Below are 364,949 nucleotides of genomic sequence, written 5' to 3'. Positions count from 1 at the left end.
CCCGGCTCGCCGGGCGGACGCACCCCCCGGATCGGGGACTACGCGGCGACCCCGGGCGCCGGGCGCGGCTCCGGGACGGAGGGGCCGGGCACCGGCGAGCCGACGGTGTCGCGGGACGGCGTCGCCCGCGGGGACACGGTGCACGTCGACGTCGTCGACGCCGCCGGGAACATGATCTCGGTGACGCCGTCGGGGGGCTGGCTGCAGTCGTCGCCGACGATCCCGGCGCTGGGCTTCTGCCTCGGCACCCGCGGCCAGATGTTCTGGCTGGAGGAGGGGCTCGCGAGCACGCTGGCGCCCGGGCGGATGCCGCGCACGACGCTGTCGCCGTCGCTGGCGCTGCGCGACGGCGAGCCCGCACTCGCGTTCGGGACGCCGGGTGGGGACCAGCAGGACCAGTGGCAGCTCGCCTTCCTGCTCGCGCTGATGCACGGTGGTCTGGACCTGCAGGCCGCGATCGACGCGCCGACCTGGCACTCGACGGCGTTCCCCGCGTCCTTCGCGCCGCGCGGCTGGGAGCCGCACGGGCTCGTCGTCGAGTCCCGGCTCGGGGCCGGCACCCTCGCCGGGCTGACCCGCCGCGGGCACGTCGTGGACGACGCGGGCGCCTGGGCGCTGGGCCGGATGTGCGCGGTCGGGACCGGCGCCGCCGTCCCCGGGGGCGGCGGGCCCGGGACGCTGCACGCCGCGGTCGACCCCCGGTCCGGGGTGGGCGCGGCGATCGCGCTGTAGACGGCGGAACGCCCCGCCCCTCCCGTGACGGGAGGAACGGGGCGTTCCACGTGGAACACGGACGGGTGGGTCAGCGGTGCGCCTCGCCCCGCAGACCCTGCTCGCCCTCCCGGACGTGCCGGCCGTTCTGGAGCCCGTTGCCGTTGCTCGACGCGGACCCGTTGCCGTTCGTGGACGCCTGTCCGTCGAGCGGGAGCGGGAACTCCACGTCGGAGTGGGTCACCCGGCCCGGCTCCAGCGCGACCACCGTCGCGACCGGGGCGTAGCCGCTGGTCGCGAGGGTGTAGCTGCCCGCGGGCAGGCCCTCGAACGCGAAGGCCCCGTCCGGGCCGGACAGCCGCGACCCGACGACGGCGCCCTCGGCGTCGATCAGCGTGGCCAGTGCGTGCGCCACCGGGTGCCCGTCGGGGGCCGCGGTGACCCGGCCGGTGAGCCGGGAGCGCTGCGGCAGCCGCAGGTCCTGGACCGCCGTGCCGGAGCCGGGCACCTCGACGCCGACCGCCACCGGGTCGACGCCCTCGCCGGCGGCGGTGAGCGTGTAGCGCCCGGCCGGGACGCCGTCGAGCGCCCAGCGGCCGCCCTCACCGGACCGGCCGGCCGCGGCGACGTCGCCGCCGTGGTCGATCAGCGAGACGGTGATCCCGGGCAGCGGGGTGCCCGCGGCGTCGAGCACGGTGCCGCGGATGCCGCTGCTGACCGACAGCCGCACGTCGTGGCGGACCGGCTCGGTGCCGACCGAGACCGTGGCGGCGTGCGGCGGCAGCGCCGCCGAGGCCGCCACCACCAGGAAGCGTCCGGGCTGGTCGACGGCGATGCGGTAGTGGCCGTCGTCGTCGGTCGTGGTGCGACCGACCTGGTCGCCGGACAGCCGGGTGACGGTGACGACCGCCCCGGTGACCGGCGTGCCGGTGCCGCCCTGGACCCGTCCGGTGACGGCCGGGCCGTCGCCGCCCGCGGAGTGCAGGTGGTCCAGGCCCGCGGCCGCGGCGGCGTCACCGACGGTGCCGTTGTGCGGACGCGGCCGGGGCGCCGGGTGCGGCGGCTCCTGCCGGGCGACGACGGGAAGCGGCGTGGTGGGCGGCGCGATGTCCGCTCCGCGCCCACCGCCGTCGACCCGCCCGGCCGGGGCGGGTGCCGGCGCGACCGTCCCGAGCGCCTCGGTCGGGACCGACGCGGCGGCGGCCCCCTGGCCCGCGGCCTCGGCCCGGGCGGCCTGCGCACCGGACATGGTGCGCAGCGGCAGCTCCTTGACGAACAGCACCAGGACGAAGGCCACCGCGATCACGCAGGCCGCGATGAGGAACGCCAGCGTCATCGCGCTGGTGAAGCCCTCCTGGAACGGTGCGGCCAGCCGCGGGTCGATCCGCTGCAGGAACGAGGAGTCGGCCAGCACCGAGGTGGACAGGCCGCCGGCCTGACCGGACTGCAGCGCCCCGACGACCTGCGCGTTGGCCGGGTCGGCCGCGACGGCGGGGTCGGTCAGCGCGGCCCGGAAGGAGCTCGTGCCGAGCGCGGTGCGGATGGCGTCGGCGATCTTGTCGCCGGCGGTGGAGAACACCACCGACAGGAAGATCGCGGTGCCCAGCGTGCCGCCCATCTGCCGGAAGAACGTCACCGAGGAGGTGGTGACACCCATGTCGCGGGCGGGCATCGCGTTCTGCACGGCGAGCACGAGGGTCTGCATGCACAGACCCAGGCCGAGGCCCAGCAGGGCCATGGTCAGGTCGAGCTGCCAGATCGGGATCGACGGCGTGACGGTCTGCCACAGCAGCACCATCGCGATCGTGATGAACGCGGTGCCGATCACCGGGAAGATCTTGTAGCGGCCGGTGCGCGAGGTCAGCTGGCCGGAGAGGATCGATGCGACCATGATCCCGCCGACCAGCGGCAGCATCATGAAGCCGGCCTCGATGGGCGTCGCGCCGTGCACGATCTGCAGGAACTGCGGCAGCAGCGCGATGCCGCCGAACATCGCCATACCGATGAGCAGGTTGAGCACCGCGGACAGCGAGAAGATGCCGGTGCGGAACAGCCGCAGCGGCAGCAGCGCGGCGTCGCCGTAGGCACGCTCGGCCAGCAGGAACAGCAGCAGGCCGACACCACCGATGACGTAGCAGACGATCGACGAGGTGGAACCCCAGCCCCACTCGCGGCCCTGCTCGGCCACGATCAGCAGCGGCACCAGGCACAGCGCCAGCGCCAGCGCGCCGGGCCAGTCGATCCGTGCGGGCCGCGGGACGTGCGGGATGTTCAGCACCCGCTGGACGACGACCAGCGCGACGAGCCCGATGGGCACGTTGACCAGGAAGATCCAGCGCCACCCGTCGATGCCGGCGATGCTGTCCACACCGGACAGCAGGCCGCCGATGACCGGGCCGATCACGCTCGAGGTGCCGAACACGGCCAGGAAGAAGCCCTGGTAGCGGGCACGCTCACGCGGCGGGACGATGTCGCCGAGGATCGTCAGCGCCAGCGACATCAGGCCGCCGGCGCCGAGGCCCTGCAGGGCGCGGAACGCGGCCAGGGAGTACATCGACCAGGCCAGGGTGCAGGCCACGGACCCGATCAGGAAGATCGTGATCGCGGTCATGAACAGCGGCTTGCGACCGAAGATGTCGGAGAGCTTGCCGTACAGCGGCGTGGTGATGGTGCTGGTGATGAGGAAGGCCGTCGTCGCCCACGCCTGCAGGTTGAGGCCCGACAGGTCGTCGGCGATGGTGCGGATCGCGGTCGAGACGACCGTCTGGTCCAGGGCGGCCAGGAACATGCCCAGCATCAGTCCACCCAGGACGGTCAGGATCTGCCGGTGCGTCAGCTCGCCGTCGCCGGAGGTGGCGGCGGGGCGCTGCGCACTGGCGGCAGCGGTGGACATTCTCAGGACTCCTGTGCTTCGAAGGTCTGATAGTCGTCGAGGAAGCGGCCGAGCAGGCCGGTGAGGGCCTGCCGGTCGTCGGGGCTCCACGCGGCCAGCACGGTGGCGATGACGTGCGCGCGACGGCGTCGCTCGGTCTCGATCACGCGGACGCCCTCGTCCGTCGCGGCGAGGAGGGAGGCGCGCCCGTCGCCGGGGTCGGCGCGCCGCTCGACGAGACCCGCCTTGACCAGGCCGGACACCTGCCGGCTGATCGTGGAGGGGTCGGAGTGGAAGGTGGCGGCGACCTCGCCGGCCCGTTGCGGGCCGCCGAAGTGGAGATGGGCCAGCACGTGGTACGCGGCCATGTCGACGATCATCTCGGGGCGGTGCCGTTCACCGGACCGCTTCACCTGGCGGACCAGCAGGAACAGCTCCCGGACGATCGAGTCGGCGAGCTCCAGGTCGGCGTCGGCGGGCTCGGCGGTGGCAGCCTGTGCGGTGCTCATCGCGGACCCCCTCTCGGTAGTGCATGTATCACGCAACTAGTTGACTCGCGCAAGCATGCGCCGATGCATTGCGCAATGCAAAGCGATTGGCCGTGAGCTGCGCCACCTGATTACGGTGCGGGTCGTGAGCACTCCACGGCGGATCCGGCTGCGTCGCACGAAGGGGTGGCGCAAACCCGACGGCGCGGTGCTCGTCACCCGGCCCGGACCGTGGGGCAACCCCTTCGACGTGCGCGAGATGGGGCGGGCACCGGCCATCGCCGCGCACCGCCGCTGGCTGCTCGACGAGCGCCCCGACCTGGTCGAACGGGCCCGGACCGAGCTCGCGGGCAAGGACCTGTGCTGCTGGTGCGCCGAGGACGTGCCCTGCCACGCGGACACGCTGATCGAGGTCGCGAACCGGTGAGCGGCCCCGATGGGGTCGACCCGGACGAGATCGACACCGATGTGTTCGACCCGCGCGTGTTCGCCCGCGGGGTGCCGCACGATGCGCTGCGGCTGCTGCGCGACGCCGCGCCCGTCTCCTGGCAGGACGAGCACGCCGTCGGCCCGTGGCCGGCCGGACCCGGATTCTGGGCCGTCACCCGCTACGACGACGTCCGGCACGTCCTGCGCAGCCCGGCCGACTACTCGTCGTCGCTCGGGGCGACGCAGATCCGCGACCCGGACCCGGCCGACCTGCCGTTCCTGCGCCGGATGGTGCTCAACATGGACCCGCCGGAGCAGGTCCGGCTGCGGACGCTGGTCACCGGGGCGTTCACGCGTCGCCGGCTGGAGGGGTTCGCCGCCGCGGTGCAGCGCCGCGCCGACGCGCTCCTGGACGCCGTACGCGACGACGGCGGCTGCGAGCTCGTCGGGCGGGTCACCGACGAGTTCCCGTTGCAGAACCTGTCCGACCTGCTCGGCGTGCCGGTCGAGGACCGCCCGATGCTGCTGCACTGGACGAACCGGGTGATCGGCTACCAGGACCCGGACCACGCGGCCGAGGGTCCACCGGTGAACCCGCGCTCCCCGGCCGCGCTGGCCGACATGTTCGGCTACGCCGACGCCCTCGCCGAGCGCAAGCGCGCCGAGCCCGGCGACGACGTCATGACCGCACTGGTGCACGCCGAGGTCGACGGCCGCGCACTCACCGGCCCCGAGCTGCACATGTTCTTCTTCCTGCTGGTCATCGCGGGCAACGACACGGTGCGCAGCGCGCTGCCGGGCGGGGTGCTCGCGCTCGTCGGGCACCCCGACGCCTACGCCCGCCTGCGCGCGGAACCGGGGCTGCTGCCGTCGGCGATCGAGGAGATCCTGCGGTGGCACCCGCCGGTGCTGACGTTCCGCCGGACCGCCACCCGCGACCACGTCCTGAACGGCGCGGAGATCGCGGCGGGGGACAAGGTCGTCGTCTACCACTGCTCGGCGCACCGCGACGAGCGCCGCTTCGCCGACCCGGACACCTTCGACATCACCCGCTCCCCGAACGAGCACCTGGCGTTCGGGCAGGGGCCGCACCTGTGCCTGGGCGCGCACTTCGCCCGGATGCAGATGCGGGCCTTCCTCACCGCGTTCCTGCGCCTGCCGCCGGCCCGGCTCGACGGGGAGGTGCGCCGCCTGACCTCCAACTTCATCAACGGGACGACCCGGCTGCCGCTCGCGTGGTGATCGGCCACTAGCGTGCGGTGCGATCACGCATCGCGCCCGGAGGGACACCGCCCGTGCCGCTCGCCCGTCACCTTCTCGGACCGGCCCTGCTGGTCGCGACCGCCGCCCTGCTCGCGGGGTGTGCCCAGCCGGGGCAGCTCGGCCACGAGAGCGAAGTCGTTCCGTCGTCCGCCGCCCCCGCGCCGACCACGGAGCCCGCGCTCCCCGGCGTCCCGGACGTGCCGGTCACCCAGGCGGGCTCCGACGCCCGGGGGCGCCTCGACCGCCCGGTCGACATCTCCACGCCCGGCCCCGCCGAGCTGCTCGTGCGCACCGAGGTGCTGCAGCCGGGCCAGGCGAGCGGCTGGGTCCGCCACCCCGGCACGGTGATCTCGGTCGTGCGGTCCGGCACGGTGACGGTGCAGCGTGCCGACTCCTGCGAGCCGCGCCCGTTCGGCCCGGGGGAGGCGTTCTTCCTGGAGGACGGCAGGCCCAACGAGCTGCGCAACGACGGCCCGGACCCGGTCGTGCTGACCCGCTCGGAGCTGCTGGCCCCCGGTGCCCCGGAACGCGAGCCCGCCGAGCCCGCCTGCTGACCCACCGCAGCGCCCTCCTCGGCCCGGCTCTCGTGTCCGTCCGAGCGGGCCGTTCGCACGAAAGGTTCGTACGAGCGGCCCGTACGTGGGAGACGGGGGATCGCGACGCGGCGGCGGGCGCGTGAGGTCTCGGATCTGTCGGTGGCCTGTGGGAACATCGTGGGCGGTACCGGGGCAGGGGAGCGGACACCTTGACGACGAAGACGGTCATCGCGGCGGACTACCGTGAATGGCAGGTGAGCCGGCGGATCGAGTGGACCACGCCGGCGGTCGGTGACGAGTTCGAGCACGACGTCGACGCGGGTAACGGCGCGGTCGTGCTGATCCTCGGCACGCTGGTGTTCTTCTGGCTGGTCCTCGTCGTCTGGGTGCCCGGCGGGGTGGTCTTCCCCTGGTTCTACTGGCTCGTCGTCATCGTCGGACTGGGTTTCTTCCCGTTCCGCTGGCTGCTGCGCAGGCCGTTCACGATCACCGCGAAGACCCAGGGCGGCTACGACCTGCCCCCGGAGAAGTGGACGGGCATGGTGCGCGGGCTCGCCACCGCACGCGAGGAGACCAAGGTGGTCGTGCGCAGCCTCAAGAACCGGTCGACGCCCGGCCACGCGGACAGCCCGCTGCAGCCGATCAACTAGGAGTCGCGGTGCCCGAACTGCCCGAGGTGGAGGCCCTGGCCCACCACCTGCGTGAGCACGCCGTGTACCGCCCGGTGGCCCGGGTGGACCTGGCCTCGATGAGCGCACTGAAGACGTTCGACCCACCGGTGTCGGCGCTGGTGGGCCGGGTGGTGACCGGGGCGTCGCGGTTCGGGAAGTTCCTGTCGGTCGACTTCGACGACCGCCCCGACAGCGGCCCGCTGCACCTGGTCACGCACCTGTCCCGGGCCGGCTGGCTGCGCTGGCACACCACCGCGGGCGTCACCCCGCCCAAGCCGGGCCGCGGCCCGTTGCAGCTGCGGGTGCACCTCGACCAGGTCGGCGGGCCGGGCTTCGACCTCACCGAGCAGGGCACCCAGAAGCGGCTCGCCGTGTACCTGGTGGACGACCCGGCGCAGGTCCCGGGCATCGCGAAGCTGGGTCCGGACGCGCTGGAGCTGGGCCGGGCCGGTCTCGACGAGCTGCTCGACGGCGACAACCGCAGGCTCAAGACGCTGCTGGCCGACCAGTCCACGCTCGCCGGCATCGGCAACGCCTACTCCGACGAGATCCTGCACACGGCGCGCCTGTCGCCCTACGCCACGGCGTCCCGGCTCGACGCCGCAGCCCGGGACACCCTGTTCGAGTCGCTGCACGCCGTGCTGTCCGACGCGGTGGCCCGCTCGGTCGGCCAGGGCGCCGCGGAGCTCAAGGGGGAGAAGCGCTCCGGGCTGCGGGTGCACGCCCGCACCGGGCTGCCCTGCCCGGTCTGCGGCGACACCGTGCGCGAGGTGTCGTTCGCGGAGAGATCGTTCCAGTACTGTCCGACCTGCCAGACCGGGGGGAAACCGCTCGCCGACCGCCGCCTGTCCCGGTTGGTGCGCTAGTGGCGGGCGCGGGAACGGGGGTGCTCGCAGTCGTGGACGGATCCACCACGCTCACCCCGTCCATGGCGCTGCTGCTCGTGGTGGCTGTCGTCGTCGGCGTGGTCGCGGTGTTCTTCTTCCTGTGGCAGCGCAACCGGCGCAACACGATGGTCTCGCCGCTGGCCAAGGCCACGTTCTCCGCGCTGCACACGGTCGCGCTGGCCGCGCCGGTGCTGCGCGAGGGGCTGTCGTCGCGCTCGGCGTCGCAGGCGCTGCCGTACCTGCGCCAGCTGCTGGAGACCACGGCGATGGCGATGACCGACTCCCGCGGGACGGTCCTGGGCTGGGACGGCACCGCCGACCAGCACCAGCAGGACGTGCAGACGCTCGCCGACACGGTCGTCCGGACCGGCCGGATGGAGCTGATGAGCCACACCTCCATCAAGTGCAACCAGCCCGGCTGCGAGGTGCGGGGGATCGTCGTCGTCCCGCTGGAGAGCGACGGGAACATCATCGGCACGCTCGCCGCGCTGACCCCGTCGACGGCGGGCCCGCCGGTGCTGCGGGCCACCGGCGAGGTCGCGCGCTACGTCTCCAGCCAGCTGGAGCTCGCCGAGCTCGACGACTCCCGGGCCCGGCTCAACCGCGCCGAGGTCCGCGCCCTGCGTGCCCAGATCTCCCCGCACTTCGTCTACAACGCACTGACCACGATCGCCTCGTTCATCCGCACCGACCCGGCGCGGGCCCGTGAGCTGCTGATCGAGTTCGCCGACTTCACCCGGTACTCGTTCCGCTCGGCCGGTGAGTACACGACGCTGCTCGACGAGCTGAACAACATCGAGCGCTACGTCCGGCTGGAGAAGGCCCGCTTCGGGAACCGGCTCAACATCAAGCTCCAGATCGACCAGGAGGTGCAGAACGTCGTCCTGCCCTTCCTCGCGCTGCAGCCGCTGGTGGAGAACGCGGTCCGGCACGGGTTGTCCGGCAAGCCCAACGGCGGCACCGTCACCATCCGGGCGGAGAACGCCGGGTCGGAGTGCGTGATCGTCGTCGAGGACGACGGCGTCGGCATGGACCCGGCCCGGCTCAACGAGGACCTCGACGACGCCCACCTCTCCGGCGCGCACGTCGGCCTCGGCAACGTCGACGACCGCATGCGCTCGGCCTTCGGCGACAACTTCGGCCTCGTCGTCGACACCAACATCGGCGCCGGGATGAAGATCACGCTGCGGGTGCCGAAGTTCCGGGCGGGCATCCGGGCCTGACCGGCGGGCATCCGTGGGACCCTCTGGCCATCTGATGGGCCGTACGGGTGAACCAGGTGGTCGCGAGCTGTGCCGATCCGGTCACACCACGTCACCCTGTGCTCGCGCGTACGGTGGGACGGCATGGACGTCCTGCGTATTCCCGCGGCGGTGACCTCCCGTCTGCCCGGCAGGCTGGGTGAGTCGGTCGGCCCTCCGGTGGTGTCGGTCGTGCGGATGCAGGGCGTCATCAGCGCTCAGGCCGCGTCGGTACCGCGGCAGGTGCTGAACATCTCGTCGATGGAGAAGGTGCTGGAACGGGCGTTCGCGCCCGAGCGGCTCGCCGCTGTCGCACTGGTGATCAACTCCCCGGGCGGCTCGCCGACCCAGTCCCAGCTGATCGGGGACCGCGTCCGCTCGCTGGCGGCGGAGAAGGACGTGCCGGTGCTCGCGTTCTGCGAGGACGTCGCCGCGTCCGGCGGCTACTGGCTGGCCTGCGCCGCCGACGAGATCTACTCCTGCTCCACCTCGATCGTCGGCTCGATCGGCGTGATCAGCGCCGGGTTCGGGCTCGACGGCCTGATCGAGCGATGGGGTGTCTCCCGGCGGCTGCACACCGCGGGCGGGTCGAAGTCGCGGCTGGACCCGTTCCTGCCCGAGCGGTCCGAGGACGTCGCCTGGCTCACCGGCCTGCAGGAACAGCTGCACGACCGGTTCACCGGATGGGTGCGCGAGCGGCGTGGCGACCGGCTCGCGACCGACACCGAGCTGTTCGACGGCGAGGTGTGGCTGGGCGAGCGGGCCCGCGAGCTGGGCCTGGTGGACGGCATCGGCAGCGCCCACGACGTCCTGACCGAACGTTTCCCCGATGCCGAGCAGCGCCCGGTGGAGCAGCGCAGGCCGCTGCTCGCCCGTCTCGGCGCCGGCGGGTCCGCGGCCCAGGCCGGCCTCTCCGGCGGCATCGCCGGGGCCGGGCACGAGCTGCTCTCCGCCCTCGAGACGAGGGCGGCGTGGGCCCGTTACGGGCTGTGACACCGGTGACCGTGCGCACCACGGCCGCGCTGCACCCCGTGTCCGGACGGTCACCGATCCGGTTCGTGCCCTGGCATCACGCGCGTCGGCACGTCACCATGGTCGCGGCGCCGGGCGATCATCGAGCGGATGGGCTTCCCGGCGCAGGCCCGGAAGCAGGATGAGGAGATCGTGGACAGCAACGACACCACTCGCGGACTGGTCGTTCTCGCGGTGGACGACGAGCAGCCCGCGCTCGAGGAGATGGCCTACCTGCTCGACGAGGACCCGCGCGTCGCGACGGTCCTCAAGGCCGGCGAGTCCACCGAGGCCCTGCGCATCCTGAACGGCCGCCGGGCCGGGGCGGCCGCGGGAGCCGGCGCGGGGGGCGGCGCGGACGTCGCCGAGCAGACCGACATCGACGCCGTGTTCCTCGACATCCGCATGCCCGGTCTCGACGGCCTGGAGCTGGCCCGGGTGCTGCAAAACATGGCCGTGCAGCCGGCGATCGTCTTCGTCACCGCGCACGACGACCGCGCGGTCGACGCCTACGACGTCGGTGCCATCGACTACCTCCTCAAGCCGCTGCGCACCGAGCGCCTCTCCGCCGCGCTCGACCGGATCCTGTCGACCCGTCGCAGCGGGCCGGTCGAGACCGTGCGTGAGGAGACCGGCGGCGACGACGAGGTCATCCCCGTCGAGCTGGCCGGCACCACCAAGCTGGTACCGCGGTCCGCCGTGCGCTACGTCGAGGCGCAGGGCGACTACGCCCGGCTGCACACAACCGAGGGCAGCCACCTCGTCCGGATCCCGCTGTCGGTGCTCGAGGACCGCTGGCGCGACGCCGGTTTCGTGCGCATCCACCGCTCGTTCCTGGTGGCGCTGCCGCTGGTCACCGAGCTGCGGCTGGCCGGGTCCGGCTACGTCGTGCGCATCGGATCCGGCCCGGAGACCGCGGAGCTGCCGGTCAGCCGTCGGCACACCCGTGAACTGAAGGACCGCCTCGTCCGCGCGACCAAGCAGGCGTGGAGCCAGAGGTGAGCAGGTCCACCGGCGGCGTCTCGCCGTCGGTGCGTCCGCAGTCCGACCGGGCCGCGGACGATCTCGACGGGTCCGACCGGCCCGGCACCGAGCCCGACGCGACGGCCGCCGGGGCCCGGGCGGACCAGGGCTCCGCCGCGCCCGAGGAGCGTCCGGACCCCGCACGGTCGCGCCCGTACCCCGACGGCGCCGTCGCCGGTCTCGACGCCTGGAACCCGGCGCTCGAGCACCGCAACCGCCGCGTCGCCCTCGCGCCGGAGCCGTCCGGGAACGCCATCCCGGCGCAGCCGCGTGGCTCGTTCGCGTCCGGTCCGCACCCGCGGCCGGCCGGTGGCTACGGCGCGCCCGGCACCGGGGGAGCGCCCGCCGCCGCGTCGCCGCACGGCCCGGTGCCGGGGCCCGGTGCGCCCGACGACCGTGGGCGGCCCACGCCGGCCCGGCCGGAGGCCGGTGGCACCCCGTCCGACCGTCCGGCTCCGGGGCCCCCCTCCGGCCGGCCCGGCTCGGCCCGGCCGGTCGGCGGTGCGTCCGGCCCCGAGCAGTCCGGCGCCGAGCGGCCCGGGTCCGGCCGCGCCGGTGGCGGCTCCGTGCCGGGCACCGACCCCCGGCCCGCCCCCCACCCGGAACCGACCCCCCGCCCGGAGCAGGCCCCCGGTACGGGACCGACCGTCGGCACGGGACCGACCGCCGGACCGGGGCCCGAGGCGGCCGGTGCGCGCACCGGTGGTGCTGCTCCGGCCGCGCCTGCACCCGCCGTCGGCCCGGCGTCCGGCGGCCCGACGCCCGACAGCGCCGCGCCCGGTGACACCGCCCCTGCCCCCGGCACCCGGGCGCCCGGCACCCGGGGTCCGGGCAGCCAGGGGCCCGGCGCCCAGGGGCCGGGCGACCCGGGCTCCGGCGACCGGGACGCGACCGCGGCGACCGGGGGCCGCGCGGCCCGCCGGGCCCGCCGCGCGGTCGAGGCACCCGCCGACGACAGCGGCGCAGGCTGGCTCCAGGCCGAGATCGCCCGTCGCGTCGCGGACCGGGCCGGGGGGGCCGGCCGGCACGCCCGCGTCGACCCGGCCGGGACGCGGCCGCGGAACGGCGGGCAGCCCGACCACCACGACGCTCCCGCCCTCGATCCCGACCAGGCCGACCCGCCCCGCGGTGCGGCCGCCCGTGGCGTCGCGAACCCGGCCGGTACCGCTGCGGCGGCCGCGCCGTCGCCCACCGCCCCCGCGCCGGCCGCCCCCCGCCGGGAGGACGACACCCGGCACGACGGCGCCCCGCGCGACGGCGTCCGCACCTCCGACGTCCGCGACCCGGATGCCCGCGACTCCGACGACCCCGACGCGCCTGCGAGCTACGCCCGGCCGGTCCACCCCACCCGCTCCCGGCCGGCCCGGACCCGCGCGAACCTCGTGCCGGACCCCTACGCCCCGGAGGGTGTGCGCCCCGGCGACGGCTGGCCGTCCGCCCCGGGCGTGACCCCGGCACCGGACGTCACCGACAGCGGGAAGCAGTGGCCCCCCTCGAGCGGCGGCTCCGGCCTGCCCCAGCGCGTCCCGGGCGCGACGTCGTGGTCGAACACCTGGTCCCCCGACCGCAGCGCGCTCCTGGCGGGCACCACCGACACGACCGGCGCCCCCGGGACCGCGGGCGCGACCGGCCCGGCAGGCGCCGCGGACAGCGCGGCCGGCACCGACACGGCCCGCGGCCCGGACACGGCCGACACCCACGGCACGGCCGGCACCGGGATCCCGCCCCGGGCCGGGACCGCGGACACGACCGTCGTCGCACCGGCCGACCGGCCACGTCCCGAGGAGTCCCCCGAGACCCGTCCGGTCCCCACCCGCTGGTCCGCGGCGGGACGGCGCGGCCCCGCCGCACCGGTGCCGTACCGCCCCACGGACCCCGACGACCGCCTCGGCGTCGACGCCGCCGACCGTGCCGACGACGAGCTGGACGACGACCTCCCCGACGAGGACGAGCTCGACGAGGAGCTCGACGAGCTGCGCGGCGGCCCCCTCGAACGCACCGAGGTCATCTGGCGCGCCCCCGAGGTCGACGTCGTCGCCCCGGCTCCCGAGCCCTCGGTCGAGCCCGCGCCGGAGCCGTTCGCCCCGGCCGCCGCGGCGCCCTACACCGGGGCCCGCCCGCGCCCGTTCTCCGCCGAGCCGACCGACCCGCCCGCGGCCGTCGACGAGCTCGACGACGCCGACGGCGAGGGGCCCGGCGCCGGGCGCGTCCGCGTCGTGCTCTCCGAACGCCGCTCGACCGCGCAGTCCTCGCGCGGGCTGTCCGACGTGCAGGACCCCGGCGCCGTCGGCACCCTGCTGCGCAACTCGCTGGTCCGCACCCAGCTGCTGCTCGCGCTGCGGGTGAGCGTCGTCGCGCTGATCGGGCTGGGCGTGCTGCCCGCGCTGTTCATCGCGGCCCCGGTGATCGGTCAGGTCGAGGTGCTCGGCATCCGGCTGCCCTGGCTGCTGCTCGGCGTGCTCGTCTACCCGTTCCTGCTCGGCCTGGGCTGGTGGTACGTGAGCTCCGCGGAGGCGGCGGAACAGGACTTCGCCGACGACGTGGCCGATCGATGAGCCTGACCGCGATCCTGTCGCTGGTCGCGATCGTCCTGGTGGCGGTCGCGTCCGCCGTGATCGGCTCGGTCGCCCACCGGACCCGGCTGACCTCGGACTTCCTCGTCGCGTCCCGGTCGGTGCCGTCACGGCTCAACGCCGGCGCGATCTCCGGCGAGTACCTGTCCGCGGCGTCGTTCCTCGGCATCGCGGGGCTGATCCTCGTCCAGGGCGTCGACGCGCTCTGGTACGCCGTCGGCTACACCGCCGGCTACCTGTTCCTGCTGCTGTTCGTCGCCGCGCCGCTGCGCCGGTCGGGCGCCTACACCGTCCCCGACTTCGCCGACGCCCGGCTCGCCTCGCCGATGCTGCGCAAGGTGTGCGCGGCCGTCGTCATCGTCATCTGCTGGCTGTACCTGCTGCCGCAGCTGCAGGGCGCCGGGCTGACCGTCGGCATCGTCACCGGTCTGCCCGACTGGATCGGCTCCGGAGCGGCCGGGGTGATCGTGGTCGCCACCGTCGCGCTCGGCGGGATGCGGTCGGTGACGTTCGTGCAGGCGTTCCAGTACTGGTTCAAGCTGACCGCGCTCGCCGTGCCCGCCGTGATCGGCCTGGCCGTGTGGCTCGGCGACGGCCACACCTTCGCCCGCGACGAGCCGCCGGAGTTCCGCGAGCCCACGACCGTCTCGGTCGCCACGCCGGTGACGCTGGAGGCGCGGCTGGCCGTCGACGTCGTCGCCCGCGGCACCGTCGACGGGCAGGCCGTCGACGGCCCGCTGCGCTGGGTCGCCGGGTCCACCCACGAGGTCACCGCCGGGACCGAGCTGCGCTTCGCGGCGGGCGATCCGGTGCCGGTCACCCGCGGCGCCCCCACCGACGACGAGAGCTGGCTGCGCCCGTTCACCGGCTCCGAGCAGCACCAGCTGCTCGCGACCTACTCGCTGATCCTCGCCACGTTCCTCGGGACGATGGGCCTGCCGCACGTGCTCGGCCGCTTCTACACCAACTCCGACGGCCGGGCGGCCCGGCGCAGCGCCGTCCTCGTCCTGGCGATGCTGGGCGGCTTCTACGTGCTGGTGACCCTGCTCGGCGTGCTGTCGCGGGTCTACACCCCGCAGCTGCTGGTCACCGGCCGCACCGACGCCGCGGTGCTGCTGCTCCCGACCGCGATCCTGGGCAGCGGGCTGCTCGGTGCGCTGGTGGGCGGCCTCGTCGCGGCGGGGGCGTGGGCCGCGTTCCTGTCGACGGCGTCGGGCCTGCTGGTCAGCCTGGCCAGCGTCGTGTCCACCGACGTGCTGCCCCGCCACGGCCGGATGACCCGGCGCTTCCCGCTGGCGACGGTGCTCGCCGGGGTGCCGCCGACCGTCGTCGCGCTCGTGCCGACCGGCCTGAACTTCGCCGAGGCCGTCGCGCTCGTGTTCGCCGTCGCCGCGTCCACGTTCTGCCCGCTGCTGGTGCTGGGCATCTGGTGGCGCGGGCTGACCGACGTCGGCGCGATCGCCGGGGTCGTCGTCGGCGGGGTGGTGTCGGCCGGGGCGGTCGTCGCCGCGCTGGCCGGCGCCGACGTCTCCGGGCTCGGCCCGTCGGCCGGCTGGATCGGGGTCCTGCTGTACCGGCCGGCGATCGTCAGCGTGCCGCTGGCGTTCGCGACGATGGCGCTGGTCTCCAGGTTCACCCGCGCGCGCCGCCCCGCCGACGCCGGCCAGGTGCTGCTGCGCCTGCACGCACCCGAACGACTGGGTCTCATGCGGGACCGATTGGACGACAGAGCCTGACGGGTCTCCCCCGAACGGATCTACACAGCGTCACCGTTCGGACGGGTCGGTTCGTCCGGACCGGGGTTCTTCGTCGGTAACGGCACGCAACGACGTTCCCCGATGCGATACCCGGTCGTTGTTCCGGGTGAAGTGTGTCCCCCGGGGGCGCGCCGCGGTCCCCCGGCCACGACGCGGCCCGGCTCCCCGCAGCACGACCCGAAAGGAACCGGCGCCATGAGCAGCCCCGCAGAGCGCTCGGCCGGCACGATCTACCAGCAGGTCCAGGCGAGTCCCGAGTTCCGGGCGTACCGCAGCCGTCTCCGGCGCTACGTGTTCCCGATGACCGCGATCTTCCTCGCCTGGTACCTCGCGTACGTCGGTCTCGCCAGCTACGCCCCCGAGTTCATGTCCATCCGGGTCGTCGGGACGATCACGGTCGGGCTGCTCGTCGGCCTCGGCCAGTTCGTCTCCACCTTCCTGATCACGACCCTGTACGTCCGGTTCGCCGAGCGTGAGATCGACGGCCCGACCGCCGAGCTGCGTGCCCGGGTCGAGCAGGCGGAGGTGCGCGCATGACCACGTCGGTGCTGGCCCAGGCCGAGTCGGTCGGCTCGGTCACCGCGAACCTCGGGTTCTTCCTGCTGTTCGTGATCGTGACCCTGATGATCGTGCTGCGGGTCAGCCGCACGAACGCCACGCGCGCCGACTACTACACCGGCGGCCACGCGTTCACCGGCCCGCAGAACGGCACCGCGATCGCCGGGGACTTCCTGTCCGCGGCCTCGTTCCTCGGCATCGCCGGGGCCATCGCGCTCTACGGCTACGACGGCTTCCTCTACTCCATCGGCTTCCTCGTCGGCTGGCTGATGGCGCTCCTGCTCGTCGCGGAGCTGCTGCGCAACACCGGCCGCTTCACGATGGGCGACGTCCTGGCGTTCCGGATGCGCCAGCGCCCGGTCCGCGCGGCCGCGGCGACCTCGACGCTGGTCGTCTCGCTCTTCTACCTGATCGCGCAGATGGCCGGGGCCGGCGGGCTGATCTCGCTGCTGCTGCAGATCCCGAAGACCGACACGCTGTCGCAGGCACTGGTGATCGTCGTCGTCGGCGGCCTGATGGTCGTCTACGTGCTGTTCGGCGGCATGAAGGGCACCACCTGGGTGCAGATCATCAAGGCCGGTCTGCTGCTCACCGGTGCCGCCGTGCTCACCACCTGGGTGCTCGGCCGTTACGGGTTCAACCTGTCCGCGGTGCTGGAGCAGGCCACCCGGAACTCCGAGCGCGGCGAGGCGATCCTCAACCCGGGCCTGCAGTACACGAACAAGATCGACTTCATCTCGCTGGGGCTCGCGCTGGTGCTCGGCACGGCGGGTCTGCCGCACATCCTGATGCGCTTCTACACCGTGCCCTCGGCCAAGGAGGCCCGGCGATCGGTGGTCTGGGCGATCTGGCTGATCGGCATCTTCTACCTGTTCACGCTGGTGCTCGGCTACGGCGCGACGGCGCTGCTGCCGCCGGGGACGATCACCCGCGCCAACCAGAACGACGCCGCGCCGCTGCTGGCCTACGCCCTCGGCGGCGAGATCATGCTCGGCCTCATCTCGGCGGTGGCGTTCGCGACGATCCTCGCGGTCGTCGCCGGTCTGACGATCACCGCGTCGGCCTCGTTCGCCCACGACGTCTACGCCAACGTGCTCCGCCGCGGCAACGCGACGCCGGAGGCCGAGGTGAAGGTCGCCCGGACGACCGCGCTGGTCATCGGCCTGGTCGCGATCGGCGGCGGGATCGTCGCCAACGGCCAGAACGTCGCCTTCCTGGTGGCGCTGGCGTTCGCCGTCGCCGCGTCGGCGAACCTGCCGACCATCCTGTTCTCGCTGTTCTGGAAGCGGTTCAACACGGCCGGTGCGCTGTGCAGCATCTACGGCGGCGTGATCGTCTGCGTGGGTCTCATCGTGATCTCCCCGGCCGTGTCCGGGTCCCCGACCTCGATGGTGCCGAACGCGGACTTCGCGTTCTTCCCGCTGTCCAACCCCGGTCTGGTGTCGATCCCGGTGTCCTTCGCCCTCGGGATCATCGGCACCTTCCTCGGTGGCCGCGAACGGTTCAACGCCGCCCGCTACGCCGAGATGGAGGTCCGCTCGCTCACCGGTGCCGGTGCGGTGCGCGCGACCACCGCGCCGAAGGAGGCGCCGAAGCCGACCGCCGTGCCCGCCGAGGACCTCATCGGGATCCCCCGGCGCGAGGCCGAGGGATCCGGCCGGCACCGCTCGCAGCCGCGTCCGCAGCCCCGGCCGAACCCGGGGCAGCAGCGGCCGCAGACCAGCCGCCAGGCCGGCGAGCTGTTCGGCAACACCGGGCTGACCGGCACCCAGCCCGCGGTCGGGGCCGACGGGCGTCCGGACCGGTTCGGGACCGGGCGCAGGCCCGGGCCGCAGGGCACCGGCGGGTACCGTCCCGCGCAGGCCACCGGCGGCTACCGGGCCGTCCAGCCGCCGCTGGACCCGAACGAGGTGACGATCCCGCACGGGTCGCTCTACCGCGACGACGGCCGCTGACCCGCGCCGCTCACGGCGGGTTGACGGGGCGGCGTGGCAGGATGGCGCCATGTCCGACCCGGTTCCCGCCGTGAGCGTGTCCGATCTCCCCGCCGACGCCCCGATGCTGGACGTCCGCGAGCTCGACGAGTGGACCGCAGGGCACGCCCCGCACGCCCGTCACCTGCCGATGTCCGAGCTGGCCGGCCGGATGGGCGAGGTCCCCACCGACGACCCGCTCTACGTCGTCTGCCGCTCCGGTGGCCGGTCGGCCCGGGTCGTCGCCTACCTGGCCCAGCAGGGCTTTCCGGCGGTGAACGTCGAGGGCGGCATGCAGGACTGGGCCGCCCAGGGCCGCACGGTCGTGACCGACGACGGCAGCGCCCCCCGGATCGCCTGACCCGTGTCCGCGCCGGCGTCCCGACGGCCGGGCCCGCCGTGCCCGCGCTGCGGCCGGACGGCGCCCCCCGGCGGGGGTGCGTTCTGTCCGTGGTGCGGCCGGTACCTGGCCGCCCTGGACTGGGTGGCGACGACGCCCGGTGGGCCGGCCGCCGAGCCCACGGCCGCCCGGCGGGACCGCTACGCCGGCCCGCCCCGCTACCGCGCCGTCCCGCGCTGGGGTCTCCCGGTGGGGCCCTGGCGGATCGCGCCGGTCCCCGGTGAGGGTCCGCTCCGGCCGGTCGACCGGGCCCGCGCGCTGGCCGCGCAGCTCGTGCCCGTGCTGTGGGTGGTCGTCGTCGTGTCGGGGGTCGCCGCCGTCGCCGAGGTGTGGCGGTACGTGCTCCTGCTGTTCAGCCGGTCCGACGCGTTGTCCCCGGAGGCCGTCGGGGTCTCCGACGCGCTGGTGTGGTTCGGCGGCTGGTCCTCGGTGGTGGCGACGATCGCCGCCGGGGTGTTGATGATCTCGTGGAGCCTGTGGACCTACCGGGCCGCCGCGGACCGCGCGGGTACGCGCGCCTGGCGAAGCCGCCGATGGGTCGTCGCGGGCTGGGTGGTGCCCGGCTGGAACCTGGTCGCGCCCGGTTCGCTGCTGGCCGAGACCGAGCACGCCGCGCTGGACCTGCCGCCGGAACGGCGGCCGTCGCCGTCGCGGGAGCTGCTGGTCTGGTGGGCGCTGTGGGCGGCGTGCGTGGTCCTCGGCGCGGTCGTCCTGGTCTGGCGGTTCCGCACCGGCACCCAGGCGCTGGCCGACGGGGTCGTCCTGCACGCCTGGGCCGACGTGCTCGCCGCGGTCACGGCGTGGCGCACGATCCGGGTCGTCCGCCTGCTCACCGCTCTGCTGGCGACGCGGCCGCAGGGTCCCCGGCAGCTGCTGGTGTCGGCGACGGCGAGTACGGCCGGCGCGGCCCCGGCGGGAGCGGCGGCCCCGCAGGCAGCGCCGACGGCGGCACCGGTCCCGACCACGGCGGCGGACCCGGCGGGCTGAACCCGGGCGGAGCCGGCACCCGGGGGGCGTCCGGCCGCACCACCGGTGCCAGTGCCGGTGCGGGTGTCGGGGGAACCGGCGGCGGCGCGGGAGCGACGGGCGTGGCCGCCCAGCCCGCCGAGCCGGGGCGGACCGCCGTCGACGGACCCGCGGTCAGCGCGGCGTCGGAGACCTCCTCCAGCAGCTTGCGGACCCGCCGCACGGCCCGGTCGGGGCCGCGCACGACCACCGACAGGGCCAGCCGCCCGCCGTGCGGGTCGGCGACGGTGCGCAGCACGTGCCGGTCCGGTCCCGCCTCCAGGACGAGCCCGAGCCGCCCGCCCGCGTTCGGGGCGAGGGCCAGCGCGATCCGGACGAGCTCGGCGTGCGCCGCACCGCGGACCTCGTCGCGGTGGTCGTGGGCCGCGGGGACGCCCCGGCCCGTCCGTCCGACGGCGGTGTCGGGCCCGCAGACGTCGAGGACCATCCCGCTGTCCACGTCGAGCAGGGCCGCCGAGCGGATCCGCGGGTCGAAGAACAGCGGCCCCAGTACGGCGGCCAGCCCGTCGGTGCGTACGGCGACGGCGTGCCGGTGACGTCCCATCGGTCGTGTGGGTCGCGGGGGCCTCAGCGCTGCTGGGCGGGGAAGAACGCCTGGCCCTGCTGCTGCGGCGCACCGGCCTGCGGCGAGGTCATGGCGAACTGCTGCTCGATGACGCGCAGGTCGCGGCGGGCCATCGCCAGGTTGGCCTGGGCGCGGTTGAGCACGAGGTAGAAGAACAGCTGCTCGTCGGTGCCGCGGATGATCCGGATCAGGTGGTACTGGGTGTCGAGGGTGATCAGGATGTCCTCGATGTTCTCGCGCAGCCCGAGCTTCTGCATGACCTCGAGCTTGGTCCGGACGACCTCGGAGTTCCCGGGCGCGGCGACGTCGAGGTCGAACTCGGGGCTGCCCCCGCGCGACCCCAGGGTCATGCCGCTGTCGAAGTCGACGATCGCGACCGCGAACGCGCCCTTGATGTTGGCGGCCATGTCCAGGGAACGATCGATGTTGTTCATCTCAGGAGCCTTCCGCGCGGCAGTCGCCGCGACGATCTCGGGGAGCCCGCGCCGCGATCCCTTTCCGTATTCCGTGGAAAATGATCTCAGTGCTTTCCGGCGCCGGGGCGGACAACGATAACGCGCAATTCCGGAGCGTCAACATCCTGTCGTGGACGACGGATCGAGGCGGCGCAGCGCGTCGAGGATCCGGGCCATGGTGCCCAGGTCGTCGGCCCACCGGCCGCCCTCGGGGACGGCACCGGCGTGCGCGTCGTCACCGTCGGCCGCGGCGGGGGGCTCCGCCGGCTCGGACGGCTCGGCGGGGCCGGGCGCGCGCCGGGGGAGCGGGACGGCCGGTCCCGGGGTGCGCTCGGCGTCCGGCACCGGCGACGGCCTCGGTACCGCGATCGTCGCCGGTGCGGTGTCCGCGGGCCCGGGCGGCGACGACACCACGGGCGCAGCCGGGCGGGCCCGCATCACCGGACGTGCCGGGGCCTCGGCCGGGTCGACAGTAGGCGCTGTGACCTGGGGATCCGTCCGTGCCGGGGCTGTTGCGGGTGGGCGCAGTGCCCGCCGGAGGAGCGCGACCGGGCTGCCGGACCGGTCGAGGTGGGCGTAGGCGAGCAGCGGGGCCGCGCCGTCGCGGGGCAGCGCCCGCAGGAGGTGGTGGTCGCCCTCCCGGGTGGTGATCACCGCGTCCTCGAACACCGGTCCCTCGGCGACGACCTGCGCGGCGCCCCAGCCGAGCACCTCGGCGAGGCCGGGCACGGCACGCCCGCCGGCGTCCGCGACGAGCTCGCCGGTGACGGGGTCGGCGACGCAGGTGTACCCCGTCCCCGGCACGCCGAGAACGGTCCGCAGCAGTTCCGACCACGATTCCATCGTCGTCGATTCCACCACGTCGCCCGATGATCGTCGACGTCGGTTCCGGTCGCTCCTGACGCCCCTTTTCCGTCGCTGATTGCGCGGCGCCGTCGACAATTCGCCGACGGCTCCCGGGAATGGACCGTTCGGCTCTCGGATCATTGCGGCATTCGGTTCATCGGGCGGTGTGGGCGGCCAGCCGCAGCTCCGCCCAGCCGCGCATGACGAACCGTGGCCGCCGGACCGGCAGGCCGTCGACGACGGCGTCGGGCAGGCGTTCCAGCAGTGCGCGCAGCACCTCGGCGATCTCCAGCCGGGCCAGCGGGGCGCCCAGGCAGTAGTGCACCCCGGCCCCGAAGCCCAGGTGGGGGTTGGGGGAGCGGCCGACGTCGAGGCGGTCGGCGTCGTCGCCGAAGACGGACGGGTCGCGCCCGGCCGCGCCGAGCAGCGTCGCGATCCGGGTGCCCGCCGGGACCGGGTGGCCGGCCACCGTGGTGTCGACGACGGCGGTCCGCTCGAACAGCTGCAGCGGGGCGTCGAAGCGGATCATCTCCTCGACGGCCGTTCCGACCAGTCCGGGATCGTCGAGCAGCCGCTGCCACTGGTCCGGGTGCCGTAGCAGGGCGTGCACGCCGTTCCCGACGACGTTCACCGTCGCCTCGTGCCCGGCCATCAGGAGCAGCACCGCGGTGCCGACGAGCTCGTCCTCGTCGAGCCGGACGGACGGCGACCCGGAGTCCCGGACGGCGAGCAGGTCGGTGATCAGGTCCGGTCCCGCGCCGGTGCCCCCGGCGGGGGCGGCGTGGCCGGACCGGCGCTCGTCGACCAGCTCCCGCAGCAGCGCCGTGAAGTCGGCCGACGCCCGCTCGGCCGCGCGACGGCCGTCGTCGCCGGGGTCGGGCTCGTACATCCGCACGATCGCGTCGGACCAGTCCCGCAGTGGCGCCCGGCGGTCCTCCGGCACGCCGAGCAGGTCGGCGATCACGGCGACCGGCAGCGGTGCGGCGACGAGCTCCACCAGGTCGGCGGGGACGCCGTCGCGGATGCGGGCCACCAGGTCGTCCACCAGGGCCCCGGCCCGCGCCCGCACCAGCGGGGCCAGCCGCTCGGTGTGGCCACGGGCGAACGCCGAGGCCACCAGGCGTCGCAGCCGGGTGTGCGGCTCACCCTCACGCTCCAGCAGCGAGTTGCGGTGCAGCAGGTTGAACGCGGCCAGCTCGGCCGCGGGCTCGGCGTCGGACCAGATGCGGCCCAGGCCGCGGTCGCGCAGCACGGCCGAGCAGGCCGCGTGCGTCACCGCGACCGGGACGCCCAGGCCGGGGTGGTGGTGGACCGGCCCGGCGGCGCGCAGGGCCGCGTAGGCGGGGTAGGGGTCGGCGAGGAAACCGGGGTCGGCCGGATCGAAGACATGCACGACCCGCTACCTTGCCCGGCGATGGGTAAGAAGACGCGCAACCGTGCCAGCACCGCCGACGCGGGGGACAACCCGCGCCGGCCGTGCCCCTGCGGCTCCGGCAAGCGGTACAAGGCCTGCCACGGCGCCGGTGACGACGTGATCGTCATCCGGCCGTTCGAGGGCCTCGCGGCGGAGCCCGACCTCGTCGCCATGCGGGAGTTCCTCCCCTCGGCGACGGCGGCCCTCCCGGTCCGCTCCGGTGGTCCGGTCACGCTGGCCTCGGTGCTGCCGGGCGCGTCCGCCGCGATCGTGCGCGACAACGGCGAGGTCCTGCTCGGTATGCAGGTCCAGACCCGCTCCGGGGACCTCTCGGCCGACCTGGCCGGGGCGCTCGCCTGGGCGCGCTCGGCCGAGCCGGGGTCGTCGCTGCCGGTCGTCGGCGCCGGGCGGCACACCGGCGAGCGGCTGCAGGACGTACTGGAGCCCGGTACGCCGCTGGAGCCGACGGTGCACGCCGACTTCGCGTGGTGGCTGCCGTCGGAGAGCCCGGACCCCGAGGCCCAGGCGATGCTGGAGCGCGCCAACTCGGTGATCATGCCGACCGAGGCGGTCACCGCCGACGGCGTGCGCGGCGCGTACTGGGTCGACACCGGGTCCAAGGCGCACGTGCGCTGGGTGCGGACCGAGGACGAGACGACGCTGATGGCGGCGCTGGCGCGGCTGTCCGGTCAGGGCGGCCTGGAGCTGGGCGAGGGTTCCCGCTACGCCGGGTCGTTCCGGGCGCACGGGCTGCTCGTGCCGGTCTGGGACGTCGACCGGGAGATGCACTCCTCGGAGTGGGCGGGTCCCGCCGCGGAGTTCGCGAAGCGGCTCGACGAGGCGGTGGCCGGGTTGGACGCCACGCCGCTGACCGAGTCCGAGCACCGGGCGCGCGACGTGCTCGCGGGCAAGCAGATCACCCTGCGCTAGACGGCCGCCGGCCCCGGCGCTCCTGCGAGGAGCGCCGGGACCCGGGCCGGACCGACGAGGGGGTCCTACAGGGCGCCGCCCGCGGCGGCCGGGGCGGTCGCGTCGGCGGCGTCGCCGCGCGCGAGCTCGCGGGCCACGAAGTCCTCGACGTGGAACAGGTCGTCGCCGGCGCGGCGGACGATGGTGAGCAGCGTCGTCATCGAGGCGACCTCCTCCACCTGCTCCTTCAGGAACCACTGCAGGAACTGCTCGCCGAGGTAGTCGTCCTCGTCGCGGGCGGTGCGGGCCAGCGTGGTGATCTGCTCGGTGACCTGCTTCTCCTGGGTCAGCGCGAGCTGCACGAGCTCCTCGACCGAGGCGAAGTCGTTCTGCACCTCGCCGACCGAGGGGATGGTCGCCGTGAGGTCGTTGTCCAGCTGGTACCGGACCATCATCATCGCGTGGTTGCGCTCCTCGACGGCCTGCGCGTAGAAGTGCGCCGCCAGCTGCGGGAGGTCGGCGTCGTCGAGCCAGACGGCGATCGCGAGGTACTGCTGGGCGGCGGTGAACTCGCTCCGGACCTGGTCGCGGAGCAGGGCGTGGAACTTCGACTCGTCGGTCATGTCATCCAGGTTAGCGACTGGAGGCTTTTCCTGGAACGGCTCCAGAAAGGGTGTCCGTCTCAGTTGGACAGGGTCACCTCTCCGCTGGTGAGGGCCGCTTTCCCGAGTCAGAACGGAAGCACGCCACCGAGCAGTGCGTACCCCACGAACGCCACGACGTCGATCAGCAGATGGGCGCCGACGAGCGGCCACAGCCGGTTCGTCCGCTGCCAGTAGCGCGCGAACACCAGGCCCATGACGAGGTTGCCGACGAACGCGCCGATCCCCTGGTAGAGGTGGTAGCACCCGCGCAGGACGGCGGCCGCGAACGCCGACCGGTTCTCCGACCAGCCGAGCCGCCGCAGCCGGGTGAGCAGGTAGCCGATCATGACGACCTCCTCCGCCCAGGAGTTCGCCGCCGCGGACAGCACCAGCACCGGGATCCGCCACCACTGGTCGGTCAGCGTGCTGGGCGCGACGTCCGGGGTGATCCCGGCGAGCCGTCCGACCAGGTAGAGCCCCAGCCCGGGGAGGCCGATCAGCGCGGCCAGGCCCGCGGAGTGCGCCGCGTCGCGCCACGGCCGCCGCCCGTCGAGCCCGACCCGGCGCAGCGCGATGCCCGCCCGCAGCAGCAGGTAGGCGGCCAGCGCGCCCCATCCGGCCAGCTGCAGCGCGCGGACCAGCTGGAACGCGAGGTCGATCCAGGCGTCGGTGGACGCGGGCGCGTTCAGGGTGACCTGCTGGTCGGCGAGCGGGGCGGGGTTCAGCAGGGCCTCGAGCAGCGACAGCGCGCTGCGCACCGCGGACAGGCCCAGCGTCACGGTCAGGACGACGGCGATCTCCAGGCCGATCAGCCGTCGCTCGCGGGGGTCGGTGGCGACGCCCGGGAACGACGGGGGCGCCGGGCCCAGCCAGTCCCGCAGGGCCCCACGCGGTCGTGCCGGGACCGGTCCGCTCGTCATGGGCCGATCATCGCACCGGGTGTCGGAGGGCTCCGCGGGCCGAGCCGCGGGGTCGCCGGTGGGGCGTGGGCAGCTGATCCGTACCGCGCTGATCGGCATCGCGCGCGCTGATCCGCGGCTCGCGCGCGTCCGGACACGCGCGGTCCGCGGATCACCGCGCGAACCGAGGATCACCGCGCGGGAGCCGACCGGGTGGGCGAGACCGCCGGAGGGGTGAGCCCACCGGACGGGCGAGTGACCGAGCGCTCGTCGGGGCCGGGCCGTCGCCATGCCGGGGTGCGTACCCTGGTCGGCGTGATGCGGCTGCTGCTGTCCCCGAGGTGGATGGTCTGGCACGTCCTCACACTCGGCGCGATGGTCGCCTGCACCTGGCTGGCCGTCTGGCAGTGGGGACGTGCGGGATCGGCGATGGGCTCGGCCCTCAACGTGGGCTACGGCCTGCAGTGGCCGCTGTTCGCCGTCTTCTTCGGCGTCATGTGGTGGCGCTTCCTGAGCATGGAGATCGCCGACCTGAAGGCGGCGGGCGCGGCCGGACCCGGCGGGACCGCGGGGACGCCGGACAGGGCGCCGTCGGCCGCGGAGGCACCCGTCGCCGGGTCGGGGACGGCGGTCGCGGGGACCGTCCCGTCCGCTGCCCCGACACCGGCCGCTGCGCCGGCCCCGACACCGGCTTCGGCATCGACCGCCGAGCCTGCCGTCCCGGCACCCCCGGCCGGGCCGTCGCCGTTCACGTCCCGCCCGGCGAACGCCGCCCCGCCCCGCAGCACCGACCCGCAGCTGCGGGCCTACAACGAGGAGCTGGCCCGCCTGGCGGCCCGGCACCGGGAGGAGTCCACCCCGTGACCGTCGCGACCGCTCTGAAGGCCTACCGGATCTCCGCCTGGGTCACCGGCGTCGGCCTGCTGCTGCTGACCTTCTACGCGATGCCGGCGAAGTACCTGTTCGGCGACCCGCGGCCGGTCGCGCTGATCGGGATGGTGCACGGCTTCCTGTACATGATCTACATCGTGTGCACGCTGATCCTGGCCGAGCGCTGCCGGTGGAAGCCGGTGTTCGCCGTGGTCGTCCTGGCCGCGGGAACCATCCCGGTCGCGTCCTTCGTCGCCGAGCGGAAGGTGACCCGGAAGGTGCAGGCCGAGCACCTGGCACCCGCCGGTCCCTGACCCGGCTCAGCGGCCCCCGGCCGCCGGGCAGCCCACCAGCTCGGCGAACCGGCGCTGCAGCTCCTCGGGCGTGTCCGCGGGCGCGGAGAACGCCAGCCGCACGTCCTGGGTGCCGGTCGCGGTGGGTACCCGCACGCGGAGCCCGAAGCGGTCCACGCCGACCGGGCGGACCCGGCCGCCGGTGAACCCCAGCCCGTCGGGCAGATGGCGGCGCAGCGCGCACAGCATCTCCGGGTGCGCCCGGTCCAGATGCTCCAGCCACACCTGCTCGACCCGGCAGAACGGGTCGGGCTCGGCGGCCGCGAGCTCGGTCGGCGAGACCGGCGCGCAGCCCTCGGCGTCGGAGTAGACCGCCGACGACGGGTGCAGCCGCAGCAGGGTGGCGCCGCGCCCGGCGTCGAGGAGGTTGGGGTGCGGGGCCTTCTCGGCGAGCCGTAGCGCCCGCTCCCGGCCGGTGACCGGGTCGGGCTCGTCCAGCGTCCCGACCAGCCACAGCAGCTCCCGGACCGGCTCGTCGAGCGGCACCGGTGTGCTGCCGGTCAGCTCGAGCATCACCGGGAGCCCACCGAGGGTGAGCCGGGCCCGCTCGCGGAGCACGTGGTCGTCGGGCAGCAGCAGGTCGGTCGTGCCGTCCGGCCAGGTGTGGTGCATCAGCGGCGCACACGGTTCCGGCTCGCCGGTGCCGACGAGTGCCGCGCGGCCACCACGGGTGACGAGGCTGCGGGCTCGCTCGGCGACGGCGGGCGTCGGGGGGCGGCGCACTCGGGTCGTTCCCACTCTCACCTCCGATTAGGTAACCCTTACCTAAGCAGTCGGAAGTATTGCCTGTCCAGTGGCTGCGCACACAGGGGGGCAACCCCCGTTGATGGGTCGCCGTGACCCGACCGTTAGCGTCTGTCGACGTGATGACCGTGCCCTCGGGTTCCTCAGCCGACCCGTGGCCGATCCGTCCGCTGCTCGCCGCGCTGGTCGACGACACCAGCCTGCTGCAGCCGAGGACCGTCGCACCGGGCGTCGACGCCGTCGTGTCGCGCTATCTCGCCGCCCGCGACGGCCACTACGGAGGCCTCGTCGGACGGCTGGTCTGCCCCGCGTCGCAGCTGCCCGCCGTCGTCACCGAGCTCGCCCGTTCCGCGCCGAGCCGGCCGGCGGAGCTGGCCCTCGTCGTCGACACCGGGCTGGGTGCGGTGCCGAAGGCGCTGTCGACCGTGTTCTCCCGCTCCAGCCTGCTCACCCCGAGCACCGTCGAGTGCGCCGCACCGCCGGACGTCGACGGCATCTGGCTCGAGCGCGTCTCGGAGTTCGTGCCGGACGAGGTGACCCCGGTCGTGGAGCCGCGCCGCCCCGTCGAGGGGGACGCCGACGGCACGCTCGCCTGGCTCGCCGCCGTCCGCAAGGTCGCCGAGCACGGCTGCACCCCGAAGATCCGCCTCGGCGGGCCGCGCGCCTCCGACGTGCCGGAGATCGTGGACGTGCACAAGTTCCTGCTGGCCGGCCTGGAGAGCGGCACCGGCGGGATCTCGGCCCAGGGCATCGACCGGATCGTCCGCGAGGACCCGTCCGCGTCGACGCCCCGCGGCCGCCACGGCCTGCTGAACCTGATCGCCGCCGTCGCGCGGATGACCGGGGTCAGCGCCTCGCCCGACCCGGCCGAGGATGCCCTGGCCTGCACCGACGGCGAGAAGCTGGCCCGGGAGCTCGACGAGCTGCCCGAGGCCGCCGTCGAGCAGGTCCGCACCGTCCTGCCGCGCTGCGGCGTCGACCCGGAGCCGGTGCCGATCGCCGACCTCGTCGCCCTCGGGCTGCTGGACTGATCAGGACGGATCGGATGCGGATCGGATTCCTGGGGCCGCACGCCACGTTCACCGAGCAGGCCCTGCTGACCCTGCCCGAGTCGCGTGGCGCGGAGCTCGTGCCGCTGCCCGGCGCCCCCGCGGTGCTGGCGGCCGTCCGCGACGGCTCCGTCGACGCCGGCTGCGTGCCGATCGAGAACACCGTCGAGGGCGCCGTCCCGCCGGTGCTCGACGGGCTCGTCTCCGACCCGCCGCTGGTGATCGCCCGCGAGGCCCGGATCGCAGTCCGGTTCTGCCTGATGGGCCGCCCGGGCACCACGCGTGACGCGATCCGCTCGGTCGCCTCCCACGGCCACGGCATCGCCCAGACCCGCGGCTGGCTCGCCGAGCACCTGCCGGCCGCCGAGGTCCGGGTCAGCTCCTCCACGGCGGAGGCCGCGGCCCAGGCCGCCCGGGGCGAGGTCGACGCCGCCGTCGCCGCCCCGCTCGCCGCCACGCAGCACGGCCTGGAGGTGCTGGCCGACGACATCGCCGACAACGCGGGCGCCGTCACCCGCTTCGTGCTGCTGACCCGCCCCGGCCCGCCGCCGTCGCCGACCGGCTGGGACCGCACCACCCTCGCCGCGACGACGACGAACCGCCCCGGCACCCTGCTCGGCCTGCTCACCGAGATCGCCGTCCGCGGCATCGACCTGACCCGGATCGAGTCCCGCCCGGTGAAGGAGCGCCACGCCGAGTACTGGTTCCACCTCGACTGCTCGGGCCACGTCGCCGACCCGGCGATGGGCGAGGCCCTGGCCGCACTGCACCGTCGCTGCGACCGGCTGATCTACCTCGGGTCGTTCCCACGATCCGATCCCGCACCGGACGCCCCGGCGGCCGGCGTGGGGAGCCCGGTGGCGGCGCTCGGTGTCGCCACCGCCGACGACTACGCCGCGTCCGAGCGCTGGCTCGCCGCGGTCCGACGGGGAGCCGACACGTGAGCCACCAGACCGACGACGAGCACGACGGCGCCGCCTCCTTCGCGGCCGTCGGCACCGGCACCCGGACCGCGCAGGTCCCGCCGGACGACGGCGCGCTGCGCCTGGTGCTGGTCCGGCACGGCCGCACCCCGTCGAACGTGCGGCATCGCCTCGACACCGCGCTGCCGGGCCCCGGGCTGGACGAGCTGGGTCACGCGCAGGCCGAGGAGGTCGCCGGGCTGCTCGCCGGGTGGCCCGTGCGGGGCCTGTACGCGTCACGGGCGACCCGGGCGCAGGAGACCGCCGCCCCGATCGGCCGCGTGCTCGGACGCGGGGTGGAGCTGCTCCAGGGTCTGCACGAGGTGTTCGTCGGGGACCTCGAGGGTCAGGAGGGCGACGACGCCCGCGCCGCGTTCGACGAGGTCTTCGAGGCCTGGTGGGACGGCGACGTCGACCGCGCGATGCCCGGCGGTGAGTCCGCCCGCGACGTCTGGGACCGGGCGCTGCCCGACCTCGCCGCGGTGACCTCCGGCGTGGCGGAGGGGGCGGTCGTCGTCGTCAGCCACGGGGCGGCGATCCGGATCCTGTCGCTGGCGCTGCTCGGCGGGCACGACGGCTCCGGACCCGGCCACCCCGACGTCACCTACGGCCGCGAGCGCCCGGTCCCCAACACCGGCCGGGTCGTGCTGCGTCGCGACCCCGGCGGCTGGGTCCCGGAGCTGTGGGACGCGATGCCCGGCGGGCGGCGCGCCACCCACCGGTAGGGGTCAGCCCCAGCCGAGTTCGTGCAGCTTCTCCTCGGAGATGCCGAAGTGGTGCGCGATCTCGTGGACGACGGTGATCGCGACCTCGTCGACGACCTGCTCCTCGTCCTCGCAGAAGTCGAGGACGGCGTCGCGGTACACGGTGATCCGGTCCGGCAGCTCGCCCGCGTAGTCCGCCGTGCGCTCGGTCAGCGCGACGCCCTCGTAGAGGCCGAGCAGGTCCGGCTCGTCGGGGTGGCGCGGCTCGACCAGCACGACGACGTTGTCCATCGCCGCGGCGAGCTCGGCGGGCACGAGGTCGAGCGCCTCGCCGACCAGCTCGTCGAACCGGTCGGCGGGCATCGCCACCGGCACGTCAGTTGCCCGACAGCCCGGGCAGGCCGGGCGGGATGTCGAGGTCCGGCTGTCCGGCTCCGCCGTCGGGGGCGGCGGGCTGCTCGCCGTCGGGCTGCTCGACCGGGGCCTGCGAGCCGGGGGCCGGGGTGGCCGACCCGTCGGCCGGGGCACCGTCCGGACCGGCGGGCGCACCGGGCGCGGACGGTGCCGGAGCGGCGGGCTGCCCGGAGACGACCAGGTTCCCCTTCACCGAGCCGGTGATCGAGGCGAAACCGCTGTTGTCCGGCAGCAGGGTGCCGATGTTGCAGTTGACCTTGCGGCTGCCGGCCTTCCAGGACTCCTCGGAGAGGTTGCCCCAGTAGACGGTGAGGCCCTTGGCGCCGATCACCTGGTCGTTGCCGGCGAAGGTGTTGGCGGCCTCGGTGCAGGCGGGCTGGAGGAACTTGTCCTGGTCCTCGACGGCCGGCCAGGCCCCCGTGAACTCGGTACCCAGGTCGACCAGCCCGACGGCCTCGACGGCGTGCGGCCCGGCGCAGTCGGTCGGGTCGCCGACGGTGCGGCCGTCGATGCCGAGGCAGGTTCCCACCGGCTGGACCGCGGACTGGTCCTGCGCGGCGACCTTGCCGGTGATCGGGAACATCTCCCCGCTCCGCGAGGCCATCTGCAGGCCGCAGCGCATGCCCTTGTCGCCGCCGTCCCAGCGCTGCTGCGACGGCTTGAGCGCGCCCACCCGGAACTTCCCGTCAGGGTCGAACCTGCCGTTCAGGTACTTCGTGACCACCGGGGTGCAGCGGTCGGCGACGAGTTTCTGCCAGGCCCCGTCGGCCGGGAACGTCGGCTGGTCGGCCAGCGCGACCCGACCCGCCTGCTCGAACAGGTGCGGCCGGGCGCAGTCGACGGCGGCGGTGTCGGTCGCGTCGGAGCGGGTCCAGTTCAGGCAGGTGCCCGCGGTGTCCGGCGGGGGCGGCAGCGGCGGGGGCTCGTCCACCTTCGGCGCCCCGGAGGACGCGAACGAGCCCAGCACCGGCACCTCGGCGCCGAGCAGCGAGTCCACCGACGCGACGGTCAGCATCAGCAGTGCGCCGACGAGGATCCCGACGCCGACCCGGCGGGCCCCGAGGAGCCCGCCCCGCCCGGCGCCCGCCCGTCCGGAGGTCTCCGACGACCGTCGCCGACGGGTCGGGACCACCGGGGTGGCCGACGGCCGGGACAGCACCGAGGTCGTGCCCTGCCCGCCGTGGACGGCGGTGCGGCCGGTCGCGTCGGGCCGGTCGGAGCCGGCGGGGGAGCGGGAATCCATGACGTCCCCCATCATGCAGCCGGGGTCGACCCGGCTTCACCCGGCCGGTGCCCCGGCGCGGCGGTCGGTCGGCCGGATGCTGTGAACGTGCAGGTCCGCCCGGTGCGACGGGGTGCCGCGACCACTCGTCCGCGCGGGCGTGGGCGAAACGCAGCCGAATCGTCATCCGGGAACGGCCGGTGGTCGTCGGCCGGTCCCGGTACGGTGCGCGCGGGGGACGGGAGTGACGATGGGGGACCAGCGATGACCGACGGACCGCGCGCCGGCGGCGGCCCGGACGACAGCACGCCGCCCGCCGGTACGCCGAGGGCGACACCGGGGGGCGCGACACCGGAGCCGCAGTCGACGACGCCGACACCGCAGACCGACGGACCGGCGACGGCGCCGTGGGCGAGTGCGCCCGCCGAGCAGCCCGCCGAGGCCCCGCGCGGCCGGATCCGGCAGCAGGACGGCAGCACCGCGCCCCGCGAGCCCACGCTCGCGGAGAAGCGCGCCCGCGAGCAGAAGCTGCGCGCGGACCGCGAGGCGGTGCGGCTCAAGGAGGCCCGCTCCAAGACCACGAAGCGGGTGCTGATCGGCGCCGGCGCGACCGTCGGCGTCGTCGCCCTGATCGCGGCCGTGTACGCCGGGTCCGGCGGCGGCAGCGAGTCGGTCGAGGCGCGCTGCGTCGACGACCAGGGCGTCGTCGTGCCGGACGACAACTGCAGCGGCCCGGAGAGCCAGGGCCAGGTCTCCAACGGGGGCGGCGGCTTCGCCTTCGTGCCGATCTTCCTGGGCGGCGGCGGCCGGCAGTACCACTACAACTACGGCGGCAGCGGCGGCGTCGGCCAGGTCGCGACCGGCGGGAACGTGTCCCCGCCGCCGAGCGGCACCACGGTCCGCAGCGGCACGACCGGCTCGACCATCGGCTCGGCGAACCGCAGCGGCACGATCTCCCGGGGCGGTCTCGGCGTCGGCGGCGGGTCGTCGTCGTCCTCGGGCGGGTCCGGCTCGTCCAGCGGGAGCTGAGGCGTGCGACGCGAACGCGGCACCCCCCGTCCGGACTGGCAGCGCACCGTCGCCGAGCAGGGCCTCGCCTTCGGCACCCCCGGCCGGGACGGCTCGGGCAACGAGCGGCCCTACTGGGACGAGTCGGTGCACTACGTCTTCGAGATGGACGAGGTCCTGTCCCTCGAGGCCGACGTCGAGGTGCTCCAGTCGATGTGCCTGTCGGCGGTCGACCACGTGGTCACCACCGAGCGTTTCCGGGACTTCGCGCTGCCCGAGTGGTGCTGGGAGCAGGTCGCGCAGTCCTGGCGCCGCTCCGACCCGCACCTCTACGGCCGCTTCGACCTCCGCTACGACGGCTCCGGCCCGGCCAAGCTGCTCGAGTACAACGCGGACACCCCCACCTCGCTGCTGGAGGCCTCGATCCTGCAGTGGCACTGGCTGCAGGACGTCCATCCGGGCGACGACCAGTGGAACTCCCTGCACGAGAAGCTCGTCGAGCGCTGGGGTGAGATCAAGGGTCTGCTGCCGTCGTCGGAGGTGCACGTCACCTGGTCCGGTGCCGAGTCCACCGGCGAGGACCACATCACCGTCGGCTACCTGCAGGAGACCGCCGCCGAGGCGGGCCTCGACACCGTCGGACTGTCCATCGAGGACATCGGCTGGGACTCCGCACTGGACCGCTTCGTCGACCTCGAGGAAGCTCCGATGTCGACGGTGTTCAAGCTCTACCCGTGGGAGTGGATGCTGTCCGACGAGTTCGGCAAGCACGTCACCCGCAGCCTGCCCGAGACGCTGTGGCTCGAACCGCTGTGGAAGACCCTGCTGTCGAACAAGGCGCTGCTCGCGGTGCTCTGGGAGATGTACCCCGGGCACCCGAACCTGCTGCCCGCCTCGCTCGGCAACCCCGGCATCCTCACCGAGTACGTCCGCAAGCCCCTGCTGGGCCGCGAGGGCGCCAACATCCAGATCGTCGCCCCCGGCCACGAGACCGCCACCGGCGGCGTCTACGGCGACGAGGGCTTCGTCTACCAGATGTTCGACCCGCTGCCCGAGTTCGACGGGTTCCGTCCGTGCCTGGGCGCCTGGCTGGTCGGTGACACCGCCGCCGGGCTCGGCATCCGCGAGACCGCCGGCCTGATCACCGACGACGGCGCGGCCTTCGTGCCGCACCGCATCCCCGAGTCCTGACCCCCGTTCCCGCACCAGTTCCTGCTCACCCCCGCTCCCCGGAGGTACCTCCCGTGATCCTCGCCCAGGCGTTCGACGCCACGTACTGGGGCTTCCTCGGCCGCGGTGTCGGCGCGATCCTGCTCTACGCCGTGATCGGCACCCTGCTCATGCTGGTCGGCTTCTGGGCCATCGACCTCACCACGCCGGGCAAGCTCCCGGCGATGGTCCGCGGCGGCCTGCCGAACGCGGTCACGATCACCTCGGCCGGGATGCTGTCGATGGCGTTCATCATCGTCACCGCGATCTACGGCTCGTACGGCTCGCTGCTGCAGGGTGTCGTGTCGTCGCTGGTGTTCGGCCTGATCGGGATCATCGCCCAGGTCGCCGCGGTGCGGCTGCTGGAGTGGGTGACCGGCATCGACATCGGCGAGGTCATCCAGTCCGACGAGCCGCGGGCGGTGGCGAAGGTCGTCGCGGCCGCGCACGTCGCGCTCGGCCTGATCGTCGCGGTCGCCGTCTTCTAGACCCTCGGTCCCGGCGCCGCTCAGGCCAGGGCGGTCAGCACCTCGACCCTGGCCTGCGGCGTCGGCATCGCGGCGATCTCGGCGCGGACGTCGCGGGCGGCGGCCGCGAGCTCGCCGTCGTGCAGCAGCCTGCGCAGGGTGTCGGCGGTGAACGGGCCGCCCAGCCCGGCGCCGCGGGCGGCGACCAGCTCGGCGTTGTGCCGCCGGTCGCCGGGCCCGGGCAGCGCGAGCTGCGGGACGCCCGCGGCGAGCGCGGCCAGTACGTGCGCGGCGCTTCCGTCGTGCAGCACCGCCGCGCAGGCCGGCAGCAGCTCGTCCAGCGGGACCCGCCCGACGGTGCGCACCCCCGGCCCGTGGTGGCGCAGCAGCCGCGCCGGGGGACGGACGAGCACGAGCTCGCAGTCCGTGCCGTCGGCGCGGACGCCCGGCAGCGCACGCACCGCGGAGGACTGCAGGTCCCCGCGCACCGGTCCGCCGCCGCGCAGCACCAGCACCCGCGGGCGCACCGAGGGGCCGCTCAGCCAGGCGGGCAGCGAGGACCGGCCCGGGCCGCGGGCCCGGCCCGGCCGCACGGCCAGCGCGTCGCGCGCCCCGACCAGGCTCGACGGGGCGATGGTCAGCGCGATCGCCGGCGGCGGGACCCCGCGCAGCCCGTGCCGCAGCCGGGCACGCTGCAGCGGGCGGGAGTCCAGCAGCGTGCGGACCAGCGCGAACCCGTCGAGCAGACCGTTCTCGTGCAGCACCGCCGGGACGTCGTGCCGGGCGGCCGCGAGCGCCCCCGCGACCGCGAGGGGCTCGTACACCACGACGTCGGGCCGCCACTGCTCCGCGACGGTCACCAGCGCGTCGGTCAGCTCCTCGTTCACCGGGCCGAACAGCGAGCGCACCCCGGCGTCGCCGCCGCGCCCGGCCAGCTCGGCCCGCGCGATCACCGGGTGCGCGACGAGCGAACGCGCGGCCAGCCTGCCCACGCGCAGGCTGCGGGCGACGTCGATGAACGGCAGCGGGTCCGTGCCGGGGAGCGGGTGCGCGTCGCCGCCGCCGGCGAGCAGCACCTCGTGCCCGGAGTCCCAGAGCGCGTGGGCGAGCGGCAACAGCGGTGTCAGGTGTCCCGACAGCGGGGCCGCCACCACCAGAACGCGCACCGTCCGAGGGTAACCGCCACGCGGTCGTCCGGGGGCGGTCTCCGCGCGGTTCCGTACGCTCTGGGTGTGATCGTCGAGAACGCGCCCCGGCTCGTCGCCACCGACGTCGACGGGACCCTCCTCGACGGCGGCGGCGCGGTCACCCCGCGCACCGTCGCCGTGCTGGAGCGGGCGGTCGCCGCCGGCGCCGGCTTCGTGCTGGTCACCGGCCGCCCGCCGCGCTGGATCCCGCCGGTGCTCGCGCGGCTGCCCGAGGGACTGGTGCGGCTGTGCGTGTGCGCGAACGGCGCGGTGCTCTACGACGCCGCCGACGACGTCGTGCTCGGCGCGCACACCCTGGAGCCCGCCACGATCCGCGAGCTCGCCGGCCTCGCCGCGGAGCTGTTCCCCGGCTGCGGGTTCGGCGTCGAGCGCGTCGGGAACGCCGAGGGCGACGACGGCGTGCGGGGCATCGTCGACGAGTTCCTCACCGACCCCGGCTACGTACACGCCTGGGGCGAGCACGACGGCGGCTCCACCAGCCGCGAGGACCTTCTCGGCCGCCCGGCGACGAAGGTACTGATCCGCTCCCCGGAGCTGACCAGCGAGCAGATGATGGACGCGCTCGCACCGAAGGCCGGCGGGCTGGCCGACCTGACGTTCTCGCACTCGTCGGGGCTGCTGGAGGCCTCCGCCCCCGGGGTCACCAAGGCGACCGGCCTGGCCGAGGTCGCCCGCCGTCTCGGGGTGACCGCGGCGGACACCGTGGCGTTCGGCGACATGCCCAACGACCGGGAGATGCTGCGCTGGGCCGGGCTCGGCGTCGCGATGGGCAACGCCCACCCGGACCTGGTCGGGCTCGCCGACGAGGTGACGGCACCGCACACCCACGACGGGCTCGCCGAGATCCTGGAGCGCTGGTTCTGAGCGCACCCGGCGCCGTTCACCCGCCCGTCGACGAGCGGTCATGCCCGGTCCCACGGGCCGCCCCGACCCGGCCCACGACCCCGCCCGCGCGTACCATCACCGGCTGTCATCGCCCGCGAGCCGGGTGCCAGCGTCCGCGCCAGGAGGCCCCCACCCGTGGCTGACACGGCAGACACCCTGGACCGTTCCGGTCCGCAACCGCCCGCCGACGTCCCGCCCACCGGCGAGGTCGCTGTGCTGGCGTCCGTGCAGGGCGCTCTCGGATGCGACGCCACCGTGCGGGTCGCCCGCGGGATGTCGCTGTTCGGCGAGCACGCCGCGGGCTGGCTGGCGATCGGCGTCGTGGGTGCCGCGCTGGACCGCCCCCGCCGTCGCGAGTGGCTCGGCTCCGCCGCGGCCGTCGCGTTCGCGCACGGCGCCTCGATCGGGATCAAGCGCGTCGTCCGGCGCCGCCGCCCCGACCACCCCGCGGTCCGGGTCCTGGTGGGCACCCCGAGCCGGCTGAGCTTCCCGTCCTCGCACGCCACGTCCACCACCGCCGCCGCCGTGCTCTACGGCGGCCTGCTGGGCAGGCGCTCCCGCCCGGTGGCCGCGGCGGGTGTGGGCCTGATGGCGCTGTCGCGCCTGGTCCTCGGCGTGCACTACCCGACCGACGTCGCCACCGGCACCGCGCTCGGCGCGGCCGTCGCCGGTACCGCGCGTCGCGTGATCTCACGCAACCCCACCACCGGAGGGTGAGCGCATGACCAGCACCGACCCCACGAAGGTCGACCGCGACGACTCCGAGAAGGAGAAGGTCGCCCGGGCCGCCGACCCGCAGACCCCCGTCGTCCCGGACGCCCCCGACGACGCAGGCGCCCCCGAGGGCCACGAGGCCGACGCGGCCCCGGCCGCCGTCGCCGCCGAGCACGCCCCGCACGTGCCGATGGACCCGTCCGAGCGCACCACCACGATGGTCGCCCGCGGCCTGCTCAAGACGATGCGCCCCCGCCAGTGGGTGAAGAACGTCCTGGTCTTCGCCGCGCCGTTCGTCAGTGGCCAGCTGTTCGACGTGCCGGTCCTGATCGACTGTGTGATCGCGTTCGTCGCGTTCTCGCTGGCCGCGTCCGGCGTCTACCTGGTCAACGACGCGCTCGACGTCGAGGCCGACCGGGCGCACCCGACCAAGCGGCGCCGCCCGATCGCGTCCGGCATCGTCCCGGTGCCGCTGGCCTTCGTCGCGGCGGGCGTGCTGTTCGCCGGATCGATCGCGCTGTCGTTCGCGGTGACCTGGCAGCTGATCATCGTCCTCGCCGTCTACGTGGCGGTGCAGCTGTCCTACTGCCTGTGGCTCAAGCACCAGCCGGTGCTCGACATCTGCATCGTCGCCTCCGGCTTCCTGATGCGCTCCATCGCCGGTGGTGTGGCCACCGGCATCCCGCTGTCGCAGTGGTTCCTGCTGGTCACCGGGTTCGGCTCGCTGTTCATGGTCGCCGGCAAGCGCTACGCCGAGATCAACCTCGCCGAGCGCACCGGGGCCAAGATCCGCAAGTCGCTGGAGAACTACACGGCGTCCTACCTGCGCTACATCTGGTCGCTCTCGGCCACCGTCATGATCGTCATGTACGGGCTGTGGGCGTTCGAGATCCGCGAGGACCACAACTCGGTGTGGTCGGTGCTGTCGATCGTGCCGTTCGTGATCGCGGTGCTGCGCTACTCGGTGGACGTCGACCGGGGCACCGGCGGCGAGCCCGAGGAGATCGCGCTCGGCGACCGGGCGCTGCAGGTCCTGGCGCTGGCCTGGATCGCGATGCTCACCCTGGCCGTCTACAGCTGACGTCGCCCACCCCGGGCCCGGCCCCCCGCACGGGGACCGGGCCCGAGGTGTGTCGGTGCCCGGTGTCTCAGAGCCCGGTGTGCCAGGCCCAGGTGTGCGCGAGGCCCTCGGCGAGCGGGGTCGGCGCGGGCAGACCGAGCGCGGCGATCCCGCGCGACGGGTCGAGGCAGCTGCGGCGCAGCTCCCCGGCCCGGGCCGGGAGGAACTCCGGCGCGAACGCCTCCGGGGCGAGCCCGGCGATCTCCCCGATCGTCGCGGCCAGCTCGACGACCGTGGACTCGGTGCCGGTGCCGACGTTGAACACCTCGCCGGCCAGCTCCCCGGCCGCGAGCCGGTCGGCGGAGGCGAGCGCCGCCCGGGCGACGTCGCCGACGTAGAGGAAGTCGCGGGTCTGGCCGCCGTCGCCGAACACGGTCGGCCGCAGCCCGGTGCGGGCCCGGTCGCAGAACAGCGAGACGACCCCGGCCCCGCCCGCCGGGTGCTGGCGCGGCCCGTAGACGTTCGCGAAGCGCAGCACCAGCGCCGGGAGGCCGTGCGCCCGCACGAAGAACCGGGTGTAGCGCTCCGCGGCGAGCTTGCTCATCCCGTACGGCGACTCCGGCTCGGCCGGCTCCGCCTCGGTCGTCGGCAGGGGGGCGCCGTCGCCGTAGATGGCGCCGCCGGTGGAACAGACGACGACCGCGCCCGCGCCCGCGTCCCGGGCCGCCTGCAGCACGCTCAGCGTGCCGAGGACGTTGACCGAGGCGTCGTGCACCGGGTCCTCCATCGAGCGGCGTACGTCGATCTGGGCGGCCAGGTGGAACACCGCGTCCGGGCGGTACTCCGCCGCGGTCTTCGTCAGCGCCTCGGTGTCGCGGATGTCGAGCTCGGCCACCGTGACACCCGGGGCGAGGTTGTCCCGGGTCCCGGCGGAGAGGTCGTCGACGACGAGGACGTCGTCGCCGCGGGTGAGCAGGGACTCGACCAGGGTGGAGCCGATGAAGCCGGCTCCGCCGGTGACGAGCGCGCGCATACCTGCCTTCCTCCGGGGCGGACGGTGTGTGCACCCGGCTGCGCGCACACGGTAACCGCGGGTGCCTCAGCCGGTGGAGCGGGCGGGGACCGCGCCGCAGGCGGTGATCCGGTAGAGCGTGCTGCCGCCCCCGGAGAGGACGGGCTCGAACCCGGGGGCGTCGTCCAGGTTGCTGAGGCCGGGGAAGCTGTGCGGCCGGTCGTCCCACGGCCAGTACGACACGGGTCCGTCGATCGCGTATCCCAGGCCGGAAGAACGGACGGCCGCGCAGACGGACGGGTCGCCGGCCGCGTCACGAAGCCGCTGCTGGATGAGCTTCTGGTCCGGGGTCTAGTTCCCGGACAGGTGCGGGAACGTCGTCTCGCGGCCGGTTAGGGCGTAGATCAGTGCGTTGCCGGTCCACGGGTTCGCCGCGACGTCCGTATCGGGAGGGACGTCGCTCCCGGCCGCCTCCAGGAAGTCTCGCTGCCCGGGCTGGAGCATCCAGGTTGCTTCGCGCTGGTAGGTCCCGGCCACCACGAACGCGTGTGCCCCGACCCGGAAACCGTTCGACGCCACGACGAGCACGGTAGCGGTCACGGCGACCGCAGCCGTGGCGATCGTCTGAAGACCGGGATCTGTCGGATCCCGCTCCGTCTGGCGTGCCCACACCTTGACCGATAGCCCAACCAGTTCGGTCACTCCGAGGGCGGCGAGAGGGACACCGGTGATGGGGAAATGGCCGCGAGCCGGTAGGAGTCGTTGTACCAGGCCCCGGTCAGTGCGGTCATCGTTTCGCCCTCGCGCGCCACGGCCAGGACGTACAGGAGGGCGGAGGTGAGGTGGGCGGGTACGAGCCAGGCGGTGCGGGCACGGCGTAGTGCGAACACCGAGCCGACTAGGACCAGCATTGAGACGACGTACAGCGGCGGGCGGCCGTTGGTCCCGTTCCACAGGACTCCGAGCAACGCGTCCCGGGCGCCCATCGACGCTGGCCAGTCAAAGGAACGGACGCCGGCGAGGAAGGGTGACCATGCCAGGAGCCAGAGGACTCCAAGAGATTGGCCGCGGCGCCGACCGGGGCTGCAACGGCCTGGACGTACCGTCGACGGCGGATGGATCCGACTGTCGACCTGATCGCGGCGACGGCGATCGGAGACAGTCCGAGCACCAGCACGCTCACCACCGCGTTGGGGTGGGCGAGCGCCAATCCGATGGTGGCGAACGACCCGAGGAGCAGCGAGGCCGGGCGGCTCAGGGCTCCGTCCTCCCACGACGTCGTAAAGCCGACTACTGCGGCCAGTGCGGCAGGTGCGAGCGCCAGCCCGAGGAGGTTGGGCCAAAGCACACCCCAGGTCATCATCAACCAGGGCATGGCGGTGAAGGCCGTCGCAAGTATCGGGGTGACCAGCAGGATTCCCGTTCGTGGGCCGGCGACTTGCCGCGCGAGCAGAGTGCAGCAGAGTGGCCAAACGACCGCCGCCGCGGTGAACGCCATGACGTTCGACGCGGCGGGGACGGTGAGGCCTGAAGTCAGCGACACGAGGGCGACGAGGTCGTGCCAAGCCGCTGGATATGCGTCCGGCCGGCCGGGACTGGTGATCTCGCCGAGTGTCAGCGACGACCCGTCGCCGGTGCTCAGGACGCGGGCGACGGCGCTGTAGTGGTGCACGGCGTCGTAGGTCGGTGAGATGGCGTCGACATCGCCGATGGCCAGGACGACGGTCAGCCACCCGATGGCCACCGTGACGAGTAGCCCGACCAGCAGAGCCGGTCGTGCCATCGGGCCGTCCGGTCCCCCGTCGGCCAGCGCTCGCCGCCGCGACACTTGCTCGGTGTCTGCAGCGGAGCGAAGGGGGCGAGGTGCGGCCGCCCGAAGGACGAACAGTACGGCGGCGCAGACCGCGACCGCGCCGACGACGGGCAACGGTCCCAGGGGACCCTGAACCGCCCGGCCACCACTGCGGCCACAGCGATGAAGGCGACCGAGATGATAGGGGAACCGCCCCAACAGGCGACTCCTCGCTATCCCAATACCTGAAGGAGCAGGGCTCCAGGGAGAAGGCACCACCCGACCGCGATCACAGCAGCTGGAATGGCCGCGAGCCAGCTCACAAGCAGCTCCCAGCTGTGTCCCGCGCAGCGTCGTCGCTACACTTCTGCATCCGGCTAAGGCTACGAGCAACTGAATGCATGATCGGTGCCTATGTCCGACGTGTCGTCGTCTGCGACCGGATCGTGATTTAAGGAACCCGCTCAGCCCATGCCGGTGCGGGCCGTTCCCACTTCGTCGGAGCCAGTCTCGCTGACAGTCGGGTGGTGCCCGTTTGTCCCGGAGGGGCGCTGCTCGACAACGGTGAGTCGTCGCTCGAGGTCTTGCTCGCGACGGGTCAGCTCTGCGTCACGGACCGCAATTTGGCGCGCCAGATTGGTGAGGTGTTGGCTGATCTCTCGATCGCGTAGGTACGTGTTCAGCATGCCGAACACGAATCCGACCACCAACAGGTATACAATCAGATCGGTGCCGCGACCCACGCCAACGAGGCGGGCGAGCACGGTCACGTCCTCGGGTCGCAGGACCGCATAGATGTTCACCACCACGAAGAGTCCGAAGGCGAGCCGCTTGCTCGCCCGCACGCCGACGGTCTGGCCGCTGCGCACGAAGTAGACGAGCGCGCCAAGTGCCGAGGCGACGAGGAGAATCTGCAGGATCACGATGTTCGCCTCCTGAGTCATCGCTGTCTAACAGAGAGATCGAAAAGGATGTTTACCCCGTTGAACAGCGATTGACCCTTCGATCGGGAGTACTCGGTGTAGCGGATCGTGACGGGGACCTCTTGGATTCGCCACGACGATCGGGCGAGTAAGGCCACGATTTCCGACGCGTGCGCCATTCCGTTCATGCTGATGCGCATGTCCTCGACGACCGCACGGTTCAGTGCCCGCAGACCGTTGTGAGCGTCGGTCAGTTTCAGCTTGCGGCTGGCTGGCGACAGCGTGGCGACCGTTCGCAGAACGAGTCGCTTCAGCACGGGGACCGGCTCGCTGGAACCCAGGAAACGGGATCCGAGCACGACGTCCGCGCGGTCCCGGATGAGGAACTCCACCATGCGGACGGCGTCCTCGACGTCGTGCTGTCCGTCCGCATCGAAGGTGACGATGCGCTCGGCGTCACGACGAAGCGCGTATTCAATGCCGGTCTGCAGTGAGGCGCCCTGTCCAAGATTGATCGGATGGCGGATCAGATGGGCGGAGGTGGACGCGATGCGGTCCGCCGAACCGTCTCTGCTGCCGTCGTCGATGCACGCGATGTTGGGAAAGTGTGCGGCGACCTCCGAGACGACGTCGGCGATGACGGCCTCCTCGTTGTATACGGGGATCACCACCCACGTGCCGGTGTCGGCGACCACATCTACTCCCTCGCGATGACTCGCGACCGTTCACAGTCGCACCACAGAGGCTATCGCCCGGGCGATTCGGGTCGCTCGACGGTGGGCGTAGACACGGGGTGAACGTCGGGATCTTCTGGCATGACCAGCCGACGGCCCCTCGTCCGGTAGCGTCTGATGCGAGTTGATGCACGGATCAGCGCAGTGTCCCCAGTGCGGCCTTGCTGAACGGCACCAGCTCGGACTCGCGGCCCTCGAGCACCTTCTGTGCCCACTCCGGGTCCGCCAGCAGCGCACGGCCGACGGCGACGAGGTCGAACTCGTCGTCCTCCAGCCGGTCGAGGAGCTTCTCGACGCCGCTGACGTCGGCGTGCGCGTCGCCGCCGGAGAACATCTCCGGTGCGAAGACCTGGTCCAGGCCGACGGAGCCGACGGTGATCGTCGGCAGGCCGGTGACCTTGCGCGTCCACCCGGCGATGTTCAGCTCGGCGTCGGCCTCGGGGAACTCCGGCTCCCAGTAGCGGCGCCCGGACGCGTGGAAGGCGGTCACCCCGGCGTCGGCGAGCGGGGTCAGCACGTCGGCCAGCTCGTCGGGGGTCCGGGCGAGCTGCGCGTCGTAGGCACCGGCCTTCCACTGGGAGAACCGGAACACGACCGGGAAGTCGGGGGCGACGCGCTCGCGGACGGCGGCGACGATCTCGGCGGCGAAGCGGGCCCGCTCGGCGGCGCCGCCGGCGTAGCCGTCGGTGCGGCGGTTGGTCCGCTCCCACAGGAACTCGTCGATCAGGTAGCCGTGCGCGCCGTGCAGTTCGACACCGTCGAAGCCGATCCGCTCGGCCTGCGCGGCGGCCTCGGCGAACGCGCCGACGATCCGGTCGATCCCGGCGAGGTCCAGTGCGGTCCCGGCACCCTCGGTGCCGTCGAGCGCGATGCCGGACGGGCCGACCGACGGCGCCTCGGGGAACGGCGGCTTCCCGGCCTCGCGGGTGATCCCGACGTGCCAGATCTGCGGCATGATCCGGCCGCCCGCCCCGTGCACCGCCTCGACGACGTCCGCCCACCCGGCCAGCGACGCCTCTCCGTGGAAGCGCGGGACGGCGGCGACGTCGCCCGCGGAGGGGTCGTCGATGTAGGTGCCCTCGGTGATGATCAGGCCGGTCCCGGCGGCGGCTCGGCGCGCGTAGTAGGCCGCCACGTCGGCGCCGGGGACACCGCCGGGGGAGAACGCCCGGGTCATCGGGGCCATGACGATGCGGTTGGGCAGCTCCGCGGAGCCGAGGGTGTACGGGCGGCCGAGAAGCCGTGCGGCGCGGGTGGACACGAGGCACTCCTGTGGGGTGGGCCGTCCAGGCACGTCGGCGGGTCCGGGCGGAGACGTCAAATGGTTCTGATCAAAGATACATATGACACCACGAAGTGCAACAGTGACCACCACCTTTTCGGCGCGACGGGTACGCTGACGGCCCGGGACGGGAGGTGAGGTCGTGCTGGACATCCGGTTCTCCAGTGCCCTGCAGGCGATGCTGTACCTCGCCGCCGCGGCCGAGGGCGACAGCCCGACGGTCAGCTCCGGACGGCTCGCCGAGGCACTCGGGACGAACGCCAGCGTGGTGCGCAAGCTGCTGGTGCCGCTCGGGGTGCACGGCCTCGTCGAGTCCAGCAGGGGACGCAGCGGGGGTGCCCGGCTCGCCCGGCCGGCCGGGGAGATCACCCTTGCCGAGATCTACCGCTGCGCGGTGGGGGAGAAGCCGCTCTGGGCGTGTCGCCCGGAGAGCGAGCACGTCTGCCCGGTGACGACGAACGCCGCGGAGTACTTCGCCCGGCTGACCGCCGAGGTGGAGGGGGCGGTGCTGCAGTCGCTGGGGTACCGGACCCTCGACGACGCGCTGCGCGAGATGCGGGGCCTGGACCGGACACTCCCTAGCCGTCGAGGAACTCCCTGACCAGCGCGTTCACCTCGTCCGGGGACTCCCGGTTGGACCAGTGCCCCCGGCCGGGCAGCACCACGAACCGGGCGCCCGGGACGGCCGCGGCGGCCGCTCGGGTCGTCGCGACGGGGACGCCCGCGTCCCGGTCGCCCTGCACGAACAGGGCGGGGCAGCGGATCTCCGGGAGCCGGGGGCGCAGGTCGACCCGCATCCTGCGGAACCCGATCGAGTCGTTCTGCCAGTCGGAGCTGCCCGCGTTCCCGGCCCGGGCCTCGGCCAGGATCTGATCGACGATCCCGTCGAGATCGGCCACGCGGCCTGCGTCGCCGAAGAGCGCCCGCCGGGTGAACGCGGTGACCGCCGACCGGCTCCGGAACACCAGGTTCGGCAGCGTCCGCGAGAGCAGCGGCACCCGCGCGGTCAGCCACAACAGCTGGTGCAGCCCCGGCGGGAAGCTCAGTGTCCCGGCCGGTGCGAGCGCCACCACGCGCTCCACCCGCTCCGGGTGCTCGATCGCGGCGGCCAGTGCGAGGGCGCCGCCCTGGGAGAGCCCGACGACCGCAGCACGCTCGACGCCGAGGTCGTCCAGCACGTCGACGACCGTCCGGAGCAGCACGTCGTGGCCGGCCCGGCCCCGCCACGGCCGGCTGCGTCCCTGCTTCGGCCAGTCGGGGGCGATGACGCGGTGGTCGCGGGCGAGGTCGGGGATCAGGTGGTGCCAGCTGAGCAGCGCGTTGTCGAGGCCGGCCCCGGACAGCAGCAGCACCGGGGGGCCGGACCCGCCCGCGAGGTGGACGTGCAGGTCGCCCTCGGGGCGGGGGATCACATGGTCGCGCAGGGCGGTCATCGGGTCCTCCCGGTCAGCGGGTCGCGTCGACGACGAAGCTCCGTCCGAGCCCGAGCAGTACCCGGTCCGCGGTGAGCAGTTGCATGCCGTCCTGGTCCGCCTGGGCGACGATGAGCCGGTCGAACGGATCGTGGCGGACGAGCTCGGGGAAGGCACGCAGGCCCTCGGCGTGGGTGGCCGTCACGTCCAGGACGACCAGCCCCTGCTCCTCCAGCAGCTCCGGGAGCCCGGCCGGGACGTCGAGCTTCCCCAGCATGGCCTTGATGGTGAGTTCCCAGACCGATGCCGCCGAGACGTGGACCGCGGTCGCGGTCCCGACGATCTCGCGGGCCTTCGGGCCGAGCCGTTCGCTGTCGGTGAGGACCCACAGCAGGGCCTGGCTATCGAGGAGCAGCATCGTCGCCGTAGAACATGGCCTGGATGTCCTGGTCGACGCCCTCGAAGTCGGCGTCGTCGTAGCGGACGCGGTCGCGGAGCCCGCCCAGGCGCACGGTCCGGCGCCGGTGCGGCACCAGGTCCGCCACGGGAGTGCCGGCGCGGGAGATGACGATGTGTTCGCCCGCCGCGACGCGCTCCAGCAGTCGGGACAGGTGGGTCTTGGCCTCGTGGATGTTGAACTCGGCGGTCACGGTGCCTCCGTCCGTCGGACCTGGTCCAGCTTAGTCCATCTTTCGTGATCCGGGTCGGTCATCGGGTTCCTCGTCGCCCCACCCGCGCGCGGCCAGTGCCTCCCCGAGCGCGTCCGCGTGCCGCAGCGTCCGCACCAGGAACGGCACCGCGAACGCCGTCGGGGAGCGGTCCGCCCCGCGCGCCTTCGCGGCGGCCCGGACCTGCCCGGCGATGCCGGACAGTGTCCCGATCGACTGCACCGTCAGCCCGACGAGAAGGCCGAGGCGCTCGGGTGCGAGACCGAACCGGCGCAGCGGGCCGAGCCCCCGCTCCACCGCGCCGACCAGGTCGTCCACCCGGGTGGTGAGGGTGAACAGGGTCGCCGCGCCCATCGCGGCGACCAGCCGGAGCACGATCACCAGAGTCCGTTCCGGCCCGGGCAGCCACCACTGGACCGCCCCGAGCAGCACGGCCAGCAGCACCAGCGTGCGCAGCACCGGCCGGGCCCGGTGCCACGGGATCCGGGCGACCACATAGCCGGCGGCGACGGCCAGGCACAGCCCGCCGAGCACCCGCGGGTCATCGGTGAGCACCGCTCCGACCGCGAGGGCCAGCACCACGAGCAGCGACGGCCCGGCGGGCGCCCGGTGCAGGAGGCTGTCACCGGGCGCGTAGAGCCCCAGCGGGGTCACGAGCCGCAGAGCCTGCGGTAGTACGCGACGGCCGGGCCCGGCTCGTCGTCGGCGACGACCCGTCCGCCGTCGAGGACGACGACGCGGTCGAAGCCGTCGATCAGGTCCAGGTCGTGGGTGGCGAGCAGGACCTGCTGGCGCAGCCCGGCGAGCCGGTCGGCGAAGGCGCGCTTGTTGCGCAGGTCGAGCAGGGTGGTCGGCTCGTCGCAGACCAGCACGTCCGGATCCAGCACGAGCACGGCGGCCAGCGCGAGCAGCTGCTTCTGCCCACCGGAGAGCTGGTGCGCGGGGTGCTCGACGTGGTCGCCCAGCCCGAACCCGGCGAGCGTCTCCGCGGCGAGCCGGGCGCGCTCGGCCCGGTCGCGCACGGTCCGGCGCAGCGAGAACGCGACGTCCTCACCGGCGGTCGGCATGACGATCTGGGAGTCCGGGTCGCTGAAGACGAACCCGACCCGGCGGCGGACGGCGGCACCGTCGCGGGCGGGGTCGCGGCCGTCGACGGTCACGGTGCCCTCGGTCGGCGCGACGAGCCCGTTGACGGTCCGGGCCAGCGTGGACTTGCCGGAGCCGTTCGCGCCGACCAGCGCGACCCGGGGCTCGGCGAGGGTGAGGGTGACGCCGTCGAGGACGGTGCGATCGCCGTAGCGGTGCCCGACCGCCTCGAACTCGATCACCGGACCACCCGCCAGCTCGTCGCGACGCCGAGGCCGCCGCCGGAGGACAGCGCCGCGATCCCGGTCTCGCCGCGGCCCTGCACGACGAGCCGGTGGAACAGCCGCACGACCAGCACCGCGCCGGAGGCGCCCCAGGGGTGACCGAGCGCGATCGCGCCGCCGTCCGGGCTCACCCGGTGCTCGTCGATCCCGGCCGCGTCGAGGCAGGCCAGCGCCTGCCCGGCGAACGCCTCGGTGAACTCGACGGCGTCCGGGGACCGCGGCCGGTCGCGGAGCGCGGCGAGGGCGGGGACGGCGCCGAGCCCGAGGTCGGCCGGGGGGCAGCCCCGGGTGGCGGCCGAGACCAGCGCGAGGCCGGGCACGCCCAGCTCCCGGCGTCGCCACTCCGGCACCAGCGCGACGGCGGCGGCCCCGTCGTTCACCCCGCAGGAGTTCGCGGCGGTGTGCACGCCGCCGGGGGTGAACGCGGGCCGGAACCGGGCGAGCCGCTCGGTGGTGAAGCGGTCGCGGGGACGCTCGTCGGTGAGCACGGCACCGACCGGGACCAGCTCGTCGCCGAAGCGGCCGGAGCGCTGCGCGTCGACGGCGCGGGCGTGGCTGCGGGCGGCGAACGCGTCGAGCCGCGCGCGGGAGAGGCCCGCCCGGTCGGCGACGTCGTCGGCGGCGGGCCCCATGTCCGGGTCCGGGTCGCCGGCCGGGGCGAACGGCGCGCGGGTGTAGACGGTGCCGTCGGCCCACGTCCGCGCAGGCGCGGTCGACGGCGACTCGGCGCCCCCGGCGAGGTAGCCGGCGCCGTCCCCGGCGCGGATGCCCGCGGCGGCGGTGAGGATCGCGGCCAGCCCGCTCGCGCACTGCCGGTCCACGGTCATGCCGGGCACGTCGTCGCCGAGCCCGGCGGCGAGCGCCGCGACCCGGGCCGGGTTGCCGCCGGGGCCGAAGACGTTGCCGAGCAGCACGTCGTCGACCGGGCCCCCGAGGGTCCCGGCCAGCGCGGCGAGGACGGGCGCGGCGAGCGCGTCGACGGTCACCGCGCGCAGCGCGCCGCCCGCGGTGCCGATCGGGGTGCGCCGCGCGGCGACGACGACCGGGGTGTCGGCCGTGGTGCCGCCGCCGGGGCCGGTCACTCGGGCCCTCCGAGCGGGACGGCGTCGAGGGTCCCGTCGCGCAGTGCGGCGTCGACGGCGGCGCGGGCGGGCTTGCCCGAGCCCAGCCGCGGCAACGCCCGGGTGACCAGCCAGCGGCGCGGGCGCTTCGCCGGGGACAGTCCGGCCCGCGCCGCGGCGCGCAGCGCCCGCCGGTCCGGGACGCCGTCGCGGGCCTCGACGACCGCCGTGACCACCATCCCCAGCGACGCGTGCGGGGTCCCGGCGACGACGACGTCCCCGACGCCCGCGACGCCGCGCAGCACCTGCTCGACCTCCTCGGCGGCTACCAGTGTGCCGCCGGAGGAGATGGTCGTGGCGGCGCGGCCGAGGACGGTCAGACCGCCGTCGTCGGTGAGTTCGGCGCGGTCCCCGACGGTCGTCGGACCGGGGCCGGCCGGGACGAGTGCGCCACGGGTGAACCGGCCGTGCACCGACTGCGGGCTGTCCACCCACAGCACGCCGTCGCGCACGGTGAGGTGCACGTCCTCGACCGGGCGCAGCGGGCCGTCGTCGCGGCGGGTGGCGATCAGCGAGTGCTCGGCCGAGCCGTAGTACTCGAGCAGCGTGGTGCCGGGCAGCAGCCGCGCGACCCGCTCCCGCATCCCCGGCGCGACGTGCGCGCCACCGCACACCACGACCCGTGGTGCGGGGCCGCCCGGGCGACGCCGGCGCTCGTCGAGCAGGGCGGTGAGCTGCGCGGGGACGAGGTGGACCGAGCCGCCGTCGGGCAGGTCGGTCGGGTCGAGCCGGCCGCGGGTGACCAGGCCCAGGCCGTGGTGCAGCGCGTGCAGCGCCCCGAACAGGTAAAGCGTCGAGGACGGCGGCCCCGGCACGAGGACCGGTCCGGGAAGCGCGCCGAGGATGTCGAACCCGATCCGCCAGGAGCGCCGGTCGCGGGCCAGCACGGTGGGGACACCGGTGCTGCCCGAGGTCGTCGGGAGCAGGAACAGCCCGGGCGTCCGCGCTCCGCCGTCGGCGGTCGCGGCCCGGCCGTCGGTGCCGACGACGTGGTGCGGCGCGGCGTCGGCGAGCACCGCGTCGCGTTCGCGGCCGGTCCAGCCGGCGTCGGCCAGCAGCGACGCCGCGCCCAGCCGGTCCGCGGCGAGCAGGTAGGGCAGCACCGCCCAGCGGGCCCGGGTGGGGGTGTCGAGCACGACGCGTTCCCCGGCCCGCACCCCGAGCCGGGCGAGGCGCTCCCCGGCCGCGGCGACGGCGTCGGCGAGACCGCGCGGGAGCCAGGGGGCGGGGACGACGGGCGCGGCCGCGTCGTCGGCGGTCTCGCGTTCCGCCCCGCTCACCGGACCCGGGGCTCGGACGACGCGGAGCGGACCGGCAGCAGGTCCGGCAGGGCCCGGTGCACCAGCGACGCGATCAGCGCGGCCAGCACGATCTTGATCAGGTCACCGGGCACGAAGACCAGGGACTGCACGATCCCGCCGGTGACGTCGCCGATGTAGGCGCCCAGCCACGGCATGCCGATCACGTAGTCGGCGAGCAGCCCGGCCAGGCAGGCGAGCAGCAGCACGGGCAGCGACCGCGACCGGAACCGCGCCACGACCAGGCCCGCGACCAGCGCGGACAGCAGCCAGCCGACGAGGAACCCGCCGCTGGGGCCGAAGAACGCGGCGCCGTTGCGGCCACCGGACAGCAGCGGCAGCCCGACCGCGGTGAGCACCAGCAGCAGCGCGACCGAGGCCGTGCCGAGCCGCCACCCGAGGATCACACCGGCCAGGATCGGGCCGACGTTCTGCAGGACGATCGGGACCCCGGCCACTCCGGCGAAGCCGGGGAACAGCCCGAGGACGGCGATGAACGCGGCGAACACGACCACGCGGGCGAGGTCGGCCGCGGGGAGCGCGGGACGGGATCCGGACACGCGCGAAGGGTAGGCCACCGGTACCGGCCCCAGGCAGGTGTTGCGCGCGGCGTCACCCCGGGCCGGGTGACGGCCGGGCGGCACCGGGGCGGCCCGGTCACAGCGAGAGCTTGTTCCGGATCCGCTGCCCGCGGCTGAGCCGGGAACTCCGCTCCCGCTCCTGCAGCGAGGTCGCGTAGACCTGCTTCGCCCGGTCGATGTGGTGCCTCAGCACGGTGACGAGACCGGTGACGTCACGGCCGGCCACCAGCTCGACCACGGTGTGGTGCTCCCGCATCGACTCGTCGAAGGCGCCCGCCGTCCGGACCGACAGGTGCACCCGGATCGCCGAGATCTGTGCGTAGATCAGGTCATAGGCGCTGCGCAGGTAGCGGTTTCCGCAGCAGTCCAGGAACGCCAGGTGGAACTGCGCGTCGAGCTGGTTGTAGCGCAGGAAGTCGGCGGCGTCGAGCGCCTCGCGCATCGGGGCCAGCAGCCCGTCCAGAGTGGACCGCAGCCGCTCGGGATCGGTCCCGAGGGCGAGCTCGATCGCCGCGCACTCCAGTCGCAGGCGGCACTCGCACAGCTCGTGGAGCTGCTCGACGCTCGGCCGGAAGATGTAGGTCCCCGATTTCGGCACGATCTCGACGAGCCCCTGGGTGCGCAGCGTCTTGAGCGCCTCGCGGACCGGGGTCCGGGAGACCCCGAACGCGGAGGAGACGAGGTCCTCGGACAGGGCCTCGCCCAGCTCGAAGGCCCCGTCCATGATCGCGGTACGGAGCCGGGCTGCGACGTCGGCGGCCAGCGACCCGGAACCGTCGGAGCGTCGCGCTGGCATCGCTGGTGTCCCTTGCTCGACCGCGGTGACCGCGGTGCCGGATCTCGGCCCCATCATCGCATCACTACTTGCATCCTAGTTTGCTCCTATCTAGGGTCTCAGTCGCCCGGCGGGATGATCCCGTCGTCCGTGTCGCCGTCGAGCAGCACCGGGCCCGGGTGCACGACGACGATCCGCCCGCCGACGATGGCGTGGCTGTAGGAACGGATGGGGCATGGACGCCGCAACCTTCAGTCCCGAGGACAACCGCCGGGCCCGTCGGGCCGCCTTCGGCAGCTTCGCCGGGGCGGTGATCGACTGGTACGACTTCATCCTGTACGGCCTGGTCGCCGCCCTCGTCTTCAACTCCCAGTTCTTCCCCGGGATCAGCCCGGTGGCCGGCACCCTGGCCGCGTTCGCGACCTTCGGGGTGGGCTTTCTCTTCCGCCCGCTCGGCGGCGTGGTCTTCGGGCACTTCGGCGACCGGATCGGCCGGAAGCAGATGCTGGTCCTGACCATGATCCTGATGGGGTCGGCCACCACGCTGATCGGTCTGCTGCCGACCTACGACTCGATCGGCTGGTGGGCTCCCTTCCTGCTCGTCGTGCTGCGGGCCGTGCAGGGCTTCGCGGTCGGCGGCGAGTGGGGCGGCGCGGCCCTCATGTGGGTGGAGAACGCCCCACCGAAGCGGCGGGCGCTCTACAGCAGCGGTGTGCAGGTCGGCTACTCCGTCGGCCTGATCATCGCCACCGGCCTGATCCTGCTGATGCGTGCGGTCACCACCGACGAGCAGTTCCTGGCGTGGGGCTGGCGGGTGCCGTTCGTGGCCAGCGTCCTGCTCGTGCTGGTCGGGCTCGTCGTCCGGGCCCGGGTCCAGGACTCCGAGGAGGTCGCCGAGCGGGTGGAGCGGGCCGAGCGGGTCGCGGGCGGCCGCCGGATCCCGCTGCTGGAGGCGCTGCGCAGCCACCCCGGCGCCTTCGGCCGGATCTTCGGGCTCCGCCTGGTCGAGCTGGTCTCCGGCTACATCGTGATCACGTTCGCGGTCAGCTACGCCTCCGACGAGCACGGGTTCTCGAAGGACTTCATGCTCAACGTCGGTCTGCTGGTCGGCGCCCTGGGGATCGTGTCCATCCCCACGTTCGCCTGGCTGTCGGACCGGTTCGGCCGACGCCGCATCTACCTGACCGGGTCGGTCGTCGGCGTGCTCGCGGCGGTGCCGTTCTTCCTGGCGATCGAGAGCGGTTCGCAGATCGCCGTCGCGCTGCTCGCGGTCATCCTGTTCAACATCGCGCACGACATGGCGGTGAGCGTGCAACAGCCGCTGTTCACCGAGATGTTCGGCGCGGAGTTCCGCTACAGCGGCGCCGGGGTCGGCTACCAGGTCGCCAGCGCGATCGCCGGTGGGTTCACCCCGTTCATCGCCGCGGCGCTGGTCGCCTCGACCGGGGGCTCCTGGTACCTGGTCGCCGCCTACCTCCTCCTCAGCTGCCTCGTCTCGGCGGTCCTGGCCTGGCGCATCGAGCGTCCCGCGGCCGCGACCACGCCCACCGCCGTCACGGCGGCCTGACCCACCCGGAAACGGAGAGCCATCATGCTTCCCAGCCCCGCCGGCGCGCTGCGCCGGCTGCTCGCCGGGCCGGACATCGTGCTCGCCCCCGGCGCGGCGGACTCGGTGACCGCCCGCCTGGTGCAGGCCGCCGGCTTCCCCGCCGTCTACCTGACCGGCTTCGGCGCGACCGCCAGCCGTCTGGGCACCCCCGACATCGGCCTGCTCAGCCAGACCGAGATGACCGAGCACGCCCGCAACATGACCCGGGCGGTCGGGATCCCGGTGGTGGCCGACGCCGACACCGGCTACGGCGGTCCGTCGAACATCGAGCGCACCGTCCACGAGCACCTGCAGGCCGGGGTGGCGGCCATCCACCTGGAGGACCAGGTCGCGCCGAAGCGGTGCGGCCAGATGGCCGGTGTCCGGCTGATCGACGCGGAGGAGAACGCGGCGCGGCTGCGCTGCGCCGTCCGGGCCCGCGGCGAGCACGACCTGGTGATCATCGGCCGCACCGACGCGTTGCAGTCCGCCGGTGTCGACGAGGCGCTGCAGCGCGCCGCCCGCTACGCCGACGCCGGGGTCGACCTCGTCTTCGTCGACGGGGTGAAGACCGTCGCGGAGGTGGAGAAGATCGCCGCCGGGGTCCCCGGGCCGAAGGTCGTCTCGCTCGTCGACGGGACCGACGCCGCCCGGCTCGCGGCGTCGGACCTGCAGGAGCTGGGCTTCGACCTGGCGCTCTTCGCGGTGACCACGCTGTTCGCCGCCACCCGCGCCGCCGCGGACGCGCTCGCGGGTATCGCCGCCACCGGCTCGCTCGCCGGCGGGCCCACCCGGCACACCTACGACGAGTTCACCCGCGTCGTCGACCTCGCCCACCACCAGGACCTCGACCACTCCTTCGGAGCGTGACCGCCGTGCCCACCGTCGTCGTCACCGACTACGAGTTCCCCGACCTCGACCTGGAGCGGACCCTCGTGGAGGAGGCCGGGCTGCGGTTCGTCGCCGCCCGTACCCGTACCCCGGACGAGATCGTGGCCGCCTGCGCCGGTGCGGACGGCATCATCAACCAGTACGCCCAGCTCACCGCCGACGTGATCGCCCGGCTGCCCCGGACCCGGGTCATCTCCCGCTACGGGATCGGCCTCGACACGATCGACGTCGCGGCGGCGACCGAGGCCGGGATCGTCGTCGCGAACGTGCCCGACGGCTCGCTCGACGACGTCGCCGACCACGCGGCCGGGATGATCCTCGGCCTGGCCCGTGGTCTGGGCCGGCACGACCGGGCGATGCGGGCGGGCGGCTGGGACTACGCCGCCGCGGGACCGCTGCTGCGGCTGCGCGGCCGCGTCCTGGGGCTGGTCGGGTTCGGGCAGATCCCGCGCCGGCTCGCGACCCGGATGCAGGCGTTCGGGATGACCGTCCTCGCTACCGACCCGCACACCGACGCCGCCGTCGCCGCGGACGCCGGGGTGGAGTTCGTCGGCCCCGCCGAGCTGTACCGCCGCGCCGACGTGGTGTCGGTGCACGCACCGCTGACGCCCTTGACCACCGGGCTGGTGGACGCCGCCGCCCTCGCCGCGATGAAGCCGACCGCGTACCTGGTCAACACCGCGCGCGGCCCGGTGGTGGACGAGGCCGCGCTCCTGCACGCACTGACCACCGGCGGCATCGCCGGGGCCGGGCTCGACGTGTTCGCCGCGGAGCCGATCGCGCCGGACCACCCGCTGCGGGGACTCGACCAGGTACTGCTGAGCCCGCACTGCGCCTGGTACTCGGTCGACTCCGAGGTCGAGATCCGCAGCAAGACCGTCCGGAACGTGATCGACGTCCTGTGCGGGCGGGCGCCGGCCTACCCGGTGAACCGGCCGGGGCACCCGCGCGCGGCGACGGTCGTCGGCTGAACGGCCGCGGGCTCGCCGCCCCGGGGCGGCACGCCGCGCAGCCCGGCCTCCGGCAGCTCGTCGGGTGGGGTGGACCGGACGGTCGGTCAGCCCCTCTAGGCTCGGGCCCGTCAGCCAGCTCCCGACCGGAGGAAGCGCCGTGAGGATCGCCGTCATCGGACTGGGCAAGATCGGTCTGCCGCTGGCCGCCCAGTTCGCCTCGCGCGGACACGACGTCGTCGGACTCGACGTCGACCGGCGGGTCGTCGACCACGTGAACACCGGGACGGAGCCCTTCCCCGGTGAGGCCGGACTCGGCGAGGCACTCGCTACGCTGGTCCCGCAGGGCCGCCTGCGCGCCTCCACCGACTACGCCGACGGTGTGCCCGGGGCCGACGCGATCGTCCTCGTCGTGCCGCTGTTCGTCGACGACGAGGCGCGACCCGACTTCCGATGGCTCGATGCGGCCACGGACGAGCTGGCCCGCCACCTCACGCCGGGAACACTGGTGTCCTACGAGACCACCCTCCCGGTCGGCACCACCCGCGAGCGCTGGAAACCGATGCTGGAGAAGGGCTCGGGCCTGCTCGAGGGCGTCGACTTCCACCTCGTGTTCTCTCCCGAACGGGTCCTGACCGGGCGGGTGTTCGCCGACCTGCGGAAGTACCCGAAGCTGGTCGGCGCGCTCAGGACCGAGGGTGCCGAGCGCGCCCGGGCCTTCTACGAGTCAGTCCTGGAGTTCGACCAGCGTCCCGACCTCGCCCGGCCCAACGGCGTCTGGGACCTGGGGTCGGCCGAGGCCGGCGAGTTCGCGAAGCTCGCCGAGACGACCTACCGCGACGTGAACATCGGGCTCGCGAACCAGTTCGCGCGGTTCGCGGCCGCGAACGGCATCGACGTGCACCAGGTGATCGAGGCGTCGAACTCCCAGCCCTACAGCCACATCCACCGGCCGGGCATCGCGGTCGGTGGGCACTGCATCCCGGTGTATCCGCGCCTCTACCTGTGGAACGACCCCGACGCGTCGGTGGTCCGCGCGGCCCGCCAGGCGAACGCGGACATGCCCGCCTACACGGTCGGGGTGCTCGCCGGAGCGCACGGCGACCTGACGGGTGCCCGCGTCGTCGTCCTGGGCGCCGCCTACCGCGGAGGGGTGAAGGAGACGGCGTTCTCCGGTGTCTTCCCGACCGTCCATGCCCTGCGCGCGGCCGGAGCCGTACCCCTCGTCCACGATCCGCTGTACACCGACGACGAGCTGCGGTCACTGGGGCTCGAGCCCTACCGGACGGGCCAGCCGGTCGACGCCGCCGTGCTCCAGGCCGACCACGCGGAGTACGCCGGACTCGGGCCGGCCGACCTCCCCGGGGTGCGGACGATCGTCGACGGGCGCCGGATGCTGGACGCCGAGAATTGGGCCGGGGTGCAGCTGCGCGTTGTCGGGGCGCCCTGACCGTGCGGGTCGCCGTCGTCACGACCTGGTTCCCGGACGGGGCCTCACCCGCGACCGCGCCCTTCGTGGTCGCGCACGCGACGGCCGTCGCCCGTCGGCACGACGTCACCGTGGTGCACCTGCGGCTGGGCGGTCGCGGTGCGGTCGTGGAGGAGGAGTACCGGGGGCTGCGGGTCGTCCGGGTGCCCGTCGACCCACGGCTGCCGCTCCACGCCACCGGTGCGCTCCGGACGCTAGCCGGGCTCCTGCGTCCGGCGGACGTCGTGCACAGCATGGCGTTCTCCACCGTGGGCGCCCTCGCCCCGCTGACGCCCGTGATCATGCGGCGCTGGGTGCACTCGGAGCATTGGAGCGGTGTCGGCTTCCCGGAACGGGTCGACGGGCCGTGGCGTCGCGTCGCCGGTGCGCGGCACCTGCTGCGTCTGCCCCGGCGGGTCAGTGCGGTGTCCTCACTGCTGGCCGAGAGGATCACACCGTTCACCCGCCTGGACGCCGTGGAGGTCGTGCCGTGCGTCGTCGACGTCCCGGCCCAGCCGACTCCCGCTCCGGCCGGTGGGCGCTGGGGTCTGGTGGCGGTCGGGGGCCTGGTCCCGGGCAAGCGGCCGCTCCTGGCCGTGGAGACCGTGCGGGAGCTCGTCGACCGCGGGGTCGACGTCGGCCTGACCTGGGTCGGGGACGGGCCGCTCCGGACGCAGGTCGAGGAACGGTCCCGCGCGCTCGACGTCGCGGACCGGGTGCGGCTCGTCGGGTCGGTGCCCCCGCAGGGGGTCGCGCAGCACCTCGCCCGCAACGCGCTCTTCTTCCTGCCCACGGCGTTCGAGACATTTCTGGTCTCCGGGGCGGAGGCCCTCGCGGGCGGGCGTCCCGTGGTCCTCACCGGGGAGGGCGGTTTCGTCGACTACGTCGACGAGACGGTCGGGACCGTCGTCGCCGACGACTCCGTCGGCGGTCTGGCCGAGGCACTCGTCGCCGCACGGGCCCGGTTCGACGGTGTCCCACCCGAGCACTTCCGGGCCGCGGTTCTCCCGCGGCTCGGGTCCGAGGCGATCGGACGACTGTTCGACGACTTCTACGGGAGGGCCCTGTCGTGAGCAACATCGCACCCGGTGCCGACATCGCCGATTCCGCGTCGGTCGCCGACGACGCCCGGATCTGGCATCTCGCCCAGATCCGCGAGGACGCCGTCGTGGGCCGGGGCTGTGTCGTCGGCCGGGGGGCCTACGTCGGGAACGGTGTCCGCGTCGGGGACAACTGCAAGATCCAGAACTACGCGCTCGTCTACGATCCCGCCCGCCTCGCGGACGGGGTGTTCGTCGGCCCGGCCGCAGTCCTGACCAACGACACCCACCCCCGTGCGGTCAACCCCGACGGTACCCCCAAGAGCGCCGCCGACTGGGACCCCGTCGGTGTCACCGTCGACGAGGGGGCCTCGATCGGGGCCCGGGCCGTATGTGTGGCGCCGGTGCACATCGGGGCGTGGGCGACCGTGGCCGCCGGGGCGGTGGTCACCCGTGACGTTCCGCCGCACGCGCTGGTGGTCGGGGTGCCGGCGCGTCGTGTGGGCTGGGTGGGGCACGCCGGCGCCCCGCTGCGCGAGGAGGACGGTCTCTGGGTCTGCCCGCTGAGCGGGAGGACCTACCGCGAGGTGGACGGCGAGCTCACCGGGTCCTGAGCGCTGCGCCGGAACAGGACGAAGGTCGACCCCAGGTCCACACCCGCCGGCGGGTCGGCGCGGTCCTCGACGACCCACTCTGGACGGTTGCGGGCCACCCACCCAGTGAAGCAGCGGTGCCGCTCGTGCGGTGCGGGGGCGGGTGTCTCGGTGTCGTAGGAGCCGATCACCACGAACCGTCGCGCGCTGTCGAAGAGCCGGTGCATGTAGCCCTCGAAGATCTCGTCCTCCACTAGGTGGAAGACCACTTCGAGCGACAGGGCGAGATCCGCGCGCAGCCAGCCCGCGGAGTCGTCGAACGCCGCCGGGTCGTAGCAGAGGAAGCTCTTGCCCGGGTCGTCGCGGAACCGGTCCACGCACGCCCGGACGGCCGCGGGGGAGACGTCCAGACCGAGGTAGCTCGGATAGTCGGCGAAGGACAGCTGGCTGCCGTCACCGCAGCCGAGGTCGATCACGGACTCCACACCGTGGATACGCACCCAGCGGTTGACCAGGTCGGCCTTCCACCGCGCCTGCGCGCCGTACGAGCCCGCCCCCGAGTTCCCTCCGCGGCTGTACCGGTTCTCCCAGTACCGTGCGGTGCCCCCGAACAGGAGTCGGCGCCGGACACGGACGGCGACCGGAGTGGCTGCGACGGTGCTCAATGCGGATCTAACAGACATTAAGGTCACGATACCGATGTCGGCGACTGCATGACGCTCGCGGGCCGGGAACGAGCGCCCGGGGCCACCCGACTACTGTCGAGGCGCCCGTGCGTCGACGAACCGAGGACTGTTGCGTGAGCAAGGAGTTCATCCCGGTAGCCCGCCCGATCATCGGTGACGGCGAGCGCGCCGCCGTCGACGCCGTGCTCCGTTCGGGCATGCTCGCCCAGGGCCGAGAGGTCGGGGCGTTCGAGAAGGAGTTCGCCGACGACCTGCTCGACGGCCGGCCCGTGGTCGCGGTCAACTCGGGCACGGCGGGCCTCCACCTCGGGCTCCTCGCGGCCGGCGTCGGTCCTGGCGACGAGGTCGTCGTCCCGTCCTTTACCTTCGCAGCGACGGCCAACGCGGTCGCGCTGACGGGTGCCACGCCCGTGTTCGCCGACATCCGAGCCGACGACTACTGCCTCGATCCCGCGCACGTCGAGAGCCTCGTGACCGGCCGGACGAAGGGAGTCCTGGCCGTGCACCTCTACGGTCAGCCCGCCGACATGACGGCCCTGTCCGACGTCGCCGCGCGCCACGGCCACGACGTGTACGAGGACGCGGCTCAGGCCCACGGAGCCGCCATCGGCGAACAGCGGGTGGGCACGTTCGGCGCCTTCGCGATGTTCAGCCTGTACCCGACCAAGAACATGACCTCCGGCGAGGGTGGGATGGTCTCGACCGGCGACGAGGACCTCGCCCGACGGGTGCGGCTGCTGCGCAACCAGGGCATGGAGCGTCAGTACGAGAACGAGGTCGTCGGCTTCAACGCCCGCATGACCGATCTCCACGCGGCGATCGGCCGGGTCCAGCTCGTGGACCTCCCCGGCCGGACCGAGGCCCGCCGGGACAACGCGCGCTTCTTCGACGAGCACCTGGTGGGGGTCGGGACCCCGGTGGTCCGGCCGGGCGTGCGGCACGTCTACCACCAGTACACGATCACGGTCCCCGACGACCGCGACGGCTTCGTGGCCGCGCTCCGGGACGAGTACGGCGTGGGCAGCGGCGTCTACTACCCGACTCCGGTCCACCGGCTGCTCTCGTTCGGCCGGTCGGACACGCTCCCGGTCACCGACCGGGTGTGCCGGACCGTGCTGTCGCTGCCCGTGCACCCCTCGCTCGACGCCGAGGACCGCGACCGGGTCGTCACCGCGGTCAACGCCCTTGCGAAGGCGGGTGCGTGATGGCGAACCTGCGCGCGGGGCTCATCGGTCTCGGGATGATGGGTCGGCACCACGCGCGCGTCCTGCGTGAGCTCCCGGGGATCGACCTGGTCGCGGTCGCCGACGCCGACGGCGACCCCCATGGCGTCGCGGGCCCGCTGCCCGTCCTGCACGGGGTAGAGGAACTGATCGCGGCGGGGATTGACGTCGCCGTCTGTGCTGTGCCGACCGCCATGCACGAGCCGATCGGGCTCGCCCTCGCCGAGGCCGGGGTGCACACGCTCGTCGAGAAGCCCGTGGCGCACAGCGTCGTCGCGGGTGAGCGGCTGGTCGAGGCCTTCGCCCGGCGCGGACTGGTCGGTGCGGTCGGCCACATCGAGCGGTACAACCCCGCCCTGCAGGCACTGCGCACCCGCGTGGCCGACGGGCAGGTGGGCGAGGTCTTCCAGATCGCCACCCGCCGGCAGGGCCCGTTCCCCGCCCGGATCGCGGACGTGGGCGTGGTCAAGGATCTCGCCACGCACGACATCGATCTGACGAGCTGGCTCGCGCAGTCCCGGTACGTCGCCGTGACCGCACAGACGACGACCCGGTCGGGGCGCCCCCACGAGGACATGGTCGCGGTGACCGGTCGCCTCGAGAACGGGACGATTACCAACCACCTGGTCAACTGGCTCTCGCCGATGAAGGAGCGCGTCACCATCGTCACCGGGTCGAAGGGGGCGTTCGTCGCGGACACCCTGACCGCCGACCTCACCTTCCACGGCAACGGTGTGATCGACACCGAATGGGACTCGGTGGCGAACTTCCGCGGTGTGAGCGAGGGCGACGTGACCCGCTTCGCCATCCCGAAGCCCGAGCCGCTGCGTGTCGAGCACGAGGCGTTCCGCGACGCCGTCCTCGGACTGCGGGACCACACGGTCTCGCTCGCCGACGGGCTGGAGACGCTGCGGACGGCCGAGTGGGTGCTCGGGTCCGCCGAGCGGATGGCCGCGGACCTGCCGGTATGAGGATCGTGCTGGCCACCCGGCTCTTCCGCCCCGAGGTCGGGGCCGCCGCCTTCCGGCTGGCCGCGCTGACCGATGCGCTCACTGAGCGCGGACACGAGGTCAGGGTGGTCACGACGAGGCCCCCGGCGTCGGCCGGGCCCCCACCGGAGGAGCGGGCCTCGGTCTCCCGGTGGCCGGTCATGCGTGACGCCGGAGGGAACGTCCGCGGCTACCTCCAGTACGCGAGCTTCGACGTGCCGCTCCTGGGGCGCCTGGCAGCCGGCCGTGGCGCCGACCTGGTCGTGGTCGAGCCACCGCCGAGCACCGGGGTAGTCGTGGCCCTGGCGACGCTGCTGCGTCGTACCCGCTACGTGTACTACGCGGCCGACGTGTGGAGCGACGCCCTCGTCGCGGCGGGGGCCGCTGCCCCGGTCGTGGCGCTGATGCGGATGCTCGAGCGGATCGCGCTCCGGCGCGCAGTGCGGGTGATCGCCGTGTCCGACGGTGTAGCGGATCGGGTCCTCTCGCTCGGTGTCGCGCCGGACCGGGTGGCCGTCGTCCCCAACGGCATCGACACGACGCTGTTCTCCCCGGAGCCCGCGGTCACCCGTGAGCCGGTCTTCGTCTACACCGGCACGATGTCGGAGTGGCAGGGCGCTGAGGTGTTCGTCCGAGCGCTGCCCCTAGTGCGGGAGAAGTACCCCGAGGCCCGTCTGCGCTTCTTCGGGCAGGGGTCCGCGGAGCCGGAACTGCGGCGACTCGCCGCCGAGCTCCCGGCCGGCTCGGTCGAGTTCGGGGGAGTGGTCCCGCCGGTCCGGGCGGCCGAGGAGCTCCGCCGGGGCACCGCCGCCCTGGTGAGCATCGTGCCGGGGCAGGGCTACGACTTCGCCCGACCGACGAAGATCTATGCGGCCACCGCCTGCGGCACTCCCGTGCTCTACGCGGGCCGCGGCGCCGCCGCCGACATGGTCCGCGACGCCAGGCTCGGCGCTGCCGTCGGACACGATTCGCGCGCCGTCGCCGACGGGATGCTGGAGATGCTGGACGCCGGGGCCCCGGACTCCGCGCACCTGGTCGAGTGGACCCGGACGCACGCGTCGCTCCGTTCGACCGGCCGGTCGGTCGCCGACGAGCTCGAGGGTGTCCTCGCGCGAGGAGCCTGAGCCGTGCGGCTGCGGCGTCAGATCGTCGCCCGCCCGGCGTGGTGCTGCTCGAGGGCGTCGACGACACGGCGGGCGGCGTCACCGTCGCCGTAGGGGGCCGCCGAGGTGGGGGCAGGGGCTGCCCGTCCGACGATCTCCCCCAGCCGCTCGAAACCCTCGTCCACCAGGACGTTCCAGCCGAGGTCGACGGTCTCCACCCACTCGGTCTCGGGCCGCAGCGTCGTGCAGGGCACACGGAGGAGAAACGCCTCCTTCTGGAGGCCCCCCGAGTCGGTGACCACGCCGGTGCTGCGGCCGACCGCCGCGACCAGGTCGGGATACCCCAGCGGGTCAGACAGCCGGAGGGCCCCGACGTCGAGCGTGATGCCGTGCCGCTCGGCCGCCGCGCGCAGGCGCGGATGGGCCAGCAGGACGACGGGCCGGTCCAGTCCGGCGAGCCCCTCGACGATGCTCCGCAGACGGTGCGGCTCGTCGGTGTTGTCGGGCCGGTGCACGGTGGCGACGAGGTAGTCGGTCCCCTCGACCTCCGGCAACGGGTGCGGGCGGTGGGCTCCGGCGGCCAGGACCCGGAGGAGGACGTCGGTCATGACGTCACCGACCTCGACGGTACGGGACGCCAGTCCTTCGGAGCGGAGGTGCTCGGACGCGGTGGGCGTCGGAGCCAGCAGCAGGTCCGCCGCGTGGTCGGTGAGGACCCGGTTGATCTCCTCCGGCATCCGCCGGTTGAACGAGCGGAGACCGGCCTCCAGGTGGGCGACCGGGACGTGCACCTTCACCGCCGCCAGCGCCGCGGCGAGGGTGGAGTTCGTGTCCCCGTAGACGAGCACCCAGTCCGGTGCGGTCTCCCCGATCAGCTCCTCGATCCCGGCGAGCATCGTGCCGGTCTGGGCACCGTGCGAACCCGATCCGACGCCCAGGTTGTGGTCCGGGTGCGGGATGCCGAGGTCGGTGAAGAAGGCGTCGCTCATGTTGTGGTCGTAGTGCTGCCCCGTGTGCACGATGACGTGCTCGGCGCGACCCGCCAGGGCCTGTGCGACCGGGGCGAGCTTCACGAACTGCGGGCGGGCACCGACGACACTCATCACGCGCACCGGCCCAGCCTATGGGGTGGCCTCGCCCCCGCTGCGGGTGCCGCCGTCCCCTGCCCCCGGCCGCAGGATCCGCGCCGTCTCCCCGCCGAACAGCGCCGCCCACAGCAGCAGGAAGGCGGCGACGGCGACGAGGTCGGTGCCCCCGTGCGGGCTCCACTGCTCACGCGCCGCCTCCAGGCCGCCGACGAGTGCGCACCCGGTGGTCACACGCACCGTGAACCCCCGCCACCGCTGGCCCTGCCGCCACCAGACCAGCGCGAACGGGACGAGCCCCACCACGGCCATACCGCAGAGATAGCCGAGTGCGATGCCGGTGACGGAGCCGGTCCCGACCGACACCGACAGCACGGCCAGCCCCACCGCGAACCCGACCAGCCGGACTGTCCCGACGGTCCGTGGGCCGGTCGGATCCATCGAGTTCAGCGACTCCGTGCAGGCCGTCGCCGAGGTCAGCAGGAAGCTCGCGAGGAGCAGGATCTGGAGCACCGGGATGGCACCCTCCAGGTCCGGCCAGACCACGTCGACCACGGCCCGCGCGCCCAGGACCAGGGCCCCGAACGCCGCCCCGATCAGAACGATGAGCCCGCGGTGGGCGAGGTCGGTCTGCCGCCGGGCCTCTTCGACGTCGCCGCGGCCCACGGCGCCCGACAGGGCCGGCAGCAGGATGAGGCTGAGGACCGACGACACCATCGAGGCCGGCGTGGCCAGTGTGAGCGCCGCGGCGTACGCATCGGCTCCCCGGAGGTCCCCGGTCTGACGTGCGATGACCATCGTGAGCTGGAGGAACCCTGCGGTGGTCAGCGATCCGACGACACCCCAGCCGACGAACCCGCGGATCTCGGCGCGGAGCTCGGCGGACAACACGGTGCGCCTGCCCCGTGGCCACCCGAGGACCGCGTAGCCGAGGTAGCCCACCGTGATCGGGACCAGGATCAGGTCGGTTGCGCCCGCGGCGAGCACGACCAGCAGGCCGCTAACCGCCACGACGAGTGCAGCGACGTCCCCGACGGTCGCGCGGAGCACCCGCTGCGTCGCGTAGTGCGCGGACCGGACGTAGGTGTAGGTCGACCAGCCGACGGTCAGCAGCCCGACGAGCACCCCGGTGCCCGCCTGGCCCGGTGCCAGCCAGAGCCACGTCACCAGGCCGGCTGCGACCGCTAGCAGCCCCGACGTCGCGAGGCACCACGATCCGAGGTGGTGCATCAGGCCGGCCCGGCGTTCAGGGTCGGCGGACTCCCGGGCGAGGAACTTCGCCGCGGCCGCACCCAACGAGGTCGGCCACAGCAGGCTCGCGAGCAGCGCGGTGGAGATGGCGCTGTTCGTCGCGGACAGGAAGCCGGCGGGCAGGGACCGTCCGATGATCACGCTGTACCCGAACCGGACCAGGCCCTGCGCGACGATACCCGCGGTCGACACGAGACCGCGGGACCGCATCGGCAGCGGGACGACATGGGTCTGCGCGTCGGGCCGGGACAGCAGTGAGCGTCCCTGCCCGACGACCGGCACACCGGCGGCCGCGGGCTCTGTCGGATGCTGCCGGCCGGAGGTCACGGTCGTCCAGGGTAGGGCGACACCGTCAGATGCCCGGGATCGGTCAGGGCTGCCCGTCGACCGGGGCGGCACACGCCGTGATCCGGAAGAGCTCGTACCCCCCACCCGAGGTGATCGGTTCGAAGCCCGGGGCCTCGGCCAGCTGCGTGATCCCCGGATACGACGACGCCCGTCCGTCCCACGGCCAGAAGTGCACCGGACCGTCGATCGCATAGGTGGTCCGGGTCGCCGTCACCGCCGAGCACACCTCCGGATCGGTCGCGACGTCGCGCAGACGCTGGGCGACGACCATGCGGTCGGGGTCCCAGTTCCCGCCGACGTGGGGGTAGAGGACGTCCTGTCCGGACAGGGCGTACAGCAGGGCGTTACCGGTAAACGGGTTGGCGGCGACGACCGCGCCGGGCGGGAGCAGCGTGCCCGCGTCCTCCAGGAACTCGCGCTGGCCGGGGACGAGGATCGGGCTCGCCGGCTGCTGGTAGGGGCCGGCGAGGACATCGGCGTGCGTCCCGATCTCGAGCCCGTTCGACAGCACGGCCAGCGCCGTCACCGCGACCGCCGCCACGGGGATCACCGCGCGCCGTCTGCGGAGGCGAGGGTGGTGGCGACCCGTCAACCGGGACACCAGTCGTACCGTCGCCGCGGACACGCCGAGGACGGCGATCGTGGCGAGGGGGACCCCGCTGATCGGGACCATGGCTGCGAGCCGGTAGGAGTCGTTGTACCAGGCACCCGTCAGCGCGGTCGTGAGCTCGTTCTCCTGCGAGGCCGCCAGGACGTAGAGGAAGCCGGAGAGGGCGTGCGCGGGCACGAGCCACCCCGTGCTGGCCCGTCGCAGGGACGACACCGCGCCCACGAGCACGAGGACCGAGGCCACCCACAGCGCCGGCCGGCCGCTCGGAGCGTTCAGGAGCATGTCCTCGACCGCGCCCCCGGTGGTGGTGAACGCTGGCCAGTCGAACTTGCGCACACCGGCTAGGAAGGGGGAGGCGGCCAGGAACCAGACGGTCCCGGCGATGACCGCGGCCGCCCCGGCGAGTGCCGACAGCGGCTTCCAGACGTCGACCACACGGCGTACCCGTACGGCCGTGCCGAGGGCCGCCCACAGCATCGGGCAGAGACCGAGGACGGCGAGGCTGATCACGGCGTTGGGATGCGCGAGGCCGAGGGCAGGAACGGAGAGGACGAGCAGGACTAGGGCGCCGACCCTGCCGAGCACCGGGCGACGAGCGAGTCCGACGAGCGTGACGACGGCGGCGAGTCCGGCCGGAACCAGGGCCAGGCCCAGCAGGTTGGGCCACAGGACGCCGAACGACATCAGGAGCCACGGCAGTGCAGTGAACGCCGTCGCCAGAACCGGAGCGAGCAGGAACGCCGCCGGCGAGCGCCCGATCGTCTGCCGGACGAGCATCAAGCACGACAACGGCCACGCCACCGCGGCAACCGCGTAGGCAGTGACGTTGGTGGCCACCGGGATCGTCGTACCGGAGACCATGGCGACCAGGGCGACGAGGTCGTGCCACGCGGCGGGGTAGGCGACGTCCGACCGCCCCGGGGCGCTCAGGTTCCCCAGGGTCAGCGACGACCCGTCGCCCGTCGCGATGATGTGGGCCACCGCGTTGTAATGGAAGACGGCGTCGTAGGTCGAGGAGATCGCATCGACCGGTCCGAACCCCCGCACGACGGTGATCCAGCCGAGCACCGCGGCGGCCGCCGTGCCCAGGAACGCCGCGGGGCCGGCCCACCCGCCGTCCCGTCCCTCCCTGCCGGCTGCGGAGGGCCATGCGGTGGGCAGCGCCCGGGTCACCGGCTCTGGGGTGCGGGCGAAGCGTCCGGCGGGTGTGGCGAGCCGGACGGCCAGCGCCCGGACACGACGTACGGGTCCCGCGTGCGTGATCGCGGCCCGGACGCCGCGGTAGGTCACGTCCCCGGGGCGTCGCCGGGCGACGGCCAGCCGCACGACGGCGACCACCAGTGCCGATCCGATGGTCGAGACCGCGACGGGGAGCAGGGACCAGGCGACGCCGAGACGCTGCGCGACGATCGCCGTGCCACCGATGAGCCCGACCGACAGCAGCGGCGCCAGGCCCCACGGCGTGACGCCCCGCCATCCCGCCGCGCGGGCCACCAGCAGACCCGGCAGCACCACCACGAGGATCGCGACCATTGCGGCGGGTACCGCGGACAGCCACGTCATCGCCCGGCTCCTCCCGTTGTCTCCCAGCAGCCCCGTGGGCCGTCCGGACCTCCGGACCGGGTCGCTACCGGGCCGGGCGAGACCGTACCGCCTGCCGTGCCCGTCGCCCGTGGCCCGCCCGGGCGAGTCACGAATCGACGACGTGGTCGGGCAGGCAGGCCGTGATGCGGAACAGCTCGGCGTCCCCCTCCCGGGCGAGCAGCTCGAACCCGGGGACCGCGTCGAGGTCGTCGAGTCCGGGGTAGGCCGAGGAGCGGGGGTCGGAGATCTTGTACGTCGGAGTGGCGCTGATGACGTACCCGACGCCGGAGGCGGCCAGGGACCCGCAGACGGCCGGGTCGTTCGCCACGTCCCGGAGCCGCTGCGCGATCAGCTCCTGCGCCGGGTTCCACTCGCCGTGCAGGTGGGGGAACAGGACCCGGCGGCCGGTCAGCGGACGCAGCATCGAGGTACCCGCCCACGGGTTCTGCGCGACGACGGCATCGGGCGGGACGAGGTCACCGGTCTCGAGGAGGAGCCGCTCCACGGACGGCCGGAGCAGCACGTCCTCGGGATGCTGGTAGAAGGCCGCGAGCTGGTCCGCGTGCGTGGCGCGGTACATCCCGCCCGTGGTCGCGACGACACCGCCGACGACGACCGCCACGATCGCGGTGACAGCGATCCGACGGGACCCCTCGATGCGTAGCGATCCGGCCGTCGTGCGCAGGGCGACCGCGGCGGGAAGAGCGAGGGCACGCAGCCCGATCGCGGCGAGAGGCACGGCGATCACCGGAACCATCGCCTCCACTCGGGGGGCGTCGTTGTACCAGACACCCGTCCACACCGACGACCACGTCGTCACCGACACCACGCTCAGCCCGGCGACGACGAGGTAGGCGGGGACGAGCCACGACGTGCGGGCCCGCAGCAGGCTCGCGACGACGCCCGCGGTCACGAGGAGCGCGAGGGCCCAGGCAGGTTCGGAACCACCCGAGGACTGGACGAGGACGTCCACGGCCGCCTCGCGGACGGTCCGCTCGGGCTCCCAGTAGTAACTCCGCATGCTGTCGAACTGCGGCGACAGCACCATCGTGTGGAGCGCGGCGCCGATGCCGACGAGGCTCGTCCCCCCGATCGCGGCCACACGGACGACCTGCCACGTCCCCGCGGATCCGGCCCGCCGCAGGCTGCCGACGACGCCCCACAGGACCGCGGGGAGCGACAGGACGACCAGGCCGAAGACCGCGTTCGGATGAGCGAGTGCGAGAGCGGCGACGGCGACGAGCGGGAGGAACAGCCGGCCGACGGAGTCCGTGGGGATGTCCGGCGGACCCCCCGGCCGGGCGGCGCGGACGACGGCCGCCAGCGCCGCCGGGAGGAGCGCGACGCCGATCAGGTTCGGCCACAGCGCCCCGTAGGTGATCAAGGTCCACGGGAAGGCCAGGAACCCGACCGACAGGACGGGCGTCACGAGCGTCAGCGCGGCCGAGCGGCCCGCCACCGTCCGGACCAGGACCAGGCAGGACAGCGGCCAGACCACGACGGAGACGACCGCGGCGGCGATGTTCGACGCGATGACGATCGCAGCGGACGGGCCGGCGTGCGGCACGAGGAGCGAGACGAGGTCGTGCCACGCAGCCGGGTACGGGGAGCTGGCGTTGACAAGTCCGCTGAGGTCGAGGGCGGACCCGTTCGCGCGGTCGAGGATCCGGCCCACCGCGTTGTAGTGGAAGTTGGCGTCGAAGGTCTGGGACAGAGCGTCCGGTGAGCCCATTCCGGCGGCGACGGTCCGGAGCCCGAGCAGGCCGGCCAGCGTCATCCCGAGGACGGCGGCACCGGCGACCCAGTAGCCGTCGCGGTCGCCCCTCGTCCACGGGCGGCGGAGCGCACGCATCCACGAGGCGGGGTCCGAGACCACGGACCACGCGGCGAGCGGCCGGTACAGCAGCCGGGCTGCGACGACCACCCCGACCAGCCACAGGGTGGCCTCGATCGGAACCGCGCGGCTCCACGGAACACCCCACGACCCGGCGGCGACGGCGGAGCCGGCGATGACGCCGACCGACAGCACGGGGGCGAAGCCCAGGGCGGTCAGCCCGCGGAGGCCGGCCGAGAGGCTGATCGCCAGCCCCGGGAGAACAACCCAGGCGGTGGCGAGGGCGAGCAGCGGACCGGCCGACAGCCAGCTCACAGCGTGTCCCGCCTCTCGGTCGATTCGCGGCTCCGCGGCGTCGACGATCGGAAGATGCGCGCCGTCCGGAGATCCGGACCTCCGTGGTGCCGGATAAGTCCGCTTCGGCGGGCCCCGTCCGAGGGTACCGAAGCCGCCGGGTGCCCCGGATCACGCCTGCCCTACCCTCGACGGCCGTGAGCGTCGACAGTGCCGACCTGAACGGTTACGACCTGAGCAGCTACGACCTGATCGTCGTCGGGTCCGGGTTCTTCGGACTCACCGTGGCCGAGCGCGTCGCCGACGGCCTCGGGAAGCGCGTCCTGGTCCTGGAGCGCCGGAACCACATCGGCGGCAACGCCTACTCCGAGGCCGAGCCGGAGACCGGGATCGAGATCCACCGGTACGGCGCGCACCTGTTCCACACCTCGAACGAGCGCGTGTGGGCCTACGTCAACCGGTTCACGAGCTTCACGAACTACCAGCACCGCGTCTTCGCCCGGGTCGGCGAGCAGGTCTACGCGTTCCCGATGAACCTCGCGCTGATCAACCAGTTCTTCGGGAAGGCCCACACCCCCGACGAGGCGCGCTCGCTGATCGCCGAGCAGTCCGCGGAGGTCGAGACCGGGCGGGCCGCGAACCTCGAGGAGAAGGCGATCTCGCTGGTCGGGCGCCCGCTCTACGAGGCCTTCGTCAAGGGCTACACCGCCAAGCAGTGGCAGACCGACCCCACCGAGCTGGACGCCTCGATCATCACCCGGCTGCCGGTCCGCTACACCTACGACAACCGCTACTTCAACGACACCCACGAGGGCCTGCCGACCGACGGCTACACCGCCTGGCTGGAGCGGATGGCGGACCACGGGAACATCGACGTCGTGCTCGACACCGACTACTTCGCGGTGCGCGAGCAGCTGCCCTCCGACGTGCCGGTCGTCTACACCGGACCGCTGGACCGCTACTTCGACCACGCCGAGGGCGAGCTGGGCTGGCGCACCCTGGACTTCGAGATGTCGGTCGAGCCGACCGGCGACTTCCAGGGCACCTCGGTGATCAACTACAACGACGCCGAGGTCCCCTTCACCCGGATCCTCGAGTTCCGCCACATGCACCCCGAGCGGGACTACCCGAAGGACAGGACGGTCATCGTGCGGGAGTACTCGCGCTTCGCCGAGTCCGGGGACGAGCCGTACTACCCGATCAACACCCCCGACGACCGGGCGAAGCTGGACCGCTACCGCGAGCTGGCCCGCAAGGAGACCGCGAACCGGGGCGTGCTGTTCGGCGGGCGGCTGGGGACCTACAAGTACCTCGACATGCACATGGCCATCGGGTCGGCGCTGACGATGTACGAGAACCGCCTCGTCCCGCACTTCACCGAGGGGCGCCCGCTGTCGGGCACCGAGGCCGAGGACTGATCACGGGGCGGAACGCCCCGGCGTCCACCCCAGCTCCGCCGACACCGCGGCCGCAGCGGCCGCCGTCGCCCGGCCCGTCCCGTCGAACCGGCCGTCCAGCCGGGCGGTCGGGCCCGAGACGTTGAGCGCCGCGACGACCCGGCCGCGGAAGTCGCGCACCGGTGCGGAGACCCCGGCCACGCCGGGCTCGAACTCCTCGTGGGACACCGCCCAGCCGCGTTCGGCGGCCTCCTGGATCGCCTGCCACAGCTGCGGGACCGTCCGGACCCGGGAGTGCGGGTAGTCCGGCACCAGGTCCTCGACGGCGCCGAACCGCACGAACAGCTCGTCGGGCGTCGCGTCGGAGAGCAGCACCCGGCCCGCCGACGTGCACGGCAGCGGCGCGCGCCTGCCCTCCCAGCCGGTCGTGCGGAACGAGTGCCCGGACACCGTCCGCGCGGTCAGCAGCGCGTCGTCGCGGAGCACGCACAGGTGCACGGTCTCCTCGGTCTCGGCAGCCAGCCGGTGCAGCACCGGCTCGGCCACGGCGGTCAGCCGGCTGTCGGTGCCCCGCGCGGCGAGCGAGAACAGCCGCCACCCCAGGCGGTAGACGAGCGTGTCCTCGTCCCGTTCGACGAGCCCGGCGTCGGCGAGGGCCCGCAGCGCGCGCGAGACCTGGCTCTTCTCCCGCCCGGTCAGCCGGGCGACGGCGACGACGCCCAACCCGTCGGTGCGCACGGCCTCGTCCGAGGCGAGCGCCTCCAGCAGCGCGACGTCGCGGCCGAGCCCGTAGCCGTTGTGCACACCGGTGACGCTAGTCCCGGTTGCCCTCAGCGCAACGATGATCTCGATTCCCGTTCGCCCCTGGCCGCGGGTGTGCCGACTTCCTACATTCGGGGACCAACCGGCTCGGGGTGCACCGCCCCCGATCGCGCCCCGAGCCGGAACCAGCTCCCGACACCACCCGGACCCGATGAAGATCACCGACATCATGCTGGACCGGGTGCGCCTCCCGCTCGACCCGCCGCTGCGCGCCGCCTGGGACCCCGAGCCCCGCACCGTGTTCGACGCGACGATCGTGCGCGTCCACACCGACGACGGCGTCGTCGGCATCGGCTCCGGCGACACCATGGACGGCTTCGACGCCTACCGGCACCTGTTCGTCGGCACCGACCCGCTCGCGATCGCCCGGCACGTCCGCGCGATCGAGACCTGCGCGCTGCACGGCGGCCACTACTGGCCGCTGGAGGCGGCGTTGTGGGACCTCGCGGGCAAGGTCGCCGGCCTGCCCGTCGCGACCCTGTTCGGCGGTACCCACGACGCCGTGCCCGCCTACGCGTCGTTCTGCGTGCTGCGCCCGCCCGCCGAGCGCGCCGAGGTGGCGCACCGGGTCGCGGAGGAGGGCTTCCGTGCGGTCAAGATCCGGATCGACCGGGACCGGGTCGAGGAGGGGATCGGCGCCGTCGCGGCCGTCCGGGAGGCGCTCGGCGAGGACTTCGCGATCATGGTGGATCTCAACCAGGCGTGGCGGATGGCCGGCGACGTCGCCCCGGCGACCGACCTCGCCGCGACCCGCCGCCTTGTCCGGCGACTCGCCGACCTGGGGGTCTTCTGGGTCGAGGAGCCGCTGCCCTACGCCGACACCGACGGCATGCGCACCCTGCGCGCCGACAACCCGGGCCTGCGGATCGCGGCGGGGGAGATGCAGCGCTCCTTCGGCGAGCTCCTGCGGCTGCTCGACGACGACGTCCTCGACGTCCACCAGCCCGACGTCGTCCTCGCGGCCGGGATGAGCCGGGTCCGCACGCTCGCCGAGCTCGCGCTGCTGCGCCACCGCGCGTTCACCCCGCACAGCTGGACCAACGGCATCGGCGTGCTCGCGAACCTGCACGTCTCCGCCGGCGTCGGCGGCGGCCCGTTCTTCGAGTTCCCCTACGACCCGCCGGACTGGACCCCGGCGCGTCGCGACTTCCCGCTGGCCGAACCCCTGACCGTCGGCGACGACGGCATGCTGGCGGTCCCGAGCGCCCCCGGCCTCGGGTTCACCCTCGACGAGGAGGCGATCGCACGGTGGCGGGTCCGGTGAACGGGTTCACGGTCGAGGCGACCTGCGCCCTGGAGTTCGGTCCCGGCGCGGTCGCCCGGGTCCCCGCGCTGGTCGACGGCCTCGGTGGGCCGGCGGCGTTCGTCGTCACCGACGCCGGGCTGCGCGCCACCGGCATCGTCGACCGGGTCGTCGGCGACCTCACCGCCGCCGGGCTGTGGACCGAGGTGTTCGACGGCATCGGCCCCAACCCGTCGACGACGGCCGTCGAGCACGGCGCGACGGCGCTGCGCGCGTTCGGCTCCTGCGTGGTCGTCGCGATCGGCGGCGGCTCGGTGCTCGACGCGGCCAAGGGCATCGCGCTGCTCGCCACCCACCTCGGCGCCCGTGCGACCGACGACCTGTGGTCCTCCCCGGTCGCGGGGCTGCCGCTGATCGCGGTCCCCACCACCGCCGGGACGGGCGCGGAGACCAACGGGTTCGGCGTCGTCGAGGACACCTGCGCCAAGCGGAAGGTCTACCTGGGCCACGCCTCGGTCCGGCCGCGCGTCGCCGTCCTCGACCCGGAGCTGACCGTCGGCCTGCCGCCCGCGGCGACGGCCGCCACCGGCTTCGACGCGCTCGTCCACGGCGTCGAGTCGCTCGCCTCCCGCGGCGCGAACCCGGTCTCCGAGGCCGCCGCCGCCCAGGCCGTCGCGCTGGTGGGCCGGTGGCTGCCGGTCGCCGTCGACGACGGCGCCGACCTGGAGGCCCGCGCGCAGCTGCTGCTGGGCGCGCACCTGGCGGGCCAGGCGCTGACCGTGTCCGGACTGGGCCTGGTCCACGGCATCGCACACGCGGTCACCGCGCACACGGGCACCCCGCACGGTGTCGCGCTCGCGTCGGTGAACGAGCAGGTCATGCGCTGGAGCGCCGACGCGGCGGCGGAGGCGTACGCCCGCGCCGGGGCCGCGCTGGGGACCGCCGACGCCGTCGCCGGGATCGCCGCGCTCGTCGAGGGCATCCGGGTGCGGCGCCCGCTGCACGAGCTCGGCGTGGACCGGGAGCTGCTGCCGGTGCTGGCGGCCGCCGCCGTCGTCGACCCGGTGACGGCCAACGCGCCGCGCACTCCCACCGAGGACGACGTGCGGGAGATCCTCGACGCGGCCTGGTAGGGCTCAGAGCCGGGCGGCGACCGCGGCGACGAAGGCGTCCAGGTCCGACAGGTCCGCGAGCCGGGCGACGACGATGTCGTCGTCGACCGACCGGAGCAGCCGGGCCACCCGCGCCTCATCGACCATGCCCGCCCCGCACGGCATCGAGGAACTCCCGGTGCGCGCGGGTGATCCGCGGCAGCTCGTCGGCGTAGATCTTGCGGGTGGTCGCCACCCAGCGCACCCGTGCGGGCGGGTCGTCGTCGAGGAGCAGCTCGCCGTCCATCGCCACCCGACCGGGCGAGCTCCAGGGGCGCGGAGTTCAGGACGAGCAGGTCCACGTCGTCGGGGAGGTCGACCTCGAACGAGGCCGGGGCGTCGTCCCGCCACCAGGCCGCCACGTCGAGGTCGGAGACCGCCCGCGGGCGGCCACCGGCCGCCCGCCTCCCGGCTCCCGCACCGCCCGCGGCTACGCTCGCGCACGACTCCACCCGGACCCGGGCGGACCGGCAGCGCCGCCGCCCGGGACCCCCGCGCCCCCGCGACGACAGAGGCAGCTCCTGCGATGACCACGACGGACCAGCGAGGTCAGGTGTCCCCCACCACTCCGGCGACGACCAGCGGCGAGACGCTGCTGCAGCGGGTGGTCCTGCCCCGGCCCGCCGACCCGACCGCCGTCCGCGCGCTCTACCTCGACGAGCGCCCCGGCACCACGCTCGCCCCGGTCGAGCCGCTGGCCGACGAGGACGCGCGTCCGCTCTCGCTGACCGTGTCGACCATCGGCGGCCGCCGCACCCGGATCCTCGACCGCACCAGCGCCACCGTCCCCGCGGCCACCGAGGTCTCCTTCGGCGCCTACTTCAACGCCTTCGCCGCCGGCTACTGGCGGGCCTGGTCCACGCTCACCAGCATCGAGCTGCGCCTGGACCTGGAGGGCTCGGGCCGCGTCGACGTCTACCGCACCAAGGCCGACGGGTCGCAGATCGTCGTCGCCGGTGAGGTGGTCTCCGGGCGCCGCCGGGTCACCCTGGAACTGGACCTGCGCCCCTTCGAGGACGGCGGCTGGTACTGGTTCGACCTGTCCACCGACGACGCCGACCTGACCCTGCACGGCGGCGGCTGGCACGCCCCGCACGACGCGCCCGGTCGGGCCGCGGTCGTCGTCGGGATGCCGACGTTCAACCGGCCCGCCGACTGCGTCGCCACGCTCACCGCGCTCGGCTCCGACCCGCAGGTCCTCGAGGCGATCACCGCGGTGATCCTCCCCGACCAGGGCACCCGCAAGGTCCGCGACGAGGCCGGCTACGAGCAGGCCGCGGCCGCGCTCGGCGACCGGCTGCGGATCATCGACCAGCCCAACCTGGGCGGCTCCGGCGGCTACGCCCGGATCATGTACGAGGTCCTGCACGGCACCGGCCCGCACGCGGGCGGGATCGACTGCGAGCAGATCCTGTACATGGACGACGACATCCTGCTCGAGCCCGAGTCGGTGCTCCGCGCGATCGCGTTCAGCCGGTTCGCCCGCGAGCCGATGCTCGTCGGCGGCCAGATGCTGTCGCTGCAGGCGCGTTCGCAGCTGTCCACCATGGGCGAGGTCGTCGACCGCAACCAGTTCCTGTGGCGCCCCGCCCCGGACACCGAGGCCCACCACGACCTCGCCGCCCGCACCCTGCGCCAGACCCGCTGGCTGCACCGCCGTGTGGACGTCGACTACAACGCCTGGTGGATGTGCCTGATCCCGCGCCGGGCCGCGGAGCAGCTCGGGCTGCCCCTGCCGCTGTTCATCAAGTGGGACGACGCCGAGTACGGCCTGCGCGCCCGCGCCGCCGGGTTCCGCACCGCGACCGTCCCGGGCGTCGCGATCTGGCACATGTCCTTCATCGAGAAGGACGACTCCTCGGACTGGCAGGCCTACTTCCACTACCGCAACCGGCTCGTCGCCGCGGCCCTGCACGGCCCGGACGACCCGCGCGCGATGCTGAAGGAGACCTTCAAGCGGACCCTGCGCCACCTGATGCTCATGGAGTACTCGGCGGTCGCGCTGCAGATCAAGGGCTTCACCGACTTCCTGGCGGGGCCCGAGGCGCTGTTCCCGAAGCTGCCCGTGGTGCTCGACGAGATCCGGGCCCTGCGGGCGCAGTACGACGACGGCCGCCCGCTCGACTCGGCGACCGAGGTGCCGCTCGCCGACCTCGACGCGCTGGGCGCCCAGCTGTTCCCGAAGCCCCCGGTGGGCCGGGCGAAGGCCGCGGTCGGGCTCGCCCGCGGGGTGCTGCGCAACCTGCGCACCCCGGACCCGGCGCTGCGCGAGCGGCCGCAGCGCAACGTGCCGTGGAAGAACGCCCAGTGGTTCGTGCTGGCCGGCCTGGACTCCGCGACGGTGTCCACCCCGGACGGCCGCGGGGTGACCTTCCGCCGTCGTGACCCGGCGATGTTCAAGGAGATGGTCGCGGAGTCGTTCCGGCTGCACCGCGCCGTCGCGGCGGACTGGGACGGCCTGCGCGCCCGCTACCGGGCGGCGGCGCCCGTGCTGACCGGCAAGGACGGTTGGAAGCAGATCTTCGAGTGAGGCGGCGAAGCGCGCTCGCCGGAGCGATCCTCGGATTGTCGGCCCTGCTTCTATCCGCAGTGTTCGCTGTGGCCCCTGTCGTGCAGCAGATGGTGGACTACAGCTGGGACACCTCTGCCGGCGTGGTCGCCAACCCGGTTCCCCTGACGGCGTACCGACCGTTGGGTGTCGAGGCGTCGGTATCGTGTGCCCAGTTCACCGCCCTGCCTGCTGGCGGAGCGGTGCTCTCCACCACCGCCGAGCCCGGTCTCACGGGTACCTCTCCGGACGGTCTGTGGATCGGTGCGGTCAAGCCCGGCGCGGTGAGCGTGATGTCCGCGGGGCGGACCCTGTTTAGCGGCCCTGATTGTGACCTCTCCGTCCGTATCGGCCCGGATGACTGGCACATCGCGCGGAGCGGGGATGTTCTCGCTCAGGGTGCCGGGGACGTCCGCCCGTACGTTGCGGGGTTCTTCTCCCAGCTTCCCCCTGCGACATCGACGGCCGGGCTATCGGCCACGGTCACCGCCGACACCCGGTTCGAAACTGCTGCGTCGGGCACGAAGATCGCGCTGGCGGTGGTGTGCGCGACGTGTGCGGTTCTGTCTCTGCTCGTCGCAGGGCTGCACGATCGGCGGCACGCCCGCCGGGTTTCGGCCGCGCACCCTCGACCGCGGAAGCTAATGGGTGCCGATCTACCGGTCGTCGTCCTGATTCTGCTCTGGACCGTGATCGGCCCGGTTACCGTCGACGACGGCTACACCACCACGATGGTCGCCGACGCGGCCCGGAGCGGATTCGTCGGCGGCTACCACCATTGGCTGAACTCGCCCGAGGCGCCTTTCGGATCGTTCTACGAGGTCTATCGATGGTGGGCCGGCGAGGGAACGCCGCTGTTGTGGATGCGGCTCCCTGCGCTCCTCTTGGCTCTGCTCGCCTGGTGGATGCTGTCCCGGATCGTTGTGTTCCGGTTGTTGCCCGGCGGGCGCCGCATGGGCTGGGTGCCATGGGTGGCAGCGGTTGCCTTCCTCGCAGGGTGGCTACCGTTCAACGTCGGCTTGCGGTCGGAGCCCTACGTCGCGGTCGGTACCGTGGCCGTCTGGTGCCTGGTCGAGCACGGCATCGCCGCGCGCCGCCTGTTGCCGATCGCGCTCGCCACGCTCTTGGCAGGCTTGACGTTGACCACGGCGCCGACCGGTCTGGTCGCAATCGTCGTCCTCCTGGTCGCGGCACCCGCGGTTCTACGCCTGATGCTGCATCGGCGCGGGGCCGTACCGGTGACGGTCGGCGCCGTCGCAGGATCGGTCGGTATCGTCGTCCTGGTCATGTTCGCCGACCAGACTGTCGGTGCCGTACGCGCCGGGACGGCCATACGAACCGCGATCGGCCCGAACTTCTCCTGGTCCGACGAGTGGACGCGCTATCAGGCGTTACTGAAACTGCAGGTCGAAGGCGCGTTCGGGCGTCGCGCCGCGGTTCTGCTGCTCGTCACGGCGCTGGTGGTGTCGACGACCGTGCTCGTGCGTCGGAGACGCATCGTGGGTACCCACCACGACCGGTTGGTCCGGTTCTTTGCAGCCACGGCCGCAGGTCTCGCCGCCCTGGCGTTTGTCCCCACCAAGTGGTCCCATCACTTCGGGGGGTTTGCCGGCCACCTCACCGTGCTCGTTGTTGTGGTGACGTGGATCGGTTGCCGTGCGGTCCGGAGTGAGGCGGACCGGGCGCTGATTCTGTCCGCGATCGCCCTCGCGGCGGCCCTCGCGTTGAACGGGTCCGCCATGTGGTGGATGGCGTCCGCGGAGCAGGTGACCTTCTGGGACATTCCGCCTCAGGTGCTCGGCGTCCGGCTCGCCACGATCGCTCTCTCTTTGGGCGTGGCCTGGCTCCTGGTCGGAATCGTCCTGCGCGATCGCCAGCAGCTCCTGCGGTACCTCGTCCCGCCCATCGGCCTGGCCGTGGTGACGCTGCTGATCGGAACCACCGTGCTGCAGACGTATGGTCTCGTGCGCGCGACCGTACTGACCTCCGGCTACTCCCAGCCTCGCACGACTGCCGCAGCTCTCGTCGGCGACGACTGCGGACTGGATCCGTACCTGCGGGTGGAACCCGACCCAGTCCTCGGTCTGCTCCCCGTAGCGGCGGGTCGAGACGGCGCCGCCGTGTCGACCGGAGGAATGCGCAGTCCTGCGGACCGTGTCGAGCACGCGAGCCGGGAAGGACTGCCCGCCACCGATATGTGGACGATCGACGATGGCAGTCCGGGGTCCCTGCGCAGCGATTGGTACGCCCTACCGGCGGACGCACTGGGTCCGGTCGTCGTCGAGGTCGGCGGGTCGGGCCGCGGACGTGTGACGGTCGAGTTCGGGCGCAGCACGCCGACCGGCCCCACCGTGATCGCGGACATACTTGTGGATCTTCAACCTCGGGTCTCCCCGGCGCGGTTCGACCCGATCGCCACGGCACCCGGTGCTGACCTCGTGCGGGTGGTCGCGGTTCAGGAGGTCTCCGAACCGGACTCCTGGTTGACTGTTTCTCGGCCGCGCGTCCCGCGCACGATCCCGCTCAGCGCGCTCGTTCCGGCGACTGCCCCGGCTCTCCTGGACTGGCCCATCGCACCGTTGTTGACCTGCCGGCGGCAGGCCACACTCGCAGGCGGCATCGCCGAGGTCCCGGACGTGGTCGTGACCCCCGGACGCGACCTGCCCGAGGCTATGGCCCGGTCGGCCGGCGGGCCGTTCGCGGGGCTGCTGCAGGCTTATCGTCTCCAGCCGGTTCCCACCTATGTCGACGGGATGCCGACCACCTGGAGGGCCGAGGCACTGCGCCTGGTGCCGCGTGAGCCGCTCCGGCCGCCCACGGTGGCCCGGGGGATGACGACCGTTTCGGGCCTGTCGGGGCGTCCACCGCTGATGTGGACACCCTGATCAGACGTCGTAGATCTAGAACTGGCGGAGGGCGTTGACACCTGGATCTCTTGATCATTAGAAGACCTGTTCGTGTGTGATCCACTGCATGACCGTCAGGTCCGTCGCCGCCTGGCGGTGCTGCGCCACGCGGAGGAGATCAGCGGAAACGTCGCGATGACGTGCCGCTACTACGGCATCAGCCGCCAGTGCCACTACACCTGGCTATGCTGCTTCGAGGCCGACGACCCAGAGGGGCTGCGCGACCGCTCCCACCGGCCACACCACAGCCCGAGCGCCACCCCGACCGAGGTCATCGACAAGATCGTGCACCTGCGCCGGACCTGTCACTTCGGCCCGGCGAAGATCGTTATGTACCTGGCCCGCGACCACGACGTCACGATCAGCCCGTCCGGTGTGCGGCGGATCCTCAAGCGCCTCGACCTCAACCGCCTTCCGGCCTCCCAGCGCTACCAGCGCCGCGACCGCGGTGAAAGCGCTACGAGAAAGCCGAACCCGGACACCGGATCCAAATCGACGTCATGTTCGCCGAAGCCATACCGCCCGCAGCTGACAACACCCCTGCAAGGTCCAAGACCGGCCCCGAAGTACAGGCCGGGAACCCGATGGGCGAGCCGACGAAGCTGGCCCGGCGCCGCCGGCGGCGCTTCTACCAGTTCACTGCGAGCGACGACTGCACTCGGCTACGGGTGCTCAAGATCTACCCGAAAGTCGACCAGAACACCGCGGTCGCGTTCCTCGATCACGTCCTCGGACGCCTCCCGTTCAGGGTCGACGTGATCCAGACCGATAACGGCGCGGAGTTCTGGTCGGGTTTCCACTGGCACGCTCTCGACAAGGGCATTTAGCGCACCTACATCAAGCCCCGCACCCCGCGGCTCAACGGGAAGGTGGAGCGTTCCCACCGCATCGACGCCGAGGAGTTTTACCGGCTCCTCGACGGCGTCGTCATCGACGACAGCAGCACCTTCGACGACAAGTTGCGCGAATGGAAGGACTACTACAACCACCGCCCCCACGGCGGCCTCGGCGGACAGAACCCCTATGAGAGGCTCCGCCAGAAGACCACCGGCCAGACCCAGGCGTAGTCCACCTCCGTCAGTCGCACAGATCAGGCGTCGTAGAGCCGAGTCCAGTTCTCCCGTGACGTGACACGCGGGGCCGCATCGCGCCATTGTCGTGCTACGACCGGACCCTCGCGGTACAACCGCCGCACCACACCCAGGCCGCGGCGGGAGAGCTCTTTCAGTCGCTGCGTGTCACGGGTTCGTACACGGACGCCGGTTTCCCCCATGTCGGTGACGACAGCGCGCTCGAACTGTGACACATGCCACCAGTGAGCCTCGCCAGCCGTGACCATGCCCGACCGGATCCGGGTGCGGCCGGTCGCCTGGGCAACGGTGCGCTTGGCCCAGACGAGGAGTTCACGGCTGGGCCTCGGAGCAGCCGGTTGCACGACGAGCTCCCGGAAGTCGAGTTCCAGTTCGTGCATCGGGACGCAGCGCGTCTCGGGGTAGGCCGTTCGGATCTCGCGGATCCGGGCCGCAGCGGACGCAGAACCGTCGTCGAGAATCTCTGGACCACGCAGGAAGTCCTCGACGGCTGTCAGCAGAGTCGCCGCGAGCCCGTACTGCATCGCGACCAGATACTCGCGGAGGAACTTGGTGACGGTTCTGCAGACCACCCGAACGTCGAATGGCGTGTGCAGTGCCGCCATGATCAATCCGTTGCGGAGGTTGAAGTACCGGTGCCACTCGTCCCAGTCCTTCCAGCCGAAGTCGGAGTGCCAGACGCCGGCGCCGGGGAGGGATACCGTGGGGAACCCGTGCGCTCGGGCGCGGTATCCGAACTCGACGTCGTCCCACTGGAAGAACAACGGCAGCGGGTAACCGATCGCCCGGACGACCGGAGCAGGGATCAAACAGGACCACCATCCGTTGTAGACGGTGTCCACACGTCGATCCAGAACATTTGGTAGCAGCCGTTCATCCCGGCCGAGGAGGAAGCCCTCCTCCACCCCGCCCGGTACGCAGTTGCCGTTCTCGAGTTCCTCCGGGTTGGCGAACTCGGCGGAGCGGTGGAGATGCGCGGGGTGGAGCAGATTGAGCATCTGTCCGCCCACAATGGTGGTCGTGCCGGTGCACGCGGCGAAGCCGGTGAGACGCACGATGATCTCGGGATCGAGTAGCACGTCATCGTCCATCAGCAGGACGTCATGGTCGTCTGCTGGAGCGCCCGACGTGGCCTCGAACAGACCTCTGGTGAAGCCGCCCGCCCCCCCGAGGTTCGCCTGCCGTCGATAGTCGAGCCGATGGCCGAGGGCATCAGCGACATCCGCGAAACGGACATTGTCCTCGAGCGGGTCGCTCCCCTGGTCCACCACGCGGATCACCGCGATCCGGTCCAGCGCGTAGGGGTCACTGATCAGTGAACTCAGGGTGTTCAGGCACTCGTCGACCCGATTGTAGGAGCAAATGGTCAGATCGACCGGGCGCTGCGGTGCGACCGGTTCGACGATCCACCGGACCTGAGAGACGGTCATCTCATCGGTCTCCGTGGCGAACTCGAGCCACATCCCGCCGCCGTCGAGGAACCTGTCGACCGGTCCGTCCACCTCGACGGTCTCATCCGACCCCTGCACCGTGGCCTGAGCCACCGCGCGTCCGACTTTGTTGGCGTCGGATGCCATCAGCCAGACACAGCCGGCGCCCGAGACGTGAAGGCGAACACGAACCGAGGAGACGGCGGTCCAGCGTTGCCAGTAAGTCGCGTGCAGCCGACCCCAGTAGGTATTGGTGGTGACATGGGTCCCCGCGACCAGATGCAGCCGGTCGCGCTCGCGTCGCGCGACCCCGGTGAGTACCTCGGCGTAAAGGTCATCAGGGACGATCCGTCCAGGACCGGTGAAGTGACCGCGCTGCACCGTCAGCGATCCGGCACTCTCATCGGTCGAGGTGGGCCGCCGATCAGTCGCCGAGGCGTACTCCGTCGTACTCAACATCGCTGACTCGTGCCTTTCGGTCGCCCACTCGGTCCGGACCCATCGTCCCGAACCTCATTCAGGGCAGCGACGCGGGGTCGGCGGAGGCAGAGCCGGCCCTTCCGACCCGCTGCCAGCCCCACAGCGTGCGGCTGCCGGCCTGAACCGGCGCTTCCAGCGCGCGCGGATCGTAGGGCTCCACCAGTCGGATCTGCCCCCAATCGAAGTCCCATGCGCCGGGGAGGTACGACGGCACGAACCGTTGGACTCCGGTGCGGATCAGCCAGCCCTGCGGGCCTCCGGCATAGCTGCGTCCCCACTCATCGGCGACGGTGCGCTGCTGCGGGTCCGCGAGCATCCGGAAAACTGGGATGTCTGCGATGCCGCGATGCACACCGAAGCGCTTGAGGCAGGGGTGTACGAACGAGGTCGCCCAGTCCAGATAGGCGGTACCACCGCCGGTGAGCTCGGTGAGCGGAGTCAGCCGCGGCACCCGTGGCTGAGCGACGGCGATCCAGGAGTTCGGCCCGAGACCGCGATCCCGTATGACGACTCGCACAACATCGGCGGCCGCGGCGGGACGGCCGGACAGGGTCATCCGGACGTCCCGCCAACCCCGTCCGGCCGCCGCGCCGCCCGCAAAGTCTGATGTCGTGGTCACCGTCCCCAGCGCGCCATCGGGCTCGACCTCGTCGACGATTTGCCCGTCGCGGACGAACTGCAGAGTGAGGGTGTTGCCTCCGCCCACCGTTCCAGCGATGCCGAGAACCAGGGGTGCGGCCCCGTTCCGGGCCGCCTGTGGCAGGGAGTACCACGCTGACCTGTAGTCACCGGTGTTCTGTGGATCGGATGACCAGCTGCCCGTGACCGGCCCACCCAGCGGGCCGGTACCGGTGACGCCGGGCCGGTCGTCGCCGTCGCCGCTGTTGTCGCGCAGCGACCCCGGTCCGGTCGGGGGCAGGCCGTCGGGCGCGAAGCCCTCGGCCAGGGGACCGGGGTCGGGGACGCCGACCGGTTCCGGCGCGACGGGCAGCACGTTCGCGGCCGGGTCGGTCTCGACCTGGATGCGCCCGGCGAGCCCGCAGCGCGACCCGGTCGGGTCGGTCAGGACGTCGGCGCCCAGCGAGTAGGAGCCCGCCTGCTTCTCCATGCCCTTGGCCAGGGAGGCGACCTGGAACAGCACCATGAACGCGCAGATCACCGCGAGCGGCGCCGACCCGAGCCGGACGGCCTGGACGGTGCCGATCCGGCCGCGCCGACGCCCGAGGGTCCGCCGGACCGGGCGCGGCACCCCCGAGGTCGAGCGCAGGTGCTCCACCCCGGCGACGACGAGCGACAGGAACGCCAGGACCAGCAGCACCGTGGTCGCCTGGATCCCGCTGACCGACACCGGCTTGTCGAACCACGGCACACCCCAGTTCGAGACGTACCACCAGGTGTTCGGGCCGCGGAACGCCAGACCGGTCACCGCGAGCACCGCGCCGAGGAACAGCGCCTGGTTGCGTCGCGAGCGCAGCACACCGGTGCTCGTCGCCAGCGCGGCCAGCGCCGCGACGCCCGAGGCGAGCGCGGCGAACGCGCCGAAGTGGTGCGTCCACTTCGTGGGGGTCAGGGCCAGCACCGCGAACGACAGCGCGGTGCTCGTGAGCAGTCGCCGGGAGAACCCGAGCGCGGCGCCCGGGATGCGGCCGCGGCGCAGCAGCACGATCGTCGAGACGATCATGCACAGCCACAGCAGCAGGACCGGGAAACGGCGTTGCAGCGAGCCGTCGCGGCTGTCGCTGAACAGCAGGTCGTAGCGCGCGAGCTCCTGGTACCAGGGCAGGTTCGGGCCGATGTCCTGGCGGACCCGGGTGGCCTCGGCGACGGTGGCGAGGGTCTGGTCGCCGAAGACGGCGGTGAGCACGATCAGACCGGCCGCGAGCAGCGGGCCGAGGGTGGCCGTCCACCCGGTGGTGCGGATCCGCTCGGTGAACAGCCGCAGCAGCGGCCGGGCCGCGGCCAGGAACGGGGCCAGCGCGATGAGACCGGTCGGCGTCGCCGCGACGGCGAACGCCCCCGCGACGAGTGCCCCCGCGACCGGCAGCAGCCGCCGGGTCGCCAGGGCGCGCTCCAGCATCACGAACGACACCAGCGCCGCGATCACGACGACGGTCTCCGGGCGGAGCCCGTTGTTGAACGGCAGCCAGAAGCACAGGAACACCCCGGCCGCGGCCCAGCCCGCGGAGCGGCTGCGCCGGACCCGGGTGCCGAGGCGCGGCAGCAGCGCCCGGCTGATCAGGAACCACGACGCGACGCCCATCGCCAGCGCCGGGACGCGCAGCCACAGCACCGACTCCGAGACCCCGCTCCACAGCGAGTACAGCTGGTAGAACCAGCCGAACGGCGCCTCGGGGACGTCGAACCAGCGGTGGTAGTTGCCGATGTAGCCGGCGGTGTCGTTGCCCCGGGAGATGTCGAGGATGTAGCCGTCGTCGCTGGTCATCGACCCGATGAGGGCCCACACGATTAGCACGCCGACGACGACGGCGTCGCGCAGGTCGTCCTGCCCGCGCAGCCGGCGCGCCAGCCGGCGGCCGTGCACGACGCGGCGGGCGTCGGCGTCGTCGATCCGGCGCAGGAAGAACAGCGAGCCGAACAGCGCGACGATCGCGACGCCGCCCGCGACGAGCTTGAGCGTCGAGGCGTCGGTGTCGTAGCGGTTGTCGGTGTCGAACCGGACGCTCGTGCCGCCCATCGGGTCGCGGGCCGCGTCGAGGTCGGAGTGGATCCCGGTGAGCTGCGGACGGCCGTCGCCGGCGAACTCGTAGAGCGTGGCCCCGCCCAGGGTCGCCGTCGTCGCGTCGAAGTCCGAGGTGAAACTGAGCGCGCAGGGCGCGCCCGGCGGGGGCAGCGGTGCGGTGGCGATGCGCTGACCGCGGTTGTCGAGGGTGACCACCCCGTCGGCGACGGCGATGCGCAGCCCGACCGTGGCGCCGTCCGGGGCGCCGGTGGGCGTCGTGGACAGCACGGTCGCGCGGCCGGGCCCGCGGTCGTCGAGGCTGCGGATCGCGTCGCAGCCGATCGTCGCGGTCAGGCTCTCCGGCCGGTACGCGACCAGGGGGGCGTTCAGTGGCGCGGTGCCGGTCGTGGCGTTCGGCCAGCTGACGGTCGCCGTGTTCTGCACGACCGGCAGGAACGGGATCGCCAGCGCCAGCGCTGCCGAGAGCAGGCCCAGCGCGGCGGCGAGCAGGCGGTCGGTCGGACGCGACCGGCGGTCGGTGGGGCCGGATCCCGGACGGGGATCCGCCTCCGTGTCGGCGGTCAGCACGCGACCGAGGCTAGACGCCACCCGGTGATCAACTGTGATCCCCCCGTGACCCCCGGCCGTCCACCCGTCCGGCGTAGTCCACCCACCCGGGGTCTCAAGGTCGGTCACTCCGGGTTCTGATCACCGTGTGTGACCAGCTGCGACATTCGGGCACTGTTCGGGTGTCACCGGTGACGGTGGTGATCTCGCCTCGTTGGCCCCGGTGTGAGCATCTGCACCGATTCGCGAGCGACGGCCGACGACCCGGCCACCGCCGCGCCCGCCGCCGGCGGAACCATCCCCGAACAGGGTGGTTCGTCCGTCCGATGTGGAGGAGATGGCGGCGGTGAGGTGCTCGCGCTGACGGGGCTGCGGATCGTCGCCGCGCTCTGGGTCGTCGCGTTCCACTTCCACTTCACCCCGATGGCGGGTGTGGAGACGGTGAACGGCTGGCTCGGACCGCTGATCACACAGGGTGCGCTCGGCGTCGACCTGTTCTTCGTCCTGAGCGGTTTCGTCATCGCCTGGACCTACCTCGACCGGCTCGGCCCGCGGCTGCGACTGCGGGACGCGGGCGGGTTCGTGTGGGCCCGCGCGGCGCGGATGTGGCCCGCCTACGCGGTGGTGTTCCACCTCTTCGGCGTGTGGCTGGTGGCGCGACTGCTGTTCGGGTCGACGACCGACGTCGCCTACCAGGCGGTGCAGCCGTCGTTCGGCGTCGGCGCGTGGCTCGAGCAGCTGTTCCTGGTGCAGATGTGGGACGAGCAGTACCTCGACGGCGCGTCCTGGGTCGGCCCGACGTGGTCGATCAGCGCCGAGTGGCTGGCCTACCTGCTGTTCCCGCTGCTGGCGCTCGGGTTCTTCCGGCTGCGGAACCTGCCGTTCGCGGTGCTGGCGGCGGGGTCGCTGCTGTGCACCGCGCCGATGGCGGCCGCGTTCCTCGTGGTCGGGTCGCCGTACTACCCGTACAGCTGGCTGGTCCGGATCCTCGGCGGGTTCTCCGCCGGTGTCCTGGCGATGCTGGCCGTGCGACGGCTGCGCGCCACCGAGCGGGTCCGCTCCGCGGCCGCGGCGACGGCGACGGCGACCGTCGCCGCGGTGCCGTTCGTCCTCCTGGCGGGGTCCGTCGTCGGCGGCGGGCTGCACGGCCTGGCCGTCGTCGCCTTCCCGGTCCTGGTCGGAGCCTTCGCGCTCGCCGACCGCGGGCCGGTGCACCACCTGCTGACCCGTGGCCCGATGGTGCACGGAGGGCGGATCTCCTACGCCCTCTACCTGGTCCACATCCCGATGTTCGAGATCTTCTGGTTCCTGAGCGACTCCGGTGTCCTCCCCCGCGGCGGGGAGACGGGGCACCTGATCGCGCTCACCGTCTTCGTGGGGACTCTGCCCGTGGCACACCTGCTGTACTCGCTCGTCGAACGTCCCGCGCGCCGGTGGATGCGGGGCCGGACCCGGCCCGCCCCCGAGTCCGTCGAGGCGGTCGTCGCCCCCGACCCGGTCCCGGCCGCCCGCCGCGTCGTGGACAACGACGCGGCGCGCCGTGACCCGGAGACCTCCGTGCTGCCGATGATCACCGACGAGCCGGTGACCTCGGTGCTGCCGGTCGTGTCCGCCGCCCCGGACACCGCCGGTCCCGCCGCAGCGGCTCCGGCCGTGCCCGCCCGGCGGGTGGCGCCGCGGTCCGTGCCGTCGCAGCCGTCGGCCCCGGCGCAGCCGTTCGCGCCGGTCCAGCAGGGCGAGGTGCCCTCGGTGACGGAGGCGCTGCCGGTGGTCCGCCGCCGCTCGGCGGGCCCCGCCGTCGCCACGACGTCGGGCTGGACCCCCACCACGGCGCCGGAGCAGGCCCCGGCCGACGACGCGCGGACCGCCGCCATGCCGGTCGTCCCGCCCGTCGCGGCCCCGTCCGCGCCGGTCGCCGAGCCCGAGCCCACCGCCCCGGCGTCCGAGCCGGCCCCGGCCGACCCGATCGTCGTCCCGGCGCCCGCGCTGCCCACCCGGGCACCGCGACGTCCCGAGGCCGACCCCGCCGACGTGCCCGCCGCAGCCGAGATCGACGTCCCGGCCCCGGCCGGTTCGGCCCGCTGGGTGCTGGAGCGTCTGGCCGCGGCCCGTGCCGCCGACTTCGACGGCGCCGGGCACGGTGACCTGTCCGCCGACCTGGTCGCCGTCGCCCGGATGCGCAGCGGCGGCGCCGGCACCGGCGGGGACCTGTTCACCCCGGTCGTCGAAGGCACCGGCACCACCACCGGGGTCGACCGGATGGAGCGGCTGCGGTCGCTGCACATCGCGGCGCGCGGGCTCGCCGACGACCGCGGTGTCGTCCCGGCACCGCGGGCGATGCGCTCCGCGTCGGCGCTGCCCGGTACGCGGACCGGCGCCGAGAACTGCGGGCGGGCCGGCCGTCGTCGCGACGACGCACACGCCAGCGCCGCGACACCGATCGTCGCCGCCTCCGGTGCCGCCGCGGCCCGTCGCGGCCGGAAGAAGCCGGCTCACGGGGCCTGAGACTCCGCTGGGGAGCGGGTGACACGGCCGTGCCCCCGGACCACCACCGTGGTCCGGGGGCACGGCCGCGTCCGCCGACCCGCTCCGGATCCGGTCCCGCGGGACGGGGAGACCGGCGGTGCCCGCCCGGCGGTGGTCCACGCACCGGGGAGCGGTCCGGTGCCGCCGCATCCCGGTGCCCGGGACGTGACGCCGGCGCCCGGGCACCGCGGCACGCCGCGTCGGTGACAATGGACGGGCCCGCCCGTCGCGACCAGGACGGGCCCCGCCCACCGACGCGATGGACCGATGATCCCCACGACCCCGCCCCTCGCCGACCTGCCCGAGCCCGCCGGTGCCGCACCGCCGGAGCGGGCCGCACTGCACTGGTACCTGCGCCTGGCCCGCCACCACCTGGGCCGCGGCCCCTACCTCGACGTCGCGGGTGCCGGCGGGGTCCTGCTCGCCGGGCTGGCCCGGCTCGGCCCGGTCTCGGGGCTGGCCGGCTCGGAGGCCGAGGCCCGGGCGATGCGTGCGGGCGCGCCGGGATGCCCCGTGCACCTGACCCTGGATGCCCTGCCGGGGCCGGTCGCGTCGCTGACCGCGGTGGAGGTGCTCGACCGGCTCCCGGACGCGGCGCTGGCCGGTGACCTCGGCCCGGGCGGCTGGTTCCGGGCGCTCGAGCCGGGCGGGCGCGCACTCGTCGTCGCCGCCGACGCCGAGGGCCGCGGCCGGGAGCTGGCCGGCGCCCGCTGGGTGCCGCCCCGCGTCCCGCGCGGGCACCTGCGGATCCGGGAGATCCTCGTCGACGCCGGGTTCGAGATCGTCCGGGAGGGCTCCGACGGGCTGACCCGCGGCCCTTATGGCGGTGTCCCCACCTGGGCCGACCCGCGTCTGGCCGCGACCCGTGCGCAGCGGTCCGTGGGGCGCCTCACGTGCGAGGTGGGCGCAGGGGAGCGCGCGGTGATCATCGCGAGGAGGCCGGCGGCGCCGTAGCGTGCAGGGCATGAGCGATGTGCTGCCACTCGGGCCCGACGAGCTGCTCACCACCACCCGATCGGTCCGCAAGCGCCTGGACCTGGAGCGCCCGGTCCCGCTGGAGGTGGTCCGGGAGAGCCTCGAGGTCGCGTTGCAGGCCCCGAGCGGCTCCAACCAGCAGGGCTGGCACTGGCTGGTGCTCACCGACGCCGAGAAGCGCAAGGCCGTCGGCGAGTACTACCGGAAGGCGTTCACGGCCTACCGGAACTCCTCGCAGTACCCGACGACCCGCTCCCACGGCGACGCCGACCGCGACGCCACCCAGCTCCGCGTCGCGGACAGCGCGCAGTACCTCGCGGACCGGATGGGGGAGGTCCCGGTGCTGGTCATCGGCGCGATGGACGCGAAGGCCGAGCTGCCGGCGTCGAACCAGGCCGGGATGTGGGGGTCGCTCCTCCCGGCTGCGTGGAGCCTGCAGCTCGCGCTGCGTGCCCGCGGCCTGGGCAGCGCCTGGACGACGCTGCACCTGCAGTACGAGAAGGAGATCGCCGAGCTGCTGGGCATCCCGGAGAACGTGCGGCAGGGCGTCCTGCTGCCGGTCGCGTACTACACCGGCGACACGTTCAAGCCCGCGAAGCGCCAGCCGCTCGACACCGTCCTGCACGTCGACGGCTGGTAGGCCGCCCCCGGGTCAGATCGGGAGCCTGCGGAAGATCGGCCGGGGCACGTGGCGCAGGGCGCTCATCACGAAGCGCATCGGCGCCGGTGCCCAGACCAGTTCCTTGCCCGTCCGCACCGCGTCGACGATGACGTCGGCGACGGCCTGCGGGGTGGTCGCGAGCGGTGCGGCGTCGAGGCCCTCGGTCATCTTCGAGTGCACGAAGCCGGGCCGGACGATCGTCACGGTCACGCCGAACTCGCGCAGCGCCTCGGTCAGCCCGGTGTAGAACGCGTCCATCCCGGCCTTGGTGGAGCCGTAGACGAAGTTCGAGCGGCGGGCCCGCTCCCCGGCGACTGAGGAGATCGCGACGAGCGAGCCGTGGCCCTGCTCGCGGAACCGCTCGGCCAGCGCGACCCCGGTGGAGACGGTCGCGGTGTAGTTGACCTGCGCCAGCTCGACGGCGTGGTCGACGTCGGTCCAGGCCTTCTCGTTGTCGCCGAGCAGCCCGAACGCGACGACGGCGACGTCGATGTCCCCGCCCGCGAAGGCCTTCTTCACGACCTCGGGGTGGGTCTCGATGCGCCTGGCGTCGAACTCGATGGTCTCCACGCCGCACCCGAGCGCCTCGAGCTCGGCGCGGGCGGCGTCGAGCCGGGGGCCGGGGCGGGCGGCGAGCACGACCCGCAACGGGCGGTCCGCGGCGAACGCGCGCACGGTGGCCAGGCCGATCTCGGAGGTGCCGCCGAGGAGCAGGATGCTCTGCGGATTGCCGACTGCGTCGATCATGATGGTGCTGGCTCCGGACGTCAGAGGGTCAGTGCGAGGCGGCGGGACATGTCGGAGGCGAAGACGCCGGTCGGGTCGACGCCGTCGCGGATCGCCTTCCACTCGGCGAACCGCGGGTAGCCGGCGGCGAAGGCCTCCGGCGACGTGCGCGACTCCTTCGCCAGGTACAGCCGCCCGCCGGCGGCCAGCACCATCTCGTCGAGCTCCGTGCAGAACCGGGACAGCCCGTTCGCGATCGGGAAGTCGACGGTGATCGTCCAGCCCTCCGTCGGGAACGACAGCGGTGCGTCGTTGCCCGCGCCGAAGCGCTTGAACACGTTCAGCCCGGACTTGTGCGGCGAGGCCGCGATCGTGGACACGATGCGGCGCAGCTCGGTCTCCGCCCCCATCGGGACGACGAACTGGTACTGCAGGAAGCCCTTCGAGCCGTAGACCCGGTTCCAGTCCCCGAACACGTCGAGCACCTGGTAGAAGGCCGTGATGTTCTGCACCGAGCCGCGCTGGCGCTTCGGTGCCTTGCGGAACCACAGCTCGGAGAACGCGGTCAGCGACAGCTTGTTGGCCAGCCCGTTCGGGAAGACGTCCGGGAAGGTCAGCAGCTGCGGCGCGTCGAACTTCAGCGGCTCGGAGCGCAGCTTCGCGGGGAGCTGGTCGACGGTCGCGAGCGAGCCGCGGGTCAGCACCGACCGGCCCATCCGGGCGCCGGTCGCGGTGGTGTCGAACCAGGCGGCCGAGTAGCCGTAGGTGTCGTCGGAGCCGTCGGTGAGCAGCTCCAGCAGGCCGTCGAGGTCGTCGGTGCGGTCGGTGTCGACGACGAAGTACGCCGACTCGGTCCGGTGCAGCCGCACCCTGGCCCGCACGATGACGCCGGTCAGGCCCATCCCGCCGACGGTCGCCCAGAACAGCTCCGAGTCCGGCCCGGACGGGGTCAGCTCGCGGACCGAGCCGTCCGCGGTCACCAGCTGCAGCCACTCGACGTGGTTGCCGAAGCTGCCCTTGGTGTGGTGGTTCTTGCCGTGCACGTCGGCGCCGATCGCCCCGCCGATCGTGACCTGGCGGGTGCCCGGCAGCACCGGGACCCACAGCCCGAGCGGCAGCGCGGCGCGCATGAGCTGGTCCAGGCTGACGCCCGCGTCCACGTCCGCGACGCCGGTGTCCGGGTCGATGGCGTGGATCCGGCTCAGGCCCGGCATGTCGAGGACGACACCGCCCGCGTTCTGCGCCGGGTCGCCGTAGGACCGGCCGAGCCCGCGGGCGATCACGCCGCGCTCGCCCGCCGTGCGGACGGCCTCGGCCACGTCCTCGGCGTCGCGCGGGGTGAGGAGCTGGGCGACCGTCGGTGCGGTCCGTCCCCAGCCGTGCAGGGAGGCGGTCCGTCGCGCCGGGGCGTCGGTCCTGGTGCTGCTGGGAACGGTCGTGTCCGTCATCGTCGCCAGGGTAGCGAGGGCCACCGACGACGACGGGTGCGACCCTGGGCGGGTGCTCGACGAGCGGCAGGTCCGCCTCCCGCTGCCCCCGACACGGCGCCGGGGCGCGACCGCGGGGCTGTACGTGCTGCTCGGGCTCGGCTACCTGTTGGTCTCGCTGTGGCTGCAGCGCCGGGTGCTCGCCGACCCGGGCGGTCTGCTGATCGGGCACGTCACCGCCGACGCCGACATGTTCGCCTGGTGGCTCCACTGGTTCCCGTTCGCCGTGACGCACGGGGAGAACCCGCTGGTCACCGACTGGATGCACTGGCCGTACGGGCTCAACGCGCTGTGGAACACCGCGGTGCCGCTGCTGGCACTGGCGCTCGCCCCGGTGACCCTGGTCGCGGGCTCGGTGACCGCGTTCAACGTCGGGCTGGTCCTCGGCCCGGTCGTGTCCGGACTGGTCCTGGTCGCCGCGCTCGGCCCGTATGTCGACGCGGGCACCCGCGGCTGGGTCGCCCGCGGGATCGCCGGTGCGCTGTACGCGTTCTCCCCGTTCCATCTGGCGCACGCGATCGCCGGGCACCTCAACCTCACGTGGTCGCTGCTGCCGCCGCTGCTCCTGCTCGTCGCGCACCACCTGTTCGCGCGCGGCCCGCTGCGTCGCCCGTGGCTCGTGGGGGCGCTGACCGGACTCGCGCTGGTCGGGCAGCTCGTCCTCTACACCCAGACCCTCGCCATCGGCGTGATCTTCCTGGTCGTCACCGCGGTGGTGCTCGCGCTGCGGTTCCCCCGCCGGGTCCGCGCGCACCTGCCCGGACTGGTCCGGGCCGGCCTGGCCTGCGTCGGGGTGTTCGTGGTGCTCGGCGCCTACCCGCTGTACCTGGTGCTGGCCGGGCCGAACCGCCCGCGCGGCGCGATCCGCAACGTGCACGCCACCGGCGCGGACCTCGCGAACCTGCTCGTCCCGACGCGGCTGACCGCCGTCCGGGCGGTGCCCGACGGCACGGGCACCGAACTCGGCGGCCACATCGGCGAACAGGGCGGCTACGTCGGCGTCGCCGTGCTGGCGCTGGTCGTCGTCGCGGTGCTGGTCGTCCGGTCGACGACGCTGCGGGTCGTCGCCGCGGTCGGGTTCCTGTCCTGGGTCGCCTCGCTCGGCACCAGTGTCGTGCTGCTGGGCGACTACACGGGGATCCCGCTGCCCTGGCTCGGGTTCGCCGAGGTCCCGCTGCTGTCGGAGGTCGAGCCGGTCCGGATCCAGGTGGTGACGGCGCTGTGCGTCGCCGTCGTCGTCGCGCTGTGGGTGGACCGGATGCCGCTCGGCACCCCGGCGACGGCGGTCGGTGCCGTCGCCCTGGCCGCGCTGGCGGTGGTGTCCTGGCTGCCCGCCGACGCCCAGGAGGTCCGGCCCGCGCCGGTGCCCGCCTTCTTCGCGGCCGGGGCGGCGCCGCTGGGCCCGGCCGACGTCGTCGAGATCTACCCGCGGATCACCGCGGCCTGGGACGACGGCGCGCAGGGACTGCGCTGGCAGGCCGCCTCCGGCCCGTCGTTCCGCATCCGCGGCGGCTACTTCATCGCCTCCGATCCCGAGGACGACGTCGCCATCCAGTCCCGCTGGAACCGGTTCCAGATCGGGGCGCAGTGGGTCGCCGACGGCAAGAACGACCCCAGCGACGACTACACCGCCGCCGCCCACCGCGAGCTGCGCGACCTGGGGATCACCGCGGTCGCGTTCGTCCCCGGGTACGCCGGTGGCGACGAGGCCCGTGCGCTGGCCTGGACCCGTCGGGTCACCGGCGACCCCGGCCGGTTCGACGGCGGGGTGTGGCTGTTCCGGCTGCCGGACGCCGCACCCGTCGGATAGGTGTTTACCCTGGTGGGGTGACCGGTGCGCGGCTACCCGGAGAGGGTCGGGAGATCAGGATCTCCGACGCCGACCGCGAGCGCGCCGCGACGCGGCTCAACCGTGCGATGGCCGAGGGCCGGATCTCGGTCGAGGAGCTGCAGGAGAGGCTGTCGGTCGTCTACGGCGCCCGGTTCGGCTCCGAGCTGCTCCCCGTGCTGTCCGACCTGCCCGGGGACCCGCTGGACCTGTCCGCGGACGTCCTCGCCACCCCGGTCGGCCCGCCCACGGTGCTGCGCGGCGGCGTCGGCGGGGTCAAGCGCCGCGGCGACTGGGCGGTCCCCGCCCGGCTGCGGGTGCAGACCTCGCTCGGCGCGGTCCTGCTGGACTTCTGTGACGCGCAGCTGCCCATGCCCGTCGTCGAGGTGGAGCTGGAGCTCGGCGCCGGGTCGGCCCGGCTGCTGGTCCCGGAGAACGCCACCGCCGACGTCGACGGCCTCGTCTCCCAGTACGGCTCGGTCCGTTCGAAGATGCCCAGCCGGGCCGTCCACGGTCGCCCGCACTTCCGCGTCTACGGCCGGACGGCCGCCGGCTCGGTCACGGTGCGCACCCGCTACACCTTCGCCGGCCGCCACTTCTGAGCGCCGGCACCGGGCTCACCGGAAGCGGCGCCCCTCGTCGCGGCGGTACGCCCAGCCCACCAGCAGCGCCAGCCCGACCGTCCACACCGCGAACGCGCCCAGCGCCAGACCGCTCGGGACCGGCCCGCCGAGCGACCAGAGCAGCAGGTCACGGGCCCCGCGGGTGGGCAGCACCTCGGTCGCGCGGGCCAGCCAGCCGGGGAACAGCTCCGGCGGCAGCAGCAGACCGCCACCGAACGCCATCGGGAAGAACGCCAGCTGGGTCACCGGCAGCGCGGCCTTGGTCGGCAGCGAGTAGCCGATCGCGAGCCCGCCGAACAGGAACGGCAGCCCGGCCACCAGGAGCGTCACGAACGCGAACGGCAGCCGCGCCGGTTCCACGTACGCCGGCGTGAGCAGGGCCCCCAGCACGACCACCGGCAGCATCCCGAGCAGCGCGAACAGCACCCCGACCGCGAGCCTGCCGACCACCCGCGCCGACGCGGGGGCGGGCAGCGTGCGCAGGTAGGGATCCCACGGCTTCTCGCGGTCGTCGGCGACGCCCACACCGAAGGTGAACAGGAACCCGCTGAGCACGCCGAACAGTGCGAGCTGGGCGACCGAGCGGGTCACCGCGACCGGGTCGTCGCCCCAGTCGAACGGCAGCACGAAGAAGCACAGGGTCAGGGCTGGGAACAGCGCGGTGGACAGCACCGCGACGGGGATCCGCAGCTGCTCCAGGATCAGGTAGCGGGCGTGCGCTGCGGCGATGCTCACGACGGGCCTCCGGTCAGGGTCAGGAACGCGTCCTCCAGCGACGCCCGGGACACCGACAGGCCGGTGAAGGGCACGTCGTGCCGGACGAGGGTGCGGACCAGCTCGTCGGCGTCGGCGGTGTGCAGGGTGACGAGGTCGCCGTCGCGCTCGGTCCGCTCGACGCCGGGCAGGTCGGGAAGGGTCGCCGCGCGGAAGGACACCCGCCCCACCCGGACGGCTCCGCGGACGGCGTCGACGTCGCCGTCGGCGCGGATCCGCCCGCCCGCCAGGACGACGACGCGCTCGGCCAGCGACTCGATCTCGTCCAGGTAGTGGGTGGTCAGCAGCACCGTCCCGCCGTCGGCGTGGAACGCGCGCACGGTGTCCCACAGGGCGCGGCGGCCCTCGACGTCCAGGCCGGTCGTCGGCTCGTCGAGCAGCACCAGCCGACCCCGGCCGACGAACGCGAGCGCGAGCGCGAGGCGGCGCTTCTGGCCGCCGGACAGCCCGCCCGCCTGGCGTCGTTCCAGCCCGTCGAGGCCGAAGCGCCCCAGCAGCTCGCCGGCACCGACCGGGTCGGGGAAGTGGGCGCCGACGAACCGGACGATCTCCCCGACGCGCAGCGTGTCCGGCAGCCCGGTCTGCTGCGGAGTGGTGCCCAGCGCGACCCGGTTCACCGCGTCGCGCGGGTCCCCGCCGAACAGCCGCACCGTGCCGGTGTCCGGTCGGCGCAGCCCGGACACGAGGTTGACCAGCGTCGACTTGCCCGCCCCGTTCGGTCCGAGCAGGCCGGTCAGGCTGCCGGGCTCCAGGACGAGGTCGACGTCGTCGAGGGCGACGGTGTCGCCGTAGCGGCGGGTCACCCCGTGCAGCTCCACCGGTGCGGTCACGACCGCACCTCCGACGGGTCGGCCGCCGGGTCGAGCAGTGCCCGCAGCGCGGCCGTGTAGTCCTCGAAGGCCCGCCTGCCTGTTCTCGTCAGCTCGACGAAGGTCACCGGGGTGCGCCGCTGGTGGGTCTTGGCGATCGCGACGTAGCCCGCGTCCTCCAACTTGCGCAGGTGGGTGGACAGGTTGCCCGCGGTCATGCCGAGCAGCTCCTGCAGCCGCGGGAAGGTCATGCGGTCGCCGTCGGCGAGGGCGGCGAGGGTGGCGGTGACCCGCAGCCGGGCCTGGGCGTGGATGACGGGGTCGAGCTCGGTCACCGGACCGCCCGCGCCCGCGTCCACAGCCCGGTGGCGACCAGCGCGCCGCCGCCGACGAGCGCCAGTGCCAGCGCGTGCCACGGCGCCGGGACGAACGGCAGCGCCGCGCCGAGCACCACCAGGCCGAGCCCGAGCGCGTAGTCGGGGATGTCACGCCGGACCGCGGCCCCGACCGCGAACAGGCCGCCGGTGACGAACACGAACAGTGCGGGCATGGCGAACCCGACCGGCGCCCCGAGCCGGCCCAGACCGACCGTCAGCGCGACGACGCCGATCATCGCCACCGGCCACACCCAGCCGTAGAGGGCGCCGTGGAGCTGGCTCGGACCGGCGACGCCGCGTCCCATCCGGGCGCCGACCAGACCGCTGCCGATCGACCCCCCGGCGATCGCCAGCCCGGTGAGGACGCCCGCGGTGACCGCGGTGACCGCGCCGGTCCCGTTCGTGAACCAGGCGAGCCCGATGACCGCCCAGGCCGCGCCCCAGATCAGATAGAAGATCCAGTACGGCGGGATCTGCCGGGCCTGCTCACGCTCGATGATCGCGAGCGCGTCGGCCGGTGATCGCGGCGGCTGGTCGTCGACGTCGGTGTCCGTCCGGTCCTGCATGCTTCCCCCACTGCCAACTGGTTTGCTCCGTCACCGACTTTGTACGGCAAAGTACGTTGTCTTGTCCACGGTCACGGACGGATCAGCAGGTCGGAGGGGCGCGACCGGCGCTCCGGTGGGTCGACGCGGTCGTTGCGGCGCGCGCCGCTACCCTCGATGGGTGACCGCCACCGAGCCCACCCGGGCCGAGCCCCCGGCCACCGGTCCGGCCGACGCCCCGGCCCCGCGCCTCGGCCTCGTCCGCCAGCTGGGCAGCTTCGTCGCGATCGGTGTGCTCTCCGCGATCGTCGACTTCGGCGTCTACCACCTGCTCCTGAGCGCGGGCCTGTGGGTGCCGTTCGCGAAGGGCATCAGCTTCATCCTCGGTACGACGACGGCGTACCTGCTCAACAAGCGCTTCACCTTCACCGGCGCGAACACCGGCGGCCGCGCGAGGTTCGCCGGCTTCGTGGCCCTCTACGGGACGACGCTGGCCGTCAACGTGGCCGTCAACTCGCTGGTCCTGCACGTCCTGCCGCCGATGGCCTGGGACGTCACGCTGGCGTGGGTGATCGCACAGGGCACCGCCACCGCGATCAACTTCGTCATGCTGCGCTGGGTCATCTTCAAGAACTGACCTGCTCTCGCACCCCGGCTGCGGTCGCCGCACCGTCCGCGTCGGGTGCGACGACCTCACGTGGGGTGCGGCAGCACGGCGAGGAGGCGACTCAGGCGGGGCACCATGCCGTCCGGGCCCCGGTCGTCGATGTCGGACCAGATCCAGCGCACCACGGTGAGTCCCGTCGACCGGATCCGGTCCTCCCGCCGCTTCTCCCGCCACAGGACGTCCTCGAGATCCTCGCCGGGCCGCAGCGTGCGTCCGTACTTGATCCGTCCGTCGAACTCCCCGACGACGCCGTGCCCGGGCCATGCGAAGTCGGTCCGGTAGCCGAGCCCCGGCACCTCCCACTGCGTCATCGGTGCGGGCAGCCCGGCGGCGTGCAGGTGGAAGCGGCTACGGGATTCTCCCGGACTCTCCGTCCGCTCGTCGACGAGGTCCATGGCGCGTCGTGCACGCGGCGCCCCGCGTCGACCGGCGAATCGGCCGAGGACGTCGTCGAGCTGCGCGGGGTCGACGGCGCCGGGCGGTGGTGGCAGGGTCGGGTTGCGGCGGACGTACCGGTGGAGCGCGGCGTCGAGTGTGACCAGCGCCTGCTCGGTCGTGAGGGTGCGGGCGAGGTCGACCGCGGTCCGGGCGGCCGAGGTGACCCGCAAACCGCCCACGTCCACGACATCCCGATCGGGCAGCGGTACGGCGTGCACGTGCGTACCCGGCCGGATGCGGCCACCGCCGGGCCGGTCCCGGAAGACGTGCAGCCGACCCAGCGGAACCCGCCACAGCGGCAGACCGAGCAGCACGGCTGCCGTCACACCGCCGTAGACCGCATCGGCGGCGAGCTCCGGAGCAGCGGCCCGAGCCCTGATTCGGTGGAGCTCGGCACGGGTCGGCTCCGCCTCACCGGGGAGCCGGTAGACACCGGGCCGGATGCCGACCAGCCGGCCGGCCCGCACGAGCCGGTCGATCTCGTCCCGCCCGAACCCGGCTGCCAGGAGAGTGCCGCGCCGCAGCAGGCCACCGGAGTCGAGCGGCACCGAGTCGAGGAGGTCCACATCCCCACTCAAGCCGCCCCGGCGCCGGACGACGCCCGCACCCGCCACCCTGTGGACAACCGGCCTCGTTGTGGACAACCCACATCCGGCGAGCTGTCGCACCCCTGCGGGGGTCGTCGCACCCGTCGCGGAGGGTGCGACGGCCTCACGAGGGGTGCGGTAGGTGACCGACCCGGAGGGGTGCCGGTCAGGGGGCGCGGTGGAACTGCTCGCGGCGGCCCTGGCGGAGCAGGGTCAGCCAGTCGAGGAAGGCGCGCGGGTCGTGTTTCGTCACCAGGAAGTACCAGGCGAACCGCGGCAGCTCCAGGAGGCCGATCCTCCGCATCCCGGGCTGGGACATCAGGTAGCCGCGGTTGCGGTAGGTGTAGTAGCGCTTGACCTCGTCGCCCGGGTCCTGGGCGTGCAGCCGCCCGCCGAGCATCGGCTTGAACTCGTCGGAGCCGTAGGGGTGCAGGTAGGTGGCCTGCAGCGCGGTGCCGAAGGGCAGCCCGGACCGGACCATCCGGCGGTGCATCTCCACCTCGTCGCCGCGGACGAACAGGCGCAGGTCCGGCACCCCGATGACCTCCAGTGTGGAGGCCCGGAAGAGGGCGCCGTTGAAGAACGAGGCGATCCCGGGGAGCAGGTCGTCGGGGCCCAGTGCCGAGCGGGACCGGTGCCAGGTGACGCCGCGGCGCAGCGGGAAGGCGAGGCGGTCCGGGTCGGCCTTGTCGGCGACCACCGGTGACACCGCGGCGAGCCCGTGCCGCGACGCGACGTCGAGCAGCGTGGCGAGGGTGGACTCGTCGGCGGCGTGGCCGTCGTCGTCGGCCAGGAAGATCCACTCCGCGCCCATGGCGAGTGCGTGCAGCATCCCCAGGGCGAAGCCGCCCGCGCCGCCGAGGTTGGACCACGAGGGTAGCCACGTCGTCGGCAGCGGGCAGGCCTCGACCGCGTCACGCGCGGGGAGGTCCGGCCCGTTGTCGACGACGATCAGGTGCGCCAGCGGGTGGGTCTGCTTCGCCATCGCCGCGAGCGAGTCGACGAGCAGCTCGGCCCGGTGCCGCGTGACGACGACGCCGACGACCGAGCCGGGCGGGAGCGGTCCGGTCACGACGGGGTCCGCCCCTTGTAGTGGTCGAGGACCTCGTGCAGCGGGCCGTACTCCTTGATCGTCCCGTGCTCCATCCACAGCGCGGTGTCGCACAGGTCGGCGAGGAACTCGTCGGAGTGCGAGGCGAAGACCAGGATCCCGGAGCGGTCGACGAGCTCGTGGAGCCGGTCGCGGGCCTTGTTCAGGAACTCCGCGTCGACGGCGCCGATGCCCTCGTCGAGCAGCAGGATCTCGGGGTCGATCGAGGTGACGACGCCGAGGGCGAGCCGCACCCGCATACCCGTCGAGTACGCCCGCAGCGGCATCTCCAGGTAGTCGCCCAGCTCGGTGAAGGCGGCGATGTCGTCGATCCGCGCCTCCATCTGCTTGCGCGTCATGCCCAGGAACAGGCCGCGGATCAGGATGTTCTCGTAGCCGGAGATCTCCGGGTCCATCCCGACGGCGAGGTCGAACACCGGCGCGACCTTGCCGCGGACCAGCGAGCGACCGCGGGTGGGCTCGTAGATGCCGGCCATCAGCCGCAGCAGCGTGGACTTGCCGGCGCCGTTGTGCCCGACGAGCGCGACGCGGGCGCCCTTGTCCAGGCTGACGGTGATGTCGCGCAGCGCCTCGATGATCGGCACCTTGGCGTCGGTGCCGATCCGGCCGCCCGCCTTGCCGAGGACGGCCTTCTTCAGCGACCGAGTCTTGGCGTCGAAGATCGGGAAGTCGACGGCGGCGCGGTCGATCCGGATGCGGGGTTCAGTCACAGAGGTTCACACCCAGTACGCGACGCGGGAGCGGTAGTTGCGCAGGCAGATCAGGGCCGCGGCCCAGCCGACGATCGTGATCACGCCCGTGACCAGCCAGTACCGGCCGACGATCTCCTGGCCGAGCAGCGGCTGGCGCACGATCTCGACGAAGTGGAAGACCGGGTTCAGCTCGACCAGCTGGGCGCGCTCGCGCGCGGCCGGGTTGTCGCTCAGGATGTCGACCGACCAGACGATCGGGGTCAGGTAGAAGACCAGCTGGGTGACGCTGGCGATGATCGGGGGGATGTCCCGGAACCGGGTCGCGAGGATCCCGGCGAGGATCGCGACCCAGGCGCCGTTGACCGCCAGCAGCGCGAACGCCGGGATCGCCAGCAGCGTCGACAGCCCCAGCGGATGCGGGAACACGATCATCAGCACGACCCAGACGACCAGGTTGTGCAGGAAGAACAGCGTCTGCCGCCACACGAGCCGGTAGATGTGCAGGCTCAGCGGGGCGGGCAGGAACTTGATCAGGCCCTCGTTGGCGATGAAGACCTCGCTGCCCTCGAGGATGCAGCCGGACACGAAGTTCCAGATCAGCAGCCCGACGGCGACGTGCGGCAGGAACGTCGCCAGCGAGATCTGGAACAGCGCCGAGTAGAGGATCCCCAGGCCGAGGGCGATGACGCCCATGCTGATCGAGATCCACAGCGGTCCCAGGACGGAGCGGCGGTAGCGCTGCTTGATGTCCTGCCAGCCGAGGTAGCCCCACAGCGGCCGTTGCCGCCAGCCCTGGGCGAGGTCCGCGAAGGCCCGCCGCCAGCTGCGCGGGCTCGACACCTCGGACGGGTCGACGACGTCACCCGGCTCGTCGGTCACGGTCACGGCCACCCGGTGAGGGTACTCAGACGCCGTCCGCGGGCCCGGCAGGGGAGGCCCCGGCCGGGACACCGCGAAACCGCAGGTCGTCGTCGTGCGTCAGAGGTACTGCCCGGTTCCCCGGCCCATGCCCTCGGGGACGCCGCCCTGCTCCGGCCCACCGCCGACGCCCGGGGGCAGCCCGCGACGCATCTGCTCCAGCTGTGCCCGCGCGGCCATCTGCTGGGCGAACAACGCGGTCTGGATGCCGTGGAACAGGCCCTCCAGCCAGCCGACCAGCTGGGCCTGGGCGATCCGCAGCTCACCCTCCGACGGGATCGTGTCCGCCGTGAACGGCAGGCTGAGCCGCTGCAGCTCCTCGCGCAGCTCCGGCGCCAGGCCCTCCTCGAGCTCCTTGACCGAGTTCTCGTGGATCTCCTTGAGCCGCTCGCGGGACGCCTCGTCCAGCGGTGCGGCCTTCACCTCCTCGAGCAGCTGCTTGATCATGGTGCCGATCCGCATGACCTTCGCGGGCTGCTCCACCATCGACGCGGGGCTCTGCCCCTCGTCGTCCTGCGGAACCGAGGCCATGCCCACCGGGCGCCCGTCGGCGCCGACCACCACGACCCGGTCCCCGGGGGTCTCCTGCTCGTCGCTCATGCCCGCCATTCTGGACCCGCCCGCTCAGGAGTTCACGAGGAGGAGCTTGCCGGTCACCCCACCGGCGTCCAGCCTGCGGTGCGCGTCGGCGGCGTCGGACATCGCGAACCGCTCGAAGACCACCGGCTTCACCCGGCCGTCGGCGAACAGCGGCCACACGTTCTCGCGGACCCCGTCGACGATCTCGGCCTTCGAGTGCGGACCGTCGACCGGGCGGCCGCGCAGGCCCATCGCCGAGACGTGGCCGCGCTTGGCCAGCAGCGCGCCGATGTTCAGCTCGGCCTTCACCCCGCCCTGCATCCCGATGATCATCAGCCGGCCGTCGCGGGCCAGCGCGGACAGGTTGTTCGCCAGGCCCTTGGCGCCCATGTTGTCGAGGATGACGTCGGCGCCGTGGCCGTCGGTGGCCTTCTTCAGCTCCTCGGCGATGTCGTCGTGGTAGTCGATGACGATGTCGGCGCCCAGGTCGCGGCAGAACTGCAGCCGGTCGGCGTGGCCCGCGGTGGCGGCGACGCGCGCGCCGAGCGCCTTCGCGACCTGGATCGCGTGCGTTCCGATACCCGACGATCCGCCCTGGACCAGGAACGTCTCGCCCTCGGCGAGCCGGCCCTCCAGGAACACGTTCGACCAGACGGTGCAGGCGACCTCGGGGAGGCCGCCCGCCTCCTCCAGGGAGACGCCCGTGGGAACGGGAAGCAGCTGCGGGGCCGGGACGGCGACCTTCGTCGCGTAGCCGCCGCCGGCGAGCAGGGCGCACACCTCGTCGCCGACCGACCAGCCGGTCACGCCGTCACCGAGCGCGGCGATCCGGCCCGCGCACTCCAGGCCGAGGATCTCCGACGCGCCGGGCGGGACCGGGTAGTTCCCCTGGACCTGCAGGAGGTCGGCCCGGTTGACGGCCGAGGAGACGACGTCGAGTACGACCTCGCCCGGGCCGGGCTCGGGGTCGGGCACCTCCGCCCACGTCATCTGCTCGGGTCCGCCGTACTCGGTCAGGGTGATCGCCCACATGGGAGCCGACGGTATTCCGTGGCGCGCCCGTCGGCGATCCGGCACGGTCGACCGATGGACGTGCTCCCCGCGCCGATCGACCCGGTGCCCGACCCGTGGCCGATGTCCGGGCTGACCCTGCGGACCCCGCGCCTGGAGCTGCGCGTCGAGGACGACGCGTCGGTCCGGGAGCTGATCGCGGCCGTGCACGAGAGCGGGATCCACCCGTCGTCGGAGATGCCGTTCCGCGTCCCGTGGACCCGGGCCGACCCGCGGCACCTGGGGCGCGGCATCGCGCAGTACGTCTGGTCGAACCGCGCGAAGGCGTCGCCGGACTGGTGGACGCTGCAGTTCGTCGTGCGCGCCGAGGGCCGGGTGGTCGGCCTGCAGGACGTCGTGGGGGACCGGTTCGGCGTGCGTCGCGAGGTCGCGACCGGCTCGTACCTGGTGCGACGGGCGCAGGGGCGCGGCTACGGCACCGAGATGCGGGCCGCGGTGCTGGCCTTCGCCTTCGACCACCTCGGCGCGCTCGTGGCGCGCTCGGAGTACGTCGAGGGCAACCCGAGGTCGGCGGCCGTGTCGGCCCGGCTCGGGTACCGCGACGACGGCACGGCCACGATCGTCCACGGCGACGCCCGGGTCACCGAGTACCGGGTGCTGCTCACGCGGGAGGCGTTCGTGCGGCCCGGGTGGCGGCTCGGCGTCGACGGGTTCACCGCGGACCTGGCGGGGTTCCTGGCCGCCGACCCGCCGGTCAGCTGAAGATCAGCTCGCGGTGGCGGGGCAGTCGCAGCCACACCTGCCCGCCGACGAGCAGCACCGCCAGCACGGCGAACCACTGCACGGCGTGCACCGCGGGCACCACGTCGACCGGCACCGTGTACGCGATCAGCACCCGCAGTGCGGCGTCGAGGAACAGGCCCGCGGCCCAGCCGGCCGTCAGCCACCGCCAGATCCCGCGGAACCGCGCCGACCCGGCCCAGCGGCGGTCCCACTCGTCGGTGCCGTGGCCCGCCTCGGTGAGCGTGAGCCTGCCGATCGTGAACAGCACCGGCCGGGACGAGGGCACGCTCGCGAGCAGCACCACGCCCAGGGCCGCGGTCACCAGGGCCTCGCGGGCGAGCAGGACGCGGTCGCCGCCGCCGAGCAGCGCGGTCGCCGCGCTCGCCACGCACAGGACCAGCACGAGCACCGCGAACCACTCGACGCGCCGGTGCCGCAGGAGCACCCACAGCGCCCGCGCCGCCGGGGCCGCGGCCCCGGCGAGCAGCGCCGGCCCGGCCGCGACGCCGACCGCCCGCAGGCCGTAGAACAGCACCAGCGGCGCCACGACGTCGCCGAGGACGGTGGCAGCGAGCTCCCGGCGCCTCACGATGCCGCCACCAGCGACGACAGCCGCTCGGCGACGCGCTCCGGAAACTCGCCGGGCAGCGCGTGCGTGGCGTCCGGCCACACCTCGACGGTGCCGCGCGGCAACAGCGCGGCCCGCGCACGGGCCCGGCCGGCGTCGAGCATCGTGCTGCGCCCGCCGAGCAGCACCAGGCTGCGGAGGCCGACCGCGGCCACGTCCCGGGCGGTGGGCAGCGGTGGCAGCGGGACCGCGGAGGCGTAGCCGGACAGGCCCGCCTCGATCAGCCGGGCGACCGGGTCGTCGACGACGTCGGCGCCGCCACCCACCCGGGCGACGAACCGGCGCCGCAGCCACGACGGGGCACCGGGCAGCGCACCGAGCGAGGCGGCCACCGTTCCGGCCGGGATGCGTGCGAAGGTCAGGGCCGGGTCGAGCAGGGTGAGCGTGCGGATCCCGGCCGGGGAGCGGCGGGCGACCTCGAACGCCAGACGCCCACCCATCGAGGTCCCGACGAGGTGGCACGGGCCGAGCGCGTCGAGCACCCCGCGCAGCCAGCGGACCTGGTCGCCGAGCGACCGGAGCGGCACGTCCTGGGTGCTCGCCCCGGGACCGCCGAGCGGGTCGACGAGGTGCACGGTCGCCCGGTGGCGCAGCGCGGGCACGTTCGGCGCCCAGCTCACCCCCGGCGAGCCCGCCCCGGGCAGCAGGACGAACGGGATCCCGGGTGGTCCGTGGCAGGTCAGGACGCGGACGACGCCGTGTGTGGTGGTGATGTCGCGGCTGCTCGCCGGACCCAGGCCGGCGACCGCGTCGTCGTAGAGCGCGCGGAAGCGGTCCCGGGCCGCGGTATCGGTGAAGTGTCCGGTGCGCATCGTCCCCCCATTTCGCGATACGATCGGACTGTAAAAGTGGACGGAGCTCTGTGCAAGCCGACCGGATCGGAACGAGGTGGAGATGCCGAGGGTGGTCGACCACGGGCAGCGCCGTGGGGAGATCGCGGAGGCGCTGTGGCGGGTCGCCGCGGCCGAGGGGCTGGAGGCGGTCAGCCTGGCCCGGGTCGCGGAGGAGGCGGGGGTCTCGAAGGGCCGGGTCCAGCACTACTTCGCCTCGCGCGACGAGCTGCTGGACTTCGCCGCGCAGCAGCTGCGGCTGCGGGTGGACGGACGGGTGCGCGCCCGGATGGCGGCGGCCACGCCGTCGTCGCCGCTGGGGGAGGTCCGCGCCCTGCTGACCGCGCTGCTCCCGCTCGACGAGGACGCCCGCACCGACGCCCGCGTCGGCTCCGCCTTCCTCATCCGGGCGCTCGGCGACGAGCGGTTGCGCGAGATCTACCGGAGGGGGAACCGCCTGGTCCACACGGCCGTCGCCGAGCGGCTCGCCGCGGCCCGCGACGCCGGTGAGCTCACCGGGCTCGACCCGGCCCGGGAGGCGACCGTGCTGCTCGCGCTGGCCGGCGGCCTCGCGGAGTCCGTCCTGCTCGGCGACGCCGACGGTGCCGGTGCGCTCGCCGTGCTGGACCACCAGCTCGGGCGGCTGCGGCCCTAGCCGAGGCTGCGCGCGGCGAAGGTGTCGCAGGAGTCGGGGTTGCCGCTCTGCAGGCCGGTGGTGAACCACTTCTCGCGCTGCGCGGAGCTGCCGTGCGAGAACTGCGACTCGTCGACCCGGCCGCCACCCAGGTTGGACTGGATGTAGTCGTCGCCGATCCGGGACGCGGTGTCGAGGGCGGCGTCGATGTCGGACTGGTTCAGCTCGCTGATCAGCGGCCGACCCGACGGGCCGGGCGTCGTCGTCGCGTGGTTCGCCCAGACGCCCGCGTAGCAGTCGGCCTGCAGCTCCAGGCGCACCGAGCCCGAGGTGGGGCCGGTGTCGTTGCCGGCCCTGCGGTTGGTGCCGAGCAGGTTCTGGATGTGGTGGCCGTACTCGTGGGCCATCACGTAGGCCTGCGAGAACGGTCCGCCCTGCGCACCGAAGCGGGTCTGCAGCTCCTGGAAGAAGGTGAGGTCGATGTAGATCTCGGAGTCGGCCGGGCAGTAGAACGGCCCGCTGTCCGACGAGGCCGAGCCGCAGCCGTCGGTGCTCACCCCACCGGAGAAGAAGTTCGTCCGCGGCGTCGTGAAGCCGGAGGAGAACTGGGTGGCCCAGAAGTCGTCGAGGGAGTTGACGACGGCGACGACGCGGCAGTCCGTCGAGGTGTTCGCCGAGGCGCCGGTGGCGCAGTTCTGCTGCAGTGACGAGTTGTCCGCGGTCTGGCCCGAGCCGACCTGGTCGAGCCCCGGGTAGCCGCCGCCCGCGCCCATGCCGGACATGTCGACGCCCGCGAAGTTCGACAGCAGCAGGTACAGGATGACGCCGACCAGGCCCAGGCCGCCGCCCGCGCCTGCCACCCGGCCGCCGACCCCGCCGCCCCGGCCACCGCCGGATCCGCGCAGGTCGTCCACACCGGACGTGTCGAGCCGGGCGTTCTCGTCGAACCGCACGTCGTCCTCCCGAGATGAGACCGGGGGAATCCCACCACACCGCGCCGGACCGCACCGGCGCGGACGTCCCCCGCCACCCGTCAGGGGGCCCCGGAGCCGGCCCGCCAGGTCGCGGCGCCGACGCCGTGCGCCGCCCGGAAGCGGCGGGCGAAGTAGCCGGGGTCGGGGTAGCCGACCCGGGCGCCCACCTCGGCGACCGGGAGGTCGGTGGAGGCGAGCAGCCGCCGCGCCTCCCGCATCCGGCGCTCGGTGATCCACTGCTGGACGGTCCGCCCGGTCCCGCGCCGCACGACTGTCGTCAGGTGCCCGGGGGTGAGCCCGACGGCCGCGGCGACGTCGCGCAGCGACAGCCGGCCGGCGAACCGCTCCTCGACGACGGCGAACACGGCCGCGAGCAGCGGGTCGCCCGACTCGGCGGGTACGTCGTCGACGAGCCGGCCGAGTGCCACCAGCAGCAGGGTGAGGTGGGCGCGGGCGGCCTCGGCGTGACCGTCGCGCCGACGGGTCAGCTCGTCGTCGAGGTCGACGAGGCGGGCCCGCCAGGTCGCCCGGTCCGCCGGTGGGACGCCGATCCGCTGCCCGCCCCCGCGGTGGCGCCCGACGAACGGCGCGAGCAGCGGATGGTCCTGCCAGGACGCGGGCGCGACCGCCTCCGCGGGGAAGACGACCGACCACAGCTCGCCGGGCGGCGTCGAGGTCTCCGCGGCGTGGTCGACCACGGCTCCGGGTGCGATGACGAACGCATCGCCCTCGGCGAGCCGCCAGACCTGCCCGTCGACCTGGTAGGTACAGGTGCCGCGCACGACGTGCACGAGGGTGAGGAAGTCGTGCGCGTGCGGCCCCTGCACCCGCGGAAGCCGCACCGGACCGTCGACGCGGTACGCCGCGATCGGCACCGGCGTGTGTGCGAAGCCGATCAGCGGGATGTCCGAACTTCGTCCCATCACGGCCACGGATAGTGCCTTGTCGCCTGTTCGGGGGCCAGGAAGAGTCGCTGGGGAACACGAAGTTCGTCCGAGGGGATCCGATGACCACGCACGCCCACACGCCCGCGCTCGTCAGCTCGCGGCTGCTGCCCGGCTACGACACCGTGGCCCGGCTCGGTGGCGCCGTCCCGATGTACTGGCGTCTGCTGGCCCAGGCCGGCATCGGCCCGCGGGACCGCGTGCTGGAGATCGGCTGCGGGACCGGGAACGTCCTGCTGCGCGCCACGGAGGCCGTTCCGACGGCCACCGTGCGCGGCGTCGACCCCGACCCGGAGGCGATCGCCATGGCCCGCCGCAAGGCCGCCGACGCCGGCGTCGAGCTGGAGCTGCAGGTCGGCGTGGCCGAGGACCTGCCCCTCGACGACGGCAGCGTCGACCGGGTCCTCTCCTCGCTGATGCTGCACCACATCGCCGCCGACGCCCGGGTCGCGGCGCTGCGGGAGGCGCACCGCGTCCTGGCGCCGGGCGGGAGCCTGCACCTGGTCGACCTCGACCACGACCCGCGCACCGGCGGACGGATGCGCACCGTGAACAGGGTGCTGTCGCTGCTGGCCCGCCTCGACCCGGCCCGCCGCCGCTCCCGGCACGGCGCCCGCAGGGATCACGGCAGCCACGGCGACGGCGGCCACGGCCACGGTCACGGGGCGCAGCAGCCGGTGCCGGAGCTGCTCGCGGCCGCGGGGTTCACCGACGCGACGGTGGTCGGCCACGGGACGACCAGGATGGGGCCGGTCACCTACTACCGCGCGGAGCGCTGAGCGGTCCCGTTACCCTCCCGTGCGGAAGCGTGGCAGAGCGGCCGAATGCACCCGCCTTGAAAGCGGGCGTCCGAAAGGACCGGGGGTTCGAATCCCCCCGCTTCCGCCACGGCCGTCGCCGATCACCCCCGCCGCCGGACCGCGTTCCCGTGCTTGCGCACGGCGAAGTCGTTCGCGTCGTCGAGCAGTTCCCGCACCCGCGGCCAGGTCGTGTCCGGCTCCACCACCGCCACCCACTGGTATGCCGCGTAGACGGGATGCGGGAACAGCACGTCGCGGGTGGCCGGGTCGATGCCCGGATCGGTCGGGAACAGCTCCCGGTAGCGCGCGGTGGGCAGCCCGACGTTGAGCCGGAACGCGCCCGGCCGGTCGAGCTCGGACGCGGCGTCGTTGACGTCGGACCGCACGACGGTCGCCCAGCCCTGCCGGGGGCGCTGCTCGTAGTCGTGGTCCGGGTCGTGGATCGCGAACGCGTCCCCGTTGCCCTCCACGATCCGAGTGCCGGGGAACCCGGCGAGAACGGCGATCACCTGTTCGGCATCCATGCCGCCAGGGCAGCACTTCTCCATGATCGCTCGTCCGGTGTGTGTGCTGCAGATCACATCCTCTCGGCGACGACGGCGAGCCGGTCCAGCGAGGCGCGCAGCCGGTCGGCGGTCGTGGCCCGGGCCCGCCGCTGCCGGAAGGCGTCGTCCGGGTCGAGGCCCGTCCAGTCGTAGGTGCACGTCACGCGGGTCCTGCCGGCGTCGACCGGCTCCAGCTCCCACCGCCACAGGTGTCCGGGCGGCGGGCTGCCCGGCTCCGACGGCAGCCAGGCCACCCGTCGTCCCTCCGTGAACTCGACCACCCGGTTGTCCCGGACGGTGCCCTGCGTCAGGAGCATCGAGAAGACGTCGCCGACGGCGCGTACCCGCTGGCCGGGGGCGGCCTCGGCGAGGTTGTCGTTGCCGTCCCACTCGGGCTGGCGGGCGGGGTCGGCGACGAGCTCGAAGATCGTCCCGGGCGCGGCGGCGATCTCGCGGCTGCTGCGTACCACGGTCGGCGAAGTGTCGGTCACGAGCGGAGTGAAGCACCGGCGCCGCGCCGGGGGAAGCGGCCCGGTGTCGGACCCCGCTGACACGATCGCGGGCATGACCGACCGCGCCTTCCCCCCGATGCAGGCCGACGCCCTCACCACGCTCACCGCCTGGCTCGACTTCTACCGCGTCACCCTCGTCGGGAAGTGCGAGGGACTGACCGACGAGCAGCTGCGGTCGGCGTCGGTGCCGCCGTCGTCGCTGACGCTGCTGGGCCTGGTCCAGCACCTGGCCGCGGTCGAGCGGAACTGGTTCCGCCAGGTCCTGGGCGGTGCGGACGTGCCGCCGCTGTACCCGCGCGAGCCCGGGACCGGCCACGACGGCGGCTTCGAGCCCGGCGACGCCGGTATCGCCGGGGCCCGTGCCGTCTGGGAGGACGAGGTCGCCCATGCCCGCCGGGTCGTCGCGGCGACCGGGCCCGACAGCACCGGGACGCTCGACGGGCACGCGGTGTCGGTGACGTGGGTCCTGACCCACGTCATCGCCGAGTACGCCCGCCACACCGGGCACGCCGACCTGGTCCGGGAGCGGATCGACGGGGCCACCGGCGTCTGAGGTCCCGGCCGCGTTCCGCGGAACGCGGCGTCACCGGCGCGCCGGACCGACGGTCGTGATCGTCAGCAGAACCCGCGGAACGTCCGGTCGGGCTGCAGCTCCGCGTGGTCGGCGTGGTCGGCGAACCCGGCGCGCGGCGAGGGGAAGCCGGAGAGCACGGCGGCGGCGATCCGGAAGGTCCGGCCCGGCTCACCCCGCAGGTCGGCGACGACCACCGGGAAGTCGTGGTCGGCCAGCGCACGTTCGTCCACGACCAGCAGCAGCGGGTGCCGCCCGGCCAGCCCGTCCTCCAGTGCGGACGTCACCACCCGCTCCACCGGCCAGTCGGTGAACAGGTCCTCCAGGACGACGTCGAACGAGGTACCGGTCGCCCGCAGGATCCCCAGCAGCTCGTTCCACGGGCCCTCGCCGGTGTCGGTGCACGTCCGGACCAGCGGCGTGCGGCGCGTCTCGGGGAACTCCACGGCCGTCATCCTCCGTGACAGGGTGACCGGGTGAGCAGCGCACCCGGCGTGGACGGCCGCCGGTTCGCCGGCGTGAGCAACTCCGGCGACGGTGGGATGCGCTCGCACGAGACCTGGGCGTGGGAGTCGCGGCCGGGCACCGGGGCGAGCGTCGTCGAGGAGGTCACGGGTCGGACGTGACCTCGTGCGCGCCGCGGTGGGTGCGGCCCGGCGCGGCGTCCGGCAGGTCGTCGGGGACGTGGCGCAGCACGTCACCGGGTTGGCAGTCGAGCACCCGGCAGATCGCGTCGAGCGTCGCGAACCGGACGGCCTTGGCCCGGCCGTTCTTCAGGACGGCGACGTTGGCCGGGCTGATCCCGACGGCGACGGCGAACTCGCCGACCCCCATCTTCCGGCGGGCGAGCATCAGGTCGATGTCGACGACGATCGCCATCAGACCACCTGCTCCAGCTCGCGGCGCAGCGCGGTGGCGTTGCGCAGCAGACCGAGCATCACCACCATGAGCAGGGCGAACGCGATCCCCGCGGCGCCGAGACCGCCGCCGACGAGGATCAGGCCGGGGGCGTCGTCGAGCTCTCCGATGTGCGCGCAGACGGCCCCGGTCAGCACCCCGGCCAGCAGTCCGGACAGCGCGAGGACCGGCACCCAGCGGAAGGCCCGTTCGTCGAAGATCGCGTCGCGGCGCACCATCGACAGCAGTACCCAGATCGCGACCAGCCCCACCTGCACACAGCCGATCGCCAGGACGACGGCGACGACGTGCAGCAGTCCGGGGACCGGCGGTGCCCCCGCCAGGCCCGCGTTCCACGCGGTGGCCGTGAGGATGACCTGGGTGGCGAGCGTGCCGAGCCCGGTGAGGACGAGGGCGACGCGCAACGTCTGGATCAGCGCCGGTGACATCTATCGAGTATCGACAGGTATCCATCGAGAGTCAAGAGATTTCGTCGGCGCCGACGGCGGTCACCCGGCGCGGTCGGCCTCCGTCCGGCGGGCGGCGCGCACCAGCCGTCGTGCCTCCTCGATCTCCGGCGGCCCCGGCACGTCCGGCAGCACCCCGGCGGCGGTGCGGAGCCCGCGCAGCGTGAGCGTCGTGGACCAGTCGGTCGTCGGCAGGCCGGGCAGCCCGTAGAGGCGCCGGGCCCAGCGCGGCAGCGTGGCCAGGGCGAGGGTGGACAGGCCCGCGATCCCGAGCCGGACCGGCAGCGGCGCCGCGCCCTGCGGGGCGAACAGGTTCCCGGCCGCGCGACGGGCCTCGTCGGTCATCCGCAGCCGGGGACGCACCGCGGCCATGTACTCGGCCATCTCGGCCACCGACGACGGCACGGTCGCCGGGTCGATGCCGACCACCTCGGCGGCCCGGACGCTCTCGGCGACGTAGGCGTCCGCCGAGTCGTCGTCGAGCAGACCCGACCGGCGGGCGACGTCGGTGTAGGACTCGATCTCTGCGGCGTGCACCCAGAGCAGGCCCTCCGGGGCGTCGATCCGGTAGCTCTCGCCGCTGTCGGGGTCGTGCCCGCGCAGCCCGGCGTGCAGTCGGCGGACGCGGGCGCCGGCCCGGTCGACGTCGGCCCGCGGTCCGAACGTGCGGGTCCCGACGAACTCGACGGTCCGCCGGAACCGCGCGTAGGACTTCTTCGGGTCGAACAGCGCCGAGTTCTGGTACGTCCCGCGCATCACCCGCGGGTCGAGTGACTGCAGCAGCAGCGCGCGCATCCCGGCGACCCACATCACGGGTTCGAGGTGCACCCGCCACGTCACCGAGCGGGGGCCGAACAGACCGTGATCCACCATGTGTTCCAGGACACCCCGCGCGGGGCGGGAGCGCACGTCGATCACCGGATCCGGGGTCGGCCTCCGGGACATCCCGGAGGGGGAACCGGACAGCTCGGGCATGCTGGAGCCATGCTCCGCCTCATCCTGAACGTGGTCTGGCTGGTCCTCTCCGGCTTCTGGCTGTTCCTCGGCTACATGCTCGCCGGGATCGTCGCCTGCGTGCTGGTCGTGACCATCCCGTTCGGGATCGCCTCGTTCCGGATCGGGCTCTACGCGCTGTGGCCGTTCGGCCGCGACGTCGTGCGCCTCCCCACCGCGGGGGCGGCGTCGACCATCGGCAACGTGCTGTGGATCGTGCTGTTCGGCTGGTGGCTGGTCATCGGCCACATCGGCACGGCGATCGCGCTGGCGGTCACGATCGTCGGGCTGCCGCTGGCCTGGGCGAACCTGAAGCTCATCCCGGTGTCGCTGCTGCCGCTGGGGTCGCGGATCGTGGACAGCGACACCTACATGCCGGGGCAGCCCGTGCTGCGCTGACCGCGGGCCTCAGCCGGCGTCGGTCAGGAACTCCACACCCGCCCGGGCCAGCAGGCCCGGGTCGTGCACCCCGCACAGCTCACGCGCCGAGTGCATCGACAGCACCGGGATGCCGACGTCGACCGTCCGGATGCCCAGCCGGGTCGCCATGATCGGCCCGACGGTGGATCCGCACGGCACGGTGTTCTTCGAGACGAACACCTGGTTCGGCACGTCCGCGGTGCGGCAGGCCCGCTTCCAGGCGGCCGCACCCGGCGCGTCGGTGGCGTAGCGCTGCACCGCGTTGACCTTCAGCGACGGCCCCCGGTTCGGCACCGACAGGTGGTCCGGGTCGTGCTTGTCCAGGTGGTTGGGGTGCGCGGCGTGCGTGACGTCCACCGACAGGCAGCGCGAGCGGGCGAACACCGCGTGCCGGGAGTCGAAACCGCCGGCCAGCCGGGTCAGCACCGTCTCCAGCAGCGGCCCGGCCGCGCCGGTCGCGCTGGCCGAGCCGATCTCCTCGTGGTCGAAGCCGACGAACACCGGAACGGTGCCCGGGTCGCGCTCGACGGCGGTGAGCAGCGCGCTGATCCCGGCGTGCACCGAGGCCAGGTTGTCCAGCCGCGGGGCGGCGAGCAGCTCGTCGTCGCGGCCGAGGGTGGCCGGCGGCGTCAGGTCGTAGGTGAACAGGTCGTGCGCCGCGACGTCCTCGGGGTCCTCGCCGACGCGCACGGCGAGGAACTCCACCAGGTCGCCGCCGTCCGGGTCGCCGAGCCCCCAGATCGGGAGCAGGTGCCGCTGCGGGTCCAGGGTCAGGCCCTGGTTCACGCCGCGGTCGAGGTGGATCGCCAACTGCGGGATGCGCAGCAGCGGCCGGTCCACACGGACCGGGACGACCCGGCCGTCGTAGAGCGCGAGGCGCCCGGCGAGGCCGAGGTCGCGGTCCAGCCAGGAGTTCCACAGCGCGCCGCCGTAGACCTCCACCCCGACCTGGCGCCACCCGGCCACACCGACGTCGGGGTTCGGCTTGACCTTGAACCCGGGGGAGTCGGTGTGCGCGGCGAAGATCCGCAGCGGGGCGCCCGGCCCGGACGCGGGCTGCCACCAGGCCAGGATCGTGCCGTCGCGGACCAGGTAGCGCCCGCCCGGCCCGTCCGCCCACGGCTCGTCCTCGCGCTGCTCGGTGAAGCCCGCCGCGGACAACCGGCGCACCGCCTCGGCCACCGCGTGGTACGGCGACGGGCTCGCGGTGAGGAACGAGGCGAGATCACGTGCAGCGTCGGTCACGTGGGGCATCCTGGCAGCAATGACCGACAGCTTCGACGTGGTGGTGGTGGGCGCGGGGTCCGCGGGGTGCACCCTCGCGGGCCGGCTGGCCGGGCGCGGTGTGCGCACGGCCCTGGTCGAGGCGGGCGCCGTCGTCGTCCCACCGGACTCGACGCCGATCGCCTCGCTCGCCGCGACCGCCCCCGGCCACGTCCTGAACTGGGCCTACCGGGCGACGCTGTGCCAGGGCCGGGAGTGCACCGTGCCGCGCGGACGCGTGCTGGGCGGCTCCGGCGCGATCAACGGCGGCTACTTCGTGCGCGCAGTCCCGGCGGACTTCGCGGACTGGGGCGTCCCGGGCTGGTCCTACGACGACGTCCTGCCGTACTACCGGCGGCTGGAGCGCGACCTCGACTTCTGCACCTCCGACCGGCACGGCGACGCCGGCCCGCTGCGCATCTCACGGCCCTCGGGCCGGCTGCGGGCCGCGACGACCGACCCGTTCCTGGCCGCCTGCCTCGCGCTCGGCCACCCCGAGGAGCCGGACAAGAACGCCGGTGGCCCACCCGGAGCGGGTCCGATCCCGACCAACGCCGTCGACGGGCGCCGGGTCAGCGCCGCCACCGCCTACCTGCCGCCGCCGTGGGGGAACGCGGAGTGGAAGGACGCGCTGACCGTGTTCGGGGGTACCCCGGTCGAGACCCTGGTGCTCGACGGCGACCGGGTCACCGGCGTGCGCGTCGGTGGTCGCACCCTGCACGCGGCCGAGACCGTCGTGACCGCGGGCGCGGTCGGCACCCCGGCGCTGCTGCAGCGCTCCGGGATCGGGCCGGAGGACACCCTGCGGGCCGCGGGCGTCGCGGTGGCGCACGAGCTGCCCGGGGTCGGGCGTGGCTGGTCGGATCACCCCGCGGTGTTCCTGCCGCTGCGCAGCGGGCTGCCGGACCCGCCCGCCGACGCCGTCGCCGCGCAGGCCGCGCTCAACCTCGACTCCGGGACCGACCCGGCCGGTGACCTGGAGATCCTGCTGTTCGCGCACCCGTTCGCACCCGGCGGTCCCGCACATCTGATGTGCGCGGTGCAGCGCCCGGACAGCCTCGGGATGCTCGCCATCACCTCCCCGGACCACGACGACCCGCCCCGGCTGGACTTCCGCTACCTGCGCACCACCTCCGACCGGCACCGGATGCGGGCCACGGTGCGGATCGCCGCGGAGATCCTGCGCGCCGCGGGCTGGGACCGCGCGGGCCCCGACGACGGCGGCCCCGCCGGCTGGGAGCTCGGCAACGACACCCGGCTCGACGGCTGGATCCGCGACCACCTGACGACCTCGGTGCACCTGTCGGGCAGCGCCGCGATGGGCTCCGGGCCGGACGCCGTCGTGGACGCCGACCTGCGGGTGCACGGCCTGGCCGGGCTCCGGGTGGCGGACACCTCGGTCCTGCCCCGCGCGCCGCGGCGCGGACCGGCCGCGACCGCGATCATGATCGGGGAGCGCGCCGCCGACCTGGTGTGCGGCATCGAGGGGGAACACCGTGCATGACGAGGTCACCGTCCACATGGCGGCGCCGGCCGAGCGGATCTGGGAGCTGGTCTCCGACATCCGCAACACCGGCCGGTTCTCACCCGAGACCGTCGACGCGCAGTGGCTGGGCGGCGCGACCGGTCCGGCCGTCGGTGTCCGGTTCCGCGGCAAGGTCGTCCGCAACGGACGCGGCCCGACCTACTGGTCGGAGTGCGAGATCACCGCCTGCGAGCCGGGCCGCGAGTTCGGCTTCGTCGTGCTCCTTCCCGGCGGCCGGCGGATCAACCACTGGCACTACCGGTTCACACCGGCCCCCGCGCCGGACGGCACCGCGGGCACCGACGTCAGCGAGTCCTTCCGGCTGGAGCCCTCGGCCGGCACCCGGCTCTACTGGACGCTGCTGGGGTGGGCCCGCGGGCGCACCAATCGCGAGGGGATGCGGACGACCCTGGAACGCATCCGCGCGGTGGTGGAGGATCCCGCGGTGTGATCCGTCCCGCCCGCGTCGCCGACGTCCCCGCCCTGCGTGAGATCGAGCGCGCCGCGGGGGAGACGTTCCGGGAGATCGGGCTCGACGTCGTCGCCGACGAGGAGCCGCCACCGGCCGCGGTACTGGCCGCTTACGTGGTGGCGGGGCGGGCGTGGGTGGCCGAGAGGAGCGCAGGCGGAACGAGCATCGGTGCCGGGCTCGTCGGGTACCTGATCGCCGACCTCGTCGACGGCTGTGCGCACGTCGAGCAGGTGTCGGTGCTGCCGTCGCAACGCGGACGGCGGATCGGGGAGGGCCTGGTCGAGCACCTCGCGGGCTGGGCCCGGGACCGCGGCCTGCCCGCGCTGACCCTCACCACCTACCGGGACGTGCCGTGGAACGGCCCGTACTGGGTGCGGCTCGGCTTCCGTGAGCTGATCGCGCCCGGCCCGGGGCTGCGCGCGATCCGGGAGCACGAGGCCGCGCGCGGTCTCGACGTGTGGCCGCGCCTCGCGATGCGCCGTGAACTGGCCGGTTCCTGACGGTCCCCGGCCGTAGGGTCGGGTCCATGAGCAACCCGTTCCTCGCCCCGAGCGCGCTGCCGTGGGGGCTGCCCGACACCTCCCGGATCACCGACGAGCACTACCTGCCCGCGTTCGAGGCCGGGACGGCCGAGCAGCGCGCCGAGGTGGCGGCGATCGTCGCGGGGGAGGGCGGGCCGACCTTCGACGACACCGTCGTCGCCCTGGAGCGCTCCGGCGCCACGCTGGACCGGGTGGCGCGGCTGTTCTACACGCGCGTCTCGGCGGACTCCTCACCCGCGGTGCGCGAGATCGAGGCACGGGTCGCGCCGATGCTCGCCGCCCACGCCGACGCGATCGCGCTGGACCCGGGCCTGTTCGCCCGGATCGACGCGCTGCACGCCCGTCGCCACGACCTCGGTCTCGATGCCGAGTCGCTGCGGCTGCTCGAGCGCCACCACCGCGACATGGTGCGCGCCGGGGCCCGGCTCGGCCCCGAGGAGCAGGTCCGGCTGCGGGAGCTGAACGCCGAGCTGTCCGGGCTGACCACCCGGTTCGGTGCGGCGCTGCTGGCCGGGGCGAACGCCGCGGCCGTGCACGTCACCGACCGCGACCGGCTCGGTGGCCTGTCCGACGACGCGGTCGCCGCCGCCGCGACCGCCGCGGCCGAACGCGGTCACGACGACGGCTGGCTGATCACCCTGGTCCTGCCGACCGCGCAGCCCGCACTGGCGGTGCTCACCGACCGGTCGCTGCGCGAGGAGCTGTTCCGTGCGTCCACCGGGCGCGGTCAGGGCGGCGAGCACGACACCCGTGACACCGTCCTCGCGATCGTGCGGCTGCGCGCCGAGCGGGCCGCGCTGCTGGGGTACCCCGACCACGCGTCGTACGTGATCGACGACGCGACCGCGGGGACGGCGGAGGCCGCCGTCGCGATGCTGGAGTCGCTGGTCCCCGCCGCCGTCGCCAACGCCGACCGGGAGGCCGCGGAGCTGGCCGGCGGTGTCGAGGGCGACCTGGAGCCGTGGGACTGGGCGTTCGAGGCGGAGCGGGTGCGCCGCGAGCGCTACGCCGTCGACGACGCCGCGCTGCGCCCGTACCTGGAGCTCGACCGGGTGATCACCGACGGCGTGTTCCGCGCCGCGTCCGGGCTGTACGGGATCACCTTCACCGAGCGCACCGACCTGCCCGCCTACCACCCGGACGTGCGCTGGTGGGAGGTCCGTGACAGCGACGGCGAGCCGCTCGGGCTGTTCGGCGCCGACCTGTGGGCGCGGCCGTCGAAGCGCGGCGGGGCATGGATGAACTCGCTGGTCGACCAGTCGTCGCTGCTGGGGACGCGGCCTGTCGTGCTGAACACGCTGAACCTGAACAAGCCCCCGGCCGGGGAGCCCGCGCTGCTCACCCTCGACGAGGTCCGCACCCTGTTCCACGAGTTCGGGCACGCCCTGCACGGGCTGTTCTCCGAGGTGGAGTACCCGACGTTCGCCGGGACGTCGGTGCCGCGCGACTTCGTCGAGTTCCCCAGCCAGGTCAACGAGATGTGGCTGGAGGACCCGCAGGTCCTCACCTCGTTCGCCCGCCACCACGTGACCGGCGAGCCGCTGCCCGACGAGCTGCTGGCCGCGTCGCAGGCCGCCCGCGGGTACGGCGAGGGTTTCGCGACGACGGAGTACCTGGCCGCGTCGCTGCTGGACCAGGCGTGGCACCGGCTGTCCCCGGCCGAGGCCGCCGGGATCACCGACGTGCTCGCGTTCGAGCAGCAGGCGCTGGAGGCGGCCGGGGCCGCGCACCCGCTGGTCCCGCCGCGCTACCGCAGCACCTACTTCAACCACGTGTTCGGCGGCAGCGGGTACGCGGCGGCGTACTACTCCTACATCTGGGCCGAGGTGCTCGACGCCGACACCGTCGCCTGGTTCGGCGAGCACGGCGGCCTGCGCCGGGAGAACGGCGACCGGTTCCGTCGCGAGGTGCTGTCCCGCGGCGGCGCCGTCGACGCGATGGATGCCTACCGCGCGTTCCGCGGCCGTGACCCGGAGATCGCGCCGCTGCTGGCGCGGCGCGGTCTGGCCGGCTGACCCGGCACACACGACCGCCCGCCGTCCGGTGGGGAGCGCCGGGCGGCGGGCGGTCGTGGTGCGGAGTGCTACTTGTACTGGCGCATCCAGGCGACCCGCATCTCCGACGGCTCCGGCGAGCCGCCGTCGGGGAAGTAGTCGAGCTGGATCGTGGCGTGCATCGGACCCGGGGGGAACGTGTTCGGGTCCTCGGAGCGGAACCACTCGACGCCGTCGACGTAGCCGACGATCGCGTCCGGGGTCCACTCCACGGCGTAGTTGTGCCACTGGGTGATGTCGAGCTGCTTCTTGGCGTCCTTCTGCGAGTTCGAGCTGCCGTAGTGCAGGAAGAAGGACACGTCGTCGCTGGCGCTGGTGGTCTCGGCGAAGTCGATCTCGCCGCCCTCCGGCCAGGACACCTCGCTCGGCCACAGCAGCAGCACCGGGTGGTACTGCTTGTCCCCCTTGGGGAACTGGGCTCGCATCTCCCACTTGCCGTACTTCTGGGAGGTGCCCCAGGCCATGCCGCCGGTGTTGCCCTGCGAGTCGCCGCGGATGACGAGGTTGCCGTTCTCCACCGAGATCGCGTCGGAGGTGCGGCGGCCCTGGCCGTCGTGGCCCTCGCCGTTGTAGGGCGACCAGTTGCTGCCGAGGGTGTTGCCGAGGAACTCGTCGCCGCCGATGGCCTGCCAGCCCATCTTCAGCGCGGCCTGGATGCCGTCGCCGGCCACCTGGACGGCGCCACCGACCGGACCCGCGGCGGGGGCTCCGCCCGAGTTCCCGGGGCTCCCGGAACCACCGGAGTCCGCCGCGGCCCGTGCCCGCTCGGCAGCCTCGCGGCGGCGCTGTTCGGCGCGTCGCTCGGCGGCCTCCTGCGCGGCCAGGGCCTGGCCGATCTGGCCGGACGCGCCCTGCGCGGCATCGCCGAGTGCGGAGCCGCCCCCGTTGGCCAGCACCGGGCCGGCGGACAACGCGGTGTCCGACGCCGACCGGCGCGAGGAGTCGTTCACCATCGCCGCGGACAGCGACGGGTCCTCGGTGCCGGGCTGCAGCAGCGTCAGCACCATCGTCGCGGCGAGCACCGCGGCGGCGCCGACGCCCAGCGGGGCGAACCGGCGGACACGGGAGCGGGCGGGTCGTGACCGGTCGATCGCGACGACCGAGCCCGTCCCCGACACCTCGGGTTCGTGCAGGCCGGCGATGGCCCCGCCGGTGACCTCGGTGCGCGGTGCGGGCACCTCGGCCTGCGGGGACGCGGGCTCCCCGGTCCCCGACGACCCGCCGAACAGCTCCACACCGGACAGCCCGGCCGCCGACGACTGCGCGGACCGCCGCGCGCGACGGCCCGGGGCCCGGGTGGTGGGCACGGCGTGCGCGCCCGTCCCGGTCACCGCGGTGGCCGCGGCGACGGTCTCGTCCCCGGCGACCGCGGTGTCCCCCGCGGCGGCGTGCGCCCCGGTGCGGGTGACGGCGCGGGAGCCGCTGCCGGTCGCGTGACCGCCCGGCGCCCACGGGCCGGGGTCGGCCGTGTCGGCCCAGGTGATCCGCCCGGCGTCCGCCGTCGTGGCACCGGTGGGGGAGTCCGCCGTGACGGCGGCACCGGTGTCGTCGGTGTCGTCGGGGTCGGTGTCGTCGTACCCGGTGTCGAGGACGCGGTGCCGCCCGGAGGCGCTCACCCGGTCCTCGAGCAGGGTGGCCGCGGGTACGGCGGATCGGGCCGTGTCGTCCGCCGGGGCGGAGGACACGGCATGCCTGCCCCGGGGAGACGGCACAGAGGGGGAGCTGTGCTCGGCGGCGAGTCGCGCGATCAGGTCGCGGGGGTCGACCTGATCAGCCGCAGCGGAACTCTTCCGTCGCATGAGGAGGGACTCTAGGTAGAGTGACCGAGTGTGAACACCCTCGCTGAGAAGGGTGGTTGCGTCTTCGCGCCGACAGGTCGACGGAGAGCGCCGAAGAGCAAGATCCCGCCATTTCGGCAGTAGTGCTGGGCCGAACAGAGCAACGAGACTCTCAGAGTCACCCGTTCAGGCTAAGCGGTCACGGTACGTCGCACCGTTAGCCGATTGTGACGGGCTGCCGGTCGAGGAACAGTGGCCGTGCCTCCCCGGTGCTCCCAGCACGACCTCACGAGCTCCCCGCTCCCCGACCTCCGCAGGATCTGTGAACGATCACGCTCCCCCCGTCTCGCCGTCCCTCCCGATCCCCGCGCCCCGTGCCGAGATGCGCGCGCTCAGCGTGCTGCTGGCCCTGCCGCCGTCGGCGGGCACCGCCTCGCTCGGCCGCGGGCTGCGCCAGGACCTCGCCGCCGAAGGCGTGGACCTCGTCGTCGTCGCCGACGGCATCGAGTTGCTGGACACCCTGCGCTCCCGCGGCGCCGACCTGCTCGTGCTCGACATGGAGCTGCCGGGCCCGGAGCCGTCGGTGCTGCTCGGAGCCGTGCAGTCCGAGTCCCCGCCGACCCCGGTGATCACCGTCGTGCCGCGCGAACGGCGGGCCGGGGTGATCGGCATGCTGCGCGGCGACCGCGACGACTTCCTGATCCGGCCGTTCGTCCCGGACGAGCTCGCGTCCCGGATCCGGCTCCGGCTGCGTGCCGCCGCCGGGCTGCCCGCGCCGACGGTGCTCGGGCACGGCGGCCTGTCCGTCGACGTCGACGCCGGCCAGGTGTTCGTCGACGGCCGACGGGTCCCGCTGTCCCCGACCGAGTACGCGCTGCTGCTCGCGCTGGCCGAGCAGGCGGGCGAGCCGGTCGCGCTCGACGACCTGGGCCGCCGGGCCTGGACCGAACCGGTGTCGGCCAACCTGGTGCAGGTCTACGTGTCCTACCTGCGGCGCAAGATCGGTCCCGAGCGGATCAGGACCATTCGGGGGCTGGGCTACCAGCTGGACGGCTGACCCGGGCTCTCAGGATTCGAAGGACGACGCGACGTCGAGCAGCAGGTCGTTCTCCTCCGGCGTGGACACGGTGACCCGCACCCCGTCGGTGGCGAACGGGCGCACGATCACCTTCCGCTCGCCGCAGTGCGTCGCGAACGCCGCGGTCCGGTCCCCGAGCGGCAGCCACACGAAGTTCGCCTGGGTCTCCGGCACGGTGAACCCGGACCCGCGCAGCCCGGCGGCCACCCGGTCCCGCTCCGCGACGACGGCGGCGCAGTCGGCGAGGATCTCCTCCCGGTGCTCCAGCGCGGCGACGGCACCCGCCTGGGCGACGGAGCTGACCCCGAACGGCGGTGCCACCTTGCGCAGCGCGGTCGCGATCTCCTCGGAGGTCAGGGCGTAGCCGACCCGCAGTCCCGCCAGCCGGTAGGCCTTGGAGAAGGTGCGCAGCACGACCAGGTTCGGGTGGGCGTCGAGCAGCGGCCGGCCGCTGACGGCGTCGGGGTCGGTGACGTACTCGGCGTAGGCCTCGTCGAGCACCACCAGCACGTCCGACGGCACGGCGTCCAGGAAGCGGGCGAACTCGTCGCGGTGCACGGCCGGGCCGGTCGGGTTGTTCGGGCTGCACACGAACACCACCCGGGTCCGCTCGGTGACCGCGGCGGCCATCGCGACGAGGTCGTGCCGGAAGTCGGCGTCCAGCGGCACGGTGCGGATCTCCGCCCCGCCGATCTGGGTCACGATCGGGTACGCCTCGAACGAGCGCCAGGCGAACAGCACCTCGTCACCGGGGCCCAGGCAGCCGATCTGCACGAGCTGCTGGCACAGCGTCACCGAGCCGCAGCCGACCGCGACCCGCTCGGGCTCCAGGGCGTACAGGTCCGCGATGCGTCCGGTCAGCTCGACGACGCCGAGGTCCGGATACCGGTTGCCACCTGCGGCGGCGCGGGCGATGGCCTCCAGCACCGCGGGAGCGGGCGGCGCGGCGACCTCGTTGCTCGCGAGCTTGATCGCCCCGGGGACGGTGCGACCCGGCACGTAGGCGGGCAGGGTGTCCAGATCGGGACGGATCAGCGTCATGACGGCAACGGTATCCGCCGGGGGTCGAACCCGGGCCCGTGCTCTGGTTGAGTGACGTCATGACGACGACCGCTGTCCGGACCGAGGGCGTGCCGCTGACCGACGGGGGCGAGCTGCGCCTGACCGTGGCCGAACCCGACGGTCCGGTCCGCGGCGGTGTCGTCGTCCTGCAGGAGGCACGGGGGGTCACCGACTCCATCCGGCTGCTCGTCACCGGCCTCGCCGCGGACGGCTGGCTCGCCGTCGCCCCGCACCTCTACCGCGACGCCGGCGCGGGTGGCGACCTCGCCGACGGCTCCGAGGCCGCGGTCGCCGAGCACGTCGGCAGCCTCGAGCCGCGCCAGGTCATGGACGACTGCGACACCGCGTTCGGCTGGCTGGGCGACGTCGGCATCGAGGCCGACCGGATGGGCGTGCTCGGGTTCGACCTCGGGGGCACGGTCGCGCTGCACGTCGCGGCCAACCGCACCCTCGGCGCGGCGATCACGGTCGCGGGTGGCGGGATCGAGTCGTCGCCGTGGTCCAGCCTGCCTGCCCTGGTCGAGACCGCACCCGAGCTGACCTGCCCCTGGTTGGGCATCTACTCGGAGGCGTCCGACACCGACGCCGTCGCCCGCCTGCGCGACGCCGCGGCGTCCTCCGGGAAGGCGACCGACGTCGTGATCTACCCGAGCACCGGCTACCGCTTCGACGACGACCCGGACTCGGCCGCCGAGGCATGGCAGCGGGTCCTCAACTGGTTCGACGCGCACCTGCGCTGACGAAGACCCCGGCGCGCGCGGCGGCCGCGGTCGCCGCGGCCGCACGGTGGGCGTCCGCGGTGTCCGGACGCGTCCCGCGGGTGAGGAGCTGGTGGTAGAGCGGGGCGGAGACCGCGCGGACGACGCCGGCCGGGTCGGTGCCCGCCGGTAGCTCGCCGCGGGCCACGGCGTCGGTGACGCACGGCTCCCAGACGGCGGTCCGGGCGTCGTAGAAGCCGCGCAGCGCGCGTGCGGTCCCGGCGTCGTCGACGGCGGCGCAGACCAGCGCGGTGAGCAGCGGCCCCTGTCGCGGGTCGGCCAGGGTGGATCGGACCAGCTCGGCGTTGGCGAGCAGGTCGCCGTCGAGCGAGCCGGTGTCGGCGCGCGGGGCGGAGGTCTCGATCATGTCGGTGACCAGGTCCTCCAGCACCGCCGGCACGCCGCCCCAGCGGCGGTAGACCGTCGTCTTGCCGACGCCCGCCCGGCGCGCGAGTTCGGCGAGGTCCAGGCCCGGCAGCCCGAGCTCGATCAGGGCGTCGCCCGCCGCGGCCAGCACGGCGGACCGGACCCGCGCGGTCCGGCCGCCCGGCCTGCTCATCTCCGGTGGCACGGCGCCCACCCTAACCCGTGACGGAACCCGAGTCCCGTTTGGCGTGCTACGTTCTAAAGGAACCACAGTCCCTTTAGAGAAGGACGGGCATGGAGTACCGACGGTTGGGTCGCAGCGGGTTGCAGGTCCCGGTCCTGAGCTTCGGCGCGGGCACGTTCGCCGGGCGCGGCGAGCTGTTCGGCGCGTGGGGGTCGGTCGACGTCGCCGGAGCGCGCCGGATGGTGGACCGGTGCCTCGACGCGGGGGTGACCCTGTTCGACACCGCCGACGTCTACTCCGACGGCGGGTCGGAGGAGGTCCTCGGGGCGGCGCTGCGGCAGCGCCGCGACGAGGTCCTGATCTCGACCAAGGCCGGCCTGCCGACCGGCCCCGGCCCGAACGACGCGGGTGCCGGGCGCCTCCACCTGGTCCGCGCCGTCGAGGACGCCCTGCGCCGGCTCGGCACCGACCGGATCGACCTGTTCCAGCTGCACGCCTACGACGCGGGCACCCCGCCCGAGGAGGTGCTCGCGACGCTGGACGTGCTCGTCCGGTCGGGCAAGGTCCGCTACACCGGCGTCTCCAACCACCCCGGGCGACGGCTGGTGCGGACCCTGGACCTGGCCGACCGGCACGGGTGGCCGCGGCCCGTCGCGCACCAGGTGTACTACTCGCTGGTCGGCCGCGACTACGAGTGGGACCTCATGCCGCTGGGCCACGAGGAGGGCGTCGGCGCCCTGGTCTGGAGCCCGCTGGGCTGGGGACGGCTCACCGGCCGGGTCCGGCGGGGCGCCCCGCTGCCCGCGGGCAGCCGGCTGCACACCACCGCCGAGGCGGGCCCGCCCGTCCCCGACGACCTGCTGTTCGACGTCGTCGACGTGCTCGACGCGATCGCCGCAGAGACCGGCCGCACGGTGCCGCAGATCGCGCTGAACTGGCTCACGACCCGCCCGACCGTCAGCTCGGTCATCGTCGGCGCCCGCGACCTGGCGCAGCTGGAGGACAACCTCGGCGCGGTCGGCTGGCGCCTGGACGACGACCAGGTCGCCCGTCTGGACGCGGCCTCGCACCGTCCTGCGCCGTACCCGTACTTCCCGTACGAGCGGCAGGAGGCCTTCGCCCGGCTCGCGCCGCCGCTCGTCGGCACCCCGGCCTGACCGTCCCCCTGTGACGGGCACCCTGTCGCGGCGGGCCGGAGTGGGGTCCGGCCACTGGTGCGCGGCCGGGGCCGTCGGGGATGCTCGGGGCATGCCGCCCGTGTCGTCGCCGCAGACCGTCACCGATCCGGACACCCCCGAGCTCCTGTGGAGCCCGGACCCGGACCGGGTGGCGGACACCGAGATCGTCCGGTTCGCGACCTGGGCGCGTGACGAGCGGGGCGCCCCGCTGTCCGACGTCACCGACTACGCGCAGCTGCACACCTGGTCGGTGACCGACCTGGAGGGCTTCTGGTCGGCGGTCGCCGAGTACTCCGGCGTGCTGTTCCACGACCGCCCCACGGCCACGCTCGGCTCCCGTGACATGCCCGGCGCGCAGTGGTTCCCGGGCGCGACCCTCAACTACGCCGAGCACGCCCTGACCCCCGGCCCGGGCCGCGCCGACGACGACATCGCCGTCGAGTTCGTCCGCGAGGACGGCCTGGAGCGCACCGTCACCCACGCCGAGCTGCGCGACCAGGTCGCCCGCGCCCGCGCCGGGCTCGTCCGGGCCGGCGTCGGCCGGGGGGACCGGGTCGTCGCGCTCGCCCCGAACTCCGTCGAGACCCTGGTCGCGTTCCTGGCGGCGGCGAGCCTCGGCGCGATCTGGTCGTCCTGCTCACCGGACTTCGGCGCCCGCGCCGTGCACGACCGCTTCGCCCAGATCGAGCCCGCCGTGCTCGTCGCCGTCGACGGGTACCGCTACAACGGCAAGGGCTTCGACATCCGCGACAAGGTCGCCGACCTGCAGCGACAGCTGCCGACGCTGCGCGCGACCGTCCTCGTGCCCTACCTCGACCCCGACGCGACCCTCGACGGCACGACGACCTGGGCCGGGTTCACCGCCGAGCCCGGCCCGCTGGAGTTCACGCCCGTCCCGTTCGACCACCCCCTGTGGGTGCTCTACTCCTCGGGCACCACCGGCCTGCCCAAGGGCATCGTGCACGGCCACGGCGGCATCGTCGTGGAGCACCTGAAGGCGATGCGTCTCCAGCACGGGCTCGGGCCGGGGGAGCGGTTCTTCTGGTTCACCACCACCGGCTGGATGATGTGGAACTTCCTGGTCGGCGGCCTGCTCGTGGGCGCGACCATCGTGATGTTCGACGGCAGCCCCGGCCACCCCGACCTCGGCGCGCTGTGGGCGCTCGCCGCGCGGCACCGGGTGTCGCTGTTCGGGGTCTCCGCGCCCTACGTGCAGTCCTGCATGAAGGCCGGCCTGCGCCCCGGCGACGACCACGACCTCTCCGCGATGCGCGCGCTCGGCTCCACCGGCGCGCCGCTGTCGGTCGACGGGTTCCGCTGGATCGGCGAGGCCGCCGGGTCGCACATCCAGATCTGCTCGGTCTCCGGCGGCACCGACGTCTGCGCCGCCTTCCTCACCAGCGCCCCCACCGTGCCGGTGTGGCTGGGTGAGCTGTCCTGCGCGGCGCTCGGCGCCGACGTCCGGTCCTGGGCCGAGGACGGCACCGACCTGCTCGACGACGTCGGCGAGCTGATCATCACCACGCCGACCCCGTCGATGCCGGTCATGTTCTGGAACGACCCGGACGGCACCCGCCTGCGCGAGTCCTACTACGAGGACTTCCCCGGCAACTGGCGGCACGGCGACTGGGTCCGCCGCACCCCGCGCGGCTCCTACGTCATCTACGGCCGCTCGGACTCCACGCTCAACCGCGGTGGGGTCCGGATGGGCACCGCCGACTTCTACGCCGTCGTCGAGAACGTCGACGGGGTCGCGGACTCCCTGGTGATCGACACGACCGCGCTCGGCGAGCGCGAGGAGGGGGCCCTGCTCTGCTTCCTCGTCCTCGACGAGGGTGTCGCGCTCGACGACGTCGAGCCGACCCTGCGCTCGCTGCTGCGCAAGGAGCTCTCGCCGCGGCACGTGCCGGACCGGTTCGTCGTCGTCGACGCGGTGCCGCGCACCCTGAACGGCAAGAAGTGCGAGGTGCCGGTGAAGAAGATCCTCTCGGGCACAGCGCCGGAGAAGGCGGTGTCGGCCGGCGCCCTCCAGAATCCCGACGCGCTGACCCCGTTCGTGGCCCTCGCAGGGTCCTGACCTGCGCCGGATCGGGGTCCTCCGGCCACGGGGACCCCGGTTCCGGACGGCCGGAACGCCCGTGTAGTGTTGCGCTCGCTGGTGGCCGTCAGGCACCGGGGAGGCTTCGCCTAGTCTGGTCTATGGCGCCGCACTGCTAATGCGGTTTGGGGTAACCCCCCATCCCGGGTTCAAATCCCGGAGCCTCCGCACCGGCACGGCGGTGGGTACACCGGTCGCCGGCCGACAACTGAAGATTGCTACGCTGGAGACAGCAACGCGCCCGTAGCTCAACGGATAGAGCATCTGACTACGGATCAGAAGGTTAGGGGTTCGAATCCCTTCGGGCGCACACATCGAGATCGGCCCTGACCAGCGGTGATGGTCAGGGCCGCTTCCTTTCCCGCCCCTGGGGGTCGATCCGGGCCCGTGCGCCCTGCCCGCTCCGCCCCACGACCGGCCGGGCCTCGGCCATGATGGTGGCCGGGCCCCGTGGCCCGGGGAGGTCGACGAGCAGATGAAGATCGGCGAGCTGGCGGAACGCACCGGCGTCAGCGTCCGGATGCTGCGGTACTACGAGCAGCAGGGCCTTCTGACCTCCACCCGCAGCACCGGCGGTCAGCGCCTGTACTCCCTCCACGAGCCCGAGCGGGTCGAGCTGCTGCGCACGCTGTTCGCGGCGGGGCTGTCGAGCCGCACCATCGCGAGCCTGCTGCCGTGCGTGGACACGCCGGGTCCGCAGACCGCCGACGAGGCCTACGCGACGATGTGCCGTGAGCGGGACCGGCTCAGTGCCGCGATGGCGACGCTGGCGACCGCACGCGACGCCCTGGACGGCCTCATCGCCTGCAACTCCGAGCACCGGGCCGCCCTCGCGTCGCCACGACGCACCGCCTGAACGTCCACCCACCGCGGTGACCCGGGTCACGATCGCTGGCACCTGACACCGATGTCAGGTCCTAGCGTCGGGACCGTGATCAACGCATACGGGTACCGCACCTTCGGGGGGCTCGAGGTCCAGGAGTTCCTCGCCCGTCCCGCCCCCGTCCCGGCCGCCCACGAGGTCGCCGTCGCCGTCGGCGTCGCCGGGGTCAACCCCCTCGACCACGTGCTGCGCGCCGGACTCCTGCCCGCCCTGAACGGCGCTGTGCCGTTCCCGCAGGTCCTCGGCATGGAGGCGGCGGGCGTGGTCACCGCCGTCGGGTCCGAGGTCCGGGGGCTGGAGGTGGGCGACCGCGTGTTCGGGTTCGCGCTCACCGGGGCGGGGACCTACGCCCGCACGACCGTCCTCCTCGGATCCGCCACGGCCCGCACCCCCGACGGGCTGTCCGACCGGTGGGCGGCCACCATCCCCGTCGCGGGGACCACGGCACTCGACGTGATCGATCAGCTCGGCCTCCCGCCCGGCGCGCGTCTGCTCGTCAACGGGATCGGCGGCGGCGTCGGTATCGCCACCGCCCAGCTCGCCCGTGCCCGCGGACTCCGCGTCGTCGGCACCGCCGGTGGAGCCAAGCGGGCGACCGTCACCGCCACCGGCGCAGCCTTCGTCGACTACACCGGTCCGACGGCCGAGGCCAACCTGCGCGCGTTCGCGCCCGACGGATTCGACGGCATCGTCGACCTCGTCGGCGGGGCCTCACTGCGCGCCGTGGCACCGCTGGCCGCCGCGGCGACGACGGTGGTCTCGGTCGGAGACCCCACGGTGGTCGAGATCGGAGGCGCCGTGGTCGAGCGGCACACCGACCGTCCCACCCTGGAGCGGGTGGCGGACCTGATGGTGCAGGGGGTCCTCGACCCGAACATCACCGCCGTCCACACCCTCGACGAGGCGGCGCAGGCTCTGGCGGGCGTGGAGAACGGCCACGCGACGGGCAAGACGGTCCTCGACCTGACCGGCTGAGCGCCGACCTCCGGTGGGGAACGACCGGTATCGGGGATTCCGGACATGCGCCACGCGCCGGCCACGGTGCGGCAGGTCAGGGGTGCGACCCCCTTCGGGCGCACACGTCGATCGCCGTCGCGTCCGCAGAGGTCGCCCCCGGCCGGCGGACCCGCCCGGCCCGGGGCCGGTCCGCGGCGCCGGTCAGCCAGGCCCGCAGCGCCGCGGCCACGGCGACGGGGTTCTCGTAGGGCGTCAGGTGCCCCACGTCGTCGAGCACGACGACATCGGGGTCGCCGGGGAGCCCGGACCGGAGTTCGTAGGCCTGGTCCAGGGGGATCCAGGGGTCGGCACGGCCCCAGCCGATGCGTGTCGGGCAGCGCGTGGCGCCCAGCCTCTCCGCCACCGCGCGGGTGTCGGCGGAGCTCAGTGCGGTGATCTGGAGGTAGAAGGCGGCCTGCCCGCCGGGAGCCGTCCACGGGGACACGAGTGCGTCGATGTCCCGGTCCGGCAGCTTCCGCGAGAGCGCTCCGGTGATGTACCCCGTCACCAGTGCGGCGTGCAGGTCCGGGGGGAGCTGCGCGAACACGTCGGTGTTCTCGGCGACCAGCCGGAAGAAGGGCGAACCCCACGGGTCGAGGGTGACGACGTCCCAGAGGAACAGATCGGCGTAGTCCACCCCGTGCAGGAGGTGCGCTCCCAGCGCGACCGCGCCGCCGATGTCGTGTGCGACCACGTGGGGATGGTGGAGATCCCAGGTGCGGAGGAGGGACGCCATGCGCTCCATCTGGGAGCGGAGGTCCGTCGCGACCGCCGGACCCTTCTCCGAGTCCCCGTAGCCCGGCATGTCCCAGAGGAACACACGATGGTCGCGGCCCAGCTCCCGGGCGACGCGGCCCCAGACCTGCGAGGACCACGGCGTGCCGTGGCACAGGACGACGTCTCCCCGGACCGGCCCCGCGGGCTCCACGACCCGGGTGGCGACGCAGGTCCCGCCGACGTCGACCGGGATCGGGTCGGGCAGCAGCGGCTCGTGTGTCAGCATGGGGCCGACGCTAGAACTTCAGGTCGACCTGAGGTCAACGCCGGGAAGGACGTGGGACGGTGAGGATCGGCGAGGCCGCCCGGCGGGTCGGCGTCGATCCGCACGTCCTGCGGCACTGGAACGACGAGGGGGTCGTCGTTCCCGATCGCGCCGCGTCGGGTCATCGCGAGTACACCGACGAGCATGTCCGTCGCCTCCGCGTGGTGCAGGCGTGCCGGGGCGTCGGGATGAGCCTCGCGGAGATCCGGCTCGTGCTCCACCGTGGCGACGCGGAACGCGCCCGGGTCATCGAGGAGAGGCTGCGCCGCATCCGGGAGCAGCGCGCCCGGCTGGCGGAGGCGGAGAGATTCCTCCGGCACGTCGTCGACTGCACGCACGACCTGCTCACCCGGTGCGAGGACTGCTCGGCATACGCCGCGACGATCCCGGAGCCGGTCGACGGGCCCGGACCGGATGCACCTCGGCCCCGGCCGGAGTGGCCGGGGCCGAGCAGGAGCGCGGTCAGTCCTTCGTGAAGGCGTCCTTGACCTTCTCGCCGGCCTGCTTGAGGTTGCCCTTGGCCTGATCGCCCTTGCCCTCGGCCTCGAGCTTCTCGTCGTCGGTCGCCTTGCCGACGGTCTCCTTGGCCTTGCCCGTGAGCTCCTCGGTCTTGTTCGCGACCTTGTCGTCCGCTGCCATGGGTGTCTCCTCGGCTCGTTGGTCACCGCTGTCCTGCGCCACCGCGGGGGTGTCGCGCACGGCGTGGGTCCGGGTACCACGCCGCGGGCGCGGGAAACGGCGGGTCCGTATGCGGTTCGTCCGGTTCAGGCGGATCATGCAGGAGTGCCCGGTCGCCGTTCCCCCGCCGCGTGGTCCCGTCGCCTGCGGATGACGGGCGTCGCCGGTGCGCTCCCGCTCCTGGTCGCCTGCGCGCCCGGGGCCGCGGCTCCCGCGTCGCCCGGCCCGCCGGACAGCCCGGAGGTGACGGTCGTCCAGATGAACCTGTGCGACAGCGGGATCGCGGGTTGCTACACCGGGCGAGCCGTCGAGGCCGCGGCCGATCTCGTGCGGACCGAGGTGCCGGACGCGGTCACCCTCAACGAGGTGTGCCGCGCGGGCGTCGAGCGGATCGAGCGGGCGCTCGCCGGGGCCGCGCCGGAGTCGTCGACGTCCTCGGCGTTCCAGCCTGCCCGCGAGCGCGACACCGGCGCGCCGTACCGCTGCGCGAACGGTGACGAGTACGGCATCGGCGTGGTCTCGCGTGCCCCGTCGAGCGTCGCGAGCGCCGGGATCCACCCGGCGCAGGACCCGCGTGACCCCGAGGAGCGTGCCTGGCTCTGCCTGGACACGACGACCGCGGGTGGCCCGCTCGGGGTCTGCACCTCGCACCTGGCCTACACCGACCGCGCCGTCACCCGTGCCCAGTGCGGGTACCTGTTCGACACCGTCGTCGCGGGCCTGCGGTCCCGCGCCGACGCCGGACCGGTCGTCGTGGGGGCCGACCTCAACCTGGGGGCGGCCGAGGACCCCGACCTGCGGTCCTGTCTGCCCCCGGGGTCGGCACCGGCCGCCGACGACGGGGTCCAGCACGTCGTCGTCATCCCCGCGGCGGCCGCGGCACGGACCCGGGTGATCGACCTGGGCGGCACCACCGACCATCCGGCGCTGCTGGTCACGGTGCGCCCCGAGGCCGGATCTGCGTAGCGCTGCGGATCGACGGGACCCCGCCGGCCGGTAGAACGGTCACACGACGCGGGAGGGGTGGGGTCATGGACGAGGACCTGGCCGCCGGTGCGGTGCTGGGCGACTTCGAGATCCGGGGACGGCTCGGGGCCGGGGGGATGGGGGTCGTACTGCGGGCCCACGACCGTCGACACGGCGGCGAGGTCGCGCTGAAGGTGCTGCCCGCCCGTCTCGCCGGGGACCCGGTCGTCGTGGAGCGGTTCCGGCGGGAGGCCCGCGCCGCGTTCGAGCTGCGCGACCCGCACGTCGTGCCGGTCCACGGGTTCGGTGAGGTCGACGGCCGGCTCTACCTCTCGATGCGCCTGGTCGACGGCGAGGACCTGGCCCGTGTCCTCGCCCGGCGCGCACCGCTGGAGCCCCGCCGGGCCGCCCGGATCGTCCGCCAGGCCGCGCACGCCCTCGACGCCGCGCACGCCGCGGGCCTGGTGCACCGGGACGTCAAACCGGCGAACCTGCTCGTCGTCGAGGACCGGGACGACTTCACCGCACTCACCGACTTCGGCATCGCCCGCGCGGTCGGCCCGGACCCGGACACCGCGCTCACCGAGACCGGCGCCACCGTCGGCACGCTCGCCTACCTCGCCCCGGAGCGGCTCGCGGGCCGCACGCCGGTCGACGGGCGTGCCGACGTCTACTCCCTGACCTGCGTGCTCGTCGAGATGCTGACCGGGCGCACGCCGTTCCCGGAGGCGGACCCGGCCGCCGTGCTCACCGCGCACCTGATGGCCCCGCCGCCCCGGGTGACCGGGCGCCGGCCCGGCCTCGCCCCCGGCTGGGACGACGTCGTCGCCCGCGGGATGGCGAAGGACCCCGCCGACCGGTTCCCGACCGCAGGTGCACTCGCGGCCGCGGTCGACGCCCTCGCCGGGGACCGTCCCGTGCCGGACCCGACCCTCCGGGCGACCGCCCCCGTCCTCCCCGGGACCGATGTCGCGCCCCGTGGCGGCGGGCGGCGGTTGCCGGTCCTGGTCGGCGCCTGCCTTGCGGGGGCGGTGGTCGCGCTCGGCGCGACCTGGGCCCTGCTGACCGTTCCGTCCGGCGCGCCGCCCGCCGGGCAGGGTGCGACGGTGACGACCGGACCGGTGCGGCCCGCCGAGGCCACGACCACCCTGCCCGCCGCCGACCTGGGCCTCGGCCGTCCGCTCGCACCGGTGTCCTGCGCGGCGCCGGCGGACCTGGTCGTCGTCGGCGCGGCCGTCGACCCCGCGCGCTACCGCGAGGACGTGTCCGAGCACCTGCGCGCCCACCCCGGCGCGAACTACCTGCTCGCCGACGGCAGCTGCGTCCCCTTCCGGTCCCGGAGCGACGCGGGCAACCCGATCTACGTCTCCTACCTGGGACCGTTCGCCGACCGAGGCGACGCCTGCGCGGCGCTGGCCCGGGCCGGCGGCGACGCCTACCTGCGTCCGGTCACCGGCCCGGTCGGATCGGCGGGTCCGCGGCCCTGCTGACCCGCGAGCCGGGTCGTCACCCGGAGTTCACCGGCGGAAACACCGATGTGCCCCGGAGCGGTCATGCTTCGCGCTCACCCCGCGCACCCCCGACGGGACCTGGGTTCCGAGGCCCCTGCGGGATAGTGTCCTGGCTCACGGCGCCGACGCCGGCGGAGCCGATGCGAGCCGTCGAGGAGGCCCCGAGTGCGCTACTGGACCACTGAGGACCGCCCGGCCGGTGAGCAGTTCAGCTACTGGCGCGAGGTGATCTGCGAGGCGTTCACCCCGCTCGCCGCGGAGCTGCCCGGCGCGCGGCGGACCGGCCGGGCCCACGCGCGCGAGATCCGCAGCTGGGTGCGCTCCAGCAGGCTCACCGCCACCAACTGTGCCGAGGTGTCGTCGGCGACGCAGCTCATCACCCACGGCGCGGCCGAGGTGCGGCGCACCGTCACCGACCACGTGTTCGTGAACCTGCAGATCAGCGGCCACTGCGTGGGGACCCAGGCCGGGCGCCGCTGCGTCGTCGGACCGGGCGGCTTCGCGCTGTTCGACACGACCCGCGAGTACGGGCTGGAGTTCGTCGCCGACGAACGGACGGAGGAGTGGCGCTGCGTCTCGTTCCGGGTGCCGCGCGCCCGGCTGCTGCCGCTGGTGTCCGACCTCGACGGCGCCACCGCGACGACCCACGACGGCACCGCGCCCGGCATGGCCCGCATCGTCGCCTCCACCATGCTGTCCACCTGGAACGGCCTCGACGCGCTCGACCCGGCCGGCGCGGACGCCGCCGACACCGCCTTCACCACGCTGCTCGCCGCCGCGGCCGGCGGCACCGACGAGCTGCGCGACACCGGGCGCGCGGAGCTCGACGCGGGCCTGCGGGCCGCGGTCAACCGCTACCTGGCGGCACACCTGCGGACCGGGGACACCTCGGCCGGCGCGGTCGCGGCCCGCTTCGGCATCTCCGTCCGCAAGCTGCACCAGCTCTACGAGGGCACCGACCTCAGCTTCTCCCGCACCGTCATGGCGCTCCGCCTCGACGGGTGCACCCGCGAGCTCACCGGCCCGGCGCGGACCGGCACCCTCACCGAGCTCGCCGCCCGCTGGGGCTTCGCCGACCTGTCCCACCTCAACCGGGTCTTCCGCGCCCACCACGGCTGCCTGCCGTCGGAGTACGTCGACCGCGGCCCGGACGGACCGTGCACGCCGGTACCGGCCGCCGTGCGCACCGGTTCGATCCCGGGACGGGGTGCGACGGCGACCATCGCGTCGCGTCCCTGACCCCACGGTCCGGTCGGGGCCCGACCGGAAGGTATCCGACGATGACACTGGACTTCTCCCTCGACGCCGAGCAGCTGGCCCTGCGCGAGCAGGCCCGGCAGTTCGCCGACACCGTCCTGACCGGCGTCGAGGCGGCGATCGCACCGCACCCGCGGCCCGCCGAGCGGTTCTACGCCATCGAGCCGTTCTACCGGCAGATGGTCGAGGCCGGGTTCGTGAAGGCGCTCATCCCGGCCGAGTACGGCGGCGGCCGGTTCAGCTCGCTGCAGTTCGTGCTGGCCGTCGAGGAACTGGCCCGCGTCGACGTCAACACCCCCACGGCGATCCTCGGCACCGGCCTCGGGCTGTACCCGGTCGTCCACTTCGGCACCGAGGAGCAGAAGCAGCGCTGGCTGCCGGCCTTCTGCGGTTCGGAGCCGAAGCTCGCCGCGATCGCCTACACCGAGGTCACCGGCGGCGCGAACTACGACTCGCCGGACCCGAAGGTCGGGGTGCAGACCTTCGCCCGGATCGAGGGCGACGAGATCATCCTCAACGGGTCCAAGCACTACACCACCAACGCCTCGGGCTTCGACGGCCAGGGCGCCGACCTCATCGCGGTCGTCTGCCGTACGGACCCGGCACTGCCGCCGCAGGAGTCGCTCGCGGTCGTCATGGTCGAGCGGGGCACGCCCGGCGTGGAGATCACCGGGATGCTCGACACCATCGGCCACCGCGCCGCGAACTCGCCGCGCGTCGAGTTCCGCGACGTCCGCGTCCCGCTCTCGAACATGATCGGGGGCCCCGGCGACGGCATGGAGATCGTGAAGAGCGCGTTCACCTGGACCTGTGCGCCGATCGGCGCGGCCTGCGTCGGGCGGATGCGGGCGGCCTTCGACTACGCCTACGAGTTCGCCCGGACCGACAACCGGTCGGGCCCGCACCCGGTCATCGAGTACCAGAACGCCGGGTACATGCTCGCCGACATCAAGATCCGCATCGAGGCGACCCGGTACCTGGCCTGGAAGGCGGCCGACCACTTCGACCGGACCGGCGGCAAGGACCGTGAGCTCGCGAACATCACGAAGATCTACGCCTCGGAGCGGTCGGTCGACGTCGTCTACGACGCGATGCGCCTGGTCGGGGTGGATGCCTACACGACCGAGACGCCGATCGCGGGGATCATGCAGGACGTCCTCTGCTTCCCCGTCTACGACGGCGGCAACATGGGCGTCCGGCGACGGCACCTGCACGAGATGCTGATGGAGCCGAGCTACGACCCGCTCGCCTCGGCCGAGAACCGGCTCGCCACCGGGACCTGACCGCCCCGGGCCGGTCCCGTGCCGAGGGGGCCGGCCCGCTCCCGCGCTCAGGCGTGCGTGGCGACCGGGTCGTCGGCGGCCTCGGGCAGGATCTCGCCGTCCTCCAGCACGTTGGCGCCCGGCACCTCGTGCAGGAAGATCGCCACGTCGGACTTCGCGTCCCCGGTGACCGCGCACCACGCGTCGGCGATCCCGTGCAGCAGCCGGGCCCGGACCTCGGGGGAGCGGCCCTCGCGGATCAGCCCGACCATCCGCGGGCCCTCCACCGGCTCCCCGGCCACGAAGACGCTGCCGGGCGGGACCTCGGTGAAGGTGCAGTGCACGTAGCGGGCGGGGGCACCGGTGACCTCGCTGTGGACCCTCGTCACCGCCGCGGCGACCTCGGCGCGGCGGGCCAGCGTCGCGTTCCCGGTGGGCACGGTGAAGCGGTAGTAGGGCATCGTCGACCTCCGTGGTGGGACTCGAATCGAGTTCGACGGTAACGGTGCACCTGTGGCCCTGCAAGCTCGAAGGACTCGAAAAGTGTCCTAGTATCGGGCGCTGTGAAGCACGACGAGCTCGGTGCCGCGTACTGCTCGGTGGCCCGCACCTGGGCGGTCCTCGGCGAGCGGTGGACGATGATGATCCTGCGCGAGTGCTTCCGCGGCGAGCGCCGCTACGACCACTTCCGCGACAAGCTCGGTCTCGGCAGCAACGTCCTCAACGACCGGCTGCGCGTGCTGGTGGAGGAGGGCGTGCTCGACCGCGTGCCCTACCAGGAGCGCCCGGTCCGGCACGAGTACCGGCTCACGCCCAAGGGGGCCGACCTCTACCCGGTGCTGGTGGCGCTGATGAACTGGGGCGACCGGTACGCCGTCGACGTCCCGCCGGTCCGGCTGGTGCACCGCGGCTGCGGTCATCCCGCCGAGCCCCGGCTCACCTGCGCGCACTGCGCCGAGCCGGTGGCGTGGCGGGACATGACCGCCGAGGTCGAGCCCGACGCCTGGTGAGCAGCTCACCGCATCAGGCAGGGCGTGCTCGGGTCGAACGTCCATCCCGGCACGAGGTACTGCATCGCGGCGGCGTCGTCGCGGGCGCCGAGCCCGTGGTCGAGGTAGCGCCGGTGCCCAGCGGCCAGCGCGTCCTCGTCGAGGGTGACGCCGAGCCCCGGGCTGTCCGGCACGGCGATCCGGCCGCCCTCGATCCGCAACGGCGCGGTCGTCAGCGCCTGCCCGTCCTGCCAGATCCAGTGCGTGTCCAGCGCGGTGATCTCCCCGGGCGCGGCCGCGCCGACGTGGGCGAACATCGCCAGCGAGATGTCGAAGTGGCTGTTGGAGTGCGAACCCCAGGTCAGCCCGAAATCCTTGCACAGCCCGGCGACGCGGACCGAGCCGCGCATCGTCCAGAAGTGCGGATCGGCCAGCGGGATGTCGACGGCGTGCTCCCGCACCGCGTGCGCGAGCTGCCGCGGGTCGGTGGCGACCATGTTCGTCGCCGTCGGGAGCCCGGTGCGCCTGCGGAACTCGGCCAGCACCTCCCGGCCGGAGTACCCGCCCTCGGCGCCGCACGGGTCCTCGGCGTAGGCCAGCACCTCGTGCGCGTCGCGGAGCAGCCGGACGGCGGTGTCGAGCGACCAGCCGCCGTTGGGGTCCAGGGTGATCCGGGCGTCGGGGAAGCGGTCGGCGAGCGCGCGGACCGCGGCCAGCTCCTCCTCCGGCGCGAGTACGCCGCCCTTCAGCTTGAAGTCGGCGAAGCCGTAGCGCTCCTGCGCGGCCTCGGCGAGCGCGACGACCGCGGCCGGGTCGAGCGCCTCCTCCCGGCGCAGGGACTCCCACCGGTCGGCGGCGGCGCCGTCGTCGTAGGGGAGGTCGGTGCGGGTGCGGTCGCCGAGGTAGAAGAGGTAGCCGAGGACCGGGACGTCGTCGCGGCGGCGGCCCTCGCCCAGCAGCTCGCAGACCGGCACGCCGAGGTACCGGCCGTGCAGGTCGAGCAGCGCGGACTCCAGCGCGGTCACCGCGTGCACGGTGACCCGCTGGTCGAAGGTCTGCGGGCCGCGCCCACCGGCGTCGCGGCCGGCGAACCGGCCCGCGACGGCGTGCAGCAGCGACCCGTACCGGGCGACCGGCGCGCCGACCAGCAGCGCGGCCGCCTCCTCGACGGTCGCCCGGATCGCCTCGCCGCCGGGGACCTCGCCGAGGCCGGTGCGGCCGTCGGAGTCGGTGACGACCACCACGGTGCGGGTGAAGAACGGACCGTGCGCGCCGCTCAGGTTCAGCAGCATGCTGTCGTGCCCGGCGACCGGGACGGCCCGCACGGACGCGATCGTCGGTCCGGTGCTCACGGCAGCACCAGCGCGCCGTCGACCCGGCGGGGGATCCCGGCGGGCCCGTCGGCGAGCTCCGGCGGCAGCAGCTCGGCCGGTGCGTCCTGCCAGGTCACCGGGCGCAGGAAGCGCCGGACCGCGGTCGGCCCGACGGAGGTGTGCTGGGTGTTCGTCGAGGGCCACGGCCCGCCGTGGGTCTGCGCCCAGGACACCGCCACCCCGGTCGGGAAGGCGTCGAAGAGGATCCGGCCGGCCCGCGGCCGCAGCGCCGCCGCGACGGCGCCGGGCAGCTCCGTCTCGCCCGCCCCGCACAGCACGGTCGCGGTCAGCGACGACGGCAGCTCCGCCAGCAGGGCGGACAGCGCGGCCTCGTCGTCGTAGCGGACGACGACGCCGAGCGGCCCGAAGCACTCGTCGGTCAGGCCGTCCTGCAGCCCGTCCGCGGCGAGCAACAGCGGCGCGGCGGTGAACCCGCCGGAGGTGTCGTCCGCGCCCTCGGCGATCGTCGAGACCCCGGGCAGCGCGCGCAGGCGGGCCGAGATGCCGCGGTAGTTCCCGGCGATGCCCTCGTTCAGCAGGACCGGGGTGGGCGCGTCCCGCACGGCCGCGGCCATCGCGTCGAGAACGGTGTCGCCGTCCGGCCCGGCGGGGAGCAGGGTCAGCCCGGGCTTGGTGCAGAACTGGCCACCGCCCAGGGTGAACGACCCGACCAGTCCGGCGCCCAGGTCGGCGCCCCGCTCGGCCGCGGCGGCCGGGGTGACGACGACCGGGTTCAACCCGGCCAGCTCACCGAAGAAAGGGATCGGCTCGGGCCGGCGGTCGATGATCTCCATCAGCGCCGTCGCGCCCGCGGGCGAGCCGGTGAACCCGACCGCCCGGATCTGCGGCGCGGCGACCAGTGCGGCACCGGCGGCGAGACCGTGGACCAGACCGATCGTGCCGTCCGGGGCGCCCGCCTTCGACGCGGCGGTGGTCAGGACCTCCGCGACCAGCTCGGACGTCGCCGGGTGCGAGCCGTGCGCCTTGACCACGACCGGGCAGCCCACGGCGAGCGCCGCGGCGGTGTCCCCGCCGGGCACCGAGAAGGCGAGGGGGAAGTTGCTCGCCCCGAACACCGCGACCGGGCCGAGCGGGACGAGCATCCGGCGTAGGTCCGGTCGCGGCCCCATCGGGGTGTCCCCGGCGTGGTCGACGGTCGCCTCCACGTAGGAGCCCTCGCGCAGCACCTCGCCGAACAGCCGCAGCTGGAAGCAGGTCCGGGTCAGCTCGCCGTTCAACCGGGCCGGCCCCAGCCCCGTCTCCCGGTCCGCGACGGCGACGACGTCGCTCCGCCGCGTCTCCAGCGCGTCGGCGAGGGTGTCGAGCAGGTCGGCTCGGCCGTCGCGACCGAGCGCCTCCAGCCCGGGTGCGGCCGCGGCGGCCGCGGCGCACAGGGCGTCGACCTCGGCGGGGGTGGTCTCCTGCGCGACGACCTCGACCGGGTCGCCGGTCCGCGGGTCGACGCTCACGACGTCGGTCATGGGGTGTTCCTCCTCCACGGGGTGCGGGGCGTGGTTCAGCGCGGGGCGTCGACGGTCACGCTGTCGACGGTCCACTCGCGCAGCTTCGGGCTCGGGGTGACGCCCAGGCCGGGCCGGTCGGAGACGTACATCCGGCCGTCACGGATCTCCAGGCGCTCCTCGAACAGCGGGTACAGCCAGTCGAAGTGCTCCACCCACGGCTCGTGCGGGTACGCCGCGGCGAGGTGCAGGTGGATCTCCATCGCGAAGTGCGGGGCGAGCTGCAGGTTGCGGTGCTCGGCGAGCGTCGCCAGCCGCAGGAACTGGGTGATGCCGCCGATCCGCGGGGCGTCGGGCTGCAGGATGTCCACGGCGCGCGTGTCGATCAGCCGGACGTGTTCGTCGACGCTGGTCAGCATCTCGCCGGAGGCGATCGCGGTGTCGAGCGACGCGGCCAGCGCGGCGTGGCCCTCGGCGTCGTAGGCGTCGAGCGGCTCCTCGATCCAGACCAGGCCGAACTCCTCGAGAGCCCGGCCGACGCGCATCGCGGTCGGGCGGTCCCACTGCTGGTTGGCGTCGACCATGAGCGGGACGCCGTCTCCGAGGTGCTCGCGGACGGCGGCGACGCGACGCAGGTCCTCCGCGGTGTCGGGCAGCCCGACCTTGATCTTGATGCCGCCGATGCCCGCGTCGAGGGTCCGGGTGGCGTTGTCCTTGACCTGCTCGACCGTCTCGTGCAGGAAGCCGCCGGAGGTGTTGTAGCAGCGCACCGAATCGCGGTGGGCGCCGAGCAGCTTCGCCAGGGGCAGGCCGGCGCGCTTGGCCTTGAGGTCCCACAGTGCGACGTCGATCGCGGCCAGCGCCTGGGTCGCGGCGCCGCTGCGCCCGACCGACGCGCCGGACCACACCAGCCGGGTCCAGATCCGGCCGATGTCGCTGGGGTCCTCGCCGATCAGGTCGGGGGCGATCTCGCGGGCGTGGGCGAACTGGGCCGGGCCGCCGGCGCGCTTGGAGTAGCTGAACCCGATGCCCTGGTGGCCGGCCTCGGTGCGGATCTCGGCGAACAAGAACGCGACCTCGGTCATCGGGCGCTGCCGCCCGGTGAACACCTTGGCGTCGGAGATCGGGTTGGGCAGCGGCAGCGTGACCGAGGACAGGGTCACCGAGGAGATCCGGTCGAGGACGGCCGGGGCGGAGGTGGGCAGGGCGAGGCTTGCGGACACGGTTGCTCCTTCGCGAACTGTGCGGGTGGTACTCAGGCGGCGGCCGCGACCGGCGCGACCTTCTCGATCAGGGCGGCGAGCTCGTCGCGCTCGGCCGGGGTGAGGTCGGTCAGCGGGGGGCGCACGCGCCCTCCGTCACGGCCGACGGCGCTCAGCCCGGCCTTGACGATCGACACCGCGTAGCCCTTCCGACGGTCCCGGATCCCGGTGTAGGGCAGCACGAACTCGTTGAGGAGGCGGTAGACCTCGGGCCGGTCCTGTGCGCGCACCGCGGCGAAGAACCGCAGGGCGAACCCGGGGAGGAAGTTGAACAACGCCGAGGAATAGGTCGACACGCCGAGCTGCAGCAGCGGCAGCGCGAAGGTCTCGGCGGTGGGGAGCCCGCCGATGTAGATCAGGCGCTCGCCGAGCCGGGCGTAGGTGCGGGTCATCCGCTCGATGTCGCCGACGCCGTCCTTGAGCCCGACCAGGTTCGGGTTGTGATCGGCGATCCGGGCGACGGTGACGTCCTCCAGTACCGCGTTGGCCCGGCTGTAGGCGATCACGCCCAGGCCGGTGGCGGCGCAGACGGCGTCGACGTGCGCGGCCAGCCCCTCCTGTGAGGCCTCGGTCAGGTACGGCGGCAGCAGCAGCAGCCCGTCGGCCCCGGCGGCCTCGGCGGCCCGGGCCTGGGCGACCGCCGCGGCGGTGCCCCCGGTGGCGGGCGCCAGCACCGGCACCCGGCCGCCGACCTCGTCGACGGCGATCCGCACCACACGGTCGATCTCGGCCGGGGTGAGGGAGAAGCCCTCGCCGGTGCCGCCCGCGGCGAACAGGCCCGCCACGTCGTACCCGGCCTGCCAGTCCAGGTGGGCGCGGTAGCGCTCCTCGTCGACGGCGAGGTCGTCGTCGAAGTGGGTCACGGGGAAGGACAGCAGGCCGGCGGCCAGGCGGCCGGCCAGCTCGTCGGGGTGCATCGTCGCCACGGTGGTTCGTCCTCGTGTCTCGGCGGCCGCGTCGCGATGGCGGCGACGCGGAACGGCGGGACCCACGCTAGGAACGTTCCGTGATGCCTGTACAGGATCGCTTAGGCATCGTGTGATGCTGCAGAGGCATCGTCGAGCACACGCAGCGCCGACCACAGGGCCGGGTTGCGGGCGTCGCGCCGCCAGATGAGGTGCAGCTCGACCGGGTCGGCGGGCAGGTCGGCAGGGACGGCCAGCTCGGCGAACCCGATGCCGGCGATGCCGAGCCGCCGCGCCGACGCCGGGACGAAGGCCAGCCCGCGCCCGGCCTCGACCAGCCACAGCATCGTGAGGATCTGGCTGACGGTGTGCACGACGTTCTGGTGGTCGAGGTCCACCAGCCGCACGACCAGGTCGTAGAAGTACCGGGCCTCCAGCGGCGAGTGCATGATCACCGGCTCCCCGGCGAGGTCGGAGGCGGTCAGCGGCCGTCCGGCCGCCAGCAACCGGTGTCCTGCCGGGAGCGCGACGAGCACCGCCTCGCGGGACAGCAACCGCGAGTCGAACACCTCGGCGTCGACGGGCGGGCGGCCCATCCCGAGGTCGATCTCCTCGTTCTGCAGGGCCGCGACCTGGTCGCGGGTGACCCGTTCGGACAGGACCAGCTCGACGTCCGGCAGGCGCCCGGACAGCGCGTTGAGCAGCGCACCGAGCCCGCCGAACGCCGACGCGGCGGTGAAGGAGATGCGCAGCAGCCCGGCCGATCCCGACGACACCCGTCGCGCCAGGCCCGGTGCGGCCTCGGCGAGGGCGAGCAGCCTGCGGGCCTCGGTGAGGAACGCGGCCCCGGCCGGGGTCAGGGTGACGCTGCGGTTGTCCCGTGCGAGCAGCTGGGCGCCGACGATCCGCTCCAGCTTCTGGATCTGTCGGCTCAGCGGCGGCTGGGTCATCTGCAGGCGCGCCGCCGCCCGCCCGAAGTGCAGCTCGTCGGCGACGGTCGCGAAGCCGCGCAGCTGCTCCAGGGTGAAGGCCATGCCCCGAAGCTATCAACGGCCGCGTCGCGGTCCGTGGAACAGGAATCGGGCCCCGGACGGTGCCGGGGCCCGAGGTGCCTGCGGTCGGACGGGGTGGACGCGATCAGACGGTGGTGAGCCGGATGCGCCGGATCGTGCCCATGAGGGCCAGCCCGGCCAGCGCGATCACCCCGTGCGCGGCGACGAACCACAGTGCGATGTCGAACGAGCCGGTGGTGTGGACGGTGTAGCCGATGACGATCGGGGTCACGATCCCGGCGATGTTGCCGAAGGCGTTCATCGTCGAGCCCACGAAACTCGACGCCTCCCGGGGTGCGATGTCGGTGGTGATCGCCCAGCCGAGCGCGCCCAGGCCCTTGCCGAAGAACGCCAGCGTCATCAGGGCGACGATCACCACGGTGCTGTCGGTGAGGCTGCACAGCGCGATCGCGGTGGCCAGCACCATGCCGACGGCCGAGGGCAGCTTCCGGGCCACCGACAGTGACCAGCCGCGGCGGAGCATGCCGTCGGAGAGGAACCCGCCGGCGAGCCCGCCCAGCAGCCCGCAGAGCGCGGGCAGTGCGGCGACGAACCCGACCTCCAGCAGCGACAGCCCGCGGCCCTGGATCAGGTAGACCGGGAACCAGGTGATGAAGAAGTAGGTCAAAGCGTTGACCGCGTACTGCATGACGTAGACGCCCCACAGCGCCCGCGAGGAGAAGATCTCCCGGATGGTGGCCGGGCTCAGAGCCGAGCGGGCGGGCGGGGAGGTGTCGCCGGTCGCGCGGTCGAGGTCGACCAGGGCGCCGCCGTCGCGCATGACGTCCAGCTCGTCGGGGGTGACCCGCGAGTGCGACGCGGGCGGAAACATCCAGCGCAACCACAGCAGCGCCAGAACGAAGCCGAGCACCCCGAGCCCGACGAACACCCAGCGCCAGCCGAACTCCGAGGTCACCCAGCCCATGAGCGGGGCGAACAGCGCGGTGGCGAAGTACTGGGCGGAGTTGAACACCGCCGAGGCACGGCCGCGTTCGGCGGTCGGGAACCAGGTCGTGGCCACCCGGGCGTTGGCGGGGAACGCGGGGGACTCGAACAGGCCGAGCAGCACCCGCAGCCCGAAGATCACCGAGACGACGGCGAGCACCGACATGCTGACCAGGCCGACGAACGCGATCGAGAAGGTGACCAGGGTCCAGAGCGCGATGCTGACGGCGTAGACGCGACGGGCGCCGTAGCGGTCCAGCAGGATCCCGCCGGGCAGCTGGCCGACCACGTAGGCCCAGCTGAATGCGGAGAAGATGTAACCGAGCTGCACGGAGTCGAAGCCGAGCTCGTCCTGCATGCTGCTGCCGGTGATCGACAGGCTGCTGCGGTCGGCGTAGTTGATCGCCGTGATGATGAAGATGAGCCCGAGCACGAGGAAACGGGTCGGGACGCGCCGTCCGGCCGTGCGGGCCGGGCTCCTCTCGGCACTCGTGGCCAGGTCGCTCTCAGACATCGGTGTCCTCCTCCGGCGGGGTTGCCGGAGACGGTAGGAACCCGAACCGATACCGGTCCAACACCACTACGGCATCATGTGATGCTGAGCAGGTATCACCCATTGTCCACTGCGAGCAGGGCGTCGGCCGTCGCCGCGTCGCAGACCAGGGTGTGGACCAGGCCCGAGCGCAGCACGGCGCGGGTGGCGTCGGCTCGCTCCGGGTCCCTGACCAGGGCGATCACGTCGCCCGCGGAGCGCAGGTCCGCCTCCCCGGCCGCGACGAGCTGGTGCGCCGGACCGCTGTCGAGGACCCGGCCGGCGCGGTCGACCAGCAGCCCGACGACCTCGCCGACCGCGCCGCCCGCGGCCAGCCGCCGTCGCTCGGGGGCGGTCAGCACGTCGTGCACGGTGGAGTGCCCGGCCCGCCACGCCCCGATCCCGACGACCGCGGTGTCCAGTGCGGCGCAGCGGGCCAGCGCGTCGGCGACGCCCGGCTGGGCCCGCACCGCGCGGGCGGTGTCGGCGTCGGGCAGCAGCAGGGGCGCGTACACCGGGTAGGCGTCGCCGCCGCACAGCGCGGCGGCCCGGAACACCGCGGTGGCCGAGCCGTCGCGCCGCCACGGCAGCGAGTAGGCGCCGCACAGCTGCACGACCGTGCAGCGCGCGAGCCGGGGGAGGAGCCCGACGACGTCGTTGACCGTCCGGGACCAGGCCAGGCCCAGGACGTCGCCGGTGCCGACGGTCTCGGCGAGCAGCGCGGCGGCGAGCGCGGGCACCCCGCCGTCGTCCCGGGCGACCAGGGCCCGGCGCAGCCCGTGGGCGGCGCGGACGGCGGACGAGCGCCGCGCGTCGACGTCCGCGCCCGGGTCGATGTCGACCCGGACCAGTCCCCGCTCGCGGGCCGCGTCCAGCAGACGGGCCACCTGGAACCGGCTGAGCCCCAGTTCGGTGCCGACCGCGATCCGGGACCGCCCGTGCAGCAGTACCTGCTCGGCCACCTCGGCCGCGAGCACCCGGCGGGCCGGGCCCCAGGCGGGTGCGTCGTCACCACCGCTCATCTGAGCACCATAGCGTGCGCATCGGCCGGTGATGTTGACCTTCCGTACCCGCGGCCGTGTACTCGACGGTGTTGAGACCGCTCAGATGAGTGGAGGCAGGCCATGACCGCGACGATCGGCACGACCCCGGCGGCCGCGCACCGTCCGGCGCCGGAACCGGGCCCGGTGTCGCGCCAGCTGCTGGTCGGCCGCGACGACGGCTACGGCGACCTCGCCCTGGAACGGTTCGCGCTCGCCCCCGGTGCCGGGGCGTGGCACGCCCCGGCCGCGCCGTGCGACCGGCTGCTCGTCGTCCTCGCCGGCCGGGCCCGGGTGGGCGTCGAGGCAGGCGGGCCGTCGGTGGAGCTCGCCGCGGACGAGGTCGTGCACGTGGCGGGCGGGCACGCCCACCGGGTCGAGGTGCTCGCCCCCGGGCCCGGCGGGTGCCTGGAGTGGATCCTGCTGGCGGGCCCCCGGCCGGCCCCTCAGCCGTAGAGGTCGGGACGGCGGTCGGCCAGGTAGGGGTTCGCCCGCCGCGACACCGCCAGCGCGGACCGGTCGAGCTCGGCCACCAGCAGCTCCGGGTCGCGGCCGGCCCGCACCACGGCGCCGTCCGGCCCGGCGACGCAGGACAGCCCGCCGTAGGTCAGCGACCCCTCGGTGCCGCACCAGTTGGCGTAGGCCACGTACACCTGGTTCTCCCACGCCCTGGCCGGGACGAGCACCCGCGGCACGTGGTCGTAGGGGAGCATGTTCGCAGTCGGGACCAGCACTGCGTCGGCGCCGGCCAGCGCCAGCGCGCGGACGGTCTCGGGGAACTCGACGTCGTAGCAGACCAGCAGGCCCAGCCCCCAGCCGTTCCAGGTCACGACGGCGGGCGGGGTGTCCGAGGCGGTGAAGCAAGCCCGGTCGAGCGCGCCGAACAGGTGCGTCTTGCGGTACCCGGCGAGCCGGGTCCCGTCCGGCCCGACCAGTGCGACGGCGTTGGCGACCCGTCCGCCGTGGCGCTCCGGGTAGCCGTAGAGCACCGCCGTCCCCGACGTCCTGGCGATCGCGGCGACGGCGTCCGCCGACGGCCCGTCGGCCGGCTCGGCGAGCGCGGCGACCGCATCGGCGCCGATGTCGTAGCCGGTCAGGAACATCTCCGGGGTGACGAGCAGGTCCGCGTCCGCGGCGGCGCACGCCTCGGCGAGCCGGGCGAGGTTCCCGGCCACGTCGTGCGGCCGGGAGACGGTCTGCAGCAGCCCGACGCGCATCAGTCCGGGAGCGCGGGCGGCGCGAGCTCGGCGAACCGGTCCCCGGGGCCGGGGTTGTCCGGCGGGGTGGACCCGCCCAGGTGCGCGACGATCCCCCAGACCGCGTTCAGCGCGGTCTGCACCGCGCCCTCCGCCCAGGCCGGGGTCCACGACACGTCGTCGCCCGCCATGAAGATCCCGCGCTCGGCGGCGGGCAGGTCGTCCTGCACGAAGTGGCAGTACATCCGCCGGTTGTAGCGGTAGTGCCCGGGCAGGGCGCCCTTGAACGCACCGAGGCTGTGCGGGTCGGACTCCCAGGTCACGGTGATCGGGTCGCCGATGACGTGCGCCCCGACGTCGACGGTCGGGTAGATCTTGCGCAGCGCGCCCAGCGCCAGCTCGACCCGCTTCTCGACCGGGTACGGCAGCATCTTCAGCGAGTCGCTCATCCACGAGTACGACAGGCAGATCACCCCGGGCCGGTCCGGCCCGTTGTCGAACAGGTACGTGCTGCGGGTGAGCCGGTCGGTCAGCGTCGTGGACATGACCTCGCGCCCGGTCGCCGGGTCGACGTCGTGCCAGAACGGCCGGTCCACCATCACGAACGTCTTGGTCGACTGCATGTAGCGGGTGCGGTCCAGGGCCATCCACACCTCCTGGCCGAACAGCGACTCGTCGGTGTCGATCTGGGTGGACAGCAGCCAGCTCTGGCAGGTGGTGAGCACCGCGGACACGTCGCGGGTGCCGCCGTAGACGTCGGTGACACGGATCGTGTCCGCGTCGAGGCGGTGCAGCCGCGCGACGCCCGGTCGGGTCCCGCCCCCGTGCAGCGACGACAGGCTGGTCCCGTCGGGCCAGTGCACCAGGTCACCGGGGGTGCGGGTCCACAGCCCCTGCGGCACCTGCTCCACCCCGCCGACGACGAGCAGCTGGTCGTCGTCGCAGCCGGTCAGCACCACCCGCAGGATCTCCAGCATCGAGTTCGGGAAGTCCGAGTCCCAGCCGCCGGTCCCGAAGCCGACCTGCCCGAACGCCTCGCGGTGGGCGAAGGACAGGTCGGAGAACGCCTTCGAGGTGGACACGAAGTCGTAGAAGGTGCGGTCGTCCCAGACCTCGACGAGCTCCGCCCACAGCGCCCGGATGCGCCCGACGTCGCGCTCGCGGATCGCCTGCTGCAGGTCGGTGAAGCCCGCTCCCTCCTCCAGTGCGCTCGCCCAGGCGTCGGCGACCTCGGTGAAGAACGGGGGCAGGTCGGCCAGGGTCCGGCCGTAGTACGTCCGCCCGTGCAGGTCGATCACCGTGCTGCCGGCCGCCTCCGTCAGCGGGTTCGGGAACGGCACGGTGGGCAGCCCGAGCAGGTCGACGTAGTGGTGGAACGCCGTCGAGGAGCGGGGGAAGCGCATCCCGCCCAGCTCGGCGACGATCCCGTCGGCACCCTCGAAGGGCTGCGAGCGCAGCCGTCCGCCCAGGTGGGAGGACTCGTACACGACCGGCCGCAGCCCGATGCGCATCAGCTCGTAGGCGGCGACGAGCCCGGCGATCCCGGCCCCGACGACCACGACCTCGGTCCCCAGCCGGTCCGGTGGGACCCGGCCGAGCCCGGCCGGGTGGGTCAGCCAGTCGTCGTAGGGGAAGGGGAAGTCCGGGCCGAACGCGGTGACGGGTGGCTGCTCGGGGCTCATGGGTGGGCTCCTCGGGTCGTGTGCCGGGGATCACCCGGCCCCGCGACCCTATCGAGGACTCCGCCCCGGATCAGCCCTTTCCGCGCCGCGAGCGCACGACGCCGGTGACGATCCGCTGGTAGGTGGTGGGCAGCAGCCGCACCATCGAATCGATGGCCCAGGCGTCCGGTCCGATGAGGACACGGCGCTGGTTGCGCCGCACGCCGTCCAGGATGGTCTTCGCGGCCCGGTCCGGGGTGGTGGTGAGCATCCGCTCGAACTCGGCCGTGGCGTCGGCGGCCGGGCGGCCGGTGGCGGCGGCGACGCTGTCGTCGACCCGGGCGGCCTTCGCGATGTTGGTGCGGATCCCGCCGGGGTGCACGCAGGTCGCGGACACCGGGGACCCGGTGAGCTCGAGGTCCTGGCGCAGCGACTCGGTGAACCCGCGGACCGCGTACTTGCTCGCGTTGTAGCCGCTCATCAGGGGCTGCGCGGCGACGCCGAAGATGCTCGACAGGTTGACCACGTGGCCGGCGCCCGCGGTCTCCATGTGCGGCAGGAACGCCTTGGTCCCGTGGACCACGCCCCAGAAGTTGATGTCCATGATCCAGCGGTAGTCCTCCAGGGACAGTGCCCCGGTGGTGCCCGACAGCGCGACGCCGGCGTTGTTGACGATCATGTGGACGGCGCCGTGGTCGGCGACGACGGCGTCGGCCCAGCCGTAGACGGCCTTCTCGTCGGCGACGTCGAGCTCGGCGGTGGTGACCCGTACCTGCGGCCCGGCGAGCGCGGCGGTCTCGGCGAGGCCCGCGGCGTCCCGGTCGGCCAGGGCGAGGTGGCAGCCGTCGCCCGCGAGGCGCAGGGCCAGCGCGCGCCCGATGCCGGATCCGGCTCCGGTGATCGCGGCGGTACGACCGGTGAAGGACTTCATCGTCGGCTCCTCACGAGCGGGTGTGGTGGGCGACCCTAATCTGATGACGCGCGATTCCACATGGCGGGGTGACCGGCGTCATCCCAGGCCGGTGCCGCCCACGAGGAAGAGGGCGAGCGCGTCCGTGACCCGGTCACGGGGCGGGTCGAACCCGCTCACCGTCCAGGTCATGACGACGTGGCTGATCCCGCCGATGACGGCGTCGGCGCGCAGCCGGGTGGCGGTGACGTCGGCGGGGGAGGGGGCGGCGTGGTCCGCGGTGAGCGCCAGGAGCAGCCGCCCGAAGCCGGACATGGTCTCCAGCGAGGTCTGCTCGACCTCGGTGCTCACGCCGAGCACCTCGAACCAGACCACCCGGGCGAGCCGCGGGTCGTCCTCCACCACGCGCAGGAACGCGTCGAGGCCGGCCCGGGCCAGCGTGAGCGGGTCGGTGCCGGGCGCCGCGGCCAGTGCGGGGGGCACCGCGTCGCGGAGGCGGGCGGTGCACTCGGCGTAGACGGCGAGCAGCAGCGCCTCGGTGCCGTCGAAGCACTCGTAGAAGTACCGGTCGGCGACGCGCGCCTCCCGGCAGATCCGGCGCACGGTGGCCGCCCGGTAGCCGTCGGTCCCGAGCACCTGCAGTCCCGCGTCGAGCAGCCGGCGGCGACGGTCCTCGGCGCGGTCCGACGCGGACGCGCCCGCGTAGGTGCGGCCGGTGCTCACTCCGCCATTCCAGCACGGGCGGGCCGCGCCCCCCGGGGCTCACCGGTGCGGCGGCCGGGCGGGCCCGGCCCGGTTGGCCCCGCCTCGTCTACCCCGACAGGGTGAACCTGCCGGGTACGACCGGCGTGGCGCACGGCGCTCCGAGAAACAGTCCGAGCGTTCGGTTTTTCCACCCGCCGTGACCGGATGATGCGGCCGGAAGTGGCATCCACCTGGGTATTCGGGTGGCGCGGGCCGCGCGGATTTGCTCGACACGTGACCCGCGTCGCATTCTGAAACCGTCATGCGTGACCGGAAGTGGAGTCGGGCTGCGGGTGCGGACGCTCGCATCCAGGCCGTTGCCGTCTCGTTGCACGGGTAAGCACCGCACCCGACGGCGACGTCCGGTCGATGCCACCTCGACGAGGAGGAGGAACGGTATGGGCGAGAGCACGAGCCGTGTGGCCTACATGCGCCGCTGTGACTCCGGCGACCGTTGGCCGGGACAGGGACGCCGGATGCCGCGGGCCCAGTCGTCGCGCGTGGTGGACCTTTTGCTGGCCGCCCGCCGCCTCCTCGACGACGGCCGCCTCCCGCACCCCGAGCACGTCGTCGACCTCGGGTCGGCCCGCGCGGTGCTGCGGTCGGTGTGGTCCGAGGCCATGTCCTCGCTCGGCTCCGGCACGGCGCCGTCGCCGGAGCTGGTGAGCATGCTCGGCGAGGTCAAGGAGATCGACGAGCAGCTCCTGCTCGACCAGCTCGCCCACCAGGACCGCGCCCTGCAGCGCGTCCGTGCCGCACTCGCGCAGCTCGGCGAGGCCCGCACCAGCACCGCCCTGCTCGACACCGCCGCCTCGACCGCCTGCGGTCTCGGCTTCGACCGCTCGATCGTCTCGCGTGTGGCCGACTCCCTCTGGATCCCCGAGCGCGTGCACGTCGAGCGCGACCCGGCCTGGGCCGAGGAGATCCTCGCGATGGGCCGCACCCACCCGCAGACCCTCGACGGCCGGATCGTCGAGTCCGAGATGGTCCGCCGGCGCACCTCCCTGCTGGTCGACGAGGTGCAGGAGCGTCCCGGGGTGAACCGGCCGATCGCCGACGCCTCGATGTCGCGCAGCTACTGCGCCGCGCCGATCGTGGTGCACGGCGTCGTCGCCGGGTTCGTGCACGCCGACTGCTACTACCAGCAGCGCAACGTCGACCCGCTCGACCGCCACCTGCTCACCCTCTACGCCCAGGGGCTCGGCCAGGCCCTGTCCCGCACGATGGTCCTCGACGAGATGGACCAGATCCGGGCGGACGTCGACCGGCTCGCCCGCCGCGTCACCGACGCCCGCGAGGGCGACCTCGGCGACGGCTGGTGGGGCCACGGCGAGAACGGCCGGGTCACCGAGGGCGCCCCGGTCACGCACACCGGCCCGCAGCGCAGCGTCGTCGACGGCTTCCTGCGCTCCGCGCCGGTCGACCCGTCGCTCACCCGCCGCGAGGTCGAGGTCCTGCGGCTGATGGCCACCGGCGACACCAACGCCCGCATCGCCGGCCGCCTGGTGATCTCCGAGGGCACGGTGAAGTCGCACGTCAAGCACATCCTGCGCAAGCTCGGCGCGGCCAACCGGGCCGAGGCCGTCTCGCACTGGCTGCGTGCCGAGCACGACCGCTCCGGGCGGGGTGCCGCCGGTCCGGCCGGGTACCGGTGACCGCCGGCGCCCGGGTGTCGCGGGGCGCGCTGCCCACCCCCCTGCGGGAGTACCTGCACCGGCTCGACGTCGCCGCCCGGCACCTGTCGTTCACCGCCCGCCAGGACCTGCGCTCGCACGTCTGGAGCGAGGTGGCACGCATCGCCGGTCCCGCGCCGACGGAGGACCGTCTCGTCCGCGCCCTCGACCGCCTCGGTCCGCCCGAGGCCCTCGTTCCCACCCCCGTGGGGGGTACCTCCCCGGTACTCCGCGACCCCGTGGTGGTGCACCTGCTCGGCTGTTCCCTGCTGACCGCGGGGGTGACCGGGCTGATCGGGCTGGTCCGGGTCTGGCGTGCGCCGACCTGGCCGGTCCGCGACGCGCTGACCGCCACCGTCCTGGTGGTGGCCGGCGCCGTCGCGCTTCCCCTGCTGACCGGCGTCCACCCGGTGGCCGGGGCACTGCTCGGCGGCCTCGGGGCGGGAGCCCTGTCGGCCGCGCTCGTCCTCGGCACGGTGCTGCTGATCCAGCGTCGGGCCCAGCGCAGGGCACTCCGTACGGAGCACACCGCTGAGCCGGTCGCTGATACCACCGATACCCCCCCAGGGGGAGGGTGATCCGCCCCCCACGGGAGGTGTGACCCCCTCTCCTGCGGAGCGACACTTCCGATCGGTGGACCCGGACTGTTTCCGGCCCGCACTCGAAGGAGAGTTATGACCACGCCTGGGACCCTCACCCAGACGCCCGACGAGACCGTCGAGGTACCGCGCAGGACGGCGGGTTCCGGCGGGTCGGGCGTGCTCAGGAAGGTCGCCGACCCGTTCGTGATGGCCGGCGAGATGTGGCAGCTGATGGTCAAGGTGTTCGTCCTCGCCGTCCGCAAGCCCGTCGGCTTCTGGGCCGATACCCGAGACCAGTGCTTCGACATCCTCAAGCTCACCTGGCTCCCGATGTCCCTCGCGGCGTTCGGGTTCGGGTTCGGTGCCCCCGGTCTGACCGGTGGGGCGATCTTCTACACCTTCGGCATCCCCTACCGGCTCGGCGCGTTCTTCGAGTTCGCGTCGGTCCGCGAGTTCGCCCCGTTCATCAACGGGATGGTCGTCGCGGGTGTCGTCGGTACGGCCATCACCGCCGACCTCGGCGCCCGCCGTATCCGTGACGAGATCGACGCCATGGAGGTCCTCGGCGTCGACCCGATCCGAACCCTGGTGCTGCCGCGGGTGCTGGCCTGCACGATCATGACCGCCGTCCTGGACATCCTGGCGCTGGTCGTCGGCCTGGTCAGCGGCTACGTCGCGGCCGGCCCGATCTTCGACGCCAGTTACGCCGGCTACTACGGCTCTCTGTTCGACCTGCTCAACACGGTCGACCTCTGGGGCAGCGTCGCGAAGTGCGCCCTCTACGGCCTGATCATCGGTGTCGTCTGCTGCTACATCGGTCTCAACGCCAAGGGCGGACCGATCGGCGTGGGCAAGGCGGTCAACCAGGCGGTCGTCATCTCGTTCGCCGGCGTCTGGGTCATCAACTTCGTGTTCACGCTGACCATGCTCGGCCTGAACCCGCAGATGAGCGTCTACAAGTAGGGAGGAGAGGACATGACACAGCTCGACGACCGTGGCTCCGGCCGCGGATCCGAGGAGCCCGAGCTCCGGGCACCTGAGAAGCAGGGCGTGGACGTCAGCTTCTCCTCCATCACGGGAAAGCTGAAGACCGGCCTGAACGAGGCCGGTGACATCGGCCGGTTCACCGCCGACGTCGTCCGGGACTTCCCGGACATGTTCCGCCGCTACGTGCCCGAGGTGTTCCGCCAGGCGGGCATCCTGATCTTCAGCTCCGCGCTGATCATCTGGTTCATGATGTTCATCATGGGCGGGCAGTGCGGCCTGGAGGCCAGCTACACGCTCAAGCAGATCGGCGCCCCGCTGTACTCCGCGGTGTTCGACGCCTACTGCGGACTGCGCGAGCTGTCGCCGTACATGTGGGGCTGGATCCTCGCGGCCAAGGTCGGCTGCGGCTATGTCGCCGAGATCGGTTCCATGCGGATCTCCGACGAGATCGACGCCATGGAGGTCATGGGCATCAAGTCCAAGTCCTTCCTGGTCGGGACCCGGATCGCGGCCACCGTGATCGCCGTGCCGTTCATGTACTTCGTCGGTCTGGCCATCCTCTACCTGGCCATGTACCTGGTCACGGTGGTGAACCTGGGCGGCGTCTCACCCGGCGGGTTCCTGTACCTGTTCTGGCTCTACCAGAGCCCCTACGACATGGTCGCCGCCCTCACCAAGGTCATGGTCGAGTCCATCGTCATCGTCGGGGTGGGCCTCTACTACGGCTACAACGCCACCGGTGGCCCGGTCGGCGTGGGCCGCGCCACCGCCAAGTCGATGATCATCAACCTGGTGCTGATCTCCGCGATCGGCGCGATCGGCACCCTGGCCTTCTGGGGGCTCGACACGAACTCCCCGATCGCCAACTGAGTCCCTCCGGGGCCCGCGCCGCCACATCCCCTGCGGCCGGGCCCCGGAGCCCCGCACTCCGACGACACCCCCGCCCCCGACGAAGCCCCCGCCACGGCCCGGCCCTCCCCAGCCGGCCACGGACCGGACGTCGCTCCCCGCCGCCCGGTCCATCGCACCGCGCCCGCTCCCCGGATCGCAGTGCTCGTTCCCCGCACCACCGCAGGACGCGTACGCCGCGTCCACGGTCCCCGGAAGCCTCCGGGGACCGCTCCCGCAGCACGTGATCCGCGTGCCGGCTCCCCCGCGCCGGCACGCGCCAGGTCGTCCAGGAGGATCAGTGACCTCGCCGAACCAGCCGCGGCACACGCCATCGGGCTCCGAGTACCCCACCCAGCAGATTCCACCCGTCCACGACGGGGGGACCCAGGCCACGGCCACCCGTGGCCCCGGCTGGTCGACCGAGACCCGGGAGTTCCGGTACGGGACCGACCCGATCCTGCAGGTCGAGGGGCTCGCCAAGTCGTTCGGCAGCACCCAGATCCTCAAGAACATCAACTTCAACTTCCAGCACGACGCCATCACCACCGTGCTGGGGCCGTCCGGTACCGGCAAGTCGGTGCTGATCAAGCACCTGGTCGGCCTGCTCGCCCCGGACCGCGGCGCGGTCTACGTGGGCGGCGTCGACATCTGGTCGATGAGCGAGAACGAGCGCTACGACATGCGGACCCGGTTCGGCGTCTGCTGGCAGGACGGCGCGCTGTTCGGCTCGATGAACCTCTACGACAACGTCGCCTTCCCGCTCCGCAAGCACACGCGGATGTCGGAGAAGGAGGTCGAGAAGACGGTCATGACCGCGCTCGACGAGGTCGGTCTGGCCAAGGCCGCGCACAAGGCGCCGAACGAGGTCTCCGGCGGCATGAAGAAGCGCGCCGGCTTCGCCCGCGCGCTGGTGATGAACCCCGACATCGTGCTGTTCGACGAGCCGGACTCCGGTCTCGACCCGGTCCGCACCTCGCTGCTCTGCGACATCATCATGGACGTCCACAACCAGCACGGCGGCACGTACCTGCTGGTCACGCACGACATCAAGACCGCCCGCAAGGTCAGCGACTACGTCGGCCTGATCTGGAAGGGCGAGGTCGTCCACTACGGACCGGCGCACGAGGCGTTCGAGCACCAGGACCCGTTCGTCAAGCAGTTCCTCGCGGGGCAGTCCGCCGGACCCCTCGGGATGGACTGAGCGATGAGCGGAATCCTGGGCAAGCTCGCCGCCGGTGTGGTGGCGCTGCTCGTGATCGGGGGTGTGTTCGTCGCCGTCGGCGGCACGCAGCCCTACACGGTCAGCGCCGTCCTGCCGGCAGGCAACCCGAACCTCATCCCCGGTGCGCCGATCTACATCGACGGCTTCCAGGCCGGCAAGATCTCCTCCGTCCGGCCCGAGGAGGGCCACGCGGTCGTCGAGTTCACCGTCGACGACGGTCTCGCCCCGCTGCACGCCGGCGCGTTCGTCCACGTCCAGTGGAAGGCCGTCGTCGGTGAGCGCCTGCTGTTCGTGCAGGACGGCCCCAAGGACTACGCCGAGATCCCCAGCGGCGGCATGGTGCAGGGCGACTTCCCGAAGCCGACCGAGGTCGCCGACGTGCTCGCCGCTCTTGACGAGCCCACCCGGGCGCGCCTGACCAGCCTGGTCGGGACCCTGCAGAACACCGTCACCGGGCACGAGCAGGACCTCAACGCCACCGTGAACACCGCCGGGCCCGCGCTCGCCGCGGTCGGCAACGTGCTGCGCGGCATCGGCACCGACGGTCCCGCGATCTCCAAGCTGGTCACGGACCTGAACGGCACCGTCGACACCCTGGCGAAGCGACAGCAGGACCTCGGCGCCGTCGTCGACGAGCTCGGCACCAGCGCCCGCGCGACGGCCGCCCAGCGCGAGCAGCTGCGCGCCGCGCTGGCCAAGCTGCCCCCGACGCTGCGCACCGCGCAGGGCACCCTGAACAAGGTCCCCGGCGTCACCGACGAGGCCCTGCCGCTGCTGGAGGACCTGCGCCCGGCGACGGAGAAGCTGCCCGGCGTGTCCGAGCAGCTCGCCCCGCTGCTGCAGGACCTGCGGCCGCTGGTCGCCGACCTCAAGCCCACCCTCGAGGCGGCGTCGGCACTGCTCGACCGCACCCCCGGCCTGCTCGACTCCTCGAACCGCGCGCTGCCGGGTCTCGCCGAGACCGCAGGCGGCTACGCGCCGGTGCTCGAGGCGCTGCGCCCCTACACCCCCGAGGTCGTCGGGTTCCTGTCCACGTGGGGCTCCGCCGCCCAGAACTTCGACTCGAACGGCCGTTACATGCGGATCTTCGCGCAGGCCGGCCCCGCCACGCCGGTCATCTACCCGCCGGGCGTCACGCCGCCGGGGATCGTTCCCAACCCGAACCCGGCCCCCGGCTCGGCCGACGAGACCTCCGGCAACGGCGAGCAGAACCCGGGCGCGCCGCTCCTGCCGCAGCTCGGTGACGCCAGCGGGGAGGGCCCGCGATGAGCTCGACCCTGGGCTTCTCCCGCTGGCGGATCCTCGCCGTCGGCCTCGTCGCGCTCCTCGCGGGCACCGGCGCCGCGGCCGGCATCTCGAACGCCGAGTCCGGCCGGATCGTGATCGCGGAGTTCGCCGACGTCAGCCCGATCCTCGCCGGCCAGCAGGTCAAGATCAACGGCGTCACGGTCGGCGAGGTGGGCCAGCTGCAGTTCGACCCGCAGCGCAAGGTCGCCGAGGTCCCGCTGCGCGTCGACGCGCGTGCCCTGCCGATCCACTCCGACGCGAAGGTGACCGTCGCCCCGGTCTCGCTGCTCGGTGAGCGCTTCCTAAACCTGAACACCGGCACCCCGGGCTCGCCCGAGCTGCCGATGAACACGCCGATCGGTGTCGAGCGGACCGGCCAGGAGGCCGACCTGCAGAACATCCTCGACACCCTGGACGACCCGACGGCCGGCGCGCTGGCCGCGCTGGTCACCACGCTCGGCCAGGGCACGCAGAACAACGGCGAGAACATCCGGAAGACCCTCGCCGCGCTCGCCCCGGCCATGAAGGACACCAACCAGCTCGTCGGCGTCCTGTCCGACCAGAACGAGCTGCTCGGCCGGGTCATCGACCAGGTCGAGCCGGTCACCGGCGCACTCGCCGTCGACCAGGGCAGGCGGCTCGACGGCCTGGTCGCCTCGACCACGTCGCTGCTCGACACCACCGCCGCCCGCGACGCGCAGCTGCGCGGCACCCTGCAGGAGCTCCCCGGCACCCTGGCCGCGGCCCGCGCCACCCTCGGCGAGCTCGCCGGCACGGCGCAGTCCACCGCGGTCACCCTGGGCAACCTGCGGCCGACCACCGACAACCTGGTGGACATCAGCCGCGAGCTGCAGCGCTTCGCCGACTCGGCGGACCCGGCGCTGGCCTCGGCCGACCCGGTCCTGGACCGGGCGAGCGAGCTGCTCGACCAGGCGCAGCCGGTCGCCGCGGAGCTCCGGGCCGCGGGCCCGGACCTGCAGCGCACCGTCACCGGCGCCGAGCCGATCGTGCGTGACCTCGACGGCAACCTCGGCAACGTCCTCGGCTTCATCCGGAACTGGGCGCTGACCACCAACGAGAAGGACGGGCTGTCCCACTACTTCCGGGCCAGCTACGTGCTCAACGGCGACCCGGTCACCGGCTTCGTGCCGGGCGGGCTGCCGGACACGGCGCCCGCGCCCGCCCCGGACGCCACCCCGAACCAGCAGGTGAACGAGCCCGCCCCGTCCCAGCCGGGACCGGGGACCGCGGCCCAGCCGGGTCAGGACTCCAACACCCTGCTGCAGAGCCAGCCCACCCCCGAGAGCAGCGCCACCGGGCTCAGCCCCGAGCAGGAGCAGGGCGCGCTCGGAACACTGCTGGGAGGCCAGTGATGGCGAGTGCCAAGCCCAAGCGCGGCGCGCGCTTCCGGTCCGGCCTGATCGGCCTGCTGATGTTCGTCGCGGCCGGGTTCTTCCTCTACGTCGCGCTGAACGCCCAGAAGGGGCTGCCCTTCGCCCAGCACGAGTTCCGCACCGCCGCGGTGTCGGACACCGGTGACCTCGCCGTCGGCAACGACGTCCGGGTCGGCCAGGTCCGCGTCGGGCGCGTCGACGACATCACCGTCGCCGACGGCGTCCCGCAGGTCCGGATGCAGCTCGACGACGCCGCGACCGAGGTCTTCAAGGACGGCTCGGCCGCGGTGACCGGCCGGTCCGGTCTCGGCCAGCAGTACCTGGACCTCGACATCGGGCACGAGCAGGCCGGCCTCCTCGGCGAGGACGACGTCCTGCCGGTCCAGCGCTCCCGCGGCGCGGTGCAGCTGCTGGACCTGGCCGAGGTCTTCGACCCGGCCACCCAGGACGCCACCCGCGGTGCCCTCCAGCAGCTCGGCAACGGCGCCGCCGGACACGGCCAGGACGTGGCGGACGTGGCGAAGGCCGGTCCGCAGATCCTGCCCTCGCTCGGCACGACCGCCCGGTCGCTGTCGGTCGACGGCGGCCGCGACCTGACCGGCTTGCTCCAGTCCCTTGAGAGCCTGTCGTCCCGCTTCCAGGGCCGCGAGCAGGAGATCTCCTCGCTGGTCGGCCGGCTCGACACCACGTTCGCGGCGATCGACGCGGACAAGGGCAAGGCGCTCGGGGACACCCTCGACATCGCCCCCGAGGCGCTGCCCGCCGCCCGCAAGGCCCTGGAGGACCTGCAGCAGCCGCTCGCGTCGACGAACTCGGCGATGACGCAGCTGCAGACCGGTGCCCGCTCGCTCGGCGACGCCACCCCGGACCTGCGGGGCGTGCTGGTCGAGGCCCCGCAGCCGCTGGACAAGCTGCCCGGTGTCTCCGACTCGGCCGAGCCCGCGCTCGGCTCGCTGACCCCCGCCGTCGCCGACGCGCGCCCCGTCGCGCCGAAGGTGACCCAGGGAGTCGGCTTCGCGAACACCCCGCTGCAGGTGCTGGCGCCCTACTCGCCGGAGATCGCGCAGTGGTTCACCAACGCCAGCTTCGCGCTGTCCGACGGTGACGCCGCCGGCCACCACCTGCGGTTCACGCTGATGGTCCGGCCGGAGTCCTTCGCCGGTGCGGCGGGTCTGCCCGACCCGACGCGGGCGGGCGACCCCTACCCGGCCCCCGGCCAGGCACCCAACGACGCCTCGCTCGGCCTGCTGCCCGCCCCGGGCCCGTCCAACCGGACCCCCCAGGAGCAGCCCGGCCAGGGCGACAGCGCCGCCGGCGGCGGCCTTCTCGGAGGTAACTGATGAGCGCCCCCGCACAGGGCACCACCGCCACGCCGCGGCTGCGGCGCCGCCTCCCGCTCTGGGTGGCCGCGCTCGCCGTCATCGGCCTGATGCTGCTGGCACTGGTCCTCGGGCTGTTCAAGCCGCAGGTCACGACGCTGCTGATGAAGCTGACCGGGTCGCAGACCCGCACCATCCACTTCGCCGCGAACCAGTTCCTGTTCGAGGACGCGTCGAAGGCGAAGGTCGCCGGTGTCGACTCCGGTGTCGTCAGCTCGGTCGACCCGGCCCCCGACGGCGGTGCGATCGTGACCGTCGTGGTCGACCCGGAGGTCGTGGACACCGTCGGCGACCAGCCGTCGGCGCGCCTGCGGCCCACGACCCTGCTGTCCGGCCTGTTCTACATCGACATCGTCCCCGGCGGTGACCGCACCGCGGAGTGGACCCAGCAGATCCCGGTGGACCGCACCCGGCTGCCCACCGAGGTCGACGACGTCGCCGAGCGCCTGCAGCCCGACGCCCTGGAGGGCGCGAAGACCGCGGTCACCCAGTTCGACGAGACCCTCGGCAACGCCGGCGGCAACGAGGCGCTGCACGAGCTGCTCGCCGTGGCGCCGGGGACCCTCGGCCCGGGCGCCGGGGTCATCGAGTCCCTGCGCGGCACCCAGCCGGAGAAGGACCTGACCGACGTCGTGCGGGGCCTGCAGCGGACCACCGGCACGCTCAACCGCGAGCCCGGCCAACTGGACGGGATCGTCGCGAACCTGCAGGACACCACGCAGGTCATGGCCGAGACCTCCGGCCCGGTCGCGGACGCGATCAACCGGCTGCCCGGCGTCCTCGACACCACCGACGCCGGCCTGAAGCGGCTGAACGTGTCGCTGGACAAGCTGCGCGACACCGCCGCCCCGGCCCGGCCGGCGGTCCAGGAGCTCGACGGGTTCCTGGGCCGCGCCGAGCCGGTGCTGGCCGACGCCCGTCCGCTGGTGTCCGACCTGCGCGCCGCGCTGGTCGACACCCGGCCGCTGGTCGAGGGCCTGATCCCGGCCAGCGAGGGCGCCACCCGGGTCTTCGACGACCTGCCCGCTCCGCTGGAGCGACTCAACGGTCCGGTCCTGGACTCGCTGAACACCCCGTTCGTCGGGGAGGGCCCCTTCTCCGCGGTCGACAGCCGCGGTGTCCCGCTCAAGGACGAGGTCGGCCACATGTTCTCGAACCTGAACAAGACCGGCGCCTACGTCGACCCCAACGGGCACGCGGTGTCCTTCCACCCCGGTCCGGGGCTCGGCACCGTGCCCGGCCTGGGCTCGGTGAGCCTGGAGAACATGTTCCAGCAGATCTTCCACGGGACGGGTGGTCGATGATGGCGGCAACTCCCACACCTGCACCGGAGACCCCGCGGGGCTTCACCGCCCGGGTGCGCTCCGGTCTGGACCGCGTCCGGAACGAGCCGGGGCTGGGCCGCAACGTCATCGCCCTCGGCGTGGTGATGGTGCTCGGGCTCGTCTGCGGGGGCTACATCCTGTCCCAGCAGCGGTTCGTGGCCCCCTGGGCGAACGAGACGATGGTCTACGCGACCTTCTCCGAGACCCCGGCGCTCGCCCCGGGCCGCGGCCAGGAGGTCCGGATGTCCGGCGTCCCGGTCGGCGACATCCGCTCCTCGGAGCTGACGCCGGAGGGCACCGCCCGGGTGCTGCTGGCGATCGACCGCAACGACTACGACGGCCCCGTCTACGACAACGCCACCGTGGTCCTGCGGCCGAAGAGCCCGCTCAACGAGATGTACATCGAGATGGACCCCGGCACCCCGGCGGGCAGGGTCCTCGACGACTACGGCGTGCTGCCCGTCGCCAACGCCAAGCCGCCGGTGCAGATCGACGCGGCGCTGGCCCACCTGGACCAGAACGCGCTGGCCGCGGTGCAGTCACTGCTGGAGGCCTCGGACGTCGCGCTGGCGACGGCGCCGCAGGACCTCCCGCAGGGCGTGCGTGCCACCACCGAGGTGGTCGACCGGCTCAAGCCGGTCGTCGACCAGCTCGACCGGCGCCGCGACAACCTCGCCCGCCTCGTCACCTCGATCGGCCGGCTGTCCACCGCCGTCGGCGGCGACGAGAAGCGCCTCACCACCCTGGCGAACTCGCTGTCGACCACGCTGAGGACGGTGTCCGCGCAGAGCCAGGCCCTGCGGGACTCGCTGAACCAGCTGCCCGGCGTCGTCGACAACCTGGGTGCGGCCACCGGCAACGTCCAGCAGCTGTCCGACCAGCTCGACCCGACCCTGGACAACGTCCTGGCCGCCTCCGAGCAGCTGCCCGACGCCCTGGACCGGCTGACCGACACCGTCGACACGCTCGACACCACCGTCGACAAGGCCCGCCCGGTCGCGCAGAAGCTGAAGCCGGTCGCGGCGGACCTGCGTCCGTTCGTGAACGACCTGAACGGCACGCTGCCCGCGCTGAAGGAGATCTCCGGCCGGCTCGACCCGGTCACCGCGGGCCTCCAGCAGTACCTGCCGGACCTGAACGCCTTCGTCTACCAGACGTCGTCGGTCACCAGCCTGCGCGATGCCAACGGCGGCATCCTCCGCGGTCTGCTCCAGTTCGGCCCGACCACCATCCCGGCGCCCGGCGCCGACGAGCTCACCCAGACGCCCCGGTAAGGAGGTGACCCCCGGATGAAGATCCCCCATTCCGCGCTCCCCGCGATCAGGACGACGATCCTGCTCGCCTTCACCGCGGCGTCGGCGTTCGTGTTCCTGTTCTTCTGGACCTCGGTCGGCGGCTACGTGCCCGGATACACCCAGGAGCAGTACACGACGGCGTTCCACGTCGACAAGGTCAACAACCTGGTCCCGCAGTCCGACGTCACCCTCAACGGGGTGAAGGTCGGCAAGGTCCTGACCGTCGAGGCGACCCCGGAGGGGCGCGCCGAGGTGGTCCTCAACATGACCGACGAGAACGCCATCCCGCTGCACGAGGGCGTCACCGGCCGGATCAACTCGAAGACCCTGGTCGAGGAGACCTACGTGTCCCTCGTCGACGGCCGCGGTACCGAGCTGCCCGACGGCAGCCGGCTCCCGGACGGCGCCGTCCAGTCGGCGGTGCTGCTCGACGACCTGATCCGGACCCTGCCCGAGGACCGCCGCGTCGCGCTGGCCTCCACCCTGCAGTCGCTGGGTGCGGCCACGAAGGACTCCCAGGCCGGCGTCGACGGGGCCCTGGCCGGCCTCGGCCGGCTGGGCCGCGAGGGCGGCACCGCCCTCGACGCGCTCGCCGCGCAGTCGAAGGACCTGGAGCAGCTCTCGCAGAACACCGCCGCGGTGCTCGCCGCACTGGACATCCAGCGCGGTCGCATCGCCGACCTGGTGACCGACGCCAACCTGGTCACCGAGGTCACCGCGAACAGCCGCACCGACCTGGAGAACACCATCCGGGAGCTGCCGCCGACGCTGAAGGCGGCCGACGACGCCAGCGACGACCTGTCCCGGCTCGCCGGCGGGCTCGGCCCGGTCGCGGCGAACCTGGACCGGGCGGCACCGGCGCTGGGCGCCGCGCTCAACGAGCTCCCGGCCACCACCCGCGACCTGCGCGGGCTGCTGCCCTCGCTCGACGCGACCCTGGGCAAGGCCCCGGTCACCCTGGACAAGGTCCCGCAGTTCTCCGACGACCTGCGTGCCCTGCTGCCCGAGGCCGACCGCGCCCTGCTCCAGCTCAACCCGATGCTGGAGTACCTGAAGCCCTACGGCGGCGACATCTACCAGTTCTTCACCAACTTCGGTGAGACGGTGTCGCGCGGCGACGCCAACGGCACGCTCCTGCGCGTGATGCTGGTGTTCCACGCGCAGTCGTTCGCGGGGAACCCCGTCCCGCTGAACGAGATCCCGCCGCTGGACGACAACAACCCGTACCCGCGACCGGGCACCCAGAACAGCCCGGAGGACGACGCGCCCCCGCCGCAGGTGGCCGACCCCGGACCGGCGGACCGGTCGCCGCCACCCGGACCGGCTCCCACGGTCGGGCCGCAGCCCGAGGGCGACGCCGCCCGGGGCAGCCGGCCGGCACCGGAGCCGGAGCCGTCCGGTGGTGGACTGTTCGGGCTGGGCGGATGATCCGCCGCCTCCGCACGACCCTCGAAGGGCGTAGCGCCGCATCCGCGGCGCTGCGCCCTTCGGGGCGTTCCGGCCTCGTCCTGATCATGGTGCTGGTCCTGGCGGCGCTGACCGCGGTGGGCGTGTCCCGGGTGAAGGTCGAGACCGGCGTCGAGTCGTTCCTGCCCTCGTCGGACCCGTCGGTGCAGCGCTACGCCGAGCTCGCCCGCTCCTTCGGCGGTGACCCGATCGTCGTGCTGCTGCGCGCCCCGCAGGCCCCCGGCCTGCTCGACCGGGACGTGCTGCCGCAGGTGCTCGGCGTCGAGGGCAGGCTGTCGCAGCTGCCGGACGTCGCGTCGGTCTACGGCCCGGCGACGACGCTGAACCAGCTGGCGTCGCAGTCGCAGAAGCTGCTCGCCGAGCTCACCGGTCGCCGCGACGGGCTGCAGCGCGCCGCGGCGATCACCGCGCAGCAGCGCGGCGAGGACCCGGTCGCCGCGGGCAACGCGGCCGTCGCCGCGTTCGACGCCCGGTACGGCCCGCTGATCGTGCAGGGCCTGCCCGTCGGGCTGCCCACGCTGCGCAACCAGCGCTTCATCGACCACTCGATCATGGGATCGGGCGGTGAGCCGCGGCCGCAGTGGCGCTACGTCGTCCCCGACCAGCGGTCGCTGGCGATCCTGGTCCGCCCCCGTGAGGGACTCGACCAGGCCGGGACCGAGCAGCTCGTCGCCGCGGTGAACGACACCGTCGCACAGGCACAGCTGCCCGCCGAGGCGACCGTCTCCGGCGTCCCCGCGATCACCGCCTCGCTCGGTGTCGCGGTGGACCGGGAGGCCCCGGTCCTCGGCGCCGTCGCGGTCGTCGCGATCGGGCTGTGCCTGTTCCTGGTGCCGTGGACCCGGCGACGCCGACGGATGATCCCGCTGGCCGTCACCCTGGCCGCGACCGCGGCGACGCTGGCCGTGCTCGGCTGGGCCGGGCGCCCGGTCTCGCTCGGGGTCGTCGCGTTCCTGCCGGTGCTGGTCGGGCTGGGCAGCTACTACCCGACCTACTTCGCCCGCGGGGCGCGGCCGCGGACTGTCGTCGTCGTCGCGGCGGGGACGGCGGCCGGGTTCGGCGCGCTGCTCCTCTCGCCGTTGCCGTTCGTGCGTGACCTCGGGTCGACCCTGGCCCTGGGTGTCGCGTTCGCGGTGGCGCTCGGCTGGTTCGTCTACCGGCCCGGAGGCTGGGCCGGCCCGGACCGGCCCGCCCCCGACGCCGACCCGGCCGCCGCCGGTGCACCCGCCGGCGACGACGCGGCGGCGCCGGACGGCCCCGGGCCGGTCACCCGCCCGGGCCGGTCGCGGCTGGTCGCGGTCGTCCTGGCCGGGCTGGTCGCGGTCGGCGGCTGGGCCACGCTGCCCTTCCTGCCCCTGCAGACCAGCGTCGACGCGCTCTCGGCGGGCCTGCCCGCCGTCGACGACGCCACCCGGGTCGAGCAGGTCCTCGGCTCCGGCGGCGAGCTCGCCGTCGTCCTGCGCTCCACCGACGGGACGGGCGACGTGCTCACCCCGCAGGCATGGGAGTGGATGACCACGGCCCAGAAGCAGATCGTGCGGCTGCACGGCGACGAGGCGCGGCCCGCACTGTCGGCGCCGTCGCTGCTGTCGTTCCTCGGGCCCACCCCGGACCAGGAGCAGATCCGCGCCGGGGTCCGGCTGCTGCCGCCGTACCTCACCGGGGCCGTGCTGCGGCCCGACGGCGAGGTCGCGGTGCTGTCGTTCGGCGTCCGGCTCGACGACCTCGACCGGCTCCGCCGGCTGACCGACGCCATCACCGCCGAGCTCCCCCCGGCCCCGCCCGGCTTCGTCGCCGAGGTGTCCGGGCTGCCCGCCGTCGCGGTGCAGGGCTACGAGCTCGTCTCGGCCGACCGCTACCTCGCCGGCACCGCCGGTCTGGTGGCGGCGGCGCTGGTGCTCGCCGTCGGGCTGCGGCACCGCCGCGACGCGCTGCGCGCCGCGCTGGCCGCCGTGCTCGCGACGGGCGCCAACCTGTTCATCCTCTGGGCGTTCGGCATCCCGCTGAACCCGCTCACCGTCGCGCTCGGGTCCCTGACCGCCGCGGTCGGCTGCGAGTTCACCGTCATGACCTGCGACGCCGTCCGCTCGCGCGACCCGCGCCTGCGGACCGCGGTGACCCTGGCCGCCCTCACCTCGGGCACCGGGTTCGCCGTGCTGGCGCTGTCCGACCTCGCCCTCATGCGCGAGTTCGGGCTGCTGCTGGCGCTGTCCGTACTGCTGTCCTACCTGGCCGCGCGCCTCGTCGTGCGGGCGTTCCCGCCCGCGCACGGCACGGCCGGACCCTCCCGGAGTACCCCCGCCCGGGAGAAGCTCGTTGGAGTGATGTGATGCGAGTGAAGTCCACACTGGCGTGGATCGCCGGCGCCGCCCTCGACCGGATCCGGACCACCTGGACCGGCCGGATCGTGGCGGGCGTCCTCGTCCTCGCCCTCGTCGCCGGGATCGGCGGCGGGGTCTGGTGGAAGATGCAGCAGGTCCCCGACGGCGCGGCGCTGGCCGTCGGCGACCGGGTCGTGACCGTCACCGACCTCGACGACCGGGTGCAGACCCTGCGGGCGCTCTACGGCGTCCAGCCCCCGGTCGAGGACCCGGTAAAGATGGACGGCTTCCGCCGGGACGCAGCCAAGGCCGTCGCGCTGAGCATGGTGCTCGAGGACCGGGCGACCGAGATGGGCGTCGGCATCGCCGACGCGAAGGTCCGCCAGACCCTCGACCAGTACATCACCCAGCAGCTCGGCAACGGCCCCGGCGCGCGCGACGACTTCATCAAGGTCCTCGGCAACGTCGGCACCACCGAGGACAAGGTGATGACCGAGGTCCGCCAGCAGATGGTGGTGGGCGAGCTGTTCGACCGGGTCACCAAGGACGTGACCGTCACCGACGACGACCTGCGCGCCGAGTTCCCGCGCTACGCCGAGCGGCTCGGGACACCGGAGAAGCGCGACCTGTCCAACATCGTCGTCGCCAGCAAGGAGGCCGCCGAGAAGATCGCGGCCGACCTGCGGGGCGGCGCCGACTTCGCGACCGTCGCGCGGGCCAGCACCATCGACAACGCCACCCGCGCGAACGGTGGAGCACTGGGCCCGATCAGCGCCGACCAGCTCCAGCCCGACTACGCGAAGGCCGCCTTCGGCGCCCCGGCCGGCCAGGTGTTCGGTCCGGTGCAGAACCAGTTCGGCTGGAACGTCGGCCGGTCCGCCGCGGTGACCCCGGGGGTCCCGGCGAACTTCGACCAGGTCAAGGACCGGCTCCGCGAGCTGGTGCTGTTCGACCGCCGGATCAGCCTCTGGGGACAGTGGATGACCGACTCGCTGGGAGGAGGCGACGTCCGCTACGCCGACGACTACCGCCCCGCCGACCCGGACACCGCCCCCACCGGCGCGAGCCCGGGCCTGCCGTCGGGCACGCCGCAGACGGTCCCGCCCGCGACGGGCGGTGGCGGGTGAGTCCTGCCTGGACCGTCCTGACCTTCGCGGGTCTCGGCGTCCTGCTCGCCCTGATGGGGTGGGCGGGCCGCCGGCACGCGGCGGGCCTCGGCGCCGTGCCGGGGATGCCTGCCGAGCTGCAGCAGCACCGGATCGCCGTCATCCGCCGCGGCGCGACGGCCTGCCTGGTGGTCGGCGTCGCGTTCGTCGTGATCGGGGTGCTCGCACCGCTGCTGTGAGGCTCAACGGGTGAGCAGCAGGAACAGGCAGTACGAGGTGACCAGCGCCAGCACCACGAGTGCCGGCACCAGCAGCCGCGGGTCCAGCTCGATCGTGCGGGAGCCGCGGCGCGGTCCGTCCAGCTCGGCGCGGGTCGCGTCCGGGTCGGGCGGGCCGAGGAAGTCCGAGATGCGGAAGCGGCGGTCGAAGTCGTCGGAGTCGGCGACGCCGTGCAGCAGCTCCGACGGCGGCCCGCAGGCCACGATCCGGCCGTGGCACAGGATCGCGACGGTGTCGGCCAGCTCCCGGGCCAGCGCGATGTCGTGCGTGGTGACCAGCACCGTCGCCCCCGTGCGCTCGTGCTGCTCCCGGACGGCCGCGACGAGCGTGCCCGCGTGCGCGGCGTCCAGCCCGGTCTCCAGCTCGTCCAGGACGAGCACCGGGGCCTCGACGGCGAGCGTGCGGGCGATCGCCAGCCGCTTGCGCCCGTGCGCGGGCAGCTCGGCGGGCAGCGCGTCGGCCCGGTCGTGCAGCCGCATCTCGCGCAGCCGGTGCATCGCGACCCGCTCGACCCGCTCCGGGGACAGGCCGCGGCCGTCGAGGGCGTAGGCGAGGTTGTCGTAGGCCGACAGCGACCCGAACAGCGACGACTCGAACACCGACGGCCCGCCGAACAGCACGCTCATGCCGCGCCGCAGCCGTCGCAGCTGCGCCTCGCCCGCCGCGTGCACGTCGACGCCGTCGACGGTCACGGTGCCCCGGCCCGGGGCGACGAGCCCGGCGAGGTGACGGACCAGCGTGGTCTTGCCCGAGCCGGACGGTCCCATCAGGACGGTGACGGTGCCGGGCGCCAGATGCAGGCCGAGCCGGAACAGCACCGGGGTGTCGTCGATCATCGTCGTGACGTCGGTGAAGTCGATCGCGGGCCCGCGGGGGGACTCGCCGGACACGGGTCCCGTCATCGCACCAGTGGACGCCGTCGCGGCGGGCCGCTCGTCTCCCGGGGGTGGTGACTCCCTCTCCCGTAGTGGGTGTCCCTGCGCGTGGAGGGGTCCGTACGGCCGGACGGGCGCTCTAGCCTGCGGCCATGAGCGAGCAGGTGCGGAGCCGGTCCACGATGCCGTGGGCACTGGTGGTGTCGGCCGCCGCGTGGATGCTGAGCGCGGTGCTGCTGGCCGTCGCGTGGGCGGGGCTGCGGCCCGAGTCGACGGTCGACGAGGACACCGCGAGCACGCTGGCCGGGCAGGGCGCCCCCGTCGTCGAGGTCGGGGCGACGGCCCCGTACCCGGCGTGGCTGCTGCTCCTGCTCGCGGTGCTGCTCGTCGTGGCGGGCGCCGGCCTGGCGCTGCGCCGCCGCGCGGCCCGTTACCCGGCGGTCGTCCTGTCCGTTGTGTCGGTGGTGCTCCTCGCCGCGGCGGGGCGCTGGGAGACCGTCCCGGCGATGGTGCTGCTGGTGGTGGGGACCGTCCCGCTGCTGACCCCCTCCGCGCTACGACACCTGCGCTGAGCCGACCGAAGGGAGACCTCGTGGCCGTCCCGGGGTTCGACTGGTTCTCCGACCGCGTGGACTGGGTCAGCCTGGTCCGCGGCGCCTCACTGGCGTTCAGCGTGCTGGTGATCGGCGGCCTCGCCGCGCCGCTGGGCGCGCGGATCCCGGTGGTCGGCCCGGCCTGGCTGATCCTCACCGCGGTCGTCGCGTTCGTGCTGGCCGGCTACCGGATCGGCGACGCCGTCGACCCCCGCGTGCACGGCGCCGGCGCGGCCGTCGCCGGGTACCTGCTCGTGCTGCCGCTGGTCGTCCTCGGCACCGGGGGTCTCGACCCGGCGCAGCTGGTCCTCACCCTGCTCACCGCGGTGATCATGGGCGCGGTCGCCGGGCATCTCGCGGGCCGGAACCGGGACCACCGTCACGCCTGATCGGGCCGCATACCCGAGCGGGGGAGGAACCACCCTCCCGGGAGGGATGCCGGGTCACGCAGCGTGCCGACACGATGCGGGCTGCGACGGCGGTGCCTCGCCCGGCGCCGCTGCGACCCACCCTCGAAGGGGAGAGCAGCCCGTGTTCCCAGGGACCCATGCGCGCACCCGGCCCGACCACCCGGCCCTCGTCCAGCCCGAGACCGGCCGCACCACGACCTACGCCGAGCTCGACGACCGTTCGCGCCGGATCGCCCACGTCCTGCGCGACGCCGGACTGCGCCGCGGCGACCACGTCGCGTTCGTCTCCGACAACGCCCCCGAGGTCTTCGAGATCTACTGGGCCGCGCTGCGCTCGGGTCTCTACGTCACCGGGATCAACCACCACCTGTCCCCGGACGAGGCCGCCTACATCGTCACGGACTGCGGCGCGCGGGTCCTGTTCGCCTCCGCCGCCGAGCGTGAGCTGGCCGAGGCGCTCGTGGACCGGACGCCCGGCGTCGAGCGCCGCTTCGCCTTCGGGGGAGCGGTCGAGGGCTACGAGGCCCTCGGCTCGGCCATGGAGCTCGCCCCCGACGAGCCGCTGCCCGAGCAGCCCCGCGGTGCGGACATGCTCTACTCCTCGGGCACCACCGGCCGGCCCAAGGGCATCAAGCCCGCGCTGCCGACCATCCAGGTCGACGAGCCCGGTGATCTCTACACCGCGGTGTTCGGCCCGATGTACGGGTTCGGCGAGGACACCGTCTACTACTCCCCGGCGCCGGTCTACCACGCCGCGCCGCTGCGGTTCGGCGGCATCGTGCACGCCCTCGGCGGGACCGTCGTCATGGCGCAGAGGTTCCGGGCCGAGGACACCCTGGAGCACCTCCAGCGCTACCGGGTCACCCACGGGCAGTTCGTCCCGACGATGTTCGTGCGGATGCTCAAGCTCGACGACGACGTGCGGAACTCCTTCGACGTCTCGTCGCTGCGGGTGGCCGTGCACGCCGCCGCGCCGTGCCCGGTCGACGTCAAGCAGAAGATGATCGACTGGTGGGGCCCGGTCCTGCACGAGTACTACTCCTCGACCGAGGGCAACGGCGTCACCTTCATCGACTCGGCGGCCTGGGCGGAGAAGCCCGGCAGCGTCGGCAAGGCGGGCCTCGGCGTCATCCGGGTGTGCGACGACGACGGCAAGGAGCTCCCGACCGGCGAGGTCGGCACCGTCTACTTCGAACGGGACGTCCCGCCGTTCGAGTACCACAACGACCCCGAGCGGACCCGCGACGCGCGCCACCCCGAGCACGAGAACTGGTCCACCACCGGCGACGTCGGCTACGTCGACGACGACGGCTACCTGTTCCTCACCGACCGCAAGGCATTCATGATCATTTCTGGCGGGGTGAACATCTACCCGCAGGAGGTCGAGGACGTCCTCACCCTGCACCCGAAGGTCTACGACGTCGCGGTGATCGGCGTACCCGACCCGGAGATGGGCGAGCAGGTCAAGGCCGTCGTGCAGACCCCCGAGGGCGTCGAGGGCTCCCCGGAGCTCGAGGCCGAGCTGCTCGAGTTCGTCCGCGAGCGGATCGCGCACTACAAGGCCCCGCGCAGCGTCGACTTCGCCGCGGAGCTGCCCCGCAGTGCCACCGGGAAGCTCGTGAAGGGCGAGCTGCGCAAGCAGTACACCGAGGTCGCCCCCGTCTGACGGACGCGCCGCGACGGTCACCGCGCGGAACCGTCCGTCACGCACCGTGCATCCGTAGGGAGCACGGAACCACCCCCCGGGAGCGATGTGACCCCCCTCGCTCCCGGACAGCATTCGTACCACCGACGGCGCCCACTTCCGGGTGTCGGCACCAGCACTCAACGAGGAGATCGAGATGGGCTTCTTCGCCGACAGCAACGAGGTCGACACGTACATCGGCGGCGTCTTCCGGGCGGCCAACGACCACCCGGAGTCGGGCCCGAAGATGCGCGCCGCGGACATCAACCTGCGGGTGCTCTACACCGACCCCGACACCGAGATGTGGGTCAAGATGCACGAGCCGGCCCTGGACGTGCACACCGGCGTCGACGACGACAAGGCCGACATCACCCTGATGATGCGTGCCGACACCGGCGACAAGTTCTGGCGTGGTGAGTACAACCTCGCCGTCGGGCTGGCCAAGGGCGAGGTCAAGGCCAAGGGCCCGGTCAACAAGATCCTGAAGCTGGTCCCGCTGACCAAGCCGCTGTTCCCGATGTACCGCGAGCTGGTCGCCGAGAAGGACGCCTCCGCGAACGCCTGACCCACCCGACGACACAGGAAGGGACGCCGACGAGATGGCGACCATGAAGGCGGTCGTGCTCCGCGAGCCGCACAGGATCGAGGTCATGGAGGTCCCCAAGCCGGAGATCACCGACCCCGGTGACGTGCTGATGCGCGTCGACCTCACCGCGATCTGCGGTACCGACCTGCACCCCTACGAGGGCCGGATCGTGATCGAGGACGACGTCGTCCTGGGCCACGAGTTCCTCGGCACCGTCGAGGCGGTCGGGTCCGGGGTCAACCTGATCTCCGAGGGCGACCGGGCCGTCGCGTCGTGCGTCGTGAGCTGCGGGAGCTGCTACAACTGCCGCCGCAACCGTCCCGGCCAGTGCTTCGGCACGATGATCTTCGGTCTCGGCGTGACCTTCGGCAGCCTGTCCGGCGGCCAGGCCGAGTACGTGATCGTGCCGAACGCCGACCGCACGCTGCGCACGCTCACCGACGAGGGCAAGGGCACCGACGAGGACAAGCTGTTCGTCGGCGACATCATGGCCACCGGCTACGAGGCCGTCCGCAAGTTCATCCAGCCCGGCGACACCGTCGCCGTGGTCGGTGCGGGCCCGGTCGGGCTCTGCGCCGCGATGGCCGCGGACGTGCTCGGCGCGTCCCAGACCGTCGTCGTGGACAAGGTCGCCTCCCGGCTCAAGGAGGCGGAGGCCATCGGCGCGATCCCGGTCAACGCCGACGAGACCGACCCGGCCGACGCCGTGCAGGACCTCACCGACTGGCGCGGCGCGGACGTCGTGATCGACGCCGTCGGCCACCCGTCGGCGCTGCTCTCGGCCTGCTCCCTGGTGCGCTCCGGCGGCGCCATCTCGATCCCCGGCGTCTACACCGAGGACTCGATCGAGCTGCCGTTCGGCGACCTCTACCTCAAGGGCGTCACCATCTCCCAGGGCGTCGCCAACATCACCAACTACATGGACGAGACGCTCGCGCTGATCGCCGCCGGCAAGCTCGACCCGAGCCGGTTCATCTCGCACCGGATGCCGATGTCGCAGGCGACGGAGGCGTACCGGATGTTCGAGGAGCGCGAGGCCACCAAGATCGTCCTGGACCCCACCGCATGACCGCCGGGACGACCGTCCGCCACTTCCCGATGCGGATCGGTGGCGAGGACGTCGACTCGAACGACCACCTGGAGATCCGCGACCCGCAGAACGGCGAGCTCGTCGCCACCGCGGCGTCGGGCGGGGCGGCGGTCATCGACTCCGCCGTCGACGCGGCCCAGGCGGCCTTCGACGACGGCGGCTGGTCCCGCGCCACCCCCGCACACCGCGCGTCGGTGATGCGGGCGATCGCGGACCGGCTCGGCGAGCGGCTCGACGAGATGGTCGAGCTGGAGATCATGGCCAACGGCGCCACCGTGCGGCAGGCCACCGGCTTCCACGTCGGCTACTGCGCCCCGCACCTGGAGTACTTCGCGGGCCTGGCCGAGCGCTACGAGTTCGAGACGCCCATGCCGCGGGCGACGTTCCCGGTGCTCGGCCAGTCGACGCTCCGCAAGGAGCCGATCGGCGTGGTCGGCGCGATCGCACCGTGGAACTTCCCGCTGCTGCTGAGCCTCTGGAAGTTCGCCCCGGCCCTGGCCGTCGGCAACTCGGTGATCCTCAAGCCGGACGAGAAGACGCCGCTGTCGGCACTGGAGTTCGCCCGGATCGCCGAGGAGTGCGGGCTGCCGCCGGGCGTGTTCAACGTCGTCCCGGGCCCCGGCCCGGACGCGGGTGCGCGCCTGGCCAGCCACCCGGGCGTCGGCAAGATCGGCTTCACCGGGTCCACCGACGTCGGGCGCGAGATCATGCGCCTGGCCTCGGGCACGGTGAAGGCGGTGACCCTGGAGCTCGGCGGCAAGTCGCCGGCGCTGGTCCTCGACGACGCCGACCTGGACATCGCCGTCGACGGCGTGCTGTACGGCTGCATGCTGTACTCCGGCCAGGTCTGCGAGTCGATGACCCGGCTGCTGCTGCCGGACTCGCTGCACGACGAGTTCGTGGAGCGCATGGTCGCCCGCGCGTCCACCATCCGGCTCGGGGACACCCGGGACTGGGAGACCGACATGGGCCCGGTCGTCTCGGCGAAGCAGAAGGACCGCATCCTCGAGCTGATCCGGTCGGGCAAGGACGAGGGCGCCACCGCCGTCCTGGGCGGCGGAGAGGCCCACGTCGAGGGGCACGAGGGCGGCCACTGGATCCAGCCGACCATCTTCACCGGCGTCCGCAACGACATGCGGATCGCCCGCGAGGAGATCTTCGGCCCGGTGCTGTCGGTCATCCGCTACGGCTCCGAGGCCGAGGGCGTCGCCCTGGCCAACGACACCCAGTACGGGCTCGCGTCGTCGGTGTGGAGCCGCGACAACTCCCGTGCCCTGGACGTCGCCGAGAAGATCAAGGCCGGCTCGGTCTGGATCAACGACGCACACCAGATCAACTGCGAGGTGCCCTTCGGCGGGTACAAGCAGTCCGGTGTGGGCCGCGAGCTCGGCCCGCGCGCGCTGGACCCCTACGTCGAGGAGAAGAACGTCCACCTCGACCTGTCCGGCACCCGCGACGCCCGTCCGTACGACGTGCTGCTCAGCCACGCCGAGGACTGAGCACCCTCCCGGGCCCTCCCCGGCAACCGCCCGTGCCGGGGAGGGCCCCTCCCTCTCCCGTTGGGGGTACGACGTCGCCCTCCCGGGGTGACGCCCGCTCCCCACCCGTCTCCGCACACTGTTCCCCGACCGTGTGTCGCCAGCTTTCCGCCCGCGGAGCAGACCGCAGGGCTCGGAGGAGATCCGATGACCGCCACCTTCGACGCCACCGACTTCGAGTCGGAGATGTACGACCCGGACGCCGTGAACATGATCCCGGCCACCAGCGAGGGCAAGCCCGAGCACTACCCGGTCGACATCTCCACCAAGGCGTTCTGGAACCAGACCTCCGAGCAGCGCGAGAAGACCTTCAAGGTCCTGCGCCGCGAGCAGCCGGTGTCCTGGCAGCGCCCCGTCGACGACGCGGTCACCCCCGACCCGGACGACCCCGGCTACTGGGCGGTGGTCAGCCACGCCGACATCGTGAAGGTCTCCCGGGACAACGACACCTACATCTCGGGCCAGGGCGTGCTGTTCGACCTGCTCCCGCCGATCTTCCTCGAGCTGACCCAGTCCTTCCTGGCGATGGACAACCCGAAGCACGACCGGCTGCGCAAGCTGGTCGCCTCGGCGTTCACGCCGAAGCAGATCAAGCTGATCGACGACAGGATCGCGCTCGCCGCGAAGGAGGTCGTCGACGGCGTCGTCGCCGAGCCCTCCGGCGAGATCGACTTCGTCACCCGCGTCGCGAAGATCCTGCCCACCCGGATCTTCTGCGACATCATGGGCATCCCGGAGCACCTGCGCGAGGCCACCGAGAAGAACGCGGCGGACATCGTCGCCTGGGCCGACGACGAGGTGCTGGCCGGCCGGGCCGCCGACGAGGTGCAGGTGCAGGCGGCGACCAACCTGCACGACATCGCCACCGAACTGATCGAGCTCAAGACCGCCGAGCCCTCCGACGACCTGATCACCTCGCTGATCAACGCCGAGGTCGACGGACAGAAGCTCGACGAGTTCGAGATCGGCTCGTTCTTCGTGCTCATGGCCGTCGCCGGTACCGACACCACCCGGCACACCTCGTCGTTCACCGTCCGCGCCTTCACCCAGTTCCCCGAGCAGAAGCAGTGGCTCATGGAGGACTACGACGGCCGGATCAGCAATGCCATCGAGGAGTTCGTCCGGTACGCCTGCCCGGTGATGACCTTCCGTCGCACTGCGGTCGTCGAGACCGAGCTGGGCGGCAAGAAGATCGTCCCCGGCGACAAGGTCGTCATGTTCTACCCGTCGGGCTGCATGGATGAGAAGGTCTTCGACGACCCGGAGCAGTTCGACCTGTCGCGGGCGAACGCGAAGGCGCACACCGGGTTCGGCGGCGGCGGTGTCCACTTCTGCCTGGGCAACCAGCTCGCCAAGTCCATGCTGAAGGCGCTGTTCCGCGAGCTGCTGTTCCGCATCCCGCAGTTCGAGGTCGGTGAGCCCGAGCTGCTGGGCACCAACTTCATGCGCGGGGTGAAGCGCATGCCGTTCCGATTCTCCCTGGAGAAGTGATGGGTCTTCGCATCGAGCTGGACGAGAGCAAGTGCAGCGGGCTCGGCCTCTGCGAGGCCGAGGCGCCGGAGCTGTTCGAGGTGCGTGACGACGGGTCGCTCGACATCCTCGACGCCACCCCGTCCGACGAGCACCGCGCGGCCTGCGAGGCGGCGATCGCCTCCTGCCCGACCGAGGCCCTGCGCCTCGTCGAGAGCTGACCCCACCCCGTCACACCACACCGCAGACGCCGGGGGCCGCCACCCCCGGCGTCTGCTCGTTCCCGAGGAGGACCACCGTGGAGCACCTCGTCGTCGTCGGGGCGTCGCTCGCCGGGATCCGGGCCGTCGAGTCCGCCCGCCGGTCCGGCCACACCGGCCGGATCACGCTGGTCGGCGCCGAGCGCCACCTGCCCTACGACCGGCCCCCGCTGTCCAAGGCGTTCCTGGACGACACCGGTGAGGAGCCCGCCGACCCGCGCTACCGGACCGAGGAGCACCTGCGTGGGGAACTGGGGGTGGAGCTGCGCCTCGGCAGCCCGGCGACGTCGCTGGACGTCGACGCGAAGCTGATCGGCATCGGCGACGGGGACGAGCTGTCCTACGACGCGCTCGTCGTCGCCACCGGGGGAGCGGCCCGGATGCTGCCCGGCACCGGGCAGCTGTCCGGGGTGCACGCCCTGCGGACCTGGGACGACGCACTCGCCGTGCGCTCCGCACTGGACTCCGGCGCCCGCACCGTCGTGATCGGTGCCGGGTTCATCGGCTCGGAGGTGGCGAGCTCGGCGCGCAAGCGCGGCCTGTCCGCCACGATCGTCGAGACGCTGCCGGTCCCGCTGGTCCGCTCGGTCGGCGAGGACATGGGCACGGCCTGCGCGGACCTGCACCGCGCGCACGGCACCGACCTGCGCTGCGGCGAGACGGTCGACGGGCTGGAGTCCTCCGCCGACGGCGCCGTCACCGGCGTCCGGCTGGGCTCGGGCGAGGTGGTCCCGGCGGACCTCGTGGTCGTCGGCATCGGCGTGTCGCCCTGCACGGACTGGCTGGAGGGATCCGGCGTCGAGCTGCACGAGCGGGACCGGGGCGTCGTCGCCGACGCCACCCTGCGCGCCGCCGACGGCGTGTACGCCGCGGGCGACGTCGTGCACTTCCCGAACCACCTGTTCGACGGCGAGGTCATGCGCCTGGAGCACTGGACGACGGCCGCGGAGCAGGGCGCGCTGGCCGCGAAGAACGCGCTCGACCCGGAGAACGCCACCGGGCTCGGGACCGTGCCGTACTTCTGGTCGGACTGGTACTCCAGCCGGATCCAGTTCGTCGGCCGCCCGGCCGCCGACGAGATCCGGGTCGTGTCCTCCGAGCTGGGCGAGGACCGGTTCCTCGCGCTCTACCGGCGCGGCGACCGGCTGGTCGGGACGATCACGATCGACCGGCCCACCCAGATCATGAAGTACAAGCGGCTGATCTCGAAGCGCGCGAGCTGGGCCGAGGCGCTGGAGTTCGCCGGCGTCTCCTAGCCGTCGGAGCCGGCCGCCGGGTCCTCGTCGGGAACGTCGAGCATCCGGCGGGCCAGGCGCTTCCAGCTCGCGAGGTGCGGGTCGGTCCGGTGGTCACGTGGGTGGATCGCGTAGGTCAACGCGACCCCGCGCATGCTGGTGAACAGCAGCTCGCGGCACTCGTCGAAGTCGGCATGGCTGGACAGCACCGGCCCGAACATCGTTGCGACGACATGGGTCAGCGCGACGCCCATGCGTCGCTCGGCGGGGAACAGCTCGTTCCGGATGTCGGTGTTGGTCCGGGCGGCGGCCCACAGCTCCATCGACGCCCAGAAGTACGGCTGCGCGAAGGTGTCCCACAGCAGCTCGACCGCCCGGTCGCACCGTCCGGGGCCGGTGGTGCGGCCGTACTCCGAGGCCGGCACCCACTGCTCCATGTCGGCGATCTGTTCGACGACCAGGTACTGCGCGGCGGCGATGAGCAGCGCCTCGCGGCTGGGGAAGTGGTGCAGCAGCCGCCCGCGCGACACCCCGGCACGGCGTTGCACGGTGACGGTCGTGGAGTGCGCGTAGCCGTTCTCGTAGAGCTCCTCCAACGCGGCGGCGAGGATGATCGCCCGGCTGCTGGCCCGGCGCTCGCCCTGCGTGCGGCGGGGTCGGTGCGGACGCGGTTCGTCCGCGGGGGAGACCATGCGGGGCAGGGTAGCCCCCGGTCGCACAGCGGATGTCTGTACACGCTGCTCCACCCGACCCCGGGGTCCGTCACCCGAGGGGATCGACCTCGAGCTGTCACCCGGCCGCACGACCGTCCTGCTCGGTCCGTCCGGCGTCGGCAGGACGACGATGGTGCGGATCCTGCCCGGGCTCTCCCCGCCCGAGTCGGGCGAGAGCCTGCTCGGCCCGGGATGCCGGCGAACCCCGCTCCGGCACGTCCGCTCACATCGTGGGACGGGACGTAACACTCACGGGTATCCGCTTCGATCACCAGAGTGACGTCGGACGTGAGGCGGGTGGATGGACGGCACCGGACCGTACGGGCGGTACTACGCGGAGCGCGCCGCAGCAGGTCAGCGCACCGTGCTCTGGCCGTGGGTGCTGCTGGCGCTGGTCGTGCCGGTGGTGCTGGTCGGGGTGTTCGTGCACGGCGACGACCGTGCCGAGGCGACCGCCGTCCACCTGGCCGCGCCCGTCCCGGTGCGGGAGGCGGCCGAGGGCGTGTACCGGGCCGGCCTCGACCTCGCGCCGGGCACCTGGACCACCGACGGCCCCGCCCCGGGCCGGGAGTGCGTCTACACGCGCACCGGGCCGGACGGCGCCGAGGTGTCCCGCGGGGTCCTGCACGGCCCGGCCGCCGCCCGGATCCTCGACGGCGAGGCGGTCGTCTTCACCGGCGCCTGCACCTGGTCGGTCCGCTGACCCACCGGCCCGGGTCGCCTGCCCGGGGGGCCGCGACGGTCCGGTCCGTACATTCACCAGGGTGCGTGACGCCGAGGCCGGACCGGTCCCCGGACCCGCCGTGCTCCGCCGCGAGGCGGGACGGCTGCTCTGGGAGCAGCTGCTCGAGGACCTGCGCCGCCGCCTGGACTCCGACGCGTTCACCCACGGCTTCCCCGGTGAGCTCGCCCTGGGCCGGGAGTACGGCGTCAGCAGGCACACCGTCCGCCAGGCGGTGAAGGTGCTGCGCGACGAGGGCCGCGTCGTCGGGACGCGGGGCCGGCCGTCGCGGCTGGCGGCGCCGGTCGAGACCGCCCAGCGCCTGGGCGCGCTCTACAGCATCCACGAGTCCGTGCGGGCGATGGGCCTGGAGCAGCGCAGCGTCGTGCGGGCCCTGGACGTCCGCGCCGACGGGGTCGTCGCGGCGCGGCTCGGACTGGAGGAGTCGACGCCGCTGGTGCACCTGGAACGGCTGCGGCTCGCCGGTGGTGAGCCACTCGCGCTGGACCGGGTGTGGCTCCCGTACGACCTGGCCGCGCCGCTGCTGCACGCCGACTTCACCGGGGTCGCCCTCTACCAGCGCTACGCCGAGCTGTGCGACGTGGTGCTCACCGGGGGCGAGGAGACCATCGCGCCGATCCTGCCGACCCCCGCCGAGCACCGGCTGCTGGGCGGGAGCCCGTCGACCGCCGCGTTCTCGGTGTCGCGACTCGGCAGCGCGAAGGGTCGCCCGGTCGAGTGGCGCCGCACCCTGGTGCGCGGCGACCGCTTCGTGCTGCGGGCGGACTTCTCCACTCGCGACGGCTACCAGCTCGACCTGCTCGGGTCCCCCGACCGGAGCGACCCGCGCCGCTGAGGGAGGCCTCACGCGGGGTCGAGCAGAGTCCCGCGGACGAGCGCACCATGCACGGTCCGGGCCCCCACCACGAGCCAGGCCGCCACCAGCAGCACGTACAGCGCCGTCGCGACGACGGTGAGCGCCGGCGTCCCCAGCCTCGCCACCAGCAGGTTCGTGCCGGTCACACAGGTCCCCACCGGGAAGGTGAAGCTCCACCAGGTCAGCGTGAACGGCAGCCCTCGCCGGACGGTCCGCAGGGTCACCGCGGCCGCGAGCGCCAGCCACAGTATCGCGAACCCCCAGGCCGGGACGCCGTAGACCACCGCGACCACCGCTGCGGCGCCCGCGTACGGCTCGGGCAGGCTGCCCGGCGCGGCGTTCGCCAGGAGCCCGGCCGCGGTGACCGACTGGCCGAGCGGGCCGAGCACGATCCACAGGGTGGGGACGGCCGCCGCCGGTCCGGTCCCGTGCACGACGAGCCGGTTCCAGATCTGCGGGAGCAGGGCCAGCGTCGCGAACAGGCTCATCCCGAACAGCGCGACGCAAACGAGGAGCAGCGTGGTTCGGCCCGTGCCCGGCGCGAGGTGGACGACGAGCAGCGCCCCGTCCGCGGCCGACACCATCGGCGGCACCACCGGCAGCAGCCAGGCGGGGGACACCGCGTCCGGCCCGATCGTGTGCCGGGTGATCATCAGGTAGGGCACGCCGACGGCGGTGACCAGCCCGAACGCCGTCCCGGTCAGCCAGAGTGCCCCGCTCGTCGCGAGTGCGGCCGGGGTGCCGAGCACGGCCGGGCCGAACTGGACCGCGCCCGCGCCGACCGTCATGAGGGCCATCGCCACGGCACCGTAGGACTGCACGGCCACCGGGTCCGCGGTGTGCGCGCGGGCCCGCTCGGGGAACCGCACCCGGTGCGCCACCGTCGCGGCCACGAGCACCACCAGCAGCGCCGAGGCCAGGCACCACACCCCGGTCGCCCACGCGGTCAGCAGCGGGGAGCGGAACGGCAGCGTCGCGGCCGCCCCGCCGACGATCCCGGTGCCCATCACCGCGGCGAACCAGTTCGGCCCGAACGAGCGGACCGCGTCACCGGGGGTGCCGAGCTCGCGCAGCAGCCCGAGTCGGGCGAACGCGTGCGGCGCCGGCGGGGCGGCCGCGGCCGGGGGTCGGAGGTGCGTCGTCACGACTCCACGGTCGGCCGGTCGGCGGCCCGCCGGTACCCGTCGCCCGGTTGCGGAGTCATAATCGGAGGTTGTGGCTCTGTCCCCACGCGTCGCCGACCTCGTGCCCTACGACCTGCTGGTCTCGGTCGCCACCCTGGGGAGCATGGGCAGGGCTGCCGCGGCCCACGGCATCTCCCAGGCCGCGGTCAGCGCCCGGGTCAGGACACTGGAGGCGGCGCTCGGGTTGACCCTGCTGGAGCGGTCCCCGCGCGGCACCCGGCTCACCCCGGACGGGGCACTCGTCGTCGAGCGGGCACGCGCCGTGCTGGACGCCGCGCACGCCCTCGACGAGGGCGTCGCCGCGCTGCGCACCGACCGGGCGGCCCGGCTGCGGGTGGCCGCCAGCTTCACCGTCGCGGAGTACCTGCTGCCCCGCTGGCTGGTGGCGCTGCGGGCCGAGCTGCCCGGCACCGCGGTCACGCTGACCTCGCACAACACCGCCGAGGTGGTCGACGACGTCCGCTCCGGCGACGCCGACCTGGGGTTCGTCGAGGGCCCGGACCTGCCCGCGGACCTCGACGGGCAGGTCGTCGGACGGGACCGGCTGGTGCTCGTCGTCGCGCCGGACCACCCGTGGGCCCGGCGCCGCGCGGTCGACGCGGCGCGGCTCGCGACGACGCCCCTGGTGGCCCGTGAGCCCGGGTCGGGCACCCGGGAGTTCCTGGAGCGCGCGCTCGGGACCGTGGCGCCGCCGGTGCTGGAGCTCGGCTCGACGACGGCGATCAAGAACGCGGTCGCGGGCGGCGCGGGGCCCGCGGTGATCAGCGGTCTGGCCGTGGCGGCCGAGGTGGCGGCCGGGACGCTGCGGACGGTCCCGGTGCGCGGCGCCGACCTGCAGCGACGCCTGCGCGCCGCGTGGCGGCGGGGCCGTGCGCCGTCCGGGCCCGCGCTGGTCCTGGTGCGTCTCGCGGCCCGCCGCTGACCCGGCCCGGGGGTGCGGTGGGCACGCCCCGGGACCGGCCCGTCAGGCGGCCGAGGGCTGCTGTCGCACCACCTCGGGCCGGTAGCGCTCGATGATCTCCATGAACTCGGTGTGCTCCGGCGTGGGCACCCCGCAGAAGTTCAGCGTCGAGGAGATCTCCAGGGCCACCGCGTCGAACTGCTCGTCGGTGATCTTCAGCGTCTCGTGCGCGGTGACCATGTCCATGCCCGGGTAGCACTGCGGACCGCCCGCGGCCTGCACCGACCACGCCGTGACCAGGAACTTGTAGCCGGGGGCGTTGGCCGGGTCGCCGTGGTGGGCGTGCACCCCCTCGTTCGCGTTGACCGAGGCGTTCGCGAAGAGCCGGTCGACGAGGATGTCGACCGCCCCGGCGATCGCGTAGATGCCGCCGAGGCGGTCGTACAGGGACTGCTGTTCGGGCATGATGACGCTCCCACTCCGTTGTCGGGACCCGATCACAATCCCGTGCGGTGCGGGTGTCGTCAATAGTGCACAACCGGTTTCCCGGCCGTGCGGTCAGTCGTCGACCGCGTGCTGTCCGTGTCCCGCGCCGTAGCCGGTCAGCGACGGGACCTGGGCCCGCAACCCGGACGGCAGGTGCCGGGCCAGGTCGTCACGGGCGTCCGCGCCCAGGCTGCGGGCCAGGGTGTCGAGCACCGCGACCGAGGCGTTGGTGGCCCAGGCGACGTCGTGCAGCTCCAGGTACTGCTGCACCCGCGACAGGAACACCTCCTCGGTGAACGGCTGGGCCGCCGCGGGCACGACCGACACCGGGACGGCGGGCTCCGCCGGCGCGCGGTGGTCGGGCACCGGGGCGTCGTCCGCCTCCGGCTCGGCCGGGTTCCCGCCCCAGCGCTCACCCGGGGCCACCTGCTCGCCCTTCATCAGGAACGAGTCGGCGGCCAGCGTCGCGCCGTCGCCGATGTCGGTGGAGTAGTGCACGAACGCCCGCACGCCGACGGCCACGCCGTCGCCGACCCGGATCCGGCCGGACTCGAAGCGGCCGTCCTCCAGCGAGTGGCACTGCAGGACCGACCCGGAGTTGAGCACGACGTCGTCGCCGAGGGAGACCAGGCTCTTCTCCGGCAGGGCGGCGCCGTCGTCGAAGACGCGCCTCCCGGCACGCAGACCGGCCAGGCGGTTGCGCCACACGAGCAGCGGGGTCCCGGCCAGCACCGGCCGGACGTAGAGCTTCCAGAGCCGTTCGTGGAACCAGAAGTAGCGGTCGTAGATGGACGCGGTGCGCGGCTGCAGGCCGCGGAAGCCGAGCGTCGCGCGCTCCAGCAGCGCCGACCACACCATGAGCAGCAGCGGGCCGAGGAACACGGCCGGGCCGAGGGCCCACAGGCCCCACGCCGGCCAGAGCGCCACCGAGATCCCGAGCGGGACCAGCGCGACCGCGACGCCGAGGGCCCGCAGCAGCACCGTGACGACGAGGGTCGAGGCGTTGTAGCGGTTCTTGGAGCGCAGCCGGCGGGCCAGCTCCCCGTCGGTGGCAGGGTGGTTCGGGTGCGGCCCGGCGCCGGTGCGCGGGATCTCCATCGGCGGCGAGCCGAGCAGGCCCACCCCGGTCCGCACCGGCCCGTCCACCGGGACCATGACCTTGGTCGCGAGCAGCACGTCGTCGCCGATCCGGGCGTCCGGCGGCAGGTGCACGTCGTTGCCGACGAAGTTGTCCCGGCCCAGCCGCACCGGGCGGATCCGGAACGAGTCGTGCGACAGCTCGGTGTTCATCATCCGCAGTCCGTCGGACACCATCGTCCCGGTGCCGACGCGGGCGTGCCGCGGCGACTCCTGGCGGAGCTGGGTGCCGAAGTTCGACCCCGTCTGGCGCAGGTCGTCGAGGTCGTAGCCCAGGCCCTTCAGGTAGCCGGTGATGAACGAGCTGTCGCCGAGCAGCAGCACCAGGAACCGTGCGTTCGACACCCCGGTCACGATCTGCTGCGCGACGTGGCGCACGCCGTAGAGCGGGAAGGTGCGGTCGACCGGCACGAACAGCGCGGCCAGCCGCGGCAGGGTCAGTACGGCGAGCACGCCCACCAGCAGAGCGGCCACGACCAGCGCCACCACCGCGATCGCGCCGACCAGGAAGAACCACCAGTGCGCGCCCATGTCGGCACCGGTCAGGCCGATCAGACCGGCCACCTGCGGGGCGAAGCGGGCGAACAGGCCGACGAGCAGCGCGAACACCGCCGTCGCGACGGCCCAGGACAGCCCGGCGAACACCGCCGAGTAGACGACCCGGCGCAGCCGCCCCGCGCCGACGGCGTCGGGCCCGCGGTAGTCCGAGTCGGACGGACCGGCGGGCGAGCCGTGCCAGACCTGGCCGGCCGGGACGGTGACACCGGGGCGCAGCGCCGAGGCGTGGCCCAGCTGCGACCCGTCCTGCATCCAGGTCCGGATGTCGAGCACGGCGGCCTCGCCGACCACGCAGTCGTCGCCGACGCCGACCGGGCCGAACTCCAGTGCACCGGGCACGGCCCGGTAGCCCTGCAGCGACGCCTCCGGGTGCACGATCGTGCGGGCGCCGATCCGGACGAGGTCGGTGGCGACCGGGACGGCTCCGAACAGGGCGCTGCCGCGCCCGATCCGCGCGCCGAGCAGCCGCAGCCAGCCGGTGTACAGCGGGGTGCCGACGGCCAGCGCCATCGGGTTGGTCCGGATCAGCGTGGAGACGACCCAGAACCGCAGGTGGGCGGCGCCCCAGAGGGGCACGGTCCGTTCGCGGAAGCGGCCGACGAGCGTCCACTTCGCGAGCACGGGCAGCAGCACGACGGCGACGAGTACCCCCGCGGTCCACAGCGCGGCCCGGCCGGTGAGCGACACCGCGTCGGGCGCGGTGGAGATCCAGCGGTAGCCGAGGACCAGCACCGCGGCGGCGGCGAACCCGGAGGCGAGCAGGAACAGCAACTGCGCGACCCCGGTCAGCGCATGCGCCACCGGGCGGGCGCGCACCGGCTCGACCGGCTCCGCGGCCACGGTCGGCACGACGTCGCCGAGCGCGGCGGCGAGCCGGCGCACGGTGGGGTGGCGGTAGATGTCGCGTGCGGACACCGACGGCAGGTCGTCGCGACGGCGCACGGCGGCGGCGAACCCGGCGAGCAGCAGCGAGGTGGCGCCGAGCTCGTCGAAGAGGTCGGCCTCGACCGAGATCTCGGCGGGCTCGACCCGCAGCGCGGTGGCGAGCTCGGCGACCAGGCCGCGCTCGACGTCGGTCGCCGGGCCCACGACCGGGCCGGTCGCGGCCACGCGGCTGCCGGTCGGCGCGGGCAGGTTCCTGCGGTCCGCCTTGTCGCTGGTCGTCATCGGGATGAGCTCGAGGTGCTCGAGGTAGGCGGGCACCATGTAGGACGGCAGCCGGTCCTGCAGGCGGGCCCGCAGGTCGGTCGGCGGTTCCGCGCCGCGGACCAGGCTGTAGTAGCCGACGAGTTCCTTCGTCCCGGGTGTCGGCTCGAAGGTGTCCACCACGGCCATCGCGACCGCGGGGTGGTCCTGCAGCACGGCCTCGATCTCGGAGAGCTCGATGCGGTAGCCGCGGACCTTGACCTGCAGGTCGATGCGGCCCCGGTACTCGATCTCGCCGTCGGCGTTGATCCGCGTGAGGTCACCGGTGCGGTAGATGAGCCCGGACGGGTTGTTCGGCAGGTCGACCGGGGCCGGGACGAACACCTCGGCGGTCTTCTCGTCGCGGTTGAGGTAGCCGTCGGCCAGCCCCACCCCGGCGACGGCCAGCTCCCCGGTCTCGCCGAACGGCAGCACCCGGGTCGGGTCGGTGGTGTCGAGGACGAGGGCGGCGTAGGTCGGCAGCGGCCGCCCGATCGTCACCGGGCGGTCCGGGTGGACCTGCGCCATCGTCGCGGTGACGGTGGCCTCGGTGGGGCCGTAGACGTTGAGGAAGCGGCGCTGCGGGGTCCACCAGCGACGGATGAGGTCCTGCGGGCAGGCCTCGCCGGACACGAGCAGGAAGCGCAGGTCGTCGAGGTCCGCCTCGACGGTGGCGAGCAGCGTCGGCACCACGCACATCGCGGTGACGCGGCGCTCGACCAGGAAGTCGTGCAGGTCCTCGCCGACCAGCGACACCCCGGCCGGCTTGGGGACGAGGGTGGCGCCGGTCAGGAACGAGGTCCAGATCTCCTCGACGGAGAAGTCGAAGGCCAGGGTCAGGCCCTGGTACATGCGGTCGTCGGCGCGGACGCCGTACTCGTCGGCGGCGACCCGCACGAAGTTGCAGATCGCCGGGTGTCCGATCACGACGCCCTTGGGCCGGCCGGTGGAGCCGGAGGTGTAGATCAGGTAGGCAGGGTGCCCGCGGCCCGGTGTGCGACGGCTGTCCGGCCCGAGCCGCCCGTCGGAGCAGGCGGCGATGTCGGCGGCCGCACCGGTGACCGACAGGATCTCGACGTCGCCCCCGACGGGCTCGCCGACCTTCGCCAGCGCGCTGTCGGTGACCAGCAGCAGACCGGCCGCGGAGTCGGAGAGGATGAACGCCACGCGGTCCGCGGGGAAGCCCGCGTCCATCGGGACGAAGGTGGCCCCGGTCTTGAGCACCGCGAGCATGGCGGTGTAGCTCTCCACCGGGTCGTCGAGCAGCAGCCCGACGACGTCGCCGGGGCCGGTGCCGCGCCCGCGCAGGTGCCGGGCGAGACGGTTGGTGCGCCCGTCGAGCTCGCGGTAGGTCAGCGTGGCGTCGCCGGTGTCGACGGCGACGGCGTCCGGGTGGTGGTCGACGGCCTCCTCGAACACCTCGGCGAGCTGCTCGCCGGGCCGGGCCCGGGAGGCCTCCAGGGTCGCCCCGGGGACCAGCACGCGGTCGTCGAGCGGCACGGCGCCGCGGCGGGGGCGGGGGCTCGGCACCGGACGGCGGGTCGGCGAGGGGCGGTACGGCAGGTCCCGGCGGATCACCTGGGGCTGCCCCGGTTGCGTGGCGCGGTCGTCGCCGCCGTCGACCCCACCGGTGAGGGCCGACCGGTTGGACACGTCGGACATGACTCCGGCCTACCCCTTCCCGGGGGGACGGAAAGTGCAGGTCGGGCGTGGCGATCGTCACTCGCAAACCAGTGAACCCCGGTCGGGTGCGGTGCGTAGCCAGACGAGGTATCCCGCCGTCGTCAGGGCGGCGACGACGCCCCGTGGACCGTCCGGAACAGCGTGTCGACGAGATCGATCCCCAGGTCATGATCATGGTCGGCCGGGAGGTCGACACCGTGGTCGTGGAACCACGAGGGCGGGGCCTCCGGGTGCGGGCCGACGACACCGACCGCGCCGTCACCGCACCGGGTGACGCAGGCGGCCACCGTGCCGTCGGCGTATGTGGCCAGGATCTCGGTCTCCGCGAGCGCCCGGCGTGTCGGCCGGATCACGCCCCCGTCCTGGAAGAACATCCGCCGTTCGGCTCCGCGCCACCGGACCGTGACCAGGGCCGGGTCCGGGGTGGACGGATCGGCCCCCGGACGGGACCAGTACTCGTCGACGGCGAGGCCGACGAGGTTGAGGAAGCCGCGCTCCACCAGGAACGCGCCCATGCAGACGCCCAGGTAGCACCCGCCCCCGTGGACGAACCGACGGATCGCGCCCTTGTCCGCGCGCAGCCGCCGGAACGCGGCCTCGTCGTCGCCGGAGGCACCGGGGTGGGCGAACAGCACCGTGTCCGGGTCGGACAGTGCCTCCCGGAGCGGACGGTCGCCCGCCGGGCCCGCGGTCCGGACGTCGAACCCGTGCCCGCTGCGGCGCAGCAGGTCGGCGACGGCCTCGGTGTCGTCGGTGCGGTCGCCGGCCGACGGCCGGGTCCAGGCGTCGGCGAGCACGACGGCGACCGGCCGGCTCATCCGGAGCGCTCCGGTACGGCCGGGGCGTCCACCAGGTGCGCGAGCAGGTCCCGGACGCCGCCGGGCACGGCCACCTCCACCGGCCGCCACGACGACGGCACCCGCCCCACCGGCAGGAAGGTGTCCGGCCCGCGCCGCCCCTGCGCGAACAGCGCGGCGCCGGAGTTGATCCGGGTCACGAGCACCCGGTCGCCGTGCGCGGCCAGCAGCGACGCGGTGTCGACGGTGAGGACGACGTGCTCGGTGTCGGCGTAGCGGGGCAGCGCGTGCAGCCGCACCGCCCGCGGGCGACGCGTCGTCAGCCGCCGTTCCCGCTCGTCGCCGGTCACCCCGAACAGGTCGAGCAGCCCTGCGACCGGCAGCAGCCCGTGCGTGGCGATCCCGGGCCACGACGCGGCGGGCGTGGTGTGGAACAGGCGCGGCGCGCGCCGGACGAGATCGTCGGGGTGCAGGCTCAGGACCCCAGGGCCGTGTCGAGATCCGGGTACCAGGTGATGACCTGGTCCAGCCCGGTCATCCGCACCGGCCGGATCACCGCACGGTTGCCCGGGCCGGTGACCCCGTCGAGACGGACCCCGGCCTCACCGGCCGCCCGTGAGGACCGGACCACCGCGGTCAGGCCGTGCGACCCGAGGAACCCGACGCCGGACAGGTCCAGCAGGGCCCGCGCCGGTCGCGTCTGGTGGAGCATCTCCGACATCCGGGCCCGGATCGCCTCGGCCTCGGCGAGGTCGACGTCACCGATCACCTCGAGGACGGTCACACCGGGCGCCGGGGTGTGCTCGCGCAGGCTCACCCGGGAGTGCGGCTCCGGCCAGCTGCCCGTGTGGCCGAGCCGCCGGCGACCGGGCTCGGCCGACGTCACGACGGCCACCCGGCATCGGGCACGCCTCGCCCGCGACCCCGCCCGACGGATGGTGCGGGGCCGGATGTCCGGGGACGTACGGCCGAGTTTCCGATGGGTTCACCGTACCGGGCCCCGGGCCGTTGTCCACCGGTCGACCTGCGGGATCCTGTCCGGGGAGAGAGTCTTCACCGGATGACCACCTCCACATCACCGCGACCCCCGGACCCGGCCGACGACGGTGCCGTGACCGTCGTGCGGCGCGCCCGCGTCCCCGGCCACGACGGCGCCGTCGACATCGTGGTGTCCGGTGGCAGGATCCGGTCGGTGGGTGCCCCGGCGCCCGCCGGGACACCCGGTACCGACGCGGGGGACCGGCTCGTCGTCGGCGGCCTCGTCGACGCGCACCTGCACCTGGACAAGGCGCTCACCGCGGACCGCTGCTCGTGGTCCGGCGGCACCGTCGACGACGCGATGGCCGAGACCGCGGCGATGAAGGCGGACTTCACCGTCGACGACGTCGCCGCCCGCGCCGGGGCCGTCCTGGCGTCCTGTGTCGCGCACGGCACCACCCGGGTGCGGACCCACGTCGAGCTCGACCCCACCGTCGGGCGACGCGGGCTGGAGGGTGTGCTGGCGGCCGCGGCGGACTGGGCCTGGGCCGTCGACGTCGAGGTCTGCGTGTTCGCCCAGGACGGCCTGACCGGCTCGCCGGAGACGGCCCGGCTGCTCGACGAGGCGCTCGGCGGGGCCCGGGCGGCGGGCCGGCGCGCGGTCGTGGGCGGCGCCCCCTACGCCGACGACGACCCCGCGGGCCAGCTGGACCGCGTGTTCGGGCTGGCGGCGGACCACGACGCCGACGTCGACCTGCACCTGGACCTGTTCGACGGCACCGCCGAGGGCGCGCTGATCGGCACGTTGTGCGACCTGACCGAACGGGCGGGGCTCGGCGGCCGGGTCACCGCGGGCCACGGCACGGCGTGGTCGTTCCTGGAGCCCGAGCCACGCGCCGCGGTGCTGGACCGGTGCGCCGGGACGGGGGTCGGCGTGGTCTCCCTGCCGTCGACGGACCTGTTCCTCACCGGCCGGGAGACCGGCGCCGGGGCGCCGCGCGGGGTCGTCGTGCTGGACCGGCTCGTCGAGCGCGACGCCCCGGCGGCGGTGGCCACGAACAACGTCCGCAACGCCTTCACCCCCTACGGCGACGGCTCCCTGGTCCGGATGGCGAACCTCTACGCCAACCTGACCCACCAGGCGTCGCCGGAGCAGCTGGCGGCCTGCCTGGACCTGGTCGGCCCGCGCGCCGCCCGGGTGCTCGGCACCCCGGCCGCCGCCACCGGGGTCGTCGCGGGGGCCCCGGCCGACCTGGTCTGCCTCGACGCGCCCGACCCGGGCACGGCGGTAGCCGCCGTCGCACCGGTCCGCTGGGTGCTGAAGGGCGGTCGCCGGACCGTCACCGGCGCGGCCGTGGAGCTGCACCCACCGGTGTGACCCGGCTCATCGGTGCAGGCCGTCGCGCAGCGGGAACGCTGCCCGACATGAGCACACGTGAGGGCAGGGCCGTGCGGTACGACCGCTACGGCGGCGTCGACGAGCTGTACGTGGCCGGCGTCGGGTTCGACGACCCCGGTCCGGGCCGCGTCCTGGTCGAGGTGCACGCGGCCGGGATCAACCCGGGCGAGACCGCGCTGCGCGAAGGCGTGTTCGCCGAGTCCTGGCCCAGTACGTTCCCCAGCGGGCAGGGCAGCGACTGGGCCGGGGTCGTCGCGGCGGTCGGGGAGGGCGTCACCGACGTCGAGCCCGGCGACGACGTCTTCGGCTGGACCGACGACCGCGCCTCCCAGGCCACCCACGTCGACGTGCCCGCCGAGCAGGTCCTGCGCCGCCCGGCCGGTCTCGACGTCGCGACGGCCGGGGTGCTCTACATCGCCGGGACGGCCGCGGCCGCGTCGGTCGCGTCGGTGGATCCGCAGCCGGGGGAGACGGTCGTCGTCGCCGGTGCCGCGGGCGGGGTGGGGCAGATCGCGGTGCAGCTGCTGACGCTGCGCGACGTGGAGGTCGTCGGGATCGCCTCCGAGCGCAACCACGACCGGCTCCGCGAGCTGGCCGTGACCCCGGTCGCCTACGGGTCCTCGCCCGAGGAGACGCTGGCGAACCTGCGCGCCGCGACGCCGGACCGGGTGCACGCCGTCGTCGACCTCTTCGGCGGCGGCTACGTGGCGCTCGCCCGCGAGCTCGGTGTCCCCGCGGAGCGGATCAACACGATCATCGACTTCGAGGGCGCGCAGGCCCACGGCGCCGCCACCCGGGGCACCGCCGACTCCGCGGGCCGCGACGACCTCGCCGCGCTCGGCGCGCTCGTCGCCGACGGGGCCCTGCAGGTCCCGATCGCGGCCGGGTACCCCCTCGACGGGGTCCGCGACGCCTACACCGAGCTGGAGAAGCGGCACACCGCGGGGAAGATCGTCCTGCTGCCGCAGGAGTGATCCGACGCCTGCCGGGAACCCCGCCGGGGCACCCCCGAGGAGAGGACACCCGTCGTGCAGATCGGCTTCAAGCTCTTCGCCGAGGCCCACACGCCGCAGGAGATGGTCCGCCAGGCCGTCCGGGCGGAGGAGGCCGGTTTCGACTTCGTCGAGATCTCCGACCACTACCACCCGTGGCTGGAGAGCCACGGGCACTCCGGGTTCGCCTGGTCGATCCTCGCCGCGATCGCGATGCGGACCGAGCGGATCGGCCTGGCCACCGGGGTGACCTGCCCGACGATCCGCTACCACCCGGCGATCATCGCCCAGGCCGCGGCGACGACCGCACTGCTGTCCGACGGCCGGTTCACCCTGGGCGTCGGCTCCGGCGAGCAGCTGTCCGAGCACGTCACCGGGCACCCGTGGCCGGTCGTCGGGGTGCGGCACGCCATGCTCCGCGAGGCACTCGAGATCATCCGTCTGCTGTGGAGCGGCGGCTACCGCACCTACCGCGGCACCCACCTGTCCGTCGAGGACGCGCGGGTGTTCGACCTGCCGGAGACGCTGCCGGACATCGTCGTCGCCGCGGGTGGGCCGAAGGCGGCCCGGATCGCCGGTGAGCTGGGCGACGGTCTGTTCGCCACCGAGCCCCGCACCGACCTGATCGACGCCTACACCGCGGCCGGTGGCACCGGCTCCCGCTGGGCCGAGGTCCCGCTGGCCTACGCCGGCACCGTCGACGCCGCGCTGGAGTCCGCGCACCGGCTGTTCCGGTTCGGCCCGACCGGCTGGAAGATCCAGGCCGAGCTGCCGAACGTGCGCAACTTCGAGGCTGCGACGGCCTTCGTCCGCAGGGAGGACATGGCCGACGCGTTCGGGGCGGGCCCGGACGTCGAGACCCACGTCGCGACGGTGAAGGGCTTCGCCGACGCAGGCTACGACCGGCTCGCGCTGATCAGCGCCGGACCGGACGTCGAGGAGTTCTTCGCCTTCTACGAGGGTGAGCTCGCGGGCCGGCTGCGCGCGCTCTGAGCGATCCCGGCCGGTCGGACGGGGTGCGCGGACCGGCCCGACCGGCAGGGTGGAGGGCATGAACAGGGTCGTTCGTTTCACCGAGCTCGGCGGGCCCGAGGTGCTCACGGTCGTCGAGGAGCCCGTGCCGCAGCCGGGGCCGGGGGAGGCCGTCGTCGCCGTCGAGGCGATCGGGCTGAACCGGGCCGAGTCGATGTTCCGGCGCGGTGAGTACATCGAGCCGACCCGGCTCCCGGCCGGTCTGGGCTACGAGGCCGCGGGCACCGTCGCCGCCGTCGGCGCGGGCGTGGACCGCTGGTCGGCGGGGGACCCGGTGAGCATCGTCCCGGCGTTCTCGATGAACGACCACACCGTCTACGGCGACCATGCCCTCGTCCCGGCCCGTGCCCTGGTACCGCGGCCGGTGGACGCGGTGACCGGGGCCGCGACTTGGATGCCGTTCCTCGTCGCCTACGCCGGGCTGCTCGAACCGCGCGTCCTGCAGCCGGGCGACCACGTGCTGGTCACGGCGGCGTCGTCGAGCGTGGGGCTGGCGGCGATCGCGACCGCGAACCGGATCGGCGCCGTCCCGATCGCCACCAGCCGCAGCCGCGCCAAGGCGCAGGCGCTGCTCGACGCCGGCGCCGCACACGTCGTCGCCACCGGGGAGGAGGACCTCGTCGCGCGCTGCCGGGAGATCACCGGCGGCCGGGGCCTGGACGTCGTGTTCGACGCCGTCGCCGGACCCGCCGTCGAGACGATGGCCGACGCGGTCCGCCCGGACGGCACGATCGTCATCCACGGCAGGCTCTCCGGTGAGCCGACGATCTTCCCGACGGCGACGCTGCCCGATCTCGTCGTCCGCTCGTTCACCCTGTTCGCGATGACCCGCGACGCCGAACGCCTGCGCCGGGCGGCAGCGTTCGTCGCCGCGGGGATGCGCGGTGGGGACTTCGCCCCGCAGGTGGACCGGGTGTTCGACGGCCTTGACCAGGTCGTCGCCGCGCACGAGCACCTGGAGTCCAACGCCCAGGTCGGGAAGATCGTCCTGCGGCCCTGATCGGACGTCTCAGCCGTCCAGCTTCGACGGGTCCAGGGTCGCCTTCTTCACCCCGAGCCTGCGGTTGAGCAGCAGGGTGATCGCATAGAGCACCAGGCCGAGCAGGAGCAGCAGCCCGGCCAGCTCGTACTGGATCGTGTCGCGCCCGGAGAACGGCAGGACCAGGTACAGGCTCGCGACGGCGCCGACGACCGGCAGCCCGGGCGGGGCCCGGAAGTGGTCCTCGGCGATCCGGTCGCGGCGCAGCACCAGCACCGCGATGTTGACGACGGTGAAGACCGCGAGCAGCAGCAGCGACGTGGTGCCGCCGAGCGCGGAGACGACGTCGGAGTCCGAGTCCAGTGACACGTAGCTGATCAGCGCGAACGAGATCAGCGTGGTGAAGATGATCGACACCCACGGCGTGCGGCGGAACGGGTGCACCCGGGCCAGCGGCTTGGGCAGCACGGCCTGGTTGGCCATCCCGTAGAGCAGCCGCGAGGCCATCAGCATGTTGATCAGCGCCGAGTTGGCGACGGCGAACATCGATATGAACGGCAGGACCTGGTCGGCCGGGATGCCGGGCGCCCCGGCGCGGACGACCTCGACCAGTGGCGTCTCGCTCGCCGCCAGCGGGCCGACCGGGACCAGCGCCACCGCGCAGACGGCGACGAGCACGTAGATGACCCCGGTGATGGTCAGCCCGGTGATCATGATCTTGGGGAAGATCCGGCGCGGCTCGTGGCACTCCTCGGCCATGTTCACCGAGTCCTCGAAGCCGACCATCGCGAAGAACGCCAGCGAGGTCGCCGAGGTGACCGCCAGGAACACCCCCTTGTCCTCGGGGGTGTCGAAGGCGACCACGCGCGACCAGTCGGCGTCGCCGCCGGCGATGGCGTAGATCCCGATCAGGATCACCAGCAGCAGCCCGGACAGCTCGACCAGGGTGAGGACCACGTTCAGCTTCACGCTCTCGCCGACGCCGCGGAAGTTCACCAGCGCGACCAGCAGCATGAAGCCGAGCGCGATCAGGACGATCCCGCCGTTGCCCAGGTCCAGCCCGAAGCCCTCGTTCAGGTTCGCCGCGAACGCCCGCGACGCCGTCGACGCCGAGGTGATCCCCGAGCTCATCACCACGAAGGTGACCATGAACGTCAGGAAGTGGATGCCGAACGCCTTGTGCGTGTAGAGCGCCGCGCCCGCCGCCTGCGGGTACTTGGTGACGAGCTCCAGGTAGGAGAACGCGGTGATCATGGCGATGGCGAAGGCGACCAGGAACGGCACCCACGCCGCCCCGCCGACCTCCTCGGCTACCTGGCCGACCAGGGCGTAGATGCCCGTGCCCAGGATGTCGCCGATGATGAACAGCAGCAGGAGCTTGGGCCCCATGACCCGCTTCAGTGCGGGGCCGTCCTCCGCCGTCGACGTGGTGGCGTCCGCCATCGTGGTGCGCTCCCCTCCGCGGCGGCCCGTGCCGCCCGCGACCGGCTCAGCCTGGTGGGGGGTTCGTGCCGTGTCGAGTCGAAAGGGTGGAGTGTTTCATCTGGATTGAGCATGTGTGACCCCGCTCACGTGGCGTTCACTGTCCGGCGTCCGCTCGCCGCAGGAGCCGGAGGTCGCCGTGCGTACCGCCTACCGAGTGATCGCCCATCTCGTCGCGCTGGAGGTCCTGATCCAGGCCGCCGCGATCGCCTACGCCGTGTTCGGTCTCGGCACCTGGATCGAGGGCGGCGGGGTCCTCGACAAAGCCGGGATGGAGAGCGAGACGACCGACTTCACCGGGGTCGGCGGGTTCGCGCTGCACGGGATCAACGGGCAGATCGTCGTGCCGGTGCTGGCGCTGGCGCTGCTGGTCGTCGCGTTCTTCGCCCGCGTCCCGGGCGGGGTGCGGTGGGCGGGGATCGTCGTCGGGCTGGTCGCGCTGCAGGTCCTGCTCGGCATCCTCGGGCACTCGGTGACCGGGCTCGGGGCGCTGCACGGGCTCTGCGCGCTCGCGCTGTTCGCCTGCGCGGTGTTCGCGGGGCAGCGGGCCGGCTCGCGGTCCGGTGCCGCCGCGACGGCCGGCGAGCGGGTCGCCTGAGCCCGGGAGCGCCGCCATCGCCGCCGACCCCGTCCCCACGGCACGGCCGGAGCCCGGTGGGCCGCCCGGTCCACCGGCGGAGCTGCCGCCCGGGCCGTCCGACGGCCCGCCCGCGCGGCCGGGTCCGCCCGCCCCGCCGCGGCCCGGGCGGCGTCGGGTGCTGGTGGCGGTGCTCGCGACGCTCGCCCTGCTGGCCCCGATCGGCCGGATGTGGTGGGGGAGCCTGCTGCCGACCCCGTACGCGGTGACCGAGATGGGCTACGTCGACACCGGCGGCGCCCCGGCCACGGAGACGCACGACCACCACGGGGTGGGCGTCGACACCCTGCGCGAGACCTCGACGGCCGCCCCCGCCGTGTCGCTGACGCTCACCGCCCGCAGGCAGGCGATCCCGCTGCCCTCGGGCCGCACCCTCGACGGCTACACCCTCAACGGGACGTCGCCCGGCCCGCTGATCCGGATCCGGCAGGGCGACGTGCTGCAGGTGCGGCTGGTCAACGCCGACGTGCCGGACGGCATCACGCTGCACTGGCACGGCGTCGACGTCCCGAACGGCGACGACGGCACCGCCGGCGTCACCCAGGACGCCGTCGGACCGGGTGGGGAGTTCGTCTACCGCTTCGTCGCCCGCGACGCGGGGACCTACTGGTACCACTCGCACCAGGTCGCGAACACCCAGGTGCAGCGCGGCCTGTACGGGGTGCTGGTCGTCGAGCCGCGCGACGGCCCCACCGGGCCGGACGTGGTCGCCGCCGCCCACGTCCACGAGGGCGCACGCCTGCTCGACGGCCGCCGCGCCGTGCTGCCCGTCCCCGCCGCGCCCGGCACCCGCATCCGGGTCCGGATGGTCAACACCGACAACGGCCCGACCTCGGCGTGGGTGACCGGGGCGCCGTACCGGCTCGTCGCGATCGACGGGACCGAGGTGCACGACCCGCCCCCGGTGACGGGGGAGTCGGTGCTGCTCACCGCGGGCGGCCGGCTGGACCTGGAGGTGACCGTCCCACCCGGCGGCGCCCGGGTGGAGATCGGCGGCAACGCCGCGGTCGTCCTCGGCGACGGCCCCGGCCCGGCGGCGGCACCACGGCCGGACCGCGTGCTCGACCCGCTGGGCTACGGCACGCCCGCGCCGCTCGGGTTCGACCCGGCCGCCGCGGACCGCCGCTTCGACTACGACATCGGCCGCCGCCCCGGCTTCGTCGACGGCGTGCCCGGTCTGTGGTGGACGGTCGACGGCCACATGTGGCCGGACGTGCCGATGTTCATGGTCGCCCGCGGCGACGTGGTGCGGATGCGGATCGCCAACGGCAGCGGCGAGGTGCACCCCATGCACCTGCACGGGCACCACGCCGTCGTGCTGTCCCGCAACGGGGTGCCCGCGACGGGCAGCCCCTGGTGGATCGACTCGCTCGACGTCGCCGACGGCGACAGCTACGAGATCGCCTTCGTCGCCGACAACCCCGGGGTGTGGATGGACCACTGCCACAACCTGACGCACCCGTCGGAGGGCCTGACGGCGCACCTCATGTACGAGGGGGTGGCCACGCCGTACCGGGTCGGCGGGCCGTCGGGCAACGACCCGGAGTGAGCAGGCTCAGCCGCGGTGCCGGGGCCGGCGCGGGGTGTCCGGGTAGGGCTCGGGGGAGCCGTCGTCGACCGGGCCGGGCTGCGGCGGCTGCGGCGGGGGCGCCGGACGGCCCTGCGGCGGGCCGGGCGGCATCGGCGGCGCCGGCGGCTGCCCGACGGCGCGGGGTGCCGGGGCGAGGGCCCGCTCGCGGTCCCGCTCGGCCTGGTCGCGGAGCAGGTCGCGGATCTCCTTCAGCAGGTCGAGGTCGGTCTCCAGGGCCGGGTCCTCGGCGTCGCGCTTGCGGCGCTCCTGGAGCCACTTCATCGGGAAGACGACCAGGAAGTAGATGACCGCGGCGGTGATCAGGAACGTGATGACGGCGTTGAGGAAGCTCGCGTAGTCGAGCTGCACCTCGTCGGTCAGCGGGATCGTGCCCGGGGGCACGGCGTTCTCCCCGCCGGAGAACAGCCGGAGCAGCGGCTCCAGGAACGCCTTTGTGAAGGCGGTGACCACGGCCGTGAACGCCGCACCGATGACGACGGCGACCGCCAGGTCGATCACGTTGCCACGCAGCAGGAATTCCTTGAAGCCCTTCAGCACGCCGGAGCACTCCTCGAGATCGGGTCGGGGGCGGGGGTGGGTCCGGCGAAGGAGGCTAACCGGACCGTGACCTCCGTGCCGGGCCTGCGCCCGTACGGTGCGGCCCGGCGCGGCGGACGGGACGCGCCGGTCGACGGGCGGCCCGGGTGCGGGGTCGCGGGTCAGGCGGTGGGCCCGGCCCCGGCGTCCGGGCCGCGCTCCCCGGCGGGGCCCTGCGGGGTGACCGGGCGGGCCGCGATGAGCCGGTCCAGGAAGTCCCCGGCCTCGCGGGCGGCGCGGTCCACGTCGCCGTCGGCGATGGCCTCGACGATCCCGGTGTGGGAGATGTCGTCCTCGGTGCCCGCGGTGCCGGGCATCGTGGTCTTCACACTGTCCGCGACCGCCTCCACCACACCCCGGTAGAGCTCGACGAGCAGGTCGTTGCCCGCACACCGGACGACGGCCACGTGGAAGTCGGTGTCCGCACGGGCCGCGCGCTCCAGGTCCGCGGTGTCCGGCTCCTCCCCGCGACGGCCGTACGCCGCGACGGCCGCGACGGCCCGGTCGCGCCCGGCCAGCGCCGCCCGCAGGACGGTCAGGTCGGCGTCGGTCCGGCGGGCGGCCGCCATCCGGGCCGCCTCGACCTCCAGGGTGCGGCGGACCTCCAGCACCTCGCGCAGCTCCGGGCCGCACAGCGTGCGCAGCGCCCCGGACAGCTCGGTGGTGGCCCGCACGTAGGTGCCGTCGCCCTGGCGTACCTCCAGGAGGCCGCCGTGGGCGAGGGCGCGGACGGCCTCGCGGACGGTGTTGCGGCCGACCTCCAACGACGAGGCGAGCTCCGACTCCGGCGGTATCCGGGCACCGACCGGCCACTCCCCGCCGGTGATGGCGGAACGGAGCTGGTCGATGACCTGGTCGACCAGGCCACCGCGGCGCGCTGTGACGAGAGGCACCGGATCATCCTTCCATCCGAACATCCTATGTCTGTAACAATACTGTTTCGTGAGCATTGCTGAGCAGGAGACACGCGCGGAGGAGACCATCGCCACCGGACGGGCCGAGGAGACCGGGCCGTCGCGCCGCGGTGCGCTCGTCGGGACTCCGCTGCTCGTCGTGGGGGTGGCACTGGCCGCCTCCAACCTCCGCCCGGCCGTGACCTCGATGTCCTCGGTGCTCGGCGAGGTCCGTGACGGCCTCGGCGCCTCCGCGGTCTGGACCAGTGTGCTCACCGCGGTGCCCACCATCTGCTTCGGCCTCGCCGCGATCGCCGCCCCGCTGCTCTCCCGCCGGCTCGGCATGGCCCGCGCGATCGGCCTCGCGATGGCGGTGCTGACCGCCGGGCTCGTGCTGCGCGTCGTCGACGGCCCGTGGGTCGTGCTCGGCGGCACCTTCGTCGCCGCGGCGGGCATCGCGATCGGCAACGTGCTGATCCCGGTCGTGGTGAAGCAGTCCTTCCCGCACGCCGTCGGCCGGGTCACCGGCGTCTACACCGCCGCGCTGGCCGCGGGCGGTGGGATCGGCGCCGCGTTCACGCCGCCGCTGGAGCCGCTGCTCGGCGGCTGGCGCGGTGCGGTCGGGGCGTGGGCGCTGCTGTCGCTGGCCGCGCTGGTCGTCTGGACGATCGGGGCCCGGCACGGTGAGCCGGAGCCGGTCGTGCGCACCGACGCGGGGGAACGGCGCCCGATGGTGCGCCGGCCGCTGGCCTGGGTGGTCACCGCGTTCTTCGGGCTCCAGGCCTGTGTCGCCTACGTCGCGATGGGGTGGCTCGCGGAGCTGTTCGTCTCGGTCGGGGTCACCCGCACCGACGCCGGGCTGATGCTCGCCCTGATCAACCTGATCGGCATCCCGCTCAGCTTCGTCATCCCGCCGATCGCACTGAACCGGGCGTCCCAGTCGGGCTGGATCGTCGGGCTCGCCTGCTGCTCGCTGGCCGCCGTCGCCGGGCTCGCGATCGCCCCGGCCGCCGCGCCCTGGCTGTGGACGGTCCTGCTCGGCGTCGGCATGGCGGTCTTCCCGCTGGGGCTCGGCGTGATCGCGCTCCGCACCCGCGAGGCCGCCGAGACCACCGACCTGTCGGCGATGGCGCAGGGCTTCGGCTACCTCATCGGCGCGACCGGCCCGTTCCTGTTCGGGATCCTGCACGGGCTCACCGGGTCCTGGACGCCGTCGCTGGTGCTGCTCGGCGCGGTGATCGTCGCCGAGATGGTGCTGGGCTGGGTCGCGGGACGCCCGCGCTACGTCTGAGTCCCGCCCGCGCGGCGCCGGGGCGCTGATATATGAGAGCCCCCGGTGCCGCGGCCGTCGTCGTGGGCCCGGTGTACCGTCGTGACCGCCCGATCTCCCGGCGCATCCCCGCCCGGCGGCGGCCCGAGATCGGGGTCCTCGATCCGTCAGGGAGTACTCGTGACCGACACCGCCCTTCCCCCGGCCGGGGACACGGCGCGGCTGGTCGACCAGACCGGCCCGTACTTCGGCCGCTTCGGCGGCCGCTACGTCCCGGAGGCGCTGGTCGCCGCACTGGACGAGCTCGAGCAGGCCTATCACACGGCCATGTCCGACGAGGCCTTCCAGGCCGAGCTCACCGAGCTGCACCGCACCTACTCGGGCCGCCCGAGCCTGGTCACCGAGGCGCCGCGGTTCGCCGCGCACGCCGGCGGCGCGCGCATCCTGCTCAAGCGCGAGGACCTGAACCACACCGGCTCGCACAAGATCAACAATGTGCTGGGGCAGGCGCTGCTCACCAAGCGCATGGGCAAGACCCGGGTCATCGCCGAGACCGGTGCGGGCCAGCACGGCGTCGCCTCGGCCACGGCCGCCGCCCTGATGGGCCTGGAGTGCGTCGTCTACATGGGCGAGGTCGACACCGAGCGCCAGGCGCTCAACGTCGCCCGGATGCGCATGCTGGGAGCGGAGGTCCGCCCGGTCACCTCGGGCACGCGGACCCTCAAGGACGCGATGAACGAGGCCATGCGCGACTGGGTCACCAACGTGGCCGACACGCACTACCTCATCGGCTCGGTCGCCGGGCCGCACCCGTTCCCGGCGATGGTGCGCGACTTCCAGCGGATCATCGGCGTCGAGGCGCGGCAGCAGGTCCAGGACCTCACCGGTGCCCTGCCCGACCTGGTCTGCGCCTGCGTCGGCGGCGGCTCCAACGCGATGGGCATCTTCCACGCGTTCCTCGACGACACCTCCGTCGAGCTGGTCGGCTTCGAAGCCGGCGGCGACGGCGTCGACACCCCGCGGCACGCGTCGTCGATCGGCGGCGGTGACGTCGGCGTCCTGCACGGCTCGCGCAGCTTCATCCTCCAGGACGAGGACGGCCAGACCCGCGACTCGCACTCCATCTCCGCGGGCCTGGACTACCCGGGCGTCGGCCCGGAGCACTCGTGGCTGCACGACATGAGGCGCGCCCGCTACGAGTCGGTCACCGACGCCGAGGCCATGGAGGCCTTCCGCCTGCTCTGCCGCACCGAGGGCATCATCCCGGCCATCGAGAGCGCGCACGCGCTGGCCGGTGCGCTGCGCGAGGCGACGCGCCTGGGCGAGGGCAAGGTCGTGCTGGTCAACCTGTCCGGCCGCGGCGACAAGGACGTCGACACCGCCGCGAAGTACTTCCAGCTGATCGACGACGAGGGCAACGCCGTGACGGACGGAGCGGTCTGATGGGCAGCGTGGCGCAGCGGATCGAGCAGGTCCGCGCCGAGGGCCGGGCCGCGCTGGTCGGCTACCTGCCGGTCGGCTACCCGACCGTCGAGGGCTCGGTCGAGGCGATGCGGGCGATGGTCGCGGGCGGCGTCGACGTCGTCGAGATCGGCCTGCCCTACTCCGACCCGCTGATGGACGGCCCGGTCATCCAGCGCGCCACCCAGCAGGCGCTGGACAACGGCGCCCGCAGCCGGGACGCCTTCACCGCCGTGCGCGCGGTCGTCGACGCCGGCGCCCCGGCGCTGGTCATGACCTACTGGAACCTGATCGACCGCTACGGCGTCGAGCGGTTCGCCGCCGAGCTCGCCGAGGCCGGCGGCTCCGGGCTCATCACCCCGGACCTGCTGCCCGACGACTGCGAGGACTGGCTGACCGCTTCGGAGTCCCACGACCTGGACCGGGTGTTCCTCGTCGCGCAGACGACCACCCCCGAGCGGATGCGGATGACCGTCGAGGCCAGCCGCGGGTTCGTCTACGCGGCGTCGCTGATGGGCGTCACCGGCGTCCGCTCGGTCGGCGTCGAGGCCCGCGACCTGGTCGCCCGGACCCGTGAGGTCGCGACCCTGCCGGTGTGCGTCGGCCTCGGCGTCCGCACCGCCGAACAGGCGGCCGACGTCGCCGGCTACGCCGACGGCGTCATCGTCGGGACGGCGTTCGTGCAGGCGCTGGAGTCCGGCGGGCCGTCCGCGGTCGAGTCGCTCGCCCGCGAGCTCGCCGAGGGCGTCCGCGCCGCGGAGCGCGTCTCCGCCTGACCCTCCTCCACCGGCCGCGTCCGCCCCGCGTGGGCGGGCGCGGCCGTCGTGTGTCGTCGGGCCGTCGGTCGCAGCTCCCGGCCGGCCACCGGCCGATCGACCGGCCGTCCGCAGCGGTCCCGCCGGGCTCCGGGGTGCCCGGGGCTGCCGTCTCCGGCTGTGCCGGCGTGCCCGATCGCGCCGCCGGAGGCCGACTGCGCGGGACCAGCGGTGGTCGCGCGCGGTGAACGTCGTGTCCCTGAGAGTCATCGCGCCGGTCGGTCGTACGTCCGTACTCCGACCGGAGCGATCGGTCCCCGCCCGCCGGACACCGACGACCGGACGGCGGTGCGTGTTCTCAGGAACGCAACCCCGTCCCGGTGGGGTTCCTATGTTCGTGTCACCGCACCGCGGCCCGCTCCCCCTGGATGCCGCGGCGGTGGCCGGGGCTCCCCACCCGGCCGGTTCCACGAACCGGAGTGATCCGATGACCCGCCCCGCCCTGCGCGGACGCGCCCCCGGCGTCCGCCCGACCGTAGCGTCGCACCCGCGACCGGCCCGAGGCCGGTCCGTGACGGTCCACCGCTCGCGCACCCACCACCCCCGCCCGCTGCGGGCACCCTCACCGGCCGGGCGCACGCCCGGTGACCGGTGACCCGCCCGGTTCCGCATCCGGTCACCGCACCCCTGCGGCGGGACACCCCGCCGCCCGCCGACGCCTGGCTGGCGCACCGCCGCGCCCGCACGGTGTGGGGATCCGTGCTGGTCACGGTCCTCGTCGGCCCGTCGTTGATCTGGATGCTCCGTTCCGGACCGCAGCCGCTGCTGCACCAGCTCTCGGTGCTGACCGGGCTGCTCGCGCTGTCGGCGATGGTGATCGTCGCGGTGCTGCCGTCCCGGGTGCGCGGGCTCTCCGGCGCCCTCGGCCTGGAGACCCTACTCGGCCTGCACCGCAGGCTCGGCGTGCTCGCCGGGGTGCTGGTCGCGCTGCACCTCGCCTGCGTGGTGGCCGACCACCCCGAACGTGTCGGGCTGCTCGTGCCGCTCGCCGCACCGGCCCGCGGCCAGGCCGCCACCCTCGCGACGATCGCGGTCGTCGTGCTGCTGGTGCTCGCACTGCGCGGTGTCCGGTCCGGCTCGCACGAGGTGTGGCGCTGGCTGCACCTGAGCCTGGCCGCGGTCGTCGTCGGCGCGTCGTCGCTGCACGTGCTGTGGCTGAACAACCTGGTCGGCGACGCCGTCATGGGGCCCGTGCTGGGCGGGCTCGGCCTGCTGCTGGTCGCGGTGCTGGTGCTGCGCTGGGGCGCCCGCGCGGCGACCGGCGAGTTCCGGGTGCACGTCGTGCGCCCGGAGAGCCCGACCGTGTCGACGCTCGTCCTCGCCCGGCCCGGCCGGCACGCCGGACCGTGGTTCCGGCCCGGCCAGTTCGCCTGGCTGCGGCTGGAGCGGATGTCGGTGGAGGAGCACCCGTTCACCATCGCGTCGTCGGCGTCGGACCGCGGGCGGGTCGAGTTCACCGTGCGACACACCGGTGACTTCGCCGGGCGGCTGCGCGAGCTGCGCCGCGGCGACCCGGTCTGGGTGGACGGCCCGTACGGCTCGTTCACCCCGGACTCGGTGCCGTCCACCGGGCTCGTGCTGATCGCGGGCGGCGTCGGGATCACCCCGATGATGAGCATGCTGCGCACCGCCGCCGACCGCGGCGACCGGCGGCCGTACCGGCTGGTCGTGCACGCCCGCGACCGCGCCGACCTGCTGTTCCGGGCCGAGCTCGCGCATCTGCGCACGCTGATCGACCTGCAGGTCACCGAGGTGCTGCGCCGCCCGTCGGCGGACTGGTCCGGGGCGACCGGGCCGATCGACACCGCGCTGCTCGCCGCCGTCCTGACCGACCTCGACGACCCGGCCCGCCGGCTCGACTACTTCGTCTGCGGCCGACCGCAGCTCGTCGGCGACGTCCTCGCCACCCTCACCGCGCTCGGTGTCCCGGACGACCGGGTGCACACCGAGCAGTTCGCCCAGGTCTGAGAAGGGGAGGAGAACCCATGTCCCGCCGGATCCCCGGCCCGCTCCGCTGGTCGGTGCTCGCCGCACTGGCCGCGGTCGCCGCCGTCGTGCTCGCCCAGTACTGGGTGGCGACGTCGGCCGCCACCGACCAGCAGCAGGGGTGGACGCAGACCCGGTGGGGTCCGCTCGGTCCCGCCGACCGCGACCTGCTGCAGAAGGTGCGCCTCGCCGGTCTCTGGGAGGCCCCGACCGGGCAGCAGGGCGAGCAGCAGGCCACCTCGCCCGCCGTCCGCGAGGTCGCCCGCAAACTCGGCGTCGAGCACCACGACCTGGACGAGCTGGTCCGCTCCACCGCAGAACAGCTCGGGGTCCTGCTGCCCAGCAGGCCCAACGACCAGCAGATCGGCTGGATGAACGACCTGACCGCCCGCACCGGGACCGACTACGACCGCCAGTTCGTGCAGATCCTGCGCGCCGCGCACGGCTCGGTCCTGCCGGTGATCACCGACGTCAAGGTCGGCACCCGCAACGAGCTCGTGCGGCAGTTCGCGAACGAGGCGTCGGTGTACGTCACCCGGCACATCGGCTACCTGGAGTCGACCGGTCTGGTCGACTACGCGGCGCTGCCCGCCCCGCCCGACCCGGTGCCGACCGGGACCCGCACCGCGTCCGACGTCGTCGTGCCGGCGCTGGTGGTCGGGGTCGCGCTGCTCGCCGCGGGCGGGCTGCTCATGACCCTGCACCGGCGCGGCCGCCCGGCCCCCGGCCCGGCCGCCGCCCTCGTCCCCGCCCCGCGCCACCCCCGCGACGGCGCCCGGCGGGCCCTGCCGGTCGGCCCGCCCGACCCCTGGGACGAGCTGGCGCACGTGCCACCCGTCCGGCCGCAGCCCGATCCCGGGCCCGGCCTCACCGACGCCACCCCCCACGACCTCGACCTGGATACCGACACCGGAGCACCGCCCTCCCGCACCACCGGAGCGCACCGCACCGCCCCGAGGAGCCGATACCGATGAGATCCACCACCAGCCGCAGCAGGACGATCGCGGTCACCGCGCTCGCCCTGGGCCTGCTCGTCGCCGGGCCCGCCGCCTACGCCGCCGGGGCTGCCTCCGCCGACCGGAGCGACCGGCCGGCGAACGTCGCCTCCGGGCCGTCCGACTCGACAGGCTCGTCCGGAGGTTCCGGCTCCTCCGAGGGTGCCTCCGGATCCGGGAGTTCCTCCGGGGGCGGCGGGGAGCACGACCACGCCGGGCACACGGGCTCCGGCTCATCGGGCTCCGGTGACGGCGCCGGGGCCGGGGCCGGTGGCGGCTCGGCCGACCAGGGTTCCGGCGGCGCGGGGGACGAGCCCGACGCGGGCGACGGGGAGAAGAAGGGCGCGCAGTCGGCGCTCGACATCCTCGCCGTCGACTGCTCCGGCAGCCGGCTCACCGCCCACGACGGCTTCCAGAAGGCGCCCCGCTGCGTGTCCACCGCGTTCGGCGAGGTCGCCGACGCCGACCGCAGCCCGTCGCTGCTCATCACCCAGGCCCCGACGACGGTCCGGCCCGGGGAGTCGTTCCGCCTGACCGTCAGCACCCGGAACCTGGTCCGCGACCGGTTCCTCCCCGCGGCCCAGGGCGGCTACTACGCCGAGGCGTCCCTGCTCAACGGCCAGGGACTCCAGCGCGGCCACTTCCACACCGCCTGCCGGATCCTGCCCGACCCGGGCGAGGCACCGGACTCGTCGCCCGATCCGCTGTTCTTCCAGGCCACCGAGGACGGCGGTGGAGGGGCACAGCCGGACAGCGTCACGATCGACGTGCCCGGGGTCGAGCAGACCGGCGAGCTGCAGTGCTCGTCGTGGGCGGGGGACGGGTCGCACCGCACCCCGATGATGCAGCGGGCCAACCAGACGCCCGCGTTCGACTCGGTCCGGATCGAGGTGGGCTGACATGCGACTCTCCGGACCCCTCGTGACCATGGTCGCCGTGGGCGCGGTCGCCGCCGGGGCCGCGACGGCCAACGTCGTGCTCACCGCGGAACCGGAACCGTTGCCCGCGGCGGCCCCCGCCGCCGTCGAACAGGCCGCTGGCTCGTCCGCCCTCCCGGCGGCGCCCGCTCCGACGGCCGCCCCGGCACCGGCCGCGACCGGCGAGGTCGTCTATAAGGGCCGGTCGACGAACGGGGAGGTCACCGTCGACATCCGGGTCACCGACGGCGCCGTGAAGGCCTACGTCTGCGACAACCGCGGCATCGAGTCCTGGACGAAGGGCACCGCCACCCCCGGCGGCACCACCCGCCTGACCGGAAAGGACGGCGCGGAGGTCGAGTACACCGTCGCCGACGGCGTCGCCACCGGCACCGCCCGCGCCGACGGGAGGTCCTGGGACTTCACCGCGACCCGGACCGACGCCTCCGACCCGGCCCCGGCCGCGACGCCGGCCCCCGCACCCGCACCCGCCGAGGCCCCGGCCCAGGCGCCGGCCCCGTCCACCGGCGGCAGCGGCTACGGCGGTGGGTACTGATGTCCCCCCGCGCGCGGCACGCGGACCGCGAGCTCACCGACCCGGTCGGGTTCGCCCCGGTCCCCGCGGACATCCCGAGCCCACGCGGCCCCGAGCACAGCGGCGGCTGGGCCGCCGTCCCGGAGCCGTCCTGGGCACCCGACCACGACCCCGACGGCGGCGCGGACCGGTGGGCGGGCACCGCCGACCGTCGCCGCGACGCCGTCGCAGGGGACCTGTTCACCCCGACCGGCCCGCTCACCCCGCCCCCGGGCGGCGGCTCGGGCGCCCACGGGGTCACCACGCCGCGCCGCCCGGCGCCCGCCGCCGGGGCCGCGCGTCCCGGCCGCCCGCGCCGGGCCGCCGGTGACGACCCGCCCTCGGGATGGTCCGAGGGCGCCGACGACACGGCCTGGTCCGGGAGCACCCCCGGCCGTTCCCGGCCCGCCGGCGCGGACCGGCTGCACTGGTCCGACCACGCCGACCACGCCGACCACCGTGGCCGGCCGGCAGGCACGGCCGACCACCCCGACGCCTACGAACCGCTCGCCGGCTACGCCGAACCCGGCCGCTACGACGGGACGGGCGACGGGGCGACCGCCGGCGCCGACGTCCGCACCGGCGCCCCGGCCGAGGACCGCCGCGGCCCCGGCCGTCGACGGTCCCGCGGGACGGCACCCGACCCGGCGCGCGCCCGTCGCCGCCCCGACGCCGAGGCTGCCCCCGACGTCGCGGTCCCGGCGGAGGGCCTGTCGTGGCGGGTGGTCGCCGTCCCCGTCGTGGTCGGGTCGCTGGTCGCGGTCGCGCTCGGCGTCTGGGCCCGCCAGCACGTCGGCACCGGCGTCGCGGTCAATCTCGCCGGCTTCTCCAGCGGCGCCGCGGCCAAGGCGTGGCTCGGTTCGGCCGCCCTGGTCCTCGCGATCGTCCAGGGCGTCACCGGCCGGATGATGATGCGCGGCTACGCCGACCCGGTCACCGCGGTCGCGCACCGCTGGTCGGGCCGCGCCGCGGTGCTGGTGACCGTGCCCGTCGCCGTGCAGTGCCTCTACGCGTTCGGCTGGTCCGGCGCGACGACGTCGGCGCTGCTGCACTCCGCGCTCGGCTGCCTGTTCTACGGCGCGTTCGTCACCAAGATGCTGCTCCTGCGCCGCCCCGGCGCGCCCGGGTGGCTGCTCGCCGTCGCGGGCGGGGTGCTGCTCGCCGTCCTCGCCGGGGTCTGGCTGACCTCGGCGCTGTGGTTCTTCGCCGGCCACGGCCTGTCGTTCTGACCCCCCGACCGCTCCCACCGTCCCCCGGAGGTCCCCCGTGTCCCCGATCCCGCGCCGCCGGCTCCTCGCCGGCGCCGGGTCCGCCGTGGCCTGCTGCGCCGCGGGCTGCGCCACCTACGGAACCCCGCGCGACACGGCCCCCGCCGCGCCCGCACCGACCACCCCCGCCCCCGCGGCGGCCACCCCGAGCAGCAGCGCCGCCGCGGCACCGGCCGGCATCGCCGCCGTCGACGACGTCCCGGTCGGCGGCGGCCGGGTCTTCGCCGAGCAGAAGGTCGTCGTGACCCGCCCGGCCGCGGACACCGTCCTGGCGTTCGACGCGACCTGCCCGCACCAGGGCTGCCTCGTCGACCAGGTCTCCCCGGCCGGCATCTCCTGTCCCTGCCACGGCAGCCTGTTCGCCGTCTCCGACGGGGCCCCGCTCGACGGCCCCGCCCGGGCCCCGCTCACCGCGCGACCGGTGCGGGTCGAGGGAGGGCAGGTGGTCCTGGCCTGACGGGCCCGCCGTCGCTGGGCCGCCGGTCGGTCGACGAGCTGCGCCGCGTCGTCGGGCTGCTGCGCGAGGAGGCGCCCGGTGCAGCTGAGCCCGCGCCGTCGCCGGCCCGGCTCGAGGAGCTCGCCGCCGACGTGCGGGCGGCCGGGACCCCGGTCGTCGTCGACGTCCGCGGGCGGCTGCGGGACCTGCCCGACGACCTGGACCGGTCGGCGTACCGGATCGTGCAGGAGGCCCTCAGCAACACCGTCCGGCACGCGGGGACGGCGACCGCGCACGTCGTCGTCGACCATTCCGACGGCACGCTCGTCGTCTCCGTCCACGACGACGGCACCGGCGCCCAGGGACCGGACCGGGCCGGGTACGGGCTGGTCGGGATGCGGGAGCGGGTCGAGCTGTTCGGCGGCGAGCTGACGGCCGGGCCGCGCCCGGGCGGCGGGTTCGCCGTGCACGCCCGCTTCCCGCTGGAACGGGGGACACCGTGATCCGGGTCGTGCTCTGCGACGACGAGGCGCTGGTCCGCGCGGGCCTGCGGATGCTGCTCGACGGCGAGACCGACGTCGACGTCGTCGGGGAGGCCGACGACACCGCCTCCGCGGTCCGGGCGGTGCGGGCCCTCGACCCGGCCGTCGTGCCGCGGGTGATCGCCCGCTACGCCGAGGCCCCCGCCCCGTCGGCCCGGGCCGAGGAGCTGTCCCGGCTGACCCCGCGGGAGACCGACGTGCTGCGCGAGGTCGGGCTGGGCCTGTCGAACGCCGAGGTCGCCGCCGCCCTGCACCTGGGCGAGACGACGGTGAAGACCCGTCTCGGGCGGGTGCTCGACAAGCTCGGCCTCCGCGACCGCGCCCGGGCGATCGCCTTCGCCCACGAGAGCGGGCTGTTCGGCGACCGCTGAGAACCCTGCGCGCGAACGGCGGGCGCGACTGGTCGGGACGGCCGAACGCATTCCCATCCGTCGCGCTCGCGGGTCCGTCCGCCGGTCGGGGTCTCAGCTCGCGAACTGCGGCCCCCGTCGGTCCGTAGCGTGCGGTCCGCACCGGTTCCGTGGTCGCTCCCCGACTTCCGCGCCGCGCGACACGCCGCCGGATCCGGCGACGCTCCCCGTCGCCGGACCCGCGCGTCCTGGCCGCGGTGCCGGAGGACCGCCGTGCCCGGGACCTCGACCCCGGGCACGGCGGTGCACACCGCCGACGGAAGGTCCCCATGAGCACGTCCGAGACCCGTACCGACACCCCCGCCGCCCGCGTGCCCGCCCCGCGTCGTGCCGACCGCGGCGAGCGCTGGACCGAACGGCTGGGCTGGGAGGAGTCCCCGGACCGGGGGTCCCGGGTCAGCCGAGGGTGAACGGGTCGCGGGTACCGCCGGACAGCTCCACCCACACCGACTTGTTCTCCAGGTACTCCTCGACGGCCGCGACGCCGTTCTCCCGGCCGAGCCCGGAGTGCCCGAACCCGCCGAACGGGACGCTCGGCGCCACCACCCGGTAGGCGTTGATCCACACCGTGCCGGCCCGGATCCGTCCGGCGACGCGGTGCGCCCGGTGCACGTCCTTCGTCCACACCGCGCCGGCCAGGCCGTACGGGGTGTCGTTGGCCAGCTTCACGGCCTCGTCCTCGTCGGTGAAGGTGAGCGCCGCGAGCACCGGGCCGAACACCTCCTCCCGGTAGACCGTGGACTCGGGCGTCACCCCGGTGATCACCGTCGGCTGCACGAAGTAGCCGCCCAGCCCGGACTCCGCGGCCCCGCCGTAGGCGATGGTGTTGCCCTCCGCCTTCGCCGTCTCCAGGTAGCCGAGGACCTTCTCGTACTGCGGCCCGTTCGCGACGGGGCCCATCTCGGTGTCCTCGGCGTTCGGGTCGCCGAGCGCGATCGTCGCCGCGCGCTCGGCGACGAGCCGGACGAGCTCGTCGTGGACGTCGGCGTGCACGATCAGCCGCGACCCCGCCATGCAGGTCTGGCCGGTCGCGGCGAACACGCCGGCGATGATCCCGTTCGCGGCCGACTCCAGGTCGGCGTCGGGGAACACGACCTGCGGGGACTTGCCGCCGAGCTCCAGGGTGACCTTGTTCAGGTTCTCCGCGGCGGCCTTCGCGATCGACCGCCCGGTCGCGGTGGAGCCGGTGAACGCGACCTTGTCGACGCCCGGGTGGCCGGCCAGGTGCGCGGCGGTGTCCCGGTCGTTCGTGGTGACGACGTTGACCACACCGGCCGGGATCCCGGCCTTCTCGATCAGCTCGGCCCACCTGAGCGTCGAGGCGGGCGAGTGCTCCGACGGCTTCACGACGATCGTGCAGCCCGCGGCCAGCGCGGGCGCGACCTTCCAGGTCATCAGCAGCAGCGGGGAGTTCCACGGCGTGATCGCCGCGACGACGCCGACCGGCTCCTTGCGCGTGTAGACCAGGTAGTTCGGGTTCGGCGCCGGGATCTGGCGGCCCTCGATGGTCGGGGCGATCCCGGCGTAGTAGTGGTACCAGCCGCCGAGTCCGCCCAGCTGGCCGATCATCTCCCGGTACAGCTTCCCGGAGTCGTTGACCTCGGTCCGGGCCAGCGCCTCGGCGTTCTCGGTGATCAGGTCGCCGAGCCGGCGCAGGCAGGCGGCGCGGGCGAACGGGGTCATCGCGCCCCACTCGCCGTCGAGCGCGGTGCGGGCGGCGGCGACGGCGGTGTCGACGTCGTCGGGGCCGCAGTCCGGCACGGTCGCCCACGGCGCGCCGGTGAACGGGTTCTGCGTCTCGAAGGTGCGGCCGGACGCCGCGTCGGACGGCTTCCCGCCGATGAGCATCCTGAAGGTCTCGAGCTCGGCCATGGACGGTCCTCTCTCCAGCGGCTCCGACGGCGCACGTCCTCGCCGGTGACCCTACGAACCCGGGCCGCGATCCGCAGCCGGTGCAGGATGGGCACATGGCACTCGATCTGCACCATGTCGTGGACGGTCCGGCCGACGGACCGGCCGTGCTGTTCGGCCCGTCGCTGGGGACCGACCTGCACCTGTTCGACGCCCAGGTGGCGGCCCTGTCCGACCGCTTCCGCTGCGTCCGGTTCGACCTGCCCGGCCACGGCGACTCGGCCCCCGTCACCGGTGACCTCACGATCTCCGAGCTCGGCCGCGGCGCGCTCGCCGCCGCCGACGCCGCCGGGATCGGGGACTTCCACTACGTCGGCGTCTCGATCGGCGGGGCGATCGGCCAGTGGCTCGGCGTGCACGGCGGGGAGCGGGTGCGCAGCATCGCGGTCCTGGCGACGGCGGCGCGCTTCCCGAACCCGGACTCGTGGCCGCAGCGCGCGGCGACCGTGCGGGCCGACGGCACCGCCGCGATGGTCGGCTCCCGCCCCGGGACCTGGTACGTCGAGACCTGGGCGCAGCGCGACCCGGCCGGAGAGCAGCGCCTGCTGGACATGCTGCGCGCCTCCGACGACGAGAGCTACGCCGCCTGCTGCGCCGCCATCGGCGCCTTCGACATCCGCGCCGAGCTGGGTGCGGTGTCGGTGCCGGCGCTCGTCGTGGCGGGGACGGACGACCCGGCGACGCCGCCGTCGTCGCTGCACGAGATCGCCGACGCGATCCCCGGCGCCCGCTACGCCGAGGTCTCCGACTCGGCACACCTGCTGAACTACGAGCGCCCCGACGAGGTGAACGCCCTGCTCACCGAGCACCTGCCCGGCAGCTGACGTCGATCGGTACCTGAGCGCGGTCCCGACCGGGGCGCACCGTGCTCAGGTACCGATCGACACGGCGGGCGGGATGTCAGGGCGTCCGGGTGGCGCGGCGGGCGCGGTAGGCGGCGACGTGCGCGCGGTTCGCGCAGTTGCCGGTGTCGCAGAACCGCTTGGACCGGTTGCGGGACAGGTCGACCAGCACGGCGTCGCAGTCCTCGGCGGCGCAGCGGCGCAACCGGGACAGGTCGTCGCCGCGCACCAGGTCGACGACCGACATCGCGATCTCCGCGCCCATCCGGTCCGCGAGCGGCGCGTCCTGGGGCGTGACGTGCAGGTGCCAGTCCCAGCCGTCGTGCCGCGCGAGGTGGGGGCGCGCGTCGGTCTCGGCGAGGATCGCGTTGACCAGCGTGACGGTGCCGTCGCGGTCGGGCCCGTCGTCGTCGCCGTGGGCGGGCCACAGTCCGGCCAGCCGCTCGCGGAGCGTACGGACGGCCCGGCGCTCGTCGTCGGAGCCGGCGCGGCGCCCCGAGTACGGCTGCTCGGCCAGCCACGCCGCGAAGCCCGGCACGTCGTCGAGCGGGTCCGGCTCGGCCCGACGGGTGTTCACCAGCGCCGCGGCCGCCGCGAGCAGCACCTGGGTGTCATGGGCGAATTCCATGTTGACCCCTGACATGGTCGGTTCCTAGTGTCAGGAGTCTATGGGTACTTCGGTCGTGACACGGGATCACATGGTCCGCGGGCTGATGTGGGCGCTGGTCTCGGCCGCCGCATACGGCTTCTCCGGACCGCTCGGCGCGGCGTTCCTGGAGGCGGGCTGGTCGCCCGGGCTCACGACGCTGCTGCGCATCGCGGGCGCCGCCGTCCTGCTGCTCCCGGTCACGGTCGTGATGCTGCGCCGGTACCCGCTCAGCGCGCCGAACGCCCGCAAGGTCCTGCTCTACGGCCTGGCCGCCGTCGCCGGTGTCCAGCTGTGCTTCTTCCAGGCGCTGCAGCACCTGTCGGTGGGCGTCGCGCTGCTGCTGGAGTTCCTCGCGCCCGTGCTGCTCGTCGGCTGGACCTGGGCGCGGACCCGGCGCACCCCGGCCGTGGTGACGCTCGTCGGCTGCCTGGTCTCACTCGCCGGGCTCGTGCTGGTCGTCGACCCGTTCGGACCTCAGCGCGTCGACCTGACGGGAATCCTGTGGGGCCTCGGCGCGGCGGTGTGCGTCTGCGTCTACTTCCTGCTGCCCGGCGGCGACGACGAGGGCGGCGTCCCGCCGCTGCTGATGATCTCCGGGGCGATGGTCGTGGGTGCGGTGGCGCTCACCGTGACCGGTCTGCTGGGCATCACGCCGTGGCGGGTGGGGGAGTCCAGCGGCCGGCTGGCGGGCGTCGACGTGCCCTGGCCGGTGCTGCTGGGGATGCTCGTCGTGCTCGCGACGGCGCTGCCGTACCTCACGGGGATCATCGCCATCCGCCGGCTCGACACGCGCGTCGCGTCGTTCGTGGGGCTGTCCGAGGTGATGTTCGGGGTGCTGGCGGCCTGGGTGCTGATCGCGCAGGTGCCGACCCTGGTCCAGGTGGGCGGTGGGGTGCTGATCCTCGGGGGGATCGTGCTGATCCGGCGGGCGGAGAACCGGGTGGCGGCGACGCCGAGTGAGATCGCCACCCAGGGCTGAACCCCTTGTCGTCCGACTGCCGCTGTCGGTCCTGTGTGACGGGCGGGAGACGGCTGCGGAATGCCGCTAACGGACCGAGCGCCCGGAACGAACGAGTGAACAACTCGCCCGGCCCCCACTCGTTGTGCGAGACGTCGGTGTCGCTCCCCCTCACCGACAGTGCTGCCGGCCCCGACCGGCGAGATGCGAAGCCGAGGTCGAGAGTGTCCGACGGTCAGTTCGTCACCAGTTCCTTCTGTGCGAAGGGTGAATGCGTGGCCGTCGCGGCCGACGCGATCGGCGTGCGCGTCCGGTCGACGACCGCGGAGGCGGTCGTCGTCGGATTCACCGACGACGAGTGGTCGGCCTTCGTCCGTGGGGTCAAGAACGGCGAGTTCGACCTCGACCGCCTGCGCGGTTAGGACCGTCCCGCGAATCTCCGATCCAGCATCCTCCGGCTGTCGTCCGGGGACATGGCCTGGTCGAGGAGCCGCTGCCAGATCTGCTGGTAGTCGGCGACGGCCTGTGGAGTGTCGATGAAGACGTCGTTCTCCGTGCCCTCGACGTTGACCATCGGCCAGTCCGTCTCGGGATGGCGAGGTGTGAAGACGGAGAACGTGCTGGTCGCGCTGGTCCAGCCGGCGCGGAACGGCAGGATCTGCAACGTGATGTTGGGCTGGTCGCCCCGGCGGATCAGCTCGCCGATCTGTGCCCGCAGCACCTCCTCGTCGGCGCACCGGTGCAGGGCGACCTCGTCGAGCAGGACGTGCAGCTCGAGGGGTGGTGCCTCTGTCCGGTCCGGTTCGATCACATTCTGACGACCCATCCGGATCTCCATCATGCGTTCGATCTCGACGTGCTCCTGCCCGGCGAACACCTCGGTCAGGAGCAATCGTGCATATTCCTCGGTCTGCAGCAGTCCGGAGATCGGGATGCTGAAGGTGCTCTTGGCGCGCGACTCCGCCTCCAACGAGATGAGCATGTTGAGGTCCACCCCGGACGGGGCAGGACCCAACGGCTCCCACCAGCCCGGAGCCTTCGCGTCGTTCGCCCATCCGAGAATGCGGTCGCGTTCGGTGTCCGAGGCCTCGTAGATCTCCAGCAGATCGCGGACGTCACGGAACTTCGGTTCCACCTGACCCGTCTCGAGGCGGGACAACTTCGAGGCCGACACCTCGAGGAGTTTCGCGATCTCCGAGAGCTGCCGATGGCGCGCCACGCGGAGCTGCTTCAGGGCCCAGCCCAGACGTTTGCGGATGACGAGTGGGCCGTGTGCCGCGGTCATGACCACACGTCCTCCGGTGATTCCTGCGGATGGTCCCCGGCGATGCTATCGCGGTTGCAATTGCAGACCGGATGTTGCTTTCAGTCTGGTGCAGCCGGACGTTCGCACCGCATACTCAGCTCCCAGATCCTGGACAGCGGTCACCGCCGCTGAAGGGGGTGCGCCATGCACGACCATGACGGCACCACACACGGTCCCGAGATCCCCACCCCGCTGCACCGGAGCGGAGGTGGCACACCATGACCACCTCGCTGATCCTCGTCGGCGGAGTCCTCGCCCTCATCTGGTTCTCCGTGCTCATCGGCATGTCGATGGACACCGAGAACCAGCGACGCCAGTGGAAGCGGGTCGCCGCCGAACGCCGGGACCGCTGGGAGGAACGGCAGCTGCTCCTCCGCAGCTGCCCCCGGCTGGACTGCCCGCTGCGTCGGCCCGGCTGACCTGCGGACAGGCGTCCCGGGCCGACCGGGTCCCCTACGCTGCGGGGCGTGATGGAGGTCGTCGACCACGAGCCGCACTGGTGGTTCCTGCTCCGCGACGGCGACCGCCTCTACCTCGATGTGAACTGCGAGCACAGCTTCATCGGCTACGCGATGCTCGTCGAGCTCGACGACGGCGAGCGCCGTGCACACGAGGCCGGTGGGCACGCCTACCTCGGCCGCCTCGCCGAGGACGTCAACGCGGGCGCGCCGGTGCTGCGCGACAGCCGCTCGCCGTATCGCGACCGGAACCTGTCGCGGTCGCTCGGTCCCGCGGTGACCGATGCCGTCCGCCGGTGGCGTGCGGCGGGCGGCAGCGCTCCCTGACCCGCGTCCCGTCGTCGCACCCCGGCGGCCCCGGGCCTCAGCCCGCGGCGACCGCCTGCGCGACGGCCTGCGGGGTCGCGTCGACCTGGGTGCCGTCGACCTTCACGGTCGGGGTGCCGGACACGCCGTCGCGCAGCGACTGCTGGGTGATCTGGGTGACCCACGGCGCGTAGCGCTGGTCGTCGACGCACTGGGCGAAGTCGCCGCCCGCGCCGGCCCTCTGCCCGAGCGCGACCAGCTGCTCGTCCGGGAGCCCGGCGCCGCCCTCGGCGGGCTGGTTGTCGTAGAGCTCCTTCTCGAACTGCGGGAACACCCCGGCCGCGGCGGCGCATCCGGCCGCGGCGCCCGCACGGGTCGAGTACCGGGTCGACGACGCCCGGTCCAGGATGGCGATCGGGTGGTAGACGATCTTCGCCTGGCCGGAGGACACGATCCGGTCGAGCGTCTGCCCGGCCTGTGCCTCGAACTGCTTGCAGATCGGGCACTGGAAGTCGAGGTAGATGTCGATCGTCTTCGGGGCCGCCTCGTTGCCGACGGTCACGCCCTGCGCGGACGCGTTCGCCGGGACCGCGATCCCGCCGCCGGAGTTCTTCCAGTAGACGCCGACACCGACGACCGCGGCGAAGGCCACCACGACGATCAGCGCGATCACCGTGAACTGCGACGGTCCCTTCCTCGCGGTGAGCGGGTTCTTCGCCGCCGCCTTCCGCTTCCCGGTGGCCATCAGGGTTCCTCCTCGGACGTCCGCGTACCCCCACTCCCGACGACCAGTTGTACGCCCTGTCGCCCCGCAACGGTTCGGCGGGGCGCCGGTCCCCGCAGGTCAGGGGCCCGGGTGGCGGATCTTCGATCGCGTGTAGAACCATGGGGTCGTGAGTACCGACAGCGCCGTGGACCGGACCGTGGGGGAGACGGACGTCCGTACGGTCGAGCTCAAGATCGACGGCATGACCTGCGCGGCCTGCGTCGGACGGGTCGAGCGCAAGCTCGGCAAGCTCGACGGCGTCGACGCGACCGTCAACCTCGCCACCGAGCGCGCGCTGGTCCGGTACCCGTCGGCGACCCCGGTCGCGACCTTGGTCGAGACGGTCCGCAAGGCCGGCTACGGCGCCACCGAGATCCGCCCGACCGACACCGGCGACGAGGCCACCTCCGACGACTCCGCGCTGCGCCGGCTGCGGACCCGGATGGCCGTCGCGCTCATCCTGTTCATCCCGCTGGCCGACCTGTCGCTGGCGATGTCGCTGGTCCCGTCGCTGCGCTTCCCGTACTGGCAGTGGGTGGTCGTCGCGCTGGCGCTGCCCGTCGTCGGCTGGGCGGCGTGGCCGTTCCACCGCACCGCCGTGCTGAACCTGCGCCACGGGACGACGTCGATGGACACCCTCGTCTCGCTCGGCGTGATCTCGGCGTCAGCCTGGTCACTGGGGGAGATGGCCTTCCTCGACACCCGGCAGACCCTCACCGGGTGGGATGCGGTGCTGCACCCCTCCGGCCCGCTCTACCTCGAGGTCGCCGCCGGGGTCACGACGTTCGTGCTGGCCGGGCGGTACTTCGAGGCCCGCGCCCGCCGTACCGCCGGGCGTGTCATGCGCTCGCTCGCCGCGCTGGAGACCGACGAGGTCACCGTTCTGTCCGGGGGGACGGAGTCCCGCATCCCCGTGCGACGGCTGCGGGTCGGCGACCGCTTCCTGGCGCGGCCGGGCGAGCGGGTCGCCGCCGACGGCGTCGTCGAGACCGGGCGGGCCGCCGTCGACACGAGTGCGATGACCGGCGAGCCGGTCCCGGTCGAGGTCGGGCCGGGCGACGCCGTCACCGGCGGCACGATCGCCTCGGGCGGGCGGCTGGTCGTCGTCGCCGAGCAGGTCGGCGCGGACACCCGGCTCGCGCGGATGATCGCGGCCGTCGAGCGGGCGCAGACCGAGAAGTCCGCGACGCAGCGGCTGGTCGACCGGGTGTCGTCGGTGTTCGTGCCGGTGGTGCTGGCACTGGCGCTGCTCACCCTCGGGGGCTGGCTGCTGGCCGGCGCCGGTTGGGCCGGCGCACTGGCGCCCGCGATCGCCGTGGTGATCATCGCCTGCCCCTGCGCGCTGGGGCTGGCGACGCCGACCGCGCTGATGGTCGCGACCGGCCGCGGCGCCGAGCTGGGGATCTTCGTGAAGGGGCACCGGGCGCTGGAGACCACCCGGGCCGCCGACACCGTCGTCCTGGACAAGACCGGCACGCTGACGACCGGACGGATGGCCGTGGTCGAGGTCGCCGCCCTCCCGGGTGCGGACGCGGCGCAGGTGCTGGCCCGCGCCGCCGCGGTCGAGAGCGGGTCCGAACACGCCATCGCCGCCGCGATCCGGGCCCACGCCGGACCGGACGTCCCGGCGGTGGAGGACTTCGTCGCGCTGCCCGGGCTCGGCGCCCGCGGCACCGTCGACGGCCGCACCGTCTCCGTCGGGCGCCCCCCGGAGGACACGGGCGCGCTCGCGCCGCGGCTCGCGGAGTGGGAGGCGGCCGGGCACACCGTCGTCGCCGTGCACGTCGACGACGCCCTCGCCGGGCTGGTCGCGCTGGCCGACCCGGTGAAGGAGTCCGCACCGGTCGCGGTGGCCGAGCTCGTCGCGATGGGGCTGCGCCCGGTGCTGCTGACCGGTGACCGGCCCGCCGCGGCGCACGCCGTCGCCCGGGCCTGCGGGATCACCGAGGTCGTCGCCGGGGCGCTGCCCGACGGCAAGGTCGACCAGGTCCGTGCGCTGCAGGCGCAGGGCCGCACCGTCGCCATGGTCGGCGACGGCGTGAACGACGCCGCCGCTCTCGCCGCGGCGGACCTGGGCATCGCCGTCGGCTCGGGCACCGACGTCGCCCTGGAGGCCGCCGACGTCGTGCTCGTGCGCGACGACCTGCGCGTGCTCCCGGCGACCGTCGAGCTCGCCCGCGCCACGATGGGCACCATCCGCGGGAACCTGTGGTGGGCGTTCGGCTACAACACCGCGGCGATCCCCATCGCGATGGCGGGCCTGCTGAACCCCCTGCTCGCCGGGGCCGCGATGGCGCTGTCGTCGTTCCTGGTGGTCACCAACAGCCTGCGGTTGCGGAAGGCGGCGAGCTGGGCCGACGGCACCCTCGGCGGGACGCGCACCCCGGTCGGCGAGGAGTCGACCGACTACGTGGAGCCCACGGTCCACACCCCCTGACCGGTCCCCACACCCGTCGCAGCGGGTGTGGACGGCCGCCGGAGGGTGTGGACGGGCGTGGTCGCCGGAATACGGCGACCCGTCCCGCGGCTGATCCGGGGGTGACCGCACCCCTGCCCGATGCGATCGACACCCGTCTCGACCGGATGCTGGCCGGCATGGAGTGGGAGCTGCAACGGTCCCGGCGCTCCCGGGTGACCGACGGCGCGACGGCCACGGTGCTCCGCGACGCCGCCGGGTTCGTCTTCCTGCACGAGGGCCGCGCCTCGGTCCGCACGACGACCGGCTGCTGGACGGCCGTCGCGGCGGGGGACCTCGTCCTGGTCCCGCGGCCGGGGGACCTGACGGTCCGCGGCGAGGACGGGGCGGACCTCACCGCCGTCGTGTTCGCCGGTGCCCCGGCCCGCTCCCGCGGCGAGGGAACGCTCCCGCCCGCACTCGTCGCCCGCGCGTTCGGGCCCGCCGAGCCCGGCATGGCGACGCTCGTCCGCGGGATGGAGTGCGGGTGGAGCACCGTCGGCGGTCGGGTCCGCAGCGGCGACACCGTGATCTGCAGCCGGATCGCCACCACGATCGCCGTGACCGCGGTGCGGATGTGGGTCGAGCAGCAGCCGGCCGGTACCGACCGGTGGCTCGCCTCGGCGCTCGACCCCCGGGTCGCCCGCGCCCTGCACGCCATCCACACCGACCCGGCCCGCCCCTGGACGGTCGCCGAGATGGCCCGCGAGGCGACCATGTCGCGGGCGGTCTTCGCGGCCCGCTTCGCCGAGGTCGTCGGCCGGACCCCGGCGGACTACCTGGCCGCCACCCGGGTCGACGCCGGCCGGGCGCTGCTGGCCGACGGCAGCGCCACGGTCGCCGAGGTCGCCCACCGCGTGGGCTACCGCTCCGAGCTCGGGTTCGCCCGGGCGTTCCGCCGGGAGTCCGGGATGTCGCCGTCCCGGTGGCGCTCGTCGGTCCGGTCCTCGCCCGCGCCGTAGGGCGGGTCCTGCGGGGCGGAGCCGAAGGTCAGGCCGCCGACCGCGGCCGCGACGGCCGCACCGGCGAGGGTCGCGCGCACCCCGAGGCCGTCCACGAGGAGCCCGCCGGCGGCGGCCCCGATCGTGATGGCGAGCTGGAACCCGGCGACGAGCAGGCCGCCCCCGGCCTCCATGCGGGTCGGCGCGACCCGGGCGATCCAGGTCGTGACCACCGTCAGCCACGCCCCGAACGACAACCCCCAGACGGCCACGCCGACGACGACCACCGGCAGCGCCGCCGGGAACGCGGCGACCGCGGCGACGCCGGCCGCGAGCGTCGCCGGGACCGCGAAGCGCACGACCCGCAGGTGGCGGTCGACGACCAGCCCGACGACGACGTCCCCCACCACGCCGCCCGTGCCGAACACCGCCAGCAGCACGGCCACCCCGGCGGCGTCGAGACCCGGAACGGTCCCGAGTGCCGGGCGGATGTAGGTGAACGCGGCGAAGTGCCCCAGGACGGTGAGCACGTGGCCGGTGAGCCCGCGCCCGATGCCGGGCGCCCGCAGGGTGTCGAGCAGCGGCCGGAGACCGTCCGAGGCGTCCGGGGCCACGGCCGGTAGCGCCGACCGGATCGCGACCGCGGTGACCGCGGACAGCACGGCGACACCGACGAACACGGCCCGCCACCCGGCCACCGACCCGAGCAGGACGGCCAGCGGCACCCCCGCCACCGTCGCGACGGTCGTCCCGGTGTTCACGAGCATCACCGCGCGGCCGAGCCGCCCGGGCGTGCTCAGCCGGGCCGCGACGGCCAGCGACATCGCCCAGAACCCGCCGATCGCGGCCCCGAGGAGCAGCCGCGCCAGGAGCAGTACGACGAAGTTCGGTGCCACCGCGACCGCCAGGTTGGAGACCACGGCGGCCACGGCGAGCGCGGTCAGCAGGGCCCGGCGGTCGAGCCGGGGCAGCAGCACCCCGATCGTGGGGGCGACGAGGAGTCCGACGAACGCCGTCGCCGACACGGCCTGCCCGGCCTGGCCCTCGGTGATCCCGAGCGCGGCGGCCATCGGGGTCAGCAGGCCGGGCGGGAGGAACTCGGCGAGGACGAGCACGAAGCTCGTCATCGCCATCACAGCGACCGCGCCCCAGGCGGTGCGCCCGGAGCGGGTCGTCGGTACGAGGGTGTCGGTCATGCCCCCAGGTTTCGCCATGGAACGGTCGTCGGCCCATCGGATCGTCCGGCGGAGCAGACCGAGCGTCCGGATCCCGCTACGGTCGACGCGAGGTCCCCGCCGAGCAGCCGGTCCACCGGCACGACCGCCGCGACGGCGTGAGCGCGACCGGCGCTCAGCCGCCCCGGCGCATCTGCTCCAGCATCGCGTTGTAGGCCTTCAGCTCGGCGTCGTCGTCCCGCTCGGCCTGCCGGTCCTTGCGGGCCGCCTCCCGGGAGTCGTCGCGCGACCACTGCACCACCAGCGTGACCATCACCAGCAGCATCGGGATCTCGCCGGTCGCCCAGGCGATGCCGCCGCCGGTGCGCTGGTCGTCGAGCAGGTCCAGCCACGGCAGCCCGACCTGGCGGTAGAAGTTCTCCCCGAGCACCGTCGAGGAGCTCATCACCGCGACGCCGAAGAACGCGTGGAACGGCATCGTCGCGAGCATGACCGCGAGCCGCCCCAGGTGCGGCAGCCGGTGCGGGGCGGCGTCGACGCCGATCAGCGGCCAGAAGAACAGGTAGCCTGCCAGCACGAAGTGCAGGTTCATCAGCTGGTGGGTCCAGTGGAACCGCAGCGCCCCGTCGAACAGCGGGGTGAAGTACAGGACGTAGAACGAGCCGACGAACAGCACCGCCGCGAACGCCGGGTGGGTCATGACCCTCGCGACGCGCGAGTGCACCGCGGCGAGCAGCCACTCGCGCGGGCCGGGTGGGTTGCCGCGCCCCGCCGGGCGCAGCACCCGCAGCGCGAGCGTGACCGCGCCGCCGAGGCTCAGCAGGATCGGCGCGAGCATGTTCAGGGTCATGTGGCTGATCATGTGGACGCTGAACATGGACGGGGAGTAGAAGCCCAGCCCCGACGACGTCGCCAGCAGCAGCGTCGCGCAGCCCAGCAGCCAGGCGACGGTGCGCCCGACCGGCCACACCACCCCGCGGGACGCGAGCCGGCGCACGGCCATCAGGTACAGCCCGGCCAGCACCAGCGCCCCGGTGCCGAACAGCAGGTTCCAGCGCCAGTCGGTCAGCACCGCGAGCGCCGAGAACGGCCGGTCGATGTCCCAGCCGATCAGGGTCTGCAGCGCCGAGTCCTCGGCGACGACGAACCGCGGCGGCACCAGCCGGATGCTCGCGACGCCCAGCGTCGCCACCACCGCCCCCAGCACCGCGACCACCGGCAGCAGCCGGCCCGGCGCCGGCCCGCCCGGGGCGGTGACGAGCCCGCGGACCAGCAGCGCGGTCAGCGGGACCAGGGCCGGGAGCAGCACCGCGACGACCACGGCGACCCGCACGTAGGCCGACCCGCCGAGCGGACCGGCGTCGGTCACCACCAGCTGGAAGAGGATCTCACCCGCCAGGTACACGACCCCGCCGACGGCGAGCAGCCCGCGGATCCGGCCCGCGGTACGTCCCTCGACGACGCCGCCGTGCACGCGGAACGCGACCAGAGCGGCGACCAGCCCGAGCCAGGCGGTCCCGGCGACGGCGCGCAGCACGTTCGCATCGCCGCTCCAGTCGTGCCCGGCTCCGGTCGCGGCCGGGTGGACCGCTGCGGGCACCGCCATCGCGCACGCGGCGACCAGCCCGAGCGCGGCGACGGCCTTCCAGCTCAGCGAGAACGCCGACGCGAGGGCGACGAGCAGCAGCAGCGCCCCGGCGAGCGCCCAGCCCAGCGGCTCCTCGATCGTCGCGGCGGCGCCGAGCCACCCGAACGGGCCCACCGAGGCCAGGACGCCGGGGGAGTTGCCGGTCATGTCGGCCACCGACAGCCAGCCCGCGGCGATCGCCGACACCCCGGCGACGGTGGCGGCCAGGGTGCCCCGGCGCAGCGCACGGTAGCCGTGGACGTCGACCGTCCCGGACCCCTGTGGCGCCGCGACCAGGCCGCCGACCAGCAGCGACCCGGCGGCGAGTGCGGTCGCGGCGACGGCCAGGACCTTCGCGACGACCGTCGCGGCCTTCAGGCCCGGCTCGGGCACCGGCAGCCCGCTCTGCCGCCAGAAGCCGTCGTCGCCGATCGAGACGGCGACCGCGACGCCGGCGCACAGCAGCACCAGGGCGACCGTGAGGGCGGTCAGGAGGGCACGGCGGTCGCGCCGCGCCGGCGCCGCCGGTGCGGGCTGCGCACCACCGGCCGCATCGGTCGTCGCCTGCTCCGTGCTCGCGCTCACCGAGAACCCCTCCGCAGGTGGTCACCGGGCACGTACCGCGCCCGTGTCGCCTCCGATGGTCCCCGCCCGGCCCGGCGCGCGCCGCACCGGGTCGGGCGGGTCACGTCAGTTCCCGGTGATCCCGGACCACCAGCGCTGGATCGACTCCCAGAAACCCTGCGCGTCCTGACCGATCTGGCCGGGGTCGGGCAGGTTCGACGGCAGCGACGGCAGCTCGCTCGGCAGTGACGGCAGGTTCGACGGGAGAGAGGGCAGACCCGACGGCAGACCCGGGATGTTGCTCGGCAGCTGGATGCCGCCGTCGTTCTCGCTGGTCGGGGCCTCGGTCGTCGTCTCGGTGGTGGGCGGTGCACTGGTCTCGGTGGTCGGCGGGGCCTGGGTGTCGGAGTCGCCGTTGCCGAACAGCAGGAACCCGAGGAGCAGCACCAGCAGCGCGACGACCAGCGCGCCGATCGCGATCCACTTGCCGATCCCCGACGAGCCGAGGTCACGCGGTTCGGGCTCCGGCTCCGGCGCGACGACCGGCGGAGCGACGGCGGCCGGCTCGGAGAGGATCTCGGCGACGCGGCGGGCGTCCGGGCGTCGCTGCGGGTCGGTCGCGGTGGACCGGTCGATCGCCGTCCGCACCGGTTCGGGCACGTCCGCGGGCACCACCGGGGCGCGGTTCACGCGCTCGGCGGCGCCCTGCAGCCCCTGGCCCTGGTACTCCTGCCGCCCGGTCCAGGCCTCCAGCAGCACGAGGCCGAGCGCGTACACGTCGGTCGGCGGCCCGACCGGTCGGCCCTGGACCTGCTCCGGCGACAGGTACGCCGGCGTCCCGATGATCTCGCCGGCCGCGGTGTGGCCGTCGGCGCCGAGCAGGGCGGCGATGCCGAAGTCGGCGAGCCGGGCCCGGCCGTCGGAGTCGACGAGGATGTTCGACGGCTTGATGTCGCGGTGCGTGACGCCCTGCGAGTGGACGTAGGCCAGGGTCTGGGCGACCTCGGTGCCGATCCGGCGGATGTCCTCGGGCGGCAGGTCCTCGCGGGCGATGACGTCCTTGAGCGTGGGCCCGTCGACGAGCTCCATGACCAGGTAGGCGCGGTCGGCCTCGACGGCGAAGTCGTGGACCGCGACCAGCCCCGGGTGGCGCAGGTTCGCCATGACCTGCGCCTCCTGCTCGAAGCGCTGGTCCGCGCTCGGATCGTCGGCCGCACCGAAGATCTTCACCGCGACCGGCCGGTTGAGCCGGGTGTCGGTGGCCCGGTGCACGTCGGACATCCCGCCCTGGCCGAGCAGCCCCTCCAGCCGGTACCGGCCGCCGAGCAGCTCGGGCTCGGTGATGGGGGCGGGCATCATCCGGGTCGCGTCCGGGCGCGACGGGCGCGGCGCGCCGTGGGCGGCGGTCGGCGGGGCGCCGAGGTGGTGGGTCGGGGCCTCTCCGGGCCCGAGGCGCCGGGTGCCGTCCGCGGGGGCACCCGGTCCACCGGGGCCCGGGCGGCCGGGGCCGGGGGGCGGGCCGACCCGGCGGGTGGCGTCCGGCGCGTTGCTGCGGGTCGCCGGGTCGTCGTCGGCGCGCCGCGGCGCGGGCCGGGCCCCGCCGACGCGACGGGTGGGGTCGGGCCCGGGGCCGCCCGGCGGCCGCTGCCGGCGGTTCCCCGTCCGCCACGGGTCGGACGCATCCCTGCGGGTGCGCTCCGGATCGTCGCCGCGGGTCACGGGCCCTCCCGGTCTGCTGGTACAGCCGGGCCGCGGGCGCGTGCACCGGCCGTCCGCCGTCGTGGCGGACCTCCTGGCGGCGACCGTACCGTCCGGAACCGGTCACCCCGGTGGACGGCACGCTGCCACCACCCGGTGATCCTCCCGCCCCGGAGCCCTCAGCGCGCCGTGACCGGTGTGCGCAGGTCGGCCGCGGGGAACGGGGGCCGGTCGTCGAGACGGACCGACAGCTTCCCGGCGGCCCGCCAGGCACGGGCGGTCAGGTCGCGGTCCTCGTCGGTCACGAGGTTGCCCATCACCCGCAGCGCGACGGTCATCAGGGCCCGCGACCGCATCCCGACCGGCCCGGCCAGCGGCAGCAGCCGCGGGATCGTGATGAGCCCGGCGAGCCGCCGCGCGATCGAGAACGCCAGGCCGTAGTGCGAGCGCAGGGTCGCGGGCCAGGCGCGGTCCAGGTCGGCGCCCGACGCGAGCAGCTCCGCGACCAGCCGGCCGGTCTCCAGGCCGTAGTCGATGCCCTCCCCGTTGAGCGGGTTCACGCAGCCCGCCGCGTCGCCGACCAGCGCCCAGTTCGGTCCGGCGACGCCGGACACCGCCCCGCCCATCGGCAGCAGCGCGGAGCGGACCAGATCGACCTCCGGGCCGAGCTCCCACTCGGCGCGGCGCGCGTTCGCGTAGTGGTCGATCAGGCCGCGCAGCTTGATGTTCGCCGGGCGCCGGTCGGTGGCCAGGGTGCCGACGCCGATGTTGACCCGGCCGTCGTTCAGCGGGAACAGCCAGCCGTACCCGGCCAGGACCTCGTCGGCCTCGCCACGCAGCTCCAGGTGCGAGCTGATCCACGGGTCGTCGTGCCGGCCGGAGGTGACGTAGCCGCGGGCGGCGACGCCGTAGGCGGTGTCCTGGTGCCACTCCCGGCCCAGCACCCGCCCGAGCGTGGAGCGCGCCCCGTCGGCGACGACGAGTCTGCGGCACCGGACGGAGCGGCCGTCGTCGAACAGCACGGAGTCGACCCGGCCCCCGGCGAACGTCACGTCGACGGCCTTGGCGCCCTCCATCGGGGTCGCGCCGGCCTCCAGGGCGACCCGGCGGATGCCCGCGTCGAGCTCGGTGCGCGGGATCGCCGAGCCGTGCGCCGGCAGCGACCCGCCCGGCCACGGCAGCTCCAGGACCTGCCCGAACCCGTGCGCGCGCAGCCCCTGGTTGGTGCCGTGCGAGTCGACCCAGCCACCGAGGCCCAGGTGCCCCAGCTCGGCGATCGCGCGCGGGGTCAGCCCGTCACCGCAGGCCTTGTCGCGGGGGAAGGTGGCGGAGTCGGCGAGGACGACGTCGAGCCCGTGCCGTGCCGCCCACGCCGCCGCCGCCGACCCGGCCGGTCCCGCCCCGACGACGAGCACGTCGGTGGAGTCCGGAGTGGTGGCGGGCGGGACGGGGCCGGTGCTCATGACCCCAGTGTCGCAACCCGGCCGGGCGGCCGCCGCCGAGCGTGCCCCCGGTCACGACCGGGTCAGGTGCCAGAGGATCACGTCGTGGGCGTGGCGGGCCTTGTCGTCGCCACGAAAGGCCACCTCGTGCACGGCCGCCCCGACGGTGATCGCGATCTGGCTGGAGCTCGCGAACCGGCCCAGCAGGTTCCGGTCGGCGACGAACGACACCGAGGAGATCCGGCCGTAGGGGATCGAGGTGATCGCGGTGCGCTTGCCGACGAAGGAGTTGTCCTGCAGGACCGCCCGCAGGTCAGTGAGGCCGAGGAAGCCGGTGCCGGCGCCGATCGCGTCGTAGACGGCGATGATCCGCTCGCCCTCCAGCAGGCCGGCCGCGACCTTGTCGAGCTGGTCGCGCTTGTCGAAGACGGGTTCGCTCATGGCTCCGATACTGCCCGGCGGGCGAGCAGTGTCCGCACCGTCCAGACCAGCGCGGAGACGGCGAACAGCACGACGGTCAGCCACACCCACCGCATCCGGTACGGCTCCTGGTCCAGCCCGGTCGCGTTCAGCGTGCTCAGCGCGCCCTGCCGGATGATCCCGGGCAGGAACATCAGCAGCGCGAGCCCGGAGCCGAGCACCGGGATCCGCACGTGGTTGACCAGCGGCACCCGGGTGCGGGGCAGCGCGAGCAGCAGCAGCCGGTCCCCGGCGGCGTAGAGCGGGAACAGCACGAGGTCGTGCAGCAGGACCGCGCCGGCGAACCACCAGGCCATCGTGACCAGGTCCGGGGAGCCGCCGACGATCGCGTGCACCGCCCACCCGGCGAGCGCGAAGCAGCCGAGGGCGGCGAGCAGGCGGCTACCGAGGAGCAGCACGGGAGAACCCGATCGTCGCGACCCACTTGGTGTTGTGCACCCCGGGGAGCGCCGGGACGATCAGCCGCGCCGGGTACCCGTGGTCGGGTGACAGCTCGGCGCCGTTGACCCGCAGCGCGAGCAGCGAGTCCGGCGACAGCGTCTGGCCGCGGTTGAGCAGCGAGCGGGCGAACGGACTCCCCACCTCGACCGACCGCACCTCCGCGGTCTCCGGGTCGGTCACCCCCGCGGCGCGGGCCAGGTCGGTCAGCCGCACCCCCGTCCACACCTGCGAGGTCGACCAGCCCTCGACGCAGGCGATCGGCAGCTCCGCGGTGTGCTGCGGCAGCGCGGCCAGCGCCGCCCGGTCGAGCACCACCGGTGCCGTGCCGCCGGTCAGGGTCAGCGTCCATGCGCTCCCGACCGCGGCCGGGGCGATGCCGGACGCGACGAACGTGCGGTTCACCGGGAAGTCGTTCGGGCCGCCCCGCTCGGTGCTGTCGGGCGCCGTCGTCCGGCCCCGGGGCAGCAGCAGCGCCGTCGACCGGAGCCGGTCGGTGAACTGTCCGACGGTCAGCGCCGCGACGAACAGCATCCCGCCGCCGACCAGGGCGAGCGCGCCGCGCCGCGACATCGTCGGGGGGTCCGGGTCCGGCGCGACCAGCGGGTGTGCCGGCTCGGGCCGGGTGGCGGCGAGCGGCGTGGCCAGCTCGGTGCGCAGCGATCGGCCCCGCAGCGAGCGGACCATCGTCGGGAGCTTCGTGACCACGTGCAGCGCGAACGAGGCCAGGAACACCCAGGCCGCGGCGTAGTGGCCGTCGTAGAACGAGAAGCCGAAGACGTAGTCGTACTGGACGTTCAGCAGGCCGGTGACGATCAGGAACAGGATCGAGCCGACCAGCAGCACCAGCGACAGCCGTTCCAGGAATTTCACCGGGTTGCGTTCGGGTGCGGTGAACAGCTTCGGGATGACCGACCACAGCTTCGCCAGGACCAGCGGCACCAGCACGATCCCGAGCCCGACGTGCAGGCCCTCGGTGAGCCGGAACAGCCAGGCCGGTGACGCCGGCCAGTCCCACCACGGCAGCTGCAGCCCGCCGACGGCGTCGGCGGCCGGGATGGCCTGTTCCCGGCCGTAGGCGAGCCGGTCGAGCAGCCCGGTGAACGCCACGACCGGCAGTCCCACCAGCAGCGGCAGCGCGAACATCGAGGTCAGCCAGGGGCCCCGGATCGGGCTGCGCCACCGCACCACGCGCCTCACGGCCCGGTCAGCTCCAGGAACACCCGGGCGCCGAGGTGCACGTCGGTCACCCGCAGACCGGCACGCCCGGCCGTCACGGCGAGGGGCACCGCGCCCTGGGCGGCCCACGGGATCGGCTCGCCCGCACCGCTGCCGCACAGCACCCGGGCGGTACCGCGCCACGCGTGTTCGGGGCGCGGGTCGGCCTCCACCAGGACCGTCCCGCCGTGGGTGAGCAGCCGCGCGGCGCGGGTGAGCAGGGCGACCGGGTCGCCGCCGATGCCGATGTTGCCGTCGGCGAGCAGCACGTGGGACCAGCTGCCCTCGCCGGGCAGCGGGCCGAACAGGTCGGCCTGGACCATCGCGACGCTGCGGCGGCGGCACAGCACCCGGGAGACGGCGGAACCGTCGACGCCGAGGGCGGCGATCCCGCGCGCGGCGAGCGCGACGAGCAGCCGGCCGGGTCCGCAGCCGAGGTCGAGGGTGGGGCCCGCGCAGTGGCGCAGCAGCCAGTCGTCGCAGCCACCGGCGGCGTCGGCCCAGCGGTCGACGTCCAGCGCGATCTCGGTGCCGTCGTCGCAGAGCAGACGGGAGGGGGCGCCGGACAGCGGCATGTCGAAGCCCTCGGCGGTCACGGTCACACCGATACCTCCGGACATCGCAGTCTGAGCTCGGCGACGGCGCGGGCGAAGCGGCTCCCCGGGACCTGCGCGGCGACGGCGACGGCCTCCGCCGCCGTGTCGACGTCGGTCAGCGGCTCGGCGAGGGCCACCCGCAGACCGGCGGCCCGCAGCGCGTCCAGCGTCCGGCCGCCGGTCTCGGCGGTCGACATCGGCACGCCGTGCAGCGCGGCGGCGGCGAGCGGGTCGCGCAGGCCCAGCACCCACCAGCCGCCGTCGGTCGCGGGACCGAGGACGGCGTCCACACCCGGTTCGGCGAGCCGGTCCGCACAGTCGGACAGCAGCTCGGCGGTGGCCTGCGGGGTGTCCATCCCGACCTGCAGGGTCGGGCGGCCCGGGTGCAGCGCGGCGGCGTCGGCGTGCGCGGCGGCGATCCGCGCGGCCAGTCCCTCCCCGCGCTGCGCGACGACGGCGATCCCGTCCAGCGCGGCGGCCAGATCGGCCGCGCCGACGGCGGCGGCCCGGTCCCCGGTCAGCGCGACGACGGTGTCGCCGGTTACCCCGGCGGCGGCGTCGAGGGTGTCGAGCAGCGCCGCCGAGGCGATCGCCGCGGCGAGCTCGGGCGTCGCGGGCGGGCACAGCCGGGTCTTGACCCGGCCCGGCACCGGGGCCTTGGCCAGGACGACGGTGGTGACGGGGCCGGTCATCGCAGCAGCCGGATCATGTCGCGCCCGGCCCGGACGGTGCCCTTGACCGAGCCGGAGACCTTGGACCGCCCGCCGGCCCGCCGGGAGTAGGCGACCGGGATCTCGTCGAACCGCCAGCCCGCCCGGCCCGCCCGCAGCAGCAGCTCCAGCGGGTAGCCGAACGCCCGGTCCTCGACCCGCAGGTCCAGCAGCGCCTGCCGGCGTGCGACCCGGATCGGGGCGATGTCGTGCACCGGGACCCCCCGGGTCCGCAGCATCCCGGCGATCACCGCGTTCGCCGCGCGGGCGTGCCAGGGCCACACACCGACCGTGTCGGGGACCCGCCGTCCGACGGCGATGTCGGCGCGGCCGGACGCGACGGTCTCGGCCATGCCGGGCAGCACGTCGGCGTCGAGGGAGCCGTCGCCGTCGAGGAAGGCCACGAGCTCACCGGTGGCCGCCTCCAGCCCGGCGTGCACGGCCGCGCCGTAGCCGCGACGCGGCTCGACGACCACCCGCGCCCCGTGCCCGCGCGCCACCGCCGCGGTGTCGTCGGTCGACCCGTTGTCGACGACGATCACCGGCCAGTCGTCGGGCATCCGCTTCAGGACATACGGCAGCGCCTCCGCCTCGTCGAGGCACGGCAGCACGATCTCCGGGTGCACGTCGCGATCTTCACCTCTCCGCCGGTCCGCCGCCCGCCGAATGCGGGAGGGTCCCGCGAGAGGTTCGAACGGCGCCCCTCAGCGGTTCGTGGTGATCGGTGAACGGAGCGGGTCGGTCGCGAACGCCGTCACCCCGTCGGTGAAGGTGGTCCGGGCGCGGAAGCCCAGCCGGGCCGCCGCGTAGGCCGGATCGGCGACGACGTGGCGCACGTCGCCGGGCCGGGCGCCGCCGACGATCTCGGGCTCGGGTCCGTCCATCGCGCGGGCCAGCTCGGCGGCGAGGTCGCCGATGGTGTGCGGCTCGCCGGAGCAGACGTTCGCGGCGCCGAAGCCGGTCGGCTCCGGGTCGGCGACGAGTGCGGCGGCGTTGGCGGCCGCGACGTCGGTGACGTGCACGAAGTCCCGGCGCTGCCGGCCGTCCTCCATCACCCGCGGTGCCTCACCGCGCTCCAGCGAGGACCGGAAGATCGACGCGACGCCCGCGTACGGGGTATCGCGGGGCATCCGCGGGCCGTAGACGTTGTGGTAGCGCAGCGACCACACCGTCCCGCCGGTCTGGCGGGCCCAGGCGCTCGCGAGGTGCTCCTGGGCGAGCTTGGTGGCGGCGTAGGTGCTGCGCGGGTCGACCGGCGCGGACTCCGGGACGAGGCCGGACTCGAGGTCCTTGCCGCACTCCGGGCAGCGGGGCTCGTAGCGGCCGGCGTCGATGTCGTCGAGCGCACGCGGCCCGGGCCGGACGACGCCGTGGTCGGGGCAGTCGTAGCGGCCCTCCCCGTAGACGACCATCGACCCGGCCAGCACGAGCCGGTCCACCTTCGCGGCGTGCATCTGCGCCAGCAGCACCGCGGTGCCGAGGTCGTTGTGGGAGGCGTAGTCGGGGGCGTCGGCGGGGGAGACACCGTGCCCGACCATGGCGGCCTGGTGGCAGACCGCGTCCACCCCCGGCAGGAGCCGGGACAGGGTGTCGGCGTCGCGCACGTCGCCGCGGACCAGCTCGTGGTCCAGCTCCGGTGCCTCGCCGCCGTGCGCCTGCGGCAGCAGCGCGTCGAGCAGGACGACCTCGTGGCCGTCCGCGACGAAGCGGTCGGCGACGTGGGACCCGATGAATCCGGCACCGCCGGTGACGAGGACGCGCATGCCCGCAGACGCTAGGGCGTACCGGTCCCGCGCGCCCACCGCCCGTCCCCCTCCGCGGCGCCGGCCGGGTCGTCGCGCGGTCCGGCCCCGGGGCCGCGGCTCCCGTCCCAGGCCTCGGCCGCGGCCAGCGCCAGGCCGAACAGCCCCGCCCGGGCCTCGCGGGCACTGGTCCAGCCACGGTGCTCCCACTCCGGCCCGGCGAGCGAGTCCGCGGCGAGGAACACCTGGCCGTAGCCGACCCCGATCCGGCGCGCGGCCGCGACCAGCGCGGACGCCTCCATGTCGACCACCGCGCAGCCCTCGTCGCGGCGCCGCGCGACCCGCGCCGGGGTCTCCCGGAACACGGCGTCGGTGGTCCAGCACCGTCCGACGACGTGCGGCACCCCGGCGCCGTCGAGCACCCGGACCACCGCGTCGACGCCGTCCGGGTCGGCGTCGATCGTCCGCGACGGCGGCTGGTAGTGGAACGAGGTGCCCTCGTCGCGCAGCGCGCTGCCCAGGACGACGGCGTGCCCCAGCGTCAGCTCGTGCCGCAGCGCCCCGGCCCCGCCGACCCCGACGACGGTGCGGACGCCCAGCGCCGCGAGGTGCTCCAGGAACATCGCCGCCAGCGGCGCGCCGACGCCGGGGTGCAGCACCGCGACCGGTGTCCCGCCGGGCCCGGTCGTGCGCCACACCGGGCTGCGGCCGAGCTCGCTGCGCAGCACGGTCACCGTCTCGGAGCGGGTCCCGAGGTCCTCGACGACCTCGGGGAACCAGCACAGCACCGCCGCGGCCGGCATGTCCGGGCGGAGCGGGGTGATCGCCGACGCCCGGATCACGCCCTCGGCGTCCAGGTCGTCCTCGTGCAGGGGGAGGTCCATCGTCGACGATCATCCCCCGCGCACCCGGCCGGGTGGAACACCGCAGGTGGGCGGGGTGACCCTCTCGCCCGGCGTCCCGGGGACGACGGCGCGCAGTATCGTCGGCCACGGATGCCCAGGATCCGGGCCGATCGGAGGGTGGCACAGGCATGGCCGGAGACTTCCGCGGCCCGCCCCCCGCGGGCGGGCGTCCGCCGCAGGGCGAGCCGCCGCGCGGCGGCCGTCCCGCGCGGCCCGGCAGCCCCGGCTGGACGAACCAGCCCCGCAACCCGCTTCCCGGACACGGTGGCCGTCCGCTCCCGCCGCCGTCCCCGCCGCAGCAGCCGCCCGGGACCCCGCCGTCGCGCGGGGGCCACGGACCGCTGCGCAAGCCGCCGCCCGGCCGTGCCGCCGGGGCGCCGCCACCGACCCGGGCCGCCGCGCCGCCGCGTGGTCCGGTCATGCCGCGTCCCGCCGGTGCCGGTTCCGGAGCCGGGGGAGCGGGGGCCGGGGTGCATCCCGCGTCGCAGGCCCCCCGCGACGGCCGGGTCACCCGCGGCCCGTCGATGCCGGACTGGCGCCGCGTCCGCCGTGCCACCCGCGGGCGCTGGAAGGCCGTGCTGATCCTGCTGCTGGTCGCGTTCGTCGGGTTCGGCGTCTACCTCGACCAGAACATGACCCGGGTGCAGGCACTGCCCGCGGACTCCCAGGCGTCGTCGTCGGGGACGAACTACCTGATCGTGGGTTCGGACAGCCGCGAGGGCCTCTCCGCCGAGGACGAGGAACGGCTCGCCACCGGCGACGCGGCGGGCCAGCGCACCGACACGATCATGCTGCTGCACACGGGCAGCTCCGGCAGCGTGCTCGTCTCCATCCCGCGCGACTCGTACCTCCCGATCCCCGGGAACGGCAGCAACAAGGTCAACGCGGCGTTCGCGTTCGGCGGCCCGGAGCTGCTCGTCGAGACCGTCGAGGCCGCGACCGGCCTGCGCATCGACCACTACGTCGAGGTCGGCTTCGGCGGGTTCGTCGGCGCGGTCGACGCGGTCGGCGGGGTGGACATGTGCGTCCCCGGCGCCATCGACGACCCGAAGGCGGGCCTCGACATCCAGGCGGGCTGTCAGGAGCTCGACGGCACGACGGCGCTCGGCTACGTCCGCACCCGCGCGACGCCCGGCTCGGACTTCGACCGCGTCCAGCGCCAGCGCGAGTTCCTCTCCGCGCTGCTCGGCAAGGCCACCAGCCCGCTCACGCTGATCAACCCGTTCCGGATGGTCCCGCTGGCGTCCGCGGTGACCGGCACGATCACCGTCGACGACTCCGACCACATCTGGAACCTCGCCGGCCTGGCCTGGGGGATGAAGGGCGTCTCCGGCGGCGACGGCGTGCAGACGACCGTCCCGATCGGGGGCAGCGCGGGCGGGTCGAACCTGCGCTGGGACCGCACCCGGGCCCAGGCGCTGTTCGGCGCCCTGCAGAACGACCAGGCGCCGCCGGAGTCCAGCTTCGGGCCCTGAGGGCGCCGGTCAGGCGGTCTTCTTCGTCGACCGCCGACGTGTGGTGGCCGGCTTCGCGGGCTTCGCGTCGTCGGTGCCGGTCTCGGCGTCCTTCTCCTCGGTCTTCTTCGTCCGGGAGGACGACCGCCGGGCCGGGGTCTTCTTCTCCGCCGACCCGGACCCCGACCCGGAGTCCGACTTCGTCGACCGGGCCGCGTCCACACTGGCCTGCAGCGCCGACAGCAGGTCGCTCATCGAGTCCCCGCCGTCGTCGGCGGCCTCCGCGGCGGGCGCCGGGCGGGCGTCGCCGTCGGAGCGCTTCGCCTCGATGAGGTCGGCCATCGCGTCGCGGTACTCGTCGTGGAACTCCGACGGGTCGAAGTCCGCGCCCATGCTCTCGACCAGCGACGACGCCATCTTCAGTTCCTGCGGCTTGAGGTCGACCTCGTTGTCCAGGATGTCGAAGTCCGGCTCGCGGATCTCGTCCTGCCAGATGAGGGTCTGCAGCACGATCGCCTTGCCGCGCACCCGCAGCAGCGCGACGGTCTCGCGCTGGCGCAGCGCCACCTTCACCACGGCGGTGCGGTCGGTCTCCTCGAGTGCCTCGCGCAGCAGCGCGTAGGGCTTGGCGGCCTTGGTCTCCGGCTCGAGGTAGTAGCTCTTGTCGAACAGCATCGGGTCGATCTGGTCGTTCGGCACGAACTCGATGACGTCGATCTCGTGCCCCGTCCGCACGGGCAGCGACGCGAGGTCGGAGTCGTCGAGGGTGATCAGCTCGCCGTCGGGGGTCTCGAAGCCCTTCACGATGTCGGCGTAGGTGACCTCCTCGCCGCACACCTCGCAGGTCCGCTTGTAGCGGATGCGGCCGCCGTCCTCACCGTGCACCTGGTGGAACCGGACGTCGTGGTTGGACGTCGCCGAATAGACCTTGATCGGCACGCTGACCAGCCCGAAGGACACGGCCCCGCTCCAGATCGCGCGCATGCGGTTCCCCCTCGCGTGCCGTCCGAAGTGACAGCATGACGGTGTGCAGCCCATGCTCGCCACCCCCGGACCCCTGCCGACCGGGGCCGGCTGGTCGTTCGAGGTCAAGTGGGACGGCATGCGCGTGCTGGCCGAGGTCACCGACGGCGGTGGCGAGCCGGCACTGCGCCTGCGTACCCGTTCCGGCCGCGATGTCACCGCGAACTTCCCCGAACTCGCCGGTCTGGTGGACCTGGCCCCCGACGTGCTCCTCGACGGCGAGGTGGTGCTGCTCGACGGTGGTGTCCCCAGCTTCGCCGCGCTCGCCCACCGGATCCACGGCCCCGCGGGCGGCCGCCCGGTCACGTTCATGGTGTTCGACGTGCTGCGTCTCTACGGGGTGCCGCTGCTCGACCGTCCGCTGGCCGAGCGCCGGGCCACCCTGGAACGGCTCGACCTGTCCGCGACCCCGCACGTCGAGACCTCGCCGCTCTACCCGGACGGGGCCGCCCTGCTGGAGGTGACGGCGTCGCGGGGGCTGGAGGGCGTCGTCGCCAAGCGGGCGGACTCGCGGTACCGGCCGGGCCGGCGCAGCCCGGACTGGGTGAAGATCGCCCACCGGCACTCGCAGTCCTGTGTGGTGGGCGGCTGGAGACCCGAGAGGTCCGGTGGTGCGGGGCGGATCGGGGCGCTGCTGCTCGGCGTCCCCGGGCCGGACGGGCTGGAGTTCGCCGGCCGGGTCGGGTCCGGGCTGGCCGGGGCGGCGGTGCAGGAGCTGCTCACCGCCCGGCTGACCGGGGCACCGGAGTCGCCGTTCGCGCAGGTCCTGCCCCGGGTCGACGCCGCGGGCGCACGCTGGTGCTCCCCGACGGTCGTCGCCGAGGTCGCCCACCTCGGGTGGACGGCGGCCGGCCGGCTGCGGCAGCCGGTCTTCCGCGGGATCCGCGACGACGTCGACGCCGCCGACGTCCGCCGGGAACCCCGCTGAGGACGCCCGATCATCACCCGTTCGCGTGGTCCGCGCGGCGGTGTGGTTCGGTGTGCCCGACATCGACGACCCGGAGGTGACGCGCGTGGCGGTCATGCTGACCTGGCGGTCCGACCCCGAGACCGACGGCGCCGCGGGCATGGAGTCGGCGCGCATCACGACCAACGGCGGCGGGTTCCGTGCCGTCGGCCGGATCATCCGCGGCGGGGAGGGCGGGGTGCTCACCGCGTCCTACCGGCTCGTCGTCGCCGGCGACGGGACGCTGTCGCGGCTCGCCGTCGACGTCGCCACCGCCGAGGGGGAGCAGCAGCTCACGCTGTCGCGCAGCACCGACGGCGTCTGGCTGGTCGACGACGGCTCCGGCGGCAGCCGCGGCCACTTCGGCGGCGCCCGCGACGTCGACCTCGCCTTCAGCCCGGTGTTCAACGCGCTCCCGGTCCGGCGCCTCGCCCTGCACCGTGAGCCCGCCGAGCACGTGCTGCCGATGCTGTTCGTCGACCTCCCGACACTGACCGTCGAGAACACCGAGCAGACCTACCGCACCGTGACGGCCGGGTCGCCCGGCACGCCCGCGGTCGTCGGCTTCGCCGCGGGTTCGTTCGCCGCCGACATGACCGTCGACGACGACGGCTTCGTCCTCGACTACCCCGGCATCGCGTCCCGGGTGACGCTCTAGCGCTTCACCGGCTCGACGACGTCGCCGCGGCGGCCGAGTTCGCGCAGCTCGGCGAACACGTCCGGCGCGCCGAGGTCGACCGGCACCTCCAGCGGCTCGCGGGTCGAGGCCCACCGCATCCGCGCCTCGTGCCCGGAGCGGACGGTCGCGGCCAGCCCACCGGTGGAGGCCAGCGCCCCGCGCATCGCGCCGAGCCTGCCCAGGGCGTCGTCGACGGCGGCGAGCAGCGCGCCCCGGTTGCCCTCGCACATCGCCAGGACCAGCTCGGGCCGGGTCCCGGCGACCCGGGTGCCGTCGGCGAACGAGCTCGCGGAGAGGGCGAGGGCGAGGTCGTCGCCCTGCTCACCGGCGCCGACGGAGGCGAGCACCGCGGCGAACAGGTGCGGCAGGTGCGAGATCCGGGCGACGGCGACGTCGTGCTCGTCGACGGCCGCGGGCACCACCCGGGACCCGCAGTCCCAGGCCAGCTCGGCGACGTCGCGCCACACCTCGACGTCGAGGCCGTCGTCGGCGGCGACCACCCAGGCGGCGCCGGCGAACAGGTCCGCGGACCCGGCGGGCCAGCCGGACTCGGCGGTGCCGGCCATCGGGTGCCCGCCGACGAACCGGGTGCGCGGTGCGAACTGGGCGACCGCGTCGGCGACCGGCACCTTCACGCTCACCGCGTCGGTGAGCCGGCAGGTGGGGGCGACCGCGTCGACGCGGCGCAGCACCGCCTCCAGCGCGGTCAGCGGGACGCACACGACGACCAGCGCATCGGCCTCGGCGGCCCGGGCCAGCGCGGCGTCGGTGTCGGTGGTGACGTCGAACCCGTCGGCGACGGCGGCAGCCGCGGTGGGCTCGGACGCGGCGGTGCCCCACACCTCACGACCGGCGCGGGCCGCGGCCCGCAGCAGCGACCCGCCGATCAGTCCGGTCCCCAGCACGCACACCGCTCGCATGCGTCACGAGGGTAGAGACCGCGGTTCCCGGCCCCGCGCGGACTCCGCTCGTCGCACCGCCCGACCCGGTGATCACCGGTTGTGGAGCGCAGAGGCACGGACAGCGCACTCCGGACCCCACAACCGGTGATCATGGTCCGGCGAGCAGCGCGGCCCCGCGGGGGGAGAGCCGGTAGCCGACCTCCAGGCTCTCGGTCAGGCCCAGCTCCTTGAGCGCGCGGACGTCGCGTTTGAACGCCGGGGTGTCCCGCCCGGCCCGCTCCGCGAGCTCGGCGGCCCGTACCCCGGGCAGCTCGGCGACCAGCCGCAGCGTCGGCCGGGTCCAGGGCCCCCGGCGCGACCGGCGGTCCATCCGGTCGAGGGTCGCGACGACGTCGTCGAGGTCCCCGGTCGCGTCCCGCAGCGACTCCCGCGGGTCGGCCCCGGCGAAGCGCAGCCCGATGCGGAACACCGGGTCGGACCGCGTTCCGCGGAACGCGCGGCGCACCCGGTCGGCGGAGGGCTCGCCCGCGGCGCGGGCGTCGTCGTCGGTGATGCGGTCCGGGTCCACCTCGTCGACGGCGACGACCTCGACCACCCCGGCGGCGGTGCGCAGCGTCGAGCCCACGGCCACCCGCGACCGCGCCCAGCGGCGGTACACGCGGTCGACCTCGCCCGCGGCGACCCCGCGTGCCACCGCCACCGGGAGGATCACCGCAACGCCCTCTCCAGCGCCCGCGCCAGCCCCAGCAGCACGTCCTCCCCGACGGTGACCCCCACCAGCTGCACCCCCGCGGGCAGCCCCGGCACCGGGACCGGCAGCGCGACGACGGGCCGGTCGAGCAGGTTGAACGGCGAGGTCAGCTGCAGCATCGACGGCAGCACCGGCACCCCGTCGTGCTCGGTCGCGCCGATCGGTGTGGCCCGCAGCCGGGTGGTGGGGCAGAGCAGCACGTCGCAGGAGGCCCCGAGCCGGTCGAGCAGGGCGCGCCCGACCCGGCGGCGCTCGCGCCGGGCGTCGACGTACAGGTGCGCCGGCGCCTCCGCGTGCGGGGCGAGCCGGGCGGCCGTCGCGGGCTGGTACTCGTCGCGGCGCTCGGCGAACCAGCGCCGGTGGGTCGCGTAGGCCTCCGCGCCGGTGATCACCGGGTAGGTGGCGGCGAGCTCGGCCACGCCGGGGGTGTCCTGGGCGGCGACGGGTGCGCCGAGCGCGGTGAGCGCGTCCGCCGCGGCCCGGACGGCGTCGGCGATCACCGGGTCGTGCGGACGCCACCAGTCGTCGTCGGCGACGCCGATCCGGGGCAGCACCGCCGCGGCCGACGCGCCGGGCTCCCCGAGCGCGGTGCGTGCGACGGCGAGCGAGGCGGCGTCGGCGGCCAGCAGCCCGACCGTGTCGAACGACTCGGCGAGCGGGAACACCCGCTCGCCCGGGATGGCCCCGCGCCGCGGCTTCAGCCCGGCGACGCCGCACAGTGCGGCCGGGGTGCGCACGCTCGCCCCGGTGTCGGTCCCGACGGCCAGCGCGAGGTGCCCGGCGGCGACGGCCGCGGCGGACCCGGACGACGAGCCGCCCGTGATCCGGGCCGGGTCGTGCGGGTTGCGGGCCGCGCCGGTGGCGGCGACGTCGCCGGTGGGGCCGTAGGCGAACTCGTGGGTGTGGAGCTTCGCGACGACCACGGCCCCCGCGGCCCGCAGCATCGTCACCACCGGTGCGTCGGCGGTCGCGGGGGCGGCGTCGGCCAGCAGCCGCGAGCCGCACCGGGTCGGCAGCCCGGTGACGTCGACCAGGTCCTTGATCCCGACGGCGACGCCGTGCAGCGGGCCCAGCCGTCGTCCCGCGGCGGACAGCGCGGTCAGCTCGGCGGCGCGCTCGCGGGCGCGGTCGGCGTCGAGGGCGACCACGCAGTTCGTGGTGTCGGACCCGAGCCGGGACAGCACGTCGTCGACATGCTCGGAGGGGGAGAGCTCCCCGGAGTCGAGGGCCCGCAACAGATCGGGGAGCGGCAGCACGCGCTCAGCGTGCCGTCGCTCCCCGACTCCGACAACCGGTGGTCAGCGCGCGGCGGACATCGTCGCCGCGATCTCGCGCGCCTCCTCCGCCGACCCCGCCGACGGCTGCGAGTCCCGCAGCGGCCGGTTCGCCGTCTCGGGGAGGAACAGCAGCGTCACGACGCCGATGACCCCCGCCGCGATCAGGTAGTACCCGGGCCACAGCAGGTCGCCCGTGGACAGGACGAGCGCCGACATCACCAGCGACACGGTCCCGGCGAACGCCGACACGAAGATGTTGAACGCGATCGACAGTCCGCCGTAGCGGATCTGTGTCGGGAACAGCGCGGGCAGCGTCGACGGCCCGGTGGCCGAGAAGCAGATCAGCAGCAGCCCCATGACCAGCAGGCCGAGGAACACCGCGGGCACCGACCCGTTCTGCATCAGCAGGATCATCGGGATGCCGAGCACGATCAGCCCGCCCGCACCGACCCACATGATCGGCTTGCGCCCGGTGCGGTCGGAGAGCCGCCCGAGCAGCGGGATGATGAACACCGCCAGCCACAGCACCGCGATCTGCAGCCACGACGACGTCGTGGAGTCGATCGAGGTGCCGCCGTGCTGGTCGACCGTGGTCTCCAGGTAGGTCGGCATGTAGCTGGTCAGCATGTAGTTCGTGACGTTCCAGGCGACGACGACGCCACCGACCATGACGAAGGTCGGCAGGTACTTCGTGAAGATCAGCTTGAGACCGTCCTTCACCTGGGTGCCCTCGCGCTCCTCGGACTCCGAGAGCAGGGTCTGGAAGGCCGGGGTCTCCTCCAGCTTGACCCGCAGGTACACCCCGACGATGCCCAGCGGCAGCGCGACGAAGAACGGGATCCGCCAGCCCCAGCTCGACATGGACTCGGAGCTGAGGACCAGCGGCAGCACCGAGGCGATGGTGGCGCCGAGTGCGTAGCCGACGAACGTGCCGAGCTCCAGGAAGCTGCCGAAGTACCCGCGACGACGGTCGGGGGCGTACTCGGCGATGAAGGTCATGGCGCCGGCGTACTCACCGCCGGTGGAGAAGCCCTGCAGGACGCGGGCGGCGACGAGCAGGATCGGCGCGGCCAGCCCGATCGAGGCGTAGGACGGGATGAGACCGATCAGGAACGTGCCCAGCGCCATCAGGATGACCGTGATCGACAGGACCTTGGTCCGGCCGATGCGGTCGCCCAGCGGACCGAAGAACAGCCCGCCCAGCGGACGGAAGAAGAACGCGATCGCGAACGTCGCGAACACCGCCACCTGGGACAGCGGCCCGGGTGGGAAGAATTCGGCCTCGATGGTCGTGGCCAGATAACCGTAGACACCGAAGTCGAACCATTCGGTGATATTGCCGACCGCGGCCGCCGCAACAGCGCGCCGCATGGTCGCGGGATCGGTGACGGTGACGCCGTCGACCGTCCCCTCTGCTGTGTCGTCCACGCGTTCCCCCTGGCGACAGTGCACGCCACGGATGAAGCTTTCGTCGGGAAACTGTCGATCCGTGTCGTTCTGTCCGTTTCGTTGAATAGTTCTTCCCGACGTTAACGAGACGTCGCCCCCGGTGCCGGATGAGGCACCGATGTGTCTGTGAGCGGAGTCATTCGATTCGGTGGTTCCGCAGGCGGGACAGCGCTTTTCCGACGTGGGACCGTGGTCGGCGGGCGCAGGTAGCGCCCGTGGGACTCGCAAGCGTCGCGACTCCGCCCGGGTCATCCGGACCCGGTCACCGGACCCGGCGCGTGCCCGTGTGAGGAGGAGCCGTCATGGCTGTGTCGAACGCCGTCTTCCTGTCGATCATCGCGAGCACGGGGGTGGGCCTGGCGGTCACCTCCGCGCTGGCCGCCTACGCCCAGCGCACTTGGAAGGGCTACGGCCGCTTGGCCCCGGCCGAGCAGGTCGAGGAGACCGTCTGAGCGTCCGCGTCCACGGCGCCGCGTCCCCGTCCGGGGGTGCGGCGCCGTCGCGCGTTCAACCCGTCGCGGCCAGGGCGAGTCCCGCGTACACGGCGACCCCCGCCGGGAACGCGGCCTCGTCGAACACCACCCGGTTCGAGTGGTTCGGCGGGGCGAGGGCCGGGTCGACCGACGGCGGCCGCGCCCCCAGGAACGCCAGCGAGCCCGGCACCCGGTCCAGCACGTAGGAGAAGTCCTCCGACCCCATCAGCGGGTCCGGCATCGCCACGCAGGCGCCGCGGCCGAGCACCTTCTCCGCGACGCGCACCAGCGCGGCGGTCGCGCGGTCGTCGTTGCGGGTGACGGGGTAGCCCGGGACGATCTCGGCCTCGGCCGTGCAGCCGTAGGCCAGCGCGGTGTGTCGGCAGTGCTCGGTGACCGCCCGGTGCAGCAGCGTGCGCACCGGCTGCGACAGCGTCCGCAGTGTCCCGGTCAGCTCCGCGGTCTCCGGGATGACGTTGTCGGTGGTGCCCGCCTCGATCCGGGACACCGTGAGGACCGCGGACTCCTGCGGCCCGACCCGGCGGGTCAGCAGGGTTTGCAGGCCGCCGACCATCGCCGCGGCGGCCGGGACCGGGTCGCAAACGTCCTGCGGGGCCGAGGCGTGCCCGCCGCGGCCGGTCACCCGGACCCGCAGCACGTCCGCGGCCGCCATGATCGGGCCCGGCCGGTGGTGGAGCTGCCCCGTCGGCACCGTCGAGGTGATGTGCAGGGCGTAGGCCAGCTCGGGGTCCTCGTCCAGCACGCCCTCGTCGATCATGTGCCGGGCGCCGTGGAACCCCTCCTCGCCCGGCTGGAACATGAACACCACCCGGCCGGCGATCCGGTCCCGCCGGTCCGCGAGCAGGCGCGCGGCCGAGGCGAGCATGGCGGCGTGGGTGTCGTGCCCGCAGGCGTGCATGACGCCGTCGGTGCCCGAGGCGAAGTCCAGTCCGCTGTCCTCGGGCAGCGGCAGCGCGTCCATGTCGCCCCGCAGGAGCACCGTCGGTCCGGGACGGTCGCCGTCGAGGACGGCGGTCACCGAGGTGCAGGACCCGCCCGTGCGGATCCGCAGCGGCAGCCCGTTGAGGGCCCGCAGGACCGCGTCCCGGGTGCGGGGCAGGTGCAGTCCGAGCTCCGGTGCCCGGTGCAGCTCCCGGCGCAGCGCGACCGTCCGCGGCTGCAGGACGCGGGCGGCCTCGAGCAGGCCGCCGGGGAGCCCCGCGACCGAGGCGGGCGTGATGGGCATGGACCGATCGTCGCTGACCGGAGCCCGTCCGGCGCCCGCGGGCCCGGTGTGACCACGCGTACCTGGTCGTGGCGTGACTCACAGCCCCGGAGCGACGTACCGTTGGTGCGTGGCCACACAGAGCGTCGAGGCAGCCCCGGACACCCGGGGCGCCGCCCTGCCCGGATTCGCGGTCGCCGCGATCCGGGAGGAGGGCCGTTGGCGCTGTGTCCGGCTGGACTCCGAAGCGCTCGTGGATCTCGACGCGGCGATCACCGCGTTGCGCGCGCAGCGCTCCACCGGTGCGGTGCTCGGCCTCCTCGACGTCGACGACGAGTTCTTCGTCCTCCTCCGCCCGTCCGCGGGCGGGGTGCGGCTGCTGATCTCCGACGCCGTCGCCGCGCTGGACTACGACATCGCGGCGGACGTGCTCGACCTGCTCCGCGTCGAGCTCCCCCCGGACGACGACGCCCTCGACGACGCCTGGCCGGAGGGCGACCTCGGCATCCTGGCCGACCTCGGCCTGCCCGCCGACGAGCTGGAGATCCTCGTCTCCGACCTCGAGCTGTACCCCGACGAGCAGCTGGACACCATCGCCCGCCGCTGCGGGTTCGCCGCCGCGCTGGACGAGCTCGTCGGCTCCTGAGTTGTTCCGCCCGGCCGATCGGCTCGCGCTGGGCCGTGCCCTCGACGTCGCGCGCGACGCCGAGGCGACCGGGGACGTCCCGATCGGCGCGGTCGTGTTCGCCGCCGACGGCACCGAGCTCGCCGCGGCCTGCAACGCCCGTGAGGCCACCGGTGACCCGACCGCGCACGCCGAGGTGCTCGCCCTGCGCGCCGCCGCGGCCGTCGTGGGGGAGTGGCGGCTGACCGGGACGACCCTCGCCGTCACCGTCGAACCGTGCACGATGTGCGCCGGCGCGATCGGGCTGGCCCGGGTCGAGCGCGTCGTGTTCGGGGCGTGGGAGCCCAAGACCGGTGCCGCGGGCTCGCTGTGGGACGTGCTGCGCGACCGGCGGCTCGCGCACCGGCCCGAGGTCGTCGGCGGGGTCCGCGCAGGTGAGGCGGCCGCCCTGATGCGCGAGTTCTTCGGCCGGACCCCGTGCGCCGACCGCGACTGAGCTTCTTGTAGCCTTGTCGGCGGTAGCGTGTCCGAGCGGCCGAAGGAGCGCGCCTCGAAAGCGCGTGAGGTTCACGCCTCCGTGGGTTCAAATCCCACCGCTACCGCTGGTCAGAGGGCCGGATCCCCGAGTCGGGGGTCCGGCCCTCTGTCGTCGGGCCGATGAGTCCACGGCCGCCGGGCGGTCCCCAGGAGCAGCCGACCATCCGCGCGACGCCCGGGAGGACCACCGTGACCGAGGTCTGGAAGCTCGTCCACTCCGAGCGCGCGGCGCTCGTCGCCGACCTGCGGGACGTGTCCGGCGACCGGTGGGACACCCCGTCGCTCTGTCCCGGGTGGACCGTCCACGACGTGCTGGCCCACCTCGTCGACACCGCCCGGACGACCCGGGGCCGGTTCGTCGTCGGCATGCTGCGGGCGCGCATGGACTTCGACCGGCAGAACGAGCACGGGATCGCCCGCGCACGCGGTGCGACGCCGGCGGAGACCCTGCGCCGGTTCGCGGAGTGCGTGCCGATGACCGCCACACCGCCGGCCCCACTCGCGACCCGGCTGGTCGAGATGGTCGTGCACGGGGAGGACGTCCGTCGTCCACTCGGGATCGTCCGGACCTACGCCCCCGCGGCGGTGGCCGGCGCGCTCGCGCTGCAGGTCCGGACCTCCACCTCGTTCGGGGGTGCCCGCGAGACCGTCGCCGGCCTCCGCCTGTCGGCCACCGACACCGGCCTGGTGGTCGGCAGCGGCCCCGAGGTGCGGGGGACCGCGCTGGCCCTGCTCCTCGCGGTCTCGGGCCGGCCGCCGGGGGACGACGCGCTCACCGGTCCCGGGGCGGAGGCACTCGCGCGGGCGGGGTGAGCGCGTCCCGTCTCCGACCGTGGTCCGACGCCGTGGATCATTCCCGGCTCCGATGTGGCCGACTCCCGTCCGGCGCGACAGTGGGTGCACACCCCGACACGAGGAGCTGGAGATGACCACGATGACCACACCGCACGACCACGCGACCCCGGAGCCCGCCCGCCCCGGCGACCCGGACGCCTACCCCGTCCTCACCGTCCTGATGCTGATGCTCGGCGGCTTCGTGCTGCCCGTCGTCGGCTGGCTCGCCGGTGTCGTGATGCTGTGGACCGGTCGCTCCTGGACGGTCGGGGAGAAGTGGCTCGGCACCCTGGTGTGGCCGGGGATCGTGGCCGTCCCGGCGCTGGTGCTGGTCGCCGGCCTCGTGGCGACCCCGGAGCCGGGTGCCGGGCACTGGGCGATCGTCGTCGCCGGGATCGTCGGTGTCCTGGGTGCGCTGGTCGTCCTGCCCTGGACCTTCGTGAAGCTGCTGCGCGCCGGCCGGCGTACCCACTGAAGTTGGTAGTGACGCTCGCTCGAACAGGTGAACGGAATATCCGGCGCACAACCTCCTGATTCGGACCTGTGAGACACAACGTATCCGCATCTGCGGATACGTTCTCGCCGATCGTCGGCGGTGTGCGGATCTCGCCCGGTTCCGTGCGTCACAGCGCCGAGCGCATCACGACCACTGCCCCCTCGTTCCGCTCTCCAACGGACTCCGCCGGCCGCTCCCCCCGGGCCACGGAGCGAAGGAGAGGACAACGATGTCTGCCCCGACACGTGCACGCACCGAACGCCGCGATGTCAGCCGTCGCCGATTCCTCGGCTACCTGGTCGCCGCCCCCACCCTCGTCGTCGCGGCGGAGGTCGGCCGCCAGCAGCTGTTCGCCCCGCCGGGGGCCTCGGCCGCCGCGATCCCGTCGCCGCCCCAGGTGGCCGACGCCTACGACCTGCTCGACGCCATCCGCGACTCCTCCCGGCCGACCTCGGCCCTGATCCGGGTGGAGGTGAACCGGGACGGCACGGTGTCGTTCCAGCTCCCGCGGTCGGACAACGGGCAGGGGATCATCACCTCGACCGCGATGATCATCGCCGAGGAGATGGACCTCGACCCGGACCAGGTGACGGTCACGCTGGCCGACTCGCGTCCGGAGCTGGTCTTCAACCAGCTCACCGGCGGCTCCAGCACGACGTTCTCGACCTACACCCCGATCCGGGTCGCCGCGGCGATCGCGAAGGGCCGGCTGCTCGATGCGGCCGCCGCCCTCCTCCAGCAGGACGTGGGCACCCTCACCAGCCGCGCCGGGCTCATCACCGGTGCCGGGGGCAGCGCGATCCCGTTCGGGGAGCTCACCGAGGCCGCGGCCGTCGACGCCACCCGCTCGGTGGAGGTGGTGCTCAAGCCGCGCGAGGAGTTCACGGTCATCGGGACCGACCGGCGCAACGCGCAGGCCCGCGACATCGTCACCGGCCGCAAGCAGTTCATCGCCGACATGAGGATCCCCGACGCGCTGCCGACGGTGATCTGCCGCGGCCCGAACCTGAACTGCGCCCCGGTCTCGGTCGCCAACGCCGACGAGGTGCGCTCCATGCCGGGCGTCACCGACGTCGTCGAGTGCGCGACCGGCGTCGCCGTGCGGGCACACACCTACGGTCAGGCCGTCGACGGTGTGAACGCGCTGCGCGTGCGCTGGGACGCGGGCACCGTCGAGGGCGAGAACGACGAGTCCGTGCTGCAGAAGGTGCGGGCGGCCGAGCTGCCGCTGGCGGTCCCGTCGGTGCCGGGGGAGACGGTCGAGGGCGACTTCACCTTCTACTTCCGCAGCAGCTCGGCGCTGGAGACCAACACCGCGATCGCCGACGTCCGGGACGGCCGCTGCGAGATCTGGACCTCGCTGAAGATCCCGATCACCGTGCAGCACGACATCGCCGAGCAGCTCGGGCTGCCGGTCAACGCGGTCACCATCCACATCGTCCCGGGCGGCGGCTCGTTCGGCCGTCGTCTCTTCGGTGACGCGGCCAAGGAGGCCGCCGAGATCTCCCAGAAGCTCGGCAAGCCGGTCAAGCTGATCTGGTCGCGCGCCGACGACTCCCGCCAGGGCCGGGTGCACCCGATGGCGACCTCCCGGATCCGGGCGGTCGTCGCCGGCGAGTCCGTCGTCAGCTTCGAGCAGCGGCACACCGGTGTCAGCTGCGACTTCGGGCACGGCTTCGGTGACGCCGTCACCGCGGCCGCCGCGAAGGCACCGCTGGGCCAGGTCTCGGTCGCGGAGGCGATCTGGGAGCTGACCCAGGCCACGCCCTACGACTTCGGCGCCCAGACCCGGGTGCTCAACGAGGTCGACATGCGGTTCAACACCGGCTCGATGCGTAACGTGTACTCGCCCGACGTCTGCACCGCCCGGGACCTGATCGTCGACCGCATCGCGGAGAAGATGGGCAAGGACTCCTACGAGTTCCGCCGCGAGTTCCTCCGCAACGACGCGATGCGCGCCGTGCTCGACAAGGTCGCCGAGGAGGGCGACTGGGGCCGGTCGATGCCCGACGGCACGGCGCAGGGGATCGGGTTCCACGTCGAGTACAAGGGCTTCGCCGCCTGCCTGGTCGAGATCGACTGCCGCCCGCAGACCGTGGACCGCAAGGTCCGCCAGGCGCGGACCGGGCCGCGGGTGACCAAGGCGGTCTTCGCCGTCGACGGCGGTCTGGTCATCAACCCGCTCGGCTTCAAGGCCCAGATCATGGGCGGGATCAACGACGCGATCGCGATGACGCTGACCGCGGGCCTGCATCTGGTCGACGGTCATTTCGTCGAGGCGAGCTGGGACAACTACTTCTACACCCGGCAGTGGAACACCCCGCTCGACCTGCAGGTCCACCTGGTCGACAACGGGCGGCCGGAGCCCGGTGGAGCCGGCGAGTTCGGCGTCGCCCCGACCTGCGGGGCGATCGCGAACGCCTACGCGCGCGCCACCGGCCGGGTGCCGGACCACTTCCCGATCCTGCACCACGAGCCGCTGCCGTTCGAGCCGTACCCGACCGTGCCGCCGATCCCGCCGTCGCCGACCAACGGCCTCGACTTCGTCCGCTGAGGAGCCCCCCATGTCTTCCCACACCTTCACGGTCAACGGCGAGAAGGTCACCGTCGACGTCGAGGACGACGTCCGGGTCCTGTGGGTCCTGCGGGACCTGCTGGGCGTGACGGGGCCGAAGTACGGCTGCGGGATCAACGTCTGCAAGGCCTGCACCAGCCACATCAACGGCAAGGCGTTCAACCCGTGCTCGGTGCCGGTGGGCGCCCTCTCGGAGTCGGACGAGATCACGACGATCGAGGGTCTGGCGAAGGGCGAGGAGTTGCACCCGATGCAGCAGGCCTGGATCGACAACGACGTCGCGCAGTGCGGGTACTGCCAGCCGGGTCAGATCATGGCGGCGGTCGACCTGGTCAAGCGGTGTGCGGCCGAGGGCCGTTCGATCGACGACGACGCCTTGGACGAGATCCGCAACATCTGCCGGTGCGGCACCTACAACCGCATCCGCGAGGCGATCAGGGCCGGCGCCGACGCCATGTGACGGCGCGCGCCCGCCGCACCGGGACCCCGGGCGGCGGGCGCGGGCCCCTTCGGTCGACACCCGGTCCCGGTTCGGGTGCTCTCCACCGGATCACCCGTACGAGTGGTCTGTTCGGCGGTAGCGCAACCCCATCCTGCGGAGTATGCGACGGCGAGTCATCCGCATCTGCGGGTAAGGGGACCCTGAATGTCAACTCGTTGACCTGCGAATCATTGGATCTCCGACAGTGTGACCAGCGGATTTCGCCCTACGCGTGCCGCGCGTACCGACGCGTATCCGTCGAATCAGGCACGTCGTTGATCGCCCGAATGCCCTGCAGCCGTCCCCGCTCCCCGCACCGGACGTCGCATCGGGCGCGCACCGCAGCACATTCCGAGAGGACAACGATGCCCGCTCACAGCGCCACCGCCCCCGAGCGCCCGGCGTCCGGAGACGACCGCAAGAACGTCAGCCGCCGGCGGTTCCTTGGCTACCTGGTCGCCGCCCCGACGCTGGTCGTCGCGGCCGAGATCGGGCGCCAGACCTACTTCCCCGGCGTCCCGCAGGCCAACGCGGCCGCGATCCCGTCGCCGCCCCTGCCGGCCGAGCTCTACGACCTCCTCGACGTCATCCGGGACTCCGCGCGCCCGACCGCGAACCTCATCCGCATCGAGGTCAACCGCGACGGCACCGTCTCGTTCGCGCTGCCGCGCTCGGACAACGGCCAGGGCATCATCACCTCGACGCAGATGATCATCGCCGAGGAGATGAACCTCGACCCCGACCAGGTGATCGTCACCCTGGCCGACGCCCGCCCGGAGCTGGTGTTCAACCAGCTCACCGGTGGCTCGACGACCACGTTCTCCACCTACACCCCGATCCGGGTCGCGGCGGCGCTCGCGCAGAAGCGGCTGCTCGACGCGGCCGCGAACGAGCTGCGCCAGGACGTGAACGTGCTGCGCAGCCGTCAGGGGCTCATCACCGGTAACAACGGCGAGCAGCTGCCCTTCGGCGAGCTCACCGAGCTGGCGTCCAGCTCGGTGAACGAGGCCGTCGACGTCGTCCTGAAGGACCGCGAGGAGTTCACCGTCATCGGGAAGCCGCGGACCAAGTCCGACGCGCGCGCCATGGTGACCGGGAAGAAGAAGTTCCTCGCCGACCTGCAGATCCCGGACGCGCTGCCGACCGTCATCTGCCGCGGCCCGAACCTGAACTCGGCCCCGCAGGGTGTCCGCAACATCGACGAGGTCCGGAACATGCCGGGCGTCACCGACGTCGAGCAGGTCCCGACCGGCGTGGCGGTCCGCGCGAAGACGTTCGGGCAGGCCGTGGACGCGGTCAACGCGCTGCGCGTCGACTGGGACGGCGGCACGGTCGAGGGCGAGAACGACGAGTCCGTGCTGGCGGCCCTGCGCCGGGGCGAGCTGCCGCTGGCCGTGCCCCAGGTGCCGGGCGAGACCGTCGAGGGCGACTTCACCTTCTACTTCCGCAGCAACTCCGCGCTGGAGACCAACTGCGCCATCGCCGACGTCCGCGACGGCTCGGCGGAGGTCTGGGGACCGTCCAAGTCGCCGATCGCCGCGCAGGCCGAGATCGCCAAGAAGCTCGGGATCGCGCAGAACGCGGTCACCGTGCACGTCACCGAGGGCGGCGGCTCGTTCGGGCGCCGGCTGTTCTTCGACGGCCTCGAGGAGGCCGCCGAGTGCTCGCAGGCGTTCGGCAAGCCGGTCAAGCTCATGTGGACCCGCGCCGACGACTCCCGCCAGGGGCGCACGCACCCGATGGCGACCACCCGGGTCCGGGCGCAGGTCTCCGGCGACGCGGTGTCCAGCTTCGAGATCCGCCACACCAGCGTCGCCACCGAGATCAACCCGGGTCTGTCCGAGGCGATCACCGCCGCGGCGAACAAGGCCCCGGGCGGCAACTACACGATCTCGCAGAGCATCTACGTGACCACCCAGACCAACCCGTACAACGTCGGTGTCGCGACCTCGCTGCTCAACGAGGTCGACATGCGCTTCAACACCTGCTCGATGCGCAACATCTACTCGCCCGACACGGCCACCGCGCGCGAGCTGATGATCGACCAGGTCGCGGCCAAGATGGGCAAGGACCCCTACGAGTTCCGGTCGGAGTACACCAAGCTGACCCGCTGGAAGGACGTCGTCGACCGGGCCGCCAAGGAGGCGGACTGGGGCAAGTCGATGCCGGAGGGCACCGCCCAGGGCATCGCGATGCACGTCGAGTACAAGGGCGTGGCCTGCGCCGTCGTCGAGCTCGACTGCCGCCCCGAGACGGTCAACCGGAAGATCCGTTCCGCCCGCACCGGGCCGCGCGTCACCAAGGTCACCTACGTCGTCGACGTGGGGCTGATCATCAACCCGCGTGGTCTCGAGGCCCAGATGATGGGCGGGATCAACGACGGCATCGCGATGACGCTGACCGCGGGCCTGCACCTGGTCGACGGTCACTTCGTCGAGGCGAGCTGGGACAACTACTTCTACACCCGGCAGTGGAACACCCCGCCGGAGATGAACATCATCGTCATCGAGGACTCCGAGGCCCCCGAGCCCGGCGGTGCCGGCGAGTTCGGCGTGGCGGCCACCTGCGGCGCGATCGCCTGCGCCTACGCCCGCGCCACCGGGAAGGTCCCGACCGAGTTCCCGATCCTGCACAACGAGCCGCTGCCGTTCGAGCCGTACCCGACCGTGCCGCCCGTCCCGCCGTCGCCGACCAACGGCCTCGACTTCGTCCGCTGAGGAGACTGACATGCCTTCCCACACCTTCACGGTCAACGGCGAGAAGGTCACCGTCGACGTCGAGGACGACGTCCGCGTGCTCTGGGTCCTGCGCGACCTGCTCGGGGTGACCGGTCCGAAGTACGGCTGCGGGATCAACGTCTGCAAGGCCTGCACCAGCCACATCAACGGCAAGGCGTTCAACCCCTGCTCGGTGCCGGTCGGCGCCATCTCCGAGTCCGACGAGATCACCACCATCGAGGGGATCGCGAAGGGCGAGGAGCTGCACCCGATGCAGCAGGCCTGGATCGACAACGACGTCGCCCAGTGCGGCTACTGCCAGCCCGGCCAGATCATGGCCGCCATCGACCTGGTCAAGCGGTGTGCGGCCGAGGGCCGCTCGATCGACGACGACGCCCTGGACGAGATCCGCAACATCTGCCGGTGCGGCACCTACAACCGCATCCGCGAGGCGATCAAGGCCGGCGCTGACAACATGTGACGTCCGTGCGGCGTGCTCCGCACGCCGCACAACGCTGGGCCGTTAGTGTGAACGGCCTGCTCCCCGCTACCGAAGGACGGATTCGATGAAGAACCGGATGCGACGCTCCCTGATCGCCGTCGGCGCGCTCGGCGCGGTGGCGTTCCCGCTGGCCGGGATCGCCGCCGCCGACACCGAGGACGGGCACGGCTACCCCAGCACCCAGAGCCCGACCCAGGGCGTGGACTCGGTGCTGGAGCTGACCGACACGTTCGGCTACAGCTTCCTCGACGCCGCGGACACCTTCTCGCCGACGAACCGTCCGGACGGCGTCAACGGAACCGACACCGAGTTCCCGCAGGCCGACCCGCGCTTCGTCGAGGGTCCGGCCGGCGGGCTGGTCAAGGACGGACCCTTCGAGTAAGGGGCTCCCGGACGGCGGGGCCGGCACTCCTCACGGGGTGCCGGCCCCGTCGTCGTACCGGGACTCAGTGCAGGACCTTCAGCCCCACCACACCGGCGACGATCGCGAGCAGGCACAACAGCCGCGCCGTCGTCGCCGGCTCGCCGAGGGCGGCCATGCCGTAGAGCGCGGTGCCGACCGCGCCGATGCCGACCCACACGGCGTACGCGGTGCCGACCGGCAGGTCGCGCAACGCCAGGGCCAGCCCGCCCATGCTCAGGGCCAGCGCGCCCGCGAACAGCAGCGACGGGCCGAGCCTGCTGAAGCCGCGGCTCTGCGACAGCGCCGCGGCCCACACCGTCTCCAGCACACCGGAGACCACGAGGTAGATCCATGCCATGACGAGCTCCTCCCGGAAGGATGCGTCGTCTTGGCGTTCCGGGTACGGCGCGTCTCGTCCGGGGAGCCGCCGGGTGGGCGGTCCGGTACCAGGATGGCGGACCGCCGGGCCCGGGTCGAGTGATGGTGACCGGTCGGACCGCCGCGCACCGCCCCGAGGCTGATCGGGAACGGGCTCGACACCGGAGGCCGGTCGGCGGACGCTTCCACCGTGGACCATCGACTCCTCGCGTTCGCCGCCGCAGCGGCGGTCGTCATCGTCGTCCCCGGACCCAGCGTCGTGTTCACCGTCGGCCGCGCGCTCGCGGCCGGCCGGTCCGCCGCGCTGGCGACGGTCGTCGGCAACGCCGTCGGCGTCTTCCTGCAGGTGGTCGCGGTGGCGGTGGGCCTCGGGCACCTCGTCGCACAGTCCGCCGCGGCGTTCACCGTCCTGAAACTGGTGGGTGCCGCCTATCTGGTGTACCTGGGGATCACGGCGTTCCGGCACCGGCACGACGTCGTCCGCGCGATGCAGCGCTCGGCCGGTGACGCCCGGCAGGTGGGTCCGGCCCGCAGCGTCGTCGACGGTCTGGTGGTCGGCGTGCTCAACCCCAAGTCCGTCGTCTTCTTCGTCGCGTTCCTGCCCCAGTTCGTCGACGCCCGCGGGCCGGTCGCCACGCAGATCCTGCTGCTGGGGGCGTTCTTCGTCGCCATCGGTCTGGTGCTCGACAGCGTGTGGGCCCTCGCCGCCGGATCGGCCCGGGCCTGGTTCGCGTCGTCGCCGAGGCGGATCGCGGCCGTCGGCGGTGCCGGTGGGCTCGCGATGATCGGGCTCGGCGTCGGGGTGGCGGCGACGGGGTCGTCGCAGTAGTCGGCGGCTACCGGTCGAGGCCGACCAGGACCCCGAGGACGACCAGCGCGAGGCAGATCGCGCCGTTCAGGACCGGGTGCTCGGCGAGGATCGCGACGAACTCGCGCAGCGTGGCGCTGGGCCAGTAGTAGCGGGCGGTCGGCGAACCGACGACCTGGCCGTTCACCCCGGCCCGGCGGGCGGTGAGCGCCGCCCGGAAGGCGTGGAAGTTGTTGGTCACGACGGCGCACCGGTGGTCGGGCGCCCGCTCGGTCATCAGCGCCCGGCTGAACACGAGGTTCTCCCGCGTCGTCCTCGACCGGTCCTCCCGCAGGATCCTCTCCGACGGCACACCGCGGGCCACGAGGTAGTCGGCCATCGCGACGGCCTCGGCGACCGGCTCGTCGGGACCGCGTCCACCCGAGGTCACCAGCATCGGGTCCCCGCCCCGCTCCCGCTCCTGGGCCCACAGCGCCACTCCGCGGTCCAGGCGGGCGGCGAGCAGCGGCGGCACCGCACCCCGGATGAGCCCCGACCCGAGCACCACGACGAAGTCGACCCCGGGTCGGACCCCCATCCGCCCGTAGACGAAGGAGTAGGCCAGCAGGCTGCACAACAGGAGGCCGAGGTGGGCTGCGAGCAGCAGCGTCACGTAGGTGACCGTGGTCAGGAACCGGTTCTCGAGCTGCAGCGTGAGCGGGACGAGGACCACGACCGCGAGACAGGCCAGACCCGCGAGCAGCGACAGCAGGTTCGCCGGCCGACGCCCCTCCCGTCGCATCATCACGACGCCGTTGACGAGCAGGAACCCCGTCAGCACGAGCACGAACACGATGAGCAGCGCCGCGACCAGCGCCGTCACGAGGTCGACGACGCCGACGTCGACCCGGGGGATCGCGGCGATCGACGCCATCAGGAGCAGGACCACCGTCGTCCCACCGGCCACGGCGTTGCGGAACCGCCGCCGTTCGACGAGAACGCCGACGACGCACAGCGTCGCCGACAGTGCGGCCAGGGCAGACAGGACTCCGGCAGCCGTCACCGGGCCACCTGCGGGCGTTGCTGGGCGGGGCGACGGCGACGGAACCACACCGCGACGACCACACAGCACACGATCGCGAACAGGACCGCGACGTCGACCGCGGTCGACCCGGTGTCCCGGGCCGGGGCGGTCGGGTCGGCCTGGATGTTCTGCACCACGTCCCACACGGTGTGGAAGGAGCATGCGGCCCACAGACCGCCCCGGCCGAGCGAGACGACCCCCAGCAGGGCGCCCAGCGCGACGGTCGTCGCCACGTAGACGACGGTCGCGCCCGAGTTGAACGAGTGGCACAGACCGAACACGACCGAGCTGAACGCGACGGCGGCGCCGCTGCCGAACCCGGTGCGCACCGCGCCGAGCAGGTAGCCGCGGAACAGCAGCTCCTCGGTCGAGGACTGGAGCGCGGTGGCGGCGAGCACAAGCCCGACGGCGAGCACTCCCGGGAACGCGGTGGCTCCCTCCGGTGTCGGTCCGCCGCCGCCGGCGCCGTCGTCGCCGGCGGCGAGTGCACCGGCGACGGAGGCCACCGCGAGGACCAGCAGCGCCAGCATCCCCGCACCGAGCACCGCCCGGACCCGCCGGCGGACGGGGGCCCCGAGATCCGACAGCCCCCGGCTCTCCCGCAGCCGCAGCCACAGCACGAGCAGGACCAGCGACACACCGAAGGGGACGATCAGCTCGGTCGCCTGCCACAACCGCATCCCGTCCGACGGGGGCGCCGGTGGGCGCACCGCCGTCCAGAGGAACTGGCCTGCGAACACCGCCGCCACGACGACGGCCGTCGCCACCGCCGCGCGCCCCCACCGGCCGTCCACACTCTGTCCGTCGTCCTGGCCGGTCATCGGTCCCCCTCGTCGCGACGACTGCGTGCCCGAGCCGTGATGTGTCCGATCATGGCGATTCGTCCACCGGTCCGACGAGAGGTCCGCGCGTCCGTGTGACCGCCGTCGGCTCATCTCATCCGAGCGGGTGACCACCAGACGATGCTGCGCCACAACCACTCCACCGGCCCGTACCGGAAGCGCCGCAGCCACCAGCGGCTCGCGACGACCTGGACCACCAGGATCGCGGCGGCGAGCGGGAGCAGGGCGCGGTACCCGCCCGGGCCGGAGAACGCCGGGGCCGTGGTCAGCAGCACGACCAGCAGCGTCGCCGTGAGGTAGTTCGTCAGCGCGAGCCGGCCGAGCGGGGCGAGCACGGACGACACCCACGGCCCGACCCGGGACGCCGTCAGCAGCACCAGTGCGCTCGCGTACCCGATCGCCATGACGAGCCCGGCGGTCGAGGAGACCCGGTCGAACCCGCTGTGCTCGATCGTGCCGACCTGGATGCTGAGCAGCGGCACCGCGACGACGACGGCCCCGACCAGCACGGCCGTCCACACGGCCCGGTTCGGCGCCGCCATCCGGTGGTGCAGGCCGTACCGGGCGGCGGCGAGACCGAGCAGGAACAGCCCGGGTACGAGGAGGAGCCCGCCGCTGGTGAACGCGAGCGCCACGCCCGTCGCGGCCGCGCCGCCGAGCGCGATCACCGGCCGCGGCAGCCAGGAGGCCGGGAGGAGGACGACGACGCCGACGATCGCGTACGGGAGCAGCGCCTCACCGGGCTGCAGGAGATGGTGCGCGGCGCCGAGCACGCCGAGCACGAGCAGCCGGCGCAGCAGCACGAGCCGTGGCCGGGTGGTCCGCCGGGCGGCCCCGTCCAGGAACAGGGCGGTGCCGAGTCCGAACAGGAAGGAGAACAGTGGGAAGAAGCGCTGGTGGGCCGTGAGCTCCAGCCACTGCGGCAGGGTGCCGGTCCAGGACCCCGCGGCGGGCGGCAGCCCGGCGATCGCAGGCATGTTGACGAGCAGGATCCCGCACAGGGCCAGCCCGCGGAGGGTGTCGAGGGCGTCGACCCGGACGGGGGCGGTGGCCGTCGGATCCGGGGGAGCGCTCACGTCTGTTCGGTGCACCGGTCCAGCGTGGCGACCGTGCGGGGCTCGCGGATCGGCCCGCAGGCCGGTTCCGCCTGCGGGGCCTCGTACTTTCGGCCGGGACCGTCCGATGCCAGGCTCGGACGATGTCCGCATCCCGTGTCGCGCTCCTGCGGTGGCAGTTCGACCTGACGTGGGCCCTGTTCGAGTACCACCTCGACCGGCTCGACGACGACGAGACCCTGTGGCGGCCGGCGCGCGTCTGCTGGACGGTGCACCCGTCCGACGACGGGACGTGGCGGCCCGACTGGGCGGACTCCGAACCCGACCCGGTCCCCGTCCCGACGATCGCGTGGGTCACCTGGCACATCGACTGGTGGTGGTCGGTGACGCTGGACCACCTCCGCGGCCGGACCCCGCGGGACCGCACCGACGTGGTGTGGCCGGGCGACGCCGCGTCGACCGTCGCCCGGATGCGCGCACTGCGTGGGGAATGGGCGGACGTCCTGGACGGACTGTCCGACGACGACCTCGTCGCGGTCGCCACGTTCCCGTGGCAGGGGGATCCGGAGATGACGGTCGGACACACCCTGGCCTGGGTGAACACCGAGCTGGCGAAGAACGTCGCGGAGGTCGGGCAGCTGCGGCTGGTGCGCGCGGCCGGTCACTGAGCAGGCCCGGGAACGACGAACGCCGGGCCACCCGCGGGGGTGTGCCCGGCGTTCCGCCTTCCTGCTGGCGGAGGATACGGGATCTGAACCCGTGAGGGATTGCTCCCAACACGCTTTCCAAGTCTGATCTTGGCCGTCCGCTCGGTCTCGTCGGCGTCCGTGGCCTGGACGCAGTGACGGATCACCAGTCAGTGGACCTGCGCGGACGGCCACGAACGAGACTGCCGTTGAGACTGTCGGCGCCGGGAGGTAGGTCGTGCCTCTCGGCGGCCCTGCGCCGTCAGCCGTCCTTGAAGAACTCGAACACGCGCGACAGCAGCTGCAGGCCGATCACGATCCAGACGCCCCGGATCTTCGGCTTGCTGCACCCGCAGGCGCAGGTCGGTTCCGGACTCTCCGGTGCGGGTCCGCTGTGACGGTGCTTGCCCATGACTCGCTCTCCAACTTCATCTGGCCGCACGCCTCGGGTCGGCGTGACGACCCCCAGCTTGAGGACCCGCGGTGGGTCTTGTCCTCCTTCTGCCCCCGAGCCAGAGGTAGCTCGTGGAGTCCCCTGCGCGTTCGCTTCCCTAGCACTTTGCCTCCTGTACCTGCATCTGTCACGGGGGCAGGCATCACCTCTGCTGCGGGGGCATGTAACCTCACGTCTCCAGGGTTGCCTCCGTTCCAGAGATGCATCCGAACTGGAAGTAGTTGGACGGGGGCCGATGTGACCACGGCGGACGGTTCTGTCGTCAAGGGTGACCAAGGTGAGGCGGAAAAGAAGGGCCTCATCTATGCGGGTCGCATCGTCGGCAAGACGCTATACAGGATTCGCGAATCCCATGTTCGAGATCACTACGTGCCATTGATGAAAAAGGGCGCAGTTGGCGCAGTAAAGCTGGATCTTCTCCTGCGAGGTATTGCGCTATTGCCGGAGCATACTGGCGGCAGAAGGGAGGCTATTGGGAGGGTGTCGCCATATGCATCTTACGAGGATCTGCACGATCTGATCCGTAGTCCGGACTTGTACTCAAATACTCCCGAAAGTCCGTATGACTACGACGATGCGCAGCAGCGCAAGCTCAAGCGCGAATGGATTCGCGAGCAAATCGAGAAGCTCGAAGAGCTCAAGCTTGTATCGCGGGTCGTGCATGAGAGTGGTGGGCGGCCGAGGTTAGTAGCCAGACGGGATGATGGATCGGGCAAGGACCTGGACGACCCGTCGGGGACCGCTGGAAGCTCCTACCTGACGACGTTGGGCAGCGTGTTCTCGTCGAAAGCGGTACGCGACTGGGGGACTCCCGAGGTCAGCTTTTACTTTGCGGCAATGATTGCAGAGCGGCATCACCGGTTCCTTTCGAAGCAATCATCGCTGCCGGGTGGTGGCGAGTGGTTCCAGGCGTTGACCTGGTTTGCGGACAAGGAGGGTTATCGGGGTGAGGGTCACGTGAAGATTCCTTTCTCTATTGCAACCCTTGATCGCGGACTCCGAAGTTTTCTTAATAGTGGTCTACTTGAGAAGCGTTTGACGCGGAAGAATCCTCTAACGGGTGCGAACTTTCGCCGCGGTTCTCGCAACGTCTACACCAACAAGTTTGCCGAGTTGGATACCGGATCGAGGGTTGTGGAGATCGATCTGATGCAGGATCCTGGGCGGGTTTGATTCTTCTGATTCCAGCCATTTCGAGGTGATCTCCTCGCGGCGCTGGCTGCCTCCGGCGCGCCGTGAGGAGATCACTGCCGTCCGCACGTCTCCGATCTCTGAGCGGTGCCGGGTCCGGGCGGAGCCCGGGGTACTTCGCGGTTCCCGTCCTGGGCGTCGTCGAGCCGTTGCCCGTCGCCGTTCTGAGATCGGTCGTCCGCCCGGTGCGTGAGTGGCCGGGTAGACGGACACGGCGCCCGCGCGCGGGCCGGAGGCAGGAGCGCGCGGGTGGCGGGGCCGGCGTAGCCGGTCAGGCGCGCCGCCGGAGGCGGCGCCTTGAAGGCGGACGCCATCCGCGCGGTCCGGAAGCTGGAGCGCGACCGCGATTCGGCAACCGTGCAGGCGACCGGCCGGGTCGGCACCGTGGGGGAGTGGCTGGAGCACTGGGTGGAGAACATCGCCGCCGCGGTGGTGCGGGAGAACACGCTCGCCGGGTATCGCGTCGCGATCCGCACGCACCTGGTCCCCGGGATCGGCGCCCACCGGCTCGACCGGCTGCAGCCCGAGCACCTGGAGAAGCTGTACGCGCGGATGATCCGCAACGGCAGCTCGCCCGGCACCGCTCACCAGGCGCACCGCACGCTCCGGACCGCGCTCGGGGAGGCCGAACGGCGCGGACGGATCACCAGGAACCCGGCCGCGCTCGCGAAGGCACCCCGGGTCAGCGAGACGGAGGTGGAGCCCTACTCGGTCGACGAGGTCCGACGGCTACTCACCACCGCCGCCGAGGGGCGGAACCACGCCCGCTGGGCCATCGCCCTCGCGCTCGGTCTTCGTCAGGGTGAGGTCCTGGGGCTGCGCTGGACCGACGTCGACCTGGACACCGGGACGCTCGTCGTCCGTCGCGGACGACTCCGTCCCCGCTACCGGCACGGGTGCGGCGGCTCGTGTGGGAAGAAGGCCGGCTACTGCCCGAAGCGGCTCGCGGACCGGCCGGAGACCGACGGGACGAAGTCGCGTGCCGGACGCCGCGCCATCGGCCTCCCGGACGAGCTGGTCGCCCTCTTGAAGTCCCACCGCGAGGAGCAGGACCGCGAGCGAGACGCGGCTGCGCAGCTCTGGCGGGACTCCGGCTACGTCTTCACCGACGAGCGCGGCGAACCGCTCAACCCGAACACCGACTACCACCACTGGAAGAAGCTCCTGCGCGACGCCGGGGTCCGTGACGGACGCCTGCGCGACGCCCGCCACACCGCGGCGACGGTGCTGCTGATCCTCGGCGTCCCGGAGCGCGCGGTCATGGGCTTGATGGGTTGGTCGACGACCGCGATGGCGGCCCGCTACCAGCACATCACCGGGGTCGTGCGCAGCGACGTCGCCCAGCGCGTGGGCGGTCTGCTCTGGGGTCGGCCGGATGACGAGTGAGACTACAAATGAGACTGAACGCCGAACGCCGGGGGCTCTGCGTGGGAGCCGCCCGGCGTTCTGCCTGTTCAGGCTGGCGGAGGATACGGGATTTGAACCCGTGAGGGATTGCTCCCAACACGCTTTCCAAGCGTGCGCCCTAGGCCACTAGGCGAATCCTCCGTGAAAGAGGTTACGCGACGCCCTCGGCGATCCGACGCGGCCCCCTCGCCGCCCGACGACGCCGTCCGTGGCACACTGTCCGTGGACCCCGTGCGGCGTCCATCCTGTGAACTCCCCCAGGGCCGGAAGGCAGCAAGGGTCAACAGGCTCTGGCGGGTGCGCGGGGTCCCCTTCTGTCTCCGAGCGGGTCCCCGGAGTGTCGGACCCCCTGGGTAGCCTTCCCCTCGTGGCTCTGGCTCTGTACCGCAAGTACCGCCCGGCCAAGCTGGCCGACGTCGTGGGGCAGGAGCACGTCACCGAGCCCCTGGCCACCGCCCTCACCGCGGGGCGGATCAACCATGCGTATCTGTTCTCGGGGCCGCGGGGCTGCGGCAAGACGTCCTCGGCCCGCATCCTGGCGCGTTCGCTGAACTGCGAGCAGGGGCCGACCCCGGATCCCTGCGGCGTCTGCAACTCGTGCATCGCGCTCGCCCCCGAGGGGTCGGGCAGCATCGACGTCGTCGAGCTCGACGCGGCGTCGCACGGTGGTGTCGAGGACGCGCGCGAGCTGCGTGACCGGGCGTTCTACGCGCCCGCCGAGTCGCGCTACCGCGTGTTCGTCGTCGACGAGGCGCACATGGTCACCACCCAGGGCTTCAACGCGCTGCTCAAGATCGTCGAGGAGCCCCCGGAACACCTGGTCTTCGTGTTCGCGACGACGGAGCCGGAGAAGGTGCTCCCGACGATCCGGTCGCGGACCCACCACTACCCGTTCCGGCTGATCCCGCCCGGCACGATGCGCGTGCTGCTGGAGAAGATCTGCGGCGAGGAGCAGGTGACCGTCGCGCCGCCGGTGTTCCCGCTGGTCATCCGGGCCGGGGGCGGTTCGGCCCGGGACACGCTGTCGGTGCTGGACCAGCTGCTCGCCGGCGCCGGGCCGCAGGGGGTGACCTACGAGCGCGCGGTCGCGCTGCTCGGGGTGACCGACTCCGGCCTGATCGACGACACCGTCGACGCGCTCGCCGCGGCCGACGGCGCGGCCGTCTACGGCGCGGTGGACCGGCTCGTCGAGGCCGGACACGACCCCCGTCGCTTCGCCTCGGACCTGCTGCAGCGCTTCCGCGACCTGATGCTCGTGCAGGCCGTGCCGGACGCCGCCGAGCAGGGACTGGTCGACGGCGCCGCGGACGAGCTGTCCCGGATGGCCGACCAGGCCGCCCGGCTCGGCCCGGCCACCCTCACCCGCTACGGCGAGATCCTGCACCAGGGTCTGATCGAGATGCGCGGGGCGACGGCCCCGCGGCTGTTGCTGGAGCTGCTGGTCTCGCGGATGCTGCTCCCGGCGGCCACGACCTCCGACGGCGGGCTGCTCGAACGTCTGGAGCGCATCGAGCGGCGCAACGCGATCGCGCCCGGCCCCGCCGGCCCGGCCGACGACGGCGGCGGCGCCAAGCGGTTCGTCCGGCCCAGCGAGCGCCCGGCCACCCCGGAGCCGACCGGCGGCGCACCGTCGCGTTCCGCGGAACGCGAGGCAGGGGCCCCGATGGCCGTGCCCGCCCCGGCACCGCCGCGGCCCGCCGAGCCCGCCCCGGACGCCTCTGCCCCGGTACCCACCGCCCCGGAGCCGGCGGGGACCGGGTCGGAGGCGGACGCGGGGCGTTCCGCGGAACGCGACGACGGCCGGGCCACGGCCACCGCTGCCGCCCCGGCAACGGCCCCCGGTGCCCGCCAGGGCGCCGGCCCCCAGGACCGGGGCGGTGAGGCCTCCGGTCGTGGCCCCGCGTCCGCGGATGCCGGGAACCGTCCGGTGGGCGCCACGGCACCCCACGCCGAGGAGGCGACCGGGCCACGCGGACCGGGCGGCGCCGCGACGGAGGCGGCGTCCTCGGGCAGGCCCGCTGCTCCCTCCGCCGGTGCGGAGTCCGGCGCGGAGCGTTCCGCGGAACGCGCTCCGGCGACCGCCGGCCCGGCCCCGGTGGACGGCCCGGCTGCCGACCGACCTGCTGCGGACGGCCCGGGTACGGACGGCCCGGCCGCAGAGGGGCGGCAGGCGGACGGTCGCCGGGCGGACGGGCCGGGAGCGGGCGGGACCGAGGAGCCCGCCGCGCAGGAGGCCCCGGCCCGTCGCCCCGCCCCGCCCCGCGACGGTGCCCCCGCCGACGCCGTACCGCCGGAGTCGGCGCAGCCGGTGTCGTCGGCGTCGTCGCTGGACGCGACGGCGGTCCGCCGGGTCTGGCCGGAGATCCTCGCCGCCGTCCGTCAGCGCAGCCGCAGCACCGAGGCGCTGCTGGTCAACGCCACCGTCCGGGCGGTCGACGGCGACACCCTGGTCCTCGCGATCGGCGCCCCGCCGCTGGCCCGGCGGCTGTCCGAGGCGCGCAACACCGACGTGATCGCCGATGCGCTGCGCGCCGTCCTCGGGGTCCAGTGGCGGGTCCACTGCGACACCGGGGAGGCCGCGACCGCGCGTCGCGCCGCCACACCGGAACGCGCGCAGCGGGCGGTGCCGCAGCGCCCCTCCCAGCGCGACGCCCCGCAGCGCGAGCAGGGCGGGCGGCCCACCCGCCGTCCCGCGGGGGACCCCGACGTCCCGCTGCCGCCGGAGCCGCCGCCGGAGGACGCACCGCCGGACCCTCGTGATGCCGGACCGCAGGGGGGCGACGGTCCGGGCGCACGACCCGCCCCGGTACGGAACCAGGCCGCCGAGGAGGAGGACATGCTCGCCGAGGCCGCGGCCGAGGCGGCGTCGCCGGGCTCCCGTCGGGACCCCGAGGCCGCCGCGCTGGAGATCCTCACCTCGCACCTGGGGGCCCGCGCGATCGACCCGCGCTGACCCCCGGCCCGGACGGGTGGTGGCCGGGGCGCAGATGGTCAGCGGCGCAGCTGTGCCAGCACCGCAGCGGCCACCGCCGCCGCGATCCGGTCCCGCCCGGCGGGGTCGGTGAGCACGGCGGCGTCGCCGGCGTTGCGCATGTTGCCCGCCTCCACCAGCGCGGTCGGCACGGTCGAGGTGTTCAGGCCGGCCAGGTCCTCGCGGCCGTCGAGACCGTCGCGGCCGATGTAACCGGCCGGGGCGAACCCGGCCGAGCGGAGCGCGTCCCGCAGCCCGGTGGCCAGGCGCAGCGACGCCGGTCCGGTCCCGTGCACCGCGGGCTCCGCGTACGCGACGTGGAACCCGCGGGCCGAGGCCGCCGCGCCGTCGGCGTGCAGCGACACGGCCAGCGCCGCACCGGCCCGGCCGCCCGCCGCACCGCGGGCGTCGACGCAGGGGCCGACGCCGTCGTCGTCGGAGCGGGTGAGCACCACCCGCACACCGGCGGCCTCCAGCCGGGACCGCACCCGCCCGGCCAGGTCCCAGGTGAAGGTGTGCTCGGCGTAGCCGGCGTTCGTGGAGGTGCCGGTCGTGTTGCACGGTTTGGTCCCGCCGCGCCCGTCGGGGACCGGCCGGTTCACCGCGGCCGGGTCCGCGGCGTTGCCGCCGTTGTGCCCGGGGTCGAGCAGCACGACGGGGGCGGGGACCGGCGCCGGGGTGGTGGGCAGCGAACGGGTCGTCGCGGCCGGTACCGGGGTCGCGTCGACCGAGGGCGGAGCCGGTGCCGCTGCGCCGCAGCCGGCGCACAGCAGCGCGACGACGGCCGGGAGGACGGCTGTGGCGGAACGGATCAGGGCGCGCACGGTCGGTCAGCCTGACACGTCTACGCTGGGAGAAGGACACGTCCGCGCCGGTCGCGCCGGGGAAGCCCCCGATCGCGCGAGCCGGACCCGACAGCGAGGGGTACGCGTGCAACCCGGTCAGCCCGACATGCAGATGATCCTGCAGCAGGCCCAGAAGATGCAGCAGCAGCTCCAGCAGGCCCAGGCCGAGCTCGCGACCGCCGAGGTCACCGGCCAGGCCGGGAACGGGCTGGTCGAGGTCACCGTCACCGCGGGCCTGGAGCCGCGCTCGGTGCGGATCGACCCGAAGGTCGTGGACCCCGAGGACGTCGAGACCCTGCAGGACCTCGTCGCCGGCGCGCTCGCCGACGCGGTCCGCCGTGCGCAGGAGCTGCAGCAGGAGAAGATGGGTCCGCTCGCCGGCGGTCTCGACATGGGCGGCCTGGGCCTCCCGGGCGCCTGAGGTGTTCGAAGGACCGGTCCAGGACCTGATCGACGAGCTGGGACGCCTGCCCGGGGTCGGTCCGAAGAGCGCCCAGCGCATCGCGTTCCACCTGCTCGCCGCGGACCCGGCCGACATCAACCGGCTCCAGGAGGTCCTGCAGACGGTCAAGCAGGGCGTCGCATTCTGCGACGTGTGCGGCAACGTCGCGTCGGACACCCGCTGCCGCTACTGCTCCGACGCGCGACGCGACCCGACACTGGTGTGCGTGGTCGAGGAGCCCAAGGACGTCCTGGCCGTCGAGCGGACCCGGGAGTTCAAGGGGCGCTACCACGTGCTCGGCGGTGCGCTCGACCCGCTGGCCGGGATCGGCCCGGACACGCTGCGGATCCGCGAGCTGCTCGCCCGCCTCGGCGGCACCGGTCCGGCGACCGACGAGACCGAGATCTCCGAGGTCATCATCGCGACCGACCCCAACACCGAGGGCGAGGCGACCGCGACCTACCTGGTCCGGCTGCTGCGCGACTTCCCGGGCCTGAGCGTCACGCGGCTCGCGTCCGGCCTGCCGATGGGCGGCGACCTGGAGTTCGCCGACGAGATGACGCTCGGCCGCGCGCTCGCCGGCCGGCGGGCCCTCTAGCCCCCGGACACAGAACGGGCCGGTCCGTCCAGGGCGCGTCGCCCCGGCCGTGACCGGCCACCCGGCGCAGCAACCCCCCGCCGCTGCGCCGTCCTTCCTTCCCGGTGGGTCCCGAGAGCGGTGTCAGTCGGAATCCTCGTCGCCCCACGCGTCCACGTGGTGCGGCCGGCCGTGGAGCTGGCGCTGCCTGCGCTCCCACTCCCGGCGTCGCTGCTCGGCGATCCGGCGCCACGCCTCGCTCCGGCGCCGCTCGGTCACCCCGATCACGATCGCCGAGACGACCAGCGTGGCCAGCCCGGCCAGGGCCACCACCACCAGCGCGATCACGGCGACCACTGCCCGGTACGGGCGCTGTGGTGCGTGCCTGTGTGCGGCACCTGCGTCCTGCGGATCATGTCCATCTCCCTTCGTGTGTCGCGGTCGGTCCATGGTCCCCGGTCGCCACGATCGGTGTGTCCGCCGTCACGTCCGGGTGAGTCCAGGATGCACGACGACACGGGTCTGTGCAATTGCAGACACAGGGAATTGCACAGAACTGTAGATTGCACGGCGGGGCCACGGAGGGAGCGCGAGGTGGAGCAGGAGCCGACCGGCGCGCGACGACGGCTGGGTGCCGAACTGCGCAGGCTGCGCGTCAACGCCGGTCTGAAGCTGGAGGACGCCGCGGGTGGCGTGGGCTGCTCGACGTCGAAGATCAGCAGGCTGGAGAACGGCAAGGGGGTGCCGCGCCCGGCCGACGTCGCCGCGCTGGTCGAGGTCTACGGCGGAGTCGCCGGGGTCGAGGCGGAGATGCTCGAGCGGCTCGTCACCGAGAGCCGCACCCGCGGCTGGTGGGAGCCGTTCACCGAGGGCCTGCGCAGTGACCCGCACTTCCTGCCGTCGCCGGGGCGCTACGCCGCCGCCGAGTCCGACGCGACCGCCGTCGCCGCGTTCGACCTGACCGTGCTGCACGGGCTGCTCCAGACGCCCGCCTACGCACACGCCGCGCTGCGTGCCCGGCTCCCGGGGCGCCCGGACTGGGAGATCGACCAGCTCGTGCGGCTGCGCGGACGTCGCCACGAGGCGCTCACCGCGACGCCGCCACTGGTGCTCGACGCCGTCGTCGACGAGGCCGTGCTCGCCCGCGCGACCGGCGGCCCCGCGGTGATGGCCGAGCAGCTCGACCGGCTGCTCACGCTGTCGGGCCTGCCCGACGTGACGCTGCGCGTGCTCCCGTTCGGCGCCGGGCCGCAGCGGGCGCACGCCGGCCGCTTCGCGATCCTGACCGTCCCCGACGAGCTCGGCCCCGACGTCGTCCACACCGAGGGGCACGCGGGGGAGTCGTTCCTGGAGTCGCCCGCCGACCTGCGTACCTACCGCGAGGTCTTCGACGAGGTCCGGGCCGCCGCGCTCGGCGAGGACGCCTCGCGGGCCGCGGTGTCGGCCCACCGGGACGCGCACCGGTCGGCCGTCGACGACGGTCCGGGCGAACGGGACGTGCGTACCAGTTCGTAGCACTATCGTGACGCAAGGGTCTACCGGTTGGTAACGGACCGCTATAGGTTTCCCCGTCATCAGGTGTCCGCACGCACACATCGGGTGGACGCCTCTGCCGACGAGGGGACCGGAATGCGCAGACGGTGGATGACGGCGGTCATGGCGGGCGTGCTCGCAGTGGGCATGACCGCCTGCGCGAGCTCGGAGCGCGGAGCGGGTGGCGACGCCGCCGGGGGGACGTTCGTGTTCGGCGCCGCGGGTGCGCCGAAGAACTTCGACCCGATCTTCAACGACGACGGCGAGAGCTTCCGCCCGGCCCGGCAGATGTTCGACACGCTGATCACCTACAAGCCCGGGACCACCGAGCTCGAGCCCGGCCTGGCCACCGAGTGGACGTCCACGCCGGACGGCAAGACCTGGACGTTCACCCTCCGCGAGGGCGTCACGTTCCACGACGGCACGCCGCTCGACGCGACCGCGGTCTGTGCGAACTTCGACCGCTGGTTCACCATGAAGGGCGCCGCGGCGCAGAGCCAGATGATCTACTACGGCGACGTCTTCGAGGGCTTCGCCAAGAACGAGGGCGACGCCTCGGGCGCCCCGCTGTACAAGTCCTGCACGGCACAGAGCCCGAACACCGCCGTCCTGGCGCTGAACAAGTTCAAGGGCGCGTTCCCGGCCGCCTTCGGCCTCACGTCGTTCTCGATCTCCAGCCCGGCGGCGCTCAAGCAGTACGACGCCGACGCCGTCACCCAGAGTGGTGACTCCTTCACCTACCCCGCCTATGCGAACGAGCACCCGACGGGCACCGGGCCGTTCAAGTTCGAGAGCTTCGACAAGGCGAACAACACGATCACCCTGGTCCGCAACGACCAGTACTGGGGCGAGAAGGCGAAGCTCGACCGGCTCATCTTCAAGATCATCCCCGACGAGAACGCCCGCAAGCAGGAGCTGGCCGCCGGCACCATCGACGGCTACGACTACCCGTCCCCGGCGGACTACCAGACCCTGAAGGACCAGGGTGACCAGGTGCTGATCCGCCAGCCGTTCTCGCTGCTCTACATGGGCATCAACACCAAGAACAACCCGAAGCTCAAGGACCTGCGGGTCCGCCAGGCGCTCGCGTACGCCATCGACCGCGAGTCGCTGGTCCGCACCAAGATGCCCGAGGGCTCCGCGGTCGCGAAGGAGTTCGTGCCGCCGACCGTCGCGGGCTACGCCGACGACGTCACCCAGTACCCGTACGACCCGGAGAAGGCCAAGCAGCTGCTCGCCGAGGCCGGCGCGCAGAACCTGACGCTGAACTTCTACTACCCGACCGAGATCACCCGGCCCTACATGCCGAACCCGGCGGACCTGTTCTCGGCGATGTCGGCGAACCTGAAGGCCGTCGGCATCACGGTCAACCCCGTCGCGCGGCCGTGGAACGGCGGCTACAAGGACGACGTCCAGAAGGCGGGCAAGCACGACCTGCACATGCTCGGCTGGACCGGCGACTACAACGACGCCGGCAACTTCGTCGGCACGTTCTTCGGCCGGGAGAAGGCCGAGTTCGGGCCGCAGGACCCGGCGATGTTCGCCGAGCTGGCCAAGGCCGACTCCATCCCGGACCCGGCCGGTCACGCCGCCGCGTACCAGCAGGCGAACAAGGACATCATGGCCAAGTACCTGCCGGCCGTGCCGATCCTGACCACCGGCCCGGCGATCGTCGTCGGACCGAACGTGCAGGGCGTGATCCCGTCGCCGCTGACCGACGAGCGCTTCGTCTCCGTCAGCAAGAACTGACCGTGCCCCGGGCGCCGCGGTGACCCCGCGGCGCCCGGTCGCGTGTCCCGCCTCCCACCACTGAGGACATCCACGCATGCTGCGCTTCGTCGCGCGCCGCCTGCTCCAGGTCGTCCCGACGCTGCTCATCCTGTCCGTGCTGTTGTTCGCCTGGCTGCGCTCGCTGCCCGGCGGACCGGCCGGTGCGCTGCTCGGAGACAAGGCGACCCCGGAGTCGATCGCGGCACTGAACAAGACGCTGGGCCTGGACCAGCCCATCCCGATCCAGTACCTGCACTACCTCGGCCGGGCGCTGACCGGCGACTTCGGCGCCTCGCTGGTCACCGGTGACCCGGTGATCACCGAGCTCGGCCGCGCGCTGCCGGGGACGATCGAGCTGTCCTTGTCGGCGCTGCTGCTCGCCGTCGCCCTCGGGATCCCGCTGGGCTACCTCGCCGCCCGCCACCGCGGCGGTATCTGGGACAACCTGACCATCGTCGGGACCCTGGTCGGCGTCGCCGTGCCGGTGTTCTTCCTCGGTTACGTGCTCAAGCAGTTCCTGGCCGTCGACCTCGGCCTGTTCCCGCCGTCCGGACTGCAGTCGACCGGCATCGACGCCACCTCGGTCACCGGCTTCCCCACCCTCGACGGCCTGCTGACCCGCGAGTTCGACGCCAGCTGGGACTCGCTGCTGCACCTCGTGCTTCCCGCCGTCACCCTCGCCACGATCCCGCTCGCCGTCATCGTGCGGATCACCCGGGCCTCGGTGCTCGACGTGCTGGAGTCCGACTTCGTCCGCACCGCCAACGCCAAGGGGCTCGCGCCGGGCACCGTCCGCGGCCGGCACGTGCTGCGCAACGCGCTGCTGCCGGTCTCGACGACGATCGGTCTGCAGACCGGCCTGCTCCTCGCCGGTGCGGTGCTGACCGAGAAGGTGTTCAACCGGCCCGGCATCGGCACCCTGATCGCCGAGGGCATCGAGCGCCGCGACTACCCGCGGCTGCAGGCCGTGGTGCTGCTCGGCGCACTCATCTACGTGCTGGTCAACCTGCTCGTCGACCTGTCCTACGCCGTGATCGACCCGAGGGTGAGGCTGCGATGAGCGCACCGACCACCTGGGCGCAGCGGCGGAAGGACCGGATCGACGACACCGCCGGCCGCAGCCTGTCCGCGGACGCACTGCGCCGGCTGCGCCGCAGCCCCACCGCGATCGTCGGGGCGGTGATCATCGGGGTGTTCGTGCTGGTCTCGGTGTTCGCGCCGCTGCTGGCCCCACACGACCCGGCCCAGGCGTTCCCGCAGCTGCTCGACCAGCTGCGCCCCGGCTCGATCCCCGGACCGCAGCCCGGCTTCCTGCTCGGCAGCGACCAGAACGGCCGCGACGAGTTCTCCCGGATGATCCTGGCGTCGCGTCAGACCCTGCTCGTCGGCGTGCTCGCGACCGTGTTCGGGCTCGCGGCGGGCCTGGTCATCGGCGTGCTCGCCGGCGCGTTCGGCGGCTGGATCGACACCGTCCTCATGCGCGTCACCGACGTGCTGCTGTCGATCCCGTCGCTGCTGCTCGCGATCTCGGTCGCGGCGCTGGCCGCCCGGCCCAGCCAGACCACGGTCATCATCGCCGTCGCGCTGGTGAACGTGCCGATCTTCGCGCGGCTGCTGCGCGGGTCGATGCTCGCCCAGCGCGACTCCGACCACGTCCTCGCGGCCACCGCGCTCGGCGTGAAGCGACGGGCGGTCGTGCTGCGGCACATGCTGCCCAACGCGATCGGCCCGGTGATCGTGCAGGCCACGCTGACCCTGGCGACGGCGATCCTCGACGCGGCCGCGCTGTCCTTCCTCGGCCTCGGCGACGCCGACCCGGCCCGCGCCGAGTGGGGCCTGATGCTCGCCTCCGCGCAGCCCTACCTCGACGTCCGGCCGGGGCTGGCGGTCTACCCGGCGATCGCGATCATCGTCGTCGCGCTCGGGTTCACGCTGCTCGGCGAGTCGCTGCGCGAGGCCATCGACCCGAAAGGCCGGAGATGACCACACCTCCGATGAACCCGTTGTTGCAGGTCCAGGACCTGTCCGTGCGCTTCGTCCGCAAAGGCGAGGCCGACGTCGTCGCCGTCGACGGTGTGTCGTTCGACGTCCGCCCCGGCGAGGTCGTCGGCCTGGTCGGCGAGTCCGGCTGCGGCAAGTCCGTGACCTCCCTGGCGATCATGGGACTGCTGCCGGGCCGTACCCCCCGGGTGGGCGGCTCGGTGCTGTTCTCCTCCGGGGACGAGTCCGTCGACCTGCTCACCCTGTCCGACGCCGAGCTGCGCGAGCGGCGCGGCCGCGACATCGGGATGGTCTTCCAGGATCCGCTGTCGTCGCTGAACCCGGTCGTCCCGGTGGGTGTCCAGATCACCGAGGCGCTCACCCGGCACCGCGGGATGAGCAAGGACGAGGCGCGTACGGAGGCCGTCGCCCTGCTGGAGCGGGTCGGCATCCCCGACCCGGCACGACGCGTGTCGGCCTACCCGCACCAGATGTCGGGCGGGATGCGCCAGCGCGCGCTGATCGCGATCGCGCTCGCCTGCCGGCCGAAGCTGCTCATCGCCGACGAACCGACCACCGCCCTCGACGTCACCATCCAGGCCCAGATCCTGGAGCTGCTGCGCGAACTCGTCGCCGAGACGGGAACGGCACTGATCATGATCACGCACGACCTGGGCGTCGTCGCGGGGCTCTGCGACCGGGTCAACGTCCTCTACGGCGGCCGGGTCGTGGAACGCGCGGAGCGGCACGCCCTGTTCGGGGACCCGCGCCACCCGTACACCTCGGGGCTCATCCGGTCGATCCCGCGGCTGGACTCCGACCCCGCCGCGGAGCTGCCCGCGATCACCGGGTCGGTGTCGGACAACCTGCCCTGGGACCACGCCTGCGCGTTCGCGCCGCGCTGCCCGCGGGCGCTGGAGACCTGCACCTCGGTCACCCCGGTGGCCGACGACGAGGCGGGCCGGCTGCTGCGCTGCCACAATCCCGAGCCGATCGGAGCGACGGCATGAGCCCCCTGCTGGAGGTCGAGGACCTGCAGGTCCACTTCCCGATCACCCGGGGTGTGCTGGTGCAGCGCACCGTCGGGCACGTCCGGGCCGTCGACGGCGTCTCGCTGCGGATCGAGCGCGGCGAGACCTACGGCCTGGTCGGCGAGTCCGGCTGCGGCAAGTCGACCCTCGGGCGAGCGATCCTCAAGCTCACCGAGCCGACCGCGGGCACGGTGTCCTTCGACGGCACCGACGTCGCCGCGCTGAAGGGGGAGCCGCTGCGCCGGATGCGCCGCCGGTTCCAGATGGTGTTCCAGGACCCGATGTCCAGCCTGGACCCGCGCCAGTCGGTCGGGTCGCTGCTGCGCGAGGGCCTGGCCGCGCACGGGATCGAGGCCGGTCCGGACCGGCTCGCCGAGCTCATGCGCGCGGTGGGGCTGCCGGAGTCCGCGCTGCGCCGCTACCCGCACGAGTTCTCCGGCGGGCAGCGTCAGCGCATCGGGATCGCCCGGGCCCTGTGCGTGGAGCCCGACCTCGTCGTCGCCGACGAGCCGGTCTCGGCGCTGGACGTGTCGGTGCAGGCCCAGGTGCTCAACCTGCTGCGCTCGCTGCAGCGCGAGCTCGGCCTGACCTACCTGGTGATCGCGCACGACCTGGCCGTCGTGCGGCACGTGTCGGACCGGGTCGGGGTGATGTACCTCGGGTCGATCGTGGAGGAGGCGCCCGCCCGCGCGCTCTACGACGGCCCGCTGCACCCCTACACCCGGGCGCTGCTCTCGGCCGTGCCCCAGCCGGACCCGACCGTGGAGGACACCCGCGAGCGGATCCTCCTGTCCGGGGACCTGCCCTCGCCCGCCGCGCCGCCGTCCGGGTGCCGGTTCCACACCCGCTGCCCGTGGCGCCAGGACGACCGGTGCTCCACCGAGCGCCCGCAGCTGCGCGTGCTCGACGGCGACACCTCGGGGCACCGGGTCGCCTGCCACCACGCCGAGGCGATCCGCGACGGGCGCATCACCCCGCACGAGGTGACCGCGGAGGAGGCCGACGCCGCCGTCGGTCCGGGTGGCGGCCCGGAGGTCCCCGACCAGCAGATCACCCTCGGCGACGCGATCGGCCGCTGACCCCGGGCCCGCGGTGCCCCCAGGGGAACTCTCGTGGCTTAGAGCGCTACGAGGGTGACCCTGGGGGCAGGCGGGGAGGGGTCCGCGGACTCAGCGCAGGGCGCGGTTGATCGCGCTCACGACGCCCTTGAGGCTGGCGCTGGTGATCGAGCTGTCGATCCCGACGCCCCAGAACACCTTCTCCTCGACGGCGCACTCGACGTAGGCCGCGGCGCGGGCGTCGTCACCGCCGCCCATCGCGTGCTCGTGGTAGTCGAGCACCCGCACGTCGAAACCGATCCCGGCCAGCGCGTCGACGAACGCCGCGATCGGCCCGTTGCCCGACCCGGCGATCTCGTGCAGGTCGGACTCGACACGCACGGTCGCGACGATCTCGTCGCGGCCCTCGCCGTCGCTGTGGATGCGGTGGCGCACCAGCTTGAGCGGGGTCTCGCGGCCCAGGTACTCGACGTCGAACGCGTCGCGCATGGCCTTGGGCTCGACCTCGCCGCCCTCGGTGTCGGTGAAGGCCTGGATGACGTGGCTGAACTCGATCTGCAGCCGGCGCGGCAGGTCGAGCTGGTGCTCGGTCTTCATGATGTAGGCGATGCCGCCCTTGCCGGACTGGCTGTTGACCCGGATGACGGCCTCGTAGGTGCGGCCGATGTCCTTCGGGTCCACCGGCAGGTACGGGACCTCCCAGGTGTGGTCGGTGACCGGGTGACCGGCCTCCGCGGCGTCGGTCTCCATCGCGGCGAAGCCCTTGTTGATCGCGTCCTGGTGGGAGCCGGAGAACGCGGTGTAGACCAGGTCGCCGCCCCACGGGTGGCGCTCGTGCACCGGCAGCTGGTTGCAGTACTCGACGGTGCGGCGGATCTCGTCGATGTCGGAGAAGTCGATCTGCGGGTCGACGCCCTGGGTGAACATGTTCATGCCCAGCGCGACCAGGTCGACGTTGCCGGTGCGCTCGCCGTTGCCGAACAGGCAGCCCTCGATCCGGTCGGCGCCGGCCTGGTAGCCCAGCTCGGCGGCGGCGATGCCGGTGCCGCGGTCGTTGTGCGGGTGCAGCGACAGGACCAGCGAGTCGCGGCGGGCCAGGTTGCGGTGCATCCACTCGATGGAGTCCGCGTAGACGTTCGGCGTCGCCATCTCGACCGTCGCCGGCAGGTTGACGATCATCGGGTGCTCGGGCGTCGGCTGCCAGATCGCGCTCACCGCGTTGGTGATCTCGACGGCGTACTCCAGCTCGGTGCCGGTGTAGGACTCCGGCGAGTACTGGAAGGTCCAGTCGGTCGCCGGGTACTTCTCGGCGAACGCGCTGACCTCCTCCGCACCGTCTGTGGCGATCTTGGTGATGCCCGCGCGGTCGGAGCGGAAGACGACCCGGCGCTGCAGGATCGACGTCGAGTTGTAGAGGTGGACGATCGCCGAGTGCGCGCCCTCGCAGGCCTCGAAGGTCCGCTGGATCAGCTCCGGGCGGGCCTGGGTCAGGACCTGGATCTGCACGTCCTCCGGGATCGCGCCCTGCTCGATGATCTCGCGGACGAAGTCGAAGTCGGTCTGGCTCGCCGCCGGGAAGCCGACCTCGATCTGCTTGTAGCCCATGCGTACCAGCAGGTCGAACATGCGCCGCTTCCGCAGCGGGCTCATCGGGTCGATCAGCGCCTGGTTGCCGTCACGCAGGTCGACCGCGCACCACAGCGGCGCGGTGTCGATGACCTTGTCCGGCCAGGTGCGGTCGGGCAGCGAGACCGGCTCGACCAGCTGATGGAAGGGCTTGTACCGGTGGACCGGCATCTGCGAGCCGCGCTGGCGGTTCCAGGCGGGCTGGGCCGCGTGCGGCGCACCCTCGGGGGTGCGGACGTTGCTGCGGGCGCGGGCCTCGTAGGCGTCGGGAGAGGTGGTCACGGGAATGCTCCGTCGTCGTGCCGTCGTGGCGACCGGCGGACACGCGAAACCCCGCGACGAGGGGCCGGTCGGTTCAGACCCCGCCGCGGCGGCGAAGGAGCAGGCGCGCCATGCCTCCCACCGTAGACCCGAACCCCCGTTGCGCGGCAAGTCACCACCCGCACGGTCGAACCCGGCCCCCGAGTCCCGGCTCGCAACGAAGTGATCACAACCAGCGGCGTTTCCCCTCGTTGGAAGGGCAGTGAGGGTGCGGCGGTGCAACCATGACGCCGTCCGTGACGAAGGGGTTTGTGATGGCGGCAACCGTGGGTACGACCGTGCGGCAGGGCATGGGCATCATCGCGACGATCGTGCGGATCGTGGGCCTGGTGATCGTGGCCATCCTGGTCGCGCACATCGTGCTGACCCTGCTCGACGCCAACCCGGCGAACTTCCTCACCGAGTTCGTGTCCTCCTGGGCGGCCCAGCTGAACCTCGGTCTCGGTGACCTGTTCACCCCGTCCCAGCCGAAGATGGCCGTCACGCTGAACTACGGGGTCGCCGCGATCCTGTGGCTGATCATCACCACGGTGGTCGTGCGGCTGCTGCGCCGGGTCTGACACGTCCCCCCGCCGGGCGCGGGTGCGGTGGCAGGATGCCGGGACGTACCGGCGCCGCGACGCCGGACCCGTCCGGCCCGGAGGAGCACCACCCATGAGCACTACCCGACCCGCCGGCGTCGGGGCCGTCCGGGTGCGGTCGCGGTGACCGTCACGGTCGCCTCGACCGCCCGCGAGCAGGTCGCGGCGCTGCGCGCCCGGGAGATCTCGGCCCGCGAGCTGATGGACCTGCACCTGGCCCGGATCGAGGCCCGCAACCCCGAGCTCAACGCGGTCGTCTCCCTCGACGTGGAGCGCGCGCGGGCGGGTGCCGCCGCCGCCGACGAGCGGCTGGCCTCCGGTGCGCCGGTCGGGCCGCTGCACGGGCTGCCGTTCGCGTTCAAGGACACCCACGCCGTCGCGGGGTGGCGGACGACCTACGGCTCGCCGCTGTTCGCCGACCACGTCCCCGACACCGACGACCTGATCGTCGAGCGGATCCGGGCCGCCGGCGTGGTGCCGATCGGCAAGACCAACGTGCCGGAGTTCGCGGCCGGTTCGCACACGTTCAACCGCGTCTTCGGCACCACGGTCAACCCGCACGACCCGACGCGGTCCGCGGGTGGGTCGTCCGGCGGCGCGGCGTGCGCGCTGGCGGCCGGGATGGTCCCGCTGGCCGAGGGCTCGGACATGGGCGGTTCGCTGCGCAACCCGGCGTCGTTCTGCGGGGTCGTGGGGCTGCGGCCCTCGTGGGGACGGGTGCCGGAGTGGCCGTCGTCGAACATGTGGGAGACCACGTCGACCGGGGGGCCGATGGCCCGCACCGCCGACGACGCCGCGCTGCTGCTGTCGGTGCTCGCCGGTCCGGACCCGCGCGCCCCGCACGCACTGGGCGACCAGGGGGAGACCTTCGCCCCGCCGCTGCGCCCGGTCCCGCTCGCCGGGCTGCGCGTGGCGCTGTCGGCCGACCTCGGTGGCGCGTTCACCGTGGACCGCTCCGTCGCCGCGGTCGTCGAGGCGGCCGGTGACGCACTGTCCGGCGCCGGGGCGGCGGTGTCGGGCACCGCGCCCGACCTGACCGGCGCCGACGAGTGCTTCCGCACCCTGCGCGCCTGGCACTTCCAGGCCCGGTTCGGCATGCAGCTCGCCGTGCACCCGCAGGAGTTCAAGGCCTCGCTGGCCGCGAACATCCGGGCCGGCGAGGCGCTGACCGGCGCTGACGTCGCCGTCGCGTACCAGCGCCGCACGACGCTCGCCCAGCGGATGCGGGAGTTCTTCACCGAGCACGACGTGCTGGTGCTGCCGGTGTCGCAGGTGCCGCCGTTCCCGGCCGACCAGGAGTTCCCGGCCACCGTGGACGGCGTCCCGATGGCCTCCTACCTGGACTGGATGCGCTCGGCGTACCTCATCACCGTGACCGGCTGCCCCGCCGTCTCGGTGCCCTTCGGCCGGACCCCCGACGGGCTCCCGGTCGGGGTCCAGCTCGTCGCGCGCCACGGCGCCGACCGCGCCCTGCTGGAGATCGCCGCGGCCGTCGAGCGCCTGGCGCGTCCCGCCGCCTGAAGGGGCCTACCCGCGCTCGGCCGGGGCGAGGGTCCGCGGTCCGCCCGCCCGGTCCGGGCGTAGCCGGATCCGCCACGCCCCGCACCGGCAGCGCTGGTAGCTCACGACGCCGTCGGAGGTGCGGTGCCGCGACGTCGTCTCCCACTCGTGGTCCAGGGGTGTACTCACGCCGACGACGTTGCTGTAATGGGTCAGTGCACATCAACCCTTACGGCCGTGATCCGGTGCTCCTCGCCGCCGACCTGGTGAACGCGCCGCCGTCGTCGACCGGGGAGCTCGTCGCGCGCTGTCTCGCCGCCGGGGTGACGCGCGACTGGGACCCGGTCGGCGCCGACCTGCCGACGGTGCTCGACTTCCTGCGCCGGTGGGAGGGGGTCGTCGACGCCGAGCCGGGGGCGGAGCGGGCACGGCTGCTCAACGCCCTGCTCGCCGAGTCGACCGGGCCGCCACGCCTCACCGACCACGACGGCCACTGGCACCTGCACCACCGCGACGACGGTCTGGGCCTGGCCGGTGTGCTGCGCGCCCTGCTCGCGACCGGCACCGCCACCCATCTGGCGACCCGGGGGATGGACCGGCTCGGCCGGTGCGCCGCCGAGGGCTGCGCCCGCGTCTACGCCGACGTCTCCCGCAACGGCCGGCAGCGGTACTGCAGCGCACGCTGCGGCAACACCGACGCGGTCCGTCGGCACCGCGGCAGGCAGCAGCCCGCCCGGGCCTGAGCCCCCGGTCCGGGGCCGAGCGGCCCGCGCGCATACCCGAGCGGGGGGTCCGCGGGCGAGCCCGTGTGGTCTGGGTCATCGGTGACCGTCCAGATCCTGAAAACGGACGGCGCTCGCCGGTACTGTTCCGTTCCGACCAACGCCGCCGATGCGTCACCTGCGCATCCCGGCGGTCGAAGAGAGAGCACCCGACGGCTCCCACCGCGGAGCCAGGATTGGAGGTCGGCGTGGCCCTCGTCGTGCAGAAGTACGGCGGTTCGTCGGTCGAGAACGCGGAGCGGATCAAGAAGGTCGCCGAGCGCATCGTCCGTACCCGCAAGGAGGGCCACGATGTCGTCGTCGTCGTGTCCGCCATGGGGGACACCACCGACGAGCTGACCGATCTCGCCGAGCAGATCTCCCCGAAGCCCCCGCTGCGGGAGATGGACATGCTGCTCACCTCCGGTGAGCGGATCTCGAACGCACTCGTCGCGATGGCGATCCACGCCCTCGGCGCGGAGGCCCGGTCGTTCACCGGCTCGCAGGCGGGCATGCTCACCACCTCGAAGCACGGTGACGCCCGCATCACCGAGGTGAACCCGTGGCGCCTGCGTGAGGCCCTCGACGAGGGGCACATCGTGCTCGTCGCCGGCTTCCAGGGCATGAGCGCGGACTCCCGCGACATCACCACGCTGGGCCGCGGCGGCTCGGACACCACCGCCGTCGCACTCGCGGCCGCGCTGAACGCCGACGTCTGCGAGATCTACTCCGACGTCGACGGCGTCTACACCGCCGACCCGCGGATCGTCTCCAAGGCGAGCCTGCTCGAGACGGTGACCTACGAGGAGATGCTCGAGCTCGCCGCGTCCGGCGCCAAGGTGCTGCACCTGCGCGCCGTCGAGTACGCCCGCCGCTACGGCGTCCCGCTGCGGGTGCGCAGTTCCTACAACGACAAGCCGGGCACCCTGGTCTCCGGCTCGATCGAGGAGATCCCGTTGGAGAATCCGATCATCACCGGCGTCGCCCACGACCGGTCCGAGGGCAAGATCACCGTCACCGGGGTGCCGGACACCCCCGGCATGGCGGCGAAGATCTTCCGCACGGTCGCCGACGCGGAGATCAACATCGACATGGTGCTGCAGAACATCTCCAACGTGTCGGACAAGAAGACCGACATCACCTTCTCGCTGCCCCGCACCGACGGTGACACCGCCGTCGCGGCGCTGGAGCGCGCGAAGGACGAGATCGGGTTCGCCGAGCTGATCTACGACAACGACATCGGCAAGGTGTCCCTGGTCGGCGCGGGCATGCGCAACCACCCCGGCGTCACCGCGAAGTTCTGCGAGGCGCTCTCCGACGCCGGGATCAACATCGAGACCATGAACACCTCGGAGATCCGGATCTCGGTGATCTGCCGCTCCGACCAGCTCGACGACGCGGTGCAGGCGCTGCACGAGGCGTTCGAGCTCGGCGCCGAGGACGACGCGGTGGTCGCCGCCGGAACGGGCCGGTGAGCTGACATGGCCATGGACAAGCCCGTTCTCGCGCTGGTCGGCGCGACCGGTGCCGTCGGCACCACCATGATCGAGATCATCGACTCCCGCGAGTCGGTGCCGTGGGGCGAGATCCGCCTGATCGCCTCGGCCCGCAGCGCCGGCAAGGTGCTGACGGTCCGCGGCCAGGACATCACCGTCCTGGAGCTGAAGCCCGAGGTCTTCGACGGCGTCGACATCGCGATGTTCGACGTGCCCGACGAGGTCTCCGCCGAGTGGGCGCCGATCGCCGCCTCCCGCGGCGCGATTGCCGTCGACAACTCCGGCGCGTTCCGGATGGACCCCGAGGTCCCGCTCGTCGTGCCCGAGGTCAACCCGGAGAAGGTGACCGAGCGGCCCAAGGGGATCATCGCCAACCCGAACTGCACGACGCTGTCGATGATGGCGGCGATGGGTGCGCTGCACCGCGAGTTCGGGCTCGAGGCGCTGGTCGTGTCGTCGTACCAGGCCGCGTCGGGTGCCGGCCAGCCCGGCATCGACCAGCTGCAGGCCGAGCTGTCCGCGGTCGCCGGCAAGGACCTCGGGAAGGCCGCCGGCGACGTCGCGGCCGTCCTGACCGAGGCCGGCATCCCGGTCGGCGGCGACTCGCCGTTCCCGGCGCCGCTGGTGCTCAACGTCGTGCCGTGGGCCGGCTCCCTCAAGGACGACGGCTGGTCCTCGGAGGAGCTGAAGGTCCGCAACGAGTCCCGCAAGATCCTCGGGATCCCGGACCTGAAGGTCTCCGCGACCTGCGTGCGCGTCCCGGTCGTCACCACGCACGCGCTGGCGATCCACGCCACCTTCTCCTCGGAGGTCCCGGTGGACGCCGCCCGTAAGGTGCTCGGCGCGCAGCCGACGATCGTCGTCAAGGACGACCCGGCCGCGGGCGAGTGGCCGACCCCGGCCGACGCCGTCGGCGGGGACCCGACCGTGGTGGGCCGGATCCGGCAGTCGCTGGACTTCCCGAACACCCTGGAGCTGTTCGTGTGCGGGGACAACCTGCGCAAGGGTGCCGCCCTGAACACCTACGAGGTGGCGGAGACGGTCGCCGCGGCCGGCTGACCTCCTCCGTACCGACGACGGCCGCCGTCCCGGAGCCCGGGGTGGCGGCCGTCGTCGTGTGCGGGCCCGGACAGGTTCGCCGAATCGTCTCGCGAGAAGTGCGATCAGGCGGTCTGCTCGTTCCCGGGTTCCTCGGGCTCGGCCCGGAACGGCTCCGTGCGTGCCTCACGGTCGTCCTCGGTCTCGAAGTCCACCTGCCCGGGCAGGGTCGGAGTCGGTCCGGGGTCGGGAGGCGAGCGATCCGCGGTGGCTCGCAGTCGCCCGTCCCAGGCGCGCAACTCGATCTCCCACGCTGTGAGATCGTCCTCCCACTTCTCGAGTTCCTGTTGCCGCGTGTACTGGGCCCGAGAGACGTCCCCGTTCCGGCGACGGGCGATCGAGATGCCATGCCAGGCCGTCCGCGTCGCATGGTCATCGAGCAGGCCGACGATCACAGCCAATCCGGCGAGAATAAGGATTCCAGTGACGACGACGCTCCACAGCACGGTGACCACCCGACCCGTATGGACAGTGTGAAGCCATTATGGGATCGCTTCATGAAATTTCACAACCTAAGTCGGTCAGGTCGTCAGGAGTGGGTAGGGCTGGACCGACGTCCTGCGACAGGGGTCGAGGTGGTGTGGGTAGCGGTCGAGCCGCCTTGGCGGACGAGCGCTCGAACCTCGTGGGTCTGGCGTGGCACGGGCGTCCTAGATCCCAGGCATCAGCACTGGCCAACGACCGCTCGGCTCATCACCTTGACCGCTTGCCTTGCTGCGTGTCCTGTCTGGGGGTGGACAATGTAAGGGTCGTCCACCTGTCGCTCGTCTGGCACCGTTCGCTTTGAAGATGAGTGTGAGCCGTACCTCTGGGTGGTGACTAGTCGATTACACGGTTGCCCACTGAATTTTCACGACGATGTTTCGGTCGAGCGTCGTGCCCCTCCGAGGAGTCCCGTGTCTGACTCAAGTCAGCCGAACGCCCACCCCCCACTCTCTTCTGCCGGGCGGGTCAGCCCTTCGGCTGCGCGGAGGCGGCTGGGCGTCGAGCTTCGTCGACTGCGGGAGCAGACCGGTCTGCGCCTGTCGGATGTCGGTCAACGATTGCAGCGGTCGCAGGCGACGGTGAGTCGGCTGGAAAACGGCACTACGCCGGCTCGTGTCGTCGACATCGAGAAGCTGTTGGAGATCTATTCAGAATACGCCACCATTGACGCCTCCACTCGCGAGAGCCTGCTGTCGCTGCTGTCAGACAGCAGGCGTCAGGAGTGGTTCAAGCCGTATCGCGACGTGATCAACAGTGACATGACTGCTGAGCATGTGGGCACGTACATGGAGTACGAGAGCTTCGCGGCCGGCTTCGTGTCGTTCGAGCCGGACCTTGTCCCTGGTCTTCTGCAGACTCCGCAGTACGCCACCGCTGTCGTCGATGCCTTCTTTCCGGAGCGCGATCAGCAGGAGCGGGAACGCCTGGTGCAACTCCGGATGCTCCGCAAGAGGCATCTCGACAAACCGCACCCCTTGGAGATCGACGTCGTGCTGGGTGAGATCGCTCTGCGTCGTCGCTTCGGATCCGCCGAGACGATGAAGGGACAGCTGCAGGCGTTGGCCGATGAGATCACCGACGGTCGTAAGACCGTGCGGGTTCGAGTCGTACCTGCCGCACTTGCCGTCCCGGCCGCGATCGGCGGGCCGTTCGTCGTCATGACCTTTCTCGACGATCGGGACCAGGACGTTGTCTATATCGAGGGTCGAGCGGGCTCGACCTACCTGCGCGACCCCGCAGACGTCGCCAGCTACCAGAGGCAGTTCGACGTCCTCGCTGGTTCGGCTCTGCATGACAGTCAAGCGGTCGCTCTCATCGAGGGCATCATCGCGAACGAGGGCTGACTAGCTCGGACGACCTCTCAGTCGATCGTGTTCACCTCTCCGTGTTCGCGGGCTACACTCCGTCGCACATCGCCACTACGAGGGGGCCGACGCGGGTGACGGACCACCGTGACCTTGATCAGGTCGCTTTCCGGAAAAGTTCGTACTCCGGAACCGAGAACTGCGTCGAGGTGGCGATCGCCGCGGGAGCAGACATCGTGTTGCGGGACAGCAAGAGCCGAAGCACCACGCTGATCTTCACGCCGGATGAGTGGACGGCGTTCCTTTCGGGGGTCAAGGCGGGAGAGTTCGACATTCCGGACTGACTGTTACGGCAGGCGCAGCGTCGCCACGATCGCGCGGTGGTCGGTGCCGGGCACCAGCCGCGTCCCGAACGACTCGGCGGCGATCCCGCCGTTGTAGACGATGTGGTCGATCTGCGGCCCCAGCCACGACGGCGCCCAGGTCGGCCAGGTCCCGGCCAGCCCGTTGCCGGTCTGCGAGCCCGCGTCGCCGCAGCCCTGGATCGCGTCCCGGAACACCGAGTGGTCGAGCGAGGCGTTGAAATCGCCGGCGACGATCGCCGGGCTCGCCCCGGAGCACCACTTCGCGACGGTCTCCAGGTCCGAGCGCCACTGTCCGACCGAGCGCGGGACCGGGGCGACGGAGTGGAACGCGACGAAGCGCAGGTTCCCCAGGCCGCCGCCGGTGATCTCGATGTAGTCGAAGCGGACGTCCTTGCCGATCCGGGTGCGGACGTCGCCGAGCCGGTCCGACCAGGCCACGGTGTTGCCGGTGACGTCGCGGTCCCAGCGGTCGACGCTGGACGCCGTCCGGTAACCCAGCGGCTCCAGCAGCGGCGCGATCTCGCTCTCGTAGCGGCCGCCGGCCTCCGGGATCGAGACGACGTCGGGGTTCTCCGCGGCGACGAGGGCGGCGAGCGACTGCGTGTCGGCGTTGCCCTCGTAGACGTTGAGCGCCAGCACCTTCAGCGGGGTCCCGCCGGTGGGGGCGGGGCCTGCCACGGTGCGGGGGAGCACCATCGCGGCGCCGACCAGCGCGACCAGCGCGAGGACGACCGGCACCGGCCAGAACCGGCGGGCGGCCAGGGTGATCAGCAGGCCGACCACCACCAGCACGCCGAGCGCGGCGACCATCAGCGGCCGGAAGGCGATGACCTGCGCGAACGGCGAATGGGCGTCGAGACCGACGAGGTCGGGCAGCGTCGCGAGCGCGGCGGCGGCACCGAGGACCAGCGCGAACCCCCAGCGCACCCGACCTCCCCGACGACGGGGCCGCCCACTCGGGATGGGCTGGGTCTCGGAGTCGGGGCGGGGCGGTGCGCTCACTCGATCCAGTCTGCCCGAGGGGCACACCTGCCCGCCGCATCCGGACGGTGCCCTGCGCCGATCGTCTGTGGGCGCTCTCAGTGTCCGACTTGCGCGACCGCTCGTCGACCGCTCGCACGTCGAGATGCAGGTGCATCGCGGAGACGCCGACGGCCGTGCGATCCCGACCGGTCAGGCGCGGGCGCGCAGCAGCGGCGCCGCCACCCCGGCGGCGACGACCGCGACCGACCCGCAGGCCAGCATCGCCACGCCGGGGGAGGCCGTGTCGACCAGAACCCCCGCCAGCGGGGTCGCGATGGCGATGCCGAGCGTCGTCGCGGAGCCCTGCAGGCCGGTGACCAGGCCACGCACCCGGTCCGGGGCGAGGTCCCCGATCGCGGCGCTGCCCGCCGCGAGCGTCGCCGCGGTCGCCAGACCCGCGGGGAGCAGCAGGAACAGCAGGCTCCACCACGACCAGGCCAGCGCCGCCGGGAGCGTCGCCAGCCCGAGCGCGGCGAGCAGCAGCGGCAGCGGGAGGCCGCGGCGGGCGCTGCCGTAGAGGAACCCGCCGACCAGTGACGCCAGGCACCACACGGCGTTGACCAGCGCGATCGCCCACGCCTGCCCGGAGGAGGTGAGGGCGGCGATGAACGCGAACTCGGTGCCCATGATCGCGATCACCGCGGCGGTCACCGCCAGCAGCGCGCCGACCAGCGGCCGGGTCAGCCAGCTGCGCAGCGGGGGGCGGGGGCCGGTGCGGGCGGCCCCGTCGCCGTCGGCGCGGACCGGTGGGTCGAGCCGCCACAGCGCGATCCCGGCCAGGACGAACCCGGCGCCGATCACGCGCATCGTCGTCGCCGAGCCCAGCCACACCGTCAGCAGCGACCCGACGGCGGGCCCGGTCATGTAGGAGATCTCGACCGTCATCGAGTCCAGCGCGAACGCGGGACGGCGTCGTCCGGCCGGGACGGCGGCCGCGATGACCTGCCGGACCAGGGAGAACACCGGGAGGGTCAGGATGCCGGCGACGAAGGCGGCGCCGAGCAGACCGGCGTAGCCCAGCAGCGGCGCCACCGACCAGAACAACAGGCCCGCCGTCATCGTCAGCGCCAGGACCGGGCGCAGCCCGTGCCGGTCGACCATCGTGCCGAGCAGCGGGGCGCCGATCGCCATGCCGGTGGGGACCGCGGCGGCGACGAGCCCGGCGGCGCCGAAGCCGTAGCCGAGCGTGGTGACGGTGTGCAGGGTCAGGGTGACGCCGACGGCCGTCGCGGGGATGCGGGCGGCCATGCCGATCGCGGTGATCGCACCGACCCCGGGCAGGCGCAGCACGTCGGCGAACGCACCCGGGCCGGCGCGGGGTGCGGTGGCGGCGGTGTCGGGCACGACCCCATCCTGGCCCGCGCCCCGTCGTCGTCGCGCACCGGTTCCGGGTTTCGTCCGGGACCCTGCGGGAAGTCCCTGAGGACCGAACACCGCCGACCGCGACGCGGCCGCGCAGCCGCGGGAGCGTCCCGGTCGACCCGGCGGGGCACCCCCCGCCCGCCCCACCCACCACGCGCACGAGGAGGCTCGGCCGTGACCACGTCGCACCAGCCCAAGCCCACCACCACGGACTCCGGCAGCCCGGTCGCCAGCGACGAGCACTCGCTGACCATCGGCCCCGACGGCCCGCTCCTGCTCAACGACCACTACCTCATCGAGCAGATGGCGAACTTCAACCGGGAGCGCATCCCGGAGCGTCAGCCGCACGCGAAGGGCGGTGGGGCGTTCGCGCGGTTCGAGACCACCGAAGACGTCTCGCAGTACACCAAGGCCGCGTTCCTCCAGCCGGGCGTCGAGTCCCGTGGCGTGATCCGTTTCTCGACCGTCGCCGGTGAGCGCGGCAGCCCCGACACCTGGCGCGACCCGCGCGGCTTCTCGCTGAAGCTGTGGACGACCGAGGGCAACTGGGACATGGTCGGCAACAACACGCCGGTCTTCTTCGTCCGCGACCCCATGAAGTTCCAGCACTTCATCCGCAGCCAGAAGCGGCGCGTCGCGAACAACCTGCGCGACCACGACATGCAGTGGGACTTCTGGACGCTGTCGCCGGAGTCGGCGCACCAGGTCACCTGGCTCATGGGCGACCGGGGCATCCCGAAGACCTGGCGGCAGATGAACGGCTACTCCAGCCACACCTACAGCTGGATCAACGAGGCCGGCGAGATGGTCTGGGTGAAGTACCACTTCAAGTCCGACCAGGGCGTGGAGTGCCTGACCCAGGACGAGGCCGACACCCTCGCCGGCTCGGACCCCGACTACCACCAGGCCGACCTCTACAACGAGATCGAGGCGGGCAACCACCCGTCCTGGACGCTGTACGTGCAGGTCATGCCGTTCGCCGACGCGAAGACCTACCGGTACAACCCGTTCGACCTGACCAAGGTGTGGCCGCACAGCGACTACCCGCTGATCAAGGTCGGGAAGCTGACGCTGGACCGGAACGTCGAGGACTACCACGCCGAGATGGAGCAGGCCGCGTTCGAGCCGAACAACCTGGTGCCCGGCACCGGGCTGTCGCCGGACAAGATGCTGCTCGCCCGCGGGTTCTCCTACGCCGACGCCCACCGCGCCCGGCTCGGCGTGAACTACAAGCAGATCCCGGTCAACGCGCCCCGCAGCGAGGTGAACAACTACCAGAAGGACGGCGCCATGCGGATCACGAACACCCGTGACCCGATCTACGCGCCGAACTCCTACGGCGGCCCGGCGGCCGACCCGAAGCGGGTCTCCGAGGCCCTCTGGTACGCCGACGGCGACATGGTCCGCAGCGCGTACTCGCTGCGCGAGTCCGACGACGACTGGGGCCAGGCAGGGATCATGGTCCGCGAGGTCTTCGACGACGCCGCCCGCGAACGGTTCGTCGGCAACGTCGCCGGGCACCTGCTCGACGGCGTGTCCGAGCCCGTCCTGCAGCGCGCCTTCGAGTACTGGCGCAACGTCGACAAGAACATCGGCGACCGGATCGAGCAGGCCGTCCGCGACGGCGGCTGACCGCTCCGCGCACCCGACCGACGGCCCCGGGGACACCCCCGGGGCCGTCGTGCGTCCTAGGCTCCGGGTGTGGAGATCTGGCACAACCCGCGCTGCTCGAAGAGCCGCGCCGCCCTCGCGCTGCTGACCGACCGCGGCGTCGGACCGACGGTGCGGCGCTACCTCGACGACCCGCCGACCCGCGCCGAGCTGGAGCGGGCCCTGGCCGCGCTCGGCACCGAGGACCCGCTCGCGATCACCCGCACCGGCGAGCCCGCGTTCCGCGAGCAGGGCCTCGCCGGCGCCGACCGGGACACCCTGCTCGACGCGCTGGCCGCCGATCCGAGGCTGATCGAGCGGCCCGTGGTGATCGACGGAGACCGGGCCGTCGTCGGCCGGCCGCCGGAGAACGTGCTGGGCCTGCTCGGCGACTAGCCCAGCGCCCGCCGCACGAAGTCGACCTCGGTCGCGATCAGGTCCAGCTGGTCGGACACCACCAGCGAGCCGTGCCCGGCGTCGAACCGGCTGACCTCGTAGGTCACGTCCCCGCGCCCGGCCAGCGCGTCCAGGTAGTTGTCGATCTGCCGGATCGGGCAGCGCGGGTCGTTCTCCCCGGCCAGCACGAGGACCGGCACGCGGACCTCGTCGACGTAGGTCAGTGGCGAGGCCTCCCGGTAGAGGTCGGGCAGCTCGTCGGGGGAGCCGCCGAACAGCGCCCGGTCGAACGCGCGCAGCTGCTCCATCTCGTCGGCGTAGGCGGCGGCGTAGTCGGCCACCGGCACCCCGGCGACGGCCGCGGCCCACCGCTGCGGCTGCGTCCCGGCGGCGAGCAGCGACAGGTACCCGCCCCAGGACCAGCCGTCGACGGCGCAGCGGGCCGGGTCGACGGTGCCGTCGGCGACCAGCGCGTCCTGGACGGCGGCGACGTCCTCCAGCTCGGTCAGTCCGGGCCTGCCCTCGATCGCGTCCCGCCAGGCCGAGCCGTAGCCGGTGGAGCCTCGGTAGTTGACCTCGACGACGGTGAACCCGGCCTCCACCCAGGTCGCGCGGCCGGCGTCGAAACGGTCCTCGTCGGCGGCGTGCGGGCCGCCGTGCAACACGAACACCGCGGGGGCCGGGCCGTCGGCGGTGCGCGGCGCCTCGGCGACGAGGCTGTGCACGGCGCCGCCGGGTCCGTCGGTCCACACGTCGCGCACGGCGACCGAGCCGGGCGGGCGCTCCCCGGGCGGGGCGACCAGGACGTCGTCGGTGCCGTCCGGGCGCAGTGCCCGGATCTGCGACGGGGTGGCCGCCGACGACGCGGAGTACTCGACGGTGCCGTCGTCGCGGACCTCGGCGGACCCGACGCAGCCGGGCGCGGTGGGCAGCTCGGTCAGCTCGCCGGAGGCCAGGACGTAGCGGAACAGCCGGGTGCGGGCGGCGTGGGTGTGCGCGAGGAGCAGCGCGGAGGCGTCCGGGACGAAACCGCCGACCAGCTCGCCGGGCAGGTCGACCGCGAGCTCGGTGACCTCACCGGTGGTCGGGTCCCAGACCAGCAGCTCGTCGCGGCCGCGGCGCTCGTGGCCGACGAGCAGCCGCTGGTCGCCCGCGACGGGGGAGAACTCCAGCGCGGCGAGGCCGCGGCCGGGCCCGTCGTGCAGCTCGGCGACGGTGTCCCCGGTGGCGACGTCGAGCACCCGCAGCGACGGGTGGCGGGAGTCGCCGTGCTCGGAGTGCGAGATCGCCAGCAGCGTCTCGTCCTCCGACAGCGCGCCGACGCCCGCGTCCTCGGTGTGCCGGTAGATCTCCCGGGCGTCGATGCCGGAGCCGCGCTCGTGCACCGACAGGACCGTGCCGTCGTCGGTGGACACCCCGATCGCGGTGACCCGGCGGCCGATCTCCAGGCCCGCCGGGTAGCCGTCGCCGGCGCCGGGGACGGCGGGCACGGTGTCGGTGCCCGCCGCGGAGGACCACGGCTGGGCGACCCAGTGGCCGAACTCGTCGCCGTCGGTGTCGGCGAACCACCAGACGTCCCCGCCGTCCGGCGGCAGCACGGCCGAGGTGGTGCCGTTGCGCCGGTCGGTGACCTGGCGGTGCTCCCCGGAGTCGCGGTCCCAGGCGTGGATCTCGAAGGTCCCGGTCGCGTTGGACACGTAGACCGAGCGGGCCGGTGCGTCGCGGGCCCAGCCGGGACGCGACATGCGCGCCGCGGTGAACCGGGACCGCCAGCGCTGCTCGCGCTCGTCGTCGAAGAGCGTCGGGGGAACGGGTGCGCTGGGGTGCGGGCTCACGCCCCGATCGTGCCGAACGCCACGAACGGGTGCACCGGGCGGGGTCGTCGGACGCGCATCCGGCAGCATGGAGGTATGCGGAGACCGGCCCGGCTGCTGCTCGCCGGGGTGCTCGTCCTCTCCCCGGCCGCTGCGGGCTGCGGTGCGGCCGGATCGACCGCCGGCACCGTCGTGAGTGGTCCGACGGTCACCGCCCAGGCCGACTCGCACGGCCTCACCGCGGTCCGGTTCGACCACTCCGCGACGCATCCGGAGCCCGCCGTCCCGACGGTGCGGGTGCGCCGCGGGACGACGGTGGTGCTCACCGTCGGCAGCGACGTCGCGCGCCGGGTGCTGGTCCCGGAGCAGGGCCGCGCCGTCGACGTCAGCGCCGGGGGCACGGTCACCCTGCGCTTCCTCGCGCTGGGCACGTTCACCGTGCGGGTGGCCGAGCCCGGTGCGGTCCGCGGCGGGACGATCATCGGCCGGGTCGAGCCCTGGCACTGACCCGCCGGGGGATCAGGCGAAGGCGTCGGCCCGGTCGGCGATGGCGCGCAGGCCCTCGGCGATGTCCACACCGGACGGCGCGGTGTCGGGGTCGAGCATCCACTGGACCATGAGCCCGGTGAGCAACGCCTGGTAGACGGATCCGAGCACGTGCACGCGGCGGTCCGCGGCGGCCGGGTCGTCGGGCAGCGTGTGGAAGGTCAGGGCCAGGCCCTCACGGACCTCCCGCTGGGCCTCGGCGAGCTTCGCGCGCAGTTCCGGCAGCCGCTCGGCCTGGGCGAGCGCCTCGACGTGGGTGGCCCACAGGCGTCGCTGGGTGGAGAACAGGCCGACCACCCGGCTCCAGGTCTCCTCGACCCGGCGCTGCGGGTCGGTGGTCCCGCCCGCGGGCTCGGCGAGCGCCCGGTCGAGTTCCTCGCCCCAGGCCGTCGTCGCCCGCAGCAGGGCCTCGGTGAGCAGGGCGTCCTTGGAACCGAAGTGGTAGCCGATGGAGGCCAGGTTCGTCCCGGACGCGGCCACCACGTCCCGTGCGGTCGTGCGGCCGAACCCCTTCTCGTAGAGGCACTGCGCGGCCCCGTCCAGAAGCTCCTCGCGGTGTCCCATGATCGCGGAACCTATCGGGTCGTCACGGACGTCCGTACACCGGCCGTTCACCCGGTCTGCCACTGTCGTGCAACACTTGCGTGACGCCGGTCACGGCAGGTAAGGACTGTCGTGGCGGTGTCCTCGACGGAGTGGGCACCGGAGCGACGAGGAGTCACCGTGAGCAGACTGCGATTCGGCACCTTCCTGGCCCCGTTCCACCAGCCCGGGCAGAACCCCACCCTCGCGCTGCAGCGCGACCTGGAGCTCGTCGAACACCTCGACCGGCTCGGCTTCGACGAGGCGTGGATCGGCGAGCACCACTCCGCGGGCTCGGAGATCATCGCCTCGCCCGAGATCTTCATCGCCGCGGCGGCGGAGCGGACCCGGAACATCAGGCTCGGGACCGGCGTCACCTCCATCAGCTACCACAACCCGCTGTGGGTGGCCGACCGCATGGTGATGCTCGACCACCTCACCCGCGGTCGCACGATGCTCGGCTGCGGGCCCGGCTCGCTGCCCACCGACTCGTCGATGATCGGCCTGAACCCCACCGACACCCGTGAGCTGCTCGAGGTGAACCTCGACATCATCATGCGGCTGCTGCGCGGCGAGGTCGTGAACGCCGAGACCAGGACCCACAACCTGATCGACGCCCAGCTGCAGCTCGCGCCCTACAGCGACCCGTGCTTCGACATCGCGGTCGCCGCCGTCGCGTCCCCGACCGGGCCGCGGATGGCGGGGCAGCACGGCATCGGCCTGCTGTCCATCGGCGCCACCCTCACCCAGGACGGCTTCGACGCGCTGGCCCACCACTGGAGCGTCGTCGAGGAGCGCGCCGCCCACCACGGGCAGCCCGCGCCCGACCGCAGCAAGTGGCGCCTGGTCGGCCTCATGCACGTCGCCGAGACCCGGGAACAGGCCTACCGCGAGGTCGAGTACGGAATCGAGCACTGGTTCCGCTACTTCCAGAAGGTCGCGGCGTTCCCGCAGATGGCGGTCGAGGGCGGCGACGTCAAGGAGATGATCGACTTCATCAACGACGCCGGGATCGGCGCGATCGGCACCGTCGAGGACGCGAAGGCGCAGGTGCAGAAGCTCGTCGACCAGTCCGGCGGGTTCGGCGCGATGCTGCTGCTCGGCCACGAGTGGGCCAACCCCGAGGCGACGAAGCGCTCCTGGGAGCTCATCGCCCAGTACGTCGTGCCCGAGTTCCAGGGGCAGGCCGCGGGAACCCTGGCGGCCAAGGACCGGGCCAGCTCCACGCGCGAGAAGCACGCCCAGAGCCAGCTCGACGCCGTCGACACCATGACCAAGCGCTACGAGCAGGAGAGGGCGGGCGGCTGACGGGCTCCGGCGCGGCGGCTACCGGCCGCCGCGCCGCGAGCGCCCCGCGCCCGCGACCCACAACGTCAGCAGCACCGCACCGGACGGCGCGGAGAAGACCAGGAACCACCACGGGCTCAGGTCGGTCAGCAACGCCAGCACCGAGGTCCCGGCGGCGGCCGCGGCGGTGATGCACAGCCAGACGACCGTCAGGACCCGCATCGCGACGCCCCCGGCCGTCGCGGAGAACAGCACGCCGTCGCGCCGGGACGGGGCCGAGGAGGCGGGCAGGTCCCGGGTCACCCGGCCCAGGTCGCCGCGGGTGCGCATCCGCCAGACCTCGGTCACGCGCTCGTCGTACTCGGCGAGGTCGAGGTAGCCCTCGGCGTGGGCGGCGCGCAGCCGGTCGGCGACGGCCTGGCGTTCGGCGTCGGAGATACGGATCTGCTCGGGTCCCACCACCTCGTCCACCTCCTCGATGATGCCTGTCGGTGCCCGGTCCGTGCCAGGATGACCGCTGTGGCGGCGAGGGCGGTCCCGGCGCGGGCGCGGTTCGCGGCCGCCGTCGTCGGCGCGCGTCCGGGCACCCGGGTGCTGGAGGTGGGCTGCGGGCCTGGTGCCGTGGCGTCGCTGGTCTGCCCCCGTCTCGACCGGGTCGCGGGCGGCGCGATGTGGGCGGTGGACCGCTCGGCCGTCGCCGTCGCGCGGACCACCGAGCGCTGCGCGGCCGCCGTCGACGACGGCGTGCTCACCGTGCTCCGGTCGGACCTGGCCGGGCTGCGGCTCGCGGCGGGCTCGGTGGACGTCGCGTTCACGCTGAACGTCAACCTGTTCTGGACCCGCGACCCCGGGCCCGAGCTGGCGGTGCTGCGCGGGGTGCTCGCGCCGGGCGGGGTGCTGCACGTGCTCTACGAGGGCACCCCACCCGCGGCCGTTGCCGCGGGGCTCCGCCGCAACGGCTGGGACCCGGTTCCGGTGTCCGGCGACGGCGGGGCCGGGGTGACGGCCCGGCCGGCCTGAGACGCGCCGGTGCCCGGCGGGGCGGCCCCGCCGGGCACCGGGTCACGTGGGTCGGCTCACTCGCAGGCGATGCCGTCGCCGTCACGGTCGAGGGCCGAGCGGTAGCCCGGGTCGCCGCTGCTCAGCGGGGCCGCCCCGGCGGCGCGGGCCGCGGCACAGTTCTTGTAGTAGGCCGAGCCGCCGCCGGACGAGCCGGAGGACGACGAGCCGGAGGAGACCAGGGGCTGCGGCGCGGCCGGGACGTAGGGCCGGTCGACGTCGGTCTCGGCGACCAGCGGTGCGGCCGGCGGGGCGGACTCGGAGACCGGGGCGCTCTGCGGCACCACGACCGGAGCGGGCGGGACCGGCGGGGCGGCGGCCTCGCCGATGGTGATCGGGTCACCGGCGGAGGCGAGCGCCGCGGGGCCGGGCAGCTGGGTGGTGACGGTCCCGGCGGCGACCCCGGCGACCGAGCCGGTCGACGGGCCGAGGACGACCCGGGTGAACCCGGCGGCACGGAGCGTGTCGCGCGCCTGCACGTCGGTCATCCCGACGACGTTGGGCACCGTCAGCAGCACCGGCGCCGCAGGGGCGGCGGGAGCGGCCGGGGCCGCCGCGAGTGGACGCACCGGAGCGGTGGCCGCGCCCACGATCCCGACGACGGTCATGAGCACACAGAGCGCGGTGGCCGTCCAGCCGAGCACGATGCCGACCGTCGAGCGGCCAGGCGTCGATGCCCCGCCGGCCCGGAAACGGGCGCGGCCGGCGTGCGACAGCAGCGCGGCGGGCACCGTGACCAGCAGGCCGAACACCGGTACGAACCCGACCACCACGCCCAGCACCGAGAGCCAGAAGCCGGCAGTGGCGGGGGTGTTCCCGCGCGTCGCCGGGACCGGCTCGGCGACGGTCGTCCAGGGCTGGGTGGCGGTCATGACTGGTCCCCTCGTAGTGGCCCGACCGGAGCTGTTCCCGCTCCGACGAACGGCCTATCGAGAGGTGTGACGCGGCCATTACCGCCCGTCATCAGGGTTGATGATCAGGGCGTGAGCACGAGCTTCCCGACCGCGGAGCGCTCGGCGTACGCGCGGGTCGCGGTGGCCGCGTCGGCCAGCGGCAGGGCCCGCGGGCGGGCCGGGTGCAGCTCCCCGGCACCGATCCGGCGCAGCACGTCCTCGGCCAGGTCCCGCGACGCGGCGGGGTCGGTGCGCGACCAGTCGCCCCAGTCGACGCCGACGACGGTCCGGTTCCGCAGCAGCACGACGTTCGCGGGCAGCTTCGGGATCGCGCCGGAGGTGAAGCCCAGCACACAGAACCGGCCGCCGGCGCCCAGCGCCCGCAGCGCGGCCTCCGCCGCGTCGCCGCCGACCGGGTCGATCACGACGTCCGCGCCCCCGCCGGTGTGCTCGCGGATCGTGTCCTTGAGGGCGTCGTAGCCGACGGCGGCCTCGGCTCCGGCGGCGAGCGCGGCCGCGCGCTTGTCCGGTGTGGACGCGACGGCGAGCACCCGCGCCCCGGCGGCGCGGGCGTGGTCGACCGCGGCCTGCCCGATCCCCCCGCTCGCCCCGAGCACGACGACCCACTCGCCCGGGCGGACGGAGACCCGGTCCCGGAGGGCGAAGGCGATCGTCCCGTGGCTCTCCATCGAGCTGGCCGCGACGCCCGCGTCGACCGCGTCGGGCACCGGGACCAGGCGGTCCTCCGGGACGACGACGTGGCTGGCGAACCCGCCGAAGCTCGTGAGCAGGGCGGCGACCCGCCTGCCGTCCGGGGTGGTCCCGGCGACCGCGGTGCCGGGTGTGAACGGCAGCGGCGGTCGTAGCTGGTAGCCGCCGCGGGCGATCAGCCCGTCGACGAAGCTGACCGCGGCGGCCTCGACGGCGACGAGAGCCTCGCCCGGTCCCGGTTCCGGGTCCGGCTCCTCCACCAGCTCGAACCGCTCCGGATCGGCGAACTCCCGGCAGACCACCCGTCGCACCACGCCTCCTCGCGTCGTCCACTGCGTCCGTGGGCGAGCCTCGCACGCGGGTGCCCGGCGGTGATCGTCGGAGTGGCCGCGGTCATGACCGGGCCGGGCAGGCCTCCCGCAGCGCGTCCCGCACGCTGCGCGGGTCGCGCCCGGTGATCCGGCGCACCGCGTCGCTCGTGCGGGCCTGGGCCCCGGTGGCGATGAGTCCGTCGAGCCCGGCGAGCACGTCGGCGTAGTCGGCGGGCATGCCGTCGGCGACGAGCCGCTCGGCCATCGCGGCCACGTCCACCGGGCGGTGCCGGGCCGGCCGCCCGGTGACCTCGGTCCAGATCCTGCACACGTCGTCGTAGGACAGCGCCTCGGGACCGGTGACCAGCACGTCCGGCTCCGGCGGTACCGGGTCGAGCAGCAGTGCGACGGCGACGGCGGCGATGTCCCCCGCGTCGACGAACGGGACCCGGCCGTCCCCGGTCGCGGTGACGACCTCGCCGGCGCGCAGCCCGCGGGCGGTGAGGTGGTCACCGAGCAGGTTCTGGGTGAACCACGAGGGTCGCAGGACCGACGGCTCCGGGACCGTGCCCAGGACGACGTCCTGCACCACGCCCAGCCCGGGTGTGCCGCGCTCGACGGCGGCCGCGCTCAGGAGCACCACCCGGCGCAGACCGCGCCGGACCGCCCGCTCCAGAGCGGGGGCGACCACGGGGGCCGGGTCGGGGGTGGCGAGCGGCGGGAGCAGGTACAGGCGCTCCACCCCCTCGAACGCGGCGTCGTGGGTCGCCGGTTCCAGCCAGTCGAACCCCGGCGAGGTGGACCGGGCGGCCCGGCGTACGTCGGCCCCGGCGGACTCCAGCAGCGCGGCGACCCGCCGCCCGGTGGTGCCGGTGGCCCCGGTGACCAGGACGGTCATCGGGTGGCCTCCGCCAGCCCCGTTCGGCCGAGCACCTGCTGGACCTCCAGCGGGCTCCAGTGGTCGCGGTAGCCGGTGATGCCGTCCGGGCCGACGGTCACGACCGCGACGTAGTGCAGGGCGTAGTCCGCCCCGGTCGCGACGACCGTGCCGCGCACGCCGAACTCCACGACGACGGTGTCCGGGTCGCCGGTCGTGTGCCGCACCTCGTCGACGACGGCGGTGGGCAGCAGCAGGTCGTTGTACCCGGCCACGTAGTCGGCGACGGCGTCGCGCCCGGTGAGCGCGCGCGGCGAGCCGGGCGCGGCGAACGGGAAGGTCATCGTGCCGTCGGGGGCCCAGAGCGCGGCGAAGCCCGCCATGTCGTGGGCCAGGACCCGGTCCAGGGCCGCGTCCACGGCGGCGTGGGCGCGCCGGCGTCGGGCGTCGTCGTCCATCGGTCTCTCCGTTGCGTCGATACGGTTCCGTCCCGACGACTATGGACGAGACGGCACCGTCCCGTCCAGTCGCTATGCTGTGGATGTGTCCACGCCGCGCCGTGCCCCGTCCGGAGCCGCCGTCCTGCGGCCCGAGCTGACCGAGGCCGTCGTCGACGCCGTGCTGGCCGAGCTCGCCGAGGTCGGCCACGGCCGGCTGTCGATGCAGCGGGTGGCGGCACGCGCCGGGGTCGGCAAGAGCGCGCTGTACCGCCGCTGGCCCGGCAAGGACGAGATGGTCATGGACGTCGTCGGCCGGTTCGGGGTCCCGGCCGAGCCGCCGCCGGACACGGGCACGCTCGTCGGGGACCTGCATGCGCTCGTCGTCGGGATGCGGGACTGGCTCGACCACCCCCGGCTGGCGTCGATCGTGCCGGACCTGCTCGCCGAGTCACGCCGGTCGCCGCGGCTGGCCGAGGCGTTCCGGGAGCGGCTGTCCGGGCCGCGCCGGGACCGGTCACGGGAGGTGCTCGCCCGGGCCGTCGCGCGGGGGGAGATCACGCCGGAGCAGGCCGGCGGGGTCGAGGCGGAGCTCGTCGTCGACCTGCTCGGCAGCGTGCCGTTCTGGCGCGTGGCCGTGCACGGCGGCCCGATCGACGACGAGGGTGCGGCGGCCCTCGCCCGGCTCGTCGCACGGGGGATGACCGCGCCGCACTGAGTCGGCCGGCGGCCTTCGTGATCCACTGTCGCCCGGGGTCCGGCCTTCCTCCCGCCGGGCCCGCCGAGGGAGGAGCATGGTGGGCGTGTCGTCCGACCGCACGGGACCCGGGGCCGCGGACGACCTCCGGTCCGACGGCCGCAGTACGCGCTGGGACGCGCACCGCGCGCGCCGTCGGGAGCAGGTGGTCGACGCGGCGCTGATCGTGCTGGGCCGGGACGGGCAGGACTTCGGCCTGGACCAGGTCGCGCAGGCGGCCGGCGTCACCAAGCCGGTGATCTACCGGCACTTCGGCGACCGGGCCGCGCTGCTCGACGCGATGGCCGAACGGGCCACCGACCGCCTCATGGAGCGGCTGATGCCCGCCATCTACCGGGAGAGCCCGGCGTGGACGCGGATCCACGACTCGGTGGACGCGGTCCTGGGCTTCCTCGACGACTCGCCGGGAGTCGACCTCCTGTTCCGCCGTCGCCTGCCCGGGCAGCGGGGCGAGGTCGTGGACGCGGGTCGGGAGTTCATCGCCTCCGCGCTGACCGGCCTGCTCGGCGCCTACGCCCTGATGCTCGACGTCGACGAGCCCGACCTGGTCCGGGTGTGGTCGCAGTCGCTCGTCGGCGCGGTGCAGGCGACCGCGGAGTGGTGGCTGCGCGGCCGGGCGACCGGTGACGTCCCGGGGCGGGACGTCGTCGCGACCCACCTGACGGACCTGATCTGGGCGCAGATCGAGGGGCTGGCCCGGCGGCACGGGGTCACGGTGAGTCCCGAATCGCCACTCCCTGTGCGCGTCGAGCCGAAATAGGCGTTACCCCGCGTATAGGGTACCGTCGCGAGCCGGTCGCCGCGGCGGGTCGAGGACCCTGGTGGCGGCCGCCGGATGTATCTGCGCACGGGCCCCGTCGGCGGGGAACTCCGGGCGCGCAGTCGTGCGGAGGGGGAGCGATGCCCGAGGAGGCGAACAGCGGGGGCCGGTCGGGTCCGAGACCGGCTCCGGTCGACGAGCTGGCGCCGGGCGGGCCGCGGGCGAAGGCCCAGGGCTGCCTGTGTTCGGTGCTGGCGAACGCGGCGTTCCGGGCCGGGGCCGAGAGCAGGCCCTGCATCGATCCGCGCTGCCCGATGCACGCCGACCCGTCCGAGGACTGATCCCGCCACGGTGGGGCGCCCCGGCGCTCCGCCCTTCCGGGCAGGGCGGGGTTCACCTCGGGGGATGTGTCCCCGCCCTGCCGCCTCCCATCCGCAGGAGACGATCGTGTTCGACCTGGAGCGCGTGACCGCAGAGCTGCACCGTGAGCTCGGCACGGTCCGCGAGGAGCGCCCCGGTGCCCGGCATGCCGGGCTCGTCACCCAGCTGCGCCTGGCGGGGGAGGTCGTCGTCCGCGACGGCAGGACGACGATCCACGCCGAGTTCGACGCCCCGGCCCCCGCGCTGCGGATGCGCTCCGAGCTCGGGGCGCTGCACGGTCGCGGCGGGCTGCGGGCCGAGGTCGTGACCGGTGGCGGGGCGATCCTGCGCTACCAGGTGCGGGTGACGGCGCCGGGGACCGACCTGGCCCGGGCGACGGGTCTGGTCGACCGGACCGGACGGCCGGTGCTCGGGCTGCCACCCGCCGTCGTCGCGGCGGGGCCCGCCGTGGCCGCCGGGGTGTGGCGCGGGGCGCTGATCGCGCGGGGCCGGGTCGTGCGGCCGGCCGGGCGGGTCCGCCTGGTCGTCACCTGCCCGGGGCCGGCCGTCGTGCTCGCACTGGTCGGGGCGGCCCGCGGGCTCGGGGTGCTGGCCGCGCCGCAGGAGACGGTGAGCGAGCACCGCGTCGTCGTGCGGGACCCGGAGAGCGCCGAAGCGCTGCTGCGCAGTGTCGGCGCGCCGGGCGTGGCCGAGGTGCTGAGCCGGGTCCCGGTCGCCCCGCGGGGTGCGACCACCGCGGACGGGTCGCTGCAGACGGTGAACGCCCGCCGGGCGGCGACGGCCGCCGCCGCGACGACCGAGCGGGTCCGGACGGCCCTGCGCGCGCTCGGCGACGACGTCGCCCCTCACCTGCGGGAGACCGCGCTGCTGCGCCTGGAGCACCCGTCGCTGTCGCTGGCGGAGCTCGGCCGTCTCGCCGACCCGCCGCTGACGAAGGACACCGTCGCCGGGCGGCTGCGCAGGCTGGTCCGGCTCTCCGGTGTCGCCGGACCCGACGACGACTGAGTCCCGCCGCCACGATCCGCCGCTGCGGCGTACTCGGGGTACGGTGTGGACTCAAGCATTCGCCGCCTAAATTCGTCTAAATCGGGAGGTTGCTTTTCCATGCCTCGGTCCGACTCGGCCACCAAGAATCCAGAAAAGGGATACGTCGCGCTTCTCGGGTGGAGTCTCAATGCGGTGGAGGCGATCGACCGCTTCGACCGCCGCTACGTCGTCGTGGCCCCGGACTGGGCCGAGGAGTACTGCAAGGAGCACGAGATCCCGTACGTCCCGTGGAACTTCGAGCGGCTGAACGACCGCTCGATGGAGATCGCGGAGACCTTGCAGGAGATGGGCGTCGACGTCGCCATCCCGCTGTTCGAGGAAACCGTCGAATGGGCCGGCGCGATCAATTCGGTGCTGCTGGACAACCCGCGGCTGTTCGGGCAGGCGATGCTGCTCCGGGACAAGGCGCTGATGAAGCGTCGCGCACAGCTCGGCGGGATCCGGGTGGGCATCTTCGAGGAGGCCCACGACCGTGACGACATCGTCCGATTCCTCAAGCGCGTCAACCAGACCCTGCTGAAGCTCGACGGGGACCCGAACGACCCCATCCACATCAAGGCGTTCGACAAGGCGGGCTGCCTCGGGCACCGCGTGGTGCGCACCTACGAGGACATCGACAACATCCCGGACGAGGAGTTCCCGCTCCTGATGGAGTCCCACCTCGACGGGTGGGAGTTCGCCGTCGAGGCGTGGGTGCACAACGGGAAGATCAAGTTCCTCAACATCTCCGAGTACGTCACCCTCGGTTACTCGGTGTTCGTGCCGGCGACCCCGGAGCTGGAGAAGTACCGGCCCGCGATCACCGCGCAGATCGAGAAGCTGATCAAGACCTTCGACATCGAGTTCGGCTTCGTCCACCCGGAGTACTTCGTCACCTCCGACGGCGAGATGTACTTCGGCGAGGTCGCCTACCGCCCGCCGGGCTTCAAGGTCTTCGAGTTGCTCGAGCGCTCCTACGGCTTCAACGCCTACCAGGGCCTCGTGCTGGCGTTCGACCCGAAGACCACCGAGGAGGAGATCGACGCCTTCTTCCCGAAGGAGGTCGAGGGGGCCTCCGGCGTGGCCGGCTGCTTCGGGGTCTACCCGCGCCGGCGCGTCGTCAGCAGCCTGCGGATCCCCGAGGAGACCGAGGACGACGACTACTACGAGTCGCACGACCTCACGTCGCCGGTCGAGGAGACCGTGACGAAGAGGACCGCGTTCGGCACGCACTGGGGTCTGCTCTACTTCTTCGGGGACGACCCCTACCGGATGCGCGATCTGTTGAAGAAGCAGGAAGAACTCGACTTCTACGTCTGAGGGCGGGTACCCGCCCACGGCCGTGGAGCCCGAACGAGGGAAGCCGTGTGAAACCGACCGTCGACGTCGCGAGTGGGACCTCGGTGCTGGACAGGCGCCTGGTCTCGCTCGACGACGCCACCCGGGACCTGGCCCGGACCCCGGATTTCGGCAAGACGACGAAGATCCGCAGGGTTCTGGAGCAGCTCCGTCGCGTCCTGTTGCAGGACGGGGGCCCCGCCGCCGTGCAGGCCCGCGCCCGGGACCTGGAGGAGGCCGGCGTGTTCGCCGGCACCGACTGGGCCCACCCGGACATCCTGGTCCCGGCGTTGGTCGGGGCGGGGCTGCACAGCGGCGTCGCCGACACGGTGGTGATGGAGGCGACCAGCGAGCTGCGGATGCTCGCGGTCGCCCTCGGGGAGTACGACCACCCCGCGATCTCCGCCGACGAGGCCCGTCAGTTCCTGTCCCAGGTGCTGGCGATGAACCTCGAGCTGCTGTTCACCCCGCCGACCGAGGCGGAGCGGGTCCACGAGGGCCGGACGGCCCAGATGATCCGCGACCTGTTCCGCCACATCGCCGAGGGCATCGGCTACGACAGCGTCCTCGACAAGCTGGTCGACGAGATCTGGCGGATCCTGCGCCAGCGCCCGATCCAGGTCGACCAGGTGTCGTCGCTGATCACCCGGTTGTCGGTGTGGCGCGGTGACCCGAGCGTGGACCTGTCCTCCGGGCAGGGACTCGACCGGCTGATCACCGCGTTGTTCGGGACCACCGAGGCGAGCCGCGAGGACCCGGGCATCGACGTCTTCCGCTCCCGGCTGGAGGCGATGGACACCGGAGGCCTGCAGTACGAGGCCGCCGGGTTCGCCCGGGCCATGCACGACACCGGGCTCGTGTCGCCGTACCACGCGGAGCTGCTGCAGTTCCTGCGCCACGAGAGCGACTACCTGCTCGCCGAGGCGCTCGGCCTGTCCGACACCGGCAAGAACTGCCTGCTGCGCTTCCGGGACCTGGTGCACCGGCTGATCGAGGAGGCCGTCACCCCGCACACCGCGCAGTGCATCTACGGCCTGGCGCTGCTGCTCGACCGCGGCATCCTCTACGAGCCGCCGGTCGTGCCCGGGCTGTGGCGCCAGATCGCGCTCGAGATCGGCCCGGCCGCGCGGGAGCGCCTGGTCGCCGCGTTCGGCGAGGAGCCCGCACCCGAGGTGCGGCTGCTGGCCGGTGTGCTGTCGATGCTGGGTCAGCCGCTCGGCGTCGGGCAGGGCGACAACCCCACCTGCCAGTCCGCCCGCGCCCTGTCGATGTGGGCCTACAACGACCCGGACTACCTGCTGCAGATGGTCGTCTGGGCGGCCCGCGACGACGAGATCGTCATGCACTTCGAGGGGCAGCGGATCTCGTCGCAGGAGAGCGGAGCCGGGGTCGCGGAGAAGCTGCCGATCGACCTCGACCCGGTGTCGCTGGTCGTCGTCCCGCACCTGGACCGGATCTACGCCGAGATGGGCCGCCGCTGCTCCGACCGGCCCGGGGACCCGCACCGCTGGGTCAACCCCGAGTTCCACGGCTGGTGGGCGGCCCGCGGCTTCCACATCAACGTCGACGTCGGGACCGGCAACCTCACCGACCTCGACGCCTTCCTCCGTCAGTTCCACGCCGGCTACCACCCCGGGTACAACGGCGGCCAGCCGCTGATCCACCCGCAGCCCGCCGGGATCGCGGTCACCGACAGCGCCGCCCGCTACGTCGGCTGGCACGCCATCGCCATCCTGCGGGTCGCGCCGGACCCGAACGACGTGATGCGGGTGTACTTCTACAACCCGAACAACGACAGCGGGCAGGACTGGGGCGACGGCGTCGTCGTCTCGACGGCGGGCAACGGGGAGCGCTTCGGCGAGGCGTCGCTGCCGTTCGACCAGTTCGCGTCGCGGCTCTACATCTTCCACGGCGACCCGCTGGAGCACGGGGAGCCCGAGCGCGTGCCCGCGGAGGACATCGCCACGATCGTCGGCTACATCGAACGCAGCTGGGGCGCCGACCGGCTCCCCGCCGGTGCACTCCAGGCCTCCGACGGCCCGGCGGCCCCGACCGCCTGACCCCGGCCGTGGGGGAGCGACGCCGCCCGGTCACGGCACCGACCGCGCTCGGCGCCGCCGGGTCGGTGCTGCTGACCGGCGGCGCCTGGGCGGTGGTGCTCCGCCCCGGGTCGACGGTGGCGCTCGGCGCCGCGGTGGCCGGGACGGGGCTGGTCGTCGTGGCCTGGCTGCTGCTGGTGGGCGGTCCGGTGCTCCCGGTGCAGGCGGTGCGGGCGCTGCTCGCCTGGGCCACGCCACTGCTCGTCGCACCGCCGCTGTTCTCCCGCGACGTGTACAGCTACCTCGCCCAGGGGATGGTCGCGCTCGGCGGCGCCGACCCGCACCGGACCGGTCCGGCGGCCGGGCTGCCCGTCGGGTCGCCGGTCCTCGCGCGGGTCGACGGCTACTGGCGGGAGACGCCGTCGCCGTACGGGCCGGTGACCGACCTGTGGCAGAAGGCGGTCGCCGCCGTCGCCGGGGACGGGGTGGTCGCCGGGGTGGCGGCGTACCGGCTGCTCGCCGTCGTCGCGGTGGTGGGGACCGGGTGGGCGGTGCTGCGCCTGGCCCGTGCCCACGGGATCCCACCGGGGACGGCGCTGGCGTGGGGGGTTGCGAACCCGCTGGTGCTCTGGCACGTCGTCGGCGGGATGCACAACGACGGCCCGATGCTCGCGCTGCTGCTCGTGGGCCTCGCCGTCGGGCTGCGCGGGCCGTGGGCGGCGCTCGCCGCGGGCGCCGCGCTCGTCGTGCTGGGGGCGTTGGTGAAGGCCCCCGCGGCGGCCGGGCTCGTGGTCCTGGCGGTCGCCGCGGCCCGGTCCGCGCCCGGCCGCACCCACCGGTGGGGGGCGGTCGTCCTGGTCGCGGGGGTGGCCGCGGCGGTCGCGGTCGCGGTGTCGGCCGTCGACGCCGGCGGGGGGAGCTGGCTCGGCGCGGTCTCCGCTCCCGGGCAGCTGTTCAGCTGGATGGCCCCCACCAACTGGGCCGCGGCGGTCGCGGGCGTGCTCGGCGCCGACCCGGCCACGGCACTGACGGCGACGCGGACCGCCGGGACGGTGCTCGCCGCGCTGCTCGCCGCCGGGGTGCTCGTCGCGCAGGCCCGCGGCCGGACCGCTGCGACGACGGCGCTCGGCCTGGTGCTCGGCGCCGTCGTCGTGCTCGGGCCGGTGCTGCACCCGTGGTACCTGCTGTGGGCGCTGGCCCCGCTGGCCTGCGTGCCGCTCCCGCCGCGGGCGCGGGCGGCGCTGACGGGCGTCGTGGCGCTGTTCGCGGTGCTGGTGCCGCCGCTCGCGGGGGACTTCTCCGGGCGGCCGATGCAGCTCGTCGCCGCCTACGCGGGCGCGCTGCTCGTCGTCGCGGTGGTGGGGGCGGTGGCCGCCGGGACCCGCGCGCGGGCCCGCGCCGCGGCCGGATCATGCTGACCGTGTGGTGAAGGCACTCGCGCTGCGGATCGCGGCGGTCGTCGTCGGCGGGGTGCTGCTGCACCTGGCGTTCCCGCCGCGCACCGTGTGGTGGACCGCGATCGTGGCGTTCGCGCTGCTCTGGTGGGCCCTGTCCGGGGTCCGGGTGCGCCGCGCCGCGCTGCTCGGTGCGGTGTTCGGGTTCGCCTTCTACCTGGCGCACCTGATGTGGATCCAGGACTTCCTCGGCCGCGACTACGGCCCGTTCCCGTGGGTGGGGCTGTCGCTGGTCATGGCGGGGTTCCCGGCGCTCGGCGGTGCGCTCGTCGCCCTCACCGCCCGGCTGCCCGCCGCGCCGGTGTGGGGTGCGCTGGCCTTCGCCGCGCAGGAGTGGCTGCAGAGCCGGTTCCCGCTCAACGGCTTCCCCTGGGGCCGGGTCGCGTTCGGGCAGGTCGAGGGGCCGTTCCTGCCGCTCGCCGCGATCGGTGGGGCCCCGCTGGTGTCGGTCGCGGTGGTCGCGGCCGGGTTCTGCGTGGCGGCGTTCCTGCAGCGTCCCCGCCGGGTCGTCGGCCTCGTCCCGGTCGTGGCGGTCGTGCTCGTGCTGCTCGCGGTGCCGGCCCCGCCCGTCGACGCGCAGGACGGCACCCGCACCGTCGCGGTCGTGCAGGGCAACGCCCCCGACATCGGGCTCGGCCTGTTCACGGCCGGTCGGACCCTGCGCGCGAACAGCCTCGCCGAGACCTCCGTGCTGATCGACCGCGTCCGGTCCGGCGCGGTCGGTCGGCCCGACCTCGTCGTGTGGCCGGAGAGCTCGCTGTCGACCGACGGCGTCGACCCGGCGGTCGACCGGGTCGTCGACGCGCTGGGCGTGCCGTTCCTGGTCGGCACCAACTACGAGGCGGGCGCGACCGGCACCGAGAACGCGGTGGCCGTCTGGAACCCGGGGACCGGGGTGGGGGCGCGCTACGCCAAGCAGGAGCTCGTGCCGTTCGGCGAGCGCATCCCGCTGCGCGCGGTCACGCAGTACCTGACCCCGTTCGTCGCGCTGGCCGACTTCACCCCCGGTACGGCGCCCGCGGTGCTGCCCGTCGCGGGCACCCGGGTGGCGACGGCGATCTGTTACGAGACCGCCTACGACCACGTGCTGCGCGACGGCGTCGCCGACGGCGGTTCGCTGCTGGTCATCCCGACGAACAACGCCTGGTACGGGCGGGGCGAGATGACCTGGCAGCACCTCGCGATGTCACGGCTGCGGGCCGTCGAGCACGGGCGGGCCGCGGTCGTCGCGGCGCTGTCCGGGGCGAGTGCGGTGATCCGGCCCGACGGCTCCGTCGTCGCCGAGACCGGGCTGTACACCGCGGACACCCTGGTCGAACAGGTGCCGCTGCGCACCGACCTGACGTTCGCGACCCGCTGGGGGGCGTGGTTCGAGCACGGTCTGGCGCTCGCCGGGCTGCTCGCGGCGGCCGCCGGGTTCGGATGGCGACGCCGGCGGGCGGGCGTCCGGTGACCGCGGCGGCGGGCCCGGCGCGGCTGTGGGTGGGGCCCTGCTGGGCCGTCCACCTGGGGCCGATGCTCGGACTCGACGCACACCGGGGTGCGGTGGCGTGCCTCGCGGTCGGTGTCGACGACGACCTGACCGTGCGGGTCGACGGTGCGCCGGACCGCACGGCGCGGACGCTGCTGGTCCCGGCCGGACTGCGCCACCGCATCACCGGCGGCGCGCACCGGGCGGCCTTCGTGTTCCTCGAGCCCGGTCGCGGGCCCGCCGGGATCGTGACCGGGCACCCGGCCGAGCCCGACCTCGTCGCCTGCGCGGTCGACGGCGACGGGCCGGGGCTGCGGCGGATCCTGGTCGACAGCGGTACGGCGCCGGGGGCCCGCGCCGAGCCCGACGCCCGCATCGCGCGGGCGATCGCGGCCCTGCACCGGCCCGGCGGCCCGGACCTGCCGACCGGTGACCTCGCGGCGGCGGCCGGGCTGTCGCCGGGGCACTTCGCGCGCCTGTTCACCCGGCAGACGGGTGCCGGTCTGCGGGCCTACCGCAGGTGGGCGCGGATGCGGATCGTCGCGGGCGTCGTGCGCGACGGCGGGGACCTCACCCGGGCCGCGGCCGACGCCGGTTTCGCGACGCCGTCGCACCTCGGGCTGGCGTTCCGCCGGATGTTCGGCCTGCCGCCCGGGCGGCTCCTCCGGTCGGGGCTCGACATCCGGGTCGTGCCCGGTCAGGTCACGGCGACGACGACCAGCGCCCCGGCCGCGACCGCCTCGACCAGGCCGTAGAACCAGATCGGGTAGAACGCGGTGGGCCGGTCGACCAGCCGGGACAGCACGCGCCCGACGGCCATCCCGCCGAGCGCGAAGGCGACGGTGAGCACCACACCGATCCGGAGCCCGGGGACGGCGAGGGCCAGCCCGAGCACGGCCGCGATCGCCAGGCCGAACCCGCCGTAGACGGCGCGCACCTCCGACCTGCTCTCCGGGCCGTCGGCCACCAGCCCGAACGGCCGGACCAGCGCGGCCGGCGCGGCCAGCGCGTACCCGCCCATGAGCAGGAAGAAGATGCCGACCACGACGATGACCACGATCATCGCTCCTCCGTCTCGGTGCTCCTCCGGCGGCGACCGGAGGCTCGTCAGGACGTGGGCGAGCCTGCCGGGAACGGGAGCGGTCCGCCGTCACGGATCTGCGCGATCCGGGGCGGTGCCGGGTCAGCCGGTCAGCGCGCGGCGCATGACCACCCGCGGGAACCCGCCGGACACCCCGGTGGTCGCCGCGGCGAACGTGAACCCGCCCGCCTCGAACAACGCGCGGGTGCCGACGTAGGCCATCGTCAGGTCGACCCGGGCGCCCCGGTTGTCCACCGGGTAGCCCTCGACGGCCGTCGCCCCCTGGTCCCGGGCGTACGCGACGGCTCCGGCGAGCAGGGCCCGCGCGATGCCGCGGCCCCGGTGCCCGGCACGGACCCGGAAGCACCACACCGACCAGACCGGGAGGTCGTCGACGTGCGGGATGGTGCGGGAGCGGGCGAACGGCAGCTCGGAGCGTGGCGCGACGGCGGCCCAGCCGACCGGTTCGCCGTCGTCGTGGGCGACGACGCCGGGTGCGACCGCGCGGGCCGTCAGCTCCCGCACGTACTCGCCCCGGGCCCGGCCGGTCAGGGCGCGGTGCGTCGCCGCGGGCAGGCGGTGCGAGAGACACCAGCAGACCGACGCGTCGGGGTCGCGTTTCGGGCCCAGCAGGATCGCGAGGTCGTCGAACGAGGTGGCCGGACCGACGACGAGGGGCACCGGCGCAGGCTAGTCGGGGAACGCCTCGGCGAGCATCCGGTGTCCGTGGGCCTCGAACGGCTCGTCGCCGACCTCGAGGGCCCAGGTCACGGTGCCGACGGCCTCGGCGACCCACTCCCGGCGCCACGGGCCGGGCTCGCGCGGGTCGCCGCCGTAGCCGTCGTGGTGGGCCGCCTCCAGCGCCGGGTCCCACCGGAACTGGCGGGCCGCGAGACGCACCAGGTCGGTGGACGCCGGGCGCAGTGCCGCACGGCCCAGGTCGATCACGGCGACGACCCCGTCGTGCACCAGCCAGTTTCGCGGGTGCCAGTCGCCGTGGGTGGGGACGAGCCGGGCCGCCGGGGTCGGCCAGCCGGCCACCTCCGCCCGGAGCCGCGTGAGCAGTCCGGGGGCGATGCGGTGCGGACGCCCGAGCCTGGTCAGGACGGTGTCGCGCAGCCGGGTGCCGTACCCCTCGTCGACGACGGCGGGCCGGTCGTGCAGCAGCGCCAGCAGCTCCCCGGCGCCGCGGTAGGTCGACGGCTCGTGCTCGGCGGGGGTGTTTTGCACCAGGGCCCCGGGCAGGTAGCGGGTGACCAGGAGCTTCGCGTCGGCGTCGGCGTGGCGCAGCTCCGGCGCGCGGCCGCGGGCGACGAGCGGGGCCAGCCACTCGCGGTGGGCGCGCAGCTCACGGGCGATGTGGGTGTCGGCGTCGTCGCCGGCCTTCACGATGAGGTCGGCGCCGTCGTGGCGGATCTGCAGCACGGTGGTCCCGACCAGACCCCAGCCGTGGTCGGCGACGACCTCGTGCCCGGGCAGCCGGTCCGCGAGCAGTGCGGTCTGGCGGGCGGACAGCGGCACTCCGCCACGGTAGCGGCCCCGGAGACGCCGATGGCGGCATCCCGCGTGGGGATGCCGCCATCGGACGGAGGAACAGTGCCCGGCCGCACGGCCGGGCGGGGTGTCAGCGGGGGGACACCGAGGAGGCCTGCGGGCCCTTGGCGCCCTGGGTGACCTCGTAGGACACGGCCTGGTTCTCCTGGAGCTCCTTGAAGCCCGAGCCCTCGATGGCCGAGTAGTGGACGAACACGTCGGCGCCGCCGTCCTCGGGGGCGATGAAGCCGAAGCCCTTCTCGGCGTTGAACCACTTCACGGTTCCGTTGGTCATGGTGACTCCTTTTGTCATGCAGCTTTCGGACGGAACAACCACGTCGTGCGGCTGCCCGGGTCAGAGGAATTCCCAGACGGCAGCCAGCTTCAGCTACACCAAAGACAGCGGATCCGCCCGCATCATCATTCTGCGAGCGCGCTTGAGACACGAAACTCAGAACTACGGTGACCGAGGAGGACGCTACCGCAGGGCGCGGTGTCGGCCAAGCAGCCCTCCCCCCCGCGGCGCCCCCGCAGACGTTCCGGAGGGTCGCGACCTGCTGATCGTCACGCTCGGCGTGACTCTGATCACTGGGTGGGCGCCGCCCCGGCACGGTCGGTGCCGGGGCGACGACCCGTCGTGGTGTGGTCAGGCGTCGGCGGCGGCCCGCTGGCGCACCGCGATGGGTGCCCCGGCGAGGTCCTCCTCGTTGCACAGCAGTTTGAGTTCGTAGTACGCCGCCTCGGACGCCTCGTTGTAGTCGAGGTGGATGGCGATCACGTCGACCGGCTCACCCAGCCAGGACTGGGTCTCCCGCAGCCACTGTGAGGCGCGCTCCAGTGCGGTCGGGAGGTCGTTGTCGCGGAACTGGACCGGGCGGAACGGTACGTCCTGGATCCCGTCGAGCTGGTGCGCCGGGCGGGGGAGGCCACCGGCCAGTCCCGCGTCGTCGAGATCGAGCGCTACCGGGTTCTCACTCATCCCGTCAGGATCGCGCATCACACCCCGTCGTCGCACCCCACCATGCCCGGTGTGTCGTCAACGACCCGGTGGCCGGCTGTGGTCCTCGGCGAGCCGTCCCAGGTTCAGCAGCTGACGCCGGGCCATCACGAGGTCCCCGACCGACACCAGCGGCGCGAGCGCGCGGGTGCCGCCCATGACGACCTTGAGCAGCAGGCGGGTCGTGTCGGCCCCCTGCGGCGCGAGGACGTAGGACATGACGGCGCCCAGGACGCTGCCGGTGAGCTGCACCCCGGGGTCGACCGCGAGGATCCGGCCGATCCGCCGTCCGCCGGTCGCGGTGAAGGTGTCCCCGACCTGCGGTTCGGGGAGTCCCACGAGCTCCCGCGGAGATCGGCGTCCGAGGTTGTCGACCCAGTCGTAGGAGTACGGGGCGAGCCGGATCTGGGCGACCCACGGCCAGACGGCGGCGGCCGGCGCGGCGACGGAGACGCCCCGCCACGCCTGCAGCGTGGGGGCCGGGACGAACTCGTCGCACGGGTAGGGGCGGGTGGTCTCGGCGGCGCTCACGCCCCAGCGGTCACCGATCACGGGTCCATCGTGCACCCGGAGGCCGTCCGCTACCGGGAGGAGGTCGCCCCGTTCCAGTCGACGAGCTGGACGACGACACCGTTGGGGTCGCGAACCTGGAAGGCCCGTTCGCCCCACTCCTCGGTGGTCAGCGGCATGGTGATCGCGACACCCTCGGCGACGAGGCGCGACAGCTCGCCCTCCAGGTCGTCGACGGTGAACGCGAGGATCTGACCGGCCGCGTGGACGTCGCGCTGGTCGTCCGGGAGCGTCGCCAGGCCGCGCCGCAGGTAGATCACGTTCATGCCGACGTCGTCGCGGGTGAGCGAGGCGAACCCGTCCGCCGCCATGGCGACCTCGAACCCGAAGTGCTCGGTCAGGAAGGAACGCGACGCGGCGACGTCCTCGACGTTCAGCGAGACAGCGGAGGCGGTGATGTGCATGGGGCTCCTCGATTCTGTACAGCGTACATTGTACAGCGTACGCGAAAGAGTGGAGGAGAATCGTCCCGTGGCTCCCACGCGAACGAACGCCGGCGACCCGGACCGCACACTCGCCCTCCTCTGGCGCGATCCCGCGGCCGTCCCGCGCCGCGGACCGCGGCAGTCGCTCTCGCTGGACCGGGTCGTGGAGGTGGCCGTCGCCCTGGCCGACCGGGACGGTCTGCCCGCCCTCAGCATGCGCAAGGTCGCCGATGCGCTCGGTGTCTCCACGATGACGACCTACACCTACGTGCCGGGCAAGGCCGAGCTGCTGGACCTGATGCTCGACGCGGCCTACCGCGGGATGCCGATGCCCGACTTCACCGGCCGGCCGTGGCGTGACCGCATCACCTCGCTCGCCGACGGCAACCGCGCGTTCCACCGGGCGCACCGGTGGGCGGCGACCGTCTCCACGCACCGGCCGTCCCTCGGGCCCGGCCAGATGGCGAAGTACGAGTACGAGCTGCACGCCTTCGACGACCTGGGGCTGTCGGACCTGGACCGGGACAGCGCGCTGTCGCACCTGCTGGCCTTCGTCCGGCAGCACGCCCTCGCGGAGCAGGAGGCGCGTGCGGCCGCCCTGCTGTCGTCACAGACCGACGAGCAGTGGTGGGCGGTCAACGCGCCGCTGCTCGGGCGCGTACTGGACCCGGAGGTCTTCCCGCTGGCGGTGCGGGTCGGCTCCGCGGTGGGAGCGGCCCAGGGGAGCGCCTGGGACGCGGATCGGGCGTGGGAGTTCGGCCTCGCGCGGACCCTGGACGGGTTCGCGGGGCTCGTCGGGACGTAGTTCCGTCCCGGACACGACGAAGGCCCAGGTCCGCCGGACCTGGGCCTTCGTGTTGTCGGGGTGACAGGATTTGAACCTGCGACCTCTTCGTCCCGAACGAAGCGCGCTACCAAGCTGCGCCACACCCCGATGGACACCCGGGTCTCCCCGTGAGCCGTGGAGAACTCTACCCGATGCCCTCCGAGGCCTGCGCGGGGGCTCCCGTCCGCGCATCGGGGCCGGTCGTGCGGGGGACGAGGGTCAGCAGCGAGGCCTCCGGCGGGCACGCGAAGCGCACCGGCGCGTACGGCGAGGTCCCCAGCCCGGCCGACACGTGCAGCCGCATCCGGCTGCCCCAGCGGCTCGCCCCGCGGGCCCGGGACCGGTCGATCCCGCAGTTGGTGACGAGCGCGCCGTAGCCGGGGAGCCGCAGCTGGCCACCGTGGGTGTGCCCGGCGAGGACGAGGTCGTAGCCGTCGGCGGCGAAGCCGTCGAGCACCCGCGGCTCGGGGGAGTGGGTCAGCCCGATGCGCAGGTCGGCGTCGGCGTCGTGGCCGGCGATGCGCGGGTAGCGGTCCAGGTTCAGGTGCGGGTCGTCGACACCCGCGATCCGGACCGTCCGGCCGTCGACCTCGAGCACGTGCCGGGCGTGGGTGGCGTCGACCCAGCCGTGCTCGCGGAACGCGGCGCGCAGGTCGGTCCAGGGCAGGTCCGCCCCGTGCACCCGCTTCGTGTCCCCGCGACGCAGGTAGCGGGCCGGGTTCTTCGGGGTGGGGCCGTAGTAGTCGTTGCTGCCGAACACGAACGCGCCCGGCCGCTCCAACAGCCTCCCCAGCGCGGTCAGTACGCCCGGGACGGCGTCGGGGTGCGCCAGGTTGTCCCCGGTGTCGATCACCAGGTGCGGGTCGAGCTCGTCCAGCGCCGCGATCCACCGGATCTTGCTGCGCTGGCCCGGCGTGAGGTGGAAGTCCGACAGGTGCAGGATCCGCAGCGGCCGCGCACCCTCGTCGAGGACGGGCAGCTCGACCCGGCGCAGCGTCCAGTGCCGCCGCTCGATCCCCGCCGCGTACCCGATGCCCGACGCTCCGAGCAGGGCGGCGCCGGCGGCGGTACGGACGAGGGTCCCGGCGGTACTCACGCGATCCAGCCTACGTCGCGGGACTATCGTGGCGACCCGTGAGCACCCTCAAGGAGCAGCTGCGGGCCGACCTGACCACCGCGATGAAGGCCAGGGACGAGCTGGTCCGGACGACCCTGCGATCCGTCCTGACCTCGATCGGCAACGCCGAGGTGGCCGGTGACACCGCCCGGGAGCTCTCCGACGACGAGGTCCGCGCGGTCATCACCAAGGAGACCAAGCGGCGCGCCGAGTCCGCCCAGGCCTTCGCCGACGGCGGCCGCCCCGAGTCCGCCGACCGTGAGCGCGCCGAGGGCGAGGTCCTCGCCCGGTACCTGCCGACCCAGCTCGACGACGACGAGGTGGCCGCCCTGGCGACCGCCGCCGTCGCCGAGGTGGAGTCCGAGACCGGGGAGAAGCCCGGCATGAGGCAGATGGGCCAGGTCATGAAGAAGGCGAACGCCGCCGCGGCGGGCCGCGCCGAGGGCGGCCGCGTCGCCGCCGCCGTGAAGAAGGCGCTCGCCGCGGGCTGACCGGCCCCGCCGACGCGACGGGCCCCGCACCGGATCATCCGGAGCGGGGCCCGTCGTCGTCACCGGACTCAGGTCGTCGGGGTCTTGCGCGTCCGGGTCCCGGTCGACTTCGTGGGCGTGGTCTTGGCCGCGGTGCTGCGGGTCGTCGTCTTCTTCGCCGCGGCGGTGCGGGTCCCGGTCTTGGTCGCGGTGCCCTTGGCCGCCGTGCTCTTCGACGCCGTGCTCTTCGACGCCGCAGGCTTGCGGGTCGTCGTCTTCTTCGCCGGGGCCTTCGCCCGACGCTCCGCGAGCAGCTCGGAGGCCCGCTCGTCGGTGATCTCCTCGACCGAATCGCCCTTGCGCAGGCTGGCGTTGGTCTCGCCGTCGGTGACGTAGGGGCCGAACCGGCCGTCCTTGATCACCATCTTCTTCTTCGTCGAGGCGTCCTCGCCCAGCTCGCGCAGCGGCGGCGCCGCGGCGGCGCGGCCCCGCTGCTTGGGCTGCTTGTAGATCTCCAGGGCCTCCTCCAGGGTGACCGTGAAGAGCTGCTCCTCGCCGGAGAGCGACCGCGAGTCCGTGCCCTTCTTCAGGTACGGGCCGTAGCGGCCGTTCTGCGCGGTGATCTCGTCACCGGAGTCCGGGTCCGTGCCGACGATCCGCGGCAGCGACAGCAGCCGCAGCGCGTCCTCGAGGGTGATGGTGTCGACCGTCATCGACTTGAACAGCGAGCCGGTGCGCGGCTTCGGCTTGGCCGGCTTCTTCTTGGCGCCCTCGGGCACCTCCGGCTCGGGCAGGAGCTCGGTGACGTAGGGGCCGAAGCGGCCCTCCTTCGCCACGATCTCGTGGCCGGTGACCGGGTCGGTGCCCAGCTTGCGGCCCTCCTGCGGCACCGAGAACAGCTTCTCGGCGATCTCCTCGGACAGCTCGTCCGGGGCCAGGTCGTCGGGCAGGTTCGCGCGCTGGGACTCGCCGTCGACGATCCGCTCCAGGTACGGGCCGTAGCGCCCCACCCGGACGACGACGTCGTTGCCCGCCGCGTCGGCGAACATCGGGATCGAGTTCACCGTGCGGGCGTCGATCTCCTCCAGGTTCGACCCGACGAGCTTCTTCAGCCCACCGGCCCGGGCGATCTCCGACCCGCTGCTCGCGCCGTCGGTGCCGAAGTAGAACCCGGACAGCCAGTGCACGCGGGAGTCGTCACCGGAGGCGATGGAGTCGAGGTCGTCCTCCATCGCGGCCGTGAAGTCGTAGTCGACGAGCTGGCCGAAGTGCTGCTCCATCAGCCCGACGACGGCGAACGCCACCCACGACGGGACGAGCGCGGAGCCCTTCTTCCAGACGTAGCCGCGGTCGAGGATCGTCTTGATCGTCGACGCGTACGTCGACGGCCGGCCGATCCCCATCTCCTCCATGGCCTTGACCAGCGCGGGCTCGGTGAACCGCGACGGCGGGCTGGTGGAGTGCCCGTCGGGCACCAGCTCGGTGGCGGTCAGCGGCTGGCCCTCGGTCAGCTCGGGCAGCCGGGACTCGGCGTCGTCGGCCTGCTGGCCCGAGGCCCCGTCGTCGAGGGTCTCGACGTAGGCCTTGAGGAAGCCGGGGAAGGTGATCGTGCGGCCGGAGGACGCGAACACGACCTTCTCGCCGGTCCCCGCGGTGCCCGCGATCCGGACGCTCACGGTGGTCCCGCGGGCGTCGTTCATCTGCGAGGCGATGGTCCGCTGCCAGATCATCTCGTACAGGCGGAAGTCGTCGCCGTCGACCTCGCGCGCGATGGCACCCGGGGTCCGGAAGGTCTCGCCGGCGGGACGGATGGCCTCGTGGGCCTCCTGGGCGTTCTTCACCTTGCGCGTGTACTGGCGCGGCGAGTCCGCGACGTAGGCGTCGCCGTACAGCTCACGGGCCTGCGAGCGGGCCGCCTCGATGGCCGTCGCCGACAGCGTCGTCGAGTCCGTACGCATGTAGGTGATGTAGCCGTTCTCGTACAGACGCTGCGCGCTGCGCATCGTGCGCTCGGAGGAGAACCGCAGCTTGCGGCCCGCCTCCTGCTGCAGCGTCGAGGTCATGAACGGCGGGTACGGCTTGCGCGTGTAGGGCTTGGAGTCGACGGATGCGACCTCCATCGGGCGGTCCTGCAGCCCCTCGGCGAGGCGGCGAGCCTCGGCCTCGTTCAGGGTGACGACCTCCGCGGAGCCCTTCTTCAGCTGCCCGAGCGAGTCGAAGTCGCGGCCGGTGGCGACGCGCTTGTCGTCGACCTGCAGCAGCCGCGCACCGAACGAGCGCGGGGTGGCCTTCTCCCCGGCGTCGAGGGTCGCGGCGATGTCCCAGTACTCCGCGGAGCGGAAGGCGATGCGGTCCCGCTCGCGCTGCACGATCAGCCGGGTCGCGACCGACTGGACGCGGCCCGCCGAGAGCTTCGGCATGACCTTCTTCCACAGCACGGGGGAGACCTCGTAGCCGTAGAGGCGGTCCAGGATGCGGCGGGTCTCCTGCGCGTCGACGAGGTGCTGGTCGAGCTCGCGGGTGTTCTCGGCGGCCGCGCGGATCGCCGACTCGGTGATCTCGTGGAAGACCATCCGCCGGACCGGGACCTTCGGCTGGAGGGTCTCCAGCAGGTGCCAGGCGATGGCCTCGCCCTCACGGTCGGGGTCCGTCGCGAGCAGGAGCTCGTCGACGGTCTTCAGCGCCTCGCGCAGCTCCGAGACGGTGCTGCGCTTCTCCGGCGTGACGATGTAGAGCGGGCTGAACTGGTTGTCGACGTCGACGCCGAGCCGCGCCCAGGACTCGCCCTTGTACTTGGCCGGGACGTCCGCCGCGCCGCGCGGCAGGTCACGGATGTGACCGACCGAGGACTCGACGACGTAGTCGTTGCCCAGGTAGGGCTGGATCTTCTTCGCCTTGCTGGGGGACTCGACGATCACCAGGCGGCGCGTCGGGCGGCCGGATGCGTTCGCCGTCGAGGTCGGCTTGCGCGTGCTGCCCCCCGACGTGCGTGCCGAACCCGTCGTTCCCGTTGTCGCTGCTGCCACGTGGTCCTACCTCATCTCCTCGGCTGCGTCGCGGTCCCTGCGACGTCGTAGCCGTTTCCCGACCCCGCACTGTTACACCGTGCGGTCCCGGAGCGTGCCGGGACGGTTGCGCTGAGCGTCTTCTTCGGGGTCGACGATCGCACGATCTCACACCGTCGTCGCCCCGTGTCGTGGCTCGTGCCACTGGGAGCGGGCGAGCCGCCAGCGTAGACCCGGCCGTGGTTCGGCAGGTCAGGCGGCCGGTCGGCCGTGGTGCCGGGGCCACTCGGTCGGGCTCGTCATCCGCGGCGCGGGGCCCACCAGTTCCACCAGTCGGGCCAGTCGGCGCGCTCCGTGCAGACGCAACGCCGGGCCGGGCGCGCCGTGTTCCCCCGGGGCGAGCCGTGCCGGGGGAAGGCCGGCCCGGGTGGCGGCGGCGATCAGCGGGCCGTGCGTCCACGGGGCCTGCGGATCGAGCAGCAGCAGGTGCCCGCCCCGCAGGTCGGGGGTGCCCGCGGAGAGCGCCCACAGCCGGAGCGTGGCGCCGTCGAGCTGGAAGTCCGGCGGGATCTGCTTGCGACCGTCCGGCGTGCACCAGGCGCGGGCCAGCGGGACCAGGTCGCGCCGGAACGCGCTGCGCATCCCCGACGCGCCGGGGGCGAGGGTGACGCCGCGGGCCGCCGCCAGCGCGGCCAGCGCCGTCTCGCGCCCCTCGATCGGCAGCGGGACGTCGAACCGGGCCGTGTCACCGGCGCCGAACCGCTCGATCCGCCCGGGCCCGCAGAGCAGCCCGGCCAGGTCGGTCAGCCCGGCCGGCCGGGCCTCCGCGGAGAACAGCGACATCTGCGGCACCCGCGAAGCATAGAACGCATGTTCGAGCTTGCCCAGCAGGGAGCGCCGGACGGGTGACGCGCCGGGTCAGGCGGGACCGTTGATCTTCTTGAGGGCGACGCACTTCGGCGCGGTCGCGAACGCCTTGTCCAACCGCGGGGTGGGGCCGATCTTGTCCAGGCCCTGGGCACCGGAGATCGTCCGCAGCTTCTGCTGGGCGCCGTCGAGCTTGCCCTTGAAGCCCTGGACGTCGTTGGGGTCGATCGCGTCGACGTCCTTCTTGGCCTGGGCGATCGTCGTGCCGGACCGGTCGAGCATGTCGCGCACCGCGGTCGCCCACGCGTCGCCGCCGCTCACCGGGGACTCGCCGGCCGCGGTCAGCTGCTTCTTGCCGGTGTCGATGCCGGCCGCGACCTTGCCGAGGTACTCCGACAGCCGCGTCTTGATGCCGGCGAGGTCGGCGCCGTCGTAGTTCGGAGGGGTGTTGAGCGGCTGGTAGTAGGCCAGGGTCGCGCCGCAGACCTTGTCGCCCCAGGCGACCGGGTCGGCGCCGACGCCCGCGGTCGGCCGCGGGGCCGGGTCCGCCGCGGGGGTGCCGGCCACGCTCGACGCGCAGCCGCCGGCCAGGAGCGCGGCGAGCAGGGTGGGGAGCAGGACCCGGGCGGTTCGCGCCGGGCGGGGGGTGGCCATCGTCGGGCTCCAGGGTCGGGGCCCGTCGGGGCCCGGGGCACGGACAGTGGTCGACGGTAGGACGCCGTCGCCGGTCAGCTGCTTCCACCCTCCCCGGTTGGCCCGTTCGGAGCAGCAGCGGGTGCGCCGGGCGGTGGTGTGGCGCGGGCCTGCTCCGCCGACCGGGTGAGATCTGTGCAGGTTGTCGAGGCCCGGAACGCCGAGGCGATCGCCGGGTTGCCGGTGACCTCGTCGAGGGGGCCGGTGGTGCCGCCGAGGCGGGCGAGCGGCTCCAGCGCGGCGGGCAGGTCGCGCTGCACCGCGGCCGGGTCGGCCGGGTCGATGGCGTCGACCCGCGAACGCGCCCCGGAGAACGCCGAGCGGATCTCGCCGAGCCCGCCCTGGAGCCGTGCGGAGAGGGCCTCGCCGTCGTCGACGGGGGCCGGGCCGAGCCGGTCCAGGTCGCCCAGCGCGCCGTCGGCGGCCTGGGTGGTGCGGGTCAGGTAGTCCGAGAGGGCCCGCAGCCGCTGGGCGGGGTCCGGGGTCTCACCGGGGGTGTCGACGGCGGTGCGGACGAAGGGCAGCACGGCCGCGCACATCGACTCGGTCCAGTGCTCGACGGTCGGCCCGGAGGGGCCGCAGCCCGCCAGCAGGACGGCCGGGGCGACGAGGAGTCCGGCGAGACCTCGCGATGTCCGCATCGCTCCTCCGTCGGGGTGATCACTGCCGTCCGGCGGAGAGTATCCGAATCGTCCCGCGACGCAGGACGACCGCCCGTCCCGATGGGACGAGCGGCCGCCGTGGTCCTGCGAGGTGTCGGTCAGCCGACCGAGCTCTCGGCCGGGGCGTCGGTGATCGCCGAGGTGCGACGCTTCGAGACCACCACCGCGGCCGCGATGATCACCACGGCGACGATCGCGATGACGATCCGGATCACCGGGTTGGCGTCGGGGGTGGACAGCACCACGACCGCCGGGGCGATCAGCACCGAGACCAGGTTCATGACCTTGATCAGCGGGTTGATCGCGGGGCCCGCGGTGTCCTTGAACGGGTCGCCGACGGTGTCGCCGATGATCGTCGCCTCGTGGGCGTCGGAACCCTTGCCGCCGTGGTTGCCGTCCTCGACGAGCTTCTTGGCGTTGTCCCAGGCGCCGCCCGAGTTGGCCAGGAAGATCGCCATCAGGACACCGGTCGCGATGGCACCGGCCAGGTAGCCGGCCAGCGGGCCGACACCGAGACCGAACCCGACCGCGATCGGGGCGAAGATGGCGAGCAGGCCGGGGGTGGCCAGCTCGCGCAGCGAGTCCCGGGTGCAGATGTCGACGACGCGGCCGTACTCCGGGCGCTCGGTGCGGTCCATGATCCCGGGGTGCTCGCGGAACTGGCGGCGCACCTCGTAGACCACCGCGCCCGCGGCGCGGGTCACGGCGTTCACCGCGAGGCCGGAGAACATGAAGACCACCGAGGCACCGATGATCACGCCGACCAGGGTGTTCGGGCTGAACACCTCGTAGGCGAAGGCCGTCCCGGCGTCCTGCGCGGCGATGTTCACCCCGGCCAGGGCCTGGCTGATCGCGTCGCGGTAGGAGCCGAACAGCGCTGTCGCGGCGAGTACCGCGGTCGCGATCGCGATGCCCTTGGTGATCGCCTTGGTGGTGTTCCCGACCGCGTCGAGCTCGGTGAGGATGTCGACGCCCTCGCCCTCGACGTCACCGGACATCTCCGCGATGCCCTGGGCGTTGTCCGAGACCGGGCCGAAGGTGTCCATCGCGACGATGACGCCGACCGTGGTCAGCAGGCCGGTACCGGCCAGCGCGACCGCGAACAGCGACACGACGATCGAGCCGGACAGCAGGAACGCGCCGTAGACGGCCGCGGAGATGACGAGGGCGGTGTAGACGGCGGACTCGAAGCCGATCGAGATGCCGGACAGGATCACGGTGGCCGCGCCGGTCAGCGAGGACTCGCCGACGTCCTTGACCGGACGGTCCTCGGTGCCGGTGTAGTAGCCGGTCAGCTTGAGGATGACCGCGGCCAGCACGATGCCGATGACGACCGCGACCGAGGCGATCAGGCGCGGGTCGCCGGCGAGGCCGACGACGCTGGTGTCGGTCGGGTTCAGCAGCTCGCCGAAGGTGCCCGGGAGGTAGACGTAGGCGGCGACGATCGACAGCACCCCGGCGAACAGCGCCGAGAGGTAGAAGCTGCGGTTGATCGCGCGCAGGGTGTTCTCCCCGGCACGGGCCTTGGTCAGGTAGACGCCGAGGATCGCGGTGATCACGCCGATCGCGGGGACGATCAGCGGGAACAGCAGTCCCTGCAGACCGAACGCCGCGGTGCCGAGGATCAGCGCGGCGACCAGGGTCACCGCGTAGGACTCGAACAGGTCGGCGGCCATGCCGGCGCAGTCGCCGACGTTGTCGCCCACGTTGTCGGCGATGGTGGCCGCGTTGCGGGGGTCGTCCTCGGGGATGCCCTGCTCGACCTTGCCGACCAGGTCGGCGCCGACGTCGGCGGCCTTGGTGAAGATGCCGCCGCCGACCCGCATGAACATCGCGAGCAGTGCCGCGCCGAAGCCGAAGCCCTCCAGGACGCGGGGCGCCTGGCCGGCGTAGACGAGCACGACGATCGCGGCCCCGAACAGGCCGAGGCCGACGGTGAACATGCCGACGACGCCGCCGGTGCGGAACGCGATGCGGGTCGCCTTCTCGCGGCCGCCCGTCTCGCGCGAGGCGGCCGCGACCCGGATGTTCGCGCGCGTCGCGAGCCACATGCCCAGGTAGCCGATGATCGCGGAGAAGACCGCGCCGACGACGAAGAAGATCGACCGGCCGATGCGTTCGCCGAGGTCCTCGGCGGGGAGCGCGAAGAGCAGGACGAACACGATCGCGGCGAAGATCGCGAGCGTGCGGAACTGACGGTTGAGGTACGCCGTGGCGCCTTCCTGGACCGCGCGGCCGATCTCCTGCATGTTCGGGGTGCCCTCGCCGTAGGAGAGCACCTCCCGCAACAGGAGACCGCCGACGACCAGGGCGACGAGGGCGACCACCGCGACCACGCCGACGATGGCGAGGTCCCCGCCGCCGAGCTCGAGGCCCTGGGCGAGGTAGGTGGGCTGGGACATCCGTGTCCTCCCGGTGGAAAGGATCCGGCCGGCGAGGTCCCCGGCGGCCGGGACGGGCCGGTGTGGCTCGGCCCGTCCGGGCGGCGACGGCCTCGTCGGCGTCGACTGGGCCCGGGCGGCGTCCACCGGTGACCGGGCTGGTGCAGTCTAGGAGTGTGGTGCATCCCTCAGTGCGATTGGGATCACAAGATGTAACGAACTGGCAAAAGTGATCAATCCCACACGATGTTGCGACGCAATCCGGGAACTTGCAGATCAACTGCGGTGCAACGACTTCCGCGATCCGACCGGCCGCGGCCCGGCGGCCCGAGTCGGCCACCGGGAGCGACGGCGGAGCGTTCGAACATCTGTGCCATCGTGGTCGGTCGTGGGAGCGACGGCGGAGAGCACACAGGGCCCGGACGGGTCGCAGCGCGGGGTGGAGCTGCTGCGTCGCGTGCTGGCGGGCTCGGGGCTCGACCCGGCCCGTGCCGACACCACATGGGCGTCCGGTGCCGCCGACACGGACGCGCCGGGGCCGGGGCCGGGTGCCGGGACGTTCGCCGCGCAGGACGGCTTCGACGGTCCTGACGGTCTCCGCGGTTCCGACCGTCCTCACGAATCCCGCGGCGCCGTCGACGACGGGGTCGGCGCCGTCGACGACCCGTTGCGGCACGTCGTGCGGATCCCGGCGCGGGCGGGGAACCCGGTCGACTGGCCGGGCTGGACGCCCGAGCCGCTGCGCACGGCCTGGGCGGCCCGCGGCGTGACCCGCCCGTGGTCGCACCAGGCGCAGGGTGCGGAGCTGGTGCACTCCGGCGCCGACGTCGTCGTCGCGACGGGGACGGCGTCGGGGAAGTCGCTGGTCTACCAGCTGCCGGTGCTCGCCGGGCTGGCCGAGGACCCGCGGGCCACGGCGCTGTACCTCGCCCCGACCAAGGCACTCGCGGCCGACCAGCTGCGGTCCCTCGACGGGCTCGCCCCGGACGGGGTCCGGCCCGCCGCGTTCGACGGCGACACCCCCATGGACCAGCGCGACTGGGTCCGCAGGCACTGCCGGTGGGTGTTCTCCAACCCGGACATGCTGCACCGGTCGATCCTTCCCCGGCACGGACGCTGGACGACCTTCCTCCGCCGGCTGAGCTACGTCGTGGTCGACGAGTGCCACACCTACCGGGGGGTGTTCGGCTCGCACGTGGCGCTGCTGCTGCGCCGGCTGCTGCGCCTCGCCGCGCGCTACGGCGCGCGTCCCGTGATCGTGCTCGCGTCGGCGACGGTGGCCCGCCCGGAGGAGTTCGCGTCCCGGCTGACCGGACGCGGCGTCGTCGCCGTCACCGAGGACGGGTCCCCGCACGCCGGACGCACCGTCGCGTTCTGGGAGCCGCCGCTGCTCGCCGAGATCACCGGGGAGAACGGGGCGCCGGTCCGCCGCTCGGCCGGGGCCGAGGTCGCCCGGATGCTCGCCGACCTCGTCCTGACCGACGCCCGCACCCTGGCGTTCGTCCGGTCCCGGCGGGCCGCCGAGCTCACCGCGCTCGGTGCGAAGCGCCAGGTCGCCGAGATCGCTCCGGAGCTGGCCGCGCGGGTGGCCGCCTACCGCGGCGGCTACCTGCCCGAGGAACGCCGCGCGCTGGAGGCCGACCTGATGTCGGGCGAGCTGCTCGGGGTCGCGACCACCAACGCGCTCGAGCTCGGCGTCGACATCTCCGGGCTCGACGCCGTGGTGCAGGCCGGTTTCCCGGGCACCCGCGCGTCGTTCTGGCAGCAGGCCGGGCGCGCCGGACGGGCCGCCGACGAGGCGCTCGTCGTGCTCGTCGCCCGCGACGACCCGCTCGACACCTACCTCGTGCACCACCCGCGCTCGCTGATCGGGGCGCCCGTGGAGAGCTGCGTGCTCAATCCGGTCAACCCGTACGTGCTCGCGCCGCAGCTGGCGTGCGCGGCCGCGGAGATGCCACTGACCACGGTCGACGTCGAGGAGATCTTCGGGGGAGCCCCCGCGGTGGAGGTCCTCGACGCCCTGGTCGACGAGGGCGTGCTGCGCCGACGACCGCACGGCTGGTTCTGGCCCGACACCGGCGACGCCCCCGCCGCGCACGTCGACATCCGGGGCTCCGGGCTCGGGCAGGTCGCCGTGGTGGAGGCGGCGACCGGGCGGATGCTCGGCACCGTCGACGGCGGCTCGGCCCCGGGCACGATCCACTCCGGTGCGGTGTACCTGCACCGCGGCGACAGCTTCGTCGTCGACGAGCTCGACCTCGACGACGGCGTCGCGCTCGTCCACGCCGAGGACCCGGACTGGCGCACCGAGGCCCAGTCGGTCTCCGACGTCACCGTGCTCGAGGTGATGGAGCACCGCCGGTACGGACCGGTGCAGGTCTGCTTCGGCGCGACCACGGTGACCAGCCAGGTCGTCGCCTACCGGCGACGCACCCCGGACGGGACGGTGCTCGACCAGACGGCGCTGGACCTGCCGCCGCAGAGCCTGGACACCCGCTCGGTCTGGTACACGATCGACCCCGACGCGCTCGCCGACGCCGCCATCGACGAGGCACGCCTCCCCGGCGCACTGCACGCCGCCGAGCACGCCGCGATCGGTCTGCTCCCGCTGTTCGCGATCTGCGACCGCTGGGACATCGGCGGCCTGTCCACCGCGCTGCACCCCGACACCGGGCTCCCGACGGTGTTCGTGCACGACGGGCACCCGGGCGGCGCGGGCCTGGCCGAACGTGGCCACGAGGTGCTGGGGCGGTGGCTGGCGGCGACCCGCGCCGCGGTCCGGGACTGTGAGTGCCGCACGGGCTGCCCGTCCTGCGTGCAGTCCCCGAAGTGCGGCAACGGCAACAACCCGCTGGACAAGACGGGGGCGGTGCAGGTGCTGGACCTGGTCCTCGCCGCGCTGGAAGGCGGCGCCCCGACCGGTTCGCGATGATCGCGGAACCGGGCGGGGTACCACCGGCCCGCCCGTCGGGGGCGGGGGCGGGCCGGTGGCAACCACGTGCGACGACATCGGACGGGGGCGCCAGGGGCGCTCCGACGTCGTCGCTGTCTGGGGAGCGTGGTCTTCGTGGCGGGAGCGGACCGGACCCTGCCCGTCCCTGCGACTCCCAGTAGGCCCGAGTGTCGCGACGGTGACCAGATGTGGGCCGCGCGACGTCGGTGATCGGTCAGACCCCCACGACGAAACGCGGTCGCGCTGGGACGTTCGTCGTAAGCACTCGTGATGAGGGTGTGTTCCGGGGTTCGCCGTCCGTTCATCCGGGGGCGTGGACCGCTCACCGAGATCGTGATCACGTCCGGGGGAGTTCACGACGGCTCCGCGGTGGGGCCGGAACCGTCCACGGTCCCGCTCGCCGGGGGCGGGCCGGTGTCCACGGGAGCCGGGCCTGCACGTGCCCTCGCCCGCGCGGGACCGCGCAGCGGCAGCAGCCCCGACCAGGCGACCCGGGTCTCGACCATGGCGTCCCAGCCGTCGAGCCGGCAGTTCAGGAGCTCGGCGCCGTTGCGAGTGGCCAGCTCGGCGGCACGGGCGCAGGCGACGGCCGTGCCGTCCACCGACCGGCCGGCGGCCGCGAGGGCGGACAGGTCCGCGGCGGCGGAGGCGACGTGCCGGGCGCGGGTGGCGGCGGCCAGGTCGACGCCGACGATGCCGACGAGCAGCAGCACCGCCGCCGCCGTCGCGGCCCACACCGAGGCGACGCCCGCGTCGTCGCCCCGGCGCGGAGGGACCGGGCGGCTCATGACGCGCCGCCGGGTGGGGCCGACCCGGCTGTGACGCCGGGCCGGGACGCCTGGGCCCCGGACCGGGCCGCGCCGGTCGTGACGCCGGGTTCGACCGCGGCGGTCGCGGTGCCGCTGATCGTGACCGGCAGCAGCCCGACCGGCCGGACCCGCACCGTCACGACGACGAGATCGCCGTCGAGACGCAGCTCCGGTTCGGCCCCGGCCGGGGCCAGCTGCGCGGCCACGGCCCGGCCCCGTTCGGTGTCGCCCCGTGCGGCCTGGCGGGCCAGCTCGCGGGCGGCGTCGGTGCAGCGGACCCCTGCCGCCACCGCGGCGACGGCTCCGACCGCCGCCGCGGTGACCGCGACCAGGGTGCCGAGCGCCAGCGCCGCCTCGACGGTGACCGCACCGTCGTCGTCCGCCGGGCGACTCGCCAGGCCGTTCGTGGCGCCGACGGCTGCACCCCGGCCGACGGTGCGGTGACCGCCGCGGCCGGTGCGGTGGGGGTCAGAGCGTCGTGGACAGCGCACGTTGCACGATCCCGGTGAGGGCGGCGAGGACGTCGCCGCCGCTGACGATCGCGTAGAGGAGCGCGGCGAACGCCGCAGCCGCGACGGTGCCGACGGCGTACTCGACGGTGGACATGCCGTCGTCGTCGGAGGCGAGTGCGTGCAGCCGGCGGTGCAGCTGGGAACGGGTGGGGGTCATCGGTGTCTCCTTCGTCGGGGGCCCGCGGGGTGCGGACCCGGTCGCCGCGCGGCGGTGGTCACCACCGCGCGAACGCCTCCCCGGCCAGCCCGATCACGACCGGCACGATGCCGAGGACCAGGAAGGCGGGCAGGAAGCAGAGCCCCAGCGGGGCGGTGATGCGGACCGCGGCGCGCTGCGCCCGCTCCTCGGCGAGGTCCGCCAGACCGGCGCGCAGCCGGGCCGCCTCCGCCGCGGCGGAGCGTCCGAGGGCGGCACCGGTACGGGCCGACCGGCCCGCCGCGCGGGCGAACCCGGCGAGCTCGGGGACCGGGGCGGCGGCGGCCCAGGCGTCGTCGGGGTCGGCGCCCAGGGCGAGCAGTCCCGCGACCCGGCGCAGCGCCTCACCAGCCGGGCCGTCGAGCCGCCGGGCCGCGGCTCCGACGGCGTCCGCGACGGCGAGACCGGCGGCCAGACACGTCGCCAGGAGGTCCCAGGCAGCGGCCAGGTCCGCGGAGTCCACCGGCGCGGCCGGCCCGCGGGCCGCCCGCCGGGCGAGCCACAGCAGCCCGCCGCCCGTCGCCGCGCCGACGGCCGCGCCACCCGCCCCGCCGAGGGCTCCGCCGAGTGCGGCCCCGGCGGGGACCAGCAGTGCGAGGACCGCCGTGCGGGGCGGCGCCGCGGCCGCAGCCGTGCCGACGGCGGCACGCAGTCCGCGCAGCCGCCCCGGCCCGGGACGCCCGCCGCCGACGGCCAGGGCGAGCGCGGCGAGCCCGAGCGCGGCCGCGGTCACGTCGGCACCGCCGCACGCAGGATCCGGTCGGCCCACGCCGCCCCGGCGACCGTGAGGACGACCCCCGTCAGCAGCAGCGCCGGCCCGTGCAGGCCGGTGCGCAGCACGGTCAGCGGCGCGACACCCATGAGCTGCCCGAGACCGATCCCGGCCAACGGCAACCCGGTCAGCACCGACGCCGTCGCCCGGGGTCCGGCCAGCTGGGCCCTTACCCGGGCGCCGTGCGCGATCCGCCAGCGGATGTCGTCGAGCAGCCCGGTGAGCAGGTCGGCGAGCGGGGCGCCGTGGGTGTCGGCGAGCTCCCAGGCCGCTGCGACCCGTTCGACGTCGCGCCGGGCGGGCCCTCGCGCCGTCCGGCGCAGTGCCTCCGGTACCGGTTCACCGATCCGCGCGGCGACGGCCGCCGGCTCGAGCAGCACGCGGGCGAGCGGCCCGTCGTGCACGTGCCCGGCCAGTGCGGCCGCGGGGTGCGCGCCGGTGCGCAGCTCGTCGGTGATCCGGGCGAGCGCGTCGGCGAGCTCGGCCGCCGTCGCCCCGGCCCGTTCCGCGGCGCGGCGTGCGGCGATCCGGCGCCGCACACCCCAGGCCACCCCCGCTGCGCACACCGCACCGGCGGGGCCCAGGAGCAGCCACCCCAGCGGTGCGGCGAGCAGGGGCAACGGCGGAGCGAGCAGTCGGGCCGTCGGGAGGCCGGCCGCGGTGCCGGTCAGGGCCCGCCACCGGGATCGGCCCGGGACCACAGGCAGTGTCAGCACCGCCAGCGCGAGCAGGATGGGGACCGCCACGCCCTGCGCTGTCCCGGGCAGTGTGCTCAGCACGGCACACCGACCCCGCGCTCGCGCAGCAGCGTGGCGAGCTCGTCGCGGCCCGGTCCGGCCCCGCTGCCGCGGCTCCAGGCGGCGGTGACGCGGGGGGTGCCGTCGTCGGAGCGGCCCAGCACGCCGATCTCGTCGAGCGTCCGGCCGGCGCCGGGGCGGCGTCGCATGTGCAGTACGACCTGGACGGCCGCGGTCAGCTGCCCGTCGAGCGCGGCGGGGGACATGCCGCCGAGCCCGGCGAGCGCGCGCATCCGGGCCGGGATCTCGCGGACCGAGTTGGCGTGCACGGTGCAGCCGCCGCCGTCGTGACCGGTGTTCATCGCGGCCAGCAGGTCGCACACCTCGGCGCCGCGGACCTCGCCGACGACCAGCCGGTCCGGACGCATCCGCAACGCCTGACGCACCAGCTCGCGCAGCGGCACGCCACCCGAGCCCTCGATGTTCGGCGGCCGGGCGACCAGCCGCACGACGTGTGGATGGCGCGGCGAGAGCTCCTCCGCGTCCTCGACGGTGATGAGCCGCTCGCCCGGGTCGACCGCACCCAGCAGCGCGTTGAGCAGCGTGGTCTTGCCACTGCCGGTCCCACCGGCCACGAGCACGGCCAGCCGGGCGGCGACGATCGCGCGCAGCAGGGCCTCGCCGGTCGCGTCGAGGGTGCCGGTCCGCCGGAGCGCGGCCAGGTCGTGTCCGGCGGGGCGCAGCACCCGCAGCGAGATCGCGGTCCCGGCGGCCGCCACCGGTGGGAGGACGGCGTGCAGCCGGACCCCGGCGTTGGGGAGTCTGCCGTCGACGCAGGGACTCGCGTCGTCGAGCCGGCGGCCCGCGGCGAGCGCCAGGCGCTGGGCGAGCCGCCGGACCGCGGCCTCGTCGGCGAAGGTGATGCCGGTGCGGCGCAGCCCGTCGCCGCGGTCGACCCAGACGGCGTCGGGCGCGGTGACCAGTACGTCGGTGGTCGCCGGATCGCGCAGCAGCGCGTCGAGCGGGCCCGCTCCGGTGAACTCCTGGCGCAGGGTGCGGAGCGCGGCGAGGACGTCCAGATCGGACGCGACACCACCGGACTCGGCCCGCACCGCCGCGGCGACGGCGGCCGGCCCGGTCTCGCCGCCGGCGTCGGCCAGCCGGGCCCGCACCCGGTCGACCAGCGGGTTCACGACGCCGCCCGCCGGGGGCCGGCCGAGCCGGAGAGGCGCTCGTGCACGGTCCGGGCCGCGGTGGCGAGCGGGCCCCGCCCGGAGCCGGGGGTCCGCCCCCGTTCGAGGGCACCGGCGAGGTCCCGCTCCGGGCGCATGGTCGTGAGCAGCGGTAGCCCGAGGGAGGCGACGACCTCGTCGGGGGTGATGCCGCCGGGGGACGGCCCGCGCACGACCAGTTCCACGGCCCGGGCGTGTTCGGCGAGCACGTCGGCGACCCGGGCGGCCGCGGCGCAGGAACGCAGCCCGGCGGGGACGACCAGGACCGTGAGGTCGGCGGTGCCGAGAGCGGTGAGTGCGGCGTCGGTGGGGTAGCGGGGCAGGTCGCACACGACGGTGCCGCCCGCGCGACGCCCGGCGTCGAGGACCGCGGTGACCGCGGCCGGCTCGGGGCCGTGCGGGGAGCGCGCGCAGGACAGCACCGACAACGCGGTGCGCCCGGACCCGGCCCGCGGCAGCGCGGCGTGCAGCGACGCGGCGCGCACCCGGCCGTCGCCGACCGACAGCTCCGGCCAGCGCAGCCCGGCCTCCTGCTCCAGCCCGACCATCAGGTCGAGGCCGCCGCCGAGCGGGTCGCAGTCGACCAGCAGTGCGGACTCCCCGGCCCGCGCGGAGGTCAGCGCGACGGCGGTGGCGAGCACCGAGGCGCCCGCCCCACCGCTGCCGCCGACCACGGCCAGCACCCGGCCGGCCCGCCCGTCGCCCGCCGCGCGCTCCCGGGCGTCGGCGAGGATCCCGGCCAGCCCGGCCTCGCCCTGGGGGAGCTGCACGACCCGGTCCGCGCCGAGGGCGACCGCGATCCGCCAGTCCTCCGCGGCGGGCTCTCCGGGGACGGTGATCACGACGCCGTCGCGGCGTGGGAAACCGGCCTCGCCGCAGCGCCGGGCCCCGGCCCGGTCGAGCAGCACGACCGGTGCGCGGGTCCAGGCACGGCGGGCGTCGGCCGCGTCGACCGCGCGCTGGGCGTCCATGTCGGCTGCCGCGGCGAGTCGCAGCAGCGCGTCGAGCAGCTCGGGATCGTCGGCCACGATCAGGCAGCGCCGGTCCATCGCGTCGTCCTCCACACCGGCCCGCCGGTGCGGGCCCCGGTGTCGAGCGTGCGGTCCCGGGAGGGCCCCGCCGGCCCCGATCGCGGGCCTGTGGACAACGTGGTGGAAACGGCCCGACCTGTGGACAACCCACCGGTTCCGTCGGTGTCGTGCGGGAGGATGGAGCACGGGGGAGGGCCCTCGCGTGCGCGCCACGGAGGAGCAGAACCGGAGCGGCGGGGAGCGTGCCGGGGAGACGGGCGACCGACACGACCGTGTCGTCGACCCCGGACGTAGGACGACCCCCGCCAGGGGGGATTGGCGGGGGCCGTCGGGCGGTTCAGCCCCGGGGGGTCGAGCTGAACCCGCTCGGACCACGTCCGAGCTCGGTCAACTGTAGCCGGAACATGCCGGTCGCGCCCATACTCCGGCCGTGGCCTGCGCCGACCGGTACCGGCGGCGATGTCGCTCTCGACCCCGACGGGGTGAACTGCGCCACTGACCGGTGAGCGCGTCCGGGCGACCGGTCGCGTACGGTCGATCACTCTCCGCTGCCGGTCACCGGAGTGCTCGTACCCCCGGCCGGGCGGTGCGGGGACGGGCGGCGCCCACCGTGGGGCCGACGGTCGGCGGGGTGTGGACGGATCCGGGGACCACGGACGAGGCGCGTCCCGGTTCGGGCAGGCTGGACGTCGTGCCCGAGTCCTCCACAACCCCCGTCGCGCCGGACCGGACCGCCGGTGCCGCCGTCCCCCGGGCGGTGTTCCTCGACCTCGACAACACGATCATCGCCGGGTCGAGTGCGCTGGCGTTCGCGCGTCCGTTCGCCCGCGCCGGTCTGATCGACCGCGCGACCGTCCTGCGCGGGGCGTGGGCCCAGCTGCTGCTCGTGCTCGCCGGCGCGGACGCGTCCACGATGGACACACTGCGCCGGCGGATGGTGCTGATCTGTCAGGGCTGGGAGGTGGCGCGGGTCCGTGCGATCGTCGCCGAGACGTTGCAGGAGATCGTGGGCCCGCTCGTCTACCCCGAGGCGGTCCGGCTGATCGAGCACCACCGCGCGCAGGGGGCGGAGATCGTGCTGCTGTCGGCGTCGGGGTTGGAGGTCGTCGAGCCGATCGCCGAACTGGTCGGGATCACGCGCTTCCGGGCGACCCGGATGCACGTCGAGGACGGCCGCTACGCCGGGGAGATCGCGTTCTACTGCTACGGCGAGGGCAAGGCCGTCGCCGCCCGGGAGATCGCCGAGGAGCTGGGACTCGACCTCGCGCGGTGCGCCGCCTACACCGACTCGATCACCGACCTGCCGCTGCTGGAGGCGGTCGGGCAGCCGTCCGTGGTGAACCCGGACCGTGAGCTGCGGGCGATCGCCCGTGAGCGGGGGTGGCCGGTGCTCGCGTTCGTGCGCGCCGCCTCCCGCCGGGACCGGTTGTTCCGGCTGCGCGACCGGCTGTCCGACCGGTTCGCGGCCGGGGCCCGCGGTGGTGTCCACGCCGGGCGGGCGACCGAGGGGGCCGGCGAGGACACCGGTGGGGTCGGTGCGGTCGGGCCGTGGCGGGACCCGGCGCTGCTCGGTGCGGCGGCGGTCGGCGGGGTGCTCGCGGCGCTGGTGGCGGGGGCCGCCGTCACCCGGTCCACCCGCGGGGACCGCTGACGCGATGGCCGACCTGCGGGCAGGGCGGTGAGCGGACTGCCGGGTGGCGGGGCGCGGGACGGTGCGGAGCGCCCCGAGGGGCGACTGTCGATCAGTACACGACTGCTGCACGACCGCCGTCGGGCAGCGCTGATGCACTGATCGACGGAGCCGTGCGGCTCGGTGGCGGCATGCGGCCGGTGCGGGCGGTGGGGCCGGCCGTGCCGGTGCGGGCAGCGGGGCGGCTGTGCGGGTAGCGGGGCGACCCGGCGCCGACCGTGTCGGGCCGGAAGCGGCCCGGATGCCGCGCGCGACCGCCGTCCGGGCGTCGTCGTGCACCCACCCGGCGGCCGTCGACGGTCACCCTGTGCTGCTGAACCGGTGCATCCCGGTGCGAGGGTTGCCCGCATCACGTTCCGGGTCTACGAAGGAGGCACGGACCCCGGCCGGGCCAGGGGCGTCTCGGAGGAGAAGAGGCGTCTCCCCTGACCGGGCTCCGTACGTGGGAACCGGATCACGTCCACGCCGAGCACGCCGCGGGAGGCATGTCGTCGTGGGCCTGCGAACCGGGACGCCGGGCGCCGAGGCCGCACAACACGACACGTAGTGCACGCCAGGACGCCGGTTCCCACGTCGGGCCGGGTGGCGCCCCTCGGGGCACCACCCGGCTCTGTCGTGTTCGAGCCCGGCCGGAGTGCGGGAGCCCGGCCGGGGGCAGCGCCTCGACCGGGGTGCAGCGGCTCGACCGAGGGCGCGCGAGGCCCGTGCCGAGTGCGGGGCTCAGCCGGACTGCGCGGCGGCGATCGACAGGCCCTCCCGGCCGCCCGCCTCCCACTCCGCGCAGGTGTGGACGATCCAGCGGGCCAGACCGTCGGGCGTCCCGGATGCGAACGCCGCCGCGGCCTCCCGGTACTCCGCGGTGCGGCGCAGGAACCCCACCTCGGGCACCGACAGACCGCGCGGGTCCAGCCCGGTCGACATCGCGGTCAGCCGGGCCGCGGCCCGGGCCACGACGCCGTCGGCGGTGCCGAACGGGGCCAGGGTCAGCAGTTCGCCGTGCACGACGGCGACCAGCACCGGTGCCGGCACGGAGGTGCCCCCGCCGATCAGGTCGGCCAGCGCCGCGAGCCGTCCCGACGTCGCCGGGCGCGGCCTGCCCAGCACCTGCTCGTGCTCGGCGGCGGGCACGAGGTCGCCGGCGGCCAGCACGTGCAGCCGGGCGAGCCCCTGCAGCGGTGCGCGCCCCCAGGTGTCGAGGAGCTTCGCGCGCTCGTCGGCGATCCGGACGGCGCCGGCGAGGACCGGGTCCGAGACGTGGTCGGCGGTGACCGGCCGCAGCGGGGCACCGTCGACCGCGGCGGAGGAGCGGGCCGCGCGCAGGGCGGCCTCGGCCGCCGTCGCGGGCCAGCCGCGCCGGTTGACCGGCTGGTTGTGCACCTCGGTGGCCGCGTCGCGGGCGCGGGAGACCGCCTCGGGGACGCCGGGGAGGGCGGCGAGCGGGGCGAGCGGATCGGCTGCTGCGGGGCGGGCCATGGGCGTCATCGTCCCAACCCGGGGGTTACCGTCGGGTAGTACCCCTGCGGTGCGGACCGCTCGGCGACCGGTCGTGGTGATCCACCGACCGCCGGACGTCCGTCCGTCCACCGCCGAGGGTCTAGCGAACCCCCGTGAGGCACCGGGGAGTGGCCCCCGACCTGCGCGGACGGTCAGGTGCAGCCGTCGTGTCCTGTCCCTACCTGTCCCGACAGACGGTGCACGGGCCACGACGTTTCACTAGCGTCGTACTGCACACGTGTGCGCACACCGAGTGCGACCGAGGCCGCCACACCGGCCCGAAGTGACCCGCCGCGTCGAGGAGGACACGAGGACATGGCCGAGTCCGAGAAGAGCTCTGCGCTCAGCGCACTCTCCACCGAGAGCCGGTCGTTCCCTCCGCCGGAGGAGTTCGCCGCGCAGGCGAACGCCACCGCCGAGTGGTACGACCGCGCCGATGCCGACCGCGAGGGCTTCTGGGCCGAGCAGGCGGACCGTCTGCACTGGACGACGAAGTGGGACCGGGTCCTCGACTGGGAGCCCCCCTTCGCGAAGTGGTTCGTCGGCGGCGAGCTCAACGTCGCCTACAACTGCGCCGACCGGCACGTCGAGGAGGGCAACGGCGACCGCGTCGCCATCCACTGGGAGGGCGAGCCCGGCGACTCCCGCACCATCACCTACGCCGACCTGCAGCGCGAGGTCTCCAAGACCGCCAACGCGCTGACCGAGCTGGGCGTCGGCAAGGGCGACCGGGTCGCCATCCAGCTGCCGATGATCCCCGAGGCCGTCTTCTCGATGCTGGCCTGCGCCCGCCTGGGCGCGCTGCACAGCGTCGTGTTCGGCGGGTTCTCCCCGGGCGCGCTCAAGGCGCGCATCGAGGACGCCGAGGCCAAGGTGCTGATCACCAGCGACGGCCAGTACCGCCGCGGCAAGCCGGCACCGATGAAGGAGAACACCGACGAGGCCGTCGAGGGCACCTCGATCGAGAAGGTCCTCGTCGTCAAGCGGACCGAGACCGACGTGCCGTGGACCGACGGCCGCGACGTGTGGTGGCACGACGCCGTCGACGGCGCGTCCGACCAGCACACCCCGGAGTCCTTCGACTCCGAGCACCCGCTGTTCATCCTCTACACCTCGGGCACCACCGGGAAGCCGAAGGGCATCCTGCACACCTCCGGCGGCTACCTCACGCAGTCCGCCTACACCCACAACGTGGTGTTCGACCACAAGCCGGGCGAGAGCGTCTACTGGTGCACCGCCGACATCGGCTGGGTCACCGGGCACACCTACATCGTCTACGGGCCGCTCGCCAACGGCGCCACGCAGGTGATCTACGAGGGCACGCCGAACACCCCGCACGAGGGCCGGCACTGGGAGATCGTCGACAAGTACAAGGTCTCGATCTACTACACCGCCCCGACGCTGATCCGCACGTTCATGAAGTGGGGCGAGGACATCCCCGCGAAGTACGACCTGTCCTCGCTGAAGGTGCTCGGCACGGTCGGCGAGCCGATCAACCCCGAGGCCTGGATGTGGTTCCGGGAGAAGATTGGCAAGGAGAACTGCCCGATCGTCGACACCTGGTGGCAGACCGAGACCGGTTCGCAGATGATCGCGCCGCTCCCGGGCGTCACCGCGACCAAGCCGGGCTCGGCCATGCGTGCGCTGCCGGGCATCTCCGCCACCGTCGTCGACGACACCGGCACCCCGGTCGGCAACGGCGAGGGCGGCTACCTGGTCCTCGACAAGCCGTGGCCGTCGATGCTGCGCGGCATCTGGGGCGACACCGAGCGCTACAAGGACACCTACTGGTCCCGCTTCGCCGAGCAGGGCTACTACTTCGCCGGTGACGGCGCCAAGTACGACGACGACGGCGCCATCTGGCTGCTCGGCCGCGTCGACGACGTCATGAACATCTCCGGGCACCGCATCTCGACCACCGAGGTGGAGTCGGCGCTGGTCAGCCACCCGACCGTCGCCGAGGCCGCGGTCGTGGGCGCCTCGGACGAGACCACCGGCCAGGGGATCGTCGCGTTCGTGATCCTGCGCGGGAGCGCGTCGAAGGACGAGGCGAAGGGCGAGGAGGCCATCAAGGCGCTCCGCGACCACGTCTCCAAGGAGATCGGCCCGATCGCCAAGCCGCGCCAGATCCTGGTCGTGGAGGAGCTGCCGAAGACCCGCTCCGGCAAGATCATGCGCCGCCTGCTGCGCGACGTCGCCGAGAACCGGGACGTCGGCGACGTCTCGACCCTCGCCGACTCGTCGGTGATGGACCTGATCTCGTCCGGCATGAGCGAGTCCAAGGAGGACTGACCCTCCGGTCCCGGCGGCCCCGGGTCCGTGCTCACCGCACGGGGCCCGGGGCCGATCGGCGACACTGGTCGGTGTGGACGACCCGATCGAGGTGCGGCGGGGCTTCGTCGTGCCCGCCCGCGAGCTGCACTGGCGGTTCTCCCGCGCCTCGGGGCCCGGCGGGCAGGGCGTCAACACCACCGACTCGCGGGTGGAGCTGTCCTTCGACCTCGCGGCCTCGCCGAGCGTCCCCGACGACCTGCGTGACCGCGCCCTGTCGCGGCTGGCGAACCGGCTCGTCGACGGCGTGCTGACCGTCGTCGCCTCCGAGCACCGCAGCCAGCTCCGCAACCGCGAGGCCGCCCGCGGGCGGCTCGCGACCCTGCTCGGCGAGGCGACCGCGGCGGGCCCGCGCACCCGTCGCCCGACCCGTCCGACGCGCGGTTCGCAGCGTCGCAGGCTCGACGCCAAGAACCGGCGCGGACAGATCAAGAAACTGCGCGGCCGCCCGGACGAGTGAGGCCGTGTCCCCGGCGTGGCGCAGCCGAGCGGGTCGCCGGGCCCCGTGGCACGATGGCGGCTCACCGAACGACGGCCGTCCGGGGGAGCCCCAGCGCCCCGGGTAGGCGAGTGCACCAGCAGGAGGGAAGACGGTGGCCAGCAACAGCCAGTCGGGCAACGCGGAGGTTCCGCCGGTCCTGCCCTCGATCCCGCTCACGAACGAGCCGGGGCCGCGCGACGCGTCCCTCGGTGCCCTCGCGAAGGACGTCACCACCCACCTCTCCACCCTGGTCCGGTCGGAGGTGGAGCTCGCCAAGGCCGAGGTCACGGCCGAGGTGAAGAAGGGCGTGCAGGGCAGCGTCTTCTTCGTGATCGCCGCGGTGATCGGGCTGTTCAGCCTGTTCTACCTGTTCTTCACCCTGGCCGAGTTCCTGTCGCTGTGGCTCAACCGCGCCGCGGGCTTCGGGATCACGTTCCTGTTCATGCTGCTCGTCGCCGGCCTGTTCGGCTTCCTCGGCTACCTGCGGGTCCGCAAGATCCGCAAGCCCGAGCGCACCATCGACTCGCTCAAGGACTCCGCGCAGGTGCTCGCCCAGCGCGGTCACCGCGGCGACCGCGACAACGTCCGCGAGATCGCCGACGGCACCTCCGGGCGGCACGCCGCCGCGGGCTGACCCGGCGTGTCCGCGGCGACCGGTACCCCGCCCGACCCCTCGGTCGTCCGGGTGCCCGGTCCGTGGACGCACCGCGCGGTGTCGGCCAACGGCATCCGCATCCACCTCGCCGAGTACGGCCCGCCGACCGGCCCGCTGGTCGTGCTGCTGCACGGCTTCCCGGAGTTCTGGTGGACCTGGCGCCACCAGCTCCTCGCCCTCGGCGACGCCGGCTACCGGGTCGTCGCGCCCGATCTGCGCGGCTACGGCGACACCGACAAGACCCCCCGCGGCTACGACCTGTGGACCCTCGCCGGCGACTGCGCCGGGCTGATCCGGGCGCTGGGGGAGCCGCGCGCCCACGTCGTCGGGCACGACTGGGGTGCCGCGATCGGCTGGACGGTGGCCACGCTGCACCCGCGGCTGGTCGTCTCGCTCACCGGGCTCGGGGCGCCGCACCCGGTCGTGATGCGCGACGCGGTGCTGCGCGACCCGCTCGGCCAGGGTCGCGCGAGCCGCTACATGGCCGGGTTCCAGCTGCCGCGGCTGCCGGAGCGTTCCCTGCGTGCCGACGGCGGCGCCCGGGTCGGGCGGATCATGCGGGCCTGGGCGGGTCCGGAGTGGGTCGCCACCACCGACTTCGCCGACGCCGTCGCCCGCAACGCGGAGGCGATGCGGATCTCCACCGTCGCCCACTGCAGCCTCGAGTACTACCGCTGGTCGATGCGTTCCCAGGTGCGCCCCGACGGCCGCCGGTTCGCCCGCGAGCTCTCCCGGCCGGTCGGGGTGCCGGTGCTGCAGGTGCACGGCGCCGACGACCCGTGCGTGCTCGACACCACCATGCGCGGCGACGAGCGGTTCGCCGGCGCCGGGCTGACCCACCACACGCTCCCGGCCACCGGGCACTTCCCGCAGCAGGAGCACCCCACCCACGTCACCGCGCTGATCGGGGCCCACCTGCAACGCTGCGACGGCTGAGCGGACACCGGTTCCCCGTCGTCCGACGTGCACGGATACGCTCGGCCACCGTGCGGATCCTGATCGTGGGAAGCGGTGCGCGTGAGCACGCCATCGCCGTGGCTCTGGCGCAGGACCCGGAGGTGACGGCGCTGGCCGTCGCCCCCGGCAACGCGGGGACGGCCGCGGTGTCCGAGCAGCTCGGGCTCGACGTCACCGACAACGGCGCCGTCGTCGACCTGGCGCGGACCTGGCAGGCGGACCTCGTGGTCGTCGGGCCGGAGGGCCCGCTGGTCAACGGTGCGGCCGACGCGGTGCGCGAGGCCGGCATCCCCTGCTTCGGCCCGAGCGCCGAGGCGGCCCGGATCGAGGGGTCCAAGGCGTTCGCGAAGGCCGTCATGAGCGCGGCCGGGGTGCCGACGGCCTCGTCGGTCGTCGTCGACAACCCGGCGCACCTCGACACCGCGCTGTCGGTGTTCACCCCGCCCTACGTCGTCAAGGACGACGGACTGGCCGCGGGCAAGGGCGTCGTCGTGTCCGGCGACATCGAGGTGGCCCGCGCGCACGCCCTCGGGCTGCTCGACGCCGGCCACCCGGCGCTGCTGGAGTCCTTCCTCGACGGGCCCGAGGCGTCGCTGTTCTGCCTCGTCGACGGCGCCACCGTCGTGCCGCTGCTGCCCGCGCAGGACTTCAAGCGCGTCGGCGACGACGACTCCGGCCCCAACACCGGCGGCATGGGTGCCTACTGCCCGCTGCCCTGGGCGGGCGAGGACCTCGCCGAGGAGCTGGTCGCCCGGGTCGTCGCGCCGGTCGCCGAGGAGATGGTGCGCCGCGGCACCCCGTTCACCGGGCTGCTCTACGCCGGTCTCGCGCTGACCTCGCAGGGCCCCGCGGTCATCGAGTTCAACTGCCGCTTCGGGGACCCGGAGACCCAGGCCGTGCTGGCGCTGCTGCGCACCCCGCTGTCGCAGCTGCTGCTCGCCACCGCGACCGGCACCCTCGCCGACCAGCCCGCGATCGAGTGGGCCGACGGGGCGGCGGTGACGGTCGTCGTCGCCGCGGAGGGCTACCCGGCCACCCCGCGGCTCGGTGACGTCATCACCGGCGCCGAGGGGGAGGGCGTGCTGCACGCCGGTACCCGTCGCCGCGAGGACGGCGCGGTCGTCTCCTCCGGCGGGCGCGTCCTGTCGGTCGTGGGCACCGGCTCCGACCTCGCCGCCGCCCGGGCCGAGGCCTACGCCCGGCTGGGGCCGGTCCGCCTCGCGGGCTCGCACCACCGCACCGACATCGGGCTCAAGGCCGAGCGCGGAGAGGTCAGCGTGCCCGTCGCGCAGGCCTGATGTTGCGCGAGTGTTACCGCCGTATGGCGTAACCCCCGATAGTCCGAATGGCCTGACCTGGCCCTCCGTAGCCGGTTGTTCGATGATCATGAAGAGCCGGTAAAACCGGACACCAGGGTTTGATCTCCACCGGTCCGTCGGGGAATCGTCCTGTGGCACAGGGACACAGCCCGTGTCCCTGAACCACAGGAGGATCACCATGGCCCACGCTCCCCAGCAGGCCCGTCGTCGTCGCGCCCTCGCCCTCGTGGGTGGCGTCGTCGCCGCGCCGCTCGCCGCCCTGGCGCTCACCGGCACCGCGCAGGCGGCCGAGCTGACCCCGGTCGCCGAGTACCTCGACGACACCGTCGCCGACACCGACGCGCAGATCGGCGCCGTCGTCGACGCCCTGGGCTTCGAGGCCGAGTGACACCGGGCGGGCCCCGCGCCCGCCCCGGTTCGTGACCGACCGCGCGCCCGGGAGTGGGCTCCCGCCCGGGCGCGCGGTCCGGTCCCGTGCGGGGCCGCCGCCTAGGCTCGGCGGCGTGACCCGCCTGACCGTCGCCGCCCGTGCCGCCGTCGCCCCGTTCCACGTCATGGACGTCTGGGCGGCCGCCGCCGAACGGGCCCGCACCCACGGCGACCTGATCAACCTGTCGGCCGGGCAGCCGTCGACCCCGGCGCCGGAACCCGTGCGCGCGGCCGCCGTCGCCGCGGTGCAGTCGGAGGTGCTCGGCTACACCGTCGCCCCCGGCATCGCGGAGCTGCGCGAGGCCGTCGCGGGGCACTACCGGCGCACCCGGGAGCTGGAGGTCGACCCGGGCGACGTCGTGCTCACCACCGGGTCCTCCGGCGGGTTCCTGCTGGCCTTCCTCGCCGCGTTCGACGCGGGTGACCGCGTCGCCATGGCCCGCCCCGGCTACCCCTGCTACCGCAACATCCTCGCCGCGCTGGGCTGCGAGGTCGTCGAGCTGCCGTGCGGGCCGGCGACCCGGTTCCAGCCCACCGTGGAGATGCTGGAGGCGCTCGACGAGCCGGTGAAGGGCCTGGTCGTGGCCAGCCCGGCGAACCCCACCGGCACCGTCCTCGACCCCGCCGAGCTGGCGGCACTCGCGTCGTACTGCGAGGAGCAGGGCATCCAGCTCGTCAGCGACGAGATCTACCACGGCATCACGTTCCCGGGCAGTCCCGCGACGAGCAGCGCCTGGGAGACCTCGCGGGAGGCCGTGCTGGTCAACTCGTTCTCGAAGTACTTCTCGATGACCGGCTGGCGGCTCGGCTGGCTGGTGTGCCCGCCGCGGCTGCGCCGCACCGTGGAGGGGCTGGCCGGCAACTTCACCGTCTGCCCACCCGCGCTGCCCCAGCACGCGGCGCTCGCCGCGTTCGACGAGGCGAGCTACGCCGAGGCCGACTCCCACGTCGTGCGCTACGGCCGCAACCGGGACCTGCTGCTCGACGGCCTGCGCGGGCTCGGGATCACCCGGCTCGCGCCCGCCGACGGCGCGTTCTACGTCTACGCCGACATCGCGCACCTGCTGCGCGAGGGCGAGGACTCGATGGCCCTGACCTACCGGTTGCTCGCCGACACCGGCATCGCCGTCGCACCGGGGCAGGACTTCGACCCGGTCGACGGCGGCGCCTACATCCGCTTCTCCGGCGCCGGGACGCCCGAGGGCATCACCGAGGCGCTGGAGCGGCTGCGGGCCTGGGTCTGAGCGGGCCTCAGAGCACCAGCTCGGGCTTCACCGCCGTCGCCGTCCACACCCGCTTGCGGTACGCCGCGAACGTCGCCAGCGCCAGGGCCCCCACGAACCAGGCCAGCAGCACCGGCACCGCCGTCCCGACGACACCGGCCAGCTCACCGCCGTACATCAGGTGGCGCAGCGCGTCGACGGCGTAGCCCATCGGCATCACGTGGTGCACCGGGTAGAGCGGCCCGGGGATGGTCTGCCACGGGAACGTGCCACCTGCCGAGACGAGCTGCAGCACCATCAGGACCAGCCCGAGGAACTGCCCGACCGCGCCGAGCAGGGCGTTGAGGGCGTGCACGATCGCGGTGAACGTCATCGAGGTCAGCCACAGCAGCGCCAGCGTCGCGAACGGGTGCACCGGGATGATCCCCAGCAGCAGCGACACCACCGCGTACATGCCGGTGACCTGCACGACTCCCAGCAGGCCGGCCGGGATCCAGCCGCCCAGCGCGATCCGCAGCGGGCTCTGCCCGGCGGCGATCGCCCGTCGGGACAGGGGCTGGACCAGCAGGAACAGCACGTAGCCGCCGATCCAGGTGGCGAGTGCCATGAAGAACGGGGCCAGCCCGGCGCCGTAGGTGTCGGCCCGGGAGTAGGCGACGTCGCGGGTGGCGACGGGGTCGCCGATGTTCGCGGCGGTGGCCTCCCGGACGCCCGGGGCCGGGTTCGGGATGTCGTCCAGGCCCGAGGCCAGGCCGTCGTGCAGCTGCGTCGCGCCGGTGGCGAGCTCACCGGTGCCCGAGTCGAGCCGGCGCGCCCCGTCGGCGAGCCGGTCGGTCCCGTCGACCGCGGTGCGCTCCCCGGCGACGAGCCGGTCCGCCCCGGTCCGCAGCGCCGTGGCGCCGGTGGACAGCTGCGTGGCGCCGTCGGAGAGCTTCCGGACGCCGCCGGACAGCTCGGACGCGCCGTCGCGCAGGGTCCCGGCGCCGTCGGCGGCGCTCGCGATGCCCTGGCTGAGCTGCGGGGCCGACGCGGCGAGCTGCTCGGCGCCGTCGGCGACCTGCCCCGCGCCGGAACCGAGGCGGTCGAGCTGCCCGGACACCTGCTGGACGCGGGCGTTGCCGTCGACCAGCGGCTGCTTCGCGGTCGCCAGCGCGGCCAGGGCCTGCTGCACCTGCTCGTCGGTGAACCCGCGCTCGCGCAGGCCCGCCGCGATGGTGCCGTCGGCGGCGTCGAGCTGGTCGGCCAGCCGGGCACTCTCCTGCGCGACCCGGTCCCCGGCCGCGGCCAGCTGCGCGTTGCCGTCGGCGACCTGGCGGGCGCCGTCGGCGAGGCGCCGCGACTGCGTGGGCAGGTCGGCGGTGGCCCGGCGCAGGGTGCCCAGCCCGGTCGCGAGCTCCCCGGCGCCCGCGGACAGCCGGTCCGCGCCGGACGCGGCGGTGCCCGCCCCGGTGGCGAGGGTCCCGGCCCCGGTCGCGAGCTCGCCCGCGCCGCCGGAGAGCTGCTGGGCGCCGTCGAGGAGCGTGCGCTGCCCGGTCGCCAGCTCACCGGCGCCGGACGCCAGCCGGGCGGCCCCGTCGTGGGCGGTGGCCGCGCCGTCGGCGAGCCTCCCGGCGCCGTCCGCGGCCTCCTGGGTCCTGGTGTGGATGGTGGAGAAGCCGGTGAGGAACCGGTCCGCGGCCTGCGTCCCGACCTCCTTGGCGACCGATTCGCGGACCCGGGTGGTGAGGGTGTCGGCGATCGTGCGGGCCAGGTAGTTGTTGGCGTCGTTGGTGGTGAGCACGAGGATCCCCTGGCGCGGGGTGAACTCGCCGGAGGACTGCAGGGCCGCGGTGAAGTCGCGCGGGATCGTCACGGCGAAGGTGTAGACGTTGTCGCGCACACCGCGGTCGGCCTCGGCGGCCGAGACCCGGTGGAAGTCGAACGAGCCGGAGTCGGTCAGCTCCGTCGCGACGTCCTGGCCGACGTTCTGTGCCTTCCCGTCGGCGTCGGTGCCGCCCGCGTCGTCGACGACGAGTGCGGCGGGCACCTGGTTCAGGCGGGAGTAGGGGTCGCCGTTGGCGTAGAGGTAGAAGCCCGCGTAGAGCATCGGGATCATCAGCAGCGCGAGCACGGCCAGGACCGGCAGGCGCCCGGCGGTGATCCGCCGCAGCTCGCTGATCGCCATCCGGATCGCGCTCATGAGGTCCGCTCCGTGCTCTCGTCGCCGTCGGTGGTCCCGGGGGTGGGGTCGGGCCCGGGCAGGATCGCCGTACCCGCGTCCTGCGGGGGCTCCCCGGTGCCGGGCGGCGGAGCATCCGCGGTCCCGGCGGGGCGGCGGCGCAGCAGCCGCCGGGTCCAGCCCTGGGGCAGGTCGTCGGCCCCCTGCGGCGCGACGACGGTCAGCGGCCCCGTCGGGTCCTCGGGCCTGCTGTGCCGCCCGGGGGGCGCCGGCAGCGCGCCGGCGTCGCTGCCACCGAGCCGCACCGCGGGCACCCCCAGCAGCGTCGCCGACCCCTCGGTGCAGGTCACGACGACGGCGAACCCGGCGCGGGCGTGCTCGGAGGCCACCTGCCACCAGGTCACCGGGGTGCCGCCGTGCCGGTCCGGCGCGGTCAGCACGAGCACCCGCGCCCCGGGCCGGGACGCGGCCAGCGCGGTCATCAGCCCGATCCGCACGGGCGCGGGCACGTCCTCGAACCGCGAGCGCACCCAGCTCTGCGCGCCCCGCGCGCCCAGCCACTCGGTCACCGCCCGCGGGGTGGTGCCGCGACCGGCCATCGCCAGCTCCTCGCCGACGACGGTCCGCAGCGGCAGCACCGGCTCCGGCTCGCTGACGCCGGGCGTGTCGACGACGGCGACGGCGCGGCGCAGGCGGCGCGGGTCGTCGTCGCCGTCGAGGGTGACGGTGCCGTGGTCGGGCCGCATCCGCCCGGCCAGCGCCAGCGCCAGCGCGGTGTGCCCGGAGCCGGGGGTACCCGCGACCAGCAGCACCGAGCCGGGGACGGCGCGCAGCGAGGTCGGCGCGAGCAGCACCCCGTGGGTGCCGTCGACGGCGACGTCCTCGGCGACGAGGGCGGCCTCGGGGGCGGGGGCGGGCGAGGGGGCGGAGCTGGTCATGACGGTCCTGCTGTCCTGGGCGCCCCGGGCCGCGCGACACCCGGCGATCGCGGGTCCGCGCAGCTCACCGGCACCGGTCGTGGGTCGGAGCCACCGGCGCCCGGCGGTGCGTACGCACGGGCGCGACGGCGGCGGAAGCCTAGGCCGACGCCTGCTCCGGCGTCCGGCCGTCGCCCAGTGTGGACCCGATCGTGCGGGCCGACTTGACCTCGGACGACAGTGAGTTGACTGGGCGCGACACTGTGACGGCGGCGACGAGGGACGCCCGGGGCGCCCGGCCCGGGTGCCGCGGGCACGTCCGGCGCCGGGCCGGAGGCGACCCGGCGCGCCGGTGGAGGGCGGCGCGGCGCGGGACCGGGGACTCAGCCGCCGAGGGCGGTGCGGGGCAGCGGGGCAGGACCGCCGGGGGAGCCGGTGCTGGACGGGCCGACCTCGCCGATCCGGTCCAGCGCCGCCTTGATGTGCTTGTCGCCGACGTCGCGGTGGGTCATCAGCCGCAGCTTGCCCGCGATGGCGCCGGCGCGGACACCGGCCTCGGCGAACGCGGCGATCGTGCCGCGCACGTCGGCCACGTCCACCAGCACGATGTTGGTCTGCGGCTCGCGGACCCGCCAGCCGCGCTCGCGCAGTCCGGCGGCGAGCCGCGTCGCGAGGTCGTGGTCCTCGGCGAGCCGGTCGATGTCCTCCAGCGCGACGAGGCCGGCCGCGGCCAGCACCCCGCCCTGCCGGACGCCGCCGCCGAGCATCTTGCGCAGCCGCCGGGCGTGCTCGACGAACTCCGCCGACCCCGCGACGACCGACCCGACCGGCGCGCCGAGTCCCTTGGACAGGCACACCGCGACCGTGTCGGCGCCGACGGTCAGCGCGCCCGGCGGGACCCCGAGCGCGACGGCGGCGTTCCACAGCCGGGCGCCGTCGAGGTGCACCGAGAGCCGGGCGGCCCGCGCCGCGGCGGCGACGGAGGCGTGCTCCTCCGGTGCGGTCACGGTGCCGCCCGCGGAGTTGTGGGTGTTCTCCAGGCACAGCAGCACCGGGCGCAGGGAGGCGTAGAAGCCGTCGTCGGCGGCGGCCCGGCGCACGGCGGACGCGGTGACCTTGCCTGGTCCCGCGTCGTGCGGCAGCGGCCGCGGCATCCCGCCGGCCAGCCACGCGGCCGTGCCCAGCTCGAAGTCGAGCACGTGCGCGCCCTGGGGGGCGAGGAAGGAGTCGCCGCGGCCGAGCCGGCTCATCAGCGCGATCAGGTTCGCCATCGAGCCGGTGGGCGTCCACAACGCGTCGGCGGCGCCGAGCAGGCCGGCGACCCGTTCCTCCAGCTCGCGCATGGTGGGGTCGCCGTCGAGCACGTCGTCGCCGACCTCGGCCTCGGCCATCGCCCGGCGCATCGCCTCGGTCGGCAGCGTGACGGTGTCCGATCGCAGGTCGACGGGCTCGCCGGGGGCCGGGGCGGCCGCCGCCCCGCGCGCACCACCGCGCGGTGACCAGCGGCTTCTGGGTGACGGACGCACTTCACCAGTGTGTTCCATCGCCGCGGCGGTGAGAACGGCAGGGTCACGAAACGGTCACGGTCACCCCGTCCGACCTGGGCGTCGAGTCCGGTATCTCACTCGTCCGGACGGGTCCCGTCTTGGCACTATGTGGCGATGGCGGCCCCGAAGCAGACCGAGAAGGGTGAGCGTCGCCGCGCCCTGCTCGTCGCGGCGGCCGCGGAGCTGCTCGCCGAGAGCGGGTTCGACGCGATCCGCCACCGTGCCGTCGCCGAGCGCGCCGGGGTGCCGCTGGCGGCCACGACCTACTACTTCTCCTCGCTGGAGGACCTGGTGTCCGCCGCGCTCGACCGGCTCGCGCACACCGAGCTGGCCGACGCCCACGACTGCCTCGCCCGGCGCGACGACCCGGCCGAGATCGTGCTCGACCTGCTCCTCGGGCCGCGCTCGCGCACCGGCGGCCTCGACGCCGTCCTGTGCCGGTTCGAGCGGCTGATCGGGTCCGGCCGGCGCCCGTTCCTGGCCGGGCTGCTGCGCGCCCAGCGCGTCGAGTTCGACGCCCTGCTCGACGAGGCGCTCACCCGCGCGACCGGCCGTCGACCGGGGCCGGGGGAGGTCCGCAGGCTCACCGCGCTCGTCGACGGCGTCGTGCTCACCGCGCTGATCGAGGCCGACCCCGACCCGCGCGCGGTCGGCCGGGAGGCGCTGCACGAGGTGCTGGAGTCCCTGCCCCGGATGTGAGGCCGCGCTCCCGCCGGTCACAGGGCCCCCACCAGCCATTATCATCGCGCCACGTGATTCCCAACGTGCTGGCCGCGCGCTACGCGAGCCCCGAGCTGGTCCGCCTCTGGTCTCCGGAGTACAAGATCCAGCTGGAGCGACGGCTGTGGATCGCGGTGCTCCGCGCCCAGCGCGACCTCGGCATCGAGGTGCCGTCGTCGGTCATCGACGACTACGAGGCCGTCGTCGAGCAGGTCGACCTCGGCTCGATCGCCGCCCGCGAGCGCGTCACCCGGCACGACGTGAAGGCCCGCATCGAGGAGTTCAACGCCCTCGCCGGCCACGAGCACGTGCACAAGGGCATGACCAGCCGCGACCTCACCGAGAACGTGGAGCAGCTGCAGATCCGGCTGTCGCTGGAGCTCGTCGCCGACCGGACCGTCGCGGTCCTGGCGCGGCTCGGGCGTCGCGCGTCGGAGTACGCCGAGCTGGTCATGGCCGGGCGCAGCCACAACGTCGCCGCGCAGACCACCACCCTGGGCAAGCGGTTCGCCTCCGCCGCCGACGAGCTGCTCGTCGCGCACGCCCGCCTGGAGGACCTGCGCTCGCGCTACCCGCTGCGCGGCATCAAGGGCCCGATGGGCACCAGCCAGGACATGCTGGATCTACTGGGCGGCGACACCGAAGCCTCGGTGAAGCTCGAGGACCTGGAGCAGCGCGTCGCCACCCACCTGGGGTTCGCCGAGGCGTTCACCAGCGTCGGGCAGGTCTATCCGCGCTCGCTCGACCACGACGTCGTCACCGCACTGGTGCAGCTGGCGGCGGCGCCGTCGTCGCTGGCCACGACGATCCGGCTGATGGCGGGCGCCGAGCTCGCCACCGAGGGCTTCGCCCCCGGCCAGGTCGGGTCCAGCGCCATGCCGCACAAGATGAACGCGCGTTCCGCGGAACGCATCAACGGCCTCATGGTGATCCTGCGCGGCCTGTCGGTCATGACCGCCGAGCTCGCCGGCTCCCAGTGGAACGAGGGCGACGTCTCCTGCTCGGTGGTGCGCCGCGTCGCGCTGCCGGACGCGTTCTTCGCCCTCGACGGCCTCTACGAGACCACGCTGACCGTGCTCGACGAGTTCGGCGCCTACCCGGCCGTGATCGCCCGCGAGCTCGACCGCTACCTGCCCTTCCTCACCACGACCGCCGTGCTGATGGCCGCCGTCCGCGCCGGGGTCGGCCGGGAGACCGCGCACGAGGTCATCAAGGAGCACGCGGTCGCCGTCGCACTGGCGATGCGCGAGCAGGGCCAGGCCGACAACGACCTGCTCCAGCGGCTGGCCGGCGACGACCGGCTCGGCCTGCCCGCCGGCACGCTGGACCGGCTGCTGGAGGACCCGCTGCGGTTCACCGGCGCCGCGTCCGCGCAGGTGGCCACAGTGACGGAGAAGATCGCCGCGATCACCGCGAAGCACCCCGAGGCCGCCGCCTACACCCCCGGAGGGATCCTGTGAGGCTCGTCCACTCCGGCAAGGTCCGCGAGCTCTACCTCGACGAGTCCCGCGACCCGGCCCAGCTGCTGCTCGTGGCCTCGGACCGGCTCTCGATCTACGACGTCGTGCTCCCGACGCCCGTCCCGGACAAGGGCGCGATCCTCACCGCGCTGTCGCTGTACTGGTTCGAGCGCACCGGCGACCTCGTGCCCAACCATGTCATCGGCACCGACGACATCCCCGCCGGGTTCGCCGGGCGCGCCGTCCGCTGCCGTCCGCTGGAGATGCTGCCGGTCGAGTGCATCGCCCGCGGCTACCTCACCGGGCTCGGGCTGAAGGAGTACCGGCGCACCGGCGCCGTCTCCGGCGTCACGCTGCCCGCCGGCCTGGTCGAGGGCTCGAAGCTCCCCGAGCCGATCTTCACCCCGACCACCAAGGCGCCGGTCGGTGAGCACGACGAGTTCATGACCTTCGACGACGTCGTGGCGCAGCTGGGCGCCGACACCGCGACCCGGCTGCGGGACCTGACCCTGGAGGTCTACCGGCGCGGCGCGGAGTCCGCGGCCGAGGGCGGGATCATCGTCGCCGACACCAAGCTGGAGTTCGGCCGGGACACCTCCGGCGAGATCGTCCTCGGTGACGAGGTGCTCACCCCGGACTCGTCGCGGTTCTGGCCCGCCGACTCCTACGAGCCCGGCCGGGTGCAGTTCTCCTTCGACAAGCAGTACGTCCGCGACTGGTCCGCGGGGCTGGACTGGGACCGCACCGCCCCCGGCCCCGAGGTCCCCGACGAGGTCGTGAAGGTCGTCCACGACCGCTACGCCGAGGTCTACCGCCGCATCACCGGCACCCCCTGGACCTCGCCGACCGCCTGACCCGCCGCGGCCACACCCCTCGTCGGCCCCCACACCCCTCGCGACGGGTGTGGACGTCGGACGAGGGGTGTGGACGTCGGGTGTGATCGGCCCGTCGGTGAGACCGGCCGTGCGGTCGGCCGACCACGGCGGACCGTGGGATGGCCGTCCGGGCGACGGTCCGACCCGAGCGCCCGCTCTCCGGAATCCGCTTACCGGGTAAGCGAATCGGCGGAAGGGCAGAAGCTCGACGTGACGGCGCGGTGTGCTCCCGTCCGATCGCGCCGAGCGGTGCGAGGACTCGCCCGGCTCACCGGGCACCTTCGCCGCCGTCTGACGTCGTCGGTGGGTCAGCCGGGGCCGAGGGCGTCCAGCAGGGCCTGGGCGGTCGGGGCGTCGGTCACCAGGCGGTTGAACAGGCCCGCCCGCGCCCCGCCGACGATGCTCGGCACCTTCTCCTCCCCGACGGCGACGGCGATCGTCCGCGGCACCCGTCGCAGCTGCTCCGGGGAGATCCGCACCATCCGGTCGCTGCCCGGGAAGGCGATCGGGCGGCCGTCGGCGCGGTAGAAGTTCAGGCAGACGTCACCGACGCCGTCCTGGAGGCCCTCGTCGTCGAGCGGGACCGAGGTCGAGATCGACGCGCGGCCCGCGGGCGGGGCGCCGACACCGACCAGCGCGGCCTGTGCGCGCATCCAGAACCCGGTGACCCGCCGGAACTCCGGGTCCTCGGCGAGCGTGCGGCTCATCGCCGGTGACGGCATGGCCTGGGTGAACAGGAAGTGCGGGCGTCCGTGTCCGCGTTCGGCGACCGACCGGACGATCTCGTTGGTCTGGTGCCACGCCTCGGGTTCGGCGACCCCGCCGACGGTCGGCACGATCTCGCAGCCGGCCAGCGCGGGCAGCGCGGTGTGGCTGAGCTCCCACACGGTGCGCCCGGAGGAGACGAGCAGGACCTCGCCGGCGCGCAGCCCGGCCTCCCGCAGCGCCTCGCCGACCGGCTCGGCGAGCGACTGACCGAGGTCGGTGGCGGGCCGCGGGGCCAGCCACACGCGGTCCAGCCCGAGCGCGGCGGCGAGCCGGGGTGCGTCGTCGCCGCCGGTGTGCAGCGAGTCCGGGTCGTGCACGGTGATCTGCACGATCCCGACCCGGCGGGCCTCGGCGAGCAGCCGGGAGACGGTCGGACGCGACACGGTGAGCCGGTCGGCGATCGCGGCCTGGTTGAGCTCGTCGACGTAGTACAGCCGCGCGGCCCGGTGCATCAGCCCCAGGTCGCGCCGGGAGACGTCGTGCGGCGCCATCGCCACCTCCTCCGCCGGTCCGGATCGGTACCAGTCAAGCGTACTGCACGTTTGTTCAAGTCGGAACCGATGTGTTGACGGATGTTCACACCGGAACGCATGCTCAAGGCCAGTCGCATGCAGCACCCCGCATGGCACCAACGGAGGTTTCGCCGTGGGAGAGAACATCCCGACCCGGATGCAGGCGGTCGTCGTGCACGGCCCCGAGGACTACCGGCTGGAGGAGGTGGACGTCCCCCGGCCCGGCCCCGGCGAGCTGCTGATGCAGGTCGAGGCCGTCGGCGTGTGTGCCAGCGACCTGAAGTGCTACCACGGCGCCGCGAAGTTCTGGGGCGACGACAACCGGCCCGCCTGGGCCCAGACCGGTGTCACGCCCGGTCACGAGTTCGTCGGCCGGATCGTCTCCGGTGACGACGAGGGCCTCGCCCTGCACGGCGTGTCCGTCGGCGACCGCGTCGCCTGCGAGCAGATCGTCCCGTGCGAGCAGTGCCGCTACTGCCTGCGCGGCCAGTACTGGATGTGCGGGCCGCACGACATGTTCGGCTTCCGGAACTTCGACGGCGCGATGGCCCAGTACATGCTGGTCCCGACGCGCGCCCGGGTGCACCGCGTCTCGCCGGACCTGGAACCGCAGCACGCCGCGTTCGCCGAGCCCCTGTCCTGCGCGCTGCACGCCGTCGAGCGGGGCACCATCGGGTTCGACGACGTCGTGGTCGTCGCCGGGTGCGGCCCGATCGGCCTCGGCCTGATCGCCGGCGCCCGCGCGAAGAACCCGCGCCTGCTCATCGCGCTCGACCTCGACGACGAGAAGCTGGAGCTCGGCCGCCGCACCGGCGCCGACCTCACGATCAACATCGCCCGCGAGGACGCCGTCGCGAAGGTCAAGGAACTCACCGACGGCTACGGCGCCGACGTCTACCTGGAGGGCTCCGGCGCCGTCCCGGCCGTCGCGCAGGGGCTCAACCTGCTGCGCAAGCTCGGCACCTATGTCGAGTACTCGGTCTTCGGGTCCGAGGTCACCGTGGACTGGTCGATCATCTCCGACGACAAGGAGCTCGACGTCCGCGGCGCCCACCTCGGCCCGCACTGCTGGCCCGCCGCGATCAAGATGCTGGAGGACGGCAAGCTCCCGATCTCCGACATCTGCACCCACCAGGTGCCGCTCGCGGAGTTCCAGAAGGCCCTCGACCTCGTCGGCGACACCTCCGGTGCGTCGGTCAAGGTCTCGATCCTCCCGAACGCCTGAGGGGGTCGACGATGAGCAGCGCCGCTCCGCAGCACGAGACCTTCCTCGACCGCATCGGCATCCCGCACTCCCTGCGCTGGGGCTTCCTCGGCGTGCTGGTCTTCATGACCGGCAACGGGACCGAGTCCAACTTCATCTCCCCGCACATCGAGGCGGTGCTCGGCTCGCCCGAGGCCACCGTCGCGACGATCATCACCGGCTACAGCCTGGCCGTGCTCGTCGCCAGCTACCTGTCCGGCGCGCTGGCCGACCTGTGGGGTCCGCGCCGCGTCATGACCCTCGGCGTCGCCGTCTGGGTCGTGTTCGAGGTGCTGTTCCTGCTGAGCCTGCAGATCGGCAGCCTCCCACTGGTCGCCGCCACCTACTTCCTGCGCGGCTTCGGCTTCCCGCTCTTCGCGTTCGCGTTCCTGGTGTGGATCAACGTCGTCACGCCGTACTCGCGCAACGGCGTCGCCGTCGGCTGGTTCTACGTCATGTTCACCGGCGGCCTGCCCACCCTGGGCTCGCTGTTCGCGCTCGGCATGATCCCGGCCTTCGGCGGGGGCACCGGCGGCGAGACGGCCGCGATGGTCGGCTCGACCGCGCTCGTCGTCGCCGGGTACCTGATCGCCCGCTTCGGGGTGCACGAGCCGCACGCCACCCGTCGGCTCGCGCCGGCGGGGGAGACCACCGGCCAGGTGCTCAGCGCCGGGCTGCGGCTCACCGCGGCCAACCCGAAGATCCTCATGGGCTTCCTGGTCCGGCTGATCAACACCGCGCCGCAGTACGGCATGTTCATCATCCTGCCGACCGTCATCGCGGTGGACCTCGGCTGGGGCCAGAGCCGCTGGCTGACCATGACCGTGTTCGTCTACGCGACGAACATCCTGGTCAACGCGGTGTTCGGGGCCGTCGGCGACCGGTGGGGCTGGCGCCGCACGGTGCAGTGGTTCGGCGTCTTCGGCTCCGCCGTCGGCCTGCTGCTGTGGTGGTACGTCCCGCAGCTGGTCCCGGCCGGCTCGACCTGGGGCTTCTGGGTCTCGGTCGCCGCGGGCTGCGTGTTCGGCTGCCTGCTCGCCGGCTTCGTCCCGATGGGCGCGATCATGCCCGCGCTCGCACCCGACCACAAGGGCGCCGCGATGGCCATGTACACGACCGCCGCGGGCGGTGCCGCGTTCCTCGGGTCCGGCGTCGTCGCGCTGATGCTCGGGGTCGGGGCCGGGAACGTCGGTGTCGTGTGGGCCTTCGTCGCCCTCTACGCGGCCGCCTTCGTGATGGTCTCGTTCCTGAACGTCCCGCAGGACGCCCCCGAGCCGCGCGCCGCCGTCGCGACCCCGGTGAAGGAGACCTCGTGACCAGGATCTACGACGACCCCGCCACGTTCGCCGACGACCAGCTCGACGGCTTCCTCGACCTCTACGCCGACCGTGTCCGAGGGGTGCACGGCGGCGTGGTCGCCCACCGTGGCGACGGCGGCCCGCAGGTCGCCGTCGTCATCGGGGGCGGCTCCGGCCACTACCCGGCCTTCTGCGGGACGGTCGGGCCGGGGATGGCGCACGGCGCCGTCGTCGGCAACATCTTCACCTCGCCGTCGGCGGCCCAGGCGTACTCGGTCGCGAAGGCCGCCGACCAGGGCCGCGGTGTGGTCTTCAGCTTCGGCAACTACGCCGGCGACACGATCAACTTCGGGATCGCGGCCGACCGGCTGCGCGAGGAGGGCATCGACACCCGCATCGTGGTCGTCACCGACGACGTCGCCTCCGCCGACGAGGAGTCGCGGCGCCGCGGGATCGCGGGCGACTTCACCGTGTTCAAGGCGATGGGCGCCGCCGCCGCGCGCGGTGCGGACATCGACGAGGTCGAGCGGCTCGGCCGGGCCGCCAACGCGGCCACCCGCAGCCTCGGCGTCGCGTTCACCGGCTGCACGATGCCCGGCGAGGACGAGCCGCTGTTCTCGGTGCCCGAGGGACACCTCGGGCTCGGCCTGGGCATCCACGGCGAGCCCGGCATCCGCGACGTCCCGATGCTGCCCGCCCGCGAGCTGGCGGAGCTGCTGGTCGACGACGTGCTGAAGCACGCACCCACGGGAGCGCCCGGTCGGATCGGGGCGATCCTCAACGGGCTCGGCACCACGAAGTACGAGGAGCTGTTCCTGCTGTGGCGCCACGTCGCGCCGCGGCTGCGCGACGCCGGGTACGAGATCGTCGACCCGGAGGTCGGCGAGCTCGTGACCAGCCTCGACATGGGCGGCTGTTCGCTCACCCTGATGTGGCTCGACGACGAGCTGGAACCGCTGTGGCGGGCGGACGCCTACACCCCCGCCTACCGCAAGACCGCCGCACCGCTGGCGGCGCTGCGCGAGCCGACCGCCGACGAGCTCGCCGAGGCCGACGCCGTCGTCACCGCGCCCGCGGCGAGCGACGCGGCCCGGGATGTCGCCGGCACCGTCCGTGCCGCGCTGGCGGCGGCGGAGTCGACGATCCGCTCCCACGAGCACGAGCTGGGCCGGATCGACGCCGTCGCGGGCGACGGCGACCACGGCCGCGGCATGCTCAAGGGGATCACCGCCGCCACCGCCCGGGTCGGCGAGCTCGGCGACGACGTCGGCGGCGGCTGGGTGCTCCAGCAGGCCGGGCAGGCCTGGGCCGAGCGCGCCGGTGGCACCTCCGGGGTGCTGTGGGGCGCCGCGCTCGAGGCGTTCGGGCGGCACCTCGGTGACACCGCCGACGGCTACCCGGCCGCGGCCGTCGCCGCCGGCGTCCGCGGGTTCGCGACGACCATCGAGCAGCTCGGCGGCGCACGGGCGGGGGACAAGACCCTGCTCGACGCGCTGCTCCCCTTCGTCGACGAGCTGGAGCGCCGGGTCGGCGACGGCGATCCGCTCGCCGGGGCGTGGGCCGCGGCCGCCGAGGTCGCCACGGCCCGGGCGCGGGACACCGCCGACCTGCGGCCCCGGATCGGCCGGGCCCGCCCGCTGGCCGAGAAGAGCGTGGGCACACCCGACGCCGGGGCGGTCAGCCTCGGCCTGATCGTCACGGCCGTCGCCGACGTCCTGACACCGCAGGAGGAGCAGACGTGAGCGAGAAGCTCCGCATCGTCGTCGGCGCGGACGACGCCGGGTACGAGTACAAGGAGGCGCTGAAGGCCGACCTGGAGGCCGACGACCGCGTCGCCGAGGTCGTCGACGTCGGCGTCGGCGCGGACGGGCACACCGCCTACCCGCACATCGGTGTCGCCGCGGCACGCAGGGTCGCCGACGGCGAGGCCGACCGCGGCCTGCTCATCTGCGGGACCGGGCTGGGCGTCGCGATCTCGGCGAACAAGGTGCCGGGTGTCCGCGCGGTCACCGCGCACGACCCGTTCTCCGTCGAGCGCTCGGTGAAGTCCAACAACGCGCAGGTCCTCTGCATGGGCCAGCGCGTGGTCGGGCTGGAACTGGCCCGCACGCTCGTCGACGGCTGGCTCGACCACCGCTTCGACCCGGGCAGCGCCTCGGCGGAGAAGGTCGCCGCGCTGGACTCCTACGACCGCCGCGACGGCGACCGGCTCGCCGAGGCGGGCACGGTCGGGACGGACTGCTGATGTTCGATCTCACCGGTTCGGTCGCGCTGGTCACCGGCGCGGCGTCGGGCATCGGCGCCGAGGCGGCCCGGGCGCTCGCCGGGCAGGGCGCCGTGGTCGCCGGCGCGGACCTGCGCACCGACGGCGTCCCGGAGGTCTGCGCGTCGGCGCACGTCGTCGACGTCGCGGACCCCGACGCGGCCCGGGCCTGCGTCGACGAGGTCGTCGCCCGGCACGGCCGGGTCGACGTGCTGGTCAACTCGGCCGGGATCGCGCTGCTCGCCCCGGCGCTGGAGCTGGGGGTCGACGACTGGCGCCGCACCCTGGACGTCAACCTCACCGGGTCCTGGCTGATGGCGCGGGCCGCGGGCCGGGTCATGGTGGAGCGCGGGTACGGGCGGATCGTGAACCTCGCCTCGCAGGCGGCGAGCAGCGGGCTGGAGCAGCACGCGGCCTACTGCGCGTCCAAGGCGGGGATCACCGGGCTGACCCGCACCCTCGCCGTCGAGTGGGGGCCGCACGGGGTGACGGTCAACGCGGTGTCGCCGACGGTCGTGCTCACCGACCTGGGTCGGGCGGCGTGGGACAACCCGGCCGGGGACGCCCACCGCGCCGAGATCCCGGCGCGGCGGTTCGCGGAGCCGTCGGAGATCGCCGCGGCCGTGGTCTACCTGGCCTCGGCCGAGGCCGCGATGGTCAACGGCGCCGAGCTGCGGGTCGACGGCGGGTTCACGGCCCGCTGAGGACGGCTGCCGAACGCCCGCCGATCGTCGTCCGCACGATCCGGCGGCTCCACGCGGGGTTCACCTCGGTCGGGTCGGATGGGGCCATGAGCACGCTGCTGGTCTCGCTGTCCGGCCTGACCGACTCCGACGACGCCGACTGCGCCCGCGCCGCCGCGTTCGCCGCGGAGCTGGACCGGCGCGCCGTGCCGCTGACCCACCTCGTGCAGCCCAAGGGGCCCGACGGGCCGCTGCGCCGCGGCGACGACCTGGTCCGCTGGATCGCCGGCCGCGTCCGCGCCGGGGACGACCTGCTCCTGCACGGTTTCGACCACACGAGCGACCCGGTGGGCGCCTGGCAGAACGGCTCCGTGCCGCGGATCGGGCGCCGCACCGAGTTCGGGGCGCTGCCCCGGCACGAGGCGGGCCTGCGGCTGACCGGCGCCCGGCGGATCCTGCTCGCGACCGGGCTGTCCACCGACGGCTTCGCCCCGCCCGGCTGGATCGCCTCCGAGGGCACCCTCGACGCGCTCGCCGACCTCGGCTTCGGCCTCTGCGCCGACGAGACGACCGTCCGTGTGACCGGCGGTCCGGTGCTGCGCTCGCGCGTGCTGACCTTCCGGGCGTCGGAGCCCTGGCGGGGCGAGCGCCGCGCCGGGGAGCGCCGCCGCGGACGGGCACTGGAGCAGCAGGCCGTGCGCACCGCCGAGCGCGGCGGGCTCGTCCGGCTCGCGCTGCGGGCCAAGGACCTGCGTCGCGAGCACCGCGTCGAGGCCGCGCTGGCCGCCGTCGACGCGGCGCGCGGGGCGGGCGCCGTCGGCGCCGTGCACCGCACCCTGTTCCCCGCCGCGGCCCCGGCCGCCTAGGAGCTCCCCGGCGATCGGCCCGGTTGTCCACAGTGTGTGCTCTCCTGTGGACAACCGGTGCCACCTGTGGACAGGTGTCAGGCCCGCCGCTCGCCGAGCACGCAGAACTCGTTGCCCTCGGGGTCGGCGAGCACCGTCCAGGACACCTCGTCGGCCGGGGCCCGGTGCTGGCCCACGTTGACCCGGGTGGCACCCAGCATCAGCAGCCGGGCGACCTCGGAGTCACGGACGCCGTCCGGCCGCAGGTCGATGTGCAGGCGGTTCTTGGTCCGCTTCCCCTCCGCGACCGGCACGAAGATCAGCCCCGGGACGACGCCCTCGGCGGGCTGGATCTCGAACTCCGACGCCGAGGCGTTCACGACCGTCCAGTCCAGGGCCTCGGCCCACCAGCGGCCGAGCCGGACCGGGTCCCGGGCGTCGACGACGACCTGCTCCCACTGCAGGGCCATCAGACGTCGACCGCCGTCTCCCGGTCGGGGACCAGGAGCGTCGTGGCGTCGGGCCCCAGGTTGTCGAAGAACCGGTAGTGGAGCGTGGGGTCGGCGAGTGTGCCCTCGTGGATCGGCACCACCGTCCGTGGTGCGACCGACCGCAGGTAGTCGACGGCCTCGGACACCTTCAGCCAGGGTGCGCCGGTGGGGAGCAGCAGCGTCGCCAGCTCGTCGACGCCCGGCGGGACGTACGCGTCGCCGGGGTGGAGCAGCGCGCCGTCGACGAGGTAGCCGTTGTTCGCGACCAGCGGGATGTCCGGGTGGATCTGCGCGTGGTCCCCGGACCCGACGACGGACACCTCGGCGCCGCCGAGGGCCAGCACGTCGCCGGGGGCGGCGGTGCGGGCGTCGATGCCGTCGAGCTGCCCGGCGGTCTGGCCGTCGGTGACCAGGGCGGCGTCGGGGTTGGCGCGCAGCAGGGTGCGCAGCGCGTCGGCGTCGACGTGGTCGAAGTGCTGGTGGGTGACGAGGATCGCGTCGAGGCCCTCCAGGCCGCTGAACCCGGAGGAGAAGGCACCGGGGTCGAACAGCAGGCGTGCGGCTCCGGTGTCGACCAGGACGCAGGCGTGGCCGTAGTGCGTCAGCTTCATGGGAACAGCATCCCGCCTCGCGGCGGCGCGGCGCCGGTGGCCGCGCCGACGAGTTCGGGTGGCCCGGCACGCCGGCGGAGTTCGCGGTCCGGCTGCGCGAGCTGCCCGGCCGAGCGGTCTTCCCGGCCGACGGCGTCAGCCCCCGGTGTGCGCCGTCAGCACCGCCCGTTCCTCGGCGGCGGTCAGTCCGGCGGCCCGTCCGCGGTCGAGACCGAGCTCGCGTTCCCACGCCAGCGTCGCCCGGGCGGTGACGGCGAGCGGGCGGGTCTCCAGCCCGGCGGCGACGGTCGCGGTGACGTCGCGGTCGGCGATGCCCCAGTGCGTCTCCGGCAGCCACAGGGGCAGCGACCGCGGGCCCGCCCAGATCGCGACGTCCAGCGACCGCAGGGTCTCCCCGGGCACGCGGACCAGCTCGAGGTCGTCGGCGCCGACGGCCTCCGCGGTCGCCGCGAGCACCCGGTCCAGGGTGGACCGCGGGCCGGTGCCGTCGTGGGTGCCCGTGGCGCCGGTCTCGGCGCGCGCGACGACCCAGGCCGCCAGGTCGTCGACGTCGACCACCTGCATCGGCTGCGCGGGCGCGTCCGGCACCACCACCCGGCCGCCGCGGGCGAACCGGCTCGCCCAGTAGCCGTAGCGGTCGTGCCGGTCCCCGTGCCCGCACAGCAGCCCGGCGCGGACGACGTGCGCACGGTCGCCCGCCCGCTCGCGCACCGCGTGCTCGCTGCCGACCTTCGCCGCGCCGTAGACGTCGGGATCGGTGCGGGACCGCTCCGGGCCGGGTTCGTCGTGCAGCGGCGCCAGGGTCGGCTGGTCGACGGTCCCGCCACGCACCGCCGGGTCGGCGTAGGCATTGATCGAGGACACGAACGTCCAGTGCCCGAAGCGGCCGTCCAGGGCGTCGAGGGCGTCGCGGACCCAGGGCGCGGACATCGTCGCCACGTCGACGACGGCGTCGGCGGTCCGCCCGTCCAGCGCCGCGGCGAGCGACCCGGGCCGCGAGCGGTCCGCCACCAGCACCTCCGCGCCGTCCGGCGGCGCCCCGGACACACCCCGCGACACGCACGTCACCGCGTGCCCGGCCGCCAGTGCGGCCGCGGCGACCGCGCGCGAGAGGAAGACCGTCCCACCCAGCACCAGGAATCGCATGCGCCGATGGTGAGGGCACGCACGTCGAGTTGTCCGCCCCGTTCACCGTAGGCTGACCCCGTGGCCAGAGTGGTGGTGGACGTGATGCCCAAGCCCGAGATCCTCGACGTGCAGGGTCAGGCCGTGACCCGGGCGCTCGACCGGATCGGTGTGTCCGGCGTGAGCGGGGTGCGGCAGGGCAAGCACTTCGAGCTCGAGGTCGCGGACGGCGTCGACGACGAGACCCTGCACCGGCTCGCCGGCTCCCTGCTGGCGAACCCGGTGATCGAGGACTGGACGGTGACCCGGCTGTGAGCACCCGCGTCGGTGTGATCACCTTCCCGGGCACCCTGGACGACGTCGACGCCGCCCGCGCGGTCCGCCGCGCCGGCGCCGAGGCCGTCCCGCTGTGGCACGGCGACCACGACCTGCAGGGTGTGGACGCCGTCGTCGTGCCGGGCGGGTTCTCCTACGGCGACTACCTGCGTGCCGGCGCGATCGCGAGCCTGGCGCCGATCATGACCGAGGTCGTGGCCGGCGCCGGGCGCGGTCTGCCGGTGCTCGGCATCTGCAACGGCTTCCAGATCCTCTGCGAGGCGCACCTGCTCCCCGGCGCGCTCGTCGCGAACGCCGGGATGCACTTCCTGTGCCGCGACCTCGAGCTGACCGTGGAGAACGCGCAGACCGCGTGGACCCGCGACTGCACCGCGGGGGACCGGCTGACGATCCCGCTGAAGTCGCAGGAGGGCCGCTACGTCGCCGACGCCGCGACCCTCGACGAGCTGGAGGGCGAGGGCCGTGTGGTCTTCCGCTACGCCGAGCCCGCCCCCAACGGCTCGACCCGCGACATCGCCGGCATCACCAACGCGGCGGGCAACGTGGTCGGCCTCATGCCGCACCCGGAGCACGCGACCAGCGAGCTGACCGGCCCGTCCGCGGACGGCCTCGGCCTGTTCACCTCGGTGCTGGCCCGGGTCACCGCCTGACCCGCCGACGAGGCACGGCCCGGCCGGTGGTGCCCGCGGACCACCGGCCGGGCCGTCCCCGTGTTCAGCCCGGGATCTCCGACGCCGGGGCGGTCGTCGTCGCGGCGAAGCCGGCCTGCGCCTGCTCCTGGGTGGGCGCGACCACGTAGATCGAGAACCGCGTGTCCGCGCAGAGCGCGACGGCGACCGCGTTGCGGCTCAGCGTCGGTCCGCGGGAGAAGAACGGCCCCTGCACGGTGGCGTCGTCGCCGGAGCTCCAGGTGTCCGAGCCCGGAGGCAGCGAGGCACCCGCGCGGACGTGGTCGTAGAAGGCGCGGGCGTCGCCCGCGTCCGACCACATGTCGTAGAACACCGTCGCGCCGTTCGCGGGGTCCTCGCAGCGGATCGAGGCGATCGAGGCGTAGCCGGTGTCGTCCGCGGGGACGGTCACGCAGCCGGGCGCGGCCGCGGAGCCGAAGACCTGCCGCAGCACGGTGAGGTCGGCCTCCCGGTTGGGGATCGGCGTGGTCGCGGCCGGTGCCGCCGACTCCGGTGCCGCCGCGGGGGCCGTGGTGGGTGCCGCGGCGGGCGCGGCCGTGGGGACCGGGGGAGCGGTCCCACCGGCCGGGTCCTCCAGGGCGGTGCCGACGACCATCAGCGCGCCGAAGCCCAGCACCACGGTGGCGAGCACCGCGGTCACCGCGACCAGCGCCGGGTGGGTGCGCCGCCGCGGCTGCGGCGGGACCCACGGGCCCTGCGGCCCGGAGTACGGGCCGCCGAGCCCGGCCGGGGCGGCGAGGCCGGGTGGGACGCCGTGGCCGCCGGGCGGGGTCGCCGGTGCCGCCCACGGGCCGTGGGCCGCGCCGTCGTGTCCCGCCTGTCCCCACGGCGGCTGCCCCCACAGCGCGGCCGTCCCGCCGGGCCCGGTGCCCCCCTGCGCCCCGGGCGCGGTCCCGGCCGGAGCCGGGACCGCGCCCACGGACGCCGCGACCCCCGCCGCGGCGTGCACCGTGCCCGCCGCGCCCGCGGCCCCGGCGGCGACCGGGACCGGCCCCGACCCCGGGGCGGCGACCCGGACCGGCCCGGAGCCCGGCGCCGGGGCCTGGGACGGGACGCCGGACAGCACCCGGGTCGGTCCGGAGGCCGTCGACCGCTCGGGATCCGCACCCAGCGCCTGCGCCAGCGCGGCGGCGAACTCCGGTGCCGTCGCGAACCGCTCGTCCGGGTCGACGGCCATGCCGCGGACCAGGACGTCCCCGGCATCGGCGAGCTCGGGGCGCACCGCGGAGATCCGCGGCCGCTCGGCGCTCAGGTGCTGGTACATCAGCGCCGGCCCCTCGGCCCGGAACGGGGCGGCGCCGCTCAGCGCCTCGTAGGTGAGGCAGGCCAGCGCGTACACGTCGACCCGCCGGTCCGCGGCCGCGCCGAGGAACAGCTCGGGGGCCATGTAGGCCAGCGTCCCGATCGCGGTGCCCGTCCCGGTCAGCGCCGTCCCGGTGCCGGCGTCGGTGGACTTGGCGATGCCGAAGTCGACGAGGTAGGCGAAGTCGCGGTCGCCGTCGGCGAGCAGGACGTTGGACGGCTTGACGTCGCGGTGCACCAGGCCGTCGGCGTGCGCGGCGTGCAGCGCGTCGGCGACCTGCCCGAGCAGCCGGACGACCCGGTGCGGGTCGAGCGCCCCCGACTCCCGGACGGCCTCGGCGAGGTCGCGCCCGGCGACCAGCCGCATGTCGATGAACAGCCTGCCGTCGATCTCGCCGACGTTGTGGATCGGGATGACGTGCGGCGACGACAGCCGTGCCGCGGCCCTCGACTCCCGCTGGAACCGCGACCGGTACTCCGGCTCGTCGGCCAGCTCCGGGCGCAGCCGCTTCAGCGCGACCACGCGCTCGGTGCGCGTGTCGTAGGCCCGGCTGACCTCCCCCATGCCGCCCCGGCCGAGGACCCCCTCGATCCGGTAGTGGCCGAACATCTCCGCCACCGCGCCCACCTCCACCCGTGCCGTCGTCGCGGTGCTGTCGTCACCGTGTCGGGGAGGGGGATGCCGGGCGCGCGCCCGGCGTTTCAGCGACGACGACACCCGTCCCGGACCTCACCCGGACGGAGCAGGTCGGCGGGGCGGCGAGCCGGTCGTCGAGCGCGCTGCGCAGCTGCTGCACCCGCCCGGTGAGCTCCCGCACCGCGCCGGCCCGCCGCTCCGCACGGGCGGTGGCGTCACGGCGGCGTCCGGCGTCGCGGCGGTGCTCCTCGGCGACGGCCGCGCGCCGCTGCTCCAGCTCGGCGCGACGGGCGTCGAGCAGCTCGTCGACGGTCTGGTCGACCGTGGACCGCCAGGTCGCGACGGCCTGCTGTGCGGTCAGCACCATCTCGCCCGCGGCCGCACCGACGACGTCGTTCACCCCCTTGGTCAGCGCGGTCCGGGTGTGCGCGGCCTCGGTCAGCCGTCGCTTGTGGACCAGGAACACCCCGGCGACGGCGACGCCGACGGCCACCGGCCCGGCGAACGCGAGCCCCACGCCCAGACCCAGCAGGTGCGCCGAGGCGAAGCTGATGCTGCTGGCCATCATCACCGACGGCAGCCCGTCGGCGATCACGTCGACGCCCCGCGCGGCCGGGCCGTCGGTGACGCGGACCGCGCCGTCGGGGCGGGGCCGCCGGTCCAGCAGCCCGGTGTCGAGCCCGACCGGGGGCAGGCCGAGCCGCCGGACGTGCTCGGCCAGTCCGGTGGCCGCGAGGTCACGGGTGTCGGCGGCGATCTCCTCCCAGGCCGCGGTGAGCGTGCCCTCCAACGCCTCCGGGAGCCGCTCCCGGTAGCGGCGCAGCTCCCGCAGCGAGTGCAGCCCGGCGATCTCGATCTCGTACGCCCGCCGGTGGCCCTCCATCCGCACCCGTGCGCGGCGGGCCGCCTCCTGGCCGAGGAACTGCTGGTCGATGCCGCTGCGACGCCGGGCCCGGCGCAGCTCGCGCAGCCGGTCGAGGTCGTCGTCGATGCCGGCGCGGCGCCGGTCGAGCGCGTCGTCGTCCCCCGAGCCGACGGCGGCCTCGTCGCGGGCCAGGTCGTCCAGTGCGCGGGCGACGCCCTCGACCAGGGTGAGGACGGCGGCGGCCCGGGCCACGCGTCGTCGCCGGGACCAGCTCCCCAGCAGCGCGGTGAGCGCGGGCAGCCCGCTGCGCTCACGGCGGGTGCCGGCCCGGGCGTCGCGGCCGCGGGCGGCGAGGTCGTCGGCGGCCTCGGCCAGCGCCGCGCTCACCGGCACCCAGGGGGCCTGCTCCAGGCGGCGCGCGGTCGCGGCGTCGAGCCTGCCGTCGGCGACGGCGGCCGCGGTGAAGGTCGCGAGCCGGGCCCGGTTCCCGGCCAGGAGCTCCGGCCAGGCCGCGGAGTCGTCGATCTTGGTGAGGACGAAGGCGACCGACGGCACCCGGGCGGCGGCCTCGGCGGCGAACTCCAGCTCGTGCCGCAGCACCGGCTGGTCCTGCGCGCCGACGCACAGCAGCAACCCGTCCGCGGCGTGCAGCGCGGAGACGGTGGTGTGCCGGTGGCCGAGGGTCAGGCCGTCCACGCCGGGGGTGTCGACCAGCCGCAGGCCCCGCAGCCGTTCCCGGGGCACGCCGACGACGACCTCGACCACCCCGGCCCGGTCGGCGCCGTCCACCGCGACGTGCGCGGCGACCCGGTCCGCCGCGACGACCGAGCGGACCGGCCGGCCCGCCTCGTCGTGGCGGGTGACGGTCACGGCCGGGGTGTCGGCGTACTCCAGGTGGACCCGGGCCCCGGTGGCGACGTCGGCGTCGACCGGGAGCAGGTCGCGGTGCCCGCCCAGCGCGTTGAGCAGCCTGCTCTTGCCGCGGTTCTGCGCCCCCGCGACGACGACGGTCAGCACGTCGTCCTTCCACCGCCCGGCCGCGGCGGCGAGCGCGTCGCGCCAGTCGGTCAGGCCGGCGTCGGCGGCCTCGGTGTGGGCGCGGTTGGCCAGGGTCAGCACCGCGGTGACGGTGTCGGTGGGGGTGGCGGTCACGGGGTCTCCCGGGGTCGGGGGCCCGCGATCCGGTCGTAGAGGTCGCAGACCGCGTGCAGGGTGGCCCGCTCGGGGCCGGGCAGGGGGGCGGCGGCCAGGCGTCGCAGCCGGGTGGCGAGGCCCGCGGCGGCGGCCCGGCGCTCGTCGGGGGTCGCGCCGCGCAGCCCGACCGCGCGGTGTACGGTGCGGGAGCGGGCCAGCCGGGTGAGCGCGTCCCGGTCGTCCTGGGGCACCGAGGGGTGCGCGGCCAGCGCCAGCAGCCGGCCCCGGTCCAGCGGTGAGCCGCCGGGCGCCGGTCCGGGGCGGGGCGCGGCGGGGCCGCCCAGGGAGTCGGCGATCGACTCCAGGACGGCGAGCACGTCGCGGGCCCGCCGCCCGCCGACCGTCCGGCCCGCGGCGTCGGCCACGGCCCGCCAGCGCGCGGCCGCGGCCCGCGCCCGGGCCACGACCTCCCCGGCACCGGCGGTCGCGGGCAGCCCCAGCTGGGCGGCGGCCTCGTCCTCCCGGACCATCCGCATCAGCTCGTCGGTCATCGGTCCGTCCAGGAGCAGCTCCCCGCGGGCGACGGCGGCGCCGGCGGCGGGCAGGGCGAGTGCCCGCAGCTCGGTCGCGATCCGCCGGTCGGCGTCGACCACCCGGTGCAGCCCGGCGACGGCGGCCCGGTCCGCCGGGTGCCGTGCGGGCTGTGCGGCGAGGCGGCGGATCCGGGCCACCGCGGCGTGCGCGGTGAGCCGGTGCGCGTGCCGCCGGAACCGCTCGACGGCCGGGCCGAGCCCGTCGTCGTGGCCGGAGGCGGCGAGCAGCGCGGCGTGCAGCGCGTCGGGCCCGGCGTCCGGCCGGGAGCGCAGCAGGTCGACCGCGACCCGGATGCCGTAGCGGTGCAGCCTGCCGGTCAGCGCGGCCCGGACCGGCGCGGGCAGGGCCGCGTCGAGGGCGGCGGCGGGTCCGTCGCCGAGGTCCGCGGTGAGGTCGGCCGCGCCGTGCCCGGTGAAGTCGTCGAGGTCCAGCAGGAGGTCGTCGAGCAGGTCGTCGTCGAGGGCGGCCAGCGCGCGGAGCCCGGTGAGCTCGGCGGGGCCCAGCACCCGGCAGCGTGCGGTCTCGGCCAGCAGGCCCGACACCGGCGCGACGTCCAGCGCCACCCCGCGCAGCGCCGCCCGCGCCCGCCCGGCCACCCGGCGTGCGTCGGGCCAGGGGTCCCCGCCCGGGACCCGGTCGACGTGGCTGAGCACGGCGGCGGTGTCGACGGCGGTCATCCCGGCCGCCCCGGACAGGGCGCGGAACTCGGCGAGCACGTCGGCGTCGAAGCGCTGCAGGTGGCGCAGCACGTAGACGAGCGCCTGGGCGTGCCCGGCGGCGTCGTCGCCGAACAGCAGCCGCCGCGTCGCCTCCTCGGTCGCGGCACGGACGGTGTCGACGCCCGGGGTGTCGATCACGGTGAGCACCCGCAGCCGCGGGTCGTCGAGCAGGACGCGCACCCGCAGCACCTCGGCGACCGGGCAGCCGAGGTCCCCGGGCATCCGGCCGTCGACGAGCCGGCGCAGCACCGGAGCGCCGTGGCGCCGCTCGACGACCACCAGCCCGTCGTCGGGGCCGTAGGAGTACCAGGTGACGACCCGGGTGCACTCGCCCGCGTCGGCGGGGGCGACCGGGCGGCCGAGGATCGCGTTGATCAGCGTCGACTTCCCGGCGCCGACCGCCCCGGCGACCGCGAGCTGCAGCGGCCTGCCGAGCGTGTCGGCGATCCGGGTCAGCTCGGCGCGCAGGCCGGGGTCGTGGGCCCGACCGGCCGCGGTGCGGCACGCGGTCCGCAGGACGACGGCCGGGTCGGGCAGCCCGAGCAGCGCCCGGGTGTCGACGAGCGCGGTCGCGGTGGTCACGCCGCACCGTCCGGGGTCGTGTCGTCGGGCCCGGGGAGGACCCCGCCCGGCAGCAGTGCCGCCAGCTCCGGCCGGTACGCGGCGGCGAACGTCGTCGCGAACCGGTTCTCCTCGGCCGCCGGGTCGTCCGGCCCGACGGTGCCGAGCAGCAGTCGCTGCAGCTCACGGTCGTCGTTCAGGTCCATCTCGCGCTCCTCGACAGTCCGCTGCAAGTCGCTTGCAAGCCCGTGGTCCGACGGTGCAGCGGACACCACGGACGAGAGGCACCGACGATGACGACCACGACCGGCGCGACGACCCTGCTCCGCCCGCTGCACCCGGGCGACACCACCGAGCTGCTGGAGCGGGCCCGGGCCGGCGACGAGCAGGCCTTCCGCGCGCTGTGGGCGCCCGCCCACCGCCAGGCCCACGCGCTGTGCCTGCGGCTGACCGGCAACCGGGCCGACGCCGACGACGCGCTGCAGGACACCCAGATCGCGGTCTGGCAGAACCTCGACCGCTTCGACGGCCGCTGCCCGTTCACCGCCTGGGTGCAGGCGATCGCGCGCAACGCCGCCCGGTCGGTCCTGCGGGCCCGGTCGCGCCGCCCCGAGCCGGTCGAGGACCTCGAACCGGTCGGCGGGGCCGTCGACCCGTTCGCCGGGGCGGTCACCGAGGTCGACGCCGTGCAGCGGGCGCTGGGCCTGCTGCCCGAGAAGCACCGTGAGGCCCTGCTCCTGCGGGCCGGTGACCTGTCCTACGAGCAGATCGCGGCCCTGATGGGGGCGACCCCGGCGAGCGTGCGGGTCTGGGTCCACCGGGGCCGGCTCCGGCTGGCGGCCGAGCTCGGGCGCTGAGCCCCGGCCGTGCGGACCGGGTGGCTCCCCGGTCCGCACGACCTCCGGTCCGCGGGTCACGCGACGGAGAAGATCCCGCTGCCGGTCCCGCCGGAGGAGACGACGTCGTCGGCGCTGCCGTCCCCGTCGCCGTCGATCGCGACGGTGGTGGTGTCGAAGACCCCGTCGCCGTCGGTGTCGGTGAACACCGCGGCGCTCTCCAGGTGGCCGTCGCCGTCGGTGTCGGTCCGGCCGGCGTCGAACGCGCCGTCGCCGTCGGTGTCGCGGACCTCGGTGTCGGCGGCGCCGTCGTAGTCGGTGTCGAGCACGCCGTAGTCGGCCGCGCCGTCGCCGTCGGTGTCGCTCGCGACCAGGTCGATCTCGCCGTCGCCGTTCGTGTCGGCGAGCACCGACTCCTGGTAGCCGTCGTGGTCCAGGTCGGCGGCCCGCACGTCGTCGACGGTGGCGGTGGTGTCGAAGTCGCTCATGGTGTTCCCCTCGTCCGTGGCCCGGTGGGCCTGTGCACGAGGGGATGCCGCGGGCGGCGGGTGCGTTTCACCCCGCTGTGGGGAACCCCGCCTGTGGGCCCCGGCACCGTGCGGGGACGCGGGCGGGGGAGCCCCGTCTACCCTGACCCCGTGACGCAGTCCCAGGTGCCGGTCGATTCCGTCAAGCACGCCGAGGCCACTCCGGAGCAGCCGCAGCCCTTCCGGGAGCTGGGGCTCAAGGACGACGAGTACGCCCGTATCCGGGAGATCCTCGGCCGCCGGCCCACCGACGCCGAGCTGGCGATGTACTCGGTGATGTGGAGCGAGCACTGCTCCTACAAGTCCTCCAAGGTCCACCTGCGCTACTTCGGTGAGACCACCACCGAACAGATGCGCTCGACGATGCTCGCCGGGATCGGCGAGAACGCGGGTGTCGTGTCCGTCGGCGACGGCTGGGCGGTCACCTTCAAGGTCGAGTCGCACAACCACCCGTCCTACGTCGAGCCCTACCAGGGCGCGGCGACCGGTGTCGGCGGCATCGTCCGCGACATCATGGCGATGGGCGCGCGCCCGATCGCGGTGGGCGACCCGCTGCGTTTCGGCCCGCTCGACGCCGACGACACCGGCCGGGTGCTGCCCGGCATCGTCGCCGGCGTCGGCGGCTACGGGAACTGTCTCGGCCTGCCGAACGTCGCGGGCGAGGTCGTCTTCGACCCGTCCTACGCGGGGAACCCGCTGGTCAACGCCCTGTGCGTGGGAGCGCTGAAGACCGAGGACCTGCACCTCGCGTTCGCCTCCGGCACCGGCAACAAGATCATCCTGTTCGGTGCGACGACCGGGCTCGACGGCATCGGCGGCGTGTCCGTGCTGGCGTCGGAGACCTTCGACTCCGCCGGCGGCGGCACCGGGCGGAAGAAGCTGCCGAGCGTCCAGGTCGGCGACCCGTTCACCGAGAAGGTCCTCATCGAGTGCTGCCTGGAGCTGTTCGCGGCCGGGCTCGTCGTCGGGATCCAGGACCTCGGCGGCGCCGGGCTGTCCTGCGCGACCTCCGAGCTCGCCTCCGCCGGTGACGGCGGCATGCACGTCGACCTCGACGCCGTCCCGCTGCGCGCCACCGGCATGACCGCCGCCGAGATCCTCTCCTCGGAGTCCCAGGAGCGGATGTGCGCGGTCGTCACCCCGGAGAACGTCGAGGCCTTCCTCGCCGTCTGCCGCAAGTGGGACACCATCGCCACCGTGATCGGCGAGGTCACCGACGGCGACCGCCTGGTGATCACCTCCCAGGGCGAGACCGTCGTCGACGTGCCGCCGCGCACGGTCGCCCACGAGGGCCCGGTCTACACCCGCCCGGTCACCCGCGACGACGCGAAGCAGGACGCGCTGAACGCGGACTCGCCGGAGGCGCTGCCCCGCCCGGAGACCCCGTCCGAGCTGCGCGCGGAGATCCTGCGGATGGCCGCCGCCCCGAACCTCGCGTCCCGCTCGTGGGTCACCGACCAGTACGACCGCTACGTGCGCGGCAACACCGTCGCCGCGCACGGCGCCGACTCCGGGGTCGTGCAGGTCGACGAGTCCACCGGCCGCGGCATCGCCGTCGCCACCGACTGCAACGCCCGCTTCGTGGCGCTCGACCCGTACCTCGGCGCGCAGCTCGCGCTGGCCGAGGCCTACCGCAACGTCGCGACCTCCGGCGCCGTGCCGCTCGCCGTCACCGACTGCCTGAACTTCGGCTCGCCGGAGGACCCGCACGTCATGTGGCAGTTCGAGCAGGCCGTGCGCGGTCTCGCCGACGGCTGCGCGGTGCTGGGTACCCCGGTCACCGGCGGCAACGTCAGCTTCTACAACCAGACCGGGACGACGGCGATCCTGCCGACCCCGGTGGTCGGCGTGCTCGGCGTGATCGACGACGTCACCACCGCGGTCCGGTCCGGGTTCGCCGGCGCCGACGGCGACACGGTCGTCCTGCTCGGCACCACCGCCGCCGAGTTCGGCGGGTCGGAGTGGGCGCACGAGGTGCACGGGCACCTCGGCGGACGGCCGCCCGCCGTCGACCTGGAGCACGAGCGGCGCCTCGCGCAGCTCCTCGCCGCCGCGGCCGCGGACCGGGCGCTGACCGGCAGCCACGACCTGTCCGACGGCGGCCTCGCCCAGGGACTGGTCGAGGCCGCGCTCGCCGGGGGCCGGGGCGCCCGCGTCGACCTGGCCGGGGTGCACGAGGACTCGTTCACCGCGCTGTTCGCCGAGTCCGCCGGACGGGTGCTGGTCACCGTGCCCGCCGACGGCGCCGAGGCGTTCCTGGCCCGCGCCGCCGAGGCCGGTGTCCCGGCGCTGCGGCTCGGCGAGACCGGCGGCGACGTCCTCGACCTGGGCGACGCCCTCGGCACGCTGGCGCTCGACGAGCTGCGCGCCGCCTGGGAGGGCACGCTCCCGGCGCGGTTCGGCGCCGTCTCGGTCTGATGTCCGACGTCCTCCTGGACTGGGTCGACGACGGGGTCGAGCCGGACCGGGCGACACGGAAGTCGGCGGTGAAGGCGTCGCTCGACGAGCTGGCCCGGCGCGCGCCGGGCCGCAGCGTCGAGGTACGGGTCCCGCCGTTCGGTGCGGTGCAGTGCGTGGAGGGGCCGCGGCACACCCGCGGCACCCCGCCGAACGTCGTCGAGGCCGACCCGCGGACCTGGATCGCGCTCGCCGTCGGCCGCCTGAGCTGGGACGACGCGCTCGCCGCCGGGCGGGTGTCGGCGTCCGGGTCGCGGGCCGGCGAGATCGCCGCGTTCCTGCCGCTCCGCACGCCGTGACCGGACGGGTGCGGTGTGCGACCGCGACGTGACCCCTGTCCCCGTACCTGGGGATACGTGATCTCGGGGCGTACAGTCGTCCCCTGGTCCCGGTACGCCGCCAGCCGAGGAGCGCCGCGTTGAGTTCCGTCCGGAACGAGCACGTCAGCCCTGAACGAACCCTCTCCCTCACCCCCGTCGCACCCCCCGCCGCCGAGCCCGACGAGCAAGGACCCCGCGAGGAGTGCGGTGTGTTCGGCGTCTGGGCCCCCGGCGAGGACGTCGCGAAGATGACCTACTACGGCCTCTACGCGCTGCAGCACCGCGGCCAGGAGGCCGCCGGCATCGCCGTGTCCGACGGCCGCCGCACCGTGGTGTTCAAGGACCTCGGCCTGGTCAGCCAGGTGTTCGACGAGCAGACGCTGTCCTCGCTGCGCGGGCACCTCGCCGTCGGCCACTGCCGCTACTCGACGACCGGCGCGACGACCTGGGAGAACGCCCAGCCGACGTTCCGCACCACCGCCGCGGGCTCCGGCCTCGCGCTGGGCCACAACGGCAACCTGGTCAACACCGCCGAGCTGCGTGAGGACGTCGCGAAGCTGGAGAACCGCAAGCGGTCCGGGCTGCGCGCGACCACCGACTCCGACCTGCTCACCGAGCTGCTGGCCGCGGGCGCCGCGGACCTCGGCGTCTACGAGGCCGCGATGCGGCTGCTGCCGCGGCTGCGCGGCGCGTTCTCGCTGACCTTCGCCGACGAGAGCACCCTCTACGCCGCCCGCGACTCCCACGGCGTCCGCCCGCTGGTCCTGGGCCGCCTGGAGCGCGGCTGGGTCGTCGCGTCGGAGACGGCGGCGCTGGACATCGTCGGCGCCTCGTTCGTCCGCGAGGTCGAGCCGGGCGAGCTCATCGCGATCGACGCCGACGGCATCCGCAGCCAGCGCTTCGCCGCCCCGGAGCCGAAGGGCTGCGTGTTCGAGTACGTCTACCTGGCGCGCCCGGACACCACCATCGCCGGCCGCTCGGTCTACGACACCCGGGTGGAGATCGGCCGCCGGCTCGCCGAGGAGCACCCGGTCGAGGCCGACCTGGTCATC

General features: G+C 74.0%; 356 protein-coding genes, 6 tRNA genes, 1 other RNA gene, 5 pseudogenes and 1 riboswitch (1 of these 369 cut by a window edge). Of the genes and pseudogenes, 205 read left to right on the top strand and 163 right to left on the bottom strand.

Going from position 1 to position 364,949, the window contains the following annotated elements:
• Window positions 1-732: gamma-glutamyltransferase (locus tag KPF22_RS29665; protein ID WP_224403969.1), on the top strand; the 732-nt coding region annotated here is incomplete at its 5' end.
• Between the two features lie 70 nt (window positions 733-802).
• Here KPF22_RS29665 and KPF22_RS29660 read toward each other — a convergent pair.
• Together KPF22_RS29660 and KPF22_RS29655 are read right to left on the bottom strand one after the other, a co-directional pair.
• Entirely contained in the window at window positions 803-3,604 is a 2,802-nt protein-coding gene (locus tag KPF22_RS29660) for an MFS transporter (RefSeq protein WP_224401017.1), read from the bottom strand.
• 2 nt (window positions 3,605-3,606) lie between these two features.
• A complete protein-coding gene (locus tag KPF22_RS29655) occupies window positions 3,607-4,092 on the bottom strand; it encodes a MarR family winged helix-turn-helix transcriptional regulator (RefSeq protein ID WP_062399130.1) in 486 nt (161 codons plus the stop codon).
• A gap of 124 nt (window positions 4,093-4,216) precedes the next feature.
• Between KPF22_RS29655 and KPF22_RS29650 the strand changes: the two genes are divergently transcribed.
• The 14 genes and pseudogenes from KPF22_RS29650 (at window position 4,217) to KPF22_RS33445 (ending at window position 19,380) form a co-directional block, all read left to right on the top strand.
• Window positions 4,217-4,498 carry a DUF4326 domain-containing protein gene (locus KPF22_RS29650; RefSeq protein WP_224401016.1) on the top strand — a complete coding sequence of 94 codons (282 nt, stop codon included), beginning with the start codon at window positions 4,217-4,219 and terminating at the stop codon, window positions 4,496-4,498.
• The gene (locus KPF22_RS29645) at window positions 4,495-5,742 is read left to right on the top strand and encodes a cytochrome P450 (protein ID WP_224401015.1); all 1,248 of its coding nucleotides are present in this window, start codon (window positions 4,495-4,497) and stop codon (window positions 5,740-5,742) included. The genes KPF22_RS29650 and KPF22_RS29645 overlap by 4 nt, the downstream gene beginning before the upstream one ends.
• 53 nt (window positions 5,743-5,795) lie before the next feature.
• Window positions 5,796-6,317, top strand: a complete 522-nt coding sequence (locus tag KPF22_RS33450; protein WP_208820375.1) for a cupin domain-containing protein — start codon at window positions 5,796-5,798, stop codon at window positions 6,315-6,317.
• Window positions 6,318-6,508: 191 nt separating this feature from the next.
• The gene (locus tag KPF22_RS29635; RefSeq protein ID WP_073573757.1) at window positions 6,509-6,949 is read left to right on the top strand and encodes a hypothetical protein; all 441 of its coding nucleotides are present in this window, start codon (window positions 6,509-6,511) and stop codon (window positions 6,947-6,949) included.
• Between the two features lie 8 nt (window positions 6,950-6,957).
• Window positions 6,958-7,836 carry a DNA-formamidopyrimidine glycosylase family protein gene (locus tag KPF22_RS29630; protein WP_224401014.1) on the top strand — a complete coding sequence of 293 codons (879 nt, stop codon included), beginning with the start codon at window positions 6,958-6,960 and terminating at the stop codon, window positions 7,834-7,836.
• Window positions 7,837-7,868: 32 nt separating this feature from the next.
• On the top strand, window positions 7,869-9,080 hold the full coding sequence (locus KPF22_RS29625) for a sensor histidine kinase (protein ID WP_224401013.1): 1,212 nt from the start codon (window positions 7,869-7,871) through the stop codon (window positions 9,078-9,080).
• Window positions 9,081-9,203: 123 nt separating this feature from the next.
• Window positions 9,204-10,091, top strand: coding sequence for a S49 family peptidase (locus KPF22_RS29620; protein WP_224403968.1), 888 nt, complete (start codon window positions 9,204-9,206; stop codon window positions 10,089-10,091).
• 171 nt (window positions 10,092-10,262) lie between these two features.
• On the top strand, window positions 10,263-11,111 hold the full coding sequence (locus tag KPF22_RS29615) for a LytTR family DNA-binding domain-containing protein (protein WP_208820466.1): 849 nt from the start codon (window positions 10,263-10,265) through the stop codon (window positions 11,109-11,111).
• Window positions 11,108-13,687, top strand: coding sequence for a hypothetical protein (locus tag KPF22_RS32805; protein WP_305080369.1), 2,580 nt, complete (start codon window positions 11,108-11,110; stop codon window positions 13,685-13,687). Before KPF22_RS29615 ends, KPF22_RS32805 begins: the two co-directional genes overlap by 4 nt.
• Window positions 13,684-15,441 (top strand): cation acetate symporter, encoded by a 1,758-nt coding sequence (locus KPF22_RS29605; protein WP_208818730.1) that lies wholly within the window; start codon window positions 13,684-13,686, stop codon window positions 15,439-15,441. The genes KPF22_RS32805 and KPF22_RS29605 overlap by 4 nt, the downstream gene beginning before the upstream one ends.
• Before the next feature lie 216 nt (window positions 15,442-15,657).
• On the top strand, window positions 15,658-15,999 hold the full coding sequence (locus KPF22_RS29600; protein ID WP_062399142.1) for a DUF485 domain-containing protein: 342 nt from the start codon (window positions 15,658-15,660) through the stop codon (window positions 15,997-15,999).
• A pseudogene (locus KPF22_RS29595) lies at window positions 15,996-17,588 on the top strand (cation acetate symporter); the annotation flags it as partial. The gene KPF22_RS29600 and the pseudogene KPF22_RS29595, both read left to right, overlap by 4 nt.
• A gap of 436 nt (window positions 17,589-18,024) precedes the next feature.
• Window positions 18,025-18,354: a rhodanese-like domain-containing protein gene (locus KPF22_RS29590; RefSeq protein ID WP_062399145.1), complete on the top strand. Its 330-nt coding sequence runs from the start codon at window positions 18,025-18,027 to the stop codon at window positions 18,352-18,354.
• A gap of 123 nt (window positions 18,355-18,477) precedes the next feature.
• Entirely contained in the window at window positions 18,478-19,380 is a 903-nt protein-coding gene (locus KPF22_RS33445) for a DUF4328 domain-containing protein (RefSeq protein ID WP_208818728.1), read from the top strand.
• Window positions 19,381-19,986: 606 nt separating this feature from the next.
• Here KPF22_RS33445 and KPF22_RS29575 read toward each other — a convergent pair.
• From KPF22_RS29575 to KPF22_RS29565, 3 genes are all read right to left on the bottom strand, one after another.
• On the bottom strand, window positions 19,987-20,418 hold the full coding sequence (locus KPF22_RS29575; protein ID WP_178376579.1) for a hypothetical protein: 432 nt from the start codon (window positions 20,416-20,418) through the stop codon (window positions 19,987-19,989).
• Window positions 20,419-20,556: 138 nt separating this feature from the next.
• Window positions 20,557-21,282: a hypothetical protein gene (locus tag KPF22_RS29570; RefSeq protein WP_224403965.1), complete on the bottom strand. Its 726-nt coding sequence runs from the start codon at window positions 21,280-21,282 to the stop codon at window positions 20,557-20,559.
• 157 nt (window positions 21,283-21,439) lie between these two features.
• A complete protein-coding gene (locus KPF22_RS29565) occupies window positions 21,440-22,678 on the bottom strand; it encodes a cytochrome P450 (protein ID WP_224403964.1) in 1,239 nt (412 codons plus the stop codon).
• A 21-nt stretch (window positions 22,679-22,699) separates the two neighbouring features.
• Here KPF22_RS29565 and KPF22_RS29560 point away from each other — a divergent pair, with 21 nt between their 5' ends.
• Window positions 22,700-23,629 carry a DUF5926 family protein gene (locus tag KPF22_RS29560; protein WP_100879147.1) on the top strand — a complete coding sequence of 310 codons (930 nt, stop codon included), beginning with the start codon at window positions 22,700-22,702 and terminating at the stop codon, window positions 23,627-23,629.
• A gap of 65 nt (window positions 23,630-23,694) precedes the next feature.
• Here the strand turns inward: KPF22_RS29560 and KPF22_RS29555 are convergent, their stop codons facing one another.
• Together KPF22_RS29555 and KPF22_RS29550 are read right to left on the bottom strand one after the other, a co-directional pair.
• Window positions 23,695-24,231 carry a ferritin gene (locus KPF22_RS29555; protein WP_062399158.1) on the bottom strand — a complete coding sequence of 179 codons (537 nt, stop codon included), beginning with the start codon at window positions 24,229-24,231 and terminating at the stop codon, window positions 23,695-23,697.
• Between the two features lie 107 nt (window positions 24,232-24,338).
• A complete protein-coding gene (locus tag KPF22_RS29550) occupies window positions 24,339-25,172 on the bottom strand; it encodes a CPBP family intramembrane glutamic endopeptidase (protein ID WP_224403963.1) in 834 nt (277 codons plus the stop codon).
• Between the two features lie 297 nt (window positions 25,173-25,469).
• Between KPF22_RS29550 and KPF22_RS29545 the strand changes: the two genes are divergently transcribed.
• On the top strand, window positions 25,470-26,015 hold the full coding sequence (locus KPF22_RS29545; RefSeq protein WP_224404002.1) for a hypothetical protein: 546 nt from the start codon (window positions 25,470-25,472) through the stop codon (window positions 26,013-26,015).
• A complete protein-coding gene (locus KPF22_RS29540; RefSeq protein WP_208818724.1) occupies window positions 26,012-26,335 on the top strand; it encodes a DUF3817 domain-containing protein in 324 nt (107 codons plus the stop codon). Before KPF22_RS29545 ends, KPF22_RS29540 begins: the two co-directional genes overlap by 4 nt.
• A 6-nt stretch (window positions 26,336-26,341) precedes the next feature.
• Here KPF22_RS29540 and KPF22_RS29535 read toward each other — a convergent pair whose 3' ends face one another.
• Window positions 26,342-27,112 carry a DUF2470 domain-containing protein gene (locus KPF22_RS29535; RefSeq protein ID WP_224403962.1) on the bottom strand — a complete coding sequence of 257 codons (771 nt, stop codon included), beginning with the start codon at window positions 27,110-27,112 and terminating at the stop codon, window positions 26,342-26,344.
• A 128-nt stretch (window positions 27,113-27,240) separates the two neighbouring features.
• Between KPF22_RS29535 and KPF22_RS29530 the strand changes: the two genes are divergently transcribed.
• The 3 genes from KPF22_RS29530 to KPF22_RS29520 are packed head-to-tail and all read left to right on the top strand — an operon-like array spanning window position 27,241 to window position 29,854.
• Window positions 27,241-28,149, top strand: a complete 909-nt coding sequence (locus KPF22_RS29530) for a hypothetical protein (protein WP_208818742.1) — start codon at window positions 27,241-27,243, stop codon at window positions 28,147-28,149.
• A 14-nt stretch (window positions 28,150-28,163) separates the two neighbouring features.
• Window positions 28,164-29,111 carry a prephenate dehydratase gene (gene pheA / locus KPF22_RS29525; RefSeq protein ID WP_208818722.1) on the top strand — a complete coding sequence of 316 codons (948 nt, stop codon included), beginning with the start codon at window positions 28,164-28,166 and terminating at the stop codon, window positions 29,109-29,111.
• Window positions 29,108-29,854: a histidine phosphatase family protein gene (locus KPF22_RS29520; RefSeq protein ID WP_224403961.1), complete on the top strand. Its 747-nt coding sequence runs from the start codon at window positions 29,108-29,110 to the stop codon at window positions 29,852-29,854. Before pheA ends, KPF22_RS29520 begins: the two co-directional genes overlap by 4 nt.
• Before the next feature lie 3 nt (window positions 29,855-29,857).
• Here KPF22_RS29520 and KPF22_RS29515 read toward each other — a convergent pair whose 3' ends face one another.
• Window positions 29,858-30,208 (bottom strand): metallopeptidase family protein, encoded by a 351-nt coding sequence (locus tag KPF22_RS29515; RefSeq protein ID WP_202968062.1) that lies wholly within the window; start codon window positions 30,206-30,208, stop codon window positions 29,858-29,860.
• A gap of 1 nt (window position 30,209) precedes the next feature.
• Window positions 30,210-31,490, bottom strand: a complete 1,281-nt coding sequence (locus KPF22_RS29510) for a septum formation family protein (RefSeq protein WP_224403960.1) — start codon at window positions 31,488-31,490, stop codon at window positions 30,210-30,212.
• 243 nt (window positions 31,491-31,733) lie between these two features.
• On the opposite strand from KPF22_RS29510, the gene KPF22_RS29505 reads away from it, so the two are divergent.
• Genes KPF22_RS29505 through KPF22_RS29495 form a run of 3 tightly spaced genes read left to right on the top strand, consistent with a single transcriptional unit; the run spans window position 31,734 to window position 34,174 of the window.
• Window positions 31,734-32,498 (top strand): hypothetical protein, encoded by a 765-nt coding sequence (locus KPF22_RS29505; RefSeq protein ID WP_224403959.1) that lies wholly within the window; start codon window positions 31,734-31,736, stop codon window positions 32,496-32,498.
• Window positions 32,499-32,501: 3 nt separating this feature from the next.
• Window positions 32,502-33,668, top strand: coding sequence for a glutathionylspermidine synthase family protein (locus tag KPF22_RS29500; protein ID WP_208818718.1), 1,167 nt, complete (start codon window positions 32,502-32,504; stop codon window positions 33,666-33,668).
• A 53-nt stretch (window positions 33,669-33,721) separates the two neighbouring features.
• A complete protein-coding gene (locus tag KPF22_RS29495) occupies window positions 33,722-34,174 on the top strand; it encodes a DUF350 domain-containing protein (RefSeq protein ID WP_083474448.1) in 453 nt (150 codons plus the stop codon).
• 20 nt (window positions 34,175-34,194) lie between these two features.
• Here the strand turns inward: KPF22_RS29495 and KPF22_RS29490 are convergent, their stop codons facing one another.
• On the bottom strand, window positions 34,195-35,319 hold the full coding sequence (locus tag KPF22_RS29490) for a nucleotide disphospho-sugar-binding domain-containing protein (protein WP_208818717.1): 1,125 nt from the start codon (window positions 35,317-35,319) through the stop codon (window positions 34,195-34,197).
• Window positions 35,320-35,385: 66 nt separating this feature from the next.
• On the opposite strand from KPF22_RS29490, the gene KPF22_RS29485 reads away from it, so the two are divergent.
• The 3 genes from KPF22_RS29485 (at window position 35,386) to KPF22_RS29475 (ending at window position 38,041) form a co-directional block, all read left to right on the top strand.
• Window positions 35,386-36,225: an HAD family hydrolase gene (locus tag KPF22_RS29485; protein ID WP_224403958.1), complete on the top strand. Its 840-nt coding sequence runs from the start codon at window positions 35,386-35,388 to the stop codon at window positions 36,223-36,225.
• Between the two features lie 156 nt (window positions 36,226-36,381).
• Entirely contained in the window at window positions 36,382-36,963 is a 582-nt protein-coding gene (locus KPF22_RS29480) for a phosphatase PAP2 family protein (protein WP_224403957.1), read from the top strand.
• Between the two features lie 4 nt (window positions 36,964-36,967).
• Window positions 36,968-38,041, top strand: a complete 1,074-nt coding sequence (locus KPF22_RS29475) for a decaprenyl-phosphate phosphoribosyltransferase (protein WP_208818715.1) — start codon at window positions 36,968-36,970, stop codon at window positions 38,039-38,041.
• A gap of 67 nt (window positions 38,042-38,108) precedes the next feature.
• On the opposite strand, the gene KPF22_RS29470 is transcribed toward KPF22_RS29475, so the two are convergent.
• The 6 genes and pseudogenes from KPF22_RS29470 to KPF22_RS29435 all read right to left on the bottom strand — a co-directional run bounded on the left by KPF22_RS29470 (window position 38,109) and on the right by KPF22_RS29435 (window position 43,742).
• Window positions 38,109-39,053, bottom strand: coding sequence for an NAD-dependent epimerase/dehydratase family protein (locus KPF22_RS29470; protein WP_224403956.1), 945 nt, complete (start codon window positions 39,051-39,053; stop codon window positions 38,109-38,111).
• A gap of 66 nt (window positions 39,054-39,119) precedes the next feature.
• Window positions 39,120-40,030: pseudogene (locus KPF22_RS33440) on the bottom strand (DUF6541 family protein); the annotation flags it as partial.
• Window positions 39,931-41,100, bottom strand: a complete 1,170-nt coding sequence (locus tag KPF22_RS29450; RefSeq protein WP_308010487.1) for a DUF6541 family protein — start codon at window positions 41,098-41,100, stop codon at window positions 39,931-39,933. The pseudogene KPF22_RS33440 and the gene KPF22_RS29450, both read right to left, overlap by 100 nt.
• A gap of 188 nt (window positions 41,101-41,288) precedes the next feature.
• Window positions 41,289-41,747, bottom strand: coding sequence for a DUF2304 domain-containing protein (locus KPF22_RS29445; RefSeq protein WP_224403951.1), 459 nt, complete (start codon window positions 41,745-41,747; stop codon window positions 41,289-41,291).
• 17 nt (window positions 41,748-41,764) lie between these two features.
• Complete coding sequence (locus KPF22_RS29440; protein ID WP_224403950.1) at window positions 41,765-42,442, bottom strand: glycosyltransferase family 2 protein; 678 nt, start codon at window positions 42,440-42,442, stop codon at window positions 41,765-41,767.
• Window positions 42,443-42,617: 175 nt separating this feature from the next.
• On the bottom strand, window positions 42,618-43,742 hold the full coding sequence (locus tag KPF22_RS29435; RefSeq protein ID WP_224403949.1) for a 12-oxophytodienoate reductase: 1,125 nt from the start codon (window positions 43,740-43,742) through the stop codon (window positions 42,618-42,620).
• Window positions 43,743-43,905: 163 nt separating this feature from the next.
• Between KPF22_RS29435 and KPF22_RS29430 the strand changes: the two genes are divergently transcribed.
• Window positions 43,906-44,364 (top strand): Rrf2 family transcriptional regulator, encoded by a 459-nt coding sequence (locus tag KPF22_RS29430; RefSeq protein ID WP_208818707.1) that lies wholly within the window; start codon window positions 43,906-43,908, stop codon window positions 44,362-44,364.
• Here KPF22_RS29430 and KPF22_RS29425 read toward each other — a convergent pair.
• The 10 genes from KPF22_RS29425 to KPF22_RS32500 form a co-directional block, all read right to left on the bottom strand.
• Window positions 44,342-45,196: an alpha/beta fold hydrolase gene (locus tag KPF22_RS29425; protein WP_208818706.1), complete on the bottom strand. Its 855-nt coding sequence runs from the start codon at window positions 45,194-45,196 to the stop codon at window positions 44,342-44,344. The two genes, KPF22_RS29430 and KPF22_RS29425, sit on opposite strands and share 23 nt — an antisense overlap.
• Window positions 45,197-45,209: 13 nt before the next feature.
• Window positions 45,210-45,593, bottom strand: a complete 384-nt coding sequence (locus KPF22_RS29420) for a type II toxin-antitoxin system VapC family toxin (protein WP_224403948.1) — start codon at window positions 45,591-45,593, stop codon at window positions 45,210-45,212.
• Window positions 45,577-45,825: a type II toxin-antitoxin system Phd/YefM family antitoxin gene (locus tag KPF22_RS29415; RefSeq protein WP_224403947.1), complete on the bottom strand. Its 249-nt coding sequence runs from the start codon at window positions 45,823-45,825 to the stop codon at window positions 45,577-45,579. The genes KPF22_RS29420 and KPF22_RS29415 overlap by 17 nt, the downstream gene beginning before the upstream one ends.
• A 30-nt stretch (window positions 45,826-45,855) precedes the next feature.
• Entirely contained in the window at window positions 45,856-46,497 is a 642-nt protein-coding gene (locus tag KPF22_RS29410) for an energy-coupling factor transporter transmembrane protein EcfT (protein WP_224403946.1), read from the bottom strand.
• Entirely contained in the window at window positions 46,494-47,171 is a 678-nt protein-coding gene (locus tag KPF22_RS29405; protein ID WP_224403945.1) for an energy-coupling factor ABC transporter ATP-binding protein, read from the bottom strand. The genes KPF22_RS29410 and KPF22_RS29405 overlap by 4 nt, the downstream gene beginning before the upstream one ends.
• Complete coding sequence (locus KPF22_RS29400) at window positions 47,168-48,295, bottom strand: thiolase family protein (RefSeq protein WP_208818701.1); 1,128 nt, start codon at window positions 48,293-48,295, stop codon at window positions 47,168-47,170. The genes KPF22_RS29405 and KPF22_RS29400 overlap by 4 nt, the downstream gene beginning before the upstream one ends.
• Window positions 48,292-49,614 (bottom strand): hypothetical protein, encoded by a 1,323-nt coding sequence (locus tag KPF22_RS33435; protein WP_208818700.1) that lies wholly within the window; start codon window positions 49,612-49,614, stop codon window positions 48,292-48,294. The genes KPF22_RS29400 and KPF22_RS33435 overlap by 4 nt, the downstream gene beginning before the upstream one ends.
• Window positions 49,611-50,192 (bottom strand): biotin transporter BioY, encoded by a 582-nt coding sequence (locus KPF22_RS29390; protein WP_224403944.1) that lies wholly within the window; start codon window positions 50,190-50,192, stop codon window positions 49,611-49,613. Before KPF22_RS29390 ends, KPF22_RS33435 begins: the two co-directional genes overlap by 4 nt.
• 97 nt (window positions 50,193-50,289) lie before the next feature.
• Entirely contained in the window at window positions 50,290-51,009 is a 720-nt protein-coding gene (locus KPF22_RS29385; protein ID WP_224403943.1) for a GntR family transcriptional regulator, read from the bottom strand.
• Between the two features lie 98 nt (window positions 51,010-51,107).
• A complete protein-coding gene (locus KPF22_RS32500) occupies window positions 51,108-51,236 on the bottom strand; it encodes a hypothetical protein (RefSeq protein WP_255625202.1) in 129 nt (42 codons plus the stop codon).
• Between KPF22_RS32500 and shiA the strand changes: the two genes are divergently transcribed.
• The 6 genes from shiA to KPF22_RS33430 all read left to right on the top strand — a co-directional run bounded on the left by shiA (window position 51,224) and on the right by KPF22_RS33430 (window position 57,539).
• Entirely contained in the window at window positions 51,224-52,555 is a 1,332-nt protein-coding gene (shiA, locus tag KPF22_RS29380; protein WP_224403942.1) for a shikimate transporter, read from the top strand. The two genes, KPF22_RS32500 and shiA, sit on opposite strands and share 13 nt — an antisense overlap.
• Before the next feature lie 24 nt (window positions 52,556-52,579).
• Window positions 52,580-53,446, top strand: coding sequence for an oxaloacetate decarboxylase (locus KPF22_RS29375; protein ID WP_224403941.1), 867 nt, complete (start codon window positions 52,580-52,582; stop codon window positions 53,444-53,446).
• Entirely contained in the window at window positions 53,443-54,438 is a 996-nt protein-coding gene (locus tag KPF22_RS29370; RefSeq protein WP_224403940.1) for a C-terminal binding protein, read from the top strand. Before KPF22_RS29375 ends, KPF22_RS29370 begins: the two co-directional genes overlap by 4 nt.
• A 139-nt stretch (window positions 54,439-54,577) precedes the next feature.
• Window positions 54,578-55,867: a nucleotide sugar dehydrogenase gene (locus tag KPF22_RS29365; RefSeq protein ID WP_224403939.1), complete on the top strand. Its 1,290-nt coding sequence runs from the start codon at window positions 54,578-54,580 to the stop codon at window positions 55,865-55,867.
• Window positions 55,868-55,869: 2 nt separating this feature from the next.
• Window positions 55,870-56,958 (top strand): glycosyltransferase family 4 protein, encoded by a 1,089-nt coding sequence (locus KPF22_RS29360; protein ID WP_224403938.1) that lies wholly within the window; start codon window positions 55,870-55,872, stop codon window positions 56,956-56,958.
• Window positions 56,955-57,539 (top strand): acyltransferase, encoded by a 585-nt coding sequence (locus tag KPF22_RS33430; protein ID WP_224403937.1) that lies wholly within the window; start codon window positions 56,955-56,957, stop codon window positions 57,537-57,539. Before KPF22_RS29360 ends, KPF22_RS33430 begins: the two co-directional genes overlap by 4 nt.
• Here the strand turns inward: KPF22_RS33430 and KPF22_RS29350 are convergent.
• Window positions 57,503-58,201, bottom strand: coding sequence for a class I SAM-dependent methyltransferase (locus KPF22_RS29350; protein WP_224403936.1), 699 nt, complete (start codon window positions 58,199-58,201; stop codon window positions 57,503-57,505). The two genes, KPF22_RS33430 and KPF22_RS29350, sit on opposite strands and share 37 nt — an antisense overlap.
• A gap of 116 nt (window positions 58,202-58,317) precedes the next feature.
• Between KPF22_RS29350 and KPF22_RS29345 the strand changes: the two genes are divergently transcribed.
• The 3 genes from KPF22_RS29345 to KPF22_RS29335 are packed head-to-tail and all read left to right on the top strand — an operon-like array spanning window position 58,318 to window position 61,540.
• Complete coding sequence (locus KPF22_RS29345; protein WP_224403935.1) at window positions 58,318-59,409, top strand: DegT/DnrJ/EryC1/StrS aminotransferase family protein; 1,092 nt, start codon at window positions 58,318-58,320, stop codon at window positions 59,407-59,409.
• Window positions 59,409-60,398, top strand: coding sequence for a Gfo/Idh/MocA family protein (locus tag KPF22_RS29340; RefSeq protein WP_224403934.1), 990 nt, complete (start codon window positions 59,409-59,411; stop codon window positions 60,396-60,398). Before KPF22_RS29345 ends, KPF22_RS29340 begins: the two co-directional genes overlap by 1 nt.
• Window positions 60,395-61,540: a glycosyltransferase family 4 protein gene (locus KPF22_RS29335; RefSeq protein ID WP_224403933.1), complete on the top strand. Its 1,146-nt coding sequence runs from the start codon at window positions 60,395-60,397 to the stop codon at window positions 61,538-61,540. The genes KPF22_RS29340 and KPF22_RS29335 overlap by 4 nt, the downstream gene beginning before the upstream one ends.
• 17 nt (window positions 61,541-61,557) lie before the next feature.
• Here KPF22_RS29335 and wecB read toward each other — a convergent pair whose 3' ends face one another.
• From wecB to KPF22_RS29315, 4 genes are all read right to left on the bottom strand, one after another.
• The gene (gene wecB, locus KPF22_RS29330) at window positions 61,558-62,622 is read right to left on the bottom strand and encodes a non-hydrolyzing UDP-N-acetylglucosamine 2-epimerase (RefSeq protein ID WP_224404001.1); all 1,065 of its coding nucleotides are present in this window, start codon (window positions 62,620-62,622) and stop codon (window positions 61,558-61,560) included.
• 18 nt (window positions 62,623-62,640) lie between these two features.
• Entirely contained in the window at window positions 62,641-64,182 is a 1,542-nt protein-coding gene (locus KPF22_RS29325) for a lipopolysaccharide biosynthesis protein (RefSeq protein ID WP_224403932.1), read from the bottom strand.
• A 43-nt stretch (window positions 64,183-64,225) separates the two neighbouring features.
• Window positions 64,226-66,376, bottom strand: a complete 2,151-nt coding sequence (locus KPF22_RS29320) for a DUF6541 family protein (RefSeq protein ID WP_224403931.1) — start codon at window positions 66,374-66,376, stop codon at window positions 64,226-64,228.
• Window positions 66,377-66,503: 127 nt separating this feature from the next.
• Window positions 66,504-68,546, bottom strand: coding sequence for a DUF6541 family protein (locus tag KPF22_RS29315; RefSeq protein WP_224403930.1), 2,043 nt, complete (start codon window positions 68,544-68,546; stop codon window positions 66,504-66,506).
• Between the two features lie 176 nt (window positions 68,547-68,722).
• Between KPF22_RS29315 and glf the strand changes: the two genes are divergently transcribed.
• Window positions 68,723-69,943, top strand: coding sequence for a UDP-galactopyranose mutase (gene glf / locus KPF22_RS29310; protein ID WP_224403929.1), 1,221 nt, complete (start codon window positions 68,723-68,725; stop codon window positions 69,941-69,943).
• Here the strand turns inward: glf and KPF22_RS29305 are convergent, their stop codons facing one another.
• Window positions 69,944-70,726, bottom strand: a complete 783-nt coding sequence (locus KPF22_RS29305; protein WP_224403928.1) for an IclR family transcriptional regulator — start codon at window positions 70,724-70,726, stop codon at window positions 69,944-69,946.
• 169 nt (window positions 70,727-70,895) lie between these two features.
• On the opposite strand from KPF22_RS29305, the gene KPF22_RS29300 reads away from it, so the two are divergent.
• Both KPF22_RS29300 and KPF22_RS29295 read left to right on the top strand, forming a co-directional pair.
• Entirely contained in the window at window positions 70,896-72,008 is a 1,113-nt protein-coding gene (locus KPF22_RS29300) for a mandelate racemase/muconate lactonizing enzyme family protein (RefSeq protein WP_224403927.1), read from the top strand.
• Window positions 71,993-73,120: an iron-containing alcohol dehydrogenase family protein gene (locus KPF22_RS29295; protein WP_224403926.1), complete on the top strand. Its 1,128-nt coding sequence runs from the start codon at window positions 71,993-71,995 to the stop codon at window positions 73,118-73,120. Before KPF22_RS29300 ends, KPF22_RS29295 begins: the two co-directional genes overlap by 16 nt.
• Window positions 73,121-73,235: 115 nt before the next feature.
• On the opposite strand, the gene KPF22_RS29290 is transcribed toward KPF22_RS29295, so the two are convergent.
• Window positions 73,236-73,385 carry a hypothetical protein gene (locus tag KPF22_RS29290; RefSeq protein ID WP_224403925.1) on the bottom strand — a complete coding sequence of 50 codons (150 nt, stop codon included), beginning with the start codon at window positions 73,383-73,385 and terminating at the stop codon, window positions 73,236-73,238.
• Between the two features lie 279 nt (window positions 73,386-73,664).
• On the opposite strand from KPF22_RS29290, the gene KPF22_RS29285 reads away from it, so the two are divergent.
• The 5 genes and pseudogenes from KPF22_RS29285 to KPF22_RS33760 all read left to right on the top strand — a co-directional run bounded on the left by KPF22_RS29285 (window position 73,665) and on the right by KPF22_RS33760 (window position 79,659).
• A complete protein-coding gene (locus KPF22_RS29285; protein WP_224403924.1) occupies window positions 73,665-75,668 on the top strand; it encodes a glycosyltransferase in 2,004 nt (667 codons plus the stop codon).
• 89 nt (window positions 75,669-75,757) lie between these two features.
• Complete coding sequence (locus KPF22_RS29280; protein ID WP_224404000.1) at window positions 75,758-78,571, top strand: arabinosyltransferase domain-containing protein; 2,814 nt, start codon at window positions 75,758-75,760, stop codon at window positions 78,569-78,571.
• A 72-nt stretch (window positions 78,572-78,643) separates the two neighbouring features.
• Window positions 78,644-78,970: pseudogene (locus tag KPF22_RS33770) on the top strand (helix-turn-helix domain-containing protein); the annotation flags it as partial.
• A gap of 122 nt (window positions 78,971-79,092) precedes the next feature.
• Window positions 79,093-79,419, top strand: a complete 327-nt coding sequence (locus KPF22_RS33765) for a hypothetical protein (protein ID WP_374107545.1) — start codon at window positions 79,093-79,095, stop codon at window positions 79,417-79,419.
• Window positions 79,420-79,428: 9 nt separating this feature from the next.
• On the top strand, window positions 79,429-79,659 hold the full coding sequence (locus KPF22_RS33760) for an integrase core domain-containing protein (protein ID WP_374107544.1): 231 nt from the start codon (window positions 79,429-79,431) through the stop codon (window positions 79,657-79,659).
• A 23-nt stretch (window positions 79,660-79,682) separates the two neighbouring features.
• On the opposite strand, the gene KPF22_RS29270 is transcribed toward KPF22_RS33760, so the two are convergent.
• Window positions 79,683-81,572: a glycosyltransferase gene (locus KPF22_RS29270; protein WP_224403923.1), complete on the bottom strand. Its 1,890-nt coding sequence runs from the start codon at window positions 81,570-81,572 to the stop codon at window positions 79,683-79,685.
• A 58-nt stretch (window positions 81,573-81,630) separates the two neighbouring features.
• A complete protein-coding gene (locus tag KPF22_RS29265; protein ID WP_224403922.1) occupies window positions 81,631-84,861 on the bottom strand; it encodes an arabinosyltransferase domain-containing protein in 3,231 nt (1,076 codons plus the stop codon).
• A gap of 330 nt (window positions 84,862-85,191) precedes the next feature.
• Between KPF22_RS29265 and KPF22_RS32800 the strand changes: the two genes are divergently transcribed.
• The 3 genes from KPF22_RS32800 to KPF22_RS29245 all read left to right on the top strand — a co-directional run bounded on the left by KPF22_RS32800 (window position 85,192) and on the right by KPF22_RS29245 (window position 88,981).
• Window positions 85,192-87,345: an acyltransferase family protein gene (locus KPF22_RS32800; protein WP_308010485.1), complete on the top strand. Its 2,154-nt coding sequence runs from the start codon at window positions 85,192-85,194 to the stop codon at window positions 87,343-87,345.
• Between the two features lie 288 nt (window positions 87,346-87,633).
• Window positions 87,634-88,320, top strand: coding sequence for a hypothetical protein (locus tag KPF22_RS29250; protein ID WP_224403921.1), 687 nt, complete (start codon window positions 87,634-87,636; stop codon window positions 88,318-88,320).
• Window positions 88,321-88,330: 10 nt separating this feature from the next.
• Window positions 88,331-88,981: a nitroreductase family protein gene (locus KPF22_RS29245; RefSeq protein ID WP_208818678.1), complete on the top strand. Its 651-nt coding sequence runs from the start codon at window positions 88,331-88,333 to the stop codon at window positions 88,979-88,981.
• A gap of 12 nt (window positions 88,982-88,993) precedes the next feature.
• On the opposite strand, the gene KPF22_RS29240 is transcribed toward KPF22_RS29245, so the two are convergent.
• Together KPF22_RS29240 and KPF22_RS29235 are read right to left on the bottom strand one after the other, a co-directional pair.
• On the bottom strand, window positions 88,994-89,749 hold the full coding sequence (locus tag KPF22_RS29240) for a decaprenylphospho-beta-D-erythro-pentofuranosid-2-ulose 2-reductase (protein WP_208818677.1): 756 nt from the start codon (window positions 89,747-89,749) through the stop codon (window positions 88,994-88,996).
• A 20-nt stretch (window positions 89,750-89,769) separates the two neighbouring features.
• Window positions 89,770-91,176 carry an FAD-binding oxidoreductase gene (locus KPF22_RS29235; protein ID WP_208818676.1) on the bottom strand — a complete coding sequence of 469 codons (1,407 nt, stop codon included), beginning with the start codon at window positions 91,174-91,176 and terminating at the stop codon, window positions 89,770-89,772.
• Window positions 91,177-91,228: 52 nt separating this feature from the next.
• Here KPF22_RS29235 and KPF22_RS29230 point away from each other — a divergent pair, with 52 nt between their 5' ends.
• Window positions 91,229-93,025 (top strand): hypothetical protein, encoded by a 1,797-nt coding sequence (locus tag KPF22_RS29230; RefSeq protein ID WP_224403920.1) that lies wholly within the window; start codon window positions 91,229-91,231, stop codon window positions 93,023-93,025.
• 17 nt (window positions 93,026-93,042) lie between these two features.
• Window positions 93,043-93,645, top strand: coding sequence for a DUF1707 domain-containing protein (locus tag KPF22_RS29225; protein ID WP_062399264.1), 603 nt, complete (start codon window positions 93,043-93,045; stop codon window positions 93,643-93,645).
• A 15-nt stretch (window positions 93,646-93,660) separates the two neighbouring features.
• On the opposite strand, the gene KPF22_RS29220 is transcribed toward KPF22_RS29225, so the two are convergent.
• The 4 genes from KPF22_RS29220 to KPF22_RS29205 are packed head-to-tail and all read right to left on the bottom strand — an operon-like array spanning window position 93,661 to window position 96,192.
• Window positions 93,661-94,401, bottom strand: coding sequence for an ABC transporter permease (locus tag KPF22_RS29220; protein WP_178376629.1), 741 nt, complete (start codon window positions 94,399-94,401; stop codon window positions 93,661-93,663).
• Window positions 94,398-95,270, bottom strand: a complete 873-nt coding sequence (locus tag KPF22_RS29215) for an ABC transporter ATP-binding protein (RefSeq protein ID WP_208818674.1) — start codon at window positions 95,268-95,270, stop codon at window positions 94,398-94,400. Before KPF22_RS29215 ends, KPF22_RS29220 begins: the two co-directional genes overlap by 4 nt.
• A complete protein-coding gene (locus tag KPF22_RS29210; RefSeq protein ID WP_224403919.1) occupies window positions 95,267-95,584 on the bottom strand; it encodes a transcriptional regulator in 318 nt (105 codons plus the stop codon). The genes KPF22_RS29215 and KPF22_RS29210 overlap by 4 nt, the downstream gene beginning before the upstream one ends.
• Complete coding sequence (locus tag KPF22_RS29205; protein WP_208818672.1) at window positions 95,581-96,192, bottom strand: hypothetical protein; 612 nt, start codon at window positions 96,190-96,192, stop codon at window positions 95,581-95,583. Before KPF22_RS29205 ends, KPF22_RS29210 begins: the two co-directional genes overlap by 4 nt.
• Before the next feature lie 160 nt (window positions 96,193-96,352).
• Here KPF22_RS29205 and KPF22_RS29200 point away from each other — a divergent pair, with 160 nt between their 5' ends.
• Window positions 96,353-96,808, top strand: a complete 456-nt coding sequence (locus tag KPF22_RS29200; RefSeq protein WP_308010484.1) for a GtrA family protein — start codon at window positions 96,353-96,355, stop codon at window positions 96,806-96,808.
• Window positions 96,809-96,864: 56 nt separating this feature from the next.
• Here the strand turns inward: KPF22_RS29200 and KPF22_RS29195 are convergent, their stop codons facing one another.
• The 6 genes from KPF22_RS29195 to KPF22_RS29170 form a co-directional block, all read right to left on the bottom strand.
• Entirely contained in the window at window positions 96,865-97,842 is a 978-nt protein-coding gene (locus KPF22_RS29195) for a type IV toxin-antitoxin system AbiEi family antitoxin domain-containing protein (RefSeq protein ID WP_224403918.1), read from the bottom strand.
• Window positions 97,843-98,029: 187 nt separating this feature from the next.
• Window positions 98,030-98,935 carry a glycosyltransferase family 2 protein gene (locus KPF22_RS29190; RefSeq protein WP_224403917.1) on the bottom strand — a complete coding sequence of 302 codons (906 nt, stop codon included), beginning with the start codon at window positions 98,933-98,935 and terminating at the stop codon, window positions 98,030-98,032.
• Window positions 98,932-99,684 (bottom strand): ABC transporter ATP-binding protein, encoded by a 753-nt coding sequence (locus tag KPF22_RS29185; RefSeq protein ID WP_062399276.1) that lies wholly within the window; start codon window positions 99,682-99,684, stop codon window positions 98,932-98,934. The genes KPF22_RS29190 and KPF22_RS29185 overlap by 4 nt, the downstream gene beginning before the upstream one ends.
• 6 nt (window positions 99,685-99,690) lie before the next feature.
• A complete protein-coding gene (locus KPF22_RS29180; RefSeq protein ID WP_083474460.1) occupies window positions 99,691-100,557 on the bottom strand; it encodes an ABC transporter permease in 867 nt (288 codons plus the stop codon).
• Between the two features lie 87 nt (window positions 100,558-100,644).
• A complete protein-coding gene (locus tag KPF22_RS29175; RefSeq protein ID WP_224403916.1) occupies window positions 100,645-101,193 on the bottom strand; it encodes a bacterial proteasome activator family protein in 549 nt (182 codons plus the stop codon).
• Between the two features lie 15 nt (window positions 101,194-101,208).
• Window positions 101,209-102,195 (bottom strand): NAD(P)H-quinone oxidoreductase, encoded by a 987-nt coding sequence (locus tag KPF22_RS29170; RefSeq protein WP_208818667.1) that lies wholly within the window; start codon window positions 102,193-102,195, stop codon window positions 101,209-101,211.
• 54 nt (window positions 102,196-102,249) lie between these two features.
• Here KPF22_RS29170 and KPF22_RS29165 point away from each other — a divergent pair, with 54 nt between their 5' ends.
• Window positions 102,250-102,936 (top strand): GNAT family N-acetyltransferase, encoded by a 687-nt coding sequence (locus KPF22_RS29165; protein WP_208818666.1) that lies wholly within the window; start codon window positions 102,250-102,252, stop codon window positions 102,934-102,936.
• Here the strand turns inward: KPF22_RS29165 and KPF22_RS29160 are convergent.
• Window positions 102,929-103,546, bottom strand: coding sequence for a VC0807 family protein (locus tag KPF22_RS29160; protein WP_208818665.1), 618 nt, complete (start codon window positions 103,544-103,546; stop codon window positions 102,929-102,931). The two genes, KPF22_RS29165 and KPF22_RS29160, sit on opposite strands and share 8 nt — an antisense overlap.
• A complete protein-coding gene (locus tag KPF22_RS29155) occupies window positions 103,543-104,397 on the bottom strand; it encodes an alpha/beta fold hydrolase (protein WP_224403915.1) in 855 nt (284 codons plus the stop codon). The genes KPF22_RS29160 and KPF22_RS29155 overlap by 4 nt, the downstream gene beginning before the upstream one ends.
• Window positions 104,398-104,479: 82 nt before the next feature.
• On the opposite strand from KPF22_RS29155, the gene KPF22_RS29150 reads away from it, so the two are divergent.
• The gene (locus tag KPF22_RS29150) at window positions 104,480-105,070 is read left to right on the top strand and encodes a TetR/AcrR family transcriptional regulator (RefSeq protein ID WP_224403914.1); all 591 of its coding nucleotides are present in this window, start codon (window positions 104,480-104,482) and stop codon (window positions 105,068-105,070) included.
• Here KPF22_RS29150 and KPF22_RS29145 read toward each other — a convergent pair.
• Both KPF22_RS29145 and KPF22_RS29140 read right to left on the bottom strand, forming a co-directional pair.
• Window positions 105,067-106,002, bottom strand: coding sequence for a neutral zinc metallopeptidase (locus KPF22_RS29145; protein WP_224403913.1), 936 nt, complete (start codon window positions 106,000-106,002; stop codon window positions 105,067-105,069). The two genes, KPF22_RS29150 and KPF22_RS29145, sit on opposite strands and share 4 nt — an antisense overlap.
• Before the next feature lie 80 nt (window positions 106,003-106,082).
• Window positions 106,083-106,946, bottom strand: coding sequence for an AraC family transcriptional regulator (locus KPF22_RS29140; protein WP_208818661.1), 864 nt, complete (start codon window positions 106,944-106,946; stop codon window positions 106,083-106,085).
• Between the two features lie 83 nt (window positions 106,947-107,029).
• Between KPF22_RS29140 and KPF22_RS29135 the strand changes: the two genes are divergently transcribed.
• Both KPF22_RS29135 and KPF22_RS29130 read left to right on the top strand, forming a co-directional pair.
• Window positions 107,030-107,746, top strand: a complete 717-nt coding sequence (locus tag KPF22_RS29135) for a class I SAM-dependent methyltransferase (protein ID WP_224403912.1) — start codon at window positions 107,030-107,032, stop codon at window positions 107,744-107,746.
• Between the two features lie 23 nt (window positions 107,747-107,769).
• Window positions 107,770-107,855, top strand: a tRNA-Ser gene (locus KPF22_RS29130).
• 13 nt (window positions 107,856-107,868) lie between these two features.
• Here the strand turns inward: KPF22_RS29130 and KPF22_RS29125 are convergent.
• Both KPF22_RS29125 and KPF22_RS29120 read right to left on the bottom strand, forming a co-directional pair.
• Complete coding sequence (locus tag KPF22_RS29125) at window positions 107,869-108,291, bottom strand: DUF6194 family protein (RefSeq protein ID WP_224403911.1); 423 nt, start codon at window positions 108,289-108,291, stop codon at window positions 107,869-107,871.
• A 53-nt stretch (window positions 108,292-108,344) separates the two neighbouring features.
• Window positions 108,345-108,803 carry an SRPBCC family protein gene (locus KPF22_RS29120; protein WP_224403910.1) on the bottom strand — a complete coding sequence of 153 codons (459 nt, stop codon included), beginning with the start codon at window positions 108,801-108,803 and terminating at the stop codon, window positions 108,345-108,347.
• Window positions 108,804-108,876: 73 nt separating this feature from the next.
• Between KPF22_RS29120 and KPF22_RS29115 the strand changes: the two genes are divergently transcribed.
• The gene (locus KPF22_RS29115; protein WP_224403909.1) at window positions 108,877-109,377 is read left to right on the top strand and encodes a DinB family protein; all 501 of its coding nucleotides are present in this window, start codon (window positions 108,877-108,879) and stop codon (window positions 109,375-109,377) included.
• A 62-nt stretch (window positions 109,378-109,439) separates the two neighbouring features.
• Here the strand turns inward: KPF22_RS29115 and KPF22_RS29110 are convergent, their stop codons facing one another.
• Window positions 109,440-109,841: a hypothetical protein gene (locus KPF22_RS29110; RefSeq protein ID WP_208818656.1), complete on the bottom strand. Its 402-nt coding sequence runs from the start codon at window positions 109,839-109,841 to the stop codon at window positions 109,440-109,442.
• Window positions 109,842-109,871: 30 nt separating this feature from the next.
• Here KPF22_RS29110 and KPF22_RS29105 point away from each other — a divergent pair, with 30 nt between their 5' ends.
• A complete protein-coding gene (locus tag KPF22_RS29105) occupies window positions 109,872-110,021 on the top strand; it encodes a hypothetical protein (RefSeq protein WP_224403908.1) in 150 nt (49 codons plus the stop codon).
• On the opposite strand, the gene KPF22_RS29100 is transcribed toward KPF22_RS29105, so the two are convergent.
• From KPF22_RS29100 to KPF22_RS29090, 3 genes are read right to left on the bottom strand one after another with little or no spacing between them, the layout of a single operon-like run.
• On the bottom strand, window positions 110,005-110,274 hold the full coding sequence (locus KPF22_RS29100) for a helix-turn-helix transcriptional regulator (RefSeq protein WP_208818654.1): 270 nt from the start codon (window positions 110,272-110,274) through the stop codon (window positions 110,005-110,007). The genes KPF22_RS29105 and KPF22_RS29100 overlap by 17 nt on opposite strands.
• Complete coding sequence (locus KPF22_RS29095) at window positions 110,274-110,741, bottom strand: DUF2975 domain-containing protein (RefSeq protein ID WP_208818653.1); 468 nt, start codon at window positions 110,739-110,741, stop codon at window positions 110,274-110,276. Before KPF22_RS29095 ends, KPF22_RS29100 begins: the two co-directional genes overlap by 1 nt.
• Before the next feature lie 60 nt (window positions 110,742-110,801).
• A complete protein-coding gene (locus tag KPF22_RS29090; RefSeq protein WP_224403907.1) occupies window positions 110,802-111,632 on the bottom strand; it encodes an oxygenase MpaB family protein in 831 nt (276 codons plus the stop codon).
• A 111-nt stretch (window positions 111,633-111,743) separates the two neighbouring features.
• Between KPF22_RS29090 and KPF22_RS29085 the strand changes: the two genes are divergently transcribed.
• Window positions 111,744-112,151 (top strand): YccF domain-containing protein, encoded by a 408-nt coding sequence (locus KPF22_RS29085; protein ID WP_208818652.1) that lies wholly within the window; start codon window positions 111,744-111,746, stop codon window positions 112,149-112,151.
• Between the two features lie 9 nt (window positions 112,152-112,160).
• Here the strand turns inward: KPF22_RS29085 and KPF22_RS29080 are convergent, their stop codons facing one another.
• Window positions 112,161-113,426 carry a M18 family aminopeptidase gene (locus tag KPF22_RS29080; protein ID WP_224403906.1) on the bottom strand — a complete coding sequence of 422 codons (1,266 nt, stop codon included), beginning with the start codon at window positions 113,424-113,426 and terminating at the stop codon, window positions 112,161-112,163.
• 10 nt (window positions 113,427-113,436) lie between these two features.
• Between KPF22_RS29080 and KPF22_RS29075 the strand changes: the two genes are divergently transcribed.
• From KPF22_RS29075 to KPF22_RS29060, 4 genes are read left to right on the top strand one after another with little or no spacing between them, the layout of a single operon-like run.
• On the top strand, window positions 113,437-114,939 hold the full coding sequence (locus KPF22_RS29075) for a GMC family oxidoreductase (protein ID WP_224403905.1): 1,503 nt from the start codon (window positions 113,437-113,439) through the stop codon (window positions 114,937-114,939).
• Window positions 114,932-115,411, top strand: a complete 480-nt coding sequence (locus tag KPF22_RS29070) for an SRPBCC family protein (protein WP_224403904.1) — start codon at window positions 114,932-114,934, stop codon at window positions 115,409-115,411. The genes KPF22_RS29075 and KPF22_RS29070 overlap by 8 nt, the downstream gene beginning before the upstream one ends.
• On the top strand, window positions 115,408-115,932 hold the full coding sequence (locus tag KPF22_RS29065; RefSeq protein ID WP_224403903.1) for a GNAT family N-acetyltransferase: 525 nt from the start codon (window positions 115,408-115,410) through the stop codon (window positions 115,930-115,932). Before KPF22_RS29070 ends, KPF22_RS29065 begins: the two co-directional genes overlap by 4 nt.
• A gap of 26 nt (window positions 115,933-115,958) precedes the next feature.
• Window positions 115,959-117,989, top strand: coding sequence for a M3 family metallopeptidase (locus KPF22_RS29060; RefSeq protein ID WP_224403902.1), 2,031 nt, complete (start codon window positions 115,959-115,961; stop codon window positions 117,987-117,989).
• 68 nt (window positions 117,990-118,057) lie between these two features.
• Here KPF22_RS29060 and KPF22_RS33425 read toward each other — a convergent pair whose 3' ends face one another.
• Window positions 118,058-119,644, bottom strand: a complete 1,587-nt coding sequence (locus KPF22_RS33425) for a family 16 glycosylhydrolase (protein ID WP_224403901.1) — start codon at window positions 119,642-119,644, stop codon at window positions 118,058-118,060.
• Between the two features lie 544 nt (window positions 119,645-120,188).
• Here KPF22_RS33425 and KPF22_RS29050 point away from each other — a divergent pair.
• On the top strand, window positions 120,189-120,863 hold the full coding sequence (locus KPF22_RS29050) for a response regulator transcription factor (RefSeq protein ID WP_224403900.1): 675 nt from the start codon (window positions 120,189-120,191) through the stop codon (window positions 120,861-120,863).
• A gap of 9 nt (window positions 120,864-120,872) precedes the next feature.
• Here the strand turns inward: KPF22_RS29050 and hisC are convergent, their stop codons facing one another.
• Window positions 120,873-121,925, bottom strand: a complete 1,053-nt coding sequence (gene hisC, locus KPF22_RS29045) for a histidinol-phosphate transaminase (protein ID WP_224403899.1) — start codon at window positions 121,923-121,925, stop codon at window positions 120,873-120,875.
• Between the two features lie 59 nt (window positions 121,926-121,984).
• Between hisC and KPF22_RS29040 the strand changes: the two genes are divergently transcribed.
• A complete protein-coding gene (locus KPF22_RS29040) occupies window positions 121,985-122,686 on the top strand; it encodes a dienelactone hydrolase family protein (protein ID WP_208818646.1) in 702 nt (233 codons plus the stop codon).
• Here KPF22_RS29040 and KPF22_RS29035 read toward each other — a convergent pair.
• Entirely contained in the window at window positions 122,658-123,275 is a 618-nt protein-coding gene (locus KPF22_RS29035) for a TetR/AcrR family transcriptional regulator (RefSeq protein ID WP_224403898.1), read from the bottom strand. The two genes, KPF22_RS29040 and KPF22_RS29035, sit on opposite strands and share 29 nt — an antisense overlap.
• Before the next feature lie 89 nt (window positions 123,276-123,364).
• On the opposite strand from KPF22_RS29035, the gene KPF22_RS29030 reads away from it, so the two are divergent.
• The 6 genes from KPF22_RS29030 to KPF22_RS29005 all read left to right on the top strand — a co-directional run bounded on the left by KPF22_RS29030 (window position 123,365) and on the right by KPF22_RS29005 (window position 128,388).
• Window positions 123,365-124,411, top strand: coding sequence for an aldo/keto reductase (locus tag KPF22_RS29030; protein WP_224403897.1), 1,047 nt, complete (start codon window positions 123,365-123,367; stop codon window positions 124,409-124,411).
• Between the two features lie 91 nt (window positions 124,412-124,502).
• The gene (locus tag KPF22_RS29025) at window positions 124,503-126,509 is read left to right on the top strand and encodes an acetoacetate--CoA ligase (RefSeq protein WP_224403896.1); all 2,007 of its coding nucleotides are present in this window, start codon (window positions 124,503-124,505) and stop codon (window positions 126,507-126,509) included.
• A gap of 99 nt (window positions 126,510-126,608) precedes the next feature.
• Window positions 126,609-126,698, top strand: a tRNA-Ser gene (locus KPF22_RS29020).
• Between the two features lie 69 nt (window positions 126,699-126,767).
• Window positions 126,768-126,840: transfer RNA gene (locus tag KPF22_RS29015), tRNA-Arg, on the top strand.
• A 165-nt stretch (window positions 126,841-127,005) separates the two neighbouring features.
• Window positions 127,006-127,386 (top strand): MerR family transcriptional regulator, encoded by a 381-nt coding sequence (locus KPF22_RS29010; RefSeq protein ID WP_224403895.1) that lies wholly within the window; start codon window positions 127,006-127,008, stop codon window positions 127,384-127,386.
• 75 nt (window positions 127,387-127,461) lie between these two features.
• A complete protein-coding gene (locus KPF22_RS29005; RefSeq protein ID WP_224403894.1) occupies window positions 127,462-128,388 on the top strand; it encodes a zinc-binding dehydrogenase in 927 nt (308 codons plus the stop codon).
• A 76-nt stretch (window positions 128,389-128,464) separates the two neighbouring features.
• Here KPF22_RS29005 and KPF22_RS29000 read toward each other — a convergent pair whose 3' ends face one another.
• Window positions 128,465-129,412, bottom strand: a complete 948-nt coding sequence (locus KPF22_RS29000) for an alpha/beta fold hydrolase (protein ID WP_224403893.1) — start codon at window positions 129,410-129,412, stop codon at window positions 128,465-128,467.
• Between the two features lie 59 nt (window positions 129,413-129,471).
• Between KPF22_RS29000 and KPF22_RS28995 the strand changes: the two genes are divergently transcribed.
• Entirely contained in the window at window positions 129,472-129,927 is a 456-nt protein-coding gene (locus KPF22_RS28995; protein ID WP_224403892.1) for a MerR family transcriptional regulator, read from the top strand.
• Here KPF22_RS28995 and KPF22_RS28990 read toward each other — a convergent pair.
• Entirely contained in the window at window positions 129,914-130,090 is a 177-nt protein-coding gene (locus KPF22_RS28990; RefSeq protein WP_208818640.1) for a CsbD family protein, read from the bottom strand. The two genes, KPF22_RS28995 and KPF22_RS28990, sit on opposite strands and share 14 nt — an antisense overlap.
• Window positions 130,091-130,234: 144 nt before the next feature.
• Between KPF22_RS28990 and KPF22_RS28985 the strand changes: the two genes are divergently transcribed.
• From KPF22_RS28985 to KPF22_RS28970, 4 genes are all read left to right on the top strand, one after another.
• Window positions 130,235-131,095, top strand: coding sequence for an endonuclease/exonuclease/phosphatase family protein (locus KPF22_RS28985; RefSeq protein WP_224403891.1), 861 nt, complete (start codon window positions 130,235-130,237; stop codon window positions 131,093-131,095).
• 65 nt (window positions 131,096-131,160) lie between these two features.
• Complete coding sequence (locus KPF22_RS28980; protein ID WP_224403890.1) at window positions 131,161-132,585, top strand: serine/threonine-protein kinase; 1,425 nt, start codon at window positions 131,161-131,163, stop codon at window positions 132,583-132,585.
• Between the two features lie 186 nt (window positions 132,586-132,771).
• The gene (locus tag KPF22_RS33420; RefSeq protein ID WP_224403889.1) at window positions 132,772-133,845 is read left to right on the top strand and encodes a helix-turn-helix domain-containing protein; all 1,074 of its coding nucleotides are present in this window, start codon (window positions 132,772-132,774) and stop codon (window positions 133,843-133,845) included.
• A gap of 41 nt (window positions 133,846-133,886) precedes the next feature.
• The gene (locus KPF22_RS28970; protein ID WP_224403888.1) at window positions 133,887-135,146 is read left to right on the top strand and encodes an acyl-CoA dehydrogenase family protein; all 1,260 of its coding nucleotides are present in this window, start codon (window positions 133,887-133,889) and stop codon (window positions 135,144-135,146) included.
• Between the two features lie 47 nt (window positions 135,147-135,193).
• Here KPF22_RS28970 and KPF22_RS28965 read toward each other — a convergent pair whose 3' ends face one another.
• Entirely contained in the window at window positions 135,194-135,586 is a 393-nt protein-coding gene (locus KPF22_RS28965) for a tautomerase family protein (RefSeq protein ID WP_208818635.1), read from the bottom strand.
• Between the two features lie 102 nt (window positions 135,587-135,688).
• Here KPF22_RS28965 and KPF22_RS28960 point away from each other — a divergent pair, with 102 nt between their 5' ends.
• The gene (locus tag KPF22_RS28960) at window positions 135,689-136,135 is read left to right on the top strand and encodes a helix-turn-helix domain-containing protein (RefSeq protein WP_062399343.1); all 447 of its coding nucleotides are present in this window, start codon (window positions 135,689-135,691) and stop codon (window positions 136,133-136,135) included.
• Between the two features lie 5 nt (window positions 136,136-136,140).
• On the opposite strand, the gene KPF22_RS28955 is transcribed toward KPF22_RS28960, so the two are convergent.
• From KPF22_RS28955 to KPF22_RS28925, 7 genes are all read right to left on the bottom strand, one after another.
• A complete protein-coding gene (locus KPF22_RS28955; RefSeq protein WP_308010482.1) occupies window positions 136,141-137,466 on the bottom strand; it encodes an enolase C-terminal domain-like protein in 1,326 nt (441 codons plus the stop codon).
• Window positions 137,463-138,968, bottom strand: coding sequence for an aldehyde dehydrogenase (NADP(+)) (locus KPF22_RS28950; RefSeq protein WP_224403887.1), 1,506 nt, complete (start codon window positions 138,966-138,968; stop codon window positions 137,463-137,465). The genes KPF22_RS28955 and KPF22_RS28950 overlap by 4 nt, the downstream gene beginning before the upstream one ends.
• Before the next feature lie 35 nt (window positions 138,969-139,003).
• A complete protein-coding gene (locus KPF22_RS28945) occupies window positions 139,004-140,170 on the bottom strand; it encodes a mandelate racemase/muconate lactonizing enzyme family protein (RefSeq protein ID WP_224403886.1) in 1,167 nt (388 codons plus the stop codon).
• Between the two features lie 32 nt (window positions 140,171-140,202).
• Window positions 140,203-141,135 (bottom strand): 5-dehydro-4-deoxyglucarate dehydratase, encoded by a 933-nt coding sequence (gene kdgD, locus KPF22_RS28940; RefSeq protein WP_208818633.1) that lies wholly within the window; start codon window positions 141,133-141,135, stop codon window positions 140,203-140,205.
• Window positions 141,136-141,236: 101 nt separating this feature from the next.
• The gene (locus KPF22_RS28935; RefSeq protein ID WP_208818632.1) at window positions 141,237-142,148 is read right to left on the bottom strand and encodes a LysR substrate-binding domain-containing protein; all 912 of its coding nucleotides are present in this window, start codon (window positions 142,146-142,148) and stop codon (window positions 141,237-141,239) included.
• 103 nt (window positions 142,149-142,251) lie between these two features.
• A complete protein-coding gene (locus KPF22_RS28930) occupies window positions 142,252-143,625 on the bottom strand; it encodes an MFS transporter (protein ID WP_208818631.1) in 1,374 nt (457 codons plus the stop codon).
• A gap of 95 nt (window positions 143,626-143,720) precedes the next feature.
• Window positions 143,721-144,665, bottom strand: coding sequence for a sugar-binding transcriptional regulator (locus KPF22_RS28925; RefSeq protein WP_208818630.1), 945 nt, complete (start codon window positions 144,663-144,665; stop codon window positions 143,721-143,723).
• Window positions 144,666-144,767: 102 nt separating this feature from the next.
• Between KPF22_RS28925 and KPF22_RS28920 the strand changes: the two genes are divergently transcribed.
• Window positions 144,768-145,139, top strand: a complete 372-nt coding sequence (locus KPF22_RS28920) for a hypothetical protein (RefSeq protein ID WP_224403885.1) — start codon at window positions 144,768-144,770, stop codon at window positions 145,137-145,139.
• On the opposite strand, the gene KPF22_RS28915 is transcribed toward KPF22_RS28920, so the two are convergent.
• From KPF22_RS28915 to KPF22_RS28900, 4 genes are all read right to left on the bottom strand, one after another.
• A complete protein-coding gene (locus KPF22_RS28915; protein WP_224403884.1) occupies window positions 145,130-145,900 on the bottom strand; it encodes a carbon-nitrogen hydrolase family protein in 771 nt (256 codons plus the stop codon). The two genes, KPF22_RS28920 and KPF22_RS28915, sit on opposite strands and share 10 nt — an antisense overlap.
• Window positions 145,900-147,561 carry an NAD(P)/FAD-dependent oxidoreductase gene (locus KPF22_RS28910; protein WP_224403883.1) on the bottom strand — a complete coding sequence of 554 codons (1,662 nt, stop codon included), beginning with the start codon at window positions 147,559-147,561 and terminating at the stop codon, window positions 145,900-145,902. The genes KPF22_RS28915 and KPF22_RS28910 overlap by 1 nt, the downstream gene beginning before the upstream one ends.
• Window positions 147,562-147,631: 70 nt before the next feature.
• Window positions 147,632-148,471 (bottom strand): SDR family oxidoreductase, encoded by an 840-nt coding sequence (locus tag KPF22_RS28905; RefSeq protein WP_208818626.1) that lies wholly within the window; start codon window positions 148,469-148,471, stop codon window positions 147,632-147,634.
• 78 nt (window positions 148,472-148,549) lie between these two features.
• The gene (locus KPF22_RS28900) at window positions 148,550-149,173 is read right to left on the bottom strand and encodes a TetR/AcrR family transcriptional regulator (protein ID WP_224403882.1); all 624 of its coding nucleotides are present in this window, start codon (window positions 149,171-149,173) and stop codon (window positions 148,550-148,552) included.
• Window positions 149,174-149,592: 419 nt separating this feature from the next.
• On the opposite strand from KPF22_RS28900, the gene KPF22_RS28895 reads away from it, so the two are divergent.
• The 14 genes from KPF22_RS28895 to KPF22_RS28830 all read left to right on the top strand — a co-directional run bounded on the left by KPF22_RS28895 (window position 149,593) and on the right by KPF22_RS28830 (window position 166,361).
• Window positions 149,593-150,849, top strand: coding sequence for a LuxR C-terminal-related transcriptional regulator (locus KPF22_RS28895; RefSeq protein WP_224403881.1), 1,257 nt, complete (start codon window positions 149,593-149,595; stop codon window positions 150,847-150,849).
• Entirely contained in the window at window positions 150,846-151,445 is a 600-nt protein-coding gene (locus tag KPF22_RS28890; RefSeq protein WP_208818624.1) for a hypothetical protein, read from the top strand. Before KPF22_RS28895 ends, KPF22_RS28890 begins: the two co-directional genes overlap by 4 nt.
• A 96-nt stretch (window positions 151,446-151,541) precedes the next feature.
• On the top strand, window positions 151,542-152,411 hold the full coding sequence (locus KPF22_RS28885) for an ABC transporter permease (protein ID WP_224403880.1): 870 nt from the start codon (window positions 151,542-151,544) through the stop codon (window positions 152,409-152,411).
• A gap of 12 nt (window positions 152,412-152,423) precedes the next feature.
• Entirely contained in the window at window positions 152,424-153,305 is an 882-nt protein-coding gene (locus tag KPF22_RS28880; RefSeq protein WP_208818623.1) for an ABC transporter permease, read from the top strand.
• 475 nt (window positions 153,306-153,780) lie between these two features.
• Complete coding sequence (locus KPF22_RS28875) at window positions 153,781-154,527, top strand: ABC transporter ATP-binding protein (protein ID WP_051050105.1); 747 nt, start codon at window positions 153,781-153,783, stop codon at window positions 154,525-154,527.
• 3 nt (window positions 154,528-154,530) lie between these two features.
• Window positions 154,531-155,817: an MlaD family protein gene (locus KPF22_RS28870; RefSeq protein WP_208823845.1), complete on the top strand. Its 1,287-nt coding sequence runs from the start codon at window positions 154,531-154,533 to the stop codon at window positions 155,815-155,817.
• The gene (locus KPF22_RS28865) at window positions 155,814-157,208 is read left to right on the top strand and encodes an MlaD family protein (protein ID WP_224403879.1); all 1,395 of its coding nucleotides are present in this window, start codon (window positions 155,814-155,816) and stop codon (window positions 157,206-157,208) included. Before KPF22_RS28870 ends, KPF22_RS28865 begins: the two co-directional genes overlap by 4 nt.
• Entirely contained in the window at window positions 157,208-158,569 is a 1,362-nt protein-coding gene (locus KPF22_RS28860) for an MlaD family protein (RefSeq protein ID WP_224403878.1), read from the top strand. Before KPF22_RS28865 ends, KPF22_RS28860 begins: the two co-directional genes overlap by 1 nt.
• Complete coding sequence (locus KPF22_RS28855; protein ID WP_224403877.1) at window positions 158,569-159,912, top strand: MlaD family protein; 1,344 nt, start codon at window positions 158,569-158,571, stop codon at window positions 159,910-159,912. The genes KPF22_RS28860 and KPF22_RS28855 overlap by 1 nt, the downstream gene beginning before the upstream one ends.
• A complete protein-coding gene (locus tag KPF22_RS28850; RefSeq protein WP_224403876.1) occupies window positions 159,909-161,207 on the top strand; it encodes an MlaD family protein in 1,299 nt (432 codons plus the stop codon). The genes KPF22_RS28855 and KPF22_RS28850 overlap by 4 nt, the downstream gene beginning before the upstream one ends.
• 15 nt (window positions 161,208-161,222) lie before the next feature.
• On the top strand, window positions 161,223-162,656 hold the full coding sequence (locus KPF22_RS28845; protein WP_224403875.1) for an MlaD family protein: 1,434 nt from the start codon (window positions 161,223-161,225) through the stop codon (window positions 162,654-162,656).
• A gap of 86 nt (window positions 162,657-162,742) precedes the next feature.
• Window positions 162,743-165,025: an RND transporter gene (locus KPF22_RS28840; RefSeq protein ID WP_224403874.1), complete on the top strand. Its 2,283-nt coding sequence runs from the start codon at window positions 162,743-162,745 to the stop codon at window positions 165,023-165,025.
• A 5-nt stretch (window positions 165,026-165,030) separates the two neighbouring features.
• On the top strand, window positions 165,031-166,143 hold the full coding sequence (locus KPF22_RS28835) for a peptidyl-prolyl cis-trans isomerase (protein WP_224403873.1): 1,113 nt from the start codon (window positions 165,031-165,033) through the stop codon (window positions 166,141-166,143).
• A complete protein-coding gene (locus KPF22_RS28830) occupies window positions 166,140-166,361 on the top strand; it encodes a hypothetical protein (RefSeq protein ID WP_073575642.1) in 222 nt (73 codons plus the stop codon). The genes KPF22_RS28835 and KPF22_RS28830 overlap by 4 nt, the downstream gene beginning before the upstream one ends.
• A 3-nt stretch (window positions 166,362-166,364) precedes the next feature.
• Here the strand turns inward: KPF22_RS28830 and KPF22_RS28825 are convergent, their stop codons facing one another.
• Window positions 166,365-167,303 carry an ABC transporter ATP-binding protein gene (locus KPF22_RS28825; protein WP_208823826.1) on the bottom strand — a complete coding sequence of 313 codons (939 nt, stop codon included), beginning with the start codon at window positions 167,301-167,303 and terminating at the stop codon, window positions 166,365-166,367.
• A gap of 125 nt (window positions 167,304-167,428) precedes the next feature.
• Here KPF22_RS28825 and KPF22_RS28820 point away from each other — a divergent pair, with 125 nt between their 5' ends.
• From KPF22_RS28820 to KPF22_RS28780, 9 genes are all read left to right on the top strand, one after another.
• Window positions 167,429-167,848, top strand: coding sequence for a hypothetical protein (locus tag KPF22_RS28820; RefSeq protein ID WP_208823824.1), 420 nt, complete (start codon window positions 167,429-167,431; stop codon window positions 167,846-167,848).
• 20 nt (window positions 167,849-167,868) lie between these two features.
• A complete protein-coding gene (locus KPF22_RS28815) occupies window positions 167,869-168,258 on the top strand; it encodes a hypothetical protein (protein ID WP_224403872.1) in 390 nt (129 codons plus the stop codon).
• A gap of 142 nt (window positions 168,259-168,400) precedes the next feature.
• Window positions 168,401-169,945: an acyl-CoA synthetase gene (locus tag KPF22_RS28810; protein WP_224403871.1), complete on the top strand. Its 1,545-nt coding sequence runs from the start codon at window positions 168,401-168,403 to the stop codon at window positions 169,943-169,945.
• Window positions 169,946-170,087: 142 nt separating this feature from the next.
• Window positions 170,088-170,528, top strand: coding sequence for an SCP2 sterol-binding domain-containing protein (locus tag KPF22_RS28805; protein ID WP_224403870.1), 441 nt, complete (start codon window positions 170,088-170,090; stop codon window positions 170,526-170,528).
• 34 nt (window positions 170,529-170,562) lie between these two features.
• On the top strand, window positions 170,563-171,618 hold the full coding sequence (locus tag KPF22_RS28800; protein ID WP_208823820.1) for an alcohol dehydrogenase catalytic domain-containing protein: 1,056 nt from the start codon (window positions 170,563-170,565) through the stop codon (window positions 171,616-171,618).
• Window positions 171,615-173,138 (top strand): aldehyde dehydrogenase, encoded by a 1,524-nt coding sequence (locus KPF22_RS28795; RefSeq protein WP_224403869.1) that lies wholly within the window; start codon window positions 171,615-171,617, stop codon window positions 173,136-173,138. The genes KPF22_RS28800 and KPF22_RS28795 overlap by 4 nt, the downstream gene beginning before the upstream one ends.
• 186 nt (window positions 173,139-173,324) lie before the next feature.
• Entirely contained in the window at window positions 173,325-174,668 is a 1,344-nt protein-coding gene (locus KPF22_RS28790; RefSeq protein ID WP_224403868.1) for a cytochrome P450, read from the top strand.
• Window positions 174,668-174,868 carry a ferredoxin gene (locus KPF22_RS28785; RefSeq protein WP_062399393.1) on the top strand — a complete coding sequence of 67 codons (201 nt, stop codon included), beginning with the start codon at window positions 174,668-174,670 and terminating at the stop codon, window positions 174,866-174,868. Before KPF22_RS28790 ends, KPF22_RS28785 begins: the two co-directional genes overlap by 1 nt.
• Before the next feature lie 77 nt (window positions 174,869-174,945).
• Entirely contained in the window at window positions 174,946-176,163 is a 1,218-nt protein-coding gene (locus KPF22_RS28780; RefSeq protein WP_224403867.1) for an NAD(P)/FAD-dependent oxidoreductase, read from the top strand.
• On the opposite strand, the gene KPF22_RS28775 is transcribed toward KPF22_RS28780, so the two are convergent.
• On the bottom strand, window positions 176,160-176,834 hold the full coding sequence (locus tag KPF22_RS28775) for a TetR/AcrR family transcriptional regulator (RefSeq protein WP_208823813.1): 675 nt from the start codon (window positions 176,832-176,834) through the stop codon (window positions 176,160-176,162). The genes KPF22_RS28780 and KPF22_RS28775 overlap by 4 nt on opposite strands.
• Here KPF22_RS28775 and KPF22_RS33755 point away from each other — a divergent pair.
• From KPF22_RS33755 to KPF22_RS28760, 3 genes are all read left to right on the top strand, one after another.
• A complete protein-coding gene (locus KPF22_RS33755; RefSeq protein WP_374107536.1) occupies window positions 176,752-177,135 on the top strand; it encodes an ATP-binding cassette domain-containing protein in 384 nt (127 codons plus the stop codon). The two genes, KPF22_RS28775 and KPF22_RS33755, sit on opposite strands and share 83 nt — an antisense overlap.
• A 21-nt stretch (window positions 177,136-177,156) precedes the next feature.
• On the top strand, window positions 177,157-177,558 hold the full coding sequence (locus tag KPF22_RS28765; protein WP_208823810.1) for a hypothetical protein: 402 nt from the start codon (window positions 177,157-177,159) through the stop codon (window positions 177,556-177,558).
• Window positions 177,559-177,619: 61 nt separating this feature from the next.
• The gene (locus tag KPF22_RS28760; protein ID WP_224403865.1) at window positions 177,620-178,432 is read left to right on the top strand and encodes a GntR family transcriptional regulator; all 813 of its coding nucleotides are present in this window, start codon (window positions 177,620-177,622) and stop codon (window positions 178,430-178,432) included.
• An 8-nt stretch (window positions 178,433-178,440) separates the two neighbouring features.
• On the opposite strand, the gene KPF22_RS28755 is transcribed toward KPF22_RS28760, so the two are convergent.
• Window positions 178,441-179,598: a TDT family transporter gene (locus tag KPF22_RS28755; RefSeq protein WP_224403864.1), complete on the bottom strand. Its 1,158-nt coding sequence runs from the start codon at window positions 179,596-179,598 to the stop codon at window positions 178,441-178,443.
• 70 nt (window positions 179,599-179,668) lie between these two features.
• Between KPF22_RS28755 and KPF22_RS28750 the strand changes: the two genes are divergently transcribed.
• On the top strand, window positions 179,669-180,559 hold the full coding sequence (locus KPF22_RS28750; RefSeq protein WP_374107535.1) for a LysR family transcriptional regulator: 891 nt from the start codon (window positions 179,669-179,671) through the stop codon (window positions 180,557-180,559).
• A 42-nt stretch (window positions 180,560-180,601) separates the two neighbouring features.
• Here KPF22_RS28750 and KPF22_RS28745 read toward each other — a convergent pair whose 3' ends face one another.
• The 5 genes from KPF22_RS28745 to KPF22_RS28725 all read right to left on the bottom strand — a co-directional run bounded on the left by KPF22_RS28745 (window position 180,602) and on the right by KPF22_RS28725 (window position 187,270).
• Window positions 180,602-181,003: a group 1 truncated hemoglobin gene (locus KPF22_RS28745; protein WP_208823808.1), complete on the bottom strand. Its 402-nt coding sequence runs from the start codon at window positions 181,001-181,003 to the stop codon at window positions 180,602-180,604.
• A gap of 93 nt (window positions 181,004-181,096) precedes the next feature.
• Window positions 181,097-185,566: a Pls/PosA family non-ribosomal peptide synthetase gene (locus tag KPF22_RS28740; RefSeq protein ID WP_208823806.1), complete on the bottom strand. Its 4,470-nt coding sequence runs from the start codon at window positions 185,564-185,566 to the stop codon at window positions 181,097-181,099.
• Between the two features lie 122 nt (window positions 185,567-185,688).
• The gene (locus tag KPF22_RS28735; RefSeq protein ID WP_224403863.1) at window positions 185,689-186,405 is read right to left on the bottom strand and encodes a hypothetical protein; all 717 of its coding nucleotides are present in this window, start codon (window positions 186,403-186,405) and stop codon (window positions 185,689-185,691) included.
• A complete protein-coding gene (locus tag KPF22_RS28730) occupies window positions 186,402-186,821 on the bottom strand; it encodes a hypothetical protein (protein ID WP_374107543.1) in 420 nt (139 codons plus the stop codon). Before KPF22_RS28730 ends, KPF22_RS28735 begins: the two co-directional genes overlap by 4 nt.
• A 38-nt stretch (window positions 186,822-186,859) precedes the next feature.
• Entirely contained in the window at window positions 186,860-187,270 is a 411-nt protein-coding gene (locus tag KPF22_RS28725) for an STAS domain-containing protein (protein ID WP_224403862.1), read from the bottom strand.
• A 174-nt stretch (window positions 187,271-187,444) separates the two neighbouring features.
• Between KPF22_RS28725 and KPF22_RS28720 the strand changes: the two genes are divergently transcribed.
• The 4 genes from KPF22_RS28720 to KPF22_RS28705 are packed head-to-tail and all read left to right on the top strand — an operon-like array spanning window position 187,445 to window position 191,785.
• Window positions 187,445-188,740 (top strand): amidohydrolase family protein, encoded by a 1,296-nt coding sequence (locus KPF22_RS28720; RefSeq protein ID WP_224403861.1) that lies wholly within the window; start codon window positions 187,445-187,447, stop codon window positions 188,738-188,740.
• A gap of 47 nt (window positions 188,741-188,787) precedes the next feature.
• On the top strand, window positions 188,788-189,735 hold the full coding sequence (locus tag KPF22_RS28715; RefSeq protein ID WP_208823797.1) for an NADP-dependent oxidoreductase: 948 nt from the start codon (window positions 188,788-188,790) through the stop codon (window positions 189,733-189,735).
• A 54-nt stretch (window positions 189,736-189,789) separates the two neighbouring features.
• On the top strand, window positions 189,790-190,746 hold the full coding sequence (locus tag KPF22_RS28710) for a TIGR03557 family F420-dependent LLM class oxidoreductase (protein WP_224403860.1): 957 nt from the start codon (window positions 189,790-189,792) through the stop codon (window positions 190,744-190,746).
• A gap of 58 nt (window positions 190,747-190,804) precedes the next feature.
• Window positions 190,805-191,785, top strand: coding sequence for a zinc-dependent alcohol dehydrogenase family protein (locus KPF22_RS28705; protein WP_073575685.1), 981 nt, complete (start codon window positions 190,805-190,807; stop codon window positions 191,783-191,785).
• 9 nt (window positions 191,786-191,794) lie between these two features.
• Here KPF22_RS28705 and KPF22_RS28700 read toward each other — a convergent pair whose 3' ends face one another.
• Entirely contained in the window at window positions 191,795-193,207 is a 1,413-nt protein-coding gene (locus KPF22_RS28700; protein WP_208823793.1) for an APC family permease, read from the bottom strand.
• Between the two features lie 115 nt (window positions 193,208-193,322).
• Between KPF22_RS28700 and KPF22_RS28695 the strand changes: the two genes are divergently transcribed.
• A complete protein-coding gene (locus KPF22_RS28695; protein ID WP_224403859.1) occupies window positions 193,323-193,844 on the top strand; it encodes a DUF6220 domain-containing protein in 522 nt (173 codons plus the stop codon).
• 157 nt (window positions 193,845-194,001) lie between these two features.
• The gene (locus KPF22_RS28690; RefSeq protein WP_224403858.1) at window positions 194,002-195,432 is read left to right on the top strand and encodes a multicopper oxidase family protein; all 1,431 of its coding nucleotides are present in this window, start codon (window positions 194,002-194,004) and stop codon (window positions 195,430-195,432) included.
• A 201-nt stretch (window positions 195,433-195,633) separates the two neighbouring features.
• Here the strand turns inward: KPF22_RS28690 and mscL are convergent.
• Window positions 195,634-196,011 (bottom strand): annotated as a pseudogene (mscL, locus tag KPF22_RS28685) (large conductance mechanosensitive channel protein MscL); the annotation flags it as partial.
• A gap of 161 nt (window positions 196,012-196,172) precedes the next feature.
• The gene (locus tag KPF22_RS28680) at window positions 196,173-196,943 is read right to left on the bottom strand and encodes a FadR/GntR family transcriptional regulator (RefSeq protein WP_208823789.1); all 771 of its coding nucleotides are present in this window, start codon (window positions 196,941-196,943) and stop codon (window positions 196,173-196,175) included.
• Between the two features lie 49 nt (window positions 196,944-196,992).
• Here KPF22_RS28680 and KPF22_RS28675 point away from each other — a divergent pair, with 49 nt between their 5' ends.
• The 12 genes from KPF22_RS28675 (at window position 196,993) to KPF22_RS28620 (ending at window position 208,027) form a co-directional block, all read left to right on the top strand.
• Entirely contained in the window at window positions 196,993-198,234 is a 1,242-nt protein-coding gene (locus tag KPF22_RS28675; protein ID WP_307799602.1) for an MFS transporter, read from the top strand.
• A 159-nt stretch (window positions 198,235-198,393) separates the two neighbouring features.
• Window positions 198,394-199,656 (top strand): tryptophan synthase subunit beta, encoded by a 1,263-nt coding sequence (gene trpB, locus KPF22_RS28670; RefSeq protein WP_224403857.1) that lies wholly within the window; start codon window positions 198,394-198,396, stop codon window positions 199,654-199,656.
• The gene (gene trpA / locus KPF22_RS28665; protein WP_208823784.1) at window positions 199,656-200,450 is read left to right on the top strand and encodes a tryptophan synthase subunit alpha; all 795 of its coding nucleotides are present in this window, start codon (window positions 199,656-199,658) and stop codon (window positions 200,448-200,450) included. The genes trpB and trpA overlap by 1 nt, the downstream gene beginning before the upstream one ends.
• Before the next feature lie 630 nt (window positions 200,451-201,080).
• The gene (locus KPF22_RS28660) at window positions 201,081-202,457 is read left to right on the top strand and encodes a ferric reductase-like transmembrane domain-containing protein (protein ID WP_083658629.1); all 1,377 of its coding nucleotides are present in this window, start codon (window positions 201,081-201,083) and stop codon (window positions 202,455-202,457) included.
• Window positions 202,458-202,474: 17 nt separating this feature from the next.
• Window positions 202,475-203,449, top strand: a complete 975-nt coding sequence (locus KPF22_RS28655) for a DUF4142 domain-containing protein (RefSeq protein ID WP_224403856.1) — start codon at window positions 202,475-202,477, stop codon at window positions 203,447-203,449.
• Window positions 203,446-204,369, top strand: coding sequence for a hypothetical protein (locus KPF22_RS28650; RefSeq protein WP_224403855.1), 924 nt, complete (start codon window positions 203,446-203,448; stop codon window positions 204,367-204,369). The genes KPF22_RS28655 and KPF22_RS28650 overlap by 4 nt, the downstream gene beginning before the upstream one ends.
• 1 nt (window position 204,370) lies before the next feature.
• Window positions 204,371-204,943: a hypothetical protein gene (locus KPF22_RS28645; RefSeq protein WP_224403854.1), complete on the top strand. Its 573-nt coding sequence runs from the start codon at window positions 204,371-204,373 to the stop codon at window positions 204,941-204,943.
• Entirely contained in the window at window positions 204,943-206,190 is a 1,248-nt protein-coding gene (locus KPF22_RS28640; protein WP_224403853.1) for a DUF6529 family protein, read from the top strand. The genes KPF22_RS28645 and KPF22_RS28640 overlap by 1 nt, the downstream gene beginning before the upstream one ends.
• Before the next feature lie 37 nt (window positions 206,191-206,227).
• Window positions 206,228-206,686: a Rieske (2Fe-2S) protein gene (locus tag KPF22_RS33415; protein WP_224403852.1), complete on the top strand. Its 459-nt coding sequence runs from the start codon at window positions 206,228-206,230 to the stop codon at window positions 206,684-206,686.
• Between the two features lie 131 nt (window positions 206,687-206,817).
• Window positions 206,818-207,168 carry a sensor histidine kinase gene (locus tag KPF22_RS28630; RefSeq protein WP_208826424.1) on the top strand — a complete coding sequence of 117 codons (351 nt, stop codon included), beginning with the start codon at window positions 206,818-206,820 and terminating at the stop codon, window positions 207,166-207,168.
• A complete protein-coding gene (locus KPF22_RS28625; RefSeq protein ID WP_224403851.1) occupies window positions 207,165-207,578 on the top strand; it encodes a response regulator transcription factor in 414 nt (137 codons plus the stop codon). The genes KPF22_RS28630 and KPF22_RS28625 overlap by 4 nt, the downstream gene beginning before the upstream one ends.
• Before the next feature lie 308 nt (window positions 207,579-207,886).
• Window positions 207,887-208,027 (top strand): hypothetical protein, encoded by a 141-nt coding sequence (locus KPF22_RS28620; RefSeq protein ID WP_208826422.1) that lies wholly within the window; start codon window positions 207,887-207,889, stop codon window positions 208,025-208,027.
• Here KPF22_RS28620 and KPF22_RS28615 read toward each other — a convergent pair.
• Window positions 208,014-209,489 carry an aldehyde dehydrogenase gene (locus tag KPF22_RS28615; protein WP_224403850.1) on the bottom strand — a complete coding sequence of 492 codons (1,476 nt, stop codon included), beginning with the start codon at window positions 209,487-209,489 and terminating at the stop codon, window positions 208,014-208,016. The two genes, KPF22_RS28620 and KPF22_RS28615, sit on opposite strands and share 14 nt — an antisense overlap.
• Before the next feature lie 95 nt (window positions 209,490-209,584).
• Between KPF22_RS28615 and pcaD the strand changes: the two genes are divergently transcribed.
• The gene (pcaD, locus tag KPF22_RS28610; protein WP_224403849.1) at window positions 209,585-210,352 is read left to right on the top strand and encodes a 3-oxoadipate enol-lactonase; all 768 of its coding nucleotides are present in this window, start codon (window positions 209,585-209,587) and stop codon (window positions 210,350-210,352) included.
• Window positions 210,353-210,428: 76 nt separating this feature from the next.
• Here pcaD and KPF22_RS28605 read toward each other — a convergent pair whose 3' ends face one another.
• A complete protein-coding gene (locus KPF22_RS28605; protein WP_178376746.1) occupies window positions 210,429-210,998 on the bottom strand; it encodes a CGNR zinc finger domain-containing protein in 570 nt (189 codons plus the stop codon).
• A gap of 55 nt (window positions 210,999-211,053) precedes the next feature.
• Between KPF22_RS28605 and KPF22_RS28600 the strand changes: the two genes are divergently transcribed.
• Both KPF22_RS28600 and KPF22_RS28595 read left to right on the top strand, forming a co-directional pair.
• Entirely contained in the window at window positions 211,054-211,998 is a 945-nt protein-coding gene (locus KPF22_RS28600; RefSeq protein ID WP_208826415.1) for a DMT family transporter, read from the top strand.
• Window positions 211,999-212,033: 35 nt separating this feature from the next.
• Complete coding sequence (locus tag KPF22_RS28595) at window positions 212,034-212,399, top strand: DUF397 domain-containing protein (protein WP_308010480.1); 366 nt, start codon at window positions 212,034-212,036, stop codon at window positions 212,397-212,399.
• Here KPF22_RS28595 and KPF22_RS28590 read toward each other — a convergent pair.
• Window positions 212,396-213,262 (bottom strand): helix-turn-helix transcriptional regulator, encoded by an 867-nt coding sequence (locus tag KPF22_RS28590; protein WP_224403847.1) that lies wholly within the window; start codon window positions 213,260-213,262, stop codon window positions 212,396-212,398. The two genes, KPF22_RS28595 and KPF22_RS28590, sit on opposite strands and share 4 nt — an antisense overlap.
• A 239-nt stretch (window positions 213,263-213,501) precedes the next feature.
• Here KPF22_RS28590 and KPF22_RS28585 point away from each other — a divergent pair, with 239 nt between their 5' ends.
• Window positions 213,502-213,702 (top strand): hypothetical protein, encoded by a 201-nt coding sequence (locus KPF22_RS28585; RefSeq protein WP_224403846.1) that lies wholly within the window; start codon window positions 213,502-213,504, stop codon window positions 213,700-213,702.
• Between the two features lie 48 nt (window positions 213,703-213,750).
• A complete protein-coding gene (locus tag KPF22_RS28580; RefSeq protein WP_208826406.1) occupies window positions 213,751-214,068 on the top strand; it encodes a hypothetical protein in 318 nt (105 codons plus the stop codon).
• A 37-nt stretch (window positions 214,069-214,105) separates the two neighbouring features.
• Here the strand turns inward: KPF22_RS28580 and KPF22_RS28575 are convergent, their stop codons facing one another.
• A complete protein-coding gene (locus tag KPF22_RS28575; RefSeq protein WP_224403845.1) occupies window positions 214,106-214,792 on the bottom strand; it encodes a thioredoxin domain-containing protein in 687 nt (228 codons plus the stop codon).
• A gap of 148 nt (window positions 214,793-214,940) precedes the next feature.
• On the opposite strand from KPF22_RS28575, the gene KPF22_RS28570 reads away from it, so the two are divergent.
• Together KPF22_RS28570 and KPF22_RS33410 are read left to right on the top strand one after the other, a co-directional pair.
• On the top strand, window positions 214,941-217,250 hold the full coding sequence (locus tag KPF22_RS28570) for a cation-translocating P-type ATPase (protein WP_224403844.1): 2,310 nt from the start codon (window positions 214,941-214,943) through the stop codon (window positions 217,248-217,250).
• A 101-nt stretch (window positions 217,251-217,351) separates the two neighbouring features.
• Window positions 217,352-218,230 carry a helix-turn-helix transcriptional regulator gene (locus tag KPF22_RS33410; RefSeq protein WP_224403843.1) on the top strand — a complete coding sequence of 293 codons (879 nt, stop codon included), beginning with the start codon at window positions 217,352-217,354 and terminating at the stop codon, window positions 218,228-218,230.
• Here KPF22_RS33410 and KPF22_RS28560 read toward each other — a convergent pair.
• The 12 genes from KPF22_RS28560 to KPF22_RS28505 all read right to left on the bottom strand — a co-directional run bounded on the left by KPF22_RS28560 (window position 218,131) and on the right by KPF22_RS28505 (window position 230,783).
• Window positions 218,131-219,405, bottom strand: coding sequence for an MFS transporter (locus KPF22_RS28560; RefSeq protein ID WP_224403842.1), 1,275 nt, complete (start codon window positions 219,403-219,405; stop codon window positions 218,131-218,133). The genes KPF22_RS33410 and KPF22_RS28560 overlap by 100 nt on opposite strands.
• Window positions 219,406-219,559: 154 nt before the next feature.
• Window positions 219,560-221,596, bottom strand: coding sequence for a cytochrome c oxidase assembly protein (locus tag KPF22_RS33405; RefSeq protein ID WP_224403841.1), 2,037 nt, complete (start codon window positions 221,594-221,596; stop codon window positions 219,560-219,562).
• A gap of 105 nt (window positions 221,597-221,701) precedes the next feature.
• Entirely contained in the window at window positions 221,702-223,294 is a 1,593-nt protein-coding gene (locus KPF22_RS28550; RefSeq protein WP_224403840.1) for a serine/threonine-protein kinase, read from the bottom strand.
• 158 nt (window positions 223,295-223,452) lie between these two features.
• The gene (locus KPF22_RS28545) at window positions 223,453-224,736 is read right to left on the bottom strand and encodes a geranylgeranyl reductase family protein (protein WP_224403839.1); all 1,284 of its coding nucleotides are present in this window, start codon (window positions 224,734-224,736) and stop codon (window positions 223,453-223,455) included.
• A gap of 51 nt (window positions 224,737-224,787) precedes the next feature.
• Window positions 224,788-225,156: a hypothetical protein gene (locus tag KPF22_RS28540; RefSeq protein WP_062399487.1), complete on the bottom strand. Its 369-nt coding sequence runs from the start codon at window positions 225,154-225,156 to the stop codon at window positions 224,788-224,790.
• Window positions 225,153-225,593: a hypothetical protein gene (locus tag KPF22_RS28535; RefSeq protein ID WP_208827040.1), complete on the bottom strand. Its 441-nt coding sequence runs from the start codon at window positions 225,591-225,593 to the stop codon at window positions 225,153-225,155. The genes KPF22_RS28540 and KPF22_RS28535 overlap by 4 nt, the downstream gene beginning before the upstream one ends.
• On the bottom strand, window positions 225,577-226,833 hold the full coding sequence (locus KPF22_RS28530) for a molybdopterin-dependent oxidoreductase (protein WP_224403838.1): 1,257 nt from the start codon (window positions 226,831-226,833) through the stop codon (window positions 225,577-225,579). The genes KPF22_RS28535 and KPF22_RS28530 overlap by 17 nt, the downstream gene beginning before the upstream one ends.
• Entirely contained in the window at window positions 226,830-227,453 is a 624-nt protein-coding gene (locus KPF22_RS28525) for a class I SAM-dependent methyltransferase (protein ID WP_224403837.1), read from the bottom strand. Before KPF22_RS28525 ends, KPF22_RS28530 begins: the two co-directional genes overlap by 4 nt.
• Entirely contained in the window at window positions 227,450-228,139 is a 690-nt protein-coding gene (locus KPF22_RS28520; RefSeq protein ID WP_224403836.1) for a DUF2064 domain-containing protein, read from the bottom strand. The genes KPF22_RS28525 and KPF22_RS28520 overlap by 4 nt, the downstream gene beginning before the upstream one ends.
• The gene (locus KPF22_RS28515; RefSeq protein WP_062399497.1) at window positions 228,136-228,783 is read right to left on the bottom strand and encodes a glycosyltransferase family 2 protein; all 648 of its coding nucleotides are present in this window, start codon (window positions 228,781-228,783) and stop codon (window positions 228,136-228,138) included. Before KPF22_RS28515 ends, KPF22_RS28520 begins: the two co-directional genes overlap by 4 nt.
• A gap of 78 nt (window positions 228,784-228,861) precedes the next feature.
• Window positions 228,862-229,920, bottom strand: coding sequence for an NAD(P)-dependent oxidoreductase (locus KPF22_RS28510; RefSeq protein WP_224403835.1), 1,059 nt, complete (start codon window positions 229,918-229,920; stop codon window positions 228,862-228,864).
• Window positions 229,921-229,931: 11 nt separating this feature from the next.
• A complete protein-coding gene (locus tag KPF22_RS28505; protein WP_224403834.1) occupies window positions 229,932-230,783 on the bottom strand; it encodes a nucleoside phosphorylase in 852 nt (283 codons plus the stop codon).
• 149 nt (window positions 230,784-230,932) lie between these two features.
• On the opposite strand from KPF22_RS28505, the gene KPF22_RS28500 reads away from it, so the two are divergent.
• Window positions 230,933-232,279: an LCP family protein gene (locus KPF22_RS28500; RefSeq protein WP_224403833.1), complete on the top strand. Its 1,347-nt coding sequence runs from the start codon at window positions 230,933-230,935 to the stop codon at window positions 232,277-232,279.
• Window positions 232,280-232,288: 9 nt separating this feature from the next.
• Here KPF22_RS28500 and KPF22_RS28495 read toward each other — a convergent pair whose 3' ends face one another.
• On the bottom strand, window positions 232,289-233,242 hold the full coding sequence (locus KPF22_RS28495; RefSeq protein WP_224403832.1) for a Ku protein: 954 nt from the start codon (window positions 233,240-233,242) through the stop codon (window positions 232,289-232,291).
• A gap of 52 nt (window positions 233,243-233,294) precedes the next feature.
• Here KPF22_RS28495 and ligD point away from each other — a divergent pair, with 52 nt between their 5' ends.
• Window positions 233,295-234,209, top strand: coding sequence for a non-homologous end-joining DNA ligase (gene ligD, locus KPF22_RS28490; protein ID WP_083474475.1), 915 nt, complete (start codon window positions 233,295-233,297; stop codon window positions 234,207-234,209).
• 94 nt (window positions 234,210-234,303) lie between these two features.
• A complete protein-coding gene (locus KPF22_RS28485; RefSeq protein WP_224403995.1) occupies window positions 234,304-234,885 on the top strand; it encodes a putative glycolipid-binding domain-containing protein in 582 nt (193 codons plus the stop codon).
• On the opposite strand, the gene KPF22_RS28480 is transcribed toward KPF22_RS28485, so the two are convergent.
• From KPF22_RS28480 to KPF22_RS28465, 4 genes are all read right to left on the bottom strand, one after another.
• Window positions 234,882-235,826: a prephenate dehydrogenase gene (locus KPF22_RS28480; protein WP_224403831.1), complete on the bottom strand. Its 945-nt coding sequence runs from the start codon at window positions 235,824-235,826 to the stop codon at window positions 234,882-234,884. The two genes, KPF22_RS28485 and KPF22_RS28480, sit on opposite strands and share 4 nt — an antisense overlap.
• A gap of 130 nt (window positions 235,827-235,956) precedes the next feature.
• A complete protein-coding gene (locus tag KPF22_RS28475) occupies window positions 235,957-236,520 on the bottom strand; it encodes a hypothetical protein (protein WP_224403830.1) in 564 nt (187 codons plus the stop codon).
• The gene (locus KPF22_RS28470; protein WP_224403829.1) at window positions 236,517-237,815 is read right to left on the bottom strand and encodes an amidase; all 1,299 of its coding nucleotides are present in this window, start codon (window positions 237,813-237,815) and stop codon (window positions 236,517-236,519) included. Before KPF22_RS28470 ends, KPF22_RS28475 begins: the two co-directional genes overlap by 4 nt.
• 42 nt (window positions 237,816-237,857) lie before the next feature.
• Window positions 237,858-239,207, bottom strand: a complete 1,350-nt coding sequence (locus tag KPF22_RS28465; protein WP_224403994.1) for an MFS transporter — start codon at window positions 239,205-239,207, stop codon at window positions 237,858-237,860.
• Window positions 239,208-239,587: 380 nt separating this feature from the next.
• Between KPF22_RS28465 and KPF22_RS28460 the strand changes: the two genes are divergently transcribed.
• Complete coding sequence (locus KPF22_RS28460; protein ID WP_224403828.1) at window positions 239,588-239,737, top strand: hypothetical protein; 150 nt, start codon at window positions 239,588-239,590, stop codon at window positions 239,735-239,737.
• 55 nt (window positions 239,738-239,792) lie between these two features.
• Here KPF22_RS28460 and KPF22_RS28455 read toward each other — a convergent pair whose 3' ends face one another.
• Window positions 239,793-241,004 carry a M20 family metallopeptidase gene (locus tag KPF22_RS28455; RefSeq protein ID WP_224403827.1) on the bottom strand — a complete coding sequence of 404 codons (1,212 nt, stop codon included), beginning with the start codon at window positions 241,002-241,004 and terminating at the stop codon, window positions 239,793-239,795.
• Window positions 241,005-241,113: 109 nt separating this feature from the next.
• Here KPF22_RS28455 and KPF22_RS28450 point away from each other — a divergent pair, with 109 nt between their 5' ends.
• The 10 genes from KPF22_RS28450 (at window position 241,114) to KPF22_RS28405 (ending at window position 250,132) form a co-directional block, all read left to right on the top strand.
• Window positions 241,114-241,629, top strand: coding sequence for a tRNA adenosine deaminase-associated protein (locus KPF22_RS28450; protein WP_174525539.1), 516 nt, complete (start codon window positions 241,114-241,116; stop codon window positions 241,627-241,629).
• Between the two features lies 1 nt (window position 241,630).
• The gene (locus tag KPF22_RS28445; RefSeq protein ID WP_208826060.1) at window positions 241,631-242,104 is read left to right on the top strand and encodes a nucleoside deaminase; all 474 of its coding nucleotides are present in this window, start codon (window positions 241,631-241,633) and stop codon (window positions 242,102-242,104) included.
• Window positions 242,105-242,125: 21 nt separating this feature from the next.
• A tRNA-Ser gene (locus KPF22_RS28440) sits at window positions 242,126-242,210 on the top strand.
• 124 nt (window positions 242,211-242,334) lie between these two features.
• Window positions 242,335-242,958: a maleylpyruvate isomerase family mycothiol-dependent enzyme gene (locus KPF22_RS28435; RefSeq protein ID WP_224403826.1), complete on the top strand. Its 624-nt coding sequence runs from the start codon at window positions 242,335-242,337 to the stop codon at window positions 242,956-242,958.
• Window positions 242,959-243,070: 112 nt separating this feature from the next.
• On the top strand, window positions 243,071-243,454 hold the full coding sequence (locus tag KPF22_RS28430; protein WP_224403825.1) for a hypothetical protein: 384 nt from the start codon (window positions 243,071-243,073) through the stop codon (window positions 243,452-243,454).
• A gap of 250 nt (window positions 243,455-243,704) precedes the next feature.
• Window positions 243,705-246,029 (top strand): molybdopterin cofactor-binding domain-containing protein, encoded by a 2,325-nt coding sequence (locus KPF22_RS28425; RefSeq protein ID WP_224403824.1) that lies wholly within the window; start codon window positions 243,705-243,707, stop codon window positions 246,027-246,029.
• 10 nt (window positions 246,030-246,039) lie between these two features.
• Window positions 246,040-246,510, top strand: coding sequence for a (2Fe-2S)-binding protein (locus KPF22_RS28420; RefSeq protein WP_224403823.1), 471 nt, complete (start codon window positions 246,040-246,042; stop codon window positions 246,508-246,510).
• A 386-nt stretch (window positions 246,511-246,896) separates the two neighbouring features.
• Window positions 246,897-249,248, top strand: a complete 2,352-nt coding sequence (locus KPF22_RS28415; RefSeq protein ID WP_224403822.1) for a molybdopterin cofactor-binding domain-containing protein — start codon at window positions 246,897-246,899, stop codon at window positions 249,246-249,248.
• A 10-nt stretch (window positions 249,249-249,258) separates the two neighbouring features.
• Window positions 249,259-249,729 (top strand): (2Fe-2S)-binding protein, encoded by a 471-nt coding sequence (locus KPF22_RS28410; protein ID WP_073575739.1) that lies wholly within the window; start codon window positions 249,259-249,261, stop codon window positions 249,727-249,729.
• Between the two features lie 85 nt (window positions 249,730-249,814).
• Window positions 249,815-250,132 carry a hypothetical protein gene (locus KPF22_RS28405; RefSeq protein WP_224403821.1) on the top strand — a complete coding sequence of 106 codons (318 nt, stop codon included), beginning with the start codon at window positions 249,815-249,817 and terminating at the stop codon, window positions 250,130-250,132.
• Between the two features lie 64 nt (window positions 250,133-250,196).
• On the opposite strand, the gene KPF22_RS28400 is transcribed toward KPF22_RS28405, so the two are convergent.
• The gene (locus KPF22_RS28400) at window positions 250,197-250,511 is read right to left on the bottom strand and encodes a multidrug efflux SMR transporter (protein WP_060713653.1); all 315 of its coding nucleotides are present in this window, start codon (window positions 250,509-250,511) and stop codon (window positions 250,197-250,199) included.
• A gap of 19 nt (window positions 250,512-250,530) precedes the next feature.
• Window positions 250,531-250,597: riboswitch (guanidine-III (ykkC-III) riboswitch) on the bottom strand.
• 124 nt (window positions 250,598-250,721) lie between these two features.
• Between KPF22_RS28400 and KPF22_RS28395 the strand changes: the two genes are divergently transcribed.
• Entirely contained in the window at window positions 250,722-251,360 is a 639-nt protein-coding gene (locus KPF22_RS28395) for a LysE family translocator (protein ID WP_224403820.1), read from the top strand.
• A gap of 7 nt (window positions 251,361-251,367) precedes the next feature.
• Here the strand turns inward: KPF22_RS28395 and KPF22_RS28390 are convergent, their stop codons facing one another.
• From KPF22_RS28390 to KPF22_RS28380, 3 genes are all read right to left on the bottom strand, one after another.
• Complete coding sequence (locus KPF22_RS28390) at window positions 251,368-252,381, bottom strand: YdcF family protein (protein WP_224403819.1); 1,014 nt, start codon at window positions 252,379-252,381, stop codon at window positions 251,368-251,370.
• Entirely contained in the window at window positions 252,378-253,223 is an 846-nt protein-coding gene (locus KPF22_RS28385) for a CPBP family intramembrane glutamic endopeptidase (RefSeq protein WP_224403818.1), read from the bottom strand. Before KPF22_RS28385 ends, KPF22_RS28390 begins: the two co-directional genes overlap by 4 nt.
• Window positions 253,224-253,333: 110 nt before the next feature.
• A complete protein-coding gene (locus tag KPF22_RS28380; RefSeq protein WP_224403817.1) occupies window positions 253,334-254,320 on the bottom strand; it encodes a DUF418 domain-containing protein in 987 nt (328 codons plus the stop codon).
• A gap of 122 nt (window positions 254,321-254,442) precedes the next feature.
• Here KPF22_RS28380 and KPF22_RS28375 point away from each other — a divergent pair, with 122 nt between their 5' ends.
• On the top strand, window positions 254,443-254,967 hold the full coding sequence (locus KPF22_RS28375; RefSeq protein WP_224403816.1) for a DinB family protein: 525 nt from the start codon (window positions 254,443-254,445) through the stop codon (window positions 254,965-254,967).
• A gap of 280 nt (window positions 254,968-255,247) precedes the next feature.
• Here KPF22_RS28375 and KPF22_RS28370 read toward each other — a convergent pair whose 3' ends face one another.
• Complete coding sequence (locus KPF22_RS28370) at window positions 255,248-255,397, bottom strand: hypothetical protein (protein WP_224403815.1); 150 nt, start codon at window positions 255,395-255,397, stop codon at window positions 255,248-255,250.
• 279 nt (window positions 255,398-255,676) lie between these two features.
• Here KPF22_RS28370 and KPF22_RS28365 point away from each other — a divergent pair, with 279 nt between their 5' ends.
• Window positions 255,677-256,612: a hypothetical protein gene (locus KPF22_RS28365; protein WP_224403814.1), complete on the top strand. Its 936-nt coding sequence runs from the start codon at window positions 255,677-255,679 to the stop codon at window positions 256,610-256,612.
• Window positions 256,613-256,927: 315 nt separating this feature from the next.
• Entirely contained in the window at window positions 256,928-258,016 is a 1,089-nt protein-coding gene (locus KPF22_RS28360) for a site-specific integrase (protein WP_224403813.1), read from the top strand.
• Between the two features lie 74 nt (window positions 258,017-258,090).
• On the opposite strand, the gene KPF22_RS28355 is transcribed toward KPF22_RS28360, so the two are convergent.
• A tRNA-Ser gene (locus KPF22_RS28355) sits at window positions 258,091-258,178 on the bottom strand.
• Between the two features lie 80 nt (window positions 258,179-258,258).
• On the opposite strand from KPF22_RS28355, the gene ffs reads away from it, so the two are divergent.
• From ffs to KPF22_RS33745, 3 genes and pseudogenes are all read left to right on the top strand, one after another.
• Window positions 258,259-258,353, top strand: an RNA gene (gene ffs, locus KPF22_RS28350) — signal recognition particle sRNA small type.
• A gap of 51 nt (window positions 258,354-258,404) precedes the next feature.
• A pseudogene (locus KPF22_RS33750) lies at window positions 258,405-260,021 on the top strand (DNA polymerase III subunit gamma and tau); the annotation flags it as partial.
• Between the two features lie 111 nt (window positions 260,022-260,132).
• Window positions 260,133-260,990 (top strand): hypothetical protein, encoded by an 858-nt coding sequence (locus tag KPF22_RS33745; protein WP_374107542.1) that lies wholly within the window; start codon window positions 260,133-260,135, stop codon window positions 260,988-260,990.
• A 38-nt stretch (window positions 260,991-261,028) separates the two neighbouring features.
• Here KPF22_RS33745 and KPF22_RS28340 read toward each other — a convergent pair whose 3' ends face one another.
• Complete coding sequence (locus KPF22_RS28340) at window positions 261,029-261,832, bottom strand: N-acetylmuramoyl-L-alanine amidase (RefSeq protein ID WP_224403811.1); 804 nt, start codon at window positions 261,830-261,832, stop codon at window positions 261,029-261,031.
• Window positions 261,833-261,959: 127 nt separating this feature from the next.
• On the opposite strand from KPF22_RS28340, the gene KPF22_RS28335 reads away from it, so the two are divergent.
• Complete coding sequence (locus KPF22_RS28335; RefSeq protein ID WP_060713646.1) at window positions 261,960-262,274, top strand: YbaB/EbfC family nucleoid-associated protein; 315 nt, start codon at window positions 261,960-261,962, stop codon at window positions 262,272-262,274.
• A gap of 1 nt (window position 262,275) precedes the next feature.
• Window positions 262,276-262,893 (top strand): recombination mediator RecR, encoded by a 618-nt coding sequence (gene recR, locus KPF22_RS28330; RefSeq protein ID WP_062399547.1) that lies wholly within the window; start codon window positions 262,276-262,278, stop codon window positions 262,891-262,893.
• 123 nt (window positions 262,894-263,016) lie between these two features.
• On the opposite strand, the gene KPF22_RS28325 is transcribed toward recR, so the two are convergent.
• Complete coding sequence (locus KPF22_RS28325; RefSeq protein ID WP_224403810.1) at window positions 263,017-263,229, bottom strand: hypothetical protein; 213 nt, start codon at window positions 263,227-263,229, stop codon at window positions 263,017-263,019.
• Window positions 263,230-263,466: 237 nt separating this feature from the next.
• On the opposite strand from KPF22_RS28325, the gene KPF22_RS28320 reads away from it, so the two are divergent.
• The 6 genes from KPF22_RS28320 to KPF22_RS28295 all read left to right on the top strand — a co-directional run bounded on the left by KPF22_RS28320 (window position 263,467) and on the right by KPF22_RS28295 (window position 270,265).
• Window positions 263,467-264,387 carry a helix-turn-helix transcriptional regulator gene (locus tag KPF22_RS28320; protein ID WP_224403809.1) on the top strand — a complete coding sequence of 307 codons (921 nt, stop codon included), beginning with the start codon at window positions 263,467-263,469 and terminating at the stop codon, window positions 264,385-264,387.
• A gap of 114 nt (window positions 264,388-264,501) precedes the next feature.
• A complete protein-coding gene (locus KPF22_RS28315) occupies window positions 264,502-266,154 on the top strand; it encodes an ABC transporter substrate-binding protein (RefSeq protein WP_374107534.1) in 1,653 nt (550 codons plus the stop codon).
• 76 nt (window positions 266,155-266,230) lie between these two features.
• Window positions 266,231-267,235: an ABC transporter permease gene (locus KPF22_RS28310; RefSeq protein ID WP_062399555.1), complete on the top strand. Its 1,005-nt coding sequence runs from the start codon at window positions 266,231-266,233 to the stop codon at window positions 267,233-267,235.
• A complete protein-coding gene (locus KPF22_RS28305; protein WP_062399557.1) occupies window positions 267,232-268,158 on the top strand; it encodes an ABC transporter permease in 927 nt (308 codons plus the stop codon). The genes KPF22_RS28310 and KPF22_RS28305 overlap by 4 nt, the downstream gene beginning before the upstream one ends.
• Window positions 268,155-269,165, top strand: coding sequence for an ABC transporter ATP-binding protein (locus tag KPF22_RS28300; RefSeq protein WP_305080367.1), 1,011 nt, complete (start codon window positions 268,155-268,157; stop codon window positions 269,163-269,165). The genes KPF22_RS28305 and KPF22_RS28300 overlap by 4 nt, the downstream gene beginning before the upstream one ends.
• Window positions 269,162-270,265, top strand: a complete 1,104-nt coding sequence (locus KPF22_RS28295; RefSeq protein ID WP_208826288.1) for an ABC transporter ATP-binding protein — start codon at window positions 269,162-269,164, stop codon at window positions 270,263-270,265. The genes KPF22_RS28300 and KPF22_RS28295 overlap by 4 nt, the downstream gene beginning before the upstream one ends.
• 90 nt (window positions 270,266-270,355) lie before the next feature.
• On the opposite strand, the gene leuA is transcribed toward KPF22_RS28295, so the two are convergent.
• Window positions 270,356-272,152 (bottom strand): 2-isopropylmalate synthase, encoded by a 1,797-nt coding sequence (leuA, locus tag KPF22_RS28290; protein WP_224403808.1) that lies wholly within the window; start codon window positions 272,150-272,152, stop codon window positions 270,356-270,358.
• A gap of 293 nt (window positions 272,153-272,445) precedes the next feature.
• On the opposite strand from leuA, the gene KPF22_RS28285 reads away from it, so the two are divergent.
• Window positions 272,446-272,751, top strand: a complete 306-nt coding sequence (locus KPF22_RS28285; RefSeq protein WP_073575761.1) for a hypothetical protein — start codon at window positions 272,446-272,448, stop codon at window positions 272,749-272,751.
• A 144-nt stretch (window positions 272,752-272,895) separates the two neighbouring features.
• The gene (locus KPF22_RS28280) at window positions 272,896-274,293 is read left to right on the top strand and encodes an amidase (protein WP_224403807.1); all 1,398 of its coding nucleotides are present in this window, start codon (window positions 272,896-272,898) and stop codon (window positions 274,291-274,293) included.
• A 6-nt stretch (window positions 274,294-274,299) separates the two neighbouring features.
• On the opposite strand, the gene KPF22_RS28275 is transcribed toward KPF22_RS28280, so the two are convergent.
• Window positions 274,300-274,461: a hypothetical protein gene (locus KPF22_RS28275; protein ID WP_224403806.1), complete on the bottom strand. Its 162-nt coding sequence runs from the start codon at window positions 274,459-274,461 to the stop codon at window positions 274,300-274,302.
• Between the two features lie 26 nt (window positions 274,462-274,487).
• Between KPF22_RS28275 and KPF22_RS28270 the strand changes: the two genes are divergently transcribed.
• The 3 genes from KPF22_RS28270 (at window position 274,488) to KPF22_RS28260 (ending at window position 277,588) form a co-directional block, all read left to right on the top strand.
• The gene (locus KPF22_RS28270; RefSeq protein ID WP_224403805.1) at window positions 274,488-275,015 is read left to right on the top strand and encodes a CGNR zinc finger domain-containing protein; all 528 of its coding nucleotides are present in this window, start codon (window positions 274,488-274,490) and stop codon (window positions 275,013-275,015) included.
• Window positions 275,016-275,242: 227 nt separating this feature from the next.
• Entirely contained in the window at window positions 275,243-276,508 is a 1,266-nt protein-coding gene (locus KPF22_RS28265; RefSeq protein ID WP_208826282.1) for an aspartate kinase, read from the top strand.
• A gap of 6 nt (window positions 276,509-276,514) precedes the next feature.
• Window positions 276,515-277,588, top strand: a complete 1,074-nt coding sequence (locus KPF22_RS28260) for an aspartate-semialdehyde dehydrogenase (protein ID WP_224403804.1) — start codon at window positions 276,515-276,517, stop codon at window positions 277,586-277,588.
• Between the two features lie 104 nt (window positions 277,589-277,692).
• Here the strand turns inward: KPF22_RS28260 and KPF22_RS28255 are convergent, their stop codons facing one another.
• On the bottom strand, window positions 277,693-278,082 hold the full coding sequence (locus tag KPF22_RS28255) for a hypothetical protein (protein WP_224403803.1): 390 nt from the start codon (window positions 278,080-278,082) through the stop codon (window positions 277,693-277,695).
• A 441-nt stretch (window positions 278,083-278,523) separates the two neighbouring features.
• Here KPF22_RS28255 and KPF22_RS28250 point away from each other — a divergent pair, with 441 nt between their 5' ends.
• Together KPF22_RS28250 and KPF22_RS28245 are read left to right on the top strand one after the other, a co-directional pair.
• Window positions 278,524-279,456: a helix-turn-helix transcriptional regulator gene (locus KPF22_RS28250; RefSeq protein ID WP_224403802.1), complete on the top strand. Its 933-nt coding sequence runs from the start codon at window positions 278,524-278,526 to the stop codon at window positions 279,454-279,456.
• Between the two features lie 95 nt (window positions 279,457-279,551).
• A complete protein-coding gene (locus tag KPF22_RS28245; protein ID WP_224403801.1) occupies window positions 279,552-279,761 on the top strand; it encodes a DUF397 domain-containing protein in 210 nt (69 codons plus the stop codon).
• A 3-nt stretch (window positions 279,762-279,764) separates the two neighbouring features.
• On the opposite strand, the gene KPF22_RS28240 is transcribed toward KPF22_RS28245, so the two are convergent.
• Entirely contained in the window at window positions 279,765-280,709 is a 945-nt protein-coding gene (locus KPF22_RS28240; protein WP_224403800.1) for an endonuclease/exonuclease/phosphatase family protein, read from the bottom strand.
• Window positions 280,710-280,955: 246 nt separating this feature from the next.
• Entirely contained in the window at window positions 280,956-282,149 is a 1,194-nt protein-coding gene (locus tag KPF22_RS28235; protein WP_224403799.1) for an MFS transporter, read from the bottom strand.
• Between the two features lie 192 nt (window positions 282,150-282,341).
• Here KPF22_RS28235 and KPF22_RS28230 point away from each other — a divergent pair, with 192 nt between their 5' ends.
• Window positions 282,342-283,799 (top strand): catalase, encoded by a 1,458-nt coding sequence (locus KPF22_RS28230; RefSeq protein ID WP_208823374.1) that lies wholly within the window; start codon window positions 282,342-282,344, stop codon window positions 283,797-283,799.
• 69 nt (window positions 283,800-283,868) lie between these two features.
• Entirely contained in the window at window positions 283,869-284,213 is a 345-nt protein-coding gene (gene arsC, locus KPF22_RS28225) for an arsenate reductase (glutaredoxin) (RefSeq protein ID WP_208823375.1), read from the top strand.
• Here arsC and KPF22_RS28220 read toward each other — a convergent pair.
• On the bottom strand, window positions 284,210-286,048 hold the full coding sequence (locus KPF22_RS28220; RefSeq protein ID WP_224403798.1) for a prolyl oligopeptidase family serine peptidase: 1,839 nt from the start codon (window positions 286,046-286,048) through the stop codon (window positions 284,210-284,212). The genes arsC and KPF22_RS28220 overlap by 4 nt on opposite strands.
• Before the next feature lie 75 nt (window positions 286,049-286,123).
• On the opposite strand from KPF22_RS28220, the gene KPF22_RS28215 reads away from it, so the two are divergent.
• On the top strand, window positions 286,124-286,534 hold the full coding sequence (locus KPF22_RS28215) for a hypothetical protein (protein WP_062399582.1): 411 nt from the start codon (window positions 286,124-286,126) through the stop codon (window positions 286,532-286,534).
• A gap of 12 nt (window positions 286,535-286,546) precedes the next feature.
• Here the strand turns inward: KPF22_RS28215 and KPF22_RS28210 are convergent, their stop codons facing one another.
• Window positions 286,547-287,137, bottom strand: a complete 591-nt coding sequence (locus KPF22_RS28210) for a TetR/AcrR family transcriptional regulator (RefSeq protein ID WP_062399584.1) — start codon at window positions 287,135-287,137, stop codon at window positions 286,547-286,549.
• 159 nt (window positions 287,138-287,296) lie between these two features.
• On the opposite strand from KPF22_RS28210, the gene KPF22_RS28205 reads away from it, so the two are divergent.
• Window positions 287,297-288,463 (top strand): LLM class flavin-dependent oxidoreductase, encoded by a 1,167-nt coding sequence (locus KPF22_RS28205; RefSeq protein WP_208823377.1) that lies wholly within the window; start codon window positions 287,297-287,299, stop codon window positions 288,461-288,463.
• 18 nt (window positions 288,464-288,481) lie between these two features.
• Here the strand turns inward: KPF22_RS28205 and KPF22_RS28200 are convergent, their stop codons facing one another.
• Entirely contained in the window at window positions 288,482-288,913 is a 432-nt protein-coding gene (locus KPF22_RS28200; RefSeq protein ID WP_208823379.1) for a DUF1707 domain-containing protein, read from the bottom strand.
• 48 nt (window positions 288,914-288,961) lie between these two features.
• Here KPF22_RS28200 and KPF22_RS28195 point away from each other — a divergent pair, with 48 nt between their 5' ends.
• A complete protein-coding gene (locus KPF22_RS28195) occupies window positions 288,962-289,462 on the top strand; it encodes a class I SAM-dependent methyltransferase (protein ID WP_157818423.1) in 501 nt (166 codons plus the stop codon).
• Between the two features lie 56 nt (window positions 289,463-289,518).
• Here KPF22_RS28195 and KPF22_RS28190 read toward each other — a convergent pair whose 3' ends face one another.
• The 4 genes from KPF22_RS28190 to KPF22_RS28175 all read right to left on the bottom strand — a co-directional run bounded on the left by KPF22_RS28190 (window position 289,519) and on the right by KPF22_RS28175 (window position 292,751).
• Window positions 289,519-290,373, bottom strand: a complete 855-nt coding sequence (locus KPF22_RS28190; protein WP_208823381.1) for an excalibur calcium-binding domain-containing protein — start codon at window positions 290,371-290,373, stop codon at window positions 289,519-289,521.
• A gap of 104 nt (window positions 290,374-290,477) precedes the next feature.
• Window positions 290,478-291,416, bottom strand: a complete 939-nt coding sequence (locus KPF22_RS28185) for an NADPH:quinone oxidoreductase family protein (protein WP_224403797.1) — start codon at window positions 291,414-291,416, stop codon at window positions 290,478-290,480.
• Window positions 291,417-291,498: 82 nt separating this feature from the next.
• A complete protein-coding gene (locus KPF22_RS28180) occupies window positions 291,499-292,314 on the bottom strand; it encodes an ergot alkaloid biosynthesis protein (protein ID WP_224403796.1) in 816 nt (271 codons plus the stop codon).
• The gene (locus KPF22_RS28175) at window positions 292,311-292,751 is read right to left on the bottom strand and encodes a nuclear transport factor 2 family protein (RefSeq protein ID WP_062399596.1); all 441 of its coding nucleotides are present in this window, start codon (window positions 292,749-292,751) and stop codon (window positions 292,311-292,313) included. The genes KPF22_RS28180 and KPF22_RS28175 overlap by 4 nt, the downstream gene beginning before the upstream one ends.
• An 85-nt stretch (window positions 292,752-292,836) precedes the next feature.
• Here KPF22_RS28175 and KPF22_RS28170 point away from each other — a divergent pair, with 85 nt between their 5' ends.
• The 9 genes from KPF22_RS28170 to KPF22_RS28130 all read left to right on the top strand — a co-directional run bounded on the left by KPF22_RS28170 (window position 292,837) and on the right by KPF22_RS28130 (window position 302,711).
• A complete protein-coding gene (locus KPF22_RS28170) occupies window positions 292,837-293,448 on the top strand; it encodes a TetR/AcrR family transcriptional regulator (protein WP_224403795.1) in 612 nt (203 codons plus the stop codon).
• An 85-nt stretch (window positions 293,449-293,533) separates the two neighbouring features.
• Window positions 293,534-294,247, top strand: coding sequence for a TetR/AcrR family transcriptional regulator (locus KPF22_RS28165; RefSeq protein ID WP_208823387.1), 714 nt, complete (start codon window positions 293,534-293,536; stop codon window positions 294,245-294,247).
• Window positions 294,248-294,387: 140 nt separating this feature from the next.
• Window positions 294,388-294,588 carry a hypothetical protein gene (locus KPF22_RS28160; RefSeq protein WP_208823388.1) on the top strand — a complete coding sequence of 67 codons (201 nt, stop codon included), beginning with the start codon at window positions 294,388-294,390 and terminating at the stop codon, window positions 294,586-294,588.
• A gap of 106 nt (window positions 294,589-294,694) precedes the next feature.
• Window positions 294,695-295,633, top strand: coding sequence for a DNA-binding protein WhiA (whiA, locus tag KPF22_RS28155; protein WP_224403794.1), 939 nt, complete (start codon window positions 294,695-294,697; stop codon window positions 295,631-295,633).
• A 99-nt stretch (window positions 295,634-295,732) separates the two neighbouring features.
• On the top strand, window positions 295,733-296,974 hold the full coding sequence (locus tag KPF22_RS28150) for an acetyl-CoA carboxylase biotin carboxylase subunit family protein (RefSeq protein WP_062399604.1): 1,242 nt from the start codon (window positions 295,733-295,735) through the stop codon (window positions 296,972-296,974).
• Between the two features lie 47 nt (window positions 296,975-297,021).
• The gene (locus tag KPF22_RS28145) at window positions 297,022-299,052 is read left to right on the top strand and encodes a hypothetical protein (RefSeq protein ID WP_208823390.1); all 2,031 of its coding nucleotides are present in this window, start codon (window positions 297,022-297,024) and stop codon (window positions 299,050-299,052) included.
• A gap of 8 nt (window positions 299,053-299,060) precedes the next feature.
• Window positions 299,061-300,449: a polyprenol phosphomannose-dependent alpha 1,6 mannosyltransferase MptB gene (gene mptB / locus KPF22_RS28140; protein WP_224403792.1), complete on the top strand. Its 1,389-nt coding sequence runs from the start codon at window positions 299,061-299,063 to the stop codon at window positions 300,447-300,449.
• Window positions 300,450-300,453: 4 nt separating this feature from the next.
• The gene (gene lnt, locus KPF22_RS28135) at window positions 300,454-301,938 is read left to right on the top strand and encodes an apolipoprotein N-acyltransferase (protein WP_224403791.1); all 1,485 of its coding nucleotides are present in this window, start codon (window positions 300,454-300,456) and stop codon (window positions 301,936-301,938) included.
• A complete protein-coding gene (locus KPF22_RS28130) occupies window positions 301,908-302,711 on the top strand; it encodes a helix-turn-helix domain-containing protein (protein WP_208823395.1) in 804 nt (267 codons plus the stop codon). The genes lnt and KPF22_RS28130 overlap by 31 nt, the downstream gene beginning before the upstream one ends.
• On the opposite strand, the gene KPF22_RS28125 is transcribed toward KPF22_RS28130, so the two are convergent.
• From KPF22_RS28125 to KPF22_RS28095, 7 genes are all read right to left on the bottom strand, one after another.
• The gene (locus KPF22_RS28125) at window positions 302,654-303,019 is read right to left on the bottom strand and encodes a DUF4345 family protein (protein WP_224403790.1); all 366 of its coding nucleotides are present in this window, start codon (window positions 303,017-303,019) and stop codon (window positions 302,654-302,656) included. The two genes, KPF22_RS28130 and KPF22_RS28125, sit on opposite strands and share 58 nt — an antisense overlap.
• A 120-nt stretch (window positions 303,020-303,139) precedes the next feature.
• Window positions 303,140-303,718 (bottom strand): GNAT family N-acetyltransferase, encoded by a 579-nt coding sequence (locus KPF22_RS28120; RefSeq protein WP_224403789.1) that lies wholly within the window; start codon window positions 303,716-303,718, stop codon window positions 303,140-303,142.
• Window positions 303,719-303,727: 9 nt separating this feature from the next.
• Entirely contained in the window at window positions 303,728-304,558 is an 831-nt protein-coding gene (locus KPF22_RS28115; protein ID WP_224403788.1) for a phosphotransferase, read from the bottom strand.
• Between the two features lie 103 nt (window positions 304,559-304,661).
• Window positions 304,662-304,865: a cold-shock protein gene (locus KPF22_RS28110; RefSeq protein WP_020627798.1), complete on the bottom strand. Its 204-nt coding sequence runs from the start codon at window positions 304,863-304,865 to the stop codon at window positions 304,662-304,664.
• 351 nt (window positions 304,866-305,216) lie between these two features.
• The gene (locus KPF22_RS28105) at window positions 305,217-305,549 is read right to left on the bottom strand and encodes a hypothetical protein (protein WP_224403787.1); all 333 of its coding nucleotides are present in this window, start codon (window positions 305,547-305,549) and stop codon (window positions 305,217-305,219) included.
• A 57-nt stretch (window positions 305,550-305,606) separates the two neighbouring features.
• A complete protein-coding gene (locus tag KPF22_RS28100; RefSeq protein WP_224403786.1) occupies window positions 305,607-306,119 on the bottom strand; it encodes a polyketide cyclase in 513 nt (170 codons plus the stop codon).
• Window positions 306,120-306,148: 29 nt separating this feature from the next.
• Entirely contained in the window at window positions 306,149-306,541 is a 393-nt protein-coding gene (locus KPF22_RS28095) for a glyoxalase/bleomycin resistance/extradiol dioxygenase family protein (protein ID WP_224403785.1), read from the bottom strand.
• A gap of 67 nt (window positions 306,542-306,608) precedes the next feature.
• Here KPF22_RS28095 and KPF22_RS28090 point away from each other — a divergent pair, with 67 nt between their 5' ends.
• Complete coding sequence (locus KPF22_RS28090; RefSeq protein ID WP_224403784.1) at window positions 306,609-307,367, top strand: TetR/AcrR family transcriptional regulator; 759 nt, start codon at window positions 306,609-306,611, stop codon at window positions 307,365-307,367.
• 55 nt (window positions 307,368-307,422) lie between these two features.
• On the opposite strand, the gene KPF22_RS28085 is transcribed toward KPF22_RS28090, so the two are convergent.
• Together KPF22_RS28085 and KPF22_RS28080 are read right to left on the bottom strand one after the other, a co-directional pair.
• Window positions 307,423-307,496 (bottom strand) — tRNA-Pro (locus KPF22_RS28085).
• Between the two features lie 37 nt (window positions 307,497-307,533).
• Window positions 307,534-308,484, bottom strand: coding sequence for a metallophosphoesterase (locus KPF22_RS28080; protein WP_208823409.1), 951 nt, complete (start codon window positions 308,482-308,484; stop codon window positions 307,534-307,536).
• A gap of 38 nt (window positions 308,485-308,522) precedes the next feature.
• Here KPF22_RS28080 and KPF22_RS28075 point away from each other — a divergent pair, with 38 nt between their 5' ends.
• Complete coding sequence (locus KPF22_RS28075) at window positions 308,523-308,996, top strand: GatB/YqeY domain-containing protein (RefSeq protein ID WP_224403783.1); 474 nt, start codon at window positions 308,523-308,525, stop codon at window positions 308,994-308,996.
• A 68-nt stretch (window positions 308,997-309,064) separates the two neighbouring features.
• On the opposite strand, the gene topA is transcribed toward KPF22_RS28075, so the two are convergent.
• The 5 genes from topA to KPF22_RS28050 all read right to left on the bottom strand — a co-directional run bounded on the left by topA (window position 309,065) and on the right by KPF22_RS28050 (window position 316,604).
• On the bottom strand, window positions 309,065-311,893 hold the full coding sequence (gene topA / locus KPF22_RS28070; RefSeq protein WP_224403782.1) for a type I DNA topoisomerase: 2,829 nt from the start codon (window positions 311,891-311,893) through the stop codon (window positions 309,065-309,067).
• Window positions 311,894-312,232: 339 nt separating this feature from the next.
• Window positions 312,233-312,823 carry a hypothetical protein gene (locus KPF22_RS28065; RefSeq protein ID WP_202417815.1) on the bottom strand — a complete coding sequence of 197 codons (591 nt, stop codon included), beginning with the start codon at window positions 312,821-312,823 and terminating at the stop codon, window positions 312,233-312,235.
• Between the two features lie 75 nt (window positions 312,824-312,898).
• On the bottom strand, window positions 312,899-313,501 hold the full coding sequence (locus tag KPF22_RS28060; protein ID WP_062399624.1) for a hypothetical protein: 603 nt from the start codon (window positions 313,499-313,501) through the stop codon (window positions 312,899-312,901).
• Window positions 313,502-313,575: 74 nt separating this feature from the next.
• Window positions 313,576-314,181, bottom strand: coding sequence for a hypothetical protein (locus KPF22_RS28055; protein ID WP_224403781.1), 606 nt, complete (start codon window positions 314,179-314,181; stop codon window positions 313,576-313,578).
• 119 nt (window positions 314,182-314,300) lie between these two features.
• A complete protein-coding gene (locus KPF22_RS28050) occupies window positions 314,301-316,604 on the bottom strand; it encodes a sodium-translocating pyrophosphatase (protein WP_073575802.1) in 2,304 nt (767 codons plus the stop codon).
• 367 nt (window positions 316,605-316,971) lie between these two features.
• Here KPF22_RS28050 and KPF22_RS28045 point away from each other — a divergent pair, with 367 nt between their 5' ends.
• Window positions 316,972-319,515, top strand: coding sequence for a DEAD/DEAH box helicase (locus tag KPF22_RS28045; protein ID WP_224403780.1), 2,544 nt, complete (start codon window positions 316,972-316,974; stop codon window positions 319,513-319,515).
• A gap of 374 nt (window positions 319,516-319,889) precedes the next feature.
• Here KPF22_RS28045 and KPF22_RS28040 read toward each other — a convergent pair whose 3' ends face one another.
• From KPF22_RS28040 to ssd, 7 genes are read right to left on the bottom strand one after another with little or no spacing between them, the layout of a single operon-like run.
• Window positions 319,890-320,324 (bottom strand): Rv3654c family TadE-like protein, encoded by a 435-nt coding sequence (locus KPF22_RS28040; protein ID WP_224403779.1) that lies wholly within the window; start codon window positions 320,322-320,324, stop codon window positions 319,890-319,892.
• Window positions 320,321-320,836 (bottom strand): TadE family type IV pilus minor pilin, encoded by a 516-nt coding sequence (locus KPF22_RS28035; RefSeq protein ID WP_224403778.1) that lies wholly within the window; start codon window positions 320,834-320,836, stop codon window positions 320,321-320,323. Before KPF22_RS28035 ends, KPF22_RS28040 begins: the two co-directional genes overlap by 4 nt.
• Window positions 320,814-321,014 carry a DUF4244 domain-containing protein gene (locus KPF22_RS28030; protein ID WP_208823421.1) on the bottom strand — a complete coding sequence of 67 codons (201 nt, stop codon included), beginning with the start codon at window positions 321,012-321,014 and terminating at the stop codon, window positions 320,814-320,816. The genes KPF22_RS28035 and KPF22_RS28030 overlap by 23 nt, the downstream gene beginning before the upstream one ends.
• 58 nt (window positions 321,015-321,072) lie before the next feature.
• Entirely contained in the window at window positions 321,073-321,786 is a 714-nt protein-coding gene (locus KPF22_RS33400) for a type II secretion system F family protein (protein WP_224403777.1), read from the bottom strand.
• Complete coding sequence (locus KPF22_RS28020; protein ID WP_224403776.1) at window positions 321,783-322,571, bottom strand: type II secretion system F family protein; 789 nt, start codon at window positions 322,569-322,571, stop codon at window positions 321,783-321,785. Before KPF22_RS28020 ends, KPF22_RS33400 begins: the two co-directional genes overlap by 4 nt.
• Before the next feature lie 26 nt (window positions 322,572-322,597).
• Window positions 322,598-323,755: a TadA family conjugal transfer-associated ATPase gene (locus KPF22_RS28015; protein WP_224403775.1), complete on the bottom strand. Its 1,158-nt coding sequence runs from the start codon at window positions 323,753-323,755 to the stop codon at window positions 322,598-322,600.
• Window positions 323,752-324,843 carry a septum site-determining protein Ssd gene (ssd, locus tag KPF22_RS28010; protein ID WP_224403774.1) on the bottom strand — a complete coding sequence of 364 codons (1,092 nt, stop codon included), beginning with the start codon at window positions 324,841-324,843 and terminating at the stop codon, window positions 323,752-323,754. The genes KPF22_RS28015 and ssd overlap by 4 nt, the downstream gene beginning before the upstream one ends.
• 673 nt (window positions 324,844-325,516) lie before the next feature.
• Between ssd and KPF22_RS28005 the strand changes: the two genes are divergently transcribed.
• Complete coding sequence (locus KPF22_RS28005) at window positions 325,517-326,476, top strand: HAD family phosphatase (protein ID WP_224403773.1); 960 nt, start codon at window positions 325,517-325,519, stop codon at window positions 326,474-326,476.
• 759 nt (window positions 326,477-327,235) lie between these two features.
• Here KPF22_RS28005 and KPF22_RS28000 read toward each other — a convergent pair.
• Window positions 327,236-327,988, bottom strand: a complete 753-nt coding sequence (locus KPF22_RS28000) for an oxidoreductase (RefSeq protein ID WP_208823431.1) — start codon at window positions 327,986-327,988, stop codon at window positions 327,236-327,238.
• Between the two features lie 336 nt (window positions 327,989-328,324).
• Here KPF22_RS28000 and acs point away from each other — a divergent pair, with 336 nt between their 5' ends.
• From acs to KPF22_RS27965, 7 genes are all read left to right on the top strand, one after another.
• Entirely contained in the window at window positions 328,325-330,301 is a 1,977-nt protein-coding gene (acs, locus tag KPF22_RS27995; protein WP_208823434.1) for an acetate--CoA ligase, read from the top strand.
• A gap of 73 nt (window positions 330,302-330,374) precedes the next feature.
• The gene (arfB, locus tag KPF22_RS27990; protein WP_062399635.1) at window positions 330,375-330,800 is read left to right on the top strand and encodes an alternative ribosome rescue aminoacyl-tRNA hydrolase ArfB; all 426 of its coding nucleotides are present in this window, start codon (window positions 330,375-330,377) and stop codon (window positions 330,798-330,800) included.
• A gap of 133 nt (window positions 330,801-330,933) precedes the next feature.
• Window positions 330,934-331,455: a phage holin family protein gene (locus KPF22_RS27985; RefSeq protein WP_178374796.1), complete on the top strand. Its 522-nt coding sequence runs from the start codon at window positions 330,934-330,936 to the stop codon at window positions 331,453-331,455.
• 6 nt (window positions 331,456-331,461) lie between these two features.
• The gene (locus KPF22_RS27980; protein ID WP_224403772.1) at window positions 331,462-332,412 is read left to right on the top strand and encodes an alpha/beta fold hydrolase; all 951 of its coding nucleotides are present in this window, start codon (window positions 331,462-331,464) and stop codon (window positions 332,410-332,412) included.
• 50 nt (window positions 332,413-332,462) lie between these two features.
• Window positions 332,463-333,731 (top strand): phosphoribosylamine--glycine ligase, encoded by a 1,269-nt coding sequence (purD, locus tag KPF22_RS27975; RefSeq protein ID WP_224403771.1) that lies wholly within the window; start codon window positions 332,463-332,465, stop codon window positions 333,729-333,731.
• Window positions 333,732-333,930: 199 nt separating this feature from the next.
• The gene (locus KPF22_RS27970; protein WP_139282823.1) at window positions 333,931-334,140 is read left to right on the top strand and encodes a hypothetical protein; all 210 of its coding nucleotides are present in this window, start codon (window positions 333,931-333,933) and stop codon (window positions 334,138-334,140) included.
• A gap of 166 nt (window positions 334,141-334,306) precedes the next feature.
• Window positions 334,307-335,425 (top strand): aminotransferase class I/II-fold pyridoxal phosphate-dependent enzyme, encoded by a 1,119-nt coding sequence (locus KPF22_RS27965; protein WP_208823448.1) that lies wholly within the window; start codon window positions 334,307-334,309, stop codon window positions 335,423-335,425.
• 7 nt (window positions 335,426-335,432) lie between these two features.
• On the opposite strand, the gene KPF22_RS27960 is transcribed toward KPF22_RS27965, so the two are convergent.
• From KPF22_RS27960 to KPF22_RS27950, 3 genes are all read right to left on the bottom strand, one after another.
• Window positions 335,433-337,583: a YhgE/Pip domain-containing protein gene (locus KPF22_RS27960; RefSeq protein ID WP_224403770.1), complete on the bottom strand. Its 2,151-nt coding sequence runs from the start codon at window positions 337,581-337,583 to the stop codon at window positions 335,433-335,435.
• Window positions 337,580-338,500: an ATP-binding cassette domain-containing protein gene (locus tag KPF22_RS27955; RefSeq protein ID WP_224403769.1), complete on the bottom strand. Its 921-nt coding sequence runs from the start codon at window positions 338,498-338,500 to the stop codon at window positions 337,580-337,582. The genes KPF22_RS27960 and KPF22_RS27955 overlap by 4 nt, the downstream gene beginning before the upstream one ends.
• A gap of 362 nt (window positions 338,501-338,862) precedes the next feature.
• Window positions 338,863-339,918: a low specificity L-threonine aldolase gene (locus KPF22_RS27950; protein WP_255625323.1), complete on the bottom strand. Its 1,056-nt coding sequence runs from the start codon at window positions 339,916-339,918 to the stop codon at window positions 338,863-338,865.
• A gap of 222 nt (window positions 339,919-340,140) precedes the next feature.
• Here KPF22_RS27950 and KPF22_RS27945 point away from each other — a divergent pair, with 222 nt between their 5' ends.
• Genes KPF22_RS27945 through KPF22_RS27935 form a run of 3 tightly spaced genes read left to right on the top strand, consistent with a single transcriptional unit; the run spans window position 340,141 to window position 343,060 of the window.
• Window positions 340,141-340,725: a TetR/AcrR family transcriptional regulator gene (locus KPF22_RS27945; protein WP_208820581.1), complete on the top strand. Its 585-nt coding sequence runs from the start codon at window positions 340,141-340,143 to the stop codon at window positions 340,723-340,725.
• Between the two features lie 53 nt (window positions 340,726-340,778).
• A complete protein-coding gene (purB, locus tag KPF22_RS27940) occupies window positions 340,779-342,206 on the top strand; it encodes an adenylosuccinate lyase (RefSeq protein WP_208820583.1) in 1,428 nt (475 codons plus the stop codon).
• Window positions 342,203-343,060 (top strand): phosphoribosylaminoimidazolesuccinocarboxamide synthase, encoded by an 858-nt coding sequence (locus tag KPF22_RS27935; RefSeq protein WP_208820585.1) that lies wholly within the window; start codon window positions 342,203-342,205, stop codon window positions 343,058-343,060. Before purB ends, KPF22_RS27935 begins: the two co-directional genes overlap by 4 nt.
• A gap of 329 nt (window positions 343,061-343,389) precedes the next feature.
• Here the strand turns inward: KPF22_RS27935 and KPF22_RS27930 are convergent, their stop codons facing one another.
• Window positions 343,390-344,340 carry a sugar-binding transcriptional regulator gene (locus KPF22_RS27930; protein ID WP_224403767.1) on the bottom strand — a complete coding sequence of 317 codons (951 nt, stop codon included), beginning with the start codon at window positions 344,338-344,340 and terminating at the stop codon, window positions 343,390-343,392.
• A gap of 154 nt (window positions 344,341-344,494) precedes the next feature.
• Between KPF22_RS27930 and KPF22_RS27925 the strand changes: the two genes are divergently transcribed.
• The 6 genes from KPF22_RS27925 (at window position 344,495) to KPF22_RS27900 (ending at window position 350,714) form a co-directional block, all read left to right on the top strand.
• Window positions 344,495-345,586, top strand: coding sequence for an alcohol dehydrogenase catalytic domain-containing protein (locus KPF22_RS27925; protein ID WP_208820587.1), 1,092 nt, complete (start codon window positions 344,495-344,497; stop codon window positions 345,584-345,586).
• Window positions 345,587-345,597: 11 nt separating this feature from the next.
• The gene (locus tag KPF22_RS27920) at window positions 345,598-346,920 is read left to right on the top strand and encodes an RbtT/DalT/CsbX family MFS transporter (RefSeq protein WP_178374790.1); all 1,323 of its coding nucleotides are present in this window, start codon (window positions 345,598-345,600) and stop codon (window positions 346,918-346,920) included.
• A complete protein-coding gene (locus tag KPF22_RS27915; RefSeq protein ID WP_224403766.1) occupies window positions 346,917-348,644 on the top strand; it encodes a dihydroxyacetone kinase family protein in 1,728 nt (575 codons plus the stop codon). The genes KPF22_RS27920 and KPF22_RS27915 overlap by 4 nt, the downstream gene beginning before the upstream one ends.
• Entirely contained in the window at window positions 348,641-349,147 is a 507-nt protein-coding gene (locus KPF22_RS27910) for a ribose-5-phosphate isomerase (protein ID WP_208820591.1), read from the top strand. The genes KPF22_RS27915 and KPF22_RS27910 overlap by 4 nt, the downstream gene beginning before the upstream one ends.
• Window positions 349,147-349,869 (top strand): GolD/DthD family dehydrogenase, encoded by a 723-nt coding sequence (locus tag KPF22_RS27905; RefSeq protein ID WP_224403765.1) that lies wholly within the window; start codon window positions 349,147-349,149, stop codon window positions 349,867-349,869. Before KPF22_RS27910 ends, KPF22_RS27905 begins: the two co-directional genes overlap by 1 nt.
• 86 nt (window positions 349,870-349,955) lie before the next feature.
• Window positions 349,956-350,714 (top strand): DUF2334 domain-containing protein, encoded by a 759-nt coding sequence (locus tag KPF22_RS27900; protein WP_224403764.1) that lies wholly within the window; start codon window positions 349,956-349,958, stop codon window positions 350,712-350,714.
• A gap of 77 nt (window positions 350,715-350,791) precedes the next feature.
• On the opposite strand, the gene KPF22_RS27895 is transcribed toward KPF22_RS27900, so the two are convergent.
• The 3 genes from KPF22_RS27895 to KPF22_RS27885 all read right to left on the bottom strand — a co-directional run bounded on the left by KPF22_RS27895 (window position 350,792) and on the right by KPF22_RS27885 (window position 352,941).
• Window positions 350,792-351,163 carry a VOC family protein gene (locus tag KPF22_RS27895; RefSeq protein ID WP_062399659.1) on the bottom strand — a complete coding sequence of 124 codons (372 nt, stop codon included), beginning with the start codon at window positions 351,161-351,163 and terminating at the stop codon, window positions 350,792-350,794.
• A complete protein-coding gene (locus KPF22_RS27890; protein ID WP_208820596.1) occupies window positions 351,163-351,795 on the bottom strand; it encodes an MBL fold metallo-hydrolase in 633 nt (210 codons plus the stop codon). The genes KPF22_RS27895 and KPF22_RS27890 overlap by 1 nt, the downstream gene beginning before the upstream one ends.
• A gap of 135 nt (window positions 351,796-351,930) precedes the next feature.
• Complete coding sequence (locus KPF22_RS27885; protein ID WP_224403763.1) at window positions 351,931-352,941, bottom strand: NAD-dependent epimerase/dehydratase family protein; 1,011 nt, start codon at window positions 352,939-352,941, stop codon at window positions 351,931-351,933.
• Between the two features lie 60 nt (window positions 352,942-353,001).
• On the opposite strand from KPF22_RS27885, the gene purS reads away from it, so the two are divergent.
• On the top strand, window positions 353,002-353,235 hold the full coding sequence (gene purS, locus KPF22_RS27880; protein ID WP_208820600.1) for a phosphoribosylformylglycinamidine synthase subunit PurS: 234 nt from the start codon (window positions 353,002-353,004) through the stop codon (window positions 353,233-353,235).
• Window positions 353,232-353,906 (top strand): phosphoribosylformylglycinamidine synthase subunit PurQ, encoded by a 675-nt coding sequence (gene purQ, locus KPF22_RS27875; protein ID WP_208820602.1) that lies wholly within the window; start codon window positions 353,232-353,234, stop codon window positions 353,904-353,906. Before purS ends, purQ begins: the two co-directional genes overlap by 4 nt.
• Before the next feature lie 64 nt (window positions 353,907-353,970).
• On the opposite strand, the gene KPF22_RS27870 is transcribed toward purQ, so the two are convergent.
• Genes KPF22_RS27870 through KPF22_RS27855 form a run of 4 tightly spaced genes read right to left on the bottom strand, consistent with a single transcriptional unit; the run spans window position 353,971 to window position 359,963 of the window.
• The gene (locus tag KPF22_RS27870; RefSeq protein ID WP_224403991.1) at window positions 353,971-355,857 is read right to left on the bottom strand and encodes a serine/threonine-protein kinase; all 1,887 of its coding nucleotides are present in this window, start codon (window positions 355,855-355,857) and stop codon (window positions 353,971-353,973) included.
• Between the two features lie 49 nt (window positions 355,858-355,906).
• On the bottom strand, window positions 355,907-357,901 hold the full coding sequence (locus KPF22_RS27865) for a dynamin family protein (RefSeq protein ID WP_224403762.1): 1,995 nt from the start codon (window positions 357,899-357,901) through the stop codon (window positions 355,907-355,909).
• Window positions 357,898-359,778 (bottom strand): dynamin family protein, encoded by a 1,881-nt coding sequence (locus KPF22_RS27860; protein WP_224403761.1) that lies wholly within the window; start codon window positions 359,776-359,778, stop codon window positions 357,898-357,900. The genes KPF22_RS27865 and KPF22_RS27860 overlap by 4 nt, the downstream gene beginning before the upstream one ends.
• Window positions 359,775-359,963, bottom strand: a complete 189-nt coding sequence (locus KPF22_RS27855) for a hypothetical protein (protein ID WP_224403760.1) — start codon at window positions 359,961-359,963, stop codon at window positions 359,775-359,777. Before KPF22_RS27855 ends, KPF22_RS27860 begins: the two co-directional genes overlap by 4 nt.
• Window positions 359,964-360,050: 87 nt before the next feature.
• On the opposite strand from KPF22_RS27855, the gene KPF22_RS27850 reads away from it, so the two are divergent.
• Entirely contained in the window at window positions 360,051-360,614 is a 564-nt protein-coding gene (locus KPF22_RS27850; protein WP_224403759.1) for an RNA polymerase sigma factor, read from the top strand.
• A gap of 56 nt (window positions 360,615-360,670) precedes the next feature.
• On the opposite strand, the gene KPF22_RS27845 is transcribed toward KPF22_RS27850, so the two are convergent.
• Window positions 360,671-361,081: a hypothetical protein gene (locus KPF22_RS27845; RefSeq protein WP_224403758.1), complete on the bottom strand. Its 411-nt coding sequence runs from the start codon at window positions 361,079-361,081 to the stop codon at window positions 360,671-360,673.
• Between the two features lie 150 nt (window positions 361,082-361,231).
• Between KPF22_RS27845 and purL the strand changes: the two genes are divergently transcribed.
• From purL to purF, 3 genes are all read left to right on the top strand, one after another.
• Window positions 361,232-363,538 carry a phosphoribosylformylglycinamidine synthase subunit PurL gene (purL, locus tag KPF22_RS27840; protein WP_224403757.1) on the top strand — a complete coding sequence of 769 codons (2,307 nt, stop codon included), beginning with the start codon at window positions 361,232-361,234 and terminating at the stop codon, window positions 363,536-363,538.
• Window positions 363,538-363,876: a sterol carrier family protein gene (locus tag KPF22_RS27835; RefSeq protein ID WP_073575832.1), complete on the top strand. Its 339-nt coding sequence runs from the start codon at window positions 363,538-363,540 to the stop codon at window positions 363,874-363,876. Before purL ends, KPF22_RS27835 begins: the two co-directional genes overlap by 1 nt.
• 119 nt (window positions 363,877-363,995) lie before the next feature.
• Window positions 363,996-364,949: the 5' portion of an amidophosphoribosyltransferase gene (purF, locus tag KPF22_RS27830; RefSeq protein ID WP_062399677.1), read on the top strand. 633 nt of this gene lie beyond the right edge of the window; the window shows 954 of its 1,587 coding nt (coding positions 1-954); the start codon lies at window positions 363,996-363,998; its stop codon lies off the right edge, out of view.

Origin of the sequence: Pseudonocardia sp. ICBG1034, from assembly GCF_020131375.1 — a bacterium.
Lineage (GTDB): Bacteria > Actinomycetota > Actinomycetes > Mycobacteriales > Pseudonocardiaceae > Pseudonocardia > Pseudonocardia alni.
This window is presented reverse-complemented; position numbering and strand designations above follow the sequence as displayed.

Coding starts and splice junctions, on each gene's coding strand:
- KPF22_RS28895 (WP_224403881.1), top strand. CDS start 149,593: ATGGGCGAGAGCACGAGCCGTGTGGCCTACATGCGCCGCTGTGACTCC.
- KPF22_RS29025 (WP_224403896.1), top strand. CDS start 124,503: ATGCCGCCCGTGTCGTCGCCGCAGACCGTCACCGATCCGGACACCCCC.
- KPF22_RS28065 (WP_202417815.1), bottom strand. CDS start 312,823: ATGTCGCTGTTCTCCGCGGAGGCCCGGCCGGCCGGGCTGACCGACCTG.
- KPF22_RS28700 (WP_208823793.1), bottom strand. CDS start 193,207: ATGGCGGACGCCACCACGTCGACGGCGGAGGACGGCCCCGCACTGAAG.
- KPF22_RS29100 (WP_208818654.1), bottom strand. CDS start 110,274: ATGGCGATCGTCGTCGACATCGACCTGATGCTCGCCCGCCGGAAGATG.
- KPF22_RS28460 (WP_224403828.1), top strand. CDS start 239,588: ATGGCTGTGTCGAACGCCGTCTTCCTGTCGATCATCGCGAGCACGGGG.
- KPF22_RS29575 (WP_178376579.1), bottom strand. CDS start 20,418: ATGAACAACATCGATCGTTCCCTGGACATGGCCGCCAACATCAAGGGC.
- KPF22_RS29250 (WP_224403921.1), top strand. CDS start 87,634: ATGATCCCCACGACCCCGCCCCTCGCCGACCTGCCCGAGCCCGCCGGT.
- KPF22_RS28050 (WP_073575802.1), bottom strand. CDS start 316,604: ATGTCCCAGCCCACCTACCTCGCCCAGGGCCTCGAGCTCGGCGGCGGG.
- KPF22_RS28190 (WP_208823381.1), bottom strand. CDS start 290,373: ATGACCGCCACCCAGCCCTGGACGACCGTCGCCGAGCCGGTCCCGGCG.
- KPF22_RS27930 (WP_224403767.1), bottom strand. CDS start 344,340: ATGGCGCCGCACGACGTCTCCCGGCGCGACCTGGGGCTGATGCACCGG.
- KPF22_RS29010 (WP_224403895.1), top strand. CDS start 127,006: ATGAAGATCGGCGAGCTGGCGGAACGCACCGGCGTCAGCGTCCGGATG.
- KPF22_RS28375 (WP_224403816.1), top strand. CDS start 254,443: ATGTCCGCATCCCGTGTCGCGCTCCTGCGGTGGCAGTTCGACCTGACG.
- KPF22_RS29350 (WP_224403936.1), bottom strand. CDS start 58,201: ATGTCTGTTAGATCCGCATTGAGCACCGTCGCAGCCACTCCGGTCGCC.
- KPF22_RS28110 (WP_020627798.1), bottom strand. CDS start 304,865: ATGACCAACGGAACCGTGAAGTGGTTCAACGCCGAGAAGGGCTTCGGC.
- KPF22_RS29335 (WP_224403933.1), top strand. CDS start 60,395: ATGAGGATCGTGCTGGCCACCCGGCTCTTCCGCCCCGAGGTCGGGGCC.
- KPF22_RS29510 (WP_224403960.1), bottom strand. CDS start 31,490: ATGGATTCCCGCTCCCCCGCCGGCTCCGACCGGCCCGACGCGACCGGC.
- KPF22_RS27905 (WP_224403765.1), top strand. CDS start 349,147: ATGTTCGATCTCACCGGTTCGGTCGCGCTGGTCACCGGCGCGGCGTCG.
- KPF22_RS29090 (WP_224403907.1), bottom strand. CDS start 111,632: ATGGTGGATCACGGTCTGTTCGGCCCCCGCTCGGTGACGTGGCGGGTG.
- KPF22_RS28650 (WP_224403855.1), top strand. CDS start 203,446: ATGAGATCCACCACCAGCCGCAGCAGGACGATCGCGGTCACCGCGCTC.
- KPF22_RS28295 (WP_208826288.1), top strand. CDS start 269,162: ATGAGCCCCCTGCTGGAGGTCGAGGACCTGCAGGTCCACTTCCCGATC.
- KPF22_RS28735 (WP_224403863.1), bottom strand. CDS start 186,405: ATGAGCCGGCCGGTCGCCGTCGTGCTCGCCGACGCCTGGACCCGGCCG.
- KPF22_RS29245 (WP_208818678.1), top strand. CDS start 88,331: ATGAGCGATGTGCTGCCACTCGGGCCCGACGAGCTGCTCACCACCACC.
- KPF22_RS29545 (WP_224404002.1), top strand. CDS start 25,470: ATGCGGCTGCTGCTGTCCCCGAGGTGGATGGTCTGGCACGTCCTCACA.
- KPF22_RS28905 (WP_208818626.1), bottom strand. CDS start 148,471: ATGAAGTCCTTCACCGGTCGTACCGCCGCGATCACCGGAGCCGGATCC.
- KPF22_RS28510 (WP_224403835.1), bottom strand. CDS start 229,920: ATGCGCGTCCTCGTCACCGGCGGTGCCGGATTCATCGGGTCCCACGTC.
- KPF22_RS28415 (WP_224403822.1), top strand. CDS start 246,897: ATGCCCGCTCACAGCGCCACCGCCCCCGAGCGCCCGGCGTCCGGAGAC.
- KPF22_RS29135 (WP_224403912.1), top strand. CDS start 107,030: ATGACCACGCACGCCCACACGCCCGCGCTCGTCAGCTCGCGGCTGCTG.
- KPF22_RS28850 (WP_224403876.1), top strand. CDS start 159,909: ATGATGGCGGCAACTCCCACACCTGCACCGGAGACCCCGCGGGGCTTC.
- KPF22_RS27850 (WP_224403759.1), top strand. CDS start 360,051: ATGACGACCACGACCGGCGCGACGACCCTGCTCCGCCCGCTGCACCCG.
- KPF22_RS29555 (WP_062399158.1), bottom strand. CDS start 24,231: ATGACCGACGAGTCGAAGTTCCACGCCCTGCTCCGCGACCAGGTCCGG.
- KPF22_RS27945 (WP_208820581.1), top strand. CDS start 340,141: ATGGCGGCCCCGAAGCAGACCGAGAAGGGTGAGCGTCGCCGCGCCCTG.
- KPF22_RS29605 (WP_208818730.1), top strand. CDS start 13,684: ATGAGCCTGACCGCGATCCTGTCGCTGGTCGCGATCGTCCTGGTGGCG.
- KPF22_RS27900 (WP_224403764.1), top strand. CDS start 349,956: ATGAGCACGCTGCTGGTCTCGCTGTCCGGCCTGACCGACTCCGACGAC.
- KPF22_RS29235 (WP_208818676.1), bottom strand. CDS start 91,176: ATGACGGACACGACCGTTCCCAGCAGCACCAGGACCGACGCCCCGGCG.
- KPF22_RS29000 (WP_224403893.1), bottom strand. CDS start 129,412: ATGCTGACACACGAGCCGCTGCTGCCCGACCCGATCCCGGTCGACGTC.
- KPF22_RS27845 (WP_224403758.1), bottom strand. CDS start 361,081: ATGAGCGACTTCGACACCACCGCCACCGTCGACGACGTGCGGGCCGCC.
- KPF22_RS28370 (WP_224403815.1), bottom strand. CDS start 255,397: ATGGGCAAGCACCGTCACAGCGGACCCGCACCGGAGAGTCCGGAACCG.
- KPF22_RS29505 (WP_224403959.1), top strand. CDS start 31,734: ATGACCGACGGACCGCGCGCCGGCGGCGGCCCGGACGACAGCACGCCG.
- KPF22_RS28160 (WP_208823388.1), top strand. CDS start 294,388: ATGCCCGAGGAGGCGAACAGCGGGGGCCGGTCGGGTCCGAGACCGGCT.
- KPF22_RS28215 (WP_062399582.1), top strand. CDS start 286,124: ATGCGGAGACCGGCCCGGCTGCTGCTCGCCGGGGTGCTCGTCCTCTCC.
- KPF22_RS28030 (WP_208823421.1), bottom strand. CDS start 321,014: ATGACCCCCACCCGTTCCCAGCTGCACCGCCGGCTGCACGCACTCGCC.
- KPF22_RS28620 (WP_208826422.1), top strand. CDS start 207,887: ATGAGCACGTCCGAGACCCGTACCGACACCCCCGCCGCCCGCGTGCCC.
- KPF22_RS29560 (WP_100879147.1), top strand. CDS start 22,700: ATGGGTAAGAAGACGCGCAACCGTGCCAGCACCGCCGACGCGGGGGAC.
- KPF22_RS28930 (WP_208818631.1), bottom strand. CDS start 143,625: ATGTCTGAGAGCGACCTGGCCACGAGTGCCGAGAGGAGCCCGGCCCGC.
- ssd (WP_224403774.1), bottom strand. CDS start 324,843: ATGGACCGGCGCTGCCTGATCGTGGCCGACGATCCCGAGCTGCTCGAC.
- KPF22_RS29150 (WP_224403914.1), top strand. CDS start 104,480: ATGCCGAGGGTGGTCGACCACGGGCAGCGCCGTGGGGAGATCGCGGAG.
- KPF22_RS28765 (WP_208823810.1), top strand. CDS start 177,157: ATGGACGGCACCGGACCGTACGGGCGGTACTACGCGGAGCGCGCCGCA.
- KPF22_RS28125 (WP_224403790.1), bottom strand. CDS start 303,019: ATGATCGTGGTCATCGTCGTGGTCGGCATCTTCTTCCTGCTCATGGGC.
- KPF22_RS29300 (WP_224403927.1), top strand. CDS start 70,896: ATGAAGATCACCGACATCATGCTGGACCGGGTGCGCCTCCCGCTCGAC.
- KPF22_RS28385 (WP_224403818.1), bottom strand. CDS start 253,223: ATGACCGGCCAGGACGACGGACAGAGTGTGGACGGCCGGTGGGGGCGC.
- KPF22_RS28590 (WP_224403847.1), bottom strand. CDS start 213,262: ATGACCGCGGCACACGGCCCACTCGTCATCCGCAAACGTCTGGGCTGG.
- KPF22_RS29340 (WP_224403934.1), top strand. CDS start 59,409: ATGGCGAACCTGCGCGCGGGGCTCATCGGTCTCGGGATGATGGGTCGG.
- KPF22_RS28705 (WP_073575685.1), top strand. CDS start 190,805: ATGAACAGGGTCGTTCGTTTCACCGAGCTCGGCGGGCCCGAGGTGCTC.
- KPF22_RS28400 (WP_060713653.1), bottom strand. CDS start 250,511: ATGGCATGGATCTACCTCGTGGTCTCCGGTGTGCTGGAGACGGTGTGG.
- KPF22_RS29165 (WP_208818666.1), top strand. CDS start 102,250: ATGGACGTGCTCCCCGCGCCGATCGACCCGGTGCCCGACCCGTGGCCG.
- KPF22_RS28910 (WP_224403883.1), bottom strand. CDS start 147,561: ATGAGCCCCGAGCAGCCACCCGTCACCGCGTTCGGCCCGGACTTCCCC.
- KPF22_RS28640 (WP_224403853.1), top strand. CDS start 204,943: ATGTCCCCCCGCGCGCGGCACGCGGACCGCGAGCTCACCGACCCGGTC.
- KPF22_RS28560 (WP_224403842.1), bottom strand. CDS start 219,405: ATGACCGACACCCTCGTACCGACGACCCGCTCCGGGCGCACCGCCTGG.
- KPF22_RS28840 (WP_224403874.1), top strand. CDS start 162,743: ATGGTGCTGGTCCTGGCGGCGCTGACCGCGGTGGGCGTGTCCCGGGTG.
- KPF22_RS28605 (WP_178376746.1), bottom strand. CDS start 210,998: ATGGAATTCGCCCATGACACCCAGGTGCTGCTCGCGGCGGCCGCGGCG.
- KPF22_RS28210 (WP_062399584.1), bottom strand. CDS start 287,137: ATGGGACACCGCGAGGAGCTTCTGGACGGGGCCGCGCAGTGCCTCTAC.
- ligD (WP_083474475.1), top strand. CDS start 233,295: ATGCTCGCCACCCCCGGACCCCTGCCGACCGGGGCCGGCTGGTCGTTC.
- KPF22_RS29095 (WP_208818653.1), bottom strand. CDS start 110,741: ATGTCACCGGCGCTGATCCAGACGTTGCGCGTCGCCCTCGTCCTCACC.
- KPF22_RS28500 (WP_224403833.1), top strand. CDS start 230,933: ATGGCCGGAGACTTCCGCGGCCCGCCCCCCGCGGGCGGGCGTCCGCCG.
- KPF22_RS28575 (WP_224403845.1), bottom strand. CDS start 214,792: ATGGCCACCGGGAAGCGGAAGGCGGCGGCGAAGAACCCGCTCACCGCG.
- KPF22_RS28790 (WP_224403868.1), top strand. CDS start 173,325: ATGACCGCCACCTTCGACGCCACCGACTTCGAGTCGGAGATGTACGAC.
- KPF22_RS28855 (WP_224403877.1), top strand. CDS start 158,569: ATGAGCGCCCCCGCACAGGGCACCACCGCCACGCCGCGGCTGCGGCGC.
- KPF22_RS29285 (WP_224403924.1), top strand. CDS start 73,665: ATGACCACGACGGACCAGCGAGGTCAGGTGTCCCCCACCACTCCGGCG.
- KPF22_RS28800 (WP_208823820.1), top strand. CDS start 170,563: ATGGCGACCATGAAGGCGGTCGTGCTCCGCGAGCCGCACAGGATCGAG.
- KPF22_RS28645 (WP_224403854.1), top strand. CDS start 204,371: ATGCGACTCTCCGGACCCCTCGTGACCATGGTCGCCGTGGGCGCGGTC.
- KPF22_RS28655 (WP_224403856.1), top strand. CDS start 202,475: ATGTCCCGCCGGATCCCCGGCCCGCTCCGCTGGTCGGTGCTCGCCGCA.
- KPF22_RS27965 (WP_208823448.1), top strand. CDS start 334,307: ATGGACGTCTGGGCGGCCGCCGCCGAACGGGCCCGCACCCACGGCGAC.
- KPF22_RS28990 (WP_208818640.1), bottom strand. CDS start 130,090: ATGGCAGCGGACGACAAGGTCGCGAACAAGACCGAGGAGCTCACGGGC.
- acs (WP_208823434.1), top strand. CDS start 328,325: ATGGCCGAGTCCGAGAAGAGCTCTGCGCTCAGCGCACTCTCCACCGAG.
- KPF22_RS28455 (WP_224403827.1), bottom strand. CDS start 241,004: ATGCCCATCACGCCCGCCTCGGTCGCGGGGCTCCCCGGCGGCCTGCTC.
- KPF22_RS29655 (WP_062399130.1), bottom strand. CDS start 4,092: ATGAGCACCGCACAGGCTGCCACCGCCGAGCCCGCCGACGCCGACCTG.
- KPF22_RS28885 (WP_224403880.1), top strand. CDS start 151,542: ATGACCACGCCTGGGACCCTCACCCAGACGCCCGACGAGACCGTCGAG.
- KPF22_RS27970 (WP_139282823.1), top strand. CDS start 333,931: ATGGCCCACGCTCCCCAGCAGGCCCGTCGTCGTCGCGCCCTCGCCCTC.
- KPF22_RS28130 (WP_208823395.1), top strand. CDS start 301,908: ATGGCGACGCCGGCGGGCGGGCGTCCGGTGACCGCGGCGGCGGGCCCG.
- KPF22_RS28430 (WP_224403825.1), top strand. CDS start 243,071: ATGACCACGATGACCACACCGCACGACCACGCGACCCCGGAGCCCGCC.
- KPF22_RS28970 (WP_224403888.1), top strand. CDS start 133,887: ATGACACTGGACTTCTCCCTCGACGCCGAGCAGCTGGCCCTGCGCGAG.
- KPF22_RS28925 (WP_208818630.1), bottom strand. CDS start 144,665: ATGAGCGGTGGTGACGACGCACCCGCCTGGGGCCCGGCCCGCCGGGTG.
- KPF22_RS28060 (WP_062399624.1), bottom strand. CDS start 313,501: ATGGCCACCCCCCGCCCGGCGCGAACCGCCCGGGTCCTGCTCCCCACC.
- KPF22_RS28310 (WP_062399555.1), top strand. CDS start 266,231: ATGCTGCGCTTCGTCGCGCGCCGCCTGCTCCAGGTCGTCCCGACGCTG.
- KPF22_RS28300 (WP_305080367.1), top strand. CDS start 268,155: ATGACCACACCTCCGATGAACCCGTTGTTGCAGGTCCAGGACCTGTCC.
- KPF22_RS29270 (WP_224403923.1), bottom strand. CDS start 81,572: ATGTTGAGTACGACGGAGTACGCCTCGGCGACTGATCGGCGGCCCACC.
- KPF22_RS29170 (WP_208818667.1), bottom strand. CDS start 102,195: ATGTGGGCGATCACCCTGACCGAGTACGGCGGACCCGAGCAGATGACG.
- KPF22_RS28335 (WP_060713646.1), top strand. CDS start 261,960: ATGCAGATGATCCTGCAGCAGGCCCAGAAGATGCAGCAGCAGCTCCAG.
- KPF22_RS29125 (WP_224403911.1), bottom strand. CDS start 108,291: ATGGATGCCGAACAGGTGATCGCCGTTCTCGCCGGGTTCCCCGGCACT.
- KPF22_RS29240 (WP_208818677.1), bottom strand. CDS start 89,749: ATGATCGACGCAGTCGGCAATCCGCAGAGCATCCTGCTCCTCGGCGGC.
- KPF22_RS29115 (WP_224403909.1), top strand. CDS start 108,877: ATGACCGACCGCGCCTTCCCCCCGATGCAGGCCGACGCCCTCACCACG.
- KPF22_RS27955 (WP_224403769.1), bottom strand. CDS start 338,500: ATGACCAGCTCCGCCCCCTCGCCCGCCCCCGCCCCCGAGGCCGCCCTC.
- KPF22_RS27960 (WP_224403770.1), bottom strand. CDS start 337,583: ATGAGCGCGATCCGGATGGCGATCAGCGAGCTGCGGCGGATCACCGCC.
- pcaD (WP_224403849.1), top strand. CDS start 209,585: ATGGCACTCGATCTGCACCATGTCGTGGACGGTCCGGCCGACGGACCG.
- KPF22_RS28055 (WP_224403781.1), bottom strand. CDS start 314,181: ATGCGGACATCGCGAGGTCTCGCCGGACTCCTCGTCGCCCCGGCCGTC.
- KPF22_RS29425 (WP_208818706.1), bottom strand. CDS start 45,196: ATGACCGCCCTGCGCGACCATGTGATCCCCCGCCCCGAGGGCGACCTG.
- KPF22_RS28505 (WP_224403834.1), bottom strand. CDS start 230,783: ATGGACCTCCCCCTGCACGAGGACGACCTGGACGCCGAGGGCGTGATC.
- KPF22_RS28480 (WP_224403831.1), bottom strand. CDS start 235,826: ATGCGAGCGGTGTGCGTGCTGGGGACCGGACTGATCGGCGGGTCGCTG.
- KPF22_RS27920 (WP_178374790.1), top strand. CDS start 345,598: ATGAGCAGCGCCGCTCCGCAGCACGAGACCTTCCTCGACCGCATCGGC.
- KPF22_RS28095 (WP_224403785.1), bottom strand. CDS start 306,541: ATGCACATCACCGCCTCCGCTGTCTCGCTGAACGTCGAGGACGTCGCC.
- KPF22_RS28615 (WP_224403850.1), bottom strand. CDS start 209,489: ATGGCCGAGCTCGAGACCTTCAGGATGCTCATCGGCGGGAAGCCGTCC.
- KPF22_RS29570 (WP_224403965.1), bottom strand. CDS start 21,282: ATGGAATCGTGGTCGGAACTGCTGCGGACCGTTCTCGGCGTGCCGGGG.
- KPF22_RS28720 (WP_224403861.1), top strand. CDS start 187,445: ATGACCACCTCCACATCACCGCGACCCCCGGACCCGGCCGACGACGGT.
- KPF22_RS28545 (WP_224403839.1), bottom strand. CDS start 224,736: ATGAGCACCGGCCCCGTCCCGCCCGCCACCACTCCGGACTCCACCGAC.
- KPF22_RS28040 (WP_224403779.1), bottom strand. CDS start 320,324: ATGAGCCGCCCGGTCCCTCCGCGCCGGGGCGACGACGCGGGCGTCGCC.
- KPF22_RS28825 (WP_208823826.1), bottom strand. CDS start 167,303: ATGACGGGACCCGTGTCCGGCGAGTCCCCCCGCGGGCCCGCGATCGAC.
- KPF22_RS29550 (WP_224403963.1), bottom strand. CDS start 25,172: ATGACGAGCGGACCGGTCCCGGCACGACCGCGTGGGGCCCTGCGGGAC.
- KPF22_RS28000 (WP_208823431.1), bottom strand. CDS start 327,988: ATGGCCCGCCCCGCAGCAGCCGATCCGCTCGCCCCGCTCGCCGCCCTC.
- KPF22_RS28585 (WP_224403846.1), top strand. CDS start 213,502: ATGACCACCTCGCTGATCCTCGTCGGCGGAGTCCTCGCCCTCATCTGG.
- KPF22_RS28150 (WP_062399604.1), top strand. CDS start 295,733: ATGCCTCGGTCCGACTCGGCCACCAAGAATCCAGAAAAGGGATACGTC.
- KPF22_RS28425 (WP_224403824.1), top strand. CDS start 243,705: ATGTCTGCCCCGACACGTGCACGCACCGAACGCCGCGATGTCAGCCGT.
- KPF22_RS29280 (WP_224404000.1), top strand. CDS start 75,758: ATGGTGGACTACAGCTGGGACACCTCTGCCGGCGTGGTCGCCAACCCG.
- KPF22_RS28260 (WP_224403804.1), top strand. CDS start 276,515: ATGGCCATGGACAAGCCCGTTCTCGCGCTGGTCGGCGCGACCGGTGCC.
- KPF22_RS28870 (WP_208823845.1), top strand. CDS start 154,531: ATGAGCGGAATCCTGGGCAAGCTCGCCGCCGGTGTGGTGGCGCTGCTC.
- KPF22_RS29140 (WP_208818661.1), bottom strand. CDS start 106,946: ATGGGACGAAGTTCGGACATCCCGCTGATCGGCTTCGCACACACGCCG.
- KPF22_RS27855 (WP_224403760.1), bottom strand. CDS start 359,963: ATGGACCTGAACGACGACCGTGAGCTGCAGCGACTGCTGCTCGGCACC.
- KPF22_RS28520 (WP_224403836.1), bottom strand. CDS start 228,139: ATGACCGGCCCCGTCACCACCGTCGTCCTGGCCAAGGCCCCGGTGCCG.
- KPF22_RS28315 (WP_374107534.1), top strand. CDS start 264,502: ATGCGCAGACGGTGGATGACGGCGGTCATGGCGGGCGTGCTCGCAGTG.
- KPF22_RS29660 (WP_224401017.1), bottom strand. CDS start 3,604: ATGTCCACCGCTGCCGCCAGTGCGCAGCGCCCCGCCGCCACCTCCGGC.
- KPF22_RS29620 (WP_224403968.1), top strand. CDS start 9,204: ATGGACGTCCTGCGTATTCCCGCGGCGGTGACCTCCCGTCTGCCCGGC.
- KPF22_RS28915 (WP_224403884.1), bottom strand. CDS start 145,900: ATGCGCGTCGGGCTGCTGCAGACCGTCTCCCGGCCGCACGACGTGGCC.
- KPF22_RS29085 (WP_208818652.1), top strand. CDS start 111,744: ATGCTCCGCCTCATCCTGAACGTGGTCTGGCTGGTCCTCTCCGGCTTC.
- KPF22_RS29040 (WP_208818646.1), top strand. CDS start 121,985: ATGACGACGACCGCTGTCCGGACCGAGGGCGTGCCGCTGACCGACGGG.
- KPF22_RS29290 (WP_224403925.1), bottom strand. CDS start 73,385: ATGGACGGCGAGCTGCTCCTCGACGACGACCCGCCCGCACGGGTGCGC.
- wecB (WP_224404001.1), bottom strand. CDS start 62,622: ATGAGTGTCGTCGGTGCCCGCCCGCAGTTCGTGAAGCTCGCCCCGGTC.
- KPF22_RS28740 (WP_208823806.1), bottom strand. CDS start 185,566: ATGTCCGACGTGTCCAACCGGTCGGCCCTCACCGGTGGGGTCGACGGC.
- KPF22_RS29420 (WP_224403948.1), bottom strand. CDS start 45,593: ATGCTGCTCCTCGATAGCCAGGCCCTGCTGTGGGTCCTCACCGACAGC.
- trpA (WP_208823784.1), top strand. CDS start 199,656: ATGGGCAGCGTGGCGCAGCGGATCGAGCAGGTCCGCGCCGAGGGCCGG.
- KPF22_RS27870 (WP_224403991.1), bottom strand. CDS start 355,857: ATGTTCGGCCACTACCGGATCGAGGGGGTCCTCGGCCGGGGCGGCATG.
- KPF22_RS28965 (WP_208818635.1), bottom strand. CDS start 135,586: ATGCCCTACTACCGCTTCACCGTGCCCACCGGGAACGCGACGCTGGCC.
- KPF22_RS28410 (WP_073575739.1), top strand. CDS start 249,259: ATGCCTTCCCACACCTTCACGGTCAACGGCGAGAAGGTCACCGTCGAC.
- KPF22_RS28860 (WP_224403878.1), top strand. CDS start 157,208: ATGGCGAGTGCCAAGCCCAAGCGCGGCGCGCGCTTCCGGTCCGGCCTG.
- KPF22_RS33755 (WP_374107536.1), top strand. CDS start 176,752: ATGATCGCCCGGCTGCTGGCCCGGCGCTCGCCCTGCGTGCGGCGGGGT.
- KPF22_RS28795 (WP_224403869.1), top strand. CDS start 171,615: ATGACCGCCGGGACGACCGTCCGCCACTTCCCGATGCGGATCGGTGGC.
- KPF22_RS28180 (WP_224403796.1), bottom strand. CDS start 292,314: ATGACCGTCCTGGTCACCGGGGCCACCGGCACCACCGGGCGGCGGGTC.
- KPF22_RS28465 (WP_224403994.1), bottom strand. CDS start 239,207: ATGCGGCGCGCTGTTGCGGCGGCCGCGGTCGGCAATATCACCGAATGG.
- KPF22_RS28745 (WP_208823808.1), bottom strand. CDS start 181,003: ATGCCCGAACAGCAGTCCCTGTACGACCGCCTCGGCGGCATCTACGCG.
- KPF22_RS29385 (WP_224403943.1), bottom strand. CDS start 51,009: ATGCCAGCGCGACGCTCCGACGGTTCCGGGTCGCTGGCCGCCGACGTC.
- KPF22_RS29080 (WP_224403906.1), bottom strand. CDS start 113,426: ATGCCCCACGTGACCGACGCTGCACGTGATCTCGCCTCGTTCCTCACC.
- KPF22_RS29155 (WP_224403915.1), bottom strand. CDS start 104,397: ATGCGCACCGGACACTTCACCGATACCGCGGCCCGGGACCGCTTCCGC.
- KPF22_RS28785 (WP_062399393.1), top strand. CDS start 174,668: ATGGGTCTTCGCATCGAGCTGGACGAGAGCAAGTGCAGCGGGCTCGGC.
- KPF22_RS29600 (WP_062399142.1), top strand. CDS start 15,658: ATGAGCAGCCCCGCAGAGCGCTCGGCCGGCACGATCTACCAGCAGGTC.
- KPF22_RS28980 (WP_224403890.1), top strand. CDS start 131,161: ATGGACGAGGACCTGGCCGCCGGTGCGGTGCTGGGCGACTTCGAGATC.
- KPF22_RS28540 (WP_062399487.1), bottom strand. CDS start 225,156: ATGAGCGAACCCGTCTTCGACAAGCGCGACCAGCTCGACAAGGTCGCG.
- KPF22_RS28405 (WP_224403821.1), top strand. CDS start 249,815: ATGAAGAACCGGATGCGACGCTCCCTGATCGCCGTCGGCGCGCTCGGC.
- KPF22_RS28935 (WP_208818632.1), bottom strand. CDS start 142,148: ATGGCCTTCACCCTGGAGCAGCTGCGCGGCTTCGCGACCGTCGCCGAC.
- KPF22_RS29205 (WP_208818672.1), bottom strand. CDS start 96,192: ATGCAGGACCGGACGGACACCGACGTCGACGACCAGCCGCCGCGATCA.
- KPF22_RS28305 (WP_062399557.1), top strand. CDS start 267,232: ATGAGCGCACCGACCACCTGGGCGCAGCGGCGGAAGGACCGGATCGAC.
- KPF22_RS28175 (WP_062399596.1), bottom strand. CDS start 292,751: ATGGACGACGACGCCCGACGCCGGCGCGCCCACGCCGCCGTGGACGCG.
- KPF22_RS28920 (WP_224403885.1), top strand. CDS start 144,768: ATGACCGCGACGATCGGCACGACCCCGGCGGCCGCGCACCGTCCGGCG.
- KPF22_RS28845 (WP_224403875.1), top strand. CDS start 161,223: ATGAAGATCCCCCATTCCGCGCTCCCCGCGATCAGGACGACGATCCTG.
- KPF22_RS28775 (WP_208823813.1), bottom strand. CDS start 176,834: ATGGTCTCCCCCGCGGACGAACCGCGTCCGCACCGACCCCGCCGCACG.
- KPF22_RS28880 (WP_208818623.1), top strand. CDS start 152,424: ATGACACAGCTCGACGACCGTGGCTCCGGCCGCGGATCCGAGGAGCCC.
- KPF22_RS28495 (WP_224403832.1), bottom strand. CDS start 233,242: ATGCGCGCGATCTGGAGCGGGGCCGTGTCCTTCGGGCTGGTCAGCGTG.
- KPF22_RS28485 (WP_224403995.1), top strand. CDS start 234,304: ATGCTGACCTGGCGGTCCGACCCCGAGACCGACGGCGCCGCGGGCATG.
- KPF22_RS29060 (WP_224403902.1), top strand. CDS start 115,959: ATGAGCAACCCGTTCCTCGCCCCGAGCGCGCTGCCGTGGGGGCTGCCC.
- hisC (WP_224403899.1), bottom strand. CDS start 121,925: ATGACGCTGATCCGTCCCGATCTGGACACCCTGCCCGCCTACGTGCCG.
- KPF22_RS27885 (WP_224403763.1), bottom strand. CDS start 352,941: ATGCGATTCCTGGTGCTGGGTGGGACGGTCTTCCTCTCGCGCGCGGTC.
- KPF22_RS28950 (WP_224403887.1), bottom strand. CDS start 138,968: ATGACCGACGTCGTGAGCGTCGACCCGCGGACCGGCGACCCGGTCGAG.
- KPF22_RS27890 (WP_208820596.1), bottom strand. CDS start 351,795: ATGAAGCTGACGCACTACGGCCACGCCTGCGTCCTGGTCGACACCGGA.
- KPF22_RS28420 (WP_224403823.1), top strand. CDS start 246,040: ATGTCTTCCCACACCTTCACGGTCAACGGCGAGAAGGTCACCGTCGAC.
- KPF22_RS29320 (WP_224403931.1), bottom strand. CDS start 66,376: ATGACGTGGCTGTCCGCGGTACCCGCCGCAATGGTCGCGATCCTCGTG.
- KPF22_RS28715 (WP_208823797.1), top strand. CDS start 188,788: ATGAGCACACGTGAGGGCAGGGCCGTGCGGTACGACCGCTACGGCGGC.
- KPF22_RS33765 (WP_374107545.1), top strand. CDS start 79,093: ATGTTCGCCGAAGCCATACCGCCCGCAGCTGACAACACCCCTGCAAGG.
- KPF22_RS27895 (WP_062399659.1), bottom strand. CDS start 351,163: ATGGCCCTGCAGTGGGAGCAGGTCGTCGTCGACGCCCGGGACCCGGTC.
- KPF22_RS29030 (WP_224403897.1), top strand. CDS start 123,365: ATGGAGTACCGACGGTTGGGTCGCAGCGGGTTGCAGGTCCCGGTCCTG.
- KPF22_RS29375 (WP_224403941.1), top strand. CDS start 52,580: ATGCTTCCCAGCCCCGCCGGCGCGCTGCGCCGGCTGCTCGCCGGGCCG.
- pheA (WP_208818722.1), top strand. CDS start 28,164: ATGCGGATCGGATTCCTGGGGCCGCACGCCACGTTCACCGAGCAGGCC.
- KPF22_RS29470 (WP_224403956.1), bottom strand. CDS start 39,053: ATGCGCGCGCTCGTCACCGGCGGAGCCGGCTTCATCGGCTCCACCCTG.
- KPF22_RS29590 (WP_062399145.1), top strand. CDS start 18,025: ATGTCCGACCCGGTTCCCGCCGTGAGCGTGTCCGATCTCCCCGCCGAC.
- KPF22_RS29475 (WP_208818715.1), top strand. CDS start 36,968: ATGACCAGCACCGACCCCACGAAGGTCGACCGCGACGACTCCGAGAAG.
- KPF22_RS29530 (WP_208818742.1), top strand. CDS start 27,241: ATGACCGTGCCCTCGGGTTCCTCAGCCGACCCGTGGCCGATCCGTCCG.
- KPF22_RS28865 (WP_224403879.1), top strand. CDS start 155,814: ATGAGCTCGACCCTGGGCTTCTCCCGCTGGCGGATCCTCGCCGTCGGC.
- shiA (WP_224403942.1), top strand. CDS start 51,224: ATGGACGCCGCAACCTTCAGTCCCGAGGACAACCGCCGGGCCCGTCGG.
- KPF22_RS29075 (WP_224403905.1), top strand. CDS start 113,437: ATGACCGACAGCTTCGACGTGGTGGTGGTGGGCGCGGGGTCCGCGGGG.
- KPF22_RS28820 (WP_208823824.1), top strand. CDS start 167,429: ATGAGCGAGCAGGTGCGGAGCCGGTCCACGATGCCGTGGGCACTGGTG.
- KPF22_RS28285 (WP_073575761.1), top strand. CDS start 272,446: ATGGCGGCAACCGTGGGTACGACCGTGCGGCAGGGCATGGGCATCATC.
- KPF22_RS29050 (WP_224403900.1), top strand. CDS start 120,189: ATGCGCGCGCTCAGCGTGCTGCTGGCCCTGCCGCCGTCGGCGGGCACC.
- KPF22_RS28105 (WP_224403787.1), bottom strand. CDS start 305,549: ATGAGTGAGAACCCGGTAGCGCTCGATCTCGACGACGCGGGACTGGCC.
- KPF22_RS27835 (WP_073575832.1), top strand. CDS start 363,538: ATGTCCGACGTCCTCCTGGACTGGGTCGACGACGGGGTCGAGCCGGAC.
- KPF22_RS29175 (WP_224403916.1), bottom strand. CDS start 101,193: ATGGCGGGCATGAGCGACGAGCAGGAGACCCCCGGGGACCGGGTCGTG.